Origin of the sequence: Mucilaginibacter sp. SG538B, assembly GCF_013376065.1 — a bacterium.
GTDB classification, from domain to species: Bacteria; Bacteroidota; Bacteroidia; order Sphingobacteriales; family Sphingobacteriaceae; genus Mucilaginibacter; species Mucilaginibacter rubeus.
In genome coordinates this window covers 1,035,286-1,496,658 of sequence record NZ_JABMJI010000001.1, presented here as the reverse complement: position 1 = coordinate 1,496,658, position 461,373 = coordinate 1,035,286, and the positions used below count along the sequence as shown (strand labels likewise).

Here is a 461,373-nt window from a genome sequence, read left to right as displayed (position 1 = left end):
ACGGGTTCGCTTAGGACTTTTTTTTTACCTGTTTTTTCAGGCTTTTCTACATCCTCTTCATGCCCGTGCTGCCAAACCTTTTCGCTGGTTTTTTCCATACTTTCAATGGTTTTGCCAGAAAGAATAGATTTATCTTTTTTGGTAATATCTTTAACCGACGCAAATTGATCATTGTGCTTAATGAGCAGCCAGCCGTTTTCGCCCATACCATGGGTTTTAACAAGGGCATATTCACCCTCCAGCTTTTCGCCATGGAGCTTGATCTTTACCGAGCCGGCCTCAAGTTGTTTAAGCAGGTGTTTTTCCTGGGCTTTTTTACCTTTGATCTCTTCAATGGGCTCATAAGTACCCTCATCCCAAACTATAACGGTACCGCCGCCATATTCACCTTTGGGGATGAGGCCTTCAAAATTCCGATAGTCAAAAGGATGATCCTCAACCATCATAGCAAGGCGCTTAACTTTAGGATCGGTTGAGGGGCCTTTGGGTATAGCCCAGCTTTTCAGCACGCCGTCCATTTCAAGCCTGAAATCATAGTGTAAACGCGAAGCATCATGCTTTTGGATCACAAACATCAGGTGGTCTTTGTCTTTGCTCCTCCCCGCTTTAGGTTCATGGGTTTTGCTAAAATCGCGTTTTTCCGCATATTTTTCCAGGCTCATAGTGATACTATTTGTTGTTCAAAAATTTGGCTACCGCGGCGGCTGAATTTCCAACGGCACGTACCGCTGTTTTTAACCTTTCCGGGCGAACACCAAATTTGTTTGCCCAGTATTCAACCTCATAATTTTCGCTGGTATTGATGAGACTGTTGTCATGCAATCCCGCTTTGTTCCTGTTGTTCATGATTAGTTTTATGATTGATATATTAACAGATCGGCCAATTAAAGGTTTGATTATTAATTAATAAATTATTGTAATAAAATTTATTAATCAGCACATGCTTACTCCCACCCATCACTTTGTTCGGTGTAGTTTGGCATCATCATATAAACCAGTATGGCAAGGCAGGCAAGCAATACTAAGCGGGTTGCCCAGAATATAAATGGTTCCATAGTTATTTTTTAGATGTTTTAATTTTGTTTGTTGTAAAAAACTGATACATACCGCGTGCCATTTACTAACTATTTAAACATCAGTAAATTACACCGACACCGCTAATTAAAATTGACCATATTTCGAGTATCGACGATTGTTTAACGATTATTAGTGACAAAACAACCAACCCCTTTTATTGGCGCTATAAACAGTTTTTAAATCGCATTCAGGACAGTTTCAAACAACAAAGCCTGAGAAGTTTCGCTTCCCAGGCTTTTAGATAAAATGCTTAAAAGAATGTTACGGTCAGGCTTTTATGTTTTGCCTGCCAGCCTTATGTCCTATTGTGGAATAAAAAAGGATAAACAGATAAATAGGAATAAGTAAAATATAGGCAGACTGCGCCGAAAACTTTTCCGAAAAATAACCGTAGAGCGGGGGTAAAACAGCGCCGCCTGCAATACCCATAACCAATAATGAAGATGCTATTTTAGTAAAGCGGCCTAAACCCGCCAATGCCAGCGGCCAAATAGCAGGCCACATTAACGAATTGGCCAAACCAAGTAATGCAATACAAAATACCGATGCATAGCCATGGGTTAACAATGTTGCAATGGTTAAAATGATGCCCAAAATTGCCGACGCTACCAACGCTTTTTGTTGTGTGATCAGTTTTGGGATACAGAAAACACCAACCAGGTAACCAACGATCATGGAGATCAAAGTACATGATGTAAAAAATTTAGCTGTTGATAATGGGATATGTTGAGAAGTGCCGTAAAGTGAAATTGAATCGCCGGCAATAACTTCGGCACCTACATAAACAAACAGGGTTGCTACGCCAAGCATCAAATGCGGAAACTGTACAATACTTGTTTTATTGGTATTTGCGGCAGCTACGGTCTCGTCTTCATGCTCGGTGTTGATCTCGGGTAATGATGAAAAATAAATGAGGATGGCCAGCAAAATCAAAACTACAACCATAATGCTGTAAGGCATAATCACCCTTGATGCCAGCTCATTTAACTCCAGTGCTTTTTCTGTTGCACTTAAAGTTTTTAGCTTTTCGGTTATCGAATCAATATTGGCGAGTACTACAGTACCCAAAATAACAGGTGCTAAAGCGCCGGCGATCTTGTTACAAATCCCCATGATACTGATCCGCCGAGCAGCAGTTTCGACAGGCCCTAAAATAGTGATATAGGGGTTTGAAGCAGTTTGCAGCACAGTTAGCCCGGTGCCCTGAACAAACAAGCCTATTAAAAAAATCCCGTAAGTGCGGGTCATTGCGGCGGGAATAAATATCAATGCGCCTATGGCCATTACAAACAAGCCTACGGCCATCCCGTTTTTAAATCCAAACTTTTTGATGGTTTTTCCGGCGGGAATGCCCATAACAACGTAAGCAATATAAAAAGCCGTAGTTACAAAATATGCTTCCTTGGTACTCAGTTCGCACGCTATTTTTAAGTAAGGAATGAGTGTTCCGTTCATCCAGGTAACAAAACCAAAAATGAAAAATAAAGCGCCGATAATTACAATTGGGTTTATCGCTGATCTTTTTACCGGCGATTCGATTACTGAACTTGTTGCCTGGGCCATAGTATGTTATTTTATTTAGAGGTATTTTATTTTAAATGAATTTTACCGTACCAAAAAACTGCGACAAATGAAAATCAGGCACGGGGCTATCTATATTACTCCAGCTTATAAAATGCGGCTCGGGCAGGTCATCACCGCATTTAAAAAAGTTTGCCTTGCTTGTAGTTCCGTTCAATGTTTTAACATCGTGATAAACAAAAATGGAGAAAGGGACTAACAATGTTAACTCCCAAGTGTTAAAACCCGCTGGGTCGTTTGCCCACTTGATATTACTTAATGTTTTTATACCACTCACCTTATCATCAGGTACCGCTTCCCTACCGTTACGATCTTTACCAAAGCCAACCAACGCGGTCCCGAGGGCATTAAATTCCAGGTTGTAATAATTTTGGTCGTCAGCAAAACTTATAAAAAGTTCTACGCAGCTATCTTTATAAACCGGATCATTTACTGTTTTATAAGTTGCCTGTGTATACTGCTCTTCTACAAAATATTTTAGAGCGACACCGTTTTCGACATGAGCTATTGAAAAATTAACTGATGGAAAATATCCGGTATCGCTCCATAAAAGATTATCGATAGCGTACTTTTTTCCTTTTTCGAGCAAAACCGATAGCTCATCAAGGTTATTTTCATTGTAAGTACCCGGAATAAAGGGGGCGTAAACTTCCTTCACTGTTATTTTATAAAATGTTTAGTTTCAATTTACTAAAAGCGCATCCCAAATCAATGATTCATGCAGAATTAATACGCTAATGTTAATTTTTCTACCAAAATAAACAAAAAGTTTATAAATTATTTAATAATCTCTATTTACTTATTAAAAAAATATAAAAACTTTTCAATCCTTGTACTTACCGGAGAACCACCTGCAATTTCTCTTTCAGTTCTGCTTAATAATTAGCTACCTTGTATTAACCAATTTGTGATGAAAAGAAAAACTTTCATTCAATTAAGTACTACCTTGATGGCGTCTCCCTTATTATCATCATTCGAATCATTCGCGCAACAACCCCGCCTGCAAAACTGGTCGGGCAACTTAACTTACAGCACGGACAATGTATTTTATCCAAAATCGGTTGAAGAGGTACAGCAGCTCATTAATAAACACGATAAAATAAAAGCATTGGGCACAAGACATTGCTTTAATACCATTGCCGACAGTAAAGATAACCTGCTCTCTACACGCGACCTGAACAAGGTGGTATCACTTGACAGACAAAACCATACCGTTACAGTTGAAGGTGGTATAAAATACGGCGAACTTGCACCATACCTGCATAAAGAGGGCTTTGCCCTGCATAACCTCGCCTCTTTGCCTCACATTTCAGTAGCAGGATCAATTACAACGGCCACGCATGGCTCGGGCGTAAAAAATGGCAATCTTTCAAGCGCCGTGGTCGGCTTAGAGATTGTTAAGGCCGATAGTAGTATTATACATCTTTCAAAAACAAAAGATGCCGCCAAACTAAATGCAGTGGTAGTCGGGCTTGGAGCTTTGGGTGTAATTACTAAAGTTACGCTGCAAATACAGCCAACTTATATGATGAAGCAATATGTATTTACGGGCTTGCCTATGAGCGAGCTAAAGCAGCATTTTGAAAAAATTGTTTCGGCCGGGTATAGTGTTAGCCTGTTTACTGACTGGCAAAGTGACCATATTAACGAAGTTTGGATAAAAAGCCGGATGGGTACCGATAAAGACGAAAACCTGAAGGAATTTTACGGAGCAAAAGCAGCTACAAAAAACCTGCACCCAATTATAGGGCTCTCTGCCGAAAACTGCACCGAGCAAATGGGCGTTCCGGGGCCATGGTATGAGCGGTTGCCACATTTTAAAATGGGCTTTACGCCAAGCAGCGGAAAGGAACTGCAATCAGAGTTTTTTGTGCCTTTTGATCATGCCGTTGAAGCTATCGAAGCAGTGGCGCGATTAGGGAAGCAGATTGGCCCTCATCTTTTCATCACCGAGATCCGCACAATTGCCGCTGATGACCTGTGGATGAGCCCTGCCCATAATCAAAAATCGGTGGCTATCCATTTTACCTGGAAACAGGAAACAGAAGCTGTATTGAAATTGCTCCCTCAAATTGAACGTGAGCTTTCTCCGTTTAAAGCAAGACCACACTGGGGTAAGATCTTTACCATCCCTGCTAAAATATTAAGAGCACGTTACGAAAAGATGGATGCTTTTAAAGCCCTGGTAGCCGAATACGATCCGCATGGAAAATTCAGAAACCAATTTTTAGCAAACGAGCTTTATACTTCCTGAAATCAGTGGGCTAAGGCTGCTGCTAATTAAAAAATCAATTTATTAGCCTTTAGCCTCGAGCATTTTGCTTTAAGCTTTTCGAAAAAGCTTATGGCTGCTGCCTGCGCGGGCGTTTTGCTCTTACCGGAGCCGCAGCGTCCTGCTGCTCATAGCGGTTATTTTCGCGCGGAAAGCGGGGTTTGTTGTAACCTTGTGGCTTTACTTTGTTAAAACCCGGCTTAGGTTTTGAAAATTGCTGCTTTTGTTGCGGCTGGTGCTTTTGTTCTGCTATCCTCACGCTTATCTCACGCTCATCGATAGTAGCACCATTCATAGCGTCAATTGCACGTTGAGCGCCTGCCTCATCAGTCATTTCTAAAAAACCATAACCTTTACTAATGCCGCTGTCTTTATCGGTAATTATCCGCACGGTACTTACCGTGCCATAAGCACTGAACAGTTCAACAAGTTCAATTTCTTCCATGTCCCGCGGAAAACCCACGATAAAAAGCTTAATCATACTCTACCAAGTAATTGCAATAGGTAACCAGTCAGCAAATATAGTGCACAAAAATGGTTTAGCCTATTGCTTAACCATCTGTTAAAGGCTTATTTACAAAAAAAGCGTTCCGGATCTTATCCCGGAATGCTTTTTCACACTAATTGTGTAGCCAATTGTATTGGATTACTCCCATTCAAGCCTCTTTAGCGTCCGAATTATTATTTCAACTCATAATCAATCACTTACTTTTATTTAGCTGCTCACATATACGCGAGTGTTATGCCTGTGAATCGATGCTATTCAAAGAATCGATATAGTATGGGGTACCGCTTGACAATTTACTGCTTCATTTTCTTTTATCAAATGCTCTTAAAGCCAGGCATTACCATTTAACTGGTGAAATTTGCTGATAAATTTACCCATAGTTCCCCAATATTGTAATGCCTGGTTAAAACTTATTAAACGCCGCTTAATTATTTTGCCTTGCGGATATAAAGACTGCCGAAGGTGGTTTTCATCAATAATTCGGGACCGCCACCAGCTATCTTCCCGTAAACCCAATCCTCCATTTTCAGGCTGTACATTCCTTTTTCACCGTTATTTTTTGTAACAACCGGTTTGCGTTGTTCGGTTACCACATCAAAATCGGTAAATATATCACCCTGGTCTGATTTTAACTTTACATTGGCCTTAAGGCTTGCAGGGAACGTAACATCAACCTTACCGTTGAGCGTTGAAAATGCCATGGCCGCTTTTGCATCAATGCTTTTAAAGGTGACCTCAACATTGCCGTTAACCGTATTGGCCACAACAGATCCTGATATATTGTTTAGTTTGATATAGCCGTTAACATTCCGTATTTCCAGGTCACCGCTCAGATTGCTGGCATTGATGTTACCATTATTTACTGTGGATAATTTAACGCTTGTACTATTCATGGGCACTTTAATAGTCAAATTAGTAGTTTTATTAGGGCTGCCATGAACGCTTATCTGGTTATTGTTTTCCTGAGCCTGCACATCCAGGTTGCTCCCGGCCGATAAACGCCTCATTCCGCCCGGTGCCGGTTCCTTTTCACGGTGTTTTCTTTCTTCGCCCTGGGCATCAATAATAATATCCTTGCCTTCATACCCTGTTATGGTTATAGAACCATTGATCAGTCCTACTTCCAGTTTATATGGCTTTCCCGGATCACTTAACGGCACAACCAACTGCCCTTTTTCTCCATCCTGCGCCCAAAGCCTCGTGCTTAACAGCGCAGTTAGTAGTAATATACCTGTAAATCTTATCGTTTTCATGTTGTTATTTTTTATTGTTGTTTTTTGATATAAATATTGCCGTTAAGTGTTTCAAACTTAAATAGCTTTCCGCCCGCCCCTATTCGCACGCCATTATTTTTACTAAGCTTGTAAGTAGTGCTGCTGCCGCTTTTTGATTCGGTTTTACTTACTCTTGTAGGCAAAATCTCAGCATCTGGAAAATCGGTATAAAATTGACCATTCATGCTTTTAAATTCCAGATCCGCGGCCAGATTACCGGGGTAAGTTACTTCGAGTTTACCATTAAGTGTATAGTAACTTGAGGCGTCCGGTGGTACCGACAGGTAAGTTACATTAAGCGGCCCGTTAATGGTATGTGCACTGGTTGTACCTTTGGCATTGGCAATGGTTATGCCGCCGTTTACATTGTTTACTTTTAATGCCCCATACACATCTTTAACTTCAACATTACCATCGTTTACGGTTGATACGCACAGGTTCATACCATAGGGCACTTTAACAGTATACTCTAATTTTACCGTATAGTCTATATGATGACGATCCTCCCGGTTCCAGTTGCGGCGCGGGCGGGTATCATAGGGTTCGGCCGTGTAAGCGATAATACTATCAGCCTTTTGATCAAATCCCAGTTTTACTTCTTTTTTACCGGTTTCAACATCACCGGCGCTTTTGCCCCGAATGGTTTCATCTACCTCAATTGATACCTGGTTGCCTGAATATCCCTGCACGGTTATAGAACCCCAAATATTGTAAATAGCCAGCGTAGTGCCCGAAGCCGCTCCCTGCAAAGTGAATTGTTTACTGATATGCTCTTTATAATCCTGGGCATGGGCCGAAATTTGGGCAAGGCAAAGCCCCAGACCTGCTAAAACAGGCAATAGTGATCTTTTCATGATTTGGTTTATTTTTAAATAAGTTGGGTTATCGTTTGTTTGATTTTATCGCGAACGCCGTTATCAAGGCCTTTTTGCTTCAGCAGTTCTTTAAATGATGTTACTGATCGTTTTTCCTGCAGTTTCAGCATGACATCAGCAATGGCCAGTTGCATCAGCGGCGAATCCTGCTCAACTATTGATTTGATAAGGCCTTCCCTTACTTCCGGGTAACCGGTAAGGTGTGTCAGCGCATCAAGCGTGCTCAGGCGTACATTTACATTTGGGTCATTATTCAATGTAGCCAGTAAAGCATCTATCACCTGCTTATCCGCATGCTTGATCTCGCTGGTATAGCTCACCCCCCTGATCCTCTCGGAGGCTGATGGATTTTCAAGCAGGGCCAGCATCATGGTTTGTTTAAGCTCATGCACCTGTGAACTTAGGGCTTTCAGTTGTTTATCCTGGTCATCACTTTTGCTTTTACCGAAAAACAGGTACCCTGCACCCACTAAAATCACAACCATTGCCAGGTTATAGGCCATGGGCCAGCGTGGCTGCCACTCCCAGATCCGGCTTACCTGGTATTTAATATCAGCCCATAAACTCCTTTGCTCATTCACCGATTCCTTGTAAGTATTCAGCATGGCATAAAACTTCACTCCCATATTGGCCGATGGTTCGGGCGTTTCGATTTGACCCATTGTATCCCACATTTGCTGAAGTCCCTGCAGCTCTTCGCGACAATTGGCGCAGCCTGCAATATGGCGCTCTAAAGCCCCACTTTCTTCAGGACTTAATTCTTTGTTTATCCAACCGGTAAACAGCTCCTCATATAACTCACATTTCATCTTATTACTGTTTTATCGTTCCATTTTTACATAAATACTTTTAAGCTCCTGCATAGCGCGGTGGATGCGCACTTTTACCGTACCTTCGGTCATACCCAGTATCTCGGCTATTTCCTGGCACTTTAGTTCCTGGAAACGGCTCAGGGCCAAAATTTCCCGCTGGCTTTCACTTAGTTTTTCCATGGCCCGGTGCAGTTCGGCTTTGGCTTGCTTTTTTTCAAAAGCTTCGTCAGGTACCAAGCCCCCGGCTATGGTTTCGGCTGCTTCCACACCCTCATGCTGTACCTGCTGTTTGTTTTTTCGCCAGTGATCTTTTAACACATTGCGGGCGATAGAGTACATCCAGTGGATATATTCGCCGGTGCCGGTAAAGGTGTGCCGGTACTTGAGCATCTTATAAAACACCTGCTGTACCATGTCCTCGCTTAGTTCGCGCTGGTAGGTCATGTGGAACAGAAAACCGTACAACTGCCGATTGTAGCGTTCAAAGAGCATACCCATCCTGTCAAGGTCGCCGGCTTTCACCTTTAGCATAATGGCATTGTCTGTAAGCGTGTTCAATCAGTTTGTAATTATGTAATATACCTTAAGTACTTCGGCGGCGTAAAATGGTTACAGAAAATTTTATTTTTTTTCGGAAGATGCAATTGCAGATCAAACTTAACAGAAATTTAAACCAAACAGGCAATTGGTTTGAAGTGTTATTAACTAACTTTATATAAACAATTAAAACCATAAGATCATGACCACCACCGAAGTAGCAGAAAAATTAGTTCAGTATTGCCGTGAAGGCAAACATACCCAGGCTATTGATGAGCTTTATGCAGATAATATTGTGAGCCGGGAGCCAAAAGGTTCGCCAATGGAGCTTACTGAAGGTAAAGAGGCAGTTAAAGGCAAAACAGAATATTGGTATGCCTCGGTTCAGGAGATTCACAGCGGCGAGGTATCTGACCCGATTGTTACCGGTAATTTTTTCGCGGTAACCATGGATATGGATGTTACCTATAAAGAAGGCGGCCGTATGCCAATGAATGAAATTGCGGTTTATGAAGTGAAAGACGGAAAAATTATAGCCGAGCAGTTTTTTTATAATATGGGCTAAGCGCACCTAACCAATAATAAATGACAAAGGCCTTCGCTCTCCGCAAAGGCCTTTTGTTTTTATTTTCGGAGCAATAAAGATCACTATTCCATTGAGCGGATAATACCCAGCTCAAGCCCTCTTAATTCGGCAAGACCGCGAAGCCTGCCAATGGCCGAATAACCGGGATTAGTTTTCTTTTTAAGGTCGTCAAGCATCTGGTGACCATGATCGGGGCGCATAGGGATACTTAATTTACGTTGCTTCATTACCTGTACCAGTTCTTTTACCACGGCGTACATATCCACATCACCTTCCAGGTGGTTATCCTCATAAAAATCGCCAAACTCATTGCGGCGGGTGCTGCGCAGGTGAATGAAATTGATCCTGTCGCCAAATTGTTTTACCATGGCCGGCAGGTCATTATCCGGCCTTACACCGTATGAACCTGTGCAGAAGCATAAACCATTGTTTAATGAAGGCACAGCCTCAATAAGCGCGTTGATATGTTCGGCGGTGCTCACTACCCTTGGCAGGCCCAAAATGGCGTACGGCGGATCGTCCGGGTGGATAACCATTTTTATATTATTGGCATCGGCAACCGGGATAACCTGCTGTAGGAAGAAGATCAGGTTTTGCCTCAGCCTTTCCGCATCAATGCCGTCATAAGCAGCAAGGGCATCCCTGAATTTATCCAGCGTAAAGCTTTCTTCACTGCCTGGTAAGCCAGCTATGATATTGCGCTGCAGCAGTTGCTTGTCATCATCGCTCATGCCATCAAAACGGGCTTTGGCGCGGGTAAGCTCATCGGCAGTATATTCCTGTTCGGCACCTTCCCTTTTCAGCATAAATACATCGAAGGCAATAAAAGCAGCTTTTTCAAAACGGAGGGCTTTTGAGCCGTCTTCTACTGTAAAAGCCAGATCGGTACGGGTCCAATCAAGCACGGGCATAAAGTTATAGGTAACGATATGGATCCCGCAGGTTGCCAAATTTTGCAGGCTTTGCTTATAGTTTTCGATGTATTGCAGGTAGTCGCCGGTTTGGGTTTTGATGGCTTCATGTACGGGTACGCTTTCAACTACGTCCCAGGTAAGCCCGGCAGCTTCAATGATCGCCTTGCGCTCGTTAATGGCCTCAATTGTCCATACCTGGCCGTTGGGTACCTGGTGCAGGGCGCTTACTACGCCTGTACACCCCGCCTGCCTGATATCGGTCAAACTTACAGGATCATTAGGGCCATACCAGCGCATGGTATTGATCATGCTGAAGGTATTGCTTGTATTGGTATCACTCATTTTATATAGTAGTAGATTTAATATTCAAAAACAGGGTGTTCAATTTTAGAAAGGTTGAACACTTCAAAAAAAACCAGTATTGATAATCAAGCACTTAACTGTTCAAAACGCTACAACAAAACAACTAAAACGCTAATAATCAATAAAATAGCATTTAACAGCTTATTTAGTTGAACACCTGATTTTTAAAAATTGAACACTGACACAGCCATGTCAGTAAACACATATCAAGCTGCAATTTATCACGCGCCAATAATCGTTATATTTTTTTAATAGCCTAACAGTTAATTACAAATATTTTGAGTTACGAATACATAAGGGGATTTCTTCGCGCATTCCCCAGACAAGTTAAAAAAATGATCGCCATGGGTTTGGGAATTCGGCGAGTTTTGAAAAGTGAATAAGTGAAACGGGGAAAGACTTACGAAGTTTTGAAAACTTCGTAAGTCTGGGTTCTATAGCTTATTATGGGTAATAACGAAACATACTCTTGCCCTGTATAGCAGTTCTGCATATTGAAGAAGATCCTTCGCTACTCAGAAAAAATAGATGTCATGGATAGCCAGTCGAAGCATGGTGGGCAAGGCCTCCACGCGCGACCCTTCGACTGGCTACCTATGACAACTTAAAAAATGGGTGTCATACTGAGCCCGTCGAAGTATGGCGGGCAGGCCTCTGCGCGCGAGTCTTCGACAGGCTCAGACTGACAGGCCCTCTTTTGTCATTTCACCTTCAAAGGCCCCGGATTTAAACACTCAGGGTGACAAGCCCCTCTCTTGGTTTACGCCCAATCAAAATCCACCACCCTGCCGTTTAGCTTCCATTTGGCAGGCGTTAATGTTTCCATCCAGTCCAATGGCTGGCCAAGCGGCTGTACTTTGGCGGCTTGTGCAAAGGCTGTTTTTACCGCTTTCTTTTGCTCTTCGCCCATGGCTTCGGGCTGACCGGAGATGAACAGCGGCGCGCCGCTTTCGGCTAATAGTTGCAGCCACTGCTTGTTCCTTTTCCATTCAATATCTTTAGTAAGACCTACGCAATCGCCATCTACCGCATAAAAGGCATTGTGCTGCGGCAGGCGGAAAGCGAGCGTATTAACGCCCATTTTACGGGTACGCGCCCATTCATGACCGCTGGTATCATCGCCGATACGGCAAAGTTCAAACACCCCGGCCGACAGGTGGCTCATCGTATTACAGCCAATCACATAAATGCCATCACCCGCGGCTTCACGGATGGAGCGGTACAGGTGCAGGATGATCTCGGCATTGGTCTTGCTCCTATCGTTAAAATGCCAGCCCGGCGAAGTAAAGCTATCCTTCATATCAAAACCCCAGCGACCGGAGATATCATAAGTTGAAAAATCGTGCTTCACCATTTCGTAGCCCCATTGCTTGTATACATCGAAGTTATGTTGGATGCGTGCTATATTTTCGGGGATGGTAGGGTCGAGCGTTGGGTTTTTAGGATCATCACGGCCGGGAATCTTTGGCGAAAGCAAGCTGGCTTTTTCATCGTGCCTTGCGCAAAGCGGGCGCATCCATAAGCCTGGGCGCATACCTAATTTTTTGATCTCATCGCCCAGCGCATGCATATCCTTAAACTTATCGTTTGGCTTTGAAAAGTCATCATTCCAGCCACCATCACCGGGTAATAACGGCGAATAAGTTGCCCAACCGGCATCTATAACCGAAAAAGGTTTATTGCTGTGATCGGTAACCAGTTCGGCCATCATAGCGGTGGTTTTTTTGATCAGTTCGGCCGAGTTGTTTCCGTAAGCAAAGTACCAGTCGTTAATCCCGTATACCGGTTGTTTGGGGATCCGCGGCTTTTCGCACATCATTTTACAAAAGCGATGGGTTGCAGCAAAAGTATTCTCTCCTGTTTTAGCATTGGTAGTTATGATATCGGCAGCATGCAATTGCCTGTCGCCCAGCAGCACTCCCACTCCACCCGAAGTTGTTTCCAGGGTAAGTTCAATGCTGTCATTATTTACGCCCCACCAGCAAATACTATTAGCACCGGTCTTTACCCCGAAGCAGGCCGTTTGCTTATCATCATGAATAATTACATACCACGGATTTTTAATGCCGGCAACCATGGTTTTCCATTGCAGGTCGCCATAAGAACGTTCCCAATGATCGCCCAGGAACTTAGCTGAAGCGGCGGTATTGTGCTTCCATTTTAACCTTAAGCTATTTAGTTCCTGCTTCGGTGATGAAGCATACACACCAAGCGCATTGCCATTAGTTTTAAGAGTTACGCTGATTTCTTTATAGTTGTAATGCGAGCCGTTTGATGGGTTAAGCTTAACCCAATCGCTACCGGATTGAGCCCAAACCTCATCGGGAGCGTTCATCATCGCGGCACCGTTTGCGGCCGAATAAGTAAGTTTGCTGAAAAGCATGGCAGCCGATGTAGCCGCAGAAATTTTGATAAAATGCCGTCTTTGCATAGTAGATGTAATTGCAGTGATTATCTGTTAAGGTAACATTTAAATCGGTTTACAACGTTACTAAAAGGATTAAGCAAAAACTAATACAATGTTGAATTTTTATTGACATGGCACAACCCTCTTCCCTGGCCGGCTTTTGCCACGGCGGCCGGAGGCCGCTTGATAGTTGCCACTCGGCTGGGGCCGAGCGGCGGCGAAATGCAATTGGATTTTTTGGGTAGAGACGCATAGTTGCGTCTCTCATAGGACAAGCGGCTTTCCTCGTCGTTTTTTACTTGCCGTAATTTGCATTAGGGAGACGCAATTATGCGTCTCTACAATTAAAACAATTGAATTTAAACAGTTTATCTGTGAAACATAAAGGCCGAATCAAAAATAAACCACAAACTCCGTTTGCCTTTCAGCAACCGTTTTTAATGAAAACTCAAAGTTGTGGTTCAGCATGATCTCGCGTACCAGGGTTAAGCCTATGCCCTGCCCGTCTTTTTTGGTGCTGAAGAAGGGAGTAAAAAGGTTGGCATTTTGTTCGGCCGAGATACCTTTGCCGGTATCAGTGATAACGAGCTTTTTTTCTTTGGGATTGATGGTAAAGGTTACTGATCCCTGGTCATCAATAGCCTCAATAGCGTTTTTTACAATGTTAATGAATGCCTGCTCCAGTTGTTGTTCATCAGCCATGATATTAACTGGTTCTTCGGGTAAATGAAGGACTAATGCCACATTTTTTTCTTTGGCACGGATATTCATCAGCTTTACTACCGATGCTAAGAGCTTTTGCAATACAACAGGCTGTTTGTTGGCCGGCGGCAGTTTCACCAGATCGGCAAAATTGCGCATGAACAGGTTAAGGTTCTGGTTCCTGTCCATAGCAACCTGCAGGGCATCTTTTATAGGGTCGAAATCATGACCAGCCCAAAGCTGATCGATTTTCATGGCCGATTGCATGATGGAATTAACCGGGCCTATGGTATTGTTCACCTCATGCGCCATCATCCTGATCACTTTACCATAAACCTTTTTTTCAGCTGCCAGGATCTCAGCGGTCAAATCCTCCAGCATAATAAAATGGCGCGAAAATCCCCGGTCGATAAAATGCGATTTTTGGAGTTTGAATGAGTTGATACCGTCCAACTTAACTACCTCCGTTTCGCCCGATTTAAGAGCTTTGATATGTTCAAAAATCGGGTTGGTTAATTCACCAATCAATTCACCAACCACCGCTTTTTCATCAATACCCAAAACCTGCAAAGCTTTAGGGTTTATTTGCTGCACACGGTCATCAAAATCAAGGATGATGATACCTGTTGGCGAAGTGTGGATGAGCTTTTCTAAAAAGAAATGCTGCTGCTCCTGTCGTGTCCGTTCGGTTCTTAGCTCGTCCATCATTTGGTTATAAACATCAATCAGCGCGTCAACCTCGTGCTTGCCGGTTGAAAGGAATTTCACATTAAAATCTTTGTCTTTAATAGCCTCAACGCCCTGCATCAGCATTTTTAGTGGCTGAATGAGCTGCCGGTAAAGCTGCACGGCAATTACCGAAGAGATGATCACAACCACCTCCGATATGATAAAATAGATCTTGTTATCGTTGAAAATAAAATAAGTAAGCACCAGGGTTAGCAGGTGCAGGATCACTACGAATAAAATGTATTTAGTCCTCAGCTTCATCGTACGGGATCTGGTATTTCTCGAGCCGCCGGTACAGGGCGCTGCGCGTAAGCCCCAAAGCAGCGGCCGCCTTGCTTATCTTGTTTTTATGATGATCTAAAGCCCGTTTTATCATCTCTACCTCAACCTCTTCTAAAGTTAAAGTACCTACGCCCGGCAACTGGATATTCCCCTTTTTTATGGGCGACATTTCCAACTGCGACCGGAAGTCATCGATACTCAGTTCATCCCCGCGGCTCACCAAAATGGAGCGCTCCACCAGGTTTTTCAACTGCCGTATATTGCCCGGTAAAGGCAACTGCTGTAACCACTTCATAGCCGATGGTGCTACCGACAAATTGGGCCGGTTATAGATCTGCTTCAAGTTATTAATAAAAAAGCTAACCAGCAATGGAATATCCTTTGGCCGTTCGCGCAGGGCCGGCAGGTAAACAGTGATCAGGTTGATTCGGTACAGCAAATCCTCGCGAAAAGTACCCCGGGCCACCATCTCATTAAGGTTTTTATTGGTGGCGCAAACCACGCGCGTATCAACGGTTTTGGTGCGGCTGCTACCCAATACTTCATAGGTGCGGTCTTGCAATACGCGGAGCAGCTTTACCTGGCTGCCGGCATCCAGGTCGCCTATTTCATCTAAAAAAATGGTGCCTTTATTTGCCATTTCAAAGCGGCCTACCCTGTCAAACCGGGCATCTGTAAACGCTCCGCGGATATGGCCGAACATTTCGCTTTCAAACAAAGAGGTAGAAATCCCCCCAAGGTTCACCTTGATGAATGGCTTATTACGGCGGAGACTGTTTTGATGAATGGCCTCGGCTATCAGCTCTTTACCTGTACCGCTTTCGCCCATGATCAGCACCGATGCATCGGTTGAGGCTACCCGGCCAATGGTTTCCAGGATATCGAGCATCCGGGGATCTTCGCCTACAATATTTTCAAAATTATAGGTTTTATCCAGTTGTTTACGGGTATGGTGTTCGGTCTTTTTATCCTGCAGATCGAGCAGGGTTTTAACTGATTGAATAAGGTACTCGTTAGTCCAGGGTTTATTGATAAAATCATTGGCGCCCAGTTTCATACCTTTAACTGCCAATTCAATGCTCCCCCAGCCGGTGATAAGAATCACGGGGATAGCGCTGTTAAAAGCTTTGATCTTTGCAAGCAGTTCCATACCCTCCTGTCCTGATGTATCTATCGAAAAATTAAGATCTAAAATGACCAACTCAGGAGCCTTTTTCTTAATGATCTTAAGGGCTTCGGCAGGCTCATCGGTACCTGCAGCATCATACCCCTCGCTTTTTAGCAGCAGGATCAGCGAGGTGCGTACGGCAATATCATCATCAATAACCAATATCATAACAGGCGGTTAATATCGTAATTATTCTTCGTGTAAAGCAACAGCCGGGTAAATAGCCGCGGCCTGTTTGCCCGGGTACAGTGAGCAAAGAAGCACCAGTGCGTAAATAAACAAGATAGCCAGTAACATTGCGACAATATAAATGCCCGCCTGTAAGTTGAATACATTAAGCAAAGGAAACTGCGCCGAGAAAAACACGCCGATAATTAACGATAACGTGGCCAATATAAGCGACTCCGCAATGAGTTGTAACGACACCGAACCGCCTGAAGCCCCTACAGCCCTACGCAAGCCGATTTCGGCCCGACGACGGTTAATATTATACCATAGTACGCCAAAAATCCCCAACGATACATTAACAATGAGAAAGGCAGCAACAATACAAAATATAGTTATAGGTATTAAAGTGCTTCTGTTAGTGCTTTCCCGCTTCTTCGAAAAATGTTCGATTTCAATTGTTGCATCTTTCATATAGCTGGCAACGGCTTTATACAATTTACTTTCAAACGCGGCATCGGCATCTGGCGATACTTTTATCACCAACTGCCCCATATATCGCATTGAGCCGGTATCCAAACGATTGTAGAGCGCCATGCCAGATGGTAGATAATCGCCCTTATCCTTAACATCCTGTACAACTCCTATTACCTTTATCTTTTTAATGTGGCTGTTATCGTTATCCTCTAACAGCTGCCCTATAGCCCGGCCATTTCCAAATAAACGTTCTTTAAGCGAGGCATTAATGACTACCGGCCTAAATTTGGATGCCACATCCTGTTGATTAAACCACCTGCCCTCCAGTAAATTCAAATTGAAAGCATCACGATAACCATCACCGGCTTGATAATAATTAATAGGGTTTATGTTTTGCCCCCTGTAGTTAAGCCCAGTTGTATTAATGCTGCTGGTAAACGGTACGTTGCCAGATGCATAACTGAGAGCCTTTATCTGCGGCATAGCTTTCAACATAGCGGTAAGGGTGGCGTAATATTGCAACACCGAATCGGTGCTATGAAACTGCCTGGCATTTTGGTAATTAATCACCCACACATTGTTATAAGTAAGCCCCATTGGCTTTTTATAATTACGATAATAATATACCAGCGCGGTGAACACAGCAAAAATGACCAGGAACGAAATAAATATTTCGGCGATCAATAAAAAATTTTGCTTTTTTTTATTCCAGATGAGTTTGAATAAATGCTTTATCATAATTTTTTTGATTAAACGGTTAAATTATTGCGCCTTTAAGGCTGTTACTACATTAAGCCTTGACATTCGCCAGGCCGGGTACACACCAGATAGCAGACCAAAAAACAAACAGGCTAGCAAACTATACAATAATACAAGAGGATCAACAGCCAGGTCCAAATCAGGTATTAGCCCGCTGCTGTTAATAACCTGTAAAATGGCAACAGTAAGTACAACCCCAATAATTCCGCCCAGTATGGTAAGTATAATATTCTCAACAATGAACTGATAAACCAACGTTTTCGACGAGGCTCCAAAAGCCTTGCGTACACCAATTTCCGAAGAACGCTCCATAATGCGTGTTATGTTTACATTGACCAGGTTTACTGTAGGCAGGAGCATGAACAGAAGAATAAACAAGCTTATGAAAATAACAAAGCGTACATAGCCTGCGCTATCTGCATTGCCAAACAATTGGCGGGTATACGTTTCAAAGTATGTGTCGGCATCTGAATGCAGGGCATCAAACTCTTTATCAGGTAACGGTATTCTGGCGGTCATCTGTTGATACTCCATGCGCATTTTCTGTAGTAGTTGCTCAGACGGCGACAGTAATATAGCCGAATATGCCCCCTGGAAGCTCTTATCCCTGTAATCGGCCTTAGCAACTGTATAAGGGAGATACATACTGGCATAAAAAACTTCTTCTATCTCCGGTACGGTCCTGACCACCCCGGTTACCCGGTATTTTACATTATCAGCTTCAATAAATTTACCAACAGCTGTAGTCCCGTCGCCAAAATATTCATTACGGGTACGCTCGGAGATTACGGCAACACGGTCGGCCTGTTTAATTTGATCGGCGGTAAATGGCTTACCTTCAATAAACTGGTAATTGGCTATATCCCATAAGTCGGCATTGGTATATTTTATGTCGATAACTATTTTTTTATTGTTCACATATGCATTTGACGAACTATTGCCGGAAACAATTGCCATTTTAACCGGCGTTTTTAAACTGCCTGCATAATGGCTTAAAAAATAAAATGACGAACCGCTACTATTAATCCATCCTTTTTTTGAAGTGTAAGTTAACCGTTTGATATACAAAGACCTGTTATTTTTATCTGCGGGGTAAATAGGGTTGGTGAGCTTTTCAATAAAGGCGGCAAGCACCATCAATACCGTAAGCGTTAAGCTGATGCCAAACAAGCTGATAAACGTAAAAAACTTGCGGCGCTTCAGTACCGCTATGGCTATTTTAAAATAATTTTTAAGCATAACATTAGTTTTAAAACCGGTTAATTATTGAACCTGGGCGCCATCAAACAGGCGTACCAAACGGTGGGTTTTATGGGCCATATTTTCATCGTGGGTTACCATTACTATCGTAGTGCCGTCGTTGCGATTAAGGTTCAAGAGGATCTCCATAATTTCGTTGCCCATGGCGCTATCCAGGTTACCGGTGGGCTCGTCGGCCAAAATAATTTCGGGCTTACCTACAATGGCCCTGGCTATAGCCACACGCTGCCGCTGACCGCCGGATAGTTGTGTAGGAAAATGTTTTAAACGGTTAGCAAGCCCTACCTTTTCCAGTGCTTCGGCAGCCAGTTCACGGCGTTGTTTGGCGGTAGTATCCCGGTAAAGCAATGGCAGCTCTACATTATCAAGCACCTGCAGGTCGTTAATAAGATGATAGCTTTGGAAAATAAAACCCAGCTTTTTATTGCGGAAAGCTGCCAGTTGCTTATCATTCATGCCTTCTGTTTTTTGATCGTCAATCCTGATCTGTCCTTTTGAGGGCGCGTCGAGCAGGCCCATAATATTAAGCAGGGTGCTTTTGCCGCAGCCCGAGGGGCCCATGATGGATAAAAATTCGCCTTTGGCAATGTCAAGGCTTACGCTGTTCAGGGCCAGGGTTTCTACGGTATCAGTACGGTATACCTTTTCAATGTTTTGTAAACGTATCATGAGTGATTAATTATTGATTTAATGAATTAGTGATTTAGTGATTTTTATCGTTTATGTGTTTAGATTTCTGTTAAAATAAATATTGAATTAGTTATAGGTGATTTTTTTGTTTGTTTCAAAATCATAGAGCGAAAGGTAACGCAACTGGTAGTAAGCACCCCAAAAATCACGGAGGGCGGCTACATAATCGCGCTGGGCCTGGTCATTTTCGCGGAAGGCGATGCCGAGATCGGTAATGCTCAGATCGCCTAAAACGTAGCGTTCACGTGCTATCTGGTATTTTTCGGCGGCTATGCTATCGGCCTGCGCGGTATAAACCAGTTGCTCTTTCATTACATTAAAAAGCGATACCTGGGTTACTATCTGCTGTTTAAAAGTTTGTTTATCCTGCTCAACAACATACTCGGTAAACTGCTGGTTGGCTAAAGCCGTTTTAGCACGGGATTTGGACCTGCCCCAATCCAGTATCGGGATAGAAAGCTGTACCTGCAGCAATTGCTGGTTTTGAGGGTTCTTGTATACATCAGGAATATTGGTAGCTGTATTTGAAAAGCCCAGGCTGGCGGTAAGCGTGGCGGTTAAACCATTTTGCCCTTTGGCTTTAGCCACATCGCGTTTTGCTTCTGCAATACGGCGTGAAAAAGCGATGGCATCTGAGCGGTTGGCGTAAGCTTCGGCCAGCACTTTATCTGATGAAACGGTCATCTGGCTAATATTTTTCGGTACTACCAGTACTATCCGCTCACTCCCCTCCTGCCCCGTAAAACTGCGCAGGTTCAGTGTAGCAATCTCCATATCGCGCCTGGCTGTACCAACGGCTTTCTGCGCGTTGATCTTTTCCAGTTGTAGTTGCAGGATCTCGTTTTTTGATACTTTTCCTAACTCATACTTGAGGTTGGCTACCTTTAAGATTCCCTGGGTATTAGTTAAGTTGGTTTCGGCAATCTTGAGGTTTACCTGGGCCAGCAGCAGGTCGAAAAAGTACCCTTCCACGTCAACCGCTATCTTTTCCTGGGCTTCAATGTAAACCTGCTTGCTTTCGTTAAACTTTAAAGGTTCAATTTTTTTATCCCATTTAAGGCTGTTGAACTGAAACAGCGGCTGTGAATAATTTATACCGTAAGGGATACCGTTATACAATACATTATGCCTGTCAAAATCATCAAACCGCTGTAATTGTGTGGTACCATAAATAGTACCGCCGGTAGCTGTAATACTTTGGCTAAAGTTAAGTTGTAACGACGAGTTGTCATTATGAATAGGCTGGAAAAGTATAGTGCCATCGGGCTGCTGCACCTGCGAAAATGTTTTGGTATAGCCCGGTAAAGTACCGCTTAAGGCCAGCTGCGGCTGGTAGTTTGATTTATAAGTGCGGTATTCCCAATACTTGGTTTCGCGTACGGTAGCAGCCTGCTTAGCAGCTATTGAGTTGGCCTTGGCCATGTCAACCACCTGCTGCAGCGTTAGCCGCAGGGTATCGGTGCCAGCGTGTGCTAACGCCACTGAGCTTGTGGTTAATAATAGTATGATGTATATAAATTTCATGATGCCCGATTCTATTTTTTAACCGTTTTTAATCTGTTATGGTTACCCCGCCGTTGTTGGTGTTGTCAGCAACAACCGTTTGGGGAATTTTTTAATTCCCTCCCTTGGGAGGGGTGTGTAGACATGCGTAGTGGCAGGGAGGGGTTTATCCGCCATTTAAACGAATTGTTTGTCCACGAAACCCCTCCCTACACCCTCCCAGGGGAGGGAATCGCACAGCCCTCGCTTTTTTTGTTTCTTCCAAGGGCCTGCCGTGATAACACCGTTGTGTCACAAGCTTCTGTTTCTAATTTTTCACCGTTACTTCCTTCGAATTTTTATATTCGCTCATATCCGATGTGATCACCACATCACCGGGTTTTACGCCGTCCCGGATCTCCACATAATCAAAATTGGTAAGGCCGATGTGTACTGTGCGGCGTTCGGCTTTACCATTGTTCAGCACAAAAATATCCTGAACGGAAGGGCCTTTAAATGCCGGACCGTTGGATACCCGCATGATCTTATTATGCGTGGCCGTCACCAAAAAAACGTCGACTTTCATGTTGGGCCGGAGCAATTTGCTGGCCCGGTCATCCAGCTGCACGTCAAACGAAATGATGCTGTTTTGTACCGATGGTGATATATTGCTTACATGCCCCCTTAGCTGGGCATCATTGATCCGTACAATAACCGGCAAGCCGCTATGCAGCTGATCGGCAGAGTTATCAGAAATACTGCCCTGGATCCTGAAACTGCCCAGGTCGGCGATACGGGCCAGGGTTTCACCTTCGTGGATATTGGCGCCAATATTTTTGTTTACATAGGTGATCACCCCTGCCCGTGTTGCCACCACATTGGCCAGGTCAAGTTTGCGTTGTAATTCTTTAAGATCATTCTGCTGGATATCTGCAGCTATTTCGGCTTCTTTAATCTCCAGCTGCATGGTTTGCTGCTTGCTTTTGATCTCGTTTTCCAGTTGCTTTTTTTCAAGCTGTGCAACTTTGAGGTTAAGCTCGGCCTGTTCAATATTTTCGCGGGTACCGCCGCCGGCTTTATACAGGCGTTTGGCATTTTCAACGGCATCGGCAAGGTTGCTGATGTGGAGTTGCTTAATATCGTTGTTGGATTGGATGTCGTAGAAGCTTTTGTTCAGATCGAGCTTGAGTTTGCTGATCTCGGTGCGTTTGGTTTCGAGCTGGAACTTCTGTTTTTCAAAATCGGTTTGAGTAGCCGATTTATCCAGCGTTAATATCGATTGGCCGGCTTTAACCTTATTACCGGCATCCATCAGCGCACTTTTGATAGAAGCATTTATCGGGCTGGTGATAATTTCTTCAAACTCAGGCAAAACCTCGCCAGTGGCGTTTATGGTATTTTCGATATTGCCGATTTCAACTTTGGCGGTTGTAATTTCGGCCCTGGTAATGGTTGATTTAATATATCCCCGCAAAAGCATTACGGCAAGCACCAAAACAGCTATGCTGCTGATGATGACAACCGCGCTTTTTTTGCGTTTGGCAGCTGTAACTTCAAGTGTAATTTCCTTATCCATTGTGATAAATTTGGATAAGGTTTTGCAAGAGCTATACCAATATTAAAACATTAAATACCAATAAGTTATATGTTTTTAATTTTGAAAAAGTGATCGATATCGGACAAAATATTCAATACCGACCGTTGATTCTTTTTTGATCGCGTTGATTCCGCTGATTTATTTTTATACTGTTGAGTTGTTGTTCATGTCCCCTCAGGGTCTCTCGCAGAGGATCCTGAGGGGACGAAGATGCTGCAAACCTTTTGCACCTCTGGTGCAAGTCCATAAGTTGAACCTCCCGGCAACCTAAAAATCAGAATAATCTGCCGGGCGCAGAAAGATAATATCAGCATGGGAAACGTTATGCTGATACTCAGCTTTAGCCGAAAGCGTTTTCCAGTAAGCATCTTTACCAAAAGTGTCCCAATGCTTGTCCCGGTCTTCTTTACTGTTAAAAGTGGTCATGTACATTAAATTAGGCATATGGCTGCCCGCAATAACCTCCGAATAAAAAACGGCATTAAAACCAAGCCGTTTAAACAGGCCTATTTCATCGCCCACATTAAACATGGTTACCTTATTAACGTTGTATTTTTCGGTAGGACTTTCATAGCTGCGCAATTCATAAACCCTATCGGCTTTTTTAGCGGTCAAATTAGGCACTGCTGTTGAAGGCATGCCCGGAAACGCCTGTAGTATAATTGTTTCCAAACGGGTATAAGGCTGCTCATTATAAGCGGCGTCAATGTAATCCTTTCCATCGGCAAGATACGCCGCATCGGCCTGTAACTTTTGATCGATACCCATCAACTTATCCCATGATTGAAAGGGTGTAAATACATATAACAGCTTCGCGGTATCTACCTGGATTACAGGCTTAAACACACCCACATTCTTAATACCGGCCCGGTGCAGCGCAGGTATATAGGCCTGTTGTAAATACTTTTCAATGGTATTTTCCTGTGCCTGGGTTTTGTAATGGTATATTTTAAGTTGATAATAATTACGCGCCGGTGCATTTGCCAATGCCACTGCAGCGATAAATAAACAGGTAAAAAAAGCGATAGATGATTTAACAAAAGGGTTCATAACTGCGTTATATTTTCGAAGTAAATATAACGTCAATTCATTAAACCTTTATTATGTCCGTTTATATATTTACCCCATTTTTCAAGCATCTCCATTAAATCAGAAAGTTTCATGGGCTTGCTCAGGTAATCATTCATGCCGGCGTCAATACATGCCTGCTTATCTTCGGGCATGGCGTTAGCGGTCATGGCAATAATTACCGGCTGGTCCTGCATATTACTGCGGATAAAGCGCGTTGCTTCCAAACCATCCATATCGGGCATTTGTACATCCATCAAAATCAGGCTGTAATGTTTTGTTACCATAGCATTTAACGCAACATGCCCATTTTCCGCAATATCGGCGCTATAGCCCATTTTACTTAACATATGCATAGCAAGTTTCTGGTTTATTAAATTATCCTCGGCTATCAGAATGCTCATGGGGTAATTTTTAGCAAAATCCTTAGAAAACGCTGTTTGCACCTGCTGGTACTCAGTTTTAATACCGCTGCCGGCTTTTAACTGCTCAACTATATGCTTATGTAACAGATTATGCTTTGTAGGCTTAGTCAATACCGCGTTAAATACATTGTCTTCCCGTTTACTTTGTTCGCTGCCTATCGAGCTTAATAATACAATAGGCATTTCAGGAAATTTCCGCTTTACTTCTTTAGCAAGCTGCAGGCCATCCATTTCGGGCATGCTCATATCTGTTATCAGCAGGTCAACATGCTCATCCTGATCGTTAAGCACTTTCAATGCCTCAGTTGCCGATGCCACAACTACAGGCTCATATTTCCACTGCCTCAGCTGCGTGTCAATTATATCGCGATTGGTAGCATTGTCATCAACAAATAAAATACGCTTGTTTTCAAGCTCGGTAAGGTTAAGGTAAACGTAATTTCGTTTTACCTTTTGTCCCACTTTTGATTTTATGGTGAACGAGAAAGTAGTCCCTCTGCCTATTTCGCTTTGTACGCTGATTTCGCCACCCATTAGCTTCACCAGTTTTTCGCTTATAGCCAAACCCAAGCCGGTGCCCCCATACTTACGTGTGGTACTTGAATCAACCTGCGAAAACGGCTTAAACAAACGCTCCAGTTTATCCTCGGCAATGCCGATGCCTGTGTCCCTTATTTTAAAGATCAATTCAAGGTCGTCATCTTTTTGCTCTTTTACCCCTACCAGTATAAAAACTTCGCCCTGGGTTGTGAATTTCACCGCATTGCCCACAAGGTTAATCAGGATCTGTCGAAGACGTATCGAATCGGAAATAATTTGTACCGGCACATTATGTTCAACCTGGTAAACCAGGTCAAGATTTAACCGCGAAGCTTTCTCAGCAAAAACATCCAAAACGCCTTCTATACAATCGCGCAGGTCAAAATCCTCTTCGTCAAGCTCCATATTGCCCGATTCAATTTTAGAGAAATCAAGAATGTCATTGATAACCGTTAATAGGGCATCGCCGCAATTTTTTATGGTTTCGGTATACTCCTCCTGCTCGCTGGTAAGCCGGGTACTGGCCAGCAATGTTGCCATACCGATAACCCCGTTCATAGGTGTCCGGATTTCGTGGCTCATGGTAGCCAGGAAAATACTCTTGGCCTTATTGGCGCTTTCGGCTTCTTCACGGGCTTTTTCTGATGCCTCGCGGGCCAGGCGTTCATTCGCTGTCATTTTTACCAGGCTTTCGGTACGTTCCTTTACCTGGCGCTCCAGTACGGTTTTTTGTGCCTTCAGAAATTTAATCCGGTATTTAAAAATAAAGTATACCAAAGCAATTATGGTTGCCGCGGCAATTAATTTAAACCACCAGGTTAACCAAAACGGCGGCACAATGGTAATTTTTAATCCCGCTGAAGGCGGCGACCATAACCCTGACGTATTCTGATACTTTAATTTAAATGTATACTCGCCCGGTGGCAAATTGGTGTATGAAGCAGTATTCCGGCTTCCCACGTTATTCCAGTCTGTGTCGAAGTTTTCGAGTATGTAACTGTACTTCTTTTTATCCGATGAAGAGTAATCAAGCGCCGCATATTGTAATGTAATTACGGATTGAGTATAGGATAATTTGATTGATTTGGTATCACTTATATCTTGTTTCAAGGGGGATGGGTCATCCTTCCCGCGGGCAATTTTCACGGTTTTATTGAACAATTGAAAATTGGTGATAACCAGGGGCATAAAGGCTGATGGTTTTAAAATCTGTCCGGGTGTAAAGGAATTGAAACCATTAATCCCCCCAAAAAAGATCCTGCCATCCTTAGTTTGCAGGGCCGAATGTGATTTAAATTCTTCATCCTGTAAACCATCTTCAATAGTATAGTTTTTAAAGGTGTGCTTAACCGGATCGTAGTTGGATAAGCCATTATTGGTACTAACCCATATGGTGCCCAGCTTATCTTCGCGCACAGCATAAATAACATCGCTTGGTAAGCCATTTTTGGTTGTAAACGCCGTAAAATGTTTGGTAACCGGGTTAAATAGATTAAGTCCCGAAAGTGTACTGATCCAGATGCGGCCCTTACTATCCTCAAACAAATCGGGGACGCTGTTATTGCTGATGCTGTTACGCTTCTCGTCGTGCTGAAACCGGGTAAAGGTACCTGTTTTCCTATCCATCAAATTGAGGCCGGCATCAAAAGTGCCAACCCAAAAATTGCCGTTATGATCTTCAAGCAGGGAATAGATCCTATCGCTGCTGATACTTTTAGGATCATTAGGATCATAATTAAAAGCCGAAAATGTACCCGACTTTTCGTCATACAGGTCGAGGCCGCCGTTATAGGTACCTACCCAAATGCGGTTATCGCGGGTTTGGGTAAGGGCATAAACATTGTTATTACTTAAGCTGCCGGGTTTTGCCAGATCATGTTTAAAGCTGGTAAACTTGCCGGTGCGGGGATTAAACCGGCACAAACCATCAGCCCAGGTACCTATCCAAAAATCACCTTTAAAATCCTGGATGATGTTCAATACATAATTTCCTGTCAGGCTATTGGCATTAGCCGGATCATTCATATAGTGTTTAACGGTACCATCCTTGTTAAACACATTAACGCCGCCCCCGTCGGTACCTACCCAAATATTACTATCCTGATCTTCATGCAGGCACAGTACAAAATTATTGGCCAGACTGTTTGGTGATGAGCTATGCCTGAAATGCGAAAAGCTTTCGGTACTGCGCTTATACAGGTTAATACCGCCACTAAATGCCCCCAGCCACATATTACCCATCCTGTCCCGGCAAATACTGTAAATGGAATTACCATTCATACTGCCCCTGTCAATATCATCATGCTTATAGCCTGTTATTTTTCCGGTAACCGGGTTCAGGATATTAACGCCATTATTTTCGGTGCCTACCCACAAATTACCGTTCAGGTCCATGCTTAATGCCAAAACAGTATAGCCCGAGATGGTGCCCGAATCTTTTTTATTCTGGAGGTAATGTTTAAATGTGCCTTTTCCCGGGTCAAATAAATTAAGCCCGCCATCTTCGGTTCCTACCCATAACCTGCCCGCAATATCTTCATAAATAGTACTTACATACCCTCCTGAAATGCTGGCATTTACTCCCGGCTGGCTTTGATATCGTGTAAAAGTTTCCTTCTTTCTGTCAAAAAGGTTAAGGCCGTGGCTCAGGGTACCAACCCATAAACGGTGTTTGGAGTCTTCCTTTAACGCGGTAACATCATCGTCACTTAATGACGACAGGTCGGCCTCGTTGTGTTTGTAATGGGTAAATTTATTTTGGTAGATATCAAACCTGTCGAGCCCGCCTTTTTGGCTGCCTATCCATAAAATACCATCATGATCAAATATCAGCCTGTTTACAAAATTACTTGAGATGCTGTTTGAATTGGCGCTGTCATGAAAGTAATGTATAAACTTACCTGTTTTACGGTCGAGTTTATTTAGGCCAAAAAGTGTAGCGAGCCATATGTTGCCCTCTTTATCTTCGGCAATATCTGATATCAGGTTACTGCTTAATGAATTGTCATCCTGGATACTGTGTTTATATATCACAAAGCCGTACCCGTCATACCGGTTAAGGCCGTCGCGGGTACCTATCCACATAAAACCCCGGCTATCCTGAATTATGGTACTTACATTAATTTGTGATAAGCCCTCCCGGGTACCGATATGTTCAAACTTAAGGTTCCTATCCTGCGAAAACCCATTTCGGGCACTCAGCAAGGCAACCACAACAAACAAATATTTATAGATATTCAAAATAACAGGCTGTGTTGAGTTTTAATGTTCCTGAAAATCCGCTCCAAAAGAGAAACAGAAATGGTTTATAGTTAGCTTATACGGCTATAATATTTATAAGTTTAATGTAGACAAAAAAAACCGATCATATAAAACTGAAAGCGGAATGCACCAAACTAAAGCTAATAAACTGATTAGTAAATAGATTATATATAAAACGAATACAGCGTTGAGCAACCGTAGATTCCGCCTTTAGAATATTAAATATCATAAAAAAAGCCTCCCGGCATTACCGGGAGGCTCATCATATTTTCAACAATAGCAGCGTTGTTTACAGCTCTCTTACCCAAATATTGCGGAAGCTAAGCGGCTCGCTCTTATCGCCATGGGCCTGTAACTTAATTGGCGACGGGCCGTGTTTTTTACCATCATACGATGGCTTACCGATGTATTGAGTAGGGCCAAGCAGCTCAAAGTTGTTTTCAACCAACACGCCATTGAAAAATACGGTAGCTCTTGCTGCCGATTTCAATGAACCGTCTTCGTTAAATACAGGAGCGGTCCAAATTACATCATAAACATTCCACTCGCCGGGTTTGCGACCAGGGTTTGCCAGTGGGATCACTTGCTTATACAAGCTGCCTGCCATGCCGTTAACATAAGTTTTGTTTTCGTACGAATCTAAAACCTGTAGCTCATAACCTGCATCACCTTTACCTATCGAAGCTAAGAACACGCCGCTGTTGCCGCGGGCCTGCCCGCTGCCTGTAATGTTAGCAGGCACTTTCCACTCAATATGCAATTGGTAATTGCTGAAAGTTCTTTTGGTTTCAATATTACCGGTAGCTTTATTTACGGTAAGTACATCACCTTTAACCAGCCATTTAGCCGGGGTTTTATCTTCAACAGAAACCCACTCGTCAAGGCCTTTACCGTTAAACAAAATAATTGCGTCTGAAGGGGCATCGCCTAAATTTTTGCCCGGCGTAACTACTTTAGGTACCGGTTCCCAAATCTCGGTGTCTTCAGGTTTGGCATTTTGCGCGTTTGCCATGAAGCAGCTTCCTGCTAAAAGGGCGGTTAGTATTAATGGATATTTCATCTCTCTAAAATAATTGGTTTAAACGTGAAGCGTATTTTTCAGATATGAAGCGCTTTTTGCAATGCTCACATACGGATCAATATTGGTATAGTTTTCCTGCTCAACAATAAAGTGCTTAATGCCCGCAAGTTTAGCTTTACCCAATATGGTTTTGAAGTCGATATCACCGTTACCTATTTCTGTATTTAATTCGGCATTGGTTTTATCCCTGTCTTTAACATGCACAAAAGCGAAACGGCCGGGGTGTTTTTCAAAAATCTCAACCGGGTTTTTACCGGCGCGTACTACCCAGTAAAGATCCATTTCCATGGCCACCAGTTTAGGGTCGGTGTTGTTAAGTACTACATCGTAAAAAGTAGTATCACCGACAGGCGCCCACTCAAAGTTGTGGTTATGGTAACCTAATTTTAAGCCCGATGCTTTCAGTATCTCGGCAATCTTATTCATTTTCTCGGCAACGCCTTTGCAGTCGTCAACCGTTTTAATAAAGTTGTGGTTTAAAGAAGGGATAATAATGTGCGACTGGCCAATGGTATTGGCAACCTCAATGTATGCGTTCAGGTCGTCAGTTTTACCAGAGCCAAAGTATTCGTCCAGTCCGTAATGACCGCTTGGAGTTGTTAAGCCATTATCTTTTAATAGCTGACTAAATTCTTTACCTTTTAATCCCCAATATCCTGTTTCTTTGTTAAAGCCAAAGGTTTCAACCTCATTATAACCGGCTTTTGCCACTTGTGCAATAACACCTTTTACATCTTTGGGTAATTGATCGCGCAGGCTATACAATTGCAGGCCCACTTTATTTGAAGCTTTCGCCGATACCAATTTCGGTGCAAGCATTGCGCCTGCTGCCATTAATCCGGCTTGTGCTAAAAATGTTCTTCTGGTTGTCATGTATTTGTTTTATTAGTTTAGCTTTTTAGAGTGATAAGGTGATGTAAGGTTTAAACATCACAAATATGCACCGCCTTTTTAAGCGAAGCTATTTTATCTTTCTGTTTCGGGATGAACTCCTGCGCTACAAAACCCTTATGCCCTACCTCAACAATGGCACGCATAATGGCCGGATAGTAAAGTTCCTGTGTTTCATCAATTTCGTTACGCCCCGGAACACCGCCGGTATGGTAATGAGCGATATACTGATGATTAGCGCGGATATTGCGGATCACATCGCCTTCATCAATTTGCATGTGATAAATATCATACAGCAATTTAAAGTTTTCCGAACCGAGCCTGCGGCAAAGTTCCGCGCCCCACTCTACCCTGTCGCACTGGTAATCTTTATGGTCAATTTTGCTGTTCAGCAGTTCCATTACCAATATTACGTTGTGTTTTTCGGCAAGGGCTACCATAGGTTTAAGGCCTTCAACGCAGTTATTCCAGCCTTCCTCGTCGGTTTTACCGCGACGGCTGCCGCTAAAGCAGATCAGGTTTTTATAACCGGCTTCTGCCACCAGCGGGATCATTTTGGTATAGTTTTCATGCAGCTTGGCATGAAACTGTTTATCGCCAAAACCATCGGTAAGGTTGATCTCGGCACCGTTGCACATTGAGGAGAACAAGCCATATTTTTTTAGTGTAGGCCAGTCTGAAGGGCCAACCAGGTCGATCCCTTTTATGCCGATATCCTTAGCGGCGGCACAAAGTTGATCTACCGTAAAATCGCCGTAACACCAGCGGCATACAGCATGGTTAATATTGCCTTTGAGCTTATCATCAGCCTGCATATGTTTTTCAGTTTCGGTGGTAAATGAAGATAATACACCCGACGCGCCAATTGCGGCCGTGCCCGCGATCATGCTTTTAATAGCCGACCGCCTGTTTTGATTAGATCTCATAATTATATTTCGGTTTGTGCTGATGGTTCCTGAATATCCAAACCTGGTTTTGTGGCCATGCTTGTTTTATCTTTAAATAAAGCGAGGAATAATATCAATACCACAGCGGCAATACCCGCAGGTATAAGCCAAATGGTTTGCCAGTTATGTGATGTATCGGATACTTTCCAATGATCAACAATAGGGCCTGAAATGTACGAGCCTATAAGCATACCTACGCCATAAGTAGCTAAGGTAATAAAGCCCTGTGCCGCGCTTTTAAAACGCTCGCCCGCTAAATTATCGGTATAGATCTGCCCGGTTACAAAGAAGAAATCGTAACAGATACCATGCATTACTATACCCGCAATAAGCATCCAGTAGCTTGAACCTGCGTCGCCGTAGGCAAAGAATATATACCGCAGTACCCAGGCCAGCATACCGATAGCCAGCATTTTTTTCACACCGAACCGCACAAAAAACAAAGGCATCGCTGCCATGAACGCCAGCTCGGATACCTGCCCCATGGCCTGTACACCGGCAGCGGCCTTAACACCCACTTCATTTAAAAAAGGGTTGGTAAAGTTGTAGTAAAACGCCAATGGTACACATATAGCTACCGACGCCAAAAAGAAAATTAAATACGACCTGTTTTTTAACAAGCCGATTGAATCTAAGCCAATGATATCGCCAAATGTGGTCTTCTGCCCTCTTTTTACCGGAGGGGTATCGGGCAATGTAAAGCTCAATAAACCTAATATGAGAGATGCTATTGATGCCATTTTGAAGGTGAGCACAAGCGTTCCGCTTTTCTCCCATCCTAATAAGCCGATAACTATCCCTGCAACGATCCACCCGGCTGTGCCGAACACCCTAATCAAAGGGAACTCCTTACTGGGGTTTTGCATCTGCTTAAATGAAACCGAATTTACCAGTGCCAGTGTTGGCATGTAAATGATCATGTAAAACAGGATATTAGGGTAAAACTTATCAAAATCAGCTATGGTAGTTGCATAATAAAGTGAGGCCGCGCCCAACAGGTGCAGTACACCCAGGATCCTTTGTGCCGAAAAGTATTTATCAGCAATAAGTCCGATCACAAAAGGAGCGATAATGGCACCTAATGATTGCGTTGCGTAAGCACCGGCATTTTGCGTTCCGGTAGCTTTTAACGTAACCGTTAAATAAGTGCCCATTGTTACAAACCACGCGCCCCAGATAAAGAACTCCAGGAACATCATTGTTGAAAGTTTTACCCTAATTCCGATAGTCATAATTATACTTTAAGGTCGGATTTAATTACCCTTATTATTTTTTTAATGATAAAATGTACTGTACAATTTCTTTGGCATCACTTTCAGGTAATGAAGGGTGCGGGGTCATGGCTATGTTGCCCCAGTTACCGCTGCCGCCACTGATGATTTTTTTGGCAAGCATATCGATATTAGCCTGTGAAGCATCATATTTTTTAGCGATATCCTGGAATGCAGGGCCGATAACTTTGGTATCAACTTTATGACAGGTGCTGCAATCTAACGTTGCTATTAATTTTTCGCCGGTTGCTGAACCTGCAGAACCGCCTGTTGATTCGGTACCGGTTTTAGCTACAACTGTATCTGCATCAGAATTTGCCGCTTTAGCAGATTGATTTGCACCCTGGGTACTGTCGCTGCCACCGGTGTTTTTTGATGAATTTCCGCCACAGGCAGCAAAAGCCGCGCTGATACAAAGAATAACGAATACTTTTTTCATAAGAGTTTAATTGTTGTTTTCGATGATAACCTAACAGAAAATCTGTTCCTTAACAAAGCTCCTGCTATTTTTCATCATGTAATTTTAATTGGGTTGGTTAATGAGGCGAAAATTACAATTTTTTATCATAATTAAAACCCTATTAAACCGATATAGCGCCTAATGAAGCAGTTTTTTTACGTGAGCGCATGTAAATTACCAATCCTATAAATGCCACGATTAATACAACCGGTATAATCAGGGTTGTGTTTAACACTTCCGGACCGGCCGCCGACCGTGCGGCATCGAACGCCTTCGCCATTTCAGAGCCAGCCGGCGCCGAACGGTAAGCATCCAGACTGGCACCTGCCGGTAATTTCGAAGCCATTATTTTATCGTAAAAACCGCCCATAAATATCATATAAATAGACACTCCGAACATGCCCGCGCCGCCCATAAGGTTTAGGCCTACAGCACCGGTACGCGGCAGGTTTTCGGCCACAAAGCCTATCATGCAAGGCCAAAAGAACGCTACCCCTAAACCAAAAACTACTGCTGCGAAGTAAATAGCATCACCATGCAGGTGTACCATCAGATAAATGCCCAATGCCGATAATATGGCCGAGATTAGCAGCACTCCCTGAGGTGCCAAACGATGAACTATCGGGCTTGCAAACGCGCGGCCCAATACCTGTACCGAGGCAACAAAAGTTAAAATAAGGATGGCGTTGTCCGTAACTGTTTTGAATAAAACGTCAGTCCACTGGTTGGTGAATAATTCGGTAATAGCTGTTCCGAACATACAAATGATCATGAACAGGAACAAGGGATTGATCAATGCCTTATACATATCCTCGGTACTTACACCGGCAGATACACGCTCGGTAACCGGGAAATCCAATTTCGAGAACAGGTACCCATAAGCAATGGTAGGGATCAGCATCAAAGCAATTTCAACCTGCGAGATCCAGTATGGTTTGGGCGATACGCCATGGGCCAAAGTGGTATCCAGACCGAATACTATTAAAGTACCTATTACTATGCCTGCCGGAAACCAGAGGTGAAAGTGATTAAGCTTTGTAGTTTTATTATCTGTATATAGCGAAGCTACAAGCGGGTTACATGAAGCCTCAACCGTACCATTAGCAATACCAATCATTAAGGTAGAAAGAAACAGCGTCCAGTAGCCATTGGCAAAAATGGTAAGCAGGATCCCCACCAGGTGAAATACGAAGGCTGACACCAGCAGCTTTTTCATACCAATGATATCGACAATAAAGCCGCCTACAATGATAGCCAGCGGAAAGCCCCAGAAAGCGGTTGCTGCAATGGTACCCAGTTGCGAAGCGTTCAAATGAAATCTTACGCCCTGGTCATTCAAAATCCCGGCACGGATACCGAATGATAATGAGGTTACCAGCAACGACAGGCAGCTTGCCCTGAATAGCTGTGTACGGTTAATAGTTTGCATTTTAAATTATTTAAGGTTATTTGATAATTGGTTAATTGGCTGTATCAAAATGCTTTTACTGAATTGTTTCAGCTGTATTCGCCGGTTGGTAAATCCCATCTTTACAGGCCGAATCATTAATTACACCAGGGCGCAGGCATGTCACCCTGAGCTTGTCGAAGGGTCGTGCGCAGAGGCCTAACCCACTATGCTTCGACAGGCTACCCATGACACCCGTTTTTGATCTGGCATTTGTAGATCCAGACTTACGAAGTTTTAAAAACTTCGTAAGTCTGAATTCATGTCGTCATGCTGAACTTGCTTCAGCATCCCACTTGCCAGGCAGCCATGCTAAGCACTCGCATACCTATCTTATGGGTGCCGAAACAAGTTCGGCATGACGCGTTTTTTAAATTCAATAAATCCGAAATCGAAAATCCGAATTCCGAAATCGAAAATTAGATCCCTAACGTTTTCCTGTTGAAAGCATCATCAGAACCTGATGCTGCGAAATCATCAAAAGCACGTTCAGTTACACGGATAATATGATCTTTGATGAACGGAGCACCTTCTCTTGCACCATCTTCCGGATGTTTAAGCGCGCATTCCCATTCAAGCACCGCCCATCCCTTATAATCATATTGTGTTAATTTACTAAATATCGATTTAAAATCAACCTGCCCATCACCTAATGAGCGGAAACGGCCGGCGCGGTTAACCCAGCTCTGGTAGCCGCCGTAAACACCTTGTCGCCCGGTTGGGTTAAACTCAGCATCTTTAACGTGGAACATTTTTATGCGCTCATGGTACAGATCGATATATTCCAGGTAATCCAAACATTGCAATACAAGGTGCGACGGATCATACAGCAAGTTAGCACGCTTGTGGCCTTTTACATGATCAAGGAACATTTCGTAAGTGATACCGTCATGCAGGTCTTCGCCCGGGTGAATTTCATAGCAAAGGTCGATGCCGTTTTCTTCGTACACATCCAGTATCGGTGTCCAGCGTTTAGCCAGTTCACCAAAAGCGGTTTCAACAATCCCGGCAGGGCGTTGCGGCCATGGGTATACCATAGGCCAAAGCAGGGCGCCGCTAAAGGTAACCGAAGCATTTAAACCTAAATTTTTTGAAGCCTGCGCAGCATATTTCAATTGCTGCACAGCCCATTTTTGCCTTTCGGCCGGGTTACCACGTAAATGCTCGGGTGCGAAACCGTCGAACAGATCGTCATAAACCGGGTTTACCGCTACCAGCTGGCCTTGAAGGTGGGTTGATAGCTCAGTGATCTCTAACCCCGCGGCATTAACTATACCTTTAATTTCGTCAGCATAAGTTTTGCTCTCGGCTGCTTTTTGCAAATCGATGAAACGGGTATCATTTGTTGGCAGTTGCACACCTTTGTAGCCTAAACCCGCTGCCCACTGGCAAATAGATTCCAGGCTGTTAAATGGTGCCGCGTCGCCTATAAACTGTGCTATAAATATGCCAGGTCCTTTTATAGTAGTCATGTTTTTTGTTTTAAATAGATGGTGGATTAAATAGTGAAATCAGTCCATTTAACGTCCGATTTACCTGATGCTATCACATTTTCGATAAAGGCCATTCCCCGAACGCCTTCTTCGATACCCGGAAAATCAAGTTCTTCGGGAGTGGTCTGCTTACCTTCTAAACCGGCTTTAACAGTCAAAGCAAAATTACGGTACAGGTTGGCGAATGCCTCCAGATAACCTTCGGGGTGACCGGCAGGCGTACGTGTATTATGCTGCGCGAATGAGCTGGTATAACCACCACCGGTGCGCCAGGTTTCGGCAGGTTTATCAGTATACATCACCGTAAGCGAGTTAGCATCGCTCTGGTGCCATTCCAAACCGCCTTTTTCACCATAAACCCTTATCTTCACATTATTTTCTTCGCCGGCTGCAATTTGGGTAGCCGTGAGCACGCCGCTTGCACCGTTGTTAAATTTTAACAACGCCGCGCCGTCATCATCAAGCTTGCGGCCTTCAACTACGATGTTAATATCCGCACAAATTTTAGTAACCTGTAAGCCGGTAACATACTCGGCCAGGTTAAATGCGTGTGTACCGATATCGCCCATGGCACCTGCAATCCCGCTTTTACCCGGATCGGTACGCCATGAGGCTTGCTTGTTATCTTCTCCTTCTAAAAAGCTGCTCAACCATCCCTGCGGATACTCAACATAAACCTTCCGTACTGCACCTATGGCACCTGCTTTGATCAATTGCTTAGCTTCCTTAACCATGGGGTAACCGGTGTACGTATGTGTAAGGCAAAAAAGTTTACCCGATGCACTAACTACTTTTTCCAGTTCCTTAGCTTCTTCAAGTGAAAAGGTCATGGGTTTATCAAGCACCACATGAAAACCATTTTCGAGTGCCATTTTGGTTGGGGCAAAATGCACATGATTGGGCGTTACAATGCTGATCACCTGCACACGTTCGTTCTCGGGCAGTTGCTTTTCTTTTTCGATAAGTTCCTGGTAAGAGATATATGAGCGGCTTGCCGGTAAGCCAAGCAAAAGGCCGCTGGCCTGTGATTTTTCGGCATTACTGCTAAAAGCGCCGCAAACCAGTTCATATTCGCCATCAATACGGGCAGCTATGCGGTGTACGGCACCAATAAAGGCACCTTGTCCGCCGCCTATCATTCCTAATCTTAATTTCATTTGTTTTTGTTGGGGTTGATGTTTTTTGATGATTAAACGCTTCTCAATCGATTGTATACATCAAAAACAGCATTATTACATAATGCTGTTTTTGATAGCAATTCAAATTTTGTAAAAATCAAAGGTATAATCAATTGATATTGCAATTTTTTAGGTTGCCCAGGCTTTATCACCTTTTTTGTATGGCAGGTTACCGTCATATTTACCAGGAACGGCTATATAACGTAAGGCCTGTGTGGCACCCGGTTTTGAAGTGAAGAAACCCAGCAGGGTTAATTCCTTCAGCATCCTGAAGTAATGGTTAGGATCTTCCGGTTTTTTTGTTTTGGTATAGGCTTTTTGCTCTTTGTCAAGCTCGGTTAACAGTTCTGTACGTTGCTCGGGAGTAGCCTCCAAAAACTTTTTACCAAATTTCTTGTCGCTTGCATCATTCAGGTCTTTAAGGCCTTTGGTGAAAATTTTCTGATCATCGGCAGTATAGCAATCCTGTACCATTACCGTCATAAATTTGCCAATTTCGGCAGCTTTAGCACCCGGGGTTGAAGTTGCAGGTAAAATGGTTTCACCAATTTCATCCATCAGGGCCACATCATCCTGTGTAAAAAGGTCGTTTACTTTCGGCGAAGATGGTTTACATCCGGAGATGAAGAACTCGGCGCCGATGATGGTACCGCCAAGGATCAAACCTACCCTGCCTATCGCTTCTCTTCTATTCATGTTTAATTATTGATTTACTGAATTATTGAATTATCGAGTTATTTGATTTTCCAATTATTGATGAATTATGAGTTAGCAATTAAATCAATAATTCGCTAACTCAATAATTCAATAATTTAAAAAGCTACGCTTTCAACACGAAACCTTCGCGGTAATCGCGTTTAATATATTGGTTAACAGCATCAAAGTTGGTAACTTTCATAGCCTGGTTATCCCATACCAGTTTTACCCTGCCACCATTTAGCTCATGGCCGCGAACCGCAAGGTTAGCCATCAATAAAGCCTCAGTAAGCGGGCCAGCCTTATCAAATGATGAGCTTAGCTCTGTTTTACCGTAACCTGCTATACAGCCTTCAACCCACTGTGCATAGTGACCATTGGCGCCGCCCGGTACACGTGCCCATTTTTGAGGTGCTTTCGCGTCTTTGGTAAGTGATTTTGGCAATAACGTAGGCGCATCAGAATAAGTACTTGCGTACATTTTTCCTTTTGTACCGATGAATAATGTACCGTTACCTTCTTCACCACCGAAGTTTTCGCTTGCTAACAATTCGATTGGCCTTTCAGGCTGGATACCACCGTCCATCCAGTGCAGGGTAACATCGCCTTTAGTTTTGTCAGTTTTAGGGAACGTTAATGTGATGTGGCTTGACGGAGGGCAGCTTTCAGGGAAATGACCTTCTTTAAACTCGTCTACATAAACACTGCCAACGCTGGCCTGTACATCTTTCGCATACTGGATCCCCAATACGCGGAAAGGTGCTTCTACCAGGTGACAGCCCATATCGCCAAGGGCGCCGGTACCGTAATCCCACCAGCCGCGCCAGTTAAACGGAACCAGTTTATCAACGTAATCTTTTTTAGGCGCAGTACCCAGCCACAGGTCCCAATCCAGTTCTTTAGGAATATTTGGTTGTGGCGGTGGCCATGCAATACCTTGCGGCCAAACGGGGCGGTTTGTCCAGCAGTAAACGGTGTGCACATCACCAATCAGGTCGGCATCATACCATTCTGACAGTAAGCGTGTACCATCATTTGATGAACCCTGGTTACCCATTTGTGTAACCACTTTATATTTTTTGGCAGCCTCTGTTAATAAACGGGCCTCCCAAATATCATGCGTCAGCGGTTTCTGAACATAAACGTGTTTGTTCAGCTGCATAGCATTATAGGTAATAATGGCATGGTTATGATCGGGCGTTGAAACCGATACCGCGTCAAAATGCTTGTGTTCTTTGTCAAACATTTCGCGCCAGTCTTTATAATACTTTGCCTTAGGAAAATCGCTGCGTGATCTTGCCGCTCTGCGGTCGTCAACATCGCACAGGAAGGCGATCTCGGCTTTGCCGCTTTTGTAAAAATTAGCAATATCGCTTTGCCCTTTACCACCGGCACCTACGCCGGCAATCAATAACTTGTCGCTTGGAGCTATAAAACCTTTACCGCCCAAAACATGGCGCGGAACTATCATAAAACCAGCGGCCGCTATGGCGCTGCTTTTAATAAATTGCCGTCTTGACGGGTTTGGGGTTTTGTCCTTTTCTTCAGTCATAGGTGTTTTTATTAGGTTGTTTTTATGTGATGTTGGTTAAATTTCACCTTTTTTTAGTATCTCAACAGCATGGTTGGCCGCACGTGCGGTTAATGCCATATACGTAAGCGACGGGTTTTGGCATGCTGCCGAAGTCATACATGAGCCATCGGTAACAAATACGTTCTTAGCATCCCAAACCTGGTTCCACTCGTTCAATACTGAAGTTTTCGGATCGCGGCCCATCCTCGCGGTACCCATTTCATGGATGCCACGGCCAAGGAACGGATTAGTACTGGAAGTTTGCACGTCTTTAGCACCCATGGCTTCCAGCATTTCTTTGCCGTCTTTTTCCATATCGATACGCATTTTCAGCTCATTTGCTTTCAATTCGGCATCAATGGCAACAACAGGCAAGCCCCATTTATCTTTTTTGGTTTTGTCGATGGTAACCTTGTTTTCGTGGTAAGGCAATGTTTCACCAAAAGCTCCCATACCTATATGCCATGAACCTGGCTCGGTCAATGCATCCTTAAACGCGCCGCCAATGTTCAGTTCGGCAATGTCACGGCTCCAGCCTTCGCGGCTTGCCGAGCCCTGGTAACCGAACCCACGGATGTAATCACGTTTTTCGCCGTTCAGGTTACGGTAACGAGGGATATAGAAACCATTTGCGCGGCGACCGAAATAATATTTATCCTCATAACCTTCAATCCTGCCATAAGCGCTAACATTAAGGTGGTGGTCCATCAGGTTGTGGCCAAGCTCACCGCTGCTGCTGCCCAAGCCGCCTTCCCAAACGTCGGTAGCTGAATTCATCAGGATCCAGGCCGAGTTAATGGTTGATGCGTTTACGAATACGATCTTAGCGAAGTATTCATAAGTTTTATTGGTTTCAGCATCCAATACCTCAACGCCTTTGGCTTTTTTGGTATCCTTATCGTACAATATTTTGGTAACGATAGACCATGGGCGAACGGTTAAATTACCGGTAGCCATAGCCGCAGGCAATGTAGCCGATTGTGTGCTGAAATAAGCACCGAACGGACAACCTAACCAGCATTTGTTACGGTACTGGCAGTTGGTACGGTTGTTATGCGGTACAGTGATATTAGCCGTACGACCGATGATCATGTGACGCGCTTCTTTATAAAATTCTTTCAAGCGTTTTGAAACGTCTTTTTCAACCACGTTCATTTCCATAGGCGGCATAAAATCGCCATCAGGAAGGATAGGTAAACCATCTTTATTACCGGAGATCCCGGCAAATTGCTCGGCGTAGCTATACCACGGAGCGATGTCTTTGTAGCGGATAGGCCAGTCAACAGCGATGCCATCCTTTAAGTTGGCTTCAAAATCAACATCAGCCCAGCGGTACGATTGGCGTCCCCACATCAGCGAGCGGCCGCCTACGTGGTAACCACGGAACCAGTCAAAACGTTTAATTTCTGTATAAGGACTATCTTTATCACTTGCCCAATAGTCAAGGTTGGTTTCATTTAACGGATAGTCGCGTTTAAGAACCGGGTAATCATCAATCATTTTCTGGGTACGGCCGCCTCTGTGCGGAAATTCCCATGGATCTTTGGTTGCGTTTACGTAATCTTTAATGTGCTCAATATTACGGCCACGCTCAAGCATGATGGTTTTCAAACCCTTTTGTGTTAGTTCCTTGGCAGCCCACCCGCCTGAAATTCCTGAGCCAATGACTATTGCGTCATAAGTGTTTGCAGACATACGAATAATATGATTAGTTTAATTTGTTTACTACTTGGTTGTGTCGTTAAATGTATGAATAAAATTCATTTTCCAAATATTACATTGTGTTTTTTTTACACGAAGGACCTCACCCCGGCCCTCTCCAAAGGAGAGGAAGCCCCCCTTACGCCGCCCTTTTTAAGTCCTCTCCTTTGGAGAGGATTTAGGAGAGGTTCCCCTTCTTCATCTCGCTCATGGCATAATCGGCGGCCCTTGCCGTAAAGGCCATATAAGTTAGTGACGGATTTTGGCACGAGGTTGATGTCATGCTGGCGCCGTCGGTAACAAATACGTTTTTAACGCTATGCACCTGATTCCATTTGTTTAATATCGATGTTTTAGGATCATTCCCCATTCGGGCACCGCCCATTTCATGAATATCAAGCCCCGGTGCTCGTCTATCGGTACTGGCTTTAATGTTGGTAAAACCCGCGCTGGTGAACATCTCGGTTAACTGCTCCACATAATCCTTCTTCATCTTCTCGTCGTTATCGTCGTAATCAATGTTCATCTTTAATAATGGTACGCCCCAGGCATCTTTTTGCTTGTCATCAAGACTTACAAAATTGCTTTCCTTCGGGATGGTTTCGCCCATCATGTGCGAGCCTACACGCCACGGGCCAAGCTCTTTGTTAGCCAGGTTATCTTTCAGACTGCTACCTACGCCGTCCCAACTACGCTGCGGGGATCTGTAAGCGCCAAAGCCTGAAGCATAACCGCGTAAAAAGTCGGTTTCTTGTTTGTACACATTCCTGAACCTTGGGATATACCCCCCGCCGGCAGGGTTACGGCCATCTGTTGTCCATTCTTTAGCGCCATCATACTCGGCTCCAATATGGGCCGAATAATTATGGAAAGCTACATATTTACCCAGCACACCGCTGTCATTGCCCAAACCATTAGGGAAGCGGTGTGATTTAGAATTAAGCAATATCAGGTTGGTATTTAACGCCGCTGCATTGACAAATATTACTTTGGCGTAGTAGTCGATAGCTTCTTTGGTATTGGTATCAATAACCCGCACACCGGTAGCTTTACCCAGCTTATCATCATAAATAATAGATTCCACTACCGAAAATGGCCTTAATGTGGCGTGACCAGATTTTAAAGCCCAGGGGATAGTGGTAGCGTTAGCGCTGAAATAGCCACCAAAGGGGCAGCCACGCTCACAGATCGTTCTCCTTTGGCATTGTACCCTGCCCTGATCAAGGTGGATTTGATTAGGGGTTGACAGGTGGGCGCAACGTGCGCTGATCACGTGGCGGTTTTTATATTTGCTTTTTACGTGATCTCTAAAATATTCTTCAACAGTATTTAATGGGAATGCGGGTAGGAACTCACCATCCGGCAATTCGGCAATGCCATCACGGTTACCCGAAATGCCGGCGAATTTCTCTACATAACTATACCATGGTGCGATATCTTTGTAACGGATAGGCCAGTCTACCGCGAAACCATCGCGGGCGGGGCCTTCAAAATCAAAATCGCTCCAACGCTGGGTTTGACGTGCCCAAAGCAGGGATTTACCGCCAACCTGGTATCCGCGGATCCAGTCGAAGGGTTTATCCTGTATGTAAGGGTGCTCTGCATCTTTAACAAAAAAATGCGCGGCGCTTTCTCCAAAGGCATAACAGCGGTTTACAATAGGATTGGCTTCCTGTACCGCCATCGGCAATTCGCCCCGGTGTTCAAACTCCCAGGGGTACATGTTGGTAGTCGGGTAATCCTTAATGTGCTTAACATCGCGGCCACGCTCCAATATCAGTGTTTTGAGTCCTTTGTCCGCAAACTCTTTAGCAGCCCATCCCCCGCTCATTCCCGAGCCAATTACTATCGCGTCGAAAGTGCGTTCTTTAACGCTGTCGATATTTAAATTAGCCATTACTTATACTGCTTGCTTTTGTTTGTAAGGGAAATGCGCATTGTACCTGCCCGGCACAAGCTCATATATCACTTCTTTAGTCATAAAATATTTTGAATTGGTATAACCGTTTATGGTTTGCCTTTTTACTATGCTGTAAAACTTCTTAAGCTCGGGCGAATACTTGCCTGCAGGAGGAGTGGCAGGTGCAGCATCTTTTTTATCACTGTTTTTCCTGGCCGCCTCTTCTTCCGCTTTACCTTCTTTTTCTATATCCAGCAAAAATTCTTCGCGGGTTTTAGTATCAAGCTGGTCAAACGTTTTACTATATAATTTTTGAGATTGATCTGCGAAATGGCCCATGCCAGTTACAAATGCCTGCTGATCTTCCTTTTTATAGCAGTCATCCACCATTTTCAACACAAATAAATGCAATAGCAGGTCTTTAGCGCCCGGTGTTGTTGTTTTAGGAATAAAAGTTTCCGAAACATCACCTATCAACTGTTCCTGATCGGCAGTGATATCAATATTTTTGAGTGCAACCTTCGACTTTGCTTTATCCTGCGAACAGGCCGGGAGCAATGCAGCCCCTCCTATTATCAAAGCCAGATTTTTGATGACGGTACGCCGGTCCATTGTTTAAACTAAATTGTTTTAGCGAAGCCCATTTATCTGTCACAAAACTTTTAGTTTACTGAACAGGTAACGAGAAAGGCTTAATATGATTTATAATGTGCTCCCAAACTTAATAATTACAATTCAAAATCAAAGGCTGTAAAAATTAAATCTTCACGGGTGTAAGTTAGTCTTATACTATTAATAGCCCCATTTTTTCATGATTTGTAAATCAATTTTTACACAATCGATTGGGTCTTTGCCCTGGTATGCTTCCTGCTCAATAATGAACAAAGAGGTGCCGCCTTTTTTTGCCCCGGCCTTTACAATATCCCTAACTGGCAGGATCCCGGCACCTAAAATGGTGCTTTCAGTATCATCGCCACCGTGTGGCGGTACTTTAATTTCGTCCTTTACGTGCATGGACTGGAAACGGCCGGGATATTTATTGATAAACTCCAACGCCCTGCCACCGGTAGTGTACATGTTACCGATATCTATTTGCTGGGCCACCAAAGCCGGATCGGTATTTTGGATGATATAATCATAAAGGGTAATATCCCCTACTTTGGTACTGATCTCAAAGTTGTGGTTATGGTAGCCAAACATCATGGATGATTGCTTGCAAAGCTCACCGCATTTGTTAAACTGCTCCATAGTGCGTTTCAGGGCATCGGTATCTGTACGTACCTTTTCATCAAGCCAGGGGCTTATCACAAACTTTTGCCCCATAGTGGCCGCGTCTTCAACAGTATACTTCCAGGCATCGGTAAAATCATTTTTGGCTGCATCCCAGTGCTGAGGTGTCATTACGGTATGGCCGCTTGGCATTTTAAGGTCAAGATCGGCCAGGATCTTTTTAAATTCTTTGGCGGTATAGCCGTAAAATTTTCTGTCGATGTAATTTGCATGCTCCACATGTGCATAACCTGCATCAGCTATCTTTTTAAGCGTTCCCTGCGGATCGGCCTTCATGGCATCGCGTACACTATAAAGCTGCACCCCTACCCGTTTAAGTTTATTATCCGTAGCGGCAAATAAACTATCAGGAAGTAGCGCCGCCCCGGCTACTGCCATTGCGCCGGTTTTTAAAAATGATCTGCGTGATGTATACATGGTTATATGTTTAAGGTTATTTTGCAATAGGAAATACAGGGAACAATAAATCAGAGTTACTTACAAATGCCAGGTGCTTGCTATCCGGCGCCCATGACGGGGTGTTGATAGTACCCTGGCCACCGTATAAATAAGCTACCACTTTTGAAGGGCCTCCGCCTACCGGCATCAGCCTTAAATATACATGCTTATAAAAAGGATGGTCGCCGGGGGATACTTCGCTTTTAAGAAAGGTGATATAAACTATCCATTTACCATCGGGCGAGATATGCGGGAACCAATTGTTATAATCATCATTAGTAAGCTGGGTTTGCTCACTGCCATCGGCTTTCATGCGCCAAACCTGCATCAGGCCGCTGCGCACCGAATTAAAGTAGATGTATTTTCCATCGGGCGAATATTCGGGACCATCATCTAAACCAGGTGTGGTAGTAAGCCTTTCTTCGGGCCCTCCTCCTGCCGGGATGCGGTAAACGTCAAATTCCTTATTGCGCTCGCCACAAAAAACGAGGTATTTATTATCGGGCGACCAGCCATGCATATAACTTGCCCCATGCCCGGTTTGGGTTACCCGTGTAGCCTCGCCACCGGCCGACGAAACTGTGTATCCTATTGATGGGCCACCATCGCCGCTGCTGATAGCCAGCATTTTGCCATCGAAGGAAAGCACATGGTCGTTATTATTATTTTTAGCGATGCCGGTATTGAGTACCGTTGGTGTATGCAATTTAAGATCGAATTTAAAAAGTGAACCTTCGCTGTTATAAATAAGTGATTTGCCATCAAGTGTCCAGTTTGGGGCCTGGAGTGATTTTGGTGATTGATAAACCACCGTGGCATTCTGACTTTCGAGGTCAAGCAACTCAATGGCGCTGCCTAAATATTGTTTATAAGGAATCAATGAGGCCGGTGCGGGTGTAACTATACGTACGTTATTGAATACAGCTTTCTCGGTAACATCCGCATTGTGCGAGCAGATGAAAATGCCCACATAAACGTCGTCGCCCAGGTCAAGACCGGTTACTTCCTCGCTCACAAAGAGATCGCCTTTGCGGGCTACCGACATGGTATAGGTATTACCTTTGCGTTCCAACTGGATCACATCGGCCGCAGTGATGGATGCCTTCTTTTCTTCGGTAATGCCGCTTACCGTTTTACGGTATTGCAACGAGGTTAAGCCATCTCCATGCACAACGGCATTGATATGTTTTGAATTTGAATCAAGCGTGGTGCGAACCATTAGTCCAACCTTGCGATGCGCTTCAACACCTTTGCCTATAAATGCGGCGTTGGTGCGAAGAATGAAATCGCCTTTCATTTTCTTCCACACAAAGTGAAAATCATCATGCGTAGCCCAGATATTCTGGCCCGAACCAATAAGCGTATATTGCTGTAATTTAGCGTCATATACACCGCTGCCCTGATGCTTGACCGTACCAACATCGGTTTGGCCTTCAAATATTCCTACGTCCTGAGCACTAACCCGGGCAGAAAACAAGGCAATGCAAGCTATGCATAACACAACATTTAATATTTTACAGCGCATTGGTTTGGTGTTTAGTGTACACTATAATCGGTTCACTAAGGTATATAATCAATTCGCTATTAAGATAGTACTATTTTAACAATTCTCCACATTTTTGATATATAGCCAGATTTTTACAAAGTGTAATTTTAACACGGAGTGGGGAGGTTGATTGCTGTTGGAGACAACACAGTTGCCGTTGTTGATGTTGTCACCAACATCCATCAGATAGGTTAACGCATCGGATGGCATAGAGCGGAGATCACCAGTTGAATTGCACAGCGCATAGTTGTTGGTGACAACACCAACAACGGCAAAAGTTTTTCAATTCCCTCCCCTGGGAGGGGTGTGATGGAAATGTGTAATGGCAGGGAGGGGTTCATCTGCTATTTCCGGTATAGGCACGTCGACGAAACCCCTTCCTACACCCTCCCAGGGGAGGGAATCGCACAATCCCACGCCTTTTCTTCTTTCCACAAGATGACGATGACAATACTAACAGCAGCCAAAGTGGCGGCAAACCAAACAAAAAGGCCACAGCACTTATCTTGCTATGGCCTTTTAATGTATTTAATAACAGCTTATTCCGCCGCTACCAATATTTCAGCAACTGGTATAGCCGCTGGCGCTACTACCGGTACCGGCGTACAATATTCCTTCAAAAAATCAGCTTTTGAATCGCGGTATGAGCTTACAGCTCCCAGCATACTCATCATTTTAATATAACACCAGGCCAAATCAAACTGATATGGTTTAAAGCCAGAGCGGGCGCTTTTAGGATATAAATGGTGGTTGTTATGCCACTCACCTGCTACATAACCCGGCCACAACTGATTGATTGACATATCCTCGCGGTTATGGTCGATACCTTCACGCCGCATATCTTTTCCTTTACCATGACCTTCGTAGTTAAATGTACGTACACCAACTGCCCAAATGCCGGCAGAGCCAAATACAGCACAAGCCAATGCCGGTCCGCCTAAAAGGTAGAAAGCTGTAAACCAAAAGCCCCAGTTCAGTATAATACCAATTATGGTTCGGGTTGGATTAGCCAGGGTGCCCCATTTTTGATACTGCTTGTAAGTATTTGTATTTACCCCGGTGTGTTTCATCAGGTTAACACATTTTTTGTAAGTGACTTCGTCCATGTTTCGTGCTATGGGCTGATGATTAACATCTGCTAAAAAGCAATACATAAAACCACCTTGTGCATTGTAAGGATCGCCCGGCTGATCAGATAAAGCGTGGTGCACATGGTGCGATACTGCGTAGATTTCTTCAGGGATGATCTTCAATGTAAGGTTCTGGGTAAAAAAACGCCAGAATTTATTTTTAAAGGTGTAAGCTCCGTGAGTGCAATACCGGTGGTGCCAGATTGTACCATGGGTGCCCATAATAATCATACTGTATACGAAGGCAACAATAAGCCCGGTGATACTGAAATATTTAAAGATGAACAGCCCCAGGAACGGCACTAAAGCCAGCACCAGCGACCAGCTTAAAAACGAAAGCCAGTTTTTTTTATCCCTGAATACATTTAGCCGTTTAAAAAATTCTTTTACAATTTGTGTGTTAGTAGGTTTTGAGAGGTTGCCAAGCCCATCTGTCCAACCATATGCAGGTGGTTCGAGCACAGTGTTTAAAAATGCCATTAAGTGTTTGGGAGATTAGTTTAAAATTGTCGGAGAATTGTTATAAATTGTCACAATATAGTAAAAAGTACCTACTGCTTATACGTAACAACGGGATAAATAGATTTAAATTACCCAACAAATGATTAAAACTTTTTCAAAATAATTAAATTTCTTTATAAGAAATTATAAAAGTTAATATCAGCTACATATTACTTAATAAGCATTAATCGTATAGCAGACCATTAATTTAAAATAGGAATAATTTTTGAGGAAAGTTTAATCCGTTACCAAGGGAAGACTAAAACTGAAGGTACTGCCCCTGTTCAATTCTGAATTTACCCAAAGCCTGCCGCCGTTAAACTCAATAAGCTCCTTGCATAAAAACAAACCAATGCCGGTGCCTTTCTCGCCGGAAGTACCTGTTGCTGTATATTTCGTATTAAGGCTAAATAACTTACCAAGTTTTTCTGCAGGAATACCGTTGCCGGTATCGTTAACACTGATCACCACCATACCTTCATCAACGGTGCTTAGCAAACTAATAATACCGTAATTGCCCGTAAACTTAATAGCATTACTAACCAGGTTACTTAAAACTACTTTTACATGCCTTTCATCGGCCTGTACACACATTCCGGGTAAAGCCATGTTTTCAAACCTGATATTTTTTTGCTGAAAAAGGTAACTAAAAATCCTCCCGATTTCATTGCCAATTAAATAAATATCGACTGCTGATGCTTCAAGATTAACGCCTTTGATTTGGCTGCCCGCCCATTCAAGCAGGTTTGAAAGGGTTAATTCGGCACCCTGTACTACCGGCTCTATTTCCTTCATCAAGTCCTGAACTTCATCATCGCTTAAAACACGGGTGTTGTATAAACGTAATATAGAATTCAGATTAGCAAGCGGTGTACGCAGGTCATGCCCTATTACAGCCAGTAACTTATCTTTAAGATTATTAATATTTGCCAGGTTTGCCGATTGGTCTTCTATCAGTTCTTTTTGAATTAATAAGGCTTTATGCTGCTTGCGCATCCGGTTATTTAAAACCCGCTTTTGTTTATAAAGGTAATAGGTAACCGACAAAGCCAATATTACAACCAGCAATGAAATAAGCAGTGTAATGATTATAACCTTTTGCAAATGAATTTTTTCGCGGTATTGCCCTGCCTTTTCCTCAACCGCGGCAATAGCATTAAGACGGCTGTTGAGCTCAAAATAACTCTGTATGAGCTCGGTACTTTTACGCTTATTGGCAGCGCTAACGCTATCGAGCGCCTGGGTGTACTTTTTCTGATAGGCTAACGACTGTACCATATCATGCTTTTGCTCAAAGCTGTAGGCCATGGTTTTATAAGCCGACGAAATGCCATCCATAACACCGATGCTATCGGATAAATCCGCGCCTTTTTTTGCAAGGTCAACGGCTTTGTCAAACTGGTTTAACGAATTGTAAATAACAGCACGTTCAATAAATGAGATAGCCCTTAAACGCTTATTATTAACAATATAACTCATTTGCAGGGCAGTGTCTGAATAAGCGACCGCCTGTTGATACTGCCCTTTTAACCGATAAGCATTAGCCAGCCGGCTATATAATATACATATCGCGGGCTGGTCATTTACCGTACGGCTAAGCTGCATGGCAAGTTTGGCAAGAGCAATGCCTTTATCATATTGTTTAAGCCTGGCGTAAACAAATGAACGCTCGTTATAAACTTCGGCAAGCATTTTAGGATCATGACCGGCAAACCGGGCCGCGATGTCTAAATTTTTTATAGCCTTGCTATAGTTTTGCAAATCTGTATAAGCCCTGCCGATAGAACTATAACAGTGGGCCAGTAACAGCGGCTTGTTTTTGGGCAGATAATTTAAAGCCGAATTAAAATAAAACAAACTGATAGGATAGTATGACTGCGACCAGTACACATGCCCTAAATTTAAAAAAGCGGCGCCCGTACCTTCATTATATTTTATTTTTTCCGAAAGCAGCAAGGCATGTTCAGCACTTACCCTTGCCTCGTAGGGAGCACTAACATAGGTTTCCTCAACCAATTTGTTAAGGCTGTCGATGGTTTTGATTAGTGACGGCGATTTTTCCGGCTCAATTCCGCTTGTTTTTTGCGCATAAACAGTACTATGCATTAATAACAGCAATAATAAACCAAGGGGCCTTGTCATTCGCTAACAGTTTCAGACTGCAATCTAACAATAAACTTAATATAGGCAATAACTATCCGGCAACAATGCACCGCTCGCCCTGCAGCAGTTCAATACAATTCTCGTAGTTATCGGGCATTTGAATTTGTTCAACCTCTTTCATATAACTCTGCTTAATCTCTTTACGGCGGCGGGCTTCAATAAAACGCCTTACCTGTTCCCGGTTTTCCAAAACCAGGCCGGGCACTTTGGCCGGCTTGTTAAAATCATCTTTAGCTACCATAGTAAAATAGCTGGTGTTGGTATGTTTTACCGAATGGTTTTTGATATTTTCAGATATCACCCGAATCCCTACCACCAGCGAAGTATTGCCTACATAGTTTACCGATGCCATGAGCGATACCAGTTCCCCTACTTCCACGGGCTGCAAAAAATCCACAGTGTCGATAGATGCTGTTACACAATAATTACCGGCGTGTTTGGCGGCACATACATAGGCTACTTTGTCCATGAGCGAAAGCAAGATCCCTCCATGGATCTTTCCGCCAAAATTGGAATACGAAGGGATCATCAGTTCGGTAATGGTGGCCTGCGAAAATGCCACGCTTTTATAGCCGTCTATATCGGGTAAGGGGTTCATAATATATGGTAATATAGTATAGGTTAAGCACTAAAATACAATATATGCAACATTAGTATTACATAGGGTTAAATAGTTAAACCTTCGTTAAACTTTAATGGTCAATAACCTAAATTGACCCTAAACTATGAAAAAACACTTACTGCTCGCGTTTATCGGTATTCTTTTTTTATCAACTGCCTATGCCCAGCAAGCCCGCGAAGTGCGTGGTACGGTAGTTGACAGCGTGGGCGCCATACCCGGAATTACGGTAAAACTGATATCCGACAAAGACAGCGTAGTGGTAGCAACCAGCACTGCCGGGGCATTTTATTTCCCCGCCGTTGCCTCCAAAAACTTTAAACTCACCATCAGCGGTATCGGTTACCAGCCCTTTACCCGCCGTTACGTAATGGATAACGATACCAAACCCATTAACCTCGACCCCATCAAAGTAAAGGTACAAACCAATATGCTAAATACGGTAGTTGTTTCGGCAGTGATCCCTATCACGATTAAGGAGGATACCGTAGAATATAAGGCCAGCGCCTATAAGGTACGGGAAGGATCGCCGGTGGAAGACTTACTTAAAAAACTGCCCGGCGTAAGTGTTGATAAAGACGGCAATGTAACCGCGCATGGCAAACAGGTTACCAAGGTGCGGGTTAATGGTAAGGATTATTTTACCGGCGATGTACAAACCGCCACCCAGAACCTGCCTGCCGATATTGTGGAAAACATACAGGTGATTGACGATTACGGCGACCAGGCCAACCTTACCGGCATCAAAACCGGCGACCCGGACAAGATCCTGAACATCACCATACAAAAGGGAAAAAGTAAAGGTAATTTTGGCCAGGGCAGCGTTGGCGTTGGTAATGACGACCGGTACCAGGCCCGTCTTTCGGCCAATTCATTTTATGATGCAAGGCAGCTGGCGGTTATCGGCACCTGGAATAACAATAACACCAATAGCTTCAACCTTGGCAGCAGCGGTGGCGGCGGAGGCCGGGCAGGGCGCGGGGGTGGCGGCAGCAGCGCAGGCGGGGTGAGTACGGCCAACGGTATTACTACCAACCGCTCCATAGGCACCAATTACCGCGATGACTGGGGCAAAAAAGTAACGGTTTATGGCAGCTATAGTTTTGCCGATAAAGACAGGGATATCAACAGCACAACCCTGCAGCAAAATCTTTATCAATCGGGTAATATCATTAATATGGATAACAGCACTAACCATAACCATGGTATCAATCACCGTTTTGATTTCAATATCGAGTACAAAATAGATACATCCAACTATATCAAAATAAACCCGGGCTTTTCATACGCTACGGCTGAAAACATGAGTACCGATACCTTCAGCAATACCCGTAACCAAAGTTTAGTTACCGGCAATGAGCTGGCCCTCACCAATAACTCATCACAAACAGGCAGCCTTAATGTACTTTATAACCACAAGTTCCACAAAAAAGGACGGAATTTCAGCGTCAATGCCAATGTAAGCTATTCTAAAAACGATCAGGACCTGAACGATAAATACACCACCCGGCAGGATACCGTGGTAACACCGTTGTTTCAGCAGATCAACTCTGATAATCAATCGCAAAGGGTAAGCCTGCATTTTTCATACATCGAACCTGTTGGCAAAACAACTTACCTGGAAAGCAATTACAGTTATAATTATTCGAACACCGATAATAACCGCTACAACTACCGGGTTGATCCTACAACAGGCAATCAAACCTACGTTGATTCATTGAGTACGTTGTATAACTACCAGTTCATCACCAACCGCATCGGTTTAAACCTTCGCGGGATACAACCTAAATATAATTATACGCTGGGCCTGGCTGTTCAGCCTTCAAAGCTCGAGGGGGAATCGCATAATTTTCATACCTCCACATCTACCTTTAATATTATCCCTACGGCAAGGTTTATCTATAACTTTTCCAAAAACCACTCGTTGTCATTTAATTACAGTGGCTCCAATGCCCAGCCTTCATTTAGTCAGCTACAGCTTCAGCCCGATTATTCAAACCCTCAAAACAGGATTTATGGCAACCCTGACCTGAAACCCGAATTTACCAACAGCTTTAATGTGCGTTATAACCAGTTTGACATTGCCAGCGGCAATTCACTGTTCGCCAGTTTATCATTTGCCGAAACCCAGGATAAAATAGTTACCAATTCGACCCCTGTTACCGATAGCACCCAAAGCACAAAAGGCAACAATACCATACAGGCAACCCGCTATATTAACACCAATGGTTTTTATAATGTAAACGGCAACTATTCCTTTTCAAAACCATTCGCCGAACGCAAGTACACCGTATCCTTAAACGGCGGTGCAAGCTACAACAACAATATTTCATATATTGAGAATCAGCGCAATGAGGGTAAAAACTGGGTGCTTAACCAGGGCGTTAAGCTAAGGGTTGATCTTGACAGCATTATGGATAGCGAGATCAGCGCCAATTACAGCATTAATACTACCCGCTACAGCCTGCCATCTTCATTAAATACCGATGCCCAAACCTGGACATTAGGGCTCGACGGCCGTAATTACTTTTTTTACAGTTGGGTGCTTGGTTACAGTTTAACTCAAACCATCAATCACGGTTTCAGCAGTACCGTAAAAGCGAACCCCACCCTGCTGAGCAGCTACCTGGAATACCAGTTTTTAAACAAACATATAGCCTCGCTTAGGTTCCAGGCTTTTGATATTTTTGACCAGAACAAAGGCATTACCCGTACCGCTGTAGGCAACCAGATCATTGATACACGTACCAACCGGCTGGGCAGGTATTTTATGCTCAGCTTTACGCTCCGGCTTCAAAAATTTAGCGGCAGCCGTCCACAGGGCGGGCGTAACGGCGGCGGCAAGGGCTTTGGTGGCTTTGGCGGCGGTCGTCGTGGTGGCAGAGGATAATTTGTATCCCGCTTTTTTTGGAGATACGTGAGCCGCTGTTATATATTTACAACAATCTATATTCCTGCATTGAGAAAACTTATTTTAACCTGTATATCGATATTATGTATCGGCAGCACATTTGCGCAAACCAGGGATGCCGCTGCTGCAAAAACTGCCCCGGAAACTGTTGTAGTAAAACGTCACCTCACCGATTCGGTAGTTGAACGGTTTAACGTGCTAAAAACTAACAGAGGCATCAGGCAAGGGTTATACCAGGCCCTTTATCAAAAAAACTATGCCCTGGCCAGTGGCTACTATGATAATGATAAACGGACCGGCGTTTGGCACTTTTTCGACAACCGAGGGCACCTGGTACAAAATTTCGATTACAGGACCAACCAGATCACTTACGAAGCTCCTGAAGACAGCACATCAAACCTACAGTATTTTGTTGATGTAAAACTTAATGACACAGCAAAAACAACCAAACCACTTAAAGTAGGCGGCAGATTTTTTGGATACCTCCCTTATCTGAACCTCTTTAAGCTTCCGCCCGATTTAATGAACCTTAATCCAAATGTATCGTTTGGCGCAGTGGAGTTGTTGATTAGTCCCTTAGGGAGGCTTGCATCATTTAAAGTGCATGTGTACAGCGGCTCGTTCAAGAAAACATTCAATATGAGTATTGACGTACCCGACCCTGCCGATAAGATCTTTGTACCAGCTACTGTAAACGGCGAAGGTGTCAGCTGCCGGGTGCTGATCAAATGTGCTTTCAGAAATGATGGCGGGCTGGAATTTTATTAGAAGCCAGCAGCCCCCTCTAAATCTCCCCCGGAAGGGGAGACTTTAATAGCAACAAAATAAAAAAGGTTCATTTGCATTATGCAAAATGAACCTTTTTTATTTAAAGCCCTCCCTTCCGGGGAGGGTTTGGGTGGGGCTTAGTGATCGTGATGACCATCCGGGCCGTGCGCGTGGCCGTGCGATAACTCTTCGGCTGTTGCAGGGCGTACGTTAAGGATATTACCTTTAAAGTGCAGTTCCTGACCGGCCATCGGGTGGTTAAGATCAACAATAACGGCATCTTCGGCAATTGAAACCACCATAGCCTGGAAACGGTGGCCCTGGTTATCCTGTAAAGGCAAAATGCTGCCAATTTCGGGCAGTTCAGTACCCTGGAACATTTCTTTAGGCAGGTTGGCTACTGCTTCTTCATCATATACGCCATAAGCATCTTCGGGAGATAAGCGAAACTCGTAGGCATCACCTGTTGAAAGTGTGCTCAGGTTATCCTCAAATTTAGGCAGCATCTGTCCTGCACCAAATAAAAAGGTAAGCGGCTGTTCCTGGGTGGTACTTTCTACCAAAGTTTCGGTACCGGTGTTTTCACGGTCTACGTACAAATCGTAGGTTAATGATACTACGTGTTGTGGTGCAATCTTCATTGTAAATTGTTTTTAGTTGTAAAATCTGGCTTCTACCTCATTAAGGGCATCTGCCGGGTTATTAGCAGGTAATCCGCAGGTTTTATCTTTACAAATGAAAATTTGCGTTGATGCACCAAACTTATCCTGCAGCAAAGGTAAACTTCCTGTATTACCGCCCAACATAATTTTATTGGGGATGTAATTATTTTCCATTTCCTTTCTGAAAGTTTCCGCTCCGGCTCCTGTTATTGCAATTTCGTTTATTCCAAACACCTCATCCAGCAAAAGCGTCACCCAATTTGAATAGGCCGAACCATATTTTGCCAGCTGCGGCATTACATTGCGTAATAACTGTGCCGAAACCTCAATGTAACTTTCGTTATCAAAAAGCAAGCCTAACTTTTTAAGCACCCGTGCCATAACCGAATTGGAGGCAGGGATCACCCCATCCATAATTTCAGATTTGCGGGCAATCAGTTGTTCATCGTCGTCGGCAGTAAAGAAGAAAATGCCCTTTGCTTTATCATAATAATGAGCTATGGCTGTATCGGCAAGGCTTTTGGCCTGCTGCAGCCAATGCTCATTGAAGGTAACTTCATACAAAGCGATGAGCCCGTCGATGATATTGGCATAATCATCTAAAAATGCTACAGGTTTATCCGGTGACGATGTGGCGCTGTAAACCCGTGATAACCTGCCAATTTGGCCAAGCAAGTTATTTAAAATAAACCCGGCATTGTTCAGCGCAAGCTCAAGGTACTCTGGCTTATTAAACGTGCGGTAAGCATCGGTCAGTCCTTTTAACATAAGGCCATTCCACGATGCCAGGATCTTGTTATCCAATCCCGGCCGTACGCGTACGCCGCGGGCATCAAATACTTTTTGACGGGATGCAGCTATTTTGACAAGCAATTCATGAACAGGCAAACCTAATTTTGCGGCCAGATCTTCATCGCTGTCCTTCCGGAACAATACGTTCGATTCCTCCTCTTCCCAGTTGCCATCCTCCGTAATATTGTAGTAGATACAGAACAAACCGGCTTCATCGCCTAAAATCTCTTCAATCTCATCTTTGGTAAAAATATAGAACTTGCCTTCCATTCCTTCACTATCCGCGTCGAGCGCCGAATAAAAGCCATACTCAGGTGACATTAATTCGCAGGTACTGAAAGTGATGACCTCATTTACTACCTGTTTGTACAATTCATCCGGATGCCAGATATAAGCTTCGGCATACAGGCTGATGAGTTGGGCGTTATCATAAAGCATTTTTTCAAAATGGGGCACATGCCAGCGCCCATCAACCGAGTAACGGGCAAAGCCGCCGCCGACATGGTCGTAAATGCCGCCGAAGGCCATTTTATGCAAAGTAAGTTTCACTTGCGCCCCTACTTCATCATCTTTCATTAAATAGCCATAGCGCATTAAAGCCTGCCAGTTATTTGGCATCGGGAATTTGGGCGCGTTGCCGGTGCCGCCCTCCTGCTTATCGAAATATCGTTTCCAGTTGTTTACGATAGCTTGCAAATCGGTCTTACTGTATTGCGCCTGTGCCACCACAAATTCTATCGACTCATATTTTTGAATACCCTCGGTAAGGCGAACGGCATAGTCTTCGGCCTCTTCGGGCTTCTGCTTATAAAAATCGGCCAAGTTAAAGAGCAGCGATGTCCAATCGTTTTTACGGAAATAGGTACCACCGTAAATAGGCCTTTGGTCGGGCAGGCAGATACAGTTTAATGGCCATCCTCCCCTGCCGCTCATGAGTTGTACGGCGCTCATATAAATCTGGTCAACATCGGGGCGTTCTTCCCTATCCACCTTAATACAAACAAAATATTCGTTCATTACGGCGGCAACAGCTTCATCTTCAAAGCTTTCATGCTCCATAACATGGCACCAATGGCAGGCCGAGTAGCCGATGCTTACCAGGATAAGCTTATTTTCGGCTTTGGCTTTATCAAGGGCTTCTTTGCCCCAGGGGTACCAGTTTACCGGGTTATTGGCATGTTGTAATAAATAGGGCGATGTGGAGTTGGCCAGGCGATTCATATAGCTGTGTGTTTGCTGCAAAAATGCAGATATAATTGCACCTGTAAGTTAAATGGAATTTATTTAGAAAAGTTTTAGGACAATACTACTTTCGGGCTAACTTCCACGTCAACGAATTCTTTAAATCAAGTAATGTAAGATACAGACGGGTTAATCCAAATGAGCCGATCATGCCATAGTCTCTTATTCTCTTTTTGGTTCCATCGGCAAATTCTACTATTAAATTGGCCTCTGCGTCGTCAGTCCACAAAACGCTGTAGCTTGTTTTCATTTTTTTGATATTAATATAATTTATCAGCGCTTTTCTATTGTTCAATTTATTTAGCGGCACATCACTAACGTAGGTATTATGGCTGCTATCAATTGCCAGATTCATTTCCAACGTATCGCGAAACATTCTTCTCAAGCCCGGACTATAAAATACTTTTCCCTGATTGGTAACCCCGATTGAATCAGTAACTTTTATAGAGATCGATTTGATGTTATAATCAAGTGGCTTGCGGTTATATTCAACAAACCCCCCAAATAAATAAATTAGCGTATCAGTTTGCTCTGTTTCGTTCAATTCAAGCTGTTGGTTAATCATCCTAAACCTTTTAGAATAATAAGCGATCATTTGTATACCGTCTACCGTTATAGGCTTAACTAATTGGCAATAACTACCCCGGTTATTAGACAATTCAAGACATTTAAGTCCACCTTTCCCTTTATCAATTACAGCAAATATGAATAACGACCTGTTGTTGTCTTTTACGGTAACTATCAAATCGGTGAGTTTATCATGATTGAAATCAACTTTTTCCCAGGACTTTACCTTCCAATTTATAGCAACATCATTACAGTCCAGTCTTTTGAGCAACATATCTGAAGGCACTACTTCTATTGCGTCACTACTGCCAAAAGCCTTCATATTTATGAGCAAATCAAAAACATCTTTGTCTGTTTTCAACTTGTCAATCGTATTGGCTTTTACAACTGCAGTTTCGATAACGAAGAACAATAGAAATGAGAAACACTTAAAAAGGTGGGTCATAATGTTAGGTATAGATAAAGATACTTTTATTAAATTAAAGACAAGTCAACACTAATAATTTCCTAATTGAAGTAACAACCTTAAAACACTCCGAACCCAATAAGCCAAAATCACTTATATCCAACCCTTTCAGTCCTAAAAATTATCAAACTCACAAATTATTTCCCTTTATTTGCCCCCTTGTTATCAAAAATTTAAGATGAACTGTTTAAAACTGAATTATTTATTATGCGCCGTGGTGCTGATGCCGTTAACGCGACCGGCATCGGCCCAAACTACCGACACCACAAAATACAATCACCAGGACCTTTTTGGCCCAATTACCTGGCCCGTTACCAGTGGTGGGACACGCTCGGCCGCAGGCAAGCCCTCACCAAATTACTGGCAAAACCGCGCTGATTACCAGATCAAAGCTTCCCTTAATGAAGGCAAGGATACTACCATAACCGGCGAAGTAACCATTACTTACACCAACAACAGCCCTGATAAGTTGGATTACCTGTGGCTGCAACTGGATCAAAACCTGTTTAAACCAGATTCGCGCGGTGCGGCGGTAACGCCATACACCGGCGACAGGTTTGACGTTCGTGGCTTTAGTCGTGGTGGTTATCATATTGCCTCTGTTGATATTACTTACAAAGGCGAAACCTACAAGGTTGATCCTATCATTACCGATGCACGCATGCAGCTGCGCCTGAATACGCCGATGGATGGCAAGGGCGAAAAAATAGAGATCAAGGTTAATTATGATTTCGCGATCCCATTTTATGGTGCCGACCGTATGGGCCGCAAAAAATTTAAACAAGGCTACGTTTACGAAATTGCCCAGTGGTACCCGCGCATGTGCGTTTATGACGATGTGGAGGGCTGGAACACCCTGCCCTACATGGGTTTAGGCGAGTTTTATTGCGAGTACGGCGATTTTGACTATTATATCACTGCCCCTGCCAATAAAATAGTAGTTGGCTCGGGCGATTTGCAAAACCCTGAAGATGTACTTACCCCGGCGCAACAAAAAAGGCTGCAAGAAGCCCGCAACAACGATAAAACCGTAACCATCATCAGTGCGGGCGAAGTTGGCAAAGGCTCGACCCGGCCGTTTAAAGGTACGCTTACCTGGCATTTTAAAATGCAGAATACCCGCGATATTGCCTGGGGCGCTTCTGACGCTTTTATCTGGGACGCGGCAAGGGTTAATTTCCCATCGGGCCGCAAGGGTATTGCCATGTCGGCCTACCCGGTTGAAAGTTCGGGCAATGACGGCTGGGGCCGCTCAACCGAGTACCTGAAAAACAGCATGGAGATCTATTCAAACCTATATTTTGAATACCCCTGGAATTCGGCAGTGAACATATCGGGCGTGGCATTAGGCATGGAATATCCGGGCGCTATCTTCTGTCTCAGCAACCTGAAAAAAGGACAGCTTTGGGGCGATGTTACCCACGAGATAGGCCATAACTGGTTCCCGATGATAGTTGGCTCAAACGAGCGCAAATACATGTGGCAGGACGAAGGTTTTAACACCTTTATTAATGAGTATGCTACCGAAAAATTTAATAAAGGCGAATATGTTGAGAAAAGTGGCTCGGCGCAAAATGTACTGGCCGGCTACCGCAACAGCAAAGACCCGCTCATGACCGCTCCTGAAGCCATAGGGCTCAATGATTATGGCCAGTATTATACCAAAACCGCGTTAGGTTTGGATATATTGCGCAACGTAGTGCTTGGCCCCGAGCGCTTTGATTATGCCTTCCGCGAGTATGTTAAAAACTGGGCGTTTAAGCACCCGCTTCCGTACGATCTTTTCAGGGCTATGAATGATGCCACAGGTGAGGACCTGAACTGGTTCTGGAAATCATGGTTCTTCACCACCTGGAAGCTTGACCAGGCCATTACTTCGGTAAGCTATATCAAAGGGAACCCGGCCGATGGCGCGCTGATCACACTTACCAATAATGAAAAAATGGCTATGCCTGTTGATCTTAAAATTGTTCAGGCTAACGGCAAAACCGAAACTATTCACCTGCCGGTAAACATCTGGCAGCGCGATGGTGTTTGGAAATTTAAATACCCCTCAACATCGGCTATCAAAAGCATGGAAATAGACCCTGATCGTCAACTACCTGACGTTGACCTGAAAAACAACGTTTACAGGGGAGAGTAGTTTTGATTTGGGAATTTGGATTTTCGATTTCGGATTGCGGCGAGGTTAGAGATTAGAGATTAGAGATTAGAGATTAGAGATAACTTCAAAAAGCGATGGGTGTTTGGGCTCATCGCTTTTTTTGACGATTGTGTTTGCTTAACTGTGAGTTGTTTTTATCGCGGTCAGTATAAAAATTATGCAACTTTTACAAAACCATAAAATACTCTTAAAAAACACTATATCCAACTGTTAATAAGCAATATACCCACTAATACAAACCTATATCGACTTCAATTAAACACTTGAAAATATTTTTAATTATAAAACATTTTGTTTATTTTTAATATTAAAGGCTAATAGCAAATTACAATTAGCATGTTAACTATGGCAAGAAATATACTCATAATTGAAGATGACGCTGAAATTTTACGGGTACTTGAAACAGTGCTCACCTTTCATGATTTTGAGGTTACCGGTCTTGACCGTACTGATGATATTATTGGTGCTGTAAAAGCGTACAACCCCGATCTGGTATTAACCGACTATATGCTGCCTGGCCTCAACGGCGGCCGCATTTGCCAGCTTATTAAAGGCAACGAAGATACCCGACACATCCCGGTGATCCTGATCTCGGCCTACCATGAACAAGCTATTGCCCTGGTTAATTTTGGATATGATGCCTTTGTACCCAAGCCTTTTGATATAAATAGGCTGGTAAAAACGATTAACAGGTTTTTGAATTAGAACAAGCTAAGCAAATCTTAATATAAATGGATTGGCTTATTGAGCACGCCGGCACCTTTATTTTCTGTTGCAGCTTCCCATTGCTTGGCTGGATACAAAAAAGGATTGTTAGTAAAAAAGAAATAATCTTCATTCTCTTTACTTCATTAATATTTTTACTGCCTGCACTAACAGGCTATCGTTATCTCAATGAATTCATTTATCCGATATTAATTTGGACTTTACTGTCATCAATCTATGCGATAATTATAAAAGAAAAAAACAAATCAGGTGCGTTGACAATCAAGCTTTCTGCCTTAACGCTTGTTCTGGCTATACTTCTTACCGTTCCATTTATATTGGGGGCAGGCCAAATTACTGTTGATCAGGAATGGGAGATAAAAGGATATAAAGTAAAACACGTAATAGACCAGGGATTTGCAGGTCGCGCTGCAATTCGATATGAACTTTATCAATATGGTACAATCCCAATGTTTATCAAAATGGTCGATTCAAAAATGGATAACGATACAACAGGCAACTGCACTGTCAAATTTGGTTATAAAAACATCAGTTTTAATAAATGCAACGCCTATGATAAATGAAATCGAACTGATTCGTTCATATACCAATACCAAACTTGTAAAATAGTTACTTATGAACTTTCAAAACATCTCTCACCTCCATCAACGCAAATCCTAATAAATTCAATCCTCTCCATGTATCCGGATGTTGCGCTTTAGGATTCTCACCACCAATACCCCAAATAGTATCCCGCGGACTGGCTTCTACTAAAACGCGGTCGCCTGTCGCTATGAGATAATCGGCAAAACGTTGGTTCTGGCTAAATTTGTGAATGTTACCCTGTTTAACTATCTCAAACCGTTCGGTCTTCCACAATTGGTCATCAAAATTCTTCACCTCCCGACCAAGATCTTTGGCTTCTCCCGGCTTAACAGCGTTGACGATCCGCTCGTGTATTTCAAAATCATTGAATAACCAAGCTTTTTTGGCCATCATCCAATGCTCTGCTGTGCGGTAAGTTATTCCGTCAACTTCAAAAGGCAACTCGTACCATTGGCTAAAACAAAATTTCCCTACCTGTTCACCGGCTTTTGGCGTGTGTCCCCAAAAGAAAAGATATTTAACCGGTTTCTCTTGTTCAAACTCCTGACTGAGCCATTGTTTATCATAGTGCTGTAGCATGTGTTAAAGCTATAAAAATTTTGTTTAACGGTATTAAAGACCGTCCACCATGCGATACAATCAAAGAAATCCCAAATCTAAAACCCGTCTTTAAAAAAATCAACGCAATCATCTTCGTCAATAGTCAAAATCGGTGGAATAAAAAAACAATCGGTGGAACCCCAGAAACAAAAATCAATCTGTGTAATCCCAACAAAAAATCCAATTCCGAATTCTCAAATTCGATATCCGAAATTTTTCACCCTTTCCCGCCAAAAACCTTAATTTCGCTGCTCAAGAAAAGAGGAAAAGATTTTGGATTACTTACAGGGATTAAACCCCGAACAAAGGGCAGCAGTTGAACAAACTGAAGGGCCGGTGATGATCATTGCCGGTGCCGGATCGGGCAAAACACGGGTTATTACCTATCGCGTGGCGCATTTGATACGCAAGGGTGTTGATTCATTTAACATACTTGTACTTACATTTACCAATAAGGCCGCCCGTGAAATGCGCGAGCGTATCACCCACGTTGTTGGTACCGAAGCTAAAAATATTTGGATGGGTACCTTCCACTCCGTGTTTGCCAAGATTTTGAGGGTTGAAGCTGAAAAAATTGGCTATCCAAGCAACTTTACCATTTACGATACCGACGACAGCAAGAGCGTTTTAAGGGCCATTTTAAAAGAGATGAACCTTGATGATAAGCTGTACAATGTAAACTTTGTGCTCAACCGCATTTCGGCATCAAAAAATAACCTCATCTCGTGGCAAGAATATAACAAGAACGAGCAGATCCAGGCCGACGACTTTTCGAGCGGCCGCGGGCAAATGGGCAAGATCTATGAGATGTATGCTACCCGCTGCTACCGTGCCGGTGCCATGGATTTTGACGATTTGCTGTATAAAACCAACGAGCTCCTGAAACTGCACCCCGATGTGCTCAATAAATACCAGCACAAGTTTAAATACCTTATGGTTGATGAGTATCAGGATACCAACTTTTCGCAGTACCTGATTGTTAAAAAGCTTGCCGCTGTTAACGAAAACCTTTGCGTTGTAGGTGATGACGCCCAAAGTATCTATGCTTTCCGTGGTGCCAACATTCAAAACATTCTCAATTTTGAGAAGGATTACCCGGACCTGAAAGTGTTTAAACTGGAGCAAAATTATCGCTCAACCCAAAATATTGTGAATGTAGCCAACAGCATCATCCGCAATAATAAAGACCAGCTTAAAAAGAACGTATTCTCCGAAAAAGAATCGGGCGATAAGATCAAGGTGATGCGGGCCTTCAGCGATAACGAGGAAGGTAAAATAGTAGCCGAAGCTATTATGCAAGACCGCAGCTCAAACGGGCTTAAATGGTCGGCATTTGCTATCCTTTACCGCACCAATGCGCAGTCGCGGTCTATGGAAGAGGCTTTACGCAAGCTGGGTATCCCATATAAAATATATGGCGGTCTTTCGTTTTATCAGCGTAAGGAAATTAAGGACCTGATAGCTTATTTCAGGCTCACCTTTAACCCTAATGATGAAGAAGCTTTAAAGCGCGTTATCAATTACCCTAAACGCGGTATTGGCGATACCTCGGTTGATAAGATCATTGTAGCTGCCGATCAGCATGGTATAACGCCCTGGGAAGTTATTGTTGAGCCGGGCAAATACCTCGAGGGTAAAATATCGGGGGCAGTGTCCACTTTTGCTACCATGATCCAAAGCTTCCAGGTGCTGACCAAAACCAAGTCTGCCTATGAGTCGGCTTTGTATATCGCGCAGCATTCGGGCTTATTGAAGGACCTTTATGAAGATAAATCGGTAGAGGGGCTTAACCGTTACGAAAATATCCAGGAGCTTTTAAACGGGATCAAAGAGTTTTCAGAGCGGGAGGATATTGAAGAAAAAGGCCTCGATATTTTCATGCAGGATGTGGCATTGTTAACCAACGATGATAATGACAAAAACAAAGATGCCGATACGGTATCGCTTATGACCATCCACTCATCAAAAGGGCTTGAGTTTCCGCAGGTTTATGTTGTAGGACTGGAAGAAAACCTTTTCCCTTCGCAGATGTCGCTTAACTCGCGCAGCGACCTTGAAGAAGAGCGCCGCCTGTTTTATGTAGCCGTTACCCGTGCCGAAAGCAAGCTCCATATCAGTTATGCCACCTCGCGTTTTAAGTTTGGAACACTCATTAATTGCGAGCCAAGCCGCTTTTTGGATGAAATTGATGCAAAATATCTTGAGCTCGACTACACCGCCAAACCCGCCTCGGGCAATAATCCATTTTTTGATGATGAGCGTAAAGCATGGAGCAGAGATAAGCAGCCCGACACATTTTCGCGACCAAAACCGGCAGCCGCAGCACCGGTAAAAACCACTTCGATACTGGCCAAGGCGCATGTACCTTCGGCCAATTTCAAGCCTTCTGATACATCCGGTTTACAAGTGGGCATGGAGGTTGAACACGAACGTTTTGGCTTTGGCAAAGTACTCTCTCTTGAGGGTAATAAGCCCGATATAAAAGCCACAATCTTCTTTAAGGAGATTGGTCAAAAGCAGTTGCTATTAAAATTTGCGAAACTTTACATAGTTCAGTAAACATAAACCAAGAGTTAAAATCCCTACTTTGAGGAAATGATTCCCCAAGCCTCGCCACAGTCCATCATTAAATCGCCTTAATAACACTAATTTAAAGGTAATTTAATGATGGCATACCATTTGGATTGCATAAGTATCCCCTTTCCTTAATTAATATTTAATTGATATGAGCGATACTATTAAAAAACAAACAAACAAATCCGTTGGTAAAAACATCCGGGCATTACGCCATCAGCATGGATGGAGCCAGGAAGATGTGGCTAACCGTTTGGGCATCTCTATTCCTGCGTTTTCAAAAATTGAAACAGGGGTAACCGATATAAACCTCTCGCGTCTTGAACAAATTGCCAATATTTTTGATGTAAACGTGGTAAACATACTGGCCCTCGATACTGACGAAACTGATATGAAGCCGTCGAGTTTAAGCCTTGCACAGAAAAAATTGATAGACCGCGAATCAGAAATCGCCAGTTTACAACGTAAGGTAATATTACTTTATGAAGAGCTGCGCAATAAGGCAAGTGTAGCTATCTAAAGGTGTGCAGTAAACATTACAATTTACCGATAGTGTACATTGTTTGCTTCGCATCAGTGTCCTGTTCTACCCACTACATTAAATAGTAGTTAACAATATTTAACAAAAGGAAATTCAGACAAAAAAGCTTCCCGGTGTATTAGCTAATTTATCCATAATGAGCGTTTTATAGGGATTTTGGAGTAATAATTGTGGCATGCAGGTTACTAAAGCAAATTGTATGTCAAATTATCTTATTTCCATATCAAAAAACGAAACCTCGAGCGACGGTATCATCCATGATCCTAAAAGTAAGCTAAAAGTTAAGGCGTTTGATTTGCTGCGGGCACGTTTTAAACCGAGTAAAGGCGAAGTAAGGTTTTTTGTAACTGCCGGCGATGAAACAACACTGGCTTTTGAAACACAGGGCTATAATAAACACAGGCAGCTGCTGGTTTTACAAATGATATCGTGGTATTGTATTTACCTGGGGCTTATAGAAGCACAGATCCACTCCAGCCTGCCTGTACACTTTAGTTAAACCTGAAGGAGGACCGGGCGCCGGTTAAACTCTTGGCGGGTTATGCAGCATGTCGCTCATTTCGATGATCTTTTCATCAATTTCAGATACACATTTGTCCATCATATCCAAACATTCGGCCTGGTCAACCAGGCCTTCTTTTTCAAGGTTGATCAAACCGCGTAACGTAGCTATAGGCCCCCTGATTTGATGTGACAGGTATGACGAATGCTCAGAAAGCTTTTTATTTTTTAACTGCAGATCCTTGGTACGTTCATCAATGATCTCTTCAAGATGATGATTGATCCTATCAAGGTTATCTTTTTGCCGGGATACCTCACCGTTTAGCAATGTAAGCTGTGCATTGGTTTTGGCTTTACGTTTTACATTGCTGATCAGCAAACCAATTACCACAAGCATCAAACCGGCAACTACCGTTACCGCCCAAAATTTCGACCGGTCGTAAGCCTGCCGTTCTGCAATCCTTTCGTTTTCTTTCAGTTGCTCTTCCTGCCTGCGTTTGGCCTCAACCAGGTTCATTTGCGCCGATACGTTGGTTTTATAGGTAACACTATCCTGGGTATATATTTCCCTTAGTAAATTTACCGCACGGGCAAAATTCTTTTTGTTGTACTCCAGTTCGTATGTGGTGTATTTGTAATCGTAGTCAAGCTTAGGGTCCTTTACTAATTGTGTATAAGCGGTCCCCTCCCGTACCATCTTTTCCGCATTTTTAAAATCGCCTTTGGTCATGTAAAGCGCTGCCAGCGTAAGGTCAACACTGGCTACTGACTCGTTCAGGTCACGTGCTTTTGCACCGGTATTAGCCTCCAGCAGTAAACCCAGGGCCTTATCGTAATCTTTAAGTTTAAAATAAATAACACCACGATTTTGCAAACACTGGATCAGGTTTACCGAATCGCTCAGTTTCTGAAATATAGGAAAGCTTTTATCATAAAACTTAAGCGCCATATACAGGTTATTTTTACGCGTGTAAACGTTGCCTATATTTAAATACAATGAGCCCACCAACTTGGTATCATTTATTTTTTGTGCTATCTCCAGCGATCGGTTAAGATAGGTAAGGGAGCGTTCGTAGTCGTGGTCACGAAACAGGATGCCGATATTATTATAAACCTTGGCTTCGCCCCTCAGGTTATTGTTGCGGGTAAAATATGAAAGGGAGTTCAGATAATTTTCAATAGCCTTTTCAGGCTGATCAAGGTAGTATTTACCAATACCTATAACACGGTAAGCTTCTGCAATACCATTAATATAATTGAGTTTGGTAGATAGCTTCAGCGCCCTGGTGGCATCTTCAACGGTTTGCTCCGGATTTGTCAGCCTGTTTGAATAAGCGCTGGTATTCAGGCTTATTACCTCATTAGTGTCTTTTGCAGCAACATCAATTATATCATTCGCGTATACCGACAGCGATAATAAAAAGAATAATATAAATGTGCCGATTTTTTTCATTAAAACACTTCTACGTTCTGTTGGGGTGAAAGTTATAAAATAATGCTGAATTATATTTAATGTTAAGAATAAAAAACATTGTGGAAAATTATTTTCATATGTTTTTTTACTCCTATTAAAAACATATTTATATTTGCATTGTTAAATATCTGAAAAACAATATATTAAATAAAAAAAACACCCTATACAATATCACTTCAAATAAATTGCAGGCAATTACAATAATATTGCAACATATATCCTGAGATTTACAATATAATTACAGTTTGTATATCAAATAAATGAAATAATGTGAAAATCGTGCAATAAATTGTATACCATACCGGTAATTAATCCAGATGATATTACATTTAAAATTAGTAATTTAACGCCATAATTAACAGTATAAAAATACGAAACAGAGAATCTTTTTTAAAATTTTAGAAAAACAGAGTTTTTAAAAAACAGAGAGTAAAATCAAACTTTTAAAATATTTGTGATAAGCTTTAAATAAGCTTGACGGATTTTAATAAATATTACATATCGTATTAATTTAAAAAATAGAATATTAAATACAATAATTAATCAATATGAAAAAAGCAGTGTTTTTTGTACTCCTTACCATAGGCGCCGGAGTGCTCTCATCGTCATCAGTTTTGTCATCATCGGCAAAAAAAGACGTACAGCCAACAGCTGTCAATTTCAACAAAACGCCGGCAGGTTTTAAACGCGACCTGGGAAGCGCCGACTGAAATCCAATTAAATCATACAGGAAGTTCCACATCGATAATATAACACGATCATGAAAAAGATAATCACCATCGCTTTAGCAATTCTGTTCACCGGGGTCATTTCATCCTGCAAAAAGGAAAGACCAAAAGCTGAGTTTGCTAACCTTCACTTATTCGCAACCGGTTACAAAAGAGACCTGGGAAGTGCTGACTGATTTATCTGTTCAAGATCAATAAAACATAAAACAACATGAAAAAATTCATCCTCATAGCAACAGTAGCCCTTAGTGCAGGTGCATTATCATCAGCTACAAACAAAAATGAAAACAAAACCAAAATGGTGATTGCACCAGTGAACTCGCTGACAACCGGTTTTAAAAGAGACTTAGGCAGCGCCGACTAAAAAAAGACATTAACGAACAAGAGATTTAATAAACAAAAAATATTTACGTACCCCCACATTAAAAACATCATGAAAAATTTAACACTAATAGCAACTTTAGCATTAAGCACCATATTATCGGCCACCACATTAGCAAATGCCGCTAACGGCCCTCAACCAAAACGTGACTTAGGTTCTGCTGATGCTCGTGGCCCTCAACCAAAACGTGATCTTGGTTCTGCTGATTTCGCCCGTGGTCCTCAGCCAAAACGTGATCTTGGTTCTGCTGATTTTGCTTTCGGTCCTCAGCCAAAACGTGACTTAGGTTCTGCTGATTTCGCCTTCGGTCCTCAACCAAAACGTGATCTTGGTTCTGCTGATTTCGCACGTGGCCCTCAACCAAAACGTGATCTTGGTTCTGCTGATTTCGCACGTGGCCCTCAACCAAAACGTGATCTTGGTTCTGCTGATTTTGCTTTCGGTCCTCAGCCAAAACGTGACTTAGGTTCTGCTGATTTCGCCTTCGGCCCTCAACCAAAACGTGATCTTGGTTCTGCTGATTTTGCCCGCGGTCCTCAGCCAAAACGTGATCTTGGTTCTGCTGATTTTGCCCGCGGTCCTCAGCCAAAACGTGATCTTGGTTCTGCTGATTTCGCCCGTGGCCCTCAGCCAAAACGCGACTTAGGTTCTGCTGATTTCGCCTTCGGTCCTCAGCCAAAACGCGACTTAGGTTCTGCTGATTTTGCTATGTCTGGTCCTGGTCCAAAAAGAGATTTAGGCTCTGCTGATTTCGCTATGTCTGGCCCTGGTCCAAAACGCGACTTAGGCTCTGCTGATTTTGCTATGTCTGGTCCTGGTCCAAAAAGAGATTTAGGCTCTGCTGATTTTGCTATGTCTGGTCCTGGTCCAAAAAGAGATTTAGGCTCTGCCGATTTTGCTATGTCTGGTCCTGGTCCAAAAAGAGATTTAGGTTCTGCTGATTTTGCTATGTCTGGCCCTGGTCCAAAAAGAGATTTAGGCTCTGCTGATTTTGCTATGTCTGGCCCTGGTCCAAAAAGAGATTTAGGCTCTGCTGACTTCGCTATGTCTGGCCCTGGTCCAAAAAGAGATTTAGGTTCTGCTGATTTTACCGCATAATCAACAACTCTTCCATTATAAAATCATATGTTATAAACTAAAATTTGAATAGTTAACAACATGAAAAAATTCATCATTGCAGCAGCGGTTTTAATAGCTACAGGTCTTACCGCTGTATCATTAACTCATAAAGGAGCAAAAACTGAAGTTAAAGTAAAGGTTGAGAGAGCTGAGTTTTCAAATCAGGTCCCTAATTGGCCAAAACACGACCTCGGGTCTGCAGACTGACTAAAAACTAAAACCGGCATTAATTTCGTTGAATTGCACGAATTATAAATCTGGTTAGCTGAGGAGCCCTTCATGTATTATATTGTACATGCTGAATGACTCAATGACCTAATGACTGCAATGACCTAATTAGCTATATTTGCTGCAAACAATAATATTATGCAGCACATAAAGCAATATGTTGAGCAAAACAAACAGCGTTTACTTGATGAGTTATTTGACCTGTTACGTTTAGCATCGGTTAGTGCCGATCCAAAATACAAACCTGAAGTATTAAAAACTGCCGATTATGTGGCAGCAAAGCTCCGCGATGCCGGAGCTGATACTGTTGAAATATGCCAAACCGCCGGCTACCCTATTGTATACGGCGAAAAGATCATAGATGCTTCCAAACCTACCGTATTGGTTTATGGGCACTACGATGTACAACCGCCAGATCCGTTGGAACTGTGGAAAACACCTCCTTTTGAACCAACTGTTCGGGATGGAAAAATATACGCCCGCGGTGCCTGCGATGATAAAGGACAGTTTTACATGCATGTAAAAGCCTTTGAGCTGATGATGCAAACCGGTACACTTCCTTGCAATATTAAGTTTATGATTGAGGGCGAAGAAGAAGTGGGTTCATCCAACCTGGGCATCTTTGTGAAAGCCAACAAGGAAAAGTTGAAAGCCGATGTGGTGCTGATCTCTGATACTTCGATGATCAGCATGGAACACCCTTCGCTCGAAACCGGCTTACGAGGTCTCTCTTACCTCGAAGTAGAAGTAACCGGCCCTAACCGCGACCTGCATTCGGGTGTTTACGGCGGCGCCGTAGCTAACCCTATCACCATCCTGGCCCAGATGATTGCCAGCCTGCATGATGAAAATAATCATATCACCATTCCCGGTTTTTATAACGATGTAGTACCGCTTAGCGAAGCAGAACGCAAAGCCCTTAACAGCGCACCTTATGATGAAGCCGGGTACAAACAAGACCTTGATGTAGCCGAGCTTTGGGGCGAAAAGGGCTACAGTACTTTTGAACGTACAGGCACCCGTCCTACCCTTGAGCTAAACGGCATTTGGGGCGGCTATATAGGCGAGGGCGCCAAAACAGTGTTGCCTTCAAAAGCCAATGCCAAAATCTCTATGCGTTTAGTGCCCAACCAAACGTCAGAAGCTATAACCAAACTCTTTACCGACCATTTTTTAAGTATTGCACCTCCCTATGTTAAGGTTAAGGTAACCCCGCATCATGGCGGCGAACCGGCTGTAACCCCAACCGACAGTGTGGCTTACCGTGCTGCTCAAAAAGCCATTGCCGAATCATTTGGTAAAGAGCCTATCCCAACCCGGGGTGGGGGTAGTATCCCAATTGTTGCTTTGTTTGAAGCCGAGCTTGGTTTAAAAACTGTATTGATGGGTTTCGGGCTTGATAGCGATGCCCTGCACTCGCCTAATGAGAAATATGATATTTACAATTATTATAAAGGCATAGAAACCATTCCGTTGTTTCACAAATACTTTGCGGAGTTATCAAACTAATGTCATGAAGCTTTAATTTGCGCGATAACGGCAGTTATTTTTTGATTTGGATAAAACAAATAATATATTTATGATATTATCTAACTATACAAAAATCAAAAACATGGCAACTAAAGAATTGGACAAAGAAAAGACCGATGCATCTAAGCAGTTGCGCGATCTAAAATCATCAAAACAGGAAAAAACAAAAACAACTAAAGCCTTAAGCGAAAATAAAATGAAGCGAAAGCCTCTGTTATAAAATATGTATAACACCCCCACGAGCCGGTAAGTTCCCCTTACCGGCTCTTTTTATATAATTCCATTACAGCCTTATCCGCATTTCGATCATACGTTTTTTAAATCCTGCCTTTTCATAGGCTTTGATGGCGCCAATATTATCGTTATATACCTCGAGCCTTATTTCGGTCAACCCTTGCTCAACTGTCCATTTCTTCAATTCTTCTATTATGGCCTGGTTTACTCCCATACCCCGGTATGCAGGCAGCACATACATAAAACCCAGGTAAGCATATTTTTCAAAGTCATAGTACGCATCCGGGTTCTTTTTAATTCGGGCATATCCGCTGCCCGCTATCTCCCCGTCAATTTCGGCTACCAAAACCTGCACATCTGTTGAGGTTATGAACGCCTTCAAATCATAATAACTGATAGGATCGGGTTTAAGCGTGCTATCAAAAGGGCGTTCGGCAGTAATTATACCCTGCTCAAATTGAAGCAATACGGGCAGGTCTTCAATGGTAGCTTTTCTGATCAGCATATTCGTTAAATCGTAAATCGTTCGCAATCGGCCAAAAATGCTTCATCGGCATCGGCGCCTATGCCTGGCGCGTCGTCGATGGTTAAATGATATCCATCATATATGGCCCCGCCAACACACGGGTCAACCAAATGCCCCAGTTTACAGGTATCCATGTCATAAAACCGGATATTTGGACTGGCATATACAAAATGCAGCTTGGCGCTTAATGCTATCCGGCTTTCCAGCATCCCTCCCATCATACAGGGTATCCCGTATGAAGCAGCAACGTCATGGATCCTTTTAGCCTCATAAATACCGCCCGACTTGGCCATTTTAATATTGATATAATGGCAGGCCCCGGCGTTGATTTGTTTGCGGGCATCATGATGATTATACACACTTTCGTCGGCCATGATCTTAACCGGCGACAACTGCATAAGCTCAGGCAGACGGTCATCATACCAAGTACGTATAGGCTGCTCGCAAAATTCAATATCATATTGCGCAATTGACTGCAAGGCAAAAACCGCTTCGTTAAAAGTCCAGCCCTGGTTAGCATCAATACGGATTCTCATACCCGGGCCAACAGCTTCACGGATCTGTTTGATGCGCTCTACATCTTCCACTGCATTTTTGCCCAGCTTCACCTTTAATATATTAGCACCGGAGGCCTTAAAATCAAGCGCTTTTAAAGCCATGGTATGATGCCCGGCGATCCCTATTGTAATATCTGATTCAACATTACGTTTTTCTCCGCCCAAAAACTGGTATAATGGCAGGCCTGCATTTTTTGCCGCTATATCAAACAGGGCGTTATCAAAGGCGCTTTTTATAGTGGTATTACCGGCAGTAAAACTGTGAAGTTCGCCAAGCCGGGCTTCGATATCAAGCGCATCTTTACCTTTCCATAAGCGGGCAAACTCACGCGCCATAATCAGGCAGGTATCTTGTGTTTCGCCAACAATCATCGGGAAAGCTGAGCATTCTCCTACACCATAAAAACCGGCATCGGTATGCACACGGATAAAAACATTTTGGGCGTGAGATAATGTTCCGGTGGCAATGGTAAACGGCTCCATCGGGATGCTGAAGCGGTAGATCTCTGTATGCGTGATGGTAATTTGCTGATTTTCCAAATTGTAGATGTTTAAAAGCTAAAATAAAACAAATATTTGCAACAATTAACCAACGTAATTTGCGTATTATAAGTATTAGTTTATATTTGCACTACTTCAATACAAGTAACAATTCAATTTTAGCCTCTTTTGCCCTTCCAATCAGGGAAATTTGCCTGGCTAACTTTCAACTTTCTTAAAAAATTATTACCATGGCTAAAGAAAACACGCCTGCAAATTTTGATTATAACTCAACCAGGAATAAACTGATCCTGTCTGAATATGGCCGTAACGTACAAAATATGGTTAAATATATTGTAGCGCTGCCAACCAAAGAAGAACGCAACCGCTACGCACAGGTAGTTATTGACCTGATGGGCTTTTTAAACCCCCACCTGCGCGATGTGGCCGATTTTAAACATAAACTGTGGGACCACCTGCACATCATTTCTGATTACCAGATTGATGTGGATTCACCGTACCCCAAGCCATCGCCGGATGCTGTGCATATTAAACCAGCACCGTTAAACTATCCTCATCAGCGTATCAAATACAAGCACTATGGCAAAACCATTGAGCTGATGATTGAAAAAGCTAAAGCCATTGAGGAACCTGAACGTAAGCGCCACATGATCCAGGCTATAGCCAATTTCATGAAAATGGCCTACGTGCAATGGAACAAAGATTCGGTAAGCGACGAAAGCATCCTGTCAGATTTATATGCTTTATCGGGCGGTACATTGAAACTGGAAGAGAACATTAACCTTAACCGTGTTGATTTCCGCCCTAATAACTTTCAGCAAAACAACACCAATAATAACAACCGCGGCCGCAACAATAACCAAAACAATCAAAACCGTGGCGGCGGTAGTGGCGGCAGGCAAAATAATAACCAAAACCGTAACAACAACCAAAACCGCAACCGTAACAACGGCGGCGCAAAAAAATATTAACCCCGGGTACTTCCGAAGGGCAAAAAGAGCGTTATTGCGAGGTACGAAGCAATCCCCGATTAGCAGGTCCGTCCTGTATAGTTTGAGATTGCTTCGTACCTCGCAATGACGTTTTTGTATTAATATCATTAATGATAAATCCCTCCTGGCTTTTATTTTATCTGCATTAATTTTCTAATCTTTGCCCCATATAAATTATTTGGCAAAACCGATCATAGCTTTTACAGTTTATCATTGGTGATTATATCAATTATCCGAAACTCCGCATGACTAACGCATTTGTAATAAACGGCGGCAAACCGCTAAAAGGTGAAATAACCCCGCAGGGTGCAAAAAACGAAGCTCTACAGGTTATATCTGCCGTATTGCTTACTGAAGAAAAAGTAACCATCAGCAACATCCCCGATATTAAGGATGTAAACAAACTGATAGAACTGCTTGGCGATATGGGCGTTATTGTTGAACGTATCAACGAGCATACTTACACATTCGAAGCCAAAGACATCAACCAGGATTTTTTCCTGTCTGAAGCTTTTAAATCAAAGGGCGGCGGCTTACGTGGTTCCATCATGATAGTTGGCCCCTTGCTGGCCCGTTTTGGTAAAGCATCTATCCCTAAACCAGGTGGCGATAAAATCGGTCGCCGCAGGTTGGATACCCACTTTTTGGGTTTTGAAAAACTGGGTGCACAATTCAATTACAATCCCCAAAACGGTTTCTTTAATGTAGATGCCTCTAACCTGCAGGGTACTTATATCCTGCTGGACGAAGCTTCTGTAACAGGAACGGCCAACGTGGTAATGGCCGCGGTATTAGCCAAAGGCACTACTACTATTTACAACGCAGCCTGCGAGCCTTACCTGCAACAGCTTTGTAAAATGCTGAGCCGTATGGGTGCTAAGATCAGCGGTATTGGCTCAAACCTGTTAACCATTGAAGGTGTTGAAAAACTGGGCGGCACAGAGCACCGCTTATTGCCCGATATGATTGAGATTGGTTCATTTATTGGTCTTGCAGCTATGACAGGATCCGAGATCACCATTAAAGATGTTCAATACAAAGAGCTGGGCATGATCCCTGATGTGTTCCGCCGTTTAGGTATTAAACTGGAGCTTAGAGGTGATGATATTTTTATTCCGGCACAGGAACATTACGAAATAGAGACTTTTATCGACGGCAGTATCATGACCATTGCCGATGCACCATGGCCTGGCTTTACCCCCGATTTATTAAGCATTGTGCTGGTTGTAGCTATCCAGGCCAAAGGCTCGGTACTGATCCATCAAAAAATGTTTGAGAGCCGTTTATTCTTCGTGGATAAATTGCTGGATATGGGCGCACAGATCATCCTTTGCGACCCACACCGTGCTACCGTTATCGGCCTGGATAACCAGGTTAAACTGCGCGGCATCTCTATGACCTCGCCAGATATCCGTGCCGGGGTTTCATTGCTGATTGCAGCACTATCTGCACAAGGTCAATCAACCATTTACAATATTGAACAAATTGAACGCGGCTATCAGCATATTGATACCAGGCTTAAAGCTTTGGGAGCGGATATTACCCGTATTTAAGTTTTAGGTTAAAGGCGAAAGGTTAATGGTTAAAGGTAGCTGCACTTAGCAAAGCCTTTAACCTTTTTTTATTTTAGAACTTTTTCTATCAAAATATAGTACTTAAACCGGGGAATACTTAAATAGTTGCATATAAAGGGGCATTAATAATTTACTTTTTAAAGACCTTTCGCCTTTAACCTTTTACCTTTCACCTCAAAAATACTACCTTTAAAAAAACCATCTATAAACAATGCCTTACAAAAACCGGAAATCTACCTACGTTTATTTTGTACTGATATTTGTATTTATTAAAGTTGTTCTTAATCTTTTCGCTATATCCCATTTCGGTTTTCATCGGGATGAGTTTTTGCACCTTGTACTGGCCGATCACCTGGATTGGGGATATAAGGAAGTACCGCCATTTATAGCCATCCTGGCAAAAATTTCTATAACTTGTTTTGGCAACTCGGTTTTTGCTGCGCGATTGTTCCCTACCCTGTTTGGAGGGCTTATTGTGCTGCTCACCGGACTTATAGTAATAGAATTTGGCGGAAAGAAGTTTGCCATAACCCTTGCGTGTTTATCGCTCATTTTTGCGCCTGCCTTCGCAGCAAGTGACTATCTTTTTCAGCCTGTAGTATTCGATCAGTTTTGGTGGGTATTAACCGTTTGGCTGCTCGTAAAATACCTCAACACTACCGATGTAAGGTACCTGTACTGGCTGGGGGCAGCCGTTGGCTTTGGCGTACTTACCAAGTACACCATGCTATTTTTCGCGGCTTCGCTGGTTATTGGTATCCTTATTAGTAAGCAGCGTAAATTACTGTTCAATAAGCATATCCTTGGTGCTGCCTTGCTAACAATAGTTATCGTACTGCCTAACCTGATATGGCAGCTAACACATCACATGCCGGTATTTACGCACATGAAGGCACTGCGTGAACAACAGCTTGACTACATAACCCCGACTGACTTTATTAAACAGCAATTACTGGTTAACGGTGTAGCGTTATTTGTATGGCTTAACGGACTGGCGTTCCTGATATTTTCGTTCAGGCTGCGTAACTTCCAGTTTTTGGCATTGGCTTATGCGCTCATCTTCTTTTTTTTACTGATGATGGATGGCAAAAGCTATTACATTTTTGGTGCTTACCCTATGCTGTTTGCTGCAGGGGCCTTTGGTTTTGAGCGTTTATTAAAAACCACCGGCTATGTTTTGCGTACTGCCCTGGTAATATTGTTTACGTTGCCCAATGCTTTGTTACTGCCCATTTTATTGCCCATTTTACCAATGGACCAAACCCTGGCATTTTTTCGATTTGCCGATAAACATCTCCCACCTGCTCGTTTTTCGATGACCTGGGAGGATGGGAAAAAGCACGCTACCACCCAGGATTATGCCGACATGCTGGGCTGGGATGATATGGCCGCACTGGTTGATAAAGCCTACAAAAGCCTTAACCCTGATGATCAGAAACAAACTATGGTCTATGCCGATAACTACGGTGAAGCCGGTGCAATCCACCATTATCGTAAGCAATACGGTTATCCCGATGTAATATCACTGAACAGCAGCTTTACCCTTTGGGCACCCGATAGCCTCAAATGCAAATACCTGATTTATATAGATGACGGCGGCGGCAAAAACATTACAGAATTTGTGAAAGGAAAAATGATAGGCAGTTTTACGAAAGTAGGCGAAGTAACCAATCCGCTTGCACGCGAAAAAGGTACGGCTGTGTTTATCATTACACCAAATTACCGGTTAAATCAAAGGTATAGCCCCGAATTGGCGAAGAAGCGGTTGGAGTAGTTGAGGTGAAAGGCGAAAGGTTTTTGATCATTTATAATGCGTTAGTCGAACAACTCGACCGTCTTTAGCATTGAGCACAATTAAAAATCCGCCGCCCAACATTTTTTCGGGCAACGTACCATTTAATACCCAATAGCCATTTATAAAATAAGTCTCATAAGGTCTTTCATTAACTATTTGCGCTCTTCCATATATTTTAAATAGAATCGCTTCGGCAACAGCTATAGCAGTTTGTTTATCTGTAATAACCTTATCAACAATTACCTGTCGTTCCCTTTTCTCCGTCAATGCTTTTTTTAGTTCTTCCTTTGCCACCTCGGCACCGAGTATAGTGTGTTTTTGAGAATGACTAATAAACGGCAACAGAAATATGGATGTAAAAACGAAAAAATGTTTCATGCTCTAAATATAAAAAAAGGCGCTATGCTTATCACATAACACCTTTAACCTTTCGCCTTTAACCTTTAACCTCAAAAACTAAGCTGAAATGGCGTTTATAATATCATACTGGGTAATGATCTCAATTTTACCCTGCCCGTCTTCAACCAATACAGCAATGTTGTCTTTATTGATCATGGCCGAGATCCTGTCTATCGAAGTGTTCAGATCAACAAAGGGGAACGGAGCTGTGGTAATGTTCTTGATCGGCTGCGATTTGATGGATGGGTTTTCGATTAGTGAATCAAGAATATCGCTTTCGGTGATCTTACCAATTACCATACCTTTTTGTGTAACCGGGATCTGAGAGATATTGAGCGATTTGATGGTATTGATTGCCTCCAACACACTCTTCTCACAATCAATGGTGATGATCTCCTGCACATCTTTTTTGCTGATGATATCGCGGGCAGTAAGTTTTTCATCTTTAAGGAAACCGCGGTCGCGCAGCCAGTCGTCATTATACATTTTGCCAAGATAGCGGGTACCGTGGTCCGGGAAGATGATCACAACTACATCGCCTTCTTTAAACTTGTCCTTCATCTGCAGCAAACCTGCTACAGCCGATCCGGTTGAGTTGCCGGAGAAGATGCCCTCTTTACGGGCAATTTCGCGGGTCATTAGGGCGGCATCCTTATCGGTTACCTTTTCAAAATGATCTATCAGGCTAAAATCAACGTTTTGTGGTAGGAAATCTTCGCCGATACCTTCGGTGATGTATGGGTAGATCTCGTTTTTATCAAAAACACCTGTCTCTTTGTATTTTTTAAATACCGAACCGTAAGTGTCAATACCCAAAACCTGGATAGCAGGGTTCTTCTCTTTCAGATAACGGGCGATGCCTGAGATAGTACCACCGGTGCCAACACCTGCAATAAGGTGCGTGATCTTGCCCTCAGTTTGCTCCCAAATTTCGGGACCAGTACTTTCATAGTGCGCCTGCGAGTTGCTTAAGTTATCATACTGATTAGGCTTCCATGAGTTAGGGACTTCCCGCTCCAGGCGTGATGATACCGAATAGTATGATCGTGGGTCTTCAGGCTCCACATTGGTTGGACAAACAATTACCTCGGCACCAAAGGCGCGCAAGGCATCAAACTTTTCTTTTGATTGTTTATCGGTACTCGTAAAAATACATTTGTAGCCTTTTATAACTGCGGCAATTGCCAGGCCCATACCGGTATTACCTGATGTGCCTTCAATGATGGTTCCGCCAGGTTTTAGTTTGCCGCTTTTTTCGGCATCCTCAATCATTTTAAGGGCCATGCGGTCTTTAATGGAGTTGCCGGGGTTGGTTGTCTCAATCTTGGCTAAAACAGTAGCAGGAATGTCTTTTGCTACTTTATTCAGTTTTACCAGCGGCGTATTGCCAATGGTATCGAGTATGTTGTTGTACCACATAATTTAAATCTCTACTAACCCGGTATATAAAGCAGGGTTACGCCTCAAAAATAAGTTTCTTAAATGATATTTCTTTTATGGAAAAGTAAATAGATCTGCATCCTATAAACACACAAGCATAAATGTAATAAATTTAAACCGGTGACAATTACCATAAAATATACCTAAACATGCAGGCACCAATAAAAAAATCGTTATTATTTTTTAGTTTCTTAAGTTTTTGTATAACTGCCGCATTTGGGCAAAAGCCGCTTACCCCAAGCCGGCAAAGCAGTTATTATACCTACATATATAAAATAACGGCTGGTGATGTGCTTAAATTTTACCGCTACCCACGTAAAAAACCTGATGAGCAAATATTACACAACCCCATTGATTCGTTTAAAACAAACGATAAATGGAACAATACCCTCCCTCCCGGCAACTATTTGAAAGTAGTTGCCAAAAAGAACGTGCTAAGCTATTCGCTTATCGAAAACCGCTCGGCCAATTTAAAACTGCTGGCTAATAACTATGACCTCCGCTTTATTTTAGTTGATCAGACAGGTAAAGCCATTAACAACGCTTTAGTGCAGTTTAATAATCATACCGTTACTTATGATTCAAAAGCCGGCTTGTATATAGCTAACCCTTCAAAAAGGGATACCATACTAAAAGTTGATTACGCGGGCGTAACCAATTACTACGCTATAAAAAAACAGCAGCGCTCATCTTATTATCATTATAATCCGTATCGCCATATGAGCTTTTTTAAAGCTACCTGGAAACGCTTTAAAAACCTGTTTAAGGGACACGATAAATATTACAGCCATCAGCCCGCAGATAATTATGAAGGCTTCATGGTTTTTAACAAGGCCATTTATAAACCACATGATACGGTAAAATTCAAGGCGATCATCTTAAATAAAAAATCAAAACAACCTGTAAACGCAGCTCAGCTTTTGGTACGGCTCAAAGAGCGGTATGAGGATGACGGTAAGATCATCGGCAAAGTAAACAGTTACCTCGACGGGGCTTATGTATATAGTTTCGCCCTCACAGATAGTCTTGACCTTTCACTTGATGAAGATTATACCATCTCGCTCGAAGATCCGTCAAGCGAAAAATACAAACTTGATGATTATGATGGCGATGACGATCAGGGCTTTTTAGCCAAACGCAAGGTTTTTTTGACTGGCCGGTTTAAATATGAAGAATACGAGCTTAAATCAATTACGTTCAGCACCAGGGTTGATAAAGAAGAACATGGGCCCGGAAATCCGGCTGCATTATATTTAAAAGCAATTGACGAAAATAACCTGCCGGTTACGGATGGCAGGGTTACTGTTACATTCAATACCCGTGGCACCGGTACGCGCAGGCAAAGCTACACTTTTGTGCCCGACCAGCTTTGGACACACCAGCTACAGCTTGACCCGGTTGGTGAAACCAGGCTAATTATCCCCGATTCCATCTTTCCTAAGGCAGATATTACTTACACCATTAATTCAGAATTTCTGAACAGTAATAACGAACAGCAATCGGCCAATAACGATATGAGTTACCGGTACAGCCGATTTAGTATTACCGCCAAGTTAAACGGCGATACATTGATGAGTACCGCCGTTGATAATGGTAAGGCCGTACAAACTATGGCTACCATCAGCGCCCTTAACGCAAAGTATGATACCATAACCAGGGTCAGGGTAATGCTCCCGGCAAAAACCATCATCAATCCTTATGCCGATAGTTACAATATCGAAACAGACAGCGCTTATGCCGACCTCGACCTAAAAGATAATAACGCCGGCATCTCGCTATCGGGCTACCGCACCGCCGATTCGGTGTTTGTAAAGGTTGACAACCCGCGGCACCTGCATTTTTGGTATTCGGTATTTGGCGGCAACAAATTAATTGATGCAGGGCAGGCCAATAACCTGTTTTATGTACGTGCTTATAATGATCAAAACCTCCTAAACTTTCAGGTGCATTATATCTGGGCAGGCGAAAGCAAAACCGAAGCCACCGATATCATGTACCGCGATAAGCTGCTGACCATCAACGTTCGTCAGCCTGTGTCCGTTTATCCCGGGCAGCAAGCCAAAACCGACATCGTGGTTACCGATGCCAAAGGCCAGCCTGTAGCCAATGCTGATTTAACGGCCTGGTCAATGACGAGTAAGTTTGCCGACTACAAGGCGCCGTATGTGCCCTACCTTGGCAAAGGTTTTCCGTATCGCAAGCAAAAAATGGGTTTTAATACCGGCAATATAAATGGCGATGGTTCATTACAGCTCAACTGGAAGCGCTGGAGTAAGGAAATGGGGCTTGACAGTATTGCCTACTACCAGTTTACTCACCCCAACAAAATTTACCGGGTTGAAGAAGACGCCAAAGACTCGCTAACCCAGGTAGCGCCTTTTGTGATTAAAAACGGCGATGTACTGCCCGTACATATCCTTTATATTGATGACCGGCCGGTATACTTCGACCAAACACAGCAGCTTAAACGCTACAGCTTCGCGGTATCGCCGGGCAGGCACATGTTCCGGTTCAGGACCAGCCATCAAAACGTTTGGGTAGATAGTGTGGATGTACAAAAATCGAAAAAGCTGATCTTCAGCATTAATGCGGATAATGCGCACTCAACAAAGGTTTTGGATACATTGAGTACCTATGAATGCGATCTCATCAACCGTTACCTGATTACCGTTATCAATAATTTTGGCTGGAAGATGGCCCTCCTTACCCAAAACGAAAAGGTATTCATGATCAATCCCAACCCGAACTATGGTTACCGGAACAACAGCGTACTCATAGGTCCGTCGGCCGAAAACTTTGCCAATTTAGATGTACAAGGCAGCGGATCACGACGTTTTGTTGCCGAACCAGGTTATTCATTTCAGTTTGAGCCCGGCCTTATTAAACAAAAAAGTATCCCCACTACTTATCCCTTCAACCCCATACTATCGTCATACCAGGGCCCGGCAGATGATTATACACAACAGGTACTTACCCAACCCGAGGCCGAAAGTATCTGGCAGCAATATCTTGACCTGCGCAGCAACACGCAATCGCTTTTTGTAAACCCTACCATCACCGGCGAAACAGGTAAACTAAGTATGAGCATCGATCAACCTAAGGGCAAAAAACTGCTGGTTAAAAACCTGATCGTTTATAAATATGATGACCCGGACTTTTTATTGATCTATCCCGGCAATACCACATACATTAACAACCTAAACGCCGGCAGCTACAGGCTTTTATTTTTGCTTAAGGGCGATAGTTATGATATTAAAGAAAATGTAACCATAAAAACAGGCGGTACTAATTTTTACAGCTTTGAGGTACTGCCCACTCATGGCAAAGATTCGGTAGGTGTCCGGATCAGCAACATTATCAATAACAGGACGGGCGGCTATAATCACGGTGACCGGGAAATAGAAAACGATGCCCTGAAAATAAAAGAAGCGTTTAATGATAAATACCTTGATACCGGCAACTTCGGCGATATGATGAGCGGAATAGTTACCGCCAGCGATGATAAATTGGTTGTACCCGGCGTAACCATAAGGGTAAAGGGTTCATCAACAGGTACGCAAACTGACATAGCAGGGCGCTTTAAATTAAAAGTACCCAAAACCGGCAAACTCATTGTAAGCTTTATAGGGTACGAAACACAGGAGTTAAGCATACAACCCGGTGCAACTATCAAGGTAGTCTTAAAACCCAGCTCAAAATCCTTGCAGGAAGTAGTGGTTATTGGGTATGGCGTGCAACGAAAAGCGGAAATGACCGGATCGATAGCAACCGTATCTTCCTTAGAAGGCGGGCTTGCTGGCCTGACAGTAGGTAACGAAGCCAATATCATGATTAGGGGCATTAGTTCATCACCGTCGGCCCAGCCGCTGATTGTGGTGGATGGCGAGATTGTTGATAAACTATCTGACGTAAATAAAGAAGACATTGCAGAAATTAGTGTATTGAAAGACGCCGCCGCCACTGCTATATATGGTGCGCGTGGTGCAAATGGCGTCATCGTGATCAGAACCAAAGCTAAACCGGGTTTGGCTGGAGGCCAAAGGGCCGACAGTACACAAACCGGCAGTTCGCAAACCATGCGTAAAAACTTTTCTGATTATGCCTACTGGCAACCTAAACTGACTGCTGACGAACATGGCAAAGCAAGTTTCATGGTTAATTACCCTGATGATATCACCAACTGGCGAACATTTATCATCGGCATAACGGGCAACAAGCAAACCGGCTTTACCGAAAGCAGTATCAAATCATATAAACCATTAAGCGCAAATTTTGTCGCACCGCAATTTGCCATAGCCGGCGACGAAATGAACTTGATTGGTAAGGTAATGAACTACAACAATACCTCCGCGAAGCTTACCCGAATTTTTAAATACAACGGCCAGACTTTGAAACAAGACGAGCTGGAAGTTAAAAACTCTAAAATTGACACACTTACCATTACTGCTACTGCCGCTGCTTCTACCAATCCTACCGACAGCCTCACTTTTGAATACACCATTAAACGGGATAACGGCTATTTTGACGGCGAGCAACGCAGGATCCCGGTAATGCCGCAGGGTGTTAAAGAAACCAAAGGAGTTTTTGAGGCACTTGACCGCGATACCACGGTGAACATGAAATTTGATCCGGCTTTGGGCCCTGTTACTTTTCGGGCCGAGGCTTCGGTATTGCCTGTGTTGACTGAAGAAACCCGCAAGCTGAGGGAGTACAAGTATCTGTGCAATGAGCAGCTGGCTTCAAAATTGAAAGGCCTGCTCATGGAACGACACATTAAAAAGTTTTTGGGCGAAGAGTTTAAATACGAGAGAAATATAAAAGACGTAATTAAAAAGCTACAGGAAAACCGCAAAAGTAACGGTACCTGGGGCTGGTGGAAGGATAGTAACGAAGAACTCTGGATTAGCCTGCATGTGGTAGAAGCATTGATAGATGCGCAAAAAGAGGGTTACGCTGTTGAACTGGATAAACAAAAATTAACCGACTATCTCGTCTTTCAGCTTGAAAGTTACAAACGCAGGGACAAAATACTTTGCCTTGAGTTACTTCATAAACTGAAAGCTAAAGTTGATTACCAGAAGTATGTAACAGACATTGAAAAAGAGCAGGTTAAGGAACAAAAAAACTTCGACTATAAGTTGTCGGGTTATGATAAGTTAAGAATGATGTTATTGCGGCAGGAATCTGCCCTACCCATAAAAATGGACAGTTTAATCAACACAAGCAAACATACTATGTTTGGTAACCTATATTGGGGCGAAGACGGTTATCGCTTTTTTGATAATTCGGTACAGTTGAGTGTATTAGCCTACCGCATTATCAAAAACGAAGGCAGGCATCCCGAGCTATTAACCAAGATCCGCGGCTACTTCCTTGAACAACGCCGTCTTGGAGATTGGCGTAATACTTATGAATCGGCGCTGATACTGGAAACTATTCTGCCAGATCTGTTGACAGAAAATAAACAGGTTCAACCATCGCAGATCAGGCTTACAGGCACCGATACAAAAACGATCGACAAATTCCCTTATTCGGCAACGCTAACTGATAAAACAATCAGTATCAGTAAAACAGGCAGCCTGCCTGTATACATTACCGGCTATCAGCAGTTTTGGAACAACAAGCCCGAAAAAGTAAGTAAAGATTTTACAGTAAATACCTGGTTTGAGCGCAAGGAAAAAACAATAACCACCCTGAAAGGCGGTGAACCTGTATTATTAAAAGCAGAAGTAACAGCCCGCGGCGATGCTGATTTTGTGATGATAGAGATCCCGATACCTGCCGGATGCTCGTACGAGAGTAAGGAGCAGCAATGGGACAACAATGAAGTACACCGCGAATATTTTAAAGAGAAAGTAAGCATATTTTGCCGAAGCCTTAAACAGGGCAAATATACATTCACCGTAAATCTCATCCCCCGTTACAACGGTAAATACACCCTAAATCCGGCCAAAGCCGAAATGATGTATTTTCCGGTATTTTACGGCAGAGAGGGGATGAAACAAGTGGTCATTGGGGCATCAGGTCATTAAGTCATTTTTGCATTTTGTCAGACTTACGAAGTTTCAAAAACTTCGTAAGTCTTTTATTCATTAAGCTATTAAAAAAATGACCTAATGACAAAATGACTCAATGAATAAAATGACTAAAATTTAAGATGCTTAACCGTTAACCCGTTATTGATCAACTGCTTTAACGATTCGATACCTATGTGCAGGTGTGTTTCAACAAACTGCTCTGTTACTGACGAATCGCTTTCGGCGGTTTTTACACCTTCAGGAATCATCGGCTGATCTGACACTAACAGCAACGCACCTGTAGGAATCTTGTTGGCAAAACCGGTGGTAAAAATAGTAGCTGTTTCCATATCAACGGCCATGGCACGCAGATCTTTCAGGTATTTTTTGAAAACTTTATCATGCTCCCAAACGCGGCGGTTAGTGGTGTAGCAGGTACCGGTCCAGTAATCACGTGAATAATCACGGATGGTAGTTGAGATGGCTTTCTGCAGTGCGAATGATGGCAAGGCAGGGACCTCTGGCGGTAAATAGTCATTTGATGTACCTTCACCACGGATGGCGGCTATCGGCAGGATCAGGTCGCCTACGTTGTTCTTTTTCTTAAGGCCTCCGCATTTACCCAAAAATATGACAGCTTTGGGGTGAATGGCTGTGAGCAGGTCCATAACAGTAGCCGCAACCGAACTGCCCATACCAAAGTTAATAATGGTAATACCGTTTGCTGTAACGCTTTGCATTGGTTTTTCAAGCCCCATAATAGGCGCGTTATCATTCCACTGCGAAAACAGCTGGATATACTTTGAAAAATTGGTGAGGATAATATACTCTCCAAATGCTTCAAGCGGTCGGCCGGTATAACGCGGTAACCAGTTAGCAACAATTGCTTCTTTTGTTTTTAATCCTGATTTTATGGGCGATTGCACTTCTTTCACCGGCGGTGGTAAGGCATCTCCGTCCTTTTTAATGTTTAATTCTTCGTTCATATGATTTCTTTTTATACAGCAAACCCCGGTATGAGAACCAGGGCGCGCTTTATTTTTTAATAAATATAAGTGTTTGCTTATATACTGTGCGTTAAGCTACTTTTAACTTTTTCAGATCCGATTTTTCAAACTTCTCGCGTGCGTAATCCAATGTTACGTTCAACCGTTTCACATCCTTTTTTGACGGAAACTCGAACATAGCATCAATCATGATAGCTTCGCATATTGAGCGTAAGCCCCTCGCGCCAAGTTTAAATTCCATTGCTTTATCAACAATAAACTCCAGTACTTCGTCTTCAAAATCAAGCTTTACACCTTCATATTCAAACAGTTTTTTGTACTGTTTCAATAATGAGTTTTTAGGCTCGGTAAGGATATTGTGCAATGCTTCCCTATCAAGCGGGTTGAGGTAGGTAAGCACCGGCAAACGGCCTATCAGCTCTGGGATTAAACCAAATGATTTCAAATCCTGCGGTGTAATATACTTATAGAAGTTTTTAGTATCGATATCGCCCTCATCGTGCTTAAACTTGTAACCAACAGTTTGGGTACGCAGTCGATTGGCGATCTTCCTTTCAATACCATCAAAGGCGCCTCCGCAAATGAAAAGGATGTTACTGGTATTTACCGTGATCATTTTCTGATCCGGGTGTTTGCGGCCACCTTGTGGTGGTACGTTAACCATGGTACCTTCTAATATCTTCAATAGTGCTTGTTGTACACCTTCTCCGGATACGTCGCGGGTGATAGAAGCATTATCGCTTTTACGGGCTATTTTATCAACCTCATCAATGTAAACAATACCTTTTTCGGCAAGGGTTACATCATAATCGGCCGATTGCAGTAAGCGGGTCAGGATGCTTTCAACGTCCTCCCCTACATAGCCTGCTTCGGTTAGCACAGTAGCGTCGCAAATGCAAAACGGAACGTTAAGTACTTTGGCGAGTGTTTTAGCAAGCAGGGTTTTGCCCGTACCTGTTTCACCTACCATGATGATGTTTGATTTTTCAATCTCAACCTCATCTTTATCAATACGCTGATTTAAGCGTTTATAATGATTATATACAGCTACCGAAAGTATCTTTTTGGCATCATCCTGCCCAATAACATACTGATCAAGATGTGCCTTCATTTCTGATGGCTTAAGCAGGGCCGGCGCCAGAGGCGATGACTTCACTTTACGTACCTTCAACTCCTCAGCCAATATTTCATTGGCCTGGTTCACACATTTGTCACAAATGTGTGCATCAAGTCCTGCTATTAACATCAGGGAATCCTGTTTACCGGCACCGCAAAATGAACACCTGATCTCTTTGCTGTTTTTATTCATCTGATTTGTCTTCTTACTCAAAGTTAAAAAATTAGTGGTAAAAAACAAAGTATTGTCCGTAAGTCGGGAAGTCTGTAAAGTCCGAAAGCAACAATACCTTCTGATTTTAACATGCTTACTTCCGGACTTCCCGACCTATCGGACTTATGGACTCAAGATTACTTTCCTTTATTACCTCTTAAAATCTCGTCAACCATACCAAATTCTTTCGCTTCTTCTGCAATCATCCAGTAGTCACGGTCAGATGCATCCCAAACTTTTTGGTAAGGTGCACCACTATGATCTGCAATGATCTGGTACAGCTCTTTTTTCAATTTGGTGATCTCCTGGTAGGTGATCTCTATATCCGACTGCTGGCCCTGTGCACCGCCCGATGGCTGGTGGATCATCACCCTTGCATGCGGAAGCGCTGCCCTTTTACCTTCAGTACCAGCTACTAACAGTACTGCAGCCATTGACGCCGCCATACCTGTACAGATGGTAGCCACGTCATTTGATATAAACTGCATGGTATCATAGATACCTAAACCTGCATAAACCGAACCACCTGGCGAGTTAATGTAGATCTGGATATCACGTTTAGCATCAGCCGATTGTAAGAAAAGCAATTGAGCCTGGATAATGTTTGCAATATTATCATAAATGGCATCGCCAAGGAAAATGATACGGTCCATCATCAAACGCGAAAACACGTCCATGGCCTGTACGTTAAGCTGGCGTTCTTCAAGAATGTATGGTGTCATGCCGGTTGGTACGGTTGTAATACCGCCTGTTGGCATATTGCCTCTTTCAACACCTGCAATATATTTGTCTACATAAAGGCTGTTAATACGGTGATGCTTAACAGCATATTTTCTGAATTCGTTTTTATCGATATTACTGCTCATGGTTTTTGTTTGTTGTTCGTTAGGAAATGCGGGCGTCTTACCCGCGATAAATATAGTTTTTAGTTCAATAGATTTTTTGCAAGATAGTTTTTATTACGTAATTTTTTGATAAGGCCTCTTTTAAGTCAGACGTCCGAAAGTCAGTAAAGTCCGAAAGTTACATGATACTTACACAAAGGTTTATTTTACGGCTATTACCCAGGATTATGCTTCTTGCGCTCGTTTACAACGAGTGCTTAAAGTGGTTTCGCGATTGTATCGCGCGGGCCGGAGGCGTTATAAACGCAAACCCAGTTACGCACTCGTTACAAACGAGCGCGAGAGCAAATAGCATGCGATACGGTAAAGACCTCATAAAACACCAAAAGCAACCCGATGAGTTGCTTTTGGTGAATATACTATAAAATCTACCCTAATAAGGGCGATTGAAAAAAGCTTACTGTGCTGCAGATACCAATGCACTGAAATCAGTGTAAAGGATATCCTGCTTATCTAAAGTGATCACATTTTTGATATAGTCAAATACCTTTAATGCTTTTACCTCTTCAAATATCTTGTTAGCGTTGTCTTTGTTTTGCAGGTACTGAACAGTGTACTGGCCCAACTGATCCTCAGGGATAGCAGTAGGGCTGTACATCCTGAACTGCTGATCTAAACGGATCTTAGCTAATTCAAACACATCTTCATATTTAATTTCGATTGTGTTATCAGTAATGATCTTGTTTTCTATCAAAGTCCATTTCAGGTTTTGAGCAAAATCGTTGTAACCGCCTTCTAATTCCTCATCGCTTAATTTCTCGTTGGTTGCTTTTAACCAGCGTTTCAAAAACTCGTCAGGAAGGGCGAAATCAACTTTAGCGATAGCCAGTTTGTACATGTCGTCCTGCAATTTGCGGTCGGCATCCTGAACCATCATGCTTTCAAGTTCTTCAGTAATTTTAGCTGTGAACTCCTCTTCGGTAGTCACTGTACCTTCACCAAATAATTTGTCAAAGAACTCCTGATTAAGGTCACTTTCTTCTAAACGGTTAACGTTTTTAACAGTTAATTGGAAATCGCCTCTTAAATCAGCTGCATCGTCTTCTTCAATTTTCAATAAACCGGCAATTTTAGCTGCGTCGTTATCAAAAGCTTTACGAATATCGAATGTTAACACATCGCCTTTTTTCAAACCGATCAATGAAGCTTTGATTGCTTCATCTTTGATCTGATCTAAACGTACAGATGCCGTGTTGGTTATCCCACCCTCAAAAACACTACCATCAGCCGAAAGTTGAACCAATTCGCTGTAAAGAACGTCATCATCTGCCGATACGTCAGGATTTGTCATTTTGCCATAGCTGCGGCGGATGTTTTTGATCCTTGAAGCCAGCGTTTCGTCATCAACTTTGATTACGTATTGGGTTAATTTATCTTTTGATGAAAAGTCGATGCTGAACTCAGGAGCTAAACCTAATTCATAGCTAAACTCAAAGTTATCGGCAAAATCCCAGTTGTATTCTTTGTTATCATCTGCAGCAGGCAATGGCTGACCCAATACGGCCAGTTTTTGCTCGTCGATATAGTTATTTAAAGTATCTTGTAACAGGTTGTTGATCTCATCAACAAGGATGCTTTTACCGTACATTTTTTTGATGTGCGATGCAGGCACCATGCCCGGGCGAAAACCAGGAATTTTTGCTTTTTTAGCGTTTTCCTTTATAGCTTTTTCAACACGTGGCTGGTAATCTTCAGGGTTGATGTTAATTTTAACAACTGCGTTCAGGTCATTAATTTTTTCCTGTGTAATATTCATCTTTTTACCGGGTATTTAATTTAATCCTTTGAAATATAGCCTAAAACCTAATCCGTGCTATACAAAATTCGAGGCGCAAAAGTATGAATTTATTTTTAATTAGCGCTTGATTTTATATTGTTTTCAAGGAAAATGAAGCAGCTTTTAAACGGGTTGAACGGCAAGGCAACATGATAACAGCATAAATATTTGTCTGAACCTGTGTTTGTCTGAACCAGAATTAAACAATTTTTTAAAGTTGATGAAAACATTGAACTTGCATATCATTTCTGGTACATTCTTTAATTCAATAAATTCGGGTTCAGACAATAATATGGGCGTTGCCTGCGGCCCGGGCTTTACGCTGCAAGTCCTTGCCTTTCTTGCCCGCAATCCAACACTCGCTGCGGGCTTTACGCTTCAATCCCTAACGCGGCTAACGCACTATCCGTAAAACCGGGCGTTAAACCCAACCAACCTCTAATCTCTATTTCCAATTCCTTTCAAATTTTACAACATGGTTACTGATGGGCTTTATTGTTTTCAAATAAGCATAAATTGCTTCCAGATCGGACACTTTCATGCTGCCATATCTCCACCACGGCATAATGGTTTGAAATTCGCCCGGTTTTACCGGTGTCGGCTGCATTTTACCATTGGCAAATTGAGTAAAGCGGCTTACAAATTGCTCTTTTGTCCAGCTGCCAATGCCTGTTTCCTTATCGGGCGTAATATTGGCCGAAAACACTTTGCTTCCACCGGGTACTATATAACCCTGTCCGCCGGCAAAAGCCATTGCCTCATTCAATTTACCTTTATCTGATTGTGTGTGGCACTCTTTACAGGCCGCTGCATTTAATAAATAAGCTCCATATTTTACCGTATCTGCCGGATTGGGGATATTACCCAACGCAGCCTTTTGCGGCATGGTATGCACAATAACATTCAGCGGAAAATCGAGCTGGTGGCCCGGATAATTTTTGCCGCTGGGTTTTAATGCACGTATATATGCAATGATGGAATAAAGATCTTCCCTATCCATTTTTGCATAATAAGGCCATGGCATTATCGGAAATATAGCCGACCCATCTTTTTTAACACCAGTGGTCATTGCCCTGAAGATCTCACCGTCTGTCCACCCACTCAAATTTAACGGGGTAATGTTAGGTGAATAAACAGTACCGGGGAAACCTGCTGAAGCATCAAATTTTTCACCGCCGGCACCGGAAACTGTAGAATCTGAAGGGCCCGCAAATTTATCCCAACTACGGGTAGAATGACAATCCAGACAAACCGTTACATTATTGGCCAGATACTTACCGCGGGCAATGCGTTGTGGCGTAGCATCAACTTTAATAGCTTCGGGTTGGCCCACATTGGGCAATGCCAGGGTTATGTAGGAGATGCCGGCAACAGCGACAAGAACAAGCGCTATAATTGCATAGGCCGTCCATTTTAAAAACTTTTTCATTCAAATTTTTAATAGTGATAGGTTATAGAATCAAAAAAAGCCGCGAATTAGTTATATCCCCGGCCTCTTCGCTAATTATTATAAGGTCGGTCAGTCAACTTTTTTGATAGATGAGGCTCCCGATTTATCGTTGTTTACAGTAGATGGCGAGCCTTTATATTGAATTTCGGAAGCACCACTGGTATGTACATTCAGTGTTTTAAGCACATTGATTTTGCAATGTCCAATGCCCGATGTTTCGATATCATAGTCACCAACAACAAAATCAAAGGCATCTACTTTACCGGCTCCGCTCAGGTCAATTTTGTGTGATGCGGCCTGGCCTGTAAGATGTACTTCTGTGGCGCCACTGCCATCGGTTGAAACATTGGCCGCGTTAAGGTCAAGTGTTACTTTAGTAGCACCTGAAAGATCAAGCTTGAAATCTTTAGCGTTGAGCTTGCCGTCAGAATTAACTTCAACCGCGCCCGAAGCTTTAATTTCTTCAAGGTTTTTCACGCCGATGTTGATCACCATATCACCGGGATCGCAGAAATTCTTTTTTGATTTAATATGTAATACACCACCTTCAACCGAAGTTGAAATATATTTGAGCAGGTTATCATCAGCTTTGATATCGATAGTTAACGAACTATCCTGTTTCAGGTGTACTTTAAACGCGCCCGAGATCTCAACTTTTTTAAAGTCTTCAGCTTTGCGTTTCTCTGTAGTCTGGTTTCCCGAACCATGTACGCATCTGTAATTACATGATGATAATATGGCTGTAGTTATTAACGCGCCTGCTATAGTGAAGGTAAAAAGGTATTTTTTCATAGTATGGTTGTTATGACGCCGGTTGGCAGTTTAGTGTTACATCAAAATTAAAAAAAGCTATCACATTTTGAGTGATAGCTTTTGAATATATAATAGACTTTTAAGAAAGTGAACTATTAAAGACCTGCAAATTCGTTTTCAACGGTGTATTTAGCAGGGGCATTGGTTACCTTATCGGTAAAGTTTGCTGCTGCAAAAGCGTTGTTATTTACAAATGATTCGCGGGTATGGTTCAGAGTGTAAACATCGGCAGTACCGGTAAACTCGGCTTTAGCTTTGTCATTAACGTTTACTGTGGCAGCGTAAGCTTCAACATTTAATTTAGCAGATGCATTGTTGTAAAGGTTAACGTTAAGCTCAAGGGCTGCAAGTTTTCCGAATGATTTAACTTCGGCATTGTCATAAGCATTGATGGCTTTCAAATCATTTGCAGTTACCCAAACTACCAGTTTTTCGTTTTTGTACGAGGTGATACGTAGGGTACCGTTGTTGTTTTGTACCAATGCGCTCTCTGAATAATACTTGTTATAAACTTTAACATTGTCATTCTGCCCTGCTGATACATATACCTCAACATTGCCGCGAACTTCGATCTTGCTGATCTTGCTTACGTTGTTTAAAACTACGGCTGCGCCGTTATCTTTTTTGGTTGCTGCGTTAGCTGCAGTTGATACTCCAAGTGCTAAAACTAAAGAGGCTGCGATTGTTAATATTGTAGTTTTCATGATGATTAATATTTTGATTGTCAATTATTTGTGTTCCTATTTCATTTAATACACAGATAAGACGCCCCCATTTTTAAAACGTTACAGCGGTTTCGGGCAAATTAGATGTACACCGGGTTTTAGTCGGCGAACGGGGGATTTATATCGGTAAACAGCGGAAGAATTTTTGATTATAAATGTGCAGATTTCAGATGTGCAGATGAAAAGTGATGACGGCAATGCTATTAATGCCATTCGAAACCTCTTTAATTGGGGCTGCTATAAACGCACAAAGCGTTATTGTTCAATAACGCTTTATACATTAACAAAAGAAGATCTATGTGACCTTCGATAGAGTTTATCCCTTCCTCACATCTTTTAAATACAGGTTTAACTTTTCGATGTTTTGCTTTAAGCCTTCATCAGCTTTAAATGTTTTTACTACCTGTACAAACTGCTCATGCGTTTCAAAAAGCATGTGCCAGCTCAGGAAAGTTTGCTCTCCCCGTTCGTCAAACTCAATGGTTGCAACAAATTTTGGACTGCTGACATGCTCGTATACTATCTTTTTAAGCGGAATGACCTCTCTAAAAACGCTCTTATTTTTATAATCGGTACCATCCGGGCCATGCATCACTAAATCCCACTCCCCTCCCTGTTTAATCTCCATTTTACTAATGGTATTGGTGAAGCCGTTGGGCCCCCACCACTGGGCAATATGTTCGGGTTGGGTCCAAACTTCCCATACCAGCTCAACCGGGGCGTCCAATGTTCTTGTCAAGCGCAATTCGCGATCTGTAGTGCTACTTTGATTGTTTTCCATTTCTTTCATTTTTTAGGTTTACTACATATTTCTCAAGGTTATCCAATTTATTTTCCCAATGCTGGCGATACTGATCAACCCAAACTGATATTTCACTAAGCTGATCGAGCCGGGCCTCGCAGACCCTATCGCGACCCTGTTGTTTAACATTAATCAAACCGCAATCGGCCAGGATCTGGATATGCAGTGAAATTGCCTGGCGTGTAACATCAAAGTTTGCAGCTATCGCATTCACGTTATGCGGCTGTGCAGCAATCATATTGATGATCGCTCTTCGGGTGGGGTCGGCTATCGCCTGGTAAACATCTCGTCTGGCTTTCATAATTGCGCAAGTAAGTACTTGCAAATATAAATGCAAGCATTTACTTGCGCAAGTATTTTTTGAAAATAGTTTTATGCCATAAAAAACAAAAAACGCCGCCAACCTATTAAAGGCAACGACGCTCCAGAAAACAATTTGAGGTCAGTTCAAATTACCATGGCAGTTCATCGCCAAAGGCTGAACGAGGCAGAGCAGAAAGACTTTGTTGAGATCAACAATAAAGGTGTTGCAGATGGCGAATATCGCCTGAAATAAACGCTGCAGATTATTGAAACAAGTTCAACATAACAATAACTTTTTAGTTATCTTATTGGTAATAATAGTAAAGCATCTTTTAACACGCGCTCGTTTGCAACGCAAAAGCACGCAAAAAAGCCGCCCCTTTCGGAGCGGCTACACTATATATAATTGACTCAAAAAAATGGCGCTTATAAAGTTGCAAAGTCATCGACCCTCGGCCTGGTTTCTTTATTCAAAGTTTCGGTGGCGTGGGCATATGCTAAACCATTGCTGTTTACATTTGATGTTGCGTTGCGGGTTAGGCTGTACTCGTTGGTGTTACCTTTAAGCTCGGCTTTTGCATTACCGCTTAGGGTGATGCTCGCGCTGTAAGTATCCAGGCTAAGATTTGCAGATGCATTGTTGTTCAATTTAACATCAAGCTCGATACCTGAAAGGCAACCGAATGATTTGATCTCGGCATTATCATAGGCGTTAATGGCGCTTAATTGGTTTGCAGTTACCCAAACTACCAATTTTTCGGCTTTATATGATGAGATGCGCAATACGCCTTTTTGTGACTGAACCAGAGCGTTTTCAGAATAGTAACGGTTGTAAACTTTCACCTGGTCGGTCGGGCCGCTTGATATATAAAGTTCAACATTGCCGTAAACTTCAATTTTGTTGATTTTGCTGATGTCGGTTAAAATGATGCCTGCATCAGTTTTAGCAGTATTTGCAGATGCGATGTTTGCGAAGCCAAGTACCATAAACAGTACGGTAGCGATGGCGGTTAATGTAGTTTTCATGGTATTAATATTTTGATTGTCAAGTGATTATTATTTTATTTCATTGAATACATACATATGACGATCTCAAATAAAAAACGTTACAGCAGGCTTGGGCTAATTAGCTGTAGGGCAGGTTTTTGTCGGTAAAGGGGTGATTTTTCCCGGTGAAATGGGGTGGAGAATTTGAGGGAAAGAAAGATAAATTAGATCGAAGCACGACACAATTAAAAATGGGGTCATGCTGAGGCACTCGAAGCATCGTGGGCAGGCCTCTGCGCGCGACCCTTCGACAGGCTCAGGGTGACAGGCCCCTTTTTTATATTGTTATTTCTCCTTTAGAGTTTCTGGGCATGGTGGACGGGTGAAAACCCTTGTTATACAACCTATCAACTCAAATAATAAGCCTCGCCATCGGTTTTAATCTTCCCTGCATCGAGCAGCAGGCGTACGGCCTCCATTTTTTCTTTTTCGGTACCGATGTTGATCCCGGTTATCAGTCCGCCGATATCGGGGTTGCTAATGCTGAGCAATTGTACTATTTCGGTGGTGATGTTGTCGAAAATTTCGTCTTGATTTACCCTGCGTTTTTCCTCAAGGCAAACATCGCAGATCCCGCATTTACGGCCATTTGGTTCATCAAAATAAGCCAGCAACATTTGGCTCCGGCAGCGTTTATGAATAGCGTAGGCAAAAACAGCTTCCATTTTTTGACGGTACACTTCTTTGCGCTGCTCTATATATTTCCTGTCGATAATGAGGTGGCTTCCCTGTACCCGTGGTTTTAAATAGGTAACCTGGGGTTTATCAGTTTGTTGCATATAGCTAAGCAATCCATACTGCTGCAATTGCAACATCCCTTCAATAACCTGCTGAACGCTTAAACCTGTTCGCCTTGCGATATCAAACTCCTTTATACGCACATAATTTTCAAAAGCCCCCCCGTATGAGCGCAGCAGGGTTTTGATAAAAGGGTCCCAGCCGGCGTTCTGGATCTGGAAGTTGTATAGTTGCTCGTTAACTACCTCAAACTGAAAACGCGAGGGTAAAAATACGCTTTCGTTAAAAGCAAGGTATTCGTCACGCTCTAAAAACTTAAGGGCGTTGAGCGTTTTAATAGCATCGAGCTTGAAGCGGCTGCAAAATTCGCCAAGGTCGAGATCAAAGCTTAAACCCTCGCCGGCCTCATAAGCTACCTGGTAGTAATTGGCCAGGCTATGGTACACCTGCTTAATCTCCTCAACCGATGGAAAATTAAGCTCATACATCTTTTCCTGTTTCAGCTTATCGGCAGGGTTATATAGCAGTACGCCAAAAGCTTTATTACCATCGCGGCCGCCCCGGCCGGCTTCCTGATAATAGGCTTCTAAACTTTCGGGAATATCCTTGTGGATCACAAACCGTACATCCGGTTTATCTATCCCCATACCAAAAGCATTGGTAGCTACGATCACCCGTACCCGGTTATTTTTCCAGGCCTCCTGCTTTTCGGCGCGCTGGTCAACAGTCAGGCCTGCGTTGTAATAATCGGCCCTTATACCGTTATCCGTCAGGAACTTCGCTATCTCAAAAGTTTCCTTCCTGCTCCGTACATATACAATGCCGCTTCCCTTGACACCGCGTACGATATTGAGCATTTTACGAAACTTATCTTCCTCATGCTGTACCACGTAGCTGATATTGCGCCGCTCAAAACTTTGCTGGTAAACTACCGGATTTTTGAATTTCAGCTTTTCTTGAATATCGGCCTTAACATCGGCGGTAGCTGTTGCTGTAAGCGCAAGCACGGGCACGTTGGGATGCAGCTCCCGCAGATCGGCAATATGCAGGTACGGCGGCCTGAAATCATAACCCCATTGCGAAATACAATGCGCTTCATCTACAGCGAAGAGGTTTACTTTCATGTACTTCACCCGCTCGCGCACCAATTCGCTCAGCAGGCGCTCGGGCGACAGGTACAGGAACTTTACCGAACCATAAATGCAATTATCCAGCGCCAGGTCCATCTCACGGCGACCCATTCCCGATACTATGGATATCGCGTTGATGCCTTTGGCCCGAAGGTTTTCAACCTGGTCTTTCATGAGCGCAATAAGCGGCGACACCACTATACAGATCCCCTCTTTAGCCAACGCCGGCACCTGGAAACAAACTGATTTACCGCCGCCGGTAGGCAACAGCGCCAAAGTATCATTTCCTAATAAAACAGACTGGATGATCTCGGCCTGCATGGGCCTGAAGGTGTCATGGTTCCAGTATTGTTTTAATATTTCTTCGATGGTCATGGGGTGTAATTTAGTCCGAAAGTCGGAGGTCCGCAAATTTAGTCCGAAAGTCGGGAAGTCCGTAAGTCCGAAAGATCATTAAAGCTTTTTCGATAATTGCCTTTGCAGACTCACGGACTTCCCGACTTACGGACTTCAGACTTTCCGACTCCTTCAAAACTCCATCAACCATTTATAAAACCCAGGCCAGTCGCCGTTCCATTGCTTTTCATTGTGGGATGCGCCTTTGATTACAGTAACGGGGGCGTTTTCGGGTTTTACCCCTCTTGATTTCAGCAAATTGGCCATTTTTTGCATATCGGCTACCATACTGGCGCTTTCTGCATCGCCGCAAACGAAATAAAAACGGCTATTTTTATTTATTGCAGCCTGTTGTGCCTGGTCATAAATTTGCGGCGCTATCCAGAATGCGGGCGAAAATACCCCTGCATTTCCAAACACCCCGGGGTATTTAAGCGCGGCATACATCGAGATAAGTCCGCCCATGGAGCTGCCCGCAATTGTTGTGTGCGCGGCATCAGTTTGGGTACGGTAATGAGCATCAATATATGGCTTAAGCTCTTTAATCAAAAATTGAACATAATCGTCTCCCCTGCCTTCACCATATTTTGAATTATACGGGTCATACTCGGTTATGCGGTACTCGCCTCCATGATCGATACCTACTATGATGCTTTCCTGTTGAACAGGTATCCTATCCATGAGCTCATCAATCCCCCATTCGCCATAGCTTGAGGTGTATTCATCAAAAAGGTTTTGCCCATCGTGCATGTAAATTACCGGGTATTTCTTTTTGTCTGCCTCATAACCTGCCGGTAAATAGATCCAAACCCTCCGCTGTCTGCCTAATTGCGGCATCTCAAATTGTTCGCTGATTACATGCACCCTCTCTGTAGCTGTGTGCTTCTTTTCAGGCTGTGCAAAATTATCCTGCCAGCCAGCTATATCAAGCCGAACAGTTGTATCACCTTGTATCTTGAGAGTTCTGTTTTCGATGGCTTTGCCTGTGGCGTCACATTCTACTGTATTCCAGTTGCCGCGGGTTACTTTAAAATGGATAATGCCGGCAGGTAATTCCTTGTTTAAGGTATAATTTCCCTTGTTGTTTTTAACAAGTTCCCAGGTCTTATCGGCAGGGTTCCAGCCATTAAAATTACCTGCCAAAAAAAGGCGGTCCGACGGGCTTTTCAGGGCTGCAATTTTGCCGATAAAAAAGGAGATTTTCACCTGGCTAAAAAGCAAAAAATTTTGGCCAAAAATCAAAAACGCGCAGAAAATTATTTTTTTCATCATCATAAAAAGCTAAAAACCGGGAACGTTGCCGGGAACGTTCCCGGAATTGAGTTGCATAAAAGTAAAATCACCTATTGTGTACACCTGACACTTACTTATTTCACAAATATGCGTTTAAATCTAAATTTCGCACAAAAACAATAATTTTTCCCCACTACTTTAATAAATTTCAATATTTCGTCAAAGTTAAAAAAGACTTAATTAAACGCTTTAAAATTATCTTTTATATAAAATTTGCAATTGATATTTGTAAATGTAAATTAGTCGCATGCTGTTTCGGCCACAATAATAAACCAATTATAGACGGCAAAATAAGCCTTTTTTTATTCATAAAAATCAATAAGTAAATGAGAAAAAATTACTCAAAAAAGTATGTTCTTCTTTGTGCTTTCCTGATGATGTCATTCATGGCATTTTCACAAACCGGGAGTATTAAAGGAAAGGTATCTGACGAAACCAACCAGCCCCTCCCCGGTGCTACGGTTACTGTCGATGGTACCACTATTGGTTCAACTACCGACCCTAATGGTAACTACGCCATTAACAATGTTAAAGCCGGTACTTACACCCTAAGTGTAAAATTTATCGGTTATATTACCATCAAAAAAACAGTAACCGTTAATGGCGCAACCGTCGAAAACTTCAGCCTCGCTCCCGAAAGCAAAAGCCTTAACGAGGTAGTGGTTATAGGTTACGGTACCCAGCGTAAAAAAGATCTTTCAGGCTCTATCACCAATGTAACCGCTAAAGATTTTCAAAAAGGCGTTATTACCACCCCCGAGCAATTAATTGCCGGTAAGGTTGCAGGTGTATCCGTAATATCAAACAGTGGTGCGCCTGGTGCAGGTAGCAAGATCCGTATTCGCGGTGGTGCTTCCTTATCTGCCAGCAACGACCCGCTTATTGTTATTGATGGTGTGCCGTTGGATAACGCCCGCAACGCCGACGGTACTTCAAAAATATCCGGTGTTGCCGACCCTTTAAGTCTAATAAACCCTAATGACATCGAGTCGTTTTCAGTATTAAAAGATGCATCAGCTACCGCCATTTATGGTAATAGGGCATCAAACGGCGTAATTTTGATTACAACCAAAAAAGGTAAAAAGGGAAAACCAACCGTCGATTTCAGTTCGCAATTTTCTGTATCCAAATTGGGCAAGGAAGTTAGTGTTTTAAGTGCCGATCAATTGCGTGACTATGTTAAAGCTAATGGCACAACCGCTCAACAAGCTTTATTGGGTACAGCAAATACCGACTGGCAAAAACAAATATATCAAACCGCACAAACCACCGATAACAATATCAGCGTATCTGGTGCTACTAAAGTATTGCCATACCGTGTTTCGGCAGGGTACCTTAACCAGGAAGGTATCTTAAAAACCGGCTCATTGAGGCGTTTTACCGGTGCTATTAATTTAAGCCCAAGCTTTTTTACTGATCACCTTAAAGTTAATTTAAACGTTAAAGGCGCAAATGTAAAACAAAGGTTTGCCAATCAGGACGCTATTGGCTCGGCAGTTAGCTTTAATCCTACCCTTCCGGTATATTCGGGTAATAACCGTTTTGGCGGATACTATGAGTGGCTTGACCCATCTTCGGTTAACGGCCTTAAATCACTCGCGCCTTTAAACCCGCTTGGTTTATTGGAACAACGCGATGATAAAAGTAATGTTTACCGCAGCATCGGCAACTTAACCTTAGATTATAAATTCCACTTTCTTCCTGAGCTGCATGCTAACGTGAACCTTGGTTATGACGTATCAAACGGTCGTGGCACTGTGTTTGTAAACGATAGCGCTGCATCTGGCTATAAAAGATATAAAGATGCCGCCGGGGTTTTCCATGGCGGTACAAACACTCAATACAAACAATTGCAGTCAAATAAAATATTTGAAGGCTATTTGAGCTATGCTAAAGATATAAAAGACATTAAAAGCCATATTGATGCGGTAGCAGGTTATTCATACCAGGATTTCAAAACTACAACCTACAATTTTCCTGATGTGACTGCTGATGGTACAATTGTATCAAAACCAGTTTATCCTTTCGATAAACCCGAAAACCGGCTGATATCAGTTTATGGCCGTGTAAATTATATTTATGACGATAAATACATTTTAACAGGTACAGTAAGAAGGGACGGATCATCAAAGTTTGCACCAGACAGAAGATATGGTACCTTTCCATCCGCGGCCTTTGCATGGAAAATGATCCAGGAAGATTTTCTTAAAGGATCAAAAGTTTTATCTGACCTGAAATTGCGCTTAGGTTATGGTAAAACAGGCCAGCAGGATATCGGCGAGAATTATAGCTATATATCATATTACAACCTCAGCAACAATACCGCTCAGTACCAGTTAGGCGATAAATTTTATAACTTGTACCGCCCGGGTGGCTATTATCCTAACAGAACCTGGGAAGAAACCACATCCGCCAACGTTGGTTTTGACTTTGGCTTTGCCGACAACCGTATAACCGGTACTATTGATTACTATCACAGAAAAACCACCAATCTGCTAAACAAGATCTCGCAACCGGCCGGTTCAAATTTCTCGAACGAAATTGTTGCTAATATTGGCGACGCTACCAGCAGCGGTGTTGAATTTAATATCAATGCGGATATTATCAGGAGTACCGACCTTACCTGGAGCATAGGCCTTAACGCTACTTATAACCAAAACAAAATCACCAAACTTACTATAGCGCCAGATCCAAGCTATGCAGGCAGCCCTACCGGCGGCATTTCGGGCGGAACCGGTCAAAACATCCAGATCAATTCGGTTAACTATCCACGCTACTCATTTTATGTATACCAACAGGTTTATGGTGCCGACGGCAAACCGCTTGATGGCGTATTTGTTGACCGTAACGGCGATGGCGTAATAAACGATCAGGACTTATATCATTACAAAAGCCCTGACCCTAAAGGCTATTTCGGTTTAACATCAAACGTAAACTACAAAAAATGGTCAGCTGGTTTTACTGCAAGAGCAAGTGTTGGCAATTACGCGTATAACAACGTGTTTTCAAGCACCGGCACCCAAAGAAGCATCATTAACCCTATCGGTGTTATAAACAATGGATCAACCAATGTACTGCAAAGCGGTTTGACCGGAAACAGTGATAAAAATGTGCTGTCAGATTACTATATCCAAAACGCTTCATTTATCCGCATGGACAATATAAACGTAGGTTACAATTTTGGTAAAGTATTTAAAAATACCGGGAACTTAAGATTAAGCGCTAACGTGCAAAATGTGTTTGTAATTACTAAATATAAAGGTGTTGACCCTGAAATAGGAACAGGTATCGATAACAACCTGTATCCGCGGCCACGTACCTATGTTTTAGGGCTTAATTTATCACTATAACCTTATAGCTGATCATTTTAAAAGAAATCAACATGAAAAAAAATTCAATAAAACTTATATTAATCGGCGGCCTGATAGCCGCAGGTTCAGTATCATGCAATAAAAAGCTTGACCTGATCCCTACAAACGACCTGACATCGGCACAGGTATATAATTCTCCGGAAGGTTACAAGCAGGCATTTGCCAAAGTATATGCCGCATATGCATTAACAGGCAATTCAGGTCCTGCTGGTAATGGCGATGTTCAGGGTATTGACGAAGGAACATCCGATTTTTACCGTTTGATGTGGTGCGCGGAAGAACTACCCACTGACGAAGCTGTTGTTGGATGGGGCGACCCTGGTCTGCCCGACTTCCACAATATGTCCTGGTCATCAAGCAACCTGTTCCTGAAAGGTATTTATTACAGAGCAGTTTACCAGATAACCTTGGCTAACGATTTTATTCGTCAGTCAACAGACGCTAACCTGAGCAGCAGGGGCATTTCAGGAGCTGATGCCACCAACATCAAAATGTATGCCGCTGAGGCGCGTTTCTTAAGGGCTTATCAGTATTCGGTATTAATGGACCTTTTTGCAAATCCTCCGTTTGTTACCGAAAATGATGCCCTTGGATCAACCTTACCAAAACAAATAACCCGCAAAGACCTATTTAATTATATTGAAAGTGAGCTCAAAGCGATTGACGGAACTTTAGCAAAACCCCGGACCAACGAATATGGCCGTGCCGACCAGGCTGCCGAGTGGGCATTGCTGGCCAGGATTTACCTAAATGCCGAAGTTTATACCGGCACTGCACGTTATGCTGACGCTATCACTTACTCAAAGAAAGTTATTGAAAACGGCGGTTACAAATTGATCAGTGATTATACTAAACTGATGCGCGCCGACAATAACGTAAATACAGATGAGTTTATCTTAACCATTAACTACGATGGCTTGCGCACGCAAAGCTACGGCGGTGCTACCTTTATGACCCACGCGCCTGTTGGCGGCTCAATGCCGGCGGCTGATTATGGTATTAGCGGTGGATGGGCCGGTTTGCGTACCACCAAAGCTTTGGTAAACCTGTTTCCAAATGGTGCTTCAAGTGCCGATAAACGTGCCCAGTTTTATACCAACGGGCAAAACCTTGAAATTTCAGATATCAGCACCTTTACAGATGGATATGCTATTTCAAAATTCAAAAATGTGAAAATTGCCGATGGCAAACCGGGTTCAAGCCTTGAGTATGCTGATATGGACCTTCCTATTTTCAGGCTTGCAGAACAATACCTGATATATGCCGAAGCAACAACAAGGGGCGGCACAGGCGGCGACATGGGCCTTGCTGTAAGTTATATCAATAAGCTGCGTGAAAGGGCCTATGGCAATGCAAGCGGCAATGTAACCAGCATCACAACAGACCAGATCCTTGATGAAAGGGGCCGCGAACTTTATTGGGAAGGCTTCCGCCGTACGGATTTGATCAGGTACAAAAAGTTTGTTGAGGCCACTTACCTGTGGCCGTTTAAAGGAGGCGTTAAAGGAGGGAAAGGCGTTGAAAGCTACCGCAGTATTTATCCGTTACCAACAAGTGATGTTGCTGCCAACCCTAACCTAAAACAAAACGCAGGCTATTAAAAAATATGCGGGAGGCGCAGAGAGTATCCACCCTCCCGTTAACGATATTTCAAATTCAATTTCAGAAAAAAACATGAAAAAATCATTTACGAAATTCCTGGCCCTGGGCGGTATTGCCGTGATGATGCTGGCATCCTGTAAAAAGGACGAAACAAAGGTCGTAGCCGATCCATCAAAAGCTAAAGGATCATTTACTGCAAGTACAACAACCCCAGCCTTGAGCAAAGCAAATCTTGATGGCGAAGCAGTTGCCTTCACCATCAAATCTCCCGATTATGGATTTAAAGCTGCAGTATCAAACAGTATTCAATTTAGTACCACTGACGATTTCTCAAGCCCAAAAGAGGTTTCCATAGATTTGAAGGCGACTTCAAAAGCTTTCAATGTGCTTGACTTTAACAACATTTTGCTGGGAATGAACCTGCCAACCGGCGTTTCAACAACGGTAAAGGCAAGGTTAAAAACACAATTTTCAGGTTCGGTAGTTACTCCTACCTACTCAAACGTAATTTCGCTTACAGTAACACCTTTCCCATTAACCTCATTTATTTACCTCGCTGGCGCCTATGAAGATTGGGCCGTACCCAGTGCTAATGTTGACAGCCTGTTATCGGCCACAAGTAACGGCATTTATACAGGCGTTATTAATTTCCCTGCCGGTAAACTTGATTTTAAAGTATTGCCAACCAAGAAAAACTATGATGGCAACTATGGTTCGGACGGGCCGGGCAAAATAACTCAGGGAACCGGCAATCCGCCAAATATTAGCGCTCCCGCTGCCGGCTTAACCTGGGTAACTGTTGATATGAATGCTAAAACAATAAGCTTTGAAGCCGTAAAATATTATTACAGCCTTATTGGCAGTGCCACTCCGGGTGTTGCATGGAATACCGATACTGACCTTAAATACGATAACGGAAACCAGGTTTGGCAAACTACTGTTGCCTTAACTGCGGGAGAGTTTAAAGTACGTCGTAACCATGACTGGGGTACAAGCTATGGCATTCCAAAGGTAGGTGCTGACGGTGCTACACTTGCGTCATCTGACAACGACAATATCCCTGTAACAGTTGCAGGCACTTACCATGTTACCTTCGCGTTAAACGCTGCTGATAATACAAAAGCTGCCTACACCTTAGTAAAGAAATAACAGAGTTGATTGATTTATATATGTTGGGCCCCACACGGTGAAAACCTGCGGGGCTTCTTTTTGACCGTTGATCTTTAATGATTACGCTAATTTTGTTGATGTTAATTCAGGAATGAGCATGAAAAGCCATCGACGAAATCATAAAAATCAACTCTTAAAATAAACAGCCAAAATCAACGGTAAAAAAGCGATGAGGTCATCCCCCATCGCTTCCTTATTTAAGTAATTTTTTTCTTCTATGAACTATGATCCATAACCCATGAACCAAAAAATTACCGTTTTGCTATCTCCACATACTCTTTAGAGGTGGCGCCAACGTAAATCTGGCGCGGACGACCGATAGGTTCTTTGTTTTCTTTCATTTCTTTCCATTGAGCAATCCATCCCGGTAAACGGCCAAGGGCAAACAGTACAGTGAACATATCAGTTGGGAAGCCTAAGGCGCGGTAAATGATACCGGAGTAAAAATCAACGTTAGGATAAAGTTTACGCTCAACAAAGTAAGGATCTTTCAGGGCAACCTCTTCCAGTTTTTTGGCTATTTCCAGTACCTCGTCATTAACTCCCAGCTTTTCTAAAATATCGTCGCAGGCTTTTTTAATGATCCTTGCACGGGGATCAAAGTTTTTATAAACGCGGTGACCAAAACCCATTAAACGGAAAGGATCGTTTTTGTCTTTAGCCTTGGCAATCCATTTATCAGTATCGCCACCATCTTCTTTGATCTTCTCCAGCATTTCAATTACAGCCTGGTTGGCGCCGCCATGTAGCGGTCCCCAAAGCGCTGAAATGCCTGCAGATACCGAAGCATAAATATTAGAATCGGACGAACCTACTATGCGAACGGTAGAAGCAGAACAGTTTTGCTCATGATCGGCATGTAAAATCAACAGCTTGTTCATAGCGTCGATAACCACCGGATCGATCTCCACCTCCTCTGTACGCTGACCAAAAGTCATGTGCAGGAAGTTGGTAACGTAATCGTATTTATTTTGAGGATAGATAACAGGGTGCCCTAACGATTTTTTATAGATCCATGAAACCACGGTAGCCATTTTTGCAAGCATTTTAATAATGCTTTGGTTAAGCTCTTCGGTGGTTTGGGATGGCTTTAATGATTCGGGATAAAAAGCCGATAATGCAGATACCAATGACGACAGCTGCCCCATCGGGTGCGATTTTGACGGAAAGCCATCAAAAAACTTTTTCATGTCCTCATGCACCAAAGTATGGCGGCTTAGCTCGTACTGGAATGATTTTAGCTTTTCGGCAGATGGCAGCTCGCCATAGATCAGCAAATAAGCAACTTCAATAAATGATGATTTTTCGGCTAATTGCTCAATTGGATAACCACGATATTTAAGTATTCCCTGCTCGCCATCTAAAAAAGTAATGGCGCTTTTGGTAGCGCCTGTATTTTTGTACCCGATATCAAGGGTTACATAACCGGTTTGATCGCGAAGCTTAGAAATATCGATTGCCTTTTCACCTTCAGTGCCCTCAATTACAGGGAGCTCAAATGTTTTATCACCAATTTTTAGTTGTGCTGTTTCCGCCATAGAAATTTGTATCTGCAACAAATGTAAATAAATCTGCGTATTAATAACCGCTAATATAATTTACTGTTTGTAAAAATTTTCGGCCAAATTTATTATTTTACAACCTGTATTTGTGCTTATAGACGTTAATAATTGATTAAAAAATTACTGCAAAACATGTCGTTAAAAGGTAACTCATTGGTAATGATCCAAAACCAAGCTACCGTTTATCGCCTTTTACTCATAGGCTTATTTATTGCAAGTCCCTCGTTACACTATCTTTGCTTCCACAATTCTTACGATCCTTTTTGGCTAAGGGCTATAAACTGTTTTTTGTGTGCTATCACGCTATTTTTTTCTTTCATTAATAATAAGGTTTTTTATAAAGCGGGGATCTTTGCCACCGTTTTGTCTTTCCTGGTCATAAACAACTGCATTTTACTTGCCAAAAACGGGTTTGAACATGTGTACCTGTTTAGCGCAATAACCATTTTTATTGCGTTAACCCTTTTTTGCAAAAAAAGCAGGGAATTCATAATTATCTGCGAAGCTAACCTTGCAGCTATTATAACCGCCTATTTTACTGCGCCCAGGCTCGCCATTTCGCCCGCAGTGCTGATCGTACTTATTTTGGTTTTCACTGTAATAGCCTATGTCTCATTTTTAGTGGTGATGGCTTATCAATACCAACTAAAAAATGCTGTTAATAACGTGATGAAGCTTAACCAAAGCCTTATGGTTAATGACGCCAAGCTGCGTGAAAGTCGTAATCATCTCAACGCGCTCATTAACTCGTTAAATGACATCATTTTTGAGTTTGATGAAAACAAAACCTGTATTAATGTATGGTTTAATGAAATGACCGAGCGCGTAGTTGATCCGCGGATAGCGATTGGCAAAACGCTCGATAAGGTAGTGGGCCCGCAAAAAGCCGAAAAGTATGACAGCGCTTTAAACTACGTAATAGAAAACCGCAAACCCATATCAATAGAGTTTTTATCTGATTACGACAGCGGACATTCCTTTACAGCTAACTTTACTCCTGTTTTTGATAAAACAACAGGTTATACCGGCCGGATCTCGGCCTCAGTAGTGGATATAACCGAGCAAAAGAAATATGAACGGGCCCTTAAAGAAAACGAAGGCTTGTTACTTGAAGCTCAAAACATTGCTAAAATAGGCAACTGGTGGTATGACCATGAGAGTAAGGAAACATTTTGGTCGGCCAACCTCAATGACCTGCTCGGGATTGAAGATATCCCCACCGGCACGAACCACTTTCAATATTATATAAGCCTGGTACATCCTGACGACAGGGAGAACGTTTTTGAATACCTTGCATCCATCCGTACAACAACACAAAACCAACTTGAGCATAAATTTATCACACCGGCGGGCAACTTAAAATATATCAGGATCCAACGCGGCGAAAAGAAATTACTGTCAGCCACAGTTACGCGCACATTTGGCATTATCCAGGATATTACCGAAGCCCGCCTTGCCGATAAAGCAGTTAAACTAAGCCAGCTTGAACTGATGGAAGCCCAGGCCATTGCTAAAATAGGCAACTGGAAATATGACGTAGCGTCGCGTCGCCTGTCCTGGTCGGAGGAGCTGAACGGCATTTATGAGCTTGACCGGGATACCTCTTCACGCCAGCACTGTTTTATAAAGGTGCTGCTTAAGCATGTACATCCTAACGACAGGTTTATTGTCAGGAGCTTATTGCGTAACGAGTTAAGCAACATGGATTCATCCTATGAATACCGCATCATAACTACTGGCGGCAATATCAAACACCTGAGTATTATAGCCGGCAAACGCCTTTATAATGAAGACGGAAGTGTGCGCAAAATTATAGGCACCCTGCAGGATATTACAGAACGCAAACAGGCTGAGCTTGATTTCAGAAACGTCGAAAGCAAATACCGGCGGGTATTAGAAACTGTTAATATGATAGCAATAACGGTTAACGACAGTGGCATTGTTACCTTTTGCAACAAATACCTGGCAAACCTGGTAGGATATACCCAGGCCGAGATCATTGGCATGAATTGGATGGACAATTTTATTCCCGATGATCTGAAAGATTTTTTAACGAGCTGGTTTATAAATGACAGTTTTTTACCGCATTACATTAACCCTATTATTTGCCGTAACGGCGAGCAACGGATCATAAGCTGGCAAAATACGGTTTTTTATGACGAAAACGGCGTTTTTAAAGAGACCACAGCGCTTGGCGAAGACATAACAAACCAGGAGAAAGCACGACAGGACCTAATATGGGCTAAAGAAATGGCCGAAAAGTCGTCTAAGTTCAAGTCGGAATTTTTATCCATCATGAGCCATGAGATCCGTACGCCGATGAACGCGGTTATTGGTACAACCAACCTGCTGCTTGACGAAAACCCAAGGCCCGAACAGATGGAATACCTCAATACGCTCAAGTTTTCGGGCGAAAACCTGCTGGCCATTATCAATGACATTTTAGATTATAATAAGATTGAGGCTGGCAAGCTGGAACTGAATAACTCAAGGTTCAACATTCACCAGCTAATCCATAAAATAAAGCAATCTTTTGAGCCAAAGGCGGCCGAAAAAAAACTGACGCTTGAATTGATAATAGATGATACCATTCCCGGAGATTTAATGGGCGATGCCATGCGGCTGAGCCAGGTACTTAATAACCTGATCAGCAATGCCATTAAATTTACACATACGGGTAAAGTTATTATCCGGTTGGATAAGGATGTGATAACCCCAAACACCGTTAATATTAAATTTGCGGTTACCGATACAGGAATAGGCATTTCGCCCGAAAGCTTCAACATTGTTTTTGATCCTTTTATGCAGGGCCAACAGGTAATTGATAATGACTATGGAGGTACCGGTTTAGGCCTCGCTATTACTAAACGGCTGGTTGAACTGCATAAAGGTACAATTGCTGTATCAAGCGAACTGGGTAAGGGTACCACATTTAGTTTTGCTATAAACTTTACCCTCGCTCCTGAGGTCGCTGTCATGAAACCGGTTGCTGTTGCGGCGAATGCTTCAGACTACAACTTACGGGGCATGAATATTTTAGTTGTTGATGACAACAAAATGAACCTGATGATAGCCGGCAAATTTTTAAGGCGCTGGAATGCCCAGGTTCAGGAAGCATCAAATGGGCAAATAGCTGTCGACCTGGTTAACCAAAACTCTTATGATCTTATTATTATGGACTTGCAGATGCCTGTTATGGACGGCTTTGAAGCAACGGCGATGATTAAACAAACACAGCCCGACTTGCCCATCATAGCCCTCACGGCCGACGCCATGCCCGAAACCTACCAACAAGCGCTGGAAGCGGGTATGTGTGATTATTTGACTAAACCTTTTGTTCCTGAAGTACTGTACAGCAAATTGGCAAAACATATCAGGCAATCAGTGTAATTTCGGAGTTAGGATGTTCAATCTGGGATCGAGGCGAAAGGTAAAAGGTTAAAGGCTAAAGGTTTAAAAACCTCCGCTATTCGAAGTCCCCGTTATTCGAAGCCTATGCCTTCGGGTGAACTATGCCGGGAGTTTGTAACTCCAGCCCTACACACTAATGAAATCATATCACAATAGCCTATATATTTGGTTTGCAACCACATACATAAATCATCCATAGACGAAGTCTACGGGCGGCGAAGCGATCAGTATGCAAATCGCTTTAAAATATCATAAAATCCTTCAATCATGAAAATCATGGTTCAAAATAAAAAAAGCGACAGGGATCGCCTATCGCTTTAAATATCATCAACGTAATCGGTGTAATCAAGAAGGATCAACGGTCTTAGTTAATCTGTTCCTTCACAGTTCCGCACTCTTTCATGTGCTCCGGAAAATAGGGGTTTACAATTGGTTTTGTTGACGAAAGCCAGTACCCCCCTTTTCCTCCATCGGCCATCGGGCAAAAGTCAACATAAATTGGCGCCGACTTGAATTTCGCACCTTTTACCAAAGCGATAACATCTTTACTTAATACCAAAAACGCTTCGCGCTGGGCTTTGATATCCGCTGCATTGCTTATCTGGTGCGCCACAGCAGCTGTTTCGCTGCAGCCTTTTATACCAGAAAGCTTACCTTCTAAAGCTGTAGCAGCTGTTTTTATGCCGGCGGGGTCCGATTTAACAAACTCATCTTTTAAAGCGATATAAGCCTTAAAAACATCACTGGTGTTACCTGTATCTGCAACCTGGGCTTCGGCCGCAGGCTTGGCAGCAGCAGTCGTATCCACTTTAGCAATATCCTGTTGTTTGGCAGGCTGGTTACACGCAGCGGCAACAGCTAAAGCCGCTAAAAAACAAAATTCTTTAATTATTTTCATATTACAATTAGTTTGTACGGATAGCTTCTACCGGGTCCAGCCTCGAGGCCGAATACGCGGGAATAATGCCAGCTATCACCCCTATTATAATTGAATAGCTTAAACCCCGTGTAACGTTAGCAGCATCAAGTATTACCTGTACATCTAAAGCGGCCTTTACGGCAAACGTGGCCAGATATACAAAAAACAACCCGATGATCCCGCCCACAAAACAAAGCAAAACCGATTCAATTAAAAACTGCAATAATATGAAATAGTTTTTAGCCCCTAATGATTTTTGTATCCCTATGATATTGGTGCGTTCCTTTACCGATACGAACATGATATTAGCGATACCAAAACCACCAACTAAAATGGAGAACCCGCCAATGATAGCACCGGCAATGTTGACCACTTTAAAAAGATCGTCGAGCTGCTGGGTGATCATGGTTGTACGGTTTAACGAAAAATTATCATCGGCTCCGGGCCTCAGCCTCCTGATAGAACGCATAAGTCCTTTGATCTCGCTTTCAACATCATCGGTCGGGATCCCTTTTTTACCGCGCACAATAATTGAAGGACCATATTTTGAACTCTGTATATCAATTAAGTTGCGGGCAAAGTTAAGGGGCAGCAGCACCTCCTTATCTGTAGAGATACCAAGCATATCCTTACCCTGTTTTGAAAACACGCCTACAATGGTCACATACCGCCCCATCACCTTAATCTGCTTACCTACAGCATCGCCATCGGGGAAAAGGGCCTGGGCTATATCATAACCGATATCGGTTATAGGCGCACCGGTTTTTGATTCCATTTCGGTAAAGTAACGACCACTCTCCAAGTCAAAATTCCAGGTTTTGTCATGATCCTGTGATGCAGCGTCTACCTGGGCGCCTTCAACCGTGTTGCTTTTATACTTTATGGTGCGGTTATCAATATTTATTTCGTATGATAATGCCTCGGCTGTTGTGATACGGCGCGAAAGTTCGTTAAAATCGCGAAGGTCAGATTCGGGCCTTTGCAGGTATTTCCACCAGGGGAAATCGCTCCCGCCTACCCAGGGCCACTTTTGCACATATATACTGTTATTACCCAGCTTATTAACACTATTTTGCAGATTATTACGCAGGGTATCAACTGCCGATTGTACAGCTATGATAGTAAATATACCAATAGTTACCCCAAGCAATGACAGCAACGTACGTGTTTTGTTCTGCCGCAGGGCATCGCCGGCAAACAAAAAACTTTCCCTTAAAAGTTTTAAAAAAAGCATATAACTTATTTTGATCTTACTTGTTAATCAATCCTAATTGCACGGTTAAAGCGTGGAGGTAATAATAATATAACGGGCGTTTTTATTACTGATACATTAAGCCGCCTGCCAATATTTTTTTAGACAACAGAACATGATTTAAGTTACAGTATTTTGCAATTAATATAACGGTAGTGTAATAAAACTGCTTCTTAAAAAAATCTGTTAAATTAACAAAAAAATTCGTACATTTGCGCCCTTGAAAATTCATAAAAACAAGCATGAAATTATCTCAATTTAAATTCAACTTACCTGAATCTCTTATCGCCCATACACCCTCTGCCACCCGCGATGAATCACGTTTAATGGTTTTACACAAAGATTCGGGCAAAATTGAGCATAAAATATTTAAAGACGTGCTGGATTATTTTGATGATAAGGATGTAATGATCCTTAATAATACTAAAGTTTTCCCTGCCCGTTTATATGGCAACAAAGAAAAAACCGGTGCTACCATCGAAGTATTTTTGCTGCGTGAATTGAATAAAGAATTGCGTTTATGGGATGTACTGGTTGATCCGGCCCGTAAAATACGCGTAGGTAATAAATTATATTTTGGCGATGACGATTTGCTGATTGCTGAAGTTGTTGACAACACCACTTCACGCGGCCGTACCATCCGCTTTTTATTTGACGGTACCGACGAAGAATTCCGTCGTAACGTTGAAATTTTAGGCGAAACACCACTGCCTAAATACATTAAACGCAAAGCTACCGCCGAAGATAAAGAGCGTTACCAAACCATTTTTGCTAAGCATGAAGGCGCCGTTGCTGCTCCTACTGCAGGTTTACACTTCAGCCGTGAGCTTATGAAACGCCTTGAATTAAAAGGTGTTGATTTTGCGGAAGTTACTTTGCACGTTGGTTTAGGCACCTTCCGCCCGGTTGAGGTTGAGGATTTAACCAAACACAAAATGGATTCGGAGCAATTTATCATTGAACAAAAACAAGCTGATATTGTAAACCGCGGTATTGAACGCAAAGCACGCATCTGTGCAGTTGGCACAACTTCAATGCGTGCCATTGAATCGGCTGTATCGGCAAACAAAACTTTGAAAGCTGCTAACGACTGGACCAGCAAATTCATCTTCCCGCCGTATGATTTCAGCATTGCCAATTCAATGATCACCAACTTCCATACACCTGAATCAACACTATTGATGATGATTTCGGCATTCGGCGGTTACGAGCATGTAATGAATGCATACGAAATTGCCGTAAAAGAAAAATATCGTTTTTACAGCTACGGTGATGCGATGCTGATCATCTAATCTTCTTAGATTTGAGATATAAGATTTGAGATATGAGACTATGGTTTCATATCTCATTTTTTTTGCAGGCAATTTTGTTAGATATTAGTCAAATAAAGTCATGACAACCTCCAATCTCACATCTCATATCTCACATCTCACAGCTCAAAACAAAAACTACGTTATCATAGTAGCAGGAGGTTCGGGCAGCCGGATGCGATCGGCGGTACCTAAACAATTTTTACTGCTTAACGGTAAACCCGTATTAATGCATACCATTGAAGCCTTTGAGCAATCGGAGGCGAAACCAGCCATTATACTGGTTTTACCAGCAGCTTACCATGCTTACTGGCAGCAATTGATTCAGGAATATTCATTTACCATTTCCCATCAGTTGGTTATGGGCGGAGAAACCCGTTTTCATTCGGTCAAAAACGGGCTTAACCTGATTACCGATCAGGAAGCCCTGGTTGCCGTACAGGATGCCGTACGGCCGCTTACTTCACCTTATATTATTGATGAAGCTTACCAATGCGCCGCCAAGCATGGCACGGCGGTAGTGGCCGTTAAAAGCCGCGATTCGATACGCCAGATAAAAGAAGGCCGCTCGGTAAGCCTGGTCAGGGATGAGATTTACCTGGTGCAAACCCCGCAAACCTTTAGGGCTTCGCTATTAAGAAAAGCTTATGAACAACCATTTGATACCCGGTTTACAGATGATGCAAGCGTTGTTGAGCAATATGGCGCCGAAATAAAACTTACCGAAGGCGATCATAGCAACATCAAGATCACCTTCCCCGAAGATATCGCCATTGCCGAACTGCTTTTAAGCAAAAAGCCACAGCTATAAAGTCTGCGGCTTTTTTGATTTGCAATACAAGGTTAAATTTGTTATGCCCGTCTGATTACACCTAAAAGTACAGCTATAATAGCTATTACTAATAGTATGTGAATCAAACCACCCCCAAATGGGTGTATAAATGCTCCAAACAGCCATCCTATAACCAGGATAACAGCGATAATGTACAATAAACCTCTCATTTTGTTATGTTTTTAGTAGTTAAGTAAATGTGTAATTACCCATACCAAAACCATTCCAAAATTAGCGGTTAATAAAAAAACCCTCATTGCCAAGGGTTTCATTATCGTGTTTAGTACTCGTCTTCATTAAAGAAGAAGTCGTCTTTAGTCGGATAATCCGGCCAGATCTCTTCTATGTTTTCGTACGGTTCGCCATCGTCTTCAAGTGCCTGAAGGTTTTCGATAACCTCAACAGGAGCGCCTGAACGGATAGCATAATCAATTAATTCATCTTTAGTTGCGGGCCATGGTGCATCTTCCAGGTGCGATGCCAGTTCAAGTGTCCAATACATCGTTTTTATTTATATTTATAATTATCAGTAAAATTTACTTTTTCGCAAAAGTATAACATTTTCAAATTGAATATCAATATTTTTTTTCAATTTTTTAAACCCGTGGTATCCACTGATTTTCAGCTATTTTATTAGTATCAGCAATTTTGCGGGCCAAAGTGAACAGGTAATCACTCAACCTGTTCAGATAAATATTCACTTTTTCATCAACTGTACTTTCTTCGGCAAGCTGAACGGTTATCCTCTCGGCACGGCGGCAAACACATCTTGCAATATGGCAAAATGAAATCACATTACTGCCACCCGGTAAAATAAAATGTTTAAGCGCCGGCAGGCTTTCATTCATGGTATCCATTTCCGTTTCCAGCATTTCCACATCACTCATGTGAAGGTCCGGAATAATCATCCGTGACCGCTCAGGGTCGGCTGCCAGTGAAGAGCCAATTGTAAACAACCTGTCCTGTATCTGCTTCAATACCTCCTTATCATGTGCATCAATATCCTGATCACCAATAAGCCCGATGTACGAATTAAGTTCATCAACCGTACCATAGCTTTCAATGCGGATATGGTGCTTGGGCACGCGCGTACCGCCAATTAATGAGGTAAACCCTTTATCGCCCGTTTTAGTATATATTTTCATACTTAATTTAACAAATAAGCCGCCAACAATCAGGCTACAAAAAAGCCAACTCTGATTATCAAGCAATTAAAACCAAGCCCGATAAATCTTTTTTTCATGATTGGTGTTATTTCAAATCTATCATCTTAAATTTTGTATTTCATAACACTTTAGCATATTTTTTGCCAATAAAGTGTAATTTTTAATATGTTAGCTTAAACTTGCATCCGTGATATCATCAAACATACTTAGCGTGAAACTCATGAAACCGATCATATTATCATCCAAGCTGCTCTCCTTATCGCTTATCATCCTGCTTTCAACCGGCTTTAGCTGCGGCGGCAACAGTAAAAGTAGCAGTGGCAGCGACAGTAACAAGGCGGTGGCAGATAAACCGGCCCCTCCTAAAGTAAGCATGGCCAGTTTATTAAGCGAAAAACAATTTAATGATCTTTTTCCGCAACGTGATAAATTTTATACTTATGCTGCCTTTATCAAAGCAGCCGATGAGCTCGGCATGATCAGTATAAAAGTAACCCGCCGGGCAACATCCGTTTACCAGTTGATACGTACCGATAAAAAAACAGGCAAAAAGGCCGTTGTACGCCAGGATGTTGATTGGAACGAAGAATGGGCCAAAGCCAAACCAGATAGCACCTACACCATTGACTATGGCAATTTCTGCACCGAATACAGTGCCGATGTAAATAAAAAGGAACTCGCTGCCTTTTTTGCGCACATTGCGCACGAAACCCGTCATGGCATGAATGCTACATATACCGATGGCCTAATGCTGATCCACGAAAGCAATACCAGCTTGCCTTACGTTGCCGAAAATGATGAATACCCACCTGTGGCCGGTAAAAAATACTATGGCCGCGGGCCGATGCAATTGAGCTATAACGGCAATTACGGCTATGCTTCGGATTGTATTTTAGGCGATGATAAAATACTGCTCCAAAATCCCGAGATGGTAGAAACCGACCCGGTGATGGCTTTTAAAACCGCCATCTATTTCTGGATGACGCCTCAAACCCACAAACCATCGGCGCATGCTGTAATGACAGGCAAATGGCAACCCAATGCAGAAGATAAAGCCGCAGGCCGCACGCCTGGTTTTGGTATGACCATTAATATTGTGAACGGCGAAGTAGAATGCAATAAGGGCGAAAACATGTATAATATGAACGACAGGATTGGCTTTTACCAGTTTTTCCTGAAGAAATTAGGGATTACTGATGCTAATTGCGCTTGTTCATGCGGTAAAATGAAGCCTTATCATTATTAACAGCTGTATTTTTGAATTTCAAAGCAAAAAAGTTATTATTGTATTAGCATTATACAACACTAAACTTTAACATTTGGAATCCACTATTGAAAACGCCGGTTTGTATCCCCCGGCTACCGACCAGTTCGGTGATATCCTGGACAGCCTGAAAAACAGATTCAGGATTGAGCAAACCGGGCATATTGATTTTCATTTAGAGCAGTTTAGTATTTTCAAAGACTATCTCGACATTAGTGTAAAAGAATCATACGCTATAAAAAATAAAAATAACGATAGCTATATGCTGTTCACCGAATGCCAGTCAAAACATATCGGGCATCATCACGGCAAGGCTGTAACCTACACGCCATATCAAACCTGGGCACTGGCTTATTTAAAGCATGATTTTGGCCGGATACTCATCAGGCGCGAAACATTGGTTGACAAGATCATTGAACTGATCCACCCGGTTGAGCTTGATTTTGCCGAAGACAAGGCCTTTAGTGACACTTTTTATATGCTGGTAAGCGACCGCCAAAAAGCAATTACCGGTGCCGACCGTAATTTCCGCAACGTGGTAATGGATATCAGGCTGGATGATTTTGTAATAGAGATTGTTGAGCATACCCTCATTATCGGTAATACCCACGCCATATCTGCAGAAAAAGCTATGCACCTGGCAGAGTTTGTTTCGAGGCTGTGTACCACCTGCGATTGAGCGAGTAAGGCCATTAGCCCTGCTTTACCTATATTAAACCATACCATATGAGCCTATTCGCACTAATTTTGGCTGTCGCTGTTAACACCCATGCTCATTTCAAACCCGATACTGTTGATTACTGGCATGTTAAATACAACAATAAAACAATAGCTGAATATACCGCTTTTGATAAAAAGCCAATTGTTATCAAAAAGCAACGAATAAAAGATACAGATATATTAACTGTTGAATATGGCAATGACACACCTTGCTATGAGGGCGATAAAGGATTGTATATTTTAAGTGACGATAAAAAACGGATCGCAATAACTTCAGTCAAAATAAACCAGCCACTAAAAGTCTATTTAAATTACATCATAGCCACAAAAGCGTATTATCATCTAAAAAATCTTGATTTCTATTACTTCGATTGCCGAAGAAATAATTTGATATTTCGATTAAAAATTGAATAACCATAAAAGGTAGAGACGCATCACGTGCGTCTAACTGTGTTACAATTTTGATTTGCATATTCAGAGACGCAATTATCCGCCTCTACAGCAATCATTTCAACACCGCCGGTAAAATGTAATCCTTCATCATTTTATCAACCTGCGGATGCGCGTAGGGCGTGTTGTAGGCCTCGGCGGTTATAATAACCACCAGCGGCTCATCGGTAAAAACAAAGATCTTGTTGCCGCCATTGCCTGAACAGTAGTAAGTTTCGTAAGTTTTATTGTTTACTGTATAAGTTTTGTTCCAGAATAGGTAACCGTAAAAACCCTCACCTACCACATCTTTTGGTAACGTAAGGTGTTTGGTAAATGATTCCTTAACCCAGTTTTGCGAAATTACCTGTTTGCCATCCCATACACCGCCATTTTTATACAATTGCCCGAATTTGGCATAATCAAGCGAGCGCATTTGCAGGCCGCCCGCGGTATTGGGTACATTCTGCGGTGTGTACTGCCAGCGATAATTACTGATACCCAATGGCTTGAACAGCTTTTCGGCCGAATATTTATCAAGTCCGCCGGGCACTGATTTATTCAGGATATCGCCCAATACCACCACGCCGGCTGTAAAATAATTCCATTGTTTACCTGCCCTTTTATTGCTGTCTGTTTTAAGGCCAAGGGTAAATTTGACCCAATCATCGGTGGGGTACATATTTTCTTCATTCCCCGGCGAATCACTTTGGTTGTCATCCGCGTCAAAAACGGAGCTCATGGTAAGCAGGCTTTTTAGTGTTACATTTTCTTTTTGAGGTGAGTAGTTACTAAACTTCTTAAGGTCATAAAACTCCTTTAAGGTTTGATCAACGCTTTTGATATAGCCATCATGAACTGCAATCCCCATCACGGCCGAAGCAAATGTTTTACCAACCGAACGGGGATTGTGTAATGAATCGCGGGCACTGCCATTAAAATATTCCTCAATTAGCAACTTGCCGTTCCTGATCACTACCACGCTGGTGATCTGTTTAAACCTGTTGCCGGCAATAAGGGCATTCATCTCCATGATCTTCTTTTTATCAAAATCTTCTTTTGATACCTGCCAGCCGCTGCCCGGTTTTATATTTTGCAGTTCGGCGTCTCTGAAATCAATTGCCGGTACGGTAACCCTGATCTCTCCCTGTGCTATCAGCCCACCTACTTTCAGATCAGGGACAGCAACATAGGGCCTTACTTCAATTTTGAACCGGTGCGTACCTGTAGTAAGTGCATCTTCCCCGCCATGGGCCATAAACCGCCCCCACAAAAAGCGTCCCCATGAATCTTCTCCCCGGCTACTGACGAGCGGAACAAAAATGGTGGTTTTTGTATTTTTTACGATGGGCAAATTGGCCCCTTTATGCAGGTTTTCCTGGTAAACCTGCCTGCCATCTACATAAAAAACAAACTGAAAATTCCCCCCGTTCAATTGTTCAATACTTAACGACGGCGCTAAGCTATGCTGGTAATTGGTTAATGAATTGGCCAGCAAAAGCCGCATGTACAAATTATTGGCAGGTTTAGCCTCATAGCTTGTTAACAGATCGGTTTGTTCCAGTTTTTCAAGCGGGATAGTATCCGCCTCAAAAACAACCTTACCCATATTGGCTTTTTGAAGAACGGAGGTTATAGGTTCAGGTTCGATGATATTGCCCACCTGCGCGAATGTTTTACAGCCGGTTGTAAGTATAATGGAGATTATGAGTAAATAACGTTTCATTTTAATTGTTTAGATATTACAAATCTGCGTCTATCAACACTTTTAAAATAGAACAGAATTAACATGGCTTTAATAAAAACTTACGATATGCCGATGGGTTACTGCCGCCAAACTGTTTGAAGCAACGTAAAAAATGGCTTTGATCGGCAAATCCGCAGGCATAGGCGATATCTGTTAAGGATGACCCGTCATCTGCCAATAAAGCAAACGCTTTTTCAACCCTGAGCTTGCGGATATATTCGCCCATAGTACAATTGAAATATCTCGAAAAATCACGGGATAAATGAACCGGGTGGAGCTGTAATAGCCCGGAAAGTTCGGAAAGCGTATGCTTCCGTGCAGGATCATCGGCCAGCAACATTTTCAGCTTGCCAACCCATGCAGGAATTTGTCGTGACATGCCGGCGTTGTTTACCTGCATTTTATTAAGCGTTTGCAGCAATAACATTTCTACAGTCATTGCGGTCAGCTCGTCACAAATCTTTGATTCTTTAAAAATCCGGTATAAAAGAAATTTCACATCCGGGTTCTGAATGGCAAAACTGCCTTCCAGTTTATCCTGTTTTAATTCCAGGTTATCGAACCAGCGCTTTTGCAATTCAATATGAAAGCCACGGGTAAAGCCTTTGGGCTTGATGTTATAGTGCGGATCATGCCAGTTATGAAACAGTAGGCTGCCTGCCGGGCAATGATAAACTTCCTTTTTATTGCCTTCAATAACATTACCGGCCAATATAAAAGTGAAATAGGCATTTTCATGGTAATGCCAGTCCACCTTATCAAGGGTATATTCGGTATCAGTTATGGTGATACCCTGTAAATGCGTTGTTTGATTGGTTTGTCCGTAGAAGCTGCCTGTTTGTAGTTGTTTCAAGGAGATAGTACTCTAACTTATTTAGACAACTTTGGCTGTTTCTTTTCAAAATACTTCTTCAACTCCTGAAAATCCATATGCTGAATTTCTGCATCAATTTTATCACGGGTATCACGCATAAACTTCACAGCATCAAAATCTTTTGTTGTTATCTGTTTAGTTTTCATTGTAAATAATTTCTTTAGGTGAACGAATATCTATCTGCTGATAACCAAATTTAAGATTAACAGCATTGTACCCTCTGATTCTGATTACGTTTACTATATGCTTAAAATTCCAACTTACAAGTATATCAGCATTATTGATTGTAGACATTGCAATATGAAAACAATCCGTTCTGCTTGTTTTACCAACTACATTTTCAGAAAGATAAGCATCGGCCAAATTAACACACTCCTCTGTAAGCTCAACCTTCACTTTCAAATGATCCGGTAAGTCTGCTAACAGTTCACGTACCTTTTTAGGAGCCATTGATAATTCCGATTCAGTAATATCTGAATACATTATAATAAATTGACCTAATCTTATCTTTTCAAAAAGAACTTTTGTTTCTTCCTCAAATTCAATATCGTGATATCCGCCAAATACGGATGTATCCAAATATAGGTTCAATATTTTAGCATCCATACCTACAAAAATACAATATAAAAAGAACTTAGGCTTACACCTCCTCTACCCTGCGGTCAACGGTTTGAACATTGGTATTAACGTAGTCATTCTCTATCAATCCATCGCGCATCCTCACTATGCGGTGGGCATGCAGGGCAATATCTTCTTCGTGTGTTACCAGGATAATGGTGTTACCTTTGGCGTGGATATCTTCGATAAGGCCCATGATCTCGATGGATGTTTTGGTATCAAGGTTACCTGTAGGCTCATCGGCCAGTATAATGGATGGATTATTGATCAGCGCCCTTGCCACAGCAACACGCTGTCTTTGCCCGCCCGAAAGCTCGTTTGGTTTGTGATCCATACGGTGACCAAGACCAACATTTTTCAATGCATTGCCGGCACGTTCCTTACGTTTTTCTTTATTGACACCAGCGTAGATCAGTGGCAGCGCTACGTTATCCAAAGCGGTATTACGGGGCAGCAGGTTAAAAGTCTGGAACACGAAACCAATTTCCGAGTTACGTACTTCGGCAAGCTGGCTATCGGTCATGTGGCTCACATCTATTCCGTTAAGGATATACTGTCCTTTGGTTGGGGTATCCAAACAGCCCAAAATATTCATGAGGGTTGATTTGCCGGAGCCGGAAGGCCCCATTAAAGCCACAAATTCGCCTTTGTTGATAGAAAGCGAAACTGATTTAAGTGCGTGGATCACCTCGGCACCTATTACATATTTACGCCCGATATCTTTTATGGTTATTAACGGCTTGGCAGTATTTATTGGCTCCATGAATTATTTTTTGTTTGGACTGCACTGGGGTGCCGAATGTTACAGTGGTTTTTATTTTTAGTGGTCGGTAGTACGTAAGTCCGATGTCCGCAAGTTTTTAGTCTAACTTACTACCGTCTTAACTTTCGGACTTCTCCGACTTACCGACTTTCCCGACTTTCGGACAAAAAACTATTTCTCAATCACTTTGGCCACCAAAAAGTAATCATCATCATGTTTTGGGGCATTTTCCAAAGCTTCTTCGTGGGTAATTTGTTGTTTAACTACGTCCTCGCGCAGCACATTGGCACCTGTGGTCATGTAAACCAGCGGTTCAACACCTGTGGTATCCACCTCGTTCAATTTAGCCATAAAATCAAGGATCTTGCTCATATCCTTCATTGCATCCTGTACTTCCGCTTCGGTAAGTTCAAGGCGGGCCAGGTGGGCTACTTTTTCAACGGTTTCTTTATCAATGGTCATGCCTGTTGTTTTTTATTTTATAATAGCGTGATCCTCATCGCGCAAAGCGCCGGCATTATCTATGCTTAACTGGGCCGCTTCAATGGGTTTATGCACAAATATATTACAAATTCCCGGTCTGCTGTTATATTATTGCCTAAGCCAGGGTAGAAACGGCGCCTTCAAACTTTAAATCATTGTTCATAATTTCAAATACTTCATCCCGTAAAGCATCGGCATCGTCAATACTCAGGTGTGCCGTTTCAATAGGCTTATGAACCTTAAATTTAGAGATCCCTGGCCTGCTGCCGTGCTTAATGCCGGTATCCCAAAGTATTTGCCATGTATTGGCCGACGATACCGGGATGACAGGTATTTTTAACTCAATAGCCAGCCTGAAAGGACCATTTTTAAACGGGCAAAGCTGCGGGGGATAATGATCCGAAATTCCGCCTTCGGGGAAAATGATAAGAGAAACGCCCTCCTGTAATTTCTCGGATGCTTTTTTAAACGCCCGGAACGACGACATTTTACTATCACGGTTAACAGGAATATCCACCGTACGGAAAAACAGGCCGGTTACCAGGCCATTTTCCAGCTCATGTTTGCCCATAAAACAGCAATTGCTTTTAACCAGGATACACATAGCCGAAATATCAAGGTTTGAGGTGTGATTAGGACAAATGATATAAGGCCTGCTCCAGTCAATCGGTTGTTCATATTCAAAATGGTAAAATATGCCCGCAAAAGCAGAACTCACTAACCCCCAAACCCTTCTGAATGAGTTGAGGGTATGATAGCGTTCGGGCTTACGAGAAAAATAATAGAAAAAAGGCCATAATATAAGGTAGCCCAGGGCCACGCTCACAATGTAAAGATATACGTGTACTTTTCTCAATATCGTTTTCATCATTACCAAAAATAGAAAAATTCCTTACTTTCGCCACACTATGGAGACTGTTGTTAGTGGCATCCGTTCGACCGGAAACTTGCACTTAGGAAATTATTACGGAGCGTTGCAAAACTTTATAAAAATGCAGGATGAATACAACTGCTTTTTCTTTATTGCCGACCTCCACTCGTTAACCACGCACCCTACGCCTGCCAATTTACATGGTAACGTAAAACAGGTGCTGATAGAATATTTAGCCGCAGGCATCGACCCGGAAAAAGCTACCATATACGTGCAATCGGATGTTCCGGAGGTTACCGAATTATATCTGTACCTGAACATGAACGCCTATTTGGGCGAACTGGAACGAGCAACATCTTTTAAAGACAAGGTACGCGCCAATCCCGAAAATGTGAACGCCGGCCTGCTTACCTACCCGGTTTTAATGGCTGCGGATATTATTATCCACAAAGCTACTAAAGTGCCTGTAGGTAAAGATCAGGAGCAGCATCTTGAAATGGCCCGCACTTTTGGCAACCGTTTCAACAGGCTATATAACCATGATTATTTTCCCGAGCCTTTTGCCTTTAGCTTTGGCGAAAGTTTGGTAAAAATTCCGGGATTGGATGGCAAGGGAAAAATGGGCAAATCAGAAGGCGAAGGCAACGCGATATTTTTGGGCGATACACCCGAAGCCATCCGCAAAAAAGTAATGCGAGCGGTAACCGATAGCGGCCCTACCGTTGAAAACCAGCAAAAACCACAGGAGATCCAAAACCTGTTTGATTTAATGAAGGTTGTTTCCACCCCTGATACCCTCGCCCACTTTGATGGGCTTTATAATAAAATGGCTATCCGTTACGGCGATTTAAAGAAACAACTTGCCGAAGATATGGTACTGGCAACGGCCCCTATCCGCGACAGGATCAACGCCATTGCCAACGACGCTGATTACCTGCGCAAAGTAGCCGAAATGGGTGCCGAAAAGGCCCGCGAAAGCGCGTCAAGAACGATAAAGGAAGTTAGAGAGATCATCGGCTTCAGGAAATTTTAAATAGCGGGTTTTGATAGTTCATAGTTCATAGTGTATATTAGTCGGAGTTCATTTCAAAACAGCGGGTGTTCTTCGTTAAAAACATCAGCTATGAACCATGAACTATAACCCATGAACTAAAATATATGCACTTAGCTATTGTAGGAAATATAGGCGCCGGAAAGACCACCCTTACCGAGATGCTGACCAAAAATTACGGATGGGACCCTTTGTATGAAGCAGTAGATAACAACCCCTATTTAGAGGATTTTTACAGCGACATGAAACGCTGGAGCTTTAACCTTCAGATCTATTTCCTGAATAGCCGTTACCGCCAGATCATCGATATCCAAAAAAGCGGGCATAATATTATACAGGACCGCACCATTTATGAGGATGCCTATATTTTTGCCGAAAACTTGCATGATATGGGCCTGATGACCACGCGCGATTACGAAAACTACGAATCAATTTTTCAAAATATCACCGAGTTTATTAAACCGCCCGATCTGTTGGTTTACCTTAAAGCATCCGTGCCTACCCTGGTAAGCAATATTCAGCGCCGAGGCCGTGAGTATGAAATAGGTATCCGTTTAGATTATCTTTCAAAACTGAACGAAAAGTATGATAAATGGATCAACAATTATAAATTGGGCAAACTCCTCATCCTTGATAAAGACAATCTTGATTTTGCTAACAATACCGAGGACATGGCAACCATTGTGAACTTGATTGAAAGGGAGATTAACGGGCTGTTTTAATAGTTTAATAGGGTATGAAGAAGTTTTTGATCTTCGCTTTATTATCTATTCTTTTATTCTCCTGCGAACATAGTTCAGAAAAACAAGTAAATATCAGCACGTGGCATCTGCTCAGTTTGAATGGTTTCAAACTATGGTTGCCTCCTAACTGGCATTTCCAACAGGAACAAGGCATAGACTCTTTTGTAGGTAGAATTATTGCTCCAACCGATACTCTCTCTTTCGAAATTAGTTCGATGGGATATGCTAATCACTTATTACTATCAGAACAGGAGTATATAAAAACTAACGATTGGCAACGCGGATGTGATTTTTGCGATAGAGAACGTACATATAGTGACGCCCCCAATATAAAAGTCAAAATTTCAATACATAAACCTACCGCTAAGCAAAAAAGCAAATTTCCTAAAGCTGACTATATTGCAGATATACTTACCAAAGATAGTACAGTGTATATTCCGATAGAAATCCCTGCAGAGATAAAAGATCACAACTTTAATGAAGAGTCGAAACGAGATTTTATTGTAAAAACAGTTTGGCCAAAAAATCCTTCAAAAGGAATTACTGGTATTTATTATCAAAGTAAATCATCAACTTTAAACTTCCAACTATCAGGCAGTAATTTATCAAAGCAGGATCAGGACTTAGCTTTGCAAATGTTTAAAACCATTGTAATAAAAATCAAATGAAAATCTTAGGCATTATTCCCGCTCGTTACGCATCGTCACGTTTTCCCGGTAAACCATTGGTTGATATCGGCGGTAAAACTATGATCCAACGCGTATATGAGCAGGCAAAAAAATGCCGGAGCCTGAGCGAAGTTGTCGTGGCTACCGATGACGACCGGATCTTTAACCACGTAAACGGTTTTGGCGGCGTTGCGGTAATGACAGGTGCCAACCACCAAAGCGGCACCGACCGTTGTGCCGAAGTTGCCCGCCTGCACCCCGGGTATGACGTGATCATCAATATCCAGGGCGATGAGCCTTTTATTGACCCTGAGCAGATCACCAAATTAACAGCCTGCTTTAACGATCCGGAAACCCAACTGGCCACTCTTATAAAAAGGATCCTGACCGAACAGGAACTGCATAATACCAATGCGCCCAAGGTGGTGATCAATAAATTATCCGAAGCTATTTATTTCTCCCGCGCTACCCTGCCCCATATCCGCGGCCAGGAGCCCGAGAACTGGCTCGAATTTCACACCTTTTTCAAACACATCGGCATTTACGGTTATCGCGCAGATATATTGCAGGAAGTTACCAAACTACCGGTATCCCCGCTTGAAAAGGCCGAAAGCCTGGAGCAGCTTCGCTGGATAGATAATGGTTACCGTATCAAAGTGGCCGAAACCGAGTTGGAAACCCATGCCGTTGATGTGCCTGAAGATCTGGAGAAACTGAAGTTTGATATATAGTTTCTGATTCAACCCTACCAATAGATTAACACTTCCCGTACTGATAACCTTGTTATTCTTAATACGTATAAGATTAAGCGTACTGTATTAAAGTCCAATTTAAACTATTAAAACACAATTCCAATATTTATAATTAATGAATTTTCTGTAAACAATAAGCTGTTTAATACTTTCATATTTCAAGCAATTTTTGTTTCTTAATTTATTAACTTCATCTGTAGCATCACCATATTATTAACCTAAAATCATCATGAAGATAAGGCAGCATCATTTTGTAAACAAGGGTTGGGTAAATTACTTTACAGACCCTGAATTTAGTGCTGAAAAATGTCAGTTGGTACTTGCTTTCGGTGCACCGAAATTAATTACCGGTCCTGAAATTTATGATTATCTTAAAAAGAGCTATCCTAATGCTAATGTAGTTTTTGCCTCCACAGCTGGCGAAATCATGGGCAGTGATGTGTATGACGACAGCATTGTTGTAACCGCGGTTGAGTTAGAAAAATCATCCATAGCCTGTACTGCTACCCATGTAAACAAACAGGCCAACAGTGCCGAAACGGGAGCCTTCCTGATGTCGCAATTGGATAAAAAAGGCTTAAATTGTGTATTCATTATATCCGACGGCACTTTTATAAACGGAAGTGAACTGGTTGATGGCTTTAACCGCGATAATCCGGGCAAGGTTCCCGTAACCGGAGGCCTGGCCGGCGATGCAGCCCGGTTTAACAGCACATTTACCAGTCTTAACGCTGTCCCCGCGCAAGGTAATGTGATAGCCATAGGCTTCTATGGCGATAGCCTGCATATTAGCCATGGATCAAGCGGGGGCTGGGAAGAGTTTGGGCCTCAGCGAAGCATTACCAGGTCGGATAAAAATGTACTTTTTGAGATAGATGGTAAAAGCGCGCTCGATCTTTACAAAGAATATTTAGGTGAGTATGCTAAAGAACTGCCCGGTTCGGCCCTGCTGTTCCCTTTATCATTAAGCATTGAAGGCTCTGACAAAAAGCTGGTGCGAACCATATTGAGCGTTAACGAAGACAAAAAATCAATGACCTTTGCCGGCAATTTACCCGAAGGAAGTAAAGTACGCCTGATGAAAGCCAATTTTGAAAAACTGATCGGTGCTTCATCATCCGCCGCTGCCGATGCCGTAACCGGGCCGGAGCATGCTGATCTGGCTATATTGATTAGCTGCGTGGGCCGAAAACTGGTACTTAACGACCGTACAGACGAAGAATTAATAGCAGCTAAACACATCTTCGGCAATAAAACCACTATGGCCGGCTTTTATTCATACGGAGAATTGTCGCCCCTTAATAAGGGGTCAAATTGTGAACTGCATAACCAAACCATGACCATCACAACCTTTACCGAACACTGATTATGGAGTACCATCACTTATTGGATAAGCAGATAAAAAAATTGCTCCCCGAACAATGCCTGGAAGATGGCGCTATTTTGCAGTTTTTAGATGCAGTAAACAATAGCTTCAAAAACTTTGAAAAATCGATAAAGCTTGCAGACCATGCCTTTAATGTAAGTGAACGTGAATATGTAACGGTTACTGATAACCTGCGGTTACAAAATGAGATCAAACAGCGCTCCATCTCACAATTGAAAGAAGCCATCAGGGCACTTAATCCCGATGTGGAGTTAAACATCTCCGACTCAAACGATGACCTGATCCATATCATCAGCTTTTTGCACGAGCGCATAGCTAAAGCCAAAGAACTGGAAGTTGCCCTGATCCACTCAAAAGAGCTTGCTGAAAAAGCGGCCATGGCCAAGGCGCAGTTCCTCAGCATTATGAGCCATGAGATCCGCACGCCAATGAACGCCGTTATTGGTTTTACTCACCTGCTCATCCACCAGGACCCCAAACCCGAGCAAATGGAGTTTCTGAACTTCCTGAAGTTTTCGGCCGAAAACCTGCTGGTACTCATCAATGACATATTGGATTTCAGCAAGATAGAGGCTGGCGGAGTTGAGTTTGAAAGCGTTGACTTTAGTCTTACCGATCTGATCAGAAATATACGGCTTGCCCTGCTGCAAAAGGCAAACGAAAAAAACATCCAGATAAAACTGATGATGGACCAGGATTTGCCCAATGCCATCATTGGCGATCCGGTGCGCCTGGGCCAGATCCTCACCAACCTGATGAGCAATGCTGTTAAATTTACCCATAAAGGAAAAGTGACGGTAACCGCGTCGTTAGCAAGCAGCACAACTGACTCATCAACCATTGATTTTGAGATATCCGATACCGGGATAGGTATAACGCCTGATAAAATTGATCATATTTTTGAGAGCTTTAACCAGGCCAGTTCAGATACAACCCGCAAATACGGCGGCACAGGCTTGGGTTTAACTATTACCAAACGCCTGCTCCAACTGCTTGGCAGCGATATTACCGTTGAAAGTGAATATGGCAAAGGCTCGGTATTTAATTTTACCCTTACCTTTAAAAACAGCAAAAAACAATTAAGCAGCACAGCCGATAGTGATGAGTTTTATCGCTTAAAAAGTCTTAAGGGTACAAGGCTGCTAATTGCCGAAGATAACCAGATCAATGTGATACTGGCCAAACAATTCATGAAACAATGGGAAGTTGAATGTGATGTTGCCGAAAACGGCGAGATAGCCCTGATGCTGGTGCAAACCCATGACTATGACATGGTTTTGATGGATCTGCAAATGCCCGAAATGGATGGTTACCAGGCTACCCGCGCTATCCGCGAACTACCTGATGATAAGTACAAAAAATTGCCCATTATAGCCCTTACTGCATCTGCCATGCTTGATATCCAGGATATGGCCTTTACCGTTGGCATGAATGATTATGTGAGCAAGCCCTTTAACCCTAATGAATTGCACCGCAAAATTGATCTGTATACCAGGCAAAGGGAGCGGGTTTAATATTTAAAGGTTAATCACCTGTAATTTTCGAGTCTTTGCTGCTCTCGCTTTTTTGTATAAAGCGATCGTTTTCAAACTGAAAAAATCCAGAAAACGTTGCTACCCAATTCTTATCACAGCAAATGCTATAATCAACCCGATATCTGTATTGGAGCTTATTGGTTTTAGGGTCGAACCTTAAAAGTATGCTGTCTGCAGGGTTATAAATATGATCATCATCAGTTAACTGTTCAAGTATAAGGCTACCGTCAGGTTCCTGTTTATCCGCGTTGGTCCCGCCCGCGGGATACTTGTAATTAAATGGGTAATAAACTAACTTTCCTTTAACAAGGGCTATTACCGTAGCTTTGCGATAATCATAAAATATAGTTCCTCCGCAGGTTACCTCTCGTTGAATAATCAGGTATTTATTCGCCCCAAGCTTAAAAATACGTTCAACAGGGCTTATCACAATGTTTTGTATTGCCTGTGCCGAATGTATAAACGCTGTATAGATACAGTTGATATGGCCGCCTACCATCTCGCCCTTTAAAACAAAGATCTTAAACCTGCCATCGGGCGAATAAGTAACTGCGCCTTCGGTATATCGATCACGGCTTCCTTCAATCAGGTTATCGATCCTTGCTTTTGTTAATTGGCTTTTATTGCCCTCATAGCCATCAACAACCAGTTGCTTATTAAGCTGGTAAAGATAGTTGTTAATTATTTTTTGATCGGTGTTTTTTTTATTGGGCGAGACCGTGTGCTGAGCATATAATTCAGCGCACATCAGGATTGCAATTACAAACGAGAACATCGGTTTCATTTAGGGAGATAGTTTATCAGTTAACTTTTTTTATCTGAAACTTGATCTGCAGCGTTAGTGCAAACTCAATGGCGGGTTCTGTAATAACCGGATTTACTATTTTATCAATTCCGCTGTAATTTATCTTTTCGTAATAAGCTGTTACGGTATTATTAAGGTCTTTTTTGACAAACCTGTCATACTGCGACGAAACCGAGCCACCATTATTAGCCATATAAGTTTTGTAAAGTTGCGTTGGATAATAACTTGAATAATCTTCAGCGTAAATTTGAGATACAGATAGCAGTTGAGCGTTTGTTGCCTGCACATATAATTCCTTTTTATGATTAATTACCTCGGTTGCGAGCTTGAATAGCCGGTCGTTTATCTGCTCAATATCCTTAGCGATATAATCAATCTTAACAATATCATAGATCTGAAAACCCGAAGCAAAAATCATCAATTTATCGAGAAGACCGATATTAGAAAGTTTTACTGTAATGTTCTTTTTTATCTCGAATCCTTTTAAGTACTGCTCTGCACGATTATCTTTCACATGGTAATCCAATACTTTATTCTGACCTATCAAATCAACATAAATCTCATCTGGTTTAATATTTAAACCGGCCAATTTGCCAATAAACCCGGCAGTACGCTTATTGATCTGTTCATTACATTTTTCGACAGATGCTGCAGAATCTGACACGGCGAAAGTTACAGCGTAATCATTGGCTATAACGTTCATAAGTACATTGGCTTCAATAATAAAAGTAGAATCGGTTAAGAAGAGCTTTTTACCCGATGGTCTGATCCTAATGCTTGAGTTATCGCCATAAACCACATTTCCGCTATGTTGCGCGTACAGTTTATCGACAAAAAAGAACAGCAGGATAATTGTGATATAGTATCTCATTTGAAGAGGTTTTAAGTTGTTACAGATAGACGGCTAACTACAATCAAGGTTTAAAACAATAACACAATTAGTTTACCCTACTGAAAATATTCTCTATTGCAGGATTACTATGCTCTATTACATAATTCAAGGAACTGCAATATAAGAACCTGTAATATAAATAGTTCCGTTTGCATTATTTTAACAGTTCCCTTTTTTTAAAAACAGATGCGCCGAAGCGTGAAAATTTTCGTACTTTTGTATCCCGTACAGAAACAATTGGCCGCGGTATAAAAGCCCGGTCATTTTCAAAAAAAATCATGACTAAATATATTTTTGTTACGGGCGGTGTTACCTCATCGTTAGGAAAAGGTATAATCTCTGCTTCTTTAGCCAAACTCCTTCAATCGCGCGGTTACCGCGTAACCATCCAAAAGTTTGATCCTTATATCAATATTGATCCGGGAACGCTTAACCCTTATGAGCACGGCGAATGCTATGTTACCGAAGATGGTGCCGAAACCGATCTTGACCTTGGCCATTACGAGCGTTTCCTCAACACCCCTACTTCAAAAGCTAATAACATTACTACCGGCCGCATTTACCAAAATGTGATTAACAAAGAACGTGAAGGTGCTTTTTTAGGAAAAACTGTACAGGTAGTACCTCACATTACCGATGAAATAAAAAGGAACTTCCGCATATTGGGCGAAAGCGGCGATTACGATATCGTGATCACCGAGCTTGGCGGTACTGTAGGCGATATTGAATCATTACCATATATTGAGGCTGTAAGGCAATTCCGCTGGGAAATTGGATCGGCTAACTCTTTAGTTATCCATCTTACACTGGTACCATTCCTTGCAGCAGCAGGCGAATTGAAAACCAAACCTACGCAGCACTCGGTAAAAATGTTATTAGAGTATGGTATCCAGCCCGATATCCTGGTTTGCCGTACCGAACACCACCTTACCAACGATATCCGCAAAAAAATAGCGCTGTTTTGTAACGTGAATATCAATGCTGTTATTGAGTCGATTGACGCACCAAGTATTTACGATGTACCCCTGTTAATGCTGAAAGAACAGCTTGACAAAACCGTATTGACTAAATTAAAACTTCCGCACAAAAACGAACCAAACCTCGAAAACTGGAAAGAGTTTCTTGGCCGCCTGAAAAACCCGACCGCCGATGTACGTATTGCGCTGGTTGGTAAATATGTGGAGCTGCCGGATGCTTATAAATCTATTACCGAAGCCTTTATCCATGCAGGTGCTAAACAGGAATGTAAAGTGCGGATTGAATATATCCCTTCGGAACAGCTTACGCCCGAAAACGCTGTTGAAAAATTAAAGGGCATGCACGGCGTACTGGTTGCCCCAGGATTTGGCGAGCGTGGTTTTGAAGGTAAGATCCAGGCTATCCGCCATGTGCGTGAAAATAATATCCCTTTCTTTGGTATCTGTTTAGGTATGCAATGTGCGGTAGTTGAGTTTGGCCGTAATGTATTAGGATTTGAGAATGCCAACAGTACCGAAATGAACCCCGAAACCCCTTACCCGGTTATCGGCATGATGGAAGATCAGAAAAATATCACCAACAAAGGCGGTACCATGCGTTTAGGCGCTTATCCCTGCGATATTAAAAAAGGCACTAAAGCGGCGGCTATTTACGGAAAAAACCATATTTCGGAAAGGCACCGTCACCGTTATGAGTTTAATAACGAGTACCTTAAGCAATATGAGGCTGCGGGCCTTACCCCATCTGGCATTAATCCTGACAATGGCCTGGTGGAGATTGTAGAGCTTAAAAACCACCCGTTTTTTGTCGGTTCGCAATTTCACCCCGAATTAAAATCAACAGTTGCTAATCCACACCCACTTTTTATTAACTTTGTCGCCGCTTCGCTGGCTTATGCCCGCAAAAAATAAGTAATTGTACGATAATTAGATAATGGATAAAAATACGTTTACAGGATTATTCCTGATCATGGCGATCATTGCCGGCTCGATATACTTTTTAAAGCCATCGGAAGCCGACCTTAAAAAAGAGCGCGAGGTACAGCACCAGGATTCGCTGAAAAAAGCTGGTGCCGCTGTAGCTGCCGCTGCTGCTAAAACTACAGCTAAGTTTGATACCGCCAAAACAGCCAAAGTTGATTCGGCCTTGTTAAAAATGCCTTTTGGCGCCGCATCTGTTGGTAAAGAAGAGTTTGTTACTATCGGTAATAAAGAGTTGCTTATTAAATTAAGCACCCATGGAGGCAAAGTCGCTTCCGTTGAGTTAAAAAACTACAAAACTTTTGATAAGAAGCCCCTGGTGCTTTTCAGTGGCGACAATAACCAATTTGGATTGAAGTTTGCTGCCGGTGTTGCCAATATCAACACCAACAATTACTATTTTACCCCAAGCGCAAAAGAACTTAACATAGCCGAAAAAGATTCCGGTTCGGTTACTATGCGTTTAAGCTATAGCCCTACCCAATATATTGATTATATATACAGCTTAAAAGGTGACGGTTTTAAACTTGGCTTAACCATTAAGCCTACCGGCCTTGACGGCGTTATTGCCAACAGCAGCACCATTAACCTTAACTGGGCCACCAGTCTGCACAAACAGGAAAAAGACATCAAAATGGAGCGCCAGTATTCAACGGTGTACTATTACAATACCGATGGGGATGCTGATTACCTGAGCGAAGGCAAAGACGACCAAAAAAGCATCAGCGATAAAAAAATGGCCTGGGTTGCTTTTAAACAACACTTCTTTTCAAATGTGCTGATTGCCAAAGGCGGCATTACCAAAACAGATATTGCTGTTGCTACTGATTTTAATGATACCACCGATGTAAAACAAATGAAAGCCGACCTGTCGCTTACCCGCGGCAGTGATGGTTCTTTACCGTTGGAGTTTTACTTTGGACCTAACCGTTTTAATACGCTTAAAGACCAGGGGCATGACCTTGATAAACTGGTTAACCTGGGCTGGGGACCGTTAAAATACATCAACCGTTTCGCGGTATTGCCGGTATTTAACTTTCTTAACAAGTTTAACTGGAACTATGGTTTGATCATCCTGGTATTGACTGTATTGCTTAAGCTGGTGTTATCACCGCTTACTTACAAATCATACCTTTCAATGGCCAAAATGCGTGTGCTGAAGCCCGAAATGGATGAGATCAAAGCTAAAGTTGGTGAGGATAACCCTACATTATTACAACAGGAGTATCTTAAGCTTTACAAAAAAGCAGGTGTTAACCCATTGGGCGGCTGTTTACCATTGCTCATCCAGATGCCTATAGTTATCGCGTTCTTCCGCTTTTTCCCAAGCCTATTTGAGCTAAGGGGCGAAAGCTTCCTGTGGATGCATGACCTTTCAACTTATGATTCGGTTATTAAATTTGCTCCGATAGCTTTCCTTGGCGGTGTTAACCACATTAGCTTAATGTGTTTACTGATGACTATTTCAACGTTGATCTATACTTATTTCAACAACCAGATCTCCGGTGCTACAGGGCAAATGAAATACATTGGCTACATTACTCCGCTGATTTTCCTTTTCACGCTGAACAGCTACCCTGCCGGTTTGAACTATTATTACTTTTTGGCCAACATGTTCACCTTTTTACAGCAATACCTGATCAAATTCATGGTTGATGATAAAAAAATCCATGCCCAGATCCAGGAAAACAAAAAGAAACCTGAAGATACTAAGAAGAAAAAATCAGGCTTTGGCGCCAAAATGGAGGAGATGATGCGCCAGCAACAACAGATACAGGCTAATAAAAATAAGAAGTCTTAAGTCTTTAGTCGGAAGTCCGCAGTCGGAAAGTCCGAAAGATATTTAAGCCCCTGGGAAAGTTTCTCAGGGGCTTTTTCTTTTGCCTTATTTCTGTTTTTATAAGCTGGGCAATCCCTTTTAAACAAAAAACTTTCCGACTTGCGGACTGCAGACTTTCCGACTTCCCGACTTTTTTAAACAACACTAAAATAATTAGCAAATTTATATTACATTTGAAATATCATGTATGCAATTGTCGATATAGAAACTACAGGGGGGCATGCCAGCGCTAATGGTATCACCGAAATAGCCGTATGCATACATGATGGGAAAAAAGTAGTAAAGCGGTTTGAAACACTTGTTAACCCGCAGCGCGAGATCCCTATTTACATCAGCGCCTTAACAGGTATTACCAACGAGATGGTAAAGGATGCCCCCCCTTTTGAGGATGTGGCAGCTGATATTTACCACCTCATTCACGGTAAAATCTTTGTAGCGCACAATGTAAATTTTGATTTTTCTTTTGTTCGATATCACCTCGCCGCTGCCGGGTACGATCTGCAAACCAATAAGCTTTGCACTGTAAGGCTTGGCCGAAAGATATTGCCGGGATTACCCTCATACAGTCTGGGCAGGCTATGCAAACATCTGGGTATCGATAATCAAAACCGCCACAGGGCTATGGGCGATGCCGAAGCTACAGCCGAACTGTTTACCCTGCTGCTGAACAGTGATACCGATAATCACATTAAACAATCGCTTAAGCAAGGTTCAAAAGATCAGGTGCTGCCACCCAACCTATCCAAAAAAGACATTGACCAGTTGCCATATACACCGGGCGTATATTACTTTCATGATCAAAAAGGCAAAGTGATATATGTAGGTAAAGCCAAAAACGTTAAAAAAAGGGTAAGCAGCCACTTTACAGGCAACAACCCCGGCTTTCAGCGCCAGGAATTTTTACGCAATATATACCAGATCAGCTATCAGGTTTGCGGCACCGAGCTCATCGCCTTTGTGTTGGAAGCTATTGAGATCAAACGCTTATGGCCCAAATATAATCGCTCGTTAAAACGCTTTGAAAATGCTTTCTGTCTTTACGCTTTTGAAGATCAACGCGGGTATATTCGCCTGGCAGTTGATAAATACCGCAAATACAGCGACCCGATATACACCTGCAATTCCCTGCTTGATGGCTATAACCTGCTCAACAAACTGATAGAAGCATTTGACCTGTGCCCTAAGCTTTGTTTTATACAAAAAAACAATGAGCCCTGCGTCAGTGCAGCAGGAAGTACCTGTGCCTGCGAAGGTGTTGAACCTCCCGACAGTTATAACGAAAAGGTTAACAATGCCATCGATCAGCTTAAGCAAGCTTTACCAACGTACGCTATCAGGGATGAGGGCCGTACCGGTGATGAACACAGCTGTATTTTGGTGGAAAAAGGCCAGTTTTATGGCATGGGCTATATCTCCCATTATTTTGATGCCAATAATATACAGCAACTCAAAAGCTATCTCACACCTTATCCGGGGAATGACTATATCAAAAATATTGTAGCAACTTATGCTTCAAAATATCCGGACAGGATGGTGGTGTTTGGGTAATGATTAATATTAACTTACGAAGTTTTAAAAACTTCGTAAGTTAGACCACCACCCCAACCACCATTTCTAACTAAATAATTATCTACTAAGTTAAATAAATCCACACAATTGAGTTTTTGATTGGTTACTCTTATAACATACCAACAAAAACTTGAGACAATGGATAGTATCAATCAACAACAGCCCGAGGATAATATGAGGGACTTGAATGGACCTGAAGCTTTGGCCAAGATCAAAGAACTTGCCGAAAGCGCAAAAAGCTGCTTCTTTGTGAGCAGTCTTAAAACAGGCGTACCCGCTTCAGTGAGGCCAATGTCGGCACAGAAAATTGACGATGAGGGCAATTTCTGGTTTCTGAGCGCTAATGATAGCCATAAAAATGAGGAGTTGGCTAAAGACCCCTTTGTTCATCTGCTTTTCCAGGGTTCCGGATATTCTGACTTTTTAAATCTTTATGGGATAGCCACCATTACCGAAGATAAAGAAAAGATCAAAGAACTATGGGAACCGACACTCAAAGTGTGGTTTACCGAAGGTATCGACGATCCGCGCATCAGCGTTATTAAAGTTGAACCAACTGAAGGCTATTACTGGGACAATAAACATGGCAATGCCGTTGCATTTGTAAAACGGCTAGCCGGTGCTGCTATCGGCAAAACTATTGATGATTCGGTAGAGGGAAAGCTGGTTGTCTGAAATCAGAATGTCTGACCCCGAATTTCTCCGAATTTGAGGAATTGAAGAATTTAAAAAGGATCGGGTTAAGCAGCTCGATCCTTTTTAAATTTTAAGTTAGCCTATCAAAAAGCTCCCGCTTTAGGGGATTGGGGGGCCAAATATTTATCAAACCATTCAATATAGCGCTTCAGTCGGTCAACCTGGTAACTGGGCACGGTGATGCCATGATATTGGCCAGGATAAAGTACCAGTTGTGTTGGTATACCCTGCGATCTCAGCGCTTCATACATTTGTTCGCCTCCGCCGGTGGGCACGTTAAAATCTTTTAAACCCGACATGAACTGGGTTGGCGTTTTTATTTTATCGGCATGAAAAAACGGGTACGATAGCTTAATGTACTTATCAGCATTTTTCCAGGGCGGGCCTAATTCATTATCGTATTGCATCACCCATTGATCTGATCCATAAATGGCTAACTGTAAGGCACTGCCCGCCCCGCTTGATGCTGCTTTAAAGCGGGGATCAGTAGCTATGGTATAATCGGTAAGGATGCCTCCGTAACTCCAACCACCAATACCAAGGCGGTCTTTATCAGCTATCCCAAGTTTAACCAGTTCATCTACAGCACCCAGTAAGTCTTTCACTTCCTTATTGCCCCAATCGGCATAAATAGCTTTGGTATATTCAATGCCTCGTCCTGTACTGCCGCGGTAATTTACAGCGGCTACAGCATACCCGGCACAAGCCAGCGTTTGCCTGATCTCATCAAACCCAAACTCGTCCTGATCGGTAGGGCCGCCGTGAATGTAAAGAATGAAGGGCATTTTCTTAGTAACTACGCTATCGGGCGTATAAAGTATCCCCGAAACCAGTGTGCCATCGCTGCTGAACGACTGAAAGCCTTTCACATAGGCCAGCTTAACTTCGTTCAGCCACTTTTCCTGGTGAACAGTCAAGCGGCGTGTCTTGCCATTTTCAATAGCCACCAATTCGTTGGGTATGTATGGAGTGGTCATTTTACCCACCCAAACGCCTAAGGAATGGCCAATGATATCAGAAAAACTGCATTCGTTTCCTTTATAAACCAACACAGATTTGCGGAGAAGTAAATTATACCTGTTGATATAGCGGATCCTGTCGCTACTTACTACGTACTCGAGGTCTTTACTGTCCTTGCTCCAGGCAATATTGCTAACCGGCCTGTCCAACTGATCTGTTAACGGACGATTATTTTTCCCGTCGGCATCCATCAGGTACAATACATCATGCTGATAAATAAAATAATCACCATCACTTGTTGAGCGGAGATAGGCAATATGCTTACCATCAGGGCTCCAAATGGGGTTAATGTCATGGCCGGTAAAAGTGGTAAGTTGTTTAGGCTCAACACCGAGCTTAGCTTCTATCGTAAAGATGTCTGTGTTTTCATTCCGATCCGGATCGACTGTATGATTACTTACGTAGGCAATCGTTTTTCCGTCTGGGCTCCACTGCGGCGAACTATCGTCCATGTTACCACTCGTAAGAGTGTCCAGTTTTTTTGAACCCACATCATATACGTATAAATGTGAATGCAGGTGTTGCAGATACCCTTCAATATCCTGCTTAAAATGGTAACGGTCTATTTTTATAGGAGGCGTGGTTTTAGGAGCTTCCTTTCCTTTGTTTTCGGGATCTTTAATGATCAATGCCAGCCTTTTGCTATCCGGCGACCAAACATATTCTTCTATCTCGCCCTTAATATCGGTAAGTTTATGCCCTTCGCCGCCACGTCTGTCCATCATCCAAACCTGCCCGCCATTTTTCGAATCTTTTTCGGACAGATAAGAAATAAACTTACCATCAGGGGTCCATTTAGGAGTAGATGCCGGCTCATCGCCATAAGTAAGCTGAATGGATTGCTTGCCGTCAAAACTCTGCATCCACAAGTGCGACACACGCCTATCTTTAGCTGTATCCACTTCAGATAATTCATAAACCACCCATTTACCATCCGGAGAAAGCTGAGGCGCCATCAGCGTTGGCTGTTTATACAGATCTGCAGGTTTAAGCGGCTTTTTCGCAGTTTGAGCAATCAAAGGCAAAGAAGCCAATCCGACTAAAATCAACAGGACATATTTCATAAAACACGATAAAAAAACCGTTTCGAGGGCATAAAAATATTATTTTTTTAAATACTTATCATACCATTCCACATAGCGCTGCAACCTGTCAACCTGGTAGCTTGGTTTGGTAAGGCCGTGAAACTGATTGGGATATAATATCAATTCGGTTGGGATACCTTGTGTGCGTAGTGCTTCATACATCTGCTCACTGCCGATGGTTGGCACGTTAAAGTCTTTCAAGCCGGACATAAACAGTACCGGGGTCTTTATTTTATCAGCATGAAAAAACGGGTACGAGATCTGGATCCATTTATCAGCATTTTTCCAGGGTACGCCTATTTCGTTTTCGTACTGTAACACATACTGATCGCTGCCATAAACCGAAAGCTGCAGCGCACTGCCCGCTCCGCTTGCTGCTGCTTTAAAGCGGGTATCGGAGGCTATCGTATAGTCGGTAAGGATGCCGCCATAACTCCAGCCGCCTATGCCCAGCTTATCAGGATCTGCGATGCCTAATTTCTCAAGTTGATCGACCGCTCCAAGCAAATCTTTTACCTCCTTATTGCCCCAATCGGCATAAATGGCTTTACAATAATCCAGCCCGCGGCCATTACTACCCCTGTAGTTCACAGCAGCTACAGCATAACCGGCAGCAGCCAGGGTTTGCCTTGTAGCATCAAAACCAAATTCATCCTGCCCTACCGGGCCGCCATGAATAAAAAGGATCAACGGATATTTTTTATTGGGAACGCTATCAGGCGTTAAAATGATACCGGATACTTTTGTACCATCAACACTGGTTGATTCAAAACCTTTGACATAAGCCAGTTGTACAGTGTTTAACCAGGCCTGATGGTGGAAAGTTAACCTGCGAAGCTTCTTATCTTCCAAAGCGAATAATTCTGCAGGGGTGTACGGGTCGGTTTTTTGTACTACCCAGTTGCCTGAAAGATTGGTGTTTATATCGTTGAAAACATAATCACCCTTATTAATCGGCGTGATTTTGCCAGTGTTGATATTGATATTGGCCAAATAGCGGGTACGATCGTCCGTTACGATAAATACGATGTTCTTACTGTCTTTGGCCCAGGTTTGTGCGCCGGCGGGGCGATCAAGCTGTAGCGTAAGCGGTTTGTTATTTTGTCCCACAACATCCATTATGCAAACCACATTTTGATCGTACATCATATAATCAGCATCGCTGGTTGAGCGCAGGTAGGAAATATACCTGCCATCGGGGCTCCATTGCGGGTTACCGTCCCTCCCCTTCCAGGTGGTTAACTGCAACATACTGGCGCCTGGCCGGGCATCAATGGTAAAAATATCGGTATTTTGATTTTTATCAGGATCGGCACTGCGGTTACTCACAAATGCAATAGTCTTACTATCTGGCGACCATGCCGGCGAACTTTCATCTTTATCGCCCCTGGTTAATGTATCCAGCTTTTTTGTGGTTACATCAATTAAATACAGGTGGTTATGCAAGTGCTGAAGATATCCTACTATATCCTGTTTAAAATGATAACGGTCAATAACTATGGGCTTGGGTGTTTTAGGTTCTTCTTTGCCTTTATTTTCGGGGTCACCTATCACCATCACCAAACGCTTGCCATCAGGGCTCCAGGCGTAGTCGCTCAAATCACCTTTAATATTGGTCAGTTTTACACCTTCCCCACCCCGGCGATCGATGAGCCAAACCTGTGAGCCTGTTTTTGAATCGCGCGAGGAAAGGAATGATAAATACTTACCATCCGGGCTCCAGCGCGGCGATGAGGCAGCCTCCTCACCATGGGTCAGTTCGATAGACTCTTTGCCATCAAAACTCTGCATCCACAGGTGTGATACACGGCGGTCTTTTGCAGTATCAACTTCAGAAACGCTATAAGCCACCCACTTGCCATCGGGCGATAACTGGGGATCGCTTACCGTTGGGATCCGATAAACATCAGCAGGTTTTAAAGCTTTTTTCTGTTGGGCAGATACATTAACGGCGGCAGAAAGCGTAAGTATAAGGAATAAGGCTAGCTTCATAAATGATGTATGTTGATAGAGCCTGTAATTTAGTAAAAGAACCTTGATTTATGGGATAAAAGGATTGCCACGATTTTGTTATAAAATTTTCGCATATTAATAACGATGATTTTCTGGATAAACAAACGCGGGCACCTCAACTCCACTTTCACTTACCGGATAATTTGCGTTAATTAGGATCATGTCTGCAAAATTCCAGCTCCTTTTTGTTACCTGCTTTTTTTTATCCGTTCTTAATACCCATGCTCAAACCCCGACTATTCGCAACAATTACCAAACCGAAGCCGGAGTGCCAAAGTTAACCATCGAACGATCAATGATCTACTCGCCGGATAAAGAATGGCTCTATAACCATCATGCATCTATCATTCATTTTAAAGACCGCTTTGTGGCAATATGGAGCAACGGAATGATCGATGAGGACTCGCCGGGGCAAAGGGTGGTTTACGCCACTTCTAAAGATTTTAAACACTGGTCGACGTTAAAAACATTAGCCACTCCGGGCAAAATCAACGATACCCTCACGGTGCTCACCGCCGCCGGGCTTTATCAATATGAAGGGACCTTAGTAGCCTATTACGGCGACTATGACAAGCATCGCAATAACACCCATTTGTGGGCCAAAACCAGCACCGACGGCGAGCATTGGAGCGAACCGCTTGATATGCATTTGCCTGTTGTACCAAACCACGGTCCGGAGGTTACCAATAGCGGCAGGCTGATCATCAGCGGTAATTTTACTTTTCCTTATACAGATGATCCCCACGGACTTTCTGGTTGGAAGCTAAGCAGTTTCTACCCTGATTCCCTTTATAAGCAGGATAACCCTGCCATGTTTTACGCGCCTGCCGCAAAATCTGGTTTACCTCCGCTTTGCGAAGGATCTTTTTTTCAAACAGATGACAATGTTCTGCATATGCTGCTCAGGGTAACAGGTAAAGGCTGGAAAGGCCATTTATGGCTAACTGAAAGCAGGGATAACGGTAGCAATTGGTCGCGCCCGGCGGAAGCTCCATTTTCAGATAATGACAGTAAATTTCATTTCGGTCGGTTGCCGGATAAGCGATTTTATTATGTCGGTATCCCTGATACATTGCACCATTATGACCGTAACCCGCTGGTGTTATCCCTTTCTGCCGATGGCAAATCATTCGACAAAAACTATATCATAGCCAATGAGCTTTATCATCTTAAAAAGGAAGGTTTGTGGAAAGGCGGGCAATATGGTTATCCGCATACCATTATTTATAATGGCTATATGTATGTAATCATTTCGAGGCAAAAGGAAGCTATTGAAATGCTGAGGTTTAGCTTGAAGCAACTGAAATAAATCCGCAGGCTATATAATTAAACAAACAACGTATTTTGTACCAAAACAATTACACCGTTTTTTAATTTCAATAAACAGCCATACCTTATTACCGGTCAGGCTAAATTGTTATGCAGTTCACTTTAAATATAAACCTACCCTGCTTATGAAACCAACTCGAGATACTGCCTACCTTACCATTGCCACATCAGTAATAAGTGCTTTGGTATTATTGCTAATGCAGGCCATGCAAACCATTTCATTTACAATTCCGGAAAGTGTCAGGCATTTATTCTCATTTATTCCGGTCATCTGTTTTGCGTGGCTGATGATATTTGTGATAAGTATTTTAAAATATACCAATGAAAAACCTTTTATAGTGAACGCATTTATCATTTACACGATCTATAGTGTGGTATGGGGCTTAGTTAGTGCGGCTATCGGCATTTTCCAAATCAATGTACAATCATTAATCATCTTTTACCAGGTTAGCGGTGCCATCAATTTCATGATAATAATATGCCTCGTGACCATGACTTTTTTGTTACGCCCAACAGAATTTAGGCTGCCATTGCGGCTTTTTGCCCTGGGCGAGCTATTTATCCCGATATTTTACACAATTGTACCGTTAGTATTTACACTCATCGGAAATTCCAGTTATATTTTTTACATCCGTTATCTCGGACTTGTGTATCTGATAATTCCTGCTATTGGAATTTACATAGCAGTAACAGCCTTAAATGTTATCAATAGCAGGCAATGGCAAAAGCCGTTCTATGAAATGGATAACCCCAACCAGCCATATGATAAACCGGAGCTGTAACTTTTATTGGTTAACTCCATCTAACAAGCAAAACAGATACATAAACCTTAATAAATGCTAAGCATCCGCAATATTGTTAAACAATACGCCGGTCACCGTGCACTCAGTGATGTAAGTTTGGAAGTTGAAAGCGGGCAGATTTTCGGCTTGCTTGGCCCTAACGGCGCCGGTAAAACATCCCTTATCCGTATAGTTAACCAAATTACAGCTCCCGATTCGGGCGAGATTTATTTTAACGGCGAAAAACTTAATCAATCGCACATTGAACGTATCGGTTACCTGCCCGAAGAACGTGGCCTGTACAAAAAGATGGAGATTGGCGAGCAGATGATCTACCTGGCCCGGTTGAAAGGCTTAAGCCGGGCTGAAGCTCAAAAACGCCTCAAATTTTGGTTTGAGAAACTGGAGATGGAAACCTGGTGGAAAAAGAAAATAGAAGAGCTTTCAAAGGGCATGCAGCAAAAAGCCCAGTTTGTGGCAACTGTACTGCATGAGCCCGACCTGATCATTTTAGATGAGCCTTTTAGCGGCTTCGACCCAGTAAACGCCGAACAGATTAAAGACGAAATATTGGAATTAAATAAAAAAGGCGCTACTATTTTGTTTTCTACCCACCGCATGGAATCAGTTGAGGAGCTTTGTGATGCCATCGCCCTTATCCATAAATCGCACAAGATACTGGATGGCAAAGTTAAACATATCCGCAACTCATATCGTAACGAAACCTACCTTATTGAATATGCCGGCGAACGTATTGCATTTGATGGCAGCCAGCCTTTTGAAATAATGAGCGAGGTTATTGCCGATGATGACAATCACAATATCAAGATAAAACTAAAGGAAGGGCATAATTCCAATGATGTATTGCAATACTTAATTCCTAAAGCGCGGGTAAATATGCTGCAGGAGGTTATCCCAAGCATGCACGAAATTTTTATTGAAAAAGTAAACCTAAATTCCACCGGCCATGAATAAAGTATTACTCATTATACAACGCGAGTACCTTACCCGTGTGCGAAAAAAATCATTTATCATCATGATATTCGTAGTACCGCTGCTGATCCTGGCCATGGGATTCGTTGTTACCATGGTAGCTAAGGACAGCGATAAATTATCATCCTTACAAACGGTTAACGTGATTGATAAAAGCGGCGATTTCGCCAATAAGTTCCATGACGTAACTAATGTAAAGTTCACCTATACCCTCACTGATCTTAAGTCGTCAAAACAATTATTAAAGGAGAGCGAGGGTATTTCTATTTTATATATCCCTGCACACTATACACAGAAGGACTCAGTACAGATCTTTTCAAAAAGGAAAGCCTCTATCCCTCTTTCCGAAGAAATTGAGAAGCAGATGAGCGATATCGCCTTTTCAAACAACCTCATCAGGCATCATATTGATACAGCCTTATTACGAAGTATAAAAAGAACCAACATATCATTAAACGCCATTGAAATTTCTGACAAAGGCGATAAGAGCGCCAATATCGGCCCCAATATTTTGATCGGTATTGCCTGCGCTATCCTCATTTATATATCCCTGTTTATATACGGCGGACAGGTAATGCGCGGGGTAATTGAAGAAAAAACCAATCGTATTATCGAGGTAGTCATATCATCAGTAAAGCCGTTTCAATTGATGTTGGGCAAGATCATTGGTGTTGGTTTAGTTGGCTTAACCCAATTTGGTGCCTGGATAATTTTATCCGTAATATCTACCAAAATAGCAGGCCACGCGCTTAACTCTCCAACCAGTCCTATGATAAATGCGCTTGCGGTGTTACAAACCATTCCGTTCGGGTATATCATGGGCTGCTTTATATTTTACTTTTTAAGCGGATATCTTTTATACGCTGCCCTGTTTGCTGCCGTAGGCTCGGCAGTTGACAGTGAAACAGAAACCCAGCAGTTCATGTTTCCCATTACCATGCCCTTACTATTCACTTATATTTTGTCGGTATCGGTATTATTCCGTGCACCGGACAGCCCCCTGGCGGTATGGCTTTCCATGATACCCTTTACAGCCCCCGTTGCCATGATGGTACGGATCCCGTTTGATCCACCGCCCTGGCAGGTTGCTTTATCGATGAGCTTAATGGTAATAGGTTTCTTATTTACTACCTATGTTGCGGCGCGGATTTATCGTGTTGGCGTATTGATGTACGGCAAAAAAGCAAGCTATAAAGAACTGGCTAAGTGGTTCTTTTATAAAGAATAGTTTTGATTTCGGATATCGGATGTTCGATTTCGGATTTACAGAATAAAATCCCCGGGAATGATAAACATTTTCGGGGATTATTTATTTTAGCCGTATGAGTAAACGCGTTGCAGTAATGGACCTGGGTACAAATACTTTCCATTTATTGATTGCCGAAGGCGATAACCATGACTACCATGAAATTGTACATATCACTGAAGCCGTTAAACTTGGCGAGGGCGGCATTAATAAAGGGTATATTTTACCCGAAGCCTTTCAGCGCGGTGTAAACACCATGCAACGCTTTCAGGAACTTATACAGGCCAATAATGTTGACGGCGTTAGGGCGATAGCAACTTCGGCCCTGCGGAACGCTTCAAACGGAAAAGATTTCGTCAAAGAAGTGGAAGCAAAAACAGGAATTGTTATCGAAATAATCGATGGCGAACAGGAAGCTGGTTTTATTTATAACGGTGTAAAATTAAGTGGTTGCCTATCGGCTAAAAACTCGCTCATTATGGATATTGGGGGCGGCAGTGTGGAGTTTATTTTAGGCAATACCGATAAAATCCTGTGGAAACAAAGCTTTGAAGTTGGCGCGGCACGCCTCATGGACCAGTTCCACCATACAGACCCTATCCCTCCGGCATCTATCGAGGCCATGAATTTGTATCTGGAGGATACGCTGAATGATCTGTTCATTGCCACCTCCGGTATTGAAATAGATACCCTTGTTGGCTCATCCGGCTCGTTTGAAACTTTTGCCGGGCTCATAGAAACCGAAAAAGCAAAATCATTTGATCTCAAGAGTATCCAACACTATGATTTTGATGAAGAAGAATTGCTAACCATCACCAATAAGCTCATCCTCTCAAGCCATAAAGAAAGATTGGGTAATCCGGGGATTATACCCGTCCGGGTTGATATGATCGTAGCTGCCTCCTTAGTTACCCGTTTTATTATGCATGCGCTGGATCTTCATAAGGTGAGCATGTGTACTAATTCATTAAAAGAAGGGGTTTTGGCGGAGATGTTGGCCTAAGAAGAGAAAACAATCCAGCATGACGAAAAACCGATCAGCAGTACTACGAGCGCGCTAAACAAAAATTCTTTTCTCAAAGCAAAAATTGCCACTATCAGGCACAATAATACTTGCAAAAAAATAACAACAGCTTCCGCTAATATAATAAGCTCTTCGTTAACAATCCGTCTGAAATATATAGTATAAGCTGCCAATATCGATAGATTGATACCTACAACTATCATTTTATTACTACGGGACTCTTTCTTCTGCGTTTCCATTATATCAACTTGTGAGATACTAAATCCTTATTATTGCAACACACGTTGAAAAACCAATTACTAAAACCAGTAAGCCGCCTAAAAACCAACTCCACTTACGGAAATACAATGAAAGTATAATACAAACAATCACCTGGGCAACCATTAGCAGCCCAGCTATTACACCGCCATCGGCCAGCAGACTAAGCAAGGTATAACCAACAAATACTGCCAGGTTAATTCCGACTATCTTGATTCCACCTTGGGGCTTGTTGCCAGGAAGCTGATTGGGTGGTTGTAATTGTTCTTCCTCTGTCATACCAAAATTTCTCCTCTTAATTGTTCCAGATATTCCCGCTTATCATCTCTGTAAAAAATGTTCATCGTTTCAAAAGGGATGATCTGCATATCTTTATTTACGATGTGTACACATGATTTTTTGATAGCCCGCACATCGAAATTTTGCGCATCAATAAATTGCATGATGATTACCCTGAACAGGTTATCATAGCTTAAACTTGGCGCGTCAATTTCAGGCAGGCAGCATAACAACGAGTGCAGGTGTTCTTTAGCTTTATCAACCGAATTACCGGTGCTGAACATATTGAGCAGATGCCCTTTCAGGCGTTCATCGTTTTCGTATACAATGGTATTTTTTGAATTATCTAACAGGTCATCCGGGTTTATCATCCGGGTCAGCGGGATCACCTCGCCGCCCAATTTAAGGGCATAACCCATCACCAGGGCATCCGGGTTGCAAGGTACCGGGATCAGGTCGTTTTTATTGAATACGCTGGTTTGTTCAAGTATCGCGTTACGTACTTCCGTTAGGGTGTACCGGTCGGTTTGTTCATTAAAATTCTCTAACCTGCCGGCCTGTTGCGTAGGCTGGAAGGTTACGCCGCGAACGCAGGGTTGCTTCAACGCGTATTCAATAATTGTCCCTAATTCATCGGTATTTAAACCTTTTTGCAAAGTAACTACCAATGTCGTGGACAAATTGTACTTATTAAGGTTTTCAATGGCCTTTTGCCTTACCTCACGCAGATCTTCTCCTCTCAATTGCACCAGCGCTTCTTTTTTGAAAGAATCAAATTGCAGGTAGATCTCAAAATCAGGCATGTAAGTGGCCAGCCGCTTTACAAAATTTTCGTCCTTAGCTATGCGGATACCATTAGTATTCACCATTAAATGTTTAATGGGCTTTGTTTTGGCGATATCCAGGATCTCGAAGAACTGCGGGTGCACCGTTGGCTCTCCCCCGCTAATCTGCACCACATCCGGCTGACCTTCATTCGCTACTACAACATCCAGCATCTGTTCTATTTCGGTCAAAGTGCGGTGCCTGCCGTATGTGGGCGATGACATGGCATAGCAGGTAGGGCAGCTTAAATTACATCGGTCGGTTACTTCAACAACGGTAAGGCATGAGTGCTGCTCATGATCCTGACAGAGGCCGCAATCATAAGGGCAGCCATAATGTGTTTTGGCGTTGAACTTAAGCGGCATCTCACTCCGCTTGGCATAGTTGCGGCAGTTTTTATAATATTCCACATCTGTGGCAATCAGCACCTTTTCAAAACCATGCCGGCGGCAGTTTTTAAGCATGTAAACCTTATTATCCTCAAAAACAATCTTGGCATCAACCCGGCGTAAGCAGGTAGAGCAGATGCTTAACGTAAAATCATAGTATATATACGGGCGTTCAGGCATGGTTTACAAATAGCTTTTTAGGATATAAAAATACTTTATAATAATACAAAATACCGGCGATAGAAACCAACTGAATTACCGACAAACCAAAACTGAAAAAATAATCGGGCTTAATAAATTCAACCAGTAACCTGAAGACAAGGTAGCTTGCCATAAATACTTTAAATCTCGCGCCATCGGCAAAACGGTGGTTTTGTTCTATGAGTTTGAGTATACCCCAAAGCATTGCCCAAAACACAATTTCATATAAATTGGTAGGATGCCTGCGGATACCATCGCCAAAATCGATAGCCCAGGGCAGGTTCGAGGCTATACCATAAGTACCATCTTCCAGTCCGGCCAAAAAGCACCCTGTACGACCAATAACCATAGCCAGGATCAGCGGATACACCATCAGATCGCCGGATGAAACCGTTACCCCCAATTGCTTCTTGGTAAGCTCAACACCAATCAACCCGCCAAGCATGCCGCCTACTATAGTTTTATTACCCATTACGTAAATGATATTGAAATGCGAAAACAGCAAAGGCGGATTTTCAAAGATCCCAACCAGGTGCGAGCCGATAAATGCACCTGCCGCCGCGCCAATAAAGATGATGAGCCTGTGTTCAGTACTGATCTTATCTGTCGAATGTTTACGTAGCCACGCGTAATACCGGTAACCTAAAAAGTACGAGAGTGTCTCGCAAATAAAATGTACGGGAATTGATGAATTGCCTAAAGGTATATTTACAGGAAAATGCAAGTTTAGCTTTTATAATAAAGCCCTAAAATATGTTTTTTATTTTATGCCACAGGCGATGAATAAAAGAATGGCGCACAAATACACCTCCTACCACAACAAATTGTTCAGTTAGCGGTTCCGGCTCTAATTCTATTTTTATTTGCGACCTGTCAGCTATGTCGGCAAGCCTTATTTCCTGTGTCTTAAAACCGATAAAGCCAACAACAAGGGTATCTGCCTCCGAAAGTTCCAAAAACTTAAATTCGCCATCAACATCAGTGCTTGCACTTTCACCGTTTTTACAACGGACTGTAGCGCCGGGAATCGGAACATTAGTCCCTTTTTCGGTTACAAGGCCTTTTACTAATATTTGAACACCGGTAGGGACAGGTATGAGCAAATTGCTTTTACGTTGAAACTCTCCCTGCTCAAGGCTGTGCCTGGTTTTGGCTTCAGCTTTTTCAAGCTGGGTTAAGCTTATTATTGCTGCTGTCAGGATACCAATCCATGATAAGGATCGCTTTTTATTTGCGCCAATACCCGCATTAATTTCAATCAGCTGCATTTGGCCAAATCTGCCGCAAACATTATCCTTTGCCGCAAGAAGTTTAATGGTCTCGTCATTGCTCATTACCGTAAAATCGATAACCGTTTTGCAGCAGTGATAACAATAACGACCGCTGTTAGCGGGTACCATCTGTGACCATGGCTCGTGGCAGGGTTTAGGTATGCTGATTTGTTGAATAGACATTATGCCAACGTTTTAATTGATAAATATATTAATTCATCCGGGTGATTAAGTAGTTTATTATAATGATGCTACCCGGCATAAAATTCCATAATTATTTAAAACTTTTTTAACAAACTGTTTTCCGGCCATCCTTTGTATATTGGGTGCTTAATTGCACACCATGAAATTAAAATTTATCGGCATTGGTTTACTGTCGGTTTTAGCACTCGGCGCATTCGCGCAAAAAAGGAAACTCAATCCAAACGATACGTCGTCAAACTATAACCCGGCGGCGGCTTTCTCGCCTATGTTTTATACCGAAAAAGGTAACGATTTCCATTCGGCTAATGGCGCACCCGGACCAAGGTACTGGCAAAACAGGACCGACTATAACCTGAAAGTTACCCTGGATACCGTAAAGAAAACAATCAGCGGTACTGTGGTGATTAACTATACCAATAACAGCCCGGATGCATTGCCATACCTTTGGCTGCAGCTTGATCAAAATACTTATAAACAGGATGCCCGCTCTAACTTTTTCACAGACCATGCGCCCAGCGCCGACCAGCATACCAGCGGCTATCAGATAGAATCCGTATCGGTTGATAATGGTGATGTGGTTAAACCTGTACCTTATGTAATTACTGACGCCCGCATGCAGGTGCGCCTTGCACATCCGCTGCAAAAAGGTGCAATAAAGCTGCGCATCAATTATCATTATACCATTCCGGGCGCTTTTGGAGGCCGTACCGATTACTGTGATACCAAAAACGGCAAGATCTACGAAATTGCGCAATGGTTTCCACGCATGTGTGTTTATGACGACAACCACGGCTGGGACACCCTGCCATTTTTGGGCAGTGGTGAGTTTTATTTAGATTACGGCGATATCGATTACCAGGTAACCGTACCATGGGATATGATCGTAGCAGGCTCAGGCGAATTACTTAACCCAAAGGAGGTTTTGACCGCTAAACAAATAGCCCGCTTAGATCAAGCCCGCAACAGTGATAAAACCATCATGGTCCGTGATTTGGCCGAAGTTAATGATCCGGCCAGTCGCCCGGTTAACAAGGGTACCCTCACCTGGCATTTCAAAATGCTCAATACCCGTGACGTTGCCTTTGGTGCATCAAAAGCTTACATATGGGATGCAGCGAGGGTGAACCTGTCCGGTGGTAAAAAATCATTGGCAATGAGCGTTTACCCGGCCGAAAGCTATGGTAACGATGCCTGGGGCCGGGCTACCGAATATCTCAAAAAGTCCATAGAATATTTTTCTGAAAAATGGTTTGTATACCCTTACCCGGTAGCCATTAATGAGGCCGGTATTGCTGGCGGTATGGAATACCCGGGCATTGTGTTTGATGGCATTACCGATAAAGGCAGCGTGCTTTACTGGGTAACAGCCCACGAGATAGGCCATAACTGGTTCCCGATGATTGTAGGATCAAACGAGCGCCGTTATGCCTGGATGGATGAAGGCCTTAACACCTTTATCGATATATATGCTTCCGATGCCTTTAATAAAGGCGAATATGCCCCTAAACGTGATAGTGAGTATGCTCCCGGCGGTGGCAACCCTGCCGATGAAATTATCCCATCATTGCTTGATCCGCAATCGCCAAGTATTATGACGGCTCCTGATGCCATCCCCGAAAAATACCGCCATCCACTTACATACTATAAGCCGGCATTTGGCCTGGTACTACTGCGCGAACAAATATTGGGTAAAGACAGGTTTGACTATGCCTTTAAAAATTATATCAACCAATGGGCTTTTAAACATCCGCAGCCTGACGATTTTTTCAGGTCGATGGAGAACGGGGCCGGCGAAGACCTTTCCTGGTTTTGGAAGGGCTGGTTTTATAATAACTGGCTGGTTGATATAGCCCTTATCGACGCGAAATATGCAGGTAAAGATGCATCCAAAGGTATCATCATCAAAGCAGTAAACAAAGAGCAACTGCCCATGCCGTTTACTGTTGAGGTTAAATTTAAAGACGGCAATAAGAAACGCTTTTACCTGCCAGTTGAAACCTGGCTGCAATCCGGGCAAATCACTTATACACTGCCTACCACACAGGAAGCCGAATCGGTGACCATTGATCCCGACAACGCCCTGCCTGATCTTAACCGCGGCAATAACAGCCAAAAGGTTAAATAAAGCATATAACGCCAGGTGTTCAATTTTTTAATGTGGAACACCTGGCGTATTTTTCAAAACAAACAAACACTGATTATCAAACACTTACATTTTATATAAAATACAAATTGAACACATATGCATTGATAATCAGAATATTACAATTCCGTACCACAAAAAGTTGAACACCCGTTTTTTTTAAAATTGAACACTTATCCGACGCCGCTCTGAAACACCCCATGTAGCGTATAGTCATCGTCACATTAACTTCAGTTGACTAATTGTTAATGGTGATGATTGTTAAAGACACATACCCCCCGATCAAACCTGAACAGTTTTTTACCGGAAACCAAAATCCTCACTCCTAACAGGAATATTTTGAAATATTTATCGTTGCGCAGTGATTAATTAGCCCTTACTGTAAGTTAACAGCCTGCTTATTGATTAAAAGCATAGTAGAAAATATTCCCCAAAGTGTGTAAACAATAATCAATAATTAATTTCTTCAAATTTTCCATTTTTTCAATAAAAGACATCACGACTGATGCCATTGGCAACACAAACCCATATTTGAGTTGAAATTTGTACTTTAATCCCGTTTTTATTGAATCAGCATCATTATTGACATTATTTGCCCGAAACCCTATTAATTTGAAAACACAATTACGCTGCGTTTTATTTACCGGATATCTGCTATGCCTGATCAGCGCAGTTGCGGCCCAGGAAACCAGCGATAACCTTACCTACTATTACAATAACTTTGAAACTTCCTCTGCCGGTACTACAACATCATTAGGAGCAACCGGGGTTGGTAATGCCACCCGCACAAGTTCATCGGTTACCATAGATGCATTAACTACAAGTCCTTTAAACGGCTCGGTAAGCCTGCGATCCGCGGTACCTGCAACCAACGCCATAAGCGCTATCAGGTGGGATTTTGTCGGAAGCGGCACATCAGGTAGCGTAGATCTTACCGCCAATGATTTTGAGTGGAACTTCATTTATAAAAACAACAGCAGTACAGGCCCCTCTGATCCTGACGTGATGGCTGTTGGAAACAATACCTGGCGTTATTGGCTTATCGCAAACGATTATACTACCAATAACATGCAGGGTATTTATATAACCCATACGGGCACGACACTCAGTTTGCGGTACAGGTATGACAATGGCACGAACTCGGGCCATTATAACGAGCTTCTTAACGCTACAATGGCCAATGATCAGCAAACATATATGATCAAGGTACAACGTTTAAAAAACGGCCGCTGGGCAATTTTTAAAGATGTTTTTGTAGCAGGCATGACCACAGCCAAAACCCTTGTTGCTTCAAGTACAAGCACAACGGGCGGCAGCTACAGCACATACTATTATTCCTATCTCGAATCAACATGTACTACTGCCGGTCGCTTCCAATGGGATAATTTTGATATGTATACCCGTGTGCTTCAATTTACCACCACAGGGGCAAACGGAACGGCTAATAATGTAACGCAACCTGCTTATTATGAAAGCGAAAGTGTAATCCTCTATGGCCTCAAAATAATATCAAGGGGCAACTTTGTTATTAACCAACTGGTAATGAACACATCCGGTGCAGGGTTCGAGGCCTATTTCAATAGTTCAGGGAGCTTATACCGATCAGATGATTCGTATTATTCTACCTCATCTGATGCATTGATAAGTTCAGTAACGTACACCGGTAACGCTATACAAGATTATAGTGTGGGCGACCTTATCTCAAGCTCGGGCAATACAGATGGATCCTACTCTGTCCCCGGCTATTATTTTTATACAGGTACGGTAAAAAGCCAGCTCAATTATGGTGGCAGCCCTACAGGCACCATTACCGTCACCAGCATTAATACCCTTACGGGGAATGGAAACAGCTCGGCCATTACTTATACGGGACCCTCGTCAAATGGTAATATCATAACTTTTGCAAATGCAATTGACTGGACAGGCGCTTCAGACAATAACTGGAACAATACCGGTAACTGGAGCCCCGCAACGGTGCCAACTTCCACCAATGTGGCACGCATAGGCGTTGTTTCATTTAAAAACCAGCCTATTGTTCAAAGTAGCGTACCCAGCATAGCATCCATGGTATTTGGCCCTTTAACCAGCACCCTATTCGGGTCTCCGTCAATTACCTTAACCATCAATAACACCTATTCGCTTACAGTAAACGGCACCATCACACAAAACCACAACAGCAGCAGCGGTGATGTAACAACAACCATTACAGGTACAGGGAATGCAACATTAAGCTGCAACTCATTTATAGTGGGCGATAATACAACACCACCGGCGCCAAACATATTTACCTCGCCAACATCAAATACCACTACCATCAATACCACAGTCCCTGTATTTAATATCACCAATTCGTTATCGTTAAATACTACCTCGTCGGCAATTGGCTATTACGCCTTGGGGTTCCTGCAAAACTATTCGGTAAATAATGCGGCATTTCATCTAAATTCCGGATCATTAACTGCAAGCAACATAGCCACCACCAATTCAAACTATGTAAACAGGAATGATGGTATAGTAACTGTAACCAACGCCGCATTAGTTGATATGGATACCGGTACCGGCGCCTCCACATTAACTTTAACAGGTAATACCCCAATAAGTGCTGCTACAGGTGGCACTATCGATTTCACCACCGGCGGCACCGGCACCGGACTCGTTAACTACGCAGCTACCTCCGGCACGCAAACAATATACGCTACTAATGACAGCTTTATAGGTACAAACCCATCCAACTATGATAACCTTACCTTATCAGGGGCAGCAGCCAAAACTGTCGACGGAGGCGCGCTAACCGTAAGCGGAAACTGGATCACAAGCGGTGGTGCAATAGACCTTAACACGAACAACCCCGTTATAACCATTACAGGAACCTGGACCAATTCAGCAAACGTAACCCAGGGTTCGGGCAATATTAGCATTACTGGTAACGCTACTAACAGCGCTGTTATTACAGGCGGTTCGGGCACACTAACTTTCAATGGCGATTACACCAATACAGGTACATTTACGGCAGGTACCGGGACAGTTTTCTTTAGTAAAGCAGGCGCTCAATCTCTTACAGACAACAGCACCAACGGCACAAAATTCAATAATGTTACTGTTAATGGCAGCGGTATAAAAACCATGTCGGGCACGGGTAAATTCGCGGTATCATCTTCGGGTATACTTACTATGGGCGGTACAGCTACCCTTGCCGCCGGCGGTGTGTTAACATTAAACTCCGATGCAACAGGTTCGGCCACTGTAGATGCTATCCCTTCCGGAACAGCAATTACAGGCAATGTAAACGTACAGCGTTTTATAAGCGGTGGCAATTCATATAACCGGGGGTACAGGTTACTTTCATCTCCTGTTAATACAGGTTCAGCAGCCAAGGTAATCAGTGTAAATTACCTTAAAAACTCATCATGGATAACCGGTACCACAGGCACAACAGGCGGCTTTGATAAATCGGGCAATCCCACAATTTACTGCTTCAGGGAAAACATAGCCTCGTCGCAAGTGTCTTTTACAGCCGGTAATTTCAGGGGCATCAACAATATCAACTCCCCGCCAACTTATATTTTTGATACCGACGGCTCACATACCATACCTGTCGGCAACGGTTTCCTTTTCTTTTTCAGGGGAGACAGGACGGCCGCCGATCTTGCAACTTCAACAACCGCAAGCTATGTGCCCACCAACACCACTTTAACAGCAACAGGTACATTAAATACAGGTAACATTACAGTAACCAACTGGTACAGCGGCACAACCAGCCTCTTGTTCAGCAATACTACAGGCAGCCTGGTTAACGGATATAACCTGGTTGGAAATCCTTACGCGGCCACCATCAATTGGGAAAAATTTAACCGCAGGGGCACAACAACAACCGTTTCCGCCACATCATCAATTTACGGGGCCGGTTTCCCCTCAGAGGTATCTTCGGCTGCAACCCTATCTGCTCCGGGCAAAATATGGGTTTACAATCCAAAAACAAAGCAGTATGCCAGCTACATGCAAAAGGCCACTGCTATATCTACGGCAGATACGACTACCAATATTAACCCCGGTATTTCGAGCGATGGCTATGCAAGTAATATGATAGCCAGCGGGCAGGCGTTTTTTATACAGGCTACCTCAGCTTCGCAATCATTAACTTTCAGGGAATCGGCGAAGTCAACAACGCAACCAACGGCATCAAATCTGATAGCCTTATTAAGTGCCCCTGCTGATAAGGGGTTGCAGAAGCTGGCGGCCACAGCTGCCGACATGGACATATTGAAGGCTGCCGAAGCACAATCAGCAGCATCACAACAAACTTCATCATCATTGGCCGAACCGATATTAAGGCTGCAAATGATAAAGGACTCCATTAATACCGATGATATTGTTATTGCGTTTAACAACGACGCCAGTACGGCTTTTGAAAATAGTAAAGACGCGGAAGACCTCGGAACCAATGGTGCACAGATAGCCTTGTCGGCCCTGTCAAGCGATAGCGTTAAAACCGTTATCCATCACCGGCCTTTCCCTAAAAAACAGCAGGAGATCATCCCCCTAACGTCTGACGCTACCTCATCCGGGCCATATCAATTAAAACTAAGAGCGCTTAGTAACGTACCTGCCATTTATGAAATATGGCTTAAGGATAACTTTACTAAAGATTCGCTGGATCTTAAACACAACAACATTTACAGCTACAATATTGATAAAAGTACCCCGGCTACTTTTGGTAAAAAACGTTTTCAGCTGATATTGCGCCAATCACCTGCATTGGGCCTGCGGCTGCTTGACTTTAATGCAGTAAAAACAACCGGCGGCGCTAAAACAACCTGGATTGTTGAAAATGAGGCCAACTACACCACATTTACACTGCAGAGAAGCACCAATAACGGCAAAACCTGGGAAAACCTGGATGTGATAAAATCGAACGGTTTGGGAACTTACTCTTATACCGACCCTAACCCGACAAAAGGCTTAAATAATTACCGTGTTCAGTTAACTGATTTAAACAATGATATCAGCCTGTCAAAAGAGCTGCCATTAATGTATGCCAATACAAAAAATAACATAAGCAATAGCCTGCTTACGATATACCCAAACCCTGTAACGGAAACATTAAACCTAACCATAGGGCAAACCAACGCTTCAGCAAACTATAATATTCAGTTAACTAACAGCAGTGGCATGATACTGAAGGCAGTAAATATCACACAGCTTTACTGGAAAAACAACGTAGCCGGTTTGGTACCCGGGACATATATCATAAGGGTTATCGATAACAAAACCAAGCAGTTGATTGGCACCGGTAAATTTTTAAAACAATAACAAGCGATTTGCGCATATGAAAAAAAAGTTCTTTTTAACCGCTCTTGTTTTTGCGGCCGCCACCCTAAGCTGTTTTGCCCAGTTAGATAATCCATGTGATAATGCCGACGGCGACGCTAACTGCCCGCTTGATGCCTGGGTTATTGTTTTAGCCGTAGCTGCCCTTACTTTTGCCGTAACCCATTTATACCGCAAACAAAAATCCCTCCAGGCTTAGCGCCCGAAGGGATTTTTGCATTAGTTCAATAATTGATCAGCAAATTTCTTATGCTTTTTTCATTGGCACCTGGTCTTGCTGTACCTGGTTAAGCTGTAGTTGTTCAATAATGCCGTTAACTACTTTGGGCAGTTCCTTTACAGTTTTTTGCGGGTTGTGCAGTTCGCCAACACCAAAACCACGCCATACCAGTTTGCGCGATTTGGTATCCATAATGTCGATAATCAGGGTACCTTCTTTGTAAGGTACGCGGGCATAACCGCCGCCGCCATAACCGTAACCATAAGGATATCCCCAACCCCAGCCGCCGTAGCCATAAAACGGACGATAGCCCCAGCCACCGCCCCAACCCCAGCCAAATCCTAAACCGAAGCCCGGGTAACCGCCATAGTAATAAGGATAAAACTCAGTTTTCATTCCCCGGCCGGTAACTGTGGTATAACTTACCAGTAAATCGGGGTTGTTTTCCTGGAATTTTAACCCTTTGTTTTCCAATGCCGAAATAGCCGCGTCCTTAACCTTTTCATCAGCCACTTCCTTTTTTACAACTGCGCCGGCTTTATTGGTCATGGTTGCAGGAGGTAGCCAGGCAAATGTACGGTAAGCGGATAAATCTGTTTTGTTTCGGGCTGCGGTGTAATAATTGTAACTGCTGCATGCAGACAAGGTGGCCACCAGCAGTAACACCAGCCCTGTATTAATAGTTTTTTTCATGACAAATTACTCCCTTTATTTAACACCTTAGACTATGCAGGAAACAAAGGTTTAAATTAAATAATTATTTATTTAATTGTACCGGAAAAAACACGCTTTATCAAAAAGTAACGATGTTTAGCGAAACTGTAACGACGAATAAAATGGTTTGCGAAAGGCACAAGTAATCCCCGCACAGGCAGCCGCACAATACTTGCGCCCGTATGTGAAATCTATTTGCTTAAGTTAAGCAATTGTGCATAAACCTTTTGGGTAGGTAAACCAACAACGTTGGTATATGAGCCTTCTATCCGTTCGATGCCTATCAGGCCTATCAGCTCCTGGATGCCGTATGATCCGGCCTTGTCAAGCGGCTGATACTTATCTACATAATTACTGATCTCGGCATCAGAAAGCTTGCGGAAGAGCACTTCGGTAAGATCATAAAAATTGTTATAACGCCCTTTATATAACAAACATACACCGGTAATAACCTGGTGTACACGGCCCGATAGCATTTGCAGCATTTCGATAGCATGTGCGCGGGTTTCGGGTTTACCCAGTATCAGGCCATCAATACAAACTATGGTATCGGCAGTAAGCACAACCTCATCCCCTACCGTTTCGTCAAATGCTTCTGCTTTTTTACGGGCTATATGCAGGGCAACCTCTGTTGGGGTAAGCCCATCGGGGAATGACTCATCAACCTCTTTAAGCACAACCCTGAAATCAATATCCATAAGCCGGAGCAGCTCCTGCCGTCTTGGCGATTTTGATGCGAGAATTACGGGTGGGATGATGTTCATATTTTTAGTTCATGGTTGATGGTTCATAGATCATGGTAGCTGCATTGATTAGTTCGTAGCAAATGGTTCATAGATCATAGTAGCAACAAAACTATTTATAACCATGATCTGCCGGGTTAATTCCATGAACCATTATCTATGGACTATCGACTATGTATTATGGACCAAACCCTACCAGCTATACGCCTGTTTGCTCATCCATTTATCCTGAACCTTGAGCACTTTTTCAATGATATCGCGGGCACAGCCTTTGCCGCCGCCGTAGGGCGATACGTAAGCGCTAACCGCTTTGATCTCTTCAACAGCATCGGCAGGGCAAACAGGCAGGCCTGCAAGCTTCATCACTTCCAGGTCGGGAATATCATCGCCCATGTATAATACATTTGTAGCAATAATGCTTTTTTCTTCCAGGTAGATCTTGAACCTTTGCGATTTGGTATGTGTGCCCATATACACATCCTGGATGCCAAGGCTGTTTAACCTGTACATGGCACTTTTTGAGCGGCTGCCCGATATCGCGCAAACATTATAACCGCATTTAACAGCTAACTGCAGCGCGTAGCCATCTTTAATATTAAAGGCGCGGCTTTGTTCGCCAGCTTCCGTTACAAAAACAGACCCGTCGGTCAAAACGCCATCCACATCAAAAATGAGGGTAGTAATATCTTTTAATTTATTCAGGAATGATTCCATGGTTGTGATTACACCGATTTTGTTTCGTGACTACACCGATTTGTTGAGGTGATTTCACCGATTTTTTTGATTATAGAATGTTTGCTTCGTGCTAAACTGCTAATCGCAAATTTAAAACTGCAAACCGCCAGCTCAAAACTGCCAATTGAATTATTGATTATCCCGCCACTCATATACCCAGGCCGACTGGATCTGCTCCAGGTGGCCTTCGTTTGATTCGGCACGGGTACCGGCAAAATTAGGCAGGCTCAATACCCATTCCAGCAGTTCGGTAAAACGGATGCGGTATATTTTTGATTCGTCAAAATCGTCACCAAACTTTTCATAAAGTTCAATGGCAATATCTTCATAATCATTCCAGTGAATTGGTAAGGCAAATTTATTATCGCTCATTGTTGTTGATTTTACGTACTACCCGGGGGTTACGCTAATACGTTGTAAATTATACGTTTTATTTATTGTTTAAACGGATTGATGCAAATATTAGTGGCCTAAAAACTGCGACTGATCCGGCAGGGTAACTTCAATGTCGCCATCAACAATCACACACTGGCAACCCAGGCGCGAATTAATGCGCGGGTTAACAGCCCTGTCAATAAAATCCTCTTCTTTATCGGATATCTCCTGGATATTATCCATCCCCTTGTTTACATAAACATGGCATGTGCTGCATCCGCAAACACCACCGCAATTGTGCTGTAGTTCAATGCCATTCTCCAGGCATACGTCTAATACAGATTCTCCTTCGGCTATAGGTAACTCAACGCTTTCGTGCCCTTTTTCCTCGAAATTGATCTTTATTTTATAAATGTTCATTTAAGCAAAAGTAACAAAATTACTCGGGTGCGGTAAACCCTTTATTGTTTTTGATAATACCCTGACTTAATAAACTGTAAATATCCTGTAACATAGGCATCTCGCTCAGCATCTGCATGTGAGTAGCCATAGTGCCCTCATCATTACGCACCGCAGGGCCGGTTTGTACATTGCGCGGTTCCTGCTCAAGCACTTTTTGGGCAGTTTCCAGGATCAGGGGGCGTAGCATGTTAAACTCCATTTGATTTTGCGCAAGCAGGTCCTGGGCAACCCCATACAAATAATTGGGAAAATTACAGGCAAATACCGCGGCAAGGTGCAATATTTTGCGCCGGGCGGAGTTAACGCTATATACATTATTACTGATGGTAAATGCCAGCTGCTTTAAATCAGCAAGTATACCATCATCAGCACCTTCAAGACAGAGCGGGACAGATCGGAAATCAACCTCTCTTATCTTGCTAAACGTTTGCAGGGGATAAAATACACCGGCCTTCGGGGTAAAAGCCAGCAAACTGTTCAAATCGGTTGAGCCCGATGTATGTACTATTAACTTTTTATGGGCCGACAACGCTTTAACAACAGTCGTTATAGCATCGTCCTTAACCGAAACAACAAACAATCCTGTATCGGGATTAATATTGTCAAGGTTATCAACAGCTTCGGCAGCTACATGGTAGGCTAAAAGCGCGGCATGCTGCATATCGCGGCTGTATACCTGTACAATACGGTGTCCGGCATTCTTAAAGGCCGCTGCCATGTGCGTAGCTACGTTACCGGAGCCTATTATGGTAATGTTCATATATTCTTTACAATAGATATAATTATTTAACTAACTGTAGTATAAATATTTCTGTATTTTAGAAACCAACATCTAATACCGCATGAAAATACTTAAAGTAAGCATTATAATTGTGATATTTCTTGTCGGGGCCGCGTCATTAATACTATACGGCTTCTATAGATATAACAATAAAGAAACCAAAACCTTAACCGATGCCAGCCGCATAAACATCCCTGGCAGCTTTATCAAATTAAGTCAGGGCGTAACCCATTACCAGCTTGAAGGCCCTGATAGTGCCCAGGTTGTTATACTTGTTCACGGTTTTAGCGTACCCTATTATATCTGGGACCCAACGTACGATTTTTTGATAAAAAAAGGATACCGGGTATTACGCTATGATATGTATGGCCGCGGCTATTCAGACAGGCCCGATGTTCCCTATAACCAGGAGCTTTACAATACGCAACTGCTCGATCTCATTAATCAACTTAAATTAAACGGGAAAATAAATTTAGCAGGCGTATCATTTGGCGGCGCGGTGATAACCAATTTTACCTGCAGTCACCCCGGTATGGTTAACAAACTAATCCTTGTCGACCCGGTATATGAACAAAAAAAGCCGGTAGCTCCGCAATATTTCACACTTTATAACGAAGCCGTGAACTCCGACGAAAGAGCAAAAGGACAAACAACCGATTTTCTTTATCCCAAAAACCACCCTGGGTGGATAAACCGTTACCTCCCCCAAATGGAGTATAAAGGGTTTAGAAACGCGCTGGTTTCAACGCTGTACAATTACAATCAAAATGGTCGTGAGAGCAATACCTGCCTCAACAGTACAGGCAAAAGCGTATTACTGATATGGGGTAAAGCTGATAAAACAGTATTGCCACGTTTCAGCGATTCTATCCGCAGCGTATTAAAGACCGACTTTTTCCCTGTTGATGGCGCAGCACATTTACCCATGATTGAAAAGGCCGACACCGTAAATGCTAAGATCCTTTCGTTTTTGAAGGGGTGATGATTGCTATTGCTTTACTTTCTCCGTCCAATCAATCCCGTCAGCAAGCGTTGCCCTGCTAAACTCAATATGTGCTACCCTACGCTTTTTGTTATTGGTAGTACGGTTTGAGGCGTGCATAAGCAATGGCCGCATGATCATGATACCACCGGCCTGTACATTACAACTCACTTCAGTTTCTTGCTGCCAGTCGATATTTTCAGGACGATAGATCTCTTTGAGATGCGAACCTGGCAACACTTTCAGGGCACCGTTACCTTCGTCGGTATCATCCAAATGGATCCGGATGGTGAAGTTATCCTGCAAAATATGGAGAGGCGGTTGCACGGCAAATTGGTTATGCTTAACCGTCCAGGGGCCGTAACCTGTTATCTCAATCTTTTTATCAACAGAAATGGTCAGATCCTGGTGCCACACTACAAACCAGTTGGATGTTTCGGGCTTATCGAAGTAGATAGATTTAACGGCAAAATAACCGTCACCAAACAATTGCTGTAAGCAGGTTTTTAATCTCCCCGTAAAAATCAGTGGCCTTATTTCGGGCACAGCCTTTAAAAACTGTCTTATGGCAAACAGGTCATCTGTTTGCCTAAACAGCGGACTGCTTTTATCCGCGTTTTCAATAGCGGCGACGATGACTTTTACTTCAGCTTCAGTATAAATATGCTCAACAACAGAAAACCCCTGCCGGGCTATTTCATACTGATGCCTGGTAATATCCATTTAACAACAGTTAAACGGTTTTAAGTTCTTTATTACGCCTTTGGATAGAAAGCAAAAAGCCAATCACCATAATGATAGTACCGCTCCAGAAGAAGTTGATATACGGGAAGCTGATAGCGCGCATCACAATCCATGGGCGTTTGTTTTGCGGCTGCTGGTAAACAGTGATTTCTACTTTTTTATTCTCAGGGTTGATCCTTGAAAAGCGCAGTTTTAAACCTGCGTCCTCTACCTTGCGGGCAAAATCAAACACGTTACCGCCCCTGATCATGAACACAGGTTCGGCAGTATACACCTTGCCATCATGCGCATGAACTTCGATATTAGCGCCGATAGCTACATCGTTAGCTGTAAGCGGGATATTTTGTACCGTGGCCTGTTTGTTTAATGATTTAACCAGCATAAAGCCGTCGCGGTACCTGATGGTATCGCCGATAGCCACTTCATGGGCTACAGGCTCATCGTAGTTTTTATCATCGTTACCTTCGTCGTGACCGGCCTCGCCCTGCATGGCAAAACCTTCGCTTGGGATAGCGGTAACGTGGGTATAAAGGTCATTCAATAAATAATGCTTGGTATCAGGCGATGAAGACATACCCGCATCGCGACTGGCCTGCACTTTGGGTTTAAGCACAAAGTTTTCAAGCAGTTTACCATTGGCATCAAACTTTTTATAATCAACCCTGTAAAAATGGTATGGTGATGAAATGGAGTCGCCAAGATAGGTAACTGTATAATCGCCCATTTTTACCGGGGTGTTTTTGTAGATCATGATATTTTCGCGGGCATTACCTGCTTTGGCATCAAAGCCCTGCACATTAACTACACCGCTTGCATTTTCAGATACCACCTTGCTGGTACCTGCCGCTATAACCGCGCCAACCATCAACAAGCCAAAACCCAAGTGCGCTACCGCCGAGCCGGCCAGTTTAAACTTGCCCTTAAAGGCATCAACCAAAACTTTAGCATTGGCAATAACCGAGTAAACCGAACCGCACATTACCAGATTGAATACGAAATTAAGGCGATAAACCCCGGTTAAGTAAACAACAAGCGCTGTTACCAGTATGGCAAACACAAGGTAAACACCGGTAGTTATAAAGAACCGGGTAATATCGGTCTTTTTATATTTCAGGAATTGCGTAAAGCCGGTCAATAAAGTCACCACAAACGCAAATGACGACTGGATCACGTTATAATGTTTAACAGCATCAGAAGGAGGTGCAATTTTGGTACCAAACATAGCATTCCATACAGGCACCGAAGTTACTACAATGAGATGGAAGCATGATAACCCTAAAAACACTGAACCAACAAACATCCAAAACTCGCGCGAGTAAGTTTCTTCGTCTTTTTTGGTGATTGGCAGTTCTTTCCATCGCCATACCAAAACCCAAACAGATAAAACAAGGAATATCAGGATGCCGATAACCAGTTGCCAGAACATACCTAAATCGGTAAAAGCATGAACTGAGCTTTCGCCCAGGATACCGCTTCTTGAAAGGAATGAGGTGTACCATACCAGTACAAAACTCAGCAATACCAGCAGTGTAGCTGTAAAATAGGAATGGCCTGTATTTTTAAATACGATAAGTACGTGCAATGCCGCAACCATGGTTAACCACGGAAATATCGAACCGTTCTCAACCGGATCCCAGGCCCAAAAGCCACCGAAGTTTAACGACTCATAAGCCCAAAACGAGCCCATGATCACACCGGTACCCAATATCATAGAACCAAACAGGGCGTATGATATAGCGGGCTGTACCCACTCTTTATATCGTTTTTGCCAAAGCCCGGCAACCGCATAAGCAAACGGAACTATAATAGATGCAAAACCCAGGAACAATGTAGGCGGGTGAATCACCATCCAGTAATTTTGCAGCGATGGGTTCATTCCTTGCCCGTCTTTTATAAAGTCGAGGTAGTTTGGCTGCGAGAAGATAGGCGCTTCGATACCTGAATTACGCAACAACAAGAATGGTGAACTACCAATGCGTTGGCCAAAGATATCGATACCCAGTACCATGGTTCCCAGAATAACCTGCGACAGGGCAACAACAGTCATTACCGGGCGCTCCCATGATTTAGCCCTTGCAATAAGTACATTACCTAAAACGGCCTGCCAAAAGGCCCAAAGCAAAAAGCCGCCCTCCTGTCCGTTCCAGAAACCCGATACCAGGTAGTAAACGGGCAGCGAACGCGAGGTATAGGCCCAGGCATAATGATACTCGAAATAGTGATTGTAAAGCACATAGAACAGACAGGTGCCCATTCCTAAAATAGAGATAGAATTTACGTAAAAACCTAAACGGCCTAAACGCTGCCAGCTGCTGTCGGCCTTACCGGCATCATCTGTAGTAGCAAAATAGTAACTTATAAATGACAGCAGGGCTGCACCAAACGAAAGAACAATAAAAAACTGGCCGATTTGTCCCGGTAAAAGGTGTTCGCCCTTAAAAACTGTATTCATCAAAAATGATTAAATGCTGGCTTGTTTAGCCTTCGCTTCTGTAACTTCTAACTTATCCTGGGTGTATTTGGATGGACATTTCATCAGGATCTTTGAGGCATGAAACTCGCTGCCAACCATCTGGCCGGTAAGTACCAATTGCTCCGAACGCTCAAAATCTTCCGGTTTGGTACCGGTAAAAACAACTTTACGCTCTTCGCCTTTATTATCTTTCATATAAAATGAAAAATAATTGGCATCCTTAGCAGCGTCATAAACCATTTCTTTTCCCTTGCTAAAATGGCCTATTACATGCAGTTCACTGCTGGTTTGCTGCGCTTCGGCAAAGGTTGCATAGGTGCTTGAGCTTGAATAAACACTTATGATAACCGCTATGGCTATAGCGATAACAACAAGACCAAAAATTGCACTTTTTTTCATCTGCGGTTTATATTATTAAAATAACGATTTGCAAAAATACAAAACGTGCAGCGAATAATGTTTATTACAAGACATATGTATTATTTAGAATCATTCTTGATTGATTCTAAACAACGAACATTAATAAACTAAAAGCGGTGGAGGAGCGGGCTTATCTCCAACAGGAACATAAATTACATTAACCAAATCGTTATAGTAGGCGGAATTGTTACGTTTTAACGTAAACAGTATATCACTATCGTGAACAATTTCTAATGTTTGATTATCTATCCACCGGGCAGTGATATTTTTTCCAAGCTCATTAAAGTACAATATTGAACCGCCTCCGTTCTTCCAATTTAAGCTCGAACTTGTATGAATATAATTTCCATTAGTGTATTCTTCGCTCATACTAAAAGTCTTCAATCCATCCGGCGAAGTAATTTTTATGAGTTCAACAGCGGTAAAAACAAACTTTTCTTTAACCCTACGTTTCGCCTTTTCTTTGGGAGTACTTATTTTTAATAAAAACTGGTCGAGTGCCGATTTTCTTTCCTCCAATAACTCTTCATCGGCACCTAAATTAGTCCAAACTTCGAGGTCTTTTCCCGTAACAATAACCTCTTTAACTCTATTTAATAGTTCAGTATTTTGTGATTTTGTTTCCCACTGGGCTAAAGCCACCGCGAACAGCGCGTTATTTGCTGAGTCTTCGTCCTCAAAATCATCACTAAACATTGTCATTACCTGTCCAAAAGCGTAAACAGGACTCTGCCCTTTATTATAAAGCTCAAAAAAAGCAGAATAGACGTCAAGAAAAGTATCATTGCTTTCGATAGCAGCATCCCATGTTCCCATGTTATAAAAGTAAGATAAAATACATGTTACAAAAAGCGAATTGTGGGCGATGCCTGCGGCCCGGGCTCTGCGCTCATACGCCTGAAGGCATTAAGCTCATTGGCCGGTATCCGCTCCGATCCCTATCGCGGCATAATTAAAACAAAAACGAGGTAAGTTTTTTCAAACCTACCTCGCTATATATAGAACTATTAAATCCTTAATTATGGCCAGATACCTAAATTTTGGTATGATACCGCTATTTTATTAATAGCACCAACCATGGCTGCGTTACGCAAAGTGCCGATCTCTGGGTTGTTCTTATAAATTTCCCTGATCTCGTGGTATGAACGGATCATGGTATCTTCCAAACCTGAATTTACCAGTTCAAGCTCTGATGCTCCTTTAATGATAGTTGAACGTTGTACCGGGGTTAATGCAACACCGGTAATCCCTTCAACCATGTTTACCAGGTTAAGGTTAGAGTTCTCTTCAAACCTGCGGTTCATACGGCCGAATGCTACGTGGCTCAGGTTTTTCAACCATTCAAAATATGATACGGTAACACCGCCTGCGTTGGCAAACATGTCAGGTACAATCATCCCGCCATTAGCATAAAATATCGCTTCAGCCTCTGGCGATGTTGGGCCGTTAGCGCCTTCAACAATGATCTTAGCCTGGATATTGCGGATATTTCCTTCGGTGATCTGGTTTTCAAGAGCTGCCGGCACTAAAATATCACATGGCTGCTCAAGGCCTTCCATGGTATTGGTAAATTCCTGTATTGCAGCAGCATATCCTAAAATAGAACCTGTTGCCTTACGGTGCTGAAATACAGCCTCGATATCTAAACCGTTCTCGTTATAAATAGCGCCTTCAAATTCGCATAAGCCGACTATTATTGCCCCCATTTCGGATAAAAACTTAGCCGAATAGTAACCCACGTTACCAAGGCCCTGAACAATTACCCTTTTGCCCGATAAGCCTGGCAGCAAACCAATTCTTTGCATATCCTCGCCAACGCTTACGCACTCGCGGGTGGCGATGGCCACACCACGGCCGGTAGCTTCCCTCCTGCCCGCGATACCATGCAGCGCGATAGGCTTACCGGTTACAGCGCCCATAGCATCCAGCTGACCGGGGTTCATGGTAGCATAAGTATCGGCAATCCAGCTCATTTCGCGCTCGCCCGATCCATAGTCAGGTGCCGGCACGTCAATGCTTGGGCCAATAAAGTTCTTTTTGATTAACTCAACGGTATAACGGCGGGTGATGTTTTCCAGCTCGCTTACGGTGTAGTTTTTAGGGTTTATTTTGATACCGCCTTTGGCGCCGCCAAACGGAACGTTAACAATGGCGCATTTGTAAGTCATGAGCGCGGCGAGGGCCATTACCTCATCCTCGTTCACCATTTCGCTGTAGCGGATACCTCCTTTGGTTGGCGACTGGTGGTGCGAGTGCTCCACACGCCAGGCGTCAATTACCTCAAAACTGTTACCCTTGCGAATGGGGAAACGGAAGCGGTAAACACTGTTACATGATTTAATTTGATCAAGCAGGCCTGCATCGTGTTTGGTGAATTGGGCAGCATGATCGAAGTTTTTGCACACGTCGCTGAAGAAGTGTGTTTCCTGGTCGGCAATCAAAATATTCGTAGCCATAACTATTGTATAAATATTAATCTCTTAAAAAAGTGAGCAAATTTGGTACAATTTTTATCAATATTGCAAATATTTCTTAGTTAGTGTGCCCTATACACCAGTCAACACCGTTACGAATGATATGTTTAAATTGTTTAAACATATTATTTGAACTACTTTTCGTTTTCGACTTTTTTTAATCTGCGGTCTATAGTAAACAGGTAAATAGCCAGTCCAACAAAAATTATGGAAATAGTTGCTACAACCACGTAAATTTTTCCCGATTGGCGCAGGGCATCGGCCATTTCAACCTGCTGCCCTGGCTGTGCAAAAACAGCGGTACAAAACGTAAGCAGTAGCAATAAAAGCGTTAATTTCTTCATCTTAATTTATAGCGTTCTTCTTATTCTCAATTAAACGGATGCGGTAACGGATAGTTGCTATCCAAAGGGCAATAAAACTCCAGCCTGCCATAGCCGGGTAAAAGGCTATCTTCATACCGTTATCAAGGTCGTATTTACCAAATGCAGGGTTACCGCCGCTGCCGGGGTGTAATGAATCTGTCATGCGGGGCAAAACAAATATCAGCACAATCATGATGGGGAAAGCGAAGATATTGTAGATGGCCGAAATCTTGGCCCGCTTCTGCTCCTCATCAATAGAGTTACGGAGCACCAGGTAAGCACAGTACAACAAAAATGCAATGGCCGCGCTATTTTGTTTGGGGTCGCCGCTCCAAAATTCGCCCCAGGTAAATTTTGCCCACAGCATACCGGTTAAAAGGCCCAAGGTGTAAAACAGCAAGCCGGTATTAACACTCTCAACGGCGGCAAGGTCGTGCTCTTCTTTACCCGTTTGCAGGTATTTGATACTAAAATAAACCGATACCACAAAAACAGTCAGCATGCCCATCCACATGGGTACGTGAAAATACAAATTACGGATGGTTTCGTGAATAATTGGCAGTCTCGGCGCTTTGAAAACCAGGCCGGTGTAAAAGGTAGACAGCACCAGCAAAACAGCCGCAACCTTCCACCATGTTTGATAAATAAACTTCATATGATTTATGCAGGCAAATGTAACTAATTATTTGCTCATTGATTCGACACTAAGTTTAGGCAAACATAAAGTATTACACATTTTAGTGAATCTCTCTTATAACTGGTGCGGACTTAAAATTCTCCTGACCGGCACTCTTTATTACTTTCACAGTATTACTTACATAAAACGTTGACAGCAATTTGTTATTGGAAATATCTAATTGGGATACAGCCGTTGAAAGCAGTCCAATGTAAGTGAGAGCAACGTTTAGTCTGATGTCAATAGTCTTTAACGCCTTATTATCTATTAATTCTAATACGCTGAGATTAGTCAGGTTTTCCAATTTGATGTTTTTAAACGCATTGCTCTGTAAATAAAGTTGCCTGATGCTATCAGTGCCATTTAATTCGACTGTTTCCAAGTCATTATGGGCCGCCGCCAAAACGGTCAAATTTCTGAGATTCTTTAGCGTCAACTTTTTTCCGAGAACATTGCCTCCGATATAAATTTCCTTAATCGTATTATTGTCAAAAAACACATCCAGGTTCGCAATCTGGTTAGACATTGCATAAACCCTTTCTAAACTTTTAAAATATTTTAAATCATCTAACAGCCTAATATCACTTTTGGCAATGTTTAAATTCGCCACAGTGTCAATTTCGGATACTTCTATTTCGCCGTTTTTATTAAAATCATAGCCTCTTTTAAGTAAAGCCGATTTTAAATTTTGGTCTTTAAATACTATTTGTTGTGCTGAAACTCCCTGCGCAACAAAAACAACAGCTAACACTAAATAGCTTATATATTTCATAAAGGATGGTAACAAGAATTATATCTGCGATGGTGGCGGCAAATATAATTCGAAATAAGCAAAGTCTTCCTGAAATTAATCAATCCCCCGGCTCATAATCAACCGGCAGCAGATCGCCAAGCTTAGCCTTCGACCATGAGCCCTCATAAAGCGGGCTCGGGCTTGATACCACAATGCCATTCATATCAAATGCAATATAGCCCGAATATTTGGTCATGATACTGGTTTCATAATTGGGCATATCCAACGGATGATAAACGTCCTTAAACTCGGTAGTCTCTTCGCGTTTCGTATATACTACATATAAAAAATGCGGAAAGGTAAGTGCATAAATGCCATCCTGTGGTGTTTTACGCAAAATCTCAAACTCCTGGTAAGGCAGCTTAGCGAGGTTTTCCCGGTACCATTTGGTCATCTTCGACAGGTTATAATAACGCATGGCCGAATCGCGCGGGCCTTCCCGGTATTTTTTCATCTTTTGCATCAACACAGCTTCTTCAGGGCGTTCGGGATTAATTTGCCTTGTAAAATCATGCGCTTCAAACCCTTCTTGTTTTAACGTTCCTTTATAAAGCGAACGGTAAAAATGCTGGGCCGATCCGTAATAGGCTTGTTCGCGTTTCTGCTTCCAGAGTTTCTTTTGTGCTGCACTGCCGGGCAGGTTTTCAAAAAGCGCACTTCCCGAATAGGATATGGTATGCTCAATAGCATCATACAAAAAGTTTTTGAGCAAAAATTTGGTACGATAGCCTAAGGCCAGGTTCTCTACCACCAAAAACTCATCGCCAGAGGCTTCCAACTGCTGCTTTCCCCTGTGGTAGATAATATTTAAAATATGTGGGTTGGTAACTTTACACTCCTTGCCGTTTTCGGTATCGCCAACAAATTCCTTGCGGAACAGTTCGTAATTCTTTTTCCAGTCGGCGCTGCTGCTGATCACTACTTCGCGCAGCATCAGCACTTTTTGATTAACCTCGATATTTAGCTTTGCAGGCTCTTTACCAACTAATACAGTTGTGGAATATTCTTCAATACTTACTCCGGTAACCACCAGCTGGTATTGGCCTGGCTTAACACCAGCCAAAGTAAAGGTCCCATCCTCGGCAGTGGAAGTGCCATAAGTGGCATTGTTTAAAAACACGCTGGCATTGGCTACCGGGCTTTTGGTATCAGCCCGCACTACCTTACCTGTAATAGTACCGGTTTGTGCCGAAACTATGAGCGGACATATAAACGCGATAAGCAAAAACCAATAAAAACGCATTAAATAAAATTAGGATATTTTTTCAATCTGCTAAAAAACGCATTTTTTATGAACGGTTAATGAATTGCCGGTGTATAATTTTTGTTGCGGTGGGTTTGTCTGAACTCGAATTTATTGAATTAGAGAATTTATAGAACTTTTATTGCGATTGTTTTTAACCACAGGTGTTGGGAAGATAAAAGCTGCATGGAAAAACAAACAAAAACCATGTCATTTCGCGAGCGCAGCGTGGCAACCGCACGGAAGCATGTCCGCCCTGTATAGCATGCGATTGCCACGCTGCACTCGCAATGACATGGATTTAAATAGGGCTTTATCAAACAAAAAAGCGGCATGAATTACTCCATATCGCTTTCAATTTCATCAGGAAATAAATTATAAGCTCTTTAAAAAGCTTAGCATCGCGTCCCTATCAACTTTAGATAACGTACTGAAGAAAACTTTTGATGATTCCGCTTCACCGCCATGCCACATAATGGCTTCGGTAATACTCCGTGCACGGCCATCATGAAGGTAATAGCCCGGATAATTGACCTTTTCAAACAATCCCAGGCCCCAAAGCGGAGCTGTACGCCACTCCTGCCCTCCGGCTAAAAAGTCGGGGCGGTTATCGGCAAGGCCAGTGCCCATGTCATGCACCAGCATGTCTGTATAAGGATGGATAACCTGGTTTGACAAAGGTTTAAAAGCTACATTTACCCCGGTTGTAAGGGTTTGGCGATGACAGCTTTCACATTTTCCTTGTTTAAATAACAGCTCCCCCCTTTTATTAGTAGCATCCGTAACATCACGACGCGCCGGCACTGCAAGTGTAGCCACATAAAACCTTACGGCATTTAGTGTACTATCTGCCAATTCCGGATCATCCTTCAATCCGTCATATTGCGACTGGCCAAAAGAGTTTTCAACCGGGAATATCTTATTAGTGATACCAATATCCTGGTTATAAGCAGCTGCTACCTGGGTAAGTATAGATGCAGTATTGGCTTTCCATCCAAAACGGCCTAATTTGCGCGATTGCGTTGCCACATCCCAAACATAGTTTGCATGCCCCTTTATGCCATCGCCGTTGGCATCGTTAGGATCGGCCATGGCAACAATGGTACTTTCAGGTATTGCTTCCAGCAATCCTAAACCATACATTGGCGGTGCCAGGCGCGGTGACAACATATATCCGGCCGACAGAGCCGTATACAAATTACTTAGTGTATAAGTAGGCGTACGTAAGGCATACGCTTCGCCATCAGGAAAGTTATATGTCACATCGTTGTATGTAATATTAACCTTACACTCAGGCGTTTTTCCAAAAACGGCTTTATCCTGCAATTGTAAACCGTAACCCGGCGCGGCAAGCGGTCCACCATGTTCGTCAGTACCGGGAATGCTGATCCGCATTAACAGCGACGAATTTGATTCGCCGGCAGTTGGCAGGCCGATCCCATCATTATGGTGGCACGAAATGCAGGAATTGTTATTGAAAATAGTTCCCAACCCCGGGTTAATAGGTGCAGGCGCAGTAACAAAGATCTTGCTGAATGCTGCATCACCTAAGCCGTGAACCTCTGCATCATAGCCCGAAAGTCCGGGAAACATATTGCCAAACGAGTGCGAGGTAATATCAAACACAGTGGCATCGCCTCCTGATAAACGCTCGTCATATTTATCTGCAGGGAACTGGGCTGCTTTCTGGCATTTTGCCAGCAGCAACACCAAAAGCACCAACGCGCCTATTACGCTTAATTTCTTCACTTTAAAAATTAGTCCTTAATATTAGTTTGTATAAAAGTGACCAAATCGCCTTCAAGTGTGGCTTGCAGGGTTGCCAGGGCAGTTTGGCTATTTGAAATTTTGTCACGGTTATCATAAATAGCTTTTTCAAAAGTTGGGGTTATCAAAGCCATCGCTGATAGTGCAGTTTGTATTTGTGTTTTGATCTTAGTATCTAAAGCCAGGTTTTTTGAAGCAACCAAAGCGCTTAAGCTTGTTGTGCCTTTGGCACCATTATAAGTGGCAGTATATACATTAAGTACGCCTTGTATATTATTTATGAAATCGGTAGTGGTATTATGCGAGTATGATGACTCATCTTTAGTCGAATCCCTTTCGGTGAAGGGCTCGGCCATTTTACCTGTACCCACTTCTTCACAAATGGCGGCCATTTGAGTAGCAATGGTAGTAAACAGTTCTTTGCGCGTTTTAAAGGCTGTACTTCCATTTCCGGCTGTAGTGATTTTGGCTGCATAGTTATCACCCGAAGCTGCCCAGCTATTCATAAGCGCAGTAGTAGTATTTAATAAACTTTGAGAAGTAAACTTCAGATAATCTTTTTGGCGGGCTGTGATATCGGCGGCTTTTCTTGTACCACCCGGGCCAAAAATAATATACTCAATGCCATGGAAGCCTTTTGAGAAACCATCCAGCCCATCTACATAAGACAATGTTATAACATCTGAACTTCCTATTAAAGCGTCAACGTCAGTCCTGTTCAAAGGCCAGCTGTCCATAGTTGGGTCATAATTATCGTCCTCAACCGGACCAAACAAAAAGCCTTCAGCCTGTTCCCATGGTTGACGGGTATTTTTCCAGGCTGTACGGGCAGCAGTCAAATTAGCATCAGTGGGCGTTGTTAAAAACGTAGTTATTGATGTATTTAACAAAGTTGCCTTTGCCTGAATATCAACATAGTTAGGATTACCTACAACATTAACAAACTGGGTTATTACTTCCTGCTCATCAACCGTTGTGTTTTGAACTGATGTTTTGTCTTTTCCGCAGCTGCTAAGGGCAACAGCAGCTATGCATGACAGGCCAAGTAAAGTGTTTTTCATGGTAAAAGATTAAGTTAAATGAATTATAATTTGATTCGATAGTACTTCTGTTGTGTATTTCTTAAGCGGACGCTCAGCAGGACCCGCAGTTACCTGGCCTTCGTTATTAAAAGTGCTGCCATGCAAATCGCACTTGTAACCGTTATTACCAACAGGAGTAAGCTGGTTATCGGCATGGGTACATTTTAACAGCAAAGCGGTATAAGTGCCGTTAGCCTCTTTTTTTAAACCGATATTGTAATACTGGTTTTTGGGCTGGATCAATTGAAAATTGGTTGTGCCGAACAACGTTTCGGGTACAGTTACGGTGTTATTGGCTACTGCTGCTTTATAAACAGGCAAGGTAGCACAGCCCGATAAGGAGCCCACCAGCATACCGGCACCAGCAGCAAGGCATAATGAGCATGACTGCCTTACAAATTCTCTTCTATCCATGTTGTTTAAGTTTAAAATGAATATCCAACACCCAGGTTTATCAAAGTATTATTGGTTTGGTATGGCAACGCAACCGGACTTGGGTTAATGATCAGCTCCGGGTTTTGCACGCCTGAATGTGCCAGCCTGATATCGCCTTTAACCACTACGTTACGGAGCGGCAGGTAAGTAAGGCCGGCCACAATAAAGTTTTTATTCAGCGTTTGATCGGTTATTCCGTTTGAAGGGATGCTGGCATTCAGGTCGAGTTTTTCATCGCGCACAAAAACAATCAGCTGTGGTGCGTTTGCTTTGCCGTAATTGCTGCGATAAAGCAAATCGTAACCTATTTCGGCATAAGCACCGTAAGCTGTTTTGGGTGTGTTGCTGGCGTATGCCTTGTTGATCTTATCGGCATCTTTAATAGAAAGTATAGTACCCAATACTTTTACCGAAAAGCCTTGCCCGTTATACTGGATATCCCCCTCGCCCATAGCAACCGGAGTACCAAAAACGCCAGAGTTTAAACCAAGACTATCAGCCTCTGTTTTACGGATACCTACGGTGCCACCGTAATAACCGGATAATTGGGCCTTAAACCCGCTTTGGTAATACTGAAGCGCACCGGTAACTGCAAGGTTTGTACCGGTTGCATTACGACCTTCAAATCTGCCATCAACAATACCTGTACCATGGGTAAAGCCGCCGGCGCTTAAACCATTCATCAACCCAACCGAATAATTGATAGGTAAGTTATTTAAGCGACCATAAAAGCCAACACCCAATTCGCGCCATGTGGCAGGAATCACCAGGATTTCTACATAGTTACGCTCGTTACCGTTAAAGGTGGTTGGCAGGTGGTTTTCGTTAAGGATACCTATCCTCGGCAAAAACAAACCGGCAACTATGTATTGGTTAGGATTTAAGTTAAATTTCAGGTAGGCCTGCTCAATGGTGATCTCCCCTCCGGGTTCGCCGCCGTTTACTTTAGCGTCTTCCAGTTCGGTTTCGGAAAAGAAAGAGATCTTATCGCTGAACTTGTGGCCAACAAACAACACAAAGCGCTCCAAATCAACTTTGGCAGTTTTTTGATTGTTATTGTACTGGTAAAAAGCGTTACCGTAACCACCAATGGTAGTATTTGATAAAAGCGAACTCTTAACGGTATTGTTATTAAGTGAATCTTCGGCAGTTGAGGTATTGGGCTGCTGTGCCAGTACCGTGTCCGAAACAAGAAAGGAGAAAATGACTAAAGTAAGGGTTTTAGCATGCATTGTTGTTTGGTTAAGTTGGCAACAAAGTAAATATTAATTTAGACTTAATCCAAATTAAAATAACATTAGAAAAAAAATGCCGATAAGAGGGCAAAAATTTACCGTTGGCGGCCATGCAAAGCATGCTCGTCCAAAAATGTCAGCATGAAACGGGATCGGAAAAAATTCAGAATGAATACCGGTCAGATGATAATGGGGCAATTAATCGCGCCACAGGTATGGGAAAAGCAGTAAAGCAGTAGCTATTACAATAGCATTGATAGCGCACAAAACGCCTATGTTGCCGTAAAAGAAACTCCGGTCTACCCCATCCATAGCGCTCTTGCTCAACTTAATAAGCACCAGTATAACAGGGATAATAACCGGGAAGCTTAATATAGCCATGAGGGTACCGTTATTACCGGCCTTTGATGCAATGGCCGAGATCATGGTAAACACCGTAGAAAAGCTAATGCTCCCCAGCAATACGGCAAGAAAGTAATACAGCGGGTCACCGAGGGTATTAGGGAAAAACACTTTAAATACCACTAAAGCCAATGTGCTTAACAAAGCCATCAGCAAAATATTATAGATTGTTTTTGACAGGATGATTGCCTGCGGACTGGCAATGGAGTAATAATATAGCAACCTGCTTTTACTTTCCTGCATAAAGCTTTTGGCTATGGCATTTACCGATGCAAACAGCATAATGATCCAGAACAACACATTCCAAACTATGGGGTAACCGCTGCTGTTAGAAAAGCCTGGGTTTAAGTTGAGGGAGATATAACAAACAAAAACCGTTGAAACCACGTACAGCAAAACGCCATTAAAAGCATATTTAGACCGCCACTCCAGCAAAACTTCCTTTTTTAGCAGGCACCAGGTTTCATTAACAAGTTTCATCACCGCAAATGTAATAATTACCTGCGAGTGAGTAAGGGCATTTGACAAGCTAAAAAAATTAGCTTAATTTTGAATATAACATACCAATTACCATGTCTGTAGCTTATTTCCGCACGCCTGTTGGCATTGCCCGCATTACTGAAGAAGATGGCTTTATAGCATCAGTATCGATAAGGGATGAGGAATATGACATTGAACCTGCTCCTACCCCGTTGCTGCAAGCTGCTATTGATGAGTTAAATGAGTACTTTGCTGGTACAAGGAAGCAATTTACCTTTCCTATAAAGCAGGAAGGCAGCGAGTTTCAACAACAGGTTTGGGACGAGTTGATCCAGATCCCTTATGGAACAACCATTACTTACGCCCAGCAGTCAAACCAAATGAACAATCCTTTGGCTATAAGGGCAATAGCATCTGCCAACGGCCGTAACAACCTATGGGTTGTAGTGCCCTGCCACCGGGTAATAGGGTCAAATGGCAGCTTAACCGGCTACGCGGGCGGCATATGGCGCAAAAAATGGCTGCTTGAGCATGAGGCAAAGGTAATGGGCGTTGGGCAAACCAGGCTGGAGTTTTAAACTCCCACCTTCAATAACCTCGACATTTTTTCATGCAGCTGATAAGGCAGGAACGGCTTTGAAAGCACATCGTTCATCCCTGCCGATAATGCCTCCTGCTGCTCATGGTCATAACTTGCTGCCGATAGTGATATGATTGGAATACTCCGTTTAGGCTCCTCAAAATTAACCCTGATTGTTTTAGCTGCCTGGTAACCGTTCATTTCGGGCATATGTGTATCCATTAAAACAATGTCATAGTCTTTATTGGTAAGCCTTTCAATAACCTTACGCCCGTTATCAACCATCTCCACCTCTACATTCCAGTCCTTTAATATTTTGGAGAGCATAAACTGGTTAACCATGTTATCTTCAGCCACCAGCACCCGTACATTATTAAACGGCGGCAATATTTTATCAGTTTTGGCAGTTACCTTAGTTTTGGGTTTAATACTGATGGTATACCAGCATACAAAGTTGAAAGTACTGCCCCTGCCTACCTGGCTGCTTACGGTAAGTTCGCCTCCCTTTAGCTCAGCCAACTTTTTCACTATGGTTAAACCAAGCCCGGTACCACCGTATTTGCTTACGGTATCTTCTTCGGCCTGTTCAAATGAATCAAAGATCCTGTTAAGCCTGTCGGCCGGGATCCCAATGCCTGTATCTTCAACACTGAATTTCAGCTTTACCTTATCATTGTGTTTTTGAAGTACGGTAATCTTCAGCTTTACATAGCCCCTTTCGGTAAACTTAAGGGCGTTGCTCAGCAGGTTCATCAATATCTGGTTCAGGCGTAATGAATCTACCATAAGGTATTCAGGTACTTCATCTTCAATATCCAGCAAAAACTCAATGTTATTCTCATCGGCTTTAAACTTAAGCAGGTTAAAAACCGAGTTTACAATCTCATAAACATTATTGGCGGTGCGGATGATACTGAACTTACCTGCCTCAATTTTTGAGATATCAAGTACATCATTGATCACACCCAATAACGATTTTGAGGAGGTATCAAGCAAATCAAGCATACCCACTTGCTGATCGGTAAGATCTGTTTTACGCAAAAGCGAAGTGATACCTATTATGCCATTAACCGGAGTACGCAGCTCATGGCTCATATTGGCCAAAAAGGTTTCTTTCACCTTTTTGCTGTACTCCGCGTTTTCTTTCGATTTGATGAGCTGCTCCTGGTAGCTTTTTTGCGGAGATATATCGCTGATATTAATAAATATGGTTTTGTTGCGGTATGCCGCGCGACACTCCACCCAAATTACCCTTTTATCAAAGGTTTCAAACTTAAATTCAAAAATGGCATAGCCCAGGTTGTCTTTAATGATCTCACCCAATTTTTTGCGAAACGGCGGCTTATGATCATCTATGGCCAGGTCAACAATACTTTTACCAATAAGTTCATCAGGCCTGAAACCCATTATCTTTTCGACGGTGGGGTTGATATTGTCAATGCGGAGACTTTGCGCGTCGACCGATGTGATAATATCGGCCGAGTTTTTTACAACGATGGCATAGTTCTGCAGCTCATCGTTCTTTTGTTTTATTTCGGCCTGGGTGCGGGCCAACTGCACAAATGAATCCACCTTGGCCGATGTAATGTAAGGATCGAGCGGTTTGTAAAGATAATCTACCGCGCCGGTACCAAGGCCTTTAACAGCATACTTGGCTTCTTTTGAAATGGCCGTAACAAAAATAACCAGGATATCTTTAGTACGCGGGTTTGATTTGAGCATTTCCACCAGTTCAAAGCCATCCATTTCGGGCATCTGCACGTCAACTAAAGCAATGGCAATATTGGTTTCCCAGGCAATTTTAAGAGCTTCATTTGGCGAGGTAGTAGAAAATATTTTGATATCATCGCGTTTAAGCAATGCCTCCAGAGCAATGATGTTCTCTTCTCTGTCATCAACTATAAGAATATTAACAGGGGTCATTTAATATTAATTAGGGGGTTGGTGATTGTCATGAAAGTAAAAGTTTAAAAATCTCATCCTGTGTTAAAACATAATCGGCAGCACCTAAATTTATAGCTGCCTTTGGCATTTCGGCCATTTCCGCGTCGCCGGGTTCCTGCGCTATGGTAAGGCTGCCGCTTTTCTTTAATTTTAATAAGCCTTCGGCGCCATCCTGGTTGGCACCTGAAAGTAATATCGCCATGCACCTGTCACCATAAACCTCGGCGGCGCTTTCAAAAGTAACATCAATTGATGGCTTTGAATACCATACCGGCTCCGAAACATCCAGGCTAAAATAACCGCCGCGTTCAATTAAGGTATGATAGTTTGCCGGCGCAATATACATAGTATCCGTTTTAAGAATATCCTTGTCCTCAATTTCGCGCATGTACATACGACTGTTCTCGGCAAATAGCTTTTCTATTTCGCTGAAAAAATTTTTTTTCCTGTGTATGATAAGAATTACGGTTTTTCCCAGTTTTTCGGGAAGATCTTTTATGATCTTGAATAAAATTTTGAACGAGCCTGCCGATCCGCCCAATAATACGATCTGGGCGGCATGCCATCTTTCCAGTAACTTTTTATCAGGTCCCAACTTTTTGGTAAATGTTTTCTTTTTGGTTGATCACCTTAAACTTACTCTTAAACGAATCTGACCGGATGGTTTCTTTACTGCCAAGGCATAAATAACCCAGCGGGCAAAGGCTTTTATAAAACAGGTCAAGGATCCGTTCCTGCAGGTACGTTTCAAAATAAATAAAAACATTCCGGCAACTTATCATCTGAAACTCATTAAATACGGTATCAGATATTAAATTATGTACCGAAAACAGTGTATTTTGTTTTAACTCATTGTGTATCGACGCGGCATCGTACAAAATGGTAAAATGATCTGTAATTGAACCTTTTAAATCAGTGTATTGATAATTTTCCGCATAGCTTTTTATATTACGCAAACTGTAGATCCCTTTACGGGCCTCCTTTAAAACCTCGGTATTGATATCCGTACCGTATATGAACGACTTTTTTCCCAAACCAGCTTCGTTCAGCAATATGGCCATAGAGTAAACCTCTTCGCCCGTTGAGCAGCCTGCACTCCAGATTTTGACGTGCTGATAAGTTGAAAGATACGGAACAACCTGTGAGTTAACCGCACGATAGAATGAAGGATCGCGGAACATTTCGGTTACGTTAACCGTAATTTCTTCCAAAAAGCCCTGAAAAAAGTCTGCGTCATTAATAAGCACATGTTTAAGGTCATAAAACTCAAACTTGTTGAGCAGCATAATACGGGTTAACCTCCGTTTTAATGAAGCTTTGGTATAACCCGAAAAATCAAAGCCATGAACCTTTCTTACAATATCAATAAGCTCATGAACCTGCGCATGTGATATAATTCCCTGCTCTGTATCCATAACTAATTTTCAAGCCAAAGCTGCATCAGCGAAATCAGCCTGTCCATATCAACGGGCTTGGTGATATAATCATTGGCGCCGGCCGCTATACATTTTTCGCGGTCGTCTTTCATTGCTTTTGCAGTTAATGCTATTACGGGTAATTTAGCCCATTTGTTTTGCTTACGGATATGCCTGGTAGCTTCATAGCCATCCATTTTTGGCATCATGATGTCCATAAGCACTATATCAATATCCTTTATATCCTCAAGTTTAGCTATGGCTTCTTCACCGTCATTAGCTATCTCTACATTGAGGTCATAGCTTTGCAGGGCGCTGCTCAGCGCAAAAATGTTGCGCATATCGTCATCAACAATGAGCACTTTTTTGCCCTTAATAGCATCTTTGCCTTTAGTTAATGATTTAGGCTTTGCAGGAACTGCAGGTGACACCTGTTGTGGCTGTCCATTTGCCGTTTCGCTGATCTTGTTCAGGAACAGGTTAACCTCATCAATCAGCCTGTCGGATGATTTATTGGTTTTAACCACCATGGCGTTGGCATAGTGCATTAGTCTGTTAACCGATGTTTTATCAAGTTCCATTGCTGTATTTATGATAACAGGCAATGAAGCAAAGCGATCAACCTCTTTGATCTTATCCAGCAAATCCAACCCTGAAATATCAGGCAGGTTAAGGTCAAGGATCACACACTGGTACTCGTTTTCATGCAACAACCTAAATGCAGATTCGCCGTCAAAAGCCTGGTCGACGGTGATGCCCTGGCCTTGCATAAGGTCTTTCAAAGCCTGGCTTTGGGCTTTGTGATCTTCAACCAGCAGGATCTGTTTAAACCTGGTGCCGCTTTGCACCATGATATCGGCGAAAAGCTTATCCAGCGTTTCGGTATTGATAGGTTTTTTCATGAAGTTGATGGCACCTTCCCGGCGTACGCGGTTTGCCGCGGCATCCCCGGCCGACATCAGGTGGACCGGAATGTGCATCGTATCCTCATCATTTTTTAACTCCTTCAAAATCTGCCAGCCGTCTTTACCAGGCAGCATAATATCCAGGATCACCGCGTCGGGTTTGGCTTCCTTCACAATTTCAACCGCCCGGGTACCCTCATATACCATAATTGATTTATACCCATGATCGCGGGCATAATCCTGCAATATGTTTGCAAAGTTTTTATCATCCTCAACAATTACAACCAGAGGCTCTTTGCCGGGGTCGCGCGGGGCAGCTTTAACCGGGCTCAGGAACTCTGTTACAGGTTTAAAAGTTTCGGCAGTTGGCAAAGCCTCTTCAATTAGGGCGGCGGGTGTTAATTTAGCTTCAAAAGGCACTGTAAGTACAAATTCGCTGCCTATGCCCGGCTCACTGCTCAGGGTTATACTACCGCCCAAAAGGAAAGCAAGCTCGCGGCTTATAGATAAACCTAAACCGGTACCGCCATATTTACGGCTTGTTGAACCATCGGCCTGCTGAAATGCCTCAAATATTACTTTTTGCTTATCCGCAGGGATCCCGATACCCGAATCTTTGATGGCAAAGCTGATGGTTTTATCTTTAACACCCGGCTTTACATTGATAGCGATAGAACCGTTTTCAGAAGTAAACTTAAACGCGTTGCTCAACAGGTTTTTGATCACCTGCTCTATACGTACCTTATCGGTAAATATGGTTTGCGGCAGTTGCCTGTCTATACTGGTTGTATAATTGATTTTTTTATTGCTGGCCACTTCGGCAAACAGCATTTCCATATCGCCAACAATATCGCTTACCTTAATATCCTCATTTTGCATATCCAGCTTGCCGGATTCAATTTTGGAAAGGTCGAGGATATCGTTGATCAAAGTAAGCAGGTCATTACCGGCGTTGAAGATCACGCTGGCATATTTGATCTGATCTTCAGAAAGGTTGGCGGGCTTGTTATCTTTAAGGATCCGCGCCAGTACCAGGATACTGTTAAGCGGTGTACGCAGCTCATGGCTCATGTTGGCCAAAAACTCCGATTTGTATTTACCCGTGGTTTCCAGTTCTTCAACCTTAAGATTGATAGCCTGGCGAGCCTGTTCAATGGCCTGGTTTTTTTCTTCAAGCAAACTGGCTTTTTCTTCCAGCTCGGCATTGGTGGTACGCAGTTCTTCCTGCTGCACCCGGAGTTCTTCTTCTGAGGCCTGCAGCTCTTCAGTTTTTTGAACAAGCTCCTCATTGGTAACCCGCAGTTCTTCCTGTTGTGCTTCCAGCTCTTCGGCCTGCTGCTGGGTTTCCTCATACAGGTCGTGCATAATAGTACGCGCCTGCGAAGTATTAACAGCTATACCAATATCATTGGCGATAGCTAAAATGTATTCCGATTTATTTTTTGAGATCCCTTCATTAAAAGCAACCTCCATTACGCCTTTAAGCTTTTTATCAAAAAAGAAAGGTATGATAAACGATTCGGCCAGTTCAGTTTTTAATACCGACGATGAAAGCTCAAGCTTATCGTTCAGTTTGCCTTTTACAACCGCCGCTTTACCATCCTTAGCTACCTGGCCAAGCCAGCCTTCGGTCATTTGTACCGATTTTTTAACAAAATCAGGATTGTGGAACGCGTATGAAGCATAAAGCTCAAGCCTGTTGTTTGCTTCGTTATACAGGTAAAATGTACCTGCCGCGGCATTGGTGTAAGTACAAACTTCAGACAGAATATTATTTGACAGTTCCTTTTCAACCTGTTGGCCCTGCATCTTCTCATTCAATTGGCCGGTACCTGTAAGCAGCCAGTTTTTAGCTTCGTTATCGGCAAGTACCTTACCAAGTTCAATATTGGCAACACGCACCTCCTCTTCTGTCTTCCTTTGCTGATCAAATGTTTTTTGAATATAGAAGAACAACATCAGGATAATGAACAGGAAGACCAATGATCCGCATGCAATTACAATCTTAGCAAATGTAGATGCTTCCTGCGAGCTTTCCTCCCTGTTGGTAAGCAATCGCTCTTCAGTGCTGGTCATATGGTCAATAAGCATACGGACCTGATCCATATTCTCTTTGCCATTTAAAAACATGCCCCGTTGCACCATGTAGTCAAGCCCCTGGCTTCCGCGTGTTTCAACGTTTGTTTTGAGTATCAGCAATTGCTCCTTTACCAGTTTATTTATCGAATCAATACGTTTTATCTGCACAGGATTGTCCTTCACTAAATCCTTCAAAGTGGCAAGGCCATCAGCTATTTTAGGCAAAGAGGCGTTATAGGGTTCAAGGAATGCCTTGTTATTGGTAGCACCATAGCCACGCATGCCTGTTTCGGCATCTACCAGGTCCTGCAATAAACTTGTTGATGTATGAATAACCTTCTGGGTATGATCAATTAAGACATTATCCTCTTCAAATTGGCGCAGGCTGTTAAAAGACAAAGCGCCCACCACAAAAACAAGAATGATTGATACTACAAAGCCAGCTAAAACCTGCTGGCGGAAGGAAAACTTTGACATTAGGTATCCGTATTAATCTGAATTACAAATATGTTTAAAAAAAGCTGTAAAGTAAACGTTACAGCTTTTTTTAAACACCCGGGGAGTATTAATTTGCAGCAGGATCTGCAGTAGTTGGCATAAAAGTTTTTGGCTTACCGCTTAATGCACCAATTAAAGCCAAAACCGGGCCGGCAAACATTACGTACCACCCCCATTGAAATTTAAGCTGGCTGGTTAAAAATCTGTTAATACCTTTAAACGGAATAAAGCTAAATGCCGAATTAACCTTCATAATAGCGGCAACCAGCAGCAATACTACAAGAGCCACCGAAAGCCAGGCAGTCACACGCATAATTTTAGCCTGGTTAAGGAACGATACTATGATCCCGACAACAGCTACCAGTAAAAGCACCAGCCCATAAGGTTGGTTAAGCTTATAAATATTCCAGCTGGTTACATGGAATACCCGCAGCAACGGGCAATAGGTTGCAACAAATAACAGGGCAAACCCTGCGAATGATAAAATTGAGCTAAGGCGCATATTAGGTTGTTATTTTTGAGTTATCTCCATCTTATCGGCAAAGTGGGCGCAATAATCGCGCAGGTCCTCAACAATATTCTTTTCGCCGGTAGCGCGTAAAAAGCTGTCTCCCATGGTTTGCAGGGTTTCATAAAAAAAGCGCTTCATCTCATCAACCGGCATATCCTTTGTCCAAAGGTCAATGCGCAGGGTATTTTTATAGCTTTGATCCCACAGGGCAAGCATCATTGATTTTACGGGTAGCGCTTCCTTGTTGGTTGAGTCGGTTGATTCCCAAAGGATATGTTCAGGAACGTTATTATCATCAAGCGTAACGGTAAGCTTTATTTCAGCAGTTTTCATTTCAAAATTTATTTAACAAGTAAGAATATAATTATAACCAAAACAATGAAAAATGTCTCTACCATCCATATTTTTTTGGTTTCAATAAAAAAATTGCGGAACATGATATCAATCACAAAAACCACAAACGCAAACAATAAAAAGATCCAGCCTATCGTGCCACCCCAATGCTCAAGCGGACGTCCGGCCATACCGGCCCCGTAAATAAAAACATAGGCTGCCACCGCTACCAAAAAAGCGGTAAAAAAATTTAAGGGGGTAAATCTGAATTTCATTGATGGGCTTAGTGTCTTTTTTTGCTTTTGGATGATCGGCCTGAACCCTGCCTTGCAGCCTTTGAGCCATATTTGGCCTTGTCTTTATTGGCATCAAACTTTTTACGTTGGTTAAGGGATTTCTTTTCGTGGAAAGCCCCTTTAAAATCGGGGTCTTCTTTGCGCTTTTGCATATCTATCTCCCGGGCCTGGTCCTGGCGTTCCTCATAAGGGGTTTCCTCAATAAACACATCGTCGGGAACATGCTCAACAGGAATAGTTTGCTTGATGAGTTTCTCAATCTTGCGGATATAATACTCTTCGGATGGTGTAGCAAAAGTAATGGCCTCGCCCGATTGCAGCGCCCTGCCTGTACGACCAATCCTGTGTACATAATCCTCATACACCACCGGTACATCAAAATTAATGACATGGCTTACATCGCTCACATCAATACCACGCGATGCCACATCCGTAGCCACCAATATCTTCACATCATCGTTTTTAAATGAGTTGATGGAGTTGATGCGCGTATTTTGCCCCTTATTGGCGTGCAGCACTTTCACTTCTTCTTCACCAAATTTGCGGGTCAGAAATTTAAATACATCCTCGGCCACCGCACGGGTTTTACAAAATACAATCAGCTTAGTAATATCGCCTTCATTATCAAGCAACCTTTTAAGCAGGTTGATTTTGGTTTTGATATTAGGCACATGGTATAAATGCTGGTTAACCGTTTGCGCGGGCGTTGCCTGCGGGGTAACCTCAATAACCGTAGGGAACTCCAGGAAGTTAGCCGAAAGCTGGTGCACCTTCTCGCTCATCGTAGCCGAAAAAAGCAGGTTTTGCCTTTTCACAGGTACCACTTCCAATATGCGGTTTATCTGGGGCATAAAGCCCATATCCATCATTTTATCAGCTTCATCCAAAACCAGCACCTGCAATGTTTTGGTTACGATATGCCCGGCAAGGTAAATATCCATGAAACGGCCCGGAGAAGCAACAATAATATCAACCCCTTTGTTGATCTGTTCAATTTGTGTTTTAGGGCCGATACCGCCATAAAGCACCACCACACGTAAATCGGTATTGGCGGCGAAAATTTTCACGTTCTCTTCTATCTGCATGGCCAGCTCACGGGTAGGCGAAATGATGAGCGCGCGCGCATGCTCACCCTGAGCATATTTCAGCTTCATGATAATAGGTAACACATAGGCCGCTGTTTTACCGGTACCCGTTTGCGCTATGCCCATTACATCCTGCCCGTTCAATATCGGTGGAATGGCTTTTTGCTGGATAGGCGTAGCTTCGGTATAACCGGCATCGGCTATCGCGTTCAAAATTTGCCGGTTAAATTTAAAATCTTCAAAGGTTACTGCCATGCCGCAAAGATAAGCTTTTTGTTGAAGTAGGAACAATTGCCCAAAACATGGCGGTGTCAGGAATTGAATAGAAGCAGGAAGTCAAGAGTCAGGAGACAAGACTGTTGGATAAGAGATAAAGGAAATTAATATGATTTTATTGGCGCATACTAAATAGTTTAATGCACAGTGGGATAAGTCCGCAGGAGATGGCAATGAAAATGGCAACCCTTATATAGTTGAGTGTTTGCCAAAGTGAAGTTCGGTTTATCAGATCTATTGATGGAGCCTGTTCTCCGACCATTTTTTGAAAGTTTATAATATTGGGAGCAAAGAATGCCAATGTCCATACCCTGACAGCGATGTGAACTGCAAACAAAATTAAAAGCCAGTTCTTTACAGGGTCAATTTTCCAACAAAAAATAAGCGCAAGGATAAATGTGATTTCGTGAAGGGAGTGGAACCCTATCCAAAAATTTTTAAGACTTACACCTTTTCCATCCAAGAGGAGTTTAAAATTGTCTGGTGGTGAAACCGTCCATTTGGGAACAAAAACCAAGGTTTCAAATATCTGTGCTCCGTTCATCAAAAAGTAGATAAGGGTACTGATGCAAAGCCATATTTCGGCTCTTGCCAGATAGTTTGAAGTTATATTTTCCACTGTTATTATTTGTTATTTAACTTATCTGCTATTGTTTTCATTATCGCGGTTGCCCCTGTAAAATAGCGTTCAATAGTTTGGATTTCGCCGGCTGAGAACGTTGAAATGAGCTCGATAGTTTGCTGCTGCAGTTCATCAAAGAGCGGTGTTAAAAGCTTCATACTGTTTTCAACGTTGGGAACAATGATTACTTTCCTTCTGTCGTCTTTGGTAAATTGTCTTTTCAGAAGCTTCTTTTTCTCCAGGCGGTCAACCAACCCGGTTACCGCGCCGGTAGTTAACCCGGTTAGCTTTGAGATTTCACCCGCTGTTATGGATTTATGCTGTAGTATCAGTCCTAAGTACTTGTGATCTGTACCGGAAAGCCCTGCTTTTCGGGCTATCGCTTCGTGCATGAGAATAGAGGCATCGGAGTATTGCCTGCTGGCAGCCTTGAATTGTAACAGTAAATCAGCCTCATTATTTTCTCTCACTATCTAAATATCTTAGATACAAAGATATTTATTTATATTTCAATTACGCAAACTATTGTTTAGTTAATTTCTCGCTTTTGAAGCACTTGATCTCCTTAAAATGCAGGTTCCTAACATGGCAAATCGAATTACACGGATTCCAATCAGGTTAAATTGAAATTCATGTAATTCGATTTGAAGGCGTCCGGCTTAAAACTTCGTATGTAAAATTTTAGTCGAACAAATTAAGTATGATTAAAAGAATTAGCCGTTATATACCGCAGCAAACTCCCTGGCAAAATCCTGCAAACTCACCTTACCGGACGATACAGGCTTATGCTTATCATAATCCTCCCAGATCTTTCCGCTTTTTACCGCAGTGCCCATTTCAACAAAATTGCGGGTCATTTCAAGTGGAACACCTGCCTGAGATAAGCCTTCTGCAAGCTGTTCATCAGTAAACTCAATCCATGGCAAGTTAGGATTACCTATAGCCTCACCTAAAACCGCTGCAACCCCGCCGGATGTTGACTCATCGCTTACAATGTAGCGTATGCTTTTACCTGCAAAATCTTTTTGCAACTCTTCAGCAACTGCTGCCGCAATATCTTTAGGGTGTACCATGATCAGCCTTGTATTTGCGGGATAATTTGACCCAAGGATCCCCTGGTGCTTGATAAGCGGGATGTTACTGAAAAAATTGATATAGAAGAACGGTGCACGGATAAACTTAACGGCCACACCATCTAATCCGTTCAAAATCCCCTCAACATCATGGATGCCTTTTATAGGGCCTACACCGTTATCCAAATGCGCCCCGATGCTGCTTAACGCAACTACTTTTTTTATGCCCGACCGTTTAATGGCTTCGGCATAGCTTTTACCGGTTTCGTTTTGGTATGCCCTTAAGCTTTCTGCACCAAAGTTTGGCGGCACCATGGCGTAAAGCGCGTCGGCTCCGGTAAGTGTTTCGGTCAAAAAATCGGCATCTGTTAGCGAGCCAATTGCAGCTTTAGCCCCTAATGATTCTATCTCTGCTATCTTATCGGCGTTACTGCTGATTACGGTTACGTTATGCCCTGCGGCTGTTAAAGTTTGTGTTAAAGGTTTGCTTATATTGCCTGTTGAACCTGTTACTATAATTTTCATAATGTTTTTGTTTTTATTGAAAGCAAAGGTATTTTTGTACTTACTTTTTTACAAGTACTTACCCTAAAGTATGTATCACCATGACAGCAATAAAAGAAAGCTCAACCATACAGGAAAACAAACAAGCCGCATTTAAAGAATGCCCGGTAACTTATGTTATGGAACGCATAGGCGGGTACTGGAAACCGATCATTTTGTTTCACCTTTTAGCCGGAAGCAAGCGTTACAGCGAGCTAAAAAAATCTATTCCCACCATTACCGAAAAAATGCTGATCCAGCACCTGAAACAACTGGAAGCTGATGGTATCATCATAAGGGAATCAAAACCTGTTGTGCCCCCGTACGTAACCTACCGGCTCAGCGAATCGGGCATGGAATTGCGGCCGGTAATGTACGCAATGGCAACATGGGCCGTGAAGGATAGTGAGGCAAATGGTACTGCTATTTATAAAAGTTTGGGACAGTTTCCGATAGAGCAAGAAATAGCCACCGCTATTGAAACTTACGAAGTTTCAAAAACTTTGTAAGTTTGACCTGTTATAAGCATCATAAATAAATTCGAAATCGAAATTCCCAAATCCGAAATCAACACATGTCTACAATTCTGATAAAAGCAGCCACCATAGTTAACGAGCATAAACAATACGTTGCCGATGTATTGATCAAAGATGGTTTGATAGATCGTATCGATCCGGTAATTGACGCGCAAGCCGATGAAATCATCAACGCAGAAGGCCTGCATTTGCTGCCCGGCTGCATCGACGACCAGGTACACTTCCGCGAGCCGGGCTTAACTTATAAGGCCGATATTTATTCAGAATCGAGGGCTGCTGTTGCAGGCGGCATCACTTCATTTATGGAGATGCCCAACACTGTTCCCAACACTTTAACGCAGGAACTTTTGGAGGATAAATACCAGATTGCGTCGCGCAATTCGCTGGCTAATTATTCATTTTTTATGGGCGCTTCTAACAACAATTTAGATGAGGTTTTGCGCACCGATATCAGTAAGGTTTGTGGTATCAAAGTGTTCATGGGATCCTCTACCGGGAACATGCTCGTTGATGACCCGCACACGCTCGAAAAACTGTTTGCACAATCACCAATGTTGATCGCTACGCACTGCGAAGATGAGGCTACCATCAAGAGCAATCTTGCACACTACAAACAACTGCTTGGTGAAAATATTCCGGTGCGGATGCATCCAAAAATCAGGAGTGCTGAAGCTTGTTATTTGTCGTCATCAATGGCCATTGAGCTTGCAAAAAAACACAACACCCGCCTGCATATTTTACACATTTCTACCGAGCGGGAGACTCATCTTTTTGACAACACAACACCACTAAAAGATAAACGGATTACTGCCGAAGCCTGCATCCATCACTTATGGTTTACCGATGCAGATTATGAAACAAAAGGCAACTATATTAAGTGGAACCCGGCTGTAAAAACAGAGGCAGATCGTGATGGTATTTTACGTGCTGTTTTGGATGGCCGCATTGATGTTATTGCCACCGATCATGCCCCGCATACTATTGAAGAAAAAGAGCAGCCTTACCTGCAGGCACCATCCGGCGGACCGTTGGTTCAGCATGCTTTGCCCGCTATGCTTGAGCTATATCATCATGGCAAAATAAGCCTCGAGCAAATTGCAGAAAAAATGGCGCATAACGTAGCTACCCTTTTTCAAATAGAAAAACGTGGCTTCATCCGCGAAGGTTACTGGGCCGACCTTGTACTTGTAGATTTAAACAAACCCTGGAACGTAAATAAAAGTAATATCCTGTATAAATGTAACTGGAGCCCATTTGAAGGCAATACCTTCCGCTCGCAGGTAGCTTATACTTTGATATCGGGAAACCTGGCATATGCGAATGGAAGTCTTATTGAAGGTAAAACCGGCAAACGATTGACTTTTAACAGGTAATATCAATTACAATTTATAGAATTTTAGAAATTACAGAATTTTCTGGAGTCTAAACGCTATATTCTTTTAACTAAAAAGTCATGCCGAATTTATTTCGGCACCTCACAAGCAAGATTCCAGGCGGCTCTTCTGATGGGGTGCTGAAACAAGTTCAGCATGACGATGATTAGTTATTCACCCCAACAAAAACCTCTACCTCGGCATTATCAGCATTTTGTGACCTTTCTCCATACACATCAAAATCAGCCATATATCTTCTGTCGATATCACTTGTCCAGATCTGGTGCCAGGTTTCCCCTACTGATTGCGGCAGTGCACCTTTGGCAATATAACGGTTATAGTTTCCGGGAGGCACAGTAATGCAGATCAGCCCTTCAGGGATATTGTCTTTAGTAGCTACCTTACAACCCAGTACTGCGGTATAAAAGCCATCCTTATCGCTTTCATAATCAGTGTAAACACAATAAATATCATCGCTGACACGGTTCACCACCTGCTGTAAAACGTGCTCGCTCATAAACCAGTTCCAGAGCCCGGCAATGTCCTTAATCGCCTGGCCACCCTGATTGGTGGTGCGCACCGAAATGCCGACCAAAAAAAAGCCTTTTATTGTTACTTTATCCACACCTGGAGCTATTACTATTTGTTATATTGATATATAATTAATTTTTATACAGTTAATTATAATGATTATATAAATTATTAGTTTATAATTATTATTATTCAACCAACTTCTTCAGTCCCTCAAAAATCCCTTTCCAATTTTGCTCTGAATGCGTTTTGGCTTCCTCATTTTTTACATTATCCTGGGTAATGGTAAGCTCGGTTTCGCCATTATTCTCGGTTAGGTTATAGGTAATATTAGCATAGTTTTCGGGCTTGTCTTCGGTACCGCTCATGCTGCTCCAGTAATTATATTTTACAAATGTGCCCGGATCAATGTCCAATATAGTTCCATGGTCTTCATACTTTTTACCATCCCATTCCCCGCTGAATTTTATGGGCTCCCCTACCCTCCAGCTCGATTCAAGATCGGTACCAAAAAAATATTTTTTCACCATAGCAGGATCAGTCAGGCCTTGCCAAACTTTAGCCATCGGGGCTTTAAATTTTACCTGCACATTTACTGTTAATTTTTCCATAACGTAGCTTTATTTAATAGTGGTTGTTTTGCAGTGATCATTTGTTCCTTTATCTTCTTAAAATCTGCGCCGGGAACTTCAAAAAATCCAAACCTGAAGTTGTAACCCCACGCTTTTTTGTTGGTAATAAAATCGAGTTCGTCAATCATCGGGGCTATCGGTACTTCGGCACATTCGTAGTAATTTACATTGCGGCGATATGGGATAAAATCAATAGCCATTTGCTTCTGATAAATATCCTCGTCACGCACCTGGCCAATGGCTGTAAAAGCCTGCAAAGGCTCATTGCCGTTCATCTTTTGTTTAGGCGAATACACCGCCACCCAGTCGCCAACCTCCATACGTTTAAGCGGCGCCAGTTTACCATGATTGGCCTGAATAAATCCCCCGGAAATGCCGCGGCCAATGTGATCTTTTGATACTACTATTATCCAATGTTTCATAAGTGTATGGTTTAAATTACCCGCAAAAACACGACCAATAAAAGCCCTGCCCCTGCCATTATGAAACAAAGTAACAACGCACTGGTGACAGCCTTATGTCAGCAGGAAAAAAGAAAAGAAATTAATTTATTTTTTGGGCTATGGTCGCGGTGATCTCCCGTACACGCTGCAGCAGTGTATCTGGTTTAATGATTTCAGCGCGGTCGCCAAAGGTCATATACCACCGGGCAAAACCTTCTAATGAAATGGTCAAAAAAGTCATCTCAATTTTGTTGCCCACGGTTTTCTCAGATACAAAACCGCCATAGTATTTTTGATGGTCAAGATAGCTGTGAATCTCCTTGTCAACTTTGATCACCACCTGTTCAAGCTGCTTTTCGCTGGCCATCTTATCAATGTAATCCTTTAGCGTAGGGTGCTTGCTGTTGATATAACTTTTATCTGTTACCATCAGCTTTTTAATGCGGTCTATCCTAAAGTCGCGGTAATCACTGCGCAAGCGGCAGTAAGCTATCAGGTGCCAAAAACTATCCAGGAAAAAAACGCCCACGGGCTCAACTTCCCGTTTGGTATTTTCCTGCGAGTGGGCGGCGAAGTAGTCAATGCTCATGATCTTCTTACAAATGATACAATCAAGTATGGTTTGGATATGATCAACATTACCGGCCCGCTTTTGGCTATGGCTTTTCAGTACTTCAATACTACCATCAAGGTTTTCCAAAGCATCCTTTTCTGATGATTTAAGAATGGCCCGCACCTTATACATGGCCGATTGGTACTGCGCCATTGTTGAGGTATCTGTAAGCTTTTCAACAAACTTTTCGGCAGTTAAAAAAGCGGTGGCTTCCTCGCGGGTAAACATTACCGGGGGCAGTCGGTAACCATCCATAATGGAGTAGCCAACGCCGGCCTCGCCTATGAGCGGGATGCCCGCCTCCTCAAGCGTTTTAATATCGCGGTAGACCGTACGCAGGCTAATGTTGAACCTATCGGCAATATCACCCGCCTTTACCACCCTGCGTGATTGTAGTTGGATCAAAATGGCTGATATTCGGTCGATGCGGTTCATGGCGTCCAAATTAAATAAAAAACAATTTACCTTTGATTAATATTTATCTACATATGGCCGTTCAACCCGAAGAAAAGATCATAACATTTGAAACTTATTATGATGTGATGCTTGCACATATCATCCGCACCAAACTGGAGGGTTATGGCATTCCCTGTTTTATTGCTGATGAAAATACCATAGGTTCAAACCCGCTTTACAACCAGGCTGTAGGCGGTATTAAACTAAAAATATTTGAGCGCGACCTGGAGCGTTGCCGTGAAATCTTAGCTGCCGAAGGTGACCTGCACGACCAGGACCATATTGAAATTGACGACGAAACGCTTAATGCGGTGATTTGCCCTTACTGCGGCTCAACCAATGTACGCTACGGTTCTGCAACCGAAAAAAGGGTTCATTGGCTCACCGCCATCATCTCATTTTTATTGATGATATTCCCGTTTTATAGCCGTAAAGCCTGGCATTGTTTTAATTGCCAGCGGGATTTTGAATAGCTTTTTTCAAAGTCGAAAGTCTTAAGTCGCGGGTCAAAAACCTTCATTTTTATAACCTGACAGGGTCTTAACTTAAAACTCAAGAGTTACGACTTCAGACTGAAGACTTAGAACTTACGACTTAAAACTGTTTTTCATATATTAGCGGTATGTACAACCGCCGTAAGTTCATTAAATTATCTGCTGCAGGTGCTTCATTTGCAGCGCTTTCTAAATCTGCCATCGCAAAAACTGTCATATCAAAGCCCGAAGGCGGTTATCCTATCGTAATTTCAACCTGGGATTTTGGCATTATAGCCAACAAAGGAGCCTGGAAAGTATTATCAGCCGGGGGCCGTGCGCTCGACGCCATTGAAGCCGGCGCCCGCATTCCCGAAGCCGAAGATATTACCAACCATACCGTTGGTCGCACCGGCCTGCCCGATCGTGACGGACATGTAACCCTCGACTCATGTATCATGGACGAGTTTGGCAACTGTGGCTCGGTAGCTGCCATGGAGAATATAGCCCATCCTATTTCGGTAGCCCGTTTGGTGATGGAGAAAACCCCTCACGTAATGCTGGTTGGCGAAGGTGCTACCCAGTTTGCCATTGAGCAGGGTATGAAAAAAGAAAAACTGTTAACCCCCGAAACAGAAAAGATCTGGAAGGAATGGCTTAAAAAAGCCCAGTACAGCCCTGTAATGAATATCGAAAACGGCGGTAAACCGGGTAATAAATACAACCACGATACCATCGGCATGCTGGCTATTGATGCTAAAGGCAATATCTCGGGCGGATGCACTACCAGCGGTATGGCCTTCAAACTGCATGGCCGTGTTGGCGACAGTCCTATTATAGGCGCGGGCCTTTACGTAGATAATGAAGTTGGCGGTGCTACATCAACCGGTGTTGGCGAAGAGGTGATCCGCAATGTGGGCAGCTTCTTGGTGGTTGAATTAATGCGCCAGGGTTTATCGCCCGAGGATGCCTGTAAGGAAGCCGTAAACCGCATTATCAAAAAGAAGCCGGAAATAGCAAAAAAGATCCAGGTTGGCTTTTTAGCTATCAATAAAAAGGGTGAATATGGCGCATATGCCATACAAAGCGGTTTTTCATACGCTGTTTGCAATGCGCAGCAGCAGGATCTGTTAATACCTGGCAAGAGTTATTATAAATAATTTAGGCCATGGACCATAGTCGATAGTCCATGGCTTAATATTGCAGAATATAGTTAACTTAACAGTAGTAGTCTATGAACTATCGACTATAGACTATGAACAAAAAAGGCTATGGACTATCGACCATGGACTATGGACTTAAAAAAACATGCAAGTATCGCTCGAAGTTTGTGCTAATTCGGTTACATCGGCCCTGGCGGCCCAGGAGGGCGGCGCTGTGCGTGTTGAACTTTGCGAAAATTTGAAGGATGGCGGCACCACCCCATCTCACGGTACGATATTAATGGCCCGCAGCCTGCTCCATATCAAGCTGTATGTGCTCATCCGCCCGCGCGGCGGCGATTTTTTGTATAATGATATGGAGTACAAGCTCATGATGGCCGATATCAGGTATTGCATTGATGCCGGCTGCGACGGCGTTGTGATAGGTATCCTTAAAGAAGATGGCTCCATCGATATAGAACGATGTACCGAAATGGTGCGCCTCGCCCGGCAATGGGGCCTGGGCGTAACGTTCCACCGGGCCTTCGACATGTGTGCCGATCAGCATAAAGCCCTTGAAGAAATTATTGAAATGGGCTGCGAGCGCGTACTTACCTCAGGAGGCAAAAGCACCGCTATTGAGGGTGCCAGCAATTTAAACCGCCTCGTTGAACAAGCCGCCGGCCGCATCAGCATTATGCCCGGGAGCGGCGTAAGTGAGACCAACGTAGCAGACCTCGTTCATTTTACCGGGGTTAAAGAAGTTCATTCATCGGCAAGGATCAAGGTTGCCAGTAAAATGAAGTTTCATAATGAAAGCATCATGATGAGCGCCGAAGCCGGCGATGAATATAGTATTGATATTACCGGCGTTGACCGGGTTAGGGAATTGATTCGGTTGGCGAATAGTTAAATTTATGAATAGAAAAATACTTTTTCTGTTTTTATTCCAAGTTACCATTTTAAAAAGTTATGCCCAGCTTCAGACTTATTATCACAAAATAGAATCAGTATCTAATAATGAAAAGAGCGCTACCAAGCTTTTCCAAAGAATTGACAGCATTAAACAAACCCGGCAGCCCCATGATAGCAAAGTAACTACTTACTTTGACAGAGATGTAGATTTTGGCTATAAGCATCAACGGATAAACGTAGTTTTTAATGGCTTAAATCGATACCAGGTTAACTTACTTATTAAGGACGACTGTATCCTTTTTAGCTCTGTCATATACGATAATTCATTTTATGAAGACCCAGCTTTCGATAAGATGAATCAAAAAGAAAACCGCCCCAAAATAGACACTGTACAGGTATTGGAGTATTTAAAAAGACGTAATGCTTTTTATAAATCGTCAAAAAGCATTAATGATTTAATACATGAATTAAATTTAGATAAGACCTATGCGTTTTTTTGCGGAGATGGCAGCCCTCAAACAGCGATGGGCAAATACATTGAACGAATTGTAAAAAATAACAATATCAAAAAACTCAAAAACCTGTTAGTTAGCTTTTGTTGCGAAGAACAAGCATACGGTGTTGCCGGTATACAAATGCTTCAAAAAAAAGATGTTGATATTTCTTCCGATATAATTAAAATAGCTGCTCATATTAAAGAAAGAAAATCGGCACTTGTTACTTGCGCCGGTTGCCTAACGGGTATAGTAAGTACCGATTATTAATTCAATAATTCTTCAAAAGAAAGTCACCGGTAAAACCAGCTCTATCCTGTTTCGCCCTGTCCCGCCAAAAAAGTCTTCATCAAGCAACCTACTGTACCTGATACCAAATGTGATGCTATTTTGATTAAAGAACTTGGTATCGAAATACAAGGTACCGCCCACTGACCTGAAGTTTTGTTTAAAGCTGCTGCCATCGGTAAAAAAGTTTGATGCGCTGGCATGGGTATAATCAAAAAACAATGCAGTACGTAAGCGTAACAGGTAAAACAGGTTACCGAAACCTGCATCAGGATACGCTATTGGCATATGATAGGTTAAGCCAATCTTATTCATATTATCCAGGTTTTCGGCGGTATAACCTTTGGAGAAAGGGAAATCATTAGAGAAACTGATCACGTTGTCCTTCCCTTTTTGCTGGTGCGCCAGGCTGATGACAAAGTTGTGATTCACAAACAAGCCAGGGAAATAAAACGACCCGGTTGTTAACAATTGTGTTGCCCCTGAGCCCGAAATTGCCGATTTATAATTAACGCCAATGCTTTGTGCAAATCGCGGATAGATATTTTTCTGTGCCTGCTGAGTTTGATTGCTAAAGCTGAAATAATTATTTAGATAGCTATATGACCGGTCGGCAAAACTGCTTTTGTAGGCTTGTTGAAAGTTGATACTGTTAAAATACAGGTCGCTGCCGAAGGTAATACTGGTTAAACGCTTGCCTTCACTAAAATTCAGGGGGACCCGCAAGCCACCATGTACAGCAGTCTCGTTCCAGTAAACGTATTGGCCTTTATAAAAGCTCCGCCTGTCGAGTGTATAATCGGCCCCGGCCGAAATATAGGGGAATAAGGCCCCATAAATGGCATCGAAACCAAACTGCTTGTAGCCTTCGTTAGTATTATAATCAAAAGACAATTCGGACTGAAAAGTATTCAGCACATTCTCGCCCGTGATAGCGAATGAATAATTAGGGTCGCTGATGTTGGGAATGATACTGTGAAAATTAAACAACCCATGCGCTTTGGAATAGTTGGTAACCGGCAATGGCTTATCAACTATCCCTGTTACTAAATTGGCAGCCGAATCTTTTTTGAGTGCTGTGATCCCCAGATCGGGCAGGTAGCGTGCATAATCCCCCCCGGCGGCTATCCATTTTAAATCTTTTTTGTTAGCCTGGTTAATCCGGTAACCATCGGCAGTAAAACCTACCCAGGCCAGTTTATTGTCGCTTACAGCAGGTTGGTAATAGCCAATACCACTGTCGTTACCGGGAGGCAGCATCTCATGAACACTTCTATCGTTAAGCATCATTACAAACAGGCGGTCGTTTTTGCCATCGGTTTGGGTAAAGTAAAGTGTATCTTTTTTCAGGGCGATAAAACCTATAGGGCGAAAACTCAGGGGTGTTAAATAATCCGTTTTACCGGTAGCAATCTCGGTAAGGGCTATCCCCATTTTACCTTCCTTATTACGTGCCGCCGACAGCAGTTTGCCATCGCCATAAAACTTAGGATACGTATAAAACAGCCCCCGCGGATTTGGAATTTCCTGTTGCAGTTTCCCTGCTGTGTCTAAAATATGCAGCCGGCTTACACCTGACGGATCAACCCGTACGGCAACAATGCTTTGTCCATCGGCACTAAAAGCAGGCGAAAAGTATTTTGCTTTTGAGGTGATCCGGTGTTCCTGGCCTGTTTTTGCATCAAGCAGCATCAATTCACTATAATTACGGTAGCCCCAGCGTAAATCCGGCCGATAGGATGTATAAATTATTTTACCGTTGTGATAATCAAAATAACTATCCAATGAGTAGGAACGGGTGCTGATTTTCACTTCTTTACTACCGGTTTTAACAACAAAGGCGGGCAAATGATCGTAGGTATTTTTGGCATAGATGAGCGTACTATCGTTCACAAAAGCCGGGTATTGCCGGTTGGCGTCAAAATGTTTCTTTCGTTCTGCAACCGGTTGGGGGTTATCTTCAGCAAATTGCTGTTTGAAATAAGCAAACCCGTTAGTCGAAAAGGTTTTGAAACTTTCGCCGGTGTATTTTTTAACAGCCCATTGAAAAGGATAAAAGCCACCGCGATAGGCCGCGGCGTCATGTGTTACGTTTTTCCAAAGTTCGCTGCCATATTTTTCGCGGCCGTATGCTACCATCATGTAGCCGAGCGGGTAATGATCGGGCACATAATCGCGGTACGAGCCATTGCGAAGCTTCATATAGCTGTAGTTTTTATCCGCCGCCCACAGCGCACGGTAACCGGTAAAAAAATAAGGCAGCCGGCCCCTGCCCTGTTCGCTCACCAGGGTTTCGTTAAAAACAGCGTCTCCCTCAAAAAACCAGTTGGGTACAGCCAGGTCGTTACCCAGCGCCTGCCCGCCTTCGCCAAAAATTATGCGGAGTAAACGCGACAGGCCTACATTAAAATTATTGTACTGCTGCACATGTCTGTACTCGTGAATGGCCAGTTGCTGCGGCCATGGCAGGCTGCCTATATCAAAGCTATTTTGTTCGGGGGTTAAAAAAAACTCGCTCCTGAAGGGGGCCAATCCTACATAGCCGTTGGCTACGGTGGTTTGGTTTTGCAATACAATACTGATTTGTTTTTGCTTAAAGCCGATTGTTGGCCGGATCAGGCCATTCATTTGCTGCACGATATTGGCAACCCTTAATCCCGCCGAATCCAAGCCGGCCGGGAATATCACCCGGGCTGGCGGTGTGTTTACCTGTTTCCATTTTATAGATGGCGGATTACCGCCAAACACCTGCGCTTTTGATGATAATGTAGCAGAAAGTAACAGCGCCGGAAGTATTAATTTTTGAAGCGTTTTGTAACCGGTAAACAGATGATTCATTGAGGGTGAAAGTAAGTACAAATTGTAATTTAAACAACAAGCCACTTACTGAACGCTCATGAATTTGAACTGGTATAAAACAAAAAACACCCATCAAACTGACGGGTGTAAAGACAAGGTTAAAGTTAAGGTTTAGGTTTTAAATATTATATCAATTATTATTGAAGGCAATATTAGCAACCTGTGATAGGTAATGGCAGTTCTTGTTTTGCATGATTTAATCAACGCTTAAATCTCGCCATTTAAAAACGGTCCCGCAACCCGTGAAAACACGGTATTTTATTCCGTTTAATAACGGTAGATAACCAGTACTGGATTACAAAAAAGCCCGATATGAATATACCGGGCTTACTATTTCATATTTTGATGAGCTTACCGCCTTTTTGCCCGGAAGGTTTAGGCGAATCAGGTTTGGGAATATGTTTTATAATGTAGATAAGCGTATGGGCTATTGCGCTTATAGCTTTCACACCAAAATGTACAAAAGGCTTCATCACTTGCCAGGCATTACTATGCTGATGCTGTACCTGCGGACCGTTTTTGCCTATCCTTTTTATATCGTTGGTTGCCATAATCTTAGTTTTAATGCTTCATATAAAAAGCATAAAAACCTTGCCACAAATCAAGCCCGATAAATCAAATCCGTATTTTATAACGTTACACTACCTTTTTCTTCAGCTCAATAACCGTAACCTCAGGCCAAATACCTAATCTTCCCGAAAATGCCAGGAAACCAAAACCACGGTTTACGTACAGATATCGGTTCTTTTCATTAGCGAGGCCGGCCCAGTCAACATAGCGGTATTTTACCGGGCTCCACCTAAAGCCGGGGACCTCCACCCCAAACTGCGCACCATGAGTATGCCCTGATAGGGTAAGATGGATGGTTGTTGGGTTATAACGAACCTGTTCTTCCCAATGGGTAGGGTCATGCGAAAGCAGGATTTTAAAGGCATCCGGGGGTACGCCCTGAAGCGCCTTATTCAAATCGCCTATCTGGATGAAACCTCTGCCCCAGTTTTGGATCCCGATCAGGGAGATCGATTGTCCGCCTTTTTCAATGGTTACATTTTCATCCAGCAGCAAACGGTAGCCTAAGGCTTTGTGATGTTGTTTAAGTTTATCGAGATTGGCTGCCTTTTCCTGCATGTTATCCCAATGGATATAATCACCGTAATCGTGGTTACCTAAAATGGAAAACTGTCCGTAAGGCGCTTTGATCTGCCCAAACCTGTCAATATAAGGCTCAATTTCCGATGCTGCATTATTCACCAGGTCGCCGGTAAAAACAAACAGGTCGCTTTTTTGCGCTTTGGCCAGGTCGATACCGCGTTGCATAGCCTCGGTATTATCAAAGCTTCCCGAATGGATGTCAGAAAGCTGGGTGATGGTAAAGCCATCGAAGGCATCGGGCAAATCATCAAAATAAAGGGTGGTTTTATGCAGCTTATAATCGTACTTACCTTTAAGCATGGCATAAAAAAACGAAGTAAAAGGCACGGCAGCCGCCAGTACCGCTATTTCACTGATAAACTTACGCCGGCCCGGAAAAGCCGATTGCCCGACGCCCCCGCCCGAACCACTGATCAAATTGAATACACCTACGAAAAACCGCCCGAGATCGCCAAGGGATAATACGATTATGAAAACCAATTTGGTAATAAAAAACGTCAGGAACAGGCTTAGCATCCACTCATGAAACGGGCACATGCCGCTTGCTGTACTAAAAGCGCCAAAGCCAAGTAAAAATAAAGCAGTTACGCCTATAGATATGATCAGATACCCCCATAAAACAACGTTGCGCCACAGGTTTGATTGCCAGTCGGCAGTTAAGGTTTTAAGGCCGGAATGGATGTACCAATCAAACAACAAACTAATCAACGCAATAATTGCGAATACCTTCAAAAAACCACTACTGTGCATATAAATCCATATAAGACTGCAATTTAAAAAAGTAAAGGTAATTAGAGGGTAAAATTGCAGATGCAGGCCAGGTTCAACGATTTTTAGAAAGACAGGAACTTACTTCATGCAAAAATAGAGACCAATAACTAATAGTAGTTGGATACAAATTGCCGCGAAAAGTCGTTTAAAGCCATTTATTTTGAGTGGGCCCAATACATATACCGCCCAGGATAGCAAAAATAAAGCCAGTGCCAAGCCTCCAACTATTAAAAGATTTGGGCCTTCAGAGTCATTAAAAAGAAAGAACAGCAGCCTGGAGCAAATGATAGCCGTTACCGCCAACATTATTAATGAAGTCTGTTTTGACCTGAAATATAAATTTGTTGTGTTATTACCCATAACCTTAAGATGAGTATTACACAAATATAACAATGTAAGCTGAGATTCTTCATCTGTTTATTTGTCAATGTATTTTAGTTTCAAACCGGGACGCTGCTGTAAAATTATGATCGCAATTGGTAAAGACTAAGTTCCTCTCATTCAATTTATCTACCTTTAAACCCTTATCTCACACACCACTAATGAAACTAAAACACCTGCTGCTGTCAGTTCCGCTTTTATTAACGTTACAGGCATTCGCTCAAACTAACACTAAAACCGATACTGTTTTTTTCGAAGATTTTAACAACCCCGCCCTCAACAGGAGCAAATGGAATGTTGAAGTTACAGGCAATACTGTTAACGACGAGCAGCAGGCCTATGTTGATTCGGCGGCTATCATTTATATGATAGATGGTAAAGCCGAAGGTGCCGAAAACGGCGCACTTGTTTTAAAGGCTTTATATAAACCCGGCTTTACCAGTAAACAGCAGCGTAAATATGATTTCATTTCAGGCCGCATTAATACCCGTGCTAAAATGGAGTTTACATATGGCACGGCCTCATGCAGAATGAAAATGGCGGCAGGCGCAGGCTTATGGCCAGCTTTTTGGTTGCTTGGAAACGGTAAATGGCCCAATTGCGGCGAAATTGACATAATGGAAACCGTAGGCGACTCAAGCTGGGTAAGCCACGCTTTGCATGGACCCGGCTATTTCGGCGATACGCCGCTTGCAAAACGGGTATTTTTCCCGGCAGGCATTGATGTTACCCTGTGGCATGTATATTCGGTAGACTGGTTGCCTGAGAGCCTTGTTTTTAAGGTTGATGGCAAAATCACCTATACGGTAACAAAAGCAATGGTTGAAAAATATGGCCGCTGGGCTTTTGATAACAAAAAATTCATCATCCTTAATTTTGCATTAGGCGGGGGTTATCCCGGTGGTGTTAACAAGGTTACCAAACCCTATCATGGTTTATCAGAAAATACAGTTAACAAAATCAAAACCGGAGATGCCAAAACCATTGTAGACTGGGTACTGATAACTAAAACCGTGAATTAATATTGTTGATACATTTGTAAAATAAAGGTTATTTAAATTTTACTTTCATAAAACATTGGGTAAATTTTATTACCATATTTTTGAATTATTAAAAATAACATCATCTACCCATGGCAATATTAACCGTACAAATACCCGACTCAGAGATCTTTACTTTATCAAGTATAGTTGAACAGATATCAGGCAGCATCATCAAAGTTACTGCCGAAGAAGACATCAATCAGGGCGATTGCATTTTACATAAAGACGACCTTATAATTAAAAACAAACTGGAAGGCAGCCTTCATTCACGGCACCTCTGGAACGATTGATCTGCCATAAACAATCCCGGTTTTTAAACGCCATAAACAAAACAGGCCGTGCTTCATCAGTGCGGCTTGTTTTGTTTTATTTACCTGTTTAATTATGTATAACTACGCGTTCGTGTACACGAACCCTTTCATCGTGTCGTCGCCTGTGTCGTTCCCGGTATTCGGCCGAACAGCTGGTAAAGCCCATTGCTGCTAATATTAATAATGAAATTGAGCGTGAAACAGTAGTTTTCATAGCAAAGATTTATTAGTTTTCGATAGATAAACTATGGCCAAACAGTTATCATGCCATAAGAGTGCGGCAACAAAGCCGTAAAAGGAATGTTACAGTAGGATAATCATCAGTCGACAACTATTTCAAGCGACAACTCAGGAACTCCGTCGCGCCATAACCCGGTTAATCCAAATAAACAAAAATCCGAAGGACAGAAAGGCTATAAGCATCAATAATGATATTGCTCCATAGCTGTTTGCAGCGTTAAATTACTATACAACGGCCCTGTAAAATACAAACAAACTATTATTATCCCTTAAATAAATAATAATCTGCAAAGGGCGGTAACATAAATTCAGTTTCATACGTATTATATTTTTATGGAGGATTTTATTCTCAATTAGCATTTTTTTATTTTTTGAGGATAAAATACGAGTACTTCAACAAAGTTGATTGACCTGATAACTAATCGCAATTAAAAACTAATTAAACGCCGGATGAAGTATGAGGGGCTATGTAAATATACCAGGATCGGTTGATTGTAACTGCTGCAAGGTTTGCGGTGCAAGACCAATAATTGTGCTGATTAAAGATATTGGATATGTAGTAAAATGCCCTGTTGATGACAGTCATTACAGGACCGATGCGGGCCTTATTGATATTAATGACTGGAATTTACACAATATCAATTGTGTTAATCCCCTGGACGAAAGATTGATATTCAGTTTTCATTGAATGCTTGTGTAATTTATTTGTGCATTACTTTAACCATAATGCTAAACCTATATCTTTAGGCATTTAAATTACTAATCCTAACAATGAGATCTTTATCAATAATTTTTAAAACAGCCAAACTAACCACGTTGCTGCTGGCAATAACTGTGCTTTTACCTGTGGTTTGCAAAGCGCAAAACGGTACCGATATCTCACCGGTAATTGATCATATCGCCATTACTACCGGTAACCTTAAAAAAAGCACCGAATTTTATACCAAAGTATTACACCTTAAAAAAGTTGCCAACCCCTTTGCCGATACCGTACACCAATGGTATAGTCTTGGCAATAATGTAAAACTACACGTTATACAGGCCGAACGGAACGAAAAACAGGTTAAAGGCGTACACCTTTGCTTCACTGTTTCGTCGGTAAAAGAGTTTGCAAAAACGCTTGATCAAATGAATATCCCCTATTCAAACTGGAAAGGCGACAGTAAAGAACCTACCTACCGGGCCGATGGCGTACTACAACTATATTTCCAGGATCCGGACGGCTACTGGATTGAAATAAACAGCCCGGCTAAAAAATAAGCCGGGCTGCCAAACAATCACTTAACTAAATTTTTGTATTTCTTTTTAAACCAATAGCCTTTCCACAGCCAGAAGCCCGAAAGTACTATTATTGGGAAGAATACCCATTTTACCGCCGCAGCCGCGTTAGGAATTTGAGCCACCGGGCCATAAATATACCCTACAACTGGGATGCTTAACAAGATATGGACCCATCGGATCACCTTACGTTCAAGCGAGGCTGTCATTGTAAACAGGTATTAATAATCAAGCTCCTGGCAATGGATGCCGGCCTTTTGTAACAACGATTCGATATAACGTGGTGAAAGATCCTCAGCCTCCACCCGTAAAATATTATCGCAGTCTTCCAGGTCAAAGTTCCATTGGGCTATGGCAGGTATTTTGGTTAATAAATTTTGTACCCGGCTCACCTGCCGTCTCTGCCGTACACTTGTTGCAAATACCAGTACATCCATTGTTATGTTATTTGAGGTAGATAAATATTTATTTATAAAGCTGAAAGCGGAATGCACAAAGCTTAAAGCCGGACATGCTGATTGCTTACTCAGCCTTCTTTTCTTCGTTTGTGGTAGTCTTAAAATCGTCCCAGTCACGGCTAAACCTGCCATGCCCGTGGCCTTTCCATCCGCACATGCGGTCTTCCCACTGAGCGCGGAACTTATCTCTGTCTTCAGGGCTCATATTCTTAAAACGTTCGGCCATGCGTCCGCGCATCCAGGGCGCTCCTCCTCCGCCTTTAGGGCCGCCTTTCCCAAAACCAAACAAAATCTTGCATAAAATAAATATGCCAACGGCCTGCCAGTAAGTAATGGTTGTTACATGTAAAATATCCGGCAGTAAGTTGTTCCATAGCTGCATTACTATAAAGCTGATAATAGCCAGGCAAGCGACTACCCCAAGCGGGATGAAGAAAAATCGCCTTTTATAAAAAAATGGTTTCATGTTATATAATGTCTTAATTTTTAATATTCAGTAATTTCCGTGTAAAGCTGGGCAAGCCGTTTGCGCAAGTGTAGTACGGCGTAACGTTTTCTTGATACCAGCGTGTTGGTATTTAGCCCGGTACGTTTGGCAATTTCCTCAAAGGGGATATCTTCAAGCTCATGCCAAACAAATACCTGTTTTTGTTCTTCGGGCAATTCATCCAGCGCAAAAAATAACTGCTCCCAAAAAAGGTTGCGCAAATACTCGGTTTCGGGAGTGGTAGCTTCGGTAAGGAGTATGGCTTTAAAGTCCGGTGCCTCATCGTCATAATCCTCATCATCGGCCAGCATATCATCAAGCAGGGTTTCCGTCTTTTTTTTATGCTTATCAGTTATTTTGTTCCGGGCCACCCGGTATAGCCAGGCGCTGGTTTGTTCAATCGGTTCAGAATTGATCACAGCGCTAAACTGGTACCAAACATCCTGGAGTATATCCTCGGCATCGGCATCGTTTTTTACCCTCCGGCGAATAAATCCCAACAGGCTTTTACCATACGAAGCAATTGTTTGTATGATGTGGCTGTTTTTGTCCTGGGGCATTATCGCTGTTGTCAATTTCTTTATCCTTTTTAAAGATAAAGACGATTGTGATTTAAAAACATTTTAATTTTTTTTCAAAAAAATCTATTGCGTATCAAAAAGTCATTTCAGACAGCTAAAACAGTATTTATTTGATTGCAGAAGCGACTTAAGCAACTGATGTTTAAACATCATAAAGATAGTTTTGTCGAATTAAATTCATTTTAATTAAAAATATTTGAACTTTATTCAATTTATATCGAATATTACTGTATGATTAACGAACCGGAAATTATTTTAGATAAAACCGACCTGCATATTTTGCGATTGATGCAGGAAAATGCCCGGATCTCTAATGCCGACCTGGCCCGTGAGCTTGGCATGGCGCCATCCGGCATACTTGAGCGCGTAAAAAAACTGGAACAAAAAAATGTGATCCAACAATATACAACGCGCATCAATCCGGCGGCCCTGCAGCAAAAAATGCTTGCTTTTATATTTATGAAAGCGGCCGATGGGCCAGGAAGCGATGCTACATCAAGCGAACTGGCCAAAATACCCGAGGTGCAGGAAGTGCACCACATAGCCGGCGACGACTGTTATTTAATAAAAGTGCGTACTTATGATTCGGCATCGCTAATGAATTTAATGCGCACTCATTTCAGCAAGATCCCTAATATTTTGAGTACCCGCACCACTATAGTGCTCGAAACCAAAAAAGAACAACAACAACTGGTTATACCCGAAAAATAAATATATCATGGCACCTGCTACCGCAAAATCCACTTCGCCCATATTAGTTATTATAGCTTTCGCTATTGTTTATATAGTATGGGGCTCTACCTACTTTTTTATAAAAATTGCAGTAGCCGGTTTTCCGCCGCTGCTGTTGGGCGCGCTGCGTTTCTTCACAGCGGGTTTGCTGTTAATGGCGTGGTGTGCAATTAAGGGTGAAAAGATTTTTGTAAGACAAAACATATTGCACGCGGCGGTAAGCGGTTTTCTGTTGCTGGTAATAGGTAACGGCGCCGTAATATGGGCCGAACAAACTTTACCAAGTGCTATGGTGGCCATTATGGTAACATCGCCGCCAATTTGGTTTGTGTTGCTTGATAAACCAAACTGGAGCACCAACTTTAAAAGCAAAAGCACCATTATTGGCCTTGTGATAGGTTTTATAGGTGTGATACTGTTATTTCGGGATCAGATCGCGGACGTATTGGGACCATCGGCAGGCCCCTCAAAATTACCGGGAATGTTATTGCTTTTATTTGGTACGCTGGGTTGGGCATCCGGGTCGTTATATTCAAAACATTATAACACCAAAGGATCGGTATCGGTAAATACGGCCTGGCAAATGCTTGGAGCCGGCATATTTTTTATTCCCGCAAGTTTTTTAAACAACGAGGTACAAACCGTACAATGGCATGCTATACCGGCACAAAGCTGGTATGCCCTGGCTTATCTCATTATATTTGGATCGATAGCGGCATTTAGCGCTTATGTATGGCTTTTACAAGTGAGACCGGCCACCCAGGTTGGTACCTATGCCTATATTAACCCGGTGATAGCCGTATTATTGGGGGTAATTTTTGCAGGCGAACATGTAACGCTGATCCAGGTTATTGGACTGGTTGTAATATTGAGTAGCGTGTTGCTGATCAATTTATCGAAGTATAGGAAGGCGAAACATGGAGAGCTGGCAGTAGCGAAATGAGAGCTTAAACCAATGTGGTCATATCCATAAATCATTTACCTTTATGGATATGCCTTTGCCATTTTTGATATCTTTCCGCCCCTGAAGTATCTTTGAAACAAATTTCTCGTTATAGTTTGATTCTATTTGATAATCAATCTCCATTAGTTTTAAGAAAGTCTTTAAAGCAACAAGCTGCTCTTTAGTTTTGGGTTTAACTGTAAAAACTTCCATCGTTTAGATAAATATAATTCATTTTAGATAAAGAACCGCCTATCAACTCTCCCACTTCCCAAATTCAAAATACTTACTGATACTAATGCTCACTTTACTACCAACGGGGTACTTACGCCTGTCGTAATTGAGTACCCGCAGTGTTAAACCACCTTTTTCAACAATAAGTTCTTCAAAAAAGCCTTTGAACAACACCATTTTCACCAGCCATTTGCTGCCCAGGCTACTTATTTTAATATGCTCCGCGTAAACCACTACTACGCTGCGTTTACTTTTTATGCCGCAAACTTTTGCCTGGGCCGATGTTAGCCGGGTACAACTGGCCAGTATTTGTGCTGTGTACAATAATTTAGGCGAATGATATAACTGCTCGGGACTGCCGTTCTCCACTATTTCCCCTTCTTTAAGTACAATAAGTTCATCGGCCATGGAAAGGATCTCGGCAGGATCATGCGATACTAATACTACGGTAACTCCCCATTCCTTTACAATATACCTGATATCGTGCTGTAAACCTTCCCGGTAGGTGGCATCTACCTGGTTAAAGGGTTCATCAAGCAGTAAAACTTCCGGGCGGCTAATCAATGCTTTGGCAATGGTTACGCGCTGCTTTTCACCACCGCTTAATTTACCAAAGGGCATTTCCCTAATGGTGTAGATATTTAAAAGGTTCAAGGCTTCGGTAACATGATGGATAGCCTGACTTTGATCTTCGGCAGGCAAACCTTCACATATAGTGTCCCATACCGATATTCGCGGATCAAGATCGTTATCGTGCTGCGCTACCATCCTCATAACCTTGTGGGCATGCTGAATACCTTTTTGCCTGCTTAATACCTGCTCTTCCTTAAAAAACACCTCGCCATGGTCGGGCTCCAGGGTACCATATAACAGATTAAGCAAAGTGGTTTTCCCGCTGCCGCTTTCACCTACTATCGCTGTTATCTTTCCTTTCGGAATAAAAATGGTAACGTTATTAACCCCCGAAGACTTATCCCCAAAAAAGTTTTTAGTAACCGATATGGTTTCCAGTATCAGATCATCTTGCATCTACGGTAATTAATTTTCAGGATGTTATTGGAAAACCATTCACCCCGGATCCAGGCTTCTAATCTAAAGAAAAGTTGAAAGCAAAAAAACTTAATATGCCAATCTGAACGACAAGCGCAAAACAAATAGTAACTAAACGCTATTTATTATAGATAACCAAATTATATAACCATGAACAAAGCCATAGGGATTGTACTCATTATTGTAGGTGCGGCCATGCTCATCTGGACAGGCTTTACTTACACCAAAAAAGAAAAGATCATTGATGCCGGCCCTATACAGGTATCGGCCGACAGGGAAAAAACTGTTAACTGGCCGCCCTACCTGGGCGGATTATTAGTTATAGGCGGTATTGTTGTAGTTGCTACTTCAAAAAAATAGGGGCTTATTTATTATCTGCAGCTTTAAGTGAGCTAATGTCCTTACCGGCAAGCAGTTGCTGATAATTGATCAGCTGAAACTTTTTACCCTTCATTGCTGCAAACTCGGGCGAGAGCAAGGCATTAAGTTCGGTTTGGCGGTGCAAACTGGTAAGGGGCTTACCCTCTTTTGAGTTCATCATGTTACTGTTCATATCAACCAGTACATCCATCTCGGGGCTCGGGGTAGCGGTATGCAGCACCATCATATTGGGCTTATAGGGATTTAGCTTGCTTATGTAAACTAAAAACGCTTCTTTTTTTGTAGCGATAGGCTCACCCCACATTTCTTTATAGGTTTCGCCGAAATAAGTTACACTGCTTAGGGTTGATATAGCCAGGTTATATTTACGAGCCAGTTTTTCGGTAAGGGCACGCAATTCGGGTGTTGAAAGCGCTATGCCCATATGCGGATCGATATAGGTTATTTTTAATCCTGATGCCTGCGCCCTTTCAATCTGGGCCGACAACTCGGTTTCAATTTCGCTAAGTTTATAGCCGCTTTTAGCAAACGCCCGCGTTGATTGCGGAAAATACCCGTTTGAATCAACCAGGCTCGGAACAGCCGTACGGCCGGTAACAGGCCCCCAGCGATAATTTTTCCATTCGGAGGTCAATGTAAGATGAACCCCAACCGTAACATTAGGATACTGCTTTAGTATTTCAACTGCTTCCTGATACCACGGGCACGCAAACTGCACCGAAGCCGAAAGCGGCATGCCTGTTTGAGCAGCCTTAAGCAAAGCCATATTTACAGAATGGTTCATGCCGATATCATCCAGCCTGATGAGTAACCGCGGCAAATTACCATTTAGTGACTGCGCGCGTACTTCCTTGCTTCCTAAACAAGTCATCAGCATAAGTAAACAAAACAATATCCGTTTCATCATTTTATCTTCAATAAAAAAATTCACAAACGTGAGGTCGGCAGGAAACCGGCTCCAACTCAACATTATAAATATCTTATTATGAGGCTTAATAAAACAAACTAAATTGAACATGATAGCATATTGTTACATACAGGCGAAGCGCTCTTAAACTCTAAAAGAAAGACCAGTTATATCAATAAAATAATTATAAAAAAGAAGGCCACATCATTTGTTTCATGATGGGGCCCCTGGCGTGCAGTACTCAGCAATTTAATATCATTGGGCCGAAACCAGGTCGGGATTATGGTTTACCTGGCTAATGGTGAGGGCCTGCTGAATGTTGAGCCCGGCACCCTGCTGGTCCGACATCCATTTTTGAATCAGTGCATTTAACGTGTTCAGTTGGCTGGCATAAGCATCAGGATTGGCGCCTTTCAGTTTTGCTAAATAAGCCACCGCGTCGGCTATTTTTTGCGCATCTGTTTTGCCATCTTCCTGTACAGCCCAGTTTAAATCGGTAACCACTTTGGGCAGCCATAATTTAATGCCATTCACAATTACTGCTGATGCCGGCACCAGGGTTTCCAGTGTCGTTTCCAAAAACTGGCCAGCCTGGCTTGCTTCAAGGTTTTTGAGTCCGTTAGCAACTTTGTCGGCTACGGTAATGATTTCATGTACAACGTCTGAAGCGTTGTGGAACAGGGATTTTACATGATCCCACATTTTTGATAAAAAAGACATAGGTTGTAGTTTTAAGTTTATATAATTTGATTGTTGGTTCAAAAACATTTAAAGCCATATACAGGCGGTCCGAACACTATAAATACTATTGCTTCAAGCTATTTGCTGATTCAGAAAACTGCAAATAGCCTCCGGGTTAAATGGCTTTAATTAGAGAAGATAAAATTGACGATAAAAACACCCGGGTAACATAGTGTTTATACGCTTTCGGGATGCGGTTTTTACGTTATTTAATGAATATCAGCCGTATTACCAATGTTTTATTGTGTTAAAGGCACGGCTTAGTTCAGGTTTTACCCACTCTTATTTATGTTTTTCAAACTAAAAGCCTTATATTCAAATCTAAAACCCTCACTATGAAATATATAAAACGCAATTTTATTTTCGGCGCGTTGTTGCTTGCCGGTACCGGTAGCTACGCCCAGCAGGAAGTTATTGATACTGCAGCTTTCAGCCGTATCCGTAAGGCAGAGCTTAGCAGTTCCCAAATTCCGCAGATAGCGCATTATTTAACCGATGTATCCGGTCCGCGGTTAACCAATTCGCCGGGTTATGCCCGCGCAGCAAGCTGGGCGGTTGCCACCATGAAAAAATGGGGAATGAGCAATGCCGCTACCGAGCCCTGGGGCACTTTTGGCAAACAATGGGAAGTGCAGGATTTCAGCATGATGATGCGCGCACCCTATAATGCACAGATCAGGGCTTACCCCAATCCATGGAGCCCCGGCAGCAACGGACTGCTGCAAGGTGAAGTTATGGTAATTACATCGGCACAGGCTATAGATACTACTTATCTGAATAGTCACGCTGCCGGGATTAAAGGCAAATTTGTGCTGGTTACCGGTGATGCGGCTGATTACAAAAAGGACTTTGAGCCATCGGCCGAAAGACTGGCCGACACCTCATTAGCCAACCTGAAGGATACTTATATGGTATCCCGCTCCATGATCGACATGTATACTACTAAATACCTGAAGATCTTTAAAACAGCAGACCGGATACTGAAAAACGCCGGTGCGCTGGCATTCATTAGCGCGGGCCGCAGTAATGTTAACGGAACCGTTTTTGTACAAGGCCGCTACGGCTATAAATTAACTGATCCGGAAACCGTACCACAAGTTACCATGGCTTCGGAGGATGGGCAGAAAATCAAACGGCTGATCCAATCGGGCCAAAAAGTTGAGCTGGCCATGAATTTTACGGGCAAAACATCTACCGAAGATACAAACGGCTATAACGTAGTGGGTGAAATTCCTGGCACCGACCCCAAGCTAAAATCGCAGCTGGTGATGCTGGGCGGCCATCTTGATTCGTGGCAGGCAGCTACCGGTGCAACCGACAATGCCGCGGGCTGCATTGTGATGCTGGAGGCCGTTCGCCTGCTCGATTCGCTTGGGCTTAAACCAAAACGCACCATTCGCATTGCACTTTGGAGCGGCGAAGAGCAGGGTTTGCTCGGTTCATTCAGCTACGTTAAAAAACATTTCAGGGATGGCGTTAAATTTACTGTAAAGCCCGAGCAGGCTAAAGTATCGGCCTATTTTAACCTGGATAATGGTACCGGAAAAATCAGGGGGATTTTTGCGCAAAACAACGAAAAAATGAAACCGATATTTGAACAGTGGCTAAAACCCTTTAATGACCTTGGCGCCACAACGGTAACTATGGCCAATACCGGGTCAACCGATCACCTGGCGTTTGATTGGGCTGGCATACCGGGTTTCCAGTTTGTGCAAGACCCTATTGATTATGAAACCCGCACACATCACAGCAATATGGACGACTACGACCACCTGATGATAGACGATCTGAAACAGGCCGCCATCATCGTAGCCTCATTTGTGTACCAGGCCAGTATCCGCCCTGAAATGCTGCCAAGGAAACCGCTTGTAAACGAAACTTTTGTTTTTGATGGGTTTTAGGAGAATAGCACGTCCGTGATTAAATAAGCATACTAAGACGCAAAGGCAAAAAAAATCTTTGCGTCTTAGCGAAAAATATTTTCCTCAACGTATATTTTAATACAGGCTTGTTTAAACTTCAAAAAAAGACGGGTGCTAAACATTACATATAAGCATCAGGAAATATCGATGCTTTGCAGAGCCGACCCTGCTTTGATCACAGAGCCGGCCTTCTTAATGGGTTTGAAAAATAGTTAAGAACGGTTAACGGGTTTCAGGATCCGCCTGTCTTCTGCTTTTTTGTTTAACCTGTTTTTAACAAATGAGTTGACCATAATAACCAGGATACAACAGGCAACTAATACGTAAATAATTAGGATGTGTTTTGGCATTTCAGTTTATAATTTCCTAAATGTAACAGGTTTGCTACTTAACCTGCAAGCGTTTTTTAAAATAAAGTTTCGACTAATTTGGTACAAAAGTCAAAAAAATGTCATTTTCCAATTTCGGAATTCGGATGTTCGATTTCCGATTTATCCTGGGTGATTAAATCCATGGACTCTGAAGGTTAGATGACAAAGAGGGCCTGTCAGTCTGAGCCTGTCGAAGACTCGTGTGCAGAGGCCCTGTCCGCCATACTTCGACGGGCTCAGTATGACACCCATTTTTTAAGTTGTCATGGATAGGTTAAGAAGAATATTTTCCAATAAAATCTTTGGGGACAAAATCGGTAAGCCACACCTTGTTTTCTGACAGATAGAATTTATGGCCCAGCCTGTGCATTTCACCCGCCGCAACGGTTAACACCACAGGTTTACCATGGCGTTGACCAACTTTAACGACCGTTTCAAGGTCGCTGCTCAGGTGTACGTGCTGCCGGCTCCGCTTTTCGAGCCCGGTTTGCAAAATCGCCTCAACCGACTGGCTCCCTGTACCGTGATATAGCACATCCGGTGGTATTTGTGCTTCATAACCCAGCTCAACCTCAACCGAATGCCCCTGGCTGGCGCGGATCTTCTGCCGGGCATCATCAAATGCGAAACGCTTTTTGGCGTTAGTTTCAACTATGTGGTTCAGTATTTCAAGAGTTATGGCTTTACCATGTGCAGCCGCTTTCAGCAGCAACTCGTCAACGGCTACCCAGCCCTGCTCATCAAGTTTAATATTTATTGCTTCGGGCTGATGACGTAATACCAGGCTTAAAAATTTACTTAAGCTGGTCGTTTCTTTTTCGCTTATCATTAATGCTAATATAAATGCTTTATGTCACGAATTTAACAAATTGCTCAAATTACCTCCTTGCGGGATGGGGCTATCCCCAGCATAATGCTCCAGTGATTTTCGGTATAGATCATTCATTTGTTTAACCAGGATCCGCGGACCAAGCACTTTCAGTTTAGGCCCGAAACCGAGCAATTCCCGTTCAAGCTCAAAATTCAAAACCACTTTTATGCTGAATATTGTCCCATCTACTGTAACCTGCAGTATCTTTTGGGTGTGATGTAAAGGTTTCGTAACAACATAAGGAGCGTTTTTATCATCTACCCAAAAAGTAACCTCAACATCGCGCTGTCCCGCGGATTTAGTTACGCCTAATACATCATTATAATAAGTAGCCAGGTTAACCTGTGTATTTTCAATATAATTATCAGCGTGTACTTCGACAGTCTGAATCCTGTCAAGCGCCAGTGTAAGCAATTGTTTATTTCCTACATTCTTTACTCCCAGCATAAACCAGCGGTTACGGTACTCCTTCAGCAAATAAGCGCTGAAGCAAAATGTACTGGCCTCCCTTGCTTTGAATGACTGATAGCTAACACACAACGTATTCTTGCTTACAATAGCCTTGCGGATAATCTCAATCCATTCCAATCCCTTCAAGTTATCGTTCTTTTCAAAATCAACCACTGGCACACTGTGTGTTTTCTGGCTGTAGATCTTGTCTTCCAGTTTGGTTACCATTTCGTTAAGGTCGGCAAAATGCCCCAGGCCTTTAAACTGCCCCAGCAAACCGGCTACCTCGCTAAGCACCTGCATGTCCTGGTTATTGAGGGGGATGTTATTGATGCTGTAATTCTTGTCGGAGTAGGTGTAATACTTTTTATCAACCACTACAATAGGCGCTTCGTACCCCAGCTTATTACTGCGCATCATTTCAATATCGGCCTGTACGGTGCGGCGGCTTACCCCGCTGTCTATCCCCTGGTATTCGTACAAAGCTTCGGAGCAAGCTTCAATCAGATCATTAAGTGTCCACTGCCGGCGGCGGTTTTGCAGGCAGCTATCAATGGTTCGGTAGCGGATAAGGGCATTGCGGTTTACGGGCATATTTTGATTGGGATTTAGGATGTTTGTCAACACCCGTCATTGCGAGGTACGAAGCAATCCCAAACTTTACAGGGAGATCTGCATAGCTGCTCTACCTATTGGGGATTGCTTCGTACCTCGCAATGACGGTCTTAATAATGAATAGCGGATTAAATACCAACTCCTCATTTTTTTTATAATATTATTAAATTATTTTTTACTGCGCAAATACATTGCGCAGTTGCAATTTTACTTTGTATCGTTAAATAACAAAAGCAGCTAATTAAGAAACCCCTCCGCCAATTGGCGGAGGTTCAGGAGCGCTATGGAAAAGATAAAAATAAGCAACAACGAATTAACCTCATTAGGTATTAACGACGTAAAGATATTAGAGAACTTTAGCCGTGTGGCCAATGGCCTGTTAAAACACGGTGTAATGGATAAGGAGCAGATCCTGGCCAACCTGGAGGCCCTTATTGACGACCCGATGCCTTACGCCCTTAAAAAAGGCGGTAAGTTCAAGAACCTGGCCGAAGCGGTAATCGACTTACGAAAAGAAGGGAAATTTTTGAAACAGCCGCGAACCAACTTCGCACTGAAACAGGAAATTGCCGATTTCCCGGTTTACGGCCTTGAGCATATTGAAGTGGGTGCGCTTGCGCAGATGAAAACCGCGGTTAAATTACCCATAGCCGTAGCAGGCGCTTTAATGCCCGATGCGCACCAGGGTTACGGCTTGCCTATTGGCGGTGTTCTGGCTACAACTGCCAATACCATCATCCCCTTTGCAGTTGGAGTAGATATTGCATGCCGGATGTGTTTGAGCATTTTTGATTTGCCTGCCGGTGTAGTTGATACCGAAACCGACATGCTTAAAGGGCTTTTGCTTGATCATACCAACTTCGGCATTGGCGGGGTTACCAAAACGCATTTTGATACCTCGTTGTTCGACAGCCCTGTATGGAGCGAAACCAAGACAATCCGGAACCTGAAGAATAAGGCTTATGCCCAATTGGGAACGTCCGGTACGGGTAACCACTTTGTTGAATGGGGTGAGCTTACCGTTGCCGAAGGCGCTCTTGAGGGCATCCCGGCTGGTAGTTACCTCGCTTTATTGTCGCACTCAGGTTCGCGCGGATTTGGTGGGAGCATTGCCGATCATTATTCAAAAATTGCTATGAGCAAAACCAAGCTTCCGCAGGAAGCCAAACATTTGGCATGGTTAAATTTAGATAACGACGAGGGGCAGGAATACTGGATTGCCATGAACCTGGCCGGCGATTATGCCAGTGCCAATCACCATGAGATCCATAACAAAATTGCCCGTGCGCTTAACCTTAAACCGGTTATGATGATAGAAAACCATCACAACTTTGCCTGGAAAGAGCAGCTTGCCGATGGTACCGAAGTAATAGTGCACCGAAAAGGCGCTACACCGGCAGGTGAAGGTGTACTGGGGATCATCCCGGGCAGCATGAGCACCCCTGGCTTTGTGGTACGCGGTAAAGGCGATGCTGCTTCTATCAATTCAGCCTCACACGGTGCAGGCCGTTTAATGAGCCGAAGCGCAGCCTTCAAAACTGTCGACCCGAAAGCAGTTGCCGCTAACCTGGTAGATAAACGCATCACCCTGATGGGAAGCGATTTGGACGAAGCGCCGATGGTGTACAAGGATATCCATGCTGTAATGGCCGCCCAGCACGATCTGGTTGATGTATTGGCCAGCTTTCAGCCGAGGATAGTACGGATGGCTGATGCGAAGGAGAAGCCGGAGGATTGAGCTTATGCTTATAGGCGAAAGGAAGGAAATTAGATTAAAGAACATCATTTACGGTTTTATAAACTATTAAATCATATAAGAAGAATATGTTACTCATAGAAAAAGGGGATAAGGTAAGGCTACCCAAGAGATATCATGCCGTTAATAACATCTGTGCTTATATATACGATCACTTAACCGAAGTACTAAGTGATCCTTACTATTCACAAATGAGTCAAACTACATTTGAATTCGGGGAAGACGAAGAATTTCAACAAATCGTTAAACAAAGCAAAGTTCATATTATCGACGCGCTAAAAACGGCCAACAAAAAAGCTGAATTAGAAACTGTCCTAACCAAACATTTGGTTATGTCCATCGTCTCTGATATGACAAACTTCATTTATGAGTCCATCAAGATAGCTCAAAAAGGCAAAATGAGCGTTGCATTTGCTTTGGTTAGAAAGCCCTTTACCGATCAACTTCTAATTCTTGAACAAATTCTGATAGATAAAACAGACTTTATCAACCGTTTTTTTCACAATGGAAATCCACAAGATTATGATCCAAGTTCCAATAAACTTGATAAAGCTATGATTATTGAAGCTGCTATACTAAAACTTAGATTCCCGATATTTCAACCTAAATTTATTCATGAACTCAGATACGACAAAAGTTCTAAATTAAGTATCAATTGGATATCCAATCATGCACTACACATAGTCACTAATGACAAAGATTATAAAACCGAAAATCAAAATTTAAATTTTGTTTTTTCTGTTCCTGAAGATATAGAGAGCTACTGGCATCACTTTTTTTTAGCAATACCAATTCTCTTAATATACACTTCGTCAATAGTAGATAAGATTATTTTTGAAATAATTGACGACAAAGATAATCGAAAAGAGTTAAGACAGTTACAGAGACTAATAGGACTGATGATGTCGTTTGAGCGGGTGCAAAAAAGCCGAATGTCAACATCTCTTTTTAGCATAATTTCCAAAGCAATAGTTACCGAATGTGGAATTTGTAAGCATAAAAACCGTTTTAAAAAACACGATTTTAAATTATTTTTCTATCAAGAAATCTTTTTATGTAGCAAGTGCTTCAATCCTATTAAATTGCATGAAGATGGTATAAAGAACTTAAGCAAAATTCTGGGATAAATCGTATCTCGCAATCCGTGGTCTCTGACTACGGATTAGCAATGTCTGTAGACTGTGTCTATAGGCATAAACAAATAAAACCCAATCTTTAAATGTCACTCACACCGCAACCCTACAACCGCCTCCTTGAAGTATTTTATTTCGGGCTAAAATGGGGACTTGTTATTAAAGCCGATGTTGTAAAGTGGTCAGATGATATCATCATGGCTGCTGAGGAAGATCTGGATTACTTTTTCATCGAGCTTTCAATGAGTAAAAACGTCAATGAGGTAATGGAACTTATCGAAAGTGTAGTAAATAAAAATACAGATCCAATTGTTGGTCGTGTATTCCTTGGCTTAACATATCGTCAACTCGAAGATAATATTATAGAGTTGCAAAAAGTATGTGCTATCATGGATAATATAGCTTTACTTAATACGCTGACCGATTACGAAAATGATTCTTTATATCAATTGGCCGATGAATTACAGGAGGCACTTCAATCAGGACAGCTTGAATATGTGCGTACTGAAACATTAGAATTTTTAGTTCTATACGAAGATTTCGTGCTTAATAATTATCATGAATGGCCTGCAATAAATCAACAAGTTGAAACCCATGTATTCAACATGACCCAACAGATTGAAGATGAGAATGAAGCATACGAGGATGCTCAAAAGCGTACCGCTGCCATGCACAAATTTACTATCAAAATGGTGTTATATATGCTAATATTGGGAGCTGAAACTGTAATTATTACCAAACCCAATTTAGAATATAAATTCAATAAAGATCTGTATGCCTTATCATTGCTGGTATTTGGCATCGCGATGTGCTACCCCGTAGTATGGATAATATATCGCAGCCTAATTAAGCTATTCCGAGTATAATCTATCATTCCCTATCTTTACCCTACCATGGAAGCCAAACCTTTTCTCCAGGAGATCCAACTGAAACGCGATACGGTACCATCTTTTGATGCCTATCCATTTCACATCCCTTCCATCAGGAGCCTAAAGTCATTAAAGTTCCATCGTGATGTTACTTTTATCATTGGCGAAAATGGTTCGGGGAAATCAACGCTGGTAGAAGCTATCGCTTTGCATATGGGTTTCAGTATCGAGGGAGGCTCAAAAAACGCGCAGTTTCAAACGCATAATAATTCGTCGCAACTTTTCAATTATTTAACCGGTATAAAAAGCTACAAAAAGCCAACCGATCATTTCTTTCTTCGGGCCGAAAGCTTTTATAACGTAGCCACCTATATGGAAAACGTTTATGAAAACGACAAAGGCAGGTTTGAACGGCAATACGGAGTAAGGTCGCTTCACGAATGCTCACACGGCGAATCGTTCATGGCTACGCTAACCAACAGGCTTACCGGCAACGGGCTTTACATATTCGATGAGCCCGAGGCCGCCTTATCGCCAAACAGGCAAATGGCGGCACTCTCGCTCATCAATACGCTTGTGAATGAAAATTCACAGTTCATTATAGCCACCCACTCCCCCATTTTATTAGCCTACCCGGGCGCAACCATTTACCAGTTAGACGATTCGGGCATAAAACAGATTCGTTACGAAGAAACGGAGCATTATATGGTTACCAAACATTTCCTGAATAATTATGAGGAAATGACGCGGATCCTTTTTGGGGAATGAGCAACTCCCTCCAAAATCTTTTAAGCTCCCATATTACCGGTCTTAACCTCCCCGGCGCGTTTGTAATTAACAAAGACCACTCCGCTTGGTGTAACGGTGCTTTCTGTTACCTCCAAAGTCGTAGGCATGGTGTCCTCACTGAATATGGTTTTCCCTTTGCCAAGCAGTACCGGGTATATTTTAAGCCAAAGCTCGTCTACCAAATCATGTTTCAGTAACAGCTTAACCAATTCTCCGCTGCCCCAAACTTTGATGTCCGAACCTTCTGAATCTTTCAGTTTTTTAATATCATCTACACTTGTAAGAAACACGCTGTTGTTCCAATCGGATTTATCCTTTGTATTGGACAATACGTATTTGGTTACATCATTGATACCTGGCCAGTAATCTGCATGTTTAGGCCAATACTCCTCAAAAATATCGAACGTTTTCCGGCCCAGCAGAATGTCTGTGGCTTCCATCTGCTGCTGCATGAGTTTACCAGAAACCTCATCCATAAAAGGTGCCGACCAGCCGCCATATTTAAAACTGCCTGACTGATCTTCTTCCGGGCCACCCGGTGCCTGCATTACGCCATCTAAAGACATGAATGTTAAAACGATTATCTTTCTCATAAGATTTACCTCCCAAAGTGGTTGATGTTTAAAATTTGTTTTTTATTATGATACAAATCTCAGCAATAAGGCAATAATGCCTGCGGTGTATATGCGACCAATGATAGGGTGAATGCGACGGGGAAAAGTTATAAAAAAGAAAACTGCAGGATGAGAGTTTATAAATGGAAACCCAGGCTTTAAAACCAGCTTTTAAGTTTACCTGTCATTTTATCCTCTCCAGGTAGTTCAGTCTTACCGCAGATCAATCTGTCAATTCTGGCAGCAATATCGTCAGCTACACCTCCATGTCTAACCAAATTAAGAATCCAATTAGCACCACATAACCAAAGAAATGCAGCTATGCCCACCCACCATGGGCCGCCATTTACTAACATGAAGACTTCCATAGCAGTCGACATTATCGATGTAACAATAAATAACTCTCGCATATTAATTTGATAATCGAGAAACCAGCTATTGTTTTTATAAATCAAATAAAAGATCCCGTTGTCGACACTACCAAATAATGAACCTCTCCAATTGGATGTCGACCCCTTATAGCAAACAGTCAGGTCTTGCACTACAATGTTATCTGCCTTGTCTTCTAATATGCTATTTTTTATACATTGTAATATCTGTTCCTTGTTATCAGGTGTTATTATGGCTTTTAGAGGTCTATCAAAGTGAACAGAAAAAGGGAAGGTCATTTGCAACAAACTTTATATAAAGATAGGCTTTTTTGCGACCCCGGAGAGACTCGAACTCTCGACCCAATAGTTAAAAAGTATTTATGATCATCCAAGATATCATTAACATGTGCTCCCGACGAGATTAGAACTCGTGCATCCCTGACGGCTGCCTGGAGAAGTGAACATTAGAAATTCATGGTATTCTAAATTACAAAATTCTTTCCGTCTGTAAATACTTAACCAATGATTTTATAATTTCTTTACCCCGGTTATATCAGCTGTTAACTATATTGCAGGCACTATATGAAAAAGAACTATATCGACCTGCTTGAAAACATCTATGCCCTGGCGCAAACCGGTATCAGGTATACCAAAAGCCCTTTCGATATGGAGCGCTATCAAAAGCTGTTGGATATAGCCACACAGGAGTACAGCGAATTTACCGGCCTGGAAACCGAAGTTTTAAAAGAACGCTTTCGCAAAGACCTGGGATATGCCACACCAAAAGTGGGCGTTAACGGCATCTTGTTTGATGACAATGGCCGCCTGCTGGTTGAACATCGCAGCGACGATTTTTTGTGGGGATTGCCCGGCGGCTGGGTTGATATTGGCGAAGACCCGGAAACAGCCATGAAACGTGAGTTTTGGGAAGAGGCCCGGCTAATTGTTGAACCGGTTGAGATCATTAAATTCTTCGCTGTCCCCGCCGGACAGTTTCAGCAGCCCCATAGTTCGGTAGTGGTGCTTTATTTATGCAAATACGTTAGCGGCAATATCGAAACATCCATAGAAAGCCTCGAAATAAAATTTGTCGATCCGGCCGAAATAACCATCTGGCATAAAAACCACGGGGAGTATGTAAAAGAGGCCTTACTTCATCGAAAAAAAGCCCTGTCGCAAGTGTAAATAAATTTGTTTCGGTCACTTCTATTTTATCCACTCCTTTATGAGCTGACGGTTTCGTTTTTTCAGTCTCATTTAATATACTTTCCGCAAAACCGGCAACTATCCGCATAAAACGACACAGCATTTCACATAATGCGTAAAGATTTGACCATCAGTAAAATATAAATGTATATTTATATACCTGCTCGTTTAGCAATTAACTGAACTCAAACTGATTTTTAAACATTAAAGCCATGAGTACATCAACCAAAGCATTCGACAAAAACACCTCTATGGGTTTTAGGGACAAAAATACCTCAATGGGATTTGCTGATAATGAAACGGGCCTTGAGCCCGAAGACGAAGCCGCCGACGGATTTGTAGCTTCGCCCGACCCGGATAATGCAGCTGAAGAACCTTCGATGGATAATTAGGAAACTGTTTTATCCGGCTGGTACCATTGCCCTGTATATCTATCCCCTTCCTAAAATGGGGGCTTTGTTTTATTTTATAATTTATGCTAAACCACATACTAAAGGGAATGGTTTGCGTATGCCTTTTAACCGGCATCGCCACGGATACCTATGCTCAAAAAAACATATTAAATCGGTTAAGATCAGAAGCGGCCCGGCATAAAAATGATACCGCGGGTGTTGAACCATTACGCCAATTAAGCTTACAATTGCAGGCCACCCGGCCTGATAGCGCGCTGATTTATGCGCAGCAGGGGCTTGAGCTGGCCCGCAAATTCTCGTTCAAAAAAGGCGAGGCCGATTGCATGAACCGCCTGGGTGTGGTTTTATGGAAAAATGGCAAGTATGACCAGGCACTTTCTTTTTTACTCAACTCACTAAAAATACGCGAAGAAATTAACGACCGTTTGGGTATTTTAAAAAGTCTCAGCGATATAGGCATCGTTTACTCCGACCAATTGGATAACGTAAAAGCCCTATCCTACCATTTTAAGGCTAAAGCTGTTGCTGAAGAACTGCATGAAACAGCGCGCCTGGGGATTATTCTGGCCAATATCGGCAACTGCTACATCAAGCTTAACAAGGTTGATTCGGCTTTAAACTATGAGATGCAGGCTTATGCCATAAAGCAAACCCTGAAAGATACGGCTACCATGTCTAACACCTTATCCATTTTAGGCGACATTAACTATAAAATGGGACACACCGCCCTGGCGCTTGATTATTACCGGGTGAGTATAAGTTATGCTGCAAAAGTAAACGACCAAAACAGCCTTGCCGACAGCTATAACAGCGTAGCACAACTCTATAAGCAAAAAGGTATGGCCGATTCAAGCATCCATTATGCAACGTTGGCCCTTAATGCCGCAAAAGCCGCGCTATATCCCGAGGGGATTTTTCATGCCAGCAACCTGCTTACCGATGTATACCGGGGCAAAAATGAGCACCTTGAACTGCTTTATTTAAAAACCGCCCTCGCCGCCAAAGACAGTATGTTCAATGCGGAAAAAATTAAGCAGATCCAAACCTTAAGTTTTAACGAAGCAGCCCGGCAGGAAGAAATTGCCGAAGAAAAGCACCGCGAAGAAGAGGCCCGGATAATTAATCTGCAAATGGTAGGCATAGCTGTTTTTATCCCCACATTTTTCCTGGTGGTGTTGCTGCTGAGCAAAAGCCGTACCCACCGCAAGGTGATTGAGTTTATGAGTGTGTTATGCCTGCTGCTGGCTTTTGAATTTCTAACCCTGTTTATTCATCCTTTTGTGCAGCGCCTCAGTAACCATTTACCCGTACTTGAACTGGTGATCCTGGTATGCCTGGCCTCCGTGCTGGTACCATTCCATCATAAGCTTACACACTTCATGCATGAGCGGCTGGTACACGGGCATAAGCCTCAGCTTCCGACGGCCGCCGCGGCGGTACCTTCGCCAGAGAAAAAGGAAAATAAACCACCTGCCGCAAAACGTAAACCCGCGCAAGGGTAAGATAAAACGACATCTCCACAGTATACAGAGCGTTCTTGTCCCCTCAGGGTCTCTCGCAGAGGACCCTGAGGTATTCGCCGTGCAGATCACTCAGCTTTTAACCACAAAAAACAGCAATTTCAATAAACGTTTGCTTTGCCGCCGTCTTAGCAAATGGGGTGTTGAAACAAGTTCAACATGACGAAGTTTATTATGTCTTACGTAAAAACGCCCCCCTAACCGGTTAAAATCACGGTTAAAAATTGGGTTAATGATTTTTTGTTGGTTAAAACCTTAGTTAGCACACATTTTTTGGCCTATAATTGCCCTGTAAGTGATCAATTAACCAATAATTAAAAACCTTATTACACTACCAACCATAGCCAAACCCGTTACCAACCAACATTTATAATTATGAAAAAACCTATCTGCTTTTTAGTCCTAAGTTTGTTTATTACAATAGTAAGCTGCAGTAAGGGCAAAGAAGTAACACCCGCTGCATCGAAGCCTGATACAAATACGACTACCCCAACCGATAATAGTACCGGTTTTAGCAGCGCCGATGCCGATCTTGCCTATACAGCATTCAATAACGCCTTTTACGATTCAAATAATAAACTATATTTCAGCACCACTAAAAAAGATGGCGTTGCAGCTATATGGACGCAGGCTATTTACTGGGATATGGCCATGAATGTTTATGAGCGTACCAAAACCCCTGCACAGCTTACCCGCATTGGCGATATATACCAGGGTAATTATAATCATTACGATGGCTACAACTGGAACAACACCACCGTTTGGTTTATTTATGACGATATGATGTGGTGGGTTATTGCCCTGGCGCGCGCCAACCAGCTTACCGGCAATGCCACTTATCTTGAAAAAGCAAAATCCGGGTTCGACAGGGTTTGGAACGGCTCTTATGACCCTATAGATGGCGGCATGTTCTGGGATTTTCAGCACAGCGGAAAAAACTCATGTATCAACTTCCCTACCGTTATAGCAGCTATGAAATTGTATAATATCACTAAGGATGTCTCTTATCTTAATAAGGCCAAGTCTATCTATGCCTGGTCGAAAACTAATTTGGTGGATGCATCGGGCAAAGTGAACGATAACAAAATAGGCAACAACCCTCCGGGTGGTCAGGACTATACCTATAATTCTGGTACCGCTATTGGTGCAACCATGGCCTTATACAAACAAACCAACAATGCAGCTTACCTTAACGACGCCAAACTATATGCCGATTATGTAAAAAACAATATGTGCACCAACGGTATATTACCTGCCGAAGGGGATTTTAACGAACAGGGTGTTCTGAAAGCTATTTTCGCGCAATATATAGTGCAACTGATCAACGAGGGTGCCCAGAGTCAATACCTGAGCTGGATCCAAACCAACGTTAACACCGGCTGGAAAAACCGCGATGGCAGGAACCTTACTTATCGTAATTACGCCGTGCCTACCCCAACCGGCGATATTCAATCATATGAGGCCAGCAGCATTGTAACTTTTATGCAGTTGATACCTCCAACTAAGAAATAAGCATTACGCTCTGCTATTTCCCACAAAACACGAATGCGCTAAAAATCATTTAGCGCATTCGCGTTTGTCCGCGTTTATACATAATTTAAATAATCCACAATTGCGGCGTATCCCTGAAATGATTGATCTCCTCAATCACTTCCAATACCTCATCGGGCGATAGCTCATTTTCGCCGTCGGCAACGTAACTAAAAACTTTTCCGGGTTGCTCAAAAGTAATATACCCCAGGTAATCGGGATTATTCTTTTTATTTACCTGCAAAAGCTTATCAGGCTGGTTAAGCTTGCCTAAAGTTGATTTATCGCGGCGATAAATACTATAAGTATAGGTTAACACCGGGTGACCGTCTGCATGTGCATCACTGTCCGGTATTATAAGAAGAGTTAAATTTTTAGCTATAGTAATAAAGAATGGTTTCATATGTAGCGTTAAGTGCAGCATCAAGATATAGCAAGAGGGATGCCATAATCCTTATTTCGATAAAATTAATTTACTTTCAATATAAATAATATTTTTCAATAAAGATTGAATTATGGCACGATTTTTAAAGTGTTATATATAACAAACTAAATACATCAAACTATGAGATCACTATTGTATATCATCGCAGTTATCCTGATAATAGGATGGGCGATCAGTGTGTTTGCCTATTCGGCAACAGGTTTAATCCATGCTTTATTGGTAATTGCCGTAATTTCATTTTTACTTGGCATTATCAGAAGCCCTTCAACAGTTTAAAAACTATTTTTCTATAAGAAAACAGAACGCGGGCTGCAAGCCCGCGTTTATTGTTTTGGGATTTAGCTAAAAATGTCACACAAACTTTAATAACGTTTGTAGTGTTATTATAAGTTTTACTACGATGACATTAAGCGACGAAGAATTCAGGGAAGAATATAAACCACTGCACATCCCTTCACATTTTGATCCACTGGATACCCAGCAAAATAAAGCCATATATGCGCTGGCGCAAATTGGCGAAGGTACGGCAGACAGTGTACTGAAAGAACTGGAAACCCTGCAGCCCGGCATTGTGAACGAACAGGTCGCCGCACTGGTTAAAACCACTCTTATCAGCCTTTATAATAAAGGTCTTATTAAAGGCGAAGAACATAACGGGCAAATGCATTACAACCTCAGCAAGATCACCGAGGCTAATGACGGCTCAACAAGGCACGAATAGTTAATCTTCCTCGCCGTTTACATTTGCAGTGAGCACATCGCTCATATAATCAAAAAAGGGGCGCATATTTTTAAAAGTATCAGAAGCCTTTATGATGAAATCCGGGCGTAAAGCCTCCTCATCTGTAAAGCGCCGTCTTACTAAAAACTGTTTGTAACGCAGCAGCTCAATAGCTTCATGATCTGCAGCATAACCTTTGGGTGCGGTTTTCAGCTGTTCGCCTTCCAAAACACCAAAAGTTTTTGTAAACTCCTTACTGCCGATGATTTGCTTCAACGGCGAGGCATCAAAAGCGATATCGTCGCGGATCCGCTTAAGATCGGGCGTATCCGGGGCCCAAAAGCCACCTGCTATAAATGTATTGCCCGGTTCCAGGTGAAAATAATAACCACCGCGGCGATGCTTTCCCGCCCGTTTAAAATTCCCGCTCCAGTTAGTTTTAAAAGGCGTTTTATCTTTTGAAAAACGGATATCGCGGTAGATGCGGTGCAGGGCCTTTTTTGCGCTGGGCGTTTCGATAACATCATGCGTATTGAGCAGGTTCAGTAGCCCGACAGTAAAAGCCTCCACCAGTTCAAGCTGCTGTTGATATGCCTCTTTATGTTGGGCAAACCAGTCGCGGTTATTGTTCTGTTTCAGTTGCCTCATAAAATCAAAAGTGGAGGCGGGTAGTATTAGCTGGCTCATAATTAAAAATAATCTGCAAAAAGCAGGAAAGCCAAATTAGAGAAATTTGCAGGCTGTCCAAAATCGAATCCGCCTGCACTGTTTAATAATACATTCGGATGATGCTTAAGCACCGGATTTCCCCTCAAAACAAAAATGTGACACTTGTTTTTTGCCGAAAAACCTATCTTAGCCAAACAATCAAACCTGCTATGAAAAGGCGCTCCTTTGTTAAATCAACCCTGTTAACCGGTGTAACCGCAACTGTTTTACCTGCCATGAGCAAAGCTACAGAAACTTCCCCCAAAGCTGCCGAATACTATGAACTAAGGGTATACAACCTTAAAAATCCGGAACAGCAAAAACTGGTAGAGGATTTCCTGAAAGATACTGCTATACCGGCCTTCAACCGGTTAGGTGTAAAACATGTAGGGGTATTTACCGAAATGAAGCCCGAAGGCCAAACCAGGCTTTTTGTGCTGGTGCAGTTTAACAGTCTTGCCCATTTCGCAGCAGTGGCCGATAGTTTCGCCGGCGATCCAGAACTGCAGGCCAAAGGCGCTGCTTATCTTAATGCCCCGGCCGCTGCCCCGGCTTATGAACGGATAGAAAGCTCTTTGTTAAAAGCGTTTGTACACATGCCGCACTTGGAAGCACCCGAAAATAAAACGAGGATCTTTGAGTTGAGGCAGTATCAAAGCGCAACTGAAGCCGCAGGTAAAAAGAAAATTGAAATGTTTAATGATGAAGGCGAAATAGATGTGTTTAAACGCCTCGGTTTCAAGCCCGTTTTTTGGGGTGAAACCGTAATAGGTTCACAAAGGCCTAATCTTACCTATATGATCACCTTTGATGACCTTGATGCCAAGAATGCTCACTGGAAAGCTTTTGGTAGTGATCCGCAATGGAAAAAAATCAGCGCTATGCCCGAATATGCCGATGCGCTGCTGGTGAGCAAAATAACGTCAACTATGCTGATGCCAACAACTTACTCACAGATTTAATTTTTTACAGACTTACGAAGTTTTGGAAACTTCGTAAGTCTTGCTTATCAACGGCCTTTTCGAATTTCATCATACAGCTTATTTTTCATAAATTTATTAGCCACGATATGGAGGCAAACAGGCAAACACTCAGTGAGGCCGAGATTGAACTTCTGAAAGAAGGCTTGAAACGAGGTTATAAAGAGCGTTTTCAAATGGCCACCCGTTTGTACAAGATACAACAAACCATGAGCAAGACTTCGATAGTACATAAACCAGTTATCAGCAAATAATCTGTGGATGTATTTGACGAGGAAATATTAAGCCTTTCCAAAACCATATTCCCCCTTAATTTCTCTACTGCCTGTCTCAACATTTGTTTTAAATAGATATTGCCTTAATTAAGATCAAAAGCCCCTGGTTTTGAGAAAGGCCAAAGGTGCGCAATTCTTATTGAGACTTATAACTTCCATCAACCATCACAGAAGCCAAGAAATACTCAGCATATATCATAAAAAATACTATTAAATAAGTAAAAACAATAGTTATCCATACCCGGCTCTGCGCCGGGATTATGAAAGTTAAGGCCCGGGCGTAATGCTATTACGCAGGCAAAAATAAAAGAGGCCGGTACAAGATTCGAACTTGCGGACATTCCTTTTGCAGAGGACTCCCTTGAACCACTCGGGCAACCGGCCATGTTGTGGAAATAAAAGGACTTGAACCTTTAACCGACACCGTATAAGGGTGCTGCTCTTACCATTGAGCTATATTTCCAGCTGTAAATCAGTAGGGTAACCCGAACTTGAACCGGGAGCCTCCACATCCCAAATGTGGTAATCTGACCAATTGATATACTACCCTGTAAAGCAAAAAATCCCCTTAGTTTTTATCTAAGAGGATTTTTTAATGTTGTTATATACTTACTATATATACACAGCTATCTCCTCTGATAAATCAGTATGGGTGATGGACACTGTATACATATTGTTGTTTTCATGATGCAATTATACAAACAATATTTAAATTAAAAAATAATTATGAAAAATATTTTTTTTTGAATTACCCCAAGCTCCGCGTTAGCGATAGTAGCGGATACCGGCCAATGTGGCTAATACCTGTGCAGTATGAGCGTATAGCGCGGGCCGCAGGTAACGCCATAATTGATTTCGGATTTGGAATTTTTGGAATTTTCGGTTTCGGATTTGTTTATATCATCTCCCAATTAAGGGATTAAGATCTTTTTCAATTAGTTTAGCATTCAGTCAATTCTCAAATTATGTAAATTCTGATTCGGACAATGGCGTTGCCTACGGCCCGGGCTTTCCGTTGCAAGTCCTCGCCTTTCCGACCCACAATTCACCCCTCGCTGTGGGCTTTACACTACAATCCCTAACGCTGGCTTGCGCACCGAAAGTTGAAAACCTAAAATATTCTTCGTTTATGCCCACTTTTTTAAGGTTGTAAGAAGCTAACAACTGCCCAGCGTAATAATAAATTCAAAAAAAATAAAAATATTTTTCACTGCGCAAATACACTGCGCAGTAGCCTCTAACCTTTGTATCAACAAAACAAAATAAAGGAGGTTCAAAATGAAATTCAACCTGTTAAGCAGAGTAAAAACCAAAACGGTAAACCATGAAGGTGCAAAAGCCTTTACCATGAGTGCCGAACTGGAATTGTACACCACGGTAGTAACCTGGAGCTTAAACGACACCTTTTATGAAAAAGACCAGGCACGTATGGAGCGCCTGCGTAATTTGATAGCTAAATGCAACCCGGTATTTGTTGGTAAACTGGCAGTTTATGCACGTACCAAAATGTATATGCGTTCGGTACCGCTGGTGCTGGTTACCGAATTGGCTAAGCTGCACTCGGGCAACGATCTGGTTGCCCGGGTTACCGACGGGGTTATCGGTCGCGCAGATGAGATCACCGAGCTGCTGGCCTGCTACGAAACATTAAACCAGCGTAAGGGCACTAAAAAGCTCAACCGCTTGTCAAAGCAAATGCAAAAAGGTTTATCACAGGCTTTTAACCGCTTTGACGAATACCAGTTTGCTAAATATAACCGCGATGGCGCTATTAAAATGCGCGACGCTTTGTTCCTGGTGCACCCACGTGCTAAAGATGAGCTGCAGCAGTTGATCTTTAACAAGATAGCCACAAACGAGCTGCAAACGCCTTACACTTGGGAAACAGAACTCTCGGCCCTTGGTCAGCTGAATTTTGACAGTGCTGAAGCAAAAGCAATAGCGTTCCGCGCCAAATGGGAAGAACTGATTGATAGCGGTAAAGTTGGCTATATGGCCTTGCTGCGTAACCTGCGCAATATACAGGATGCAGGCGTAAGCTATGCACACTTTAAAAAAGTATGCGCAACCATTGCCGACGGCGAACAGGTGGCTAAAGCCAAACAGTTTCCATTCCGCTACCTGGCTGCTTACCGTGAGCTGATAACGCCAACCTCGGCGGTGCAAAACATTGCAAGGGCAGCCAAAGCAGCTATAACTGGCAACAAAGGCTACACCGGAGAACTGCTGGATGCATTGGAAAAAGCGGTACAGGCAAGCGCAGCCAATATCAGGGGTTTTGATGAAAATACCCGTGTATTGCTGGCCTGCGACGTGTCCGGATCCATGCAGCAACCGATCTCGGCTAAGTCAAAAGTACTATTGTACGATATTGGTTTAATGCTGGCGATGCTGCTGCAATCGCGTTGTAAAAATGTGGAGGTAGGTATGTTTGGTGACCGCTGGAAGACCATTACTGTACCACGCGGCAACATTTTGGGCAACGTGCAGGAGTTTTATCGCCGCGAAGGTGAAGTGGGTTACTCTACCAATGGTTACCTGGTTATCCATGACCTGAGTACCCGCCGCGTACAAATGGATAAGGTAATGTTATTTACCGATTGCCAATTGTGGAACAGTAACGGAGGTAGCAACCATATCCAGGAGCAGTGGGTTTACTACAAACAACACATTGCACCACAGGCAAAACTGTACCTGTTTGACCTGGCGGGCTATGGACAGGTACCTTTGCAGTTACTGCAAAACGATGTGCATTTAATTGCAGGCTGGAGCGATAAAGTTTTTGATGTGTTAGCAGCAATTGAAAACGGGAGCTCGGCGCTGAACATTATTAACAATATAGATTTATAAACGTGCAGGGAGGCTAACATCCCTGCATTTAAAAAATAAAGATGCCGTAGGCAAGGGTTACTTCGCAGCCAATAATGGGGAGGGCATTGTGGCGAAAGCCGTGATGGAGGTTCGAGTCCTCGCATGCAAGTCCCCTAAGTCTCTTGCCGACCTTTGCTCTTTATAAAAGGAGGTGTCGTAAATAAGTAATACTTCGTCACGGACCCGTTGTCGGGCTTGTCTACGAGCGGGAGAAAAAGAGACTTATTGATTTTTACCCTCCTTTAAAATATTGAAAATAAATAAGGTGCCGTAAATGTGCGCTACTTCGTGTCGCCGGTTCGAGCCCGGCTTCCGGAGCAACCCGGAGTAGCTCAGTTGGTTAGAGCAGAAAACAGCATTGCTGAACGTATGTTGACAGTAGCCCTTATTTTTAAAATGAACAACAGGTTAAAGTGCCGTAAATAAGTATTACTTCGCTTTTTAACCCCAGGGTCGCCGGTAAAAATCCGGCCTTTAGCCGCAAGCTAAGGTAGCTCAGACAGTTTGGAGCATGGGACGACTGAACCACTTGTTAGCCATTGCCTTTGGCCTGTTGTTCATAAATTTCTTTTACCTAAACCTGTTGCAATCAGGAATAAAGATGCCGTTGGTAAGCGTTACTTCGCCTGTCAAGCCAAGCGCTACCATTCATCGCTCTTTACTCCCTGATTTTAAACAAAAAAACTTCACCCTTCGGGGGTAAGTAATGAAAGATGCCGTAAGTGGGTGCTACTTCGATGGTTGAAAACATGTAGCAATACATGAGTGCCGGTTCGAATCCGGAATACACCTGCTACCTGTAGCTCTTTCATTTTTTACTTTAACATTAAATCTCATGACTGAAACTATATTACAAAAGCTGCTTGAAGTGGAGCAGTCTGAAAACATAAAAATACTTTACGCCTGTGAGTCCGGAAGCCGGGCCTGGGGCTTTGCCTCGCCCGATAGTGATTTTGATGTGCGTTTTATATACGCCCGTCCTGTAAACTATTACCTCGGCATAACAGATATGCCCGATTTTATAGATCTACCGATAAATGATGTATTGGATATACGAGGCTGGGATATACGCAAGGTGCTGAAGCTATTCCTGAAATCAAACATATCATTGTTTGAATGGATACAATCGCCCATAGTTTACCGGGAAGGCAGTGATTTTACCGTTGACATAAGAAGCGTAATGCCGGAATATTTTTCACCAAGGGCATCAGCTAATCACTATTCATCATTGGTTTTTAACACCTTACGTGATGATCTGCAGGGCAGCGAAGTAAAACTGAAACGTTACTTTTATGCTCTAAGATCAACATTGGCCTGTCTTTGGATAGTGGACCGCAAAACAGTGCCGCCAATGGAGTTTAGTAAATTGAGACGTTTGATAAGCGACACACATTTTCAGGATACCGTAGATTACCTGCTTGTTCAGAAGCAAATGGCCGATGAAAAAACGTTGATACAACCGGTACCGCTATTGCAAACCTGGCTGGAGGATACGCTTGCTTATTGCCAGCAGCAGCTACCGCTGCTTCCTTCAGACAGAAAACAGCCGGATGAATTGAACCAATTGTTCAGAAAATATATACTGTAATGACCTTTGATGATCTGCAACAAAACCCGAAACTGCTCCTGCTTGATTGTATCAGCGGGAGCACTGCTTATAATCTCAACGTTAAAGGCTCAGATACGGACAAGAAAGGTATCTTTATCATGCCTCAAAAGCAATTGTATGGCTTTACCCAAACCGATCAGGTTGCCAATAATACTAACGATGAGGTTTATTTTGAAATCAGGCGTTTTCTGGAACTGCTTACCAAAAACAACCCCAACATACTGGAGTTGTTAAGCACACCCGGCCAATTTGTATTGTACCGCCACCCGTTGATGGACTTTATAAAGCCGGAAGATTTTCTGTCGAAACTTTGTCTGGATACCTTTGCAGGTTATGCACATTCGCAAATAAAAAAGGCCCGCGGTTTAAACAAAAAGATCAACAAACCAATAGACGAGGCGCGTAAGACAGTGCTGGATTTTTGTTATGTGATCCATGATAATGGCAGTGTTACGCTAAAGGAATGGCTTCAGGTAAACAACTTTCAGCAGCAGCAATGCGGCCTGGTAAACCTGGATCATTTCAGGGATGTATACCTGCTTTATCACCAAAAACAATTGAAAGCAGGCTACTTCAGGGGAATAATATCTGGTGCCGACTCTGATGATGTACAACTGAGTCCGGTACCCGAAGGAGTAGAACATCTAGCGGTGATGAACTTTAATAAAGATGGCTATTCGGTATACTGTAAAGAGTATAAGGAGTACCGCGAATGGGAAGCAAAGAGAAATGAGGCCCGCTATCAAAGCACGTTATCGCACGGCAAAAGCTACGATGCCAAAAACATGATGCACACTTTTCGCCTGCTCAATATGGCCGGAGAAATAGCACAATACGGCCAGGTAATCGTAAACCGGCCGGACAGGGATTTCCTGCTAAAAATCCGCAACGGCGAGTTTAAATTTGATGAACTGATGAATATGGTTGACGAAAAAATGGAGCAAATCAATGAACTCTATCGAACCTCTACCCTGCCCAACAAACCGGACCTGCAAAAAGCTGAAGCTATCTTATTGCAAATAAGAGCTGAATTTTATGAAGACAGCCCGCTATAGTCCACTGCCATATTACATGTAAAAGCTGTTTAAAACATGGAAGCACGAAACGATCCCGATTTGCAAACCGCTTTGTAGAGTTTGGCATTGCTTCGTGCCCAGCAATAACGTTTCTTTGGCATGTTGCAATCGTGAGCTATCCTTCAATAAACACAAAAGGGCCTTCCAATGCGGAAAGCCCTTTTTTAACTCCGAAATCGGAAATCCGAAATCAAAATCAATCTCTACTTATGCTTCGAGCTCATGTAAAAAGTGACCTCGCCGCCATTCATGATCTCGTCATGACTGATGAACAGTTTATCAAGAGGTTTGCCGTTTAATACCATCTTTTGCACATAAACGTTTTTAGCGCTCTGATTTTTTACATTGATGGTAAACTTTTTACCGTTATCCAGATTGATCACCGCATGGTCAACAACCGGACTACCGGTTGAGTATTGATCAGAGCCCGGCGCTACCGGGTAAAAACCAAGTGAGGTGAATATGTACCAGGCGCTCATCTGGCCTGTATCATCATTGCCTCCTAAACCGTCGGGGGTTGGCTTGTACATCATCGGTAAAATCATGCGTACACGCTCCTGCGTTTTCCAAGGTTTATCGGTCCAGTTGTACAAGTAGGCTACGTGGTGCGACGGCTCGTTACCGTGTACATAGTTGCCAATGATCCCGTCGCGGGTGATATCTTCTGTTTCGGCAAAATATTTATCGGGCAGGTTCATGGTAAACAATGAATCCAGGTAACGCACAAAACGTTTATCGCCGCCCATCAGTTTGATCAGGCTTTCAGGATCCTGAGGCGCAAATAGCGTATAGTTCCAGCTGTTACCTTCAATAAAACCTTCGTTAATGGTGCTCAGTGGATCAAACTTAGTTCTGAATGCACCATTAGCCAATTTAGGGCGCATGAATCCAATAGCAGGGTCATAAACGTTTTTATAGTTTTCTGAACGCTTGATGAACTCTTCGTAGATATCGTTCCTGTTCAGTTTTTTGGCAAGCTGAGCTATGGCCCAGTCGTCAAAAGCATATTCGAGGGTTGAAGACACCGATACGCCACTTTTTTCATCAGGGATGAAACCTTTATCCATATACTCGCCAATGCCTTCATAATCCCGGTGGCGGGCGGTGGTAACGCAGGCATCAAGCGCTTTATCAGCATCAAAATTCACATTACCTTTTATTACAGCATCGGCAATTACAGCAACGCTGTGGTAACCGCTCATACACCAGTTTTCGTTACCCGAGTTTGACCATACCGGCAGCATATGCTCCGGACTTTGATCAAAGTGGGCCAGCATCGACTGGATCATATCCGCGTTACGTTTCGGCTCAATGATATTGAACAGCGGGTGTAATGCCCTGTAAGTATCCCAAAGCGAAAATGTAGTGTAATTGGTAAAACCATCAGCCTTATGTACATTTTGATCAAGACCTTTGTACTGGCCATCGGCATCCATGTACAACGTAGGGTTTATCATGGTGTGGTACATGGAAGTGTAGAAATTTTGCTTGGTTTCTTTACTCCCGGCAATCTCAATTTTGTGTAGTTCTTTTTCCCAAAGCTGCTGACCATCGTTTTTCACTTTGTCAAAATCCCAGCCCGGCGCTTCGGTACGCATGTTATTCAGCGCGCCGTCCATACTTACAGGAGATATGGCAAACTTAATTTTGATCTTCTCCCCTTCTTCGGTTTTAAAGTCGAAGTAGCTGCGGATCTGTCGGCCGGCAATTTCAGGGAAGTTTTTGGTTTGATTGAATTTCCCCCAGAAACCACCATACACCTCACGCTTGTCATATTTTTTATACCCATGCTGATAAAATGGTTTTGAAAATGCCATCGCGAAGTATAAGGTACGTGTGCGGGCCCAACCATTGGTTTGACGGTAGCCAACAACAGTGGAATCATTAACCACCTTAAGGTAAGTCCATACGTTTTTATCAGGATAGTTATAGATACCCGCCATCAAATCAAGTACGATGTGCGACTGATCTGACTTAGGAAATGTATATTGGTGAAAACCAACCCTTGCAGTTGCGGTTAGCTCGGCAATGATGTTATTATCATCCAATTTAACCTTATAGTAATTGGCAGCGCTTACCTCGTTCTGATGCGAAAACGACGAGCGATAGCCGCTGCCCGGCTTATCTGCAGTACCCGGATTAAGCTTTAGCTGACCTACTGTAGGCATAATTAAAAAATCTCCCAGATCTGAGTGGCCGGTACCACTGAAGTGAGTGTGACTAAAACCCACAATCGTTTTATCATCATACTGATACCCGGCGCAGTATTTGTACACATCAGGATTGTAATGACCGTCCTTTTCATAGCTGGCAGTGTCTGTTTCGGGGCTTAATTGCACCATACCAAAAGGCACCGTTGCTCCCGGATAGGTATGCCCCATGCGTTGTGTACCTATAATAGGGTTAACATAATCAACCAGCTTTTCTGTTTTGTTTTGAGCCTGGCTATAAACGGCCGTACCTATTAATAATGCTGTAAGTATTCTTCTCATTGTAATCTTAAGTATATTCATTGTTTCCTCTCATATATAAGGAAATTCTGCGTCGCGGCCCCTGGCCTTGTAACCTCTTTTTAACAAAGCAACTAATTTATGTAAAGCAGCCCGCTAAATATGGGAGTACGTGGTATTTGTTACAGATACCTGTAACAAACGGTTTAAACCGCGGGATTTGAAGCGTAAGCGGCCCACAACTCATCCACTGTTTTACCGGTAAGGCTTTTCCAGCTGTCGTTGGTGAAAGTATGTTCACGCAGTTGCTTATCAAGTATTTTTACCAGATCGGGCTTTGCGTTTTTTTCCGCCCAAAGCAAAAAACGTGCAGTTACACGGTAAGCATTATCATAATTTTGGGTCGATTTAAATGCGGGTAATGCCCATTTGGCCCCGGCGTTGTCAACACCAAATTTAAAACGGGCATAATCGGCAATCCCCTCGGTTAACCAGCCGGGGCCGTCGCTGTTGCCATAAGCCTGCACAATATGCATTACTTCGTGGGTAACCACGTCAATATCGCCGGGATGTTTGGTCATATACTTCGCGCTGAATACTACGGTGTCATTTCCGGTAGCAGCCACGCCGTCATAAGCGGTATCGATAACAAACGTTACTTTTTTAGATGTTTTTTTGTTGTACTCCTTGGCAAGCTTTGGATACACTTCAAAAAAGGTTTTGATCAGCCTGTCTTTCAAATCTGTGCTAAATGCAGCATCCTTACTGATAAAAGTTACCTGGTAGCCTTTTTGTTTAAAAACTTCCTGTGCATTGGCATTCAAACCCATGAACAAGCCCGAAATTAAGAATAGTGAGAAAATAAATATTTTTTTCATGAATAGTTTTGGTTTTTGCGATTGATAATGATAAACCAGCCAAATATAGATAAAACGTTTTATCATTAAAACATAATCCTCTGTAATATTATTAATAGTTTCCTTTCAATTTGTTCAAAAACAAACGCCTGTTGCTCTTCAAACAACAGGCGTTTTTTAATTAAACAATATTATCAAAAAAGAACTATGAAGCAGTTGAACTATTGTGGAGTTAGCCCCCTACTACCCAACCGGTTCTAACTAACCAGGTGAGCAGCATCAGTGTTCAAAGCTAATTAAATAAAACGTTTTACCAAATGATTTTGAGGATATTCGTGTACCCAAATAGTAAACTATTGTCACGCCGTAGCCTTCGACAGGGTCGATCCCCGCTCAATCAGTTTCGACGGGATTTTCAGATCAATTTTTGAAGCATCAAGTTTATGGGTGTTGATCTGCGCCATTAAAATATCAATTGCCGATTTTGCAATATCGTAAGTAGGTTGTTGTATGGTAGTGATACCCGGTGGGTATAAGCTAAACACTTCATTATCATCAAAACTTATCACCGCCAAATCATCGGGGATATTAAGCTTAAGATCTTTGATGGCCTGCAAACCCATGGTACCCAAATAATTGGTGGTAAAGAAAACAGCATCCATTTGTTTTTGCTTTTCAATAAATGCTTTAACAGCCTCAACCCCGTCATTCTTGTCCATATCAAAGGGAACCTTTAAAACCATCTTACTGCTATCTTTCAGGTTATTATCTTTTAAAGCAGCTTTGTAGCCCAGGCTCCGGTCGTTTAGCTGGATCAGCCCGAGGTCGGCAGTCACCATCCCGATATTTTTATATCCCGATCGTACAAAACAATCAACCGCGTTGTAGGCGCTTGTATAATTATCAACCAGCACATGAGGGATGCTTGTCCCGGGGAAATATCCGTCAATAAGCACTACAGGTTTTTCATTATCAACCAGGTTCTGGATATCTTTTTCCAGCCCCCTCATCGGGGTAATAATATAACCATCAACCAGTTGCTGGCTTAGCATCCTGATCATATCCTTACCTTTTTGCAAGTTATTGTTGGTGCTGCAATAAATAATACGATAGCCGTCTTTTTCAGCCTCCTCTTCAATAACCTTTGCCATCTCTCCAAAAAACGGCCCGCCAATGCTCTCCACTATCAGCCCGATAACTTTTGAAACACCCGTACGCAAACCAACCGCCATACGATTAGGTTCATAACCATTTTTTTGGGCCACATCCAATATCTTCTTACTGATCTCTTTGCTGATACGGCCCTTGCCATTTAAAACAAATGAAACAGTAGTTATTGACGTATCGGTAAGTTTGGCTATATCCTTAATGGATATTTTTTTTTTCATCATCGTTTTTTAAATTCAGGTTTAAGGTTTAGTATGCCCTGCATCTTAAAGTGTTATCAATTTTTATGTTAAACAGGTAATTAATCAAACAGATATCTGTTAAAATTTAACTTTTTGCTTTATTTCAATCAAACCCGGCAAGTTAATTTTGCTAATTGCCAATATTTTAACCTTGTAATATAAACATTTAAAACCGGACTGGTAAATATAGCGTATGCCTTGCATTTTCGACCTTTTCAACAACAATTTATTGCAAAACAGTTATAAACTTTCATTAAGATCATTAAAAAATCAAAATAGAAGACCTGTGTATAAAAGCTTTCATCGTATCAATTGCTGACAAATTAATGCTAAATTTAGATTTTGTGTTTTCCCTGATTAATTGGTATTTTAAAATTTCATGAGTATAACCCCGAAACTCAACCGCTTTGATCTTTCAATGATTGTTGTGAGCCTCGTAATAGGCATGGGCATTTTTGCAGCACCGGCAGAAGTAGCAAAAAACTCAAGCACACCTCTTTTGTATTTCGGAGCCTGGCTGCTTGGGGGAGCAGTAAGCCTGTGCGGGGCGCTCACCTTTGCCGAAATTGGTGCCCGCTACCCTACCACAGGCGGTTTCTACAAAGTGTTTTCATATTGCTTCCACCCTGCTTTTGCTTTTATGATTAACTGGGTGTTGGTGATCAGCAACGCTGCTTCGGTAGCTGCCGTAGCATTGATAGGCGCGGAATACATTAACCCCATTATTATGCCACAAAGCCTGCAAAACGATGCGGGCATCAAAATCATGACCATTACTTCCGTGGTTGTTTTATATATTATCAACTACCTGGGCATTAAAATGAGTGCCCGTACTCAAAACGTACTTACGCTTTTTAAAATAGGCATGATCCTGATTTTGTGTGCGGCAGTATTTAAAGGTAACATCAATGCTACCAAAGAAGTTATCGCATATCATAATAATAACAATATAAGCGCGTTCGGAATAAGTTTGGTAGCTGTATTTTTTACCTATGGCGGTTATCAGCAAACTATAAATTTTGGAGGCGATATTATAAACCCGAAGATCAATATCCCCAAGGCTATATTTTTTGGAATAGCTACCGTGATATCATTATACATGCTTATCAACTTTGCCTATTATTCGGTTTTAGGTATCAGCGGGCTACAGCATAAAACTACGTTAGCGGCAACCCTTGCAGGGGTTTTGTTTGGTGCTGCGGGATATAAAATAGTATCGCTGCTTATGTTTGTTTCGGTACTGGCTTTCGTTAACGTTAATATTATGGCCAACCCGCGTGTTTATTACGCCATGGCCGAAGATGGTATATTACCAGCCCGCTTTAAACGTGTAAACAGCCAAACCCAGGTACAGGAGTTTGGATTGAGCTTTTTTGTTGGTGCGGTGCTCATTATCCTGTTTTTTGCCAATTCGTTTCAAAACATATTAAATTATGTAATGTTTTTTGACACCATTGGCCTTTCAACTGCAGCTATAACGATCTTCGTTTTACGGCGCAAAACCAAACATCTCAATAATACAGGCATCTATATCATGAAATGGTACCCTGTTATACCTGTCATATTTATTACAACCTATTGGTTTGTTACTATCAGCATTTTTATTGAAAACCCACAGGCTGCTTTAATATGCATCTGTGCTTTTATTGCCGGCCTTATTATCTACTATATCACAAAACGAAGCCAAAAACCTAACACTATACTTTAATTATGGATTTGTCATTTATTTTAAATGAGCTTGGGGAGGAAAGAGAGAACTACTTTAACGCCGTTTCGCCGCCAATTATGCAATCAAGCAATTTCTGTTTTAAAGACGTTGCAGCACTTAGGGGGGCAATGAATGATGAATTTGAAAGCAGCCTGTACTCAAGGGGGCAAAATCCCACACTCACTATACTCAGGAAAAAACTCGCCGCGTTAGATGGCGCGGAAGACGCCCTGCTGTTTAGCAGCGGTATCAGTGCTATAAGTGTCCCCATTTTATCGCTGTTAAAATCCGGTGATCATATTATTGCCGTGGATAACCTGTACAGTTGGACAATTAAATTATTTAAAGACTTTTTACCCAAATTTGGCATTACAACCACATTTATTGACGGAACAGTTTTTGAAAATTTTGAACAAGCTGCAACTCCGCAAACCCGCTTAATTTACCTCGAAAGCCCTAATACATTTTGTTATGCCTTACAGGACATCAGAAAAGTGACCGGCTTTGCCAAATCAAGGGGCATCACAACCATGATTGATAACAGCTACTGTAGTCCCCTTTATCAGCAGCCCATATCAATGGGGGTTGATCTTGTGGCGCAATCAGCAACAAAATATATCGGCGGCCATTCGGATGTTGTGGCAGGTGTGCTTACCGGCAGCAAGGCTATGCTTAAAAAAATCTTTGAGCACGAGTTCATGAATACCGGTCCGGCGCTGTCGCCCCACTCGGCATGGCTGCTTTTGCGGGGATTAAGAACGCTCCCGCTGCGGCTGCAGCGCAGCTTTGAAAGTACCCGGATCATTACAGAATGGCTTGTCTCTCATCCGGCTGTACAGGATGTGATCTGGCCTTTTAGTCCCAAATTCAATCAGGCCGATTTGGTTAGCCAACAAATGCAGGGCTGCGGAGGTTTATTTAGCCTCGTATTAAAGCACAGTTCATTTAGTAAAATTGAAAAGTTTTGTAACAGCCTGCAACATATTTTACTTGCTGTGTCGTGGGGAGGCCATGAAAGCCTTGTTGTGCCGGCCATCGCTTCTTTTAGTGAGGATGAGTATTCGGCCGATAACGACCATCATCAATTAATCCGGATGTATATTGGTTTGGAAGATCCACATTATTTGATGGCGGATATTAAACAGGCTTTAGAAAAGTAAATAGTCCCGGCTCCGCGCCGGGATTACTGTTTGGTTTTTGAAATCAATTTTAATTATTTTATAGGGATGCATGCTGAATACCTTTTGCATGCTGATGTTCAAAATACAGGCACTTGATCTGGTACTCCCGGTTAACACTGTCATAAGCCATCAGATCAGCATCGCCGTGAAAGTAATTGCGGATGCTATACCTGAAATCATTTTGGTCAGGGAAACTCTTGTACACATTTGCTACAGTTAAGTTTAAAACAGGCGTTGCTATAGCGGCACTGAAGAAATACTTTTCGTAGCGGGCATAGCCTTTTCCTTGCGGTATTATTTGTGCATGTGTATAAAGCGGAAAACCGGCTGTATCAAGTATCTCATATGCTTCATTTTGATAAAACCTGTAATTTTTACCTCCGTCGCGGTAGCCAAAAACATTGCCCTTTAACAGACTGATCTTTTTACTTCCGGCTTTAACGCTGATGTGCTTTCCTCCAAAAAAATCATTGATTTTTAGTTTTTCACCAGCTTCGGGCACATAGCTTAGCCTGCCGGCTTTGTAATCCTGTACAGTTAAATAAATACCTGCGTTTGCATTTGTGTTTTGTGCCACAAGTCGGTTCGCCTGTATACTTATCATCATTGTGATGATGATCATTTTAATTGAATTTTTCATTTTGTTTACTATTTAATCTTAAAATTAAGGGCATAAAAAAGCCGGGCGGCAAAACCCGGCCTCCAACCTTTACTAAACCTAGCCCTGCAATCCAAACGGGATAAGTTATCGCGGTTTTAAAGTACGTTTATGTTACACGCCTCTTTGCGCTTAAAAACGCACCAATAAGGCAGCTATAAATCTTGTTTCAGAATTCACCAAATCGGGGACAAAATTGGTACCGCCAAGTGGTGTAGTATTATAACCATCAGGAGATGTAACGCCACCATGACCGGCAAAGTAAGGAACATCGGCATGGCGGTGTTCCACTTCCATCCTGAAAGTCAGGTAATCGTTAGGCATCAGATCCACGGTAGTTGAATAGTCATAAGCATGGAACTTATCGCCGGGATTAGCCGAGAACGGATGTGTACCAACTGCACCTGTGCCCACTGCCGGGATGGGGTTGGCATCGCCCGTTGGGTAAAGCACCAGGTAACGGCCGGGGTTGTTCATTACACCGCTGCCTACTGTCCAGCCTAAATGACCTTTAGCCATTACCATACGGTGATAAAACATGGCGCTGGCAAAGTATTGGGCCGGCCCTTTAACAGGATCGGATTTGAAACCGTTAACGCCATCGCCTTTTTCATCGCCAAGGTCGCCTGTTATAGAGAAGGCCGCACTGTTTACGAAAGTGTTTTTATTTTTGTAATAACGTACCTCCACGCTGTTATCAGTATGGAAGCGCTTACGACCCGGTTTATCCTGGGTATCGGCACCATAATAGTTATTACTTAGCACCTGAAGCCATTCTTTAGGGCGCCAAAGAACCTGACCACCAATGCCTGGCCTGCTGTTAAACATCCCGTATGATTGCCAGCCGTTAATCAGCCAAGGCTCAATTTTCAGTTTGTCCGATACAAAGATCTGCACACGCACACCGTTAAAAAACCATGGCGTATTATCACTGGTGAAGGATGGCTGGTAAGCCCAGTTTTCGGCATTATAGTACGAGAACAAACCTACGTACGACATGAACAAACCTGCATCAACGTTGATACCGTTCAACACATTAAAATGGTAACCGGCGTTGGCTTCGCTCAGGTAGCGGTAAGCTGTTGAAAGATCAAACTGTCCGCGGGTAACACTGAAGTCGTTACGGGGCACTACAGTTGATCGCGTACCAAATTGGGTAAGTACGCTGGCACGCACGTTATCATAATGAAAATCTCCGCCGAAAGCTACCGTCGAGATCTCAAACTCATGGTCACGCGCCAGAGCGGTTGAACCAACCACGGTATGGTCTATCGGGTTATTGTTTGAAGCGGTATAGTTAAAATCAAGCAGGAAACGACCGGTAAAGTATTTAGTATCGAGCAGGGCTTTATGACGGCGGTCGTTGCCGTTAAGCCAGGTAAAATCGCCAAAGGCAAATGGTTCGGGTTTAGTTTTTACGGTGTCTTTAATTGTGGTGCTATGTGGTAATGATGCAGCGTTTGCCTGGGCATAGGCTAAAAGTAAAGTAAGGCCTAAAGCAATAAATAAGAGAAGTTTTTTCATTTTTTGTATGAGATTATTTGTTCGCGGCCGGAGCGGGTTGCAGTGTTTTAGTTTTAATTGCTCTTGCCTGCGTTAATTATGGCACGCCTGCCAATTGCTATACCAAAGCGGCTGCAATATTTTCCGCCGATTTGATTATCAGCTCTTTATTAGTTTTTGTTTTATATTTTGGTTGGGGATAGTTGAATGTTCTGTTTCATTTTGAGAAGGCGGTTTTCTCATGGTGATTAGATAAGAGTTCGTAGTCTCTGAAGTGTAATATCAAACTAGTGGGTCCTGTCACCCTGAGCTTGTCGAAGGGTCGTGGGCAGAGGCCTGCCCACTATGCTTCGATAAACTCAGCATGACATCCTCTCTTTGTTAATCAATTCATAATAATATGATACTCTTCAATTTTACGGTACAGGGTGGCTAAACCAATTCCAAGCACCCTTGCAGCTTCTGATTTATTGCCTTTCACATATTTCAGGACCCTGCGGATGTGGTGGCGTTCTACGCTATCCAAATCAAGTGCTACAAGGTCATAATAACCACCGTTATGAAATTCGTTGGGGAGTAGCTTAGGAGTGAGTATAGGTTCGTCCATCAGGATGATAACCCGCTCAATTACATTTTTAAGTTCGCGGATATTGCCGTTCCACTTATGCTGGTTGAGCAGTTTAAAAAAGTTCTCGTCCACATCAGGCTGCTTTTTCTTAACTTTGGCCGAATACAGTTTGATAAAGTGCCGTGCCAGCACCTCAATATCACCTATCCTATCCCGCAGGGGCGGCAGTACTATAGAAAAGCCGGAAAGGCGATAAAACAGATCGAGTCTGAAGTGCCCGTCTTCCGATTCCTTTTGCAAATCGCGATTGGTGGCTGCAATGAGGCGTACGTTCACTTTAATGGTTCGGGTTTCGCCTATTTTAATGAAAGTACCGTTTTCTAATACCCGCAACAGTTTGGCCTGTAGGTCATGGCTCATTTCGCCAAGTTCATCCAGGAAAATAGTACCACCATTGGCTTCTTCAAACAAGCCTTTCTTGTCTTTGAGCGCACCGGTAAATGCCCCGGCCTTGTAACCAAACAATTCACTTTCCAATAACTCTTTGCTAAAAGCACTGCAGTTAACGGCAACAAAAGGCTTGTCTTTACGCAGGCTTTCATAATGGATGGCTTCGGCAAATACTTCCTTGCCTGTGCCGGTTTCGCCTAAAAGCAAAACGGTGGCATCAGTGCAGGCTACTTTTTTTGCCAGTTCAACCGCCTCCAGTATCGCCGGCGATTGCCCTAACACTATAGGGAAACCATGTTGGGCTTCAACCTCATTTTGCAGCTCGTTAATGTGATATTGCAGGTTGGCTTTATCAAGCGCTTTACTTACCAGCGGAATGATCCTATCGTTATCATCGCCTTTGGTTATATAATCAAAGGCTCCGTTTTTAATAGCCAGCACCCCGTCGCTGATGGTACCAAAGGCCGTTAGGTTGATGATTTCGATGTAGGGCTTTATTTGTTTGATGCGCTGCACCAGTTCAACGCCATTGGCATCGGGCAGTTTCACATCGCTCAGCACCACCCTCACATCCTCGCGCTCAATGATCCGCAGACCAGCTTTGGCATTTGGTGCCTGAATTACGTGATAACCTTCCAGCACCAGGATCCGGGCCATCAGTTCGCTCAGCTTAACTTCGTCATCAATTATTAATATGCCTGATTTCATTTTTGTATTTGTTTGGATTATTGATGAGCATCAGCGGTAGTGTTTCCAGCAACCTCACATATAAGCTGATCCCCTTCTTGATCTCTTCGAGGTAAATAAATTCATCGGCCGAATGTGAGCGGGCCGAATCACCGGGACCAATCTTTACCGAAGGGATGGATAACCAGGCCTGATCAGATGTGGTAGGCGAGATATAAGTTTTGCAGCCAACAGCTATTCCCGTTTTAACTATAGGATGCTCAGGAGATACCGATGACGCGGCTAATGAACCGGCGCGTGGACTTACCTGGCAGGATACATTACGTTTGATGATATCAACAATTTCATGCTGTGAAAATGTATCGTCATGCCTGATATCAACAGTGAACTCGCAGCGGCCGGGCACAATGTTATGTTGCGAACCTGCCTTAATCGTGGTTACCGTCATTTTTACGGGTGCAATACCTTTTAATTGTTGCGGAAACTGGTAAAGGCTAAACCATTCCAGATCACGCAGGCATTTGTGAATGGCATTATCGCCCTCTTCGCGCGCGGCGTGACCGGGGCGGCCATTGCTTACGCAATCAATAACCAAATTGCCTTTTTCGGCAATGGCCATCTGCAATAAAGTAGGCTCACCAACTATAGCCAGCTCGCAATTGCCCAGCAGGGGCAGGATTGATTTAATGCCATTTTCGCCGGAGTTCTCCTCTTCAGCAGTAATGGCGAGGCATAAATTAAAACCCAGGCCCTGATAGCAATAAAAATGCAGGAAAGCAGCAATTAACGATACCACACAACCACCCGCATCATTACTCCCCAGGCCATAAAGTTTCCCTTCGCTTATTTCCGGACAAAACGGGTCTTTTGTGTAAGCTTCGTTTGGCACAACCGTATCCATATGAGAGTTAAGCAATATTGTCGGTTTAGTTTCATCGTAGTATTTATTAAAGCACCAGATATTGTTTCCCTGCCGTTTCACCTTTACCGAATACCCAAGCAAATGCTGTTGTATAGTATCGGCAACCGCACATTCATCGCCGCTGAACGACGATATTTTGATCATGTGCTGCAGCAGCACAACTGATTCGCTAAAAAAATGCGGGTTTAAAGGCATGGTATGCCCCACCAGGGAGGTGACGGGCTGCTCATTCAATGTTTTTATCATAACTGATTAGTTTAGTTGGGGGTCGAATAACATGGCCGTACACAGGCAATTGCAGCGATTTTTACTTTGCAGCACATCGTAGTTTACACAGCTTTTGCAGGCATCCCAAAAACGAGGTTCACCTGCTACTTCGGCATAGGTTACGGGCTCAAAGCCAAGACGGGTATTCATTTTCATGATGGCCAAACCAGATGTGATACTGAATATTTTGGCGGTTGGGTATTTACTGCGCGAAAGGTTAAAAATACGGTTCTTAATTTCGGAGGCTACACCCTGGTTACGGCGTTGCGGTGATACGATGAGCCCGCTGTTGGATACAAATTTCCCATCGTCCCAGGTTTCGATGTAGGAGAAACCTACCCATTCGCCATTTTCAGTTACGGCCATTATAGCTTTGCCAGTATCGATTTTTTCTATTACTGAGGCGGCCGATCTTTTGGAAATACCCGAGCCTCTTGCTATGGCCGAACTTTCCATTTCCCTGATAATTTCGTCGGCGAACACTACATCGGCCGGAATAGCCGGCCTTACAATAATTCGTTCATCTTCCATTTTATATGTTTATTTCAGCTATCAGCACGGATTTGTTGAATAACTGTACATATCCCAATGCTAAAAGAATGCCCGTTGTGGTACGCTTGTACCATTTATAGGTTTAGGCCATGTAAATGAAGATTTTAGTTTTTAGCGCAGGTCCGGAGCATAAAAAAAGCCTATCAAAATGAAAGGCTTCTATTTTCAAAACAAGATATTTTGATAATTATTCAACCGGCTGATGGTATTCAGGGCTGTTTTTGAAATGCTCAAGGCAGCCATCGGCATTTACAGCCAATCCGCTTATCTCAGTTTTAGGGGATGCTTTTTTCTTTTTAGGGCCGGTAATTGAAACAATAATAACTGCTATTAAAGCGGTAACTTTAAGTATAATATAAAATGCTGCCATGACTTTTCAACTTAATGATAAAAACCGGCAACAAACTAAACCTATGCCAAAAGCTAATAAAAGCCCCTAAAATACACACACTGCACCAAAGCGACTACGAGCAGCCACCGCCCTCCTATCATTTTGGGATATATAAATTATCAAAATGATAAAGTATTGAAAGCAGGCCGATATTATTAAAGAGGTGTGTAAATTAAATGACTGATCGGTCAAAAACTTTACAATCCCGTCTCAAGAGGGGTGCGCGGAGGCATGAGCGGTAATAGGTGTGTGTTTCTGCGGTAGATTTATCAAAGCAGAAACACACCCCTCTCCCCTCTAAGGCGGGGAATCGCCCATTTCTTCACACTTCAATCCCTTAAGTTAATGGCCAGCGGGGGGTTAACAGGGTTAACAGAAATCGCAAAAATATAATACATATGCTTGACAATCAATAAATTAAACAAAAGATAGGGTTACCTCTCAAAGCAGTCTCGCGGCGAGAAAGTTGGCTTTAAGTTCGCACCAATCAAAACCAACTTAAAATCAATAAGTTACTATAAAATATAGCAGCCCTACTCCCATTTTTTGATCCCCAGCTTTTGCATTTTTGAATGCAGGGTTGATGGCGGCAAACCTAATTTGGAAGCTGCCCCATCCTTACCGCTTATTTTGCCATTGCAACGTTTTAGCACGTCTAAAATATGGTCGCGGGCGTGTTCATCAATGGTTTTTAATCTGTCGGTCGGCATTTCGGCATAAACAGGGCTTTCCTTTTTTCCCTGCAGCTTGGGCAGGTAAACGTCTTTTATTACCGGGCCATCCGTTAACAGGATACTGCGTTCAATAAAATGCTCCAGCTCGCGCACGTTGCCCGGCCAGTGGTATTCAAGCAGTTGGGCCATTACGTTTGCTGAGATCCCCGTTACCGCTTTACCGATCTTTTGCGCGTAACGTGCCAGGAAATGATTAGCCAATACCGGGATATCATCTTTACGTTCCCTTAAAGGTGGAATGATGATCGGGAACACAAACAGCCTGTAATATAAATCGAGCCGGAAGCGGCCTTCTTCAACTTCTTTTTCAAGGTTGCGGTTAGTAGCCGCAACTATGCGTACGTTGATCTTCACCGGGCCTCTGCCGCCAATGCGTTCAATCTCCTGCTCCTGTAAAACACGTAATAGCTTAACCTGCAATTCGGCCGGCATTTCTCCTATCTCATCCAGAAAAATAGTACCGCCATCGGCCAGTTCAAATTTGCCGGTACGTTTTTCCACAGCCCCGGTGAAAGAACCTTTTTCGTGCCCGAACAGTTCGGACTCAATCAGGGTAGCCGGCATGGAGGCACAGTTTACCACTACCAAAGGCTTGTTTTTACGGGGCGACAAATAGTGGATACTCTTAGCTATCTGCTCTTTACCTGTACCGCTTTCGCCTAAAACCAATACCGATGTATCAAGCGGAGCTACTATGCCAATGTGGTCGAGTACGGTGAGCATCTGATGGCTTTTACCGATAATATCTTTAAAACCTGCAGCCTTGCTTTTCTCACTTAATTGATTTTGGCCTAATTTATCAACCCTCGTTAGTGAGGGTTCAGGCACATCAAATGGGATGATCTCCTCCACCGTGGTCAGTAATGATCTGTACAGCCGATCTAACAAGATCAAATGATCATGGGTATAACAGTCGGTTTTGCGGCTGTAAAACGAAAAATGAATAACATCTCCTCCTGACGAAAGCAAAGGCAATCCTAAAAACGATTGCATATTAAAAACCTGGGCAATAAGCTTTTTAACGGGAAACTGCGGCCAAATCTTAACAAAATTAGCAGCATTATAAAAATCAGCCTTGGTTATCCGCGGACTGTCCTCCTGCATCTGGTTAAGCTGTTTTTTATTTGTTTTTGTGATGTTTACCAATTCATCTGGGCCTATAACCTGGTATTCATCAAACCCTGTACGCAAAAATGAAATGGCGTTGTCAGGAAAACCCGCACCATTTTTCATGGTAACAGTTAAATAATCAAACGGTACATGCGGCTGGATACTCATTGCTATTTTCAACAACTTTTGTTTCCAGTTTATCGGTTCGGCAACAATATTTTTAAATACTTGTTCCAGGGCCTGCTCCTGGCGCAATTTGGATTCAATACTGTTTTGATGGCGATAAAATGCCACGTCAAGGGTTATCAGTAGTTCTTTTTCGCGGAATGGCTTTACCAAAAAACCATAGGGTTGCGTAGCCTTTGCTCGTTCCAGGATACTTTCCTGAAAATTAGCCGACAGGTATACAAATGCTATATTTTTTGAAGTGAGCACTTTGGCAAGGTCAATACCATTCAGGCTGCCCTTTAAAAATATATCAAGCAATACCATTTCCGGTTTTTGCTCGTCAATGATCTCCAACGCTTCGGGTACAGAATCGGCAATGCCGCAAACTTTATAACCGGCACGGGTTAATATTAATTTCAGATCATACGCCACCAGCGACTCATCCTCAACTATTAATATCTTTTTGTTCATATTTTAATTAGCTGCAAAAGTTTTTCGTTCAATATTATTTAACATCTTCTCGGCCCTGAATTCCACGGTGATTATAGCGCCGCCGTAATTTTCTATTTTAAAATAACCACCCAGTTGTTTACTTAATGCTTTCATCATTTCCATCCCTAATGAGCTTGCTTTTTGGATGTCAAAATTAACAGGCAAGCCTATTCCATTATCGGCTATGGTGAGTATAATAGTCTCCTCGGCCAGTTGTAAGGCTACTTTAATTTCGCCCCGCTGCGCAGGAAAGGCATATTTTATGGCGTTTGTAATGGCCTCGTTTAGTATCAGGCCTACAGGTACGGCCTGGGCAACATCAAGCTTAACGGGCTGTATCATTTGCTCAAAACGAATTCCCCTATCGCCGGGATCATAACAATCGGCCAGGTAATTGATCAGCTCATTAATATAAACCGACATATCGATGTAAGCCACATCCGAATTACTGTACAACTTTTGATGAATAAGCGCTATAGCCTGTACCCGGTTTTGACTTTCCCGGATTGCGGCAAGCGCCGCGTTGTTCTTCAAAAATGCCGATTGCGTATTAAGCAGGCTCATTACAATTTGCAGGTTGTTTTTTACCCGGTGATGCACTTCCTTTAACAGCCAGTCCTTTTCATCTAACAGACCATCCTTTTCGTTAAGCAGGATTTGTAACGATAGGTTCTGATTGTTAATTTCCGTTTGTTTTAACTGTAATTGCTGGTTGCTCCTTTGCTTGTGCCGGTAGCCATTAAATGCCAAACCTGCTATAATGATGAGCATGGCCACACCGCCAAAAGTAATGTTACGCTGCATGTTTACCTTTTGCAGTTCGGCTTTTTGATTCTTACTCTGTTCCTGTAAAAACCTTATCGACTGCTTGTTTTCATTAGTCTTATATCTGATATCGAGCTCCTCTATCTGCTTGTTTTTAATGGCATTAAACAACGAGTCATCAAGGCGTTTATGGGTCTCGAAATGTTTTATGGCAGCTACATAGTTGCCGGATGCCGAATCAACCCGGAACTGCATGCCATGAATCTTGGTGAGTGTGATAGGCCTTATGGTATTTGATGGCAGCGATAAGATCTGTTTTGTATAAATGCCCGCCTTTTTATATTGTTGAATAAGCAGGTAAAAGCCGGCCATGGTTTCGTTGTAATGAACAAAATCAGTAACCATTTGCTCGTTGGTGGTATAAAAGTCTTTACTAAAGTTAGTAACCTTATATACGTCCATCATTTTCAGATAGTATCGCTCGGCTTCCGGGTAATCTTTCAGTGCAACGTAGATGTTGCCAAATGCCTCATACATATCAACCTTTTGCGCCAGGATCTTTGGTGGTACATCTTTTACCGCCTGTTTCAAGTATGCCAGTGCTTCTTTAGGCCTTTTAGCTGTTATGAAATCATAAATAATGAGGCTCAGGTACCCATAAAAATCTTCGTATTGTTTTCTATGCTTTAGTATCTCTGCCGATTTAAGAATATAGATGAGGCTTTGGTCATATTTATTCAGATCGGCGTATACCAATGCAAGTTTGGCGTAATAAAAATCGGCCAAAGCCGTATCAGCCGTGGCGTTCATACTTTTTATTACCTCGTGGCGATATAAAAGCTCGTTATGCAGATCAACCTTTTGTTTGCTTATCTCGGCAAGGGAATGATAGGTATAATGAAGTTTTTTGTAACCTATTGCTTTGTATTGGGCCAGCACCCGGCGCAGTTCGGTTTCGGCCAGATCAAGTTTCTTTTGGCTAAGATGGATGTCGGCTATGTTTTTGTTCATATCAGCCTCATCCAGTTTATGGCCCGTTTGCTGAAATAAGGCCCGGGCCTGCTCATAACTATTTATTTTATCAGGAATGGCAACTGTATCGTCTATAGATATATTATCGCCTAAGCGGGCCAGGGTTTTACCTTCCTGGTACTGATCACCTGTTTTATGGTAATAACCAACTACTTCCATAAAAACAGCTTTACCCTGCTTCAGGTTGTCCTGCTTGAGATACGCCGCCCCTTTAAGCATCATAGCTTCGTTAAGCCACTTTGCCGAATGGATGGCAACACTCATTTGTATGGCTTTATTGAAAGCGGTGATGCCGCTATCCAACACCTCTTTGTGGTCGCCTTGCTTGTTGAGATAATAGCTACCTAATTGTATTTGCAGCTTAATAGTATTGGTGTCGGCTTTGTTTTTTTGGTTATCAAGCTTTAGTTTAATGGTAGCAATGTCCATCTTTTTTTGCCCGGAAACGCTTGGGGCAAAAATTAAAGCAATAAAACATGTCGCTATATATTTAAACATATACTTAGTATTTTATTGCCCCAGAGATAATTACCGACAAAACCATAACGAAGTCATCTCCTGTGAAAGTCACGGAATAGTGATAGGCGATGATTTGCTAAATTTATTCAATTTTATGCAAACGGCATCAATAAGCAGAAAGCTAAATTTTCTTTATTGCCGAGATAATCAGGATCCGGACCGGCATAAAAATCCCGAAGCCTGCTCAACCAGTCAATGTACAGATCATGGATTCGATTGTACAGATTATAGATGGACGGGAAATTTCGGATTTATATCCCGGAGGTTCCTACCAAACCCGGTTCTCTTTAGTATACTCTCTTTCAATACCTTCCAATATTAGTTCAGAGGTTATGCGGCTTTCCTTGCGGGCCAGCATTTGCAGGCAGGCAAATTGTACTACATTCAAGATCCCGGAACCACTGAGCTCATATTTACGCGAGATCTGCTCAAGGTTAATGTGCCCGTTGAGGTTGGCTTTAGGCGGAAATGATTTTTGCCAGATAGTATAGCGTTCATCGGCATTAGGCAGCGGGAAGTTAATAACCGACTGAAACCGGCGCATAAAGGCCTCATCAATGTTATTTTTAAAATTAGTTGCCAGTATTACCAGGCCATTATGCTGCTCCACACGCTGCAGCAGGTACGATGCTTCCTGGTTGGCATATTTATCGTGTGCATCTTTAACGTTAGTCCGTTTGCCAAAAAGCGCATCGGCTTCGTCAAAAAACAGGATCCAGTTTTTATTATCGGCCTTTTCAAATAGCTTGGAGAGATTCTTTTCTGTTTCGCCTATAAACTTGGATACGATCATTGACAGATCGATCCTGAAAACGGGCTTGCCTGTATACTTACCGAGCAGAGATGCAGTGAGCGTTTTGCCCGTTCCCGGCGGGCCGTGAAATAATGCCCGATAGCCTGGTTTCAGTTTCCGTTCCATGCCCCAGTCGGTCATTAATACCTGCTGGTAGTTCACCCAGTTTTCCAGCTCGGCAATTTGCCTGCGGGTGGTATCGTTGAGTACAAGGTCATCCCAGTTATAGGTAGTTTCCAGGTGTTGTGCCGGAAAGTTCATACTTAGTTTGGGAATAGATTCGGTGCCGCTGATCAAAAGTTCAACGTATTCGGGCTGTAACAATAATCTGCCGGATAAAGCAGGCTCACCTTCGGGCACATCCTCCAGGTATAAAATATGCTGTTTGGCCAGATTGCTATGATGATGAAACAGATCGGCTATCTCCAGCCGCTTTTCCAGGTCATCGCCTGCCAAAACAAAAACTGCTGTTTGACCGGTTGGCAAAAAGCTGCGTCCGTTACGGCTCCTAACACCACCAATCTGCTGAAAGTCCCCCGATTCACGCATGTAAGGCTGAATAATTTCATCAAAAAACTCAACTTGTAAATGAGGTACCAGGGCCATCATTAGTATAATAACCTCATTGCTGTTCAAGCCATGATCATCAATTAATTTCTCAAGCACACTACCATTTCGCTCTAACTGGGGCAGCAGTGGAGGCAAATAAGTTGCGTCGTTACCAAATACAGTTTGCAACCTGGCTTCAACACAACCGGCTGTATACTGCATTAATGCCTTTAACTGTTTAATATTAGTATCCATATTACTTACGCGGACCGTTTTGCTGTACAACATGAGTTAATTCGTGTGCCAGCAGGTTCATACCCGCAGTGCTTTCCGGATCAAACTTAGCGGCGTTAAAATAAATATCGTTGCCATGTGTGAAGGCCTGCGCCTTTGAAAGATTACAAAGTTCAACCGCCTGCTGCCCGGTGTGGATTTTCACCTGTTCAAAATTCGCGTTCATCTGGTGCTCCAGTTGTGTGCGTACTTTGGCAGGTAAGGGACTGCCTCCACCTTTACTTTCGTTCAGCAACCTGTCGAACTTTGCTTCCGGGGGTTCGGGCCTGCCTTCGGTTTTTTCTACACCGCCGCCTTTTTCTTCCTTTTTTTGTGCAGCAGCCTTATCGTCTTTTTCGTCGCCTTTTTCTTTTTTCTGAGGCTTGCCTTCGTCCTTTTTATCTTCTTCGCCTTTTTTTTGCGGCTCCTTGTCTTTCTTATCTTCTTCCTTCTTTTGCGGTTCTTTGTCCTTTTTCTCTTCCTCTTTTTTCTGAACGCCTTCCTTATCCTTTTTATCCTCCTCCTTTTTCTGCGGCTCTTTATCTTTTTTATCTTCTTCTTTCTTTTGAGTTGGTTTCTCTTCTTCTTTCTTTTCGTCTTTTTTCTGCGGCTTACCCTCTTCTTTCTCGTCCTTTTGCTCTTTCTTTTGGGTCCCTTTAGCATCCTTTTCCTCATCAGCTCCTTTTTTCTGAACGCTCATTTGTCCCATCCGCTGTGATGAATTAGCAGTTGCCTGCTGTGACATGGTTACTTTATGTGCTACCGCATCGGCCTCCTGCTCGAGGGCGCTATCCTGGTTACCATCAATTTTCCTGGCCTGGAAAAAAGCATCTCCATCCTGCTTGCTTTTTTCGCGGCTGCCATTAAAAAAGGGCTTATCTGCTTTATCCGCCTGTTTCTGACTAAGCGGCTGGCGTGTATTTTGGATGTATTTCATAGGAGGTTTAGTTTAAATTGTTTAACAAATCTAATTGCTTTTTGGCATGGGCGGCCCATTCGCCGGCATCATGCAGCAGGTCTTCAAAAACCCGTTTCGCTTTATCTTTCTCGTTTAAATTAGCCAGAGCTATCCCCCGGTAAAGCTGTCCTTTCTTATTTTCGGGGTATTGTTCAAGTAATAGGTCAAGGTGTGCCAGCGCATCATCAAAACGGTTGAGGCCGAGGCAAAGCACCCCGGTATTTAATCTTATCTCTTCGTTTCCAGGGTCATATTCCAGGATCCGCTCGTATTCTGCCGCCCCTTCATTTAACTGGCCGCTTTGCAAATAAGCAACGGCCAGGTGGTTACGTACCGCAATATCGCCAGGAAACAGCATCAAATACCTGATCAGGTACCCTGTAGCCGACGCATAGTTTTTTATCATTAATTGGGACAGACCCGCAGTTTGCAATGCCCTGCTGTTTTGCGGATTCTCTGATAAAACATAGTCGGCCATTTCAAAAGCCTCATCATATCTGCCGGTTGAAAGATAAACCTGTGCCAGTCCCATCAGTAAATTTAGACTTGTGGGGTTAAGCTCAACCGCTTTAAGCCAGCATGTTTCAGCGCTTTCCATATCTGCCGATAACATATACAGTTTTGCCAAGCCCTCCCAGGCCTCAAACTGATCGGCCTTAAGCGTAATGGTTTGCCTGAAAGCGTTTAGAGCCTTATCATACTGGCCCAGCAAAACTTCGGTATTAGCCAGATTGAGCCATGCCGAAGCATTTTGGCTGTCAATTTCTAAAGCACGTTCAAACAGCGGCTTCGCTTCGGCAAATTTATTTTGCTGGTAAAACAACATTCCCCGGTTATTGAGCAGGGTAACATTGGGCTCATTTAAGTCGGCAGCTTTGGCATAATAAGCCTCGGCAGCTTCAAAATTGCCGTTAAGCTGCTGTATAGCACCAAGGTTTATCAGTTCGGTTAGTTGGCTTCGGTTGCTCATAACATTTCTTCTTTTACTTTATCTGCTATACCACCTGCTATATCAGAAATGCTGATTTCAGGATAGGTAACTTTAATATCATCGGTTTTCACATCAAATGGTTCGCCGTCTTTATAGTGGATTGGCAGCGAAACTTTAACCTGCAGATCAGGCCCATAGCTAAATGACGCCAGATTTTTCGTCCACTCTTTTGAAATATCGGTAACCAACAAATCAAGTTCGGCTTTAATGAATGCATTCACATCAAACGTGAACTTAGGGTGTACCTCAATCTCACCCAAAGCGTTAAACTCAAACCCGGTTGTGGGCGACCAGGCCAGGTCGGCAGCCGCGCTTGCCTCACCCTCCAACCCTAATCCGCCGACTATCTGAATACCACCGGTAACGCTGGCCGGGCCAATACTTAAACCAATACCAAGCGCGGCTTTTAATTTTAAACCTGCATGCGCCGGGATCACAAATTTTGCCCCACCGCTGATCCGGGTATTTTCGGGATGTGAAGGATTGAATTCTATCTGTCCAAAAACATCTTTAAGTTGTCCGGGACCTACTGCCGCGTCAAAGTCAAGGCCGCCATCAATAGTTGCCACAATACCAATGCTCTTAGGCCCAAGCGGGATAGCGAATATGGGGATCTGGATGGTTGGTACCTTGAACAGTTCTTTATTGATGCTCTTCTTAGGGAAAACATCAACCGCCGAAGGCAGGTCCAAACGGCCAACAACTTCAATTTCGCCGGCTGGGGTTACCCTCACACTTGCTGATGCCTGCAGCCAATCGGTAACTTTAAGCGTTAACTTACCCGAGCCATAGGCGGTAAACTTATCTCCTGCCGGGCCCGATGGTGTACCATCAGCGGCAATAGCTCGATTGGTTGCGCCAACAGTGACTTCGCCTGATACCCGGTCAGCAACGTAAGATGCCTTGCCTTCAATGGTCAGCGCGCCATCGTCATAAGAGATTGACAGCTCGGTATTGATCTTCGGTATTTTAGGTATCGCCTTACCATTGGCTTTTACATGGTAAATTTCATCCGGCCCCCGGGTAACTTCAACATTCCCGCTGCCGCTTTGGATGCCCGGCATATTTTCGTCAAGAACGAAGCTGCCGCCGATAACCAATGTTTCGTTTCCATAAGTAACGTGGATCTCGGCGCTTTTTACGCCTTTGATATCAGGCTCGGCTGTTCCGGAAGCATTAAATATGTTGTTGGCATAATTTATATTGATATGCGCCGATTTAAGACCTTTTATTTTACCGGCAGGAATGCCAATATCTCCCGAAGCGCTAAATTCTCCATTACGATAGGAGGCTTTTATTTGTGCCGGATTGAAGGTTTTTGAGTCAAAATCAAAAGACCCCTCAAGCGCAAACTCTCCCGACGTGTTGGCCATAGCGCCAACTTTACCTTTACCCAGCTTCTTTATTTCAAAATTAGCTTCTCCCTTTATGCCGATTCCTGAGGTAGCTGCGTATACTTCAAGCGAAGTATTGGTGATTTTAAAAGGCGGTGGTACCTTGATCTCTCCCGAATTAAATACCTTACTTATTTTGATACCATCTTCATTAAAAATAATGTCGATAGCGGAACCTCCGATAATCGGAACATCGGTATTGATCTTGCCGAATCCTATCAAACCAGACTCACCGATATCTAACTCCGTTATTGTTATGGGGCTTAATCCCTTTGCCTTTAGCCCTGCACTTAAAGCCTGTTTTACAGCTACACCACTTAACCTACCGCCGTATATACCGGGCACCGGTTCTATTGGTTGTGTTGTGGATATCCCCGCCACAAACGCGTTATCCATGAATACTTCAATAGTAGCAGATCCTTTTGAACCCGCACTGAGTATCGTGGTGTTGTCTTTATCTTCATAAGAAATCTTTCTTATTTTCAGATTAGCACCGTTTCGCTTTATATGCCCTACCTGAACATTAACATCTTTCTCGGTTGTTTTACCCGCTTCAGGAGCCCATTTAATATTTTGTGTTGCTCCATATCTTTCGCTCGTGATCAGGGAAAGATTAGTGCTATCTATAAGTTTTGCTCTCGCTTTATCTGTATCTGAGAGAAATACCAATTTTTTAAGATGGTCGCCAGCCTCAATTTCACTTAACTCCCAGGCCTCTTTACCGCCGCTAATAGGCAAGCTCCCGTCAAGCGTTCCGGCAGTAATGGTATATTTACTCATTACCTCGGCTGCACCCGGCTTGGTTTGTCCGTCGGGCATGGTGGTAATGGCATTCAATGCTGCTTCAACTTTTGAGGTGATCTCTGTATTGATATTTGAACCAGACGACCTGTTTGCTGCGGCCTCAAGCATCCAAAGATTGGAGATGCCATCTTTTCCACCTAATTGTAACTCAACTTTGTGATCAACATCATAGCCATTATTTATTTCATGACCTTTATCGTTCCAAAACGGGCGTGCAAAAGTAGTCTTGAGCTGGGTAATGGAGCCGGTAAAAAGGTGCTTCAGGTTAGTAAGTTTTTTTTCCGACTCAAGCGTCATGAAAAAATTGGAGGCGTTAGCCTCTTTGGGGATCTCGGCCGTTTTTTTATTATTGAAAACGGTTTCAAAACCAGCTCCTTTGGTTGCAGCGTCGTTCCAATCGGCAAGGTGTTTGCCCGACCTCTCAGTTTTTTTGAAAGAATAATTAGTTGTTGAGCCAGGCATAAGGCCAAGTTTTAAGCCTGGTATGTTTATTTTAGGTACAAAAAGCGATTCCTTTGATGCTGTTGTATCAATCGGATTTTCGGCGGTAGCAACCTGACCTGCATTACCCGATACATCGCCCTTAGTTGGTTTACGCTGTATTTTCTTTTTTACTCCACTCCCCTGTTGTACCGTATGTGCCACTTCATGCGCCAGCAGGTGCTGCCCGGCCTGGCTTTGCGGATCATATTTACCCGCCCCGAAATAAATATCATTGCCGTGGGTAAACGCCTGTGCTTGTAAGTCGTTACTTAAACCGGCGGCTTCACTGTTGTTATGGATGCGTACCCCACTCAAATCCCTGCCCATTGCTCCTTCCATTTCCTCGCGGGTATTGGCAGGCAATGGTTCGCCGCCGCCTTTGCTGCCTTCAATTTTTTGCTGGGTTTGCGGTGATACATCCGGCGCGGCCGCCTGGCTGCTGCGTTTTAGCGTATTGCCCTCGTTCGGGTCGCCATCGCTTTCAAAAACAGGGCGGCGCTGTAATTCTTTATCAGCTCCGTTCTGCTCTTTTTCCTGTTTATCTTCCTTCTTATCTTCTTTCTTTTGCACAGCGGAGTTAGTTGCAGTGGCAGTGGCAGGAGCAGTTGCAGTAGTAGAAGCAGTTGCAGTGTTCGCTGCAGTTTTAGGCTGATTAATATGCTGAACAACTTTATCAGCCACCTGGTCGGCCTGCCGTTCAAAATGATCGCCAGGTTCATTCACCGTCATTTTACGCTGAACCTTATTCCCTTCAAAAAAGGGCGCTTCCTGCACCTGTTCAACATCATGAGCGGCAGAGAAAAAAGGATCTTTCCCTGCCCCCTGCTTGTTTGCGGGCTGGTTTTGTTTGGTGTTTGCAGGTGCTGCCTTTTGCGGTGTCTTCATTGCCATTCCACGTAAAAAGGTTCATTCATCCAGGGCAGTTTAACTACGCCAATGCCCCATGGCAATGATGAAAGCAAGATATCCAGGTCCATCCGCTCTACAATAAGGCGGGCAGGCTGTTCTGCTTCAATCAGTTTCCCGTTGCGAATTAAGAATGCCTCGCGCAAGCCGCCGGGCGATGTATTTTTTAATGCTTTCCAGTATTTTATCACGGTTCGGAGCATATTGTCGCCTTCATCAAGCATGCGTTGGGGTATTTCAACTTCACGTTCCAATGGCTCGTCAAGTGGCCACCGGCATAAAAATTTCTCAAAATAAAGGTCATATTCAAAGGCATTCACATTACCGGTACCTAAATAGTGCAGCAGGTGAACGGCCAGTTGCCTTGCGGGCAGATCAACAAAATCGTTATCCTGCAGCAAACCAAAATCTTTAAAGAAATACTCCAAAAACGGGTGCAGGATCACCAAACCGGCCTGGGCTACATAAGTTCCGGCAATTTCTTCTTCTTTTTTCAAGCTTGTTTCCGGAGTGTTATCGGGTGTGATTATGGGCTTATTACTTTGCTGTAGCGATTTATTTTCTGTTGATTGGATAACTGTTTCGGCTATTTGAATGAGGCTCATCGCAGAAATTGAAACAGAAGCTTTTAACTCTCCGGTTATTAAAGCGGTTAGCTTTTTCAGGATTGCACTATCACCAGCAAATTCACTATGGCCTGTCCGCAGGCAAATCATCAGCAAGAGCTTTTCAATGATCTGCCGCCCGGAGTCGCTATTAAATTCCGCCGGTAAAACCTCTTTAATGTTAGCGTGTATGTTTGTTGCTGATTCACCAGTTATCAAACGCCTGATTTCTTCAACAACAGCGTCGACCTTTTTTTGAAATCCATAAGTCTCGGCCTGAAGTAAAACCATTGCCAGCTTTTTAATAAAAGCCATACCAAACTGGCTGAATAACCTGGCTGCCGCAAGAGCTGAGCTCTTAAACAGATTGATAAGCTTTGATTGATAAACGTTATCATTGATCAACTGCCCCGATAGTTTATTTAACCAAACATCTTCCTGCTGTAGCCACTCTGTTGCAGCAACAGCATACCATGGGAGCCTGCCCGTATTCAGGAAATAAATAAACACGTTAAAAGCCTGCTGTTCATCGGTAAGTAGTGAATAGTCAATGACATTATCCGGCTCATCTCCGTTGGGCAGCAAACCGGGGTTTAAAGCTGGCTTAAGCGCCTTCGATAACCTAAATTGCAGTTGCTCAAAAACATCTTCCATTTTACCCATACCCAGGTCAAGATCAATCTTATCTATCAAAACATGGGCAGGCAGATCCATATCATCCAGCAATTGCTCCAGTTTTTTGAGCAGCACCTGTTCAAAGTACCGCACGGCCTCGTCCTGCACCTTTTGGGCAGTGCTTCGATGCGATACTTCTATATCAAGTACAAGCTTATGGATGATATGTGTGCTTCCTGCCATAGCTCAACATTATTTAACAGTGCCCGGATCTGTAGTACCCGGATCTTTTTTGATAATCTTCGAAGCTATTTTGGGTGTCACAGGAGTTACAGCCGGATCTGTCTTCGGTGTAGCCGCCTGTGTTACAGTTGTACTCGGTTTAATCGCAGATGGGTCTACCGTTGGTGTTGGTGTTACCGATGGTGTTACCGCAGGTGTATCCCTAACTGTAATCACCGGCGGTACAGTAGTACCCGTTGGCGGCGTAGTAACCACAGGCGGAACTTTAGTAACTACCGGTGTAGTGGTTTCCGGCGGCAAGTGGGTGAGTACCGGAGTGGTGGTTATAGGAGGCAAAGCAACAGGCGGCGTAGGTGTATATACCGCACGACACTTCTCAAACTTGCCATTTACAGCTATCAGCGTAATAACAGTATTGCGACCGCGTGGAAACTGGCGCATATCAAACACTTTTACTGTGTTTACCTCATTGCTGATAGTTCCATCGTCAAATGTCCATGTAAATTTAAAGCTGCCCGGATTAGGTGTTTTATTTGTTAAAGTAACCGTGGCAGCACCTTTTTCATTATCCATAGTTACCTTATAGTCAAACGAGGCCTGCGGATGCTCATGGATCATGAGCGTACAAGCAGGAACCGGCTTGTCGTTCACCATAAAGTCGTTGATGCTGACATCATAAGGCCCTTTCGATGGATCAAAAACCCACTGGCTACCCAGCAATTTCACAGCATCTCCCGCTATTTTTGAGGTGATAATCCCTGTTGCGGGTTGTACGGCAGTGAAGTTTATATTACCCTGATCCGAACAAACTTCGCTGGCGGCTAACTGTAGGTCTACCGGCTCCTCAGGAATCTCTACTGTAATAGTAACCTGTTCAGAATCGGCACAATCATGGTTATTGGCAGACAAGGTGAAGGTTAGTTTACCATCAGGGAATTTGGCACGAAGATCAGCATATTGGAAGGTAATGTTATCATCCGGCTTAGCCAGATTAGCATGCACCTGCCCGTCGGGCATTGTCCATGTGTAAGCAAATGTATCGCCCGCTGCCTGATTGGTTGTAGCCGTTAGCTGAATAAATACGGCAAACTGGGTTGTATCACTTATGCTGGCTGCAGGTTTAACAGACGGATGTTTGAATACGGTAATGGTGCAATCGGTTGGCTGATCATTTACCGTAAATTTAATCTGCTGGCCAAATGTACCGTCTTTAACTTTAGTAGTATCAAAATAGGTTATTGCGTCTTTAGTTACAACTGTAGTTTCAAAACCAGCCGAGGCTTTGATAACCCCATCAGCCGGGCTAACTTTAAACTGCAGCAACCCTTCGTCAGAACATGCTACGGCTTTAGGTAAACTAAGCCCTACCTGTGGCTTAGGCATGATAAATGCTACCGGCGGACAATCAGAACAGCACATATACGGCAGGCAGAAATCGGCAAATACTATATCGGCAGGCACATCGGGGTTTGCAGCTACAGCTCTTGATTTTCCCAGTTCGAGCGCTAAGGCCTGAGTTTTCTTGATGATCTCGGCTTCATTTGTCGGGGTGTATTTACGTTTTGACCGTCTTTCATAATATTTTACAGCATCGGCAATGTTATCATACTCGGTATTTTTGGCGATATAAACCATCACGTCGCTATCACTTGCAAAACCTTTTACAAACTGCTGTTCGCTTTCAAGCGCCTTTAACCTGTCTTCGAGCGGAAATTTGTCTGAAGGGGTGGTTGGACTGGGTGCAGCTACCGCGGTAGCATAAACCATTACAAAGGTACCACCCGCCGGCACACCTGCCAGGTGTTCTAACCCGGTATGATTAGCGGCATAGGCCGAAAAGGTAAGCTGTTGCAGCAGCTTGGTTTTGCGGTCCTGTATTTCCTTTAATATTACGGCAAGCGCCTGACCTGCACAGCAATTTTCAGATAAGCGCCATAACTGTAATTCATAATCATCTTCATACCCTTTTCGTACATAGTCGCTTTTAGCAAAAATCTGGCGGCTTTTTTGAGCAGCCAACTTTACTTCGTTGCAAAGTTCATCCAGGCGGGCTGTAAAATTATCAATGGTGTCTTCGTCAATATCAACCAGCCTGTCGGGCAGCCACTGGCTTATGTTACGGGTACCGGCTATCATACGCACAGGGATATCAACTGCAATAGCTTGCTCATATGAGCCTGTTGCCGAGGTATCCACAGTTTTGCCTGCGGCATCTGCATAGTCAGAAATACTGATGGCCCCGCCCTGCCTGCGGATCTGATCTACATAGTAACCTATACTGCCTTGAGCAATATTGATATTATTGTCAACTGCGTCGATGCCGCCGTCCATCACATATTTATCGGTGCTTTTATTGATCGCAAACCCGCTGCTTACCTGCTCACGTGCAGTTGCCTGTATTTCGCCGGTATCCGCTGTTTTGGCAGCAGCCATTCGCATTTTAGGTGTGGCTGCTTCTTCCTCATTGGCCAATTCCAGTTTCTGCTGGGCCGCCTGATACCGGATCTCATTCGCCACCGAATAACCTGTTTTGGTATCAAAGCTTGAAAAAAACTTGCTTACATCACCATAAAGGCAATTCTGCTCTGCCTGGAAAGCTTTTAATGTAGCCTCCAGATCATTAAACTGGCAGGCATAATCATCGATATCAATATCACTAAGGCTTACATCCCCCAAACGGATGGCAACCACATCAAATGGCAGGTTACTGTCTTGCCTGATCTTATCAACCGCCGCAATAGCCTCGGTATATTTCTTGCCGATATGCCCTTCAATCCTGAAAAAATTATTGGAGTCGATTGAATAGGCGAGCGGATTTACCACCATATCATTTGCGGGCGAATAAGCTCCGGCATTATAACCAAGGATCAGCTTATCTGTGCCCTGCAGCCACCGGTTATAACTCCACTTTTGAGCCAGGTCGACCGGTTTGCCGTAATAAAAAGGGATAGCCCTTGCCCCTAAAGGTTTACTGTTATCTGTAGATGGTGTTATTTTCACCACCGGGCTCGGAGGCAGCGTAAACCCGCTGCTCATAACGTTCAGCCTGTCGAGCAGGTTAATGGCAATGTTCAGCTTATCTTTATTGGCGCTGATAGCCGGCGAGGCATAAAATTTATGGCGATATGGCGTTGGCTTGGCCGTAGGCGTAACATTTAAAGCACCCAGCATAATATGTTTGGGGAAAGCATAAATATTGGGGCAGCACTGGTAAATGATATCCGAAAGTATAGCCCTCAATTCATTATACCCGGTTAACAGATCTTTGTAAAAATCATACAGATATTGCGCCTGCATTGGGGCTGTAGCTTTACTCAGCGTTGTATTGATATTGGCAACGATACTGGTAATAGGATAAACAGATTGCGGATCGAGCGCGAATTTGAATGTGTTGTAGAGCGTTTGAACAGCACTTGATAAACCACCGGCACCATCATTTGCAATTTTTGAAAAGGCAGCGGTAAGCGCTGATGATGAAGCGGTAGTCTGCTTATTGAAAAACACCCGTTTTGCCGCCAGCACAGGGGCATCAAAGTACGCGTTATAAGCATTGAAATACTTTTTGTAGATATCGTCATAAATAACCTCCGAACCGGTTTGCTCAATGATCTGGTTCATATCTGCCTGTGCAATAAGCAGCACTTTGGGTTTGGCTACCTGCTTGCGGCCCTGATTGTCGCAATCAATAGCCGTACAGGCATCCGGATCTTTAGAATAATACTCCAGGTAAAGCAGGCCGTACATTTCGGTAAGTTCCTTACCAGCCTTTGATTTAAAATTGGTGAGGGCAAAACTATCAACCGGGAAAGCGCCTTTATCATCGGGCGTTACCAGCTCCCATAAAGCCATTTGCGCAGCATCGGTGCCCATGGGATAAAACGGCGGGTATTTGATCAGCGAATTATCATAGGCCCTGAAGTTTTTATAGGTTGTTTCGGGCATGTAAAGCAAATCGCCGTCGGTAGTTACGCCGCAGCCCTTGCCTATGGTTATGCCGTTGGCATCGCCTTTGAAACTTAAGCCGCATACCAGGCCAACACCAATTAAACAGGTACGGGTAAGGCGCTGCTGATCTTCAAAAAACTCTACAATATCATTCAGCTGTTTGGCTGTAAGCACCTGGCTGTCAACAAAGGAGTTATACTCTAAAGTTATATCGGTGAGCTTTATGTTGGTTACTGGTGGCATGGCTTTTTCATTTAGGTTTTAACTGTTATTATTTGTGCCGCCCTGCAAGGTGCCAAGGCTGGTTTTGTTCAATATTATCGGGTTGGTTTCCTGGGTATCATCGTCGCAATCGCTTAGCTGGCCCTGCTGATAAACAGTGTATAGTTTTTCAAGTACATCAATAAATTTGCTGTTCAATACAGGGTCTATAGGCGTATCGGTACTTACCGCTATGTGTTTGGCAGCAAGCCAATCTTTATAAACCGCTTCAAAACCAACCATCTGATCATGCCCGATGAAACAGATGCGCGGCAACACATGGGCCGGTGTTTCGGTGCGGATGAGCCGCTCGGCATAGGTTCGGAAGGCTGTGTTTCGCAACCTTACGCTGTACCCCGGCAGTATCACACAAATCCGGAACGAATATGGATCAAGCGGCTCGCAGTACACACCGTTAGGATCAAGGCAAACCGGCATAAACTGGTGGTGGGTACTATCATCGCCGGTATAATCAAATGGCGGGCGCAGCAAGATGTTCTCAATCACGTACATGCCCTCCATCTTGAAATCGTTCTGCATAAATTTGATGATAAATGCTATCTCGGTTTCGATGGCGGCGGCGCTGAACTCCATATCATTATGGGTAAGCAAAGTACCCGCAGAGTTGGCTATGTTATATACATATTTACCGGCGGTAGCTCCCGGACTTAAGCGGTAATTTTCCCTGTCGCAGGCCAGTACGGATACGAGGCCAAGATCTTCATAAGCATCAATCTCCTTCAGGAAGTTGGCATTACCCTTAAATTTCACCACACCAAGCTGCGATATCGTCCAGTTATAATGCAGAGCATCTGCTTTAAACAAAAGGTAATCTTCAACACTTAGCTGCTGCATTTTATAGTTGGAGAAACCCAGCAGCATGGAGATCCGTTTTTCCATGCCCGATACGTTCACCAGTTGCTGATCCGGTGTTTTGGCGTTGTACAAATCCATCCCGCTGCCGCGGCAAATGCTCATCTGGTCATAGTCTTTCAAAAACTTAACCTTATGCCTGATGATGTTGCGTTGGTAATCTTCGCCGTAAATGCGGTACATCAAAAAAACATATTCGTTAAACTGTTCGGCAAAACGGGCCAGCAAATGGTCGAGGAATTTATTTTTCCGTTCGGGGTAGTTATCCTGCCCGGTTTCTTTAATTACATCATCAACCGTTTTTTCCCATTGGGCATAACCGTCCACAAGCTTTTCTACATCCCTGATGCCATTTACCGTGTTACTGAAATAGGTTTTGCGGATGCTGTCGTCGGCAGTAAGCAAAATCCGGGCGTTTGAAAGCTGGGCGAAGTAATTGGCCAGCACCTGGTCATAAAACAGCAGGTAGCCTTTCAGCTGTAAGGCCAGCGACCGTTGTTCAGTTGTAGCAGTATCAGGCAGGCCCAGCGGCGAGATACCGTAATTTTCAGGAAACTGATTTTGCAGCGTTTCATAATGGCTTATATCCCTGTAATCGCCTTCGGGTACCGGCAAATCAACTATCTTTTTAGCCTCTACATTGTCCTGCCAGTCTTTACGAAGCTGGTTAAGATCGGCCTGGGCTTCGGACTGCTTCAGTTCGATAGGCACCACATCCTTATAAAACGTGAATGATGAATTGGTTTCACACAAAACAGGTTTATGGCCATCCTGTACACAAAGCAGCCATTCGTTTGATTTATAGATCTTATCGGCAACCTCACTCTGCGGTGCAGTACAGCCGCAAAAACCAAAGGAAATTCTTTTCACCAATCGTACACCGTCAATTTCCATGATAATGCGGTACAGATCAGACAGGCGCACCTCTGTACGCAACTGCGAGGCCGCAAGTTCGGCCGGGATGATAAACCCTTGTTTAGCAAATTCAGCATCAATACCCTGCAGGTTTTCAAAATCAAGTACCGGGCCCTCAAAGATCTCGTCGGTCTGCATGCCTTTATCCAGCAATTCTTTAAGCAGGTAAAATTTAATATCGGGTGTAAGGTATTGCTCAATATTAAACATGATCTGCGCCCAGATCATTTCAGGATCGGCCTGGGGCTGCAATTCAATTTCCGCGCAGATAACTATCTCCTGGTTTTCAACTGCTTTTACCTGGCCAAGGTCTTCACACAACTCACGGAAGTAATGATATACCGATTTTATTTGTTTGATGATGTCATCCTGTTTCGCTTTGATCTTAGCCGCATCACCACCCAATTCAGGAAAATCCTCAAAATCAATCAGGATATCGTTGATACCTTTTAGATCGAATTTTACTTCTTTACCGGTTAGGGCATTTTCGCCGGGTTTGGCATAACGCAGCAACGGTTTACCATCAGGTTGTTTATAGTTGGCTATGATACTATGGGGCGATTTTTTGATCCAGGCATTCCGCACACCATCTATCCGCACAAATAATTGACGGTAGTCGTCGGGGGTAACCGGGTAAGTGGGCAATATTTTTATGGCAGATAAGAACTGCTCATGCATACTGGTGGTATTGTCATGATCAACCGCTAAAATATTTTCAACGGGCAGGGTAATGCGGTAGTTCAAATCAGTGAGTGCATAGCAAAGCATCTCCAGCGTGGTAATACCTGGGTCATGCACGTTATAATCCGACCAAATGGCACTGGCCAGGTCGCGGATATGCTGCATACCTTCGGTGCGCAAAGTATTATACTCGGGCCCAAGGCTGGTATCAATTTGTTTTGGTATGGTTAACTGATCAATCATGGGCATGTAGGTATGGTTTTGGTATCAATTAAATGTTGTTTTGCCGATACAAGGATTGCCTTTGAATTGCCTGCCTCCAAAACATCGGGGTTTGCAGGCCCCGATGCTGTGAAGTACATCTTAAAATCGGCTATATAATCAACATAGGGTAGTTCTTCAATAAAGCGGATCACCACACTTTTGTACAGGATGCCGCCAAAATCAATATCGGCATTACGGTTAAAAGCCCAGGGCGACAGGTAATTAATCACGTCGGTATTCAACTTAGCCGCGTATAGGTTTTCATCCAGTCCGAAGTAAAATTTCACCTTAAAATCAAGGATTACCTCTTCATAATCAGGATTAATAGCCAGCAGGTCAACATGCATAGAGTTTAATCCCGACAGATATTTGGTGATCTCGCTCAGGGTATTTTTGCTTACGCGAGGTTTAAATGGATCAAAACTGATCTGGTTACGGATATCAGGTATGGCTACCACCCTTACGCTGCCCGGGGCAACTTCAATATTATCGTTGGTATGGTTAAGGCATTTAACCCTGAATACCTGCGGAAACTGCGCCATTACCAGGTGCTCATAATCCCAGATGGTGACAGCCCGGTGTTTATGCCTCAGCCGTTCACTTACCCTCAGGCGGAAAGCGCCGTCATCTTCCGGCAGTAAACCGCCAAACGAGGCATATGGCTGAGTAACCGATTTGATTTGCGGCAGCCTGTCGAGCAGTTTGCTGATGGTACCTGCAGGCAACCCGGTTTCCAGGTGCGAAAGTTCATTATCATTATCGGCAAATTCGGCTTCGGCAGCCTGGATATGTACGTTGATGAATTTACAAACCGAATCTATCGTTACTGCAGTTGGCAGTTCAACCCCAAGCCAGGTGAGGCTTTGGTTTAGGAATGTATTGTTGGTTGTAGCGCCTTCGGGGATTAAAAATTTGATGATCCCCGAGCGCAAAAAATCATTGGTATCGTCGCTGATGATATTGCTTTTATCCAAAGCAAGCCATTCATTGCCTGATAAATAATACCATTTAGGTTGAATAGTATCCGAGAACGAGGGCGCAAGCGCGTCTTCACTGCCCTCGGCTACCTGGAAAAGAATACTGGCTATAGATCCCGTTTCAATACCTGCAATGCCTATGTAAAAAGCTGCAAGATCAGGAGCTTGCGGTATAGCTGTAATATTCCCGTCGATAAGCCCGTGATATTGTTTTTTAAGGAAAGCATGCTGTTCGGCCTGGCCAAATGGTGTTTCGTGAAAAAATTGAACGTTATGGTTCACGTAATCAGCCAGCAAACCAGGGTTATCATTACTGCCGGTCAAATCGTCAATCTTATTTTTAGCCGATGCCTTGTAATCGAGCTTTAGCGATGCTATTTCGGGAGTATAGGGTTCTTTAGGGATAAGCGCGGCCCTTGTTGTATCTGTCATGGCAGCGGCAAACAATTGCGGATATATACTATGCAGAAAATCCTTTTCAAGACTTATACGGATATAATTATCCTTAACTCCTGCCGAAAAATTTTCGGTTTTTGTTTGAACTGTAGTAGCAGTTTGCTGAAACCCAACAAAACCCAGCACCGGGAAAAACATCTGCATTGGTTGCACATACTGTTGCACCAACGCCTTTTCGGCCTGTGGCCAGCTACCCTGTTTAAAAGAGCCCGACACATTAAAATACAGATATTTATTAATAAAATAAGGTGCGGGATTTACCGTTTGCTGAACGCCATCCGGCTTAAGTGTAAAGGTATTATCGAGCACGTTGATCTCACTGCCATCACTTGGGAACCATGCTCCGTTTTTAATATAGGCTACTTTTGCTTTAAAGTCACTTTTGGCCGTTATCACCCGCGAGGTCCCCGTGGTATCTGAAGCCTCATTACTGGCGTTAATGTTATATGCACCGGGACTTAATGTCGACTTGAGATAATCTGTACGATAAGCCGTATAATAACTTTTCAGATCATCAGGTACGCCTTTCCAATCTATATGAGGCGTAATTTCTGTCCACTCTTTTTGAAAGATCTCAGTACTGCCGATGTATAGGGTTGAGCCAACTTTTGGCAGTGCGCCAAAGGCAAAGAAGGGCTTTGATGGGTCAACTTTACCGTTATCATTTTCAACAGCCAGGTTTTTCATACCTTTCACAGTCACATCTATCTGCACATTATTGAGCTTAGCTTTACTCAGCGCAACATAAACAGGATAGGCATTATCCTGAACGCTCATCAGCAGGCGTATTACCGGGAAATCGGTTTTATAATTTTCTTTATGAATTGCCTGATCATAGGGTACAACAGCCTTAGCCTTTGCCGGTATATTTACTGTAATAACAATTTGCTGCTGATTAACCTTAAAGGCATCTGTAGGTGGAAAATCGGCCTGCAGCCATTCTTTTTCGGATGTTAAAAAAACCTTAAACAGTTGGGTTAATATGGTAGGATCAATAGTAACGAGCCCGGTAAAGTTAAGTGTTAAAGTTATAGTACGGTCCCCTTCGCTCATGAGCAATACCTTTGATGCAAAAGCAAAGCCCATTGATGCCGTTGGCCAGCTTTTACTGCCAAAAGGGTTCCATTTAGGTACATCGTCTTTAAAAGGCGTACCCAAACCATCGGCCGAGAAAGTAACATCGGCATAAGCTACTTTTTTATCTGCTGCTGATTGATACCAGCTTTTCATAGCAGCTATGGTAGCGCTGTTTACTGCCAGTTCGGCATTTGTTTTAAATGTAATGGGCTTCGGCTTGGTGCTTTTATCCTTGCCTGCATCAAGCGCGGTGTCCTGCGGCAGTAAAAAGCCGGTTAGGTTACGGGCCAGTTCAAATATTACATGTACCTTGTCAGGTACTTCGGGGCGGTTACGCAGCTGCAATACCCGTTTAAAATAAAAATCAAGATGACGGCCGGTAAACTGGTTCAGCGCATCTTCGGAATGCTGCAACAGCATAATGAAACACATAAACAAAGCCAGGTGTGGTTCAACATCGCTCTTAATGCTTGAATCAGGGAAACCCAGGCCGGCGTTTTGCATTTTAACCTCAACCTGTTTTAAAAAATCCTGAAGCGCTTTTTTATCCTGGATGAAAAACGGTTTCCAATCGCCCTGGGGGTAATTGCTGTCTTTCAGGGTATAATAGTTTATTTTATCGGCATAAGCAGCCGCGAACGTCAGCCAGTCTTCCATGCCCAATTCCTCAATTGGGGCGTAGGCTGGGTCAAGCGCTTTCAGGAAGCGCTGTGACTGGCTTGAGCCATCACGTTGAAGCGGATTTTTATCGTTACAGGCCATGGTTAGTTCTTATTGGTTGGTAGTTATGCTGGTAATCTCATTTTTATAATAAGGGAACACGTAGTTGTACCGTGAATTGGTGGTACGCACCGTGTAATTGAGCTTAATAAGCAAGATCCCTTCGTTATCCATACTGGTGTCAACCTCGGTGCTGTTGAGCGTTATCCTTGGTTCAAAGTACAGTATGGCCGTTTCAATCAAATCTTTGATATAGGTTTTGAGGGTAAGGTTTACAGCCTCAAAAACTATCTTTTGTAAATCGCACCCGAAAATTGGCTGCATAATTCGCTCGCCCAGCCGGGTGGTAAACAGTATGCCCAAACTGCTTTCGATATCGGCTTCGTCGGTAAGCATTTCAACTTTACCGGCGGCTTTGTCAAAGCTTGGCGGGAAGCTCCATCCCCTGCCTATAAAAGGTATTTTTGGTTCCATTGATCAGCCTCCGATTATTACTGTTGGGCAGCCTAACACTATTGATCCGCCATGGGCTGTGCTATCGCCCATGCGGGCGGCGGGTTTCCCCCCTATCAGCACCGTTGCCGAACCCATGATTATCGAATCAGGCGGACCGGCGCAAGTACACATATCGCCCACGCATACGGCCGGCATACCGCCAATAAGCACCGTTGGTACCCCCGGCCCTATTACCGGCCCGCCTACGTGAGGTGAAGGCCCGTTGAACATAGGGCATACGTGCATATCGCCTATCCTTGCTGCTGCTGCCATTTTTTGTTATTAGTTTATTTGTACAATTGAGCCTTTCAGTGCCGCCGTACCGCTTGATTTTACTTCCACACTGGCCGATCCTTCGGCCGAAAGGGCGGTATTGGCTTTCAGGCCCAGGTTCATTCCTTCGGCGTTAAAATCCTGCTGGGCCTTAAGCACCAGTTTGCCCTGGGTTTCGATGGTGATGCCATCGCTGTTCATTTTTATCGAGTTGTTGTTCTCATCCTTTAACTCAATCGCCCCGGCATCTTCATCCATTGTTATCTTTTTCCCGGCCGGCGTTTCGATGGTTACTGATTTTTTATCGTCATCAAAAATGAGTTTCATTTTGCTGCGGGTTACAAAACCCTTTTGGTTGTTGGCATCGGCCGCGGTTAAAGGAGCGGTTTTATTGCTGCTGTTAAGCATGCCCAACACTACTGGCTTACGAGGGTCGCTGTTTAAAAAACCAACAATTACCTCATCACCAACTTCGGGCAAAAAGAAACTTCCGCGTTCTTTACCGGCATCTAAAGTTGCCACGCGTGCCCAAATCCCCTGATCATCAGCACTGATCACCGGCATGCGTACCAGGATGCGGCATTCGCCATCGGGATCGCTTTCCAATTGAGTAACCACACCTATCTGCAAACCGGGTACTGCCTGGATCAAGGCCGAAGCAGGCTTTATACTGGTTTCAAACTTTTCGGTAAACCATTGCGGATCTAAACCAAACTGTACTTCCAGTTGCCAGTCGCCGGCCGAGATATGATGCTGAATGTGACTTACAAACGTGTTGCCGTTAAACCGGTCGCTCAGATTGCTGAGCTTAATGATCATCCCCGGCTTTACTGTATGGATGCCTTTAAATTTCACCCTGCCCCGCACTTTTGAAAGCACCTGTTTTTGCTTGAGCGATGTTGCCCAGGCCTGCAACTCGGGCTGCGAAAGCTTGCCGCCATGGTTAAGCTGATATTTACTTTCATTAAATACGCCAGCCAGATCATCACTTGTCAGATTGCCGTTCAGTTCGCCTGATGGCGGATTAGCATCAACCTTTTCAATTTCCTGTGATGCCGGGTTCCAGGTGCGGCCTGTTATGGAGGGGAACTGGATCCTTGAATCAATCTCAGCATCCAACTCCAGCATTGTTGCGCCAAATGATAATTCCACAACCGCGGTGCCGCTTATTTCCGGCTTTTTGATGGAGAGGGTATTATCATCGGTATAAACCAGCATCCCGTTCAGTTCAGCGCGACCGGTTATGAAATCCCAGTCGGTGGCTTCGTATTGCACCAGGTCGCTGGTGGTGATGTTCATATCGGCAACATCGGTGCTTAAACCGCTGTAAGTGCCAGCTATAGTAGTTATAGCATCGCTGTCCTTCACGTTTTCGCCAAAATACTTGCTATGGCGGGCAAGTGTCATGGCAATGGCCTTATCGCGGCATTCAATAACCAGTTGCGAGCCGCTGTTACGCAGCTTGATACTATGCTTGATAACCACACCTTTAAACAGTGTGTAGTTATCTGATTCATAACCGCACAGGATCTCGATGTTTTTACCCGGCACAAACAAGTCACCGTTGCTGGCATCAAACTTTTGGGCCGAGGTATCACCATCAATAATCACCAGTTTGGCGGCTGCTATCCGGTTTACGCCTTTATCAATTACCATAGCCTCCACCTGCATGGTACGGGGTATCTCGGTGCCCTCAATTTTTACAATCGGGGTAACAACGGTACTTGGCCGGGTGGTTTCTATGGTGCGGCTATCTGCCATGATTTGTTATTGATTTAATGGTGGAAATTTGAGCTTTGTGCCTGTTTTAAGGTACCTGAAATCGTTAAGACTGTTTGCCCGGGCTACTTCTATGTAATACTTTGAATCGCCGTATATCTGGTAGCAGAGCAGCGGCAATGTGTCCCCTTCGTTAATCACCCTCACTTTTGTTAAATCGGGCGACTGGGCATTTTCTTTAGCTACCCGCTTTTTATCCTCAACCGAACCAATGAACGAAGCTTTTACAATGGCCCTGAGCGGGCGGCCCTGGCTATCAAACAGTTTATAGCTGATATCCATTGTTTCCAGGGCACCGTCAAACTGAAGCGTTCCCCAATAGATACTTACAAACCTTGGCCGGTGCTTATCGCCCTGGTATTCGATGATGAGCTTTTGCAGGTTATCGATATCCTCGTCAACCCCTAACTCACCGGCGGTAGCACCATTGATAACCCCGGTACGATCAAACATCAGCTCGAAATCCATCTTCTGGGGCTCAATTTTGGAAAACTTGGGCAACTTGCCCGAGGTTCCCTGCGCCTGTTTATCAGAATACTTGATCTCGATCTTCTGGCTGTAGCTTTCGGGGTTAACCTGTACCGTCATAGAGCCTTCTTCATTTTTGCTCTTCGGATCGGACCAGGCCACGATCTTCATTTTGGTTACGTTATCGGCCATCAGCGTTCGTTTTTATTTTTCAAAATCTCCAGTATCTGCTCCACGCATTCGGCAATGATCTCATCTTTATCACCGCCGCCACCGCCACTACCGCCACCGACACCCGAGGGCTTTGAATCCTGTTCGGCAGGGCTTTGATTTACGCTCACGCGGATGTTCAGTTCTCTGATCTCAATTGGCATAACATCAGGTTTGAAGGGTGTAATACTGGTATTGCAGCTCAAAGCTTTCAATTGCGATGCTGTTTTGCTCGGCATTCAAATCGCTCAGGCTCCATTTTTTTGGCCAGGCCTGCACTACATTCCAGGTTAAAAGCGGGTCATGTTCTTCATTAAGCAGGCTTACGGTCAGGTCTTTGGGTTCGATAATAAAATTATTGAACACGTTATTGCACCAGTCCATCAGCAGTTTTGATTCGGTAATGAGCCCTCGCTTCAGCACCAGTGCCGGAAACTTGGCCCTTACCGGCAGCGCGTGTTCAAAACGGTTTTCGCCGCCCTCCTTTTTGGATTCTGTTTCCATCTCCATGGATAGGCCCGATACGTTCTGGAACCGGCTGTCGATTTCTTCATCGCCAATGCCCGTAAACACCACCTTAAAGTGAAAACCTAAAGGCGGATAACCCGATTTAGCGTCGAAGGCCATGATTAGCCGTTTTTGATGGTTAAACCTTCGTGCGCAACCTCAAGCGTTTCAATTGCAGCCTCGTTGGCATCTGCTTTCAAATCGGCCGACTGGATCTTAACCGGGAAGGCATTTTTTACCGACCAGGTAACTACCGGCTGATGCTCTTCGTTAAGCAGGTTAATGGTAAGGTCGCGGCGGTCTATCTGGTTTAGTTTTACGGTGTTCATCCAATCATAAAACTCGTTATCGTTAGCAAATGTGCCGCGTTTTAGGGTGATGTTACCGTATTTGCGCATGCCGGGCATTTTTACCTTATTGTATTCCTTACTGCTGCCTTCGCGGTATTCAACCACTTCGGTTTCAATCTGTAAGCCGGTTACTTCGGTAAAACCGATGCGTGTGCCACCCCAGTCAACCTGGAAATGGAATTTGGGTAGAGGATAATTTGCCATTTTATTTGTTTTAAATGAAATTCATTGATTTATATAGAACCTATTAATTAGCTTTAAATCAAGTAATTAATAGCTTTAAGCTTTATGCATTCCGCTTTTAGCTTTTATATAATTAACTCTCCTGCATTTTGTGTGAGAAGCGGAGGATGATGAACTCGGCAGGCCTTACTACAGCCATACCAATTTCAACTATCATGCGGCCCTCCAAAATGTCAAGCGCGGTCATGGTTTCGTTAAGGCCAACGTGTACAAAAAATGCGTCTTCGGGTTTAGCGCCCTGTAAGGCCCCGGCACGCCATTGCAGCGTTAAAAAGTTCTGGATCATTACCCGCACCTTTGTCCAGGTGTTGGCATCATTGTTCTCGAATACAAAAGGATAAGTAGCCTTTTTAACCGATTCTTCAACCATGATAAAGAAACGCCTGACAGGGATATAGCGCCATTCATTATCATTACCTGCTAAGGTACGCGCTCCCCAAACCAAAGTGCCCCGGCCCGCAAAAGCCCTGATAGCATTGATTGATTTACCGGTGGCAGTAACATTCATATCGTCCTGGTCGCTGTTGTCAATTTTTACAGCGGGGCCAATCACATTGTTAAGGCTTACGTTGGCAGGTGCTTTCCAAACTCCCCGGGTACCGTCAACATTGGCATACACCCCTGCTATTGCCCCAGACGGGGGAATAGTGCTCATTTTAAGCGTTATTGCCGAGTTAGCAGCGCTGAAAAATACGTTGCCCGAGAATAAAGCCTGCTCGGCAAGGTTTTCATAAAACAGGGCACCGTTTATTAATGCGCCAAAGCCAGTTAAAATAGTGGCAACTGTATCCTGTAATGCCTGTACAATGGAAAGCGCACCGGCTGCATCTTTGGTAAAATTATCTGCATTAGCAGCTATTGCCGCATAGGTTGAATTGGTTATCCATGCTGTATTATCTAATACCGAATAAACAGGTGTTGGATTACGACCGGCGGTTGTATTAGCAGCCACCTTGGCATTTTTTTCGTAGGCAATGAGGTTGGTGATGGCAGCGGCAAGCTTTGCATCTTTGCTCAAAGCATCAATATCTTTGCCATATAACGCACCAACAGCGGGTGCATCTTTAGCCTTTTTACCCGCGGTAACAATGGCGGCCAACAAATCGAGGTAACTGGTCAGTTGTACATCGGGAGTTACATTTTGAGCAATATTATTTGCCAATGCGGTTAACTTTGACTTAACTGCATCAACCCCGCCTACCCTCAACGCAGTTGCATCGGCAGCGTTGCTAAATACAGATCCGATTACTTTATCAGTATCTTTGATAGCATTTTGCAGGTTGGTTACCAGTGCCTTTTCATCAGTGCTTTTTGAAAAGCCATCATAATTGGTGATCTTGGCCGGTACCCCTGCATTATTCCAAAATTCCATCTGCCTGAAATCAACATTGACATCATAAGTGGTTATAATCCAGGGATAATAAGCCGCGCCATAATTGAGATTGTTGATCCCTATCGAACTCCGGAAGTCATCAATAGGCTTATTGCTAACATCCTGGCGTTTATCGCCCTGCAGCACATCAAGTATCGAAAACCTATCCTGCATAGAAGCGCACAGGCCCAACGCTTTGGTTTGCAAACCGCTAAAAGCAACAAGGTCGGGGTTACCACCGCTTACCAGCTCAACCGCATCGGGAAATAAGATCAGTGTAGGCTCATCCTCGGCCGATAGGGTATCGATACCTCCTGATATAGGCGGCGCCGTTACTGCAGATGAGAAATCTCCCACCGAAACGATATAACATGGCCCGCCGCCATTGTCAAAATACTGCCTGAGTGATACATACAAATGAAACCGTTTATCGGGTACCACGTTCAGGATCTGGTTTGTAGCCGGGTTAACAGTAACCTTAATGGTTACCGGTACATAGCCGCCGCCAAATAAGCTTTCAAACTCCAGCAACGATTTTATACGGGTTGGTACATTTACCAATGATTTGCCTTCAGGAGTTAATGCAAAAGCTGTAAAACCTATAAAGGCGGGTATAGCGGTTTCAACCTGGGCAACTGATGGCGGAAACAGTGCAATCTCCTGCACGTAAACTCCGGGTGTTTTATAAGCCATGACTAATTGATTTAAGATTGAACCATTTTATGACTGAAACGAAGAATTATAAACTCGGCCGGACGGACCACAGCCATGCCTACTTCAACAATAAGCCTGCCTTCCAGTATATCCAGCGAGGTCATCGTTTCACCAAGGCCAACGTGTACAAAGAAGGCATCTTCAGGCTTGGCGCCCTGTAAAGCTCCCGCACGCCATTGCAGTATTAAAAAGTTGGCTATCATACCGCGTACCTTTGCCCAGGTATTACCATCATTAGGCTCAAATACAAAGGGTTGGGTTGAGTTTTTAACCGATTCTTCGACCATGTTAAAGAAACGCCTTACGGATATGTAACGCCATTCGTTGTCATTACCTGCCAGCGTACGTGCTCCCCAAACCAATACACCCTTGCCCGAAAATGCCCTGATGGCATTTACTGATTTACCGGTGCTGGTGACGTTCATATCTTCCTGGTCGGCATCATCAATTTTTACCATTGGGGCCACAACCATGTTAAGGCTCACATTTGCCGGCGCTTTCCAAACACCCCGCGTATTATCAACGGATGCGTATACACCTGCTATTGCAGCTGCGGGAGGTAAAATAACCGAGAACAGGCTGGTTTGCTGTTTGATATAGTTATACAGATCACTATTTAAGTGATAGATAGAATTGGCTGTATTGGCATCGTCGCGCAGAACGGCAGTGGCCGGAAAATCAGTTGGTGTAACGCCTGTTCCGGAAACAATCAGCTGTTTGCTTTCATTGCTGAAATAGTTGATGCTGGTTTGCAGCCATGGATAATAGGCAGCACCATAACTAAGGTTATTAACCCCAATAGCTGTGCGGAAAGCAGTTGCGATATCGCCAAACGCTTTTTTCCCTTTATCGGCTACTGCCACATAGGGGTCAATAAGTACCACCCTATCCTGCAGAAATGCAGCCTGGGCCAATGCCGCGGTAAACAAGCCATAATAATCTGCAGGTGCGGTAAGGGTTACCGCATCGGTAAACAGCAAGATTGTGGGCTCGTCTTCCTTTTGAACCGCGGCAAGCGCGTTTCCAAGCAAAGCTTTGTCAACATTAACAGCCGCACCAGTTTGGCCTGCCGAAACAATGTAACAAGGGCCACCGCCATTGGCAAAGTAAAGCTGCAGGCAATAGTACATCCTAAATTTCAGGGCTGCGTAAGGATCGTCAACCGCGGCATCAAATGAAAATACACCGGCCGCCTTTTTGATCTTGATACCGGTTGCTGTTCCGGTTGTGGTGAACAGGGTATTCTCGGCAAAACCAAAGATCTGCTCATACTCTTTAAGCGATTTGATCCTGACAGGGTTGTACTGCAGCGATGCCCCGTTATAGCTAATATTTTGTGTATAGCCTATAAAGGCCGGGATAGCCGTTTCAACCTCGGCCACCGATGGAGGTAGGAGTGGAATTTCTTCCACGTAAACACCCGGAGTTTTGTATGTTGTTGCCATATTACTGTTTTTTACTTCCTAAAAAAATATGTCTGAAAAAATCTGATTGGTTTCTGGTTTAATAAGGGATGCCGTTGCATTGGGCAGGTCGATGGTGGTTGGATGATTATTTTTATCCTTCACTTTCACAGCTATGAAACCCTGCCGGGTAAGGGGCAGCGGGTTATCAGTTACTGATGCCGCGCCAAAAGTTTTACCTATATAGCGCCAGTAGGTTGCCCGGTTTTTAAACCGTAAACTAAACACCGGCGATTTAAGCGTGGTATCCGCCTGTAGCAGGTTATAAGTTGCACCGCTTGTTTTAACACAGATATCAATAAAAGCCCAGGCCGATGAGTCCATGCTGTAATAAAACGGAAAGTCGTCAGTATAACCTGCGGTTGCCAGGTGGGCAGTATATAAACCTTCCGGTAAATTGCCCATATCAGCTTTGATGATATTCAAAGGCCCGGTTTCCACACTGCCGGGCACGTTTACAACATTGCCAAAGCGATCTTTTATAGTGAGTACCGGGGTTTTATTAGCCACCGTAACCTGGTAAGTAAATATGCGTCCAAATTGGCGGATCAAATCATTATTACTTGCGTAGGCCAGCGGTTTTCCGCCTACCAGCGGATCAGCTACCCAGTTGCCCGCCGGGGTAGCGCCCGCTGCCGGATCAAGGTTATTCTTTTTCTGGGCGATAAATAATTTAGTTGGCGCAGCCTGGTTATCTACCAGCATATCGCCGGGGTAATAGTCGGTAGCAGCCTTGTACACATTCGGTGTCGCTGTTAAAAACGGCGCCACACGCGGCGAATACGAAGGATCGTTGGTAAAAAAGTATACCATACCATCCGGCGCCTTTAAAGGCAGTGAGCTATAGTTCGCAAAAAGCCCGTCGTTAATAGCCATACTAAAGCTAAATACGGTGTTATCCGGCGGTACTATCTGCGGCTGTTCCTTCGTGCCGTTTAAAGTATACGGAATGCCGGTAATAATGCCGGTTTCGGTCTGTTTATAAACCATGTGCAAGCCTGCGAACTTTGCCCTTGTAGCTTTAGTAGGCGTTACGCTCATGAAACTGCCTATATCATAACGCTCCAGCATGGCCAGGCGCGCGTCGGCACTCAGCGTGTCAAAGAGTGTGATCCCGTCATCCAGGTGATAATGATGACGGATGTCAACCTCAAAAAGCGTTTCGTAGTTCAGGTCCAGTACCATCGGGTTTATAATTTACAGGTTAATCGCCGGCACTAATCGTTAGCTCAATTTATCGCTCAATTCTATCTTTTTAATGATGCCTCGTGTTTCGGTCACATTATCGCGCAGTATTTCAATCAGCCTGACGCGGTACAATACGTATGGAAATTGTTTACCACCCAACGTGCTCCACAGGTAATTGGCCTGCTCAAATGTGGGCGAGTAGATATCAAGTATAAGGCGAAAATCGCCGAGGCCTACTTTCGTGGTCGGGCTGTTTTGTTTGGTAAAAGTGCTCTTCCCCTGAAAAAATTCGACGATATGAGACAGGAAGATCAGTGATTTTTCATAAGAAGAATGCAAACAAGCCGAAAACAAAACATACAGGTTAAGGTACATTGGCGCGTTGCGATAGTTAATATCATCGCCGTTGCGTACATAGTTCGGTATGTTTTTCATGGTAAACTCTTCGGATATATTTACCAGCGTTACCAGGATATTCTCAAGCCCTTTGATCTCATCATCGCTCAGGTGGGCCACGTTTTTAAGCTGGGTGAAGCTTGAGCTGAGCCCGCTGTTCCCGTCGGTTGTTTTGAGATAGTTATTTAACTGCTCGGCTAAAAAACTTACGGTTTGGTAAATCATGATAATTAGATGTTTATAGGTGGTTGCAGGTTAGCTGCTGATGTTAATCCAAAGTTGGGCATCTGGCTTTAGTAACAAGCAAGTGTATGCACGTTAATTACCACGTATTTATACGCAATCGACCCACGTACAAATACGTGGTAATGAATGGGTTAAAAAAACACAAAACCTTTAATCTATAGTTAAAACGGGCTTTTTTTGTTTAAGCATTTGCCGCCAAACAGGCCTTTGTTTAAAAACCATAAATTTTAGCGCTTCGCGGATCTGCACATTTCCGGTACTCCTGAACTTCAGATAATTCACCTAAAGGATACCACTATCCTAAAGGATACCGGTATCCTTCAGGATAGTGGTATCTTTTTGATAGTTATGAGAGGTAATTTTGCTGCTACAAAATAAAGAGCAATGAAAATATTACATCTCATCAGCAGCCCGAGGGGCGAAGCATCATTCAGCGTAAAATTAGGCAAGGCCATCGTAAGTGAATTACAATCGGCCCACCCGGATCATACTTTAATCACACATGATTTAACAGCTACCCCCTTCCCACACCTGGAAGAAGCACACATAACATCTTTTTTCACTCCTGAAGAAAAAAGGACACCCGAGCTTGTTGAAGCCGTTAAACATTCGGACGAGGCAATTGCCGAACTAATGAATGCCGATACCATAGTTATTGATGCACCGATGTACAACTTCGGCATTCCATCAACCTTAAAAACATGGATAGATCATGTTGCACGTGCAGGCAAAACTTTCAAATACGATGGAAAAACACCTGAGGGATTAGTTAAAAATAAAAAAGTATACCTTGCCATTTCATCCGGCGGAGTATATTCTGAAGGATTCATGAAAGCTTATGATTTCACTGAGTCCTATTTAAGGGCTGTGCTGGGCTTTATGGGGATGACGGATATTAAAGCATTTAGAGTTGAGGGCGTAAAGGTACCGGGCATGCAGGAAATTGCTTTAGATAAAGCGATACAGGCAATTGAGCTTTAATATTAAAACATCCGGAGGAAGTAGTTCCTTTCTTCGGGTGTTTTTGTTTTAAATTTTAATAACAAAGCTATCCGTTAAAACAGCTGTATTTTCGTCCTCATCAGCTAAAGTGTAATATTCACCGGTTAAGGTGAGCCCATTATTGTTAATCTTTTCAACAGCGATCTTTAAAAAACCATGACGGGTATCGCAACTGTATTCAAGGCTAACCCCATCAAACCTGGAATCTTCGGCAGTAAAACCCGTATTGTCGGTCAAAGCAACTGGATGCAATTCATCAAAGCCTCCGGTACCGGCAACAATATAAGGCATCATGGTTAAGTCATTATATTCCTTACTGAAACGCTGATAATTGTGTACGTGCCCGCTAAAAACTATATCAGGCCTGATGCCGGTTTCTTCAAAAACACCTTCTAAAAAATCAATCATCGGCAAACTGGCTCCATGATTAATATCTGCCGAATAAGGGGCATGGTGCATACAAAGGATAATTGCCTTATCTGGCCGCTGCATATCGGCAGATCGCAGTTCCTCCATAAACCATTCACGCTGCTCGCGGGTAACAACGCCATACTTAGGTACATTGGTATGTAAACCGATGATGGTTGCCAGCGGGGTGTCCATTGTCCAGTAAATATTGGGCTGCGGCATGCTTTTGCGGTCTATCCTTCGGCTCAGCATTACCGGGCGCGAAACAGTATCACAAAACACAGTTGTAAAAGCATCAAGGCTTTGATACGGCATTGCAGCAGCAGGATTTACATCACTATCATGGTTACCGGCTATCGCGAATATCGGCCCCGGATAAAGGCTATAGGGTTCAAAAAACTGCTCATAATAGTTTTGAGCCTCTCCGTAGTTGTAAACAACATCACCTAAATGGTACAAAAACTTTGGTTTACCGGCGCCGGAAAGCACTTTATACTGTGCGGCCATTAAAGCTGCTATGCGCCTTTGCGAACCCGGATTACGGATGCTGCCGGTATCCCCTACCATATGAAAAACCATTTTGTCATCAGCAATGCCGTGCACTACATCATGTATGGATAGATGATAGGGATAATTGCCGGAGGGCTCGGGCAGGGGCTGAAATTTATAGCTGTCATCCGGCTGATCTTTTTTGATGACCGGGCCTGTGTGTTTTAACGAGGAAATTAAAGCCATCTGCTCCATGATGTCAACAAAATTACGCAACCTAATATTAAGGCAGGGTTAAATTGGGGTTTAGGGTTTAACAGGGCCAGCCTGAAATCACGGGTTCAAAATTCTATCAGGCCAATGGTAATTGAAGTGCTTACCTTTGCGGCATGAAAAACTACAAAATAATCTTATCTGCAACCCTGCTTACTTTATCGGCATGTACTGTTAATCATGTTAAAAACACATCTGCCGGTTCTGATTCTGCTAAAAATCAAAGTTCTGCCCCTGCTATAAGCGCCAGCCTGTTTGCCAAAATGCAAATAAAGCCCACAATTAAAATTGGAGACGCCGTTGAGCTAAAATTCACCGTTTACAACGATGCCGACACAGCCCGTCAATTTTGCAAATGGCATACCCCATTTGAGCCATTGATGAGCAAATACCTCGACGTAAAAGATGCAAGCGGTCAGGAAATGCTGTACAAAGGCGCAATGGCCAAAAGAATTATGCCGCCACCGCCCAGCAGCTATATTAAGGTTAATCCTAAAGATAGCCTATCGGCCACCATTGACCTGCTAAAGGCTTATGACATCAGTAAACCGTCGAAATATACTGTTATTTACGTAGGGCAGAATATGAGCAGGCTTACCGTGAAAGACAGTGTAGCTTTTGTTTATGAAGGGAAGTAAAAAAGGAAAGATTTAATATTTGGTGCTTATTTATGCTCATCGATGGTGAGCTTTTAAAATCCGCTCTTGAGAGGGGCGCGGGTAAATGAGCGGTAGCAGGGGTGTATTTCTGCGGTAGACTTATCAAAGCAGAAACACACCCCTCCGCCCCTCTCAAGAGGGGAATCACACAATCCCACCTCTTTTATATGTTCTTCAAGAGGCTACCTCCTTCATTTTCTTCAACGCGGTTTTGGCCACCGTTAAAGCATCCTGTGCATAATAACTTTTATTAAAAACCTCGAACGAGATCACCAGCGGCTGTTCGGGGTTTTTAACTATTTGCAGGATCTGTTTAAGCGGGGCAATACCGTCTCCGCAATAGATCCTGTCGGGTTCGGAGATCAGCTCAGGACTGATACCTGCCGGATAATCATTTACGTGAAAAATATCCAGGGCATGATGGCCTACATAATTGAGGCTTTCCGCTGCCGACTGGCCTTTAAAAATGTGGAACACATCGAGTAAAATACGGGCATTCGCGTTACCACACTGTGTAGTTACATAAAGTACCTGGCTTATATGTTTCAGATTTTGTGAGCCTCCCCACATTTCCAGTTGAGGCATAACACCGGTTTCCTCGCCCATTTTCAGGATGGTTAGGTATCGTTCAGTAACCATATCCAGATCAAGTACCGGGCCTTTGGTCACGCCCGCCGGAGGGGCTGCAATGCGATGACAGCCTATCTGTGCCAGCATGTCCATTTCCCGTTGAAGCTGCTCCAGCGCTTTTTTACGGGTAGGTTCATCATTGGCCAGCCATGGGGCAAAACCTATGGCATCTTCAATTTTAAGGCCTAAGCCCGCGATGATCTTTTTGGCTTCGGTTAATGACCCGCCGCTTTGCAGATAAGTTTGCAGGGTATCTATCCAGATCTCTACTGAGGTAAAACCGGCTTTGGCAGCTACTTCAAGCTCTTTAACAAAACCAAGATTATGCCCGCGGATGGTGCTCATGTTTAGCGAGTAAACAAAACCATTGCCTTTTTTTGGCGCTATCGGTGCAGCCGCCATTCCAGCTTCGCTCAATACGGCGGCGCCCGCCGTTAAACCAATCGCTTTTAACACTTGCCTGCGGTTTAAATTACTCATATACTAATCCTTTAAACCTTTCAGATAGGCAATGGTAACCGGCAATTGCTGACTGTACGATGGACTTTCATCCTCGATAAAGTAGTGTTTAATACCCGCCTTTTTTGCAGCTTTCAACACTCCGGGGATATCAATTTGCCCGGTGCCTAATGCTACGTCATTTTTTGTATCGGTGCCACCTGTAAGGTCGTTAGCTACGCCTTTGCGGATATCTTTCAGGTGCATCAGTTTCATCCTCGACGGATACTTATTGATCAATGCAGCCGGATCCTGCCCGCCATGGAACGACCACAGGATATCTATCTCGAACGAGACATATTTCGGATCGGTATTTTGGGCGATATAATCAAACAATGTACCATCGTTATAAGTGCCAAACTCGTAACCGTGATTATGGTAACAGAAGGTTAAACCCGCTTCACTCAAGATCTTACCCACCCGATTAAAATCGGCAGCGGCTTTCTTGGCATCATCCAAAGTAAACTCTTTACCATGTGGAATCCAGGCAACCATCACATATTTGGCACCCAGTATTTTAGCCTGTTTAATAATACTACCAGGATCGTTCACAATGGCCTCATACCCGGCCCCGGTTGATGGGATGCTGATACCCCGTTCATCGCACATTTTCCTGAACTCTTCGGGCGGCATCCCTTTCGGCCCTTCGCCTTCAATTTCAGTGATGCCCAATGATTTTATAGTATCCAGCACAGCGGCGGTAACTTTTGGCATACTGCTCCGAAATGTATAAGCCTGCACACCTATAGCACCGGTAAACAAGGGCTTGTTTTGTGCCGATGCTTTGTTTTGCCCAAAGGCCATGGCGGCTAAAAGAGCAATAAACAAGATTGATTTTTTCATGTTTTAATCAGGATTAAAAAAAGGCATCATTGCGAGGTACGAAGCAATCGCAAACTATACAGAGCGCATCCGCCTATTGGGGATTGCTTCGTACCTCGCAATGACGTTATTAATAATAAAACTATTCAACAAACTCAATACCTTTCAAATTTAAAATACCGTCACTCGGCTTAGAATGTTTTATCGCGAAGAAATACACATCGTGCTTTCCGTTCACGGGCTTGCTTAAAGCGCCGGTTACTTCGCCGGTTTTATCCCAGGAACCCGTGGTTGAATAAGCCACAGAGCTGATCACTGGCCCGGCCTGCGAATCGATCCTCACCTCTATCTCCCCGTCATAATCCTTCGATGCATATGTATAAGCAAACTTGCTAATGTTGGTCAGGTCAATATTCCTAAACAGTACATATGATTTATGGTTACCTGCCGACAGGTCATCTTTAAATCTATTAAAGCCTTTCAACTCATCGGCATAAACAGCCTTCTCTGCAGCATTCCGCAACACCACCATATCCGTAGCTTTCAGCGGACCAACAACTTTACCGCCCTTATCGGTATAAGATGCCAGCAGCGTGTATTCTCCGCGCGGTTCGGCATCATTAAATTTCAGATTGAGTGTTCCGGTTAAGGGCAAAGGCAATACCGGGCTCTTTTTATCCGTAAGCGAAAAAATGTATTTCACTATTTCTCGCGTATCGGCATTTGATAGTTGCGGATGCGCACTCATTACATGCTCGGTACCCCAGCTACCCGCGCCGCCCGCAATTATCTTTTTGGAGAGCTGATTAATAGCTCCCTTTTGTGTTTTGTACCGATTTGCAATAGCTAAAAAGCTTGGTCCAACGGCGGTTTTGTTAATAGTATGGCACGATTTGCAATCACTATTAGCCATCAGCCCCTTACCCGGATAGCTTACCTCGGTAGTTGACAAAGCCGTTAAGTTTTGTGTGGTACTATTGGCCGAGGGCTGCGGGTTATAGATATAAAATAATTTTACCTTTTTGGGATCTATTTTACCGTCCTCCTTATCACTAACCACTACATGGTAGCGGAAAGGCTTGCCTTTCCAGATGAATGATTTATTATCAGCACTGGCTATGGTAACTTCGGGTTTGGTATTGCCAACCCTTACAATTACCGTATCCCGACCGGACAAGCCGCCCTTGTCAGTTACCTTCAATATGGTTTTATAAACACCCGGCTTAGTAAAAGTATAACTTGCCGATGGAGTGGCAGCCCCAACAGTTTTACCATCAAACAACCACTGATAAGTTATCTTATCGTCGTCATCTAAATCTTTACTGTTCTGGCTGCTGAAAGTTACCTTAAGCGGGGCCTGGCCGGCTATTTCCTTTTTAGCCGGAAACTCTTTTAACTCCGCGGTTAAAAACCTGGTTTTGGCGAATTTATTAAATGCAGCTGTGTCCGAAATACTTGCTTTGGCAATCGGAGCACGGTTGCCGGTATTGTATTCAATCTTAACCAAACGGGCGTCTTCATTTTGGGCTCCGTAAACCGAACCGTATTCCAGCATATACAAAGCACCATCCGGTCCAAATTCCATATCAATAGGCCGGCGGAAATCGCCGCTGGCAGGCATGAAAGCTTCGTTGCGTAAATAATTCTCATTCTTGTCAAACCTAAGGTCTATCACCCAGTTGCGCATCCAGTCGGCCACAAACAAGGTGCCGTCATAATATTCAGGGAATTTGTTCGGATTTTTGATATTCTTATCAAACTCATAAAAATCGCCGCCAATGGCACAGCGGCCACCCATACCCAACTCGGGAAACTCGTCGGAAGCAGCATACGGATACCAGATCATGGCCGGGGTAGCAGGAGGTAGTATGTTTAAGCCGGTGTTATTCGGCGAATTGTTTACCGGTGCTTTAGGATCAAAATTTGGCCCTGGTTTGGCATTCACAAAATCCCAGTGCGAGTAGGCAAAGTTGTTCCCCACAAAATATGGCCAGCCAAAGTTGCCTGCTTTGCGCGCCTGGTTAAACTCATCGTACCCACGTGGCCCGCGCGGTGAATCTTTACCTGCATCGGGCCCAATCTCGCCCCAGTATAAAACCGAGGTTTTGGGATTTACCGCAATCCGGTATGGATTACGGCAGCCCATAACATAAATTTCGGGCTTGGTTTTAGCCGTACCTTTCGGGAAAAGATTTCCTTCGGGGATGGTGTACGTGCCGTCAGCCTCGGGGTGGATCCGCAGGATCTTGCCTTTAAAATCATTGGTATTGCCGGCGCTCCGCTGCGCGTCAAGACTGTAATGCTCTGTTCCGGGGCGCTCATCCAGCGGTGCATAACCATCAGAAGGAAAAGGGCTTGAGCTATCACCTGTTGACAAGTACAGGTTTTTATCCTTATCCCAGGCCAGTGAGCCACCGTGGTGAGCACCGCTCACCTTTTGTACAGGCACTTTAAGCAGTACTTTTTCCGATTTAAGGTCGAGTACATCCGCCGGACTTAACTTGAAGCGCGAAAGCTGGAAATTAAGCGGTTCAATGGTTTGCCCGGCGGGCATATAGTAGATATAAACAAATTGGTTCCTGTCAAAATCAGGGTCGAGCGTGAGGCCGATAACACCCGTACCACCTTCATAGGTGATCGGGAATTTATGGATTAATTTAAACTTATTGGTTTTGGTATTATAAACGGAAAAATTGCCCAATAACTGGGTGAAAAACACACGACCATCCTTTGCTGCCGCCAGTTCCATGGGCGAAGCGATGTTACTTACCAGCACAGTTTTGATAAAACGACTTTGATCGGGCGCTACTTTAGAATATGATTTACCATAATCAAGCGGTTTGCCATTGCCCATCGCATATTTGATCCCGCCGAGCAATTGTCCCAAAAACAGGGGGTCGCTGTAGCTTTCGTCGGTATGGCCGCAGCCTGTATAAAATGCCCGGCCGCCATCAAACTCATGATACCAGGTTATGGGATGATTGGCTCCGTTGGTGCCTCCGTCGTAAGTATTTTCATCGAGACTTGCCAGCACATGGATGCCACTATATATAGATTTGTAATTGTACCATTCGTCAGTACGCTCCCACCTTGTGGGCAAGTTGGCAGTGGCCGGCTGGCTTTTATCGGTTACATCTATTGTTGCCTTGCGAATGTTGGAATTATTGGGATGGCTTGAAAAATAGGCGCCAACCAGTTTGCCGTACCATGGCCAGTCGTACTCGGTATCAGCCGCGGAGTGTACACCCATAAAACCGCCGCCTGCCTGTATGTAACGTTCAAAAGCTGCCTGCTCAACGGCATTAAGCACATTGCCGGTGGTGCAGTTAAATATTACTGCCCGGTATTTCTTCAGATTATCGTCATTAAAATTAACAGAGTTGGTGGTGGTATCCACATCAAAGCCATTCTCGTTACCTAATTTTTGAATGGCCGCTATCCCAAACGGGATGCATGAGTGGTGCCAGCCCAAAGTTTTTGAAAACACCAGCACACGCGGCTTGTCAGACGGCTTTTTAAAGGAATAGAGCAGGAAAGTTAATCCTGTCAAAAAAACGAAGGTGAGTTTTGTTTTTAATGACATGTTTGAGGTTATTATTGGTTTACATTTAATGAACAGCTATAAAAGCAACATTAATCCATCGCCTTGCTAAAAGGATTTATGTACAAGGCAAAAAAATATGAAATACAGTATCGCTAAAAAGGCTGTTCAACAATTGGCTAACACAATATTACTATTTAAAAAACTCACTGTGTATTAATTACACTTTTATTTTTGGCAGGAATGGATTTGTAATTGAATTGTTACTACCATCAATACAAGATGGGATCTGCCGGATGCAGAAGTGCATAACCGAGCCTCCGCCGGCTTCATTCTGAAGGTAAGGTGAGGAACATTTTTAATAAAGTAAGTCACCTTGCAGCGAAAGCTCACTTCGCCGGTAAGTAATCGTCATATATTAAGACAAAATCTGGTTCCGGTACTGACGCGGGCTTACCTTTTTAATCACTTTAAAAAAGCGGTTAAAGTTTGATACATTATTAAAACCGCATTCATAGGCTATATCTGTAATACTGTTATCTTTATTACTTAGCAGCTTGCAGGCATAACCAATTCTTGTTTCATTTACAAACTGGGTAAACGACTTTTGGGTACGCGCCTTAAAAAACCGGCAAAAGGCAAATGTGTTCATGTTAGCCACATCGGCAATAGTGTTTAGTGAGATATCCTCCCTGAAATTGTCAAAAATATACTTAAACACCTGGTCCATACGCTTACTGTCATGATACTGATAGTAATTGATATAGTTGATACTGGCCAGCAGGTTATGCTCCGGGTCTGCACTCATGATATTAAGGATCTCGAGCAGGGTGATGATCCTTTGCAACCCTTCCTGCTGTACTATCTGGTACATCAGTTTTATTACCATATCACGGCTTTTACCCTTTAGCTCCATCCCTCTTTGTGCCTTACTTAAAAACAACTCCACTTTGCGTATGCTACCAAATGCTGAAAGATTCATGAGCAATTTTGACGGATTGAAGTGAATAGATAATGAATGCGCATAATATTCAGGGTCATCCTCGTTGGGTTGTTCCTGGGTATTATGCCAAACATGCGGAATATTTGAACCAAGAAAAATAAGCTCCCCGCTTTCAAAATAATCAACCAGATCGCCGATGATGCGCTTGCCCGAGCCTTTTACAATGTGTACCAACTGGCATTCTTCATGAAAATGGAACTCACTTGAGAAAAAAGGAAGCTTTACTTCCCTGGCAACAAACAGGTCTTCTGACTGTACCCCGTCAGACAATACGGCTAAAATTGGTTTCATTTTAACAAAACATGAAGAGAAAAGCTAAATATAAGCAAAAATACTATCGAAAGTTGCCAATTAAAGTGAAAGTAAAAAATCAAACCGCGCTAATTTTACAGCATCATACCTTATCCGGAAAGGTATAATAAACCGATTTATAAACACAAGGAACAAGATTTCATTACGGCTTTTCGGCATAGAACGGCCTGAAACTATTTGCAAAATATATTTACCTACATGTACATCAATAAAATTGAAGTTACCGACAAGCGTTTTAATTTAGGCAATGGCGCCGGTTCTGACGCAGTAAACGATTCAACCCAGTATGCTTATGCCATTTGTGAGCTGCATACTGCCAGCGGCGTAACAGGCGTTGGCCTGGCCTTTACTCTGGGGGCCGGTAACGACCTGGTATGCAAAGCTATCCAATATCTTTCCGGAACACTTAAAGGACGTGAGATTGAAGAACTTATGGCCGATTTTGGTTCGGTTTACCGTTCGATACTGGATTCGCCCACCTACCGCTGGCTGGGTCCGCACAAAGGTGTAATGCAGCTGGCGCTGGCAGCCATAGTAAATGCTTGTTTCGATCTTTGGGCCAAAAGCCGGCAGGTACCGCTCTGGAAACTTTTGCTTGATTTAAGCCCGAAAGAACTGGTGGCAACGCTCGACCTCAACTACCTTGAAGATGTATTGACTGTTGAAGAAGCAGAAAACATTTTAAAGGGCAATTTTCCAGGCCGCACATTACGCAATGGTGTTTTACAAACAGGTTATAAGGCTTACGATACATCAGTAGGCTGGTTTAACTATTCTGACGAGAAGATCAAAGAGAACGTAGCCCGCGCCATTGACCGGGGATTTACCGCGATGAAGTTAAAAGTTGGCTCAGATGATCCGCAGCGCGATATCCGCAGGGCAAAACTGGTACGTACCCAGGCAGGCGACAAAACAACCATTATGCTGGATGCTAACCAGAAATGGAACCTGCCGCAGGCCATCTCCATATGTAAAGAATTAAGTTCAATCAATCCTTACTGGATAGAGGAACCCACCCACCCTGATGATGTTTTGGCGCATCAAACACTGGCTAAAGAAATTGCGCCGCTTAAAATTGCTGCCGGCGAACATATCCCCAATAAAATCATCTTTAAAAACTTTTTGCAGGCCGGGGCTATGGATTTTTGCCAGGTTGATTGTGTGCGGGTGGGCGGTGTATCTGAATTTTTGACGATAAGCCTGCTGGCAAAAAAATTCAACATACCCGTAGTGCCGCATGTAGGTGATATGGGGCAGATCCATCAGCACTTAGTGCTGTTTAACCATGTGGCTATTGGTCATGAAAACTTATTTTTGGAACACATACCGCATTTGGCCAAATACTTTAAAAATCCGGCCAATATTAGCGGGGGCTATTACGCTGTGCCTGCAGAAGCAGGCAACAGCAGCGACCTGATAACCACCTAAAAACCCAAAATGAACCAATTATTAAACAAAGTAATATTTATTACCGGAGGCGCATCGGGCATTGGCCTGGCCTGCGCCGAAGCTTATATCCGTGAGGGAGCAACCATTTTTATAATGGATATAAATGAACGCGCCCTTTATAAAGCACTCGACCATTTTGGTGGTAACAATGAAGGTATTGCCGGTGATGTATCAAAGGCGGCTGATGTAAAGGCTGCTTTCGATGCCATACGGAAACACTACGGCAGGCTTGATGCTATTCATAACAATGCCGCTATAGCCCATCCCTCAAAACCGGTTGACGAAACCGAAGAGGATGAATGGGATGTGCTGATGAATATCAATCTTAAAAGCCTGTATTGGACAACCAAATATGGTATTGATCTGCTCAAAGTTTCAAAAGGCTGCATTTTAAACACCAGCAGCATGGCGGGCGATATAGGTCAAAGCCTCCATGCTGCTTATACCGCAACCAAAGGCGGCATCAATGCCCTAACCAAGTCAATGGCGCTTGATTATGCGCGATATGGCATCAGGGTAAATGCTGTTTCGCCTGCCGGCGTATGGACACCATTGCTTAAACAATGGGCAGCCGAACAGCCCGATCCCGGATCGATAGAAAAATACCTGAATGAGATTCATGCATTAGGTTACTGCCCCGAGGGCGATGTAGTAGCCGATGCCGCAGTTTTCCTGCTTTCGGACGCGGCACGGTTTGTAACCGGCTGCATTATGCCTGTAAGCGGCGGCGCCGAACTTGGATACAGACGATAAAACGAGATCTTAACCATGAACAAAACCAACAGTAACGCATCAAAATACCTGGCTCCGCTGCTGATAGTAATGAGCCTGATGTTTTTCTGGAATCTGAGCCGCAACATTAATGATGTGCTGATCCCGCACCTGAAAAGGGCCTGCCAGCTAACTGATCTGCAATCGTCGCTGATCCAGTCGGCATTTTTTGGCGCTTATTTTTTGATGGCTTTGCCTGCCGGTCGCTTTATCGAAAAAATGGGTTACAGAGCAGGGATGCTTACCGGTTTGATTTTGGCGGCTATTGGCGCCGCCATATTTTATCCGGCAGCAACCACCAGGTATTATCCTGTGTTCCTGCTGGCATTGTTTACCATGGCATCAGGCTTTGCCATACTGGAGGTTACGGCTACTCCCTATATTTCAAAACTTGGCGACCCGGATCATGCATCCAGCCGGTTAAGCCTGGCGGCTGCAGTTGGTTCCATGGGCGCTACAATAGGGCCCTTCATCGGTTCTAAATTTTTATTGCACGAAAAGGATATCCCTGCAAAGCTTATCCAATCCTTTAGCCCCGAACAACTAAAGGCGTTTTTAAACAACGAGGCGCATTTGGTTATCCCACCCTATCTGACACTGGCTGCGCTATTTATTGCCCTTTGCGTGGTACTTTATTTTTTGAAATTACCGGTTATGCATGAAGGTAACAACCGTCAAAAACTATCGGGAGTATTTAAATTCAAGCATACTATGCTGGGCGTATTAGCAGTTTTTGCCTATTTGGGTGCCGAAGTTGGCGTGGTGAGTTTTATCATTAGGTATACAAAGTCCTTAAATATTACAGGTATTACCGAGCAAAAATCGGCCCTGTTTATCACGCTTTACATGGCGTTGGTTTTAGCCGGGCGCTTGCTGGGGGCGTTTTTACTTAAGCAGGTTAAACCCAATAAAGTGCTTACCCTATGCAGCATAGGTGCGTTTACGCTGGTATTGGTATCGGTACTTACGGGTGGTTATGTATCCATAATCTCGCTGTCAATAGTAGGACTGTTTACCTCCGTGATGTATCCTATCATATTTACGCTCAGCATCAAAAATATAGGCGATTATACAAAGGTTGCTTCGTCATTACTTATTATGGGAGTGGTAGGCGGTGCTGTTATCCCGCCAATAATGGGCTTGATATCAGACCATTCAGGCATCAGGATGGCATTCATTGCGCCGCTGGTGTGCTATGTATACGTATTATATTACGGACTGAAGGGTTATGTTGTAAAAAACAAGCTTTATTCCGATGAGCCGGAAGAACCTCTGTTAACAGTAATTGGACATTAACTTTTACCAAACTTACGAAGTTTTAAAAACTTCGTAAGTTTCTGAACCTTCACCCCTCTTGATGCTGCCATGAACCATCATCAATGAACCATGAACTAAAAGCAACCAATGCCATATTGCACAACTTTTTGCATTTCAATATTATTTTGTTGTGAAAACTACACTTAATACAACTAAATTGTTTCAGCAAGTCACTTTTTGCCCGAAATCAAAAAATCGATGTCAAAATAGTATCGAAACAAATCAATTTAAGTGCAATTTATTGTTAATACCCTCCATATTTTTACCCTGATTATAAACGCCAGCTACTAAAAGTTTACAAAACATTTTTAATCAGAAACAGCAATCCCCAAAAAGGACGAAGTTTTTGAAGTGGAATTTTTATATCCAAAATTGAATGATTAAAGCTTTACTAATTACGCTATTATTGGGGTTCACAGCTGGTACTGTCTTAGCTCAAAACCAACAAATTGACGACACAGGCAATGCCCCTGCCTTATATACTATTCAACATACAGCTAATGATAGCTGGAAAGGTTTTGAACGTGTCAATATTACCATAGGCGCTCACAAAGCCTACTATGTAAAACCTGAAAAGGCGCTCGAAGGTAATCCATGGGTTTGGCGGGCTTCATTTCCTGATTGGCATACCGATATCGACAGCATCCTGCTAACCAAAGGCTTTCATGTCGCTTTCGTGAATGTTGATGATCAATATGGCAGCCCTTATGCTTTGCAGGTTTGGGATGCTTTTTATCAGTATTTAACAACTAAACAAGCTTTCGCTGCCAAAGTTGCCCTTGAAGGCGTTAGTCGTGGCGGTTTATATGTATATGGCTGGGCCAAACGCAATCCTGATAAAATTAGTTGCATTTATAATGAAGCCCCTGTTTGCAATATTCAAAGCTGGCCGGGAGGTAAACTAAGTGCCCCGGGCGATGCCGCTCTGTGGAAACAGCTGCAACAGGTGTATCACATTACCGAACAACAAGCGCTTGATTACAAAGACAATCCTATTGATAACCTTGATGGCCTTGCTGCTTTTAAAGTACCCGTTATGCACATCATAGGTATAAACGACAAGTTGGTACCTAATGCCGAAAACACCAATATCCTTGCTCAACGCTATAACGCGTTAGGCGGGCCGATGATGATATACCCGGTAACTGCCGGTCCGCAGGAGTTGAACGGGCACCACTTCCCTATTGAACATCCTGAACGCTGGGCTGATATGATCATGGGCTACAGTTATCCGGTAAAAAAAGTGCTGCCATATACCGATTACTTTATAACCCGTAGCGGCTTGGCCAACAGTCTCAGTGTATTCAGTGCAGGCAAGAAAGCTACAGTAGCTTTTTTAGGCGGATCAATTACCTATAACCCCGGTTGGCGCGAAAAGATAAGCCGCTACCTTATCGAACGCTTTCCTTTAACCAGCTTTCATTTTATACAGGCTGGCATCCCCTCGTTAGGTAGTGTGCCGCATGCTTTCCGCTTGCAGCGGGATGTGCTTGATTCGGGCAAAGTTGATTTGATGTTTGTTGAGGCTGCGGTAAATGACAATGTGAACGGGCTGGACAGCCTGACCGAGGTACGGGCGCTGGAAGGTATTGTAAGGCATGCAAAAAAGGCCAATCCGCTGATGGACATCGTCATGATGTCATTTGTTGATCCGGATAAGATCAGGGATTACAACAATCGCAAAACCCCGCTGCAAATCAAAAATCATGAATTAATTGCAGGACATTACGGCTTGCCGTCCATTAACCTGGCCAAAGAAGTTACTGATAAGCTCAATAACCATGAATTTTCATGGCAATATGATTTTAAAGACCTCCACCCGGCCATTTACGGGCAGGAGCTTTATTTCGCCACAATAAAAAGCCTGCTTAATTCATGTTTTGACAAACAGCAGGCTGCTGCTATTAAAGCCAATCCATTACCCAAACCGCTTAACGCGCTTAACCTCAACAATGGCCGCTATTACAGTATTCAAAACGCAAAAAATTTGAACGGATGGGCCGTTAACCCCGATTGGGCACCCAACAATAACCTGAGCACCCGCCCTGGCTTTGTACATAAACCGATGCTTATTGCTACAAAACCAGGCTCATCATTAACATTGCCATTTACCGGCACCGCTATTGGAATGGCTATTGTATCCGGACCGGATGCCGGCATTATCAGCTACAGCATTGACGGAAGCACTGAGAAAACGATGGACCTGTACACGGAGTTCAGCTCATGGATTTATCTGCCCTGGTATGTAACCTTTAGTACCGACCTCAAAAAAGGCCAGCACACGCTCAGCCTGAAAATTGAAACCGATAACAACAAAAACAGCAAGGGGAACACGTGCCAGGTACTCTATTTTTTAACCAATTGATTTTTTTAACAAACAGCAATACGCCGTAAACGCAGCTCAAAACTTTTAATTGTCAACTTAACATATCTAAAAAATGATGAAACCTTTTACTAATGGAAAAACCTTTTACCATCTGCGCATTTAAATGGCACTTAAAACAAATAAACCCATCAACCAAATCTCAAAAATAAAGAACCATTATCAAACCACTTTTATGAAAGAATTTTACCAACGGATTAAAACCCGGCGGGTGCTTAGACAGTCTCATAAGTCTGCACCGGGTTTTTATTGCTTCGTATTATTACTGCTGAGCTTTATTTGCTCAGCGCAATTTACGCACGCGCAAAGTAAGGTAACTATTACCGGCCTCGTGACCGACACACTGGGCGGTAAAATTGCAGGCGCCAACATTGTGGCAACCAACCGCAAAAACCTGGGCACTACTACCGACGTTAACGGCAAGTTTGTGATAGACGCCGAGCCCGGTACTATCCTTAAAGTATCGTACGTAACTTTTATTGATCAAACCTTCACCGTTTCGGCCGGTAAGCTGGTAGTAAATATTGTGCTTAAAGAGTCCAAACGCGGCCTCGAAGAAGTTGTGGTATTGGCCTACGGCAAAAAAGAACGAAAAGAAGCCGTAGTAGGTTCGGTAACAACCGTTAAACCTGCCGATCTGAAAATACCCGCCAGTAACTTAACCAATGCACTTGCCGGCCAGGTGGCGGGGATCATCGCGTTTCAGCCAAGCGGCCAACCCGGGCAGGATAATTCCAGCTTCTTTATCCGCGGTGTAACCACCTTCGGCTATAAAAAAGATCCACTTATTTTGATAGATAATGTTGAGCTTTCTACAACCGACCTTGCCCGCTTACAGGTTGATGATATCGCCAGCTTTTCGATCCTGAAAGACGCGAGTGCCACCGCGCTTTACGGTGCCCGCGGTGCCAACGGTGTAATTTTGGTAAGCACCAAAGAAGGTAAGGTTGGTAAGGCCAAGATCAACGCACGTGTGGAAAATTCCATATCACAGTCTGCCAAAACATTGCAGCTTGCCGACCCAATCACCTACATGAAGTTGTTTAACGAAGCTACCATCACCCGAGATCCGTTAAGTCCGCTCCCTTTCTCACAAAATAAAATATTAAATACAGAGGCCACCATACGCGGCGACGCAGGCAGCAACAAGTATGTTTATCCCGCTGTCGATTGGCTGGATATGCTTTTCAAAAAACGCACAGCTACGCAACGTGCAGATATGAGCGTAAGCGGCGGCGGCGACGTAGCCCGTTACTATGTATCAGGCTCATACAATGTTGACCATGGCATCCTGAGGCAGGATATTGCCAACAATAATAACAACAACGTTAAGTTTGAAAATTACCAGCTGCGTTCAAACGTTAATATTAACCTAAGCAAAAGCACCGAGCTTATTGTAAGGCTTGCAGGTTCATTCAATGAGTATAACGGGCCTCTTACCGCCGATGCTTCATTCTCGACAGATCTTTATAATGTTGCCGTGCATACCAGCCCTGTATTGTTCCCGGCATATTTCCCTGCCGATTCGGCCAACCGCAATGTTAAGCACATCCTGTTTGGTAACGCAGCACCTGCCAACGCAGGCTCAGCATCAAACGCCATTGCATACAACAACCCATATGCTGCATTGCTACGTGGCCATAAAAATTATTCAGAATCAAGGTTATCTGCCCAGTTGGAGTTAAATCAGAAACTGAATTTCATAACCGACGGGCTTAACTTTCATGGCTTATTTCATACCAACAGATATTCATACTTTCAGTCGCAAATGGGGTATTCGCCATTTTACTATAATGTGAATACTTATGATAAAGCTACTAACCAGTACACCTTAACCTGGCTTAACCCACAGCCAACCGGCAATAACGTAGCTACCGAGTATTTGAGCTATTACCGCGACCCAAGCACTGATAATCTAAATACGTACATCTATTTTCAAGGCGTGTTGGATTACAATCATGCCTTTGGCAGTCATAACCTGAGCGCATCATTGATTGGCACGCGTCAGCAAACGGTTTATTCGGCAGCAAAAGACCCGGTGTTAAACTACCCTACTTTGCAGTATTCGTTGCCTTACCGCAACTTAACCCTTGCAGGCCGTGCTACTTATTCATTTAAAAGCCGTTATTTCCTGGAATTTAACTTTGGTTATAACGGTACCGAGCGCTTTTCAGCCGATCACAGGTTCGGTTTCTTCCCAACCATCGGCGGTTCATGGATCGTATCTGACGAAAAATTCTGGGGGTCGGGGCTGTATGATGTCATTTCCCGCATGAAGATAAGAGCCAGCTACGGTTTAGTAGGTAACGATGCCATTGGCTCACAACGTTTCTTCTTCCTTTCAGATGTTAACCTTAACGGTGGTAATCCTGCTTATTTTGGCACCAACAATGCTTACAGGCGCGAGGGTGTTTACATCAATAACTATGAAAACCCTAATGTAACCTGGGAAACTTCGCGCCAGCTAAACCTTGGTCTTGAGTTTACCATGTTTAAAAACCTGAATGTAGTTGCCGAGGTTTATAAATACCATCGCTATAATATCCTTCAAACACGCAGCTCACTCCCAACAACACTGGGCCTTGAAGCGCTTGACCAGTACGGAAACCCCAATGTTACTGCAAACATTGGCACAGCAGATACCAAAGGTATCGACCTGCAAATGGATTATAAGGCGGCTATAAACAAAGACGTTTGGCTGCAGGGCCGTGGTAATTTCACTTTGGCAAGCAGTAAATATGGCAACTATGAAGAGCCTCAGTACAAGGAAGCTTATCGTTACCACAAAGGGCAAGAAATAAACAGGCAGTACGGCTACATTGCCGAACGTTTATTTGTTGACGATAATGAAGCTAAGAACTCTCCTTCGCAGATCTTTTCAACCAACGGCATCCCTCCGGGCGGCGGCGATATCAAATACCGCGACTTAAACGGCGATGGTAAAATTGACGGCGCCGATCAAACTTTTATTGGCTATCCAACAGTGCCCGAAATTGTATATGGCTACGGTTTATCAGCCGGGATCAAAAACTTTGATATCTCCTGCTTTTTCCAGGGCCAGGCTCGTGTGTCGTTCTTTATCGATCCAAGCCGCACCAGTCCGTTCATTCAAAGCCCCGATCCGTACATATATGGCAATACCCAGCTGATCAAAGCATTTGCCGATAGTCACTGGAGCGAAGAAAACCAGGATTTATATGCAACCTATCCAAGGTTAGGTGTAACCGGGAACCAGATCGAAAACAACCGTCAAAACAGTACCTGGTGGATGCGTGATGGTAGTTTCCTGAGACTTAAATCGGTAGAGATAGGTTATTCGTTGCCGCCATCAATTTTAAAGCGCCTAAACGTAACCAAATGCCGCATTTACTTTAACGGCTTAAACCTGTATACCTGGAGCGCCTTTAAACTTTGGGACCCTGAGCTTGGTGGTAATGGTTTTGCCTACCCAATACAAAAGGTGTTCAACTTAGGCATAAACGTTAACCTATAATTTTTTACAGATCAATACTTAGTATTATGAAACAATATTATAAACTTTTATTACTGGTCGGGCTCCTGGTTTCGGGCGCATCATGTAAAAAATATCTTGATGTAACACCAGATAATACCGGTACCCTCGAGTACGCGTTCAGGAACCGTAACGAGGCCGAAAACTACCTGTTTACCTGCTACGCAACCTTACAACAGTTTTATGACCCCACTTCAAACATAGGTTTCACCACATCATCGGAAATCATTTATCCCAACAACCTCACCAACCACCCGCTTAATGAAAATGGCTTTAGCCTTATCCGTGGCACGCAAAACAGCGCAAGCCCCGGTGTAAACTGGTGGGATGGAGAAAATGGCGGGCAGGCGTTGTTCCGTTCTATCCGCAGGTGCAACATCATGCTTGAAAACATTGACAAACCTTTTGACCTTTCACCAGCTGAAAAAGCAAGGTGGATAGCCGAGGTAAAGTTCCTTAAAGCATATTACCATTATTACCTGTGCCGCTTGTATGGGCCGGTACCACTGGTAAAAACCAATATCGATATTACGGCCAGCACCGAAGAGGTAAGGGTAAAACGCTCGCCGGTTGATTCGGTATTTAATTATTGTGTCCAGTTGCTGGACGAAGCCATTCCTGATCTGCCACCGGTTATCACCAACCAGGCAAAAGAACTTGGCCGTATTACCCAGCTAACGGCGCTATCAATTAAAGCCGAAATGTTGGCAACACAGGCCAGCCCGTTATTTAACGGCAACCCTGATTACGCCAGCATGAAAAATAAGGATGGACAGGCACTGTTTTCCAGCACCGTCGATCCGCAGAAATGGAAGCGTGCCGCTGACGCCTGTAAAGCGGCCATTGATGCCTGCGAAGCTAATGGCCTTAAATTATACACATTTGTATCGCCTCCAACGGTAGGTTCCCTGTCAGATCAGTTGCGTAACGAGCTAACCATCCAAAACGCCGTTACCGAAAAATGGGATGTAAACCCCGAACTGATCTGGGCATTAAATCCAACATTTCCCTGTCAGGGATATGCAACACCAAGGTTAACGCCAAAATCAGCTGTTAACATTTTCTCGAACCCCTCAACATTTGCCGTTCCGATTTCAACACAGGAGCTTTTTTACACAGCTAACGGTGTACCCTTAACCGAGGATAAAAATTATGATTATACCAACCGTTTTGCACTGAAAACAGCAGGCGACGCCGATAAATACTACATAGCTCAGGGTTATACAACCATTAATGAGCACTATGGCCGCGAAAGCCGCTTTTATGCCAATATTGCTTTTGATGGCAGTATCTGGTATGGCAACGGCATTTACAACCAGGACCAGGCTTACCATGTTGAAGCGCGCGGTTCAGGTTCATTGGCAGGTCCAAAAGATTTGAACACGCTAAACATCACCGGCTATTGGCCTAAAAAGCTGGCTAATTACCTTTCAGTTTATGATGATGGTTTTCAGCCAATTGAATTTCACCTGCCGCTGATGAGACTTGCCGGTTTATATCTTTTATATGCCGAAAGTCTGAACGAGGCAAATGGCCCAACAGCCGATGCCTACAACTACATTGACAAGGTAAGGGCAAGAGCAGGTTTAAAAGGTGTATTGGAATCATGGTCAACCTATTCAAAAACTCCGGGCAAGCCAACAACTAAAGAAGGTTTGCGTGATATCATACACCGTGAACGTCGTATTGAACTATGCTTTGAGGCGCAAAGCGGGTGGGACCTTCGCCGCTGGAAAGAAATCCAAAATGTATTGAGCGTACCACTGCAGGGTTGGAATATCTATGAGTCTGAAGCGGGTAACTACTACAGGCCGCACACCGTGTTAACACCGGTTTTCGGGCTAAAAAACTATTTCTGGCCAATAAAGGACAATGACCTGATCGTTAACAACAACCTGGTACAAACCACCTACTGGTAGGCGTCCCCTCCATTTAAAAATGAATTAATTCAACATAAATAAGAATTATGAAACGCATTAAAAATTATACGATAACAACACTGGTGCTTGCAGTGGCGTTGTTTATGGCGTGCTTAAATTCATGCAAAAAGAACGACGGGTATGTTAAAGAGGTTTCGACCGATATGACCAAGCCTGCGGTGGTTACCAACGTAAAAGTTAAAAACTTTAACGGAGGTGCTTATATCACCTATGATCTGCCAAACTCAGATAACCTGCTATATGTGCAGGCCGAGTACCGCATTAACGATAAAACTACACGCCAAACCAAATCGAGCTATTATTCGGATACGGTTACAGTTGACGGTTTTGCCAAAAGCCAGGAGTACGAGGTAACACTTTACTCGGTAAGCAGGGCTAACGTAAAATCGGATCCGCTGGTGGTTAAAGTACACCCCGATACCCCTTTTTATAAGCTGATAAAACCTACACTAACTATCACGTCTGATTTTGGCGGCGTAAACATCAAGGCGATGAACCCTAATCAAAAAGATATAGGTGTTATTTTATTGGCCTTTGATAAATCAACACAGGCACTGGAGGTTGTAGATCAACATTATACCAAGGTTGATACCATTAACTATTCCATCAGAGGATATCCGGCGGTACCGCAAAAATTCGGTGTATATGTAACGGATAAGTTTGGCAATATATCCGATACTTCCATCGTAAACATCACCCCAATATTTGAAACATTATTGGATAAGAGCAAATTCTCAGTATATAAAACCCCTACCGACAGTCCGACCGCATACGGCTGGGAAGTACCATATCTTTGGGATAACAAAACCGACGGCTACTCAAACGGCTGGCACACTGCTCCGGGAGCGCCTGCTCCAATACAGGTTACTTTTAGCCTGGGTGTATCGGCACAATTAAGCCGCTTTGTATTATGGGAAAGGCCAAATCAGTATGCCTACGCGCATGGTAACCCTAAAGATTTCAGCATTTGGGGATCGAACATTAACGCACCACAGGATGTAAGATTGCCAGACTATGCCCCTGTTGGAACCGTAATTGGCGATTGGGTTAATATCGGTAACTACCATTATCCAAACCCGCCATCGGGCCTTACACCTGGCTTCACCAATGCCGCCGATGCCGACTTTGTTGCGGCAGGGGTTAACTTTAATATCCCTCCGGGTTCAACACCTATTAAGTACTTCCGCTTCATGGTGCATGATACCTGGTCGAACGGTGACTTTGCCCACATGATGGAGCTTTCAATTTATGGTAACCCACAATAGGTATTAACTCATTTAGATTAAACGAACATGAAAAATATTGTCAGAATAGCTGCTTTCTGTTTGCTTGGATACCTGTTGTATGGTTGCAGCAAACAAGACACACAGTTTGAATCATACTTAAACGGTCATGAAGTTAAATATCCGGGCACAGTGTCCAATGCCCACTCCCGCCCCGGAAATTTACGTGCCGCCCTTACCTGGAACCCAAGCTCCGATCCCAGCATAACCCGTTACGTGATATACTGGAACAATAAGGCTGATTCCATCATTTACAATTCCACCAACCACAATACGTCGGATAGTTTAACGGTTGTTATACCAAACCTGAACGAATACATTTATTCGTTCACTGTTTTTTCGTATGATGCCAAAGGCAACCGCTCTATCCCGCTTGATATCAACAATGTAAGAGTTTATGGGCCTATTTACCAATCGGGCTTATCAAACAGGGGGTATAATGTTACCAATCCATATGGAATTAGTGCCGATGGAAAGCTTACGCTTAATTTCTTAAAAGTTGATACCAGTGCTCATAATGTGTTCACAAACATAAAATACACCAACAAAGCCGGGAAAGAAAGTTTCGGAAAACTTAGTGCTGATAGCATGTCGGTTACTCTGGCAGACTATAAGGCGGATACGAAGATCCAATTCATCTCGGCCTTTAAACCAACGGTAAATGCTCTTGACACCTTTTATGTAGCTAACTATGAGGATTTCCCAACCATTAATTCCGTTGCTGTTTGCGATAAAAAACTATTCAAAAAGGTTTATTTAGCCAATGATGCCAAGCCTTATGAAGGAGATACTGATATCGACAGACTTTGGGATGGCAGCGTTGGCCCGCAGGGTTTCCCTAACATTTTCCATAGCGATGGCAACGGTCCGCTGCCTGTGGTTATCACTTTTGATATGGGCGCATTATACAAAGGCCTGGTAGCTATTGAAGAAACCGGCCGTAACTGCTGCCACAACCCTGATGATTTTGAGGTATGGGGCATAGCTGACATTACCAATGCAGCTACCACCCTAAAAGCTAATGATGCCGGCTGGACGGCCGAGGCAATTTCTAAAGGATGGAAACTGCTTAAAGAGATCAAAAGGACCGACGACGGCAGCGCGCCATTAAAGGTAAACTTCGATCCTAATCCTCCGGCAGTACGTTACATCCGTATCAGGATCAAACACAACTCAAACAACGAAGGCAATTACACCAATATGAGCGAGCTTACCTTCTGGAATAACGCACTACTATAATAACACCCCAATGACCGGGCTGCCTGGCGGCCTGGTCATATTTTAAAAGTATAAAAACGACTGCCCTCTATAATGTTCACATCAAAAATTCCGCAATGAAAAAACCGGCAATTATCTTTCTTTACCTGTTTTCAGTAATCAAGCTCAGCTTTGCTCAGCAGGCTGCTCCTGTAAAAACGCCAAAAGCTGTTTTAGATGATTTCATGACCAAACGTTTCGGCATGTTCATTCACTTTGGGCCGGTAACCTTACGCGGCACCGAAATTGGCTGGAGCAGAAATAGGGAAGTAGCCCAGGATGATTATGATAACCTGTATAAGGAATTTAACCCGGTTTTATTTAATGCCGATGCCATAGTAAAAGCCGCCAAAGATGCAGGCATGAAATACCTGGTGATCACCGCCAAACACCATGACGGCTTTGCTTTGTGGCCATCCGCTTTTACTGACTATAACATCAGCAAAACACCATATAAACGCGATATGGTTGCCGAACTGGCTACGGCCTGCAAAAAACAGGGTATCCTGTTTTGCATCTATCATACCGTGCTCGACTGGCACGATCCTAACTACCCTATCCATAACCCTTACGATTCGACAAAGAATGTAACGGGCGATATGATAGCATTCAAAACGCAAATGAAGAATGAGCTGAAAGAGCTTATCACCAAATACCACCCCTACCTGCTTTGGTTTGATGGCTACTGGGAAAAACCATGGACCAATGCCGACGGGCAGGAGATCTATTCGTATATTAAAAGTATTGATCCAAAGGTGATCGTAAACAACCGCTTAGGCAAAGAAAGCGAAAAGCTGAACGCCCAATCGGTAGGTGATTACCTTACGCCCGAACAGCGCATCGGTCAGCTTAATATGAACGAACCCTGGGAAAGCTGCATCACCATCTGCCAGCAATGGGCATGGAAACCTAATGATAAAATGAAAACAGTGCAGGAATGTATCCAAACGCTGGTGAAAACTGCCGCCGGTAATGGGAACCTGTTGTTTAACGTTGGGCCAATGCCCGATGGCCGCATTGAAGCACGACAGGTTGAAACCCTGCAGCAAATGGGCTTATGGTTAAAAAAATACGGTGAAAGCATTTATGGCACGAAAGGCGGGCCCATTGCCCCTAATGATAACTATGCTGTTACACGCAAGGGAAACAAGATCTATTTGCACATATTTCAGAAAAAAGGCAATAAAATTGCACTGCCTAACCTGTCTGACATTAACATAACCAATGCCTACATGATGGGAGGAGCCAAAGTAAATTATAAGCTGGAGGCGACAGGCTATAGTATTGACCTGCCGCAAACCTTACCCGATGCTAACAGCAATGTGATTGTATTGGAATTGAATAAAAACGCCGAAGAAATCCCTGTAATTGCCGCAGGTAAATAAAATAAAAACAGAAAACCTAATTAACATAAACATGCTAAAAAGAACGCCCCTGCTAATAACTGTAATAATAACAGGTATTACAACGTTTACTCACGCACAAACAAAACAATTAAAACTTTGGTACAAACAGCCTGCACAGCGCTGGGAAGAAACCGTTGCACTTGGTAACGGCCGCCTGGGGATGATGCCCGACGGTGGTGTTACTGCCGAAAAAGTAGTGTTGAATGATATCACCATGTGGTCGGGTTCGTCGCAGGATGCCAATAACTACGAAGCTTATAAAAAACTGCCCGAAATAAGAAGCCTGCTTGCCGCCGGTAAAAATGTGGAAGCGCAAGCCATTATCGATAAATCATTTGTATGCACAGGAAAAGGATCAGGCGGGGTACCTTTCGGTTGCTTCCAGATGCTGGGCGACCTGAACCTGAACTACCAATACAAAGGCATTGAGGGTAAAGACGTAAAATACGATAACTACGAGCGTGAGCTTTCATTAAACAACGCGCTGGCCAAAACCACTTATCAGGTAAATGGCGTTACTTACAAACGTGAATATTTTACCAGTTTTGGTAATGATGTAGATGTGATTAAACTAAGCGCCGATAAACCCGGCAAGCTGAACCTAAGCATCAATATCAGTCGACCGGAGCGCGGGGTTACTTCAGTAGAAGGTAATGAGCTTGACCTTACCGGTCAGTTGGATAATGGTACAGATGGCAAAGGTGTAGCTTACAAAGCAAGGGTAAAGGCACAGCTAACCGGCGGTTCGTTAAGCACCACCCCTACTTCGCTGATTATTAAAGACGCTACCGAGGTGATCATTTACGTATCAGCAGGTACTGATTTTAAGAACCCACAGTATCTCTCCAAAATGGACGGCGCACTGAAGGCCGCTATGAAAAAGCCTTATGCTTTGGAAAAACAACAGCACATTGCCAACTTTCAAAAGCTATTTAATAGGGTTAACGTTGATCTTGGCACTTCAGAAGCAGATAAACTAACCACCGATCAAAGGCTTCTCGCTTTTCATACTAATCCCGATGCGGATAAAGGCCTCCCTGTTTTATTTTACCAGTTTGGCCGCTACCTGAGCATTTGCAGCACCCGTGTTGGATTGCTCCCTCCAAACCTGCAAGGCTTATGGGCTAATGAGGTACATACCCCATGGAACGGCGATTATCACCTGGATATTAACATTGAAATGAACCAGTGGTCGGTTGAAGTTTCCAACCTGTCAGAACTGAACCTGCCCCTTGCCGACCTGGTTAAGGGCATGGTACCACATGGCGAAAAAACAGCCAAAGCCTATTACAATGCAGATGGCTGGGTAGCACATGTGATTACCAACCCATGGGGCTTTACCGAACCGGGCGAAAGCGCTTCATGGGGTGTTTGTAAAGTTGGTTCAGGCTGGCTTTGTGATAACCTTTGGCAGCATTATGATTTCACCGGCGATAAAAACTACCTGAAACAAATTTACCCGATATTGAAAGGTGCAGCACAGTTTTACAGCAGCATGCTTATCAGTGATGATAAAACCGGCTGGCTGGTTACCTCACCTTCCTCATCGCCCGAAAACAGCTTTTACCTGCCCGATGGCACACATGCCAGCATCTGCGTAGGCCCTACTATCGATAATCAGATCATCCGCGAGTTGTTTAACAACGTGATAACTGCAAGCAAAGTGCTGGGTACAGACGCCGCATTCAGTAAAACGTTGGTGGCCAAAGTAAAAAAGCTCCCTCCTCCGGGCGTTATAGCTAAAGATGGCCGCATCCAGGAATGGTTGGAGGACTATAAAGAAACCGAGCCGCAACACCGTCACGTATCCCACCTTTATGGTTTATTCCCGGCATCGGAGATTACACCAGAGGCTACTCCTGCCCTTGCTGAAGCTGCTAAGAAAACCTTAGAAGTAAGGGGTGACGATGGCCCAAGCTGGTCAATCGCTTACAAAATATTATGGTGGGCACGTTTGCATGACGGAAACCGCACTTACAAACTATTTAAAGAGTTGATGAAGCCAACCATCAAAACCGATATTAACTACGGTGCAGGCGGTGGCGTATATCCTAATTTGCTTTCAGCCGGTCCGCCGTTCCAGATCGACGGTAACTTTGGCGCGACAGCAGGTATTGCTGAAATGCTGATCCAGAGCCATGCCGGGTTTATTGATTTTATTCCTTCTATCCCTGATGCATGGAAAGCGCAGGGCGAGGTTAAAGGCCTTAAGGCCCGCGGTAATTTCACAATTGATATGAAATGGAAAGACGGTAAAGTAACCTCTTATAAAGTAACCTCACCTACTCCGCGTACGGTTAAAATAAAAGTTAACGGACAGATCAAAAGCATAATGGCCGTTAAAGCTTAATAATAGCTTATAAACAAATAAGGCATCCATTTCAGGGTGTGTCTTATCTATACAAATTGTTCTTTATTAAGCCTTATTGTAAAGAATGCTATTTGACTTAATTACAATAATTGCACACCATAAATAAAATGTAATTTACACATTTAATAATCTAAAATTCATGCAAAAATTCCTTACACATTTTATAATTGCTGTGCAATTGTCCGGCTTGCTTTGCGTTTGGCAGCCGGCAATTGTTTCGGCATCAACCCGAATCATTACTATCCAGCCAACACCGAAAGGGAATATATCGTTTTCATACGGTACCTCTGGCACTATTAATTATGATCAAAAAACCGGCACTTTTTCTGTTATCGAAAATAAAAAAACTGTACTTGGTAATTGCTATAGCAAAGCCGGCATCAACGGAAAACTTATTACTTCAACAGCGTACAAAAACGTCGCTTATACTAAAGCCTTAATAACCGATGGTTTTGGCAAAGGCGTAAAACATACTTTCACCCTAAGCGGCAATAATTTGCCAAACATGATGCAGGTGTTTTATACTTATCCATCGCACAAAGGCTATTTTTTTGTCGAACTTTATGTTGAGGGCAAAAACCTGAAAACAAATTACATGGAGCCGATAGCCGGTAATATGTCGGCCATACCCGGCGATGCCCGCTCGCTCTTTGTACCTTTTGATAATGATACCTTCATCAGTTATGATTCAAAAGCGTTTAAAGCACCACTCACCAATACCAGCGCCGAAGTAGGGACTGTTTTTGATAACAGCAGCCGCAAAGGTTTAGTGTTTGGATCCTTGGAACACGAAACCTGGAAAACCGGCGTGCGTATGGTAGCCAAAAAAGATAGTACCAACACTTTTGAAGTATGGGGAGGCTACACCGAGGAAGCTGTAAACCGCGACAAGATAGCACATGGTTATATCAACGGTGATACCGTTAAATCGCCCAAAGTATTTGTTGGGTGGTTTGCCGACTGGCGCAATGGTATGGAAGAGTTTGGTAAAGCCAACCGTATTGCCGAACCACCTTACGTTTTTAACTGGACCAAACCTACCCCCGTTGGCTGGAACAGTTGGGGCGTTATGCAGGAAAAACTCAGCTACGACAAAGCTATTAAAGTAGCTAACTTTTTTGCCGACAGCATCCCTGCATTCCGCAATGGTAATACGGCGTTTATTGATCTCGATTCGTTTTGGGATAATATGATCAGTGGGGGCTGGGAAGGTGATTTTGGTAAGCTGAAATCATTTGCGGATTACTGTAAATCAAAAGGCCTGCAGCCCGGCGTTTACTGGGCACCGTTTACCGACTGGGGCTGGAAAGGCGGCCCCGACCGCAAAGTTTTAGGCAGCAACTACACCTACGGCGAAACCTGGACTAAGGTTGGTGACGGCTACCACGATATTGACGGTGCCCGCGCAACAGACCCAACCCATCCGGGTACCCTGCAACATATTGACTATGTAATTGGTAAATTAAAAGCCTGTGGTTTTAAAATGATCAAGATCGACTTTCTGGGTCATGCGGCGGCCGAATCAAGCCATTTTTATGACCCGAAAATCACCACCGGTATGCAGGCGTATAAAAGGGGGATGGAACACCTGATTGATCAGTTGGGTGATCAGATGCTGGTTTACGCTGCCATTTCTCCCAGCCTGGCAACCGGGCGTTACGCACACATGAGGCGTATTGCATGCGATGCCTTTAAAACGATAAAGGACACCCGTTATACGTTAAACAGCGTAAATTACGGCTGGTGGCAAACTTACCTGTACAATTACATTGATGCCGACCATGTTGTACTTTCAACCGAAAGCGAAGGCGCTAACAGGGCAAGGATGCTCTCGGCAGTTATTACGGGAACGTTTATAACCGGCGATGATTTCTCTGCCCATGGCCAATGGAGTGACAGAGCAAAAGCTATGTATCAAAATCTTGAGGTCTTAAAGATTGTGCAAAATGGAAAAGCTTTCAGGCCGGTTGAAGGTAACACCGAAACAGATACAACCGAGCAGTTCACGCAAAAAATTGGCAACAGCTTTTACCTGGCACTGTTTAACTATAGTGAAACTGATAAAGTGTATACTATCGACCCGAAAAGGATTGGTATGGAGGCCGGAAAAGCAGCAAATGCGAAATCGTTACTGCAAGGCACTAACGTAAACACAAAAAGCGTTTTGGTAAAAGCGGGAGATGCTGAATTATTAAAATTTGAATTGAACTAATAAACACTGCAAAGGCGCCGGCAACAGATTCCCCTTTAATCGCCGGACGCCTTTTGAGGGGATGAAACCCTGTATCGTTTTCAACTGTTTAGCTTAACTGATTTTGCCCGTTTGCATGCAAGCGGGCATTTTGATTTTTTTGCGCTTACACAGCATTTGTTTTTGTGTTTAACGCCCGCAACGTTAGTCTTTTCTATCTGGAGCGAAGTAAAAAACAATCCGCCGGTAACGGCCAGTATGGTAAAAAATTTCATAGCAGTAGGTTTTAACATAAAAGACGATCTTTTTTTGCGAATGTTACAGTTAATTAGCCAAATGTTGATTTTCGCATACTTTTAAACAAGGATTCAGCTCGTAAACAGGCAGTTACCGTAACAACCGTTATTGGCAATGAAGCGGTAAAGTAATCATCCTTCCCTCAAAAACAAAAAGTCAGTGACCTCGCGTTACTGACTTTTTCATTAACTATTAACTGACCAAATATCCTTAACAAAAAACTATCTGGTACTGCAAACATAGTGTGTTAAATACGTGCTACATGTGTGAAAAGCACCATCTTAACACAAAAAGAAAACTCTTATCATGCTGATTGTCTGTATTTTAATGGTGTTATCTTATAATGCGTGCGGAATAACCTGATGAACGAACTTGGGCATTCAAAACCTACCATACCAACTACTTCATTTACAGGATAACGAGTATCTTTCAGCAGCATTAGTGAGCGTTTTAAACGCAGCTGGATCAAAAACTGGTGCGGTGTTAAACCAAAAGCCTGCTTGAAAGTGCGCAGCAAGTGATTAACCGAAAGGCAGGCATGTTCGGCAAGGTCTTCAAGGCTAATATTCTGATTATAATTGCTGTACAGGTACTCCTTAGCCAGGTTAAGACGGCGCAGGATCTCAACCCGGGTACCCTGGTTCAAAAAGTCGAGTTTTTCTGCTTTTTTACAGATCTCATCATTATAAATATGAAAATAATTGATAAGCGTATGGTGCAGGTATTCGTTGATCAGCATTTCGTCCTGCATCCCATTATCCAGGTGTTGTTTCAGGTGACATACATTGTACTTGATATCGCCCGCAAACGGATATATAGTTTCATTAAACTCGGGCTGTATTTTGTCGTTACCATAGCCTTTAGTTAACAAAGTGTCATTATCAAAGGTCCAGCAATCTTTAAAATCCTGCAAAAACTGCTGGTCAAAATTGATGGCAAATGATTGTACCTGCTGCCCCAGATCGGTATCGGTTGAGTATTGTGTACCCCTGTTCAGGATCAGGAACGAATCGGGATATATGGACAAATGCCTGCGGCCTATATCATAACGTTCATTACCGCTTAATACAAAGCGAAGGCTTAAATCTGAAGTATACTGCGGCCCCTGCCTCTGGCCGCCGGTGCGGCTTACAATCTTGTTGTTGTTGCGTAATACTTTTGAATAGTCCATTGTGATATGATTTTATTGTTCGTTATAATTTCTTTCTTCCAGTAACATAAATTTGTTCCCCGCCGGGTCTAAAAATTCGGCTGCCAGTCCGGCTGGTAAATACGCAGGCGATTTGCAAAAAAATACGCCAGCCGTACGGAGCACATGATAATCGTTTAAACAGTCGGCAGTGTTAATGATAATATTACTCTTATCACTGTTGCTGTCGTTATTAGTTACAAGCAACGCCACATTTAATTTATCCGACTGGATCACCGTGCTTTCCCTGCCCTCGTAAAATGTCATTGTGCCTGTTACTTTGAAGCCTAATTTTTGAGTATAAAAATCAATTTGCCCCTCAAAGTCGGCTGTATACACAGGTATATATTTCAATTTCATTTTACAGTAGCTATTAACGGAAACCAGATTGTAATGATGGAAACCAACCTGTTGGCCAGGGGCAGCAAACAGGATAATTTTTGAAGCGGGTTTACAGTAGCCGGTCAGTTAAAACTACTTAACATATCAAAGGTACTTTACCTGAGGGGGGGATAGTATCCCCCTATTTGGGGGATTTGTGAATTAGTGGGATTGGGTTATTGGCAGTTATTTTATAGCGGTGATTCGAAAGGACACGGATCGGGGAGGAAAATAATTAATCATCCCTGCGTTCGTGTCCTCACGAATGCCTCTAAGAGGTTGTAAAAATGAAAGGAAATATTTTTGTAGAGACGCATAATTGCGTCCCCCGGAGAACAAGCCAATTTCAAAAGCTTATCAGGTACCGTAAATTGCAGGCGGGAGACGCAATTATGCATCTCTACATTTAAGAACTATCGTTTTTAACAGCCTCTAAGCCTATATCAGCTTATTCTGCCTTGCCAGCTTAATAGCATCGGCACGCGAGTTTACATCGAGTTTTAGGTAGATGTTTTTGATGTGGCTCCGAACGGTTTCCAGGTCAATAAACAATTCATTAGCTATCTGGCCGCGGCTTTTGCCTTCGCCTATCAGCTCCAGGATCTGGGTTTCACGTTTAGATAACGGAGATTCCTGATTTTTTTGGAACGAGCGAATTACCAGGCGCGCGATGTTTATGCTCATAGGCCCCCCACCTTCCCGCACTTCTTTTATCGATTCGATGATTTTGGCTGAAGGTGTGTTTTTAGTAAGGTATCCCGAAGCGCCATTTGCCAGCGCGTTAAAGATTTGCTTTTCCGACTCATAAACAGTAAGGATCAGGATATAGCAATTGGGCAGCAGTTTTTTTAATTTAGGGATTGCATCAATACCGTTAACACCGGGCAGCTCTATATCAAGCAATATTACATCGGGTTTATCCGCAGCTATTTTTTTAGCAGCCTCGTCATATGAACAATAGGTACTGATCACATCATAGCCCTCGGTAGCACCAATTAAAAAGGCATAGCCATCGCGCAGGGTTTCATCATCCTCAATAATACTTACCTTAATGTTACGGGCCATGCTTAATTGCTTAACTGATTTTTACTAAACTTTAATGTTACTGATGTGCCTTTGTCTGCTTCCGAATTAATGAGCAGTGATGCGTTGATCCGTTTTGCGCGGGCATTAATGTTATTGATCCCCCGGCCGCGATGAGCTGCGCTGCTATCAAACCCTTTACCATCATCGGTAACCCGGAGTGCTATCGCGCTTTTATCGCTCTGATCAAGCTCAAAAACTACCTGTCCGGCATCGGCATGTTTAAGGATGTTATTTAATAGCTCCTTAAATATCATGGTGATGTTACGGCTGTATTCCATAGGCAGTTTTACCAGCTGGATATCTTCATCAACGGCAGCAAACTCAAAATCAACCGGTACATCATGAAAAACCTCTATCCCTATCTCGCGGATATGGTTCAGGGTTTCATATAAGTTATCACTTTTAGGGTCGAGCGCCCACAGGATATCCTTTGTACCGTTGTATAGTGATGCCGCGTTTTGCTTGATCTGATCCACGATTCCACGCTGATCCGCCTGCTCCTTATCTATTTTGGCATTCAGTATTTCTGATAAGACGGTGATGCGGGTTAATTTGTTACCCAGATCGTCATGAAAATCTTCGGCTGTTTGCTGGCGGATCTTTAACTTCTCTTCCCGCTTCATGGCTTCAATTGCCTTTTGACGTTTTATTTTACGCTGATGCACTAAATTTTGCACTCCGAAACCAAGAAACACCAACAGTAAAATGGCCAGCAACCTGAAGGTAAATGTTTGATAAAACGGAGGAATAATTACAAAACTGAAACTTGCCATTTTGCGTGATACCTGCCCGTCGGGGCTTATGGCTTTTACCTTGAAAGTATATGTACCAGGCGGCAGCGAAGGATAATTGACCACATTATTGCGCATGGGCGAACTAAAAGCACTATCCAGCCCAACCAGCTTATACTGGTAAGATACCGCGTCAGGATTTTTGAGGTAAACACCAAGAAAAGATATCGACAAATGATTTTGATTATGTTTAAGCTCAGCCCAGTCATTAAGGTCGATAGAAGAGCGTTTTTCGCCATCCTCCTTCATCAACTGTACCGATTTGATGAACACATGCGGCGGCGGCGAGGGAACCATTTTTGTCATGGTATTATACACCATAACAGCCTTGGTGGTACTGATCCAAACCTCGTGTCCGCGGTGCATAATGGCATTCTGGTTGGCCTCTACCACCGGTTCCTTTGAGCCTATGTTATCAATTACCCAAAAAGTTTTCTTTGCAGGGTCGTATTGCATCCGGTTAATTCCCCTGCCGGTACCCATCCAAAGGCGGCCACGTTCATCAGCAGCAAGGCTGTAAATACTATTGGCTTTGAGCCCGTCATCAACATTATAAATATTTACCGCCCCGGTTGTCATATCCCAGGTGTATAAACCGCTATCATCTGTACCAACCAGTAGCAGATCGCGATATCGGATCATGCTGTAAACCGCAGTAGCCGGAAATGATTTAAGTTTAAACCCCGGAACTATTTTTTTATTTACGGCCAGCATAACACCGTTTTGGGTGCCTATCAAAAGAGAATCGCGCCCCAGGCTAAGCATTGCGGACGAATAAGGGGGAATACCTTCCAATTGTTTCAGCTCGCCGTTTTGGTAATAGAAACAGCCCATTGACGTGCCCAGCCATATAGTACCACTGTCATCGGCAGTAATAAAATTACAGGCAAAAGATGAACTGTTTTTTATCTGTCTGAAACCCTTTTTATCATACTGCCATAAACCTGTTTGCCCGGTACCAATCCAAACGGTGCCGTTTTTATCCATATATAAACTCTGCACCCCCTTTAAATATGGCGAACCGGTTGGTACGGGCACTTCACTGGTCCTTTTTCCATCATATCGCAAAATGCCACCACCATCAATCCCCATTAAAACATTTTTGTTCCAGTCTTCAGTTACCGACATTACGATTTTTGATTCGGGAATACCTTGTGTGCGGTCAAAAACGGTATATCTGTCGCCTTCGCAGCGGTAAAGGCCATTGCCAAGGCTGCCCAGCCACAGGTTTTTATCTGCATCAAAATAAATATCAGGGACAGAGTTATCGGTAAGTCCATTTGATGAGTTATAGTGGATCACACCATCACTCATAATACAATAGGCTCCATTATCGGTACCCAGCCAAATATTGGCATCAGCGTCCTGTTCAATGCACAATAACTGACCTTTTATTTTTCCCGTAATATTTTTTATATCCAGTGGTTTAGCCATACCATTCCTGGCACATAACAAACCCGAGCGGGTTAGAAGATAAGTTTTGCTTTTATCAAAACGGTCGAAAAAAATCCTTTTGATAATTTGCTCACTATATTGGGAATCAATATCAATTACATGTTCCCATTTTTGTCCTTTAAGGCGATAAATACCTTTTTTGTAAACAGACACATATAACAAACCTGCACTATTAACAGCCAAACTGGTGATAAAAATATCAGGATCATCATTAATAGGGACATGCTGCATCTTATCATTTTTTACCCTGAACAGCATCCCGGCAGCTGTAACCCAGATAGTTCCCTCTCCATCCTGGGTTATGTTGCCTACAAAAGAGCGTTTAACCGGTATATCTGGTTTATACTTCACAATCCGGCCATTATAGAGCCTTGCAAGCCCATTCATGGTACCAAACCAGGTACAGCCCCCTTTATCCGAAAAAATGGTTGCAACATAGTTATCAGGTAAACCTGTTAAGCGGGTATAAGCCGTAAAATCCTTTCCATCAAAACGGCAGGCCCCGCCAAAGGTACCTATCCAAAGGCGATGATCGGTATCCATGGAAAGCTTGTTTATTTGCGACTGGATGAGCCCATCCTCAATATCATAGTGCGCAAAAATGTATTTCTGTGCATGGACCTGGCTTGTAAACAACAGCATACCTGCCAGGAAACACAAAATCAGAAAAACGGGGAAACGCGATAGCTTATTCAATTAAAAACGTAAATTAAATTACCTGTATGGGGGTACAATTAAAAAGTTAAATTAAAGCTAATTAAAATAAAAAAAATCACCCCAATAGGGTGATTAATTATTATCAGTTACGGGAGTAAATTTTAATTTTTGGCTACAACAGAATTGCCATTGTTTAAAGGCGTTTTTATGTCCTCAAACATTTTGCAAACCTGTGTAATTTTCCAGTCGTGCCGGTCATTTTTCTCGATGATGAGGTAATCATGCTGCGTGCAGTTTTCGTAGTTAAAATCAACCCGTGCAATTACCATGGCATCGCTTTTGGCAAGCACTTCGTAATTCGACTGGCAATTTTGCTGGGTCCCGGCATCCTTTTTCATCATGCTTACCAGGTCGTCTTTTTCCTGTACAAGTACCTTTTCACCACGGGGTAACTTTAATACGGAATTATCGCTCATTATTGATTTTAATTTTTTAAAGTTGGAGGTCATGTGGCTGTCAATGAAATCGCGGATCACGCTGGCGTATCCTGTTTCGGCGGCCGGACGGCCATACATGGTGCTGGCAGATAATAACCCTACTATGCATGCCAATAAAAATTTATTTTTCATTTGTGATATTTTTTTGATCAAATGTGGGCAGGCTTTGATCAAAAAAATATGCCTATCACACCAAGCAACCCGGCCATACAGCAGGCTGGTGCCTTTCGCCTATAAAGGTCATTTTTTGCACTTTTTGAGCAGATCTGCAATTAATCTGAAAATCTGTTCAGATAATTCTTTAATTATCAATAAACCATAGCAGAACCTGTCCTGCATATTTAAATCTGTACGAAAATATTTTTATTTTTGAGAGCATCTTTCACCGATTAAAACCACGCCATAACTTGGAACCGACTGAAAACTTTTTCCGAAGCATTATTGAGGCCTCGCCTTTTCCGGTGTATATGTGTATGGGGCCGGATAAGCTCATTGCCATAGCCAATGATGCTACCTTGAAAGCATGGGGAAAAGACAAATCGATAATTGGGAAACCATTTGACGAGGCACTGCCCGACCTTCAGGGCCAGCCGTTCAGCAGCCTCATAAGCGAAGTATACCGTACCGGCGAAACTTATCACGGCAACAATGCACCTGCCGAGTTTATAATTAACGGCAAACGGCAAATTAATTATTACAAGTTTACTTACCAGGCTGTACGTAACTCGCGCGGTAAAATAGTTGGCGTTATTTGTTTCTCGACCGACGTTACCGAAATTGAGCATGCCCGACAGGCGATGGAAGAGAGCAGGCATACTTTGTATAACATGGTGAGGCAAGCCCCCGTGGGCATTTGCATTATAAACAGCGATAACCTGGTAATTGAAGTAGTGAATGACTCGTATCTTGAGCTAGTAGGCCGTAAACGTGCAGAAATGGAAAACCGGGGCGTTTGGGAAGCCATCCCTGAAACGGCCGAATTGTATGCCCCCGTAATGGATAATGTTATTGAAACAGGGCAACCGATTACCGCCAAGGAGCATAAATTGCTGCTTGTACGCAATGGCGTACCCGAAATGGTATTTATTGATTTTGTTTATGAACCTGTTAAAGGGTTTGACGGGGAGATAAGCGCCATCATGGTAATTGCCATTGATGTAACTGAAAAAGTTTTTGCACGCCGCAAAATTGAGGAAGCCGAAGAAAGAGCCAGGCTGGCCGTTGAAGCTGCCGAAATAGGCACCTTTGATCTTGACTTGGTTACCGACGAGATACTTACATCTGAAAGGTTTAACATTATTTTTGGAGTTGGGCGTGATGCCCCCCGCGATTTATTTTTGAAAGCACTGCATCCCGACGATGTGGAATTACGCAATAATGCCCATAAAACAGCTCTTACTACCGGAAAACTGTTTTATGAAGCGAGGATCATCTGGCCAAACGGCTCTATACGCTGGATCAGGACGCAGGGTAAGGTTTATTATGGCTCTGTAAACAAACCGTTGCGTATACTGGGCACCTTGCTTGATATTACCGAGTTTAAACATTTGCAGCAGCAAAAAGACGATTTTATCAGCGTTGCCAGCCATGAGCTAAAAACGCCAATGACATCGATCAAAGCATCGATGCAATTGCTGGACAGGTTGATCAAGGTTGATCCCTCATCTGATAAGATCCCCCAGTTTATTAGCCGCGGCAATAGCAGCCTGAATAAAATGCAGCAACTGGTTGATAGCTTGCTTAATGTTTCAAAAATTACTGCGGGGCAGCTTGCACTTCATAAAACACGTTTTTTGGCAGCCCAAATGATCAATGAATGCTGCGACCACGTGAGGCTTGCAGGTACACATGAACTTGAGCTTACAGGCGACACCGATCTGGAGCTATACGCCGACAGGCAACGGATAGACCAGGTTGTTGTTAATTTTGTAAACAATGCGGTTAAATATGCACCCGACAGCAACCGGATTGTCATCAATATCAGTAAACAGGACAACATGGCCAAAATATCGGTACAGGATTTTGGCCGGGGGATCCCACCGGAGAATATCCCGCATTTATTTGAACGCTACTACCGGGTTGATACCTCGGGTATTCAATACTCAGGGCTTGGACTTGGCTTGTATATCAGCGCGGAGATCATTGAGCTTCACGGCGGCGAAATGGGGGTTGAAAGCGAAGTAGATAAAGGCAGTACCTTTTGGTTTACGATACCGTTAAATTGAAATTTAAATCCCGATTGAAAATAGTAAAACCCATAATCATCGTTTTATTGTTTTGCCTGCTCACTGTTTTTACACAAATTGGTGGGTTGGTTTATCTCATTTCAATTAGCCTGCACAAACTAATCAACAAAATAGTAAATAATAAATATTACCGCCAAATTACCAAAGCTGTAGTTTTTATAGTGTTATATTGCCTTACCACTTTTTTAATTGTACCTCCGCTTGCCAGGCTTTCGGGCAGAGTACCGCTCCCCTTCTCCCAAATCAATCATATAAAGCCGCTAAACCGGCTAACCTGCCTGTTCAACCGTAATTATGTTCGCCCGCAACTTAAGCAGGCTGCATTTGCCGTAGCCGCCGAAATGAACGATAAGTATCCGGGAAGTACCCTGAATTATCTTGACGCGAGTTTTCCGTTCATTAATGGGTTTCCGCTTATGCCCCACTTGAGTCATAACGATGGTAAAAAACTCGATCTCGCATTTTTTTATATTGATAACAAAACAGGCTTAGAAACCGATAAAGCCCCTTCGCCAATCGGATACGGAATTAGTGAAGAGCCGCGCGCCGGTGAAATCAACACAACACAGGCCTGCCTGATAAAGGGTTATTGGCAGTACAGCTTTTTGACTAAAATTGTTCCCCAGGGCAATAAAGTTAATTTTACTTTAGACAGTTTACGAACAAAGGTACTTGTAACCCTCTTTGCATCGCAAAATGTCATCAATAAAATATTTATCGAACCTCATTTAAAAAAACGCCTGGGCATCAAAACACCCAAACTACGATTTCACGGATGCCGCGCAGTAAGGCATGACGACCATATTCATGTACAACTATAATTAAAAGCATTTATTAATTTTCAACAAACGGATTATAGCAGATTTCCCAGCAATTCCCTTCAGGATCGGCAATAAATCCGGCATACCCGCCCCAGAAAGTTTCGGCCGGATGCTTCAGGATTTGTACTTCTGCCAGCCTCAATTGGGCTATTTTGGCGTCAACATCAGCTTTTGAAGCCAGATTTATAGTAAGATAAAAACGATTGCTTCCAGCATTATTGCTTATATTTGTGTACTCTGAAAAAAGCAACTCATTGCATAGGGTAAGCACCAAATTATCAAGCTTTAACATTATTACCTTTTCGTTTTCGGCAAGCATCTGCCATCCGAATTTGCCGGTATAAAATGCCTTGACCGCGTCAAGATCTTTAACTGCAAGAGTAATGGCGGTTACATGGGCCTGCATTGTATATTTTTTTATTAGATCCTATCCAATCATGAAATCAGGGTTCCTGGCTGATTTTATTTCACACTCAAATTTAATCGCCAGTTAATACAGCCGGGGTAAATTGAGCTAACCAAATATATAAACATGCAGATCAATTATTTCGTAGTAGCCGTTGTGATAACCCTGTTAATAGCATTAATGATATGGATAGTAAAAACTAACCGTAAAGACGAAAAAGACTTTGAAAGGCAGATCATTGACCGGGAACTTAAACCAAGGGAACACCCCAAACCTCAAAAAGCCCATAAAGCCATGTGATCGGGTAAAACCCGCTATCAACTCGCGTAGTTTCACGTATCATTTTGTACGATCCTTTTTTTTAAATTTAACAACCCAACCTAATATCTATCTCATGGCAGCAGATAAAACTTCAGATCAGCAAGTATTTTATGTAGGACTTTGTATGGCCGGCGCCGTATCTGCCGGAGCCTATACAGCAGGCGTTATTGATTACCTGCTTCAGGCATTAGCAGAATGGGAAAAGCATCGCAATGAACCCGGTGTCCCATCGCACAGGGTGCAGATCCCGGTAATGGGCGGCGCGTCGGCAGGCGGTATGACCAGTATCATGGCCGCATCCTCCCTTAACAACCCGATAACCCATATCGACAAGCCATCAGGAGATCTTTTAACCGAACATCCCGAAAACAAGCTCTACCACTCCTGGGTTGACCTTGTGCAGGCTGATATGTTCACAAAAATGCTGGATACCAGCGACATCAAAAGCTCGGGTGTAATATCGGCACTTAATTCTGATTTTATTAATGATGTTGCCAAACGCGTAGTTGCTGCCGATCCAAAACAATGGCAGCCGCTGCCCGCTTATATTAAACCCGGTTTAAAGATCTTTACCACGCTTACAAACCTGCAGGGCTACGCCTACAATGTTCCGTTTAATTCGTCATCGCCGCAGCGTACCAAATATAACATGCGCATCCATAATGATTACGCATGCTTTGAACTTACAGAAAACGCCATTGCCGGGCATAATAACGGCTGGATGCCGCTTGACCTGAAAAATAATATTAATACGGATATAGCCGCCGACGCTGCAATGGCCACCGGCGCCTTTCCGGTTGGATTGCAATCAAGGATAGTTAAACGCGATGCCCAATATGTTAACAATAACCCATGGTTAAGCAATTACCTGGTTAATACCCCTATTGATGCCGGTGCATACCAAACTCTCAACGTTGATGGAGGCATGATCAATAACGAACCTTTTGATAAAGTCAGAAGTGTTTTGGACGATCTTACCGGTCAGCCCGATGTGGACTACAACAACTTTAACAAGTTTGTTTCAACTGTGCTGATGATTGAACCTTTCCCTACCCAGGCGCCCACGCCAATTTCACAGTCAAGGTCTATATCAAACGTAGTAGGTTTAACGTTGTCATCTATGCTATCGCAAATGCGCTCAAAGGCTGTTAATATTAAAGATGCGATGGACGAAGATTGCGCGGGCCAATACCTAATCACACCATCACGAAGGGTAGATACGCCAGATGGTAAATCGACAGATTTAACCGGCGAACAAGCCATAGCCTGCGGTGCTTTAAGTGGGTTTAGCGGATTTTTAAATAAAGAATTTCGGGTGCATGATTTCTTTTTGGGCCGCCACAATTGTAAGATATTTTTACGCGATTACTTTACCATACCAGCCAAAGCACTTACTACCAACCCTATTTTTAAAGATGGCTATGCTAATGCCGACAAAGCCAAATTTAAATCAACCCAAAGTGATAGTTACCAGATCATCCCTGTATTTGAAGAAGATATCAAATTCCCGGATATTAAATTTAGTTCGGGCAACAACTGGCCCACTATTAAAGAACAGGATATAGACCGTTTTAGTGATGGATTAAAAAATCGAGCTCAAACCATTATGCTCAATGTAGCAGATTTAGGGTGGCTTACCAAAAGTCTGTTGTGGATAGGCGCTAAGGTGATCCTCAATAAAATGGTAACCAATAAAATTATGGTGGTGATAAAAGGCGAACTAAAAACCTGGAAGCTACTGCCGTAAGCAGCACATGAAATTAAACTTACTAAAATCCAGACTTACGAAGTTTTAAAAACTTCGTAAGTCTTTAATAGCTTTCTCATTTGAGCTTTAAATAGCTTTAAATACGACTATCCCGTTATGCCCGCCAAAGCCAAAAGTATTGCTCATGGCTACTTTCACTTTATGGTCGATGGCATCTTTCAATACAAACTTCAAATTATCCGGAATAGCAGGGTCTAAAGTTGTGGTATTGATTGTTGGCGGGATTATTTGATTTTCAATTGATTTTATAGCAGCTATGGCTTCAATAGCACCGGCGGCACCAAGCAGGTGACCAGTCATTGATTTGGTTGAACCGATGATGGTGTTTGTTTCTTTACCTTTTGTAACAGCAAGCAAAGCGTTAATTTCAGATAAGTCGCCAACCGGCGTTGATGTGGCGTGCATATTCAGGTAATCTACATCCTCAATGCTTAAACCCGATTCGGTCAATGCCTGCTGCATGGCACGGGCAGCACCTAATCCTTCCGGATGAGTGGCTGTCATGTGGTATGCATCAGCAGTCATAGATGCCCCGGTCACCTCTGCGTAAATATGTGCGCCGCGGGCAACTGCATGATCATAGTCTTCAAGTACCAAGGCACCGGCGCCTTCACCCATAACAAAACCATCACGATCAATATCAAATGGCCGTGAAGCATGCTGCGGATCGTTATTGCGGCCCGACATCGCTTTCATTGAGCTGAAACCTCCAATGGAAGCAGGCGTAATAGGCGCTTCTGAACCGCCAGTAACAATAATTTTAGCCTTACCTAAACGGATGTAGTTAAAGGCATCCATAATAGCGGTGTTGGACGTAGCACAGGCCGAAACCGTGGTATAATTGATCCCCATAAAACCGTTACGGATAGAGATCATGCCCGAAGCCATGTTTGAAATAAACTTCGGCACAAAGAAAGGGCTAAACCTTGGCTGTCCGTTACCTTTGGCGTATTCAGTTACCTGTTCCTCAAAAGTCTCCATACCGCCCTGCCCGCTGCCCCAAATTATGCCAATATCAAACGGATCCATTTTACTCAAATCAAAGCCTGAATCCTTAATCGCTTCATCAGCTGCAACAAGCGCATACTGGGTGAAGGTATCGGTACGTTTTAATTCTGCTTTATCCAGGTGATCTGTGATATTGAAATCCTTCAGTTCGCAGGCAAATTGCGTACGGAACAATGATGCATCAAACCGGGTGATGGTTGCAGCGCCGCTTTTACCGGCAATTAAATTTTGCCAATAAGTTTCTACATTATTTCCAAGCGGTGTTAAAGCGCCCAGACCTGTTATAACTACTCTGTTTAACATGATGGTTTTATTAAAATCGGCGCAAAGATATAAATATATACCACTTGGTATTTTGATAATTCAACATGTACTGGTTTTACATGCTGAAAATTACCGGGTTATGGCATGACCAAAAGTTAAAACAGTTCAAAAACTATCATGGTTAAATCAAGGAAAGAGATTCGATTATTTTCCAAAAATCTTATTTAGTTCCGAATAAGGAACAGCATCATTTATAAAACCATACCTTCCCTGTGAAAGCTCAACAGCGGCCCGCTGAAAAGCGCCCAAAGCAGCCCTTGCCAATGCCGAACCAAGACTTACCCTTTTTACACCCAGGTCGGCAAGTTCATTGAAGCTAATATCAAAACCTGCTGCGCCAAGTACAATATTCACGGGCTTAGGCGCAACGGCCTTTACTACTTCGCTTATTTGTTCCCTCGTTTTGAGGCCCGGCGCAAAAAGCACATCGGCACCTACATCGGCATAAGCAACAAGGCGTTTTATGGTGTCCTGCAGGTCTATTTTCCCGTGGATCATATTTTCGGCCCGGGCAGTCAGTGTAAAATGAAAAGGCAGGCTGCGCGCGGCTTCAACAGCAGCCTTTATCCGCGCAACCGAAAGGTCAAAATTGTAAATGGGATCTTTATCATTCCCCGTAGCATCTTCTATCGAACCGCCAACCAGTCCCACTCCCGCTGCTGCTAAAATAGTTTCGGCACAAATCTCCGGCGTATCGCCAAAACCATTCTCCAAATCGGCGGCTACCGGTAAATGGGTTGCGTTAATAATAGCGTGGGCATTATCCAGTGTTTCACTGCGGCTGATCAGGGCATAACCATCCGGCCGGCCCAGTGCATAAGCCAACCCGGCACTGGTAGTAGTAAACGCTTCAAAACCTAAACCGGTTAAAATTTTGGCAGAACCAGCGTCCCAGGGGTTGGGGATAATGAATAAATCATCGCGCTCATGCAGTGCTTTAAAAACTTCGGCTTTTTGATATTGGGAATTGTTTATTGCTGATGACATTTGAAGGTAGATTAGTGTTTATCGAAATTAAGCAAAAGTTAACCTGCAGTCACGAGTCTTAGGTCAGAAATTTGCTTTTTGACTTAAGACTTACGACTTCTAACTTCCGACTTAATATCCATATTATTGCAACAGCAATAGTTATGAAACAAAAAGTAGATATTGAAAACTGGATCAGGAAAGAGCATTACAACTTTTTTAAACAGTTTGAGGAGCCCTATTATGGCGTAAACGTAAACGTTGATGTAACAGCCGCCTATAAGTTTGTGAAGGATAACGGGATCTCATTTTTCCTTTACACCATGTACCAGTCTTTAGCGGCATCGCAAATTATTGAGCCTTTCAAATATCGTATGGAGGGCAATGATGTTTTTATTTATGACCGGATTGATGCCAGCTCAACCGTTCCGCGGGCTAATGGCACATTTGGCTTTGGTGAATGGCCTTTTCATCCCTTGTTCGAAGATTTTGCCCGCGATGCAAATAAAGAAATTGAACGCGTGCAAAGTAACAACCTACTTGAACGCAAAGCTTTAAACAATGTGATCCGTTTTTCTTCGCTACCCTGGATCAATTTTACCTCACTGTCGCATGCGCGCATGTTTTCATTTATGGACAGCTGCCCCAAGGTTTCGTTTGGTAAAATGACCGAACATCATGGTAAGCGCACCATGCCGGTATCCGTCCATGTAAATCACGCGTTGATTGATGGCATCCACGTGGGCCAGTATATAGATTGTTACCAGGAGCTGCTGAACAAAGGATTTTAGGCTGCCGTAAAACGCGCAGACGTTGCGTACCTCAGGCACGCTAAAACCCTTTAATAATTGTTCTACAACCCTTTAGCACCTCTGGTGCTATCTTTCCATCTATTGATTTACAAGATAAAAAGTTTAACTTTTTTTAAACACATTCTCCTTAACCATAAACAACGGCAGCGAGCCATGATCAAGCACGCGCGAATGGAAATCCCTGATGTTAAATTGCGCACCCTGCTTTTGCTGCAATTCCTCTTTCCAATGCAGTATTTGTAATGCGCCATACTTGTAGGTAACTACCTGTGCCGGCCAGCGGCGCATGCGGGCAATTTCGCGCATGGCAATATCATCCTGTCCCCGGATGTTCTTTTTCCAAAATGCCAGCGCCTGTTCATCTGTCCAGCCGTAATAATTAAGCGCTACATCCAAGGGTACACGTACCGACCGTACAATGTCCCACTCCCATTTACCCAGCTCATCATAAGGCGTTTGGTATACGCCAAGTTGTTTGCCCAACTCTTCGGTATATGCCGCCCAACCCTCAGCAAAGCCCATATAATAAAACAACTGCTGCACTGCCGACGTTTTGGTTTGCGCCTCCATACCCGCCTGGTAATGGTGGCCGGGAACTCCCTCGTGCATAAAAAGCCAGTCGACCTGCCGCTTATTGTATGGGGTATCAAAAAGGTTATAATAAAACACATTACTATCGTAATAGCCGGGTGTTTGTGCCAGTTGCCTGCTTTCGCCTTTTACAATTTTTAGCAGGGTTATGTTGGTATTACTAAACAGTTTGGGCATGTTGGCATAAATGACCGCTTTGGTATTTTCGAAGGCTTGCTGTACTGCCTTCGGGTCACTGATAAAAAAGGAAGGATCATTGAGGTGTTTATAAAAATCATCTTCATTTAACCCGGTTTGCAGGCGGATAGCTTCAATATGCTTTTGAATGCGGGCCACTTCGGTAAGGCCAAACTGATAGATCTCATCAGGAGTGGCGCTGGCACTGGTCCAGCGTTTAAGCAGGTAGGCATACCAGGCTTTTCCGTTAGGGAGGTTGATAATACCATTGGTAGGAACAGCCGCCGGTTTGTTTTTTAACCAATCCTGTTCAAGGGCAATCCGCTCTAAATTGAGGCCTGTTTCATAACTGATCAGCTGATAATCTACTTTTTCCGATTCGCTGAGCTGATCTGCCTTAAAAGCCGATAAGCCGGTTTTAACTTTTGTAAAAAAGTCCAGTTGCTTTTGCACATCGGCGGCTGTGCCAATATGCTCTAAGCCACTTACGTAGCTTAACTCCAATTGTGGTAAATGCAAGCCATTGTAGCCAGCTACAAAATCTTTGCTAAAGGCATCAAACGTTTGCTGACCAAAAGCAAAAGAAGAAGTTAAAATCAAAAACAAAAAAACAAGAGGTCGCCTCATAACAACAGAGTGGTTAACAAACCTAAATATTTGCTTTGATTAATTTATGCAAAAACAAATCTCCTGTTAACCATTATCAGCAATCCAAAAGCATTTTTGCTTATGTTGATTGGATGTAGCTGTGCAATTGCTCAATAGTTTCCCTTTGCGAATGGATAGTTTCGTACACCACATCACTCATTGAAATAATACCGCATAACTGATCGGCCACATCAAACACCGGTAAATACCTGATATTATTTTCGCTCATGATCAGCATGCATTCGTCAACTGATGATTCGGGGGTGATCCTCGGGAAATTGGTACTTATGATCTCGCCGGCGGTGGTTTCGTCGGAGTGTTTACCCATTAAAATGATTTTACGGGAGTAATCTCTCTCTGTCATCAGGCCCATATACCTGCCATTTTCGGTTACCACTACCGAGCCGATGTTTTTTTCGGCCATCAGTTTCAACACGTTAAACACGGTGGTATCGGCAGGTACTGCAGTAACGTTGTTCCCCTTACGGGCCAGGATATGCTTTACACTTTTCATAAATACTCAGGTTAATTTGGTAAATTCAAGATACGAATAAGTAACAGAAAAACAATGGATTGTGGAAAACAAAATCTATTCAGGCTAAAAAAACCGTTCGGCTATGCAGTTAAACCAATCCTTATATTGTAACAAAACGGGTGTCCCAATTTTTTGATTCCCGAAAAAAAATTAAAAAAACGCCGGCTGTCTTTTTTGCAGAAAAATAAATGTTCCATTTTTTGAACCTTGAAACGCGGGACAGCATAAAAATGAAACAAATTGATAATCAATCAATTAACCCATTCAATAAAACACATTCAACTAACTGATAATCAGTAAATAAAACTAATAAGAATAAAACAATACGCGTTTTACAGAAGATTTGACGCCATGTTTATTCAACCTGTTTTTTTGTTTTTATCGTAATTTTTTGAATAAGTTACCCCAATAATAAAAGGCGCTGACAAAATAGCTTCACCAACAATCTCGATTTATTTTATTAAAAAAGCCCCCCGGTAATTAAACCGAAGGGCTACCAACCTATATAAAAACAAACCTATTGTTTTCTCTTTCCCCAAATGGCGGTGCCATGATTATCCAACCCTGTGAATATCAGGGTTGATGGTATTTTGTTTTCCCAGTCGCGCTCACGTTCAACTTTTAGCTTGTAAGTATCGCCGTTGCTGTATTTAAGCTCAAGCCATGGAGCGGTAAATGTCCATTTATCAGCCGCGTTACCATCAATAGTACCGGCAGCGTCCAGTTTAAAGGTTGTTGAAACCTGGAAGTCCGGATTGGTTTGCTCGGTACCATAACCCGGTACAACATGATAATTCAGCGTAATTTTTTCATAGGTCCCTGCCACATCGGTCGCAGCTATAGTTGTTTGAGCAACATTGGCATAGCGCTCAGGCGATACTATTGGCCAGCCGTCGGTTGTCCATGATATTTTACGAACGTGCAGGTCCATAAAGTAGGAGTTAATACCCGGCCTGCCCTGGTGCGCCATGTAATATTGCCCGCTACCGTTGTCAAACACCGCGCAATGCCCTGTGCCCTGCCAGCCGCTTTGGTTGCTGAACTGGTATGGCGCAAGGATCATGGGGCCATGATCCTCATCGGTATTGATGTCATGCCCGTTATAATCATAAAACGGACCGGTCGGACTATCGCCCCGCCCTACCCTAACATTATACTTGGTTTGCAGCCAGTCATAACTGATAAACAGGAAATACTTTTTCAGATCGGAGTTGTAGATCACTTCCGCGCCTTCAATGTTACCATTGTATTTGCCGCCGGTAAAACCGCGGTTAGCTATGCGCTTGCCCTTATCGCCCGAACTGGCCGCCAGGCCGGTTGAAGAATCAAGTTTAAGGATATAGATCCCGTCCCAGGCCGAGCCGTAGTACATGTACTGCTCGCCGGTGGTTGTAGTTATTACAGTTGGGTCGATAGCGTTTGTTTGGATACTGGCATCATTGGCTGATGTTACAACGAGGCCTTTCTCCGTCCAGGGGCCGTCAGGCGATGAAGCCGTCGCCATACCGATAACACTCAGGCGTGCTACAGGCGATGAAAGCGAATAATACAATCTGTACTCTGAACCCACCTTCATTACGTAAGGTGCCCATAAGGCGTTGTAAGGCGTACCGCCTTTACCCGTAATATAGGCAGATCCCTGCGCCGGCAATGACGAAAATACCCAACCCACATACTCCCACTGCACCAAATCCTTCGACCTGCGGATTTGCAGGCCCGGCCTTACATCAGTACCAAAAGCTACATCGGTACTATAGCAATAATAATAATCACCAAACTTTTTAATGGATGGGTCATGCACGTTATACACTGTCCACTTAGGATAATAGGTAAATGCCGCAATATCCGCATAAGTATCACTGATACTGTTGATATCAAACGCTGTTGTTACCGGTGGAGTTGTGGTAGTATCCGTTTTAGTTGGCGCAGGTGTTTCCTTTTTTGAGCAGGAAAACAGCACTGTTGTCAATGCGGTTATTAAATATAGATTTTTCGCTGTATTCATCGTCTTAGTCATCTCTTTCACTTAATTTTTTATTCCCTCCCGCGGGAGGGGTGTGGTGGACTGTGAAGTGGCAGGGAGGGGTTTATACAAGCAGAATATTTGCCATGATTCATAAACCCCTTCCTCCTCCTTCCACAGGGAAGGAATCACACCTACCCCCACCCTTTTTTCCTAATACCCCGTATTTTGTACCAAACCAACATTGGTTTGCACTTCGCTCAGCGGTATCGGCAAATACTCTTTACCTGCGGTATAGGTATTAAATTCCGGATCGCGGGACTTTAGCCAGGCCAGTTTAGTTGCATCCTGTAACCAGCCCCAGCGACGGATATCATCAAAGCGGTGACCTTCCAACGAAAATTCAAGGAAACGTTCGTGACCTATCTGATCGCGCATCTCAGCCTGGCTCATGCCCGGTTTTACCGTAGCTAAGTTTGGCAAACCAACACGGCTGCGTACCCGCTGGATGTATTGATAAGCATCATTTGTCTGGCCCAATTCGTTCAAACACTCAGCGTACATCAGCAGTACATCAGCATAACGCATCAATCTTTCGTTGATACCTGATCTCCAGTCATACTCATCAGCCTGGCCGCTGTCGCCGTTTTCATACTTATGGCAAAACAGGGCATTTAATGAGGAGCTGCCGGCATAGCGGGCGGCAAAATCCTGGTTATATAATTTTTCGCCGGGTTTGTTGTAATACATGGTTACATCCAAACGTGGGTCGACACCGCCACTGGTTGTTTTTTCCTGCAGATATTCATTGTATAATGCAGGCGTTGGCTGCACATCTGTAAAACCAAAACTCGCTGCGCCAAAGGTGATGGCACGGGCAGATGTACGGCCCCACCCTGATGACGGATCGCCACCCCAGCCCAGATCAGTACCACCAGCATCCCTTGAAAACTGAACCTCAAAAATTGATTCGGCGTTATTTTCATTGTTCGCAAAAAAGTTATCGTAGTAATTAGGCACAAGGCTGTAAAGCCCCATATCAATTACCGATTTAAACTCGGCAGCAGCCTCAGCATATTTTTTTGTAAACAGGTACGTTTTACCCAAATAAGCGGCAGCAGCTCCTTTTGTAGCGCGACCAATCTGTCCATCGGGCGATAAGCCGCTGTAAGTTGTTGGCAGCATGCCTTCGGCAGCCTTAAAATCGCTGATCACCTGCGCCCAAACTACATCCTGTGGCTGTTGTTTTTGGAAATAATCGGCACTTGAGCCGGCAGGAATCAACGGCATAGGCACGTTTTTATAAAAATCGGCCAGGTGAAAATAGTACAGGCCACGCAGAAAATAGGCCTGACCCAATACACGTTTTTTTAGTTCGGCATCCATATTAATGGCGGGTACATATTTCAGCACTTCGTTTGCGCGTAAAATACCCTGGTAATAGGCTGTCCATGAAAACAGTACGCCCGCGCCACTGCTTTGCATATTGAACTTACCCATGTTATAGATCTGGTCCCATGGACTGTAGCTCGTAGCATCATCGCCCCTGGTGTTTTCCACTATCGGCGAAAAACGCATGTATGAACCATCAATAATTAAACTGCCATATACCGCATTTATCCCTTTTACAGCATCATCAGAAGTTTGCCAAAACGTTTGGGTTGTTTGCGCGTTAGGGTTTACAGTATTTAAATCACTTTTTTTACACCCCATTGCAAAAGCCGACAGTACTAAACCAGTAACTATGGCCTTTTTAAATATATTTTTCATTATACTAATGTTTAATGTTTATCAATAATTATAAGCCTATCTGTAAACCAACCAGCAAAGTGCGCGGATTAGGGAACGAACCATAATCAAAACCGCGGTTAATTGTACCATCATTAATAAAATCAGGATCGTAACCTTTGTATTTGGTTATTGTGTAAAGATTTTGCCCTGACAAATAGACCCTTACGCTCCTGAATATGTGTGTGCGGTTTAATAAAGCAGCAGGCAACGTATAACCTAATTGTGCAGTTTGCAGGCGGGCATATGAGGCACTTTGAATGAACCTATCCGAATTGCGACCATTCGCGTTCGGATCGCCGATAATTGGCCTTGGCACATTAGTATTGGTATTGGATGGTGTCCAGTAATTTAATTCATCAGTACTTTGATTGCCATACTGACCGGTCATTAAAGCCTGATAAACACCATTGGCAATTTTGCTGCCGTAATTACCCTGTATAAATATTGACGCATCAATGTTTTTATAGTTGGCGCTAAAATTGAATCCATAGTAAAGTTTTGGAATTGCAGAGCCCAGATAAACACGGTCATCATCATTGATAATACCGTTATGGTCGGTATCAACAAACTTAACATCGCCGGGAGCGGCACCTGTTTGAGTAGCATGGGCGGCCACTTCGGCAGCATTTTTAAAAATGCCTTCGGTTTTAAAAGCATATAGCTCACCAACTTCGCCGCCTACTGCTGTTTTGCTGTACGCACCATATATCGGGTTACCGCCATTGCCTAATGATGTCACCTTATTCTTAACGGTTGAAGCATTTGCGCTAATGGTGTAATTGAACGGACCGGTATCCCTGCTGCGATAAGTTACCGTAAACTCGATACCTTTATTGGTAAAAGAGGCAGCATTAACCAGCGGCGTATTAATTGCCCCTACCGAAGGCGGAATAGGCACCCCTAACAATACACCGGTAATTTTATTGATATAATATTCTGATGAAAATGCAAGCTGGTCATGAAACAAGCTTAAATCAAGGCCGATGTTGGTTGTTTTTTTACCTTCCCATTTATTGGTTTGGTCAAACACCTGGGTTTGGGTTGTTCCTGTAGCAAGTGTATTACCAAACACATAGCTTGCATTTCCATTTACAATGGTTTGGTAAGGATATGGATTAGATAAAGCGTTTATGTTACCCAATATTCCGTACCCGGCTTTAAGTTTTAACTGCGTAATAGCCTCTGGCAGGTGTATAAATTTTTCTTTATTGATGTTCCAACCGATTGATGCTCCCGGAAAATTCCCATAACGATGCTGTTGAGTAAGTTGGGAGCTACCGTCTCGCCTATAGTTAAAGGTTAACAGATACCTGTCATCATAATTGTAATTGATACGTGCAAATATCGGCGAATAAAATTTGGTAATAAAGCTGTTGCTGTAAGCTGTTTTATTAGCCGGGTTACTTACGTTGTCAAGTGAGAATAAATAAGGCTGGGGCAAGTTTAATGCTACACCTGTTAAATTGCTGGTAGCATTTTTCTGATACGCGGTACCTGCCAAAATCTCAAAATTATGCTTTTTAACATTCAGTTTATAGCTCAGCGTGTTTTCTATCAATTGGGTATAATAGTTGCCCCTGGCATCACTGTAATAAGCAGTTGTATTAGGATAAAACCAGCCCAAATCATAAATAGGATCAAAATAAGTGTTTCTAAAATCGTTGCGATCGTAACTTCCGCTGATGCGGTATTTTAGGTTCTTAAGTATATCTACCTCCATCCAGGCCGATGCCATCATACGGTTACGCTGACCTGTGCTGTTCAATAAATTATTGACACCTATAATATTGAGCGAGATAGCCCTTTGCGTATTTTGATCAACGCCCCCGTAGCCGCCAACGCGGTTAGGATCATAAATAGGCATGGTTGGGATAGCGGTAACCAGGTCAACTATCTGGTTACCTGTACCGTGCAGATGCGGATATGCCAGGTTATTATAATCACCTTCGGTATAGGCAAACTTAGTACCGAAAGATACGATACCTTTTTTGCCTTGAATATTGCCGCTTAGGTTATACCGGGTATATGAAGGGCCTGATACGGTTGTACCGGTTTGGTTAAAATAATCAAAAGCAACGTTATAGCTCATATTATCATTACCGCCTGATAAACCAAGGTCATGGCTTTGCGTATAGCCGGTTCTGAAACCTGACTTTTGCCAGTCGGTATTTACATTACTAATAAATTTGCTCGATGATGGGTCATTACCCGGCGCTAAAGATAAACCCGCGTTGGTTTCAGCGGCATTGACAATTTTCTGGTAACCTACCCTATCAGTAACGGATAACGTTTTAGGGTTTTTCTGAAAGCCTGCATAACCGTTGTAGTTGATCTTCATCGGACCATTTTTGCCCCGTTTGGTGGTGATGATAACTACACCATTAGCACCACGAAACCCATAAATTGCGCCCGCAGATGCATCTTTAATCACTTGCAAACTTTCAATATCAGTATTCGGGAAGTCAAAAGGCTCAAATGTTGGCACACCGTCAATTATAAACAACGGGTTATTGCTATTTAATGAGCTTACACCACGGATGCGGATAGAAACACCTTCGCCCGGAACACCAGATCCATTTACCTGTACACCGGCTACCTGCCCCTGTAACGCTCTTGCAACATCGGGTGTTACCCGCTTGTTGGCATCCTTAAGGTTAACCACAGTAACAGAACCTGTAAGGTTTTCCTTTTTCTGTGTGCCGTATCCAACCACTATTACTTCGTTTAAAGAGTTGGATGCTGCTTTTAACTGTACATTGATCAACGAGTTGCCGGTAACTGTTATTTCCTGCGACACATAGCCAACAAACGAAAAAACAAGTACTACACCACCTGTATTATTATCGGGAATATTTAAGGTATAACGCCCCTGCAAATCGGTTTGGGCGCTTACATTGGCGCCCTTTATCCTTACGGTAACACCAGGCATGGGCAGGTCGGCCTCGTCGGTCACTTTACCGCTCACAGTGCCCGGGGCCATTGCCTTTCCCTTTTCTGTAAGTATAACCAGGTTATTATCACCCAGCGTATAACTCAGGTTGGTATTGTTAAGTACAATTTTCATCACCTCTTCAAGCGATGCATCTTTTGTATTTAAACTGGCGGGCATATCGTTTTTCAACAACATATCGTCGTTATACAAAAAGCGATAGTCAGACTTTTTTTCGATTTCCTTTAACGCCTTTTTCAGGGGCATGTTTTGGAAATTAACATTGATGCGGGTCTGACCATATCCCTTTGAAAACGCCTGCAACGATGAGGCGAGTACCAGGATACAGATAAATTTAAACATAAGAAGTACTTTCAAAAATTGGTTCAGCCGCAATGGGTTAATGCGGTGTGCATTTTTTTTCATAATTTAGCATTAAGGTTATTTTAACTATTTGGTTTATAGAAGGACTGGTAGTTAACTTGTACCACATTATAATGGGGGGATGCGGGAACATCTTCCCATTTTTTATGGTTTAAGATTTGATACTCATTTACGCATAGGCTCTTTCATAAAGGTTTATTAATTAATAAATTACAATTTGGTTAGTGTCAATTTTATAACGAAACGCCGCCGTTTTCTGCAGGCTCAATAAAGCCTTGTTAATCGATTCTTTTTGAAATTTCCCCGTAAAGCGCAGTTTTTTTACATCCTCATTTTCAAAAACGATGTTCACATTATATCTGCGCTCCATTTTTTGGGCGATGTTTTCAAAGTCTTCAGCGTCAAAGGCCAGTTTATTTTCAAGCCATAAGGCTTCTGATGGCAAAGTGTCCTTTTTGGCCTGGTGGATACGGCTCAGTGCTATAAGCGGAGTTTCTTCAGCTATCTTATACGTTGGGGTATTACTTTTAAGTTGTAGTTCCTGGTTGTTGATCACCGTAATTTTTTCTGATGGGTTAAGGATGATCTTTTTTTCGGGATTTTTTAAAACGGTAAGTTCAATTTTACCGCGAATGAGTGCGGCTTCGGATGTTTTATCATTATTATATGAACGCACATTGAATTTAGTACCTAATACCCTGATGCTGATGGTTGTGGTAGTAACTACAAAAGGGTGCTGCGGATCTTTAACAACATCAAAAAAAGCCTCACCTACCAGGGATACTTTTCTTTCCTCGGTACCAAAATCATTATTATAAGTAAGCTTGCTGCCCATATTGAGCCAAACACGGCTGCCATCGGGCAATTGAATTTTACTGATCCCGTTTTTAGGAGCAGTTATTTCGTTGGACTTTCCCGGCACCATGGTTTCTTTACGGGTAAACCAGAAAACACCCAACATTAAACAGGCCGCGGCCAGCAATGAGCCCAGTTTAATGATCCTGGCTTTTTTCTTTTTGGTTTGAACAGCTATAACCTGCGCAGCCTCTTCAGCTTCCTTTTCTTCAACAGCATCAAGTTCGGCGTCAAAAGCAGCCCACTTGCTTAGCAGTTTTTCATCCTCGGCAATTTGCTGATCATTTTTCCAGATTTCCTCCAGCTCATCCATCGGGTACATAACGGTATCCCCCTGTTGCTGTAACAGTTGCTCAAGTTCAAGTAACTCTTCGGGCGAAGCTTCACCATTTAACTTTTTACCAATAAGTATCCAGATGTTATTAATCATTATTTACGGCTCTATATATAAAGACTGTAAATAATCGGGATACCCCAGTGTAGAATTAAATATTTTTTGAAATTTTTTCGGGGCTAACTGTGCCAGGCAATTTTTGGGCATCCTTTAGCCCCAGCACAAGCGTTTTCAGGGCGTTGCCCATGTGGTACTCAACAGTTTTTATGGAGATATCGAGTAAATCGGCTACTTCACGATATTTCAGGCCGTCTTCCTTTATCAACTTAAAAACAAGGCGGCATTGATCGGATAGTTTGCTCAATGTAGTATTGATCAGTTTGGTAAGGTCCTCGCAAACCAGTTTGTCCTCCCCTGTTGCGCTTGAATCGGCAACATCTGCATGCACATCATCAATATTCACACTTTTAAGCTGATTTTTGGCAAGACAGGTAAGCGATTTGTTTTTAACCGATGTGTAGCAGTAATAAGTAAAGTTATTGATTTCAGGCAGTGAGGCGCGGCGTGTCCACAGATTCATAAAAACGTCGTTGGTGATCTCTTCAGCCAGTTCATCCTGTTTAACCAGCGATTTTGCGAGGCTAAACAATTTACCATAGTAAAATAAGTACAGCCTTTTAAAGGAAGCCCTGCTGCTGTTTAAAGCAATGTCATTAAGCAAGTACCTAATCTCGGTGTCCAGCATCTCCTTATCGGTTGTAATTACTTATATCAAAACCCGGTACGGGTTAAGTATGGTTTAAATTAATATAATTGGCTTCATTAAAGCGAGGTTATCACGCTAATGAAAATCTAAGGTATAATATTTATTTTAATTGTTCAAAAAACAATTAAAATATTTTTAGTAAAAAATCAAATACCCAAAAAACACCCTCCTAAATTATTCTACAAAAGATAACTAACGGAAGCATCTGTTAAGAATTCAACTTTAAAATTAGTTAATCTTCTCGCTCTTTCAAGGCATATTAACCTATAAATAAAGTGTCATTTAAACAATAATTAATATAAAGCCGGAATAGATTTTGCAAAAACTTACAACAAAAAAGCCCCGGCTTTCGGCGGGGCCTCGTTTTTTAGCTATAAGTCTTTAGTCAGGCTTTTCTTTTCTGTACTTTTAACTGAAGACTTAAGGCTCAGAACTTGACACTAATACGCCAATATATTATTGATCAACTTCAACTCCTCATCGCTAAATGAAATATTGGCTAAACAACCGATAGAATCAGTTACCTGTTCGGGCTTGCTTGCACCAATCAATACCGAGGTAATGCGTTTATCTTTCAAAATCCATGATAATGCCATTTGCGCCAGGTTTTGACCACGCTGCAATGCAATTTCATTCAGCTTTGCTGCTTTGGCTATATTTTGTTCGGTTATAGCATCTTCATCAATAGCACCATTACCACGATGAGCTGCAGCCCGCGAGCCTTCGGGGATACCTTTCAGGTATTTATTGGTTAATAAACCCTGGGCCAGTGGCGAAAATGGAATACAGCCAACACCTTTATCTTCCAGCACATCAAGCAAACCACCTTCAACCCACCTGTCGAACATGGAATATTTAGGCTGATGGATGAGGCAAGGTGTACCAAGTTCTTTCAACACCGCGATGGCTTTTTCTGTTTCAGAAGCGCTATAGCTTGAGATCCCAACATATAAAGCTTTGCCCTGGCGTACTATCAGATCCAACGCGCCCATAGTTTCTTCGATGGGAGTTTCAGGGTCAGGACGGTGATGATAGAAAATATCTACATAATCAAGCCCCATACGTTTAAGGCTTTGATCTAAACTGGCTACCAAATATTTTTTTGAGCCCCAGTCGCCATACGGGCCTTCCCACATACCCCATCCGGCTTTGCTTGAAATGATAAGCTCGTCGCGGTAGTTTTTAAAATCATCTTTAAAAATACGGCCAAAACTTTCCTCGGCCGAGCCCGGCGGCGGGCCGTAGTTGTTGGCCAGGTCAAAATGGGTGATGCCTTTATCAAAGGCTAAACGTAAAATGTTACGGGCATTTTCCAGGCTATCGATACCGCCGAAGTTATGCCACAAGCCAAGCGATACCGCCGGCAGCTTTAAACCGCTGTTACCACAACGGCGATATTCCATGCTTTGGTAACGGTTTACATCAGGTAGATAAGTCATATCTTAAATAATTAGTAAAGTCCAAAGTTGGCTTATCTGCCACAAAAAATCCATTGAACTGGGACAAGAAATAAAAATATTTACAGGCGCATATTTGTGGGTATCCCCCGCTCCGCGCTTATATTTGAGCCATGTTTCAAAACATCAATGATTACGCGGCACGGTCAGTTAGTTTAACTGCAGAGGAAACAGCCCTTTTTAATGAGATATTGGAATATCGGAAGATCCCTAAAAAAACCCGCCTACTTACTGCCGGCGACATCTGTGATTTTGAAGCCTACATAAACAAAGGCTGCATCCGCGAATACATCATTGACGAGAACGGCGCAGAAGTGACCCTGCAATTTGCCGTTGAAGACTGGTGGGTAAGCGACCTGGCCAGTTTCCAGGATCAAAGCCCCTGTACTATGTACATTGAAACCCTGGAAGATTGTGAGCTGCTCATCCTCACCCGCGACTCAAAAGAACGCCTGCTTACCGAGGTGCCTAAACTGGAGCGCATGTTCAGGCTCATGCTGCAAAGGCACCTTACCGTGGTTCAAAAGCGATTGTTTAAAACCATCTCCACTACCGCTATGGAAAAATACCTGGAGTTTATTAATCGCTACCCTGGCATTCCGCAAAGGGTGCCACAACATTATATAGCCTCGTATTTGGGGATCTCGCCCGAGTTTTTGAGCAAACTGAGGGCGAGGAGTTTGAAAAAATAGATTATATAAACTTCCTGTAATTGCGTTTCCAATATTGCTCAATAAATCCCCATTTATAGTTCTTATATTTTCCAATTTCGCTGATCGGGTATTTTTTGATTAGTTGCTCTTTTGCTCCCCGCACTTTGGTAATAAACACTCCAATTTCTTTATCACCACAATCCAACCCTGATATATTGCCTATTTTGATAATTTTATTATTTATAATCTTAAATAGATCGCTATCCCAGTTTGAATCAGCACATCCGCTCCGGTGATAGGAATAATACAGGTTGGTATTCTTCAACCTTTCTGGTACGGGATAATCGGGAAAGTCTTTAATTAAAACAAACTTCTTCTTCAGTTTATCATAAAGTAGAAGATCGCAACGCCCTGCCACATTTGACATGTGTTCAATAAACAAGTCTTTATAACCGTCTCCATTAAAATCAACAAACTTAAATGAAGAAAAACCTTCCTCATAACAATCGCCCGAATTCAAATGCAGCATCGTTTTCCCATTGGGTTTTAGTATTGATATCGATCGGTCACTACTTTTATAAATAGCCTTATAAAGTACATCGTCAACCCGCGCCGTTACAGTTTGATAAGTATCCTCCTGGGCAAATAAACAATTGGTTCCAATAAGTAAAACAAGTACAATAAGAAAGGCTTTCATTCAAATGTATTATATGCATCTAATTTAAAAGAAAAGGGTAAATCACTATGAACGATCTACCCTTTTTCCAAATTACTAAAATATAAACTGCTATTTTAATCCCTATGAATATGCAAGCCGTTAAACTGCCGTTTGCCATTTTCATAACTGGTATTGCCTTGGGCAAAGCGCGGATATTTTGCACTGTATTTCTTAAATACGCTCTCAGGTTGCTTCACTCCGTTAACGATTAGTTCTTCGCCGTTAAATGAAAGCTCATGCAAAGCTTCCTCATTGGGAATAATATGATCAGCTACCAAATCACCTGTCATCTGTTTTAGCAGTCGTTGATCTTCGGCGGCGCGTTCCTGGTCTTTTTTGGCCTGAATCTGATCTAAGTGCGCCTGTTCCTGGTCGTGTTTAGCTTGTACCTGATCTCGGCTGGCCTGTTCCTGATCACGTTTGGCTTGCTCCTGATCGCGGGAAGCCTGCTCCTGGTCGCGTTTAGCCTGTACCTGATCCTTAGATGCCTGCTCCTGGTCGCGTTTGGCTTGTTGCTGGTCGCGCGCGGCATCTTCCTGTTCAACTTTTGCTTGTCGCTGATCTCGCTCTGCCTGTTCCTGATCGCGTTTAGCCTGCTGCTGATCACGACCGGCTTGCTCCTGATCCCGTTTAGCTTGTGCCTGATCTTTTTTTGCCTGGATCCTGTCTTTCCTGATCTGCTCGCGGATAGCTGCTATAACCGTACTATATTCGTTCCATTGGGTTGATGGAATGATTTCCCCGTCAACGGCCAAAGCTATCAGCTTGTTATTGGCTAATTCCATTTGGTAGGTTTTACCCTTCCAGTTAGTTTGGATGCGTTCGCGCCCCTTGCCATCAAAAGTATCGTAATTGTTATAGGCGTTGAAGGCCGTTTTTTTTCCCGGCTTCTGTGCATTTGCTGCAGTTGTTAATGCCGTTGCCGCAATCAACAACAGCGCGCTTCTTAAATAATTGGTTTTCATTTTTCTGTCGATTTAAAAGTTTAAAATTTGGGCAATAAATTTTCCTTCCGCCCAGGGGCAGGTTAAAAATTGATTGTTAACATGACTAATTACTGCATAGGCCGGCCGATAAAACGGGGTGCACTCCTGCTTTACGAACCAAATAAGAAATGTACCTGCTTAATTCTGAACGCTTACTTTGCTTTTTATAGGTTCTGTTTTGGGTTTACTTACCTGTGCCTGGTCACGGCGCGCCTGCTCCTGATCGCGCTTAGCTTGTACCTGGTCCCTTTCGGCCTGTTCCTGGTCAAGTTTAGCCTGCGCCTGATCCCGCATGGCTTGTTCCTGATCACGTTTGGCCTGCTCCTGGTCACGACGAGCCTGGTCCTGGTCTACTTTGGCATGTTCCTGATCCCGGCGGGCCTGTTCCTGCCCGCGGTTATATTCGGTTTTATCGGCCGAAACTTGCTGGCTTTCTTTTTCGGCCTGTTGTTTTGCGAGCTTCGCATCAGCTTCAAGCTGCTCCTGCGGAGAACGCGGCTCAGTATTAGCTATAATCACATTTTCATTTGCAGCAACAGGCTTCTGAGCTACTGCAATGTTTCTGTGCTTTGGGTGTTTTGGTTTATCGACAGATTTAACGGGTGCAACCGGCTGTATACCTGCAGATGGTGTGATATGCCGTTCCTGTTTATACACATAAGCTTTATCATTACCGGGATTATTAACTTCCCGGATCTGCGCGATAGTCGCCGTAGCTATTATTGCCGAAAGGATAACAACACCGCTTATCAAAAATACTTTATCACCCTGGCTTACCGTTTTGTTTTTATTACCAAGGATACGGCTTACCCTTTGCAACAACTGGTTCTTTTTACCAGGAAATGCAACCGCATAATTTGCACCGTAAAGCGAATGTTCTTTAAAGCTGATCAATGCCTGTATAAAATCGCGTTTGTTTTTTGTTTGGGCGAGGGCGATATCATCACAGCAGTTTTCCCGCTCATCCCTAAGCAGGGACGAGATCCACAATAAGCCGGGATTAAAGAAGAATACGGTTTCGGCAACGGTTTGTAAAAAGTTAACGATATAATCATGCCTGCGGATGTGGGCCAGTTCGTGCAGCAGTACAGCTTCCACCTGTTCGGGCGGCAGCCCTGCCAATAAACCCGCCGGGATCAGGATTACCGGTTTCAGGTGCCCGATAACCATGGGTATTTTCACATAACCCGATTCAAGCAGCCGAACAGCCCGTTTCAATTGCAGTTTTTCGCAAAGCAGCTCAACCCTGTTTTTCCAATATCCAACAGGTTCGGATACCTGCCTGTGTTTGGCATTATGGATAAACATGAGCCCGCGCATCATCCGTACCGACCGAAACAGGAAAAACACAAACCACAGCAGCACAACCATTGGCGCGTTGGCTGTAAAATAACCGATACAGGTACTGGCAAAAACCCGGATCCCATTAGCATTAAGGCTCAATAAAGCTGATGCCCTGCCGCCCATCGCATCACCAAACTGTACCATATTTTGCTGCGGATGCTTGCTCCACTCCCAGGTAAAAGTGAACAGGCAGGCCCCAACAAATAATAAAAACTGTACAAGTACCAGGTTGTACCTTACTGCCGCGCTTGCTTTTTTGGTGAAGAACATCACCGCCGCGCTGATAACCGCCAGCAACATCCCTTGCCATAGCGAATGGATCAGCATCCAGCTAAAAGCCTGTATCAGGCTGTGGGAAATGGTGTTGGTGTTAAGGAGCAGGTACATATCTGTAAAGTTTAATTATTGATCGTCCATTTTTTTGAGCAGCTCTTTTATTTTTCTGAATTCTTCGGCCGATGTTTTGTCGTTACCCAACAGGGCTACCATCAAATCGCTCGGCGAACCATTATACATCGAATCAACAAAGCGCCCAAGCATGTTCCCTTTCACTTTGTCTTCTTCAACTGCGGCGCTGTAAATGTGCTTCATATTGGTTTCGTCACGTTCAAGCATCCCCTTCTCTTTCATTACCTGCATCAGCTTAAGGGTACTGGTGTAAATTACCGCTTCCTTTTGTTCATTAAGCTTATCATGCACAAACCTCACCGTCGACGGGCCATGCTGCCACAACACCCGCAAAACGTCCATTTCTGTTTTGGTTGGCGTTAAATCAGCAGTAATATCCTTTTTAAACAAACTCATAAACCAAAGGTACGTATCAAAAACGTACGTTGCAATAGCTAAGTTATTTTTTATTAAAAAAAAACTCTAAAACAAAACAATCACCCTAATACTAAGGTGGTTGTACATTATAAATATAAGATCAGTCGTTTAAAAACTCTTGGCGAAAGTTAATCCAACCCTTCCGTCCTGGTAAGTTGGCAACAATAAGGAGTTGTTGTTTTTTCCTTTCTCATTCCCCCCACGGAATATGCCATTACGGATAAGCGGGTACAGGTAATAAGCCGCTTTTGTTGATAAGATCCCAAAACCGGCTCCTGCTATGATGTCGCTAAACCAATGCTTGTTGTTATATACACGCAAAATAGCTGTAGTGGTAGCAAAGCCATAACCAACGCCGCCGTATATGGGCGAGCGGTCGCCGTACTCCTGCGCCATAAACTCGGCAGAAACAAAGGCGTTACCGGTATGGCCTGAAGGGAACGAAAACTTATCAGAGCCATCGGGCCGCTCACGGTGGGTAACACGTTTTAAGCCAAAAGTGGTACCGGCAAATATGGCTTCGGAAAGCACGAGCAGCATAGTACGGTCGATAAATGTATTTTTACCATGAACACCAGCCAGATTAAGCGCATAAACAGACACGATAGGCGCATATTGCATGTAATTATCAACCTTGGTATGGAAGCCGGGATGATCCTTGTTCATATCATTCCGTACGCGATAATCAATATTACGTATAAATCCTACTTTAAACGATAGCAGGCCATAAGTGATAAAAGCCGCCGGTGGTATGTATGACGGAAACTTACTTTGAAGGTGTTTAACCGTATCGGGCAATGTCAGGATATTCCTTGCAGAGTCTTTCTGCAGGGAATCCTTCTTTACGGCAACTTTTTGTAATGTATCCTTAACCTGGGCATAAACAGGCAGCGAAGATGATGCTGCCAATAGCATCGAAATAAAATAAAACCTAAACTTTTGCAAAGAATCCCCCTTATTAAGCGCTGGTAAGCACAATTATACAATTTAATTCTGTAGAATTTCTGAAGCGCGTAAACAATAAATTAACACGCTGTTAACGTAAATAATATTCAATATGTTGTATGTGATTTAAAATTGATTGAAAGGCCAGCCCCTTATTTTAATTGTTCTTTTTACAATAAATAAAATTACCTATGTTTGATCTGTACTCCTTATAAATCACCAAACTACCTGAATGAAGACCATCAAACTTATCTCCTTCCTTTTATTATTTATCAGCGGCCGTATTTTTGCCCAGAACCAGGCCAATATCACCATCAGCCTAAATGATAAAATTGGCGATATGTACCCCTTTTGGGCATGGTTTGGTCACGACGAGCCTAACTATACCTACATGAAGGATGGCCGTAAACTATTGTCGGAGTTGGCCGCTTTGAGCCCTGTACCGGTACGCATGCGTGTGCACAACCTGCTTACCACCGGCGATGGTACAGCCGCGTTAAAGTGGGGATCAACCAATGCCTATACTGAGGATGCCAGCGGCAAACCTATTTATAACTGGCACCTGGTTGACAGCATATTTGACACTTACGTTAAACTGGGTATGAAACCTTATGCCCAGATAGGTTTTATGCCCGAGGCCTTGTCAACCCACCCCAAACCTTATCGCCATTACTGGAAACCGGGCGATAATTATGATGATGTTTACACAGGCTGGGCCTATCCGCCAAAAGATTATAATAAATGGGAAGAGCTTGTTTACCAATGGGTAAAGCATTGTGTACAGCGCTACGGCCAGGCCGAGGTTGAAAGCTGGTACTGGGAAGTTTGGAACGAGCCCAACATTGGCTACTGGAAGGGCAGCATGCAAGAGTTCTTTAAACTATACGATTATGCTGCCCATGGTGTAAAACGCGCCCTGCCTACCGCGCACGTGGGCGGACCGGAAGTTGCAGGCGGCTCAAGCCCCGGCGGGATGAAATTCCTGAACGCATTTATTAAACATTGTATTGCTGATACCAATTACGCAACAGGCAAAATAGGTTCGCCTATTGACGTGATCTCTTTCCATGCCAAAGGGCAGCCTACGCTGATCAATGGGCGGGTGCGCATGAACATGGCCCCGCAGATCCGCGATATCAGGGAAGGTTTTAAAATTGTAGCATCATATCCCGAAACTAAAAACACCCCGATAGTGATAGGCGAATCGGACCCGGAAGGTTGCGCCGCCTGCGGTATGGCTACCAATCCGTCAAATGCCTATCGTAACGGCACCATGTATTCGAGCTATACAGCGGCTTCTATTGCCCGCGAATACCAACTGGCCGACTCATTAGATGTAAATTTTATGGGCTCCGTATCATGGTCGTTCGAGTTTGAAAATCAGCCCTGGTTTTATGGTTTTCGGGATTTGGCTACAAATGGAGTTGATAAGCCGGTACTGAACGTTTTTAGGATGCTGGGCATGATGAAAGGCAAACGCCTGAAAGTAACCGGCGACCAGATGTATTCGCTTAAAACCGTAGCCGATTCAAGCATCAGGGGAAGTAATACAGATATCGGTGCTTTGGCAGCCGCAGATAAAAAAGAAATGACCGTATTGCTGTGGAACTACCATGATGATGACCTGCACGATGCAGGGAAAACCGTAAAGATCAGGATAGAAAACCTACCTCCCACTTTTGTAAAATTAACTCAATACCGCATTGATGAAGAGCATAGCAATGCCTACGAAGTGTGGAAAAAGATGGGTTCACCGCAAAAACCGACGGCTGCGCAAATTAAGGAACTTGAAAAAGCAGGGCAATTACAACAGTTCGGCAAACAGGTTACACTGCAGGCTAAATCAGGGCTGGCAGGTGCCACTGTATTGTTACCAAGGCAAGGGGTGTCTCTTTTAAAGCTTAGCTGGTGAGATAAACTCATCTATCAAACTATAAAATTGTTCCAGCCTGCCTAACCGTAATACTTTTGATAAAGTATCGAGCGTATAGGTGGGTTGGTTATCGGTAAAATCGCCAATCCTTTACTTTTTTATAATAAGGTCTTCCCTGGCCGCCCACATACCAATATCCTGTTTAGTGAGCGCAGCGGCCATCAGATCGGGAAATTTATCGGGTGTGCAGGCAAAAACGGGCACCCCCATATCGGCCAGGAACTGTGCATTGCCATGATCATACGATGGAGAGCCGTCATCGCTTAAAGCAAGCAATACTACCAACTGCACACCTGCCGCTACCAGTTCTACCGCACGACGGCGCATTTCGGCAACATTACCTCCTTCGTAAAGATCGGTAATGAGCACCAACACGGTGTCCGTGGGCCGGGGAGCTATCTGCTGGCAATAGGTTAAAGCCGCGTTAATATCAGTTCCCCCACCTAATTGCACGCCGAATAATAACTCAACCGGGTCGGTTAACTCTTCAGTTAAATCGGCAACCGCGGTATCAAAAACCACCATTTTAGTTTTTATAGCTGGGATAGAAGCCATAACGCTTCCAAAAATTCCCGAATAAACCACTGATGATCCCATCGATCCGCTTTGGTCAAGACAGAGGATCACATCTTTTAATGATGAGCGCTTACGACCGTAACCAATCCTCGTTTCGGGAATAATGGTTTGATATTCGGGTTGATAATGCTTAAGGTTTTTAAGAATAGTTGCCCCCCAGTTTATTTCATTATGCCGCGGCCTTGTATTGCGGGCACTACGATTTAAACTACCGGTTATGGCCTGGCGCGTGGGCTCGGCTAACTTTTTTACCAGTTGGTCAACAACTTTACGTACTACCTGCCTGGCGGTATCTTTTGTTTTATCAGGAATAACGCGGCTCAATGTCATCAAAGTTGCTACCAGGTGAACATCTGGCTCTACATTTTCCAACATCTCCTTTTCAAACAGCATTTGGGTCAGGTTCAGGCGCTTTAATGCATCCTGCTGCATTACCTGTACTACGCTTGATGGGAAGAAGGTACGGATATCCCCCAGCCAACGGCTTACATTCGGTGATGATGCACCGAGGCCTCCGGTTCTGTCGCTGTCATATAAAGCTTCAAGTGTGCGGTCAACCTTAAGGTCGGCATCATCAAGGCTAAATCCGGTACCTTCATTTTTATTACCGCCCAGTATTAACCGCCATTTGCGCAAATGCTCCGGTTCAATTTCCATTTGTGTCGTTAATGTTTATGGTTAAACCCAATAATTGCATAATAACCGGCAAGCCTTGCTTAGCTCTTTCGGCATCAAAATTAGCGCTGATGTTTGTATGCTGGTGCCCCGTCCCACCGCCGGATCTGGCCTTTTCGCCAAGCTTTCTCCTTTCAGGATTGGTAAAATTGGCAAAGGTGCGGCGCAGTAAAGGCAGCACTTGCATAAAAACCTCACCGGCAAGACTGGCTACCCAATTGTCGATCACCTGCCAAAGGCCCTGATCAAGCAACAATAAAGTACCGCTGCCTTTCAAAAAGCCTTCGAGCCAGGCTGCGGCGATGACCGGGGCCGTGGCCGATGACATAGCAAAACTGAAATACTGCATCAGTTGGTCGCCCTCCAATTTACGGGCGTCATGCAGCAAACGGGTACTATATCCTCCTATAACCGCCGAGGTGTTTTTATTAGCTGCTATAGTCAACAGCGTTTGCTGCCACATGTTAATTATGCCCGTATCCTGCAATAGGTTAATGCCGTCGTTCAGTTTAAAAAACAGTTCCAGCAGCTTTTGAGAGGCATCTTCATCAATAGCGATACAGGCATTGGGCAAACTGATACAAACGCGGGTAATAATGCTATTGATAATGCTGATCACCAATTCGGCATCTGTTTTGCGTACATTGCCATACCTTGCCACGGTTATCAGGCCGGGCACCACTTCCATCAGTTCGATAACGTCGGCAGAGGCCGCAGCCAGATTATTAAGCTGACTGATCAACGCTTCAATGGCTCCCGGCAATTCTGCCGGAATCGTTTTTTCAAGCAGATCGCCTATAACTTTCAGTTCCTTTGCTTCTTTTGCCTGGTTGAGGACGCTATTCGCGGCCGCTTCAGCTACAGTATTGCCCAAATTGCCGCGTTCAATAATCTCCACCGAATAGCCGGGGTCCCATTGCAGGCGCCATTGCTCTTTAAAAGTACCCTTTCCGCTGGTGTATTGCTGCCTGCCCCAATTAATGCCCAGTAATTGCAGGCGGTGCAGGAAGATACTCCGCTCCAGGTCGGTATCTTTCCTCAGGTCGAGTGTATAATCTTTGTAATCGGCTGTTGCGGGCAGCCTTAATTTCTTTTGTTGTTTTTCGATATCGAGTTGCAACGGCGGTTTGGGAATCTCAACCGGCACCTCGCCTATCTGGTGGCCAACTATTAATTCGTCATGTACCAGTTTTAGCAAAATGCTCTCGCCGTTACAAAGTACGCTCAGCGTGGCCTCATTCAGTTCCTCTAACCCTACTTTGGGCAACCCCCGCAGTGAAGCGAGTGCACCGGCCAACCTTACCGCTTCAATAATATGGGCAACGGAGGTATCCATCTGCTGCTTACGGAAAAGTTGTGCCACCTTGGCCATCCACAGGGTACCATCATCATGCGGATGGTTCCAGATGTGGTTGTACCACCCCGGCGAATTGATACCGGCACCGTAACCGCTACGGAAGCTTAAACGGTTAAAAGTCCAGGGAATCCAGGTGCACTCTGTTTTTACTTTTGGAATCCCCTTCAGTATTTCGTTATCATCTTTTTGCGATGATTTTCCCTGTAAAGCTGGTGCGTGCCATGCTCCACAAATTACGGCTATGGTATGAAACATCTCCTTTTCGGCCTGGCGGATAGTGCGACGCATGTATGCTTCGCGCATCTGTTCAAGCTTTTTGTCCTTTTTGGGAAAACTCTCGCGGAGTGCCTGCATAGCTTCAGATACCGCATCAAAAACCTCATCGTTATTATCGCGGTACTCAAACGTATGCTCCCACCATTTTTCATCGTCGGCAAAGCCGGCAGCATCTGCCAGGTAACTTATCGGACTTTTATAGAGTTGCTCAAGGCTTTGTGCTTCGCTATTGATGTGAACTGTATCCGGCTCTTGTTGTTGTTCAACAACCTTTTGCTCCTTTTCAACAAGCATCTGGTTACCGGCAGGGAGATCCATAAAACGCACATGGATATTTTGCCTGCGGGCATAAAGAATTGCCTGCCATTCGGGCGAGAAATCGGCAAAGGGATAAAACACCGAGCGTTGGGGGTCATCCGGCTGATAGCAAAGCAGCGCTACAGGTGGTTTCAAACCTTCGTTGCTTACCCATTGCAGCATGGCATCAGCTTCCGGCGGCCCCTCAACCAAAACAATATCGGGCCTAACCGTTTCCAGAAAAGCTTTCACATTACGCGCCGAACCCGGCCCGTGGTGCCTTATGCCTAAAATATGTACTGCCATTGGCTTAAGGTTTTTTGATTACAGATCGCGGCAGGCACGGTAAATGTCGGCCCAATCGGTACGTGGTTTTACTACAGTTTCCAGGTATTCCTGCCAAACCAGTTTATCCTGCACCGGGTCTTTAATTACCGAACCGATGATGCCCGCGGCAAGATCAGCCGCTTTCAATTGTCCATCGCCAAAATAGGCAGCCATTGATAAACCGCTGTTCACAACGGAGATAGCTTCGGCAGTACTTAAGGTACCTGACGGCACTTTGATCTTGGTTTTGCCATCAAGCGTAACGCCTGCACGAAGTTCACGGAAGATGGTCACTATCCGGCGGATCTCCTGCAATGCCGGCGGTTCGGCCGGCAGTTCCATTACTTTTTCAAAGCTTTCAACCCGGCGGCGTACGATGTCTATCTCCTCTTCCACCGAATCAGGCAAGGGAAGGATAACGGTATTGAAACGGCGCTTTAACGCGCTTGATAATTCATTTACACCTTTATCACGATTATTGGCTGTGGCTATGATATTAAAACCTTTAACGGCCTGCACTTCGATATTAAGCTCAGGTACGGGCAGTGTTTTTTCAGAAAGAATGGTGATCAGTGTATCCTGCACGTCGGCGCCAATACGGGTAAGCTCTTCTAAACGAACTATTTTACCATCTTTCATCCCGCGCATTACAGGCGTTTCTACCAGCGCATCCGGCGATGGGCCTTGTGCTATCAGGCGGGCATAGTTCCAGCCGTAGCGAATGGCCTCTTCACTTATACCGGCTGTTCCCTGGATAATCATGGTTGAATCGCCGCTTACAGCCGCTGCCAAATGTTCACTCACCCAGCTTTTTGCTGTACCGGGCAAACCGTATAATAACAGGGCACGATCTGTTGTGAGCGTAGCTACCGCTATTTCCATTAAGCGGCGGTTGCCAATATATTTTGGCGACACCTCAAAGCCATTCTTCAGCTTTCCGCCAACCAGGTAGGTTACTACCGATTGAGGAGAAAGTATCCAGTTGGCCGGACGCTTATCACCGTCCTGCTTTTTCAATTCTTCCAGTTCGTGTGCAAATAATTGTTCTGCATGCTGACGTAATATCTGTGACATGTTAAAGTTTTTTAGCGTTAAAGGCTTTAAGCGTTTGCTGTTTTAAGTTGAGTAAATTAATTAAGTGATTGCGGGTTTTGTCCCAGGTTGGCTGGAGGTTAACCTGCTGTGATGTTATGTTTTCGACATGTTTCAAAGCCTCGACAGGGATCAGGCTGATATACCGGGTAAAAAAACCACGATTATATTCGTAAGGCCAGTTAGCCATTTTTAGCAAGGCCGAAACCGCAAACTCGGTGCCCCATTCATCACTAATGCGGATGGCCTGAGCAATTGTATTTTGCGGATCATTGCCCAAGGCTTTCAGCAGGTATTTTTCCTGTTCTCTGCCGCTTAGCATTTCAACAAAATCCGGGTAGAACATACTTTGCCCGAGAAAAAACGGCACCCAATTCTTTTGCCCAAACTTTGCCACCGCATTGGCCAAAGCCGGTACCATAGCAGGTGCATATTTTTCAAAATATTCAACTATCTGAATGGGCGTTGCTTCAAACTGATCTTCCCAAAACGCCGGCGGCACGCTGCTGATGAGCTGATAAATAACATAGTTTTCGTCAGTTACCGTACTTTTAGGCCCCGATAATTTTTCGATGCCCGATTTGTAGATGCTTTCGTCAACTACGGCGGGAAGTTTTATTTGGATGGAAATTTTAGTAGTTAAACCTAATAAGGCCTTTTCTTTTTTTAGCGATACAGATTCACGTAGCAACTGCTGATACTGTTTAACAACCGACGAACCAGAAATACTTTTGAGCAGGGCCAAAGCTTCATCTTTAACCTTTTGCCCTTTTTCGTTGAGCAAGCCCTCCAACCATGGCAGGTCATTAGCATTACTATTCACTTTCATGGCTTTAAGCAATTCCAATTTACCGGCTGCATTCTCCTGCTCCCACGTTTGCTGCAGCCATTCTAAAGCTTTGGCGGGCTCATTCAGTCTTAAGCTTTTCAATATTTCTGAACGCTGGGCCGACGTACCCATTTGCCATAGTTCCTCATCGGCTATAGTAGTAAACCAGTTCCACGCAGGGTTCATTTTACTAAGCCAAACTCCCCTGTTACCGCTGCATTCAATAACAGCTTTGCGCAATACCATCTCCTTTTGTGCTTTTTCAAATACGACCGGCAACACATCAGGCATTAGTAATTGCCCTGATTTACAACATTGCATTAGCCACAATTGTAGTAATTGATCGTTCTCCTCGCCCAATATGGCGTTCAAAATCCCGGCAGCTTCGGGTGAACAGTACGGTTTTGTTTCTGCAAGCGCTTTATTAGCCGGCAGATCATTTTTTTGAAATGGTATAAAACCCGATTGCCTGTAATTGTAGATCACAGCAGCTTTTTGCAGGTAGCGTTCTTCTTTATCTAAGCCTGCTGAGGCCTCTATCGCATTAGCGATCAGGGCTACTTCTTCCGGCAAATCAGCAATAGCAGGTGTAGGTTTATCAGTACCCAGCATTGCGGTGTTTATGATACTTTCCCAGGCCTTCATCAGATACTTTTGTAATTATTTTGATGCCAAACGCCAATCGGGCGATATTCATTTTCTCTACCGATGACGGCCATATTTACCGGGTCGCCTCCGCTTATGGCAATCAGTTGCCAGATGTTGGTATAACTTGCTGATATTTTGCAGAGGCAGCCTTCGCTATCCTGTAGCCACCATTGCTTTTGGTAGAAAACCGGTGTTAGCGACGCTATAACAAGGGGCATTTCACTGCGAAATGGCAAACGGCTGTTTAGTATAGTTTCGTAACCGGCAACTTGCTGCCAGCCTGTAAATGTTTTTATATTAACGTTATCGATTTGCCTTATGATATTATAATCCTTAACGATAGCACGATACGGCAGGGCCGACGGGAAATACACCAGGGTAGCATCCAGGTACATCCCCGGCGAAAAGTTAAGCGGCGGGAATTGCCCTTTAACCGTAAATTGCAGCACCAGCGCATAACTGTTGGTTTTTAAACCGTAAAGCCAGTTTTGCTCAATGGTCAGTTGCTGCTCATCGCGGCTTTCCTTTCCAATAACAAGCCAGGTATCACTTACACCTGTTTGCGCCCGCAGCTCTTCCTGGTTGGTGGTGAAACCTATGACAGTGCGTAAATCCTGCTGCAAATCCGGGTCAATATTTTGAATGTTATTGTACCCCTCTGCAATTAAATATAATTGGAGTAATTTATCTATAAAGCCACTTTGCCAGCCGTCGTTCCAAAAGTTGGTAGCGCCAAGGTTCCTCACCATACCAGCCAATCCCGATGCCTGGGCATCAACCATACGGCGGGCCATATTATCCCAGTAAGCCGGCGTTTTTTCGGGGATGGTTAAAATTCCGCCGCGTACAATATCCTTGATCCAAACCATTAGCTCGGCTATCCCTGCGCTTACTTTTTGTTCACGTGCCTGTACACGTTTAGCCTGAGCGTTTTCATCTACAGATTTTTCGGCCGCCTTTTCAACTTTTTTTTCTTCTTTTTCGGCTCGTTTGTTTATCCAGTCGCTTACCCAGGCAGGCATTGTTGATTTGGCAAATAAGCCTGGTTCCCTCTCACATAAAAGCATTAAGCCTAAGCCATGCTTACATGGAAATTTACGACTGGGGCATGAACATTTAAAGGCGATAGCGCCAAGATCAACCTGAGTTTGGTAAGGTTTGCTGCCGCTGCCCTGGCATTCGCCCCAAAGGGCTTCTTCACTAATACCTTTGCTTACCCATTTGGCCGGGTTAGCCAAATCACGACCTGCTTTTTTTGAAGCTTCATCAGGTGCGAGAGCGTATATCTGATCTTCTGTTAGCTGCAAAACTTGTGATATTTAGTAAAAAAAACGGGTTAGGTTTCTCGTTCCTAAAATCAGGATAAAATAATTAGCTGTCAACCCGAAAATAAACAAAAACCCTCCTCCGGTAATAACCGAAAGAGGGTCAGCCAACCTAACGTGCCCGGGTGAGTCGGGGCCTGTTAGTTAATAGTTACATTAAGTGCGAAATTATAAAGCAAATCCGTAAGCTAAGCGCAGGCCAACCATACCAAAATGATCCTGGTTAGCGCCCGAAAAGTTTTCATAGCGTACACTTACATCCCAGGTTTTATTGGCCCAGCCTATACCAGGCGAAAGATCAAGCCTGTGCGGGCCCCAGCCTTCTTCCAGTTTTTCGTAAGCGATACCAGCTTCGCCGGCAACATATACACTTGGTACAAAAAACTCTTTGAAACCGAATTTAATAGGGATTTCGCCATAGCTCGGATAGCGTTTACCCGTAGCAGGATTTTCTTTCTGAAAAAAATGATACCCGCCCATAGTATAAGTAAGCGCAAAACTATTGCTTATACCATATTGCAAACGGGCTGTACCACCTAAGGTAAAAGTAGTGCCAATTTTTGCTACACCTGTAGGTAAGCCGGTTTCAATTCCTAAACCTAAACGGAACGCATTTGCAGGAGTAGTTTGCGCTTTTACCGTATTTGAAAAAAACAGTGCTCCTGTCACAAGGGCCGCTGCTGTTAACTTTGATAGTAATTTCATGTAGTAATATGTTTGTGTACATAATGATTACTACCATTTTAGCAAAGGCGTTGCCTCAGGTTGCAGATTTTTTTATAACGGTAAGATATCTCCCTGCAAAATACTACTCTTTTATATAATGCACCCCGAGAACACCATCGGCAAAAGTGGTGCTTTTTGCCAGTTTGAGCTTTATCTCGGTATTAGGAAACAGCGGAATACCGGCACCAAGCACTATCGGGTTTACAAACAGCCAAAATTCATCAATCAATCCTTCCTGCATCAAATAACGGGCAAGGCCGGGGCTGCCAAACATGATGATCTCGCCGCCCTCCTGTTTTTTGAGGTCTGAAATCCGCGCCTTTACATCATCACTGATAAATTTAATCTTATCGGTATTTTTCCGGGCAGCAGTTTCAGACACTACATACTTAAGTGTATTATTATACCATGTAGCGTGTTCAATAGTATGCTTTGAGGGGTTTGGCCCATTGGCTGCTGTTGGCCAGTAGGCATCCATCATTTCAAAGGTTTTACGGCCATATAGGGCGGTGTCAGCTACCTGTGTGCGGGCGTTGGCATACTCAAACATCTCGCTGCTCACTTTGATCCAGTCCATAGCGCCATCAGTGCGCGCAACCATACCATCAAGTGAAATGTGCATAAACAATACTAAGTTTCTCATAATATCAGTGGTTATATTTTATATATCAAAATTAAACCGGTACTTCACCGTATGCAGGGGGCTAAAGCGACTTTTAAAGGGTGTAAATATGACTATAGTAAAAAGGCCATGCTCCCGCACGGCCTTTGTTATCGATTATAAATTACTTTACAACGTAGCCATATCAATTACAAACCGGTAACGCACATCGCCTTTTTCCATACGGTCATAAGCGGTGTGAATATCCTTGATATCAATCATTTCAATATCCGAAACAATGTTATTTTCGGCACAGAAATCAAGCATCTCCTGGGTTTCTTTAATACCGCCAATTCCTGAACCGGCTAAGCTTTTACGGCCGCCCAATAAGCTGAAAGCAGCAATCTGAGCTGGTTTAGGCGGTACGCCTACACAGATATGAACGCCATCGGTACGTAATAACGACAGGTACATGTTAAAGTCATGCTCGGCCGATACGGTATCCAAAATAAAATCGAAGGAGTTTTTAGCTGCTTCAACCTGTTTTGGATCGGTAGTTACCACAAAATGGTGAGCGCCTAATTTTTTAGCGTCTTCTTCTTTCTTAGGCGATGTACTTAATACGGTAACATCGGCACCAAAGGCAACACCAAATTTAACAGCCATGTGGCCTAAGCCGCCTAAGCCAAGCACGGCAAGCTTATGGCCTTTGCCAACTTTCCAGTGCCTTAGCGGCGAGTAGGTTGTAATGCCGGCGCATAACAACGGGGCAACGGCGGCCAGATCAACGCCTTCCTTAAGGTGCAGCACAAAATCCTCATTAACAACAATGGTGTTTGAGTAACCACCATAAGTAGGTGTTTTATGATCCTGTTCAAGGCCATTATAAGTTTGGGAGTTGCCATTGAGGCAATATTGCTCAAGGTCGCGTTTACAGTTTTCGCATGTACGACATGAGTCAACCAAACAGCCGGTAGCGGCAAGGTCGCCAACTTTAAAACCTTTTACATGCTCGCCAACTTTAACTACGCGGCCAACAATTTCATGTCCGGGCACCATAGGAAAAATGCCGGGGAACCAGTCGTTTTTGATCTGGTGCAAATCGGAGTGGCAAACGCCACAGTACAAAATATCAAACTGCACGTCATGAGCACCCACTTCGCGCCTCTCAAAAGTCCAGGGGGCAAGCGGTGTGTTTTCATCTTGCGCGGCATACGCTTTAGTTTCAATCATAGTAGTAAACGTTAAGTAGTGTGAATGATGATTTATTGAGTCTGGAAAGGATCTCCATAACAAATGTACAATGATAATTTTATAAATATCGGCCAAGTATGGGTTGAAATAAAAAAGTGACACATGAGGGGATAAATATTAACCACAGATAAAAGCAATCATTTAATTTAGCATACAGATTAACACCGCATGAAAATAGCCATTGCTACTCCGCCTTTTCCGAAATCAATTAATGACGGTCTGCAACAAGCCGAAAAGCTGATTAAAGATGCAGCGTCACAACAGGCAGAGGTTATCTGTTTCCCTGAATCATATATACCTGGATATCCGGGTATGATAGCCGATCCGGAGCCAACATCGCCGGAGATACTGCAATCGGCGCTGGATGAAGTATGCAAGATTGCCGCCGAAAATAATATAGCGGTAATTATGCCTATGGATTGGTACAGCGAAGACGGGCTTTTAAACATTGCACATGTGATATCCCAAACCGGCAAGGTACTTGGATATCAAACTAAAAACCAATTAGACCCATCGGAAGACGCCATTTGGGTGCCGGGCACACAACGAAATATTTTCGAGGTAAATGGCTTAAAATTTGGCGTTACCATTTGCCACGAAGGGTTCCGTTATCCCGAATCGGTAAGATGGGCGGCGCGTAATGGCGCGCACATCGTTTTCCACCCGCATTTTTCGGGCAGTAATACCGAAGGCGTGCTGCTTACCGAGTGGGGTAGCATGACCAACCCTTATTACGAAAAGGCGATGATGATGCGGGCGCTGGAAAACACCATCTATTTTGCCAGTTCCAATTATGGTTCGCTTTACCCCGAATCGGCAAGCTCAGTTATAGCACCGGATGGCACCTGTTTAGTTTACCAGGCTTACGGCACAACTGGCGTAATTATAGCTGATATCGATTTAGAAAAAGCTACTGGCTACCTGGCTAAAAGATTTAAACCACAGTTGTACGATTATTAAAGGCGCCGATATTTTAACCATTATTTGAATTTTGTAAATAATGGATTGATTTATTAAAACGACTCCCCTCCCATCTGTTTTACTTTTGTATCAAAACAAAAAAGAAAATGGAAAACAGAAATAAAATTGCCGTGGTAACCGGCGGCAGCCGTGGCTTAGGCCGGGACATGGCCTTAAGACTTGCCGAAAAAGGAATAGATGTTATTATAAGCTACAATACCAATGCAGAGGAGGCAGCCAAGGTAGTTAACCTTGCAGAACAAAGCGGCGCAAAGGCAGCAGCATTGCAACTCAATACCGGAGTAATTAAAAGCTTTGATGCATTTACCGAAAAACTGCGTGAAGTTTTGACGGATAAATTTGGAACCGATCATATCGACTTTTTAATTAATAATGCGGGACAAGGCGGTTACAGCGCCATCAGCGATGTTACCGAGGAATTCTTTGATGATTTGTTGAACGTGCACTTTAAAGGTGTATACTTTTTAACTCAAAAACTGATCCCGTTGATGGCCGATGGCGGTGGGATTGTCAACGTATCATCCGGGTTGACGCGGGTATCGGTTCCGCGTTCTTCGGCCTATGCATCTATGAAGGGGGCGGTAGAAATTTTCACCCGTTACCTGGCTAAAGAACTTGGCGGAAGAGGTATCAGGGCCAATGTGGTTGCCCCCGGCGCCATCATGACCGATTTTGGAGGCGGCCATTTGCGCAACAGCGAAGAAACACAAAAAATGGTAAGCAGCATAACTGCACTGGGCAGGCCGGGCGTTGCGGAAGATATCGGCGGCGTAGTAGCTTTTCTTTGCACCGACGATGCGCGTTGGGTTAATGGCCAGCGTATTGAAGCATCGGGTGGTATGGCAATTTAAATGGAAAACATCTTGATTAGTCGGGTACCTCGGTAAATTAATGAGGTACCCTTTTTGTAAAGGGTTGGCTGCATATTACAGAAAGTGTCAATTATGCGTCCCTACAACAGGCGATTTATTTTAATATTTCCAATATCGCAATCACCGCGTTATTGCTTAATGCTTCCATGTCAGCCTCTTCCAACTGCCATAACGCCAATCCGTCACGCTCATGCATCAGACGGCCCTGCAGCTCAAAAGCCCCGGCAAGCACAAATGCGTAAAACAACGATTTATTGTTTTGAAGTTGATAAAGCGCATCAGCCCTCCCGCCAAATACCCCTGCATGCAATCGAAACGGATGCATTCCGCTGGTGGGGACCAGGTCGATCAGTTCATTTTGTCTGTTGGTAATATCAAATTTAAAAACGGCGTCGCGCGGTAGATCTATAACCTCATCATCTTTTAACTGAAAATAAATGTAATTGATCCAATCGCTTTTATAAAGATTAGTTAATTCAAGACGCTCACCGGCAACAGCATAACCTACAAACAGCTCTCCAACATCAATCAGGCGGATATCTCCGTTTACCCTTTTTAGTAGCACTTCACCTGTAACCGGCATCAAAACAAACCAGCCGGAGTTTTCGACGGCGACATCAATCGAACTGCCGCCCGCCAGCATTTCATCATTCCATACCTCCAACCGGCCAAAGGGTTTACGATGCTCATTAAAGTAGTTACCATAGTTAAAACTGCTGTAACGCCTCAAGGTGTGGGTTTTCGTGAAACCTCTTTGGTCGGCCAAATGTATTTGCCCCGGTGAGATCTTTTCCATGTTAATTGTGATATTGCAATGAAGTTATGTTTATATACGGCTGCAATTGCATAAGGTTGGTGGATATGCAATTATTTTCGACATTTAACTGATTTTCGGCCTGTTGAGCGGATATCAGCAGGTAATTATCTATGGTATCATGCCAAAACAACGGTTCGGAATAAAAATTAACCGCGACCTGGTGTTTATCCTTATCATTAATATCCGAATTGATGATCTCCAACTGAAACTTGCTGAACGTCAGAAACCGTCTGCCAACATTATTTAAAATATCAGGCATAATACTGCCAAGCTGCTGAATATAACCTGTAACCGATGGTGTAACCATACCGGCTAAACGCTGAGCATTGGGCACATTTCTTAACAACTCGGAATAGGAAGTATAGGCTGTTCCCTGGCTAAAGTTCTGGGCCTGCATTTTAAATTCCAGGTAGGTGCTTTCAAAAACCAGCTTATCCCATTGCTTGAACGACCGGATATCGATGATTTTACGATAACATAGAATGATGACGCGCTTTTGCATATGATGGTTCAAAAAACAAAATGGTTTTTTAAGCAGGTACACTTAAGCTGATAGCCAATACAAAACCGGCGGTGGTGCTACCGGTAACAGTAGCAGTTTCAAGCGTATATCCATCGCTAAACACATTATCACTCGCGTTATACGTATATCCGCTCATGCCTTTAGCATAACCATTAACAGCCGCCAGGGCCGTGCCGGAACCTTCCGGAAAAGCGATCTGTGTTACTTTCAATGATGTACCCGATGAGTTATACACATGAACGTGAATATGTGTAGCCCTGCCCGTATACCACCCTGGAAATATAGATGTAAAAGTTACCAGGCCATTTGAATCGGTAGTTTGCCTGCCACGTAAAAAATGAACTGATGTATAATTTGTTGATTGCGTACCACTGCCGCCATATTCAGAATAATTGCCTTCCGCATCGCAATGCCAGATATCAACCAACGCTGACGATAGCGCGCTACAGCTATTATTGCTATTGTTGATTGTAATTTTCACGGTAAGTTTATACCCGGTACGGCCATCGGTAATATCGCTCCTTACATATGAAGCAGGCGAATGTGTTGGATATGGACCTTCCGTTTCGGTAGGCGCAACACTGCAACTGCCTGTGTCGGTTGAACCCGAGGTACTGCCGGAAGATGAAGTGGTAGTAGTTGTGACGGTATCAGCATCTTTTTTGCAGGCCTCAACCAATACCGACGATGACACTGCGCCAATTACCAGGCTTTTTAAAAAGTTCTTTCTTTCCATTGTTTGTTCTCCTTTTAAGTTTAATCTAAATCGTTGATTCAAAAGTAAAAGCAGTACAATAAGTGTTAAAACATGTGTCGGTTAGATGCGTTTTTGTGTCGATAAACAGCAAATTATCGGTGTGCGAAAAGATGAGATTGTATAAACATACAGTTGCATGACAGCTTTAAACCGTCAAATTTCTCTATCTTTGCATGTTTTTTTGAGAGTATATAATATTTATGGCATTAAAAAGCAGTGCGGTGATTACCGGTGTAGGTGGATATGTTCCCGACAACATTTTAACTAACAGTGATTTAGAAAAAATGGTTGAAACTAACAGCGACTGGATAGTTTCACGTACAGGGATCAAAGAAAGAAGAATCCTCGCCGACAGAACACTCGCTACTTCAGACATGGCTGCCTTTGCGGTAAAAAATTTACTTGAAAATGCCCAAGTTGATCCTTCTGAAATTGACTGTGTTATTGTAGCCACTTCAACCCCCGATTATCTGCTTATTTCTACCGCCAGCATCGTTTGTGATAAATGCGGTTTAAGCAATGCCTGGGCGTCTGACGTTAATGCGGCCTGCAGTGGTTTCCTTTATGCCTTTACCCTTGGCTCGAGCCTGGTTGAAAGCAACCGTTATAAAAAAGTAATAGTTATCGGTGCCGATCAAAACAGCGCCATTGTAAACTATGCCGACCGCAACACTTGTATCCTCTTTGGCGATGGCGCCGGCGCGGTATTGCTTGAACCATCTTCTGAAGATCTGGGCGTTATTGACAGTGTATTTAAAACTGATGGTCACGGGCGGGAACATTTATATGTACCTGGCGGCGGCTCTATGAACCCTGCATCAGAAGAAACCCTCGATGGTAAACTGCACTATATACGTCAGGACGGTCGCGTAGTTTTTAAAGCGGCCATTAAAGGCATGACCGAAAGCTGCACATCTGTGCTGCAGCGTAACAACCTTACCATAGATGATATTAACTGGCTAATCCCCCACCAAGCCAATTACCGCATTATCCACGCCGTAGGTGATGCTTTGGGCCTGCCTGAAAGCCGTGTTAAGATCAACATCGACCGTTATGGTAACACCACAGCCGCCACTATCCCGCTGGCGTTGTGGGATTATAAAGAAGATTTTAAAGAGAACGATAACATAATCCTGACAGCATTTGGCGCAGGGTTTTCATGGGGCGCTACTTATTTAAAATGGGGTAAATTGAGATAATCAACCTCATCCCAACCCTCTCCTTTGGAGAGGGAGTTAAAATTCAACTCAATGACTACTGAAGAACGAATTAAAGAAGCCGAATCACGGATATTCAAAACCGTATTCCCAAGCGATACCAATCATTATGACACGCTTTTTGGCGGTTCGGCAATGGCCATGATGGATGAGGTAGCTTTCATTACGGCCACCCGCTTCACCCGTAAAAAAATGGTTACCGTATCATCCGACAGGATCGACTTTAACCGTCCTATCCCGGCAGGTACCATTATTGAACTTGTTGGCCGTATATCCCATATCGGCAATACCAGCCTAAAAGTTTTGGTTGAAATCTATATTGAAGAAATGTACTCTTTTGTGCGCGAAAAAGCTATCACCGGCACTTTTACGTTTGTTGCCATTGATGATCATAAGCACCCGGTAAGCGTTTTGTAAGCTTAAAGCGGAAAGCCTAAGGCCTAAAGCCCGATTTTCCCGTATACAAAACTGCTTTGAGCTTTCAGCCTTAGGCTTTAAGTTCTTTTTTAGTTTCTTAATGTAGTTTCTTGCGCTTCAACAACCCGCCTGTTGTATCGTCAATGCTTTGCTGCACGATGAAAGCTTTGGGATCGATACGAAGGATAGTTTGTTTTAGCGATGGAATTTCCAAACGGGTAGCCACAGTGAAAACAATATCACGGGGATCATTTACATGGCCATCCTTTCCATAACCGCTTTTACCCTGGTAGATAGTAACACCACGGCCAAGCGTAACTGTTATCGCCCTCCGTATCGCATCGCTTTTGGTCGAGATAACGGTAATACCCGAATATTGCTCAATACCATTCAGCAAAAAGTCGATCATTTTGGCGGCAGCCATATAGGTTAATATTGAATACATGGCCGGTTCAACGCCGAGTACCGAGGCTGCTACTCCAAATATCAAAACGTTAAGCAGCAAAATAAAATCGCTCACTTTAAGCAGCTGTGTTTTTTTACTTACCAGCACAGCTGCTATTTCTGTACCGTCAAGCACAGCGCCGCCCCGCATGGCCAGCCCGCTGCCGGTACCAATAAACACACCGCCAAATACAGCTGTAAGCAATTTATCATGAGTAACATCCGGAAACTGAACTAATGCAAGGCATAATGAAAGCAAAGCAATGGCGGCGGTACTTTTAATAGCAAACCAAAGCCCAAGCTTCCGGTAGCCTATCCATAAAAAAGGCACGTTTATAACAAAGATCAAAACAGATATGGGAATGGAGGTTATATCAGATATCAGCATGGAAACGCCGGTAGCACCGCCATCGATAAAATGACTTGAAAGTAAAAAACCCTTAAGGCCAAAAGCTGCCGATAAAATTCCGAGTCCAATATTAGCTGAATCCCTGATGGTGTTGATTGCCTTCATGCCCAAATATAGCTTTTTGGGGCTAAAGGCAGGTATAGAAGAGTGAAATAGGCAGCACTAACCAGTCTAAAAAAGACATTATATTGCTACTGGCGTTTTGGTGGTGAATTAATCAAGTAAAGACAAATTATGTTTTTTCAATACATCCCCAACACCAATAAGGCGACCATGGTGATTCTCACACAATAGCCACTTGTAGTCTTTATCTATGATATAATATTCAAACCCAAAACACTCATTTAAAATGCCGCAAATGTATTTCGGGTCAACATCGTATATAGGGTAAAACTTTTCCTGATCATCTTCAACCATTAGCCATACCTTTTGGGTGAGGTCAGGAATAATCTTTAAAAAATGATCAGGAGAATAATCAAACGTTTTAAAGCTAAACGATGATTTAAATGCTTCCCACCACCATCGTCGATCTTTACCATTTACAAAATGGGCAAGGAGATCAAAATAAAGTATATCATTATATCGAGCATCGATTTTGGAAATGATGTTATCATCCAGTTCTAAAGTAACTATCGCATCTTCTACTTCCTTCGTGACTTCGCCCATATTAAACTGTTTGCTTAACCACTATCTGTATCGTATTCCTGCTAATTTGTTCAAGCAAAATAGTTTTGCCTTTGGTTAATTCCTTAATGGTATTCGCCCCGTCATGGCGTACAGTAATGAGCGTTAACCCATCGTTATATTTCACTTTAAAATCTTGTTTTAGGCCGTTCAGCAGCTTTTCAAAACGCTCTTCGTTCAGGTCGAAACAAACCGAAAAACTTAATGCGGAAGTTTGCATCACATTTACCTTAACATTGTTTTGAGCAAACAGGCGAAACACATCGCTAAGGTGATCTTCCGTTATAAAAGAGTAATCCTTACTTGATACTGACAGCAATACCTGGTTTTGTTTCAGGATGATCACCGGCTTGGTAAACTGATTATGTCCATCTTCTTTAATTACTGTACCGGGCGCAGATGGGTCTGTAAACGGCCTTACCAGCAATGGGATCCGTGCATTCTGCAACGGCTTGATGGTTTTTGGATGGATGACACTGGCCCCGTAATAGGTCATTTCGATGGCTTCCGTATAGGAGAGCTCATCAAATTTAACCGTATCAGCAAAAAATCTCGGATCGGCGTTCAGGATGCCCGGAACATCTTTCCAGGCAGTAACCGATTCGGCGCCCAAGCAAGCTGCAAATATAGATGCTGTGTAATCAGACCCTTCGCGACCGAGCGTGGTGGTAAAGTTTTCGGAAGTGCCGCCTAAAAAGCCCTGGGTTATTACAATACCTTTTTCGAGCATAGCCGGGAGATCTTTATTGATGCTTTCTTTAGTTTTATCCCAGTCAACTACGCCTTCTCTGTATGTATTATCGGTATGCACATATCCGCGTACATCAAGCCATTTACTTTTGAGGCCAACCTGGTTCAGGTAGGCGTTAACAATCCGGGTTGACACCAGTTCGCCGATGGATACGATCTGATCATATACAAAATCATAGCTATCGTGTGGCTCATCCTCTATGGCCCAGTCAATCTCCACAAAGGTATTGGCAACTTCATCAAATACAGGGTGGCCCGGTTCAAATAATCCGCTCAGAATGTTGTAGTGATATTCTTTGATTTCGTTAAAGATCCCGTGCATATCATCGGTTTGCTCCATGTAGGCTTTGGTAAGCTTCTCCAGCGCGTTGGTGGTTTTGCCCATGGCCGATATCACGATGAGCAATTGTTGATCAGTATATTGTTTTACAACATTAGCAAGGTTGGTAACACCCGCAGCATCTTTAACTGATGCCCCTCCGAATTTAAAAACAAGCATTTATTTAATGAATTGACTTACAACCGAACCCGGCTGTACTAATGATTTGATCTGTGCGTATGGAATAAACAATTCGGTAATACCGGCCGCGTATGGTTTAATGTCATACTGATTGTACAAAAATTTAATCCCAAGTGGCGTAATGGAAAAATTAGTATTGAGCGCGAATTTGTTATCCTTAAAAAAATAATTGGTGGCGAGAGATGCGGTATCACTTAATTTTTCATTCTTTCTGAAGATCTTTTCGGCAACGGCATTTAATTTATCATGATACCCTTCAACAAGCACATCATCAAGTTTGAGGTTTTTACCGGCTTTGGTATCCCAGTTTATAAAGCCGACAGATGTGCTGCCATGAGCGCCGCCGGTATATGAATAACCCCGCACTTCGAGCGTTGTTAAGCTCGAATCCTGGTGGATTACCTTAACGGAATCATCCAGCGTAAAAAACATTCCCGACCGCAGGTCAGTCTTCCTGAAATCATCATATGATTTCAGGAACTTTTTGCTCATCAGCTCCAGGCTGGTGTCGGGCCTTCCATCCGTAGCAAACATCAATGTAAGCTTACGGGTTACGGTATCATTTAAAGTTTTTGCGCTGTCAAAAACTGGGTAGTTAATTTTCACTACCGTACAGGCGCTATCGGCCTTAGCACCGCAATCTGCCGCCCGTGCTTTGATAACTTTATAAGCATAACGCAGGGTATCAAATGACTTCTCGGGAATTTTATTAGGAACGCCCCACTGGCACGATGATAATCCCATCGCCATAAAAAACGCCAGGCACAGATTTTTCATAGGTATAGTATTAGTAGTTTAACAACTGCTCTTTTGAAAGCGAAGCATTTAACCAGCCCGCCTCAATATTCGCGCCGTACTTATTGTAAAAGTTAATGGCCGGTTCATTCCAGTCGAGCACCTGCCAAACCATACCGCTGAAACCTTTCTCTTTAGCTTCCCGGAGCAGCCTGTCGAAAAGCAGTTTGCCGACCTTCTTGCCGCGCATCTCTTCGGTTACGATCAGGTCTTCCAGGTACATGCGGGAGCCTTTCCAGGTGGAGTAGCGAACATAGTACAAGGCAAAACCAACCACAACGCCGTCAACTTCGGCCACAAAAGCTTTCCATACCGGGTTAGGGCCAAACCCGGTTTCTTCAAAATGCTGCAAGGTTACGGTAACCTCGTCCGGGGCTTTTTCATAGAGGGCAAGCTCATGCACCAGCTCCATCAGGCGCGGACAGTCGGTTTGAATAGCTTCCCTTATAATTAATGCCCCGGCCCCCTGAAGAGGGGGCTGACTTTCAATTTTATTTTCTGTATTATTCATGTTATTAATTGTCTGAACTCGAATTAAACGAATTAAGAGAATTTATCGAATTTGGCAAACATTCAGTCAATTCTGCGCCGTTGTTGGTGTTGTCACCAACAACTTTCTATTTATTTTAACAGGTGTTCAACTTTTTTAGGTGTGAACACTTACAGATATTCCACAAAAAAATCAATTGATAATCAACCATTTAATTTTACGGATTATTGCCCATTCAAACAAAATGAACACATAATAACTGACAATCAAATACTTAGCTTTTTCACAATCTTACAAACTGAACACCCGTTTTTAAAAAATTGAACACTTAATTTCATTTCAAAAAACATGTTGTTGGTGACAACACCAACAACGGGCGGAACGCGCGGGATTTTCGTCTGAACCGGAATTTATCGAATTAAGCGAATTATTTGAATGGTAATTTCATTCTGTCAATTCTTTAATTCCATAAATTCCGGTTCAGACAAATTCCAGTCAATTATTCTTCCAATGCTTAATTACCCTGCCTCCAAATATCGTGCTGCCCAACCTTACCATATTACTGCCCTGCTCAATAGCCAGTTTATAATCCGACGACATACCCATTGACAGGACATCAAAACTTTCTTCCTTCCGGAAATAGCTTTGTTTGATGCCCTCGAAAAAGGTGTTCAGTTCGTAATATTCTTCTTTAATCTGCTTTTCGTTATCGGTATTGGTAGCAATACCCATCAAGCCACGGATACGAACGTTCTTTAGCGTAGCAAACTCTTCAGAGCGCAGCAATTCTATGGCTTCATCAAAGCCCAATCCGTATTTGGTTTCTTCGTCGGCTATATAAATTTGCAAAAGGCAATCAATTACCCTTCCGGCTTTTTCAGCATGTTTGTTGATCTCATGCAAAAGCTTCAGGCTATCAACAGACTGGATCATACTTACGAAAGGCGCTATATACTTTACCTTATTGGTTTGCAGGTGACCAATCAAATGCCATTCGATATCTTTAGGCAGTTGCTCATACTTCTCAACCATTTCTTGCACTATGTTTTCGCCAAAAAGGCGCTGTCCGGCATCATAGGCTTCCTGTACATCGCTGGCAGGTTTTGTTTTTGATACGGCCAATAATATTACCTTATCTGCTTCCGTTTCCTTTTTTAAGCTTCTGATGTTATCTGCAATGCTCATTTATCCGTAAATTTGCTTAATTAATCAGCCGCTAAATTACTGAATGCATAAATATATAACCTTGTTTTTTTCTGCAGCACTTTTTTTATGTGCCTGCAATGGCAAAAGTATTCCCAACGACGTCCTCAAACCCGACGCTATGGCAGCGGTGTTAACCGAAATGCACATCATCGACGGCAGCCTGTATAATACTACGCAAATACCCGATAGTTTGTATAAATACGGCGCGGGTAAATACATTGCCATGTTTCAGCGCCTGCATACCGATACCGCGCATTTTAACCGCAGCATGCGGTACTACGCCATGCAGCCCGATAAACTGCTGGCCATTTATGACCAGGTGGATATAAAAATTAAAAGTAAAACCGATTCGCTTGCCAAAGTGCAAACAGAGCAGAGCAAGGCTACGCGTAAGCTCGATTCGTTAAAAAACTTAAATATTAAAACTAAAATAGATTCGGCAAGAAAAATGCATCCTCATGAAAACACGGAAGCCCGCAAAGCCGACTCATTGAAAAATTTAAAAACTAAACTAAAAACCGACTCGGCAAGGAGATTCCATCCCCGCAAAAGCAAGAAAGCCCGCAAAGCCGACTCGTTAAAAAACTTAAAGTCATAACCTGATGCTTTACCCCCAAAACAGTGTAGATAAGCTGGGTTTTACCGAGATAAAAGAACTGATAAAAGCACATTGCCTGAGCGAAATGGGTCAACAAATGGTTGACAAGATCCAGGTGATGAGCAATTACGACCAGATCCATAAATTCCTGAGCCAGGCAAACGAGTTTAAGAATATCCTGGTTAATGATGAGGCGCTGCCTATTCAGCATTTTTTCGATATAAAGTCCCTTGCCAATAAAGCCCGTATAGAGGGCGTTTTTTTAAGCGAAGAAGAGTTTTACCAGGTTCAGGCTTCGTTAACCACGGTATTTGCCGTTATTGCTTATTTTAACGAGCGTGAAGGCCTGTACCCTAACCTTGAAGCCCTTTTTGAGCACCTGCCTATTGAAAAGGCGATCCTTAAAAAGATAGACGCCGTGATTGACCAAAAAGGCAAGATCAGGCCCAATGCATCGCGCGAACTGATGGAAATTACCACAGGCATTGCCAAAGCCGAACAGGAAGCCCGCAAAAAAATTGATATGGTTTTTAAAAATGCCACATCAAACGGTTGGGCTGCCGATGGTTCATTAACTGTACGTGATGGCAGGTTGGTGATCCCCCTGCTGGCCGAAAACAAACGCAAGCTGAAAGGCTTTGTACACGATGAGTCGGCCTCGGGCCAAACAGTTTACATTGAGCCCGAAGAGGTATTTGTACTCAACAACCGCATCCGCGACCTGGAATTTGAACGCCGCCGGGAAATAGTAAAAATTCTGACCGCTTTAACCACCGAATTAAGGCCCTATGTGCCTTTGCTGCTCTCCTATCACGGCCTGTTAACCAAGCTTGATTTTGTGCGCGCCAAAGCCCTGTTTGCCATTGATATTGAGGCCGAAATGCCGCAGGTGATAAACGAGGCCAGGGTTAAATTATACAATGCCCGTCACCCGCTATTGTTCCTGAATTTTAAGGCAGAGAAAAAAACGGTTGTCCCACTCAATATGCAGATAGACGAAGGTACCCGCATCATCGTGGTATCGGGCCCCAACGCCGGCGGTAAATCTGTTTGTATGAAAACCGTTGGTTTATTACAGATGATGGTACAGGCCGGCTTACTCATCCCCGCGGATGAAGCCAGTGTCGTAGGTGTGTTCAAGCAACTTTTTGTTGATATAGGCGATGACCAGTCGATAGAAAGTGATTTGAGTACGTATAGCGCCCACCTGTCCAAAATGAAAAATTTTGTGGAGCAGGCCAACGGCAAAACCCTGATCCTGATAGATGAGTTTGGTACCGGTACTGATCCGCAATTTGGCGGGCCAATTGCCGAAGCTGTGTTGGAATCACTCAATCAAAAAAAAGTTAAGGGAATGGTAACCACGCACTACTCCAACCTTAAAATATTTGCCAGCAATACCGAGGGCATTGAAAATGCCTCTATGCTGTTCAATAACATTGAGATGAGGCCGCTGTACCAGTTGGAGATTGGCAAACCCGGCAGCTCATATGCTTTTGAAATTGCCCAAAAAATAGGATTACCGGCCAACGTGCTTAACCTCGCCAAAAACAAAATAAGCGAAGGGCAAAAAAAGGTGGACACCCTGCTGGTTGATCTGGAGCGTGAAAAACGTTCTATTTTTGAAACCAAACAAAAACTGGATAAGCAGCAGCGCAAGGTAAATGAATTGCTGGCCGAAAACGAGAAACTGAAAAGTTATCTTGAAGAAAACCAACGCTCGCTCATTAAAGAAGCTAAAGACCAGGCCAAGAATATTATCCTTAACGCCAACAAGCTGGTTGAAAATACTATATCCGAAATAAAGAGCAGTAATGCCGATAAAGAAAAAACAAAGCAGCTGCGCGAAAATCTGAATGTTGAGCTTAAAAAGAACACCGTTAAAACTGAGGCACCAAAACCTACTGCCCCTGCCGATGAAGAATTAAAACCCGGCGACTGGGTGAAACTCACCGATTCGGAAACTACAGGCCAGGTGATAGAGATCATTAAAGAGAATGTAGTAATTGCCATTGGCGATTTACGCACCGTTGCTAAAAAGAAACGCGTGATTAAAGTACCTAAATCGTCTGTTCCCAAAGAGATCAGGCGAAATTTCAGTTCGCACACCAATGACATGGCCAGTTTTAGTCCGGAGATTGACGTACGTGGCCAGCGTACCGAAGATGCGCTTCACGCCATTGAAAAACTGTTTGACCGTGCACTGATGATGGGCTTTAACAACCTCAAGATCATTCACGGTAAAGGCGATGGAATTTTACGCAAAATGATCAGGCAATACCTCAAAAAATATGAACAGGTTGACCGCATGGAAGATGAGCATGCTGATCGTGGCGGAGATGGAATAACTTATGTATATTTGAAGTAACGGCAAGGTTAAAATAAATAACAAAATAACAAGGAACGTCATTGCGAGGTACGAAGCAATCCCAAACTATACAAAGCGGATTTGCATACTCGCTCTGCCAATCGGGGATTGCTTCGTACCTCGCAATGACGATTTTTGATTTGTTAGCATTAATTTACCGATTCAACCTCAACTTATTTCAAATAAACTATGTCTTTAAAATCTATTGCCCCTATGTTATACACCCGGCAGGTACGGGAAAGCGTTGACTTTTACATTAACAATCTTGGTTTTACCTGTATCGGTTATGATGAGGACTGGGGCTGGGCCACGGTAAGCCGTGATGATATCGAGATCATGTTAGCTTTGCCTGTTGATAATGCATCGTTCACTGTACCTAAATTTACCGGCTCATTTTATATCCGCACGGATAAGGTTGATCTATTGTGGAGCGAACTGAAAGACAGGGCGGTGATTTGCTACCCCATTGAAGATTTTAATTACGGCATGCGCGAGTTCGGCGTTTTTGACTATAATGGCTACCTGCTGCAGTTTGGGATGCCGATTGAATGATAATTCTTAACAAATATTTAGCGGATAAGCCAATGACTTATCCGCTTCCCCGCCGTTGTTGGTGACAACACCAGAAGTGTTCGGAAGAAATAAAAAAAGCGAGGGATTGTGCGATTCCCTCCCCTGGGAGGGTGTAGGGAGGGGTTTCATTCACAGACTTATTAGCCTGAAATGACGTATAAACCCCTCCCTGCCACCACGAAATCCAGCCGCCCCCCTCCCAAGGGAGGGAATTAAAAATCTTCCGAACACCTATGGTGACAACACCAACAACGGCACAGACAAACCTAAGAAGCAATAGCTTATGGCCTTAATACTCGTACTGATCGGTGCAACAATCTTGTATTTAATAAATGGAAAAAAACTTTCGAATAAGACAACCTCTCTAAAAATATGGTGGTTCATTATTTATGCGGGCATTACTTTAGTGGGATTGTTGTTATTTTTTGAAATACTCCACATTATAAAATATCATTCAGTTGGATAACCATGATCTAACAGGTATATAGTTTCCTAACAACACCAAACAACGACATAAGGGGTATGTTTTGCTTTGGCAAGTCAATCGCATAAGCACACCCCTGCCAACACACCTTCCTTACGCGCCCCCTCTCAAGAGGAGATTTTTTTGCTGCATTAATTTTGTATAAGTTTCCCCCCGCCGTTGTTGGTGTTGTCACCAACAACATTTGCTTACCAGTTTTATTAACGGTAACGTAATTAAAAAACATAATTTAGAAGTTGTTGGTGACAACACCAACAACGGCAGGCATAGAGGAGATTTTTTTGCTGCATTGATTTTGCATAAGTTTCCTATTTTTAGGGCGGCCAAACCCTAATAAAGATGCGCAGATTATATTTTCTTGTACTTTTCATTGCATTTACCGGTTCAATAACAAGCTGTTTCGCTCAAAATATTATTTTAAAGAGCAAAGATCAGCGCATCCGCTACACCGGGCGGATCAATCAAACTGATGAAGCTGCCGAACTATACTGGACGGGCTCATCGCTAAAAATTAATTTTGACGGAACAGGCGCATCGGCTGTGATGCAGGATGAACGGGGCGAAAACTATTTTACCATTATTGTTGATGACAAGGTTGTAAACACCATCCACCTTGATAATACCAAGCAGGCTTATACACTCGCTGAGAACCTGCCGAGCGGTAAGCACACCCTCGAACTGTTTAAACGTACCGAATGGGACAAAGGCAAAACCCTTTTTTATCAGTTCACCTTGGCCAAAGAAGCTACTGCATTAACTGCACCAGAGGCTAAAAAACGTAAGATCGAATTTTTCGGTAACTCCATTACCTGCGGTTATGCCGATGAGGACACCACCGGGCAGGATCGTGGCAGCGCCCCTTATGAAAACGGCTACCTTAGCTACGCGGCCCTTACTGCCCGTCACTTTAATGCACAGTATGTTTGCACCTCTAAAAGCGGGATCGGCATTACCGTGAGCTGGTTCCCGCTCATTATGCCCGAAATGTATAACCGCCTTGATCCAACAGACCCAACAAGCACCTGGAATTTCAAAAAGTATACGCCCGATGTAGTAGTGATCAACTTGTTTCAAAACGATTCGTGGATTGTAAACCAACCCAACAATCCACAGTTTAAAGAGCGCTTTGGCAGTAAAGCCCCCGAGCCGGAACAGATCATTAAAGCTTATAAAGAGTTTGTTAAAAATATCCGCAAAGCGTATCCAAAAGCACAGATCATTTGCGCGCTGGGTAGCATGGATGCAACCAAAGCAGGATCGCCATGGCCGGGTTATATTGAGAAGGCCGTTGCTGCTTTAAATGATAATGAAATATATACCCATTTTATCCCGTATAAAAACACCCCTGGTCACCCGAGCCTGAAAGAGCAGCAAGCTATGGCCGATGATTTGATCGCTTTTATGGAGAAGACGGTTAAGTGGTAAAATGAATATCCTTATTTCTTGCGCTCGTTTGCAACGAGCGCTTACTATGGTTTGGCGATTGCATCGCCAGTCGCGTTATAAACGCTAACCCTGGTTAAGCGCTCGTTACAAACGAGCGCAAGACTCTATCCTACTCTCCTACCCTCTGCTGATCAGGCAACTCATTAGGTCCGGGAATATTGGTTTGTTGCTTTTTGCTGGCATCCCCGTCATCGTCGGCAGTTCCTTCCTGGTATTGCTGCTGCGGGTTGGGCTTGCTATTACTGGTTTCCGTTTGTCCGCTGTCTTCATCCGAACGGCCGTTTTGTGACACGTTGATCACATTGCTGTAGTTGGCGTTACCGGCCTGGTTAGGATCTTTAAAATTGTTGTTTTCGGGATGTTCCTCGGCAGGCTGGGTGCGGTTAAAGTATTCGTTATTATTGCCCGCCATTTGCGAGGGGTTGTCTTTATCATTACCCGCCGGGGTGATATTGTTTTGGCCAAAGTTTTGGCCTCCCATACCGTTTCCTTCCATACCCGGGTCATTTGGGCTTTTCATTTCTGAGCTGCCAAACAAATAACTTCGTTTCAGGTCTTTTTCATCCTCATTATTGTCGTCATCTACCCGGTAAGCATTGGGTTTATTTCCTTCATGTTCGGGGCGTTTAAGCTCGTCGCTCCTGAACTCGTCATCTCGTAATTCCATAGGTTTTGATATTTGATGTATTAATTATTAATACAATTAATTTCCAATTGTTTTATAAAACCTATAAAACATCATTTATAAAAACACAGTCGTGCGGTAGGAAGTTATCTACATAACAATAAGCATTAAGCTTATTTTACTTAAATTTATAGCAACCAATTATAATATATGAATAAAGTAGTTAGTGGTGCTGATGAGGCCATCCGCGATATTACCGACGGCATGACCCTTATGCTCGGCGGATTCGGATTATGCGGATTGCCCGAAAATTGTATTGCCGCCCTGGTAAAAAAAGGGGTTAAGCATCTCACCTGTATCTCCAATAATGCCGGGGTTGATGACTTTGGTATCGGCTTAATGCTGAAGCAGCGCCAGGTAAAAAAAATGATCTCATCGTATGTGGGCGAAAATGCCGAATTTGAACGCCAGTTACTAAGTGGCGAGCTTGAAGTAGAACTGATACCACAAGGTACGCTGGCTACCCGTTGCATGGCGGCAGGCTATGGTATGCCGGCCATATTTACCCCGGCCGGGATTGGAACTGAGGTAGCTGAAGGCAAAGAAGTACGCAACTTTAATGGTAAGGATTATTTAATGGAGATGGCTTTTAATGCCGACTTCGCCATTGTAAAAGCCTGGAAGGGCGATACTATGGGCAACCTGGTATACCGGTCAACCGCCCGCAATTTTAACCCGGTAATGGCTATGGCCGGTAAGGTAACCATTGCCGAAGTGGAAGAACTGGTACAACCCGGCGAACTTGATCCGGATCATATCCATACACCGGGTATTTATGTGCACAGGATTTTTAAAGGAAGTAACTATGAAAAGCGCATAGAGCACAAAACGGTAAGATAATTTGAAAATGTGTTGATTTGAAAATTTGAAAATGAATTAAAATAATGAGAAACGACAAAGAAAATCTGATAGTAAAACTAACCTTTGAATTTGCGCTTGATATAATTGAGTTTTCAGAAGGACTGGAAGAGAAAAGAAAATTCGTGATTGCACGGCAAATCCTTAAATCGGGAACCTCGATAGGCGCAAATGTCCGGGAGGCTCAAAACGCCGAAAGCAAAAATGATTTTATTCACAAACTGAAAATCGCCGCCAAAGAGGCAGATGAAACAGAGTATTTCCTGTTGCTCTGTAAGTTTTCAAAAACCTATCCTTTTAACGATGAACTACTTGAAAAACTGAAAGTGATAATTAAAATCTTGTCAAAGATAATTGCCTCATCAAAAGCATAGTCATTTTCAAATTTTCAAATCAACACATTTTCAAATCGAATATATGTTAGACAAACAAGGCATCGCAAAGCGAATTGCAAAAGAAATAAAAGACGGTTACTACGTTAACCTTGGCATTGGGATCCCTACGCTGGTAGCCAATTATATACCGGATACTATGGATGTGGTATTACAGTCCGAAAATGGTTTATTGGGAATGGGGCCTTTCCCTTTTGAAGGGGAGGAAGATCCGGATACCATTAATGCAGGCAAACAAACCATCACCATGCTGCCAGGGTCGGCCATATTTGATTCGGCTATGAGTTTCGGGATGATCAGGGCTAAGAAAGTGAACCTTACTATTTTAGGCGCGATGGAAGTATCCGAAAATGGCGACATTGCCAATTGGAAAATTCCCGGCAAAATGGTTAAAGGCATGGGTGGCGCTATGGATCTGGTAGCATCTGCCGAAAACATCATTGTGGCCATGCAACAGGTAAATAAAGCAGGCGAATCAAAGCTGCTACCCCAATGTACCCTTCCCCTCACCGGTGTACACTGCGTTAAAAAAATTGTGACGGAGCTGGGTGTATTTGACGTTTTGCCCGAAGGTGGTTTCAGGCTTATTGAAAGGGCTCCGGGAGTAAGTGTTGAAGAAATAAAACAGGCTACGGCAGGGAAGCTTATTATTGAAGGCGACGTGCCGGAAATAATTCTGTAGTCACGTCATTGAGTAATCATCAAGGAAACCCTGAAAAACACCGCGATGACGTATAAAATATATCTTAGCGATGGTGCGCCGGGCGCGTTAGCGATAGTAGCGGATACCGGCCTTGTGGCTAATGCCCGTGCAGTATGAGCGTATAGCGCGGGCCACAGGCAACGCCCATATCACAAAACAGGCCCCAAAAAACCAACTTGATAATCAATTATTTACGATGACGTCATCATAAGGCACGAAGACAACCGACCGTAGGGAGCTCATTAATACCTATAAAAATCAAATTACAATTATTAATAATCCCCAATAAGCAAGTCCGCTCTGTATAGCTCGCGATTGCTTCGTTCCTCGCAATGACGATTTAGTAAAACGCTATAGCATCCCTCAAAGAAACTCCTATCTTTAAAACATGAATTTCATCTTTGGCATTGCTGGAATGATGGGCATGGCAATTGGCGCACTGCTGTATTTTATACCCGCTATAATTGCCCGCGAAAAAGCCGACTTTAAATTAATCTTCCTGTTAAACCTGTTTCTGGGCTGGACTATTATCGGCTGGATTTGGGCGCTTATCTGGTCGTTTGAAAAGGAAAAAGCGCCTTTAGATTATTATAAAGCCGGCTATCCTGGTTATACAACCGAAAAAGCGCTGAAGCTGCATGAACTATACAAACAATTTGATGCCGGCGTTATTACCAAAGCCGATTACGACAAAGCACTGAAAGAGATTTTAGGCGATCTGTCTTAAAATAAACGTCCCCTCAAATCAGCCGAAATTTCTTCTGTTATCACCATAATATCCTCGGCAACGTGGGTGTTATTGGTGATCACGCGATCGCATTCATCTTTGTAGGGCAGCAGGTATTCTTTGTAGGCCGGCACCACGTGGTTGATCCATTTGTACATCACATCATCATGCGAATAGCCGCGTTCTATCAGGTCGCGTTTAAGGCGGCGCTGCAGGGCGATGTCTTCATCAGCATCAATAAACACTTTCAAATCAAGCAGCTCCGATATATCTTTAAAATGCAGGATAAACAAGCCCTCCACTATCAAAATAGGTGCAGGCTTGATCTCTATCATTTTGGGGATAGCATCGGGGTTATTGAAAGTGTATTCTTGTTTCAGGATAGCTTCCTTATTTAAAAGCTTGCTGATATCCTGCTGAAAATGTTCATGATCAATAGTTGAAGGAAGATCAAAATTATATTCTTTGTTCTCCTCCTTGGTCATGTTATGTGCTACCGGGATGTAATAATCATCCTGCGATACGAGGCTCACCTCGTCGGCAGTAAAATGTTCTAAAAAGCACTTTAAAAAAAAGGTTTTGCCTGAGCCGCTTCCGCCGGCAATTCCAATAATATAAGGTTTATTCATTCGGGCTGCCGTAGCTGATATTTACCTGGAAACGTTTATCTAAAGCACCTAAAGCATCGGCAGTGTTCTTGGTCATGATGATCAAAACATTTTTGTTTGTTTCGTTATCGGTAAAACGGCCAACAACCTTTGCAAAGGTGGTATGATTGTTCATAGGGTTGGTAATTTTAATGATGGTGCCTATTGGTGCTGTACGGTGCAGCACCAACTCCTTTTTAGGATCTAAACCGGCGTCATCCATCCAGGTAGCCACGCCTTTTTCAACTTTCTCGTATAAACCAAAACGGTTAGCTTTGCCATGGTCGCCGGTGGTGTCCTGCTGCGCAGCAACAGAAGTTGAATCGCGCTGCATTACTGGCTGTTTAACCTCTTCGGGAGGTAAACCGCTGCGCACATTAATCACCTGGTTAGGTGCTAATGAATCAGAGCTTAGTTTATTAAGTGCTTTGATATCCTCAACAGATGTATTAAAACGCTTGGCGATAGAAAACAAGGTTTCGCCCGCCGATACTTTGTATTGCTGCACATTAAGCATGCTTACTTTTTTAACGGTATCGGCAGCTGCTTGCTGTGTTTTATTTACTGTAGCTTGGGCTACAGGCGCAGGTGAGCTAACCGGAGCTTGTACCTGTGGTTTGTTTTGCTGAACAGGGGCCTGGGTAACCGGCTTTTGTTGTACAGGCGCAGAAGTAGTTGCTACCTGTTTTGCAGGCGCAGTTACGGCAGGCTGTGCAGCAGCTTCACCTGAAAAAGGTAATTCGGTAGGTACTTTAACAATGCCGCCAATTTTAAGCGGGGCGTTATTATTAAACTGTATAATAGCTTTAGGGCTGACGTTGTAGCGACGGCCTATAGAGTAGTAATTGTCTTTGGGATCAAGCTTGTGAACGATCACTTTTTTGCCGTTCAGGTTTTCAACACCAATTGAATCAACAACTGGGTTTGCAAAAAGCGATATGGAGAGTGTGAGTAAGGGAGCGACCAATAATAAAATCTTAAATTTCATAATAAATTATAATACAGTAATTTACAAGTTCAACACTATTAAGCCCGATCTGTTTTTTAAATAGATGAGCTGATTATTATGTAGTACAAACGCCTCGGGCTGCATTTTTTGTATAGCGTTATGTAACAAATCGTGATACAAAAGGGTACCCTCCTCGTTAAATACAAACAAGTGCTGTTCAAGATGCTCCTGCAAAAGCGTGTGCAAAGATACAATTCTGAATCTATTGTAGCTGATATAATGAACCGCATTTGCATATACGCTGAGCGGTAAATATAAACTATTTACTTCCGCTGAGGGCAACAGTTCAGGGCTAATGATCTGATTATTCAGCGGTTGATCAGGAACCGGCTCGTATCCTCTTAGTGTATTGCCGGTTTTAACATCAAGTAAAAATAATTTCTTTGGTTGTAGCTGGGCATTGTAAACTACAGGGCCATTTACCGACAGATGATCAAAAGCTAAAGTAAAATTACTCCATAATGCCTTGCCCGTTGTAGCTTCAATAGCTGTCAAGCCCTTATGTACCGGCCCTGTGGCCGATTGGTAATTATGGAGTAGTAATACGCCACCATAAGCAGCTTCAATACCAGTAAGCCAGCGCTCGGGGGTAGTTAAACCTTCAAAATAAACCTCACCGGTTTGCAGGTTCAGGGCCGAAAAACTAACCTGCTTATCGGCATGGTCCCTGATCTCCAGAAACAGCGTTTGGCTGCTTTCGTCAATTTCCATACGCCAAACCGGGGCTTGGTAATTTTTGATGATGAAGGGTAAAAGCGAAGTCATAAAGTTGCAAATATGCTCATTAAAATTAAAACTGTTTACCTTTACCAAACATTGCCCGCAAAGGCATGTTACACTTAAAAACATCAAATTTATTTATGAATGCTAAAGAAATAAGCCTCGAAGAAGTTAAAGTAAAACCCGTAGTTGACCACCTGAACGACCTGCTGGCTAATTACCATATCCATTACCAAAAACTGCGCGGCTGCCACTGGAACGTTAAAGGCACAAGTTTTTTTACCCTGCACCTGAAATTTGAAGAGCTGTACACTGCCGCGCTGGTTACTATTGATGAGCTTGCCGAAAGGATCCTGAGCCTTGGCAAACCTCCTATCAGTACTTTTAAAGATTATATTGAAACATCAAGCATCAAAGAGATCCAGACCATCGGCCTAAAGGATACCCTGATGGTGAAAGCTATTATTGAGGACCTGGCTGCACTGATAAAAATGGAACGCGAGATATTGACCATCACCGCCGATGCCGGAGACGATGGCACTAACGACATGATCAACCGCTTCATGCAATTCAACGAAAAAAACACCTGGATGCTGCGTTCATTCGTGAACGAGGACTAACCCGCACATAATCCTACTGTAAAAAAGCCACATCAGGGACAAACCGGATGTGGCTTTTTTCAAAACGGGGTTTACACCGGTTTGCATATTTCGTATATTTGCACAGAACAAAACGCCGTCTCTTTAAGCGGCAGATGCTCTGTTTATTTTCCTATGGTGTAATGGTAGCACGTCAGATTCTGGCTCTGAAGATTGAGGTTCGAGCCCTTGTAGGAAAACTTGTTTTGGAGGCCCTTAGCGTATCGCTAAGGGCTTTTTTTGCATTTTGTAGCCTTTATTAAAGACATTATAAAGAAAACATTGCGATATCATTTGAAAATTATGTAAAACAAAAAACTTATATCAATTAACGTGAGATAGGCACTGTTTAATCTGGCAGTTGAGTTACAAATTCTTTATTGTTTCCCAGTCAACCACGCCAACTTTATTTGCCCAGGCCAGATATTCCTTTTCCAGTTTAATAACCTTTGCGCGATATTTCGTAGCCAGGTCCTTCGTTTCAGATCGGTCTGCTTCCAGATCATATAACTCCCAGCGTTGCTTCGGTTCGGCTACGAGCTTCCATTGGCCTTTTCTTATGGCCCTGCTACCTTCATGCTCCCAAAATAAAGTTTCATTACCTGACGCAGCTTTGCCTTTAAAAACATTAAGCAAACTGGTACCGGCCAATGTTGTAAGGCGCCTGTTTTTAAACAGAGCCGGATAAGTTACCCCGGCCAGTTCCAAACAGGTAGGCATCAGATCGATCAAGTGGCCAGTGCTGCTATTGGTAGTCCCGGCTTTGATATGTCCCGGATACCAGGCTATAAGCGGTGTGGCTATGCCCCCTTCATGCGTGTTGCGTTTAAATAGCTTAAAGGGCGTATTGCTTAGGTTTGCCCATGGTATCTCATAGCTGTCAATTGAATTTACGGAGCCGGGAGTACCGTTTTTTTGTATTACCGTCGATAAGCTTTTAACCTCATCGGCACTACCGCCATTATCGGATGCGAAAAGGACAATGGTATTTTTATCTTTTCCCAATTGCTTCAGTTTGGCCATGATCTCACCGATACAGGCATCCATGCGGTAAACCATAGCCGCATAAATAGCCATGCGCGTGTCCCATTTATCTTTTTCTTCAGGAGATAGTGAATCCCATGTCGGTGCGTGTTTATCACGGGGAGATAATGTCCACTGCTTTTTGATGATGCCATGTGCCACCTGCTTTTCATACCGCTGTTTCCGTAATACATCCCATCCTTTAAGATATTGACCTTTAAACTTTGCAATATCCTGCGGCACTGCCTGGATAGGCCAGTGCGGAGCATTGTAAGCTACGTACATAAAAAATGGCTTCTGCTGATCTTTGATCTCCTCCAATGACTTCACAGCGAAATCGGTAATAGCCTGTGTCAAATATTTTGAAGTATCGCTGCGGGTAATCTCTTTATCATTTAGCATAAAGGTGATCTTGCTGCCATCATTATACAGCGGTGCTGAGTTGAAATAACTGCTCCCGTTGTTCAGCATGGTAAATGACTGGTCAAACCCACGGTTATAAGCCAGTGCAGATTGCTGCAAGCCAACATGCCATTTGCCCGATACGATGGTGTTATAACCAGCCTCATTTTTCAGCAACTCAGCAATGGTGGCGCTATGCTCATTCAGATAACCCTGGTATGCCGGCGAACCTTTGTATTTCACCATGTCACCAACGCCTGCCTGATGCGGATATAACCCGGTAAGCAATGCTGCGCGTGATGGGCAACATCTGCCGGCATTATAAAACTGGGTCATTTTCAGCCCTTCCCGGGCAAGCCTGTCAATATTAGGTGTGCTGATCTCCGAACCAAAGCAGCCTATATCAGAAAAGCCCATATCGTCGGCCAAAATAATGACGATATTGGGCTTTTGCTTAGGGGCCTGCCCAAATACAGGCCCCGTGCAAAATATAACTACCAGTAGGTAGCCAATGTATTTGATCATGTTACAGCTTATTTGTTATTGGCGGCCAATCCGTTTTTGGCCAGTTCGGTTGTTGCGATGACCTGGGCAGTTGATGAAAAGCCATGTTTTTTCCAAACTTCCTTGCCATTTTTATACAGTACCAGTGTTGGCAATACATTTACCTTTAGCTCTTTAGCCAGATCAGTATTATCGTAAACTTCGATACTGATCACTTTAGGGGTAAAAGCTGAATTTGTTTTGAGCGAATCCAACACAGGTACCAGCTTTTTGCAGGCCCCGCAATATTTCGATCCAAAATCAACCAACACTAATTGTGATGAAGCCGCCAGCTCATCAAATTGGGCTTTTGACAGCGAAACGCCTTTTTTTGTCGTGGAGATGATAGGATAACCCGAGCCTATCCAATTGGCTAAGCCACCGGGCAATTCCTCTACATCTTTAAATCCTTTAGCCCTCAATTCGCGCGAAAGCACGGTGCTGCGGCCGTTAGCTATCGAGTATACAAATGTTGGCTTTTCATTATCCAAACCATCCAGTTTCTGCTGATAATCGGCTGCTTTGGCATCAACGTTTATAGCTCCTTTAATATGGTTCTGAACAAATTCCTCAGCCGAACGGGCATCTAAGATCTGCGGTTCTTTTGCCTGTTTTAGTTTGGCCGTAAATGCTTCAAGCGATAATAAAGCAGGTGATTGGGCTTTTATTTCGCCGGTAAAAATTACCAGCAGGGCCAATAAAGCAATTTTTAGGTTTTTCATGATTAATTATTGTTTTCGAGTTTGTGGATCCTTTTGTTGTTGATATCATCCCGATCGATAAAAGGATAGATGTGGTTCTTTTTGGCTTCCGCGTCAAACAGATCTTTCAGTTCTTTTAGCTTTTCAGGATATTTTTTGGCGAGATCAACACGCTCGTTAAAATCCTCGTTCAGGTTATAAAGCTTCCAAACATCCTTATCGTAATTACGCTCCGGGATGGTTTTCTCTTTCGGGAAGTTCAGCAGATCCACATTATCCGGGCGGTGTGCAGCCTCGGCCTTCCAGCCATCTTTGTAGATAGAGCGGGAAGTAAAAATGTAATAGTACTGCTGCGTATGCAATGTTTTTGCCTGTGCGTTGTTAAACGAGCTAAAAAATGACTTGCCCTGCAACGTATCCTGCTTAATGCCCTTAACGTACTCCGGCAGTTTTAAACCGGCAGCTTCAATAGTGGTCGGGAATACATCAGATACATGGCTGTATTGTGTACGGATGCCGCCTTTTTCGTTGATTAGTTTTGGATAATAAACTATCAGCGGGTTATGGGTACCACCTTCAGCGTCAGCGTCAGATTTCCAGTATTTGAAAGGCGTATTGGCAGCCTGTGCCCAGCCTAAAGGATAATTAGTGGAAGCTTCCGGCGTACCAATGGTTTCGTAATCGCTTTCGTTCTTTTTAATATAATCAGCCTCGGGTGTGGTTGCTGCCGAGTTTTTAGGATTGATAACGCCATGTACAGTTCCTTCCTTACTCGCTCCGTTATCCCCTATCATCACAAAAACCAAAGTATTATCAAACTGCCCGGAAGCTTTCAGATAGTTAATCACGCGGCCAACCTGGTGATCGATGTAAGTCAGATATCCTGCATAAACCTCCATAAACCGGGCATACAATTTTTTCTGATCGGCAGGCAGGCTGTTCCAGGCCTGGATCCGTTCGTTGCGCTCGGGCAGTTTTGCATAAGCAGGAATATAACCGGCTTTCTTTTGATTGTCAAAAACCTTTTGGCGATAAACATCCCATCCCTCATCAAACTTACCTTTATACAGGTCGCTCCATTCATGGCTCACCTGGTGCGGGGCGTGGGTAGCGCCGGGGGCATAGTATAAAAAGAAAGGCTGATCAGGTGCAGCTTTATGAGCGGCATCGATATATGCAATGGCTTTATCAGTGATTTGCTCGTTCAGGTTACGGCCATCAGGTTTGATGTGAAAATTATCCTCTACCAAATGCGGCGGGTTATACTGATCGGTAGCCGATTCCAGGAAACCGAAGTGATGGTCAAAACCTTTACCGGTAGGCCAGCGGTCAAACGGACCAACCGCTGTAGTATCCTCATCAGGCGTTACCCCCCATTTACCTACAGCGAAAGTGCTGTAGCCATTAGAGCGAAGCGCCTCGGCAATGGTGCCTTTATCTGGCGGGATGCGGCCGTCATAACCCGGGAAACCCGCAGCTGTAGAAGCATGGGCAAAGTTACCCATGTGTACATAATGATGGTTACGCCCGGTAAGCAGCGACGACCGTGTTGGTGCGCAAATGCCTGCCGTATGGAAGTTAACATAGCGTAAGCCGTTGTTGGCCAGCGTATCAAAATTGGGCGTACTGATGAGCCCGCCAAAGGTTCCTGATGCGCCGAAGCCTACGTCATCCAGCAAAATCCAAACAATGTTTGGAGCGCCTTTTGGCGCTTTGAGTGGTTTATTCCACCACTCTTTTGATTCGGCAAGTGTTTTGCCTTCTACGCCTTTATAATTAGCGGGATCAATGGGCGCTATGTTTGCCGGCGTCACCTTTACCTGCGGCAGCTGCGCAAAAGCAGGTACGCTGAAGGCAACAGCCATTGCCGACATGGCGACAATTCGTTGATAAACGGATTTCATAATTGTAAATGGTTATATAAGTTTTTTAATTAATCCAATCAAGCTATAGCTTTGGGCTTTGTGCCTTCCGCTTTTAGCTTTTATATCATTGGTTACTTTTTATAGTTTTTGTGGATGCGCTGGTGGTAAACATCATACCAATCGATAAACGGATACAGGTTATTTTTTTGAGCTTGTGCCTCAAAAACTGCTTTCAGCTCCTTTAATTTTTCAGGATATTTTTTGGCGAGGTCGATGCGCTCGTTAAAATCCTCGTTCAGGTTGTACAATTCCCAGGTATCTTCATCAAAGCTTTTATCGGGTACGTTTTGGCCAACTTTAAAATCGCCCAATTCTACGTTATCGGGGTGATGTGCAGCTTCGGCTTTCCAGCCATCGCTATAAATCGATCTCGAGCCAAAAATGTAATAGTGTTGCAAAACGTGTTTTGATTTCGCTTCGGGATGATCAAAAGAATACACCAAAGAAGTGCCCTGCAAAGTATCCTGCTTAATGCCGCGGATATACTCGGGCAGTTTAATGCCGGTATATTCCAAGGTAGTAGGCAATACGTCTATCACATGCCCGTATTGGGTGCGGATAGTGCCTTTATCTTTAATGCCTTTTGGATAATAAACAATTAAAGGGTTACGGGTACCGCCTTCAGAGTTGGCATCCTGTTTCCAGTATTTAAACGGCGTATTGGCAGCCTGTGCCCAGCCCAGCGGGTAGTTAGTGCTTGCCTGCGGTGTACCGATATCGTCGATGTCTTCAATATTGGTTTTCAGATAAGCATCTTCGGCAACAAGTTTAGCTGAGTTCTTTTTAGGATTGATAACACCGTGAACCGTCCCCTCTTTACTGGCCCCGTTATCGCCAATGATCACAAATACCAGTGTATTATCCAACTGACCGCTTTGTTTCAGGTGATTGATGAGCCTGCCAACCTCATGATCGGTATAGGTCAAATATCCGGCGTAAACTTCCATGAAGCGGGCATATAGTTTCTTCTCGGCATTGGGCAGTGATTTCCAGGCTGGGATGCGTGAGTTACGCTCGGGCAATTTGGCGTAGGCTGGGATAATGCCCAATTGTTTTTGCCTTGCGATTACTTTCTCCCTGAAATCGTCCCAGCCGCTGTCAAACTGGCCTTTATACAAGTCACTCCATTCAGTAGCTACCTGGTGCGGCGAGTGGGTAGCACCCGGAGCATAGTATAAAAAGAATGGTTTATCAGGAGCAACTTTGTGCTGGCGGGTTAAATAGAATATCGCCTTGTCGGTGATCTGATCAGTGAGGTGACGACCATCCGGGGTTACATGGGCATTATCCTCCACCAAATCGGGTTTATACTGATCTGTAGCTGATCCTAAAAATCCGAAGAAATGATCAAAACCTTTACCCGTAGGCCAGCGGTCAAACGGTCCCGCATCGGTAGCGTCCTCATCGGGTGTTAACCCATATTTGCCTACAGCGAAAGTGTTGTAGCCATTCTCGCGCAAGATCTCCGCTATAGTCCCCTTATCAGATGGAATGCGGCCATCATAACCCGGAAAACCGGCCGACAAAGTTACATGCGAAAAACCACCCTCGTGAACATAATGATGGTTACGTCCGGTTAACAAAGCTGATCGCGTTGGCGCGCAGATCCCCGCAGTGTGAAAATTGGTATACCGTAAGCCATTATTGGCCAACGTATCAAAATTGGGGGTTTTGATGATGCCGCCAAAGGTGCTTGTAGCACCAAAGCCCACGTCGTCCAAAATGATCCATAATACGTTTGGCGCGCCGGTGGGCGCTTTATGAGGCTCAGGCCACCACTCCTTCGAATCATCAAGCGTTTTGCCCACCGTGCCGCCAAATACCGGCGTTTGTCCGTTTTGTGCTTTGGCTGTAAATGCTGCAAGCAAGCCAAGCGACAGGAGCAATGTTATTTTCTTTGTTTTCATTGGTAATAGTTTATTCGGCATAGCCGGACCGAAACTTCACGCCCCAGCGACCATTTTCTTTGGTTAATATGTATAATGCTAATTGAGATTACTGCCAGCCGGGATTTTGCGTAAGCTTACCATTGCTATTGTCAATTTCCTGCTGCGGTATTGGGAACAAATAAAATTTGCCAGCCGCGCCTTTGCTTACATTGGTTTTGCCAACTTTCAGCAGACTTGCCTCAAGAATGCCTTTACCCGATGCATCCCTTTCACGGATCAGATCAAACCAACGCTGGTATTCAAATACAAATTCCAGTCTGCGCTCCAAATAAACTGCATTACGGAATGAAGCCTGATCAAGCCCGGCAAGGTCATCCAGCCCGGCACGTTTCCTTACCCTGTTGATGGATGCATATGCTTTGGCTGTTGGCCCGTTTAATTCATTCTCAGCTTCAGCATGGATCAGCAGCACATCCGAAAAGCGGATGATAGATACATTGACACCTGACTCCGCTTCGTTAGATGCCACACTTGGATCGTAATATTTATTAAAGAAGGGGATCGAATCGTTGGGAATAGTAGCATCATTGAGCTTACCATACCAAAGGTTGGTAGTAGGGCTTTGAAAGCGTGTTACAAAGCTTACCCGTTTACGCTTGTCATTAGCCGGATACAACTTATAAATACTGAAAAACTTATCCACACCACCGGGTTTGGTAGCATCGGGCACCGGGTAAAACACCACCTGATCGGCATAGCTGCCCACTATACCCGGGATACCGTTCAATATTGATCGCGGAGCCTGGTTGTTGCCCTGCCCCTGTGAGTTTGATTTAAACTGCGCCGAAAAAATATGCTCCTTTCCATTTTTGGTCGCAGGCAAAAACACATCGGCATAGTTGGCAAACAGGTCATAGCCGTATGGGCCATTAATTACAGCTTCGGCCTGTGCCACAGCCTTATCCCATTTACGTTCGGTAAGGTAAACCTTAGCCAGTAAGGAGTTGGCTGCGCCTGCTGTAGCCCTGCCTACATCCGGACCGGTATAGTTATTTGGCAAATCGGCGGCGGCATTAGTTAAATCGGTTTCTATTTGTGCATACACGGTAGCCGCGGCTGTACGCGGCAACTGCAAGTCGGCCAGGTTTATAGAAGTTTGATCGTGCAATACCAAAGGCACATCGCCATAAAGCCGTACCAGGTTAAAGTAATACAGCGCCCTCAAAAACTTCGCCTCGGCAACAAGCCTTTTATTTAGCGTAGCATCAAATTTGATATCAGGAATGGTATCAATGGCGATATTAGCCTTTTTAATAGCTGCATAATGCTGTTGCCAGATCTGCAGGATCCTTAGGCCGGAAGCTGAATGGCCTAATACAGACTGTGAGCGTACGTCGGCATTGGTAGCGCCGGGACCGGGACCTTCATCATCGCCCATAAAATTCATACCCGTGTTAAAAAGAGTGTTGTACGGTGTTTGAACACTATTTGCCCCGGCGTTCAATAACGAATAAGCAGCTGTGACTGCTGCCACGGCGTCTGCCTGGGTTTTATAAAACTGACTTGCCGGGATGAACGACCGCGGGTCTTCCTTAAGTTTGGCGCATGAAACAGCGGCAAGAGCAACCAGTATAATAAGGTATTTAATATTTTTCGTCTTCATATCTTAAAAATCAAGGTTTAGCCGTTACAGGGTAACTCCTATGCCAACTATTACAGATTTATTATTCGGGTAAGCACCGTTATCAACTCCCGAGGTAATGGCCGATTGCTCGTTGCTGCTCACTTCGGGGTCGTAACCGGTATATTTGGTCCAGGTTGCCAGGTTTTGGGCGCTCAGGTAGATCCTAACCTTTTTAATAGGCGACCTGGAAAGTACCGACTGCGGAAAAGTGTAACCAAAACCAAGGCTTTTAAGGCGCAGGTATGAGCCATTCTCCACAAATCTATCCGATATAGTTGGCGCAGGGTCCTGGTATGCGCTGTGAACATCGGTATTGGTGTTGGTTGGTGTCCAGCGGTTTAGCAAGGTAGTTGTAGCATTGGTATAGCCTGTTCCTAATTCCAAAACGCCTCTTTGCTGATTGTAGATCTTGTTGCCATATGATCCTTGCAAAAACACACTCAAGTCAAAGCCTTTATAGGCAAAAGTGTTAGTGATACCTCCGGTAAATTTAGGCTGCGAGTTACCAAGGATCACCCGGTCGCCGCTTTGTGTTATTTTACCATCGCCATTAATATCCTGGTAGTTTTGACCTCCCGGCGAAGTATTGGCAGCCGGGGTAAGTACCGGTCCGCCGGCCTGGATAAGGCCATTGGTTTTGTAACCGATAAATGAACCTATAGGTTCGCCAACTTTGATGATGGATGGCAGCGACGAATCTGGGATGAACTGGTTAACGCCGTTACCGCCAAGGCTCAGCACTTTATTACGGTTAACTGCAAATACCAGGTTGGTGTTCCATACAAAACTGCCAACAATATTGCGCGAGTTAATACCCAATTCAAAACCCTTGTTTTGCACCGAACCTACATTTTCATACTGCTGCGGGTTGGTAATAGCAGTGTTGGTAATGATGGTTAAACCGCTTGTTGCCGGTAAAGGCAGGTACAACAACAGGTTGGTTGTTTTCTTGTAGTATACATCGGCTGTTACAGTAACCCTGTCTTTAAACAAGCCCAGGTCGAAGCCAAAATCATATTGGCTTGTTTTCTCCCAGGTTAGGTTGGGATTGTATAAACTATTTGGCGCGAAACCAGCAACTGTTGAGTTACCAAAATTGTAACGATAATAACCTAACTGCGAGTACGACTGGTAAGCCGGGATATCGCTGTTACCGGTTTGGCCGGCACTCAACCTCAGTTTCAACTGGCTGATAGCCGTTACATTTTTCAGGAAATCTTCGCTCGAAGCATTCCAGGCAATAGCAGCCGATGGGAAAGATGCCCACTGATGCCCCGGTGCAAACTTCGATGAACCATCGGCACGCAAGGTTAACGTTAACAGGTATTTGCTGTTAAAACCATAATTGATCCTACCCAGGTATGATTTTAAAGCCCAGGTATTTGACGATGAAGATGGCGCTATAGCAAACCCACTGCCCGATACCGAAGTAACACTGCCCGAACCGAGGTTGTTAAAGGTATCGTAATCACTAACAAAGCCCGATGAACCTGTTATGGCGCCTTCGGCCTTAAACTGCTGCTGGGTAAACCCTGCCAGCACATTTAATGAATGTTTACCAAACTTTTTGTTATAGGTAAGCGTGTTTTCATTAAGCCAGTTAAATGAGTTTAGCGTACCAACCTCGCCAAGGCCCGAATAACCCGAACCCTCATAAACGGTAGAAGGCAGGTAGCGATTTTGCTTATTGTCGATGATATCCACACCGGCCAATACCCTTGCAGTAAGGTTTTCGGTGATCTTATAATCGCCTGCTATATTTCCTAAAATGCGGCTTGTTGTAGTTGTGTTGGTTTGATTGTACAGTGTATTAATGGGGTTTCCGTAGGTACCCTCAAATACGTTTTTGATAAAGAACGTTCCATCCGCATTGTAAACCGGAGTGGTAGGCGTCATCAGCAAAATGGCAGGCACCACACCTTGAGGGGCAATTTGCGCGGTGGTACGGCTACCGGTAATGAATGAAGAGATCTTGAATTTATCGTTATAATCGTGTTCTACGTTCACACGGCCGGCGTAACGCTCAAAGTTGGTGTTTTGCAAAATACCATCCTGTTTAAAGTAGTTACCTGAAAAGGCAAGCCTTGTACGCTCGGTACCTGAAAATATCGAAAGGCTATGGTTTTGCGAAGTTCCCTTACGGAAAGCGGCATCCTGCCAGTCGGTATTGGCATTATATGGGTTAAGCTGCGCTTCAGTTTGGGCGGTTTTGCCTGTGTTTACCAAAGCATCGTTACGCAGGGCTTCCCATTGCGGGGTATTAAGCAGCGACAAGGTTTTAATCACCTCCTGCTTGCCATAACTGCCATCGTAATTGATAGATGATACACCGGCTTTACCTTTTTTAGTGGTGATGATAATAACACCGTTTGCACCGCGTGTACCATAAATAGCCGTGGCCGAAGCATCCTTTAAAACCTCAATGCTTTCAATATCCGAAGTATTGATAGATGCCAGCGGATTGATCTTCGGACCATTGGTTACTCCGGCATCAGTAAGTGAGTTGCTGTTTGAAGTAGGAAAACCATCAATGATATACAACGGTTCAGCAACGGCATTAATGGAGTTTACACCGCGGATCTGTACGGTTACGCCCGCTCCCGGCTGCCCGGTGGCCTGTGTAACCTGGATGCCCGAAACAGAGCCCTGCAAAGCCCTGTCGAGCGAGGGAACCGGCTGCTTCAAAGCGAGGGCCGGAACAGAAGCTACCGAACCGGTGATATCCTTACGTTTTTGGGAACCGTAACCCACCACAACCACCTGGTTTAGTTGTGTCTGGGCATCTTTAAGTTTAATTTCAACCGGGCTACCATCGGCAATAAACTCTTTCCTTTCGTAGCCGGTGAAGGTTATGATGAGCTTATAAGGAAATTTCTGGCCGGTTATGAAGCTGAATTTACCTTCAATATCGGTTGAAACTACGTGCGTGGTACCCTGAATCTTAACCACAGCACCCGGCAATGGTTCGCGGGTTGTACTGTCAATTACACGGCCAACCAGGTGCGAATTGATGGTAGGCAGGGTTTGCTGCGCGATGGTTAACAACGGAAAAGCAATAAGCAGCAGGAAGGGGACTATTAGCAGTTTTTTCATGTCGACAGGTTTTTAAAAGATGAAAAACCGGACGACTGATCAATAACCGCATTAAACGGCCTGTATAATTGCTGCGGATGAAATGCATCCTCAATAATTTGCAGCGTAAAGAATGCTGCATGCAGCGGAAAAGGCAACGCATAGCCAACCCCTGCATTTGCAATATTTTGCATAGATTTGAATATTAAAATGACACCATTGAAACAGGCTCAACGCCAATCGATCCCTGTTTCGTTGTTTTAATGACTGAGGGAAAGGCTTTGCTTTTCCCTTATTTGAAGAATGTAATTGTTTACTTTTTCATGTTCCTTTCTGGTTATGCCTGTTGAAGCAGGCCGATCAATCATTTATTTTAGGGGTATTATTTTTAATTGCTAACACAACGGAAGCCAAGGTGCTCCATGCCGCTGTCTTCGGTAGTTTTCATCCTGCGCGACACGCGGTAGCCGGAGCAGTAGCTATCGTTACACAAAAATGAGCCGCCCCGCACTACCCTTTTAGTGGCATAAGGCTCATCCGGATCATATGATTTTGAAGCGCCTTTGGGGTTTTTAACTCCCGCCGGGCTGCTTACTATTTTGTAGTAGTTGTTATTGTACAAATCGGCACACCACTCCCATACATTACCGGCCATATCATACAAACCGTAACCATTGGGCGCAAATGAACTAACCGGAGCCAAATAATAGTAATGATCGCGCTGAGTGTTTTTATAGGGGAAACTTCCCTCCCAGGTATTTGCCTTGGGCTGCCCTTCGTTCACTTTTTCATTTCCCCAGGGATAGATCTTATCTTCAAGACCGCCCCTCGCCGCCCGCTCCCATTCTGCTTCGGTTGGTAAACGTTTGCCTGCCCATTTGCTGTAGGCCACAGCATCGTACCATGAAACCTGTACTACCGGATAATTATCTTTACCCTTAATATCGCTACCCGGCCCGTGTGGATGTTTCCAGTTGGCACCTGTCTTCCACGCCCACCATTGGCTGTAATCGTTCAGGTTAACCGGTTTATTTGCCGGCACAAATATCAGCGAGGCCGCGACCAGCAAACTATCAGCAGGCTTTTCGGTACCCGGGGGCATTTGCTTTTTGAGCTCGTTCCAGTCGGGCTTACGCTCGGCTGTAGTGATATAGCCTGTGGCTTTCACAAATTTTTCGAACTGGGCATTGGTAACCTCGGTTTTATCTATCCAAAAACCATCGACACTTACATCGTGTTTGGGGTATTCATCAGGCTCAGCCTGCTGGTTATCGGCCCCCATTCTGAAACTTCCAGCTGGTACCCATGCCATCCCCGCATGGCTGGCATGAGTATTACCGGTATCAGGCAAACTAAGCGCCGCACCGTTTAGTCCTGCTGCCTTAAACCTGTTGGGAATATTTGATTCGCAGCAAAGTTTCTTTTTAGCACCGGGAACCGTGGCAACCGCAATACCCGCCACTGGTTTCGCCGGTTGTTTACATGATGCTAACCATACGGTACTAAAAAGTATAAGTACAATCTTATTCATTATGCTTTTACAGGTTGCAATTGAAATGCTGTGTCAACCTGTTCAGCTTCGGGCTGCACTGCAACATCGGATCGGTATAAGTGATGAGGTTGCAAAGGCACATCTTCTCTAATCATCGGGCCATCGGCCGCAAGTTCACTTCCGGGTATCTTTGATTTAAATAAAGGCCAGGCCAGTTGTGCATACCATTGGTCACCTTCATAATGCGAAATACCATAAGCTTTAGGATACTGACGCGAGATATGAGCCGTACCGAAAATAATGTCCCACCAAAAGAACATATTACCAAAATTACCTTTATAATAGCCTACCCCGTCATCGGTAGTAGCTGCATGGTGCGCATGATGCGTTGCAGGCGTTGAAATGGTACGTTCAAGGATCCAGGCCAGGGGGTGTAATATTTTATACTGATAAAATGGTTTATCCCAGGGAATACTTGAATGCGCCAGGGTGGTAATAGTACCTTTAATACCTTTCACCACTACAGCCGGGATGCCTAAGCCGAGATAAACCAAAGCTGTTGTTAAATAGGTCTGCGAAAAAAAGATGGTATAAATGATATTTTGCCTGCTGGCCATTGCCATACCCATGTACGATGCCGAGTGGTGTGTACGGTGAAAACGCCATAGCCAGGGCACCTGATGGTGTAAACGATGATACCAGTATTGGGTAAGATCATCGGCTACCGCGATGATGATGAATCCCCAGAAAAACGGAACCCAATCAAAGGTGTTCTTTAATCCTGGTAATACAGCCGGCAGCACTTTTAATCCGTAATAGGCCACCAATGGTTTTACCACCAGTTTAGGGATGGTAAAGCAGGCAATATCAACCCATTTTTCATTTTTGTTCCAGCGCTTTTTATAAAGGCCGAACGAAAATTCCAATACACCGAGTACCAATACCAAAACGGAAAAGCCATAGCCGTTAAGGTTTTCTATTATTTGCTTTATCTGATCAATCATTGTCTGGCGAGTTTGATGTTTTAGTTTTTATGGTGTTTTCCTGTTTATGCTGATGTTGCTTCTTTTCCCATGGGCGCTGACCGGTGATGGCGAAAGTGCCAAACATGAGCGCGATAGGCAGGATATAAAGCAGCAGGCTCAATGAAGCGTTTTTGATAATCTGCTTTTTGGTTGATTGATCCAGTTTCATGAGGGTGTACTGTTTTGAGGTTGAACAATTTGCGCTGTTTTAGTTGCAGGGCCTTTTTCCAATAGCTTACGGCCAAGCCACAGCCCGCCGAAAATGATAACAAAAGGTATGAGGGTTACTATAACGCCTACCAACACCTTTTTCCCAATCAGGGAAACGTCGTTAATGGTCATAATGAACTTATATTAAGTGATTAACAATGCAGGCGTTGCATAGCAATCCGCATAAAGCAGCAATGCCTGGTAAATAATGTAATGAATTGAAAAATTGAGTACCGTGCGATCAACGCACGATTATGGAGGAGGGATTACCCCTTGTACTGATTAGCAGCAACAACAAGAATAACAACAGGAAGTAAAAGCAACAGCGGTTAACTGATAATTAGCAAGGCCGTATTTAGGTAAAAGTTCGGGTTGCATGGTGGGTGCTTTTAAAGATTTTAATTTGTTGTTATTAATTTTCTGAGGCAAATGTAAAAAAAGATTTGATAAATACTACTAATTCTATAGAAATTATATAATAATAATTTATGGGTAAAATAAAGATGTCCCGGCGCTTTTTTGAGATACCTCTGGCTACGTCCCGGATTACCTCAACAAATACAGAGATCAGCCTACAAAGAACCGTAATTAGGCTACAAAGCGAAAGGCTTGTTCCCCGAACTTTGCTTTCATCAAATAAAATATAGTATGACACAGCAAACGAATAAAATATGGTTCATCACTGGCGCTTCGCGCGGCCTGGGACGTATATGGACAGAAGCGGCATTGGAGCGCGGAGATCAGGTGGCCGCGACGGCCCGCGAACTGAGCAGCATCGCTGCATTAAAAGAACAATATGGCGATCGGGTATTGACAATGGAACTCGACGTTACTAACTCTGCTCAGGTTAAAAAAGTCGTAAATAAAGCGCATGAGCATTTTGGCCGGTTGGACATCGTGTTGAATAACGCGGGGTACCCACTGATCGGGACGATCGAGGACGGCAGTGCCGGCGATATCCGCGCCCTGTACGAAACCAACGTGATAGGCCCTGTTAGTGTTATCCAGGCGGCTTTGCCGCTGCTGCGTGGGCAAGGTTACGGACATATTTTGGGTACTTCCAGTAACCTGGGGCATCTGGCCATGCCGATCCTGGGCTATTACTGCTCGTCCAAATGGGCGTTTGAAGCGATCCATGAAAGCCTGGCCCTGGAAGTGGCGCAGTTCGGTATCAAAGTCACCATCATTGAACCGGGCGCATATGCAACAGAATTTGGTAGCGATCAGATCCCGAAGGTTTTCGAAGGAAATCCGGTCTACCACGATTTTAAAGCGAAATTCATGGAGGGACTAAAAGGCATGGAGAGAGGCAACCCGGCCGCTACCCCGCAGGCGCTGTTCAAAGTGGTGGACTCTGAAAACCCGCCGCTACGTTTTAACCTTGGTAGCCACAACCTCACCGGCCTGAAAGCTGCTTATACGGAGCGCATTGCCACCTGGGAAGCATGGGATGAAGTTTCGCGCTCGGCGCAATGAAATTACAAAATACGGACACCAGCCACTGCAAATTACGGCCTGGTGTCCTTAACTTAGCTATGATGAAAAAGGATGAGAACCCGCCCTTGAAACTGGAGTCGCTGACCGAGGCGCACCGGATGTTCGGCTTGCCGCAGCCTAAACACCCACTGATCAGCCTGATTAACGGCGCACACACCTTGTTGGAAGGCAAATTGCCCACCCGGCATGTGCTGGCCTATTACAAGATCGCCTACAAGCCCAGGCTGGGCGGTAAGTTGAAATATGGCCAGGGTTATTATGATTTTGATAACGGCGGTTTGCTATTCGCCGCGCCGGGGCAGATCATCGGCGGTAACGACCTGGAGGGGACGGTATGCTCAGAGTACACCCTCATCATCCACCCGGATTTCTTTTTGGGGTACCCACTGGCCAAAAAGATCAAGCAATATGGCTTCTTTTCCTACAGCACCAACGAAACACTGCATCTCTCGGAAGAAGAAAAAAACACGGTCCTGGCTATCTTTAGCTTTATGGAAAAGGAACTCGACGGCCGGATCGACGACTTCAGCCAGGAGGTGATGATCTCCCAGATTGAACTGCTGCTCAGTTATGCCAACCGTTTTTATAAGCGGCAGTTCCTGACGCGCAAAGCGGCCAGCACCGATATCCTGCAACGGTTGGAGGAAACACTGGACGCGTATTTCAATAATGAACTGACGTTGAGCCGCGGCATTCCTACCGTTGCTTACCTGGCCGAAAAACTGAACCTTTCGCCTAACTACCTGAGTGACATGCTGCGATCACTGACCGGGCAAAGCGCCCAGCAGCACATTCATGACCATCTCATTGAAAAAGCGAAGGAAAAATTGTCCACCACCAACCTGTCGGTCAGCGAGGTGGCCTATGCTTTAGGTTTTGAGCATTCACAGTCGTTCAGTAAGCTATTTAAGACCAGGACGAATCTCTCGCCGCTGGAATTCAGGAAATCTTTTAATTGACAACTTACTGTTATCCGCTATCATTTTAATAATTAAACGTTTGGCAGATAACAGTTGACCCGTTTTTTGCAGCTGCCAGAATTGCCGGTTGTTCCGCAACTTGAACTACCGGGGTTTGCAGTCGCCAGAAACGTTTACATTTGCACAGAAACGCCCTTTTTCAAATTACCTGCGCCAAAATATTCTTTGCCATCTTTAAGAACGACAACTTTTAAATGGGCAACCTCCTTATTAATGGGATAATTGCCCTCCCGGGCAACCACACGCAACATGATTTCGTGGCCGCTTTTTGTTGCCTTGAATTTGATTTTGCTGTACTGCTTTTTCTTAAATTCCCAACCTTCGCCCCTATCCCAGTAAAGTTCGCCCGTAGCGTTGCCTTTTGCATCTGGATTAATATATAGCGTTAAAGTGTTCAACGATTTCTCGCCTGTATTTTGGATAACGTTTCCGGCAGGAATAATAGCACCGCTTTTCAGCAATAATTTAGCCTGATAAGGATCTGATTCTTCGCCATCAACAAGCGTTACCTTCTCCCATTTTCCGGCAGGCAGTTTGATATCTTTAGCAAAAGATGGAACTACCAGAAGGTTGTTGCCTAATAAAAATGACTGCTCTTCACTTCTTAAACTTAAATCTTTCGGATCGGCAAAAAAGGATGGTTGCATTACCGGCAAGCCGGTTTTGTGGGCATTGTAAAACAGCGTATAAAACAATGGCAATAAGCGATACCGACGACTAATTGCGATCTTCGAAGTTGTTTCAACGGCATCGCCAAATGCCCATGGCTCTTTGTTATTAGTACCTGCGCAGGCGTGCCCGCGGGCAAACGGCAAAAACACACCGAAGCCGAGCCATTTGGCCCACAGATCAGGACTGGTATTACCCAAAAAGCCACCAATATCGGGCCCACTGAAAGGCTGACCTGACAAACCAAGGGTAAGGGACATCGGTACTGATACTTTCATAAACCGTTCGTCGGCTAAATTATCTCCCGTCCAGGTTGCGGCGAAGCGCTGGCCACCCAACAAATTGGCTCTTGTTAAAATAAACGGCCGCTTATTTGGATTGGCCTCCATCACGCCCTGCCGGGTAGCCTGAACCATCAACCGCCCATAAGCATTATGGTATAACAAATGCGGCCCGGCGGGGAGTGCATCTCCACCCCTGTGTTGGTTATTATAAGGCATGGTACCTAATCTCTGCTCTTTCGGTAAAGCCTCGTCATTTACTGCCGGCTCGTTCATGTCGTTCCATACGCCATCAACCCCGGTAGCCATAAATTGATGATACAAATCCGCCCACCAGCTACGCGCTGCAGGCATGGTAAAATCAGGGAAAGCACAATCGCCAGGCCAAACTTTGCCGTGATATTCCCGACCGCCAGCGTCTTTAACCCAAATATCGTTGGCTGATCCGGATTGATAAACCGCATATGAACTATCAGCCTTAACACCTGGATCTATCATAAAAACAGAATGAAAACCTTTGGCATGCAGATCATCGTTCAGTTGCTTAGGATTTGGAAAATTATTTTTATTGAAGGTAAAAACACGGAAACCTTCCATGTAATCAATATCCATCCAAATGGCATCGCAAGGTATTTGCTTTTCCCTGAAGGTGTTGGCTATTTCCCTCACACGCTGCTCTGAAACGTATGAAAAACGGCACTGCTGATAACCTAAAGCCCACCTTGGCGGCATTTCTATAGTGCCGGTCATTTCGGCCAGCCCCTTAACCACCTCTTGCGGTGATTGACGATCGATCACAAAGACACGAAATAACGGACCTTCGGTATTGTAGGCTATTTCTTTCGAATCCGTTTTCAGTTCTGCTTTCCAATAGCTATCAAAAAGAATTCCGAATGCGGTGCCGTCTTTCCGTACACCCATTACCCAGGGATGGGTTTGATAAAGGCGTTTTCCATTATCTGTGCCATAAGCACCGTTATCTGTATTCCAAAGTTTTATAGTTTGGCCGTTCCTTAATAGCGGGCCAGTGACTTCTCCGCCGCCATATAGGCTAATGTCGCCCTCCAAATGAACAACGGCGCTTGCCTTCCCCTCATTCAAATTAAACTCAGGAAAAATACGCCATCCTGCCGGAACAGCTTTTTTAATAGAAGGTTCCCTTTGGAGCATCAGAGATGGAACTTTAGATTGATTGAAACCTTCAGGAACAAATTCGACAATGGATTTGCCGATGAGGCCCGATTGCCGGATAGGGATATTTTTTGCATCGACCGAAGAAAAGATCAGCAGAAAAAAGAGAATCAGATAATACCTGATAGAGGTTGTCATATAAAGTTTTAGTTGATGATTTTAATCCTGAACATTACAGGATCAAAGTAAAACATGAAGCCAGCACCATGAGCAACAAGTTGTTTCTACAGGTCGAAAAATCCAGCGACATATTTAATCAACAATTTAATATTCAGCCATTTAAATAGAACCCGCATGAAAAAAATCTCATAAAAATCGCGCAACCAGCCAATGCATAGCTTAAAAAACCGCGTTTTTCGAGCGAATATCCCTTTCCTTAAAACAGAGCTTGTAAATTTTAGATGTAATTTTATCCCCGTTTGCATAAAGCATCCCTCTTTTGTTTTCGAAATTGGTTTTTGCCGCCTTAGTATATTATCATGCAAACACAACATCTGCCGAAATCATTCAAATTTATATAGTTGAAAATGAAGAAAAATTTACTGCTTGTTATTATCTCATTATCCCTGGTAGTTCGCTGTTATTCGCAGGAACTGAGATCTGATAAAATATTAGCTGTTCTGAAATCTGAACTCGAAAAAGAGAACTCGTACGATCTTAAAAAAGAAGACCGCATAAAACAGCTCCGCATTCAGCTTAACCTCAGCGACAAAAAGAACTTTAATGCCCAATACGCCCTTTGCAGCCAGATTTTTGATGAATACCATTCCTTTAAGTTTGATTCGGCATTTATGTACGCGAGGAAGATGATCACCCTTTCAGAAAAGTTTAACAATACCAACAAACTAATCAGGAGCCAGGTACAGCTCGGCAGCACGTTGCTTAACTCCGGTTTTTATAAAGAGGCTTTTGATGCTGTTGAGGCCATTAATATTCATGGCTTATCCGATTCGTTGAAAGCAGATTATTTTAACCTCCGCGCAAGGCTAAACGCGGGGATTGGTGATTATGATGATGACGCTTATTTCTCGAAGATCTATCGCCAGCGATCTGAAGAAGATTTTAAAAATGCCGAGGTCGCAACGCCATCAAATGAGTTTGAAAAAACCATCAACATGGCATTTCAACCCGACTCGATCAGGGACAAAAAACTAACCCCCGATTTTTACTATAACTTTATCATTAGTAAGGACCTGCCCGAACACAAAGTGGCGATGGTTGCCACCAGGCTCAGTTTTGCCTACACCGGCGATAACCGGATCTTGTTCCTGGCACTTGCCGCGATAAACGATATTCGATCGTCAACCAAAGAAACACTGGCGATATTTCTGCTGGGGCAGGAACTGTTTAAGCGGAGCAAAACCGAAGACGCATATATTATGATGCAGCACGCTGTAAAAAATGCAAAGTTTTACGGAGCCCGGAGCCGGGAGGTGCAGATAGAATCCATATTACCACTTGTTGCCGGTAAGGTTATCGACCAGAAACAACACGAAAGGGATAAATTACTAATAGGCTTCCTGATATTTTTGATTGTTGCAGTAGTACTTTTCTTTTTATTGGTGATTTACCGGAAGCAGATTGAACGCATTAAAAATAACGAGCGTGTAATTAAGGAAATTAACAGCGACCTAAAAAGCATTAACGGCAAGCTCTGGGAATCATCACGAATTAAAGAAGAATTTATTGGCTTGTTTTTTAAAACCTGTTCATCTTATATCGAAACACTTGATAAAGTTAAACGCCGTACGCAGCACAACATTAAGCTTGGCAAATACAATGAAGCCAACGCCGTGCTTGATAAAGTACAGGTAGACAAAGAAAAAGATCAATTGTATGACACTCTGGATACCATGTTTTTAACGCTCTTCCCCAATTTTATAACATCTTTCAATGCCCTGTTAAAAACCGAAGACCAGATCTGGCCTAAAAGCGGTGAAATGTTGAATGCCACCCTCCGGATCTTTGCTTTGATGCGCCTGGGGGTAAGCGAATTAGAAACTATTGCCCAAATACTTGATTATAGCGTAAGCACGGTGTACACCTACAAAAACCGGGTAAAAGTGAAGGCAATGGTACCTGCCGAGGATTTTGAGCGAAAAATAATGGAGATCAAATTTATAGATGATCTGCAACCTGTCGGTGCATCGTTATTGACCTAAGGTGCCAAAGCAAACAGCCACCGGATCCTGAAATATCCGGTGGCTATGGGTTAAACCAACCGCTTAATAGCCGGGGTTTTGTTTGAATTGCGGATTAACGTTCATAATATCCCGCCCGATAGGAAATATCTCGGTATGCTTGTCTCCATCAGGTTTCTTATCCCACCAGGTACCGGTGTTGAACACTCCCCAACGGATCAGGTCGGTACGTCTCCGGTTTTCACCAAGAAATTCCCGGCCCCACTCGTCAAGCATTTCCTGGTCGGTGAGCTGGCTACCATCCGGTTTATAAAGGCTTGAAGACCCATCAGGATAGTTGCGTCGCCTTACCTGGTTCAGATAATTGGCGGCACTGGCTTTATCACCCGCCCTATAACGGCACTCGGCCAGGGTATAATAAATTTCTGATAACCTGATCTCTGCGTAAGCTGAAGTGATCCTGTTAGGATCTGGTGTTGGATAAATAGGATATTTCACCATGAAAATGCCTGAGTTATGGTCGGCATGATTCATATCCGACTCCTTATCTGCAATTTTGGTTCCCGGTTTTGCGCCGAGGAACATTCCCACCTGGTCGCGGATGTAAAGTGGATAAGGGCCTTTATTGCCTTTAACAGTATCGGTACGGCTTACACCGTTTACCAAATGCGTATAAGGCAGATAGCCATATAAAAACATACCCTCGCGAGTACTGTTGCCCAGGTTTTTATATTTCTTTAACCGCAGGTCATCGGGGTATTTATGAAATTTAACATAAGGTTTGCCCAACTGGAAAGCGTACTCAACGCTATCTATATCGTGCCCGGGTTGTAATGCATAGCGCGGGTTAGCCTGCCCGAAATCTGTAAATCCGCAGTATAGCGGAGCTGCGTCGTAAGTCATTCCCCAAAAAAACATCCCGCCATCGTACTGCCAGTGTGTGCGCGCCAGTGAGCCTGGAAAACCGTAGATCACTTCCGAGTTTAATGTGGTGTTGGTATAATCGAAAGGGGCATCCCATCGCGTATCAAGTTGATAAGCGCCATATTTACCGCTAATGATGTCACGGCAAACAGCTTCGCATTCGGCATATTTATCGGTACCGGTATAAACTTTGGCGTTGAGATAAAGTCGGGCCAGCAATGATGCAGCACCAGCTTTGGTCCAGCGCCCTATACCTGCTGCTCCAAGCTGTTGCCGGGTGGGCAATCCATCGATAGCGCCTTTCAATTCCGATTCGATGTAATTAAACATTTCCTGCGGGGTAGATTGCGGGTTACCGTGTGTAGCTGTTTTTACATCGGTAACAATTTCAATATTGCGATAAAAATCAAATGCCCGTAAATAAAACCAAGCCCGTAAGGTATGCAGTTCTGATTTAAAATCGGTTAATTCTGCATCGGTAACACTGAGTTTTGCCGGGTCTTTGATGCCTTCCATATCGGTAAGCGAGTTGGTTGCCAGCACAATGCCCTGGTAAAAGTTTGTCCATGCACCGCTTGTAAAGCCATCTGTAATAGTCCAGGTATGGTAATGCATACGCTGATAGTAGCCACCATCCTGCCAATCGCCCTGGCGGTTGTAGGTAGCCATTTCGTCGGTACAATCTTCGCCTGCAGCATAAACATCGTTGCCCTGGATACTCCAGTACGCGTGTTCAAATGGGCGTAAAAAATCCCTGATCACATCATCCCTCCTGCTCAAAAAACTCGCGGCATCTACCTTATCATACACGTGCTCGTCGAGTTTTGTACAGCTGGCAGTCAGCATGGCCGACAGTAAAATACCGCTGATATATACTTTATATTTTTTCATGTCTTTTCAATTTTAAAAGGTTGCCTGCAGGCCAAGGATTAGTTGAAGTGTAGCCGGATAATAATTCAGCGAGGTGTTCACGCCCGGTGTAAGCCCGTTAACCTGTACCAGGTCAGGATCGCCGCCGGTAAAGCTTGTAAAGGTGTGCAGGTTTCTGCCGGTGGCGTAAATACGTATTGATTTAAGGTATTTGGTTTTAAACGGCTGGGTATAACCTAAAGCCACGTTATCTATTTTTACGAACGAGCCGTTCTCCAGGAAATAATCGGAAGCGATAGCTGTTGTTGCCGGATTAGTTAACAACGAATATTTACTTTTACTATCATAGGCCGATCGCAGCACGTTAGCATCGCTTTGACTTGATGGCGTACCTATGTAGAAAGCCGCGGTATTGAATATTTTATAACCAAATGTACCGCGTAGAAAAATCCCCAGATCAAACCTTTTGTACCTGAAAGTATTGCCAATGGAACCGATAAACTTTGGTAAACCGTTCCCTACAAATTGTTTATCATCAGATGATGCCTGGTTGGCCTGAACTATGGTGCCATCTTTTTTATAAACCTGCAAAGCCCCATCCTTATTCACCCCTGCCGAGCGCAGCGTATAAAACTCGCCAATGCTACGTCCTTCCTGGATACGCTGTATATTACCCGGCGATCCCGGAGCAGGCAAACCGGCCAATTCAACAAATGGCGCGCCTTTGTAAACATCGTTAGAGAAGGAAATGAACTTGTTACGGTTATAAGCCAACGCCGCGGTTATGTTATAACTGAAATCCGGCTGCCTGATTACACTGCCATTCAACGCCAATTCCAGGCCGTAGTTTTTCATAGTACCTACGTTGGCAAAGGTTTGCGATTGGGAGTTTGGCGGCAAGGGCACGTTATAATAACCAAGCAAATCCTTGTTTTTGCGGATGTAATAATCAAGTGAACCAGAGATGCGGTTATCCAGGATAGAAAAATCAATACCAGTGTTAAAGTTGATCGATTTCTCCCATTTTAAATCGGGGTTTACGTTTGATGTAGGGCCATAAACCTGGTAAGTTTGACCGTTGTACGGAAAATAGCCCGCACCACCATATAGCAGCAATGAAAGATAACTGTCGAAATCCTGGTTACCTGTAACGCCGTAATCTGCACGTAGTTTAAGATCGTTTACCCATGGCAGCGCGCCTTTCATGAAACTTTCTTCGGATACACGCCAGGCAGCCGAAGCTGCGGGAAAATTACCCCATTTGTTTTTTATACCAAATTTGGATGATCCTTCCCTGCGCAAGCTTGCCGTAAGAATATAACGATTGTTAAAATCATAATTCAAACGACCGAAGAATGAGATCAATGTTGAGCCATTCTGCGTTGAACTTACGGCAGATTGACCCTGCCCGGCGGCACCACCGTTGTATAAACCCGAGCCAAGATTGTTCCACAGGTATGAATCGAATGGAAAATCATAATTCTGGGCGTAAAAAGTATTGTAGTTGTATAGGGTGTATGAATAACCGCCTAAGGCTTTGAGGTGATGTTGACCGAGATTGAGCGAATAATTTCCTGTCCATTCCACGTTTTTCTGGTCATTCTCTTCCTGCCGCTGCGATGCGAAATTGGTTTGGGTTATTTTGCCCGCGTGCAAAATTGATGATAATGTTGAAGGGGTAAAATTGAAACTCCTGGTCGATTTACTGATTTCAGATATTGTTACCGTTGTGCTCAGGCTTTTAAGAATATTTACCTTTAACGATCCGTTAAGATCCATTTCTTTGATTTGCGCTTCAGATTTGATCACATTAGCGTTCTCAACCGGGTTATTGGAAAAAAAGCCTGTATTGATATAGTTGTACCTTCCCGCGTTATCGTAAATTGGATAAGTCGGGTTTAAAGTGAGCGCGTTGTTGAAATTACCCTGATCAGAGTTTTTGGTATTCATATACCTCGGTGCGATATTTAAGGAAGCCACGAAAACGCCATTGTCTGATGTATGGTTTACGTTGATCCTCGCGCCATATTCCTTTTTATGCGCCCGCAAGTCAATTCCATCCGCATTGCGGTAGTCGGCCGATGCGAAGTAATTCGTTTTACCAGAACCACCCGACAATTGAACCGTATGTTTTTGAGCAAATGCCGGCGAATTGGTAACCGCATCCATCCAGTTTGTTTTAGCGCCGTAATCCTGTCCCTGGCTATTTTTTACCCTGTCGGCAATAAACTGTTCGGGTGTAAGGTTTTGCAGTTGATTAGTTAAATAGTCAAAACTGGCATAACCTTCATAAAACGTACGCGCCTGCGATGAGCCTTTTTTTGTGGTGATGATGATAACGCCGTTGCTTCCGCGTGTACCGTAAATAGCCGATGCGGCACCGCCTTTAAGCACATCGATACTTTCAATATCATTTTGGTTGATATTATCAATGTTGCCGCCGGGTACACCATTCACCACATACAGCGGCCCTAAACCTGCGTTACGCGATGAAACGCCCCGCAACTGAACACTGGGCGATGAATTGGGATCTGCACCGGAAGTATTGGTAATACTAAGTCCTGCAACCTTTCCCTGTAACGACATTAGCGGGCTGTTTGAGGCTACCGGAAGCAGATCTTTTGAGGAAACGTGTGTAATAGCGCTCGATACTTCACGTTTATCAAGCGTGCCATAGCCAACGCTTACAACAACCACCTCCTGCAATGAATTATTTGCCGCAGAAAGGGCTACGTTTAATGTGGCATCGGCAGTTAACGGCATTTGTTTGGAGGTGTAGCCGATATATGAAAAAGAGATCGTTTTAGCAGATGCGGGAACGCTAAGCGTATAAACGCCCTTAGCATTGGATGTAGTACCTACCGACATCCCGGTTACCACAATACTTACACCTGGTAAAGGCGAACCGTCGGCAGCATCTGTAACAGTACCGGATATAGTTCTGTTTTGTGCCAGCGCCGTCCCGGTAAAAATGCAACAGAGCACTATGGCGCTTAGCCTGAGTAAAAGTTTCTTGTACATAAAAAGAAATTATAGATTGATTTTTGAGGTTAATTTGGCCGTGAAATAAGGCCTCCGGCCACGACGAAAATGAGTGCCATTAAGGCGGGGAATGTGCCCGATTTTCTGTTTTCATAAAGTGAGATTTTGATGGCCGCCAGGTATTGGCAAAGCGCAAATTGGTATGTTGTGAAATTAGAAAGTTAGTAATCCCAAATACATAATCGTGGCCGGCATCCGCAAAAAATCTCACAACAAATAAATACAAATACCTGCATAACAAGTATATAACTCAAATAAAAACGAGAAAAATCTCAATTAAAAACAAGTTATCATTTTCAATTGAGCACAGATCAAACCGAATTGATGTAACAGGGGAAAGTAAGGCGCGTGTGAGGAGCTAAAGTTCATTCCATAGAAAAAGTTGTCAGTCGAGTTGACAACTTGCCCAAAATAGTACGCAAGCCCGACACTCCCACGAACCAATTTATGATCTGAAAGGTTTTGCCACTATGTTTGAAGATTGAGGTTCGAGCCCTTGTAGGAAAACTTGTTTTGGAAAGCGTTTCGTTAAGCGGCGGGCTTTTTCATTGTTAGAATGAGCTGTTAAAAAGACTGGATTTTTTAGTTTCCCAATAACTTTTTCTTTTGCGATTCGTATTCATCTTTCGTTAAAACACCATCGTCAAATAGTCTTTTAAGTTTTGTTAACTCGTCGGCGACACTGAATTGTGGGACTTGATTTAATTGTTTAGGCTTGAAATTTGGCACGATTATCTCTCCAGCTTCGATAGCTGCTTCTAATTCGACTACACCATTTCTTGATGGGAAACCTACAACGGTAAATTGTTTAAGCCCGAATTTGTGAGATTCCCATTCTTTAAAATATTTTACGATAAGCCTTGTACTTGCATACATTTTTGGGAAGTTCACTTGATCAGTTCCAAGCAAATCGTTTGCAGGTTGATAGATAAATTTAAAATCGCCATTCGGATCAGAACCCAAACCTACTTTTAGCGTATCTCCCTTGTGAAATGTGCCGTATTTCGTAATCAAAGGGCCATCCCACTTGCCGCCCGGAATTTGAGCCAATAATAATTGCAGAATACATAAAAAGATTAAGAGTAAAGTTTTTCTCATGTGATTTAGCTTGGTGACTATAAACTTAGCCATTACCCTAAACTTTTCCAAGTTGACAAACTTTACCTAACATACTTGCATGAAGAAATATATTGGGAGCAATTAACAAATTACACGGAGTTTTTTTGAAAAAATCTATTTATTAACTACCAATCACCTACGCCGACCTCGTGGCCTTCTCAATATCATCCCACATTTCGTCCGGTATCACTTCGAGCCCGCTGAACTGACCGGCACCCTGCAGCCATTCCCCTCCATCGATGGTAATCACCTCGCCATTAATGTATCCTGAATAATCGGATACCAAAAAGGCGGCCAGGTTAGCCAGCTCCTGGTGTTCGCCTACACGTTTAAGGGGCACCCTGTTTTTAAAATCAAACTTTTGGGCCATATCTCCGGGCAATAATCTTTCCCATGCGCCTTTGGTGGGAAATGGGCCCGGCGCAATGGCATTGGCACGGATGCCATGCCTGCCCCACTCAACGGCTAAGGACCTGGTCATGGCCAGCACACCGCCTTTTGCACAGGCCGAGGGCACAACATAAGCCGAACCGGTAAAAGCATAAGTGGTTATGATATTCAGAATGTTTCCGGGCATTTTTTCCCTGATCCAATATTTGCCCAAAGCCAGCGAACAATTGGCCGAACCTTTTAAAACAATATCGATAATAGCCGAAAAAGCGTTTGCCGATAAACGCTCCGTAGGCGAAATAAAATTACCTGCCGCGTTATTCAATAGTGCATCAACCTGCCCAAATGTTTCAATAGCTTGTTGCAGCATTGCTTCCACCTCGTCGTACTTCCGCACGTCGCAGGCTATTGGCAATACTTTACGCCCGGTTTCGGCTTCCATTTCGGCTGCAGTTTGTTGCAATACATCCAATTTGCGACTGGTAATTACCAGGTTAGCGCCCAAATGCAAAAAGTAAGTTCCCATTGCTTTACCTAAACCTGTTCCGCCGCCGGTTACAATGATGGTTTTTCCTTTTAAAGCGTCATCTCTTAACATTCCACCGGTAGTTGCGGCGTTTGGATTTGCAGCATCATTTGAAGTTTTAGGATCTGTCATTGTCAATTATTTAACAGCTGTATTTTTTGATTTTAAATTCTGGATCATCATCTGCAGGCCTTGCCTGGTTTCGGGTGCCCACCATTGCTTCAGCATCTTATCGAGCGTATCGGTTTGGTCGGCCTTTAGTTTCCCTATCAACTCTTTTCGCAAATTCAATTTACTTTCCGTCCAGGTAACAGGGTTCAATTTCATAAAAGCTGTTACTTTTTCTATTGCAGCGTTCATTAACCTATCCGGTGAAACTACTTCATCGATCAGCCCGGCTTCCAGTGCTTCGTTTACCTTAAGCAGCTTACCTTCCATCAAATATTGATAAGCTTTACGTTGGCCAAGCCAAAAGGCATATAAGCTAAAAACGCTATCAGGAACGATAATACCAACCGGAACTTCATTTAATCCGATGATAAATGTCCCTTCAATCATCACCCGATAATCGCAGCAAATAGCTAATATGCAGCCGCCCGCCGGGCTGTGACCGCTAATGGCAGCTACCAAAGGTTTCCTGAAAGCGGCTAAAGTATTTTGTAACGCCAAAAAATCCACCCAAAATTGGCGGCTTTGCGCTTCATCATAATCATATGCCTCAATCAGGTCTATCCCCGACGAGAAAAAACCTTCCTTGCCGGTTAAAATAACCCCGCGCACGTTGTCATCATGCTCCAATGTTTTGATACAGGCCGCCAGTTCTTTAACCATTTCATGATTAATGGCATTCGACCGCCCCCTGTCAAGCGAAATCACTACCAATCGTCCCTGTATTGTTGTTTGAAATGTATTCATCGGTTAATTGACAAGGGTTGGATCCTCACTTACTTCGCAGGGATACATTTTATCTATCTCGGTTTTGTATTTTTCGGTGATCACTTTCCGTTTCATTTTACCTGTAGGGGTAAGCTCACCGCTATCTATCGACCATTCGTTGGGAAGCAAAGTTATCTTCTTCACCTGTTCAACATGGTTAAATTCGGGGTTATAGTTATTGATAATTGATTGATATAATTCAATTACCTTCGCATTTTTCACCAATTCATTATTGGATGAAAATGTGATGTCATTTTCCTTGCACCAGGGTTTTAAATGGGTGTAGGATGGTACAATGAGCGCCGCGACAAATTTCTTTTCCGCACCAACAACCATCATCTGTTCAATAAAATAATTTTCCTTCATCTTATTTTCGATGGGTAGCGGGGCCACGTATTTACCGCCCGAGGTTTTAAAGATCTCTTTTTTACGGTCTGTTATTTTCAGGAACGAATCCCGGTCCAGTTCGCCTATATCCCCGGTATGGAACCAGCCGTCTTCCAGTACCTCTGCCGTTAGTTCAGGGTTTTTATAATAGCCCAGCATCACATTCGGGCCTTTGCAGAGGATCTCGCCATCAGCAGCGATCTTCACCTGTACACCGCTAAGCAAACGACCTACGGTGCCAAATTTCCTCCCGCTTTTTTCATAACAGTTAACAGCAATTACAGGCGATGTTTCGGTAAGCCCATAACCTTCCATAATCACAATATTGGCAGCGGTAAAAATTCTTTCCAGCTTAATGGGGCAGGCCGAACTGCCGACTACGATGGCTTTTATATTTCCGCCTATAGCAGCACGCCATTTGCTGTAAACCAATTTATCGGCTATGGCCAGTTTGATCTTATACGGTAGGCTGGTATTATTAATTTCATAAGCTTCTGCCAGTTTTACCGACCAGAAAAAGATCTTCCTTTTAATACCGGTTAGTTTCTGCCCCTGCACCATAATCTTCTCAAATACCTTTTCGAGCAAGCGCGGCACGGCGGTAAAAAGTGAAGGCTTTACCTCTTTCATATTTGCGCCGATGGTGTCCATACTTTCGGCGTAATAAATAGAAAAACCGTAGTACAGATAAACATAGGTACACATCTTTTCAAAAATGTGGTTCAGGGGTAAAAAGCTCAAAGCACGTTTTTCTGTAACGGGGATCCGGCTAAGAATGTCGCCGGATGCCGAGGCATTGGTCATGATGTTTTTATGCGTAAGCATTACCCCTTTTGGCCGGCCCGTAGTGCCCGAAGTATAAATGATGGTTGCCACATCATCTTCAGTAATCTGATCATTGATCTGCTGCATTTTTTGCTGATAACCTTCTTGCAAAGGCTTAAGCAATGTGCCCCAATAATCACAGCCGTCGATGTTATCGAAAGTAAATATGGCTTTTAACGAGGGTATATTTAAATGAACTTCCTTAACCTTATCGCATAAATCTTTGCTGCTTACAAATACATATTTCACTTCGGCCTCGTTCAGGATCTGCTCAATTTCTTTAGTGCCTGTATTAGGGTATAGCGGGACCAGTATGGCTCCCGTTTGCTGTACTGCCAGATCGGTTATGATCCACTCGGGTCTGCCGTTGCTTATCAAACCTATTTTATCGCGGCCTTCAGTAGTGCCGTCACCGCCCGAAACGCCCAGGGCCAACAGGGCTGCGGATAGCTGGTTGATCATGGCATGCACTTCTTGGGTGCTGTATGACCTCCAGGAACCATTCTCCTTCGCATTCAAAAGATCCACCTTAGGCTCCTTAGCCTGGGTAATCATGCAATCAAACAATCTTGTCGCCTTTTCCATGCTTGCAATGGTTTAGATAAAGGTAAATTCCTATAACAGTTCAAATACACCCGCCGCGCCCTGCCCGGTGCCCACGCACATGGTAACCATGCCATACTTTTTTTCGCGCCGTTTCAATTCGTTAAAAAGCTGAACAGAAAGTTTAGCCCCGGTACAGCCAAGCGGATGGCCGAGCGATATAGCCCCTCCGTTTACATTTACAATTTCGGGATTAAGCTCCAGCCCTTTTATTATCGCCAATGATTGCGAAGCAAAGGCTTCATTCAATTCTATCAGGTCAATATCCTGTTGTTTCATCCCGGCCATTTTCAACACTTTGGGGATCGCTACCAGCGGACCAATCCCCATGATCCGGGGCGGAACACCTGCAACCGCGTAATTAACCAGCCGGGCAATAGGTTTAAGGTTGTTCTGTTTCATAAAACGTTCGCTAACCACCATGACAAAAGCAGCCCCATCGCTGGTTTGCGACGAATTGCCTGCGGTAACCACTCCTTTTGCATCAAATACCGGTTTAAGCTTTGCCAACGCGTCAATTGAGGTATCGCTGCGCGGGCCTTCATCTGTATCTACCTTAAATTCCCTTTTCGCTTTTTTGCCGCTCTCATCTACATAGGTTTCCACAATATTTACCGGCGCTATTTCATCTTTAAACTTACCTTCTTTAATAGCATTGATGGCTTTTTGGTGGGAATTATAAGCAAACTGGTCCTGCTCTTCGCGGCCAATATGATATTCTTTAGCAACAGCTTCGGCAGTAAGGCCCATGCCCCAGTAATAATCAGGATGGGCAAGGGCAATATCGGCATTAGGTACAATGCGCCAGCCCCCCATCGGGATCAGGCTCATACTTTCTACACCACCCGCGATAATACAATCGGCAATGCCACTGTGTATTTTTGCTGATGCGATGGCGATTGTTTCCAGCCCCGATGAGCAATAACGGTTCACCGTCATGCCGGGTACCTTATCGGTATCAAGCGCCATTAACGAGATCAGCCGGCCTACGTTCAATCCCTGTTCGGCTTCGGGTGTAGCATTGCCCACAATTACATCATCAATCTGCTCTTTATCAACATTAGGCACCGATGCCAGCAGATGCCTGATCACATCCGCCGCAAGCGTATCCGGACGGGTAAACCTAAACCCGCCCCGGGTAGCTTTTCCAACAGCGCTGCGGCTGGCTGCCACTATATATGCGTTCATTTTATTGAGATTTATACTTAAAAAATTTAGTTCCTTAACACTTTACCACCGGTTAAAATGGATTGGATCCGTTCAAGCGTTTTCTTTTCGGTGCAAAGCGAAACAAAGGCTTCACGTTCCAACCCCAGCAAATATTCCTCGCTCACCATTGAAGGCTGGGACAGATCACCGCCCGAAAGCACATAAGCCAGCTTTTGCGAAATTTTCACATCATGTTCGCTGATGTAATTACCGCTGTACATGGTATTGGCCCCTACATAACCCAACCCAAGAGCCTGTTTGCCCAGTACCCTGATATCACCGCGCGGAATAGGCTGTATGTACCCTTCGTTCGCCATCTGCAGGCATTGCTGTTTAGCTTCGGCAAGGAGCCGCTCGCGCGATACTACCACTATGTCCCTGCCCTTTTTAAGATAGCCAAATTCAAATGCCTCATAAGCCGAAGTGGATACTTTGGCCTGGCCGATGGTTAAAAAACGGTCGCGGAAATTATTGAGTTCTACGTCACCTTCCTGTAGTTCGTCTGAAAGGCGCAGGGCAAATTCCTTTGTGCCCCCACCTCCGGGAATCAAGCCAACACCAAACTCAACCAAACCCATGTATAGCTCGGCATGTGCCACTACCTTATCGGCATGCAGGCACATTTCGCAGCCACCACCCAGGGCCATTTGATGAGGTGCTATAACCACCGGGATCGATGAATAACGGATGCGCATCATTGTATTCTGGAAGGCTTTGATCACCATATTGAGCTCGTCAAACTCCTGCTCAACGGCCATCATAAATATCATGCCCACATTGGCCCCTGCGCTAAAATTTGCGCCCTCGTTTGATATAACTAAGCCTTTATAGCTTGCCTCGGCAAGAGTGATGGCTTTATTGATGCCTTCAATCACCTCACCGCCTATTGTATTCATTTTGGTGTGAAACTCAAGGTTCAGGATACCATCACCAATATCGGTAATGGTAGTACCGCTATTTTTCCACACCGTATTTGTTTCCCGGATATTACTGAGCAAAATAAGGCCTTCGGTACCAGGAATCACCTTGTAGCTTTTAGACGGAATATCATAATACAGGCGTTTGCCATCTTCTATTTTATAAAAGCTTTTTGCACCCGCCGCAAGCATGTCATATACCCATTGGGCCGGTTTGCTTCCCAAGGCTTCCATGGCTTTTACCGTATCCTCAACACCAAGCGCGTCCCATTTTTCAAATGGGCCCAGTTCCCAGCCGAAGCCCGCATTGGTAGCAGCATCTATTTTATAAAGTTCATCGGCTATTTCGGGGATGCGGTTACTGGCATAGGCAAATAACTGATAAAAGGTAGCCCGGTAAAAATCACCGGCTTTGTCTTTTGCCGCAACCAGGATCCTGAGCCTATCTTTTAAGTTATCAACCGCCTTTGTAGTTTCCAGCGAGGCAAATTTTACTTTTTGAGAGGGCTTGTACTCAAGCGTTTTCAGATCGAGCGCATAAAACTGGTTTCCACCTTCGCCTTTTTCTTTTTTATAAAAACCCTGGCCGGTTTTACTGCCCAGCCAGTTATTTTTTAGCATTCCCTCAACAAATGAAGGAATTTTGAATAACTCCCTTGCCTCATCATCGGGTGCGTTTTTGTAAAGACCATTGGCAACATGTACCATCGTATCTAAACCCACCACATCATTGGTGCGGAAGGTGGCCGATTTTGGGTGACCTATTACAGGCCCTGTCAGTTTATCAACCTCTTCAACCGTCATACCGGTTTGCTCCACATAATGCAGCACACTCATGATGCTGAAAACCCCGATGCGGTTACCGATAAACGCCGGCGTATCTTTGGCTAACACTGTAGTTTTTCCCAGGTATTTTGCGCCATAGTCCATCAAAAAATCAACAACGCCCGCTAAAGTGTCTTTTGTGGGAATGATCTCCAGCAATTTTAAATACCGGGGTGGGTTAAAGAAATGGCTACCACAGAAATATTTTTTAAAGTCATCGCTCCTGCCTTCGGCCATTAAATGTATCGGGATACCGGATGTATTGGAAGTGATCAGCGTGCCGGGTTTCCGGTACTTTTCTACTGTTTCAAATACATGTTGTTTAATATCCAGCCGTTCCACAACTACCTCTATCACCCAGTCGCAATCCGCAATTTTGGGCATATCATCTTCAAAATTGCCGGTTGTAATACGTTTTGCGAATGATTTGAGATAGATGGGCGAAGGGTTTGACTTTAACGCGAAGTCCAGCGCGTCATTAACAATTTTATTCCGCGCTTTTTTATCTGCCGGGGCATCCTTGGGTACAATATCAAGCAACAATACCTGTACGCCGATATTTGCAAAGTGGCAGGCGATACGACTGCCCATCACTCCCGACCCCAATACTGCAACCTTTTTTATAATTCGTTTAGCATTCATTAGTATCTGCTTGTGTTATTAAAACTCTTTATCTTTAATTTACTCTGCCCGCGACCAGGTTGTTGTCCGCCCGAAAAGCGAAATACCAATGTATCCGCGGATATCCAGGGTTTTACCTTTATAGGTCATTTTACAGGAGTACGTTTTGCCGTTATTAGGATCGTAAATTGTTCCGCCCGAGTATTTGTTATCCCCATCTTTCACAAAATCAGCCAGTACGGGTAATCCCAGCCTCGGCCTTGAACGTAATTTTTCGTCGCCATTCATTTCGTCAACTTTCGGCTTCCCATCTTTTAATGGTTCCTTAAGCCATACCACCTTACCATAAAACTTACCGTTGCTTTCTTTAGAGATCTGGATTTTGGCGGTTTTTACGTCGTTGTACCATAAACCTTCAATTTTATCGGTTTGCGCTTTTGCGTTGATGCTGACCGCCACAATGGTTAGCAGGATTAATACAAAACGGGTGAAATGTTTTTTTGATGCTGACATTGCCTTAGGTGTTTTTTATAGTTAAAAACAAGTCGGTTTTTAGGTTATCTGTCGCATTTACCCAATATCAATACGGGTATTGGAAGCCACCTAAAAAGAGACAGAGTAGAATTATAAAACGGTTTATATAAAGCTAAAAGCAGCATGCACAAGGCTTAAAGCTAATAGCCTGGTTATTATTATTTAATTATCTACGTGAATTAATAGATTCTAATCATATCCCCGATACCGGGATGGTTTATAATAACAAATATCTATTTCTGCGGTGCTTTATAAAGGTCTAAACGGCGGAAACATTTGTCAATATTTCGGAATTAAAGTTAGCTGGTTTTATTTGATAATTGCGTTACAAGCTGGATATATTGCTGCATGGCATTATCGGCGGTAGTGCCCTTCTGTTTTAGCCAGGCATCATATTTTGCTTTAGCTACAAAATCAAACATACCCGGAGGGTTTTCTGTATTTATATCGCCTTCCGTTGCTTGCTTATATAAACTGTACAGGCGTAATAATGTTTCATTATCAGGTTTTGAGGGTAGTTCCTTACTCTCTTTAACGGCCCTTTCAAAAGTGCCTTTCAGATCGGTCATAGATAAATTATTTAAAGCTAAAAACAGAAGGCATAAAGCCCAAAGCTTATAAACTGATATTCAACACTATTTAATTATTTCAGGCTGGATTGGCCTCTTCCACATAATCACTACTCCGGGGCGCCTTCATAAACATCTGGCTTAGTTTTGAAGGCAATACGGCCAGCTTACGCTTTTCCATATCTATCCATGAACCTTCGGCATTTACGATTGCGGCTTTAACACCGTCACCCCGGTACAGCTCATGCCTGATTGCCCAGCGGGAACCATCAGGCCTGGATTTGGTAAGCTGGCAGGTTACCCTGATCTGCTCATTGATCCCGATCTCTCTCAGGTAAATCATTTCTTCCCTGAATAATACAGGCCCTATTTTGTATTCATAAAGTGTAGGCAGTTTTAAACCCAGGCTTTCAAGCATGGTGATGCGTGCCTGTGCTGCAAGATCGGCATATGCAGAATGCCGCATGTGCTGGTTCGAGTCTATCTGCGACCACAGCACCTGTCCTTCATAAAAAAACTCCATAGCCCTGATTATTTATTGATGATGTTCCTTAAACTTTTTTACAGCAGCAGTCAGTCGTGGCAGAATCTCCAACGCGTCACCAACTACACCATAATTGGCTGCTTTAAAAAATGGGGCTTCGGGATCTTTATTGATCACTACAATAGTTTTTGAGCCGTTAACCCCCGCCAGGTGCTGGATAGCCCCGGATATTCCCACTGCGATATACAGATTTGGGCGAACGGTGCCACCTGTTTGGCCCACATGCTCGTGATGCGGTCGCCAGTGCGAATCGGCTACCGGGCGCGAACAGGCCGTAGCAGCGCCCAACTCTTTCGCCAGGTCTTCCAGTATGCCCCAGTTTTCCGGGCCTTTTAAACCCCTGCCTCCCGAAACAACCAGCTCGGCATCGGCAAGCGGCACATCGCCGGTCACTTTATTTACCGATTTCACTTTTACGCCAAAATCCTTTTCGCTAAAGCTAACATCCAGTTGCTCAACAATCGCCTTACCCTCCTCCTTTTTAGGAGGAAAAGTGTTAGGCATCAGCATAATTACCTTTACGTCGCTTAAAATGTTTACATAGGCAAATGCCTTGCCCGAAAACACTGCTTTTTTGATCACAAAGCCTTTTTCCGTATCGGGGTATGAAAGCCCACCGGCTACCAGGCCTGCTTTTAATTTTACAGCTACCCGCGGCGCTACCGCCCTGCCCTTAATATCATGAAGGGTTACAATTACTTTACTATTCTCCTTTTGTGCCGCCGCTATTAATGCGCCGGCATAGGCCCTTGCATGTAACTCGTCCAACCGGCCGTCAGCAACGTGCAGCACTTTTTGAGCACCATACTGGCCAAGGTTTTCCATTTCGGCAACTGCAACGCTGCCTAAAGCAAGCGCGGTTACCGTGGTCCCCATTTTCCCGGCTATCTGTGCGGCATATTGCACAGCCTCAAAGCTTTGCTTTTTTATAATTCCTTCGGTATGTTCTACCAATACTATTACAGACATTTTTTGTTTTTTTAGTTAGATAAAAAGCTAAAAGCAGAATGCATAAAGCTTAAAGCCAATAATTTGATTATCAAATGCTATTATCACATCCCCTATAAGATGCCCCGCTGCTCACACTATAAGTGTTCGGAAGATTTTTTAATTCCCTCCCTCGGGAGGGGTGCGGCTGGTTGAGCAGTGGCAGGGAGGGGTTTATACGCCTTTGTAACGACAAGGCATCTTGCCGAAACCCCTCCCTGCACCCTCCCAAGGGAGGGAATCGCACAATCCCCATGCCTTTTAAATCTTCCGGTCACCCATCGCCGGGTAAATAAGTATGATTATTAAATAACCTTTGCCTCTGTATGCAACAGCTCTACCAGTTCATCCATATCATCCGGACTTACCAGCTTGATACCGGCCTTGGCAGGCGGCAATTCATACGACAGTATTTCGGTTACAGCAGTTATTCCTGAAGGCGTAATGACCTTTAACGGACGCGTACGTGCCGCCATGATGCCGCGCATATTGGGAATGCGGGCTTCGGCAACACCTTTCTGGCAGGAAATAACCAGCGGTAAATTACAGGCATCTGTTTCTTCACCGCCTTCTATTTCACGATTTATCACAGCAGCATTGGCCTCTATGCTGATCCCGGTTGCAAAACCAATATAATCGAGATCAAGCAATTCGGCCAGCATGGCACCTGTAGTTCCGTTATTGTAATCGATAGATTCTTTGCCGCATAAAATAAGGTCATAACCAACCCCGGCGGCATATTCGGCTATATAATGAGCCGTTTCATAAGGGTCATTGCTCTCTGCATCAATACGGATGGCTTCATCACCACCCAAAGCCAGCGCCTTCCTGATCACAGGTTCAACATCAGCCTTACCTACAGTTATCAAATGAATTTCGGTGGCGATACCGCTTTCTTTTAATTCGATAGCCCTGATCAACGCGTACCATTCATCGTAGGGATTAATTACCCATGTAACACCATCACTGTTAACTGAGGTGTTATTATTTTTCAATACAATTTTGGTGCTGGTGTCGGGCACCTGGCTTATACACACTAATATTTTCATTATCAGAATTTTGTTTTTTAGGTTGATGTTATTTGAAAAATAAGCGAGGGGATTGTTGCCGTTAACGTAAAAGGCAGGGGATTGTGCGATTCCCCTCTTGAGAGGGGTGGAGGGGTGTGTCTCTGCTTTGATAAGCATACAGCATAAACACACCCCTGCTATCACTCGTTCCTTCGCACCCCCTCTCAAGAGGGGATTTTTTTTATCTTAAATGCAGCACTAAAAACAATATTTATTTTCGGAGATCAGTTTTGCAGCGATATTTCTGCGTGCCTGGGTGGTATTGATGTCGTCGGTTTTGGTGAAGCGCTTTAGTCCCATGAGCATCATCCTTCTTTCATCGCCTTCGGCAAATGAGTTCAGTGCTTCTTTACCCGATTTGGCAATATGTTCGGCTGCGTCATTGATGTACACCCGCATTATGTCCAGTTGTTCTTTACACGCTTCTTCGCCCCTTAAGCTAACCAATTTCTCTACCCTCAATTGCAGCGATTCGCTTACATAAAGCTCTATCAGCATATCGGCCAGGTTCATCAATACTTCCTGCTCTTTGCTCAATTGCATCATTAGTTTTTGAACAGCCGCGCCGGCTACCATCAATATGGCCTTTTTAAAATTGGCTATGTATTTTTTCTCTTTGGTAAATAGTCCATCCTCCTCTGCAGCGCCGAAATCAGGGATGCTCATCAATTCACCGGCTACTTTCTGAGCCGGGCCCATGAGATCAAGCTCGCCTTTCATGGCACGTTTCAGCATCATATCAACGGTTAACAACCTGTTAATTTCATTGGTGCCCTCAAAGATCCGGTTGATTCTTGAATCGCGGTACGATCTGTCCATTGGCGCCTCTGCGCTATAGCCCATGCCACCGTAAATCTGCACACCTTCGTCGGTTACATAATCCAGCACTTCCGAAGCGTGAACTTTAAGGATCGCGGCTTCTATAGCAAATTGCTCAGTGCCTTTCAGTTTGGCTTTGTTTTCATCAAGGCCGGAGGCCATTAACATTTCTGTAGCCTCTTCCATATTCTGGCTGGCCCTGTATACTGCTGATTCCGCAGCATAAGTACGGATGGCCTGTTCGGCCAGTTTATATCTTATCGCCCCGTATTTGGAAATGGCGCGACCGAACTGCTCCCGCTCGTTAGCATAACGTACCGATGAAGTGATCACATCCTTACTTGCACCTACAGTTCCACCGCCTAATTTTATACGGCCAAGGTTTAGAATGTTGACTGCTATCTTAAAACCATTCTGCCTTTCGGAAAGGAGGTTTTCAACCGGCACTTTGCAATCGTTAAAAAACACCTGGCGCGTTGAGCTCCCTTTAATCCCCATTTTATGTTCTTCCGTATTTAACGAAAGACCCTCAAAATCCTTTTCAACAATAAACGCGCTCAAGTTTTCATCGTCATCTATCTTGGCAAAAACCGTAAACACATCGGCAAAACCAGCATTGGTGATCCACATTTTTTGCCCGGTGATAAGATAATACTTACCATCTGCAGAAAGCTTTGCCCTGGTTTTACCCGAATTAGCATCTGAGCCCGCAGCAGGTTCAGTAAGGCAATAAGCCCCCTTCCATTCGCCGCTGGCCAGTTTGGGGACGTACTTTTGCTTTTGGGCATCATTACCGTAGTATAATATAGGCAGGGTACCTATACCTGTATGCGCCGAAAAAGCAACCGAAAATGAATGGCCTGCACCTAACTTTTCTGTAACCAGCATGGCCGTTTTGAAATCTTTACCAAAACCGCCATACTCTTCCGGTACAGATATACCTAACAATCCAAGCGCACCGGCTTCGTCCATTAAATGGCGCATTAACCCCTCCTCCTGCTCGTCAATACGCTGCAGGTTTGGTGTTACCTGCTGTGCCAAAAAATTGGTACATGTTTCGGCGATCATCAACTGCTCTTCATTCCATTCTTCAGGAATAAAAACGCTTTCCGCAGAAGTTTCCCTGATCAGAAACTCCCCTCCTTTTATGGCTTTCATCGGTTCTGTGGCATTCATAAAGTTTTATTGGTTTATAATCAGGAGTAAAATTAGAGGCATTATGAAGCCAAAGAAAGGGCAGCAATGCGGAGATATTAGTCAAAAAGTCGGAAAGAAGAGGGGATGATCAGGTTTGAAAATGTGGTATATGGATAAAGCAGAAGTGCTCAGAGGAAAAAAATGTCATTGATAGAAAGATTAACCTATCCCTTAGTTTATTTCGTGAGCGAAGGCTTTGCATGTTACATGAGATGGGTACACTTCTGTGTATTATCACACTCCGCCTATAATGGCTATGTTTTAAGTAGTTGATTATCAAATACATTACAGGATCCGCATTAATTATGACGTTGCCTGCGGCCCGGGCTGTACGCTCATACTACACAGGCCTTAGCCACAGGCCGGTATCCGCTCCCATCCCTAACGCAACCCCTCGCGCCATCGCTAAAAAATATTTTATACGTTATCACGATTTTTCCGGGTGCCCTGCTCGTTATTTGCAATGAGATGTTTTTGTCTAAACGACAACAATCAATGCGCAGATATCGCTCTATAGTCAGAAGGCGACATGCCGGTATGTTTCTTAAAATATTTGCCAAACGATGATTGGTCGGGGAAATGGATGCTCTCGGCGGCCCGGGCAATGCTGATCTCGTGGTTTCGCAGTAATACTTTGGCTTCCAATATTACCGCGTCGTCTATCCATTCGCCCGCGGTTCGCCCGGTTACTTCCTTAATGGTTTCGGTTAAATGTTTGGGAGATACATACAGCGCGTCGGCATAGTATTGCACGCTGCGATGTTCTTTATAATGATGGAAAATGAGGGACTGGAAAAGTACATTCAGTTCCTGTTTCCTGGTTTGTTTACCTTTTATTATCAGGTGTTGCTTTTCGTAAATGGCCTGTATTTCATAAAGCAGCGTCATTAATATGCTCCTGGATATTTCAACATCATAAGGATGCCCTTCGCGCGCTAATTTGCGCTGGATCAATAAATAAATTTCCAGTATCATTTTGGCATCGGCATTACCGGGATAAATTACCGGGATAGACGCGCTGTTGAAATAACTGAATGATTCAAGGAAATGGCTATTAGCATTATTTTCGATTAAAAAAGCTTTGCTGAAAACAACAAACCGGCATAAAAAATCGGCACTGCTATCGTAGATCCTCAAAACATGAAAAGGGGTTGCCAGAAGCATGGCATCCGGCCTGGCATCATAAACCTGCAGGTTTACTTCTACTTTGGCTGTGCCCCGGGTACAAATGCCTATAATATAACCGTCCGAACGATAAGGATATTCGCTCAGGCTCAATAATTGCTTTTCGTCAACAACAAAAAAATCGGCACCAGCCAGCTTGTCTGCATACAGATCTGCAAATTTCGACAGGCTTAATTGTCCAACTTTATTATTCATATAGTTTAGATATATAATTTTAACTATTGTATTTATTAAAGACGATTGTAAAGCAATTTTCTTATCTGATATTAAAAATAAGCTTTATCCGACTTTTTGACTAATATCTCCGCATTATAGCCCTTTTTTTCTTTTTAATCCAAACTAATTTTATCCCTGACAGTTTCAAATTGTAACCTACAAGCAATTTCCTGTCACGAACCAATTATATTTTTATGAGAAAAATTCTACTATTGGTGCTCACCGCAGCACCGCTGTTAGCTTTTTCCCAGGGTTTCCAGGTGAACCTTGGGGGACAAAAGCAAATAGGAATGGGCCATACAGGTACGGGTATCGTACAGGATGGAGCTTCCGTATTTTTTAACCCCGGCGCAGTAGCCATGCTGCCCGAAAATTACATACAGGGAGGAATAAGCCCTTTACTGTTCAAATCTGTTTTCAACCCCGCGGGGACATCAATACAGGACCATACCGCTGATAAAGTTGCTACTCCGTTCCATGCTTATGCGGTATGGGGCCCTAAATCTTCCTTCTGGAAACTGGGACTTGGCGTTTATACCCCTTTTGGCGGTTTAACCGACTGGGGCAATACCTGGCAGGGCAAATATGTACTGGAAAGCCTCGACCTGAAAGCCATTTATATTCAGCCAACACTAAGTATAAAACTGGCCGACTGGATGAGCATCGGCGGAGGCTTCGTTTACAACCATGGCAGCGTTGATCTGACGCGCGCCATCCCGCTGGCAAACAGCAACGGCGACCCGGGACAGGCCCGGTTGAAAGGCAGCGGCAAAGGCTACGGATGGAACGCGGGCGTTTACTTCAAAACAGAAGCAGGTATTACCATAGGGATCACACACCGCTCGCAGGTAAATACCACAATTTCGGCAGGGAACGCTATTTTTACTGTACCTGCATCGCTGCAAAGTAGTTTCCCTCAGCCCAATACCTTTAGTTCAACCATACCCTTACCGGCCACTAACTCCATCGGTTTCGGCTTTTACCCCAGCAGCAAATGGATATTGGCCATTGATGTTAACCTGGTTAACTGGGATAGTTATAAAACGCTATCGTTTGATTATAAAAACAATACGGCTGTATTACAGGACACCCACTCCGCCCGGAACTACCAACAGGCGTTTAGCTTACGCGGGGGCGCTCAATATAAGGCTACCGATAAACTGGCCCTGCGTTTTGGCGGTGGCTATGGCGGCACCGCCGTTTTAGATGGCTATGTAACTCCCGAAGTGCCGGATGCCAACCGGGTTTATGGTACCCTGGGCTTAGGTTATACCGTAGCCAAACGCCTGGATATAGATATCTCCTTTGAGTACGAGCACCTAATGAAGCGCACGCAAACCAATATCGAATCGCAATTATCGGGAACATTTAAAACCGATGTTTACATACCAGGTATCTCATTAGCCTATCATTGGTAATCCTTAAAGAAATCAGTTCATGAAAACGTTTAAACTACATATTTATATTGTTGCAGGGTTACTGTTATTAGGTGCCTGCAAACCCGAAATCCATACGCCAAAACCATCCGCAGGTTCTGTCGATTTTTCAAGATACATTGCGTTGGGTAATTCGCTCACTGCCGGTTATGCCGATGGTGGCTTATACCTTGCAGGTCAGCAGGTATCTTATCCCAGCATCATCGGCAAGCAAATGCAGTCGGTGGGCGGGGGTACATTTACGCAGCCGCTATTCAGCACGGCCCAGGCAAATGGGTCCGGGTATTTATCACTTACCGGCTTTAATGCCGATGGCACACCGATTACAACTCCTGTAACTACCAATCTGGCAGTACGCGGATTATTGCCTGTACCCGGCTTCGGAAACGTGACTTTATATACCAAATACACCGGCGATATCAATAATTACGGTATGCCCGGCATTAAGCTGATGCATATCACCTACGCACCTTATGGCAACCTTAACGGGTATTTTGAACGACTGTTGCCCGGTAACGCGCCAACAAACTCCACCACTTATCTCAATTTTGTAATGTCGAAGCCATTCACTTTCTTCTCAAACTGGCTGGGGAACAATGACGCTTTAAGCTACGCGACATCCGGTGGGGCCGGCGACGTGCTGACAGATAAAAACACTTTTGCTGCCTTGTATAATGTATTGATCAACACCCTCACTGCCAAGGGACAGAAAGGCGTAGTTGCAACCGTACCGGATGTAACCTCAATACCTTATTTTAATACCATCACCGTTTCTGCAATACTGGCTGGCGTACAAAAAGCCAATCCAAATTCAAAAGCATTGTATATCAACGCGTTGGTTTCGGGCAGTACTTATGCGCCGCGCGCAGCAACGCCTAATGATCTTATCGTACTTACCTTCCCCACAAGCAAGATCGGGCAGCCGGTTGCAACTCCTGTTGGTAACCTGCCTTACGGTTTAACGCCATATACTCCGATAGATAACCAATATGTACTTGACGAAAAGGAAGTTGCCCTTACCGGGGATTATGTAACTTCTTATAACACCACCATAAAATCTGTAGCGGCGGCAAAAGGCCTGGCTGTATTTGATGCCTATACCTTTCTGCAAAATGTTAAACTGAACGGTCTGGTGGTTGACGGTGTAAGCGTTAACTCAAATTACATCAGCGGCGGACTGTTTTCGCTGGACGGAGTACACCTTACACCGCGGGGCTATGCAATTGTGGCCAATGAGTTTATTAAGGCTATTAATGATAAATACAACTCATCAATACCACAGGTGAATATATCAGATTATAACGGGGTTAAGTTTCCTTGATAGTACTAAGTCTTTAGTCAGAAGTCTTAAGTTCTAAGTCGATAGAGGGTAAATCCTGACTTAGCACTTAAGACTTTCGGCTAAAGACTAAAATCACTCCGCAGCACTATCCGGCTCCGATTCATCGCCTGGCTCCCATAGCTCAATAATGTTCCCTTCCGGATCGAGAATATGAACAAATTTACCATAATCATATTCAGCAATCTCGTCAATAATGGTTACGCCATCTTTTTTTAATTCGTCTACCAGTGCAACAAGATTTTCTACCCGGTAGTTAATCATAAAAGGCTTGGCCGACGGATTAAAATATTTGGTATCCTGCGGGAACGTACACCAGGAGGTGGACCCTATTTTCGACGGATCATCTGCATGCCGCCACTCAAACGTTGTCCCGTATTGGCCGGAAGGCAGTCCAAGGTTTTTGACATACCATTCGTTCATACCTTTCGGATCGTCGCATTTAAAAAATACGCCTCCAAGGCCCGTTACTTTTTTCATAGTTTAATTCTGTTTGTATGATTAAGTTGCTATAACATAGAAGGAAAGTTGTACAGTATTTTGAATGCTATTTAACACCTGTTAAATACTTCTTTATGCACAGCTTCCTGAGCAATTTCCATCTATTTTAAGACATTACCAAATCTGTTTTCAGATCGTTTATCCAATACTAACGACAATTTTAAAGCTACACTGCAGTATCGTTTGCGGACAGGTTCTTACCCTTTCAGCCTATGAATAACCTCTTTTAACTTTTCGTTGCTGTTGATGGTTTTTAAACCCTCTTCATACCCTATCATATAAATTTCTTCGGCGGCATCGGTATCAAAAATACCATAACCACCCAAGCCACGCGGCTCGATAACTATATCGCACAACATTTTATGCGCATTGAGGCCCGAATTAATCGTTATCATGGCCGCCCTGTCAACCAGGTTCACAAATGATTTAATTGTTGAAACAACAGGCAAATGGTTACAGCATGAACCTATGATGAGGTCACAATTGCCCACCAATGGTTCAACCGGAAAATTATTGAGTATGCCGCCATCAACAAACATATGATCGTTAATGATGATGGGCCTAAAAATACCTGGCAAACAGCATGACGCTAAAATTGCTATATCCAACTCGCCCTCGGTAAAATAAACCAGCTTTGCTTCTCCAATGTCAACGGCGGGAATGGTAACACGTGTTTTGAGGCTTTGAAAGGAATTATGTGGAATATATTTATTAATCAATACCCTGGCATGTGTTATTGAGATCAAACCGTTGCTGCCAAATGCCGGGCGCAGCAATTTGAGCAGGCTGTTGTCTTTGATGACGCGTAAAATTTCTTTTGGGGTATATCCCTCTGCAAAAAAAGCCGCAGCTATTGCGCCTGCACTTGTGCCCGAGATATGCGAGAATTTGATACCATAATCGGTTAGGGCCTGCATCACCCCCAAATGGGCCACCCCTCTTACCCCCCCGCCAGACAACACTAATCCTATCTTTCTTGAGCCGTTTTGATCAATATTTGTATTCATTTTTTATAGATTACCACCAGTCCGTTACCCGGGAAAATCATCGGACCGTTGAGGTCAAGATATTACTTTTTTAATTTAATAATGTTAATTTTTTAAATGATCAACTTTATTAATCTTATTCGCCGGACGACAGATGGCATAATTTCTATACATCAACTGTACCAAATGGTGCCGCCCTTGTTTTTTGTTATCAATTAAGAATACAATCAATATATCATATACGTATTTATCTCACCGAAGAAAATATCATATCTTTTAAAGATTTAACGGAAAATTAATTTTACTACAGGTTCTTTGGTACAGTTTTTCGGGTTCTTTACCTGATGACAAAAAACCTTCTCCTCTTCCTGTGCCTGTTTATTGTAAAAACCTCCTTAGTGTGCGCACAATCACCAACGCTCAATGGCGTATACATTGGTGCAGAGTTATACAACACGCCTTTTAACGGCATGCAGATCAACAATATCGTGATCAGTTTCCGGAGCGATGGCACTTTCAATAACGCATTGAACCAGGCAGACTGGAAAACCAAATCCAGCGGTTCTTACACAGTTAAGAACAACCTTGTACAACTCACATTTAAAAACGGCGACGAAAGCAAAAAATATAAACTGGCAGCTAATGGACACCTTGAAAGTACAGCAGGGATAAAACATACCTTGTATAAGGTTAAAAAAGTAACTGTTATCCCTGCCGGGCTATATGAAAAAAGAAGCGCTTCCACCAGTGGGGGAATAGGTACGGGAATGCCGGCGGTGGGCGCTTTTTCTTCTGATTTAATTTATTTTGATGGTAAAGGAAATTTTTCAACAGAACGGTCGAGCGTTGTTGGTGTAACGGGTGATGCAGTGGGCGGTACTATAGGTGGTAAATTTGAAAAAAACGGTAAAACCAGTGGAACTTATAAATTGGGCGATGGAGAAATAACTTTAACATTTGGTAATGGCACTGTTGCCAAACAAAGCTTCTTTTACAGTCCGCCAAATGAAGAAGACCTGATTTTGTTGAATGGTGAATTCTATTTCAGAAACGAGGATGACAAAGAAAAGCCAGCAATTACACAAGGAACCACCGTTAGTTCAAAGACAAATACAAGTAAACCTGCAACAACTGGCCTGCCTGCGCCAGCCAGTCTGCTTACCCAACTCAGGGCACACTATGGTGGCGAAAACATAGACAAGTTAACAACTGTTAGGGAAACGGCCACAGTAACAGGTAACATGCAAATTATCGCTTTAACCGATATCCTTAATAACAGGATCCGTGCAGAAGTAAGACAGAACGGGAAGTTACTACTGGTAAAACAGCTGGACGGAAACGAAGGCTGGCAATGGATGAACGGCACAAAAAAGCCTTTAACGCAGGATGAAAAAGACGAACTAACCTTAAGCCTGTACCAGGGGATCCTGGGCTTGCATAAAAAACTAAACAGCTCTTTCCTTACAGGCACAGTATCCGCATCGGGCGATGATTATATCGTCACTTTTTACAGAAGTAAGAATAAACTGTTGTACCTGATTGGTAGTGATTATAGCCTGAAAGGAAATGCTTACTCCATCAATTCAGCGCCTGCTAATATTTCTATCTACAAAGATTTCACAAAAGCCAATGGCATCACCTATCCTGCTACCACCGAATCATCCGACGGAAAAAACAAACTGGTGTCAAACACGACCTCTATCGAGTTTAATCCTGTTTTAACCGAAGATAGTTGGAAAATGCCGGGAAGCTAAGTGTATACTTAGCTGTTGCGGTTCCATTTAAGCCTGTGGATACGCTTCCAGTCGGTGAGTAATAATCCAGCTAAAAAATCAAGTATGGCAATCATATATCTGACAAATTGATAACTAAAGATAGCGATTAAATCATAACTAAAAGACTTTCAGGCGATAAATTACCTCTACTTTTTCAAAAACGACATAGCCGCCGCACTTCCCGCCCCTACTGTTAGCCCGGCTGCCACATCGGTTGGATAATGAACACCGAGATACATTCTTGAATAGCTGGTGGCGCCCGCCCAAAAGAAAGATGGCGCTATCACATACCATTTAGGATAAGCCGCCGATAAAGCCGTAGCCGTAGCGAAGCTTGATGAAGTATGCCCCGAGGGGAACGAGGTACCGCCCGCCCGGTAAACCGGCGTGATATTGATATTTTGAATAAAAGGCCGCGGCCTTTTCACCAGATGCTTGATCAGCAGCATAAAACCATATGATATGGCCGTGCTGCTGGCTACATAACCTGCGTTTTGGCGCATTTCTTTATTATTGCTTGCAATACCTCCTACCAGTAAGCCCGCCGGGATCCCGATATCGCCGTACAAAACATTCTTGCTCAGGAACATGAAAAAACCTGTTTGGCCGGGTGTGCGTTGATTTTGCAGATCGATCATGACACGGTCGTCCCAGCGCTGAACAGCGGGGGGAATAAATGCAGGACTATTTACGGTGACTTTCGCCGAATCCGCCTGAGCGAAAGCTTTGTTTGTGAAGCAAATAAATAAGCACTGCAAATGAATTAAAACTACCAGGGATTTAAGCGGGGAGATCTTTTTCATAGGCGGTTTAGTAGCAATATCCACACTGCTAATTTAACTATAAATGCCTATTGCATAGAGATTGTTTGTTCGCCGAAACAGAACCACAAAGAATGGATGACCAGAAGAATAAGACTTACGAAATTTTTGAAGCTTTGTAAGTCTTATTCTTCAACTTACTAAGGGTAGATACAAAGCAAAGATGCGTCCTATTATACACTTACCCTCATCTATCCCAACTTCTCAATAATCTCGGCGGTAGTACCCACCTGCCCTATTCTCGGGAAAATGTATTTAAAGCTGTGGGCATGCGCTTCGGGAAACATATCGGTCATGGCATCACTGGCAAAGGCTATATTGTAGGCATGCTCGTTGGCCGAGCGGGCAGTAGCTTCAACGCCTATGCTGGTGGCTACGCCGGCCAGTACAATTTGCGTGACGCTTCTCTTTTGCAATTCCTCGTGCAGACCTGTGTTATAAAAAGCGCCCCAGGTTTTTTTGGTGATAAAAATATCCGTTGATTCGGTTTTAATTTCGGGCACTATTTCGTTCCAATCGACCGGGAGTTCGGTCATGCTGTTTCTATTGTTGTCGCGCCTGGTTTTAAAAGCCGCACCGGTTGGTTCTACATGAACAACAACAATAGGCTTACCGGCCTTACGAAAGGCTTCAACCAATTGAGCCGATTTTTCAAGTATGCCGGCCATTGGATGAGCACATGAAAGTTGTACAATGTATTTCTGCAAATCTATCAGCACCAGTGCTGTATTTTGATCTAATGTAGTTATCATGGTAGTTGATTGTTTAATGTTAAGAAATTGCTTCGGTAGATTGCTGCACAGCAGCCATCGCTTTCTTTTTAAGCCTGCTGCGCGTTAAAAAAACAAAATGCAAAACACCCAACAGCAGTGCTACCATGCCTTCGGCCATAACAGTATCGGGTACGCCTATTTTTTGCGAAACTGCGCCAATGAGCAAACCGCCAAGCGGCTGCATCCCAAAAAAAGACATAGCATAATAACTGATTACCCGGCCTCGCATTTCGGGAGTAGCAGTAGTTTGGATAATGGTATTACCAATGGTAACCTGCGACATCATACCAAAACCGATAATTGCTGAAAAAAACAGCGCAACAGGATAATTGTGCATATGCGAAAATGCGATTAGCCCCGCGGCAAATATCAGCGTATTAACGGCCAGAATCTTTTTTAGATCGGTACCGGCACTTAATGAGGCCAGGAAAATCCCGCCGCCAAAAGCACCAAGCCCTATAACACTATCTATAACCCCAAAAGTAGAGGCCGTTCCCTTAAATATGTCCTTAGCATAAACCGGTATCAGCGTACTGAAAGGCAGTACAAACAAGCTTATGGAAGCAAGCATCAGTAACATGAACTTTATAGTGGGGGTATTGCGGATATATTCGAAGCCGTCTTTTAGATCGGCAAATACGTTTTTACCGTGGGGCTTGGGCATAAATTCGGGCAAACGCATCATCAGCAATGAGCCAATTACCGCAATAAAGCTCAGAGCATTGGCCCCAAAACAAACCGAATCGCCAAATTTTTCAATAATCAGGCCCGCTATCCCCGGCCCTATTAACCGCGACAGGTTCACCATGGAAGAGTTAAGGGCAAGCGCATTAGGCAGGTCGGATTTATCATCAACCATTTCATATACCAACGATTGTCTTGCCGGAACATCAAATGCGTTAATCAGCCCTAAAACAGCAGTCAAAGCCATGATAGCCCAAACCGAATAATACCCAAAAAACACCAGCACGGTGAGCAAAATGGCTTGTACCATGGAAGCCACTTGCGTAAACAACAATACTTTAAAGCGGTTATACCTGTCAGAAACCACACCGCCCAAAAACGAAAAAAGAAACGAGGGGAACAAACTTGCAAACAAGGTTAGCCCCAACATAAACTTGGAGTGCGTTTGCGAATAGATCACCCAGCTTACGGCGGTTTTTTGCATCCAGGTACCCAACAATGAAACGGATTGCCCGGCAAAATACAGCCGATAGTTGCGGCTTTTAAAAGCGTTGAATGTACTTAGCTTACTCATTTATCCCTTTCTGTCAGTTTTTATTAATCAAAGTCAACAAGTTTGGCCAGAGGTGCCAGCGCTTTTTTCAGGATCTCCTGCTCTTCGGCAGTGCAGGTGGCTTCGAGGGCGCGGTTAAGCCATTCATCTTTTTCACTTCTTGATTTATGGATGAGGCTGATCCCCTCTTCCGAAAGTGAAATGATCACCTTGCGTTTATCCAGCTCGGAGATGCGTCTCTTGATCAATCCGAGATTAAGCAGGTTGCTTAATATCTGCGACATGGATTGTGTGGTAATCTTCTCCATAGCTGCCAACTCGTTAGGCAGGATCTCCTCATGCTGAAAGATCAGTGCCATGGTTGACCGCTCGGTAAGCGAAAGCTTTTCGGCAGTAGCCGAAGTCTTCCTGATCTTTTTACTAAGCCTGCCAATGATAAACCTCAATTCGGAAGCCAGTTGAATCTCTTTTTCTTCGCTCATATACAATTAATCAGTTAAACTTGTAAGTTTACCTTACAAATATAGAGAATGTTTTGTTAGGAGAATGTAAAACCTGAACCGGGATTTGGGTAGATTTTCCAGATTTAAGGGATTTTGATTTGCATGCTGCCCCGGCAGGTTATCGATCCAAAATCAAAATGAGTTAAGAAAATCTGATGAATCCGAAAAATCCACCCAAATCCCGGTTCGTTTCGTAATTTTACCCCGTGCCTGCTCCTGAAAAGAAAACACCTAGAAGAAAGAAAGCGCCTGCCCGAAAAAAACCAGCGGCTAAAGTAAAACAGCAAGCTCGCTTTTCTACACAGTGGGCGATGGCTATCGGGGCTTTGCTCCTTATCCTGCTCTCCCCTTTTTATTATGGTTATATTTTAAAATTCGGCAGTGCCACCTGGCGGTGGATCATGGATGCGGGTGAGGATACCCATTACCGAAAATATAAGAACTTTGCTATCCATATTCCCGACGGTTATTCGGTATATGGTATTGATGTGTCATCCTACCAGGGCCGCATTAACTGGAAACAGGTAAAGGCCATGCGCGAGGGCGATGTCCATATCAGCTTTGCATTTATAAAAGCAACCGAAGGTATATTAAGTGTCGACCCTTATTTTCAGCGCAACTGGCGCGAAGCGCCGAAGGCAGGCATCATGTGCGGCGCTTATCATTTTTTTCTTCCGCAAAAAAGTGGTGTATGGCAAGCTAAGTTTTTCCTGCAAACCGTAAAAACTGAAAAAGGCGACCTGCCCATGGTGGTGGATGTGGAACGATTGTATCGCACCAGTCCTGAAAAAATGCGCGAGCAATTGGAGAGTTTTATCAAAACTATTGAAACCCGTACGGGGATCAAACCCATCATCTACACCAACCTGAAATTTTACCAGGACTACCTGGAGGGTTATTTTGATGGTTATACCCTTTGGATAGCACACTACTACCAGCCCAAACTGCTTGTATCCAACAAAACCAACTGGAAATTCTGGCAGCACTCGGATAAGGCCCATGTTAATGGTATTAACCATGTTGTGGATTTTAATGTTTTTAAGGGTGATAGTACGGAGTTTGAGAAATTGCTGGTGCCGTAAGTAAAATCTCCTTAGTTAAATTACTGCTCAACGATTTGGGCTAAAGCCAGCCGCTCCTTAAATTACAAACCGTCGGTTAAAACCGACGGCAATGAAATAACAAATCTTTAAACAAATATTTTCAGACAAAGATATAAAACACTCCTTTGTCTGATGTGCAGCCATTATTACTACAAAATAAAAAACGTCATTGCCGTTGGTTTTAACCGACGGAAGTATGGTAGAAGTAAAAGGGTTTTAGCCAAAAAGCACTAAATAAAATAACCAGTCAATATCTCTTTTCTAACACGCAATAAATATGTATATTGATGTTAAAAACAAGAACAAACGTTGTACAAAAGAAAAATTGCCTTAGCTGCCAGCCATGTTCATAAAGAAGATGAAGATACGCTGGATGTGGAATTTTGGCTCAGCAAAAGCCCTTCGGAACGACTGGCGGAAGTAGTTCGCTTGAGGCGATTATATTTTATTTCATCAGGCAAAACCTTTCCAACCAAAATAGAGAAAATTATTTTTAGAAGAAAATTGCAATAGCTAAGCAGATCAATTTGTTTGGAAAAGTCTTCTAAAAATACTTCTATCTAATATTGACAATATTATTTACTTAATTCTGCTTCTTATAGTACAACACATACGATCCTCCCAAAATCGCCAGAAACACCAACGGCATCACACGGTTTGCTACCGGATCACCTGATGCACTATGTGCTATAAACGCCGAAACAAATACAAAAGTAAATCCTGCATAAGTCCACTCTTTTAGCCTGGCAGGCACTGGTACCAATAGTAATATTGCACCGATAACCTTGGCTATTGCCAGTTCAATCCTGAAGTAATCGGGGAAGCCTAAATGATGAAAAGCTGCAGCCATTTCGGGCTTTGTTAAGTATGAATAGCATGAAAAAGCCATCATCAATGCTACAATAGCGGTCAGTATCCAGTAAAAAATTTTAGTTGCTTTCATTTAATGAATTATTTGCCGCAAACTTAGCTACCTTTGCTATTAAAAAGATACTACTATCCTAAAGGATACCGGTATCGTTAAGGATAGCAAGTATGAATAACGAACAAATCATTCACAATAAAGAGACCTGCAAAGCTTCTGTAACCGCAGTACGCGATACGCTTTATGTAGTAAACGGTAAATGGAAGCTGCCGATGCTGGTAAGCCTGATGACCGGCCCTAAACGGTTTAAGGAACTTCAGCGCGATCTGGAAAGCATCACGCCTAAAATACTTTCGAAAGAGTTAAGGGAGCTTGAACTAAATGGCTTTGTTAAACGGACTGTTTATGATACCACACCGGTAACTGTAATTTATGAACGTACCGAATATGCCGATACGCTTGGCAAAGTTGTATCAGAATTACGCGAATGGGGCATGAACCATCGTGAGCATATTAAACAAATGAGCCGGGCTGAAGCCGATGCCAAAAAAGCTATGGCAGTTTCATTATAATGTGGTAAATAGCTCTTCAGAATTTAGATGCACAAAGCGCCTTTGCCTGGTAAGCAATGGCGCTTTTATAAATAACAATACTAAGCTTTCTTCCTTTCGGGATGATGGGCACTATCCCTGCTTGATGTTTGATCGGAGCGTTGCCCGCCTGCGTTACTGATGCCTTTTTGCTTTTGGGCATCATTATGATTAGTAAAGGCACGATCGGCAGTTGGTTTGCCTTGTGCGTTAGCATTATTCTTAAAATCCTGTTGACCTTTCATAATAACTATATTTAAATTCAACAATGTTTATATCATAACTACAGCTAAAGCGCGATTGGGTTTTATTAATTTGATATAGTACTATTCATTGTGGGTAGTTGCGTTATTAACAAGTTCCATAGCGCCCTCTGCACCAAGGCGTTCCATCAAATTAAACTCTTTAGATTCAAGGCGGTTGTAGTTTGTAAAAAAAGCCTCTATCTGGTCGGTAAGGCTGTGCGGCAGTTGTGCCGCATCATGCAGATCGGTAAAAATTTTTGATACTACGGGCACTGCCAGCAACCTGTCGTTCCGGTAACGTTTCCCATCCGGACCAGCTTGTTCTACCTTAAAAGCCCCTATCAGCCGGCAATCTATCACACAGCCCGGAAAAGTACTGATCTCCGATATGACCAACACATCCAAGGGATCGCCGTCGCCCCCCACTGTATTGGGTATAAAGCCAAAATCAAAAGGAAAAACCATACCTGCAGGCAGTAGTTTTTTAAGCTTGAACTGATTTGTGGCGGCATCATAATCATACTTGTGGCCACAGCCTTTAGGCGTTTCAACAATCACCGTGATCCTATTTTCTAAATTATCCATACATACATATTTTATAAACCCGGTATTTTAACCCCGGAAGCTTTCAAGTCCTGCAAAATGTTTTCCTGTACGGCCAGTTTGGTATCCTGGAAACCATGTGCATGAACCCAAACATTAACCCCTACACGATAACCATCAGGATCTAAACCGGCAATACCTATCCTCCTGTCCGGAGTTTCCAATATGTTCTTTGATTTATCGATAGAAGAGTTAATGACCGACTTCACCTCATTAAAGTCAATATTATTGGTAAACTTCAGCTCGATATCAAGCCTGCGGGTGCCTTCCCTGCTGATGTTAATAATCACTTCGTTTGAGAGCTTGCTGTTAGGCATAATAACTATCCGGTTATCGAAGGTTTTAACAACGGTATAAAAGATCTGGATAGCGGTAACCGTGCCTTCAAGTCCCTGGGCTATGATGTTATCGCCCACAACAAAAGGTTTAAGCAAAAGGATGAGCACTCCGCTGGCAAAGTTCTGCAGCGTACCCGAAAGCGCTAAACCGGCTGCTACACCAAAAGCGCCAACAAGTGCGGTGAACAAAGTGATAGGCACGCCCATGATCTGCACAACCCCTAATATCAGCAGCACACGTAGTATAACGCCCACAAGGCTTTGCAAAAAGGGTTTTATGGTAGGATCTATTTCCTTTTTCTGCATATGGCCCTGCCACCATTTAAGCAGCAGGTTAATGAGCCAAAGGCCGATGAATAAAACCACCAGCCCAATCAAAAAACTGGGTGCATAACGGATCACCCAAATGTATACCTGTTCATAAAACTTTTCAATCTTCATAAAACAAATCGTTTAGCTTCCGTATAAAACCACCTATGCTTAACGCATATTTGGGGGAAGGGTTTGTTTTAATGGCGTCAGCATTTCTTTCATCAATTAAAAAACTATAAAACAACAGCTTAACATCTGCGATAAACAACAGCACAAGCCTATTAATTAAGCAGATTATTGATTATTTTTGTGTATGCAAACACTCGAGATAATTGTTCCTGATAATAAAACACGTTTGGTTAAGGATATCCTGAAAGAATTGGGTGTAACTATTAAAGTAAAAAAAGAGAACAAAACACCTAATGCCGAAACTATTGCCGCTATGGACGAGTTAAAAGCAGGCAAAGGCAAAAAATTCAAAAGTGTAGACGAACTGTTCAAAAGTATCTAATTTGATCATGTTCGAGATCGTCACCTCAACCAAATTCCTCAAAGATTTAAAATTACTTAAAAAGCGTTCGCTTAACGATTTTCAGCTGTTGCAGAACGTAATTACCATACTCGCCAACAAAGGTCATATGGGCCTCGACAAAAAACATAAAGCCCATAAGTTAAGTGGTAGCTACAAAGGCTATTGGGAATGCCATGTAAAGCCCGACCTACTACTGATCTGGGATGAGAATGAACAGATCAACCTTTTAGAATTAGTGCGCACCGGAACTCATTCAGATCTGTTTTAACAACCATTTAACACTTCAGCCCTCCAAGTGTTAACAAATGTTAAAAGTGTTAAATTTCAACACGTTACCATTTTTAAGCCCTAATTTGGTATTAACTATTTGAAAAAACTTTTACACTTTATCATGAGCTACAACAAGATCAATAACCTTTTGGGCTGGCTTTGTTTTACCGTTGCATCCTTAACTTACATCCTTACTTTAGAACCCTCTGTAAGTTTTTGGGACTGTGGCGAATTCATTTCCTGTGCCTATAAACTCCAGGTATCGCACCAACCGGGCTACCCGCTTTTTGCCATGATAGGCAAAGCCTTTTCCCTGCTCTCCATGGGCGACAGGACAAAAGTTGCCTACTTTACCAACCTTGGTTCGGCACTGGCCAGCGGGGCTACCATTATGTTTCTATTCTGGAGCATAACCGCCCTTGCCAAAAAACTGCTTGCTATAAAAAATACTACTGTTAATACAACCCAAACCTTACAAATAATGGGTGCCGGACTAACCGGCGCCCTTGCATTTACCTTTACCGACACCTTTTGGTTTTCGGCAGTGGAAACCATCGTTTTTGCATGGTCGTCATTATGTACCGCAATAGTATTCTGGGCTATTTTAAAATGGGATGCCGTTGCCGATGAACCGCAAGCCGACAGGTGGCTGGTTTTTATAGCTTATGTAATCGGCCTTTCTATCGGCATACATCTGCTCAATTTATTAACCATACCGGCTTTGGTAATGGTTTATTATTTCCGCAGGCATAAAAACATCAATATTAAAAGCGGTCTGATAGCATTTGCCGTGAGCATCCTGATCCTGGCCTTCGTTCAGTTCGGGATAAGGGGATATACCATTGGTCTCGCGGCCCGGTTCGATCTGTTTTTTGTAAACAGTCTTGGACTTGGTTTTGGCAGCGGCGTTTTGTTCTTTTTTTTGCTGATCATCGGCTTGCTTATCGCCGGGATCCGGTACAGCATCCGCAAGCAAAAACATCTTTTAAACGTAAGCCTGCTATGCATTGTGTTTGTTTATTTTGGATACAGCTCCTTTGTTTATATCCCCATCAGGGCATCGGCGGGCACCAACCTTAACAACTCCCACCCCAGCGACGCGTTTACGATGTATGAGTACCTTAACCGTACCCAATACGGCGAAACTCCCTTACTTAAGGGCCCATACTTTGATGCTAAAATAACAGATGTTACAGATGGCACACCGCTTTATCGTAAAGGAAACAGCAAATACGAGGTAGCCTATAATAAGCCTAATTATGTTTATGACCACACCAGCATTCTGCCCCGCATGTGGTCGACAGAGGAGAATACCACCTATGCCCAGGACGTGCAGTTTTACCGCGACTGGCTGCAGTTGAGCGATAATGCCACGCCTACCTTTTCGGATAATTTAAGGTGGATGTTCAGCTGGCAAATGTACCAGATGTACTGGCGTTATTTTATGTGGAACTTTGTTGGCCGCTACAACGATGATGATATGGAAGGGCAGACCAACATGAATGGCATCGGCGGTAACTGGACGTCGGGCTTGTTCAACAACGCCTCCAATACGCCTAAGTTTGTATTGAATAATGTTACCTATACGCCCCTTTATGCACTGCCTTTAGTAGTAGGCTTGTTTGGCATGTTTTATCACTTCAAAAAACGGAAGAAAGATGCTCTGGTCATAACGTTGCTATTCTTTTTCACCGGGTTGGCTATAGTATTATATGTTAACCAGCCATCTGTACAGCCGCGCGAGCGTGATTACTCATACGTTGGCTCATTTTATGCATTTGCCATTTGGATTGGTTTAGGATTGATAGCACTGATTGACATAGTACCTAAAAAGATCAGTCCGCGGTTTGCCACCATTGGGGCTATGGTTATTTGTACTATTGTTGGCCCTGTTTTGCTGGCAAGTAAAGAATGGAAAAACCACGACCGCTCAACCAAAATGGCGGCGTATGATATGGCTTACAATTACCTCATGTCCTGCCCAAAAAATGCCATTTTGTTTGATTTGGGTGATAACGACACCTACTCGTTATGGTACGACCAGGAGGTGGAGAACATCCGGCCCGATGTGCGTATTGTAAACCTGAGCCTATTGAGCGCCGATTGGTCGGTAAGGCAAATGCAACGCAAAATAAACCAGGCCGATGCGCTGCCCATCACCATGAGCTTTGATAAATACAAGCTCGGTACCCGTGACGTGATCAGGTATAATGATGCCAAAGTACCGGGTTATGTTGACGTAAAAGATATTTTTGATTTTATCACATCAGATGATAAACGTACTCACGTTGAGTACACCAACGGCACCACCGAAAATTATCTGCCTACCAAAAACTTCAAGCTGGCGGTTAATGCTGATGATGTAATGAAAAACAAGGTTATTACACCTGAGCAAAAAGGCATGCTAACGGATACCATGAAATGGAAATTCCCTCCTAATTATATCACCAAAGAAAACCTTGCCATGATAGATATACTGGCGCACAATGATTGGAAGCGTCCAATTTGCTTCACTATATCCATTGGGCAAACAAGCATGGTTGGTTTACAGCCATATTTATACCAGGAAGGGTTTACTTACCGCTTGTTGCCTTTCAAAACTGATTCATCGTTGGCAGATCAGCTTTCAAAAATCAACAGCCTGGTGATGTACAGCAACATGATGGATAAGTTTAAATTCGGCAATTTTAAAACAGCCCGGTACCTTGATCAGCAATCAATCCAGGTATTTTATCCGCAACTGGTATCAACTTTTTCTGATCTTTCAGCAGGGTTATTAAAAGACGGTCATCCAAACCTTGCACTTAATGCATTGCATAAGTATGAAGAAGTTATGCCCGACATCAACCCTAACTTTATGACCGCACAAGGCAAAATAACAATGGCCGATACCTCGTATAAGTTGGACTATGCCAAGCTGGGTAATAAATTGATCAAAAGTGTTAACAGCTACCTAACCGATCAGCTTGATTATAACTACCATCAGTTGCAAAAAGATACAGGCCGGTTAAGTCCGCGCGATGTGCAGATCAGTATGTCACTGCTGAACAACATGGTTGCCATCACCCATAACGGCAATCAAAAAGAACTAAGCGGACAATTAGTTGCCCAGCTTAATGATTATGCCGAAAAGTTTAAAAGTATTCTCCAGCTCTAAACAACCAACATATATATGCTATGGGGCAGGCTATTTGATTTAGCCTGCCCCTTTTTTATATTTTAATAATTCACATACTTTTCTTCAAAAGTACCATCGGCATACAGGTCTATCAAACCATAGCCTGGGGCTGTTTCCCGGCGGTTACCCTCCCACCATGCACCGGAAACGGCGCCATTGCACAGGTAAGTAACATTGTTATAAACCACCTTATCGCGCATGTGCAGGTGACCGCTCAGACATAATTTTACGTTAGGGTGCTGGTAAAACAGGTTGATGATTTTAGCAGTATCAGTATGCATGTCGCCGCCAAGCATTGTCCACTTGTTTACAATATCATCCTCTATCATCAGTAAAGCGGTCAATATCGGTATGTGCGACATGACCATTACCGGCATATTGGCATCTGTAGCTTTCAGTTCATCGCTTAGCCAGTTAAGCTGTTCATCGCCCAGCTTGCCTATATACCAGGTATTATCAATATCTAAGTGCACACTGTCCAGCACAATGATCTTCCAGCCGTTTTTTTCCATGCTGTAATAAGGCTTTACAAGCTGCAGTTTATCCAGTGCGTATTTTTTTCCGTAGATGGCCTGGCCTTTGTCGTCCTCGTACCACCAGATATCGTGGTTGCCCAAACAATAATGAACGGGCAAACTGCATTCATTTTTCATGATGTTTTGCACCAGCTTCCATTGATCATTGATGGTACTGATGTTTTCCTTGTTCATATCAAAAACAATGTCGCCGCCATTTAATACCATATCAACCTTTGGCGTTTGTTGCTGCAGGTGGTGAAGGCACCTGGTAAACCTGGCAGGGGCATCAAACTTATCCTTCAGGTGCACATCGGTAATGTGGGCTATTCGCAATGATGGCTTTGCAGCCGGTGTTGTATTGCCGAGTGCTAATGAAGGTGCCAGAAGCAGGCCGCCTATATTTTTTAATGCTGATCTTCTTTCCATAATATAAAAGCTGCCTCCCGGGTTCAGGCAATTTGAGGGTTAAAAATACATTTATAATATTGGTGAGCCACGGGAATTTCTGTTAAACTTTTATTAAGAAAATAATGACCGAAACACCTGTATAAAACAAAAAGCCTTCCGCGTTAGCAGAAGACTTAATAGATTTGTGTAGGGAAGGTTAAAATATTATTTCGGAGCGCTTAGCTATTAATTATTGAAGATATGGCCTGCCTGCCATGTACTCATTTACAACCCCGGCAATGTATTTATTGTTGTAACCCGTTTCTTTGTTTTGCAAAACTGTTTTATAATAAAGCAGCAGAAAATCGTACACCCCCAGTTCGTGAACCTGCTGGCTGGTCTTAAACAAGCGGTTCATACTCATTTGAATAAGGCTGATCACAAGCAGGTTCAAATCTTGCGGCACCGTTCCGGATGAAATAAGTTCGGCAAGCAATAAAGCTGCCGGCCTGTTGTTTAAACTCCGGTACCTGAGCAGGTCGTTGCCTGCAACCGCGGCGCCTTCGGGAAATAGGCCCTCAATCTTGTTACGGTAATGCCTGTATTTAAAAGTCAGTTGCTTTGAAAGCAGGTTATCATAATTAACGCCCGGATATGATGAAGCTACAAGCAGCTTCATAAGCTCGTTTTTTTGTTCGATCTGAAAATCAAAATCGTTCAACAGCCTGTCAATTGATAACAGTCCCCAAAGCCACCTCACCTCTTCAAAGTTTTCGGTCACATCCGCTCTTGATATGAGGCTGGCTATGGCAAGGCTATCGTTAAAAAACAACTGTTCAACAAGCTCAATGGATGCTTCTCCGTAACGTTCCAGTTCGCGCTCGTAGGTATCAAACTGAACCTTCCAGATCTGCTTTGATTTAATTAAGGCCGAAAAGCAATTGTTAATATTTTGAATGACCCTGCCCAATGCAAATACAGAAGCCAGATGGACCCTGAAACGAATATGAGGTTCAGGATCAGCATAACGTACATAAAACCACTGATCAATCAAGTCTTCATGGTAAAGCTTTTTGCTTAGCTGTATCAGCTCATTGCCTATCACATGCTCGGCAGTTTCAATACCGCAATACAGTTTTACATACAACCATTCATCCCCCGGGAAAAACTGACGTTTAGCTGCATTTGTACTAAGCGGCCCCATACCGGTATACTTGCCGGCTATCTTTTCGCCCCGTTTTAAAACAGCCACAAATTGGTTACCGATAAGCTTTTCATCCTTCTTTTTAAGCATGATATTATCGCGTTCGCCAATGTATTCCTTTAAAATAATTTCATTCTTTTTCTTGCATGACGAAAGCCATGCAGCAACCTCAAGCCTGCTGTTAGTATGTACGACCAATTCACTATCAATATCTGTAAAAACAAAAGCCTCAGGCAGATCCCAGTATTTAACAAACTTCGCCCACGCTTCGTTGTAATCAACAGCCAGTTCTTTTAACAGCTGCTGTAAATCAGCATTGGTCATGTACCAGGTTTTTAAGGCTAATATTACACCTTCATAAACTACCCTTGGCGTTTTGGTTACCCCAAGTTTAGGTAATATATCAAGATTAAACCCAAGCTCGTATTTTGAATCCTGGCATTGCAGATCGGCCAGGAACCGGTACACGGGTAAGGCTGTCATTCCGTAATTATATGCTGTATCTAAGCGTGGGATAATCCGTTTGCCTAATTTGGCCGAACGCAGCACAACATTATTTCCTTTAACAGATACAAGCAGATCTGTTACGTTAACTTCCTGGTCACCAGTGCTTACCGGCGTTTGAAACCGGTAATCCCGATATGGTGCGGAGGTAAAGCTCCCCAGGTAGTCATCAGGCGTGTGTACAATTTCGGCAACTATAGCCGGCTCATAAATACGGGTTTCTGTTTCGGCTATTTCATCAAGGATCTGGCCAAAATTCCGCTCGGCATTAGCCAAACGGCCAAACATGGAGGTACCGGCCGGCCACCCGCAATATTCAAGATACAGCAAGGGCTCATCATGACCCGAAATACGAAACATTACCGAAAAACTTGGCGGCAACTCATCATCGTAAGCTTTAACGTTTTCAAACTGTGACTTTTGCAAATGGATAATTTCCTGCCCGGGATTGTTAACAATTTGCCCGATAAGCCACTTCACGGCACTAGTATATTGCAGATTTTCACCATCAGTTGCAGAGCCGGAGGATTCTGTATAACAGTTTATGGCATAGCCGATACCTTTTTCAGGATCAAGCACTTCTGTTAGCAAAATCTCCCGCTCATGATACCGGTCGCGGAAGCGTTTTATAAACGTTTCCAGGTTTTTACTTTGATGCCTGGGTGTGATCCGGTTAAGCAGATCAATGGCATCGAGCAATTTATCAGCATAAGCTTTATCAAGCGTAGCCGAATCTGCCTGCCTAAAATAATCAACCTGCAGCAATGTCCCCTGTGAGGCATCACCTGGCAAATCTTTCAAAATCATAGCAACCTTATTATTTTTTGTAATTACATTATCGGTGCCCGTCAGTACCTGCTTAACGGTATTCAGTTTTGACAAATAGCTTTGCGCTTGCATACTTTGATGTGCCAACCGGGTAAAAATGCCGATGGCCTGGTCAAGGTATTCCCCGCTGTCAATACACGGTTCAAGCTCACTCCACAAAACCTGGTTTTTAATCAATTGATCCAAAAAAGCAGCGGCACATTCCGGATTTTTGCCAAGTTTTTGCGTTATAAATAAGCCTATCGAATTGTATGTCCTGGCGTTTTCACAAAACCCGATAACCGCCTGCAGATCGTCAGATATCTTTACCGGCGATGCTTTGTATTTACCACGGTTTACAGTTTGACGGTCAATTTTACGGTAGGTCCCGTTTAAGGTATACATTGTTTTATTTACCTTGTAACTTAACAATGTCCGTATGAGGCGATTATTTAAAATCTGACCGTTCAAATTAACCGCTGCGGCAACATTAAGCCTTACATGCTGGTAAGCATTACCAAGCTGTAAATCGGTCGTATTCCCCCAGGTAACAGGAGCGCAACCTGCAAATAACCCTGATGGATTGGTGCCAGTAGCGCTCCTGTTAATAAATTTGGCCAAGGTTATTTCAAGCTTCTCCAGTTTTTTCGCATCTGTAATATCATCTATATGCAAAACCGCTTCATACAAGTTTTTAGAGGTAAGCCAAAGCGCCTGCATAAACAATTCATCTTTTGTGAATGCCCTGATGGTTTCTTTATCAACTGTTTCCACGCAATCAAATGCAGGAAACCTGAACATCAGGCCCGATGAGAATTTATATTGTTCGGATAATTTGGCTGTTTTCATTGTAGTTACCTCTGATGGTTCTTATCATAAAACAGACATACTTAATATGATCTAAGTTCGTCCTTAGAACCCTGTTGAACTTGAGGTTTTTTCTGTTGTAGTACCCGTCATAGTCATATAGAAATCTACAGTGCCACCATTTTTTCCAATGTTATTTGTAAGTGCCCGGTTTAAAATTTGCACTTGTTTAATTTGGATCTTTGGTAAAGATGCTTTGCTATAATTTTTCATACTTTTAAGCTTTTTAAAGGGTGTGAATGATGATTTATCTGTTGTTATAGGATAAATGTGGCTAAGCGGATGCAGGAGAGGAAAAAATTAGTACCAATGCGCCGTTGGGGACGACCAAACCCATTAAAAGCAGGACAAAAAATTTATGACAACGAATGCAGAGCGGCCAAAATCCAGGATAAGGGTATTCTTTCAACACCTGCTTGGATGGCTTATTTATATATTATATGAAGAGGCCGTTGTCTATTTTTCAAAAATTGACATAAGCACTGTTTTTGCTTTTATTGTAAATGCCATTATATTTTATAACACCTGGAAAATTTTAAGGGCCATAAGTAAGAAGATCACTAATGTTTTTTTTCTGGCACCTGTTTTATTTGTAGTATCCACGGCTATCATTGCTATAACGGTATTGTTTAAGCTTGAGGTTGATGCATTGATATACCATACGTCGTTTCAGGTTTCGGCCGATCCTGATAAAATCTCCAGCCTTATTATGCGCACAATATATTTTGGCGGAATGGGGGCTGCATTTGGCTTTGCAAGAGAACTGATACAACGGGAACGCGAAGTGGCTCAACACAGCATAGAAAAGGCTCAGATACTTGAACAACAGCAAAAGCTTGAAAAGAAAGCCCTTCAGGCCGAACTAAATGTAATAAAATCACAGATCAATCCGCACTTTGTATTTAATACACTCGGCTTTTTATATGCTGAAACTTATAAGAAACTCCCGGAAGTAGGACAATCAATCATCACACTTTCAAACATTATGCGGTATGCATTAACCAAAAATGAGGACGGGTTTAGCAGCCTTGAAAGTGAGCTTGCCTATATCAAAGACTTCATAAAAATTCATGAAGACCGCAGCAAAGCTTTTTTTATGAAGATAAGTATCGAAAGCGGTGTTATTCCGTATAAGGTAGTATCATTGGTTTTAATTACCCTCATCGAAAACATGTTTAAGCACGGCATTTTCAATCAAAGCACAAAGGAGGCTGTGTTGAGCATTACCGTTGTAGATGGGAAGCTGCATTTTTATTCGCTTAATTATAAAAACAATAACAGCGTTAACAAAATACAATCGAACGGGATAGGATTAAATTATATTCGCGAAAGATTAACGGACGAATATGGCCGGGACGGATATGAACTACTGGTGGATGAAACGCACAATAGCTATGAATGCAAACTTACCATGCCTTTAAAATATCATGAAAGTAATTAACTGTATTATAGTTGAGGACGAGCCTTATGCCATTGATATTTTAAGCGATTTTATATCAAAAGTGCCTTTCATTAACCTTACCGAAACGTTTACCAATCCTATTGAAGCACTATTATATTTAAAAGGATCAGCCACTGACCTCATTTTTCTTGATATAAACATGCCTGAGCTTTCAGGTATCGACCTTATTAAAATGCTGCCTAAAAGCACGGAGATCATCATAACATCAGCCTTTAGTGAATTTGCGCTGGCGGGATTTGAAAACAATGTGCTCGATTACCTGCTTAAGCCCTTCGCTTTCGACAGGTTTTTACAGGCTTCACAAAAAGCCCTTGATAAGCTAATACTGCTTTCATCTAATAAGCCAGCGCCGGTAATTGACCTGCAGCCAAAGCCCGACTCATTTTACCTGAAAACCGATCACGGTAAAATTGTGCGCATCAACTTTGAGGATATCATTTATATAGAAGGACTTAAAAATTACTGTTCGGTTTTTACAGAAAATGAACGGCATATCTCGTTGGTGAGCATGAAAACCTTAGTTGATACCCTACCCCAGGAAAATTTTGCGCGGACCCATAAATCGTACATTATTGCTTTAAAACGCATTAAAGCTATTGATGGCAACATGGTGATCTTTGATAAGATTAAAGAAAAGATCCCCATAGGGGTTACTTACCGCGACAGCTTTTTCGCACTGCTCAATAATAAGATGTTCAAGTAAGCTATACTTTCCCTTTACGGGCTTTTTCCGATTTAAGGAACTTTAAGAGCATCCCGTACAGGATGCACTCATGCAGGCGCTGCCGGCTGCTAAAATAGCGGTTAACTGCCATGTGGATCACGCTGCTCAAAAACTTCGCATTCCAATCAATAGTGTAGTTTTGCAGCAGTAATTCTACCTGCATTCTTTTTTGCCGAAGCAGGTCATCATATGCTAAAAGCAGGTTATTAAGGCTGCCATGATATTTTCTATATAATTGATCAATCTGTATTTTAACCGCCTTATCATCAAACTCGGCAAAAAAATAAGCCTGCTGCCTTTCAACAAATTGCAGTTGGTCGTTTAGGTCATTGCTCATCAGGTTTAGGTAATCTTTGATCAGCCAAAAAATCAGGAGCCAGTCTTCCGTATCATAGCGGTTGCTTTCAAGCAGCCTGAATACGCTGCAGCAAAACGAAGTTTCAATGCAAAAAAGGCCCTCGGCTTGTTCAATTTGTTGCCCGTAACGTTCCAGTTCGCGCACGTAGGTATCAAGTTGTACAACATGAAGCTGCCCGCTTGTCAAAAATGGCGACAATACCTCGCGCACAGCCAGGTAAACATCCTGAAAATCACCCTCATCAAGCAAATTAATCCTAACCCGGATGTGATTATCCGGGTCATGGTACCGGATAAAAAACCATTGTTTTATTTTAACAGTACCTGAATAATTTAACAGTTCATCCAATTTTAACAGCACCTCGTTGGCGATGTTACTGCTGAGATATAGCTTGATAAATAACCACTCGCTGCCGGGAAAAAAATTACGCTGAAGCGTATTTTCAATATATTGGAAATATGGGGGCTTCAAAGGCCTGTCGAAATGGAAGGGTGCAACAAACTGGTGCATGTAAGGATCGCCATCCACATCTCGTACAATAGCCTCATGTTGAAGGTGAATACACTCAGATAAAATCAAAACCGGGTCCTGCCTTGCTATTTCCTTTGCAAGTACCTGTATACTAATCTCATTTTCAGTATCAATCAGTAATTCATTATCGCCCTTTATTATATAAAATTTATCGGGCAGTAACCACTCATTCCTAAAGCTGTTAAACAAATCGCCGAATTTATCCATGAATTTTTCAGCCTTGCAAAGTTCACCCAAGATAGCGGGCGTAAACTTCCAGGTGGCACGGTGCAGGATAACGCCAAAGCTGGTTTCAACGCGTGGAAAAAATACAAAATCTGTAGAGAGTGCCCCCCAGTTAAAACTTAAGCTGCCATTGCCCCGCTGATGCTGGATATCGCACAAAAAGGTGTAAATGGGGTGCTGCGACCTGTTATAATTATAAGCACTGCTTAAGCGCGGAACTACTTCCCGCTGATGTTTTTTTGAAAACAATTTAAAAACGCCCTGCTCAAGCTTTATGTAGATATCGTCAAGCCTCAAAACTGAACTTCCCTTGGCATCATCAATATAAGCCAGTTCATGGGGCCAGAAAGGCGGGTGCATCATGACGTTTAAGATCCGTTCTTCGGGCATATGGATCACTTCGGCAAACATGGCATCCGGGCAGTTGGCGATCTCCTTTGCCGCTATCTCTAAACCTGTTTTATAAATTTCGGCATCCCCAACTGCAAACCGTGCTATCATGTTTAAAGCGCCGGGCCCGGTAACTCTCTCCAGGTATACCATATCGTTTTCAAAAAGCTGAAAAACCGCCGACATGAAAAATGGCAAATGATCCGGGCTGCGTTCCCTGGCAAAATTATCAGGTATAATAACTTTATACTGTTTTTCAATTTTGGCGCGGTTTAACAGGTTGAGCATTTTAAAATCTATTTCTGTATAATCCACCCACGAAGGGCCCCCTTCACTTCCGGTGTACAGCCCTTCTGTAAAAAGGGTTTCATGCTCATACCATTGTCCGTATTCGATTCCTGTATCGGTGTCAAATGCCTCCAGCAGCGGTACGCTCTGCTCCTCATACCTTTTCCTGAACCTGCCTTTAAACTGCTCAATCCTTTTATTGGGAGCCACGGCACTCACATTATTAAGCAATACAATCGCCTTAGTTATTTTCCATTGCAATGATTGGTCAAGCTCCCGGCTTTCCATCTCGTTAAACCTGGTTACATGTACCTGGTCTTTAAGTTCCCTGCCGGTTATGTGATTAGTAATTTGTTCAATAGCAGTATATAACGAAAACCAGTTTGAGCTTTCAACATCTCCATTATTAATTTTATTAAGCAAATCGACCAATTCATTAATGGTATCCCTTAATCCCGGATCATCAGTCTTTTGCAAAAAGACTGGAAAATCATACCCTATTGCCGGCTCAAATGCCGGTTTTAGCAGTTGCCCTTCAATAAGGTCATTAATAAACACAATGAAATCATCAGGCTCAAAATCCGGGAATTTTTCGAGCAGTTGCTGTTTACTCCATATTTTATCACCAACAACGGTAATTATGTCATCAAGCACCTCATTGCAGGCAATGGCGCTCACCTGATAAACCCTCTGGTTATCAATAATTTGATAAGTAATAAATCGCAAATCGCCCCCAACTTTATAAAGGGTATTATTCAGCTTATATCCTGCAGATAATTGATTGGAGTTTTCAATTTGTTTGGCAAGCGAAAAGCTCACCACAGCATCGGGCACTACATGTCTCCTGAACTTTGCGGTAAGTTTTACTTTATTTGCAGCCCCCCAGTAAACCGATGAACAACCCGCAAACAGCCCAAACGGCGTAGCCCGGTTTGCCATACGGGCCATATATTTATAAAAACTTGATAGTAATTGAGCTTCTTTAGCTTTCGTTTGCTGCCCGTTTGCAAAAAAAGCATCCAGTTCATTATAAAGCGATTTACTTGCCAGGTAAATACTTTCTTTGATTAACCTGTTATTCCATAATGTAAGCAAGCTTTTTTTATCAAGCTTTTGCCTGTACGACAAAGCAGCAGAGCGTAAAATTAAACCGTTAATAAAATTAACTTTCATCTGGATGTACAGGCAAGGTTCAGTATGTAAACAGCTAATTTAAGTAAAAGCTATTTTTATTGGCAGGTTTGTTATGGGTGCTGTCTATTTCTTTGTTTATAATATGGTTACTATAAAACTAAATTGATTAATCATTTCAACAAGAATGATTAATCAATTTAGTTAATATCGCCCTGCTTCATGCCTTTGTATTTAACGCAAAAATTGATATATTAACAAGGCGATCAAAATGTTTGCCATGCAAGTACACTATCCTAAATAGGGCAGCAAAAACTTACAAAAATATCATCCTTCGGTAATTAAGCACACTTGATTCCAGGGCCTTCACTTATAGCCGAGGTTCGGGTTATCAATTTGCAAGCAATCCGCATGATACGGCATGATAACCACAAGCGACGACGTTCGCGATAGCATATGGACCGACTGAAACTACATTAATTACTCCAACAGCAACGCATCCTCATCATCGGTAAGGTTAAGCTGAATAGTATCACTCCCCGCAATCCCTTCAATACTGCCGCGGATGTGAGCGGCACTTAGCAGCACTTTATCCAATTGCTTTTCGCGGGCTTTCCAGAGTTTTTCCATGGCATCGCGTTCGCGCTGAATGGATTGGCGCATGCTCATATATCCTTCACGAATAGCCTTCCATTGCTCCGAAAACTCGCTGCTGGTAAGGTAATCATACAACAGGTGCATTTTATCACCTTTATTATCCTGTGATTTGGCCAGGTTTGATAATTTCATCACGCCATCCCTTAAAATGTAGGATACTGCCTTTACCTCATCAAAACTACAAATCCAAACCCCGTCACGCTCGCCAAAACAATCCATGCCTTTTGGGTAGCATTGGGTTACAATAACGGCTACATCAACCCCCATGCTTCGCATGTCTTTTTTAAGCTTCTCGATCCAGTCTGCCGAAAAAGCATTGGTACGCTTGCTTTCATAAATAATGCGGCCGCACTCTTGGCCAAACTGGTTACGCACAGTTTGTACGCAGTCGGCACCGCGTACGCCCTTCCCTACTTCGCTTATGATATCGAACGGGAAATAATTGCGTAATAACTCTTCCAGTATCAGTTCCTGGGCTTCGCCCTGCAACTGCATAGAACCCTGCTCGGCTTTGCGCTTCATTTCATCGGCCAGTTTCTTCTGGTCGTCAAGCTGTTTTTCAAGCTCCTTTACCTTTAGCTGGTATTCGGTATCTTTTATGCTGTGGCGTTCGGCTTCCTGCTTGCGGATCTGGTCGGTAAGTTCGTTCCGTTGCTCCTGCAGCTTGCGCTGTATGGCAAGCTCCATTTCCTCTTCCTTTTGATGCAGTTGTTTCTCGCGCTGCAAAAACTCCAGCTCTTTCTGGCGTGATAGTTTTAGTTTTTCCTCAGTTTCAGCGGCTGAATTTTTAAGCAGTACAAGCTGGTTCTCAAAATCCTGGCTTATGGTTTTACGCAGGTTGTCTTCAAGCGTTTGCTGCAATTGCTTTTTTTCGTTGTTAAGCCTTTGTTCAAAGGCTGCCTGCTGCTGGCGCTCCTTATTTAAAAACTCCTCATCCTTTTTGCGGTATTCTTCTTCTTTTTGACGGGTATAATCCATCATTTTAACCCTGAGCTCTTTTTTATACTCCTCGGCCATTACCTCCTCTATCGGAAAACCGAAACCACAACTTGGGCACTTAACTTCTGTAGCCATATTATTTATATAAAAGCTGAGAGCTGAATGCACAAAGCTTTAAGCTAATAACTTGATTATTGATATTATTCAATTACTTAATAAAAGGAAAATATTTCCTATAAATCAAAGATAGGGATTTTACTGTTTAGCACATGATATGGTAACCCATAAGGGGTATTAACATTATTGTAACAAAATGAAACTACAATGATAACAATCTGTTGTAAATGCCGTTTAAAATACCGAAGTTTATAACATGCAGATATTGAGAATTGGAAAGGTAATGTGGAGTCACGATTATGACCTGGCCACATTAGGGTTGGCAAATGACGGAGGAGCATTATTTGCATTTACCCCGCCACCACACCATTATAACGGTGAAATTATACTTACCCCTAAAAGCCTTGTACTTGACGGCGATAGTTATGAACATATCCCGCTTGATAGCCTTGAGCAGTTATATTTAGGTTTTGACGAGCTTTACAAACGTTCGATGGTACGGAACAATGGTTTATTCTGGCAGCCGTTAAGATTACGCTACAGGCTAAAAGAAGAGCTTATCACCTTATATCTTATTGTTGATCATACTCTTTTTGGAGCTAAAAATCAATTGTGGTTTAATACCCTAAAACAACTGCTTTCCCGCAAGGCCTAAGCAGATCTTCTTTTCTCCCTCTTTTTACCGGCGCTTCTTTCAAAGCTAAGCAGTTGCTCAGCAAATTACCAATTCAGGTTGTAAAAATACCGTGTAACGGGTATTTTATAAAAAGAAACATAGTGACATATTTGCAGCGCATTATTTGCGCTAAATACCATTATCACTTTTTTATGAAAAAACTTGGTTTCCTGAGGCTATTCTCCTGCCTGCCCCTCATCGCAATCATCATTCCTGACATAACCGAAACGCTTATCAATCCGGAGTTTAAAGTACCCTTTACACATGTTATAGCAAGCGCGGCCCTTATTTCAATAATTAGCATTTGCTCCTTAATAATCCGCTATCAAAAAAAACAAGGATTAAAAATGCAGTATCTGCATTCCTAAGCATAGATCTTCCACTGCCTGTATCATAAAACAAGAAAACGGCGCGGGTTATCCGCGCCGTTCCTGTTAATATATTTTTGCAATTATTTGGCTTTGCCAAACTCACCATTTGCTTTAATAGCAACTTCGTCGCTTACCATAGCGTTGCCAAATTTTGACCCGAAGTTAAAATCAGAACGTTTGATGGTGCCGGTTAACTGGAAACCTGCATCATCAGCTTTGCTCATTGGGTTTTGGATAGTACCACGGTACCATAAATCAAATGAAGCCGGTTTGGTTACACCGTGTAAAGTTAAGTTACCGGTAAGTTTGTAGTGCTTATCAGATGTTTTGGTGATACCGGTGCTGGTAAAAGTAATAGTTGGGTAAGTAGCAACATCAAAAAAATCAGGGCTTGTGATGTGTTTATCGCGCTGATCATTATCTGTAGTTACTGAGGCTGTTTGTATGCTGATCTGAAATTTAGCGTCGCTGAAATCAGGTTTAGCGGCAGTGATGGTTGCATCATAGTTTTTAAAAATACCATCAACATCAGATACCATTAAGTGGGTTACTGTAAATTTAACGTTTGAGTGAGCTTTGTCTACAGTCCAGGTAGTTTGTGCTGATGCTGCCGTGTAGGTGAATGCTGCTGCTAACAGGATAAAAATCTTTTTCATTGTTTTAATTTCTTTTTTTTGTTTTTGATTTATGGCTCAAAAGTATGTAAATGATCCGGACTTCAAATAAAATAAATGTTTAAACATGTTTTTATTGAAATCGGATGACAATATACTACCATTTTAGTAGAACTTACAAGAAAAACAAACTATTTCCGGGGAGATTTATACTTGGGTTTTTAAGGTTTTTTGTTTGTTACGGAGCATGCTCAATGCCTTATCGGCCCTTACTTTACGGGAGCCTCCTGTTTAGCCGAACCTACCCAATCACAATAACCTTGTTTGTATGATTTGGACAGGCTTGCAAAAAATACATGGGCTTCAGCATCGTTGCCAAGCAGGGCCTGCAGTTCGGCAGGTATACCTTCAATATGTTCGCCGGGTTTAAGCACGGTTTTTCATCTGGGTTTACTTGCCGATAAAGATAATATTAATTGGCATAAACACCGGGCTGAAAAACCATAATTACGGCAAGTAAAACTATTAAAAGAAATGAGATAGCTAAGAGCGTGTCGATAAGCAGCCTTTGGTTTTTTGATTCCATATTACTTTACTTAAACAGTAAAAGCTGCAGGTTAGCTTACGGTTGAGTTATTGTGAAAACGGCAGCAGGCCGTAATTATTATAGTATTTTTGCACCAAAAGCCTATGTAACGCAAATTTTATAAAACCTAAGGCAAATAAAATTGTTACCTAACAATAATTGAGATTTTACTAAAATAAAGTAATTATGTGAGATAGCCCGGCCTAATAACCGGGCTATCTTTTTTTTAAAGGCTTTATAACCAATTACCCCTCTTTTTATATTCCTTTAACGCCGGTGAAACGGTTGCTCAAAAAACTCATCCACTTTTTTATTAAACTCATCGGTATGTTCGACCAATGTGCCATGACCCGAATTGGGCAGGATCCATAAATAAGCGTTCGGAATATTCTCGGCTATCTGAACGGTGTGTGTTGTTACGATAAGGTCATGGTCGCCGGCAATAATAAGCGACGGGCATTTAATAGTTTTCAATGCCGATAGTTTAATATTGGGTTCTTTATAATCAAGCAGAAACACCTTCCTGTCGTTCTTTTCTTTGGCAGTGATAAAATGATAATCCTTTTTGCTGGCATATTCCTTTTCCATATCCTTCCATAAGGAAGGGATCAGCGCTGTAGAATCGGGCCAGAGGTTGGCACCGGTCGAGGCCAGTTTTATTACTTTGTTGGGATGGCGCATAGCCATCACCAGCGCGTTAATGCCACCGTCACTCCATCCTATCACATAAGCCGAATCGATATGCATTAAATCGAGCAAAGCAGCAAAATCATCGGCCATCATTTCAAAAGTAAGTGAATCGCGCGGATCGGTGGACTTGCCATGTGCACGGCTGTCAACAGCTATTACTTTGTACTTCTTTGCAAAATAGGGTATATTTTTTTTAAAGGCATTGATGCTGCTACTGTTGCCATGTATCATCAGCAGGGGTTTGCCTTTACCATAAACTTCGGCATAAAGTTTTATCCCCCTAACATCATAATACTTACCGGCAGCGGCATTATCGCCATAAACAATACCTTTTTGCTGGCTGCAGGCCAAAAATGCCTGACATACCAATACAATTAACAACAACTTTTTTAACATCATGATCACACCTGTTTAAGTCATTAAATATACATACATAATGCAAAGTTTAAACTTCTGTTACGGACCCAGGCTATTATTTTTTAGATAGTGCTGTAAATCAAACATGTATTATATTTGCGCACTTTAACAAATGCGCTTTTTAAACCATACGGTTAAAACAATATCATACCTATAATTATTTGTTATAGAATGAATGTTTATAAACCTGTATACATATATGTTCATGCCTGCTTCCTTTCCTAAAAAATATAAAATATTTATTTCGCTTTTTTCTTTGCTATGCGTGCTTTTCGCCGCCAGGTGTTTCGGGCAACAGTCTGCAACAGCAAGCCCCAATCGTTTCAAATTTAAAACAGTTATTATCGATGCCGGGCACGGAGGAAAAGACCCAGGATCGCACGGGGCTTATTCAAAGGAAAAAAACGTTTCATTAAGTATCGCCAAAAAGTTAAGGGATGCCATAAATGATGAAATGAGCGGCATTAAAGTAGTAATGACCCGCAGTACCGATGTTTTTATTGAGTTGCACAAACGTACCGATATCGCTAACGACAATCACGGCAACCTGTTCATTTCCATTCATTGTAATTCATCCCCCCAGCGAAAAGGATCATCGAGAGGAACATTGTTGCTTGTATACGGCTTTCACCGCAGCCAGGAGCAGCGTGAAGCCTTGCGCGAAAATGCTTCGATATTTATAGAGAAGGATTACAAAGAAAAATATAATGGCTATGGCGATGACGCTGCGGTAAATACTATTGTACTTAACGCGTTTCAGCAAAAATACCGCAAGCAAAGCATCCAGTTTGGCGATTTGGTTGATAACCAGTTCCGCAAAACCAATGGAAGGCATAGTTTGGGTGTAAAGGAGCAGGGTGTTTTGGTATTAGCACAAAGCGGTATGCCCGCCGTATTGGTTGAAACCGGGTTTATCAATAATCCATCTGATGAAGCATACCTGAACTCGGCCAGCGGACAAAACGAAATTGTACGATCAATCCTAACAGCGCTAAAGCAATACCGTAATAATTTGGAGGGTAACTAAAAATAAATGAAGGCAGGAGGCAACATTTATATCCCTGCTGCCCTTATTTTATTTTACCCTATGGATGATAAAGCCGTTATGAACAGTTTCCATACCTACTTTAGGGTAATATTCCATAGCGGTTGTGGCCGAAAGCAGTAAAAGCATAGTTTCATCGCCAATGGCTTCCTTAGTTAGTTCAATCAGCTTTTTGCCTATCCCTTCTTTTTGATAAGCTTTAGTAACTGCCAGGTCTGAAAGATAGCAGCTGTAACAAAAATCGGTCAGCGCTCGAGATATGCCTACCAGTTTATCACCATCCCAGGCGCTTACCACAAGGTTTGAGTTTTGGTACATCCTGGCAATCCGCTGCTCGTCATTCGTTGGGCGTTTCAGCCCGGCTGTATCATAAAGTTCTATCACTTGCCGGGCGGATGGTATTGTACCGGTTTTATAAGTTATTTCCATATTGTTATTGAGTTGTTTACAAGCTTTTAATCAAATGTAAACAGCATCCGCATTATCCCAATAAGCCAGGATTAAGAAAGCAGGTAGTCCAGCAAATATGAAAACGGGAAGCGGGCAGTAAGTTTTACAGCGTATCATTCAGACCGCTTTACCTAAGTGTTAGTTAATTACCATTTTTTAAAAATAACAAATACCGCCAGCACAATTAGCCCGAAGCCTACCAAATGGTTCCAGCCCAGTTTTTCATTTTTGAAAAGCAGGGTTGTGAATATCATAAACACCGTAAGTGTAATGGCTTCCTGAATGGTTTTTAATTCAACCAGGGTAAAGGGGCCGCCGTTTTCCTTAAAGCCTCCTTCGTTAGCAGGTACCTGGAACAGGTATTCAAAAAACGCCAATCCCCAGCTTATAAGTATAATGGCTATTAAGCTTAGGTTTTTGCCCCAATCATACTCCTTAAACTTAAGGTGCCCATACCACGCAAATGTCATAAAGGTGTTGGATATAAACAGAAATGTAACAGTACGCAAGCCTTTCATCAATACAATTTTTTGTGCAAATATCAATAAATTGAGATTGATAACACCAGGGGCTGTAAATTGTTATGCTATTATTTATAACAATTTAAAATTTAAAAACCAGTTCGGCACCAAGCGAAAGCGAGTTCCAGTTTTGTTTTCCCGAAACATCACCCAAAGTTAGTTTCTGGGAAAAGAAATTGTATTTTGATTCGATGCTGATCCCTAATTTAGGAGTTATCGGAAATATTACCCCTACCTTAGGAGCATAATATAATGAATGCGACCATTTATCATAAACAAATGGATCTACGCCATCAATTTCATACCCCACAGCAAAATCAGTAAAATATACCCCTAAGTTCACGCCGCCATATACCCTGAAGTTATCGGCTATATCAATATTATAAGCAGCACCGCCATACGCGGCAATTACGGGCATATCCGCATAATACGTATTTGCAGTTGAGCCGGTACCTTCAACTTCTTCTGAAATTAAATATTCATCGGGCTTAAAGTTCATGTACCCTACGCTCAGATTTGCTGTAAAAGGGCCTAAGAACCTGTAAACGCTGGCATTAAAATTAATGGCAGGTTTAAAGGTATAATTAAAGTTACCTTGCGGAATATCGACACCTGTACCTGCGGCTATGCCCCAGCCATCGCTAAAATTAACAGCGCCGCTGCCTCCCCCACCATATGTTAATGCCCGGCTTGAATGATGCTGGGCCATAGCAGCATTAAAACAACAAAACAGTATAACTATTAAAAATATCTTAAAACAGACAGCTGATTTTTTCATGAGGAGTAAGTGCGCCTTACGGGTAGAAGTTAGATAATGGTGTTTAGGGTTCATTTACCCGTAAAAATAAAAAAAAAAGTTAACCCCGAACAGTAAATTAATTTCATAACATGTAAAGCCACAAAAAAGCCCGACCTAAATAAACCGGGCAACAGGGCTTTAAGGGTACTAAACAATATATTTGGTTTATAATGATTAATGTTAAAAACTACGGGTAACCGGCCGAGGCCCGTAATTTATTATTGCAACTGCGAACCAGGCCTGTCGCCAAGTTTCCGGATATAGGCTATGCCCAATGTACAAGCAATTATAAAAAGAAATAAAAAGCATTCAATGTATATATGAAACGGCGAAATATCTTGAAAACGGCCAACTATAAAAGTAGAAATATCAGGCAGTAATAAGCCGAACAATGGAAAGCCGGCAAACATTCTTAAAATTGCTAATTTTTCCATAATATTTTAAGGTATCAGTTAATACGTCTAATTTAACACTTTAGAAAGCAATAAAAAAAATAATATTTATTAAAAAGCAATAAATATTTTCGATATGGTTAATTTAAGCTTTTATAGATTTAAACGGCATCAGAGTTTATAATATTCCTCAATTGAGCGGCCTATTTCCTGCAGCGGGATCAGATGATCTTCAAAACGATGCTCAATAATTTCCCAGTAACCTTTTGTTAACCGGGTTATGGTGTAAAAAGCCGAGTAGTTTAATACACTGAAGGTAGTTTCATTAACAACCGAAGGTATAATTTTATAAGTCCGCTTATTAACTCTTAGTTCAAAAGGCTCCATGGGCATCCGTTTACACAAAAATATTGTGCAGTATACGGATATACAAGCACCACGCACCCCGTATTTTAACCCATTTTACACTACGTATTTTCACCCTAAAAAAGGGTTAAAAAGGCATTGCTTTTACCAATTCAAGTACATTTTGTTTTATTGCAGGATCGTTTTCAATGATCTGAACAAGCTCATTATCGTCTGACACAGAAACAATTACAAAATTTTTATCCTGGTTCCAGAAACTACCGCTTATAACAACTTTGCCATTGCTTTTAAGGTCAGCGTAATAACCATTTCTATCAACTAAACATTGTTCGTTATCCGCAAGGCTGCCAATCTCTTCAAAAAAAAGCATCACGTGATGCGGGTCTTTATAGGCTGATGCATGTACCATAAGTTGACTATTTTATTTAATACTTAATTATTAAACTGATTAAGCTAAACAAGTAACCTCTGTTAATATATTACCCGGAGCATTAAAATAAAACCCATAGCCACCACGCAAAGGCGCAGGAGCTTGCGTTACAGCTACTCCCCCTTTTACCAGCCGGTCATAAACTTCGGCAACCTGTTCATGGCTGTCAACCAAAAAACCGATATGAAAAGCATCGGGGTAACTGTTATTGCCATTCCGGTTAAAGGTATCAGCCATAAGCACCAGGATAAAACCATCCTTGCCTTCCATTACGGCCAGCATATTATTACCTTTTACACCGGAACATTTAAAGTTAAAATATTGCTCAAAAAATTCGGAGCAGGCGGCAACATCGGTCACCGGCAAATTAACATGATTAAGTTTAATAGTTGTTGCTGACATATTATTAGGACTTTAATGCTTTTAAAACCAACCCCAGTGCTTGTTCCATCAGTTTATCATCCAATTTAAAACTGCTGTTCACATAGCTGTTGCCCTGGTTATGAAATTTGATAAGCTGATAAAGAGGCGCATATGCTACCGCCCAATAAACCTCAAAAGGCAATGGTATCAGTTGCTGCTTTTCTTCTGCATTACGCATAAATGCGCCCAGTACCTGGCCAAAATTAACGGTAAGCATAGCGGTTACTTTTTCATAAAAATGTGTATAGCGCATAATTTCAATAAACTCCATATCTAACGGACATTGCATGAAATACTCGAGACGGTTGCGCCATTGTACCCTCAGCCCATCTGCAAAATCCATATCAGGCGAAAAATTTTGAAGACTAAAAGTCATCATCTTTTCGGCTACACCAACGCAAATACTGCTTATTAATTCTTCTTTATCCTTATAATAGATATAGATGGTAGCTGGTGACACTCCTGCCGACCGCGCAAGCTTATTCACGCCAAAACCGTCAAGACCTTCAGCCACTATCAATTCTATCGCCTTTTGGCGTATTTGGTATTCTTTATGTTCGTCACGTGGCCTCATTTCAACACAAAGATAAGTGAGCGTTCGCTTATTTAAAAATTTATTTTTATTCCTTTCGGATATAGGCTAAAAACTTGTATCATCCTAAAAAAAATCCATAAAAAACACGAACGTTAAAACAATAACCGGGAATGCAATGTTCTATCATCACTTAATTAATAATTACTAAAAATTAAAGAGGCATTTTATAAAGATGCCTTCAAAATAGTTACCTGGCTGGTTTTGAAGGTTTCAATTAAATGAATGCAATTTTATTTAAATTACAAAGAAATAATACGTACCTTAGCATTGTCATACTAAATGTTAATAATTATGGAAAAATTAATAATATTAAGAATGTTCTTTTGCTTCCCGCTTGTTGGTCTGTTGGTTCCGGATGCAGGTATTTTGTTGTCAAACTTCCCTGGCAAGGTTCCGGTAATTCACATTGTAATTGAGGTAGCATTATTGGTGTGCATTGCGCTTTGTACAGCCGCAATAGCATATGGAAAAAAACGGAATCAGGACAGAACGAACGAAGCTTCTTTTTCCTGATCCATTGATTAAAAAATAAAGGAATATTCCTGTCCGGTTGTAATTAAACTCTTTAAAATTGGGGCTTTTACGCCCCAATTTTACCCCCAATGCCCATTGCCCCCCGCTCCTTTCTTATTAGTTTTAGATATTTCATGATGGTATAAGTTTTGCCATAGTCAATAACAGTTTTTTATTGATATTTGATAAACCGCTGCCGTGTTCATGAAAAAAATTCTATTTCTGCTTTTTTTGCCGCTATGTTCACTTGCCCAAACAGCAAGTAAGTATATTCAGGAGGGAAACTCAAAAGCCAATGTAGGGAATTACAAAGATGCCATACAAGATTTTACACGTGCTATAGAATTAAACAACAAAAACGCGGACGTTTTTTATTACAGGGCCAATGCATATGGCAACCTCAAAAACTATAAAGCAGCTATTAATGATTATGCTCAGGCCATTGCCCTGAAAGCCGATTTGACCAACGCCTACCTGTATAAAGCCAATGCAGAGGCTGCCATGCAAGACTATCAGGCGGCCATTATTGATTTTGACCGCGCGATAGCGCTGGGACCAAAAACTCCAGACATGTTCCACTACAGAGGCAATGCTAAAAGTAACATGAGCGATTATACCGGCGCTATTGCCGATTTTACCACGGCACTTCAATTTACACCAAACAACTCCGATCTTTACAAGTACCGGGGCCTGGCCAAAAACAATAATAACGATTTTACCGGGGCCATTGCTGATTATAACATGGCTGTTAAACTAAGCCCTAACAACGCCGAAATCTATCAATACATGGCAGGCAGCAAGGCCAGCATAAACGATTATAATGGCGCTATTGCTGATTATACCAAAACACTATCGCTTAATCCCGATAACGCTGAAGCATACTTCTATCGGGCAAATACCAGGGCAAAACTAAATGATTTTAAAGGCGCGGTTGATGATTATAAAAAAGCGGCCGCTATCAACCCCAACCTTAAAAACCTTTTGCTTTACATGGCCAATGCCCAAAGCAGCCTGGGCGATTCAAATGGCGCTCTTGATTATTTCAACAAGGCAATTGCTCAATTTCCCCGGAATGCAAATCTGTACCTTTATCGTGGAATTATTAAAAGCGACAAAAAAGATAATAATGCCGCGTTGGAAGATTTTAACAAAGCCATTGCCCTTGACCACAAAAACGGCGATGCATACCAAAGTCGTTCATTTTCAAAGCTGGCATTAGGCAATTACGAAGGCGCCAGAGCTGATGCCGATTCGGCAATTAAAATAAACCCCAACAGCATAAGTGCTTACGTAACCTTGAGCAAAGCTAAAATGGCCATGAAAGATACCGCGGGAGTGATTGCCGATTTAACAAAAGCAATCGGCCTGAACGGTAAAAGTGATGAAGCTTACCTGTCGCGCGGCGATGCTTATCGCGATTTGGGGGTTCCCTTAGCTGCTATTAACGACTATACCAAGGCCATTGCTATAAACCCGGTTTATACTTACGCCTTTTTAAACCGGGCCATTGAAAAAAGCAAACTGGGCGATTATGCCGCGGCTGTAAATGACCTCGAAAAACTGATCAGTATTGCCCCACAACAACAAAATGGTTATTCACGATTGGGTAAAATCAATAATTTTTATAAATACACTAACAATGGCGTACAAATATTTAACAAGGCTATAGCACTTAACCCTGCAAATGCTGATTTTTACCTTTATCGGGGTGAAGCAAAAGCCGCCACCGGCGATGCCAAAGGGGCCATGGCCGATTATAATACCGGTGTACTAAAAGCCCCTAAAAATATAACGCTATTGTTGAAGCGGGGCCTGGCCAAAGCAGACGCTGAAGACAACAACGGCGCCATAGCCGATTTGAACAACGCACTAAAAATTGACTCATTATCAGATTCAACGGCTTTAGTATGGCAAGCGCGGGGTTTTGTAAAAGCCAAACTTAAAAACTATAAAGGCGCCCTCGCTGATCTCGACCGTGCCGTGTCAATTTACTCAAACGACGAAACCTTTTTAATCAGGGGCGATACTAAAATGGCTATGAAGGATTATACCGGCGCTGCCGATGATTATCATAATGCCATTTATATGAACGATACAAATGTAAAAGCTTACTCGCATAGCGGTATTGCTAAAAGTAATCTTGGGGATGCCCAGGGAGTGAAAGAAGATTTTGCCGCCGTATTTAAACTTGCCCCTAACAATCCTGATCTATATATTGACAGGGCTGCCGCCAAAATAAATTTAAAAGATCTGAACGGAGCAATTTTAGACTGTAATACCGCTATAAGCCTTGACGCGAAAAATGGCCGTGCTTATCTACAAAGGGGGCTTGCAAAAATAGCCCTTGATGATAGAACGGGCGGCTGCGCCGATATGAATAAAGCTTTAAGTACGGGCGTAAAAGAAGCATCTGATTTTATTATAAAATATTGCAAATAACAATAACTTTTCATTTACAATACTCGTATAATAAGTAACTATTAACTGATCTATAAATAACAACCAAGCCCCGAAAGGGGCTTTTACATTTACGCGGATTTGGAGCGACTATACCGCCTTCTTATCTTCTATATGTAATTGCGCGCGCATCTCTTTCAATTCCATTTCGTAGGCGCGCATACGGGCCTGTAAAATATCAACCTCGGTACGCATCATTTGTATTTCGGTAATAAGCTTGGCCGATTCGGGTTTGTTGATCATTTTTTCGCCCGTACCAAGAATAAGCCATTCGGGCGAGTATTTAAGCTGAAAACAGAGCTTCCGGATAAGATAATAGCTAATATCCTGCTTTTTGTTGATCACCTTGCTAATGAAACCCTGATCAACACCAATGGCCCCGGCAAGCCCCAGCTGGCCGCCGTGCTCTTTTACAACTACCTTTAACCGTTTTATAATCGCTTCGTCAGACATAAGTGACTGCAATAATAATCATTTTGTTTATCCATGCAATATATAATTACTTTATTGAATAAGCACCCAAAACAAAAAAGGTCAAATGCCCCAACAGCAAATGACCTTAAAGTAAAACTAACCAACAAAAACTATATATGACAATAAAATAAACTCAGGTTAAACCATAAATTATTTATTTCCTAAATTTTCAAGCAGCTCGCCAAGCTTATCATTATAAACCGGCAAACTGATCTTTCCCGCATGGTACTCATCTGCTATCTGTTGCAGGTTTGTCCCTATTTTTTGCTTCGCATCGTTACGAATATTCATATGACAGGTATCAGCACTGAGCCCGGCATTAATTTTACTTATTTTTTGATCCATGCATCGTTTCATCAGTAACGGCTGCACATCATTCGCGTTTTTCAGCAATAAATTAACCCTGCTGCGTTGTTGCTTATCAAACTGTAAAATAACAAATACCAGTCCGAGCCCCGCTATCATAAACAAATAAAAATAATCCATATAAAGCACTGATATTAAACATTCATTATACATTTTAATACGAAGTCAATAAAATAAGGTTGCATAATATTAAAAACTTTTTTCAAATATTTCTCAACGACAAAAATCCTTCTGCACAAATTTTAAAATACGCATAAAAAGCCGACCTTTACATTCATAATCCCTTAACAAAAGGGATACATAAAATTGCGATCATTATGAAACCGGGCGATAAGGTAATTTGTATAAACGACAAAATAGATCCTGAAAAGATGGCTGAAATACGGCAGGACTTTGAGATTTGGATCACCAAAGATAAGGAATACACCATACGCGAAATACTTGATAACAATGGTATTGTAACCGGCCTGTTGTTGGAAGAAGTACACAATTTCCCTAAATTTTTTAAACTGATAAACCGCTTCCAGGAACCTGCTTTTGCCCAGTGGCGTTTCCGCAAGCTAAACTATGCAAGTCCTGAAGCCGAAGCTGTTAGCGAAGATTTGGAGCTTGTTGAGCATATTGAAAAAGAACAACAGCTGGTTAAGTAAAATAGTGTAGAAGCCTGCATACCGGGCCTCCTTTAGGCATACAATAATTACTTTGTTAAAATAAGTTAAACATTTGGCCGCAACCTACTCATAAACGGATATTTATATAGCGAAACTGCTGCATATAATTATCTGTCTGTATGAAAAAATTACCCGCATTGTTTTCACTGGCAACCTCAATTGGATTGTGGTATGTCTGCACCCAGCACCCGCAAAACAAAAACGCTATTGATAAGTCTGCCGTAAAAATCAGCAACCATGGCGTTAACATTGCTTACACAGATACGGGTAAAGGTGATACTACATTACTTTTTGTACATGGATGGCGCATTAACAAAAGCTACTTTAACAAATCACGTAAAATCCTTTGGTAATAAATGCCTGGTTATTACGATTGATTTGCCTGGTTACGCCCAATCAGGTAAAACCGTAACTCATGGACGGTGAATGATTTCAAGCCTATGAAACAGTATTTAAAGCAATTTTAACAACACGGTCAATTATGTAAGAAATGCCAAATAGCATATTTTACAGCTAATTTAATAAGTATAATCGCTTGCTGCACC

At 43.2% G+C, this 461,373-nt stretch carries 402 protein-coding genes and 3 tRNA genes (2 of these 405 cut by a window edge); 134 read left to right on the top strand and 271 right to left on the bottom strand.

The annotated features are described in order from the left end of the window. From ligD to FHW88_RS06060, 4 genes are all read right to left on the bottom strand, one after another. Positions 1-662: the start of a DNA ligase D gene (gene ligD, locus FHW88_RS06075; protein ID WP_176623892.1), read on the bottom strand. It extends 2,065 nt beyond the left edge of the window; 662 of the gene's 2,727 nt are visible here — the first part of the coding sequence; it begins with the start codon at positions 660-662; its stop codon lies beyond the left edge, outside the window. A 7-nt stretch (positions 663-669) separates the two neighbouring features. Continuing rightward, entirely contained in the window at positions 670-846 is a 177-nt protein-coding gene (locus tag FHW88_RS06070) for a DUF3606 domain-containing protein (RefSeq protein WP_175489907.1), read from the bottom strand. Between the two features lie 498 nt (positions 847-1,344). Next, positions 1,345-2,640: a sugar MFS transporter gene (locus FHW88_RS06065; protein WP_176623890.1), complete on the bottom strand. Its 1,296-nt coding sequence runs from the start codon at positions 2,638-2,640 to the stop codon at positions 1,345-1,347. 31 nt (positions 2,641-2,671) lie between these two features. After that, complete coding sequence (locus FHW88_RS06060) at positions 2,672-3,316, bottom strand: carbohydrate-binding family 9-like protein (RefSeq protein ID WP_176623888.1); 645 nt, start codon at positions 3,314-3,316, stop codon at positions 2,672-2,674. 252 nt (positions 3,317-3,568) lie between these two features. On the opposite strand from FHW88_RS06060, the gene FHW88_RS06055 reads away from it, so the two are divergent. Beyond that, positions 3,569-4,912: an FAD-binding protein gene (locus tag FHW88_RS06055; RefSeq protein ID WP_090524638.1), complete on the top strand. Its 1,344-nt coding sequence runs from the start codon at positions 3,569-3,571 to the stop codon at positions 4,910-4,912. Positions 4,913-5,000: 88 nt separating this feature from the next. Here the strand turns inward: FHW88_RS06055 and FHW88_RS06050 are convergent, their stop codons facing one another. The 5 genes from FHW88_RS06050 to FHW88_RS06030 all read right to left on the bottom strand — a co-directional run bounded on the left by FHW88_RS06050 (position 5,001) and on the right by FHW88_RS06030 (position 8,957). Beyond that, a complete protein-coding gene (locus tag FHW88_RS06050) occupies positions 5,001-5,411 on the bottom strand; it encodes an RNA recognition motif domain-containing protein (RefSeq protein WP_090524634.1) in 411 nt (136 codons plus the stop codon). Positions 5,412-5,866: 455 nt separating this feature from the next. Then, a complete protein-coding gene (locus FHW88_RS06045; RefSeq protein ID WP_090524632.1) occupies positions 5,867-6,691 on the bottom strand; it encodes a DUF4097 family beta strand repeat-containing protein in 825 nt (274 codons plus the stop codon). Between the two features lie 11 nt (positions 6,692-6,702). Then, positions 6,703-7,566 (bottom strand): hypothetical protein, encoded by an 864-nt coding sequence (locus FHW88_RS06040; RefSeq protein ID WP_090524630.1) that lies wholly within the window; start codon positions 7,564-7,566, stop codon positions 6,703-6,705. A gap of 14 nt (positions 7,567-7,580) precedes the next feature. Further along, on the bottom strand, positions 7,581-8,396 hold the full coding sequence (locus tag FHW88_RS06035) for a zf-HC2 domain-containing protein (protein ID WP_090526173.1): 816 nt from the start codon (positions 8,394-8,396) through the stop codon (positions 7,581-7,583). A gap of 12 nt (positions 8,397-8,408) precedes the next feature. After that, positions 8,409-8,957, bottom strand: coding sequence for an RNA polymerase sigma factor (locus tag FHW88_RS06030; protein ID WP_208864721.1), 549 nt, complete (start codon positions 8,955-8,957; stop codon positions 8,409-8,411). Between the two features lie 181 nt (positions 8,958-9,138). Between FHW88_RS06030 and FHW88_RS06025 the strand changes: the two genes are divergently transcribed. After that, positions 9,139-9,501, top strand: a complete 363-nt coding sequence (locus FHW88_RS06025) for a nuclear transport factor 2 family protein (RefSeq protein ID WP_090524628.1) — start codon at positions 9,139-9,141, stop codon at positions 9,499-9,501. Positions 9,502-9,584: 83 nt separating this feature from the next. Here FHW88_RS06025 and uxuA read toward each other — a convergent pair whose 3' ends face one another. The 29 genes from uxuA to FHW88_RS05880 all read right to left on the bottom strand — a co-directional run bounded on the left by uxuA (position 9,585) and on the right by FHW88_RS05880 (position 50,115). After that, positions 9,585-10,778 carry a mannonate dehydratase gene (gene uxuA, locus FHW88_RS06020; protein WP_255485212.1) on the bottom strand — a complete coding sequence of 398 codons (1,194 nt, stop codon included), beginning with the start codon at positions 10,776-10,778 and terminating at the stop codon, positions 9,585-9,587. A 781-nt stretch (positions 10,779-11,559) separates the two neighbouring features. Next, positions 11,560-13,230 (bottom strand): hypothetical protein, encoded by a 1,671-nt coding sequence (locus tag FHW88_RS06015; RefSeq protein ID WP_176623886.1) that lies wholly within the window; start codon positions 13,228-13,230, stop codon positions 11,560-11,562. 369 nt (positions 13,231-13,599) lie between these two features. After that, positions 13,600-14,898 (bottom strand): sensor histidine kinase, encoded by a 1,299-nt coding sequence (locus tag FHW88_RS06010; protein ID WP_176623884.1) that lies wholly within the window; start codon positions 14,896-14,898, stop codon positions 13,600-13,602. Continuing rightward, complete coding sequence (locus FHW88_RS06005) at positions 14,882-16,255, bottom strand: sigma-54-dependent transcriptional regulator (protein WP_176623882.1); 1,374 nt, start codon at positions 16,253-16,255, stop codon at positions 14,882-14,884. Before FHW88_RS06005 ends, FHW88_RS06010 begins: the two co-directional genes overlap by 17 nt. Before the next feature lie 21 nt (positions 16,256-16,276). Next, on the bottom strand, positions 16,277-17,467 hold the full coding sequence (locus FHW88_RS06000; RefSeq protein ID WP_176623880.1) for an ABC transporter permease: 1,191 nt from the start codon (positions 17,465-17,467) through the stop codon (positions 16,277-16,279). Between the two features lie 24 nt (positions 17,468-17,491). Further along, a complete protein-coding gene (locus tag FHW88_RS05995) occupies positions 17,492-18,727 on the bottom strand; it encodes an ABC transporter permease (RefSeq protein WP_176623878.1) in 1,236 nt (411 codons plus the stop codon). Positions 18,728-18,751: 24 nt separating this feature from the next. Then, positions 18,752-19,417 carry an ABC transporter ATP-binding protein gene (locus FHW88_RS05990; protein ID WP_091175395.1) on the bottom strand — a complete coding sequence of 222 codons (666 nt, stop codon included), beginning with the start codon at positions 19,415-19,417 and terminating at the stop codon, positions 18,752-18,754. 87 nt (positions 19,418-19,504) lie between these two features. Then, positions 19,505-20,962 (bottom strand): TolC family protein, encoded by a 1,458-nt coding sequence (locus FHW88_RS05985; protein ID WP_176623876.1) that lies wholly within the window; start codon positions 20,960-20,962, stop codon positions 19,505-19,507. 286 nt (positions 20,963-21,248) lie between these two features. Further along, a complete protein-coding gene (locus FHW88_RS05980) occupies positions 21,249-22,496 on the bottom strand; it encodes an efflux RND transporter periplasmic adaptor subunit (RefSeq protein WP_176623874.1) in 1,248 nt (415 codons plus the stop codon). Between the two features lie 288 nt (positions 22,497-22,784). Further along, positions 22,785-23,567 (bottom strand): NIPSNAP family protein, encoded by a 783-nt coding sequence (locus FHW88_RS05975; RefSeq protein ID WP_176623872.1) that lies wholly within the window; start codon positions 23,565-23,567, stop codon positions 22,785-22,787. A gap of 32 nt (positions 23,568-23,599) precedes the next feature. Next, positions 23,600-27,790, bottom strand: coding sequence for a hybrid sensor histidine kinase/response regulator (locus FHW88_RS05970; protein ID WP_176623869.1), 4,191 nt, complete (start codon positions 27,788-27,790; stop codon positions 23,600-23,602). 310 nt (positions 27,791-28,100) lie between these two features. Next, a complete protein-coding gene (locus tag FHW88_RS05965; protein ID WP_176623867.1) occupies positions 28,101-28,871 on the bottom strand; it encodes a DUF1080 domain-containing protein in 771 nt (256 codons plus the stop codon). Positions 28,872-28,889: 18 nt separating this feature from the next. Next, positions 28,890-29,765, bottom strand: coding sequence for a sugar phosphate isomerase/epimerase family protein (locus FHW88_RS05960; RefSeq protein ID WP_090524607.1), 876 nt, complete (start codon positions 29,763-29,765; stop codon positions 28,890-28,892). Between the two features lie 50 nt (positions 29,766-29,815). Beyond that, positions 29,816-30,709: a hydroxypyruvate isomerase family protein gene (locus tag FHW88_RS05955; protein WP_176623865.1), complete on the bottom strand. Its 894-nt coding sequence runs from the start codon at positions 30,707-30,709 to the stop codon at positions 29,816-29,818. A gap of 2 nt (positions 30,710-30,711) precedes the next feature. After that, on the bottom strand, positions 30,712-31,962 hold the full coding sequence (locus FHW88_RS05950) for a nucleoside permease (protein ID WP_090524604.1): 1,251 nt from the start codon (positions 31,960-31,962) through the stop codon (positions 30,712-30,714). Positions 31,963-31,996: 34 nt separating this feature from the next. Continuing rightward, a complete protein-coding gene (locus tag FHW88_RS05945) occupies positions 31,997-32,440 on the bottom strand; it encodes a c-type cytochrome (protein ID WP_090524602.1) in 444 nt (147 codons plus the stop codon). 142 nt (positions 32,441-32,582) lie between these two features. Continuing rightward, positions 32,583-33,890, bottom strand: a complete 1,308-nt coding sequence (locus FHW88_RS05940) for an MFS transporter (RefSeq protein ID WP_090524599.1) — start codon at positions 33,888-33,890, stop codon at positions 32,583-32,585. Positions 33,891-34,327: 437 nt separating this feature from the next. Continuing rightward, on the bottom strand, positions 34,328-35,380 hold the full coding sequence (locus tag FHW88_RS05935) for a sugar phosphate isomerase/epimerase family protein (RefSeq protein WP_176623863.1): 1,053 nt from the start codon (positions 35,378-35,380) through the stop codon (positions 34,328-34,330). Between the two features lie 26 nt (positions 35,381-35,406). After that, complete coding sequence (locus tag FHW88_RS05930) at positions 35,407-36,558, bottom strand: Gfo/Idh/MocA family protein (protein ID WP_255485211.1); 1,152 nt, start codon at positions 36,556-36,558, stop codon at positions 35,407-35,409. Positions 36,559-36,708: 150 nt separating this feature from the next. Continuing rightward, on the bottom strand, positions 36,709-37,275 hold the full coding sequence (locus FHW88_RS05925; protein WP_090524595.1) for a gluconate 2-dehydrogenase subunit 3 family protein: 567 nt from the start codon (positions 37,273-37,275) through the stop codon (positions 36,709-36,711). Positions 37,276-37,399: 124 nt separating this feature from the next. Beyond that, positions 37,400-38,827, bottom strand: a complete 1,428-nt coding sequence (locus tag FHW88_RS05920; protein WP_176623861.1) for a Gfo/Idh/MocA family protein — start codon at positions 38,825-38,827, stop codon at positions 37,400-37,402. Positions 38,828-38,863: 36 nt separating this feature from the next. Continuing rightward, positions 38,864-40,543 carry a GMC oxidoreductase gene (locus FHW88_RS05915; protein WP_176623859.1) on the bottom strand — a complete coding sequence of 560 codons (1,680 nt, stop codon included), beginning with the start codon at positions 40,541-40,543 and terminating at the stop codon, positions 38,864-38,866. A gap of 184 nt (positions 40,544-40,727) precedes the next feature. Continuing rightward, positions 40,728-42,446 (bottom strand): GMC oxidoreductase, encoded by a 1,719-nt coding sequence (locus FHW88_RS05910; protein WP_176623857.1) that lies wholly within the window; start codon positions 42,444-42,446, stop codon positions 40,728-40,730. Positions 42,447-42,449: 3 nt separating this feature from the next. Then, positions 42,450-43,061 (bottom strand): gluconate 2-dehydrogenase subunit 3 family protein, encoded by a 612-nt coding sequence (locus FHW88_RS05905; RefSeq protein WP_176623855.1) that lies wholly within the window; start codon positions 43,059-43,061, stop codon positions 42,450-42,452. Positions 43,062-43,241: 180 nt separating this feature from the next. Then, a complete protein-coding gene (locus FHW88_RS05900) occupies positions 43,242-44,156 on the bottom strand; it encodes a TIM barrel protein (protein WP_090526169.1) in 915 nt (304 codons plus the stop codon). A 16-nt stretch (positions 44,157-44,172) separates the two neighbouring features. Continuing rightward, positions 44,173-45,702 carry a TolB family protein gene (locus FHW88_RS05895; protein WP_176623853.1) on the bottom strand — a complete coding sequence of 510 codons (1,530 nt, stop codon included), beginning with the start codon at positions 45,700-45,702 and terminating at the stop codon, positions 44,173-44,175. Between the two features lie 560 nt (positions 45,703-46,262). Beyond that, positions 46,263-47,333, bottom strand: coding sequence for a fatty acid desaturase (locus FHW88_RS05890; RefSeq protein ID WP_176623851.1), 1,071 nt, complete (start codon positions 47,331-47,333; stop codon positions 46,263-46,265). A gap of 258 nt (positions 47,334-47,591) precedes the next feature. Next, entirely contained in the window at positions 47,592-49,496 is a 1,905-nt protein-coding gene (locus FHW88_RS05885; RefSeq protein ID WP_176623849.1) for an ATP-binding protein, read from the bottom strand. Between the two features lie 52 nt (positions 49,497-49,548). Then, entirely contained in the window at positions 49,549-50,115 is a 567-nt protein-coding gene (locus FHW88_RS05880; RefSeq protein ID WP_090524579.1) for an acyl-CoA thioesterase, read from the bottom strand. 127 nt (positions 50,116-50,242) lie between these two features. On the opposite strand from FHW88_RS05880, the gene FHW88_RS05875 reads away from it, so the two are divergent. Next, the gene (locus tag FHW88_RS05875) at positions 50,243-53,026 is read left to right on the top strand and encodes a TonB-dependent receptor (protein ID WP_176623847.1); all 2,784 of its coding nucleotides are present in this window, start codon (positions 50,243-50,245) and stop codon (positions 53,024-53,026) included. Between the two features lie 69 nt (positions 53,027-53,095). Beyond that, positions 53,096-53,815 carry a hypothetical protein gene (locus FHW88_RS05870; RefSeq protein WP_176623845.1) on the top strand — a complete coding sequence of 240 codons (720 nt, stop codon included), beginning with the start codon at positions 53,096-53,098 and terminating at the stop codon, positions 53,813-53,815. A 137-nt stretch (positions 53,816-53,952) separates the two neighbouring features. Here the strand turns inward: FHW88_RS05870 and FHW88_RS05865 are convergent, their stop codons facing one another. From FHW88_RS05865 to FHW88_RS05855, 3 genes are all read right to left on the bottom strand, one after another. Next, complete coding sequence (locus FHW88_RS05865; RefSeq protein WP_176623843.1) at positions 53,953-54,456, bottom strand: peptidylprolyl isomerase; 504 nt, start codon at positions 54,454-54,456, stop codon at positions 53,953-53,955. Between the two features lie 12 nt (positions 54,457-54,468). Further along, positions 54,469-56,490, bottom strand: coding sequence for a thioredoxin domain-containing protein (locus tag FHW88_RS05860; RefSeq protein ID WP_176623841.1), 2,022 nt, complete (start codon positions 56,488-56,490; stop codon positions 54,469-54,471). Between the two features lie 85 nt (positions 56,491-56,575). After that, the gene (locus tag FHW88_RS05855; protein WP_176623839.1) at positions 56,576-57,523 is read right to left on the bottom strand and encodes a hypothetical protein; all 948 of its coding nucleotides are present in this window, start codon (positions 57,521-57,523) and stop codon (positions 56,576-56,578) included. 199 nt (positions 57,524-57,722) lie between these two features. On the opposite strand from FHW88_RS05855, the gene FHW88_RS05850 reads away from it, so the two are divergent. The 3 genes from FHW88_RS05850 to FHW88_RS05840 all read left to right on the top strand — a co-directional run bounded on the left by FHW88_RS05850 (position 57,723) and on the right by FHW88_RS05840 (position 60,997). Continuing rightward, positions 57,723-59,687: a M1 family metallopeptidase gene (locus FHW88_RS05850; RefSeq protein ID WP_176623837.1), complete on the top strand. Its 1,965-nt coding sequence runs from the start codon at positions 57,723-57,725 to the stop codon at positions 59,685-59,687. Between the two features lie 366 nt (positions 59,688-60,053). After that, on the top strand, positions 60,054-60,413 hold the full coding sequence (locus FHW88_RS05845; protein ID WP_176623835.1) for a two-component system response regulator: 360 nt from the start codon (positions 60,054-60,056) through the stop codon (positions 60,411-60,413). Positions 60,414-60,439: 26 nt separating this feature from the next. Further along, the gene (locus FHW88_RS05840) at positions 60,440-60,997 is read left to right on the top strand and encodes a hypothetical protein (RefSeq protein WP_176623833.1); all 558 of its coding nucleotides are present in this window, start codon (positions 60,440-60,442) and stop codon (positions 60,995-60,997) included. A gap of 46 nt (positions 60,998-61,043) precedes the next feature. On the opposite strand, the gene FHW88_RS05835 is transcribed toward FHW88_RS05840, so the two are convergent. Continuing rightward, positions 61,044-61,598 (bottom strand): NADAR family protein, encoded by a 555-nt coding sequence (locus tag FHW88_RS05835; protein ID WP_176623831.1) that lies wholly within the window; start codon positions 61,596-61,598, stop codon positions 61,044-61,046. Positions 61,599-61,892: 294 nt separating this feature from the next. Here FHW88_RS05835 and FHW88_RS05830 point away from each other — a divergent pair, with 294 nt between their 5' ends. The 3 genes from FHW88_RS05830 (at position 61,893) to FHW88_RS05820 (ending at position 65,233) form a co-directional block, all read left to right on the top strand. After that, a complete protein-coding gene (locus FHW88_RS05830; RefSeq protein WP_176623829.1) occupies positions 61,893-64,178 on the top strand; it encodes an ATP-dependent helicase in 2,286 nt (761 codons plus the stop codon). Between the two features lie 166 nt (positions 64,179-64,344). Beyond that, positions 64,345-64,713, top strand: coding sequence for a helix-turn-helix domain-containing protein (locus FHW88_RS05825; protein WP_090524558.1), 369 nt, complete (start codon positions 64,345-64,347; stop codon positions 64,711-64,713). Positions 64,714-64,933: 220 nt separating this feature from the next. Further along, entirely contained in the window at positions 64,934-65,233 is a 300-nt protein-coding gene (locus tag FHW88_RS05820; RefSeq protein ID WP_090524556.1) for a hypothetical protein, read from the top strand. Between the two features lie 24 nt (positions 65,234-65,257). Here FHW88_RS05820 and FHW88_RS05815 read toward each other — a convergent pair whose 3' ends face one another. Beyond that, positions 65,258-66,688, bottom strand: a complete 1,431-nt coding sequence (locus FHW88_RS05815; RefSeq protein WP_090524554.1) for a tetratricopeptide repeat protein — start codon at positions 66,686-66,688, stop codon at positions 65,258-65,260. Between the two features lie 569 nt (positions 66,689-67,257). Here FHW88_RS05815 and FHW88_RS05810 point away from each other — a divergent pair. The 7 genes from FHW88_RS05810 (at position 67,258) to FHW88_RS05780 (ending at position 70,916) form a co-directional block, all read left to right on the top strand. Then, a complete protein-coding gene (locus tag FHW88_RS05810; RefSeq protein WP_175489905.1) occupies positions 67,258-67,419 on the top strand; it encodes a hypothetical protein in 162 nt (53 codons plus the stop codon). Positions 67,420-67,469: 50 nt separating this feature from the next. Beyond that, the gene (locus tag FHW88_RS05805; protein WP_175489904.1) at positions 67,470-67,613 is read left to right on the top strand and encodes a hypothetical protein; all 144 of its coding nucleotides are present in this window, start codon (positions 67,470-67,472) and stop codon (positions 67,611-67,613) included. Between the two features lie 35 nt (positions 67,614-67,648). Then, the gene (locus FHW88_RS05800; protein WP_167516176.1) at positions 67,649-67,801 is read left to right on the top strand and encodes a hypothetical protein; all 153 of its coding nucleotides are present in this window, start codon (positions 67,649-67,651) and stop codon (positions 67,799-67,801) included. Between the two features lie 69 nt (positions 67,802-67,870). Then, positions 67,871-68,917, top strand: coding sequence for a hypothetical protein (locus FHW88_RS05795; RefSeq protein ID WP_176623827.1), 1,047 nt, complete (start codon positions 67,871-67,873; stop codon positions 68,915-68,917). Positions 68,918-68,977: 60 nt separating this feature from the next. After that, positions 68,978-69,145 (top strand): hypothetical protein, encoded by a 168-nt coding sequence (locus tag FHW88_RS05790; protein WP_176623825.1) that lies wholly within the window; start codon positions 68,978-68,980, stop codon positions 69,143-69,145. Positions 69,146-69,304: 159 nt separating this feature from the next. Next, the gene (locus FHW88_RS05785) at positions 69,305-70,675 is read left to right on the top strand and encodes a dipeptidase (RefSeq protein ID WP_176623822.1); all 1,371 of its coding nucleotides are present in this window, start codon (positions 69,305-69,307) and stop codon (positions 70,673-70,675) included. A gap of 103 nt (positions 70,676-70,778) precedes the next feature. Continuing rightward, the gene (locus FHW88_RS05780; RefSeq protein ID WP_175489902.1) at positions 70,779-70,916 is read left to right on the top strand and encodes a hypothetical protein; all 138 of its coding nucleotides are present in this window, start codon (positions 70,779-70,781) and stop codon (positions 70,914-70,916) included. 63 nt (positions 70,917-70,979) lie between these two features. On the opposite strand, the gene FHW88_RS05775 is transcribed toward FHW88_RS05780, so the two are convergent. Further along, positions 70,980-71,435: a GNAT family N-acetyltransferase gene (locus FHW88_RS05775; RefSeq protein WP_176623820.1), complete on the bottom strand. Its 456-nt coding sequence runs from the start codon at positions 71,433-71,435 to the stop codon at positions 70,980-70,982. A 5-nt stretch (positions 71,436-71,440) separates the two neighbouring features. Further along, entirely contained in the window at positions 71,441-72,538 is a 1,098-nt protein-coding gene (locus FHW88_RS05770) for a mandelate racemase/muconate lactonizing enzyme family protein (protein WP_176624931.1), read from the bottom strand. Between the two features lie 206 nt (positions 72,539-72,744). On the opposite strand from FHW88_RS05770, the gene FHW88_RS05765 reads away from it, so the two are divergent. From FHW88_RS05765 to FHW88_RS05755, 3 genes are all read left to right on the top strand, one after another. Further along, positions 72,745-73,485, top strand: coding sequence for a DUF4290 domain-containing protein (locus FHW88_RS05765; protein WP_112652024.1), 741 nt, complete (start codon positions 72,745-72,747; stop codon positions 73,483-73,485). A 266-nt stretch (positions 73,486-73,751) separates the two neighbouring features. Continuing rightward, a complete protein-coding gene (murA, locus tag FHW88_RS05760) occupies positions 73,752-75,059 on the top strand; it encodes a UDP-N-acetylglucosamine 1-carboxyvinyltransferase (RefSeq protein WP_176623818.1) in 1,308 nt (435 codons plus the stop codon). Positions 75,060-75,291: 232 nt separating this feature from the next. Beyond that, a complete protein-coding gene (locus FHW88_RS05755; protein WP_176623816.1) occupies positions 75,292-76,854 on the top strand; it encodes an ArnT family glycosyltransferase in 1,563 nt (520 codons plus the stop codon). Between the two features lie 27 nt (positions 76,855-76,881). On the opposite strand, the gene FHW88_RS05750 is transcribed toward FHW88_RS05755, so the two are convergent. Together FHW88_RS05750 and FHW88_RS05745 are read right to left on the bottom strand one after the other, a co-directional pair. Continuing rightward, positions 76,882-77,253 carry an NTF2 fold immunity protein gene (locus FHW88_RS05750; RefSeq protein WP_090524542.1) on the bottom strand — a complete coding sequence of 124 codons (372 nt, stop codon included), beginning with the start codon at positions 77,251-77,253 and terminating at the stop codon, positions 76,882-76,884. Between the two features lie 78 nt (positions 77,254-77,331). Beyond that, on the bottom strand, positions 77,332-78,693 hold the full coding sequence (locus FHW88_RS05745; RefSeq protein WP_090524540.1) for a cystathionine beta-synthase: 1,362 nt from the start codon (positions 78,691-78,693) through the stop codon (positions 77,332-77,334). Positions 78,694-78,863: 170 nt separating this feature from the next. On the opposite strand from FHW88_RS05745, the gene FHW88_RS05740 reads away from it, so the two are divergent. Next, positions 78,864-84,746 (top strand): carboxypeptidase-like regulatory domain-containing protein, encoded by a 5,883-nt coding sequence (locus tag FHW88_RS05740; protein ID WP_176623814.1) that lies wholly within the window; start codon positions 78,864-78,866, stop codon positions 84,744-84,746. Between the two features lie 113 nt (positions 84,747-84,859). Here the strand turns inward: FHW88_RS05740 and FHW88_RS05735 are convergent, their stop codons facing one another. From FHW88_RS05735 to tig, 4 genes are all read right to left on the bottom strand, one after another. Then, positions 84,860-85,717, bottom strand: coding sequence for an AMP nucleosidase (locus FHW88_RS05735; RefSeq protein WP_090524536.1), 858 nt, complete (start codon positions 85,715-85,717; stop codon positions 84,860-84,862). A 91-nt stretch (positions 85,718-85,808) separates the two neighbouring features. Further along, entirely contained in the window at positions 85,809-87,047 is a 1,239-nt protein-coding gene (gene clpX, locus FHW88_RS05730; protein ID WP_090524534.1) for an ATP-dependent Clp protease ATP-binding subunit ClpX, read from the bottom strand. A gap of 158 nt (positions 87,048-87,205) precedes the next feature. Then, positions 87,206-87,934, bottom strand: coding sequence for an ATP-dependent Clp protease proteolytic subunit (locus tag FHW88_RS05725; protein WP_090524532.1), 729 nt, complete (start codon positions 87,932-87,934; stop codon positions 87,206-87,208). A 436-nt stretch (positions 87,935-88,370) separates the two neighbouring features. Beyond that, positions 88,371-89,729 carry a trigger factor gene (gene tig, locus FHW88_RS05720; RefSeq protein WP_176623812.1) on the bottom strand — a complete coding sequence of 453 codons (1,359 nt, stop codon included), beginning with the start codon at positions 89,727-89,729 and terminating at the stop codon, positions 88,371-88,373. A gap of 241 nt (positions 89,730-89,970) precedes the next feature. Here tig and FHW88_RS05715 point away from each other — a divergent pair, with 241 nt between their 5' ends. After that, complete coding sequence (locus tag FHW88_RS05715; protein WP_176623810.1) at positions 89,971-90,162, top strand: hypothetical protein; 192 nt, start codon at positions 89,971-89,973, stop codon at positions 90,160-90,162. Between the two features lie 33 nt (positions 90,163-90,195). Here FHW88_RS05715 and FHW88_RS05710 read toward each other — a convergent pair whose 3' ends face one another. The 8 genes from FHW88_RS05710 to FHW88_RS05675 all read right to left on the bottom strand — a co-directional run bounded on the left by FHW88_RS05710 (position 90,196) and on the right by FHW88_RS05675 (position 98,423). Continuing rightward, positions 90,196-91,179, bottom strand: coding sequence for a cytochrome C (locus FHW88_RS05710; protein WP_176623808.1), 984 nt, complete (start codon positions 91,177-91,179; stop codon positions 90,196-90,198). Positions 91,180-91,269: 90 nt separating this feature from the next. After that, the gene (locus FHW88_RS05705; RefSeq protein WP_090524528.1) at positions 91,270-91,992 is read right to left on the bottom strand and encodes a head GIN domain-containing protein; all 723 of its coding nucleotides are present in this window, start codon (positions 91,990-91,992) and stop codon (positions 91,270-91,272) included. Between the two features lie 116 nt (positions 91,993-92,108). Further along, the gene (locus FHW88_RS05700) at positions 92,109-92,717 is read right to left on the bottom strand and encodes a GIN domain-containing protein (protein WP_176623806.1); all 609 of its coding nucleotides are present in this window, start codon (positions 92,715-92,717) and stop codon (positions 92,109-92,111) included. 337 nt (positions 92,718-93,054) lie between these two features. Next, the gene (locus tag FHW88_RS05695) at positions 93,055-93,519 is read right to left on the bottom strand and encodes an SRPBCC family protein (RefSeq protein WP_176623804.1); all 465 of its coding nucleotides are present in this window, start codon (positions 93,517-93,519) and stop codon (positions 93,055-93,057) included. Continuing rightward, positions 93,500-93,841 (bottom strand): ArsR/SmtB family transcription factor, encoded by a 342-nt coding sequence (locus FHW88_RS05690; RefSeq protein ID WP_176623802.1) that lies wholly within the window; start codon positions 93,839-93,841, stop codon positions 93,500-93,502. The genes FHW88_RS05695 and FHW88_RS05690 overlap by 20 nt, the downstream gene beginning before the upstream one ends. 428 nt (positions 93,842-94,269) lie before the next feature. Further along, positions 94,270-94,869 (bottom strand): GIN domain-containing protein, encoded by a 600-nt coding sequence (locus FHW88_RS05685; protein ID WP_176623800.1) that lies wholly within the window; start codon positions 94,867-94,869, stop codon positions 94,270-94,272. 368 nt (positions 94,870-95,237) lie between these two features. After that, positions 95,238-97,133: an ATP-dependent DNA helicase RecQ gene (locus FHW88_RS05680; RefSeq protein WP_176623798.1), complete on the bottom strand. Its 1,896-nt coding sequence runs from the start codon at positions 97,131-97,133 to the stop codon at positions 95,238-95,240. 153 nt (positions 97,134-97,286) lie between these two features. After that, entirely contained in the window at positions 97,287-98,423 is a 1,137-nt protein-coding gene (locus tag FHW88_RS05675) for an alpha/beta hydrolase (RefSeq protein WP_176623796.1), read from the bottom strand. A 350-nt stretch (positions 98,424-98,773) separates the two neighbouring features. Here FHW88_RS05675 and FHW88_RS05670 point away from each other — a divergent pair, with 350 nt between their 5' ends. The 3 genes from FHW88_RS05670 (at position 98,774) to FHW88_RS05660 (ending at position 104,569) form a co-directional block, all read left to right on the top strand. Next, positions 98,774-101,797 (top strand): SusC/RagA family TonB-linked outer membrane protein, encoded by a 3,024-nt coding sequence (locus FHW88_RS05670; protein ID WP_176623794.1) that lies wholly within the window; start codon positions 98,774-98,776, stop codon positions 101,795-101,797. Positions 101,798-101,829: 32 nt separating this feature from the next. Beyond that, positions 101,830-103,419 (top strand): RagB/SusD family nutrient uptake outer membrane protein, encoded by a 1,590-nt coding sequence (locus tag FHW88_RS05665; RefSeq protein ID WP_176623792.1) that lies wholly within the window; start codon positions 101,830-101,832, stop codon positions 103,417-103,419. A 73-nt stretch (positions 103,420-103,492) separates the two neighbouring features. Continuing rightward, complete coding sequence (locus FHW88_RS05660; protein ID WP_176623790.1) at positions 103,493-104,569, top strand: SusE domain-containing protein; 1,077 nt, start codon at positions 103,493-103,495, stop codon at positions 104,567-104,569. Positions 104,570-104,841: 272 nt separating this feature from the next. On the opposite strand, the gene FHW88_RS05655 is transcribed toward FHW88_RS05660, so the two are convergent. Continuing rightward, the gene (locus FHW88_RS05655) at positions 104,842-106,128 is read right to left on the bottom strand and encodes a citrate synthase (RefSeq protein ID WP_176623788.1); all 1,287 of its coding nucleotides are present in this window, start codon (positions 106,126-106,128) and stop codon (positions 104,842-104,844) included. A gap of 132 nt (positions 106,129-106,260) precedes the next feature. Between FHW88_RS05655 and FHW88_RS05650 the strand changes: the two genes are divergently transcribed. Beyond that, a complete protein-coding gene (locus FHW88_RS05650) occupies positions 106,261-109,542 on the top strand; it encodes a PAS domain-containing hybrid sensor histidine kinase/response regulator (RefSeq protein WP_176623786.1) in 3,282 nt (1,093 codons plus the stop codon). A gap of 385 nt (positions 109,543-109,927) precedes the next feature. Here the strand turns inward: FHW88_RS05650 and FHW88_RS05645 are convergent, their stop codons facing one another. Then, the gene (locus FHW88_RS05645) at positions 109,928-110,461 is read right to left on the bottom strand and encodes a DUF3347 domain-containing protein (RefSeq protein ID WP_176623784.1); all 534 of its coding nucleotides are present in this window, start codon (positions 110,459-110,461) and stop codon (positions 109,928-109,930) included. Positions 110,462-110,468: 7 nt separating this feature from the next. Next, positions 110,469-111,716 carry an ABC transporter permease gene (locus tag FHW88_RS05640; protein ID WP_091171548.1) on the bottom strand — a complete coding sequence of 416 codons (1,248 nt, stop codon included), beginning with the start codon at positions 111,714-111,716 and terminating at the stop codon, positions 110,469-110,471. A gap of 260 nt (positions 111,717-111,976) precedes the next feature. Between FHW88_RS05640 and queA the strand changes: the two genes are divergently transcribed. Together queA and FHW88_RS05630 are read left to right on the top strand one after the other, a co-directional pair. Continuing rightward, the gene (gene queA / locus FHW88_RS05635; RefSeq protein ID WP_090524496.1) at positions 111,977-113,026 is read left to right on the top strand and encodes a tRNA preQ1(34) S-adenosylmethionine ribosyltransferase-isomerase QueA; all 1,050 of its coding nucleotides are present in this window, start codon (positions 111,977-111,979) and stop codon (positions 113,024-113,026) included. A 100-nt stretch (positions 113,027-113,126) separates the two neighbouring features. Then, entirely contained in the window at positions 113,127-113,855 is a 729-nt protein-coding gene (locus FHW88_RS05630) for a 2-C-methyl-D-erythritol 4-phosphate cytidylyltransferase (RefSeq protein ID WP_176623783.1), read from the top strand. 41 nt (positions 113,856-113,896) lie between these two features. Here the strand turns inward: FHW88_RS05630 and FHW88_RS05625 are convergent, their stop codons facing one another. The 3 genes from FHW88_RS05625 to FHW88_RS05615 form a co-directional block, all read right to left on the bottom strand. Continuing rightward, entirely contained in the window at positions 113,897-114,046 is a 150-nt protein-coding gene (locus FHW88_RS05625) for a lmo0937 family membrane protein (RefSeq protein ID WP_110585189.1), read from the bottom strand. Between the two features lie 110 nt (positions 114,047-114,156). Next, positions 114,157-114,378, bottom strand: a complete 222-nt coding sequence (locus tag FHW88_RS05620) for a DUF2795 domain-containing protein (RefSeq protein WP_002996718.1) — start codon at positions 114,376-114,378, stop codon at positions 114,157-114,159. A 94-nt stretch (positions 114,379-114,472) separates the two neighbouring features. Next, on the bottom strand, positions 114,473-115,021 hold the full coding sequence (locus FHW88_RS05615; RefSeq protein ID WP_090526166.1) for a cob(I)yrinic acid a,c-diamide adenosyltransferase: 549 nt from the start codon (positions 115,019-115,021) through the stop codon (positions 114,473-114,475). Between the two features lie 241 nt (positions 115,022-115,262). Between FHW88_RS05615 and FHW88_RS05610 the strand changes: the two genes are divergently transcribed. From FHW88_RS05610 to FHW88_RS05600, 3 genes are all read left to right on the top strand, one after another. Next, positions 115,263-116,288: a chitinase gene (locus FHW88_RS05610; RefSeq protein ID WP_176623781.1), complete on the top strand. Its 1,026-nt coding sequence runs from the start codon at positions 115,263-115,265 to the stop codon at positions 116,286-116,288. Positions 116,289-116,361: 73 nt separating this feature from the next. After that, positions 116,362-116,985 carry a hypothetical protein gene (locus FHW88_RS05605; RefSeq protein ID WP_090524491.1) on the top strand — a complete coding sequence of 208 codons (624 nt, stop codon included), beginning with the start codon at positions 116,362-116,364 and terminating at the stop codon, positions 116,983-116,985. 47 nt (positions 116,986-117,032) lie between these two features. After that, positions 117,033-117,440, top strand: coding sequence for a hypothetical protein (locus FHW88_RS05600; protein ID WP_176623779.1), 408 nt, complete (start codon positions 117,033-117,035; stop codon positions 117,438-117,440). 91 nt (positions 117,441-117,531) lie between these two features. Here the strand turns inward: FHW88_RS05600 and FHW88_RS05595 are convergent, their stop codons facing one another. The 7 genes from FHW88_RS05595 to FHW88_RS05565 all read right to left on the bottom strand — a co-directional run bounded on the left by FHW88_RS05595 (position 117,532) and on the right by FHW88_RS05565 (position 122,811). Further along, on the bottom strand, positions 117,532-119,181 hold the full coding sequence (locus FHW88_RS05595; protein WP_176623777.1) for a serine hydrolase domain-containing protein: 1,650 nt from the start codon (positions 119,179-119,181) through the stop codon (positions 117,532-117,534). Between the two features lie 58 nt (positions 119,182-119,239). Then, complete coding sequence (locus FHW88_RS05590) at positions 119,240-120,055, bottom strand: helix-turn-helix domain-containing protein (RefSeq protein WP_176623775.1); 816 nt, start codon at positions 120,053-120,055, stop codon at positions 119,240-119,242. Positions 120,056-120,072: 17 nt separating this feature from the next. Further along, a complete protein-coding gene (locus FHW88_RS05585) occupies positions 120,073-120,222 on the bottom strand; it encodes a hypothetical protein (RefSeq protein WP_176623773.1) in 150 nt (49 codons plus the stop codon). Next, the gene (locus FHW88_RS05580; RefSeq protein ID WP_176623771.1) at positions 120,212-120,682 is read right to left on the bottom strand and encodes a PIN domain protein; all 471 of its coding nucleotides are present in this window, start codon (positions 120,680-120,682) and stop codon (positions 120,212-120,214) included. Before FHW88_RS05580 ends, FHW88_RS05585 begins: the two co-directional genes overlap by 11 nt. A 34-nt stretch (positions 120,683-120,716) precedes the next feature. Beyond that, positions 120,717-121,457, bottom strand: a complete 741-nt coding sequence (locus tag FHW88_RS05575; protein ID WP_090524482.1) for an ABC transporter ATP-binding protein — start codon at positions 121,455-121,457, stop codon at positions 120,717-120,719. A 171-nt stretch (positions 121,458-121,628) separates the two neighbouring features. Further along, on the bottom strand, positions 121,629-121,919 hold the full coding sequence (gene gatC, locus FHW88_RS05570) for an Asp-tRNA(Asn)/Glu-tRNA(Gln) amidotransferase subunit GatC (protein WP_176623769.1): 291 nt from the start codon (positions 121,917-121,919) through the stop codon (positions 121,629-121,631). A gap of 136 nt (positions 121,920-122,055) precedes the next feature. Further along, on the bottom strand, positions 122,056-122,811 hold the full coding sequence (locus tag FHW88_RS05565) for a lysophospholipid acyltransferase family protein (RefSeq protein WP_255485210.1): 756 nt from the start codon (positions 122,809-122,811) through the stop codon (positions 122,056-122,058). 37 nt (positions 122,812-122,848) lie between these two features. On the opposite strand from FHW88_RS05565, the gene trpS reads away from it, so the two are divergent. The 6 genes from trpS to FHW88_RS05535 all read left to right on the top strand — a co-directional run bounded on the left by trpS (position 122,849) and on the right by FHW88_RS05535 (position 128,926). Continuing rightward, positions 122,849-123,844 (top strand): tryptophan--tRNA ligase, encoded by a 996-nt coding sequence (gene trpS / locus FHW88_RS05560; protein ID WP_090524478.1) that lies wholly within the window; start codon positions 122,849-122,851, stop codon positions 123,842-123,844. Between the two features lie 125 nt (positions 123,845-123,969). Continuing rightward, positions 123,970-124,584, top strand: coding sequence for a deoxynucleoside kinase (locus FHW88_RS05555; protein WP_090524476.1), 615 nt, complete (start codon positions 123,970-123,972; stop codon positions 124,582-124,584). Positions 124,585-124,598: 14 nt separating this feature from the next. Then, entirely contained in the window at positions 124,599-125,273 is a 675-nt protein-coding gene (locus tag FHW88_RS05550; protein ID WP_176623767.1) for a hypothetical protein, read from the top strand. After that, a complete protein-coding gene (gene kdsB, locus FHW88_RS05545; RefSeq protein ID WP_176623764.1) occupies positions 125,270-126,004 on the top strand; it encodes a 3-deoxy-manno-octulosonate cytidylyltransferase in 735 nt (244 codons plus the stop codon). The genes FHW88_RS05550 and kdsB overlap by 4 nt, the downstream gene beginning before the upstream one ends. Before the next feature lie 250 nt (positions 126,005-126,254). Further along, positions 126,255-127,391: an FIST signal transduction protein gene (locus FHW88_RS05540; RefSeq protein WP_176623763.1), complete on the top strand. Its 1,137-nt coding sequence runs from the start codon at positions 126,255-126,257 to the stop codon at positions 127,389-127,391. Positions 127,392-127,393: 2 nt separating this feature from the next. Continuing rightward, a complete protein-coding gene (locus FHW88_RS05535) occupies positions 127,394-128,926 on the top strand; it encodes an ATP-binding protein (RefSeq protein WP_176623760.1) in 1,533 nt (510 codons plus the stop codon). Between the two features lie 10 nt (positions 128,927-128,936). On the opposite strand, the gene FHW88_RS05530 is transcribed toward FHW88_RS05535, so the two are convergent. Both FHW88_RS05530 and FHW88_RS05525 read right to left on the bottom strand, forming a co-directional pair. Beyond that, a complete protein-coding gene (locus FHW88_RS05530) occupies positions 128,937-129,731 on the bottom strand; it encodes a hypothetical protein (RefSeq protein ID WP_090524466.1) in 795 nt (264 codons plus the stop codon). A 16-nt stretch (positions 129,732-129,747) separates the two neighbouring features. Then, on the bottom strand, positions 129,748-130,623 hold the full coding sequence (locus FHW88_RS05525) for an SIMPL domain-containing protein (RefSeq protein WP_176623758.1): 876 nt from the start codon (positions 130,621-130,623) through the stop codon (positions 129,748-129,750). Between the two features lie 299 nt (positions 130,624-130,922). On the opposite strand from FHW88_RS05525, the gene FHW88_RS05520 reads away from it, so the two are divergent. The 4 genes from FHW88_RS05520 (at position 130,923) to FHW88_RS05505 (ending at position 136,686) form a co-directional block, all read left to right on the top strand. Continuing rightward, the gene (locus FHW88_RS05520; RefSeq protein WP_090526164.1) at positions 130,923-132,533 is read left to right on the top strand and encodes a CTP synthase; all 1,611 of its coding nucleotides are present in this window, start codon (positions 130,923-130,925) and stop codon (positions 132,531-132,533) included. A gap of 22 nt (positions 132,534-132,555) precedes the next feature. Further along, positions 132,556-134,403, top strand: coding sequence for a membrane protein insertase YidC (yidC, locus tag FHW88_RS05515; RefSeq protein WP_176623756.1), 1,848 nt, complete (start codon positions 132,556-132,558; stop codon positions 134,401-134,403). 222 nt (positions 134,404-134,625) lie between these two features. Next, positions 134,626-135,990: an exonuclease domain-containing protein gene (locus FHW88_RS05510; protein WP_176623754.1), complete on the top strand. Its 1,365-nt coding sequence runs from the start codon at positions 134,626-134,628 to the stop codon at positions 135,988-135,990. Between the two features lie 159 nt (positions 135,991-136,149). Then, positions 136,150-136,686, top strand: coding sequence for a pyridoxamine 5'-phosphate oxidase family protein (locus tag FHW88_RS05505; protein ID WP_176623752.1), 537 nt, complete (start codon positions 136,150-136,152; stop codon positions 136,684-136,686). A 104-nt stretch (positions 136,687-136,790) separates the two neighbouring features. Here FHW88_RS05505 and FHW88_RS05500 read toward each other — a convergent pair whose 3' ends face one another. Both FHW88_RS05500 and FHW88_RS05495 read right to left on the bottom strand, forming a co-directional pair. Then, entirely contained in the window at positions 136,791-138,791 is a 2,001-nt protein-coding gene (locus FHW88_RS05500) for an alpha/beta hydrolase family protein (protein ID WP_176623750.1), read from the bottom strand. Between the two features lie 39 nt (positions 138,792-138,830). Further along, a complete protein-coding gene (locus tag FHW88_RS05495; protein WP_176623748.1) occupies positions 138,831-140,804 on the bottom strand; it encodes an alpha/beta hydrolase family protein in 1,974 nt (657 codons plus the stop codon). A 181-nt stretch (positions 140,805-140,985) separates the two neighbouring features. Between FHW88_RS05495 and FHW88_RS05490 the strand changes: the two genes are divergently transcribed. From FHW88_RS05490 to FHW88_RS05470, 5 genes are all read left to right on the top strand, one after another. Then, positions 140,986-142,134 (top strand): exo-alpha-sialidase, encoded by a 1,149-nt coding sequence (locus FHW88_RS05490; RefSeq protein ID WP_176623746.1) that lies wholly within the window; start codon positions 140,986-140,988, stop codon positions 142,132-142,134. A 145-nt stretch (positions 142,135-142,279) separates the two neighbouring features. Beyond that, positions 142,280-142,936 carry a hypothetical protein gene (locus FHW88_RS05485; RefSeq protein WP_176623744.1) on the top strand — a complete coding sequence of 219 codons (657 nt, stop codon included), beginning with the start codon at positions 142,280-142,282 and terminating at the stop codon, positions 142,934-142,936. Between the two features lie 54 nt (positions 142,937-142,990). Beyond that, positions 142,991-143,911: an ABC transporter ATP-binding protein gene (locus FHW88_RS05480; protein WP_176623742.1), complete on the top strand. Its 921-nt coding sequence runs from the start codon at positions 142,991-142,993 to the stop codon at positions 143,909-143,911. Continuing rightward, complete coding sequence (locus FHW88_RS05475) at positions 143,904-145,157, top strand: ABC transporter permease (protein WP_176623740.1); 1,254 nt, start codon at positions 143,904-143,906, stop codon at positions 145,155-145,157. The genes FHW88_RS05480 and FHW88_RS05475 overlap by 8 nt, the downstream gene beginning before the upstream one ends. Before the next feature lie 94 nt (positions 145,158-145,251). Then, complete coding sequence (locus FHW88_RS05470) at positions 145,252-146,178, top strand: Ppx/GppA phosphatase family protein (RefSeq protein ID WP_176623738.1); 927 nt, start codon at positions 145,252-145,254, stop codon at positions 146,176-146,178. Here the strand turns inward: FHW88_RS05470 and FHW88_RS05465 are convergent. Genes FHW88_RS05465 through FHW88_RS05445 form a run of 5 tightly spaced genes read right to left on the bottom strand, consistent with a single transcriptional unit; the run spans position 146,175 to position 149,605 of the window. Then, the gene (locus tag FHW88_RS05465; protein WP_176623736.1) at positions 146,175-146,438 is read right to left on the bottom strand and encodes a hypothetical protein; all 264 of its coding nucleotides are present in this window, start codon (positions 146,436-146,438) and stop codon (positions 146,175-146,177) included. The genes FHW88_RS05470 and FHW88_RS05465 overlap by 4 nt on opposite strands. A 19-nt stretch (positions 146,439-146,457) precedes the next feature. After that, positions 146,458-146,736: a hypothetical protein gene (locus FHW88_RS05460; RefSeq protein ID WP_176623734.1), complete on the bottom strand. Its 279-nt coding sequence runs from the start codon at positions 146,734-146,736 to the stop codon at positions 146,458-146,460. Beyond that, positions 146,733-148,130, bottom strand: coding sequence for a radical SAM protein (locus FHW88_RS05455; RefSeq protein WP_176623731.1), 1,398 nt, complete (start codon positions 148,128-148,130; stop codon positions 146,733-146,735). The genes FHW88_RS05460 and FHW88_RS05455 overlap by 4 nt, the downstream gene beginning before the upstream one ends. Further along, complete coding sequence (locus FHW88_RS05450) at positions 148,123-148,875, bottom strand: prolipoprotein diacylglyceryl transferase (RefSeq protein ID WP_176623729.1); 753 nt, start codon at positions 148,873-148,875, stop codon at positions 148,123-148,125. Before FHW88_RS05450 ends, FHW88_RS05455 begins: the two co-directional genes overlap by 8 nt. 22 nt (positions 148,876-148,897) lie before the next feature. After that, positions 148,898-149,605 carry a carboxypeptidase-like regulatory domain-containing protein gene (locus tag FHW88_RS05445; RefSeq protein WP_176623727.1) on the bottom strand — a complete coding sequence of 236 codons (708 nt, stop codon included), beginning with the start codon at positions 149,603-149,605 and terminating at the stop codon, positions 148,898-148,900. Positions 149,606-149,765: 160 nt separating this feature from the next. Between FHW88_RS05445 and FHW88_RS05440 the strand changes: the two genes are divergently transcribed. The 3 genes from FHW88_RS05440 to FHW88_RS05430 all read left to right on the top strand — a co-directional run bounded on the left by FHW88_RS05440 (position 149,766) and on the right by FHW88_RS05430 (position 157,296). Continuing rightward, positions 149,766-151,751: a M1 family metallopeptidase gene (locus tag FHW88_RS05440; protein WP_176623724.1), complete on the top strand. Its 1,986-nt coding sequence runs from the start codon at positions 149,766-149,768 to the stop codon at positions 151,749-151,751. A gap of 630 nt (positions 151,752-152,381) precedes the next feature. After that, a complete protein-coding gene (locus FHW88_RS05435; RefSeq protein ID WP_176623722.1) occupies positions 152,382-157,079 on the top strand; it encodes a T9SS type A sorting domain-containing protein in 4,698 nt (1,565 codons plus the stop codon). Positions 157,080-157,095: 16 nt separating this feature from the next. Beyond that, entirely contained in the window at positions 157,096-157,296 is a 201-nt protein-coding gene (locus FHW88_RS05430; protein ID WP_090524429.1) for a hypothetical protein, read from the top strand. Between the two features lie 48 nt (positions 157,297-157,344). Here the strand turns inward: FHW88_RS05430 and FHW88_RS05425 are convergent, their stop codons facing one another. The 6 genes from FHW88_RS05425 to FHW88_RS05400 form a co-directional block, all read right to left on the bottom strand. Then, positions 157,345-158,010, bottom strand: coding sequence for a DUF4136 domain-containing protein (locus FHW88_RS05425; protein ID WP_090524427.1), 666 nt, complete (start codon positions 158,008-158,010; stop codon positions 157,345-157,347). Between the two features lie 212 nt (positions 158,011-158,222). Continuing rightward, positions 158,223-158,795, bottom strand: coding sequence for a Maf family protein (locus tag FHW88_RS05420; RefSeq protein ID WP_176623720.1), 573 nt, complete (start codon positions 158,793-158,795; stop codon positions 158,223-158,225). 171 nt (positions 158,796-158,966) lie between these two features. Further along, positions 158,967-159,488, bottom strand: coding sequence for a KdsC family phosphatase (locus FHW88_RS05415; protein WP_090524424.1), 522 nt, complete (start codon positions 159,486-159,488; stop codon positions 158,967-158,969). A gap of 150 nt (positions 159,489-159,638) precedes the next feature. Next, positions 159,639-159,881: a Fe-S cluster assembly protein IscX gene (gene iscX / locus FHW88_RS05410; protein WP_090524422.1), complete on the bottom strand. Its 243-nt coding sequence runs from the start codon at positions 159,879-159,881 to the stop codon at positions 159,639-159,641. Positions 159,882-159,971: 90 nt separating this feature from the next. Further along, positions 159,972-160,304: a 2Fe-2S iron-sulfur cluster-binding protein gene (locus FHW88_RS05405; protein ID WP_090524420.1), complete on the bottom strand. Its 333-nt coding sequence runs from the start codon at positions 160,302-160,304 to the stop codon at positions 159,972-159,974. A gap of 19 nt (positions 160,305-160,323) precedes the next feature. Further along, positions 160,324-161,106, bottom strand: a complete 783-nt coding sequence (locus FHW88_RS05400) for a Rossmann-like and DUF2520 domain-containing protein (RefSeq protein WP_176623718.1) — start codon at positions 161,104-161,106, stop codon at positions 160,324-160,326. Between the two features lie 82 nt (positions 161,107-161,188). On the opposite strand from FHW88_RS05400, the gene FHW88_RS05395 reads away from it, so the two are divergent. Continuing rightward, a complete protein-coding gene (locus tag FHW88_RS05395; protein WP_176623715.1) occupies positions 161,189-162,109 on the top strand; it encodes an alpha/beta fold hydrolase in 921 nt (306 codons plus the stop codon). Positions 162,110-162,115: 6 nt separating this feature from the next. Here the strand turns inward: FHW88_RS05395 and FHW88_RS05390 are convergent, their stop codons facing one another. From FHW88_RS05390 to FHW88_RS05325, 14 genes are all read right to left on the bottom strand, one after another. Continuing rightward, on the bottom strand, positions 162,116-162,832 hold the full coding sequence (locus FHW88_RS05390; protein ID WP_176623713.1) for a phytanoyl-CoA dioxygenase family protein: 717 nt from the start codon (positions 162,830-162,832) through the stop codon (positions 162,116-162,118). A 10-nt stretch (positions 162,833-162,842) separates the two neighbouring features. Next, complete coding sequence (ccsA, locus tag FHW88_RS05385) at positions 162,843-165,305, bottom strand: cytochrome c biogenesis protein CcsA (RefSeq protein WP_176623712.1); 2,463 nt, start codon at positions 165,303-165,305, stop codon at positions 162,843-162,845. A 9-nt stretch (positions 165,306-165,314) separates the two neighbouring features. Beyond that, positions 165,315-165,725, bottom strand: a complete 411-nt coding sequence (locus FHW88_RS05380; protein ID WP_091171412.1) for a cytochrome c maturation protein CcmE — start codon at positions 165,723-165,725, stop codon at positions 165,315-165,317. 120 nt (positions 165,726-165,845) lie between these two features. Next, complete coding sequence (locus FHW88_RS05375) at positions 165,846-166,562, bottom strand: hypothetical protein (protein WP_090524407.1); 717 nt, start codon at positions 166,560-166,562, stop codon at positions 165,846-165,848. A gap of 203 nt (positions 166,563-166,765) precedes the next feature. Beyond that, complete coding sequence (locus FHW88_RS05370) at positions 166,766-168,202, bottom strand: Glu/Leu/Phe/Val family dehydrogenase (RefSeq protein WP_176623710.1); 1,437 nt, start codon at positions 168,200-168,202, stop codon at positions 166,766-166,768. A 152-nt stretch (positions 168,203-168,354) separates the two neighbouring features. Further along, positions 168,355-168,564 carry a CcmD family protein gene (locus FHW88_RS05365; protein WP_090524403.1) on the bottom strand — a complete coding sequence of 70 codons (210 nt, stop codon included), beginning with the start codon at positions 168,562-168,564 and terminating at the stop codon, positions 168,355-168,357. A 1-nt stretch (position 168,565) separates the two neighbouring features. Continuing rightward, entirely contained in the window at positions 168,566-169,240 is a 675-nt protein-coding gene (gene ccsA, locus FHW88_RS05360) for a cytochrome c biogenesis protein CcsA (protein ID WP_175489901.1), read from the bottom strand. Between the two features lie 82 nt (positions 169,241-169,322). Further along, positions 169,323-170,033, bottom strand: coding sequence for a hypothetical protein (locus tag FHW88_RS05355; protein WP_176623708.1), 711 nt, complete (start codon positions 170,031-170,033; stop codon positions 169,323-169,325). Between the two features lie 79 nt (positions 170,034-170,112). Continuing rightward, entirely contained in the window at positions 170,113-171,297 is a 1,185-nt protein-coding gene (locus tag FHW88_RS05350; RefSeq protein ID WP_176623706.1) for a carboxypeptidase-like regulatory domain-containing protein, read from the bottom strand. 375 nt (positions 171,298-171,672) lie between these two features. Continuing rightward, a complete protein-coding gene (locus FHW88_RS05345; RefSeq protein WP_176623704.1) occupies positions 171,673-173,046 on the bottom strand; it encodes a di-heme oxidoredictase family protein in 1,374 nt (457 codons plus the stop codon). 8 nt (positions 173,047-173,054) lie between these two features. Continuing rightward, positions 173,055-174,125: an imelysin family protein gene (locus FHW88_RS05340; RefSeq protein ID WP_090524388.1), complete on the bottom strand. Its 1,071-nt coding sequence runs from the start codon at positions 174,123-174,125 to the stop codon at positions 173,055-173,057. Between the two features lie 9 nt (positions 174,126-174,134). Next, positions 174,135-174,560 carry a ubiquinol-cytochrome c reductase iron-sulfur subunit gene (locus tag FHW88_RS05335; protein WP_090524386.1) on the bottom strand — a complete coding sequence of 142 codons (426 nt, stop codon included), beginning with the start codon at positions 174,558-174,560 and terminating at the stop codon, positions 174,135-174,137. A gap of 11 nt (positions 174,561-174,571) precedes the next feature. Next, positions 174,572-175,813 carry a hypothetical protein gene (locus tag FHW88_RS05330; RefSeq protein WP_090524384.1) on the bottom strand — a complete coding sequence of 414 codons (1,242 nt, stop codon included), beginning with the start codon at positions 175,811-175,813 and terminating at the stop codon, positions 174,572-174,574. Between the two features lie 201 nt (positions 175,814-176,014). Further along, a complete protein-coding gene (locus FHW88_RS05325) occupies positions 176,015-176,698 on the bottom strand; it encodes a heme exporter protein CcmB (protein ID WP_176623702.1) in 684 nt (227 codons plus the stop codon). A 92-nt stretch (positions 176,699-176,790) separates the two neighbouring features. Here FHW88_RS05325 and FHW88_RS05320 point away from each other — a divergent pair, with 92 nt between their 5' ends. Then, positions 176,791-177,276: a methylated-DNA--[protein]-cysteine S-methyltransferase gene (locus FHW88_RS05320; RefSeq protein ID WP_090524381.1), complete on the top strand. Its 486-nt coding sequence runs from the start codon at positions 176,791-176,793 to the stop codon at positions 177,274-177,276. Here the strand turns inward: FHW88_RS05320 and FHW88_RS05315 are convergent. The 11 genes from FHW88_RS05315 to FHW88_RS05265 all read right to left on the bottom strand — a co-directional run bounded on the left by FHW88_RS05315 (position 177,273) and on the right by FHW88_RS05265 (position 188,840). Then, positions 177,273-179,201 carry a response regulator gene (locus FHW88_RS05315; RefSeq protein ID WP_176623700.1) on the bottom strand — a complete coding sequence of 643 codons (1,929 nt, stop codon included), beginning with the start codon at positions 179,199-179,201 and terminating at the stop codon, positions 177,273-177,275. The two genes, FHW88_RS05320 and FHW88_RS05315, sit on opposite strands and share 4 nt — an antisense overlap. Before the next feature lie 28 nt (positions 179,202-179,229). Then, the gene (locus FHW88_RS05310) at positions 179,230-179,817 is read right to left on the bottom strand and encodes a chemotaxis protein CheB (protein ID WP_176623699.1); all 588 of its coding nucleotides are present in this window, start codon (positions 179,815-179,817) and stop codon (positions 179,230-179,232) included. Next, a complete protein-coding gene (locus FHW88_RS05305; RefSeq protein WP_176623697.1) occupies positions 179,807-180,637 on the bottom strand; it encodes a CheR family methyltransferase in 831 nt (276 codons plus the stop codon). Before FHW88_RS05305 ends, FHW88_RS05310 begins: the two co-directional genes overlap by 11 nt. 2 nt (positions 180,638-180,639) lie before the next feature. Further along, positions 180,640-184,098, bottom strand: a complete 3,459-nt coding sequence (locus tag FHW88_RS05300) for a response regulator (RefSeq protein WP_176623695.1) — start codon at positions 184,096-184,098, stop codon at positions 180,640-180,642. 88 nt (positions 184,099-184,186) lie between these two features. Continuing rightward, on the bottom strand, positions 184,187-184,621 hold the full coding sequence (locus FHW88_RS05295; RefSeq protein ID WP_176623693.1) for a hypothetical protein: 435 nt from the start codon (positions 184,619-184,621) through the stop codon (positions 184,187-184,189). 9 nt (positions 184,622-184,630) lie between these two features. Next, positions 184,631-184,963 carry a gliding motility protein GldC gene (gldC, locus tag FHW88_RS05290; protein ID WP_090524371.1) on the bottom strand — a complete coding sequence of 111 codons (333 nt, stop codon included), beginning with the start codon at positions 184,961-184,963 and terminating at the stop codon, positions 184,631-184,633. 8 nt (positions 184,964-184,971) lie between these two features. Then, complete coding sequence (locus tag FHW88_RS05285) at positions 184,972-185,238, bottom strand: hypothetical protein (RefSeq protein ID WP_090524369.1); 267 nt, start codon at positions 185,236-185,238, stop codon at positions 184,972-184,974. An 8-nt stretch (positions 185,239-185,246) separates the two neighbouring features. Beyond that, positions 185,247-186,599 carry a DEAD/DEAH box helicase gene (locus FHW88_RS05280; protein WP_176623691.1) on the bottom strand — a complete coding sequence of 451 codons (1,353 nt, stop codon included), beginning with the start codon at positions 186,597-186,599 and terminating at the stop codon, positions 185,247-185,249. Positions 186,600-186,735: 136 nt separating this feature from the next. Then, positions 186,736-187,239, bottom strand: coding sequence for a transposase (locus FHW88_RS05275; RefSeq protein ID WP_176623689.1), 504 nt, complete (start codon positions 187,237-187,239; stop codon positions 186,736-186,738). A gap of 5 nt (positions 187,240-187,244) precedes the next feature. Continuing rightward, complete coding sequence (locus FHW88_RS05270) at positions 187,245-187,712, bottom strand: MarR family winged helix-turn-helix transcriptional regulator (protein WP_274989384.1); 468 nt, start codon at positions 187,710-187,712, stop codon at positions 187,245-187,247. Between the two features lie 243 nt (positions 187,713-187,955). After that, positions 187,956-188,840, bottom strand: coding sequence for an NAD(P)H-binding protein (locus FHW88_RS05265; RefSeq protein ID WP_176623687.1), 885 nt, complete (start codon positions 188,838-188,840; stop codon positions 187,956-187,958). Between the two features lie 80 nt (positions 188,841-188,920). Here FHW88_RS05265 and FHW88_RS05260 point away from each other — a divergent pair, with 80 nt between their 5' ends. After that, positions 188,921-189,367, top strand: a complete 447-nt coding sequence (locus FHW88_RS05260; protein WP_176623685.1) for a winged helix-turn-helix transcriptional regulator — start codon at positions 188,921-188,923, stop codon at positions 189,365-189,367. 65 nt (positions 189,368-189,432) lie between these two features. Further along, positions 189,433-190,767, top strand: coding sequence for a dihydroorotase (locus FHW88_RS05255; protein ID WP_176623683.1), 1,335 nt, complete (start codon positions 189,433-189,435; stop codon positions 190,765-190,767). Positions 190,768-190,933: 166 nt separating this feature from the next. Here the strand turns inward: FHW88_RS05255 and FHW88_RS05250 are convergent, their stop codons facing one another. The 4 genes from FHW88_RS05250 to FHW88_RS05235 all read right to left on the bottom strand — a co-directional run bounded on the left by FHW88_RS05250 (position 190,934) and on the right by FHW88_RS05235 (position 193,421). Next, a complete protein-coding gene (locus FHW88_RS05250; protein WP_176623681.1) occupies positions 190,934-191,392 on the bottom strand; it encodes a GyrI-like domain-containing protein in 459 nt (152 codons plus the stop codon). Positions 191,393-191,486: 94 nt separating this feature from the next. After that, on the bottom strand, positions 191,487-191,909 hold the full coding sequence (locus FHW88_RS05245) for an SRPBCC family protein (protein WP_176623679.1): 423 nt from the start codon (positions 191,907-191,909) through the stop codon (positions 191,487-191,489). Then, positions 191,897-192,352, bottom strand: coding sequence for an EVE domain-containing protein (locus FHW88_RS05240; protein WP_090524351.1), 456 nt, complete (start codon positions 192,350-192,352; stop codon positions 191,897-191,899). Before FHW88_RS05240 ends, FHW88_RS05245 begins: the two co-directional genes overlap by 13 nt. 121 nt (positions 192,353-192,473) lie before the next feature. Then, entirely contained in the window at positions 192,474-193,421 is a 948-nt protein-coding gene (locus tag FHW88_RS05235; RefSeq protein ID WP_090524349.1) for a helix-turn-helix transcriptional regulator, read from the bottom strand. Positions 193,422-193,474: 53 nt separating this feature from the next. Between FHW88_RS05235 and FHW88_RS05230 the strand changes: the two genes are divergently transcribed. From FHW88_RS05230 to FHW88_RS05215, 4 genes are all read left to right on the top strand, one after another. Then, positions 193,475-193,915: a DUF2007 domain-containing protein gene (locus FHW88_RS05230; protein WP_090524347.1), complete on the top strand. Its 441-nt coding sequence runs from the start codon at positions 193,475-193,477 to the stop codon at positions 193,913-193,915. A 149-nt stretch (positions 193,916-194,064) separates the two neighbouring features. Continuing rightward, complete coding sequence (locus FHW88_RS05225; RefSeq protein ID WP_176623677.1) at positions 194,065-195,075, top strand: N(4)-(beta-N-acetylglucosaminyl)-L-asparaginase; 1,011 nt, start codon at positions 194,065-194,067, stop codon at positions 195,073-195,075. Positions 195,076-195,223: 148 nt separating this feature from the next. Further along, a complete protein-coding gene (locus tag FHW88_RS05220; protein WP_176623675.1) occupies positions 195,224-195,970 on the top strand; it encodes a copper homeostasis protein CutC in 747 nt (248 codons plus the stop codon). Between the two features lie 4 nt (positions 195,971-195,974). Further along, positions 195,975-196,736, top strand: coding sequence for a hypothetical protein (locus FHW88_RS05215; protein WP_176623673.1), 762 nt, complete (start codon positions 195,975-195,977; stop codon positions 196,734-196,736). 12 nt (positions 196,737-196,748) lie between these two features. On the opposite strand, the gene FHW88_RS05210 is transcribed toward FHW88_RS05215, so the two are convergent. The 3 genes from FHW88_RS05210 to FHW88_RS05200 form a co-directional block, all read right to left on the bottom strand. Then, positions 196,749-199,592: a TolB family protein gene (locus tag FHW88_RS05210; protein WP_176623671.1), complete on the bottom strand. Its 2,844-nt coding sequence runs from the start codon at positions 199,590-199,592 to the stop codon at positions 196,749-196,751. Positions 199,593-199,948: 356 nt separating this feature from the next. After that, the gene (locus FHW88_RS05205) at positions 199,949-200,164 is read right to left on the bottom strand and encodes a hypothetical protein (protein WP_176623669.1); all 216 of its coding nucleotides are present in this window, start codon (positions 200,162-200,164) and stop codon (positions 199,949-199,951) included. Between the two features lie 85 nt (positions 200,165-200,249). Continuing rightward, on the bottom strand, positions 200,250-201,515 hold the full coding sequence (locus tag FHW88_RS05200; RefSeq protein ID WP_176623667.1) for a metallophosphoesterase: 1,266 nt from the start codon (positions 201,513-201,515) through the stop codon (positions 200,250-200,252). Positions 201,516-202,078: 563 nt separating this feature from the next. On the opposite strand from FHW88_RS05200, the gene FHW88_RS05195 reads away from it, so the two are divergent. Both FHW88_RS05195 and FHW88_RS05190 read left to right on the top strand, forming a co-directional pair. Then, positions 202,079-202,939 carry a family 16 glycosylhydrolase gene (locus FHW88_RS05195; RefSeq protein ID WP_176623665.1) on the top strand — a complete coding sequence of 287 codons (861 nt, stop codon included), beginning with the start codon at positions 202,079-202,081 and terminating at the stop codon, positions 202,937-202,939. 110 nt (positions 202,940-203,049) lie between these two features. Continuing rightward, positions 203,050-203,250 carry a hypothetical protein gene (locus FHW88_RS05190; protein WP_090524329.1) on the top strand — a complete coding sequence of 67 codons (201 nt, stop codon included), beginning with the start codon at positions 203,050-203,052 and terminating at the stop codon, positions 203,248-203,250. Between the two features lie 88 nt (positions 203,251-203,338). On the opposite strand, the gene FHW88_RS05185 is transcribed toward FHW88_RS05190, so the two are convergent. Then, positions 203,339-203,485 (bottom strand): hypothetical protein, encoded by a 147-nt coding sequence (locus FHW88_RS05185; RefSeq protein WP_167516182.1) that lies wholly within the window; start codon positions 203,483-203,485, stop codon positions 203,339-203,341. A 797-nt stretch (positions 203,486-204,282) separates the two neighbouring features. Between FHW88_RS05185 and FHW88_RS05180 the strand changes: the two genes are divergently transcribed. Next, positions 204,283-204,771: a VOC family protein gene (locus FHW88_RS05180; RefSeq protein WP_090524326.1), complete on the top strand. Its 489-nt coding sequence runs from the start codon at positions 204,283-204,285 to the stop codon at positions 204,769-204,771. A 17-nt stretch (positions 204,772-204,788) separates the two neighbouring features. Here FHW88_RS05180 and FHW88_RS05175 read toward each other — a convergent pair whose 3' ends face one another. The 4 genes from FHW88_RS05175 to FHW88_RS05160 all read right to left on the bottom strand — a co-directional run bounded on the left by FHW88_RS05175 (position 204,789) and on the right by FHW88_RS05160 (position 206,294). Then, a complete protein-coding gene (locus tag FHW88_RS05175) occupies positions 204,789-204,998 on the bottom strand; it encodes a hypothetical protein (protein ID WP_176623663.1) in 210 nt (69 codons plus the stop codon). A gap of 12 nt (positions 204,999-205,010) precedes the next feature. Then, positions 205,011-205,226 (bottom strand): hypothetical protein, encoded by a 216-nt coding sequence (locus tag FHW88_RS05170; protein ID WP_090524321.1) that lies wholly within the window; start codon positions 205,224-205,226, stop codon positions 205,011-205,013. Between the two features lie 85 nt (positions 205,227-205,311). Next, entirely contained in the window at positions 205,312-205,713 is a 402-nt protein-coding gene (locus FHW88_RS05165) for a hypothetical protein (RefSeq protein ID WP_176623661.1), read from the bottom strand. Between the two features lie 20 nt (positions 205,714-205,733). Then, positions 205,734-206,294 carry an RNA polymerase sigma factor gene (locus tag FHW88_RS05160; RefSeq protein WP_090524319.1) on the bottom strand — a complete coding sequence of 187 codons (561 nt, stop codon included), beginning with the start codon at positions 206,292-206,294 and terminating at the stop codon, positions 205,734-205,736. Positions 206,295-206,546: 252 nt separating this feature from the next. On the opposite strand from FHW88_RS05160, the gene FHW88_RS05155 reads away from it, so the two are divergent. Further along, a complete protein-coding gene (locus tag FHW88_RS05155; protein ID WP_176623659.1) occupies positions 206,547-207,026 on the top strand; it encodes an Lrp/AsnC family transcriptional regulator in 480 nt (159 codons plus the stop codon). Positions 207,027-207,033: 7 nt separating this feature from the next. Continuing rightward, on the top strand, positions 207,034-207,990 hold the full coding sequence (locus tag FHW88_RS05150; RefSeq protein ID WP_176623657.1) for an EamA family transporter: 957 nt from the start codon (positions 207,034-207,036) through the stop codon (positions 207,988-207,990). 18 nt (positions 207,991-208,008) lie between these two features. Here FHW88_RS05150 and FHW88_RS05145 read toward each other — a convergent pair whose 3' ends face one another. Together FHW88_RS05145 and FHW88_RS05140 are read right to left on the bottom strand one after the other, a co-directional pair. After that, positions 208,009-208,203 carry a DUF2683 family protein gene (locus tag FHW88_RS05145; protein ID WP_176623655.1) on the bottom strand — a complete coding sequence of 65 codons (195 nt, stop codon included), beginning with the start codon at positions 208,201-208,203 and terminating at the stop codon, positions 208,009-208,011. Positions 208,204-208,245: 42 nt separating this feature from the next. Then, the gene (locus FHW88_RS05140) at positions 208,246-209,253 is read right to left on the bottom strand and encodes an ABC transporter ATP-binding protein (RefSeq protein WP_176623653.1); all 1,008 of its coding nucleotides are present in this window, start codon (positions 209,251-209,253) and stop codon (positions 208,246-208,248) included. 171 nt (positions 209,254-209,424) lie between these two features. On the opposite strand from FHW88_RS05140, the gene FHW88_RS05135 reads away from it, so the two are divergent. Further along, on the top strand, positions 209,425-209,634 hold the full coding sequence (locus FHW88_RS05135) for a hypothetical protein (RefSeq protein WP_090524308.1): 210 nt from the start codon (positions 209,425-209,427) through the stop codon (positions 209,632-209,634). Positions 209,635-209,638: 4 nt separating this feature from the next. On the opposite strand, the gene FHW88_RS05130 is transcribed toward FHW88_RS05135, so the two are convergent. Continuing rightward, complete coding sequence (locus FHW88_RS05130; protein ID WP_255485209.1) at positions 209,639-210,625, bottom strand: ChbG/HpnK family deacetylase; 987 nt, start codon at positions 210,623-210,625, stop codon at positions 209,639-209,641. Positions 210,626-210,817: 192 nt separating this feature from the next. Continuing rightward, on the bottom strand, positions 210,818-211,282 hold the full coding sequence (locus tag FHW88_RS05125) for a hypothetical protein (protein WP_139159911.1): 465 nt from the start codon (positions 211,280-211,282) through the stop codon (positions 210,818-210,820). A gap of 356 nt (positions 211,283-211,638) precedes the next feature. Here FHW88_RS05125 and FHW88_RS05120 point away from each other — a divergent pair, with 356 nt between their 5' ends. Next, positions 211,639-213,204 carry a M20/M25/M40 family metallo-hydrolase gene (locus FHW88_RS05120; RefSeq protein ID WP_176623651.1) on the top strand — a complete coding sequence of 522 codons (1,566 nt, stop codon included), beginning with the start codon at positions 211,639-211,641 and terminating at the stop codon, positions 213,202-213,204. Between the two features lie 233 nt (positions 213,205-213,437). On the opposite strand, the gene FHW88_RS05115 is transcribed toward FHW88_RS05120, so the two are convergent. From FHW88_RS05115 to FHW88_RS05105, 3 genes are all read right to left on the bottom strand, one after another. Then, a complete protein-coding gene (locus FHW88_RS05115) occupies positions 213,438-213,575 on the bottom strand; it encodes a hypothetical protein (protein WP_167516184.1) in 138 nt (45 codons plus the stop codon). A gap of 295 nt (positions 213,576-213,870) precedes the next feature. Then, positions 213,871-214,425 carry an RNA 2'-phosphotransferase gene (locus tag FHW88_RS05110; RefSeq protein WP_175489895.1) on the bottom strand — a complete coding sequence of 185 codons (555 nt, stop codon included), beginning with the start codon at positions 214,423-214,425 and terminating at the stop codon, positions 213,871-213,873. Between the two features lie 24 nt (positions 214,426-214,449). Next, positions 214,450-215,511, bottom strand: a complete 1,062-nt coding sequence (locus FHW88_RS05105) for a helix-turn-helix transcriptional regulator (RefSeq protein WP_176623649.1) — start codon at positions 215,509-215,511, stop codon at positions 214,450-214,452. A 304-nt stretch (positions 215,512-215,815) separates the two neighbouring features. On the opposite strand from FHW88_RS05105, the gene FHW88_RS05100 reads away from it, so the two are divergent. The 4 genes from FHW88_RS05100 to FHW88_RS05085 all read left to right on the top strand — a co-directional run bounded on the left by FHW88_RS05100 (position 215,816) and on the right by FHW88_RS05085 (position 220,058). Continuing rightward, positions 215,816-217,270, top strand: coding sequence for an RtcB family protein (locus FHW88_RS05100; protein WP_176623647.1), 1,455 nt, complete (start codon positions 215,816-215,818; stop codon positions 217,268-217,270). An 86-nt stretch (positions 217,271-217,356) separates the two neighbouring features. Then, complete coding sequence (locus FHW88_RS05095; RefSeq protein WP_176623645.1) at positions 217,357-218,415, top strand: hypothetical protein; 1,059 nt, start codon at positions 217,357-217,359, stop codon at positions 218,413-218,415. A 92-nt stretch (positions 218,416-218,507) separates the two neighbouring features. After that, positions 218,508-219,287: a hypothetical protein gene (locus FHW88_RS05090; protein ID WP_176623643.1), complete on the top strand. Its 780-nt coding sequence runs from the start codon at positions 218,508-218,510 to the stop codon at positions 219,285-219,287. A gap of 27 nt (positions 219,288-219,314) precedes the next feature. Beyond that, the gene (locus tag FHW88_RS05085; protein ID WP_176623641.1) at positions 219,315-220,058 is read left to right on the top strand and encodes an AAA family ATPase; all 744 of its coding nucleotides are present in this window, start codon (positions 219,315-219,317) and stop codon (positions 220,056-220,058) included. Positions 220,059-220,078: 20 nt separating this feature from the next. Here FHW88_RS05085 and FHW88_RS05080 read toward each other — a convergent pair whose 3' ends face one another. Together FHW88_RS05080 and FHW88_RS05075 are read right to left on the bottom strand one after the other, a co-directional pair. Then, positions 220,079-220,672 (bottom strand): dihydrofolate reductase family protein, encoded by a 594-nt coding sequence (locus FHW88_RS05080; RefSeq protein WP_176623639.1) that lies wholly within the window; start codon positions 220,670-220,672, stop codon positions 220,079-220,081. A gap of 179 nt (positions 220,673-220,851) precedes the next feature. Further along, positions 220,852-221,361, bottom strand: coding sequence for a hypothetical protein (locus FHW88_RS05075; protein ID WP_176623637.1), 510 nt, complete (start codon positions 221,359-221,361; stop codon positions 220,852-220,854). A gap of 285 nt (positions 221,362-221,646) precedes the next feature. Between FHW88_RS05075 and FHW88_RS05070 the strand changes: the two genes are divergently transcribed. The 4 genes from FHW88_RS05070 to FHW88_RS05055 all read left to right on the top strand — a co-directional run bounded on the left by FHW88_RS05070 (position 221,647) and on the right by FHW88_RS05055 (position 225,715). Then, positions 221,647-222,249 (top strand): NUDIX hydrolase N-terminal domain-containing protein, encoded by a 603-nt coding sequence (locus FHW88_RS05070; RefSeq protein ID WP_176623634.1) that lies wholly within the window; start codon positions 221,647-221,649, stop codon positions 222,247-222,249. A gap of 233 nt (positions 222,250-222,482) precedes the next feature. Further along, a complete protein-coding gene (locus FHW88_RS05065) occupies positions 222,483-222,662 on the top strand; it encodes a hypothetical protein (RefSeq protein ID WP_176623632.1) in 180 nt (59 codons plus the stop codon). Positions 222,663-222,745: 83 nt separating this feature from the next. Beyond that, on the top strand, positions 222,746-224,185 hold the full coding sequence (locus FHW88_RS05060) for a tetratricopeptide repeat protein (RefSeq protein ID WP_176623630.1): 1,440 nt from the start codon (positions 222,746-222,748) through the stop codon (positions 224,183-224,185). A 393-nt stretch (positions 224,186-224,578) separates the two neighbouring features. Beyond that, the gene (locus FHW88_RS05055; protein WP_176623628.1) at positions 224,579-225,715 is read left to right on the top strand and encodes a glycoside hydrolase family 76 protein; all 1,137 of its coding nucleotides are present in this window, start codon (positions 224,579-224,581) and stop codon (positions 225,713-225,715) included. Between the two features lie 85 nt (positions 225,716-225,800). Here FHW88_RS05055 and FHW88_RS05050 read toward each other — a convergent pair whose 3' ends face one another. After that, the gene (locus FHW88_RS05050) at positions 225,801-226,136 is read right to left on the bottom strand and encodes a hypothetical protein (protein WP_090524273.1); all 336 of its coding nucleotides are present in this window, start codon (positions 226,134-226,136) and stop codon (positions 225,801-225,803) included. A 162-nt stretch (positions 226,137-226,298) separates the two neighbouring features. On the opposite strand from FHW88_RS05050, the gene FHW88_RS05045 reads away from it, so the two are divergent. Next, entirely contained in the window at positions 226,299-226,454 is a 156-nt protein-coding gene (locus FHW88_RS05045) for a lmo0937 family membrane protein (protein ID WP_112652139.1), read from the top strand. A 124-nt stretch (positions 226,455-226,578) separates the two neighbouring features. Continuing rightward, complete coding sequence (locus FHW88_RS05040) at positions 226,579-226,899, top strand: hypothetical protein (protein ID WP_176623626.1); 321 nt, start codon at positions 226,579-226,581, stop codon at positions 226,897-226,899. Here FHW88_RS05040 and FHW88_RS05035 read toward each other — a convergent pair whose 3' ends face one another. Further along, positions 226,900-227,586 carry a DUF2461 domain-containing protein gene (locus tag FHW88_RS05035; protein ID WP_176623624.1) on the bottom strand — a complete coding sequence of 229 codons (687 nt, stop codon included), beginning with the start codon at positions 227,584-227,586 and terminating at the stop codon, positions 226,900-226,902. 191 nt (positions 227,587-227,777) lie between these two features. On the opposite strand from FHW88_RS05035, the gene FHW88_RS05030 reads away from it, so the two are divergent. Together FHW88_RS05030 and FHW88_RS05025 are read left to right on the top strand one after the other, a co-directional pair. Beyond that, positions 227,778-228,569, top strand: a complete 792-nt coding sequence (locus FHW88_RS05030) for an NIPSNAP family protein (protein ID WP_176623622.1) — start codon at positions 227,778-227,780, stop codon at positions 228,567-228,569. A gap of 107 nt (positions 228,570-228,676) precedes the next feature. Then, on the top strand, positions 228,677-228,841 hold the full coding sequence (locus FHW88_RS05025; protein WP_176623620.1) for a hypothetical protein: 165 nt from the start codon (positions 228,677-228,679) through the stop codon (positions 228,839-228,841). A gap of 331 nt (positions 228,842-229,172) precedes the next feature. Here the strand turns inward: FHW88_RS05025 and FHW88_RS05020 are convergent. The 3 genes from FHW88_RS05020 to FHW88_RS05010 all read right to left on the bottom strand — a co-directional run bounded on the left by FHW88_RS05020 (position 229,173) and on the right by FHW88_RS05010 (position 229,412). Continuing rightward, a tRNA-Cys gene (locus FHW88_RS05020) sits at positions 229,173-229,246 on the bottom strand. Positions 229,247-229,252: 6 nt separating this feature from the next. Continuing rightward, positions 229,253-229,325: transfer RNA gene (locus tag FHW88_RS05015), tRNA-Ile, on the bottom strand. 13 nt (positions 229,326-229,338) lie between these two features. Next, positions 229,339-229,412 (bottom strand) — tRNA-Pro (locus FHW88_RS05010). 728 nt (positions 229,413-230,140) lie between these two features. Between FHW88_RS05010 and FHW88_RS05005 the strand changes: the two genes are divergently transcribed. The 3 genes from FHW88_RS05005 to FHW88_RS04995 all read left to right on the top strand — a co-directional run bounded on the left by FHW88_RS05005 (position 230,141) and on the right by FHW88_RS04995 (position 234,397). Then, entirely contained in the window at positions 230,141-231,712 is a 1,572-nt protein-coding gene (locus FHW88_RS05005) for a TROVE domain-containing protein (RefSeq protein ID WP_176623618.1), read from the top strand. Between the two features lie 856 nt (positions 231,713-232,568). Beyond that, positions 232,569-233,321 (top strand): DNA polymerase beta superfamily protein, encoded by a 753-nt coding sequence (locus FHW88_RS05000; protein WP_176623616.1) that lies wholly within the window; start codon positions 232,569-232,571, stop codon positions 233,319-233,321. Next, positions 233,321-234,397, top strand: coding sequence for a DNA polymerase beta superfamily protein (locus tag FHW88_RS04995; RefSeq protein ID WP_176623614.1), 1,077 nt, complete (start codon positions 233,321-233,323; stop codon positions 234,395-234,397). Before FHW88_RS05000 ends, FHW88_RS04995 begins: the two co-directional genes overlap by 1 nt. Before the next feature lie 224 nt (positions 234,398-234,621). On the opposite strand, the gene FHW88_RS04990 is transcribed toward FHW88_RS04995, so the two are convergent. The 3 genes from FHW88_RS04990 to FHW88_RS04980 form a co-directional block, all read right to left on the bottom strand. Then, positions 234,622-236,931 carry a GH92 family glycosyl hydrolase gene (locus tag FHW88_RS04990; RefSeq protein WP_176623612.1) on the bottom strand — a complete coding sequence of 770 codons (2,310 nt, stop codon included), beginning with the start codon at positions 236,929-236,931 and terminating at the stop codon, positions 234,622-234,624. Between the two features lie 143 nt (positions 236,932-237,074). Beyond that, positions 237,075-237,746, bottom strand: a complete 672-nt coding sequence (locus FHW88_RS04985) for a basic secretory protein-like protein (protein WP_176623610.1) — start codon at positions 237,744-237,746, stop codon at positions 237,075-237,077. A gap of 338 nt (positions 237,747-238,084) precedes the next feature. Next, positions 238,085-239,116, bottom strand: coding sequence for a LacI family DNA-binding transcriptional regulator (locus FHW88_RS04980; RefSeq protein ID WP_090524237.1), 1,032 nt, complete (start codon positions 239,114-239,116; stop codon positions 238,085-238,087). A 397-nt stretch (positions 239,117-239,513) separates the two neighbouring features. On the opposite strand from FHW88_RS04980, the gene FHW88_RS04975 reads away from it, so the two are divergent. Both FHW88_RS04975 and FHW88_RS04970 read left to right on the top strand, forming a co-directional pair. Further along, the gene (locus FHW88_RS04975; protein ID WP_090524233.1) at positions 239,514-240,842 is read left to right on the top strand and encodes an APC family permease; all 1,329 of its coding nucleotides are present in this window, start codon (positions 239,514-239,516) and stop codon (positions 240,840-240,842) included. 2 nt (positions 240,843-240,844) lie between these two features. Further along, complete coding sequence (locus tag FHW88_RS04970; RefSeq protein ID WP_176623608.1) at positions 240,845-242,002, top strand: trans-sulfuration enzyme family protein; 1,158 nt, start codon at positions 240,845-240,847, stop codon at positions 242,000-242,002. A 58-nt stretch (positions 242,003-242,060) separates the two neighbouring features. On the opposite strand, the gene FHW88_RS04965 is transcribed toward FHW88_RS04970, so the two are convergent. From FHW88_RS04965 to FHW88_RS04835, 27 genes are all read right to left on the bottom strand, one after another. After that, positions 242,061-242,663: a hypothetical protein gene (locus FHW88_RS04965; RefSeq protein ID WP_176623606.1), complete on the bottom strand. Its 603-nt coding sequence runs from the start codon at positions 242,661-242,663 to the stop codon at positions 242,061-242,063. A gap of 150 nt (positions 242,664-242,813) precedes the next feature. Next, positions 242,814-244,205 carry an outer membrane beta-barrel protein gene (locus FHW88_RS04960; protein ID WP_176623604.1) on the bottom strand — a complete coding sequence of 464 codons (1,392 nt, stop codon included), beginning with the start codon at positions 244,203-244,205 and terminating at the stop codon, positions 242,814-242,816. Between the two features lie 364 nt (positions 244,206-244,569). Beyond that, on the bottom strand, positions 244,570-245,910 hold the full coding sequence (locus FHW88_RS04955) for a sigma-54-dependent transcriptional regulator (RefSeq protein ID WP_090524220.1): 1,341 nt from the start codon (positions 245,908-245,910) through the stop codon (positions 244,570-244,572). After that, a complete protein-coding gene (locus FHW88_RS04950; protein ID WP_317171319.1) occupies positions 245,885-247,057 on the bottom strand; it encodes a M20/M25/M40 family metallo-hydrolase in 1,173 nt (390 codons plus the stop codon). Before FHW88_RS04950 ends, FHW88_RS04955 begins: the two co-directional genes overlap by 26 nt. A 6-nt stretch (positions 247,058-247,063) precedes the next feature. Continuing rightward, positions 247,064-247,609 carry an N-acetyltransferase gene (locus FHW88_RS04945; RefSeq protein ID WP_090524217.1) on the bottom strand — a complete coding sequence of 182 codons (546 nt, stop codon included), beginning with the start codon at positions 247,607-247,609 and terminating at the stop codon, positions 247,064-247,066. Positions 247,610-247,817: 208 nt separating this feature from the next. Further along, a complete protein-coding gene (locus FHW88_RS04940; protein WP_090524214.1) occupies positions 247,818-248,000 on the bottom strand; it encodes a hypothetical protein in 183 nt (60 codons plus the stop codon). 554 nt (positions 248,001-248,554) lie between these two features. Beyond that, positions 248,555-250,504 (bottom strand): sigma 54-interacting transcriptional regulator, encoded by a 1,950-nt coding sequence (locus tag FHW88_RS04935; RefSeq protein WP_176623602.1) that lies wholly within the window; start codon positions 250,502-250,504, stop codon positions 248,555-248,557. Positions 250,505-250,507: 3 nt separating this feature from the next. Next, positions 250,508-252,820 (bottom strand): histidine kinase dimerization/phosphoacceptor domain -containing protein, encoded by a 2,313-nt coding sequence (locus FHW88_RS04930; RefSeq protein WP_176623600.1) that lies wholly within the window; start codon positions 252,818-252,820, stop codon positions 250,508-250,510. A gap of 289 nt (positions 252,821-253,109) precedes the next feature. Then, complete coding sequence (locus tag FHW88_RS04925; protein ID WP_112652171.1) at positions 253,110-254,438, bottom strand: ATP-binding protein; 1,329 nt, start codon at positions 254,436-254,438, stop codon at positions 253,110-253,112. A gap of 1 nt (position 254,439) precedes the next feature. Beyond that, positions 254,440-255,393 (bottom strand): DUF4157 domain-containing protein, encoded by a 954-nt coding sequence (locus FHW88_RS04920; RefSeq protein WP_176623598.1) that lies wholly within the window; start codon positions 255,391-255,393, stop codon positions 254,440-254,442. A 7-nt stretch (positions 255,394-255,400) separates the two neighbouring features. After that, the gene (locus FHW88_RS04915; protein ID WP_176623596.1) at positions 255,401-256,384 is read right to left on the bottom strand and encodes a tetratricopeptide repeat protein; all 984 of its coding nucleotides are present in this window, start codon (positions 256,382-256,384) and stop codon (positions 255,401-255,403) included. Continuing rightward, positions 256,381-259,971 (bottom strand): DUF4157 domain-containing protein, encoded by a 3,591-nt coding sequence (locus tag FHW88_RS04910; RefSeq protein ID WP_176623594.1) that lies wholly within the window; start codon positions 259,969-259,971, stop codon positions 256,381-256,383. The genes FHW88_RS04915 and FHW88_RS04910 overlap by 4 nt, the downstream gene beginning before the upstream one ends. Then, the gene (locus tag FHW88_RS04905; protein ID WP_176623592.1) at positions 259,968-261,455 is read right to left on the bottom strand and encodes a contractile injection system tape measure protein; all 1,488 of its coding nucleotides are present in this window, start codon (positions 261,453-261,455) and stop codon (positions 259,968-259,970) included. The genes FHW88_RS04910 and FHW88_RS04905 overlap by 4 nt, the downstream gene beginning before the upstream one ends. Positions 261,456-261,464: 9 nt before the next feature. Further along, on the bottom strand, positions 261,465-265,643 hold the full coding sequence (locus FHW88_RS04900; RefSeq protein ID WP_176623590.1) for a hypothetical protein: 4,179 nt from the start codon (positions 265,641-265,643) through the stop codon (positions 261,465-261,467). Positions 265,644-265,661: 18 nt separating this feature from the next. After that, on the bottom strand, positions 265,662-268,373 hold the full coding sequence (locus FHW88_RS04895; protein WP_176623588.1) for a hypothetical protein: 2,712 nt from the start codon (positions 268,371-268,373) through the stop codon (positions 265,662-265,664). Then, positions 268,370-271,666 carry a baseplate J/gp47 family protein gene (locus FHW88_RS04890; protein WP_176623585.1) on the bottom strand — a complete coding sequence of 1,099 codons (3,297 nt, stop codon included), beginning with the start codon at positions 271,664-271,666 and terminating at the stop codon, positions 268,370-268,372. The genes FHW88_RS04895 and FHW88_RS04890 overlap by 4 nt, the downstream gene beginning before the upstream one ends. 9 nt (positions 271,667-271,675) lie before the next feature. Beyond that, a complete protein-coding gene (locus FHW88_RS04885) occupies positions 271,676-272,098 on the bottom strand; it encodes a GPW/gp25 family protein (RefSeq protein ID WP_176623583.1) in 423 nt (140 codons plus the stop codon). A gap of 3 nt (positions 272,099-272,101) precedes the next feature. Beyond that, entirely contained in the window at positions 272,102-272,392 is a 291-nt protein-coding gene (locus tag FHW88_RS04880) for a PAAR domain-containing protein (protein ID WP_091171180.1), read from the bottom strand. A gap of 9 nt (positions 272,393-272,401) precedes the next feature. Continuing rightward, the gene (gene vgrG, locus FHW88_RS04875) at positions 272,402-274,153 is read right to left on the bottom strand and encodes a type VI secretion system tip protein VgrG (RefSeq protein ID WP_176623581.1); all 1,752 of its coding nucleotides are present in this window, start codon (positions 274,151-274,153) and stop codon (positions 272,402-272,404) included. Positions 274,154-274,159: 6 nt separating this feature from the next. After that, positions 274,160-274,831, bottom strand: a complete 672-nt coding sequence (locus tag FHW88_RS04870; RefSeq protein ID WP_090524172.1) for a CIS tube protein — start codon at positions 274,829-274,831, stop codon at positions 274,160-274,162. Then, positions 274,831-275,013, bottom strand: a complete 183-nt coding sequence (locus tag FHW88_RS04865) for a DUF5908 family protein (RefSeq protein ID WP_090524169.1) — start codon at positions 275,011-275,013, stop codon at positions 274,831-274,833. Before FHW88_RS04865 ends, FHW88_RS04870 begins: the two co-directional genes overlap by 1 nt. 4 nt (positions 275,014-275,017) lie before the next feature. Beyond that, a complete protein-coding gene (locus tag FHW88_RS04860; RefSeq protein WP_091171169.1) occupies positions 275,018-275,476 on the bottom strand; it encodes a phage tail protein in 459 nt (152 codons plus the stop codon). Between the two features lie 2 nt (positions 275,477-275,478). Continuing rightward, the gene (locus FHW88_RS04855; RefSeq protein WP_090524162.1) at positions 275,479-275,910 is read right to left on the bottom strand and encodes a phage tail protein; all 432 of its coding nucleotides are present in this window, start codon (positions 275,908-275,910) and stop codon (positions 275,479-275,481) included. A 112-nt stretch (positions 275,911-276,022) separates the two neighbouring features. Beyond that, positions 276,023-278,014 carry a phage tail sheath C-terminal domain-containing protein gene (locus FHW88_RS04850; RefSeq protein WP_176623579.1) on the bottom strand — a complete coding sequence of 664 codons (1,992 nt, stop codon included), beginning with the start codon at positions 278,012-278,014 and terminating at the stop codon, positions 276,023-276,025. Positions 278,015-278,025: 11 nt separating this feature from the next. Next, a complete protein-coding gene (locus FHW88_RS04845; RefSeq protein WP_176623577.1) occupies positions 278,026-279,480 on the bottom strand; it encodes a phage tail sheath family protein in 1,455 nt (484 codons plus the stop codon). Between the two features lie 18 nt (positions 279,481-279,498). Continuing rightward, a complete protein-coding gene (locus FHW88_RS04840; RefSeq protein WP_176623575.1) occupies positions 279,499-280,683 on the bottom strand; it encodes a hypothetical protein in 1,185 nt (394 codons plus the stop codon). A gap of 39 nt (positions 280,684-280,722) precedes the next feature. After that, complete coding sequence (locus FHW88_RS04835) at positions 280,723-281,307, bottom strand: DUF4255 domain-containing protein (RefSeq protein ID WP_090524152.1); 585 nt, start codon at positions 281,305-281,307, stop codon at positions 280,723-280,725. Between the two features lie 405 nt (positions 281,308-281,712). On the opposite strand from FHW88_RS04835, the gene FHW88_RS04830 reads away from it, so the two are divergent. Then, positions 281,713-282,309, top strand: coding sequence for an FMN-dependent NADH-azoreductase (locus tag FHW88_RS04830; RefSeq protein WP_176623573.1), 597 nt, complete (start codon positions 281,713-281,715; stop codon positions 282,307-282,309). A 48-nt stretch (positions 282,310-282,357) separates the two neighbouring features. Here the strand turns inward: FHW88_RS04830 and FHW88_RS04825 are convergent, their stop codons facing one another. Beyond that, entirely contained in the window at positions 282,358-283,503 is a 1,146-nt protein-coding gene (locus tag FHW88_RS04825) for a metallophosphoesterase family protein (RefSeq protein ID WP_218117129.1), read from the bottom strand. Between the two features lie 113 nt (positions 283,504-283,616). Between FHW88_RS04825 and FHW88_RS04820 the strand changes: the two genes are divergently transcribed. Next, positions 283,617-284,138 carry a protease gene (locus FHW88_RS04820; protein WP_176623571.1) on the top strand — a complete coding sequence of 174 codons (522 nt, stop codon included), beginning with the start codon at positions 283,617-283,619 and terminating at the stop codon, positions 284,136-284,138. Positions 284,139-284,333: 195 nt separating this feature from the next. Here FHW88_RS04820 and FHW88_RS04815 read toward each other — a convergent pair whose 3' ends face one another. The 4 genes from FHW88_RS04815 to FHW88_RS04800 form a co-directional block, all read right to left on the bottom strand. Continuing rightward, positions 284,334-285,269, bottom strand: coding sequence for a sugar phosphate isomerase/epimerase family protein (locus tag FHW88_RS04815; protein ID WP_176623569.1), 936 nt, complete (start codon positions 285,267-285,269; stop codon positions 284,334-284,336). 3 nt (positions 285,270-285,272) lie between these two features. Continuing rightward, positions 285,273-286,130 (bottom strand): sugar phosphate isomerase/epimerase family protein, encoded by an 858-nt coding sequence (locus FHW88_RS04810; RefSeq protein ID WP_176623567.1) that lies wholly within the window; start codon positions 286,128-286,130, stop codon positions 285,273-285,275. Positions 286,131-286,251: 121 nt separating this feature from the next. Continuing rightward, complete coding sequence (locus tag FHW88_RS04805) at positions 286,252-289,692, bottom strand: ThuA domain-containing protein (RefSeq protein ID WP_176623565.1); 3,441 nt, start codon at positions 289,690-289,692, stop codon at positions 286,252-286,254. A gap of 376 nt (positions 289,693-290,068) precedes the next feature. Continuing rightward, positions 290,069-290,944 carry an AraC family transcriptional regulator gene (locus FHW88_RS04800; protein WP_176623563.1) on the bottom strand — a complete coding sequence of 292 codons (876 nt, stop codon included), beginning with the start codon at positions 290,942-290,944 and terminating at the stop codon, positions 290,069-290,071. Positions 290,945-291,163: 219 nt separating this feature from the next. On the opposite strand from FHW88_RS04800, the gene FHW88_RS04795 reads away from it, so the two are divergent. The 11 genes from FHW88_RS04795 (at position 291,164) to FHW88_RS04745 (ending at position 310,865) form a co-directional block, all read left to right on the top strand. Then, positions 291,164-292,393 carry an enolase C-terminal domain-like protein gene (locus FHW88_RS04795; protein WP_176623561.1) on the top strand — a complete coding sequence of 410 codons (1,230 nt, stop codon included), beginning with the start codon at positions 291,164-291,166 and terminating at the stop codon, positions 292,391-292,393. Positions 292,394-292,402: 9 nt separating this feature from the next. After that, positions 292,403-293,167 carry an SDR family NAD(P)-dependent oxidoreductase gene (locus FHW88_RS04790; protein WP_176623559.1) on the top strand — a complete coding sequence of 255 codons (765 nt, stop codon included), beginning with the start codon at positions 292,403-292,405 and terminating at the stop codon, positions 293,165-293,167. Positions 293,168-293,182: 15 nt separating this feature from the next. Then, positions 293,183-294,481: an L-fucose:H+ symporter permease gene (gene fucP / locus FHW88_RS04785; RefSeq protein ID WP_176623557.1), complete on the top strand. Its 1,299-nt coding sequence runs from the start codon at positions 293,183-293,185 to the stop codon at positions 294,479-294,481. A gap of 397 nt (positions 294,482-294,878) precedes the next feature. Then, entirely contained in the window at positions 294,879-296,867 is a 1,989-nt protein-coding gene (locus tag FHW88_RS04780; RefSeq protein ID WP_176623555.1) for an SGNH/GDSL hydrolase family protein, read from the top strand. A gap of 193 nt (positions 296,868-297,060) precedes the next feature. Continuing rightward, positions 297,061-300,378 carry a SusC/RagA family TonB-linked outer membrane protein gene (locus tag FHW88_RS04775; RefSeq protein ID WP_176623553.1) on the top strand — a complete coding sequence of 1,106 codons (3,318 nt, stop codon included), beginning with the start codon at positions 297,061-297,063 and terminating at the stop codon, positions 300,376-300,378. Between the two features lie 26 nt (positions 300,379-300,404). After that, complete coding sequence (locus FHW88_RS04770; protein ID WP_176623551.1) at positions 300,405-302,315, top strand: RagB/SusD family nutrient uptake outer membrane protein; 1,911 nt, start codon at positions 300,405-300,407, stop codon at positions 302,313-302,315. 47 nt (positions 302,316-302,362) lie between these two features. Continuing rightward, the gene (locus tag FHW88_RS04765; protein ID WP_176623549.1) at positions 302,363-303,601 is read left to right on the top strand and encodes a DUF5000 domain-containing lipoprotein; all 1,239 of its coding nucleotides are present in this window, start codon (positions 302,363-302,365) and stop codon (positions 303,599-303,601) included. Positions 303,602-303,628: 27 nt separating this feature from the next. Next, complete coding sequence (locus FHW88_RS04760; RefSeq protein WP_176623547.1) at positions 303,629-304,858, top strand: DUF4998 domain-containing protein; 1,230 nt, start codon at positions 303,629-303,631, stop codon at positions 304,856-304,858. Between the two features lie 95 nt (positions 304,859-304,953). Beyond that, a complete protein-coding gene (locus tag FHW88_RS04755; protein ID WP_176623545.1) occupies positions 304,954-306,261 on the top strand; it encodes an alpha-L-fucosidase in 1,308 nt (435 codons plus the stop codon). Between the two features lie 31 nt (positions 306,262-306,292). Next, a complete protein-coding gene (locus tag FHW88_RS04750) occupies positions 306,293-308,632 on the top strand; it encodes a glycosyl hydrolase family 95 catalytic domain-containing protein (RefSeq protein ID WP_176623543.1) in 2,340 nt (779 codons plus the stop codon). 160 nt (positions 308,633-308,792) lie between these two features. Then, a complete protein-coding gene (locus tag FHW88_RS04745) occupies positions 308,793-310,865 on the top strand; it encodes an alpha-galactosidase (RefSeq protein ID WP_176623541.1) in 2,073 nt (690 codons plus the stop codon). Between the two features lie 80 nt (positions 310,866-310,945). Here the strand turns inward: FHW88_RS04745 and FHW88_RS04740 are convergent, their stop codons facing one another. From FHW88_RS04740 to FHW88_RS04715, 6 genes are all read right to left on the bottom strand, one after another. Next, positions 310,946-311,119: a hypothetical protein gene (locus FHW88_RS04740; RefSeq protein WP_176623539.1), complete on the bottom strand. Its 174-nt coding sequence runs from the start codon at positions 311,117-311,119 to the stop codon at positions 310,946-310,948. A 326-nt stretch (positions 311,120-311,445) separates the two neighbouring features. Beyond that, positions 311,446-312,312: a helix-turn-helix transcriptional regulator gene (locus FHW88_RS04735; RefSeq protein WP_176623537.1), complete on the bottom strand. Its 867-nt coding sequence runs from the start codon at positions 312,310-312,312 to the stop codon at positions 311,446-311,448. A 12-nt stretch (positions 312,313-312,324) separates the two neighbouring features. Beyond that, complete coding sequence (locus FHW88_RS04730) at positions 312,325-312,690, bottom strand: VOC family protein (protein ID WP_176623535.1); 366 nt, start codon at positions 312,688-312,690, stop codon at positions 312,325-312,327. A gap of 459 nt (positions 312,691-313,149) precedes the next feature. Beyond that, the gene (locus FHW88_RS04725; RefSeq protein WP_176623533.1) at positions 313,150-313,776 is read right to left on the bottom strand and encodes a response regulator; all 627 of its coding nucleotides are present in this window, start codon (positions 313,774-313,776) and stop codon (positions 313,150-313,152) included. A gap of 2 nt (positions 313,777-313,778) precedes the next feature. After that, positions 313,779-316,739 carry a two-component regulator propeller domain-containing protein gene (locus FHW88_RS04720; RefSeq protein ID WP_176623531.1) on the bottom strand — a complete coding sequence of 987 codons (2,961 nt, stop codon included), beginning with the start codon at positions 316,737-316,739 and terminating at the stop codon, positions 313,779-313,781. Between the two features lie 122 nt (positions 316,740-316,861). Next, positions 316,862-317,329: a nuclear transport factor 2 family protein gene (locus FHW88_RS04715; protein WP_139159908.1), complete on the bottom strand. Its 468-nt coding sequence runs from the start codon at positions 317,327-317,329 to the stop codon at positions 316,862-316,864. 275 nt (positions 317,330-317,604) lie between these two features. Here FHW88_RS04715 and FHW88_RS04710 point away from each other — a divergent pair, with 275 nt between their 5' ends. After that, positions 317,605-319,422, top strand: coding sequence for an ATP-binding protein (locus tag FHW88_RS04710; RefSeq protein WP_176623528.1), 1,818 nt, complete (start codon positions 317,605-317,607; stop codon positions 319,420-319,422). A gap of 14 nt (positions 319,423-319,436) precedes the next feature. Continuing rightward, entirely contained in the window at positions 319,437-320,264 is an 828-nt protein-coding gene (locus FHW88_RS04705) for a hypothetical protein (RefSeq protein ID WP_176623527.1), read from the top strand. 13 nt (positions 320,265-320,277) lie between these two features. Here FHW88_RS04705 and FHW88_RS04700 read toward each other — a convergent pair whose 3' ends face one another. Then, positions 320,278-320,670, bottom strand: a complete 393-nt coding sequence (locus FHW88_RS04700) for a VOC family protein (protein ID WP_176623525.1) — start codon at positions 320,668-320,670, stop codon at positions 320,278-320,280. Positions 320,671-320,796: 126 nt separating this feature from the next. Between FHW88_RS04700 and FHW88_RS04695 the strand changes: the two genes are divergently transcribed. Next, the gene (locus FHW88_RS04695; RefSeq protein WP_176623523.1) at positions 320,797-320,970 is read left to right on the top strand and encodes a hypothetical protein; all 174 of its coding nucleotides are present in this window, start codon (positions 320,797-320,799) and stop codon (positions 320,968-320,970) included. A gap of 94 nt (positions 320,971-321,064) precedes the next feature. Then, positions 321,065-322,738 (top strand): patatin-like phospholipase family protein, encoded by a 1,674-nt coding sequence (locus FHW88_RS04690; RefSeq protein ID WP_090524090.1) that lies wholly within the window; start codon positions 321,065-321,067, stop codon positions 322,736-322,738. Between the two features lie 87 nt (positions 322,739-322,825). Here the strand turns inward: FHW88_RS04690 and fabF are convergent, their stop codons facing one another. Both fabF and FHW88_RS04680 read right to left on the bottom strand, forming a co-directional pair. Next, positions 322,826-324,070, bottom strand: coding sequence for a beta-ketoacyl-ACP synthase II (fabF, locus tag FHW88_RS04685; RefSeq protein WP_176623521.1), 1,245 nt, complete (start codon positions 324,068-324,070; stop codon positions 322,826-322,828). Positions 324,071-324,235: 165 nt separating this feature from the next. Next, positions 324,236-325,078 (bottom strand): oxaloacetate decarboxylase, encoded by an 843-nt coding sequence (locus FHW88_RS04680; protein ID WP_176623519.1) that lies wholly within the window; start codon positions 325,076-325,078, stop codon positions 324,236-324,238. A gap of 143 nt (positions 325,079-325,221) precedes the next feature. Here FHW88_RS04680 and FHW88_RS04675 point away from each other — a divergent pair, with 143 nt between their 5' ends. Then, positions 325,222-325,848: a CatA-like O-acetyltransferase gene (locus FHW88_RS04675; protein WP_176623517.1), complete on the top strand. Its 627-nt coding sequence runs from the start codon at positions 325,222-325,224 to the stop codon at positions 325,846-325,848. A 123-nt stretch (positions 325,849-325,971) separates the two neighbouring features. On the opposite strand, the gene FHW88_RS04670 is transcribed toward FHW88_RS04675, so the two are convergent. From FHW88_RS04670 to mgrA, 8 genes are all read right to left on the bottom strand, one after another. Then, entirely contained in the window at positions 325,972-327,264 is a 1,293-nt protein-coding gene (locus tag FHW88_RS04670; protein WP_176623515.1) for a DUF885 domain-containing protein, read from the bottom strand. Positions 327,265-327,364: 100 nt separating this feature from the next. Next, entirely contained in the window at positions 327,365-327,799 is a 435-nt protein-coding gene (locus FHW88_RS04665; RefSeq protein WP_090524079.1) for a CBS domain-containing protein, read from the bottom strand. 538 nt (positions 327,800-328,337) lie between these two features. Further along, on the bottom strand, positions 328,338-329,825 hold the full coding sequence (locus FHW88_RS04660; protein WP_218117128.1) for an arabinan endo-1,5-alpha-L-arabinosidase: 1,488 nt from the start codon (positions 329,823-329,825) through the stop codon (positions 328,338-328,340). A gap of 171 nt (positions 329,826-329,996) precedes the next feature. Then, positions 329,997-331,553, bottom strand: coding sequence for a RagB/SusD family nutrient uptake outer membrane protein (locus FHW88_RS04655; protein ID WP_176623511.1), 1,557 nt, complete (start codon positions 331,551-331,553; stop codon positions 329,997-329,999). Positions 331,554-331,581: 28 nt separating this feature from the next. Further along, complete coding sequence (locus FHW88_RS04650; protein WP_176623509.1) at positions 331,582-334,929, bottom strand: TonB-dependent receptor; 3,348 nt, start codon at positions 334,927-334,929, stop codon at positions 331,582-331,584. A gap of 160 nt (positions 334,930-335,089) precedes the next feature. Then, positions 335,090-336,172, bottom strand: coding sequence for a FecR family protein (locus tag FHW88_RS04645; protein WP_176623507.1), 1,083 nt, complete (start codon positions 336,170-336,172; stop codon positions 335,090-335,092). 55 nt (positions 336,173-336,227) lie between these two features. Then, positions 336,228-336,821: an RNA polymerase sigma-70 factor gene (locus FHW88_RS04640; protein ID WP_176623505.1), complete on the bottom strand. Its 594-nt coding sequence runs from the start codon at positions 336,819-336,821 to the stop codon at positions 336,228-336,230. A gap of 461 nt (positions 336,822-337,282) precedes the next feature. Beyond that, positions 337,283-338,281 carry an L-glyceraldehyde 3-phosphate reductase gene (gene mgrA / locus FHW88_RS04635; protein ID WP_176623503.1) on the bottom strand — a complete coding sequence of 333 codons (999 nt, stop codon included), beginning with the start codon at positions 338,279-338,281 and terminating at the stop codon, positions 337,283-337,285. A gap of 131 nt (positions 338,282-338,412) precedes the next feature. On the opposite strand from mgrA, the gene FHW88_RS04630 reads away from it, so the two are divergent. Further along, a complete protein-coding gene (locus FHW88_RS04630) occupies positions 338,413-338,991 on the top strand; it encodes a Crp/Fnr family transcriptional regulator (RefSeq protein WP_176623501.1) in 579 nt (192 codons plus the stop codon). A gap of 1 nt (position 338,992) precedes the next feature. On the opposite strand, the gene FHW88_RS04625 is transcribed toward FHW88_RS04630, so the two are convergent. The 5 genes from FHW88_RS04625 to FHW88_RS04605 form a co-directional block, all read right to left on the bottom strand. Further along, positions 338,993-339,649 (bottom strand): XAC2610-related protein, encoded by a 657-nt coding sequence (locus FHW88_RS04625; RefSeq protein ID WP_176623499.1) that lies wholly within the window; start codon positions 339,647-339,649, stop codon positions 338,993-338,995. A gap of 95 nt (positions 339,650-339,744) precedes the next feature. Next, a complete protein-coding gene (locus FHW88_RS04620; RefSeq protein WP_176623497.1) occupies positions 339,745-340,635 on the bottom strand; it encodes a hypothetical protein in 891 nt (296 codons plus the stop codon). A gap of 159 nt (positions 340,636-340,794) precedes the next feature. Next, entirely contained in the window at positions 340,795-342,387 is a 1,593-nt protein-coding gene (locus FHW88_RS04615) for a M56 family metallopeptidase (protein ID WP_176623495.1), read from the bottom strand. A 15-nt stretch (positions 342,388-342,402) separates the two neighbouring features. Further along, complete coding sequence (locus FHW88_RS04610) at positions 342,403-342,804, bottom strand: BlaI/MecI/CopY family transcriptional regulator (RefSeq protein WP_176623493.1); 402 nt, start codon at positions 342,802-342,804, stop codon at positions 342,403-342,405. A 129-nt stretch (positions 342,805-342,933) separates the two neighbouring features. Beyond that, positions 342,934-343,734, bottom strand: coding sequence for a phosphatase PAP2 family protein (locus tag FHW88_RS04605; RefSeq protein WP_176623491.1), 801 nt, complete (start codon positions 343,732-343,734; stop codon positions 342,934-342,936). A gap of 268 nt (positions 343,735-344,002) precedes the next feature. On the opposite strand from FHW88_RS04605, the gene FHW88_RS04600 reads away from it, so the two are divergent. Continuing rightward, the gene (locus tag FHW88_RS04600; RefSeq protein ID WP_176623489.1) at positions 344,003-345,682 is read left to right on the top strand and encodes a GH39 family glycosyl hydrolase; all 1,680 of its coding nucleotides are present in this window, start codon (positions 344,003-344,005) and stop codon (positions 345,680-345,682) included. A gap of 111 nt (positions 345,683-345,793) precedes the next feature. Here the strand turns inward: FHW88_RS04600 and FHW88_RS04595 are convergent, their stop codons facing one another. From FHW88_RS04595 to FHW88_RS04560, 8 genes are all read right to left on the bottom strand, one after another. Continuing rightward, a complete protein-coding gene (locus tag FHW88_RS04595) occupies positions 345,794-346,936 on the bottom strand; it encodes a VWA domain-containing protein (protein ID WP_218117127.1) in 1,143 nt (380 codons plus the stop codon). Next, complete coding sequence (locus FHW88_RS04590; protein ID WP_176623487.1) at positions 346,926-349,190, bottom strand: DUF5682 family protein; 2,265 nt, start codon at positions 349,188-349,190, stop codon at positions 346,926-346,928. Before FHW88_RS04590 ends, FHW88_RS04595 begins: the two co-directional genes overlap by 11 nt. Positions 349,191-349,208: 18 nt before the next feature. Beyond that, positions 349,209-350,285 (bottom strand): ATP-binding protein, encoded by a 1,077-nt coding sequence (locus FHW88_RS04585; RefSeq protein ID WP_176623485.1) that lies wholly within the window; start codon positions 350,283-350,285, stop codon positions 349,209-349,211. 1 nt (position 350,286) lies between these two features. Continuing rightward, a complete protein-coding gene (locus FHW88_RS04580; RefSeq protein ID WP_176623483.1) occupies positions 350,287-351,777 on the bottom strand; it encodes a DUF5691 domain-containing protein in 1,491 nt (496 codons plus the stop codon). Further along, positions 351,777-353,087 carry an SWIM zinc finger domain-containing protein gene (locus tag FHW88_RS04575; protein WP_176623481.1) on the bottom strand — a complete coding sequence of 437 codons (1,311 nt, stop codon included), beginning with the start codon at positions 353,085-353,087 and terminating at the stop codon, positions 351,777-351,779. Before FHW88_RS04575 ends, FHW88_RS04580 begins: the two co-directional genes overlap by 1 nt. 186 nt (positions 353,088-353,273) lie before the next feature. Beyond that, a complete protein-coding gene (locus tag FHW88_RS04570) occupies positions 353,274-353,810 on the bottom strand; it encodes a hypothetical protein (protein ID WP_176623479.1) in 537 nt (178 codons plus the stop codon). Between the two features lie 103 nt (positions 353,811-353,913). Continuing rightward, positions 353,914-354,474, bottom strand: coding sequence for a dihydrofolate reductase family protein (locus FHW88_RS04565; protein ID WP_176623477.1), 561 nt, complete (start codon positions 354,472-354,474; stop codon positions 353,914-353,916). A 147-nt stretch (positions 354,475-354,621) separates the two neighbouring features. After that, positions 354,622-355,665: an NAD(P)-dependent alcohol dehydrogenase gene (locus tag FHW88_RS04560; protein ID WP_090524030.1), complete on the bottom strand. Its 1,044-nt coding sequence runs from the start codon at positions 355,663-355,665 to the stop codon at positions 354,622-354,624. Between the two features lie 189 nt (positions 355,666-355,854). Between FHW88_RS04560 and FHW88_RS04555 the strand changes: the two genes are divergently transcribed. Together FHW88_RS04555 and FHW88_RS04550 are read left to right on the top strand one after the other, a co-directional pair. Next, positions 355,855-356,646, top strand: a complete 792-nt coding sequence (locus FHW88_RS04555) for a carbon-nitrogen hydrolase family protein (protein WP_176623475.1) — start codon at positions 355,855-355,857, stop codon at positions 356,644-356,646. A gap of 107 nt (positions 356,647-356,753) precedes the next feature. Further along, complete coding sequence (locus tag FHW88_RS04550; protein ID WP_176623473.1) at positions 356,754-357,518, top strand: SDR family NAD(P)-dependent oxidoreductase; 765 nt, start codon at positions 356,754-356,756, stop codon at positions 357,516-357,518. Between the two features lie 115 nt (positions 357,519-357,633). Here FHW88_RS04550 and FHW88_RS04545 read toward each other — a convergent pair whose 3' ends face one another. From FHW88_RS04545 to FHW88_RS04535, 3 genes are read right to left on the bottom strand one after another with little or no spacing between them, the layout of a single operon-like run. Beyond that, positions 357,634-358,335 (bottom strand): hypothetical protein, encoded by a 702-nt coding sequence (locus FHW88_RS04545; RefSeq protein WP_176623472.1) that lies wholly within the window; start codon positions 358,333-358,335, stop codon positions 357,634-357,636. A gap of 1 nt (position 358,336) precedes the next feature. Next, a complete protein-coding gene (locus tag FHW88_RS04540) occupies positions 358,337-358,858 on the bottom strand; it encodes a hypothetical protein (RefSeq protein ID WP_176623470.1) in 522 nt (173 codons plus the stop codon). A 28-nt stretch (positions 358,859-358,886) separates the two neighbouring features. Then, positions 358,887-359,615: an intradiol ring-cleavage dioxygenase gene (locus tag FHW88_RS04535; protein WP_176623468.1), complete on the bottom strand. Its 729-nt coding sequence runs from the start codon at positions 359,613-359,615 to the stop codon at positions 358,887-358,889. 221 nt (positions 359,616-359,836) lie between these two features. Here FHW88_RS04535 and FHW88_RS04530 point away from each other — a divergent pair, with 221 nt between their 5' ends. Both FHW88_RS04530 and FHW88_RS04525 read left to right on the top strand, forming a co-directional pair. After that, positions 359,837-360,835, top strand: a complete 999-nt coding sequence (locus tag FHW88_RS04530) for a beta-ketoacyl-ACP synthase III (protein ID WP_176623466.1) — start codon at positions 359,837-359,839, stop codon at positions 360,833-360,835. Between the two features lie 51 nt (positions 360,836-360,886). After that, positions 360,887-361,270 (top strand): acyl-CoA thioesterase, encoded by a 384-nt coding sequence (locus FHW88_RS04525; protein ID WP_090524011.1) that lies wholly within the window; start codon positions 360,887-360,889, stop codon positions 361,268-361,270. 97 nt (positions 361,271-361,367) lie between these two features. Here the strand turns inward: FHW88_RS04525 and FHW88_RS04520 are convergent, their stop codons facing one another. The 6 genes from FHW88_RS04520 to FHW88_RS04495 form a co-directional block, all read right to left on the bottom strand. Continuing rightward, complete coding sequence (locus tag FHW88_RS04520) at positions 361,368-362,228, bottom strand: YitT family protein (RefSeq protein ID WP_176623464.1); 861 nt, start codon at positions 362,226-362,228, stop codon at positions 361,368-361,370. Positions 362,229-362,336: 108 nt separating this feature from the next. After that, complete coding sequence (locus tag FHW88_RS04515) at positions 362,337-362,789, bottom strand: DUF6756 family protein (protein ID WP_176623462.1); 453 nt, start codon at positions 362,787-362,789, stop codon at positions 362,337-362,339. Position 362,790: 1 nt separating this feature from the next. Further along, positions 362,791-364,056, bottom strand: a complete 1,266-nt coding sequence (locus FHW88_RS04510; protein WP_176623460.1) for an aspartate kinase — start codon at positions 364,054-364,056, stop codon at positions 362,791-362,793. Further along, entirely contained in the window at positions 364,057-364,854 is a 798-nt protein-coding gene (locus tag FHW88_RS04505; RefSeq protein WP_176623458.1) for a DUF3298 and DUF4163 domain-containing protein, read from the bottom strand. A 10-nt stretch (positions 364,855-364,864) separates the two neighbouring features. Beyond that, positions 364,865-365,383, bottom strand: coding sequence for a GNAT family N-acetyltransferase (locus tag FHW88_RS04500; RefSeq protein ID WP_176623456.1), 519 nt, complete (start codon positions 365,381-365,383; stop codon positions 364,865-364,867). A 474-nt stretch (positions 365,384-365,857) separates the two neighbouring features. Next, on the bottom strand, positions 365,858-366,547 hold the full coding sequence (locus FHW88_RS04495) for a YggS family pyridoxal phosphate-dependent enzyme (protein ID WP_176623454.1): 690 nt from the start codon (positions 366,545-366,547) through the stop codon (positions 365,858-365,860). Positions 366,548-366,590: 43 nt separating this feature from the next. Here FHW88_RS04495 and FHW88_RS04490 point away from each other — a divergent pair, with 43 nt between their 5' ends. The 4 genes from FHW88_RS04490 (at position 366,591) to FHW88_RS04475 (ending at position 372,016) form a co-directional block, all read left to right on the top strand. Next, the gene (locus FHW88_RS04490; protein WP_090523992.1) at positions 366,591-367,166 is read left to right on the top strand and encodes a DUF4296 domain-containing protein; all 576 of its coding nucleotides are present in this window, start codon (positions 366,591-366,593) and stop codon (positions 367,164-367,166) included. A gap of 4 nt (positions 367,167-367,170) precedes the next feature. Then, positions 367,171-369,534, top strand: a complete 2,364-nt coding sequence (locus FHW88_RS04485; protein WP_176623452.1) for an endonuclease MutS2 — start codon at positions 367,171-367,173, stop codon at positions 369,532-369,534. A gap of 189 nt (positions 369,535-369,723) precedes the next feature. Next, the gene (locus FHW88_RS04480; RefSeq protein WP_208102442.1) at positions 369,724-370,086 is read left to right on the top strand and encodes a VOC family protein; all 363 of its coding nucleotides are present in this window, start codon (positions 369,724-369,726) and stop codon (positions 370,084-370,086) included. An 844-nt stretch (positions 370,087-370,930) separates the two neighbouring features. After that, positions 370,931-372,016: an SGNH/GDSL hydrolase family protein gene (locus tag FHW88_RS04475; RefSeq protein WP_176623450.1), complete on the top strand. Its 1,086-nt coding sequence runs from the start codon at positions 370,931-370,933 to the stop codon at positions 372,014-372,016. Between the two features lie 130 nt (positions 372,017-372,146). Here FHW88_RS04475 and FHW88_RS04470 read toward each other — a convergent pair whose 3' ends face one another. Beyond that, positions 372,147-372,704, bottom strand: coding sequence for a hypothetical protein (locus FHW88_RS04470; protein ID WP_176623448.1), 558 nt, complete (start codon positions 372,702-372,704; stop codon positions 372,147-372,149). A gap of 168 nt (positions 372,705-372,872) precedes the next feature. Between FHW88_RS04470 and FHW88_RS04465 the strand changes: the two genes are divergently transcribed. From FHW88_RS04465 to FHW88_RS04450, 4 genes are all read left to right on the top strand, one after another. Continuing rightward, a complete protein-coding gene (locus tag FHW88_RS04465; RefSeq protein WP_176623446.1) occupies positions 372,873-373,562 on the top strand; it encodes a CoA transferase subunit A in 690 nt (229 codons plus the stop codon). A 44-nt stretch (positions 373,563-373,606) separates the two neighbouring features. Continuing rightward, the gene (locus FHW88_RS04460; RefSeq protein WP_176623445.1) at positions 373,607-373,954 is read left to right on the top strand and encodes a four helix bundle protein; all 348 of its coding nucleotides are present in this window, start codon (positions 373,607-373,609) and stop codon (positions 373,952-373,954) included. A gap of 43 nt (positions 373,955-373,997) precedes the next feature. After that, the gene (locus tag FHW88_RS04455; protein WP_176623443.1) at positions 373,998-374,654 is read left to right on the top strand and encodes a 3-oxoacid CoA-transferase subunit B; all 657 of its coding nucleotides are present in this window, start codon (positions 373,998-374,000) and stop codon (positions 374,652-374,654) included. A gap of 409 nt (positions 374,655-375,063) precedes the next feature. Continuing rightward, positions 375,064-375,402 (top strand): superinfection immunity protein, encoded by a 339-nt coding sequence (locus tag FHW88_RS04450; protein ID WP_090523962.1) that lies wholly within the window; start codon positions 375,064-375,066, stop codon positions 375,400-375,402. On the opposite strand, the gene FHW88_RS04445 is transcribed toward FHW88_RS04450, so the two are convergent. Genes FHW88_RS04445 through FHW88_RS04435 form a run of 3 tightly spaced genes read right to left on the bottom strand, consistent with a single transcriptional unit; the run spans position 375,399 to position 377,823 of the window. Beyond that, on the bottom strand, positions 375,399-376,031 hold the full coding sequence (locus FHW88_RS04445) for a uridine kinase (RefSeq protein ID WP_091163301.1): 633 nt from the start codon (positions 376,029-376,031) through the stop codon (positions 375,399-375,401). The genes FHW88_RS04450 and FHW88_RS04445 overlap by 4 nt on opposite strands. After that, on the bottom strand, positions 376,024-377,037 hold the full coding sequence (locus FHW88_RS04440; protein ID WP_090523953.1) for a LysM peptidoglycan-binding domain-containing protein: 1,014 nt from the start codon (positions 377,035-377,037) through the stop codon (positions 376,024-376,026). Before FHW88_RS04440 ends, FHW88_RS04445 begins: the two co-directional genes overlap by 8 nt. Before the next feature lie 21 nt (positions 377,038-377,058). Then, entirely contained in the window at positions 377,059-377,823 is a 765-nt protein-coding gene (locus FHW88_RS04435) for a DUF4905 domain-containing protein (RefSeq protein WP_176623441.1), read from the bottom strand. A 95-nt stretch (positions 377,824-377,918) separates the two neighbouring features. On the opposite strand from FHW88_RS04435, the gene FHW88_RS04430 reads away from it, so the two are divergent. Then, complete coding sequence (locus FHW88_RS04430) at positions 377,919-378,398, top strand: Dps family protein (RefSeq protein WP_090526149.1); 480 nt, start codon at positions 377,919-377,921, stop codon at positions 378,396-378,398. A gap of 384 nt (positions 378,399-378,782) precedes the next feature. On the opposite strand, the gene FHW88_RS04425 is transcribed toward FHW88_RS04430, so the two are convergent. The 11 genes from FHW88_RS04425 to FHW88_RS04375 form a co-directional block, all read right to left on the bottom strand. Further along, positions 378,783-380,366, bottom strand: coding sequence for an arylsulfatase (locus FHW88_RS04425; protein WP_176623439.1), 1,584 nt, complete (start codon positions 380,364-380,366; stop codon positions 378,783-378,785). Between the two features lie 8 nt (positions 380,367-380,374). Further along, positions 380,375-381,106: a thioredoxin domain-containing protein gene (locus tag FHW88_RS04420; RefSeq protein WP_176623437.1), complete on the bottom strand. Its 732-nt coding sequence runs from the start codon at positions 381,104-381,106 to the stop codon at positions 380,375-380,377. A gap of 2 nt (positions 381,107-381,108) precedes the next feature. Next, positions 381,109-382,989, bottom strand: a complete 1,881-nt coding sequence (locus tag FHW88_RS04415; protein WP_255485208.1) for an arylsulfatase — start codon at positions 382,987-382,989, stop codon at positions 381,109-381,111. 92 nt (positions 382,990-383,081) lie between these two features. Continuing rightward, positions 383,082-384,917: an arylsulfatase gene (locus tag FHW88_RS04410; protein WP_176623435.1), complete on the bottom strand. Its 1,836-nt coding sequence runs from the start codon at positions 384,915-384,917 to the stop codon at positions 383,082-383,084. A gap of 88 nt (positions 384,918-385,005) precedes the next feature. Beyond that, the gene (locus tag FHW88_RS04405; protein WP_176623433.1) at positions 385,006-386,562 is read right to left on the bottom strand and encodes a RagB/SusD family nutrient uptake outer membrane protein; all 1,557 of its coding nucleotides are present in this window, start codon (positions 386,560-386,562) and stop codon (positions 385,006-385,008) included. Positions 386,563-386,586: 24 nt separating this feature from the next. Next, on the bottom strand, positions 386,587-389,676 hold the full coding sequence (locus tag FHW88_RS04400; protein ID WP_176623431.1) for a SusC/RagA family TonB-linked outer membrane protein: 3,090 nt from the start codon (positions 389,674-389,676) through the stop codon (positions 386,587-386,589). Further along, positions 389,673-389,849: a hypothetical protein gene (locus FHW88_RS04395; RefSeq protein ID WP_176623429.1), complete on the bottom strand. Its 177-nt coding sequence runs from the start codon at positions 389,847-389,849 to the stop codon at positions 389,673-389,675. Before FHW88_RS04395 ends, FHW88_RS04400 begins: the two co-directional genes overlap by 4 nt. A gap of 194 nt (positions 389,850-390,043) precedes the next feature. Further along, positions 390,044-391,186 carry a formylglycine-generating enzyme family protein gene (locus tag FHW88_RS04390; RefSeq protein ID WP_176623427.1) on the bottom strand — a complete coding sequence of 381 codons (1,143 nt, stop codon included), beginning with the start codon at positions 391,184-391,186 and terminating at the stop codon, positions 390,044-390,046. Beyond that, positions 391,186-392,151 carry a sterol desaturase family protein gene (locus FHW88_RS04385; RefSeq protein ID WP_176623425.1) on the bottom strand — a complete coding sequence of 322 codons (966 nt, stop codon included), beginning with the start codon at positions 392,149-392,151 and terminating at the stop codon, positions 391,186-391,188. The genes FHW88_RS04390 and FHW88_RS04385 overlap by 1 nt, the downstream gene beginning before the upstream one ends. Further along, complete coding sequence (locus FHW88_RS04380; RefSeq protein ID WP_090523922.1) at positions 392,144-392,341, bottom strand: hypothetical protein; 198 nt, start codon at positions 392,339-392,341, stop codon at positions 392,144-392,146. The genes FHW88_RS04385 and FHW88_RS04380 overlap by 8 nt, the downstream gene beginning before the upstream one ends. Continuing rightward, positions 392,338-392,514 (bottom strand): hypothetical protein, encoded by a 177-nt coding sequence (locus FHW88_RS04375; protein WP_175489886.1) that lies wholly within the window; start codon positions 392,512-392,514, stop codon positions 392,338-392,340. Before FHW88_RS04375 ends, FHW88_RS04380 begins: the two co-directional genes overlap by 4 nt. A 516-nt stretch (positions 392,515-393,030) precedes the next feature. Between FHW88_RS04375 and FHW88_RS04370 the strand changes: the two genes are divergently transcribed. Together FHW88_RS04370 and FHW88_RS04365 are read left to right on the top strand one after the other, a co-directional pair. After that, a complete protein-coding gene (locus tag FHW88_RS04370) occupies positions 393,031-393,858 on the top strand; it encodes an SDR family NAD(P)-dependent oxidoreductase (RefSeq protein WP_176623423.1) in 828 nt (275 codons plus the stop codon). 62 nt (positions 393,859-393,920) lie between these two features. Beyond that, the gene (locus tag FHW88_RS04365; RefSeq protein ID WP_090523918.1) at positions 393,921-394,838 is read left to right on the top strand and encodes a helix-turn-helix domain-containing protein; all 918 of its coding nucleotides are present in this window, start codon (positions 393,921-393,923) and stop codon (positions 394,836-394,838) included. A gap of 134 nt (positions 394,839-394,972) precedes the next feature. On the opposite strand, the gene FHW88_RS04360 is transcribed toward FHW88_RS04365, so the two are convergent. Next, the gene (locus FHW88_RS04360; RefSeq protein ID WP_176623421.1) at positions 394,973-397,138 is read right to left on the bottom strand and encodes a TIM-barrel domain-containing protein; all 2,166 of its coding nucleotides are present in this window, start codon (positions 397,136-397,138) and stop codon (positions 394,973-394,975) included. Positions 397,139-397,527: 389 nt separating this feature from the next. Here FHW88_RS04360 and FHW88_RS04355 point away from each other — a divergent pair, with 389 nt between their 5' ends. Continuing rightward, the gene (locus tag FHW88_RS04355; RefSeq protein ID WP_176623420.1) at positions 397,528-399,162 is read left to right on the top strand and encodes a DUF6377 domain-containing protein; all 1,635 of its coding nucleotides are present in this window, start codon (positions 397,528-397,530) and stop codon (positions 399,160-399,162) included. Positions 399,163-399,225: 63 nt separating this feature from the next. Here the strand turns inward: FHW88_RS04355 and FHW88_RS04350 are convergent, their stop codons facing one another. The 15 genes from FHW88_RS04350 to FHW88_RS04280 all read right to left on the bottom strand — a co-directional run bounded on the left by FHW88_RS04350 (position 399,226) and on the right by FHW88_RS04280 (position 419,435). After that, on the bottom strand, positions 399,226-400,956 hold the full coding sequence (locus tag FHW88_RS04350; RefSeq protein WP_176623418.1) for a RagB/SusD family nutrient uptake outer membrane protein: 1,731 nt from the start codon (positions 400,954-400,956) through the stop codon (positions 399,226-399,228). 12 nt (positions 400,957-400,968) lie between these two features. Further along, positions 400,969-403,956, bottom strand: coding sequence for a SusC/RagA family TonB-linked outer membrane protein (locus tag FHW88_RS04345; protein ID WP_176623416.1), 2,988 nt, complete (start codon positions 403,954-403,956; stop codon positions 400,969-400,971). Between the two features lie 603 nt (positions 403,957-404,559). Next, the gene (locus tag FHW88_RS04340) at positions 404,560-405,075 is read right to left on the bottom strand and encodes an SHOCT domain-containing protein (protein WP_176623414.1); all 516 of its coding nucleotides are present in this window, start codon (positions 405,073-405,075) and stop codon (positions 404,560-404,562) included. A gap of 157 nt (positions 405,076-405,232) precedes the next feature. After that, positions 405,233-406,144, bottom strand: a complete 912-nt coding sequence (locus FHW88_RS04335; RefSeq protein WP_255485207.1) for an SDR family oxidoreductase — start codon at positions 406,142-406,144, stop codon at positions 405,233-405,235. 6 nt (positions 406,145-406,150) lie between these two features. Next, a complete protein-coding gene (locus tag FHW88_RS04330; protein WP_176623412.1) occupies positions 406,151-406,927 on the bottom strand; it encodes an enoyl-CoA hydratase/isomerase family protein in 777 nt (258 codons plus the stop codon). A gap of 3 nt (positions 406,928-406,930) precedes the next feature. After that, positions 406,931-408,745 (bottom strand): AMP-dependent synthetase/ligase, encoded by a 1,815-nt coding sequence (locus tag FHW88_RS04325; RefSeq protein WP_176623410.1) that lies wholly within the window; start codon positions 408,743-408,745, stop codon positions 406,931-406,933. Positions 408,746-408,775: 30 nt separating this feature from the next. Then, positions 408,776-409,951, bottom strand: a complete 1,176-nt coding sequence (locus FHW88_RS04320) for an acetyl-CoA C-acyltransferase (RefSeq protein ID WP_176623408.1) — start codon at positions 409,949-409,951, stop codon at positions 408,776-408,778. A 26-nt stretch (positions 409,952-409,977) separates the two neighbouring features. Next, positions 409,978-412,356: a 3-hydroxyacyl-CoA dehydrogenase/enoyl-CoA hydratase family protein gene (locus FHW88_RS04315; RefSeq protein ID WP_176623406.1), complete on the bottom strand. Its 2,379-nt coding sequence runs from the start codon at positions 412,354-412,356 to the stop codon at positions 409,978-409,980. A 39-nt stretch (positions 412,357-412,395) separates the two neighbouring features. Next, positions 412,396-412,848, bottom strand: a complete 453-nt coding sequence (locus FHW88_RS04310) for a DUF2147 domain-containing protein (RefSeq protein WP_176623404.1) — start codon at positions 412,846-412,848, stop codon at positions 412,396-412,398. Between the two features lie 320 nt (positions 412,849-413,168). Beyond that, positions 413,169-413,438: an acyl-CoA-binding protein gene (locus FHW88_RS04305; RefSeq protein ID WP_090523886.1), complete on the bottom strand. Its 270-nt coding sequence runs from the start codon at positions 413,436-413,438 to the stop codon at positions 413,169-413,171. A gap of 79 nt (positions 413,439-413,517) precedes the next feature. After that, positions 413,518-413,961, bottom strand: a complete 444-nt coding sequence (locus FHW88_RS04300) for an acyl-CoA thioesterase (protein WP_208057802.1) — start codon at positions 413,959-413,961, stop codon at positions 413,518-413,520. A gap of 12 nt (positions 413,962-413,973) precedes the next feature. After that, positions 413,974-414,951 carry an electron transfer flavoprotein subunit alpha/FixB family protein gene (locus FHW88_RS04295; protein WP_176623402.1) on the bottom strand — a complete coding sequence of 326 codons (978 nt, stop codon included), beginning with the start codon at positions 414,949-414,951 and terminating at the stop codon, positions 413,974-413,976. Positions 414,952-415,274: 323 nt separating this feature from the next. Beyond that, positions 415,275-416,018 (bottom strand): electron transfer flavoprotein subunit beta/FixA family protein, encoded by a 744-nt coding sequence (locus tag FHW88_RS04290; RefSeq protein WP_176623400.1) that lies wholly within the window; start codon positions 416,016-416,018, stop codon positions 415,275-415,277. A 219-nt stretch (positions 416,019-416,237) separates the two neighbouring features. Further along, a complete protein-coding gene (locus FHW88_RS04285) occupies positions 416,238-418,034 on the bottom strand; it encodes an acyl-CoA dehydrogenase family protein (protein ID WP_176623398.1) in 1,797 nt (598 codons plus the stop codon). A 513-nt stretch (positions 418,035-418,547) separates the two neighbouring features. Beyond that, the gene (locus FHW88_RS04280) at positions 418,548-419,435 is read right to left on the bottom strand and encodes a helix-turn-helix domain-containing protein (RefSeq protein WP_090523879.1); all 888 of its coding nucleotides are present in this window, start codon (positions 419,433-419,435) and stop codon (positions 418,548-418,550) included. Positions 419,436-419,650: 215 nt separating this feature from the next. On the opposite strand from FHW88_RS04280, the gene FHW88_RS04275 reads away from it, so the two are divergent. Beyond that, on the top strand, positions 419,651-420,874 hold the full coding sequence (locus FHW88_RS04275; RefSeq protein WP_176623396.1) for an OmpP1/FadL family transporter: 1,224 nt from the start codon (positions 419,651-419,653) through the stop codon (positions 420,872-420,874). Positions 420,875-420,893: 19 nt separating this feature from the next. Further along, positions 420,894-422,213 carry an SGNH/GDSL hydrolase family protein gene (locus tag FHW88_RS04270; protein ID WP_176623394.1) on the top strand — a complete coding sequence of 440 codons (1,320 nt, stop codon included), beginning with the start codon at positions 420,894-420,896 and terminating at the stop codon, positions 422,211-422,213. Between the two features lie 93 nt (positions 422,214-422,306). Here FHW88_RS04270 and FHW88_RS04265 read toward each other — a convergent pair whose 3' ends face one another. Further along, positions 422,307-422,711, bottom strand: coding sequence for a VOC family protein (locus FHW88_RS04265; protein ID WP_090523870.1), 405 nt, complete (start codon positions 422,709-422,711; stop codon positions 422,307-422,309). 218 nt (positions 422,712-422,929) lie between these two features. Beyond that, positions 422,930-423,739 carry a patatin-like phospholipase family protein gene (locus FHW88_RS04260; protein ID WP_090523867.1) on the bottom strand — a complete coding sequence of 270 codons (810 nt, stop codon included), beginning with the start codon at positions 423,737-423,739 and terminating at the stop codon, positions 422,930-422,932. A gap of 323 nt (positions 423,740-424,062) precedes the next feature. Between FHW88_RS04260 and FHW88_RS04255 the strand changes: the two genes are divergently transcribed. After that, on the top strand, positions 424,063-425,472 hold the full coding sequence (locus FHW88_RS04255) for a hypothetical protein (protein WP_176623392.1): 1,410 nt from the start codon (positions 424,063-424,065) through the stop codon (positions 425,470-425,472). Positions 425,473-425,639: 167 nt separating this feature from the next. Here the strand turns inward: FHW88_RS04255 and FHW88_RS04250 are convergent, their stop codons facing one another. From FHW88_RS04250 to FHW88_RS04235, 4 genes are all read right to left on the bottom strand, one after another. Beyond that, positions 425,640-426,296 (bottom strand): phosphatase PAP2 family protein, encoded by a 657-nt coding sequence (locus FHW88_RS04250; protein ID WP_254780040.1) that lies wholly within the window; start codon positions 426,294-426,296, stop codon positions 425,640-425,642. Between the two features lie 209 nt (positions 426,297-426,505). Then, entirely contained in the window at positions 426,506-427,066 is a 561-nt protein-coding gene (locus FHW88_RS04245; RefSeq protein WP_090523862.1) for an isochorismatase family protein, read from the bottom strand. A 19-nt stretch (positions 427,067-427,085) separates the two neighbouring features. Next, on the bottom strand, positions 427,086-428,345 hold the full coding sequence (locus FHW88_RS04240; protein WP_090523859.1) for an MFS transporter: 1,260 nt from the start codon (positions 428,343-428,345) through the stop codon (positions 427,086-427,088). A 23-nt stretch (positions 428,346-428,368) separates the two neighbouring features. After that, the gene (locus tag FHW88_RS04235) at positions 428,369-428,806 is read right to left on the bottom strand and encodes a MarR family winged helix-turn-helix transcriptional regulator (protein ID WP_176623390.1); all 438 of its coding nucleotides are present in this window, start codon (positions 428,804-428,806) and stop codon (positions 428,369-428,371) included. Between the two features lie 332 nt (positions 428,807-429,138). Between FHW88_RS04235 and FHW88_RS04230 the strand changes: the two genes are divergently transcribed. After that, entirely contained in the window at positions 429,139-429,909 is a 771-nt protein-coding gene (locus tag FHW88_RS04230; protein ID WP_176623388.1) for a glycoside hydrolase family 25 protein, read from the top strand. Positions 429,910-430,239: 330 nt separating this feature from the next. Continuing rightward, a complete protein-coding gene (locus FHW88_RS04225) occupies positions 430,240-430,443 on the top strand; it encodes a hypothetical protein (protein WP_176623386.1) in 204 nt (67 codons plus the stop codon). Positions 430,444-430,513: 70 nt separating this feature from the next. Here FHW88_RS04225 and FHW88_RS04220 read toward each other — a convergent pair whose 3' ends face one another. After that, on the bottom strand, positions 430,514-430,873 hold the full coding sequence (locus tag FHW88_RS04220) for a DoxX family protein (protein WP_176623384.1): 360 nt from the start codon (positions 430,871-430,873) through the stop codon (positions 430,514-430,516). A gap of 92 nt (positions 430,874-430,965) precedes the next feature. Here FHW88_RS04220 and FHW88_RS04215 point away from each other — a divergent pair, with 92 nt between their 5' ends. Next, complete coding sequence (locus FHW88_RS04215) at positions 430,966-431,367, top strand: winged helix-turn-helix transcriptional regulator (protein ID WP_176623382.1); 402 nt, start codon at positions 430,966-430,968, stop codon at positions 431,365-431,367. Between the two features lie 80 nt (positions 431,368-431,447). On the opposite strand, the gene FHW88_RS04210 is transcribed toward FHW88_RS04215, so the two are convergent. From FHW88_RS04210 to FHW88_RS04200, 3 genes are all read right to left on the bottom strand, one after another. Beyond that, the gene (locus FHW88_RS04210) at positions 431,448-431,630 is read right to left on the bottom strand and encodes a hypothetical protein (RefSeq protein ID WP_176623380.1); all 183 of its coding nucleotides are present in this window, start codon (positions 431,628-431,630) and stop codon (positions 431,448-431,450) included. Positions 431,631-431,711: 81 nt separating this feature from the next. Continuing rightward, complete coding sequence (locus FHW88_RS04205; RefSeq protein ID WP_176623378.1) at positions 431,712-432,215, bottom strand: inorganic diphosphatase; 504 nt, start codon at positions 432,213-432,215, stop codon at positions 431,712-431,714. Between the two features lie 11 nt (positions 432,216-432,226). After that, the gene (locus FHW88_RS04200) at positions 432,227-433,012 is read right to left on the bottom strand and encodes a mechanosensitive ion channel family protein (RefSeq protein WP_176623376.1); all 786 of its coding nucleotides are present in this window, start codon (positions 433,010-433,012) and stop codon (positions 432,227-432,229) included. Between the two features lie 184 nt (positions 433,013-433,196). Between FHW88_RS04200 and FHW88_RS04195 the strand changes: the two genes are divergently transcribed. The 3 genes from FHW88_RS04195 to FHW88_RS04185 all read left to right on the top strand — a co-directional run bounded on the left by FHW88_RS04195 (position 433,197) and on the right by FHW88_RS04185 (position 436,842). Then, on the top strand, positions 433,197-433,394 hold the full coding sequence (locus tag FHW88_RS04195) for a type II toxin-antitoxin system RelB/DinJ family antitoxin (RefSeq protein ID WP_090523834.1): 198 nt from the start codon (positions 433,197-433,199) through the stop codon (positions 433,392-433,394). A gap of 7 nt (positions 433,395-433,401) precedes the next feature. After that, the gene (locus FHW88_RS04190) at positions 433,402-433,683 is read left to right on the top strand and encodes a type II toxin-antitoxin system YafQ family toxin (RefSeq protein WP_176623374.1); all 282 of its coding nucleotides are present in this window, start codon (positions 433,402-433,404) and stop codon (positions 433,681-433,683) included. Between the two features lie 99 nt (positions 433,684-433,782). Next, on the top strand, positions 433,783-436,842 hold the full coding sequence (locus FHW88_RS04185) for a DUF2723 domain-containing protein (protein ID WP_255485206.1): 3,060 nt from the start codon (positions 433,783-433,785) through the stop codon (positions 436,840-436,842). 62 nt (positions 436,843-436,904) lie between these two features. Here FHW88_RS04185 and FHW88_RS04180 read toward each other — a convergent pair whose 3' ends face one another. Continuing rightward, positions 436,905-437,807, bottom strand: a complete 903-nt coding sequence (locus FHW88_RS04180; RefSeq protein ID WP_090523829.1) for a metallophosphoesterase family protein — start codon at positions 437,805-437,807, stop codon at positions 436,905-436,907. A 211-nt stretch (positions 437,808-438,018) separates the two neighbouring features. Then, positions 438,019-441,132 (bottom strand): lantibiotic dehydratase, encoded by a 3,114-nt coding sequence (locus tag FHW88_RS04175; RefSeq protein WP_176623372.1) that lies wholly within the window; start codon positions 441,130-441,132, stop codon positions 438,019-438,021. A 376-nt stretch (positions 441,133-441,508) separates the two neighbouring features. Here FHW88_RS04175 and FHW88_RS04170 point away from each other — a divergent pair, with 376 nt between their 5' ends. Together FHW88_RS04170 and FHW88_RS04165 are read left to right on the top strand one after the other, a co-directional pair. Then, positions 441,509-442,591, top strand: coding sequence for a sensor histidine kinase (locus FHW88_RS04170; RefSeq protein WP_090523823.1), 1,083 nt, complete (start codon positions 441,509-441,511; stop codon positions 442,589-442,591). Then, complete coding sequence (locus tag FHW88_RS04165) at positions 442,578-443,315, top strand: LytR/AlgR family response regulator transcription factor (RefSeq protein WP_090523820.1); 738 nt, start codon at positions 442,578-442,580, stop codon at positions 443,313-443,315. Before FHW88_RS04170 ends, FHW88_RS04165 begins: the two co-directional genes overlap by 14 nt. Position 443,316: 1 nt before the next feature. On the opposite strand, the gene FHW88_RS04160 is transcribed toward FHW88_RS04165, so the two are convergent. Beyond that, on the bottom strand, positions 443,317-446,301 hold the full coding sequence (locus FHW88_RS04160; protein ID WP_176623370.1) for a lantibiotic dehydratase: 2,985 nt from the start codon (positions 446,299-446,301) through the stop codon (positions 443,317-443,319). Between the two features lie 438 nt (positions 446,302-446,739). Continuing rightward, complete coding sequence (locus FHW88_RS04155; RefSeq protein ID WP_176623368.1) at positions 446,740-447,990, bottom strand: DUF2130 domain-containing protein; 1,251 nt, start codon at positions 447,988-447,990, stop codon at positions 446,740-446,742. Positions 447,991-448,228: 238 nt separating this feature from the next. Here FHW88_RS04155 and FHW88_RS04150 point away from each other — a divergent pair, with 238 nt between their 5' ends. Continuing rightward, positions 448,229-448,627 carry a hypothetical protein gene (locus FHW88_RS04150; protein ID WP_129568859.1) on the top strand — a complete coding sequence of 133 codons (399 nt, stop codon included), beginning with the start codon at positions 448,229-448,231 and terminating at the stop codon, positions 448,625-448,627. A 472-nt stretch (positions 448,628-449,099) separates the two neighbouring features. Here FHW88_RS04150 and FHW88_RS04145 read toward each other — a convergent pair whose 3' ends face one another. The 3 genes from FHW88_RS04145 to FHW88_RS04135 form a co-directional block, all read right to left on the bottom strand. After that, a complete protein-coding gene (locus FHW88_RS04145; protein WP_090523809.1) occupies positions 449,100-449,675 on the bottom strand; it encodes a YceI family protein in 576 nt (191 codons plus the stop codon). Between the two features lie 227 nt (positions 449,676-449,902). Then, entirely contained in the window at positions 449,903-450,067 is a 165-nt protein-coding gene (locus tag FHW88_RS04140; RefSeq protein WP_176623366.1) for a YdeI/OmpD-associated family protein, read from the bottom strand. A gap of 419 nt (positions 450,068-450,486) precedes the next feature. Next, positions 450,487-451,308, bottom strand: coding sequence for an alpha/beta fold hydrolase (locus FHW88_RS04135; RefSeq protein ID WP_217633090.1), 822 nt, complete (start codon positions 451,306-451,308; stop codon positions 450,487-450,489). A gap of 223 nt (positions 451,309-451,531) precedes the next feature. On the opposite strand from FHW88_RS04135, the gene FHW88_RS04130 reads away from it, so the two are divergent. Then, the gene (locus FHW88_RS04130) at positions 451,532-452,353 is read left to right on the top strand and encodes an N-acetylmuramoyl-L-alanine amidase (RefSeq protein WP_175489882.1); all 822 of its coding nucleotides are present in this window, start codon (positions 451,532-451,534) and stop codon (positions 452,351-452,353) included. A gap of 48 nt (positions 452,354-452,401) precedes the next feature. On the opposite strand, the gene FHW88_RS04125 is transcribed toward FHW88_RS04130, so the two are convergent. The 8 genes from FHW88_RS04125 to FHW88_RS04090 form a co-directional block, all read right to left on the bottom strand. Beyond that, positions 452,402-452,800: a GNAT family N-acetyltransferase gene (locus FHW88_RS04125; RefSeq protein WP_176623364.1), complete on the bottom strand. Its 399-nt coding sequence runs from the start codon at positions 452,798-452,800 to the stop codon at positions 452,402-452,404. 167 nt (positions 452,801-452,967) lie between these two features. After that, positions 452,968-453,339 carry a DMT family protein gene (locus FHW88_RS04120; RefSeq protein ID WP_090523799.1) on the bottom strand — a complete coding sequence of 124 codons (372 nt, stop codon included), beginning with the start codon at positions 453,337-453,339 and terminating at the stop codon, positions 452,968-452,970. An 85-nt stretch (positions 453,340-453,424) separates the two neighbouring features. Next, positions 453,425-454,120 (bottom strand): outer membrane beta-barrel protein, encoded by a 696-nt coding sequence (locus FHW88_RS04115; protein ID WP_255485266.1) that lies wholly within the window; start codon positions 454,118-454,120, stop codon positions 453,425-453,427. Positions 454,121-454,359: 239 nt separating this feature from the next. Further along, positions 454,360-454,575 (bottom strand): hypothetical protein, encoded by a 216-nt coding sequence (locus FHW88_RS04110; RefSeq protein WP_090523794.1) that lies wholly within the window; start codon positions 454,573-454,575, stop codon positions 454,360-454,362. 129 nt (positions 454,576-454,704) lie between these two features. After that, positions 454,705-454,920, bottom strand: coding sequence for a hypothetical protein (locus tag FHW88_RS04105; RefSeq protein ID WP_176623361.1), 216 nt, complete (start codon positions 454,918-454,920; stop codon positions 454,705-454,707). Between the two features lie 106 nt (positions 454,921-455,026). Next, the gene (locus tag FHW88_RS04100) at positions 455,027-455,308 is read right to left on the bottom strand and encodes a YciI family protein (RefSeq protein ID WP_176623338.1); all 282 of its coding nucleotides are present in this window, start codon (positions 455,306-455,308) and stop codon (positions 455,027-455,029) included. 39 nt (positions 455,309-455,347) lie between these two features. Then, on the bottom strand, positions 455,348-455,731 hold the full coding sequence (locus tag FHW88_RS04095) for a VOC family protein (RefSeq protein WP_218117126.1): 384 nt from the start codon (positions 455,729-455,731) through the stop codon (positions 455,348-455,350). Between the two features lie 4 nt (positions 455,732-455,735). Next, positions 455,736-456,326: a TetR/AcrR family transcriptional regulator gene (locus FHW88_RS04090; protein WP_176623336.1), complete on the bottom strand. Its 591-nt coding sequence runs from the start codon at positions 456,324-456,326 to the stop codon at positions 455,736-455,738. A 312-nt stretch (positions 456,327-456,638) separates the two neighbouring features. On the opposite strand from FHW88_RS04090, the gene FHW88_RS04085 reads away from it, so the two are divergent. Further along, on the top strand, positions 456,639-456,860 hold the full coding sequence (locus tag FHW88_RS04085) for a hypothetical protein (protein ID WP_139159906.1): 222 nt from the start codon (positions 456,639-456,641) through the stop codon (positions 456,858-456,860). A 204-nt stretch (positions 456,861-457,064) separates the two neighbouring features. Next, on the top strand, positions 457,065-459,299 hold the full coding sequence (locus tag FHW88_RS04080) for a tetratricopeptide repeat protein (RefSeq protein ID WP_176623334.1): 2,235 nt from the start codon (positions 457,065-457,067) through the stop codon (positions 459,297-459,299). Positions 459,300-459,407: 108 nt separating this feature from the next. On the opposite strand, the gene FHW88_RS04075 is transcribed toward FHW88_RS04080, so the two are convergent. Both FHW88_RS04075 and FHW88_RS04070 read right to left on the bottom strand, forming a co-directional pair. Beyond that, positions 459,408-459,770 (bottom strand): helix-turn-helix transcriptional regulator, encoded by a 363-nt coding sequence (locus tag FHW88_RS04075; RefSeq protein ID WP_176623332.1) that lies wholly within the window; start codon positions 459,768-459,770, stop codon positions 459,408-459,410. Positions 459,771-459,941: 171 nt separating this feature from the next. Next, positions 459,942-460,277, bottom strand: a complete 336-nt coding sequence (locus tag FHW88_RS04070; RefSeq protein ID WP_176623330.1) for a hypothetical protein — start codon at positions 460,275-460,277, stop codon at positions 459,942-459,944. Positions 460,278-460,474: 197 nt separating this feature from the next. Between FHW88_RS04070 and FHW88_RS04065 the strand changes: the two genes are divergently transcribed. Both FHW88_RS04065 and FHW88_RS04060 read left to right on the top strand, forming a co-directional pair. Further along, entirely contained in the window at positions 460,475-460,807 is a 333-nt protein-coding gene (locus FHW88_RS04065) for a hypothetical protein (RefSeq protein ID WP_090523771.1), read from the top strand. A 140-nt stretch (positions 460,808-460,947) separates the two neighbouring features. Continuing rightward, positions 460,948-461,181 (top strand): alpha/beta fold hydrolase, encoded by a 234-nt coding sequence (locus FHW88_RS04060; RefSeq protein WP_176623328.1) that lies wholly within the window; start codon positions 460,948-460,950, stop codon positions 461,179-461,181. Positions 461,182-461,346: 165 nt separating this feature from the next. Here the strand turns inward: FHW88_RS04060 and FHW88_RS04055 are convergent, their stop codons facing one another. Continuing rightward, positions 461,347-461,373 carry the 3' end of a hypothetical protein gene (locus FHW88_RS04055; protein ID WP_090523766.1) on the bottom strand. Its footprint extends 390 nt past the window's final position, so the window shows 27 of its 417 coding nt (coding positions 391-417); its start codon lies off the right edge, out of view; the stop codon is at positions 461,347-461,349.

Bases quoted from the DNA above. Each gene is read 5' to 3' on its own strand.
- FHW88_RS05805 (WP_175489904.1), top strand. From the start codon at position 67,470: ATGAAAAAGATAATCACCATCGCTTTAGCAATTCTGTTCACCGGGGTC.
- FHW88_RS04460 (WP_176623445.1), top strand. From the start codon at position 373,607: ATGAGAAACGACAAAGAAAATCTGATAGTAAAACTAACCTTTGAATTT.
- vgrG (WP_176623581.1), bottom strand. From the start codon at position 274,153: ATGGCAGATAGCCGCACCATAGAAACCACCCGGCCAAGTACCGTTGTT.
- fabF (WP_176623521.1), bottom strand. From the start codon at position 324,070: ATGTTAAACAGAGTAGTTATAACAGGTCTGGGCGCTTTAACACCGCTT.
- FHW88_RS04235 (WP_176623390.1), bottom strand. From the start codon at position 428,806: ATGAGCGAAGAAAAAGAGATTCAACTGGCTTCCGAATTGAGGTTTATC.
- FHW88_RS05875 (WP_176623847.1), top strand. From the start codon at position 50,243: ATGAAAAAACACTTACTGCTCGCGTTTATCGGTATTCTTTTTTTATCA.
- FHW88_RS04880 (WP_091171180.1), bottom strand. From the start codon at position 272,392: ATGGCAGCAGCAGCAAGGATAGGCGATATGCACGTATGCCCTATGTTC.
- FHW88_RS04165 (WP_090523820.1), top strand. From the start codon at position 442,578: ATGAAAGTAATTAACTGTATTATAGTTGAGGACGAGCCTTATGCCATT.
- FHW88_RS05040 (WP_176623626.1), top strand. From the start codon at position 226,579: ATGACATTAAGCGACGAAGAATTCAGGGAAGAATATAAACCACTGCAC.
- FHW88_RS04625 (WP_176623499.1), bottom strand. From the start codon at position 339,649: ATGAAAGCCTTTCTTATTGTACTTGTTTTACTTATTGGAACCAATTGT.
- FHW88_RS04475 (WP_176623450.1), top strand. From the start codon at position 370,931: ATGCGCAGATTATATTTTCTTGTACTTTTCATTGCATTTACCGGTTCA.
- ccsA (WP_175489901.1), bottom strand. From the start codon at position 169,240: ATGAAGTTTATTTATCAAACATGGTGGAAGGTTGCGGCTGTTTTGCTG.
- FHW88_RS04215 (WP_176623382.1), top strand. From the start codon at position 430,966: ATGAATAACGAACAAATCATTCACAATAAAGAGACCTGCAAAGCTTCT.
- FHW88_RS04515 (WP_176623462.1), bottom strand. From the start codon at position 362,789: ATGGGCGAAGTCACGAAGGAAGTAGAAGATGCGATAGTTACTTTAGAA.
- FHW88_RS06005 (WP_176623882.1), bottom strand. From the start codon at position 16,255: ATGATATTGGTTATTGATGATGATATTGCCGTACGCACCTCGCTGATC.
- FHW88_RS05565 (WP_255485210.1), bottom strand. From the start codon at position 122,811: ATGATGAAAACGATATTGAGAAAAGTACACGTATATCTTTACATTGTG.
- FHW88_RS05105 (WP_176623649.1), bottom strand. From the start codon at position 215,511: ATGCCCGTAAACCGCAATGCCCTTATCCGCTACCGAACCATTGATAGC.
- FHW88_RS05155 (WP_176623659.1), top strand. From the start codon at position 206,547: ATGATTAACGAACCGGAAATTATTTTAGATAAAACCGACCTGCATATT.
- FHW88_RS05205 (WP_176623669.1), bottom strand. From the start codon at position 200,164: ATGGCAACCAACGATATAAAAAGGATAGGCAAAAACGGTCCGCAGGTA.
- FHW88_RS04410 (WP_176623435.1), bottom strand. From the start codon at position 384,917: ATGAAAACAAAGAAAATAACATTGCTCCTGTCGCTTGGCTTGCTTGCA.
- FHW88_RS04545 (WP_176623472.1), bottom strand. From the start codon at position 358,335: ATGGAAAAGATCTCACCGGGGCAAATACATTTGGCCGACCAAAGAGGT.
- FHW88_RS04970 (WP_176623608.1), top strand. From the start codon at position 240,845: ATGGATTTGTCATTTATTTTAAATGAGCTTGGGGAGGAAAGAGAGAAC.
- FHW88_RS05115 (WP_167516184.1), bottom strand. From the start codon at position 213,575: ATGCCAAAACACATCCTAATTATTTACGTATTAGTTGCCTGTTGTATC.
- FHW88_RS04770 (WP_176623551.1), top strand. From the start codon at position 300,405: ATGAAACAATATTATAAACTTTTATTACTGGTCGGGCTCCTGGTTTCG.
- FHW88_RS04765 (WP_176623549.1), top strand. From the start codon at position 302,363: ATGAAACGCATTAAAAATTATACGATAACAACACTGGTGCTTGCAGTG.
- FHW88_RS05785 (WP_176623822.1), top strand. From the start codon at position 69,305: ATGCAGCACATAAAGCAATATGTTGAGCAAAACAAACAGCGTTTACTT.
- FHW88_RS05055 (WP_176623628.1), top strand. From the start codon at position 224,579: ATGAAAAAACCTATCTGCTTTTTAGTCCTAAGTTTGTTTATTACAATA.
- FHW88_RS05670 (WP_176623794.1), top strand. From the start codon at position 98,774: ATGAGAAAAAATTACTCAAAAAAGTATGTTCTTCTTTGTGCTTTCCTG.
- FHW88_RS04375 (WP_175489886.1), bottom strand. From the start codon at position 392,514: ATGACCATTAACGACGTTTCCCTGATTGGGAAAAAGGTGTTGGTAGGC.
- FHW88_RS04560 (WP_090524030.1), bottom strand. From the start codon at position 355,665: ATGATTGAAACTAAAGCGTATGCCGCGCAAGATGAAAACACACCGCTT.
- FHW88_RS05680 (WP_176623798.1), bottom strand. From the start codon at position 97,133: ATGACCATCGAAGAAATATTAAAACAATACTGGAACCATGACACCTTC.
- FHW88_RS04340 (WP_176623414.1), bottom strand. From the start codon at position 405,075: ATGAGAAAAACTTTACTCTTAATCTTTTTATGTATTCTGCAATTATTA.
- FHW88_RS05240 (WP_090524351.1), bottom strand. From the start codon at position 192,352: ATGAAACATTGGATAATAGTAGTATCAAAAGATCACATTGGCCGCGGC.
- FHW88_RS05880 (WP_090524579.1), bottom strand. From the start codon at position 50,115: ATGAACCCCTTACCCGATATAGACGGCTATAAAAGCGTGGCATTTTCG.
- FHW88_RS04690 (WP_090524090.1), top strand. From the start codon at position 321,065: ATGGCAGCAGATAAAACTTCAGATCAGCAAGTATTTTATGTAGGACTT.
- FHW88_RS05035 (WP_176623624.1), bottom strand. From the start codon at position 227,586: ATGAGCCAGCTAATACTACCCGCCTCCACTTTTGATTTTATGAGGCAA.
- FHW88_RS05080 (WP_176623639.1), bottom strand. From the start codon at position 220,672: ATGAGAAAGATAATCGTTTTAACATTCATGTCTTTAGATGGCGTAATG.
- FHW88_RS04810 (WP_176623567.1), bottom strand. From the start codon at position 286,130: ATGAAAAAATCAATCTTGTTTATTGCTCTTTTAGCCGCCATGGCCTTT.
- FHW88_RS05745 (WP_090524540.1), bottom strand. From the start codon at position 78,693: ATGTGGTACAACAACATACTCGATACCATTGGCAATACGCCGCTGGTA.
- FHW88_RS05380 (WP_091171412.1), bottom strand. From the start codon at position 165,725: ATGAAAAAAAGTGCAATTTTTGGTCTTGTTGTTATCGCTATAGCCATA.
- FHW88_RS05330 (WP_090524384.1), bottom strand. From the start codon at position 175,813: ATGCATGCTAAAACCCTTACTTTAGTCATTTTCTCCTTTCTTGTTTCG.
- FHW88_RS05610 (WP_176623781.1), top strand. From the start codon at position 115,263: ATGAAACCGATCATATTATCATCCAAGCTGCTCTCCTTATCGCTTATC.
- clpX (WP_090524534.1), bottom strand. From the start codon at position 87,047: ATGAATAAAAACAGCAAAGAGATCAGGTGTTCATTTTGCGGTGCCGGT.
- FHW88_RS05710 (WP_176623808.1), bottom strand. From the start codon at position 91,179: ATGAAAAAGTTTTTAAAATGGACGGCCTATGCAATTATAGCGCTTGTT.
- FHW88_RS05165 (WP_176623661.1), bottom strand. From the start codon at position 205,713: ATGAAACCATTTTTTTATAAAAGGCGATTTTTCTTCATCCCGCTTGGG.
- FHW88_RS04960 (WP_176623604.1), bottom strand. From the start codon at position 244,205: ATGAAAAAACTTCTCTTATTTATTGCTTTAGGCCTTACTTTACTTTTA.
- FHW88_RS05470 (WP_176623738.1), top strand. From the start codon at position 145,252: ATGAGTAAACGCGTTGCAGTAATGGACCTGGGTACAAATACTTTCCAT.
- FHW88_RS05955 (WP_176623865.1), bottom strand. From the start codon at position 30,709: ATGAGATCTAATCAAAACAGGCGGTCGGCTATTAAAAGCATGATCGCG.
- FHW88_RS04755 (WP_176623545.1), top strand. From the start codon at position 304,954: ATGAAAAAACCGGCAATTATCTTTCTTTACCTGTTTTCAGTAATCAAG.
- FHW88_RS04145 (WP_090523809.1), bottom strand. From the start codon at position 449,675: ATGAAAAAGATTTTTATCCTGTTAGCAGCAGCATTCACCTACACGGCA.
- FHW88_RS04250 (WP_254780040.1), bottom strand. From the start codon at position 426,296: ATGAAAAAGATCTCCCCGCTTAAATCCCTGGTAGTTTTAATTCATTTG.
- FHW88_RS05935 (WP_176623863.1), bottom strand. From the start codon at position 35,380: ATGACTACTATAAAAGGACCTGGCATATTTATAGCACAGTTTATAGGC.
- FHW88_RS04895 (WP_176623588.1), bottom strand. From the start codon at position 268,373: ATGATTGATCAGTTAACCATACCAAAACAAATTGATACCAGCCTTGGG.
- FHW88_RS04355 (WP_176623420.1), top strand. From the start codon at position 397,528: ATGAAGAAAAATTTACTGCTTGTTATTATCTCATTATCCCTGGTAGTT.
- FHW88_RS05440 (WP_176623724.1), top strand. From the start codon at position 149,766: ATGAAATTAAAATTTATCGGCATTGGTTTACTGTCGGTTTTAGCACTC.
- FHW88_RS05920 (WP_176623861.1), bottom strand. From the start codon at position 38,827: ATGACTGAAGAAAAGGACAAAACCCCAAACCCGTCAAGACGGCAATTT.
- FHW88_RS05940 (WP_090524599.1), bottom strand. From the start codon at position 33,890: ATGCAAACTATTAACCGTACACAGCTATTCAGGGCAAGCTGCCTGTCG.
- FHW88_RS04965 (WP_176623606.1), bottom strand. From the start codon at position 242,663: ATGAAAAATTCAATTAAAATGATCATCATCACAATGATGATAAGTATA.
- FHW88_RS04505 (WP_176623458.1), bottom strand. From the start codon at position 364,854: ATGAAAAATCTGTGCCTGGCGTTTTTTATGGCGATGGGATTATCATCG.
- FHW88_RS05900 (WP_090526169.1), bottom strand. From the start codon at position 44,156: ATGTATACATCACGCAGATCATTTTTAAAAACCGGCGCAATGGCAGTA.
- FHW88_RS04230 (WP_176623388.1), top strand. From the start codon at position 429,139: ATGGCTATCGGGGCTTTGCTCCTTATCCTGCTCTCCCCTTTTTATTAT.
- FHW88_RS04445 (WP_091163301.1), bottom strand. From the start codon at position 376,031: ATGAATAAACCTTATATTATTGGAATTGCCGGCGGAAGCGGCTCAGGC.
- FHW88_RS05415 (WP_090524424.1), bottom strand. From the start codon at position 159,488: ATGGAATCATTCCTGAATAAATTAAAAGATATTACTACCCTCATTTTT.
- FHW88_RS05790 (WP_176623825.1), top strand. From the start codon at position 68,978: ATGAAAAAATTCATCATTGCAGCAGCGGTTTTAATAGCTACAGGTCTT.
- FHW88_RS04065 (WP_090523771.1), top strand. From the start codon at position 460,475: ATGAAACCGGGCGATAAGGTAATTTGTATAAACGACAAAATAGATCCT.
- FHW88_RS04780 (WP_176623555.1), top strand. From the start codon at position 294,879: ATGATTAAAGCTTTACTAATTACGCTATTATTGGGGTTCACAGCTGGT.
- FHW88_RS04630 (WP_176623501.1), top strand. From the start codon at position 338,413: ATGTTTCAAAACATCAATGATTACGCGGCACGGTCAGTTAGTTTAACT.
- FHW88_RS05350 (WP_176623706.1), bottom strand. From the start codon at position 171,297: ATGCGTTTTTATTGGTTTTTGCTTATCGCGTTTATATGTCCGCTCATA.
- FHW88_RS05835 (WP_176623831.1), bottom strand. From the start codon at position 61,598: ATGCTACAGCACTATGATAAACAATGGCTCAGTCAGGAGTTTGAACAA.
- FHW88_RS05480 (WP_176623742.1), top strand. From the start codon at position 142,991: ATGCTAAGCATCCGCAATATTGTTAAACAATACGCCGGTCACCGTGCA.
- FHW88_RS04800 (WP_176623563.1), bottom strand. From the start codon at position 290,944: ATGAAACCAATTTTAGCCGTATTGTCTGACGGGGTACAGTCAGAAGAC.
- FHW88_RS05985 (WP_176623876.1), bottom strand. From the start codon at position 20,962: ATGAAATTTATATACATCATACTATTATTAACCACAAGCTCAGTGGCG.
- FHW88_RS05950 (WP_090524604.1), bottom strand. From the start codon at position 31,962: ATGACTATCGGAATTAGGGTAAAACTTTCAACAATGATGTTCCTGGAG.
- FHW88_RS05535 (WP_176623760.1), top strand. From the start codon at position 127,394: ATGGAGTACCATCACTTATTGGATAAGCAGATAAAAAAATTGCTCCCC.
- FHW88_RS04305 (WP_090523886.1), bottom strand. From the start codon at position 413,438: ATGACCGATCTGAAAGGCACTTTTGAAAGGGCCGTTAAAGAGAGTAAG.
- FHW88_RS05110 (WP_175489895.1), bottom strand. From the start codon at position 214,425: ATGATAAGCGAAAAAGAAACGACCAGCTTAAGTAAATTTTTAAGCCTG.
- FHW88_RS05840 (WP_176623833.1), top strand. From the start codon at position 60,440: ATGGATTGGCTTATTGAGCACGCCGGCACCTTTATTTTCTGTTGCAGC.
- FHW88_RS05500 (WP_176623750.1), bottom strand. From the start codon at position 138,791: ATGAAATATGTCCTGTTGATTTTAGTCGGATTGGCTTCTTTGCCTTTG.
- FHW88_RS04665 (WP_090524079.1), bottom strand. From the start codon at position 327,799: ATGAAAAGTGTAAAGCATATCCTGGCCCGTAAGGGGAACAACGTTACT.
- FHW88_RS04725 (WP_176623533.1), bottom strand. From the start codon at position 313,776: ATGGCCCGTAACATTAAGGTAAGTATTATTGAGGATGATGAAACCCTG.
- FHW88_RS05000 (WP_176623616.1), top strand. From the start codon at position 232,569: ATGACTGAAACTATATTACAAAAGCTGCTTGAAGTGGAGCAGTCTGAA.
- tig (WP_176623812.1), bottom strand. From the start codon at position 89,729: ATGAATATTACACAGGAAAAAATTAATGACCTGAACGCAGTTGTTAAA.
- FHW88_RS04365 (WP_090523918.1), top strand. From the start codon at position 393,921: ATGAAAAAGGATGAGAACCCGCCCTTGAAACTGGAGTCGCTGACCGAG.
- FHW88_RS04870 (WP_090524172.1), bottom strand. From the start codon at position 274,831: ATGGCCGATAACGTAACCAAAATGAAGATCGTGGCCTGGTCCGATCCG.
- FHW88_RS05735 (WP_090524536.1), bottom strand. From the start codon at position 85,717: ATGAACGAAGAATTAAACATTAAAAAGGACGGAGATGCCTTACCACCG.
- FHW88_RS04205 (WP_176623378.1), bottom strand. From the start codon at position 432,215: ATGGATAATTTAGAAAATAGGATCACGGTGATTGTTGAAACGCCTAAA.
- FHW88_RS05355 (WP_176623708.1), bottom strand. From the start codon at position 170,033: ATGAAATATATAAGCTATTTAGTGTTAGCTGTTGTTTTTGTTGCGCAG.
- FHW88_RS05465 (WP_176623736.1), bottom strand. From the start codon at position 146,438: ATGGAAACGCAGAAGAAAGAGTCCCGTAGTAATAAAATGATAGTTGTA.
- FHW88_RS04090 (WP_176623336.1), bottom strand. From the start codon at position 456,326: ATGAGGCCACGTGACGAACATAAAGAATACCAAATACGCCAAAAGGCG.
- FHW88_RS04180 (WP_090523829.1), bottom strand. From the start codon at position 437,807: ATGGAAAGAAGATCAGCATTAAAAAATATAGGCGGCCTGCTTCTGGCA.
- FHW88_RS04450 (WP_090523962.1), top strand. From the start codon at position 375,064: ATGAATTTCATCTTTGGCATTGCTGGAATGATGGGCATGGCAATTGGC.
- FHW88_RS05975 (WP_176623872.1), bottom strand. From the start codon at position 23,567: ATGAACCCTTTTGTTAAATCATCTATCGCTTTTTTTACCTGTTTATTT.
- FHW88_RS04595 (WP_218117127.1), bottom strand. From the start codon at position 346,936: ATGGAAATTGAACCGGAGCATTTGCGCAAATGGCGGTTAATACTGGGC.
- FHW88_RS05430 (WP_090524429.1), top strand. From the start codon at position 157,096: ATGAAAAAAAAGTTCTTTTTAACCGCTCTTGTTTTTGCGGCCGCCACC.
- FHW88_RS05150 (WP_176623657.1), top strand. From the start codon at position 207,034: ATGGCACCTGCTACCGCAAAATCCACTTCGCCCATATTAGTTATTATA.
- FHW88_RS05810 (WP_175489905.1), top strand. From the start codon at position 67,258: ATGAAAAAAGCAGTGTTTTTTGTACTCCTTACCATAGGCGCCGGAGTG.
- FHW88_RS05325 (WP_176623702.1), bottom strand. From the start codon at position 176,698: ATGAAACTTGTTAATGAAACCTGGTGCCTGCTAAAAAAGGAAGTTTTG.
- FHW88_RS04175 (WP_176623372.1), bottom strand. From the start codon at position 441,132: ATGAAAACAGCCAAATTATCCGAACAATATAAATTCTCATCGGGCCTG.
- FHW88_RS04485 (WP_176623452.1), top strand. From the start codon at position 367,171: ATGCTTTACCCCCAAAACAGTGTAGATAAGCTGGGTTTTACCGAGATA.
- uxuA (WP_255485212.1), bottom strand. From the start codon at position 10,778: ATGAGTGATACCAATACAAGCAATACCTTCAGCATGATCAATACCATG.
- gldC (WP_090524371.1), bottom strand. From the start codon at position 184,963: ATGAAAACTGCTGAAATAAAGCTTACCGTTACGCTTGATGATAATAAC.
- FHW88_RS05390 (WP_176623713.1), bottom strand. From the start codon at position 162,832: ATGGATATTACCAGGCATCAGTATGAAATAGCCCGGCAGGGGTTTTCT.
- FHW88_RS05815 (WP_090524554.1), bottom strand. From the start codon at position 66,688: ATGAAAAAAATCGGCACATTTATATTATTCTTTTTATTATCGCTGTCG.
- FHW88_RS04840 (WP_176623575.1), bottom strand. From the start codon at position 280,683: ATGGTACTGGACCTGAACTACGAAACGCTTTTTGAGGTTGACATCCGT.
- FHW88_RS04805 (WP_176623565.1), bottom strand. From the start codon at position 289,692: ATGTCATTAAAAACAAAACTCACCTTCGTTTTTTTGACAGGATTAACT.
- FHW88_RS05235 (WP_090524349.1), bottom strand. From the start codon at position 193,421: ATGAACCGCATCGACCGAATATCAGCCATTTTGATCCAACTACAATCA.
- FHW88_RS05135 (WP_090524308.1), top strand. From the start codon at position 209,425: ATGAACAAAGCCATAGGGATTGTACTCATTATTGTAGGTGCGGCCATG.
- FHW88_RS06055 (WP_090524638.1), top strand. From the start codon at position 3,569: ATGAAAAGAAAAACTTTCATTCAATTAAGTACTACCTTGATGGCGTCT.
- FHW88_RS05915 (WP_176623859.1), bottom strand. From the start codon at position 40,543: ATGTCTGCAAACACTTATGACGCAATAGTCATTGGCTCAGGAATTTCA.
- FHW88_RS05335 (WP_090524386.1), bottom strand. From the start codon at position 174,560: ATGGATAGAAGAGAATTTGTAAGGCAGTCATGCTCATTATGCCTTGCT.
- FHW88_RS05195 (WP_176623665.1), top strand. From the start codon at position 202,079: ATGAAACTAAAACACCTGCTGCTGTCAGTTCCGCTTTTATTAACGTTA.
- FHW88_RS04645 (WP_176623507.1), bottom strand. From the start codon at position 336,172: ATGATTAATAACATCTGGATACTTATTGGTAAAAAGTTAAATGGTGAA.
- FHW88_RS05715 (WP_176623810.1), top strand. From the start codon at position 89,971: ATGAAAACATTGAACTTGCATATCATTTCTGGTACATTCTTTAATTCA.
- FHW88_RS05265 (WP_176623687.1), bottom strand. From the start codon at position 188,840: ATGAAAATTATAGTAACAGGTTCAACAGGCAATATAAGCAAACCTTTA.
- FHW88_RS05005 (WP_176623618.1), top strand. From the start codon at position 230,141: ATGAAATTCAACCTGTTAAGCAGAGTAAAAACCAAAACGGTAAACCAT.
- FHW88_RS05890 (WP_176623851.1), bottom strand. From the start codon at position 47,333: ATGGCATTTTTAAACACTGTGCTCGAACCACCTGCATATGGTTGGACA.
- FHW88_RS05630 (WP_176623783.1), top strand. From the start codon at position 113,127: ATGACAACCTCCAATCTCACATCTCATATCTCACATCTCACAGCTCAA.
- FHW88_RS05615 (WP_090526166.1), bottom strand. From the start codon at position 115,021: ATGAAAATATATACTAAAACGGGCGATAAAGGGTTTACCTCATTAATT.
- FHW88_RS04860 (WP_091171169.1), bottom strand. From the start codon at position 275,476: ATGGCCTTCGACGCTAAATCGGGTTATCCGCCTTTAGGTTTTCACTTT.
- FHW88_RS05425 (WP_090524427.1), bottom strand. From the start codon at position 158,010: ATGAAAAAAACTATTAATACAGGGCTGGTGTTACTGCTGGTGGCCACC.
- FHW88_RS04990 (WP_176623612.1), bottom strand. From the start codon at position 236,931: ATGAATATACTTAAGATTACAATGAGAAGAATACTTACAGCATTATTA.
- FHW88_RS05365 (WP_090524403.1), bottom strand. From the start codon at position 168,564: ATGAAGAAATTAACGCTTTTATTGCTACTGCTTACGTTTTGTACCGCT.
- FHW88_RS05485 (WP_176623744.1), top strand. From the start codon at position 142,280: ATGAAACCAACTCGAGATACTGCCTACCTTACCATTGCCACATCAGTA.
- FHW88_RS05865 (WP_176623843.1), bottom strand. From the start codon at position 54,456: ATGAAGATTGCACCACAACACGTAGTATCATTAACCTACGATTTGTAC.
- FHW88_RS05295 (WP_176623693.1), bottom strand. From the start codon at position 184,621: ATGCGCCTTAGCTCAATTTTATCATTCGCAGGGTTTGCCCTGTTATTT.
- FHW88_RS06045 (WP_090524632.1), bottom strand. From the start codon at position 6,691: ATGAAAACGATAAGATTTACAGGTATATTACTACTAACTGCGCTGTTA.
- FHW88_RS04080 (WP_176623334.1), top strand. From the start codon at position 457,065: ATGAAAAAAATTCTATTTCTGCTTTTTTTGCCGCTATGTTCACTTGCC.
- FHW88_RS06050 (WP_090524634.1), bottom strand. From the start codon at position 5,411: ATGATTAAGCTTTTTATCGTGGGTTTTCCGCGGGACATGGAAGAAATT.
- FHW88_RS04995 (WP_176623614.1), top strand. From the start codon at position 233,321: ATGACCTTTGATGATCTGCAACAAAACCCGAAACTGCTCCTGCTTGAT.
- FHW88_RS05090 (WP_176623643.1), top strand. From the start codon at position 218,508: ATGTCACTCACACCGCAACCCTACAACCGCCTCCTTGAAGTATTTTAT.
- FHW88_RS04085 (WP_139159906.1), top strand. From the start codon at position 456,639: ATGGAAAAATTAATAATATTAAGAATGTTCTTTTGCTTCCCGCTTGTT.
- FHW88_RS04285 (WP_176623398.1), bottom strand. From the start codon at position 418,034: ATGAATGCCACAGAACCGATGAAAGCCATAAAAGGAGGGGAGTTTCTG.
- FHW88_RS04425 (WP_176623439.1), bottom strand. From the start codon at position 380,366: ATGATCAAATACATTGGCTACCTACTGGTAGTTATATTTTGCACGGGG.
- mgrA (WP_176623503.1), bottom strand. From the start codon at position 338,281: ATGACTTATCTACCTGATGTAAACCGTTACCAAAGCATGGAATATCGC.
- FHW88_RS04650 (WP_176623509.1), bottom strand. From the start codon at position 334,929: ATGAAAAAAAATGCACACCGCATTAACCCATTGCGGCTGAACCAATTT.
- FHW88_RS05775 (WP_176623820.1), bottom strand. From the start codon at position 71,435: ATGCTGATCAGAAAAGCTACCATTGAAGACCTGCCCGTATTGCTTCAA.
- FHW88_RS04950 (WP_317171319.1), bottom strand. From the start codon at position 247,057: ATGATAAAAACATTGAATGAGCAGCCCGTCACCTCCCTGGTGGGGCAT.
- FHW88_RS04535 (WP_176623468.1), bottom strand. From the start codon at position 359,615: ATGGAAAGAAAGAACTTTTTAAAAAGCCTGGTAATTGGCGCAGTGTCA.
- FHW88_RS05375 (WP_090524407.1), bottom strand. From the start codon at position 166,562: ATGGGAACATGGGATGCTGCTATCGAAAGCAATGATACTTTTCTTGAC.
- FHW88_RS06040 (WP_090524630.1), bottom strand. From the start codon at position 7,566: ATGAAAAGATCACTATTGCCTGTTTTAGCAGGTCTGGGGCTTTGCCTT.
- FHW88_RS04540 (WP_176623470.1), bottom strand. From the start codon at position 358,858: ATGCAAAAGCGCGTCATCATTCTATGTTATCGTAAAATCATCGATATC.
- FHW88_RS05045 (WP_112652139.1), top strand. From the start codon at position 226,299: ATGAGATCACTATTGTATATCATCGCAGTTATCCTGATAATAGGATGG.
- FHW88_RS05990 (WP_091175395.1), bottom strand. From the start codon at position 19,417: ATGATACGTTTACAAAACATTGAAAAGGTATACCGTACTGATACCGTA.
- FHW88_RS05655 (WP_176623788.1), bottom strand. From the start codon at position 106,128: ATGGCGGAAACAGCACAACTAAAAATTGGTGATAAAACATTTGAGCTC.
- FHW88_RS05175 (WP_176623663.1), bottom strand. From the start codon at position 204,998: ATGACAGCCTCGCTTGAACGTAAGGTGATCCGATGGGTCCATATCTTG.
- FHW88_RS04470 (WP_176623448.1), bottom strand. From the start codon at position 372,704: ATGGAATTACGAGATGACGAGTTCAGGAGCGACGAGCTTAAACGCCCC.
- FHW88_RS04835 (WP_090524152.1), bottom strand. From the start codon at position 281,307: ATGATTTACCAAACCGTAAGTTTTTTAGCCGAGCAGTTAAATAACTAT.
- FHW88_RS04735 (WP_176623537.1), bottom strand. From the start codon at position 312,312: ATGGACTATTCAAAAGTATTACGCAACAACAACAAGATTGTAAGCCGC.
- FHW88_RS05690 (WP_176623802.1), bottom strand. From the start codon at position 93,841: ATGAAAGCCAGACGAGATGTTTACCAGGCGATAGCCGACCCCACCCGA.
- FHW88_RS05580 (WP_176623771.1), bottom strand. From the start codon at position 120,682: ATGGATGCTAAAATATTGAACCTATATTTGGATACATCCGTATTTGGC.
- FHW88_RS04295 (WP_176623402.1), bottom strand. From the start codon at position 414,951: ATGTCTGTAATAGTATTGGTAGAACATACCGAAGGAATTATAAAAAAG.
- FHW88_RS04270 (WP_176623394.1), top strand. From the start codon at position 420,894: ATGAAAACGTTTAAACTACATATTTATATTGTTGCAGGGTTACTGTTA.
- FHW88_RS05820 (WP_090524556.1), top strand. From the start codon at position 64,934: ATGTCAAATTATCTTATTTCCATATCAAAAAACGAAACCTCGAGCGAC.
- FHW88_RS05340 (WP_090524388.1), bottom strand. From the start codon at position 174,125: ATGAAAAACACTTTACTTGGCCTGTCATGCATAGCTGCTGTTGCCCTT.
- FHW88_RS05910 (WP_176623857.1), bottom strand. From the start codon at position 42,446: ATGGCTAATTTAAATATCGACAGCGTTAAAGAACGCACTTTCGACGCG.
- FHW88_RS05885 (WP_176623849.1), bottom strand. From the start codon at position 49,496: ATGACAAGGCCCCTTGGTTTATTATTGCTGTTATTAATGCATAGTACT.
- FHW88_RS05095 (WP_176623645.1), top strand. From the start codon at position 217,357: ATGTTACTCATAGAAAAAGGGGATAAGGTAAGGCTACCCAAGAGATAT.
- FHW88_RS05210 (WP_176623671.1), bottom strand. From the start codon at position 199,592: ATGAATCATCTGTTTACCGGTTACAAAACGCTTCAAAAATTAATACTT.
- FHW88_RS05645 (WP_176623784.1), bottom strand. From the start codon at position 110,461: ATGAAAATAATTAAAGAATTTTGTTTTTTAGCGGCTTTAGCTGTTGCC.
- FHW88_RS04360 (WP_176623421.1), bottom strand. From the start codon at position 397,138: ATGACAACCTCTATCAGGTATTATCTGATTCTCTTTTTTCTGCTGATC.
- FHW88_RS04830 (WP_176623573.1), top strand. From the start codon at position 281,713: ATGAAAATATTACATCTCATCAGCAGCCCGAGGGGCGAAGCATCATTC.
- murA (WP_176623818.1), top strand. From the start codon at position 73,752: ATGACTAACGCATTTGTAATAAACGGCGGCAAACCGCTAAAAGGTGAA.
- FHW88_RS06035 (WP_090526173.1), bottom strand. From the start codon at position 8,396: ATGAAATGTGAGTTATATGAGGAGCTGTTTACCGGTTGGATAAACAAA.
- FHW88_RS04930 (WP_176623600.1), bottom strand. From the start codon at position 252,820: ATGTTTAAATATATAGCGACATGTTTTATTGCTTTAATTTTTGCCCCA.
- FHW88_RS04675 (WP_176623517.1), top strand. From the start codon at position 325,222: ATGAAACAAAAAGTAGATATTGAAAACTGGATCAGGAAAGAGCATTAC.
- FHW88_RS04495 (WP_176623454.1), bottom strand. From the start codon at position 366,547: ATGAGCATTGCAGATAACATCAGAAGCTTAAAAAAGGAAACGGAAGCA.
- FHW88_RS05895 (WP_176623853.1), bottom strand. From the start codon at position 45,702: ATGCGCTGTAAAATATTAAATGTTGTGTTATGCATAGCTTGCATTGCC.
- FHW88_RS04985 (WP_176623610.1), bottom strand. From the start codon at position 237,746: ATGAAAAAAATATTTATTTTCTCACTATTCTTAATTTCGGGCTTGTTC.
- FHW88_RS05300 (WP_176623695.1), bottom strand. From the start codon at position 184,098: ATGTCAAAGTTTTCCTTCCGCCAGCAGGTTTTAGCTGGCTTTGTAGTA.
- ccsA (WP_176623712.1), bottom strand. From the start codon at position 165,305: ATGAATACAGTTTTTAAGGGCGAACACCTTTTACCGGGACAAATCGGC.
- FHW88_RS04910 (WP_176623594.1), bottom strand. From the start codon at position 259,971: ATGAAGACACCGCAAAAGGCAGCACCTGCAAACACCAAACAAAACCAG.
- FHW88_RS04350 (WP_176623418.1), bottom strand. From the start codon at position 400,956: ATGAAAAAATATAAAGTATATATCAGCGGTATTTTACTGTCGGCCATG.
- FHW88_RS05750 (WP_090524542.1), bottom strand. From the start codon at position 77,253: ATGAAACATTTTTTCGTTTTTACATCCATATTTCTGTTGCCGTTTATT.
- queA (WP_090524496.1), top strand. From the start codon at position 111,977: ATGAAATTATCTCAATTTAAATTCAACTTACCTGAATCTCTTATCGCC.
- FHW88_RS04260 (WP_090523867.1), bottom strand. From the start codon at position 423,739: ATGAATACAAATATTGATCAAAACGGCTCAAGAAAGATAGGATTAGTG.
- iscX (WP_090524422.1), bottom strand. From the start codon at position 159,881: ATGAGCGATAATAAATTTGCCTTACCAATTCACTGGAATGATTATGAA.
- FHW88_RS05595 (WP_176623777.1), bottom strand. From the start codon at position 119,181: ATGAAACGTTATTTACTCATAATCTCCATTATACTTACAACCGGCTGT.
- FHW88_RS04310 (WP_176623404.1), bottom strand. From the start codon at position 412,848: ATGTCAGCATCAAAAAAACATTTCACCCGTTTTGTATTAATCCTGCTA.
- FHW88_RS04795 (WP_176623561.1), top strand. From the start codon at position 291,164: ATGTACATCAATAAAATTGAAGTTACCGACAAGCGTTTTAATTTAGGC.
- FHW88_RS04480 (WP_208102442.1), top strand. From the start codon at position 369,724: ATGTCTTTAAAATCTATTGCCCCTATGTTATACACCCGGCAGGTACGG.
- FHW88_RS05245 (WP_176623679.1), bottom strand. From the start codon at position 191,909: ATGGAAAAATTAACAGTAAATGTGCAGGTAAAATTTAAAGCCCCGATG.
- FHW88_RS05625 (WP_110585189.1), bottom strand. From the start codon at position 114,046: ATGAGAGGTTTATTGTACATTATCGCTGTTATCCTGGTTATAGGATGG.
- FHW88_RS04730 (WP_176623535.1), bottom strand. From the start codon at position 312,690: ATGAAATTGAAATATATACCTGTGTATACAGCCGACTTTGAGGGGCAA.
- FHW88_RS05620 (WP_002996718.1), bottom strand. From the start codon at position 114,378: ATGTATTGGACACTTGAACTGGCATCGCACCTGGAAGATGCACCATGG.
- FHW88_RS05030 (WP_176623622.1), top strand. From the start codon at position 227,778: ATGAAAAGGCGCTCCTTTGTTAAATCAACCCTGTTAACCGGTGTAACC.
- FHW88_RS04335 (WP_255485207.1), bottom strand. From the start codon at position 406,144: ATGACAGATCCTAAAACTTCAAATGATGCTGCAAATCCAAACGCCGCA.
- FHW88_RS04955 (WP_090524220.1), bottom strand. From the start codon at position 245,910: ATGAAATCAGGCATATTAATAATTGATGACGAAGTTAAGCTGAGCGAA.
- FHW88_RS04980 (WP_090524237.1), bottom strand. From the start codon at position 239,116: ATGATGAAAAAAAAAATATCCATTAAGGATATAGCCAAACTTACCGAT.
- FHW88_RS05285 (WP_090524369.1), bottom strand. From the start codon at position 185,238: ATGAAATTCAGATTTACCCCCTTAAATTTTTTTACCGCTTTTTTGGTA.
- FHW88_RS05070 (WP_176623634.1), top strand. From the start codon at position 221,647: ATGAAAAAGAACTATATCGACCTGCTTGAAAACATCTATGCCCTGGCG.
- FHW88_RS04220 (WP_176623384.1), bottom strand. From the start codon at position 430,873: ATGAAAGCAACTAAAATTTTTTACTGGATACTGACCGCTATTGTAGCA.
- FHW88_RS05025 (WP_176623620.1), top strand. From the start codon at position 228,677: ATGGAGGCAAACAGGCAAACACTCAGTGAGGCCGAGATTGAACTTCTG.
- FHW88_RS04320 (WP_176623408.1), bottom strand. From the start codon at position 409,951: ATGAACGCATATATAGTGGCAGCCAGCCGCAGCGCTGTTGGAAAAGCT.
- FHW88_RS04465 (WP_176623446.1), top strand. From the start codon at position 372,873: ATGAATAAAGTAGTTAGTGGTGCTGATGAGGCCATCCGCGATATTACC.
- FHW88_RS04530 (WP_176623466.1), top strand. From the start codon at position 359,837: ATGGCATTAAAAAGCAGTGCGGTGATTACCGGTGTAGGTGGATATGTT.
- FHW88_RS04395 (WP_176623429.1), bottom strand. From the start codon at position 389,849: ATGCAAAATATTGCAAATGCAGGGGTTGGCTATGCGTTGCCTTTTCCG.
- FHW88_RS04195 (WP_090523834.1), top strand. From the start codon at position 433,197: ATGCAAACACTCGAGATAATTGTTCCTGATAATAAAACACGTTTGGTT.
- FHW88_RS05190 (WP_090524329.1), top strand. From the start codon at position 203,050: ATGGCAATATTAACCGTACAAATACCCGACTCAGAGATCTTTACTTTA.
- FHW88_RS04750 (WP_176623543.1), top strand. From the start codon at position 306,293: ATGCTAAAAAGAACGCCCCTGCTAATAACTGTAATAATAACAGGTATT.
- FHW88_RS04160 (WP_176623370.1), bottom strand. From the start codon at position 446,301: ATGAAAGTTAATTTTATTAACGGTTTAATTTTACGCTCTGCTGCTTTG.
- gatC (WP_176623769.1), bottom strand. From the start codon at position 121,919: ATGACCATTGATAAAGAAACCGTTGAAAAAGTAGCCCACCTGGCCCGC.
- FHW88_RS04820 (WP_176623571.1), top strand. From the start codon at position 283,617: ATGAAAAACTACAAAATAATCTTATCTGCAACCCTGCTTACTTTATCG.
- FHW88_RS04415 (WP_255485208.1), bottom strand. From the start codon at position 382,989: ATGAAATCCGTTTATCAACGAATTGTCGCCATGTCGGCAATGGCTGTT.
- FHW88_RS05060 (WP_176623630.1), top strand. From the start codon at position 222,746: ATGCTAAACCACATACTAAAGGGAATGGTTTGCGTATGCCTTTTAACC.
- FHW88_RS04975 (WP_090524233.1), top strand. From the start codon at position 239,514: ATGAGTATAACCCCGAAACTCAACCGCTTTGATCTTTCAATGATTGTT.
- FHW88_RS06025 (WP_090524628.1), top strand. From the start codon at position 9,139: ATGACCACCACCGAAGTAGCAGAAAAATTAGTTCAGTATTGCCGTGAA.
- FHW88_RS05490 (WP_176623746.1), top strand. From the start codon at position 140,986: ATGTCTGCAAAATTCCAGCTCCTTTTTGTTACCTGCTTTTTTTTATCC.
- FHW88_RS04420 (WP_176623437.1), bottom strand. From the start codon at position 381,106: ATGAAAAACCTAAAAATTGCTTTATTGGCCCTGCTGGTAATTTTTACC.
- FHW88_RS04900 (WP_176623590.1), bottom strand. From the start codon at position 265,643: ATGCCACCAGTAACCAACATAAAGCTCACCGATATAACTTTAGAGTAT.
- FHW88_RS04925 (WP_112652171.1), bottom strand. From the start codon at position 254,438: ATGGATACTAATATTAAACAGTTAAAGGCATTAATGCAGTATACAGCC.
- FHW88_RS04120 (WP_090523799.1), bottom strand. From the start codon at position 453,339: ATGAAAGGCTTGCGTACTGTTACATTTCTGTTTATATCCAACACCTTT.
- FHW88_RS04660 (WP_218117128.1), bottom strand. From the start codon at position 329,825: ATGAATACAGCGAAAAATCTATATTTAATAACCGCATTGACAACAGTG.
- FHW88_RS04620 (WP_176623497.1), bottom strand. From the start codon at position 340,635: ATGAAAACCAATTATTTAAGAAGCGCGCTGTTGTTGATTGCGGCAACG.
- FHW88_RS04945 (WP_090524217.1), bottom strand. From the start codon at position 247,609: ATGGAAGATGAACGAATTATTGTAAGGCCGGCTATTCCGGCCGATGTA.
- FHW88_RS04385 (WP_176623425.1), bottom strand. From the start codon at position 392,151: ATGATTGATCAGATAAAGCAAATAATAGAAAACCTTAACGGCTATGGC.
- FHW88_RS05925 (WP_090524595.1), bottom strand. From the start codon at position 37,275: ATGAATAGAAGAGAAGCGATAGGCAGGGTAGGTTTGATCCTTGGCGGT.
- FHW88_RS05530 (WP_090524466.1), bottom strand. From the start codon at position 129,731: ATGAAACCGATGTTCTCGTTTGTAATTGCAATCCTGATGTGCGCTGAA.
- FHW88_RS04565 (WP_176623477.1), bottom strand. From the start codon at position 354,474: ATGAGAAACTTAGTATTGTTTATGCACATTTCACTTGATGGTATGGTT.
- FHW88_RS04935 (WP_176623602.1), bottom strand. From the start codon at position 250,504: ATGAACAAAAAGATATTAATAGTTGAGGATGAGTCGCTGGTGGCGTAT.
- FHW88_RS05725 (WP_090524532.1), bottom strand. From the start codon at position 87,934: ATGAGCAGTAATATCGATAAAAACGAATTCAGAAAATATGCTGTTAAG.
- FHW88_RS04100 (WP_176623338.1), bottom strand. From the start codon at position 455,308: ATGGTACATGCATCAGCCTATAAAGACCCGCATCACGTGATGCTTTTT.
- kdsB (WP_176623764.1), top strand. From the start codon at position 125,270: ATGAAAATCTTAGGCATTATTCCCGCTCGTTACGCATCGTCACGTTTT.
- FHW88_RS05945 (WP_090524602.1), bottom strand. From the start codon at position 32,440: ATGAAAAAAGTATTCGTTATTCTTTGTATCAGCGCGGCTTTTGCTGCC.
- FHW88_RS05825 (WP_090524558.1), top strand. From the start codon at position 64,345: ATGAGCGATACTATTAAAAAACAAACAAACAAATCCGTTGGTAAAAAC.
- FHW88_RS04760 (WP_176623547.1), top strand. From the start codon at position 303,629: ATGAAAAATATTGTCAGAATAGCTGCTTTCTGTTTGCTTGGATACCTG.
- FHW88_RS05420 (WP_176623720.1), bottom strand. From the start codon at position 158,795: ATGAACATCATCCCACCCGTAATTCTCGCATCAAAATCGCCAAGACGG.
- FHW88_RS05215 (WP_176623673.1), top strand. From the start codon at position 195,975: ATGAATAGAAAAATACTTTTTCTGTTTTTATTCCAAGTTACCATTTTA.
- FHW88_RS05960 (WP_090524607.1), bottom strand. From the start codon at position 29,765: ATGACAACCAGAAGAACATTTTTAGCACAAGCCGGATTAATGGCAGCA.
- FHW88_RS05905 (WP_176623855.1), bottom strand. From the start codon at position 43,061: ATGGACCGGCGTACCGTCATCAAAAATCTGGCTTTGATAATAGGAGGG.
- FHW88_RS04115 (WP_255485266.1), bottom strand. From the start codon at position 454,120: ATGAAAAAATCAGCTGTCTGTTTTAAGATATTTTTAATAGTTATACTG.
- FHW88_RS05505 (WP_176623752.1), top strand. From the start codon at position 136,150: ATGGATAGTATCAATCAACAACAGCCCGAGGATAATATGAGGGACTTG.
- FHW88_RS06065 (WP_176623890.1), bottom strand. From the start codon at position 2,640: ATGGCCCAGGCAACAAGTTCAGTAATCGAATCGCCGGTAAAAAGATCA.
- FHW88_RS04200 (WP_176623376.1), bottom strand. From the start codon at position 433,012: ATGAAGATTGAAAAGTTTTATGAACAGGTATACATTTGGGTGATCCGT.
- FHW88_RS05140 (WP_176623653.1), bottom strand. From the start codon at position 209,253: ATGCAAGATGATCTGATACTGGAAACCATATCGGTTACTAAAAACTTT.
- FHW88_RS04550 (WP_176623473.1), top strand. From the start codon at position 356,754: ATGGAAAACAGAAATAAAATTGCCGTGGTAACCGGCGGCAGCCGTGGC.
- FHW88_RS05995 (WP_176623878.1), bottom strand. From the start codon at position 18,727: ATGCTTAAAAATTATTTTAAAATAGCCATAGCGGTACTGAAGCGCCGC.
- FHW88_RS04405 (WP_176623433.1), bottom strand. From the start codon at position 386,562: ATGAAGACGAAAAATATTAAATACCTTATTATACTGGTTGCTCTTGCC.
- FHW88_RS04400 (WP_176623431.1), bottom strand. From the start codon at position 389,676: ATGAAAAAACTGCTAATAGTCCCCTTCCTGCTGCTTATTGCTTTTCCG.
- FHW88_RS05700 (WP_176623806.1), bottom strand. From the start codon at position 92,717: ATGAAAACTACAATATTAACAATCGCAGCCTCTTTAGTTTTAGCACTT.
- FHW88_RS05550 (WP_176623767.1), top strand. From the start codon at position 124,599: ATGAAGAAGTTTTTGATCTTCGCTTTATTATCTATTCTTTTATTCTCC.
- FHW88_RS04845 (WP_176623577.1), bottom strand. From the start codon at position 279,480: ATGGCAACAACATACAAAACTCCGGGTGTTTACGTGGAAGAAATTCCA.
- FHW88_RS05085 (WP_176623641.1), top strand. From the start codon at position 219,315: ATGGAAGCCAAACCTTTTCTCCAGGAGATCCAACTGAAACGCGATACG.
- FHW88_RS05860 (WP_176623841.1), bottom strand. From the start codon at position 56,490: ATGAATCGCCTGGCCAACTCCACATCGCCCTATTTATTACAACATGCC.
- FHW88_RS05665 (WP_176623792.1), top strand. From the start codon at position 101,830: ATGAAAAAAAATTCAATAAAACTTATATTAATCGGCGGCCTGATAGCC.
- FHW88_RS04155 (WP_176623368.1), bottom strand. From the start codon at position 447,990: ATGGCTACAGAAGTTAAGTGCCCAAGTTGTGGTTTCGGTTTTCCGATA.
- FHW88_RS04280 (WP_090523879.1), bottom strand. From the start codon at position 419,435: ATGAATAATAAAGTTGGACAATTAAGCCTGTCGAAATTTGCAGATCTG.
- FHW88_RS05575 (WP_090524482.1), bottom strand. From the start codon at position 121,457: ATGGAGCCAATAAATACTGCCAAGCCGTTAATAACCATAAAAGATATC.
- FHW88_RS06070 (WP_175489907.1), bottom strand. From the start codon at position 846: ATGAACAACAGGAACAAAGCGGGATTGCATGACAACAGTCTCATCAAT.
- FHW88_RS04850 (WP_176623579.1), bottom strand. From the start codon at position 278,014: ATGGCTTATAAAACACCCGGAGTTTACGTGCAGGAGATTGCACTGTTT.
- FHW88_RS04150 (WP_129568859.1), top strand. From the start codon at position 448,229: ATGCAGATATTGAGAATTGGAAAGGTAATGTGGAGTCACGATTATGAC.
- FHW88_RS04440 (WP_090523953.1), bottom strand. From the start codon at position 377,037: ATGAAATTTAAGATTTTATTATTGGTCGCTCCCTTACTCACACTCTCC.
- FHW88_RS05405 (WP_090524420.1), bottom strand. From the start codon at position 160,304: ATGAACATTTATAAAATAAAGATCAATTTCGAGGAAAAAGGGCACGAA.
- FHW88_RS04190 (WP_176623374.1), top strand. From the start codon at position 433,402: ATGTTCGAGATCGTCACCTCAACCAAATTCCTCAAAGATTTAAAATTA.
- FHW88_RS05220 (WP_176623675.1), top strand. From the start codon at position 195,224: ATGCAAGTATCGCTCGAAGTTTGTGCTAATTCGGTTACATCGGCCCTG.
- FHW88_RS05160 (WP_090524319.1), bottom strand. From the start codon at position 206,294: ATGCCCCAGGACAAAAACAGCCACATCATACAAACAATTGCTTCGTAT.
- FHW88_RS05100 (WP_176623647.1), top strand. From the start codon at position 215,816: ATGGAAAAGATAAAAATAAGCAACAACGAATTAACCTCATTAGGTATT.
- FHW88_RS04435 (WP_176623441.1), bottom strand. From the start codon at position 377,823: ATGACTTCGCTTTTACCCTTCATCATCAAAAATTACCAAGCCCCGGTT.
- FHW88_RS05540 (WP_176623763.1), top strand. From the start codon at position 126,255: ATGAAGATAAGGCAGCATCATTTTGTAAACAAGGGTTGGGTAAATTAC.
- FHW88_RS05225 (WP_176623677.1), top strand. From the start codon at position 194,065: ATGTACAACCGCCGTAAGTTCATTAAATTATCTGCTGCAGGTGCTTCA.
- FHW88_RS05200 (WP_176623667.1), bottom strand. From the start codon at position 201,515: ATGCACAGTAGTGGTTTTTTGAAGGTATTCGCAATTATTGCGTTGATT.
- FHW88_RS05510 (WP_176623754.1), top strand. From the start codon at position 134,626: ATGTATGCAATTGTCGATATAGAAACTACAGGGGGGCATGCCAGCGCT.
- FHW88_RS04210 (WP_176623380.1), bottom strand. From the start codon at position 431,630: ATGAAAGGTCAACAGGATTTTAAGAATAATGCTAACGCACAAGGCAAA.
- FHW88_RS04070 (WP_176623330.1), bottom strand. From the start codon at position 460,277: ATGGATTATTTTTATTTGTTTATGATAGCGGGGCTCGGACTGGTATTT.
- FHW88_RS04060 (WP_176623328.1), top strand. From the start codon at position 460,948: ATGAAAAAATTACCCGCATTGTTTTCACTGGCAACCTCAATTGGATTG.
- FHW88_RS04275 (WP_176623396.1), top strand. From the start codon at position 419,651: ATGAGAAAAATTCTACTATTGGTGCTCACCGCAGCACCGCTGTTAGCT.
- FHW88_RS04095 (WP_218117126.1), bottom strand. From the start codon at position 455,731: ATGTCAGCAACAACTATTAAACTTAATCATGTTAATTTGCCGGTGACC.
- fucP (WP_176623557.1), top strand. From the start codon at position 293,183: ATGAACAAAACCAACAGTAACGCATCAAAATACCTGGCTCCGCTGCTG.
- FHW88_RS05755 (WP_176623816.1), top strand. From the start codon at position 75,292: ATGCCTTACAAAAACCGGAAATCTACCTACGTTTATTTTGTACTGATA.
- FHW88_RS04245 (WP_090523862.1), bottom strand. From the start codon at position 427,066: ATGATAACTACATTAGATCAAAATACAGCACTGGTGCTGATAGATTTG.
- FHW88_RS05145 (WP_176623655.1), bottom strand. From the start codon at position 208,203: ATGGAAGTTTTTACAGTTAAACCCAAAACTAAAGAGCAGCTTGTTGCT.
- FHW88_RS04390 (WP_176623427.1), bottom strand. From the start codon at position 391,186: ATGAATAAGATTGTACTTATACTTTTTAGTACCGTATGGTTAGCATCA.
- FHW88_RS06000 (WP_176623880.1), bottom strand. From the start codon at position 17,467: ATGATAAAGCATTTATTCAAACTCATCTGGAATAAAAAAAAGCAAAAT.
- FHW88_RS04135 (WP_217633090.1), bottom strand. From the start codon at position 451,308: ATGATGTTAAAAAAGTTGTTGTTAATTGTATTGGTATGTCAGGCATTT.
- FHW88_RS04170 (WP_090523823.1), top strand. From the start codon at position 441,509: ATGACAACGAATGCAGAGCGGCCAAAATCCAGGATAAGGGTATTCTTT.
- FHW88_RS05495 (WP_176623748.1), bottom strand. From the start codon at position 140,804: ATGAAGCTAGCCTTATTCCTTATACTTACGCTTTCTGCCGCCGTTAAT.
- FHW88_RS04715 (WP_139159908.1), bottom strand. From the start codon at position 317,329: ATGAAAAATAAATTTTTATTGGCATGCATAGTAGGGTTATTATCTGCC.
- FHW88_RS05130 (WP_255485209.1), bottom strand. From the start codon at position 210,625: ATGTTGAGTTGGAGCCGGTTTCCTGCCGACCTCACGTTTGTGAATTTT.
- FHW88_RS05230 (WP_090524347.1), top strand. From the start codon at position 193,475: ATGGCCGTTCAACCCGAAGAAAAGATCATAACATTTGAAACTTATTAT.
- FHW88_RS04580 (WP_176623483.1), bottom strand. From the start codon at position 351,777: ATGAAGGCCTGGGAAAGTATCATAAACACCGCAATGCTGGGTACTGAT.
- FHW88_RS04640 (WP_176623505.1), bottom strand. From the start codon at position 336,821: ATGCTGGACACCGAGATTAGGTACTTGCTTAATGACATTGCTTTAAAC.
- FHW88_RS05795 (WP_176623827.1), top strand. From the start codon at position 67,871: ATGAAAAATTTAACACTAATAGCAACTTTAGCATTAAGCACCATATTA.
- FHW88_RS04490 (WP_090523992.1), top strand. From the start codon at position 366,591: ATGCATAAATATATAACCTTGTTTTTTTCTGCAGCACTTTTTTTATGT.
- trpS (WP_090524478.1), top strand. From the start codon at position 122,849: ATGGAGACTGTTGTTAGTGGCATCCGTTCGACCGGAAACTTGCACTTA.
- FHW88_RS05260 (WP_176623685.1), top strand. From the start codon at position 188,921: ATGACAGCAATAAAAGAAAGCTCAACCATACAGGAAAACAAACAAGCC.
- FHW88_RS05255 (WP_176623683.1), top strand. From the start codon at position 189,433: ATGTCTACAATTCTGATAAAAGCAGCCACCATAGTTAACGAGCATAAA.
- FHW88_RS04510 (WP_176623460.1), bottom strand. From the start codon at position 364,056: ATGCTTGTTTTTAAATTCGGAGGGGCATCAGTTAAAGATGCTGCGGGT.
- FHW88_RS05980 (WP_176623874.1), bottom strand. From the start codon at position 22,496: ATGGATAAGGAAATTACACTTGAAGTTACAGCTGCCAAACGCAAAAAA.
- FHW88_RS05855 (WP_176623839.1), bottom strand. From the start codon at position 57,523: ATGACCCACCTTTTTAAGTGTTTCTCATTTCTATTGTTCTTCGTTATC.
- FHW88_RS04570 (WP_176623479.1), bottom strand. From the start codon at position 353,810: ATGAAATTACTATCAAAGTTAACAGCAGCGGCCCTTGTGACAGGAGCA.
- FHW88_RS04455 (WP_176623443.1), top strand. From the start codon at position 373,998: ATGTTAGACAAACAAGGCATCGCAAAGCGAATTGCAAAAGAAATAAAA.
- FHW88_RS04790 (WP_176623559.1), top strand. From the start codon at position 292,403: ATGAACCAATTATTAAACAAAGTAATATTTATTACCGGAGGCGCATCG.
- FHW88_RS04325 (WP_176623410.1), bottom strand. From the start codon at position 408,745: ATGGAAAAGGCGACAAGATTGTTTGATTGCATGATTACCCAGGCTAAG.
- FHW88_RS06015 (WP_176623886.1), bottom strand. From the start codon at position 13,230: ATGCAAAGACGGCATTTTATCAAAATTTCTGCGGCTACATCGGCTGCC.
- FHW88_RS04775 (WP_176623553.1), top strand. From the start codon at position 297,061: ATGAAAGAATTTTACCAACGGATTAAAACCCGGCGGGTGCTTAGACAG.
- FHW88_RS05740 (WP_176623814.1), top strand. From the start codon at position 78,864: ATGCAGGCACCAATAAAAAAATCGTTATTATTTTTTAGTTTCTTAAGT.
- FHW88_RS04855 (WP_090524162.1), bottom strand. From the start codon at position 275,910: ATGGCAAATTATCCTCTACCCAAATTCCATTTCCAGGTTGACTGGGGT.
- FHW88_RS05120 (WP_176623651.1), top strand. From the start codon at position 211,639: ATGAAATATATAAAACGCAATTTTATTTTCGGCGCGTTGTTGCTTGCC.
- FHW88_RS05400 (WP_176623718.1), bottom strand. From the start codon at position 161,106: ATGAACATTACCATAATAGGCTCCGGTAACGTAGCTACGCACATGGCA.
- FHW88_RS04745 (WP_176623541.1), top strand. From the start codon at position 308,793: ATGCAAAAATTCCTTACACATTTTATAATTGCTGTGCAATTGTCCGGC.
- FHW88_RS04430 (WP_090526149.1), top strand. From the start codon at position 377,919: ATGAATGCTAAAGAAATAAGCCTCGAAGAAGTTAAAGTAAAACCCGTA.
- yidC (WP_176623756.1), top strand. From the start codon at position 132,556: ATGGATAAAAATACGTTTACAGGATTATTCCTGATCATGGCGATCATT.
- FHW88_RS04695 (WP_176623523.1), top strand. From the start codon at position 320,797: ATGCAGATCAATTATTTCGTAGTAGCCGTTGTGATAACCCTGTTAATA.
- FHW88_RS05445 (WP_176623727.1), bottom strand. From the start codon at position 149,605: ATGTCTATTCAACAAATCAGCATACCTAAACCCTGCCACGAGCCATGG.
- FHW88_RS04655 (WP_176623511.1), bottom strand. From the start codon at position 331,553: ATGAAAAATATATTTAAAAAGGCCATAGTTACTGGTTTAGTACTGTCG.
- FHW88_RS04680 (WP_176623519.1), bottom strand. From the start codon at position 325,078: ATGTCATCAGCAATAAACAATTCCCAATATCAAAAAGCCGAAGTTTTT.
- FHW88_RS04525 (WP_090524011.1), top strand. From the start codon at position 360,887: ATGACTACTGAAGAACGAATTAAAGAAGCCGAATCACGGATATTCAAA.
- FHW88_RS05705 (WP_090524528.1), bottom strand. From the start codon at position 91,992: ATGAAAAAATACCTTTTTACCTTCACTATAGCAGGCGCGTTAATAACT.
- FHW88_RS04940 (WP_090524214.1), bottom strand. From the start codon at position 248,000: ATGGCAGCATTTTATATTATACTTAAAGTTACCGCTTTAATAGCAGTT.
- FHW88_RS04585 (WP_176623485.1), bottom strand. From the start codon at position 350,285: ATGTCACAGATATTACGTCAGCATGCAGAACAATTATTTGCACACGAA.
- FHW88_RS05455 (WP_176623731.1), bottom strand. From the start codon at position 148,130: ATGCCTGAACGCCCGTATATATACTATGATTTTACGTTAAGCATCTGC.
- FHW88_RS05520 (WP_090526164.1), top strand. From the start codon at position 130,923: ATGACTAAATATATTTTTGTTACGGGCGGTGTTACCTCATCGTTAGGA.
- FHW88_RS04920 (WP_176623598.1), bottom strand. From the start codon at position 255,393: ATGAAATACATCCAAAATACACGCCAGCCGCTTAGTCAGAAACAGGCG.
- FHW88_RS04615 (WP_176623495.1), bottom strand. From the start codon at position 342,387: ATGTACCTGCTCCTTAACACCAACACCATTTCCCACAGCCTGATACAG.
- FHW88_RS04740 (WP_176623539.1), bottom strand. From the start codon at position 311,119: ATGAAATTTTTTACCATACTGGCCGTTACCGGCGGATTGTTTTTTACT.
- FHW88_RS05370 (WP_176623710.1), bottom strand. From the start codon at position 168,202: ATGGCTACGAATATTTTGATTGCCGACCAGGAAACACACTTCTTCAGC.
- FHW88_RS05685 (WP_176623800.1), bottom strand. From the start codon at position 94,869: ATGAAAACTACATTAACCGCCATCGCTACCGTACTGTTTATGGTACTT.
- FHW88_RS05065 (WP_176623632.1), top strand. From the start codon at position 222,483: ATGAGTACATCAACCAAAGCATTCGACAAAAACACCTCTATGGGTTTT.
- FHW88_RS04555 (WP_176623475.1), top strand. From the start codon at position 355,855: ATGAAAATAGCCATTGCTACTCCGCCTTTTCCGAAATCAATTAATGAC.
- FHW88_RS04600 (WP_176623489.1), top strand. From the start codon at position 344,003: ATGAAGACCATCAAACTTATCTCCTTCCTTTTATTATTTATCAGCGGC.
- FHW88_RS04370 (WP_176623423.1), top strand. From the start codon at position 393,031: ATGACACAGCAAACGAATAAAATATGGTTCATCACTGGCGCTTCGCGC.
- FHW88_RS05660 (WP_176623790.1), top strand. From the start codon at position 103,493: ATGAAAAAATCATTTACGAAATTCCTGGCCCTGGGCGGTATTGCCGTG.
- FHW88_RS05640 (WP_091171548.1), bottom strand. From the start codon at position 111,716: ATGCTTTTTTTAAAACTTTTAAGGGAAAGTTTTTTGTTTGCCGGCGAT.
- FHW88_RS04670 (WP_176623515.1), bottom strand. From the start codon at position 327,264: ATGAGGCGACCTCTTGTTTTTTTGTTTTTGATTTTAACTTCTTCTTTT.
- FHW88_RS05845 (WP_176623835.1), top strand. From the start codon at position 60,054: ATGGCAAGAAATATACTCATAATTGAAGATGACGCTGAAATTTTACGG.
- FHW88_RS05050 (WP_090524273.1), bottom strand. From the start codon at position 226,136: ATGAAACCATTCTTTATTACTATAGCTAAAAATTTAACTCTTCTTATA.
- FHW88_RS04905 (WP_176623592.1), bottom strand. From the start codon at position 261,455: ATGGCAGGAAGCACACATATCATCCATAAGCTTGTACTTGATATAGAA.
- FHW88_RS05180 (WP_090524326.1), top strand. From the start codon at position 204,283: ATGAGATCTTTATCAATAATTTTTAAAACAGCCAAACTAACCACGTTG.
- FHW88_RS04815 (WP_176623569.1), bottom strand. From the start codon at position 285,269: ATGAGTAATTTAAACCGCAGGCAAGTGTTAAAAGCGATTGGTTTAACG.
- FHW88_RS05315 (WP_176623700.1), bottom strand. From the start codon at position 179,201: ATGACCCCTGTTAATATTCTTATAGTTGATGACAGAGAAGAGAACATC.
- FHW88_RS05600 (WP_176623779.1), top strand. From the start codon at position 117,033: ATGAGCCTATTCGCACTAATTTTGGCTGTCGCTGTTAACACCCATGCT.
- FHW88_RS04345 (WP_176623416.1), bottom strand. From the start codon at position 403,956: ATGTACAAGAAACTTTTACTCAGGCTAAGCGCCATAGTGCTCTGTTGC.
- FHW88_RS05585 (WP_176623773.1), bottom strand. From the start codon at position 120,222: ATGAAAACTAAACAGATAACAACAAAAGATTTTGATGCTGTGAAGTTT.
- FHW88_RS04330 (WP_176623412.1), bottom strand. From the start codon at position 406,927: ATGAATACATTTCAAACAACAATACAGGGACGATTGGTAGTGATTTCG.
- FHW88_RS04700 (WP_176623525.1), bottom strand. From the start codon at position 320,670: ATGCAGGCCCATGTAACCGCCATTACTCTTGCAGTTAAAGATCTTGAC.
- FHW88_RS05850 (WP_176623837.1), top strand. From the start codon at position 57,723: ATGAACTGTTTAAAACTGAATTATTTATTATGCGCCGTGGTGCTGATG.
- FHW88_RS05780 (WP_175489902.1), top strand. From the start codon at position 70,779: ATGGCAACTAAAGAATTGGACAAAGAAAAGACCGATGCATCTAAGCAG.
- FHW88_RS05305 (WP_176623697.1), bottom strand. From the start codon at position 180,637: ATGGATACAGAGCAGGGAATTATATCACATGCGCAGGTTCATGAGCTT.
- FHW88_RS04315 (WP_176623406.1), bottom strand. From the start codon at position 412,356: ATGAATGCTAAACGAATTATAAAAAAGGTTGCAGTATTGGGGTCGGGA.
- FHW88_RS05525 (WP_176623758.1), bottom strand. From the start codon at position 130,623: ATGAGATACTATATCACAATTATCCTGCTGTTCTTTTTTGTCGATAAA.
- FHW88_RS05125 (WP_139159911.1), bottom strand. From the start codon at position 211,282: ATGTCTTTTTTATCAAAAATGTGGGATCATGTAAAATCCCTGTTCCAC.
- FHW88_RS04075 (WP_176623332.1), bottom strand. From the start codon at position 459,770: ATGTCTGACGAAGCGATTATAAAACGGTTAAAGGTAGTTGTAAAAGAG.
- FHW88_RS05280 (WP_176623691.1), bottom strand. From the start codon at position 186,599: ATGGCAGTAACCTTTGAAGATTTTAAATTTAACCGGCAAATTTTGAAC.
- FHW88_RS04255 (WP_176623392.1), top strand. From the start codon at position 424,063: ATGACAAAAAACCTTCTCCTCTTCCTGTGCCTGTTTATTGTAAAAACC.
- FHW88_RS04890 (WP_176623585.1), bottom strand. From the start codon at position 271,666: ATGGCCTGTAACGATAAAAATCCGCTTCAACGTGATGGCTCAAGCCAG.
- FHW88_RS05395 (WP_176623715.1), top strand. From the start codon at position 161,189: ATGAAAATACTTAAAGTAAGCATTATAATTGTGATATTTCTTGTCGGG.
- FHW88_RS05475 (WP_176623740.1), top strand. From the start codon at position 143,904: ATGAATAAAGTATTACTCATTATACAACGCGAGTACCTTACCCGTGTG.
- FHW88_RS04130 (WP_175489882.1), top strand. From the start codon at position 451,532: ATGCCTGCTTCCTTTCCTAAAAAATATAAAATATTTATTTCGCTTTTT.
- FHW88_RS04300 (WP_208057802.1), bottom strand. From the start codon at position 413,961: ATGGAGTTTTTTTATGAAGGACAGGTGCTGTGGTCGCAGATAGACTCG.
- FHW88_RS04110 (WP_090523794.1), bottom strand. From the start codon at position 454,575: ATGGAAAAATTAGCAATTTTAAGAATGTTTGCCGGCTTTCCATTGTTC.
- FHW88_RS04290 (WP_176623400.1), bottom strand. From the start codon at position 416,018: ATGAAAATATTAGTGTGTATAAGCCAGGTGCCCGACACCAGCACCAAA.
- FHW88_RS04380 (WP_090523922.1), bottom strand. From the start codon at position 392,341: ATGAAACTGGATCAATCAACCAAAAAGCAGATTATCAAAAACGCTTCA.
- FHW88_RS05320 (WP_090524381.1), top strand. From the start codon at position 176,791: ATGTCTGTAGCTTATTTCCGCACGCCTGTTGGCATTGCCCGCATTACT.
- FHW88_RS05185 (WP_167516182.1), bottom strand. From the start codon at position 203,485: ATGAAAACTACTGTTTCACGCTCAATTTCATTATTAATATTAGCAGCA.
- FHW88_RS05765 (WP_112652024.1), top strand. From the start codon at position 72,745: ATGGCTAAAGAAAACACGCCTGCAAATTTTGATTATAACTCAACCAGG.
- FHW88_RS04500 (WP_176623456.1), bottom strand. From the start codon at position 365,383: ATGAATAATACAGAAAATAAAATTGAAAGTCAGCCCCCTCTTCAGGGG.
- FHW88_RS05965 (WP_176623867.1), bottom strand. From the start codon at position 28,871: ATGAAATATCCATTAATACTAACCGCCCTTTTAGCAGGAAGCTGCTTC.
- FHW88_RS04590 (WP_176623487.1), bottom strand. From the start codon at position 349,190: ATGGCAGTACATATTTTAGGCATAAGGCACCACGGGCCGGGTTCGGCG.
- FHW88_RS04915 (WP_176623596.1), bottom strand. From the start codon at position 256,384: ATGAGCAACCGAAGCCAACTAACCGAACTGATAAACCTTGGTGCTATA.
- FHW88_RS04265 (WP_090523870.1), bottom strand. From the start codon at position 422,711: ATGAAAAAAGTAACGGGCCTTGGAGGCGTATTTTTTAAATGCGACGAT.
- FHW88_RS04885 (WP_176623583.1), bottom strand. From the start codon at position 272,098: ATGGAACCAAAAATACCTTTTATAGGCAGGGGATGGAGCTTCCCGCCA.
- FHW88_RS04865 (WP_090524169.1), bottom strand. From the start codon at position 275,013: ATGCCAATTGAGATCAGAGAACTGAACATCCGCGTGAGCGTAAATCAA.
- FHW88_RS05555 (WP_090524476.1), top strand. From the start codon at position 123,970: ATGCACTTAGCTATTGTAGGAAATATAGGCGCCGGAAAGACCACCCTT.
- FHW88_RS05460 (WP_176623734.1), bottom strand. From the start codon at position 146,736: ATGACAGAGGAAGAACAATTACAACCACCCAATCAGCTTCCTGGCAAC.
- FHW88_RS05695 (WP_176623804.1), bottom strand. From the start codon at position 93,519: ATGGAAAACAATCAAAGTAGCACTACAGATCGCGAATTGCGCTTGACA.
- FHW88_RS04240 (WP_090523859.1), bottom strand. From the start codon at position 428,345: ATGAGTAAGCTAAGTACATTCAACGCTTTTAAAAGCCGCAACTATCGG.
- FHW88_RS05075 (WP_176623637.1), bottom strand. From the start codon at position 221,361: ATGACCTTCCCTTTTTCTGTTCACTTTGATAGACCTCTAAAAGCCATA.
- FHW88_RS04610 (WP_176623493.1), bottom strand. From the start codon at position 342,804: ATGAGTTTGTTTAAAAAGGATATTACTGCTGATTTAACGCCAACCAAA.
- FHW88_RS06010 (WP_176623884.1), bottom strand. From the start codon at position 14,898: ATGAAGCTGAGGACTAAATACATTTTATTCGTAGTGATCCTGCACCTG.
- FHW88_RS05930 (WP_255485211.1), bottom strand. From the start codon at position 36,558: ATGAAATTAAGATTAGGAATGATAGGCGGCGGACAAGGTGCCTTTATT.
- FHW88_RS05170 (WP_090524321.1), bottom strand. From the start codon at position 205,226: ATGGATGTACTGGTATTTGCAACAAGTGTACGGCAGAGACGGCAGGTG.
- FHW88_RS04105 (WP_176623361.1), bottom strand. From the start codon at position 454,920: ATGGAGCCTTTTGAACTAAGAGTTAATAAGCGGACTTATAAAATTATA.
- FHW88_RS05800 (WP_167516176.1), top strand. From the start codon at position 67,649: ATGAAAAAATTCATCCTCATAGCAACAGTAGCCCTTAGTGCAGGTGCA.
- FHW88_RS05675 (WP_176623796.1), bottom strand. From the start codon at position 98,423: ATGAAAAAAATAATTTTCTGCGCGTTTTTGATTTTTGGCCAAAATTTT.
- FHW88_RS04125 (WP_176623364.1), bottom strand. From the start codon at position 452,800: ATGGAAATAACTTATAAAACCGGTACAATACCATCCGCCCGGCAAGTG.
- FHW88_RS04520 (WP_176623464.1), bottom strand. From the start codon at position 362,228: ATGAAGGCAATCAACACCATCAGGGATTCAGCTAATATTGGACTCGGA.